This window comes from Plantactinospora siamensis (genome assembly GCF_042434095.1).
Lineage (GTDB): Bacteria > Actinomycetota > Actinomycetes > Mycobacteriales > Micromonosporaceae > KBS50.
The window spans coordinates 216340-654866 of record NZ_JBHLUE010000011.1 but is presented as its reverse complement, the minus strand read 5'-3'; the positions used below and the strand labels follow the sequence as shown (position 1 = coordinate 654866).

Genomic DNA, 438527 nt, shown 5'->3' with positions numbered 1-438527 from the left:
CGCGTCATACGCGTACCCCTGCAACTCACACGTCGCCCGCGGAAAACCCGGCAACCGCCCATCGTGATACGAAATCGAATCCCACGAGTCCTTCCAACACTGGTTCTCCAACCCGTTCCGCGTGTTCCGACGCTCATACCACACATACCCGTTACCCATCAGATCCGCGTACTCGTCAATCCACCGCAACGCCTCCCGCGCCTCGAACTCCAACTCCCGCACCAGCGCCACATCACCACTCCACCGCTCATACTCATCCAGCAGGATGACGAACAACGACGTGCTGTCCGCCGCCCCGTAATAAGGCGTGTGCGGCTGGTCCTCGAACGCGGCGGTCTCGCCGTACCGGAATTCGTGCAGGATCTTGCCGGGGTCCTCGTCGCGGAAGTCGTCGAAGCGCGTGCCCTGCAGGGCCGCGAGGATCCGCAGGCAGGTGGTGGAGAGCTGCGGGGTGAACCCGAGCGTCTGCAGGCAGGTGAGGATGCTGTCCCGACCGAACATCGTCATGAACCACGGCAGTCCGGCCGCCGGCAGCGCCTGACCGGCCAGGGAGAGCGGCGAGAAGCGCAGGGCCGCGAGATCGGCCAGGCTGCGCTCGTACGCCATGGTGAGCGCCGTGCACTCGCAGGTCACCGACGGCGCGGCGGCCAGCCACTCCCGCAGGTCCTCCCCGAGCGAGCCCCGCCCGGGACCGTGGGCGTGCACGCCCATCCGCAGGTCGCGGCCGCCCGGACCGACCGCCTTGGTCTCCACCAGCAGCTCCGTCGACCACTCGCCGCCGGCCTCGATGTCCAGCTCGAAACTCAGGCCCTGCTCGTCCAGCCGCACCGGTTCGCTGGACGAGATGAGCGTCTCGCGCCGGAAGTGTTCCCGGTGATAGCCGAGCCGCAGCAGGTCCGGCTCCACCCGGGCGTAGTACTCGCCCTTCTTGTCCAGCGCCTCGTCCTTGATTTCGAACAGGTCGGCGAAGTCGGCGCCCGCCTCCAACCGCAGCGTGCAGCGCAGCGGCTTCTCGTCGTGGTTGAGGATGGTGACCCGCTCCCGGAGCGTGCCACCGATCTCCCGCTGCCGGATCACCGAGACCTTGGCATCGGCGTAGTGGCTGGCGAATCCCGGAACGAGGAAGAACCGCGTCTGGTAGTACTGCAGGTCGTCGGCCGAGAGCCGGGTCAACCGCTGCCCGTCGAGGGTCATCACCCACCGGGACAGGTACCGGGTGTCCAGCGAGAACAACCCGGTCGGCTCGCTCGGTGAACCCTCGATGTCGCCGCGACCGTCGGAGACCACGAAGGTGTTGCCGTCCAGGATGCTGACCAGGTCCCCGTTCACCCGGTGGCCCCTTCCGCGATTCGCCGGCGCGGGCCGTGCGATTCCGGCGGTCCCGGGAACAGCCGCTCGATCCGCAGGATGAGCAGCGCGTTCCCGGTGAGCGTGAGCGCGCCGCGCAGGATCGCGGCGATCGTGTTCTCCTCGCCCCGGACCAGCTGTTCGAACAGCTCGGGACTGGCGTTGACCACCAGGTCCGCTTCCCGGTCCTCGCGGGTGACCCGCACGTCGCCGCGCTCGATCTGCAGTGTCCAGTGTTCCGTGTGCGCCTCTTGGTGCAGGTCGAACCGGACCGTGCCGGTGACCTTCTGCAGCAGCGGCTCGTGCCGGCTGCGGTTCAGGTCCTCGAAGAACCTGACGGTGGCGCTGGCCTCACCGTTCATCGACGCTCCCCGCCCGGAACGCCGGTTCCACCGCCGCTGGGCCCGGCGGTGGAACCGGCGCCGTCGTCAGTTGTTCGGTTCGTCGGCGCTGATGTCGGCCAGCACGGACTGCGGTTCGCGCTCCACGGCCAGGTCGCCCAGGGACACCAGGCCGATCAGCTTGCCGTCCTCGATGACCGGCAACCGCCGCACCCCGTACGTCCGCATCAGGTCGGCCGCCGCCACCGCGTCGTCGTACTGGTTGACCGTCACGATGTCGTGGCTGATTATCTGGTTCAGCCGGGAACTGTCCGGATTCATGTGCTCCGCGACCCCGCGTACGGTGATGTCGCGGTCCGTCACGATCCCGACGACGTCGTCACCGTCGGTGACGATGACATCCCCGATCGCCCGATCCCGCATCTCCTGGGCAGCGGCGGTCAGCGTGTCGTTACCGTCCATCGTGATCAGGCGGGTCGTCATGAACTCTCCGACCGTCGTCATCGCGTTGGCTCCCCTCTCACTGCCGGTGTGCCCGCGGCATACCCAGGGTCGCGCCGACGTAACGGGGCGTGATGACGGTCAGTCGCGCGGGGGGATCCCGTAGACGCGCTCGATGTGCAGGCGCAGCACCAGCCGGCGGTCGGCCACCATGGCCCGGCGGTAATCGTCCCAGTCGGGATGCTCGCCCTGTACGGCCCGGTAGAGCTCGATCAGCTCGGCCACGGTGGCGTCGTCACCCCGGGCGGCCACCGGGGTGAGGTCGGCGGCCGCCTCGACCACCGCGTACGCCCAGCCGTCCGGGCTGCTCACCTGGAGGCTGGCCCGGGGGTCGCGGCGCAGGTTGGCCACCTTGGCCCGGTCGTCGGTGACCGACACCCGGATCAGCTTGCGCCCCGGGTCCAGCGCGTAGTTGACGTTGGACAGCTGCGGCCGCCCGTTCCGCTTGATCGTGGCCAGCACGCCCAGCTTGCGGGCCGCCACCAGGTCGAGCAACGCGTCCTGAGCCATCACGCCTCCGCCGCCACCAGCTCGCCGATCTGCACGGCGTTGAGCGCCGCGCCCTTGCGCAGGTTGTCCCCCGAGCAGAACAGCGCCAACCCGTTCGGCACGGTGTCGTCGCGTCGGATCCGGCCCACGTACGTCGGGTCCTGGCCCGCCGCCCGCAGCGGGGTCGGCACGTCGGCCAGCACCACGCCCGGCGCGTCCGCCAGCAGCTCACGGGCGCGCTCCGGCGCCAGCGGGACGGCGAACCGGGCGTTGACCTGCAGCGAGTGCCCGGTGAAGACCGGCACCCGGACGCAGGTGGCGGAGACGGCGAGGTCGGGAATCTCCAGGATCTTGCGGCTCTCGTTGCGGAGCTTCTGCTCCTCGTCCGTTTCGGCCGAACCGTCGTCCACCAGGGAACCGGCCAGCGGCAGCACGTTGAACGCGATCGGCGCCGCGAAGGTGCGGGGGGCCGGGAAGTGCACGGCGGCGCCGTCGAGGGTGAGCGCGGCGGCCTGCTCGGCCACCTTGCGGACCTGCTCGTCCAGCTCGGCCACGCCGGCCAGCCCGGCGCCGGAGACCGCCTGGTACGTCGAGACGACCATGGCGGTCAGGCCGGCCTCGGCGTGCAGCGGGCGCAGCACGGGCATGGCGGCCATGGTGGAGCAGTTCGGATTGGCGATGATGCCCCGCGGCCGCACGGCGGCGGCGTGCGGGTTGACCTCGGCCACCACCAGCGGCACGTCCGGGTCCATCCGCCAGGCGGACGAGTTATCCACCACCACGGCGCCGGCGCCAGCCACCCGCGGAGCCAGCTCCCGGGAGGCGCCCTTGCCGGCCGAGAAGAACGCCAGGTTCAGCCCGCGGTAATCGGCCGTGGCCGCGTCCTCCACCGGGAGCTCGACGTCCCGGAAGGACAGCGTGCGGCCGGCGGAGCGCGCCGAGGCGAACAGCCGGAGCTCGTCGACCGGGAAGTCCCGCTCGGCCAGCAGCCGCCGCATCATGCCGCCGACCTGGCCGGTGGCCCCTACGATGCCGATTCTCATGTGATCCAGGCTACCGAGCGGCGGGCCGGCTCAGAGTGCGACATCGACCACCTCGCCGAGCCCGCTGGCCGTCAGCTCGTCCCGGATCACCGCGGCGTCGCCCTCGACCACCAGGGTGAGACCATCCGGATGCAGGTGCGTGGCGGCCGCCGCAGAGACCTCGGCCACGGTGGCCGCGAGCAACTGCTCCCGCAGCCGGGCGTGGTAGTCGTCCGGCAGCCCGAACACCACCAGGGTGGTGAGCGCGCTGGCGATCGCGCGCGGCGTCTGCAGCTCCACCGAGAGCTGCCCGGCCCGCCAGGACCGGGCCACCGCGAGCTCCTCCTCGGTCACCCCGTCGGCCCGGGTACGGCTGATCTCGCCGACCGCATCGACCAGGGCCGGCGTGGTCACCGCGGTCTGCACCCCGGAGGCCACCACGAACCGCCCGAACCGGCGGGACTGCCCGAAGTCGGCCCGGATGCCGTACGTGTAGCCGCGGACCTCGCGGATCAGATGGTTGAGCCGGGACGTGAAGGCGCCGCCGAGCACGGTGCCGGCCAGCGTCATGGGGACGTGGTCGGGGTGCGCGCGGTCCGGCGCCGGATGACCCAGCCGGAGCGTGGACTGCACGGAACCGGGCCGGTCGACCAGCACGATCCGGCGCCGCTCGCGGATCGGGGCGGACAGCGGCGGTTCGGCGCCGGTCGGCGCGCCACCGGCGCCGCCGAAGGCCGTCCTGCCGAGCGCGTCGAGGTCGAGCCGGGACAGGTCGCCGGCCACGATCAGGGTGCCGGGCCGAGCGAACCAGTCGGCGTGAAACCCGGTCACGTCGTCAACCGTCACGGCCGCCACCGAGCGCGGATCCCCGTCCATCGGCCGGCCGTGTCGCAGCTGCGCGCCGAACAGGTCGGCCCGGAGCGCGGCGTCAGCCCGCGGACCCGGGTTGGCCCAGCGCATCCGGACCGCGGTGGCCTCGTCGTCACGAACCCGCTCGACGTCCGCCGGATCCAGCCGCGGCGTCCGTACGGCCTCGGCCAGCAGCTCGACCGCGTCCGCCAGCCGCTCCACCGGCACCTGCACGCCGGCCCGGAACGAGTCCCAGTCCAGGTCCACCGACAGGCCGGTGCCGAGGCCCTCCAGGGCCAGCGCGTACGCGCCCGCGTCGCGGGCCGTGGTGCCCTCCTCGATGGCCTTGGCCAGCACCCGGGCCACACCCTCGCGGCCGACGGGTTCGCGCAGCGCCCCGGCGTCCAGCAGCAGGACCGCCACGGCCAGGTTGTGGCCCGGCAGGTCGGCGGCCACCACCTCGCCGCCGGCGACCGAGCGGCGGGTCACGGCCGGGAACCGGTACGGCCGGGTGGCGCCGGGACCGGGACGTTCGGCGATCAGCTTCACGCGTCCTCCTCGGGCAGGTAGGTGAGGGTGACCCGGTCCTCGGGACGGAGCAGTTCGGCGGCCACCTCGGCCACCTGCTGCTCGGTCACGGCCAGCCACGCGGGCAGCCGGTCGGCGGCCCGGGCCGGGTCGCCGAACTGCGTGGCGTACCGGCCGAGGGTGTCCGCCCGGCCCTCGAAGGTGGCCAGTTGCCGCCACCAGGCCGTGGTGAGCAGGGCCCGGACCCGGTCCAGCTCCGCGCCGGTGGGCGGCTCGGCGGCCAGCCCGTCGAGCACCTCGGCCAGCCCGTCCGCCAGCTCGTCGGCGGTGATCCCGGCCCGGGCGGTGGCCTCGACGATGAGCGGCGCGGGCGCCCAGCGCAGGTCGACCCCGTAGGCCTCGACGCTGTCCGGCTGGGCGAGCCGGCGCCCGTCGGCGATTCGCTGGTAGAGCCGGCTGCCCCGGCCGCTGCCCAGCACCGCGGCCAGCACGGTGGCGGCGTCGTAGCCGGGCGTGCCGAACTCGGCCGTGCGGTGCGCCAGGAAGACCTTCGGCGCCGGTACGGCCGCCACCACCGTCGCCCCCACCGGCCGGCCGGCGGCCGGGACCACGCTCCCGTCGGGCGCCGGCGGGATGTCCGGTCGCGGCTCGAGGCCGCCGAAGTAGCGCTCGGCCAGCTCGTGCACCTCGGCCGGCGTGGTGTCGCCGACGACCGTGAGCACCGCGTTGTTGGGCGCGTAGTAGGTGCGGTGGAACGCCTGGAACGTCGCCAGGTCGGCCGCGTTGAGGTCGGCCATCGAACCGATCGTCGGGTGATGGTACGGGTGGCCGGGCGGGTAGAGCAGGGGCAGCAGCCGCAGCCAGGCGTCGCCGTACGGGACGTTCTCGTACCGCTGCCGCCGCTCGTTCTTGACCACCTCCCGCTGGTTGTCCAGCTTCTCGGTGGTGAGCGCCGGGACGAGGCCGCCCATCCGGTCGGCCTCAAGCCACAGCGCCAGGGCGAGGTGCTCGGCCGGCACGGTCTCGAAGTAGTTGGTGCGGTCCGAGTTGGTGGTGGCGTTGAGCGAGCCGCCGGCGCCCTGCAGCAGCCGGAAGTGCTCGGTCTTGGCCACGTTGACCGAGCCCTCGAACATGAGATGTTCGAAGAGGTGGGCGAAGCCGCTCTGCCCCTCCGGCTCGTGCCGCGCGCCGACGTCGTACCAGAGGTTGACCGCGACCACCGGCGTCGTATGGTCCTCGCTCACCACCACGCGCAGGCCGTTGTCCAAGCGGGTCTGTTCGATCGGCCAGGGGTAACCGGTCTCGGGCATCCCCCGACGTTAGCGGATCTCCACTCGGCTGGCCCGCCCCCGTGCCGGCCCGCCGTGCAAGGAAGGGCCCCTTGTTATCGCTTTCGGTAGAGGAAGGGTCCCCTGTTAACCGCACCGGTCCCCCGTGGACCCGGCCGAGGTCCGCACGCGGTAGCCCGAAGGGGGTGCGTCCCGCACGGGGTCCGGGTAAGACTCCGACCCATGAGTGAGCACAGCGGCAGCGCGGACGGCATGAGTCAGCACAGCGGCGGCGCGGACGCCATGAGCGGGCACGGCGGCGACGCGGACGAGCGGGTGGAGTCGCGGGCGGAGCATCTGCTCCCCGAGGAGCGCGCCGCGGGCAGCGCGGACCCGGAGGCGCAGGCGGAGGCGATCCTCGCCGACTCGGACCTCCGGGAGGCGGACCAGCGCGCCGCGCCGGACACCGTCCTCGAGCACCGCACGTCGGCCGAGGCCGCCGGGGTGGAGCCGCCGGACTGAGCCGGATCGGCCCCGGCCGGGCGGCGTGGCGCGTCAACAGCGGCGTGAGCCGTTAACAGGGGGCCCCTGCTATACCGGAAGCGATAACAAGGGGCCCTTCCTTGCAGGCGGGTAAAAAGTGCGCCGCCCACGGTCTGGGCCGTGGGCGGCGCGGGTCGGTGTGCAGGTCGCCTCTCGGCGAGTGGCGCGACGTGGCTCCGGCCGAACCGGTATTCCACGACGGCAATTTAGGTGAGGCCCGGGGACACTGATCACACCGACAGTCGTTCCAACGGCGCCGGGTGCCCGGTTGTTCCGGGGCGTACTGTGACCGGCGCCACTGCGCGCGGGTTTGACCCCCTTCCCGCCGGGTAGCTCGGAGCCGTGACCGACGCGATGTCCCAACAGCGACTCGACGACCTGCTCGACGACCTGTGGTCCGGGCAGGAACGGGTGACGCAGGCCGAGATCCACCGGCGCGCCGTCGCGGCCGACATGCCGGCGGACCTGCTCACCCGGATCACCGCGATGCCCGAGGGCGAGTACGCCGTCGACGAGGCCGCCGAACTGCTCGGCGGCACCGCCGGCTGAGCTCGGATCCGGTCGGGGCGGCGCCCGGACAACCCCGGCCATCCCCGGTTGGCGCCCCGGCGCCGACCGGCGCGAGTCGCACAGGCATCACCGACCGGCGCGAGCCGTCCAGGCATGCGCGAGTCGGCCAGGCATCACCGAGCGGCACGAGTCGTCCAGGCATCATCCACCGGCTGAGGAGTTCGATGAGCACGACCGACCTTCCCGATCACGACCCCGCGGACGAGAGCCTGCCGGCCATCGGCCAGCCCCGGAACCAGCCCGACCCGGACGGGGACCCCGACTTCGCCGGCGAGCACGACGAGACCGCGGTCTCCGACGACGTCATCACCGACGCGGACGCGGGCGACCGCGAGCCCGAGTCCCCCCGCGGTTGGTCGGGCATGCAGCGCTGACCCGCAGGTACGTCGAAGGGGGGCGCCCGCCGCACGGCGGGCGCCCCCCTTCCTGCGCCGGTGAGCGGGCCGCTCAGCCGGCCTCGCCGTAGTCCTTCCCGGGCGGGTCCGGGTGCCCCTCCGCGGCCTGCTGGGCGACGGCGTACCCCATCTGCAGGAAGTCCGACGCGGCCACGGCGGTGAGCGCGGTGGCCACCAGCCGGGTCAGCCGGGGGGCCAGCACGAGCCCGCCGGTCAACCCGGTGGCCACCCAGACGGCCAGGCAGAACGGGCAGCTCAGCAGCTCGCCGATGGCGTGCCGGGTGCTGCTCCCGTCGTCCCGTACCTGTTCCATCACCTCGCCGCTGCCGATCGGGCGGTCGTACCGGGTGAACGGGGCCCGCAGCGGGCTGGTGACCGCATCCTTGGCGAGCAACCGGCTCAGCTTGTGGGTGGCGATGGACAGCAGCACCACATCGGCGGCGGCCGGGCGCTCGGGTACGGGCCGGCCCGTCGCCTTGACCAGGCCGGCGATGGCCGCCGTCACCCCCGTGTACGTGGTCATCGAGACCAGGTACCCGTCCAGCGGGCGATGCTCGTGCGGCGCGTACGCCCGCCGGAGCCGACCGATCCTGTCCGCGATGCTCATTCGTCCCGATCTCCCTCGTCAGCCGGCGTTCAGGTTGTCGGCGACCTCGCGCGCGAGGTTCGCCAGGGTGGTCTCGGCGAGGTCGGTGAGCCGCGCCTCATCGGATCCGTCGGCCACGAGTTCGAGGCAGACCAGCGCGCCGCCGGGCGTCTCCGGTCTTACCCACAACCGGGCGGACCAGCCGTCGACGCTCCACCGGGCGGTCAGCTTGGCGTCCCACTCCGGCCGGCGCGAGCCGTCCCGCAGCCGCTCCGGAAGCCAGGCGTCGACCCGGTTCGGATCGATGGCGGTGTTGAACACCACCTCCGGCGGCGCCGACATGCCGCGCTCGGCCTGCGCCGTCAGCCCGGACCCGGTCATTCGCCGTCCCGGAGGCGATGGGGGTCGACCTCCCGACCGGGGAAGCGGGTCAGATACTCGGTCTCCAGGTCGGCCGTCCGGCGCAGGTGGTTGGCCAGCGCCGAGTCGGCGGCGTGCCGGAGCGTGTCCAGCCGGGTGCGGTGCAGGCTGTGCAGCTCGCGCAGCAGGTCCTCGTCGCCCAGCTCGGCCGGGTCCACCCCGAGGATGTCGGTGTCCGCGGGGCCCAGGTCCGGGACCGCCACCGGGTCCGGCCCCCACTCGGGCACCCGCTGCTCCGGGCTGTCGTCCGCCAGCCGGCCGCCGGCCGGCGGGAACTCCCCGCGTACGGGCTCGGTCATGTCTCGCTCCCGGTGTCTCGTTTCGCTGCCGGATAGACCGTTGCCCGTGGGCGCCGCCGCCAAACCCGGCCGGGCGGCTACGACGTCCCGTCGGAGACGATCCCGCGCGCCGGTACCCTCGATGCCATGAGACGGCTGGTGACCCCGGCGTGGTTGGTGCGGCACGCACTGACGGCGCTGCTGGTCGCCGGCTTTCTCGGGCTGGGCTGGTGGCAGCTGAGCCGGGCCGCGGGCGGCAACACCCTGAGCTGGGGGTACGCTGTCGAGTGGCCGGTTTTCGCCGGATTTGTGCTCTTCCTCTGGTGGCGGGAGGTCCGGCACACCCTGCGCGACCGAACCGACCGAGCCGACCAGGCCGACCGGATCGACCGAGCCGACCGAGCCGACCGGATCGACCAGGCCGACCGGGCCGACCGGCTCGGCCGGACAGACCGGATCGGCCGGACCGACCGGGACGCCTCGGCCCGGCCCTCGAACGGGACCACCCCGGGCTTCCGCCGTCCCGTCCGGGTGCACCGGGCCGCCGGAGCGGCCGAGCCGGCGCAGGACCCCGCGCTGACCGCGTACAACGACTATCTCTCCTGGTTGAACGCCAATCCCGGCGCCCGGCCGGGCGACTATCCCGGCCGCTGACCCCGGCAGGAAGGAACGGACCGACGTGGGCGCTGCCCTGACCCGATACCGCGTGATCGCGTACGTCGTGGGTGTGGTCCTGATCGTGCTCGTGGCGATCGGCATGCCGCTGGAATACCTCGGCCACGACGAGACCGTGGTGGCCACCGTGGGCCCGGTGCACGGGTTCCTCTACATGGTCTACCTGGTGGCCGTCTTCGACCTGGGCCGGCGGGCCAACTGGTCGCTGCGCCGGATGGTGCTGGTGATGCTGGCCGGCACGATCCCGTTCGTGTCGTTCTACGCCGAGCGCAAGGTCACCGGATGGCTGCGCGGGCCCCGGCCCGAGCCGGTCGAGCCGCCGCTGGCCCGCCAGCACGGTTGAGGTCCGAGCGAGCCGGTCGAGCCGCCGCTGGCCCGCCAGCACGGCTGAGGTCCGAGCGAGCCGGTCCCACCGGCGAGCGCGCCGAGCACGCAGCGCTGCTGCGGCGAATACGGCCGGTAAAGGGGAGATTTCGCCGATCGGCCCTTCCCGGCGCGAATCGCCCGCCTCATGCTGACGCTGCCCGGATTTCGGGTTAGGTTGGGCCGGCTGGACCGGCAGTCCGCCACCGTGAGCGGTGGCACCGGTCCGGTGCCGCCGATTCGCCGGCCATCCCGGACGGCGCTCTCCGAGCGCCCGCGGGTGCGGCCGGAACCCCTCCCCGGGTGACCCGCAGCGGTCCCCGGGACGAACGGCGGGCGGGAGAAGGGTTCGCTTCTTGTCGCCAGTGCGCGTTCTGCTGCGCACGCTCGCCATGGCCGGAGTGTCGGCCGTGCTGGTCGCCCCGGCCTCGGTGGTCCAGGCCGCGCCTTCGGCCAGCGAGCTGACGCAGCAGATCAACCAGAAATCGGCCGAGCTGGAGAAGAAGGTCGAGGCCTACAACCGGCTCAACGAAGAGATCAAAAAGAACAAGGCCGACGCAGCCGTGCTGAACACCAAGATCGGCCCGTTGCAGCAGCAGGTGGAGCAGGCCCGTACCCAGGTCGGACAGCTGGCCGCCACCGCGTACATGACCGGCGGGCTGAGCACGGCCGGCGCGCTGCTGGAGACCTCCAGCCCCGACCAGCTCGCCACCAACCTCGGCACCCTCGACCAGCTGGCCCGGGACCGGAAGCAGAAGGTCTCCGGCTTCAGCCGGTCGCAGCAGCAGCTGCTCGCCGAGAAGGCGCAGCTGGACACCACGCTGGCCCAGCAGAACGCCCAGGCCAAGGAGCTGGACGCCGGGAAGAAGAAGATCCAGGGCGACCTGGACAAGCTGAACGCCATGCGCAAGGCCGCCTACGGCAAGGCGCACACCTCCAGCGGCAAGTACACCGGCACGGTTCCGGCGGTCTCCGGCAAGGCCGGCACCGCGGTCCGGTACGCCTACAACGCGATCGGCACACCGTACGTCTGGGCGGCCGACGGGCCGAACGGGTACGACTGCTCCGGGCTGACCATGGCGGCCTGGCGCGCCGCCGGCAAGTCGCTCCCGCACAACGCGGCCATGCAGTGGGACACCGTCTCGCACATCGGCCGGGGCTCACTGCAACCCGGTGACCTGGTCTTCTACAGCGGCCTCGGGCACGTGGCCCTGTACGTCGGCGGCGGCAAGGTGATCCACGCGCCGCAGACCGGCGAGGACGTCAAGCTCGCCAGCGTCGACATGATGACCCCGTACGGCTACGGGCGGGTCCGCTAGCGGATCGGCAGGCTCGAACGGTGAACGGCCGGCGCCCCGTCAGGGACGCCGGCCGCTCGTCGTTTGCGCTGCTGCGGGATCAGGCCGCCTGGAGCCCCTCGGCCCGGGCCAACTCGCGGAGCCGGCCGAGCGCCTGGATCTCCAGCTGCCGGATGCGCTCCCGGGACAGCGAGAACCGCGAGGCCACCTCGGTGAGCGAGTGCTCCCGGCCGTCTTCCAGGCCGTACCGGGCCCGCATGATGCCGGCGGACCGGTCGTCCAGGTGGTTGAGCAGGCCCTCGATCCGCTGCCGCTCCAAGGCGGTCAGCACGACGTCCTCCGGGGAGGGCGCGTCGCTGTCCGCCACCAGGTCGCCGAGGTTGGTGTCGCCGTCGTCGCCGACCGGCGTGTCCAGCGACACGGTGTCCTGCGACCAGCGGACCAGCTCGTTGACCCGCTCGACGGTGACGCCCAACGCCTTGGCGATCTGCTCCGGCTCCGGGTCGCTGCCCAGCTCGCGGGTGAGCTGCCGGGTCACGTTCCGCATCCGGTTCACGTCCTCGACCAGGTGCACCGGCAGCCGGACCGTCCGCTCCTGCTGGGCGATGGCCCGGCTGATGGCCTGGCGGATCCACCAGGTCGCGTACGTGGAGAACTTGTAGCCACGCTCATAGTCGAACTTCTCGACGGCCCGGACCAGGCCGGTGTTGCCCTCCTGGATGAGGTCGAGCATCGGCATGCCCGAGCGCACGTACCGCCGGGCGATCGAGACGACCAGCCGCAGGTTGGCCCGGATGAACAGGTCCTTGGCCCGCTCGCCGTCGGCCACCACCCGGTCCAGCTCGGCCCGCTCGACGCCGTCCGGCACCCGGTCGGCGTCCAGCAGGTGCTCCGCGTAGAGCCCGGCCTCGATCGCCTTCGAGAGGTCCACCTCCCGGGCCGCGTCGAGCAGCGGTGTACGGGAGATCTCGTGCAGGTAGACGCCAACCAGGTCGCGCTCCTCGGCGACCTCGTCGGTACGCATCACGATGTTCTTATCCACGTTGCCCACGATCCCCTCGTTCGCGCCGGTCGCCCGGTTACTTGCCGTCCGCACTCCCGTCAGCTCCTCCCGCGTAACCTCCGCGGTGCCCCCTCGGTGCTGACACCTACACAACAGATGAGACGCATCAGTGATTCCGCGTGGTGAGTCGAAAGTGTCACGAATGCCTGAGTAATAGCTGAGAGCGCGGTCTGCGTTGGCTGTAGGGCGCCGTTGTCGGAGCGCTCGATGCGTCGGCGCCGGTGCCGCCGAGCTGGCGGTGGACGCGCGCTACCCACCGGCGAACCCGATAACACCATGACGTCTCAGATGCCCGCAGCGATGCGCGTCACCACCGGATTGCGATGCACGTCACGTCCGCCGTCGGGCCGGTCGATCACCCGGCAGCCGGAGAATACCCCTCGGCCCGACGGCCAATCCCGGCCCGCGTCGGCCCGTGGCTCGGTCGCCCGACCGTACCCGGTCCGGCGACGAGCCGGTCCGGACGGGCCACGGGCCGGCCGGTCCGGACGGGCCACGGGCGGCCGGTCCGGACGGGCCACGGGCGGCCGGTCCGGGACGGGCCAGGCGGTCGGCCGGACCGGCCGGGAGCAGCGCCGGTCCGGGGCCGGTCAGGGGGCGAGCAGGGCCAGCGCCTCGCGGACCCCATGGGCCGAGCGCGCCAGCGCCGCCCGGGCGTCCGCCACCCCGGCCCCGGACACCAGCGAGACGAGGGCGATCTTGACCTCGCCGTCGGCCTCGACGAGCGCGCGCCGGGAGGTCTCCTCGTCGCAGCCCGTGGCCTCCATGAGCATCGAGATCATCCGGCCGCGCAGCTTGGCGTTGGTGGCCACCACCTCGACCATGAGGTTGGAGTAGACCCGGCCGAGCCGCACCATGACGGCCGTCGAGAAGGCGTTGAGCACCAGCTTCTGCGCGGTGGCCGCCTTCATCCGGGTGGACCCCGTGATCACCTCGGGGCCGGTGTCCAGCCCCAGGAACACCCGTACCTCACCGGCGACCGCGGCCCGGGGGTCGGCGCAGATCAGGACGGTCTCCGCCGGCAGCTCCCGGGCCGCGCGCAGGGCCCCGAGCACGTACGGCGTCCGGCCGCTGGCGGCCAGCCCCACCACGACGTCCCCGGCGCGTACGCAGGACCGCGCCTCCGCCCGGCCGGCCGCCTCGTCGTCCTCGGCGTTCTCCACGGCCCGGGACATGGCCTCCGGTCCGCCCGCCAGGTGCGCGCAGAACCAGTCGGGCGGGGCGTTGTACGTCGGGGGCAGCTCCGCGGCGTCCAGCACCCCGAGCCGGCCGGAGGTGCCGGCGCCGAAGTAGTGCACCCGACCACCGGACCGCAGCGCCGTGACCGCCAACTCGACGGCCACCGCGAGGTCGTCCAGGACGGCGGCCACGGCCGCCGGCACCCGCCGGTCGGCGTCGTTGATCACCTGAAGCACCTCGCGGCTCGACATCAGGTCGAGGTCGGTGCTGAGCGGGTGGCGCAGCTCGGTGGGCGCCGCGACGCGGACCACCGACCGGTGCCCGTCCAGCCGCACCCCGTCGCCCAGCGAGCTGCGGGCCGGACCGGCGGTCGGCGAGGTCATGCCCGCCTCCGGCCGCCGACGCGATGCGGCTGCACCGCCTCGGCCGTGGCCTCCAGCGCCTTTCTGGCCCGCGCCCGGTTCCGGGCGGCCACCCCGACGAAGAGGCAGTCCACCACGGTGAGTTGGGCCAGCCGGCTGGCCATGGCGCCGGACCGGTAGGTGGTCTCCCGGGCCGCCGTGGTGAGCACGAAGTCGGCCACCTCGGTGATCGGGGACCGCGGGAAGTTGGTCAGCGCCACCGTGGTGGCGCCCCGGGCCCGGGCCTGCTCGAGCACCTCGATCACGTCGCTGGTGGCGCCCGTGTGCGAGATGCCCACGGCCACGTCGCCCCGGCCCAGCAGCGCGGCCGAGGTGAGCGCCGTGTGCACGTCGGGGAAGTAGAACGCGGTGCGGCCGATGCGGTGCAGCTTCTGCTGGAAGTCGCTGGCCACGAACCCGCTGGCGCCGGCCCCGTAGATGTCGATCCGGCCGGCCCCGCCGATCGCCTCCACCACCCGTTCGCAGACCGCGGGGTCGAGCTGCTCGGCGGTCTCCTCGACGGCCCGCGCGTCGTTGAAGGCGATGGTGGCGATGATCTGCGCCAGGTCGGCCCCCGGCGGGATGTCCCCGCCGACCACCCGGGCGTCCGGCGGTTCGACCCGGCGGGCCGCCTCGGCGGCGAGCCGGATCCGCAGCTGCGGGTAGCCGTCCATGCCCACGGACCGGCAGAACCGGATCACCGTGGCCTCGGAGGTCTCGGCCGCCGTGGCGAGGTCGGTGATGGTACGCCGGGCCGAGCCGGCCGGATCCGCGATCACGAGCCGGCCGACCCGCTGCTCGGCGGGCGAGAGCGACGGCAGCAGGCCGCTGATGTGGACGATGAGCCCACCCGTGGAGTGGTTCGCGGAAATCTTCGCACTCTTCGCCACGGATGAAACTTACTTTCACCAGGGCCGGAGCGTCAACCACGACACGGCCGGGGTGGGACCCCGCAACGAGGGCCGCGGGGCCGGGCGGTTACCGCCGCCGGTGTCGAGTGTGCCATTTCGGCGGCCCGAGTGCCCCGATTCCCACCGACCGGCCACCCCACCCCACCGCGCCGGCGCGTTACGGTGCACCGCATGGCGAACGTGGACACCGAACGGGCCGGCCGCACGGCCCTGGTCACCGGCGGCCGGGGCGGCCTGGGCACGGCCGTCGTGCGCGAGCTGGTCGCGGCCGGCTGGCGGGTGGTCGTGCCGGTCCGCCCCGGACCGGCCCCGGCGCGAGCGGCCGAGCCGACGGCCGGGACCAGGCCGGGTGCCGGGACCGAGCCGGCGGCCGGGCCCGAGCCGGGCGCCGGGCCGGCGTGGGCGCCGGGCGGGCCGGTGCTCGATGTGCCGGCCGAGCTGAGCGACCCGGATCAGGTGGCCGCCGCGGTGGCCGTCGCGGCCGACCGGCCCGATGCGCCGCTGCGGGCCGTGGTCAACCTCGCCGGCGGGTACGCCTCGGGCGGGCTCGTGCACGAGACCCCGCTGGCCGATTTCGAGCACATGCTGGCCGTGAACCTGCGGCCCACGTACCTGGTCACCCAGGCCGCGCTGCCGCACCTGACGGCGGCCGGCGGCGGCGCCATCGTCTGCGTGGCGGCCCGGGCCGCCACGGCCCCGTTCCCGGGCGCGGCCGGCTACGTGACGGCGAAGGCCGCGGTGCTGGCCTTCGCCTCGGCCGTGGCGGTCGAGTACCGGCGCTCGGGGGTGCGCTGCAACACGGTGCTGCCGAGCATCATCGACACCCCGGCCAACCGGGCGGCGCAGCCGGATGCCGACCACTCCCGCTGGGTGCCGCCGGCCGAGATCGCCCGGGTGATCCGCTTCCTGGCCGCCGACGAGTCCGCGCCCACCAGCGGCGCCGCCATCCCCGTGTACGGCCGGGCCTGACGCCCGCCGAGCGCCGCGCGGTGGTTCCGGTGGCAGGTGTGAACGGCCGGAATGCCGGGTAACGGGAGATCTCCACCTGACCGACCGGATCCGAGCGCGGCGCGAGCGGGAGAACCGAATGGCTGAACGCGGGGACGAGAGCCTGGTACACACCCTCAAGAAGGTGGCCGCCGTCCTCAAGCAGACCGAGATCCCGTTTGCGCTGGGCGGGAGCTTCGCGGTGTACGCGCACGGCGGCCACTCCAGCGACCACGACGTCGACTTTCTGATCCGGCAGCAGGACGTCGACGGGGCGCTGCGGGCCCTCGCCCAGGCCGGCTTCCGCACCGAGCGGCCGCCGGAGGACTGGCTGGTGAAGGTGTACGACGAGAACCGGATGGTGGATCTCATCCACCGGCCCATCGAGACGCCGGTCACCGACGAGACATTCGGCGACACGGTGATCCGCCCGGTGGACGCCATCCACATGCCGGTGCTGTCCGCGACCCAGCTGATGGTGCACAAGCTGCTCAGCTTCTCCCAGCACTACTGCGACTTCGCCCGCGGGCTGCCGCTGGCCCGGTCGCTGCGGGAACAGATCGACTGGGACCGCGTCCGCAAGGAGACCGAGCACTCGCCGTACGCCGAGGCGTTCCTCATCCTGCTGGATCGGTTGGCGGTCGTGCCGCTGCCGGGCGCCGGGGGCGGCGAACGGAAGGATGGGACGGCATGACGGACAGCTACCCACGGTCGGACGCGCAACCGCCGGCCGACTATCTGGAGGCGGCCGTGCAACGGCTGCTCACCGAGAACGGTGAGGTGGCCGAGCAGGGCATCACGGTGACCCGCCGGGACAACACGCTGGTGCTGTGCGGCGAGGTGGAAAGCGCGCAGCGCCGGGACGAGATCCTCCGGCTGGTGGTGGCGAACTTCCCGGACGTGCCGGTGACCGTGGACATCGGGCTCGTCCGCTCGCACACGCCCACCGAGGCGGAGGAGCTGCGATGAGGGGGTACGCGCGGTGATCAGGATCGCGGCGGTCGGGGACGTGCACCTCGACCAGGACGTGGTGGGCCGGTTCCGGCCGGCCCTGGAGCGCCTGCCGGAGCACGCCGACGTGCTGCTGCTGGCCGGCGACCTCACCCGGCACGGCACCGAGGAGGAGGCCCGGTGCGTGGCCACCGAGTTCGGCGGGCTCGCCGTGCCGGTGGTGACCGTGCTCGGCAACCATGACTACCAGTGCGACCAGGTGCCGCAGGTGATCCGCGTGCTGGAGGACGCCGGCATCACCGTGCTCGAGGGGACCAACACCGTGCTCGACCTGCCCGGCGGCCGGCTCGGAGTGGCCGGGGCCAAGGGCTTCGGCGGCGGGTTCGCCGGCCGCTGCGCCAGCAACTTCGGCGAGCCCGAGATGAAGGCGTTCGTCGGCACCACCGTTGCGATCGCCGACCAGCTCAGCGAGGCGCTGCACGACATGGAGTGCGATGTGCGGGTGGCGCTCACCCACTACTCACCGGTGCCGGACACGCTGGCCGGCGAGCCGCTGGAGATCTACCCGTTCCTCGGCTCGTACCTGCTGGGTCAGGCGATCGACTCGGCGCCCACGGCGCTGGCCGTGCACGGCCACGCGCACGCCGGCACGGAGCGCGGCACCACCCCGGGCGGAGTCCGGGTCCGCAACGTGGCGCACCCGGTGATCAAGCAGGCGTACAGCATCTACCACCTGCATGAGCAGGGGGAATCCATGAAGGTTTCCGCCGGGAGCGGTTCGGGTACCCCGTGACCATGCACACGCTTCTCTTGATTATCGCAGCCATTCTGGTCATCGCCGGGATCGTCGCGCTGTTCCGGCGGCAGATCCTCTGGGGTGTCGTCCTCATCATCGTCGGCCTGCTCGTCGGCCCCGGTGGCGTCAGCATCTTCTCTTAACCCCTACCCCCACCGCACGGAATCAGCCCGCCGGACCGTTCGGCGCCGCCTGGGCCATTCAGCGCCGTTCAGCGCCGCGCGAGCCGTTCAGCGCCGCCTGGGTCGTTCAGCGCCGCGCGGGCGGCGCGGTGCTCTCGCGTACGACCAGCCGCACCGGCATGACCTCGTCGACCACCGCCACGTCCTCGCCGGTGAGCTGGCGCATGAGCACCTCCCCGGTCCGACGCCCCTGGTGCAGCACGTCCTGCCGCACCGTGGTCAGGCCGAGGGCGCTGGACAGGACATGGTCGTCGACGCCCACCACGGAAAGATCCCCGGGGATGGCCAGCCGCAGCCGCCGGGCCGCGCCCATGACGCCGAGGGCCATCTCGTCGGACGCCGCCACCACGGCGGTGGGCCGGGACGGCCCCGTCAGGACCGGCATGATGTCCCGGGCCGCCCCCGGACCCGTCCAGTCGGACTCCACCATCCACTCCGGCTGGCAGCTCACCCCGCTCGCGCCGAGGGTCTCCGCGAACGCCCGGGCCCGGTCCTGCGGGATCCGCGGATAGGCGCTCGCGTCCGGCCTGGCGCCGACGTACGCCACCTCGGTGTGCCCGAGGTCGAGCAGGTGCCGTACGGCGAGCCGCATCGCCTCCTCGTCGTCGATCCGCACGCAGGACCAGCCGTCGATCCGGTTGCCGTTGGTCACCACCGGCAGCCCGAGATTGTCGATGACCGCCTGCTCCTGGCCGTCCAGCGAGGTGGCCAGGACGATCACGCCGTCCACCCGCTTCCAGAGCATGCTGCGGCTCAGTCGCAGCCGGGTGCCGAACGACTCGCCCTCCAGGGCGATCAGCAGCACGTGGTGGTCGTGCCGGCGGAGCGTCTGCTCGATCCCGCTGATCAGCGTGGCGAAGAACCACCGGGTGAGGAACGGGAAGACCACGGCCACCGCCCGGGTCCGCCCGCTGGCCAGCGACGAGGCGGTCGGAGACGCCACGTAGCGCAGCTCGGTGGCGGCCTGCGCCACCCGGGCGCGGGTCTGCGGGCTCACCCGGTCGAGGCCGCGCAGCGCCCGCGACACCGTGGAGACCGACACACCCGCCGCCCGGGCCACATCGTTGATCGTGGTCATGACGCGCCTACGCTGTGCTCGCTCATGACGGACCGCCCGCCCTACAGCTGGATCTTCCGCCGGGCGCGGACGACCAGGAGCAGCAGCGCGACGAGCACCGCGAGGATGAGCGCCGAGCGGCCGGCGGCGTCGCCGCGCAGCTCCAGCACCACGGTCTGGATGAACGCCATCACGGTGAAGAACCCGATGATGCCGATCAGCATGTCCAGGCGCTGGGCCCGTCCCCGGGGGTGGGTGCCCGTCCCGCTGCCGGGATTGAAGATCCCCATGGCGTCCTCCCGACCGCCGTCAGCCCTTGACGCCTCCGGCGGTGAGGCCGGAGACGATGGCGCGCTGGAAGGCGAGCACCATGATGATGAGCGGCACCGTGACGATCGTCCCGGCCGCCATGACGGTCGTGTACGGCTCCTGGTGTGCCTGCTGCCCGGTGAAGTACGCGATGGCCACCGTGACCGGCTGGGTCTTGGCGGTGGCGAACTGGGACGACAGCAGGAACTCGTTCCAGGCGCTGATGAACGCCAGGATCGCGGTGGTGAACAGGCCGGGCGCGGCCAGCGGCAGCAGGATCTTGCGGAACGCCTGCCCCTGGGTGCACCCGTCCACCCGGGCGGACTCCTCCAACTCCCACGGCATCTCCGAGAAGAAGGCCGTCAGCGTGTAGACCGTGAGCGGGAGCGCGAAGGAGATGTTCGGGATGATCAGCGCCTGGTAGTTGGCGCCGGTGAGCCAGCCCCAGGACGAGAACATCTGAAACAGCGGGGACACCAGCGCCACGCCGGGGAACATCGAGGCGCCGAGGATGAAGCCCAGCACCAGATACTTGCCCACGAACTTGAGCCGGGTGATCGCGTACGCCGCGGTGATGCCGACCAGCATGGCCAGCGCCGTGGTCACGACCCCGATGATGACGCTGTTGAGCAGTGCCCGGCCGAGGTGGTTGCCGAGGTCGGTGGAGAACGCGGTCCGGAAGTTGTCCAGGGTCACGTGCGTCGGCCAGGGCGTGTTGTCGAAGGTGAAGCCCACGTCGCGGAACGCGGTGACCATCATCCAGTAGAACGGCGCGAGCCCCCAGATGACGATGAGCGCCAGGCCGGCATAGCCGCGGACGGTGCGCCAGCGCTGGCTCCGGGAGCGCTGCGTCCGGACGGCCGTCTCCGGCTCGGCCACGGACGCGGTACGGGTGACGGCGGTGTCGGTGGTGGCGGCGGTGTCCATGGTGGTCAGTTCCCTTCCACGGTCGGCTCGGCCGCGACGGCGGCGGGCGCTGTGGCCCGCTTCTTCCGGCCGCGCTTGGACCCGGGCGGTCGCTGCACGACGTCGGCCCCACCGAATCGGATGAACAGGAACGCGACGAACGCGATGATGAGGAAGACGATCGTGGACAGCGCCGAGGCGCTGTGGAAGCCGGCCCGGATCTGGTTGATCACCAGGATGGACAGCGTCGTGGTGGCGTGCCCGGAGCCGCCGCCACCGCCGGTGAGGATGGCGGGCAGGTCATAGATGCGAAGCACGTCGAGGGTGCGGAACAGGATGGCCACCATGAGCGGCACCTTGATCATCGGCAGGGTGATCCGGGTGAACGTCTGCCAGCGCGAGGAGCCGTCGATCGAGGCGGCCTCGTACACCTCGGAGCCGATCAGCTGCAGGCCGGCGAGGATGAGCAGCGCCATGAACGGGGTGGTCTTCCAGACGTCGGCGATGATCACCGCGAAGCGGGACGGCCAGGTGTCGCCCGTCCACAGCAGCGGGTCGATGCCGACGAAGCCGAGCACGTGGTTGGCGATGCCGTCGTACGCGAAGATGAAGTACCAGAGCTTGGCGGTGACCGCGGTGGGGATGGCCCACGGCACCAGGATCGCGGCGCGGACCAGGCCGCGGCCGCGGAACGTCCGGTTCATGATGGTGGCGAACCACAGCCCGAGGACGACCTCGACCGCCACCGTGACGACCGTGAAGAACAGCGTGGTCCCGAGCGCCGGCCAGAACAGCGCCCCGATGGTGCCGGGCGGGCAGGGGGCGGTGCCGCCTCCGGCGGCGCCGCACTGCGCCAGCAGCCAGTGCTTGTAGTTGTCGACGCCGGCGAAGCCGCCCTCGACGAACATCCCGGTGGCCTTGTCCAGGCCGGAGTCCTTCTGGAAGGACAGGAAGATCGCCTTGATCAGCGGATAGACGATCACCAGGGTGAGCAGGGCGATCGTCGGTGCCACGAGGAAGAACGCGCGGCGGCCCTCGCCGCTGCTCAGCCGCTTCCTCCGCCGCTCGTTACGCTCGTTGCGCTGACTGCCGCGCGTCGCCCCTACGCTGTCGACGGTGGTGCTGCTCATGGTGGCCTCCTAGGCCGGGAGGTGCGACTGGGCGCCGCACTGGAGCCTGCCGAGCGGGGTTCCGGTGGCGGGGCCGGGCGCGTCGCCCGGCCCCGCCGCCGGCGGAGGTGCTGTGGGATTACTGCGAGGCCGAGGCGATCGCGGCCTGCATGTCCTTGATCGCCTGCTCGACCGGCTTCTCGCCCTTGATCGCGGCGTACGCGTTGTCCTGGATCGCACCCGTCACGGCCGGGTAGAACGGCGTGACCGGCCGCGGAACGGCGTTCTCGATCGAGGTCTTCAGGGTCGGCAGGTACGGAGCCTTGGCCACCAGCGACTGGTCGTCGTAGATGGAGGCCACGACCGGCGCCAGCGAGCCCTTCTCCATGAAGAACTTCTGCTGCTCGTCGGCCTCGATGAACTTCAGGAAGTCCAGCGCGGTCGCCTTGTACTTCGAGTAGGTGCTGATGCCCTCGCTGTGGCCGCCCAGGCTGGACGCGCCCGGACCGGTCAGCCCGGGCAGCGGCGCCACCCCGAACTTGTCCTTCACCTTGGAGGAGCCGTCGGTCTTGGCCAGGTTGTAGACGTACGGCCAGTTCCGGTGGAACAGCAGCTTGCCGTCCTCGAACGCCGTCCGGCCCTGCTCCTCCTGGTAGGTGATGGCCTCCTTGGGGATGTCACCGTTCTTGTAGTGGTCGGCCAGCGACTGCAGGCCCTTGACCGACTCCGGGGAGTCGACCGTCGGCTTGCCCTGCTCGTCGACGATCTTGCCGCCCGCGGTGTTGATGGCCTCGGCCGCGTTCACCGTGAGGCCCTCGTACTTCGAGTACTGGCCGGCGTAGCACCCCATGTTGTTCTTCTTGGCGATGCTGCACATGCCCCACATCTCGTCCAGCGTCTTGGGCGGGGTGGGGACGAGGTCCTTGCGGTAGTAGAGCATCCCGCCGTCGCTGGCGAACGGCGCCGCGTACAGCGTGTTGTTGTAGGTGGCCGCGTTCACCGGCGGCTTGAGCAGCCGGCTGGTGTCGATCTGGTACTGGTCCTTGAGCGGCACGAGCCAGCCCTTGGCCGCGAACTCCGCGGTCCACACCACATCGACGGTGACGATGTCGTAGCTCGGGTCCTTGGCCTGCATGTGCTGCACGATGTCGTCGTGCTGCTGGTCGGCCTTGTCCGACTGCTCCTTGAGCGTCACCTTTTCGTTCGGGTGGGTGGAGTTCCACCGTTCGATGGTCGGCGCCCAGACGTTGCTGTTGTCCTTGCCCGTCACGAACGTGATCGGGCCGCGGGCACTGGCGCCGCTGTCGCCGCCGCTCGACTTGTCGTCGCTGCTGCACGCCGCGCTGGTGGTGGTGAGGGCCACGGCCGCGGCCGCCGCAAGCACCGCATAGCCGCGGCGACCTCTCTTATTCTGGGCCATCCGGCCGCCTCCAATCGTTAGCGTGCCAGCAGCCGGGTCGGCGCGACACGAGAACACGAGAGCTATCCGAACCGGAAGTAAAAACGTTTGCGCACCCTCGTGGCAACCGCTGTCGGGGCTGCGGGCCGTAACAATTGGGTAACCGAGCACGCCGATCTGGACAGCAGGCGATCCCCCGGACGGTATGCCGCCGGGCGCGGGCAGAATAGCGGCCACCAGCACCGACGACTCCGGGAGCACACCCTGAACGCCAACGAGACGACCCCGTACCCCCGCCGGTCCGGCACCGCTCCGGTCTGGTGGCGCGACGCGGTCATCTACCAGGTCTACCCCCGCTCGTACGCCGACTCCGACGGCGACGGCATCGGCGACCTCCCCGGCATCACGGCCCGCCTCGGTCACCTGTCCGAGCTGGGCGTGGACGCCGTCTGGCTGTCGCCGTTCTACCCGTCGCCGCAGGCCGACGCCGGGTACGACGTGGCCGACTACCGCGACGTCGACCCGCTGTTCGGCACCCTGGCCGACGCCGACGCCATGATCGCGAAGGCCCGCGAGCTGGGCGTACGGGTGATCGTCGACCTCGTGCCCAACCACACCTCCTCGGCGCACCGGTGGTTCGCCGAGGCGCTGGCGGACACGCCCGGCGGGCCGGCCCGGCAGCGCTACATCTTCCGGGACGGCCGCGGCCCGGACGGCGCCGAGGCGCCCAACTCCTGGCAGAGCGTCTTCGGCGGCTCGGCCTGGACCCGGATCACCGAGCCGGACGGCACCCCCGGGCAGTGGTACCTGCACCTGTTCGACGTGGGCCAGCCGGACCTCAACTGGGACAATCCGGAGGTACGGACCGAATTCCTCGACATCCTCCGGTTCTGGCTGGACCGCGGCGTCGACGGCTTCCGGGTGGACGTGGCGCACGGCCTCATCAAGCAGGCCGACCTGCCGGAGTGGCAGGAGCCGCAGGAGATCCTTTCCGGCCAGGAGGTGGCCAAGCCCCGGCCGCCGATGTGGGACCAGGACGGCGTGCACGAGATCTACCGGTCCTGGCGCAAGCTGCTCGACAGCTACCCCGGGGACCGGATCCTGGTGGCCGAGGCGTGGGTCGAGCCGGCCGAGCGGCTGGCCCGGTACGTCCGCCCGGACGAGATGCACCAGGCGTTCAACTTCGAGTACCTGCTGGCCGCCTGGAGCGCCCCGGCCCAGTACGCGGTCATCACCCGCTCGCTGGAGGCGGCCGACGCGGTGGGCGCGCCCACCACCTGGGTGCTGTCGAACCACGACGTGGTCCGGCACGCCTCCCGGCTCGGCCTGCCCATCGGCACCCCGAAGCCCAACGGGATCGGCGTGGGCGACCCGCAGCCGGACCCGGCGCTCGGGCTGCGCCGGGCCCGGGCGGCCACCCTGCTGATGCTCTCCCTGCCCGGCTCGGCCTACCTCTACCAGGGCGAGGAGCTGGGCCTGCCGGAGCACACGGCGCTGCCGGACGAGGCTCGCCAGGACCCGACCTGGGCCCGCAGCGGGCACACCGAGCGCGGTCGGGACGGTTGCCGGGTGCCGATCCCGTGGGAGGCGGACGCGCCGTCGTACGGCTTCGGCCCCACCGACGCGAGCTGGCTGCCGCAGCCGCCGAGCTGGGCCGAGTACGCGCTGGACCGCCAGCGCGGCGTGCCGGGCTCGACGTACGAGATGTACCGGACGGCGCTGCGGCTGCGCCGCGAGGCGGAGCTGGGCGGGGGCACCCTGGAGTGGCTGCCGGCCGCCGACGACGTGCTGGCGTTCCGCAACGGCACGGTCGGAGTGCTGACCAATTTCGGTCCCAACCCGGTGCCGCTGCCGGACGGCGCGGAGGTGCTGGCGACCAGCGGCGCGCTGGACGAGCACGGCGTACCCACCGACGTCACCGCCTGGTACCGCGCCTGAGGTGCAAGGAAGGGCCCCTTCTTATCGCTTTTTGTATAGGAAGGGGCCCTTCCTAACGCCCTCCGGCGGGCGCGGCGGGCGCGGCCGGACAGCGGGCGCGGCCGGACAGCGGGCGCGGCCGGACAGCGGGCGCGGCCGGACAGCGGGCGCGGCCGGACAGCGGGCGCGGCCGGCCAGCGGGCGCGGCGAGCGCGGCGGGCTCGGCGGGGGTTCAGGCCTCGGCGCGGTGGCCGCGCTCCTCGAGCAGCCGGTGCACCCCGCGGATGTCCTCCGGTGCGGTTCGGGAGGCCCGCCAGTACATGACGCCGGTCGGGATGAAGAACAGCTGGAACGCGGCCAGCCCGACCGCGAAGTTCAGCGGCGGCGGGAAGGCGCCGCGCAGCGCCGTGAAGGCGATCCCGACCAGCCCGTTCCCGGCCGCCCGGCCCACCCCGTTCACCAGGTTGCCCATGCTGTAGACCGTGCCGCGGTGCTCCGGCGGGTTGACGTCGGCGATCAGCGCGAACCAGTTCGGCGAGTTGGCCGAGGTGAGCCCGAGGGCGAGCACGGCCGCCAGCAGACTCAGCCCCACCGTCGGCTCGGTGAACACGCTGCCCACCACGGCGCCCACCACCGCGGCCGCGCCGGCGCCGTCCGGCACGTCGACCCGGAGCGGCACGAAGAACAGCACCAGATAGAACGGGACGGCCGCGAGCACCCCGACGGCCGCGACCAGGGCCCGGCCCCGGAGCGTACGCCGTTGCAGCGCGTCGCCGACCAGCCCGCCGACGATGGACAGCACCCCGCCGAGCTGGAACAGCGTGGCGAACACGCTGCCCACCACGATGGCCGTGGCCGACGAGTAGCCCTGGGCCAACGCCCGGTTGCTGAACAGCGCCGGCAGCCAGACCAGCGAGCCGAACGCGAACTGGGCGGTGAGCCCCTGCAGGACCAGCCAGAGGTTGGTCCGCCGGCCGAGGATCCGGGGCAGGTCCGCGGGGCTGATCCGGTAGTCGTAGTCGCCGCCGGCCGCGAGCGCCGCCGCCAGCTCCGGCTGGCTCTGCCCGCGCCGGATGTCGTACGTGAAGAAGTACGCGATGGTGGCCAGCACCCCGGCGCCGGCCAGCACGAGGAACGGGCGGTGCCAGTCGCTGGCCCCGAGGATGCCGCCGGCCAGCGTGCCGGCCAGCGTGCCGACCCCCTGGGACAGCCCCCACAGGCTCATCACCAGCCCGCGCCGGCGCGGCGAGATCAGGTCGGTGACCACCGAGAAACCCACCGAGCCGACGGCGCCGAGCCCCACCGCGGCCACCACCTGGGCCGCCAGGAACAGCTGGTAGCCGCCGGCCAGGGCACTGCCGCCCATGCCAGCCGCCCAGATCAGCGTGCCGACCATCAGCAGCGGCTTGCGGTCGGTCCGGTCGCCCACGTACGCCCAGCCGACCGCCGCCACGGCGCTGACCAGGAAGCTGACCGCGGTGACGTACCCGATGTTCCGCTGCGGCACGCTGAAGGCCGGGCCAATGGCCGAGTACAGCGGCGGCACCAGCCCGATGGCCACGTTGTCCAGCGAGGCGAGCACGACGAAGACCAGCACGCTGTAGTAGCGGTGCGTGGGACTGCCGCGCAGCCACGGCGTACCGCCGCGGGCGCGCCGGTCGGCCTCGGGCCGCCGGTCCGCGCCAACGCGCTGGTCGGTCCGGGCCGGCCGATCCCCGCCACCACTGTTCTCCGACACCCGACCAGTATCTCGGCCGGCGGGAATTCCGCCGGCCGAGGGCGTCAGCCGGCGAGCCGCTCGACGATCCGGTCGCGGGCGTCGGCGTAGCGGTCGCGGATGGCCGGGACCGGGTCGGCGGCGTACTCCTGCGCGGTGGCGAGGGACCAGGTCGGCGGCTCGGCGCCGCCAAGCGCGACCCAGGCGGCCTGCCGGGCGGCGCCGTCGGCCACGTACTCCCCCGGCTCGGGCACGACGACCGGGCAGCCGAAGACCGCCGGCGCGATCCGACGGACGGCGGCCGAGCGCGCTCCCCCGCCGACCAGCAGCACCCGCCGCACCCGCGCGCCCTGCGCCACGAGCGCGTCCAGCCCGTCGGCGAGCGCGCAGAGCATGCCCTCCACGGCGGCCCGGGCCAGGTGCTCCGGGGTGGCCGTGCGCAGGGTGAGCCCGTGCAGCGCGCCGGTGGCCAGCGGGCGGTCCGGGGTGCGCTCGCCCTCGAGGTAGGGCACCAGCACGAGGCCGTCGGCGCCGGCCGGAGCGCGCAGCGCCAGCTCGGCCAGCTCGTCGAGGCCGACCCGGAGCATCGCGGCTGCGGCGTCCAGCACCCGGGCCGCGTTGAGGGTGCAGACCAGCGGCAGGAACCGGCCGGTGGCGTCGGCGAACCCGGCGACCGCCCCGGACGGGTCGGCGGCCGGCACCTCGGCCACGCTGGAGACCACCCCCGAGGTGCCGATCGAGACGATCACGTCGCCGGGCCGGGCGGAGACCCCGAGGGCGGCGGCCGCGTTGTCCCCGGTGCCGGCGCCCAGCGGCGCCCCGGACGGCAGCCGGCCGGCCACCTCCGCCGGGCCGAGGACGGTCGGCACGGCCGGCGTCCGGCCGAAGGCATGCTCCAGCAGATCCAACCGGTATTCGCCGGTCGCCGGCGACCAGTAGCCCGTGCCGCTGGCGTCGCCGCGGTCGGTGCGTAACGCGGCGAGGTCGCCGCCGGAACCCGAAGCGGCCAGGTCACCGCCGGAACCCGCCGTTGCGAGGTCGCGACCCTGGCCGAGCCGCCAGGTGAGCCAGTCGTGCGGCAGGCAGACCGCGGCCACCCGCTCGGCCGCGGCCGGCTCGTGCCGGGCCAGCCAGCGCAGCTTGGTGACCGTGAAGCTGGCCACCGGCACGCTGCCCACGGCGTCGGCCCAGAACCGCCGGCCGGGCTCGGCCCCGCCGAACTCGGTCACCAGGTCGGCGGCGGCGCCGGCCGACCGGGTGTCGTTCCACAGCAGCGCGGGCCGGACCACCGTGCCGGAGTCGTCGAGGCAGACCATGCCGTGCTGCTGGCCAGCCACCGCGGCCGCGGCCACGTCGGCCAGCCCGCCGGCCTGCTCGATCGCCCGGGCCAGCGCCGCCTCCCAGGCGGCCGGGTCGACCTCGGTGCCGTCCGGGTGGGGCGCCCGGCCCTGCCGGACCAGCTCACCGGTCTCGGCGTCCCGGATCACCACCTTGCACGACTGGGTCGACGAGTCGACCCCGGCCACCAGCGACATTCGTCGATCCTCTCCCGATCGGCGCGGACCGGCCACCCGGACCGTCAGCGGGCGCCGAGCAGGTGCTCGACGGCGAGCTGGTTGAGGCGGACGAAGCCGAAGCCGCGCGCGGCCGTCGCGTCCACGTCGAGCTCCGGGGCGGCCAGCAGTTCCGCGTACGTCTCGCCGTCGTCCAGGGTGGACCGGCCGAGGTCGGCCACCCCACTGGTGGCCAGCGCCGCCTGCACCTCCGGATCCGCCCGGAACGCCGCGGCCCGCTCCTTGAGCAGCAGGTACGTCCGCATGTTCGCCTCGGCCGACGCCCACACCCCGGTCATGTCCTCGGTCCGGGACGGCTTGTAGTCGAAGTGCCGGGGGCCGTCGTAGGCCGGGCCGCCGCCCGGGCCGCCGTTCTCCAGCAGGTCGACCAGGGCGAAGGCGTTGAGCAGGTCACCGTGCCCGAAGACGAGGTCCTGGTCGTACTTGATGCTGCGCTGCCCGTTGAGGTCGATGTGGAAGAGCTTGCCGTGCCAGAGCGCCTGCGCGATGCCGTGCGCGAAGTTGAGCCCGGCCATCTGCTCGTGCCCGACCTCGGGGTTGAGCCCGACCATCTCGGGATGGGCGAGGCTGCCGATGAAGGCCAGCGCGTGCCCCACGGTGGGCAGCAGGATGTCGCCGCGCGGCTCGTTGGGCTTGGGCTCCAGCGCGAACCGGAGCTGGTAGCCCCGGTCGATGACGTACTGGGTCAGCACGTCCACGGCCTCCCGGTAGCGGTCCAGCGCCGCCCGCACGTCCTTGGCCAGGTCGTATTCGGCGCCCTCCCGGCCGCCCCACATGACGAACGTCTGGGCGCCCAGCTCGGCGGCGAGGTCGAGGTTGCGCAGCGCCTTGCGCAGCGCGAACCGGCGAACCTCCCGGTCGTTGCTGGTGAACGCGCCGTCCTTGAAGATCGGGTGGTTGAACAGGTTGGTGGTGACCATCGGCACCACGAGCCCGGTCGACTCCAGCGCCCCGGTGAACCGCTGCACGATCTTGTCGCGGGTGGCGGCGTCCGAACCGAACGGGATCAGGTCGTCGTCGTGCAGCGTGATCCCGTACGCGCCCAGCTCGGCCAGCCGGTGCACGGCCTCGACCGGGTCCAGGGGCGCCCGGGTGGCGTCGCCGAAGGGGTCGCGAGCCGGCCAGCCGACGGTCCAGAGTCCGAAGGAGAACCGGTCGGCGGGGGTGGGCGTGGCAGCCATCTCGGATGTCCTCCAGCGATCGGGGCCGATTTGTTTATCGGCTGAATTATTTCGACGCCGTTGTGGCATTGTCAAGGCATGCCCGCGTCCCCCCGTACCACCGAGGACCCGGCCGCCCGCGGCGCCGGCGCCGGACCCATCCGGCAGGCCGGCCTGCGCGCGCACAACCTCGCGCTGGTCCTGGGCCGGATAGCCGGCGCGGACCGGCCGCCGTCGCGGGCCGACCTGGCCGCGGCCACCGGCCTCACCCGGGCCACCGTCTCCGCCCTGGCCGACGAGCTGCTGCGCGGCCGGCTGATCGCCGAGGTCGACCCGGCGCCCCGGGCGGGCGCCGGCCGGCCGGCCGCCGGGCTCACGCTGGCCCCCGACGGCGCCGCCGGGCTCGGCCTGGAGATCAACGTCGACTACCTGGCCGCCTGCGTGCTCGACCTGACCGGCCGGGTGCGGCACCGGGAGGTACGCGACCAGGACCTGCGCCCGCTACCCGCGGCGGAGACACTGGACCGGCTGGCCGGGCTCGCCGCCGCGGCGCGGCGGGCCGCCACGGCGGCCGGCCTGACCCTCGCCGGCGCCACCCTCGCGGTGCCGGGCCTGGTGGACCCCACCGGGCTGGTGCGGTGGGCGCCCAACCTCGGCTGGCGGGACGTGGACGTCCCGGGGTTGCTGGCCGACCGGGTGCCCGGGCTCGCGGTGGACAACGAGGCCAACCTGGCCGCGCTGGCCGAGCTGCACGCCGGGGCCGCGCCGGCCAGTTTCCTGTACGTCTCCGGCGAGATCGGCGTGGGCGCCGGCGTCGTGCTGGCCGGGGCGCTGTACCGGGGCGCCCGCGGCTTCGGCGGGGAGCTGGGTCACCTGCCGGTGGATCCCGCCGGGCGGCCCTGCCGGTGCGGCTCCCGCGGGTGCCTGGAGCAGTACGCCGGCCAGGAGGCCATCGTCGCGGCCGCGGGCCAGCCGCCCGGATCGACGCACCGGCTGGCCGAGCTGGCCGGCGCCGGCGACCCGGCGGCGCTCGCGGCGCTGGAGCGGGCCGGCCGGGCGCTGGGGGTGGCCACGTCGGGCGCGGTCAACCTGCTGGACGTGGGCGCGGTGCTGCTGGGCGGCGGGTACGCGCGGCTGGCCCCCTGGCTGCTGCCGGCGTTGCGCACCGAGCTCGCGGCCCGGGTGGTCACCGCCGGCTGGGCGCCGGTGGAGGCCCGCGCCGCGCTGCTCGGCTCGGACGCCGCGGTGATCGGCGCGGCGGGGTCGGTGGTCCGTTCGGTGCTGGCCCAGCCGGCCCGCTGGCTCGCGCGGGCGGCGGCCTGAGGGCTACGGCCCGCGGCCGCGTCCCGACGGCCACGGCTGGCGGCTGCGGCGACGGGCTGGCGGCGGCAGCGGCCGGGCGGTGACGGCGGCTGGCGGGCGGCTCAGGCCGAGCGGACCATGCCGGCGGTCGGGGTCGCCCGGGGCGGGGTCGCGCGGGCCGGGGTGGGGGCGGCCGACGCGGCGGCGGAGGTCGCGGCCGGGGTCACGGACCCGGCCCGGATCGTGGCCGTCGGCGGCTGGTCCGCCTGCGCGATCGCGTCGAACTCGCTGAGCCCGCGCAGCAGCGCCTGCCGGCCCGCCACGCTCATCCCGCTCAGCACCCCGATCAGCCGCTGCTGGCGCTCAGCCCGGATCCCGGCCAGCAGGGCGTGCCCGGCGGGGCTGAGGTGCAGGGAGATCTCCCGGCGGTCGATCCGGCCGGGCTCCCGGTCCAGCAGGCCGGCCGCCACCAGCCGGTCGACGAGCCGGCTGGCCGAGGAGAGCAGCATTTCCAGGTGTCGCGCCAGGCCGCGCAGGTTGATCCCGTCGTTTGCCTGCACCACGATCAGGGCACGCAGCTGCGAACTGGACAGCTGACCGACGGTGCGCTCCCGGGCGCGATCCCAGACCGCCAGCAGCGACCCGGCGGCGCCATCCACGGCCGCGGCCGCAGCCGCCACGGTGTCCGGTCCGTCCTCCGGGACGGGGCCGCCGCCGACCTCAAGTTTGCCCTGTTCAATCATGGTGCTACGACAATACCCCGCCGGCCGGAGGTCAGCGGTGGACGAGAGGACGCAGATGGCCGACCGGATGACCGAGATCCGCAGGTCGCTGCTCGAGGCGCCCGCCGACGGGCTCGTCGAGCGGTTGGCCGCGGAGGCGCAGCGGGTGTACGGCTGCTCGGCGCTGCGGCTGTTCCAGGTCGACTACCGGTTGGCCGCGCTGCTACCGCTGGACGGCGGGGCCGCCCGGACCCGCCCCGGGGATCCGGCCTGGCGGTGCTTCGACCACCAACACCTGGTCGACTCCGACGGCGTGACGTACCTGCCGGTGACCGTGCGGGGCGAGCGCATCGGCGTGCTGGCGGTGACCGGCGTCGACCCGGCCCGGGTGACCGGGGCGGAACTTCTCGAGGTGGCCACCATGCTGGCGCACGAGTTGGCCGCCGTGCGGGCCGGTACGGACCGCTACGCGCTCGCCGCGCGCAGCCGGCGGTTGACCCTGGCCGCCGAGATGCAGTGGGAGCTGCTGCCCGGCCGCAGCCGGGAGCGGGCGTCGTTCGGCCTCGCCGGCCAGCTGGAACCGGCGTACGCGGTGCGCGGGGACACCTTCGACTGGTCCGACGACGGTCACCGCGTCTGGCTGTCCGTGATCAACGGCATGGGCGACAATGTCGCGGCGGCCAGCCTCACGGCGCTGGCCACCTACGCGCTGCGCAACGCCCGGCGCGCCGGGCTCTCCCTGGCCGACCAGGCGGCCCTGGCCGACCAGGCGATCTACTCCTACCACCAGGGCGCGCAGTACCTCGGCACGCTGCTGCTCGAGCTCGACCTGACCGCCGGCACGGTGACCGCCATCGACGCGGGCTCGCCGCAGCTGCTCCGGCTGGCCGGCGACGAGGTCGTGCTGGAGGAGTTGGAGGAACAGTTCCCGCTCGGGATGTTCGAGGGCTCGATCTACCGGCCGCAGCGGTTCCAGCTGGAGCCGGGGGAACGGCTCTACGTGGTGAGCGACGGCGTGTTCGACGCCGCGGCCGAGGCCGGGCGGTACGGCGCTGGCGCGCTGGACCGGTTCGTCCGGCGCTCCGGCTCGCTGGCGCCGCTGCAGGCGGTCCGCTCGCTGCTGGCCGACCTGCGCGCGTTCGTGGAGAGCGACCTGGTCGACGACGCCGTGGTGGTGTGCCTGGAGTGGCACGGCGCGCGGCCCGACGCGGCCGGTCGGTAGCTTCGCCGGCTCAGTAGGCGCCTCGGCTGCCCAGCACGGCGCCCACCGTCTTCCACAGGATGGTCAGGTCGCTGGCCAGCGACCAGTTCTCCACGTAGTAGAGATCGAGCCGGATGCCGTCCTCCCAGGGCAGGTCGGACCGGCCGCTGACCTGCCACAGGCCGGTCATGCCGGGCTTCACGAGCAGCCGCCGGGCCACATCGCCGTCGTACCGGGCAACCTCGGAGGGCAGCGGCGGGCGCGGTCCCACCAGGCTCATCTGGCCCCGCAGCACGTTGCCGAGCTGGGGCAGCTCGTCCAGCGACCAGCGGCGGAGCAGCCGGCCCACCCGGGTCACCCGGGGATCGTCGCGCATCTTGAACAGCAGGCCGTCGGTCTCGTTCCGCGCCGCCAGCTCGGCCAGCATCGTGTCCGCGTTCACCACCATGGTGCGGAACTTGTAGACGCCGAACTCCCGCCCGTCCATGCCCACCCGGATCTGCCGGAAGAGCACGGGGCCCCGGCTGTCAATCTTGATGGCGAGCGCGATCACCAGCAGCACGGGCAACGCCGCCACCAGCGCGGCGGCGGCCAGCGTCCGGTCCACCAGCTCCTTCACGATCTTGCGGGCGCCCCGGAACTCCGGCGCCTCGACGTGGATGAGCGGCAGCCCGGCCACCGGGGTGGTGTGGATCCGCGGCCCCGCCACGTCGGTCAGGGTGGGCGCCACGACCAGGTCGATCCCGGTGCCCTCCAGCTGCCAGCCGAGCCGGCGCAGCCGGGTGGCGGTCAACTCCTTGGACGCGGTGACCGCCACCGTGTCCGCGTCCACCCCGGCGGCCGCCTCCAGGATGGACCGGAACGAGCCGATCACCGGGACGTCGCCCAGCCGCTGCGGGACGGGGGCCAGCAGGGCGTCCGGGATGCACGCCCCGACCACCTCGTAGCCGGCGTACGGCTCGCGGCGCAGCGTCCCGACCAGCTCGAGGATGTGTGCGGCGTCGCCGACCACCAGCACCCGCCGGGACCAGCCGATCCCCCGCAGCCGGGCCCGGTGCAGCACCTTCCGCGCGCCGAACCGGCCGGCCACCAGCGCCACCGTGCCCACGATGAAGGTGATGCCGAGGAAGCCGCGGGACACGCCCACGTTCGCGATGTAGCCGGTGATGGCGATCGCGCCGGCCAGCCGGAGGGTGGCCGAGACCACCCGGCGGTACTCGTCGGCCCCGTAGCCCACCACCCGGTCGTCGTAGCAGCGCTGGAGCCGCAGCGAGATCAGCCAGACCGCCATCAGGGCGGGCGCCAGCAGCGCGTACGGGACGTCGGAGCCGCGCGCCTCGGTGCCCCGAAACCGGGTCACGAAGCCGCCCAGCATGGCCAGCCCGATGATGCCGGTGTCGACCAGAACGACGGCGCGCAGATAGGCGCGCTTGCGCACCCGTCGGCCGCCCTCGCCACGATCCGGTCCGGCGTCCGGACGGATCGGTACGGGATTCAGCACGGTCGCTGAGCTCACCCGACGCCTCCCCTGCTCCCCTGGGGACCAGTCCGGGCGCCTGCCAGCCCACCACGCGCCCGGACCTGAAAGCCGTTCGTGAACCATTGCCCCGGGCTGGGGCGAGCCCCGGGCGGCCAGCCTGGTTCACCGTCAGGCTCGCAAGCCAGTTTGACCGATCGATACCCCGAGGACAGCCCTCCGACGGATTAATGTCATCGTCTTGCGCTTCGCGTCGCCGGCCGTACCGGTCGCCGAGGCCGGCCGGCCGGACACCGTGGACGGCCGTCGCGCCCGGCCGCCCGAGCGTCCCGGCAGGCGCGCCCGGTCGGCCCGGTCGGCGCCGAGGCCGGTATGCCTGGGTCGGTCCATGCGGCGCCGACGGACCGCGCGCGGCGGCCCCGGAAAGCACAACGGCCGACCCGTCGCCGAGGCGACGGGTCGGCCGGAGGCGATGGCGCTACCGGGTCGACGGCGGGCGGGCCGCGACGGCCTTCAGGAAGATGTCACCGATCTTCGACGGGTCCTTGGTGACGAAGGAGAGACCCCCGCTCACCTTGACGATGGACGCCAACTCGGCCTGGTTGACCTCGTCGCCGATGCCGATCATGATCAGCTGGATCGGCCGCTCGGGGTCGCGGATCCGCTTGAGCTCCGCGAGCAGCCGCGACTGGGTGATGCCGCCCGGGTTCTCGTTCTTGCCGTCGGTGAACAGCACGACCGAGTTCACCCGACCGGGCTGCCAGCCCTCCTGCACGGTCTTGTACGCCGCCAGGGTGGTGTCGTAGAGGCCGGTGTCACCGGAGCTCGGCTGGATGCTGGCCAGCCCCTGCTGCAGCACGTCCCGCTGCGCGCTCAGCGGGCCGATCCCGACCACCTGACGCCACGGCTGCTTGCCGACCAGCTTGGTGGAGAACGTCCACAGGCCGACCTCCCAGGTGTCGTCGAACAGCGCCAGCCCGCGCGCGGCCGTCTGCACCGTCACCTGTTCCCGGTTGAGGCTGGTGCCCGGCACGTCGGCCTTCATCGAGCCGGAGACGTCGATGACCGACAGCAGCCGGCCCGGCTGGGTGGAGATCGACCAGCTGGACAGCATCCGGTCCACCACCACCGGGTCCAGCCCGGCCGCGGCCGTGCCGCCCGAGGTCGGCGCCGAGGCCGCGGGGTTCGTGCCGGCCGGGCTCGGCGCGCCCTGCGGGGCGGCGAAACCGGGGGTGAAGGTGCCGTCCGGCGCCCGCAACCCCTGCGCGCCCAGCCGGCTCCGGAAGCTGTCGGTGCCGAGCACCTTGAACAGCCCCTGCGCGGCCTTGCCCTGCGCCGCCTGGATGGCCGGCATCACCGCGTACGGGTAGTCCAGCGACAGCGGCGCCGGCTCCGGATAGATGGCCGCCAGCCGGATCGGCGGCTTCTTCGCGTTGTACGCGATCACGTCCTCTTCGGAGAGCGAGGCGGCCGAGAGCGACGCCGCGATGGCCGCCGGCTCCGCCGAGCGGGGGAACCGGGCCAGCAGGTCGTCGCGCAGCTGGGAACGGCCGGTGGCCAGGGCGCGCATGGCCTTGGTGCCGCTCTTCTGCGCGTCGGCGCTGCTGTTCGCGGCCTGACCCAGGGAGAGCAGCCCGGAGAGGCCGGCCGCGTCCCGGGTGGGTTCCACTATGCCGGTCCGCAGTCCGGCGCCGCTGGTGACCTGATTGAGCAGGCTGGTCCAGGTCAGCTGCTTGCCCGGCCAGCCGACCTTGGCGGCCACCGGCTCGGGCATGGCCACCACGACGGGACTGCGGGCGATCGACGCCCGGTTGGTCGGCTCGAAGCCGGAGGCCACGCTCTGCAGCCGCAGCAGCCAGGTGGACGAGTCCGGGATCCAGACGTCCGGCGGCACGTCGGCGCCGCTGGCCTGGCCCACGCCGGGGAGGCTGACGTTGTGCTGGCCGGCCACGGCCGCGGCCACGTCCACCGGCTGGGCGGCGTCCACCTGCACTCCCACGCAGACACCCTCGACCGCGGCGCCGTCCTTGGACCACTGGTCCGCCACGGCCTGCACGGCGGGGGCGACCTCGGGGGTGGCGGCGACCTTCAGGGTGAGCTGACCGGAACAGGCTGGCTGGGCGAGGCGCTGATAGCCGAACCATGCCCCGGCCACCACGAGGACCAGCGCTGCCGCCCCGGCGAGCGCTGCCCCACTGATACGTCCATGATTGCGATGGCGGCCTGACACGGACACGATTCTGCGGACTTCACTGCCCGCCTGCCACGTACGTTCGGACCATAGTTACTGGCTAGAAACTGTTGAGGCCCAAATCTTCACCGGACGTACTTACGCCCTGACTGTCCGTTTGACGATTCGCCAGCAATGACCGTTCCGCCGGATTACCTCCGGTGTTTAACGTCACATCGCTTAGCTTAAAATTAAGGAAGTACACAAGTGGGGCTGCCGGTCTCCAGCGGCTCGCCGGCCGGGACCGGCACTCCATCGCCCGGGAGCGACCAGCGGCTCACCCGGTGCGCCCGCTCGTCCGCGACGTACAGGTGCCCGTCCGCCAGGGCGAAGTGCCGCGGCCAGGTGCCTCCGGTGTCGACCTCCGCACGGTACTCCGGCGGCGCGCCCACCCGCAGGTCGAAGACCGCGAGGGTGCCCACGCCGCGGTTGGAGACGTACAGCTGTGCCCCGTCCGCCGCCACCGCGATCTCCGCCGGTTGGACGTGCCCGCTCCGGTCGCTCGCGGCCACCCGCTCGCGGACCCGCAGCCGACCGGCCTCGTCGGCCTCCAGCACCGTCACGCTGGCGTCCAACTCCCCGCTCAGGTACCACCGGCGCCCGCCGGGCTGCCGGGCCAGGTGCCGCGGACCGGTGCCCGGGCGCAGCTGGGTACGACCCCGGGGCAGCAGCCGCCCCGCGCCGTGGTCCAGCTCGTACCGGTACACCGCGTCGGTGCCCAGGTCGACCGCGTACAGCGCGGCGCCGTCCGGGACCACCATGTGCACGTGGGGTCCCTCCTGCCGGTCCGGGTCGAGACCGTGGCCGGAGTGCGCCAGCAGATCGCTGCGCTCCCCCGGCACGCCGGCGTCGTCCAGCGGATGGACGGCGAGGCTGCCGCTGCCGTAGTTGGCCGCGAAGAGGTGCCGGCCGTCCGGCGCCACCGCCAGGTGACACGGGCTGTCCCCGCCGGTGGACCGCACGCCCAGCTCGGTGAGCCGGCCCCGATCGCCGATCCGCCAGGCGCTGACCGTGCCCTCGGCCAACTCGTTCACCGCGTACAGCACCGGCAGCGTGGGATGTCGGGCCAGGAACGACGGCGACGGGGTCACCGCGACCGTGCCGAGCGGATCGAGGGCGCCGGTACGCGGATCGCGCCGGACCGCCAGCACACCCTCACCCCGACCGCCGCTCTCCGCGGTGTAACAACCGATGAACGCGATGTCGCCCTCGTTGGTCACCGGAACTCCGTTCCCCCAGGTGCCGATCCACCGATCAAATCACCCGAGGACCCGGGGCGCACGTCACGCGGTGCGCTAGGCCACCAGACCGGCCCCCAGCTCGGCCCACCGCGGCGCCACCGGGCCGCCATTCAGCTCGGCCCACCGCGACGCTACCGGGCCGCCACCAGCTCGGCGCGCCGCTGCGCCACGTGCTCGACCAGGGCGACCAGCAGATCGCGCCCGGACTGCCGGTTGCGGGCGTCGCAGCGCAGCACCGGCACCTCTGGGCCCAGGTCGAGCGCCTCGCGCACCGCGGCCACGCCGAACCGCGGCACGCCGTCGAAGGTGTTCACCCCGACGACGAACGGGATGCCGCGCTCCTCGAAGTAGTCGATCGACGGGAAGCAGTCGGCCAGCCGGCGGGTGTCGGCCAGCACGACGGCGCCGAGGGCGCCGTACGCCAGCTCATCCCAGAGGAACCAGAACCGGGCCTGCCCCGGCGTACCGAACAGATAGATCTGCAGCTGCTCGTTGATGGTGATCCGGCCGAAGTCCATGGCCACCGTGGTGGTGGTCTTGGCCTCCACCCCGGTCAGATCGTCGGTGCCGGCGCCCAGGCTGGTCAGCACCTCCTCCGTGTGCAGCGGCCTGATCTCGCTGACCGCGCCCACCAGGGTGGTCTTGCCGACCCCGAACCCACCGGCGATGAGGATCTTCAACGCGACCGGCAGCGGGCGCACGGTCACGCGGTCCGCGGGGTCCAGGGCGTCCATCGATCACCAACCTCGTTCGGCTGACGCACAGGATATGCGGCTCGTACCGCCCAGGGGTATTCGGGCTCGCCGAGACGGCGCAAACGGGTCGCCACCGGCGTCGATGGCGGATTCCACCCGTACGGCGCGGCCGCGCGGCCGAGGCGCCCACGCGGATCGGGTTCACGACGGGCGGGAAAGTGTCCCGGATCGGGATTGGGGATCACGGTCGGGCGGGAATACCGGTTCCGCAGAAGGAGGAGCCATGTCTTCCACGTCGATACTCGTCATTGTCGTCATCGTTGTCGTCCTCGCGGTTCTGGTCGGCGTCGTGGTGGTGGCCGGCCGGCGGCGCGCGCTGCGCAACCGGTTCGGCCCGGAGTACGACCGGGTGGTGGCCGAGCAGGACAGCAGGTCGGCCGCGGAGCGCGAGCTGCGGGAGCGGGAGCGTCGGCACGCCGAACTCACCCTCAACCCGCTGAGCGAGGAGTCCCGGGAGCGTTACGCCAGCGCCTGGGAGGAGATCCAGGCGCGCTTCGTCGACGAGCCGAGCGAGGCCGTCGGCGCCGCCGACGAACTGGTGACACGCCTGGTGGCCGAGCGCGGCTATCCCACCGAGAACTACGAGGACCAGCTGGCGCACCTGTCCGTCGAGCACGCCCGCACCCTGACCAACTACCGCGACGCCCACGAGATCAACCTTGCCAACGCCCGGGGCGAGGCCAGCACCGAACAGCTGCGCCAGGCCGTCGTCCACTACCGGGCGCTCTTCGCCGACCTGCTCGGCGCGGACCCCGTACCGCAGAACCGATCAGATGACACCCGTCCGGACACCCCGCAGGACGCACCGAGCCGGTAGGAGGCCAGCAGCATGCGCCACCACGACCAGATCAACGACGAGCACCCCGACGTGGTGAAGTCCGACCCCGTACCCGTACCGCCGCCCGACCGTGACCCGGACGGACCCGACGGGCTCGACTCCGACCGCACCGATGCCGACGCGACCGCCGGGCCGGACCGGGGCTCCTTCGACCACGACCCGGTGCTGGCCGACGGCACGGACGCCCACCGGGCCGACGGCACGGACGGCGACCGGACCGACGACGCGGACGGCGACCGGACCGACACGGTGACTGGGCCGGACGACACGCTCACCGACCGCGGCTCCTTCGACGACCCGGTGCTGTCCGACGGCACCGACGCCGACCGCACCGACGAGGACCGGGCCGACGCCGACCTGGCCGACGAGAACCGGGCCGATGCCGACCTGGCCGACGAGGACCGGGCCGATACCGACCTGGCCGACGAGGACCGGGCCGACGAGGACCGGTTCGGCGCGGACCGGACCGACACGAACCCCGGGGCGCACCTCGACGACCGGCTCGACGAGGCCCGGGACAACGACCCGCTCGACGACGACCCGGTACCGGGCGACCGGACCGCGGAGACCGCCGTCGACGCGCCCCTGGACGGCCCCGCCGCGACCGACGAGCAGGACCGGGACGGCTGGGACCGCGGCGAGCAGGACCCGGACCGGACGGTGTTCGCCGACCCGGCGCCGCAGCCCACGGCCTTTGGCGCCGGTACGCCCGGCGGCGCGGTGGCCGCGTCCGCGATGGCCGGCGAGGGTCGGCCCACCGAGCACGACGTGGACGAGGTCGACGCCGACCGGACCGCCGACGGCGCGCTGGCCGGCGACGGTCTGGCGGTCGACCCGGCAGACCGGGATGGCGACGGCGTCCCCGACCGCGCCGAGACCACGGGCCGGTACGACGACGGCCTGACCGACGACGGCCTGACCGACGACAGCCTGACCGGCGACGGCCTGACCGGCGACGGCCTGACCGACGAGGACCGCGGTTTCGCCGACCGGGGTGGCGACGACCGGGAGGACTGGCTCGGCCCCACGGGCACCGGGACCGGCGAGCCGGTCGACACCGCCGACACCACCGGGTCGGACGGCGCCGGCCTGGGCGCCGCCGGGCTGGCCGGCGCGGCGGCGGGGGCGGCCGGCGCGGGCGCGCTGGCGGCCGGTCGGCACGAGGCCGGCGAGCCGGACGCGGCGGACCGGGTGGCTTCGACGCCCGCCGGCGGGGTGGGTACGGACAGCGGGCTGCTGCCCGGCGCCGTGCCGACCGAGCCGGTGACCGCGCTCTTCGGCGCGGACCGGGCCACCGACTTCCGCAACCGCTGGCGCGACGTTCAGCTGCGGTTCGTCGATGACCCGAAGTCGGCCGTGGGCGACGCGCAGGGCCTGGTCGAGGAGGCCATCGAGGCGCTGGCCGCCGCGCTGGCCAGCCAGAAGGACGAGCTGAGCAGCTGGCGGCAGGGCGACTCGCACGACACCGAGCAGTTGCGGGTGCTGGTCCGCCGGTACCGGGACTTCCTGGACCGGGTGGTCGACCTCTGAGAATATGCGCCGGGAAAGGGCCCCGGTGTCCGCTTCGGTGGACGCCGGGGCCCGTTTTGTCCCCCCGTACCCGGGAGTGAAGTTCTCACCACCGGGGTAGTAGCCGGCACGCGGTTTCAAGCGATCTACCAAGATGGATTGAAGGTGACGGCGTGGATGGCGGCGGCCTGAGACTCGACATGAATGTGCTGGACTACGTCCTGCTGGCGCTCTACTTCGTCACCGTCCTGGGTGTCGGGTTCGCGGCGCGCCGGGCGATCCGCAGCAGCGTGGACTTCTTCCTGTCCGGTCGTTCCCTGCCCGCCTGGGTGACCGGTCTCGCCTTCGTCTCGGCCAACCTCGGGGCGCTGGAGATCATCGGCATGGCCGCCAACGGCGCCCAGTACGGCGTCATGACCGTGCACTACTACTGGATCGGCGCCGTGCCGGCCATGGTGTTCCTGGGCATCGTGATGATGCCGTTCTACTACGGCTCCAAGGTACGCAGCGTCCCGGAGTACCTGCGGTTGCGCTTCAACAAGCCGACCCACCTGCTCAACGCCATCACCTTCGCCGTGGCCCAGGTCCTCATCGCCGGAGTGAACCTGTACGCGCTGGCGCTGATCATGCAGGCGCTGCTCGGCTGGCCGCTCTGGGTGGCCATCATCGTGGGCGCGGCCATCGTGCTCGGGTACATCCTGCTCGGCGGCCTGTCCGGGGCCATCTACAACGAGGTGCTGCAGTTCTTCGTGATCCTGGCCGGCCTCATCCCGATCACCGTGATCGGCCTGGTGAAGGTGGGCGGGGTCAACGGCCTGATCGACAAGGTCCGGGACAGCAAGCTCGGCGAGGCCGGCCTGCACGCCTGGGCCGACACGGGTGGTACGAACAACCCGCTCGGCGCCCAGTGGTGGGGCATCGTCTTCGGCCTCGGCTTCGTGCTCTCGTTCGGCTACTGGACCACGAACTTCGCCGAGGTGCAGCGCGCGCTGTCGGCCCGGAACATGAGCGCCGCGCGGCGTACCCCGATCATCGGCGCGTACCCGAAGCTGCTGATCCCGCTGGTGACGGTGATCCCCGGCCTGGTCGCGCTGGTCACCGTCAAGGGCCTGGGCGCCGACAAGGGCGACCTGGTCTACAACAACGCCATCCCGCTGCTGATGCGGGACCTGCTGCCCAACGGGGTGCTGGGGATCGCGGTCACCGGCCTGGTGGCCTCGTTCATGGCCGGCATGGCGGCCAACGTGAGCGGCTTCAACACCGTGGTCAGCTACGACATCGTGCAGGCGTACCTGCGCAAGGACCGCTCCGACGACTACTACCTCAAGGTGGGCCGGGTCGCCACCATCGTCGGCGTGGTGATCGGCATCGGCACGGCGTTCATCGCGGCCGGGTTCAGCAACATCATGAACTACATCCAGGCCCTGTTCTCGCTGTTCAACGCGCCGCTGTTCGGCACGTTCATCGTCGGCATGTTCTGGAAGCGAATGACCGCCTGGGCCGGCTTCTGGTCGCTGCTGGTCGGCACGCTGGGCGCGCTGGCCACGTACCTGCTCTACAAGGGCGGCGCCATTCACTTCAACTCCGACCTGGAGGAAAGCTTCTGGGGCGCGGGCATCGCGTTCGTCCTGGTGCTCATCGTGGCCGCGATCGTCACCCCGATGACCAGCCCCAAGCCGGAGAGCGACCTGCGCGGCCTGGTGTCCGGGCTGGGCGGCGTGGACCTGCACGGCGACACGCTGGTCGGCGACCGGGTCTGGTACCGCAACCCGGTGCTGCTGGGCACGATCGCCGTGGTCCTGGCCCTGCTCTTCTACATCCCGGTCTTCTAGGAGGTCACGCGTCATGGACGACAACACCGAACGTGCTTCCGGCGCCGCGGGGGGCCCGGACGACGCGCTGGTCGAGGAGACCGAGCAGGAGGAGAAGCGGTCGGCCGCCGCGCGCCTGTTCGACGTCCGCCGAGTGATCGGTGGGCTGTTCACGCTGTACGGGCTGATCGTCACCCTGATGGGCCTGTTCGACAGCAAGGCCGAGATCGACAAGGCACAGGGCGTACACATCAACCTGTGGGCCGGCCTGATCATGCTGGCCTTCGGCCTGTTCATGCTCGGATGGGCGATGCTGCGCCCCACGGACGCGCCGGAGCCGCACGACGGCGATTGACCCGGCGCCTGCCGGGGTAGCCAGATGGAGAGAAGGAAGGGCCCCTTCTTATCGTTTTCGGTATAGGAAGGGGCCCTTCTTAACATCTCGGACGGAGGGCGACAGAGATGACCGATCGGGAGCGCATCCGGCCGGTGGAGGACGACCCCACGGTGGCCGCGGCCGTCGACGACGACACGACGGTGCCGCAGTTCGCCGAGCGCGGGGCGCCGGACGCCGACACGCCGGTCTTCCAGGAACCCGGCCAGCCGGCCGCCGACTTCCCGCCCACCGAGGACCTGCTCGGTGACCCGTACGGCGCCGGCTCGAACAACGCGGCCGATTACCGCACCGGGGCCGAACAGCCGTGGGAGGCCGAGGACCTGGCCAAGGCGGAGGGCCGGGACCCGACGCCGGAGAACGTGGCGCGGGCGCAGCGCGAACTGGACGAGGACGGCCCGGCCGCCGTCGAGCGCACGGTGCCGTAGCCGGGTGACAGACGAAGGGGGCGCGACCGCTGGTGCGGTCGCGCCCCCTTGTGTTCGCCGGGCGCCGCGCCGGAGGATTGGCGCCCGGCGAACCGGATGGCTCAGGAGAGCGGCGGGTACGCGTTCTGCATGAGCTGCTGGAACTGCGCCGGGAACCAGGCGCCCGAGATGGGCGCGTTGGCCATGGCCCCGGTCAGGTTGTTGCCGTTGCGGGCGTTACCGGTGTAGGTCGGGTCGCACATCCGGTCGAAGCCCTTGCCCTCGTCGTTCGGGATGAGGCTGCTCGAGCCGTCCGACTCACCCGGCGGCTTGATCCAGACGTACGCGTCGATGCCCGGCTGGGGCGCGGCCGTGGGCCGCTCGCCGAGGCCGGCGCCGACCTGGTTGCACCAGTTGCCGGCGTGGATCCGGCGATCGATACGGCCACCGTCCACGTAGGCGTCCACGCTCGTGGTCGGGCCGGGGCCCTTGGGCCGGGCCGTGCCGCCCCAGCCGTTGCGCGAGGTGTCGATCAGCATGCCGATGTTCGAGTTGAAGCCGATCGAGACGAGCTTCTGCCGGAACGCCTGGGCGAAGGACAGCTCGTCGACGTACTGGTTCCAGTCGATCCACTTGGACTGCCGAACGCTGGTCCCGTTCACCGTGTCGGTGATCTTGACGTACGGCTCCTGCAGCGCCGAGTAGTTCGCCGTGTTCGTGATGAAACCGGTGACGTTGTTGACCGTGCTGCCGGAGGCCGTGGCCGCCGTCTTCAGCATGTCGGCGACCGGGCCGAAGTTGCTGTCCCAGCCGATCCAGCCGTGGTGCGCGGCGTCGATGTAGTTGTAGACGTTGCTGATCGGGCCGAGCTTGGACAGGGCGTAGCCGATACCGTTGATGTACGCGCCGTTGGCCTTGACCGTGTCGCACATCGCGGTGCCACCCGCGTTGCCCGAGGTGTTGGTCACCAGGTTGGGGACCGAGTCGATCTCGATGATGTTGACGATGCGGATGTTCTTGTACTTCGCGTCGCCCTGGATCGCCGCGATCGGGTCGATGTACTCGGACTTGTACCGGGGCAGGTCGTCCGGACCCAGCTCGCCGTTGGAGGCGAGCGCCGAGCAGTCCCGGCCGGGCAGGTCGTAGATGACGAACTGGATGTAGCCGGCGCCCTGGGCCAGTGCCGCGTCGAGGTGGTCACGCATTCCCATGGAGCCGTTGGAGCTGCTGCCCGTCGAGCCGGCGATGGCCGCGATCCGGTCCATCCACACCGCGGTCGGGTTGTTGGAGACCCGGTTGCCGCCGGAGACCGACTCCGCGTGCGCCTTCCACTCCGGGTTCACGTAGCCCTTGACGCCCACGTACGGGTTGTCCACCTTCGGACCGCCGGTCGGGCCACCCGTGGGACCGCCCGTGGGGCCGCCGGTCGGGCCACCCGTGGGACCACCCGTCGGGCCGCCCGTGGGGCCGCCGGTCGGGCCGCCCGTGGGGCCGCCGGTCGGGCCACCCGTGGGACCGCCGGTCGGGCCGCCGGTGCCACCGGTGCAGGTGACGCCGTTGAGCGAGAACGAGGTCGGCTTCGGGTTGCTGCCGCTCCAGGCGCCGTTGAAGCCGATCGTGGTCGACGCCCCGGTGCCGAGCGAGCCGTTGTACGACAGGCTCGCCGCCGTCACCTGCTGCCCGCTCTGGGTGTACGTGGCCGACCAGCCGTTCTGCACCTTCTGGCTGGAATTCGGGAAGGTCCACTTGAGGTTCCAGCTGCTCAGCGCGTCGCCGAGGTTCTTGATCGTGATGTTGGCGGTGAACCCGCCCGGCCAGTCACTGGTGGTGTATTGAACGTCGCAGCCGGTCGCTGCCTGCGCCATGGTGGCCGGTAGGGCCACCATGCCGCCGGCGACCAGCGCGCCGACGCTCGCCAGCACGGCGCCCTTGCGCCGGCCGGTGAGCCTGTTCCAAGCGTTCATTTCCACGGATCTCCTTGGGCCAGCCCGGGCCGAGGCCCGGCACGGCGTCCGGTCCGCGGGATCGGGCCACGGGGACGCCACGAGGGGATGTGTCTCGCCCGACCCGGACGGGCGTGATGTGGGCGCGCATGGCGCCCGGGGCCCGAACCCGCCACCTACCGTGTGCTACGGCTGCCCTCGGCGTGGGTCCTGCCCGCCCCCGGGAAAGCGCGGGGACTGGTGGAATTCTTGCATGGGAGCGCTTCCATGACAACGACGCACGCCGATTTTATCCGCCACCCGCCGTACGCGGGAAGGACGAAGTCCGGGCCCGCGCTCGCGGACCCGGACTCCGGATGGAACCCGGCGGCCGCCTGACGGCGGCCACCGGTCGTGCCTTCGATCACCTGCCCCAGACGTCCCGGACGATGTCCGCGGCCTGCTGCTCCCATTGCGCGTACGCGTACGGGAAGGCCGACACCTGCACCCGCTGCGCGGCGTCGGTCAGCGGCAGATCCTGCCAGTCGGGCACGTTCCGCAGGCCGTTGTAGAACGCGGTCGCGGCGTAGCGCGGGTCGGTCACCTGATCCGGGCTGCCCCAACCGGCCGACGGGCGCTGCTGGAACAGGCCCAGCGAGTCGTGGTCGTTGGCGTAACCGAGATGCCCGAGGTTGTCCAGCTTGGACTCCTGCAGCGAGGTGGCCACCGCGATCACGGCCGCCCGGTCCGGCAGGCCCAGCTGGCGCGCGGTCCGGACGATGGTCCGGGCGTTCTCGGTCTGCGCCGGGGTCAGCGAGATGTACGACTGCGGGCCCTGGGTGCCGAACGGAACCAGGGTCTGCATCGACGGTACGGCGGCGGGCTGGCCGGCCTTGCCGGCGCCGGTCCTGCCGGCGGCGGTCCCGTCGGTGGCCGACTTCTCCGCGGCCGGCTTGCCGGCGCCGGCCCCGCCGCCCGCGCCGGCCACGCCGCCCGCGCTGGCCACGCCGGCGTCGCCGGCCGGCGACGACGAGCCGGTGCCGGGCGCCGCGGTGGCCGTCGCCGAATCGGCCACAGCGGCCGGGCGTACCGGAGTGGAGCCGGCGGTCTGCGCGTCGACGACCGGGTGCCCGGCCAGGGCCGCCGCGGCGGTGAGGCCGGTGGCCACCAGGATGGCTCGGTTCGGCACCGGGTACCGCGCGATCGCCCGCGCCGGCCGGACGGCCGCCACGGCTGCCGGGCGGAAGGCCATGGCGGCCGTTCGCGGCAGCGGCTCCGAGCGGACGGCCGCCGACATCCGCAGGGCCGGCGGCCGCACCCGCCCGGAGGCGGATCGGACGAGCCGAGCAGGGGTATGCGCGATGGCCGGAAGCCATCGGCGGAAGGGGGCCTTCACGATGGGGTCCTTTCGGTCGGGGGGCATACGCCTCGGTCCAACCGACCGGCCTTATCCGACATTCCAGATCTGTCGGGCGACCGTCCCCTCCTCGGCGGCCGTCGGCGAGCAGACCCCCGCGGCCGCTCGCCGTCGCCGCCTCGGCCCGCGCCCGTCGGCCGCGCGCCGGCTCCTCCCCCATCAGGCCGATGCGTCCGGTCTGAGCCAGCGATCAGCCTGTCCGGTCTCCCTGGGCCGCCCTGACCGCAGCCGTCCGAACCATTCGGATCGCGCCGCCTGATGCGCCCGCGGGTTGAGCGACCCGTGGGGCTGCCGAGGTTGCCCCGGTCACTACCACAACCGTCAGAAACGACGCGCCGGCGCTCGGCTGTCCCCGGCCGGTGACGTTTCACTCGCGATCGCCTGACCAGCTAGTCCATTCCGCATAGGGCGGTCGGCGTCGATCTGCCCGCCAGATCGGTCGATACCTCGCGGCTCACGGTGTGCGGGTGGTTAGCGAAACTAATTGGCGAATCAGGCCAAACGGCGCCAGCGTGGCCGGCCTTGGTCACCGTTCCGGCGGTCGCCGGAGCACCGGCAGCCCAGGGAAGGTGAGTCAGGTCACGTCAAAGACGTGACCCGGCAGAATGCCCGCCAGCGCGGGGCGGGGCCGGCACGGAAACCCGTACCGGCCACCGGCATGGGCGCATCCGGACAGGTTGGTGATGTTCGCCGCGGCGAGCGCCGGACGGCACGAGCACGCGCACAGGCCCCACCGGTGCGTCGATCGGACCGGACCGGGCAGGCGGGCCGAGGGGCGGCCTCCAACACCCCGGCGGAGCATCGGGCGCACTCCGGACCGATGGCCCAGGTTGTCGACGTTTTCGCTGCTCAAGCATCTTTCTCGCCCGGTCGGGCAGGCGGTGCGCATACCGCTCGACACGGCGCGATAACACGAGAACGCCTCCGAAAGGAGGTAAAAAGATGAAGACCCATAAAACCGATAAAACCTCGCAAACTAGGTACCGTCGGTCGTGGCTCGGCTCCCGCCGGGCCGAAGGAGAACAGCGGAAGGAAGTGACGAGGAGTCATGGCGAAGAAGTTCCTCGGCAGGGTCGTCGCCGGCGCCGCGCTCGGCGGGGCCGCGCTGCTGGTCGGTGCTCCCGGCATCGCGCTCGCCGACGGGGGCCCGCACGGCCCCGGCGGCGACATGGACCGGTCCGGCAAGGTCTTCACCAACCCGCGCGTGGTCGAGCCGGGCCAGACCGTCGACATCGGCCAGCTGTGCACCAGGGCCGTACACGACCCGCACGCCTGGTCCGAGGTCACCGGCAAGGTCTCGCTGCACGAAGTGCCGTACGACCCGAAGAAGGAAGCCGAAGCCAACGCCTACGAGGACCAGTACGGCGGTCAGGACGCCGACCAGAACGAGGGCGGACGCCCCGGCGGCCCCACGGGCCCCGGTGGCCCCACGGGCCCGGGTGGCCCCGGTGCCCCCGGTGGTCCGGGCGCACCGTCGGGCCGTCCCTCGGGTGCCCCCTCGGGCATCCCGACGGGCATTCCCACCGGCGCGCCCACGGGCGTGCCGGGCAGCCCGGGCGCCGGCTTCCCCGGCGGTCACGGGGGCGGCATGCTGGCCGACGACGACCACGGCAAGAAGGACGACCACGGCAAGAAGGACGACTCCAGCTGGGACGAGCACGGCAAGAAGGACGACTCCAGCTGGGGCGACCACGGTTCCGACTCCGACGGCGTCGAGAAGCACGTGTACGTCGGTGAGGCCACGGTCAGCGACGACGCGCACCCGGGCCACTACAAGGTGTACGCCGACTGCGGTGAGACCACGCTGATCGTCGCGCCGGAAGGCTCGGTGGACGGCGGCGACGGCGGCACCACGCTGAACAAGGGTCTCGCCACCGGCGGGGCGGGCGCGCTGGCCGCGGCCGCGATCACCGGGGTGGCCCTGCTGCGCCGGCGTCGGACCGATGGCTCGATCGCCTGATCCGCTGAGCTGGCTGGCCGGCGGCCGTCGCGGGGGACCGCGGCGTGCCGCCGGCTTCGGCCTGCTCTCGCTACTCGTGCTGATGGTCATCGCGGGCGCCGGAATGCTCACGGCCGCCTTCACCGGCGCCTCGGCGCCGCCGCAACCGGCGGTCGGGATCGCCCCCGACGCCTCGACATCGGCGCCCGGATCGGGGCTGCCCCCCGCCGGCGGCCGCCGGTCGGCCCGACCCGGGCCGCCGGCCGTGGCGCTCGGGCCGTCGGTGCCGACCCGGCTGGTCATCCCGCGGATCGGGGTGGACACGGCGCTGCTGCAGCTCGGCGTGAACGCCGACGGCACCATGCAGGTGCCGGACGTCCATCAGCAGCCGAAGACGGCCGGCTGGTACAAGCTCGGCGCGAGCCCCGGCGAGATCGGCAACGCCGTGCTGGTGGGGCACGTGGACAGCAAGGCGGTCGGCCCGGCGGTGTTCTACAACATCGGGTCTCTCAAGCCGGGCGACACCATGACGGTCACCCGCAGCGACCGGAAGGTGGTGACCTTCCGGGTGGACGCCGTCGGCTCGTACCCGAAGACGGCCTTTCCCACCAATCTCGTCTACGCCCCCACGGGCCAGCCCGGGCTGCGGCTCATCACCTGCGGCGGCGAATTCGACCGGGCGAAGCACAGCTACAAGAACAACATCGTCGTGCTGGCCACGGCCGTCTCGGCCCGGTGACCGGCCCGTCGGCCGGTGCCCGGCTCGGGCGCCGCGCTGCCCGGCCGCCGGTTAGGAAGGGCCCCCTCCTATACAAAAAGCGATAAGAGGGGGCCCTTCCTTGCGCTTCCGCCGTCAGCTGGCCGAGGACGTCCGGACCAGGGTGCGGATCTGCCGCAGCAGCACCGACAGCGCGGCCAGGTCGGCCCGCGACTCGTCGAAGTCGCCCATGGCCTTGCGGGCCCGGCCTATCGACACCCGGTTCGACTGTTCCCAGGCGTGTACCCGCTCCTCGGCGCTCACCGTGGTCGGCGTCGAGCCGAGCACCTCGGCGGTCAGCGCCGCGAGCGCCGCGTACAGGTCGTACCGCAGCGCCATCCGGGCCAGCGTCTGCCACCGGTCCTCGCGCGGCAGCAGGGAGATCTTCGACAGCAGCGAATCCACCCGGAACCGGTCGGAGAGCACGAAGTAGACCGAGGCGACCTCCTCGACGTCCCGCCCGGTCGTCGCCGCCGTCTCCACCACGTCGAGCAGCCCGAAGCTGTACATCAGCCGGGTGACCTGCTCGGCCAGCTCGTGCGGCAGACCCAGGCCGGCCAGCCGCTCGACGTACCCGGTCAGCGCCTCCCGCTCGCTGCCGAAGAAGAGATGGTCCAGCTGCGGCAGCAACCGCGCCACCCCGTCGCGCAGCCGCGCGGTCTCCCCCGGCACATCCAGCGGCGAGCGCCGGTTGGTGACGAGCCAGCGGACGGCCCGGTCCAGCAGCCGCCGGGTGTCCAGGTAGACCGCCGTCTGGATGTCGGTCGAGATCCGGTTGTCCAGCGCCTCGATCTCGTCCCAGATCCGATCCAGCCCGAAGACGTCGCGGACCACCACGTACGCCCGGATCACGTCGGCGGGCGTCGCCGCCGTCTCCTCGCAGACGCGGTAGATGAACGAGATGCCACCCCGGTTGATGGTCTCGTTGACCAGGGCCGTGGTGACGATCTCGCGGCGCAGCCGGTGCCCGGCCATCAGCCCGGCGTACCGCTCGCGCAGCGGGGTCGGGAAGTAGTTGGCCAGCACCCCGGCCGTCCACTCCTCGTCCGCGATCCCGTCGCCGAGAATCTCCCGCTCCAGGCTGATCTTCACGTACGACAACAGCACCGCGAACTCGGGCGGGGTGAGCCCGCTGTCGGTCCGGACGGCCAGCTCGTCGTCCGGCGGCAGCGCCTCCAGCGCGCGGTTGAGCTGCCCCGACCGCTCCAGGTCGCCGATCATGCGCCGGTGCACCGGCAGCAGCGACGCGGCCTGGGCCTGGGCCATCCCCAGCGCCCGGGCCTGGTCGTAGTTGTCCCGCAGCACCAGCTCGGCGACCTCGTCGGTCATCTGCGCCAGCAGCTCGTCCCGCTGCGGCAGCGTCAGCTCCCCCTCGGCCAGCGCGTCGTGCAGCAGGATCTTGATGTTGACCTCGTGGTCGGAGCAGTCCACCCCGGCCGCGTTGTCGATGAAGTCGGTGTACATCCGCCCGCCGCCGGTCGCGTACTCGATCCGGCCGACCTGGGTGAAGCCCAGGTTGCCGCCCTCGCCGACCACCCTGCACCGCAGGCCCTTGCCGTCCACCCGGATGGCGTCGTTGGACTTGTCCCCCACCTCGGCGTTGGACTGGGTGGACGCCTTGACGTAGGTGCCGATGCCGCCGTTCCAGAACAGGTCGACCGGCGCGGTGAGGATGGCCCGCATCAGCTCCGGCGGCGACATCATCTCGACCTGTCCGTCGAGGTCGAGCGCCGCCCGTACCTCCGGCGAGATCGGGATGGATTTCGCCGTACGCGGGAAGATGCCGCCGCCCGCGGAGATCAGCTCGGGGTTGTAGTCGGCCCACGACGAGCGCGGCGCGTCGAACAGCCGGCGGCGCTCGGCGTACGAGGAGGCCGCGTCCGGGTTGGGGTCCAGGAAGATGTGCCGGTGGTCGAAGGCGGCCACCAGCCGGATGTGCTCGGACAGCAGCATGCCGTTGCCGAACACGTCGCCGGACATGTCGCCGACGCCGACCACGGTGAAGTCCTGGGTCTGGGTGTCGAAGCCCAGCTCGCGGAAGTGCCGCTTGACCGACTCCCAGGCGCCGCGGGCGGTGATGCCCATCTTCTTGTGGTCGTAGCCGGCCGAGCCGCCGGAGGCGAACGCGTCGCCGAGCCAGAAGTCCTTCGAGGTGGAGATCTCGTTGGCGATGTCGGAGAAGCTGGCCGTGCCCTTGTCGGCCGCCACCACCAGGTAGGGGTCGTCGCCGTCGTGCCGCACCACGTCGGTGGGCGGCACGATCCGGCCGCCGGAGATGTTGTCGGTGATGTCCAGCAGGGCCGAGACGAACTCCTTGTAGCAGATCACCGCCTCGTCCCGGTCGCCCGGCTTGCGCTTGAGCACGAAGCCACCCTTGGCGCCCACCGGCACGATCACGGCGTTCTTCACCATCTGCGCCTTGACCAGGCCGAGCACCTCGGTACGGAAGTCCTCCCGCCGGTCGGACCAACGCAGCCCGCCCCGGGCCACCGGCCCGAACCGCAGGTGCACGCCCTCGAACCGGGGCGAGTACACGAAGATTTCGTACTTGGGCCGGGGCTGCGGCAGGTCCGGCACCGCCTGCGGGTCCAGCTTGAAGGCCACGTACGGCTTCGGCCGGCCGTCCGCGCGGCGCTGGTAGATGGTGGTCCGCAGGGTGGCCCGGATGAGCGTCAGGTAGGACCGCAGGATGCGGTCCTGGTCGAGGCTGGCCACGTCGTCGAGCTGCTCGGTGATCCGGCCGACCAGCTCGCGGCTACGCTCGTCCCGCTCGGCGGTGCTGAGCGACTCGGCCGGGGAGAACCGGGTCTCGAAGAGCCGCACCAGCAGCGCGGCCAGCTCCGGGTAGGCGATGAAGGTGGACTCCATGTAGTCCTGCGAGAAGACCGTGCCCGCCTGGCGCAGGTACTTCGCGTACGCCCGCAGCACCACGACCTGGCGCCAGGTCAGTCCGGCCCGCAGCACCAGCTCGTTGAAGCCGTCGACCTCCGCCTCGCCCCGCCAGGCGGCCGAAAAGGCGTTCTCCACGTTCGAGCGCACCTCGGCCAGGTCGCGAGCGCCCTCGGGAAGCTGCAGGCCGAAGTCGTACAGCCAGATCCGGCCGTCGATCCGGTCCACCTCGTACGGGTGCTCGTCCACGACCCGTACGCCGAGCGAGTGCAGCACGGGCAGCACCGCCGAGAGGATCATCGGCTCGCCGTACCGGTAGACCTTGAACCGGACGTCGGTGTCCTCCGGTCGGTCCGCCTGCTGCTTGCGGAACAGGTGCATCTCCAGCTGGCCGGGCTCCTCCAGCAGCTCCAGCTTGGCCAGGTCCTTCATGGCCTCGTACGGGGTGTGCCCGTCCTTGTAGCCCTCCGGGAACGCGTCGGCGTACCGGGCGAACAGGTGCTTGGCCTGCTCGTCGCCCAGCTTGCGTTCCAGCACCAGCCGGTAGTCGTCGTCCCACAGCCGGGTTGCGTCGGCCAACTCCTCGGCCAGCAGGTCGGCGTCCACGTCGCCGGGCGGGCTGGCCGGGTCGGTGCGCACGATGAAGTGCACCCGGGCCAGCATCGACTCGGTGACCCGAGTGGTGTAGTCGACTCCGACGCCGTTCAGCCGACGCAGCAGGATCTCCTGCATCCGCAGCCGGTTCTGGGTGGTGAACCGGTCCCGCGGCAGGTAGACCAGCGCCGAGATGAACCGGCCGTAGCCGTCCCGGCGCAGGAACACCCGCAGCTGCCGGCGACCGGCCATCCGCAGCACGCCGATGACCGCGTGGTAGAGGTCGTCGGTCTTGATCTGGAACAGCTCGTCCCGCGGGTACGTCTCGAGGATCTGCAGCAGGTCCTTGCCGGAGTGGCTGCGCGGGCTCAGACCGGACCGGTCCAGCACCTCCGCCACCTTGCGGCGCACCACCGGCAGCTCGCGCACGCTGGTCCGGTAGGCCGCCGTGGAGAACAGCCCGAGGAAGCGCCGCTCGCCGACCACCTCGCCGGCGTCGTTGAAAATCTTGAAGCCGATGTAGTCGAGGTAGGCGGACCGGTGCACGGTGGCCCGGGAGTTGGCCTTGGTGATGATGAGCAGGCGCTTTTCCAGCACCTTCTCGTGCGCCTCGGGCGTCAGCGAGGAGAGCGACCGGGCGTTCGTCGAGTCCTGCCGCAGGATGCCCAGGCCCGTGCCGAGCATGGCCTCCAGCGCCTTCTCCCCCCGCCCCGCATCCACCAGCCGGTATTCGCGGTAGCCCAGGAACGTGAAGTGCTCGTGGGCCAGCCAGCGCAGCAGCTCCACCGAGTCGGTGATGTCCTTCTCCGGCACCGGCGGCCGGGTGTCCGAGGTGCGCGCCGCGGCCAGGTCGTCGGCGAGCGCGAGGGCCCGCTGGCGCATCTTGGGCCAGTCCTCCACCGCCTCGCGCACGTCGGTGAGCACCCGGGTCAGCTCGCGCCGCAGCCGGTCCCGGTCGGTCGCGTCCCGGACCGGGTCGATCTCGATCCGCATCCAGCTCTCGACGATGTCCCCGGCGATCGCGTCGTCCGGCTCGACGTCGGCGGCCACCTCGGTCAGCCGGCCCAACGGCTCGCGCCGGACCACCACCAGCGGGTGGACCAGCAGGTGCACGTCCAGGTGCTGAGCCGTGAGCAGCGCGGTCACCGAGTCCACCAGGAACGGCATGTCGTCGGTGACGATTTCCACGACGGTGTGCTGCTGTTCCGGAGCGGGCTCGTGGATTCGCAGCTTCAGCTCGCCGGGCACGCGTTGCTGGGCCAGGTCGCGGTGCGCCCGCGCGGCCGTCAGCATCTCCTCCGGGCTGAACCCGATCAGTTCCTCGTCGGGCGCGAACCGCCAGAAGCGGTCCACCAGGGTGGCCGCGTCGTGGTCGTCGCCGGCCAGCGCCACGGCCTGGGCCACCAGGCGCTCGGCGTTCGGCACCGCCTCGTCGAGATCGGAGTCCTCGACGTCGTCGGCGAGGGCGCCGGGCGGAAGGCCCAGGTCGTACAGGGTGTCGACGCTGGCGCCCGCCACCCCGGTAATACCGGCGTCCAGTCGGGAACTTGTGCCAGTGACGATGACCTCGTCGCTGTCGGTCGCCGTGTCGAACCTGTCCTCCGAATCGGTGTCCACCCCTCGGATGTCGGGTCCCGGTTTCGTCGCCGGACGCCGGTCCATGCGTGCCACTCCCCTCGACCCACCGCGATGTGGGTCACTCGCGGCCCAGCCTAAGCCCTGCCCCTTCCCACCCTGGTTGGCGGACCTGGGGGCGGGCGTCCGGTTCCGGACAGGCGTCCGATCACCTGTTGCGCCGCTGAAGGCCATGCGCTGTTTACCCCGGCTGTACCGCTCATCACGCCTCTGCGCGGAGGTGTTGTGAGCCGGACCACCACAATGCGGGTCCACCCCGGCTGGGCCTCCCGTACTACGGTCGACTCGGTCCGCTTCGGTCGGCTCGCCGGCCAACGCCCGAAAGGTCAGGTCATGCGTCTTTCGCACCCGGTCGGTCCCATGCGTCCGGCCCCGCGCCGGCGCGTCGGCGCGGCGCCCGCCGGGTCCGGGTCTTTCCGGCCGGCCTGGCCCGGGGCCTCCCGGCGCCGCCGCGTGGGCGCCGCGCTGGCCGCGTTGCCGCTGCTGGCCGCGGGTCTGGTGGGCTGTTCCGGCGACGGACCGGACCGTGCCGTCGACGCCTTCCTCGCCGGTTGGCGGGACGGCACCCTGGACAAGCTCGCCTTCATCGACCCGACCGGCAGCAAGCTGGCGGCAACCGACGTGGCGGCCCAGCTCAAGCAGCTGACCGGCGACCTGGCCGGCACCGTCCCCGCGCTGCGCCGGAACGGAAAGGTCACCGACACCGACGGGCTGGCCAGCGCGACCGTCTCGGTCGACTGGACGCTGCCGGGCAACGGGCACTGGACCTATCCGACCACGGTCCGGCTGCGCAAGGGCAAGGACGACCGCTGGCAGATCATCTGGGAGCCGAAGGTGGTCCAGAACGACCTCACCAGCGGCGACCAGCTGACCGTCGACCGGTTGCCGGCCAATCGGGGCGCCATCCAGGACGCCGGCGGGAAGCCGCTGGTCGCCCCCCGCCCGGTCGTCATGGTCGGGATCAACCCGACCGAGGTGAAGGACGCCGCCGGCCTGGTGAAGCAGCTCGACGCCGCGTTCCGGGCCATCCGCCCGCCGATCACGCCGGCCATCGACCTCAGCGACCTGCCCGATCGGATCCGGAACGCGCAGCCCGGCGCGCGGGTCGAGGTGGTGACGCTGCGCAAGGACGCGTACGACCAGATCCGCTCCCGGATCCAGCCACTGCCCGGGACGGCGTTCCTGACCGGCACCCTCGACCTGTCGCCGAGCCGCGAGTTCGGCCGGGCGGTTCTCGGGTCCGTCGACAACGTACAGAAGCAGGACATCGACGCGGACCCGGCCACCTACGGTCAGGGCGACCGGGTCGGCCACGGCGGCCTCGAGGGCGCGTACGACAAGCGGCTGCGCGGCACCCCCGGCGCCAGCGTCCGGATCCTCCGCAAGGACCCGGAGGGCACCGCCCGGCCGGTGGCCGAGGTGTTCCACCGCGACCCGCAGGCCGGCGAGCCACTCAAGACCCGGCTCGACACCGGTACGCAGACGGCCGCGGACGCCGCGCTGGGCACCGACCCGAAGCACCGGACCGCGCTGGTTGCGCTGCGGATCAGCGACGGGTCGATCCTGGCCGCGGCGAACGGACCGGGCGCCGCCGCGGAGAACCTCGCCTTCACCGCCCAGGTCCCGCCGGGCAGCACGTTCAAGGTGGTCACCGCGTTGGGCCTGCTGGACGCCGGCGCGGTCCAGGCCGACACCCCGGTGGACTGTCCCCGGACGTACGCGGTGGAGGGTCGCGACTTCAAGAACTCCGACTTCTTCGAGCTGGGCACCGTGCCGTTCCGGACCGACTTCGCCAAGTCGTGCAACACCGCGTTCGCGGCCCAGGCGTCGAAGCTGGGCACCGACGGTCTGGCCGCCGCCGGTCGTACCCTGGGCTTGGAGGGCTCCTGGCAGGTCGGGCTGGAGGCGTACACCGGAAAGATCTCCACCGGCGGTCCGGCGGTCGAGCGGGCCGCCGCGGCGATCGGCCAGGGCACGACGCTGGTGAGCCCGCTCGCGATGGCCGCGGCCACCGCGGCGGTGGCCCGCGGCCAGTGGCAGCAACCGGTCCTGGTCTCGCCGGCGCCGCCGGCCGCGCCCCCCGGGCCGCAGCTCAAGCCCGCCGCCGTCGAGCCGCTGCGGGCCATGATGCGCCAGGTGGTCACCGAGGGTACGGCCACCGCGCTCGCGAAGGTCCCGGGCGATCCGGTGTACGGCAAGACCGGAACGGCCGAGTACGACAACAACCCCGCGCACACCCACGCCTGGTTCGTCGGCTGGCAGGGCGACATCGCCTTCGCGGTCTTCGTCGAGCAGGGCGGCTCGAGCGCCACCAGCGCCGTGCCGATCGCCGACCGGTTCCTTCGCGGCCTGGCCGCGCGCTGACCGCGGCCATGATGCGGCCGCCCGGCGGCGATCCGGGGCGGATCGTGTTCCTCAACGGCGTCTCCAGCTCGGGCAAGTCGAGCATCGCCCGGCACCTGCTGGAGGCCCTGGAACAGCCGTGGTTCCACATGCCGGTCGACGCCTTCGGCGCGATGCTGCGCCCCGAGCGCCCCACGGACCCGAGCAGCGGACCCGAACTGGCTGAAGTGCTCACCCGCATGCGCGCCGGCTTCCACCGCGCCGTCGCCGGCATGGCCGCGGCCGGCAACAACATCGTGGTCGACCACGTGCTCAGCGAGCCGTGGCGACTCGTCGACTGTCTCCGGGTGTTCAACGGCCTCGACGTCGTCTTCGTGGGCGTGCACTGCTCGATCGAGGAACTCCACCGCCGGGAACTGGCCCGTCGCGACCGGGCACCGGGTCAGGCTGCCGCTCAGATCGCCCAGGTCCACGCCCACGGCTGCTACGACCTGACCTGCGACACGACAACGACCGGGCCCGAGGACTGCGCCCGCATGATCGTCCAGTTCCTCGCCCACCGCCCGCCCGGCCCCACCGCCTTCGACCGGTTGCGAGCCGCCGGCGACACCCGCTGACCAGGCGTCGAGCCCACCCCTGCCAGCCGGCCCGCCCGTCGTGAACCCGGCCCGGGGCGCCGGGACCGGATGTTGGGGCGGAGGGGAGGCGCGCCGATCAGCATCGTCGGTGGAACTCGTTGCGGCGGGGATGCCCGCGCGCGTCGACCCACGGTGGAGGAACGAACTCGGGCTGACCGTCGGCGGTCATCCGGACGACCCAGCCGTCCTGGTGAACCGCCCGGTGGTGATGTCCGCACAGCAGAACGCCATTGGCGACGCTGGTGTCTCCGCCGTCCGACCAGTGCCTTATGTGGTGGCCTTGTGCCCAGTGCGGCGGCCGGTCGCAGCCCGGAAAGGCACAGCCCCCGTCGCGGAGGACCAGCGCCCGGCGGATCGGGCCGGTGAACAATCGCCGTTGGCGGCCCACGTCCAGCACCTGGCCGCGACCGTTGAGGACGGCGGGCAGGATCCGGGCGTCACAGGCCAGCCGGCGTACCGTCGCCGCCGACAGCGGCTGGCCGGTGTCGAGCCGACCGACGCCGAGCCGGCCGGTCATGGCGTCGAACGACGTGGTGACCACGACCTGGGCCGGCGCGCCACCGCTGTCCGGCAGATCTGCGGCGCGTAGAGCGAGGCGGCACAGCTCTGCGAGGGCGTCGTGGCGACGCTGCCCTGGATTACGGTCGTCCTCGGCTGCCCCGGGCCTTGTCAACGGATCCAGCGCGGCCCGCAGCACCGCACCGGTCTCGGCGTCGAGGAGACCGGACAGCCGGATCCGCCCGTCCCCCGTTGGCGACACGTTGAGGTAGCGATCCCGCTGCGCCGACTTGTCGGCCGCATCCAGCGCCCGTCGCTGGGCGTCCTCGGCGACCTGGGGCGCGACGTGTTCGAGGATGCGGTGACCGAGCCTGCGCAGGCCGTCCGGCTCGAAGCGGCCGGCCCAGTCCAGCAGGATCCCAACCGCCTTGTCGGCCGCGACCGCGCCGGCCTCGACCTGAACGGTCCGCAGAGTGGCGCCGACGACCCGCGCCTGCTCCGGGCTGATCGAGCCGGATGTGACCGCGTCGCGCAGCGGCGCCGGCGCGACGTCGAGCGTCTCGGCGTCGGCCACCAGCGTCCGCGCCGCGCTCGCGGAGACGCGCATCCGGTGCCGCAACCAGGCGACGGTGGAGGTGGCCCCCTGCTCCCGGGGCAGGCCCGAGCGGTCGATCTCGCCGACCAGCTCGAGCACCAGGGCGGCGGCCTTCCGCTGCACCACCATGGCCTCGTCCAACGCGGCCACCAACTCGGCGCCGCTCAGCGTGGATGCTGGCAGATCAAGGCAGTCGTCAACCGCCTCCCGTGCCCGTGCCAGCGCCCCCCGCATGAAGTCAGGTTCGCACTCACGTACGACAGGAGCACGCACAGGCGGCGGGTCCGCGACACGATCCGTAGAAATCGGCAAGCAACGCGAATCGGACCATCGGGAGAGCGTACGGAGCCTGTTCTCGGCCGCGTCGGGAATGCCGGAACCCGCGCGCCGCAAGGTGGGGCGTATCGAAGCCGACGCGGCGGCGGCGGGGTCCGGACGGCGATCTCAGGCGATGCCCTGGGTTGGCCCCGAGCCTTCGGCCGGGTCGTCGGCACGGGGTTCGGGCTCCTCGGACGCCGCCGCCGAACGGCGCAGCCGGCCCATCCCGAGCTCATCGGCCTCCACCGCGGGACGGCGCAACCGGCCCGGCCCGGCAGCGGCCGGCGGTCCCACCGCGTCCGCGGCCCTGGCTGCCGGACGCTCGGTGCGGCGTAGGCCCAACCAGTCATCGTCCCGATCGCGGCGCAGGGCGGACGGAATGCCCTCGCCGCCTCCGGCTGCCGGGACGGCGGCACTCCATGACCCAGACGGTCCGGTCCGCTGGACCGTCGGTACGGGATCGATCATCCTGTCCGGGGCGACCCGGGGCGCGGGTGCGGCCGGCACCGCCACCGGGGCGGCGGTAGTGGCCGGCGCCGCGGGATCGACCTGCGCCGCAGCATCAGCCGGGGTCGCAGCATCGGCCACCGCCGCAGCATCAGCCGGGTCCGCGGCATTGACCAGCGCAGCAGCATCGGCCGGGCCTGCGGGATCGACCAGCGCCCCGGCATCGGCCGGGTCCGCGGCCTCGGCCGGCCCCGCGGCGTCGACCTGCGCCGAGCGCTCGACCTGCCTCGCGGCGTCGGCCGGGGCCGCGCCGGTCGACGCCGGGCCACCCTCCGCGACCGACGGCACGTCCGCCTGGCCGGCCGCCGACGATTCCACACCGGCTGCGAGGCGCACGCCCGGAGCCGGGGCCGGGGCCGGGGCCGCACCCGAAGCCGCGCCCGAAGCCAGGGCCGCACCCGGAGCCAAGGCCGGATCCGCGCCCGGGGCCAGGGCCGGATCCGCGCCCGGGGCCAGGGCCGGATCCGCGCCCGGGGCCAGGGCCGGATCCGCGCCCGGGGCCAGGGCCGGATCCGCGCCCGGGGCCAGGGCCGGATCCGCGTCCGGATCCAGGCCCGCCCCCAGGGCCAGGGCCGGATCCGCGCTCAGAGCCGGCACCGCGCCGGACGGCGGCGCCGCCGCCCGCGGCCGGGGACCAAGCCCACCGGCCGCCAGCCGGGCCGGCGAGAGAAGGCCGGGCCAGGCACCGCCGGAAGCACCACCAGCGCCGCCGAGACCACCGACACCGCCAGCAGCGCCACCGACGCCGCCGGAAGGACCGTCAGCGCCGTCGGAACGACCGCCAGGACCGCCGGAACCGATACCGCCGTCTGCGACTCGGTCGACCTCGGCAGGAGGGCGGCTGGCTACGCCGCGCTCACCGAGGCCGGCGGCGGGACCAGAGGCGGGACCACCCTTGCCATCCTCGGTACGGCCGCCGATGCCCGGGCCGGCGATCGAACCCGAGTCCCGGTCGCGCCCGCCACCAACACCGGGACCGCTGCCAGCACCGCGACCGCGACCAACGCCGGGACCGCCACCAACACCGGGACCGCTGCCAGCACCGCGCCCGCGACCAACGCCGGGACCGCCAACAACACCGGGACGGCTGCCAGCGCCGCGACCGCCATCGGCCCACGCGCCGGCGTCGCCCTCGGGGCGGCCGTCGCCGCCGCTACGGGCAGCGGCCTCCAAGCGGCCGTCGCGCTGGTCGCCCGGCTCGCCGCCGGCACGCGCGTCGGGCCGGGACACCGGGGCGAGCCCGGCCACCAACGTGTCGACGATCCCGGCGGCATATTCACCGTCCGGGTCGTAGTCGGGGTCGAACACCGTGATCTCGAGGCCCAGGCAGTGCGGGGTGTCGACCAGGCCGGCGAGTAGCAGCTCGAGCTCGGCGAAGGCGATCCCGCCCGGGTCGGGCGCGTCCACGGCCGGCATCACCGCCGGATCGAGCACGTCCACGTCGACGTGCACCCAGTAGCCGGCGCAGTCGCCCAGCTCCTCGTGGGCCCACTGCGCGGTCCGAGCCGCCCCCTCGGCGCGCAACTGCGGCACCGGGCGGTGCAGGATGCCGGCCGCCTGCAGATCCAGCCGGTACTCGTCCTGAGCGCGGATGCCCAGGACCACCACGTCGATGTCCCGGAAGTACGGCCGGCGGCCCTCCATGGCCGCGAGGTCGGCCTGGCCGCGCCCGGTGACCAGGGCCAGGTCCTCGCCGGCCGCAGCGCCCACGTACGAGGCGTTGCCGGGATGGCGGAAGTCGGAGTGCCCGTCGACGAACACCAGACCGACCCGGCCGCCCACGTCCTCGCCGAGCCGGTGCATGGCCAGGGCCGAGCCGAGCAGGACCGAGCAGTCGCCACCGAGGATCACCGGAAACTCGCCGGCGTCGATGATGGCGCCGATCCGGCCGGCCAGGGCCATCGAGTACGCCGAGATCGAGGCGGCGTGGCAGACACCGTCACCCGGACGCCAGTCTGCCGGGTCGTACCGGGGCGGCGTGAGGCACCCGGCGTCCCGCGCGCCCAGCCGGGCGATCAGAGCCTGATCGCGCAGGGCGCCGGGCGCCTTGGCACAACCCGGCACGGTCGTCGGGGTTGGCGGCCGGAGGCCAAGGTTGGAGGGCGCGTCGAGGACCGCGATCCGGCGCATTTCGCTTCTCCCGTCCCTGGTGCCGGCCGGGCTGACCGCCCGCCCCTCTCTACATATCAGAAGAGGGCGCTGGCCAGTGCCCGCCGAGCGGCGGCAACGGCCGGGTCATCCGGTCCGGCGACGGTGAACAACGAGACGAGGTGCTGCCGGACCCGCTCCCGATCCTCACCCGCGGTCCGCCGCACCAGGCCGACCAGCCGGGCGTACGCCTGCTCGGCCTGGCCGCTCAGCACCTCGACGTCGGCGGCCAGCAACTGCGCCGGCACGTCGTCCGGGCGGTCCTGAGCGGCCGCCAGCGCCTCCCCCGGCGCCACGCCGTCGACCCGCCGGGCCAGCCCGACCTGGGCAAGGCCGGCCTCCGCCGCCGCGTCCGCGGGCGATTCGGCGAGGATCTTCCGGTACGCCTGCTCGGCGGCGTCCAGGTCGCCGGTCATCAGGGCGTCGTCGGCCTCGTCGAGCCGCGGGTCCTCGGGCGCCTCCACCGCGACGCCGCCGGCCTTGAGGACCGCGCCGATCCACTGTCGCAGCTGCGCCTCGGGCACCACCCCGGAGAACGCGTCGAGCGGTTGGCCGCCCACCACGGCGTACACCATCGGGATGCCCTGGACCCGGAACATCTGCGCGAGCCTCGGGTTGGCATCAACATCGATCTTGGCGAGCACCCATGCCCCGCCGCCCTCGGCGGCCAGGCGCTCCAGCACGGGCGAGAGCTGCTTGCACGGCTCGCACCACTCGGCCCAGAAGTCGATCACCACGGGCGTGGTCATCGACCGCTCGAGCACCTCGGACTGGAACGTCGCCTCGGACACGTCGATCACGGCCACGCCGCCGCCCTGCGGACCGGCGGCCGCGGGGGTCGCCGCACCGGATCCGGCGCCCGTCGCCGCACCGCGGGACGGGGTCGCCGCGGGAGCCGGCCGGGCGGCCGGGGTGGCGCCGCTGCCGCGCAGCGCGCTCAGGTCTACCGCACCGCGGGTGAAGATCGACGGGCTGGTCCGTGGGTCGCTCATGGTTGTCTAGTCTCGCACGCTCCGCGGCCAACGCCGACCAACCCCGAGCGCGGCACACATCACCATCACGCGCCCGCGACCGGCCGGGCGCGGGCGGGCCGCGGCCGTTAAGAGGGGGCCCCTCCTATACCAAAAGCGATAAGAAGGGGCCCTTCCTTCGTCAGAACCGGGCGGGCTCGCGGTAGATGCCCCACTCGGACCGGAGGGCGTCGCAGATCTCGCCCAGGGTGGCCTCGGCGCGGACCGCGTCGAGCATGGCCGGGATCATGTTCTCGTCGGTGCGGGCCACCTCGAGCATCCGCTTCACCGCGGCCTGCGCCGCCGCCGAGTCGCGGCCGTCCTTGCGGTCGGCCAGCGCCCGCCGCTGCTCCACCTCCACCTCGTGGGAGATGCGCAGGATCTCCAGCTCCTTGGCGACCGTGCCGGTGTGGCAGTTCACCCCGACGATCTTCTTGTCGCCCTTCTCGAGCGCCTGCTGGTAGGTGAACGCCGCCTCGGCGATGTGCGAGGTGAACCAGCCGTCCTCGATGCCGCGCAGGATGCCTGAGGTCATCGGCCCGATCTGGTGCGGGCCCTCGCCCCCGAGCTGGCGGATCCGGGCGAAGATCTCCTCGGCCTCCGCCTCGATCTTGTCGGTCAGCGCCTCGACGTACCACGAGCCGCCGAGCGGGTCGGCCACGTTGGTCACCCCGGTCTCCTCCATCAGCACCTGCTGGGTACGCAGGGCGATCTCAGCCGACTCGTCGGTGGGCAGCGCGAGCGTCTCGTCGAGCGCGTTGGTGTGCAGCGAGTTGGTGCCGCCCAGCACCGCGGCCAGCGCCTCGACGGCGGTCCGTACCACGTTGTTGACCGGCTGCTGGGCGGTGAGCGACACCCCCGCGGTCTGGGTGTGGAAGCGCAGCCAGAGGGCCCGCTCGTCGGTGGCGCCGTAGACGTCGCGCAGCCAGCGGGCCCAGATCCGGCGGGCGGCCCGGAACTTGGCGATCTCCTCGAAGAAGTCGACGTGCGAGTCGAAGAAGAAGCTCAGCCCCGGCGCGAACCGGTTGACGTCGAGCCCGCGAGACAGGCCCAGCTCGACGTACCCGAAGCCGTCGGCCAGGGTGAACGCCAGTTCCTGCGCGGCGGTCGAGCCGGCCTCCCGGATGTGGTAGCCGGAGACCGACAGCGGCTTGTAGCGCGGGATCTCGTGCGCGCAATATTCCATCAGGTCGCCGATCAGCCGCAGGTGCGGCCCGGGCTCGAAGAGCCACTCCTTCTGCGCGATGTACTCCTTGAAGATGTCCGTCTGCAGGGTGCCGTCCAGCTTGGACAGGTCGGCGCCCTGGCGCTCGGCGGCCACCAGGTACATGCAGAACACCGGTACGGCCGGACCGGAGATGGTCATGCTGGTGGTGACCCCGGCCAGGTCGATCCCGTCGAACAGGGCCTGCATGTCGACGGCCGAGTCGATGGCCACGCCGCAGTGGCCGACCTCGCCCAGCGACTGCGGGTCGTCGGAGTCGCGGCCCATCAGGGTCGGCATGTCGAAGGCCACCGAGAGGCCGCCGCCGCCGGCCCCCAGGATCATCTTGTAGCGCTCGTTGGTCTGCCGGGCGTTACCGAAGCCGGCGAACTGCCGGATGGTCCAGGTCCGCCCGCGGTAGCCGGTCGGATACAGACCCCGGGTGTACGGGAACTCGCCCGGCCAGCCGATCCGCTCGAAGCCGGGGTGCTCGACCCCTTCGGGCGGCCCATACACCGGCTCGACCGGGAGCCCCGACAGCGTGGTGAAGTCGGCGTCGCGCTTGCGGGCCGCGTCGTACCGCGCCTGCCAGCGCGCCCGACCGGCGGCGATCTCGTCGGCGTTCATCCGCGGGGCTCCTCCTCGGCATTCTCGGCTTCCATCCGAGTGTAGAGGAGCAGACTGAACGATCGCTAAGGCGGCGGGTACCGGCCGGTAACGCACAGCCCCGCCGGGCCCGGCGGCTCAACCCGCGAGCGGGCCCGGCGACTCAGCCCGCGAGCGGGCCCGGCGACTCAGCCGGCGGGCGGGCCCGGGGCCTCGCGCAGCCGGCTCGGCCGCAGCAGCGCCGCCACGGCCGCCCGGCTGGCCGGATTGCCCCGGGCCGCCCGGATGGCCTCGCGGAGCAGGACGGCCGCCCAGTACGCGAGGACCGCGCCGAGCCGGTGCCGCCGGCGGTACAGCCGGATCCGGTTGAGGGTGAGCAGGGTCCACAGCCGGGGCGACCGCTTCGACTCGCCCTCCAGGTGCACGGCCCGGGCCGCCGGGGCCAGCACCGTGGCCAGGCCGGCGTCCCGGGCCCGCAGCGCGAACTCCGTCTCCTCGGCGTACAGGAAGAAGGTCTCGTCCCACGGGCCGCACCGGCGCCAGCACTCGGCGCTGATCAGCATGGCGGCGCCGGAGGCCCAGTCGGCCCGCGACTCGGACCGGTAGGCCTCGTCGCCGAGCACCAGCTCGCCCACGGCCAGCCGGCCGGCCCGATGGCCGCCGAGGACGGCGTCGCCGAGGGCGCGCAGCAGGGTCGGCTCCCGGCGCAGCGAGGCGATGGCCGACCCGTCGGCGCGCTCCAGCCGCGGCACCGCGATCCCGGCGCCGGTGCGGCGCAGCACCGCGAGCAGTTCCGGTCCGCACCGCGGCGCGAGCCGGATGTCGGGGTTGAGCACCAGGATCGCCGTGTACGCGCCGGACGCGGCCACCGCCGCATTGATCCCGGCCGCGTAGCCGGCGTTGCGCCCGAGGTCGACGATCCGGGCCGTGGGCGCCATCCGGCGCAGCGCGGCCAGCGCCCCCGGATCCGCCGAGTTGTCGGCGATGGTGAGCTGCCAGGACAGCCCCGCCATGGCCGGCTCGAGCGAGTCGAGCAGCCCGGGCAGCACCTGGTCGCTGTGGTACGTCACCACCACGACCGCGACGTTCTCCCGCACCTGCGCGACAGTACGGACATAGCGCGCGGGAGCGGTCGAACTGTCGCTTATCCGATCGCCGCCAGCAGCTCACGGGACGCCGCGTACGGGTCCATCGAGCCGTCGGCCACCTTCGCGGCGAGCGTGCCGAGCGCCGTACCGTCGCGCAGCGAGGCCATCCGCTCGCGCAGCACGCCGAGGACGATGGCCTCGACCTCGGCGGCGGCCCGGGCCTCCCGGCGCCGGCGCAGCTCGCCGTGGTCGACCAGCCAGCGCCGGTGCTTGTCGATGGCCGCCGCGATGTCGACGATCCCCTCGGCGCGGGACGCCACCGAGCGCACCACCTGGGGCCGCCACTCGCCGGGGCCGCGCTCGCCGAGCGCGATCATGCCCTGGATGTCCCGCACGGTGTTGTCGGCGCCGTCCCGGTCGGCCTTGTTGACCACGAAGATGTCGGCGATCTCCAGGATGCCCGCCTTCACGGCCTGGATCGCGTCGCCCATGCCGGGGGCGAGCAGCACGAGCGTGGTGTCGGCCAGCGAGGCGATCTCCACCTCGGCCTGGCCCACCCCGACGGTCTCCACCAGCACCACGTCGCAGCCCGCGCCCTCCAGCACCCGGACCGCCTGCGGGGTGGCTGCGGCCAGCCCGCCGAGGTGGCCGCGGCTGGACATGGACCGGATGTACACCCCCGGGTCGGTGGCGTGATCCTGCATCCGCACCCGGTCGCCCAGGATGGCGCCGCCGGTGAACGGGCTGGACGGGTCCACGGCCAGCACCCCGACCCGGTGGCCGGCCGCACGCAGGGCCCGGACCAGCTCGTTCGTGGTGGTCGACTTGCCCACCCCGGGCGAGCCGGTGAGCCCGACCACCTGCGCGGTGCCGGCATGCGGCGCGAGCGCCGCGGCCACCTCGGGCAGCAGCTCGTCGCCGGACTCGACCAGCGTGATCAGCCGGGCGACCGCCCGGGGGTCGCCCGTGCGGGCCTGCTCGACCAGCGCCGGCACGTCGCGGCTGCGCCGCAGCGACCGGGTCATTCCGCCGGGACGTTGATGATGAGGGCGTCGCCCTGGCCCCCGCCGCCGCACAGGGCCGCCGCGCCGGTGCCGCCGCCGCGACGCCGCAGCTCCATGGCCAGCGTGAGCACGAGCCGGGCGCCGGACATCCCGATCGGGTGGCCCAGCGCGATCGCCCCGCCGTTCACGTTGACGATCTCCGGGCTGACCCCGAGGTCGCGGATCGACTGGATGCCCACCTGGGCGAACGCCTCGTTGATCTCGATGAGGTCGAGGTCGGCGACCGTGAGACCGGCCTTGCGCAGCGCGTGCTGGATGGCGTTCGACGGCTGCGAGTGCAGTGAGTTGTCCGGACCGGCCACGTTGCCGTGCGCGCCGATCTCGGCCAGCCAGGTCAGGCCCAGCTCGACGGCCTTGGCCTTGCTCATCACCACGACCGCGGCGGCGCCGTCGGAGATCGGCGACGAGCTGCCCGCGGTGATCGTGCCGTCCTTGGTGAACGCCGGGCGCAGCTTGGCCAGCGACTCGACGGTGGTCTCCGGCCGGATCCCCTCGTCCTCGCCGACCACCAGCGGCTCGCCGCGGCGCTGCGGAATGGACACCGGGGTGATCTCCTCGGCGAACGCCCCGTTCTTCTGCGCGGCGGCCGCCCGCTGGTGGCTGGTGGCCGCGAACGCGTCCTGCTCCTCGCGGCTGATGTTCCGGGTCGAGTTGTGCCGCTCGGTGGACTCGCCCATCGCGCAGCAGTCCCAGCTGTCGGTGAGGCCGTCCAGCGCCATGTGGTCCTTGATCGTCACGTCGCCGTACTTGTAGCCCTGCCGCTGCCCCATCAGCAGGTGCGGGGCGTTGGTCATCGACTCCATGCCGCCGGCCACCACGATGTCGAACTCGCCGGCCCGGATGAGCTGGTCGGCCAGCGCGATCGCGTCCAGCCCGGAGAGGCAGACCTTGTTGATGGTCAGCGCCGGGACGGACATCGGGATGCCGGCCTCGGCGGCCGCCTGCCGGGCCGGGATCTGGCCGGCGCCGGCCTGCAGCACCTGGCCCATGATCACGTACTGCACCTGCTCGGGGGCCACTCCGGCGCGCTCCAGCGCCGCCTTGATGGCCACGCCGCCGAGCCGGGTGGCGGGCAGGTCCTTCAGGCTGCCCAGCAGCCGGCCCATCGGCGTACGGGCGCCGCCCACGATCACCGAGCCGGTTGCCCGGGCCGTCCCGCGGTCCTCGCCGCGCTCGCTGCCTGCGCTCACCACGTCCATGGCTTCCTTGCCTCCGAGGGGGTGCCGACCGTACGCCTTAACGATTGTTCGGCCAGACTATCGCCATGGCTGACAACTCCCGACCCGAGGCCGCTGCGGACTACGTCACAGCCGTCGGTTTGATCCGCATCGATCACGTGGGCGTCGCGGTCGCCGATCTCGACTCGGCGATCGAATACTACGAGCGCGTCTTCGGGATGCGGTGCGTGCACGTCGAGACCAACGAGGAGCAGGGGGTACGCGAGGCGATGCTCCAGGTGGGGCCGGCGAGCGACAGCGGCTGCGTGCAGCTGCTCGCCCCGCTGTCCGACTCGTCGACGATCGCGAAGTTCCTCGACCGTTCCGGTCCGGGTGTGCAGCAGGTCGCGTACACCGTGGCGGACATCGACGCGGCCTGCTCGGCGCTGCGCGAGCGGGGCGTACGGCTGCTCTACGCCGTGCCGCGGCGCGGCACGGCCGGCTCGCAGATCAACTTCGTGCACCCGAAGGACGCGGGTGGCGTGCTCGTGGAGCTGGTGCAGCCGGCGGCGCGCTGACGGCCGACGGCCCGGCCGCGGCGGACGCCGCGGCCACCAGTTCGGGCGGCATCGGCTCGAGGTCGCAGACCCGGCGGAAGTCGCCCAGGGTGGTGCCGGTGCAGGCCGAGTCGACGTTCCGGGCGCCCACCCCGGCCTCGACGTCCCGGCGGTTGACCACCCGGAAGTCGATCGAGAACCTGGTCCGACCCGAGGTGTTCGGCACGGTGGTGTGCAGCTGCGCGCCCGAGAACACCAGGACGCCGCCGGGCGGGGTGATCACCCGCAGGTCGGGCTGGAGCGGGATCTCCTCGGTCAACCGCGGCTGCGGCCGGGTCTCGGTCTCCACCTGCCGGGCCGCCGCGGTGCGCCCGTGCGCCACCCACTCGGCGTAGTCGTACTCCCGGGAGCTGTTCGGCGCCGGCGTCCCGAAGTACGGCGGGTGGAAGGCCATCACGTTCTCCTCCACCACCTCGTAGACCGGCAGCCAGTGGTTGAGCTGGCACATCGGCGCCGAGAACCAGGTGTCCCGGTGCGGGCTGAACTGCAGGGTCAGGCCGGCGTTGAGGTAGTCGCTGGTCATGCTGCGCAGCCGGGGCACGTCGAAGTAGGTCTCCGCCGGGTCCGCGCCCAGGTCGGCGAGGATCCCGCGGACGAGTTCGACGCTGCGCGGGTGGTTGATGAAGCTCGGCTTGAGGCCGGCCAGGATGTCCACGTACTCCCGGGGGGCGAGGTGCCGCTGCGCGATCGGCGGCGGGTGCGGCGCGAAGGCGCGCTCCACCATCTCCCGGGCGAACGCCACCAGCGCCATCGAGTGCGCGGTGGGCCGGTGCACCATGAGGTCACCGGCGAAGAGCCGCGCCCGGCGCTCGTCGTCGGTCAGCGAAGGGTCGAAGTACAGGACCGTCATGGCCGCCTCCTTCTGCCGCGCGGACGCCCCGGTCGACGCCGGCCGCGCGCCGGTCGCTCCCACCGGCGCCGACGGCCACGCTAGGCACCGGGCCGGCGACCCGATAGCGCCGGCACGCCGATCGGCACGCGGTGTCGGGGATCCGACCGAGCCCGGGTCGGCGCAGGTGAGCGCTGGTTACAGTCGCACCCACCCGGCCGCGGCGCGCCCCTGGAGGACGAGATCGGCACCCAGCAGCAGGTCGAGCCGTACCCGACCGGGATCTGCGCCGGGCCGGCGCGGCCGCACCCGTTCCGGTTCACCGCCTCCATGCCGGCGTTGGCGGGGTCGCCCGCGCAGTGGCGGGCGCAGCTGCGCCGGATCGAGGATCTGGGCTTCAGCTCCGTGTCGGTCTCCGATCACTTCACCGGGGGATGGAGCCTGGACCCGGTGGTGGCCATGACGGTGGCGGCCGAGGCCACCAGCCGGCTCCGGGTGCTGGGGCTGGTCTTCTGCAACGACTTCCGGCACCCGGCCGTGCTGCACCGGGCGCTGGCCAACCTCGACGTCTTCTCCGGCGGCCGGCTGGAGATCGGGCTCGGCGCCGGCTGGCAGCGCGACGACCACGACGCGCTCGGGCTGCCGTTCGACCCGCCCGCGGTCCGGATCGACCGGCTGGCCGAGGCGGTCGAGCTGCTCCGCGGGCTCTTCGCCGAGCGGCCGGTGACGGCGGCCGGCCGGCACTACCGGGTCACCGGCCTCGCCGGGCTGCCCGGTCCGGCCCAGCGGCCCCGCCCGCCGCTGCTGATCGGCGGCGGCAGCCGGCGGGTCCTGGAGCTGGCCGGCCGGTGCGCCGACATCGTCGGCATCAACCCGCGGCTCGCGCCCGGGGTGGACCCGCTGACCGCGGCCGCCGATCTCGACCCGGCGGGGCTGGACCGGAAGCTGTCCTGGGTACGCGCGGCCGCCCGGGCGAACGGCCGGGATCCCGAGCGGCTGGAGTTCCAGCTGCGGATGTTCGACGTACGGGTGCGGCACCGCGGCGTGGAGCACCGGTCGACCTCCAGCCACGCCCGCGGGCTGCCGGCCGAGGTCCTGGCGGCCTCCCCGGTCGCGCTGCACGGCGACGTGCCGGCCTGCGTGGACCGGCTGCTGGCGCTGCGCGACCGGTACGGCGTCAGCTACCTGCACCTGGGCGGCAACCTGGACGCCGCCGCCCCCATCGTGGCCCACCTCGCCGGTCGCTGACCATCGATGGACTTCGTCACAGACGGCTTCCGCGCCATAGCTACCGTTCAGTAACATCTGGCCACACACAGGCGCCACCGGCGCGGATGTGGCTTCCCGACATGGTGTCCGGCGTCGCCGGCCCTCGACGATGGCGGCCGCGTGCCGTACCGGTGCGACGAGCCGGCCCGAGGCGCCGGCACGGACCGACGGGAGGTCGGCGTGCGGGACATCCTGGAAGCGATCATGGCGGCGGAGGACGCCGAGGATCCGGCGCGGGAGTTGTCCGCGCTGGGCCGCCTGCCGGTGCCGGCGAGCTACCGCGGCGTGGTGGTCCGGGCGGATGAGGCGGACATGTTCGCCGGGATGCCGGCCGCGGACCGGGATCCCCGCCGGACGCTGCACGTCCAGGAGGTGCCCACCCCGGAACTCGGCCCGGGCGAGGCGCTCGTGGCGGTGATGGCCAGCGCCATCAACTACAACACGGTCTGGACGAGCATCTTCGAGCCGCTGTCGACGTTCTCCTTCCTGCGCCGCTACGGCCGGCTGTCCCCGCTGACCAGGCGGCACGACCTCCCGTACCACGTGGTCGGGTCCGACGCGGCCGGCGTGGTGCTCCGGGTCGGCGCCGGGGTGACCCGGTGGCGGCCCGGCGACGAGGTGGTGGCGCACTGCCTCTCCGTGGAACTGGAGGAGGCGGCCGGGCACGACGACACGATGCTCGACCCGCAGCAGCGGATCTGGGGCTTCGAGACCAACTTCGGCGGACTGGCCGAGCTGGCGCTGGTCAAGGCCAACCAGCTGATGCCCAAGCCGGGGCACCTGAGCTGGGAGGAGGCCGCCAGCCCCGGGCTGGTGAACTCGACCGCCTACCGGCAGCTGGTCTCGCATCACGGCGCCGCCATGAAGCAGGGTGACGTCGTACTCGTCTGGGGCGCCTCCGGCGGCCTCGGCGGCTACGCCACCCAGCTCGCCCTCGGCGGCGGCGCCGTGCCGGTCTGCGTGGTGTCCTCGCCGGACAAGGCCGAGCTGTGCCGCCGGATGGGCGCCGACCTGATCATCGATCGGGCCGCCGAGGGGTTCCGGTTCTGGGCCGACGAGCAGACCCCGGACATGGGCGAGTGGCGGCGCTTCGGCGAGCGGATCCGGGAACTCACCGGCGGCGACGACCCGGACATCGTCTTCGAGCACCCCGGCCGGGAGACCTTCGGCGCCAGCGTCTTCGTGGCCAAGCGCGGTGGAACGATCGTCACCTGCGCCTCCACCAGCGGATACCAGCACCAGTACGACAACCGCTACCTCTGGATGCACCTCAAGCGGATCGTCGGCAGTCACTTCGCCAACTACCGGGAGGCGTGGGCGGCCAACCGGCTGGTCGCGCGCGGTCGGATCCACCCGACGGTCTCCCGCAGCTATCCGCTGGAACGGACCGGGCAGGCCGCGTACGAGGTGCACCGCAACGCCCACCAGGGCAAGGTGGGGGTGCGCTGCCTGGCGCCGCGGGACGGCCTCGGGGTACGGGACCCGGAGTTCCGGGCCCGACATGAAACGGCGATCAACCGGTTCCGCGGCCACTGAGGACCGGCCGGGCGCCGGTCGCGATCTTTTCCGGCAAAGATATTTGCTTTCCGGCAACGCTTATCCGGCTCTCCGGCTCGGCCATGAAGAACTGCGGGTCGGCCATCAACTGCCGCGAACAATCATTTCGGTCCGAAAGCGACGGCCGGTCCCCCGCGGGCCCGAGGCCGGCCCGCGCGCCGCTCCGACCTGCCAAGATCGTCCGTACCCGCCCCCGCCAAGGTCGGGCCGAGTCGGGCCCCGCGGGTCGGCCGGGTGGCCTTCCGGTTCGGCCGATAGCGCGACCGTTGGCTCTTGCGAAGCCCCCTGGGGAGTCTGCAAGTATGTGCCAATGCCCCAGCAGCAGTCCTCCCCTCTGGCGTTCTTCGATAACGCCAACACGCAACCCGACTTCACCATCCAGCTGCGCGGGTACGACCGCGCGCAGGTCGACGACTTCGTCGGCCGGCTCAACGCGGCACTGAGCCAGTCCGAACAGGCCCGCGGCGAGGCCGAGCAGCGGATGAACGACGCGCAGCGCCGGTTGCGCCAGGCCGAGCAGCGGCTGGCCGCGGTCGAGCAGAAGCTCACCGAGACCAACAAGCAGCTCGAGGAGAACAACCGGCCCACCCTGTCCGGCCTGGGCACCCGGGTCGAACAGATCCTCCGGCTCGCCGAGGAGCAGGCCAACGACCACCGGGGGGAGGCCAAGCGCGAGTCCGAGGGCATCCTCTCGGCCGCCCGGCTGGAGGCCCGGGAAATCACCGACAAGGCGCGCGCCGAGGCGGCCGCCATGAAGGCCAACGCCGAACGCGAGGCCGGCGGCCTGCGCACCGCCGCCGAGCGGGAGGCGGCCGAGGCCCGGGTGCAGGCCCGGCGGGAGTCCGACACGCTGCGCGCCGACGCCGAGCGCGAGACCAAGCAGCTGCGCACGGTCACCGCGCACGAGGTGGCCGAACTCAAGTCGATGGTGGAGCGCGAGGTGGCCACGCTGCGTGCCACCGCCGAGCGCGAGATCACCCAGCTGCGCGCGAAGGCGGGCCGGGACGCCGAGGAGAAGCGGGCCGAGGCGACCAAGCTGCTGACCGACGCGCGGGACAAGCGCGACAAGGACCTGCAGGCCCTCGAGCTCCAGCTGGCCGAGCGCCGGGAGCGGGCCGAGCGGGAGGAGTCCGAGCGGCACGCCGCGCAGGTCGCCCAGACGCAGCGGCTGGTGGGCGAGGCCGAGCAGCGGGCGGCGGCCGCGCAGGAGCGGGCCAAGGAGATCGAGCAGCGAGCCGAGGCGCGCCGGGTCGAGTCCGAGCGGTCGTCGGCCGAGATGCTGGCCAAGGCGCGCGCCGAGTCCGAGCGCAGCCTGGGCGAGGCCCGGTCGGAGGCCAGCCGGCTGCTCAACGAGGCCCGGACCGAGGCGGAGCTGACCACCCAGGCCGCGCGGCGCGAGGTCGAGGACCTGACCCGGCAGAAGGACGCGGTCACCTCGCAGCTCGGCCAGATGCTGTCCGGGCTGGCCGGGATCGTGCCGACGGTGGGCAAGGCCGCCGAGGCGCCGGCCGAGCAGCGGCCGGCCGCGGCCACCGCCACCGCCACGGAGGCCGACATCAACGAGCCGGCAGAGCAGAAGGTCACGGCCGAGCGGGCGGGCTGAGACCGTACGGGAAGACCAGGCTGGGCGTGATCGGCGGCGGTTTGATCCCGTCGATCAGGCCAATCGGGCAGAGCGGGCTGTGCCGGGAAAATCCGGGCACAGCCCGCGCCGGGTCCGGCGGCGAAAGCACCAGATCCGGGCCAATTCCCCAGTGACCTACGTCCCATCACGGACGTCCGTATCGCCGCGCGACGGGACGAGACGTGTGAGGATGGGAGGCATGTCGCACGGCGAGGAACTGTTCGCCCTTGGCGGGGAAGTCACCACGGAGCCAAGCTTCGAGCCCGCCTTCCGGGGCTATGACAAACGGCAGGTGGACCGCTACGTCGCTCGGGCCGAGCATGAGATCGCCACGCTCGCGGCCGAGCGCGAACAGGCGTACACGCAGGTCAATTCGATGGCCGGCCAGATCGAACAGTTGCAACGGGACCTGCACGCCGTGCGGCGTCAGGTGGGCATGGTGGACCGGGCCTCGTTCCGGCATCTCGGCCCCCGGGTCGAGCAGATGCTCGCCATCGCCGAGGAACAGGCCGAGGCCATCGTGGCCGGGGCGCAGGACGAGATCGACAACCGCCGGGCCGACGCCGAGCGGGTCCTCACCGAGGCCCGCGAGCACGCCGCGAACGCGTTGCACGACTTCGAACTCGCGCTGGCCGCCCGCCGCGCCGACGAGGACCGGGCCACCGCGGCCCGACTCAAGGAGGCCGACGAAGCCGTCGCCGCCGCCGCCGACGAGGCCAACCGGCTCCGCGTCGCGGGCGAGGACGCCATCGCCCGGGCCCAGCACGAGGCCCGCGAGCTGACCGAGCGCACGGCCGAGATCAACCAGCGCCGCCGAGCCGAGACCGAGGCGTACGTCCAGCAGAAACGGACCGAGATCGACGAGTACGTCCAGCGGCTGCGCGCCGAGACCACCCAGTGGGTCGCCGGGCAGCGCAGCGAGACCGAGGCGTACGTGGCGCAGCAGCGCACCGAGATCGACGAGTACGTGACGCAGACCCGCGAACAGGTGCAGCGGGAGCTGCGGGTCTTCCGGGAACGGGTCGAGCGCGAGGTGGTGCAGCGCAAGACGGCCACCGAACAGGAGATGGCGCAGCGCTGGGCGGCGACCGAACAGGACATCGCCAACCGCCTCGCGGTGGCGGACCGGGAGATGATGGCCAAGCGGGCCGCCGTGGAGGGCGAGTTCGCCCAGTGGCGGGCCGGTCTCGAGCAGCAGTACGCGGAGCAGCGCACCGAGGCGGAGCAGGCGGCCAGCAAGATCCGGCAGAAGGCCGACGCGTACGCCGAGCAGGTCCGCCGGGAGGCCGACGAGCACGCCGAGGGGACCCGGACCGCGCTGGAGGCCGACGTCGAGCGGCTGCGCGCCGAGACCGAGCAGCACGCCGGCACCGTTCGGGAGCAGGCCGACGCGTACGCCGCGCGGGTGTGCCGGGAGGCCGACGAGCATGTGGCGCAGTCGAAGCGGCAGTTCGAGGAGTACGCCGCGACGGCCCAGCAGCATCTCGCCACGACCCAGCAGCATCTGGCGGCCACCCAGCAGGAGGCGGTGGCCGGCCGGCAGCAGCTCGCCGAGGTGATGCTGGAGATCGCGCAGGCGCAGCAGCAGCTGGCCGACCTGCGGCAGGAGACCTGGGCGTCGCGCCAGGAGTCCGACGCCATCCAGCGGCGGCTGACCGAGGTGCAGCAGCAGCTCGCGGCCGAGCGGGACCGGATGGGCGAGACCCAGCGGGTGGCCGAGGCCGCGGAGCGGCACGTCGCCCGGGCCGGCGCGGAGGTGGACCGGGCGACCGCGGCGGCCGCGGCCGGCGACCTGACGCCGGCCGGCGGCGATGCGCCGATCCCGACGGCCGGCGCAGCCGAGCCGGTCGGCATGGGCGAGCCGGTCAGCGCGGGCGAGCCCATCGGCATGGACGAGCCGATCGGCGCAGCCGAGCCCGTCGGCGCAGCCGAGCCCGTCGGCGCAGCCGAGCCCGTCGGCGCAGCCGAGCCCGTCGGCGCAGCCGAGCCCGTCGGCGCAGCCGAGCCCGTCGGCGCAGCCGAGCCCGTCGGCGCAGGCGAGCCCGTCGGCCTGCACGAGCCCGCCGGCACGGACGAGCCGCTCACCACCATCGCGGCCGAGCCCGCCTCGGTGACCGCCCGGGACACCGACCCGGCCGAGCCGGCGCCGGCCGCCGCGACGCCCAACGGGAAGCGGCCCGGCGCGATCAGCGACGACAACCCGGACGGTACGGCCGGCGACGACGCCTCCGGTGACCGCACCGCGGTGCTGGCCGCGCCCGCCGAGGGGGCGGCCGCGCTCACGGGCGCCGATCAGCCGGCGGTGACCGGCAGTGACGACACCGCCGTGCTGAGTCCGGTCGACCGGGCCGAGCCGGTGGGCGGGGCGATGGACGACGATGCCGAGCCGGTACCGGCCAAGGTGACCGGCCGAGCCGAGCCGGTCGGCAAGACCGTCCACCCCGGACCCGACGAGCGCTCCCAGAAGCACAAGCGGATGGTGGACTCGCGCCGTCGACACCGCTGACCCGGCGGGACCGGCATGCCGGCCTTGCTGGCCCTGCTGGGCCTGCTGGGCCTGCTGGGCCTGCTGGGCCTGCGAAACGCTCGCACCCCCAGCATCGGTGGCATTTCGTTGATCATCGGCGATGAGCAGGAGCGGGATCTCGCGGTCCGGCAGGGGTGGTCGGCAGGGGCCGAGGCCGCTAATCTGCCCGCAGTCGCTACTTGCGGGAGGCGCGGTGGAGCGGGCGTACCCGCCGGATGAGCAGCCCCCGACCGGTCCGGACCCGGCCGCCGGCGCCGCCCGACGTCGAGCTGACCCGGGCCGCACGGAGGACCGGGCCGACCCGGACCGTAGCCCCAAGCGTCCCACCGATCCGCACCGCACGCAGGACCGGGCCGACCCGGACCGCAGGCCCGAGCGTCCCACCGATCCGGACCGCACGGAGGGCCGGGCCGACCCGGACCGCATACCCGAGCAGCGCACCAGCCCGAGGCGCGCCGAGGACCGGGCCGGGGACAAGGACCGGGCCGGGGACAAGGACCGGGCCGGGGACAACGACCGGGCCGGGGACGACGACAACGACGAGGACGAGGACGGCGACCAGAACGAGGGCCGGGACGGCGGCGGGCGATTCGGCCGGCCCGGGCGACCGTTGCGGCGCAGCCCGTTCCTGGTCGGCTTCACCTTCGGGCTCGGCCTCGTGCTGGCGTACGCGGCGTTCCTGGCCGTCCGCAACGCGGCCTCGGTGCTGGTCCTGATCTTCATCGCGCTGTTTCTGGCCATCGGCCTGCACCCGGCGGTGGTCCGGCTCCGGTCCTGGGGGTTGCCGCGCGGCCTGGCCGTGGCGACCGTCGCGCTGACCGTGGTGCTGCTGCTGTGCGGCGGCATCGTGGCGCTGGTGCCGCCGCTGGTCTCCCAGTCGGCGCAGTTCCTCGACCAGCTGCCGCACTACCTGGACGAGCTGCGCCGCAGCCAGACCATCAACGACCTGGTCGAGCGCTACCACCTGGCCGACCGGCTGTCGTCGGCGGCGAACGCGCAGACCGTGGGCCGGGCCCTCGGTGGCGTCCTGGGCGGCGCACGGTTGATCTTCGGCACGCTGTTCAGCGTGCTCACCGTGCTGGTGCTCACGATCTACTTCCTGGCGGCCTTCGACCAGATCAGGCGGCTCGGCTATGCGTTGGCGCCGGCGTCGCGCCGGGAACGCGTCCGGCTGATCGGGGACGAGATCCTGGACAAGGTTGGCGCGTACATGGTGGGCGCCCTGTCCATCGCCGTGCTGGCCGGCGGCAGCACCTTCGTCTTCGCCCTGGTGGTGGGGCTGGGCTACCCGTTCGCCCTGGCCGTGGTCGTGGCGGTCACCGACCTCGTCCCGCAGATCGGCGCCACCATCGGGGCGGTGATCGTGAGCGTGGTGGGCTTCGCCTCGTCCTGGCGGGTGGGCGTGGCCTGCGTGGTCTTCTTCGTGATCTACCAGCAGATCGAGAACTACCTGATCTACCCGAAGGTGATGCGCCGCTCGGTCAAGGTCAACGACGTGTCGGCGATCGTCGCGGCCCTGCTCGGCGTCTCGCTGTTCGGGGTGATCGGCGCCCTGGTGGCGATCCCGGCGGTGGCCGCGCTCCAGCTGATCATGCGCGAGGTCCTGCTGCCGCGGCAACAGTCCAGGTAGGACGGGCGCTGTCCGCAATCCGTCTGATCGGAAATTGCGGGCGTGCAGTCACTTTCTGTAATACTCGCAGCTGAAGAGGGGCACCGTCGGGCACGACGGAACCACGGATCCGCACCGGTCGGACCGCGGCTACGGGAGCGAGCAGACCGGCTTCCAGACTGGTAGGGGACGCCATGTCCACCATCCACCCCGGGCCATCCCGCGAGGCCGGCCGATCCCTCGTCCGCGAGTGGGCCCGTCCCATCCTGTTCGGCGCCCTGGTGGCGCTCTGCCTGGCCCTCGTGGTGAGCGGGGCCTTCCTGGCCAGCGGCGGCAACCGGGCACCGGTCGCGCCCCACCGCCGGGCCGCCACCGACGCCCCGGCGCCGCTTCCGGAGCCGCCCCCCAGCGACGCCGCGCCGCCGGATCTGGTCCCCGGCGCCACGCCGCCCACCCCGATCAGCTACTGGCCCGGCCCAACCACAACGGGCGTACCGGCCGGCACCGTGCTGCGCAACCAGACCGGGACCCTCAACCTGCGGACGGCCGGACAGATCGTGACCAACCTCAACCTCACCGGCTGTGTCAACGTGTACGCCAGCAACGTGCAGATCCTCAAGTCGCGGATCACCTGCAACAGCACCACGTTCGCCATCCGGGTCATCACCGGCGCCGTCAAGCTGCTGGTGCAGGACGTCGAGGTCAACGGCAGCGGGCTCACGGCGGCGGCCATCTGCTGTAGCGACGTCACGGTCAACCGGAGCAACGTCTACAACACCATCGACGCCATCCGGCTGGGCAACAACACCACCGTGATCAACTCGTACATCCACGGGCTGATGCCGCAGCCCGGCTCGCACAACGACACCCTGCAGACGACCGGCGGCACGGGCATCCTCGTGCAGCACAACCGGCTCGAGCCGTACAACGCCGCGCTGAAGAACCCGTTCAACGCCTGCATCATGATCGGCTCCGAGCAGGCGCCGGCGGTGATCAACCTGCTGTTCACCGACAACTACTGCGACGGCGGGAACTACTCGATCGGCGTCCGCACCGATCTGGTGGCCACCAACGTCCGGCTGACCAAGTGCAAATACGGCCGCGACTTCCGGTACGGGATCATCGCCCGACCCAACCAGACCGGCATCTACTTCGAGCGGTCCACCAACGTGTGGTTCGACAACGGCCTTCCGGTGCTGCCCTAGCCTCCGATCGGGACCGGCCGCTGGGGGCCGACCAGCGCGAGGATGGCGTCCAGCTGGTCGTCCACCCGGCTGCGCACCGCCGGCAACCGGCCGGCCAGGTCGGCGGCCGTGGCCGCGCGCCCGCGCCAGGCCGCGCGCAGGTGCGCCACCAGCTCCTCGTCGCCGCACCGGCGCGCGTCGGCCACCCAGCGACGCTGGCCGGCCACCGCGAACACCCCGGCGGCCTTGTCGCTGTACGCCAGCACCGCGGCCGGCACCCCACAGGAGAGCGCGGCGATCGCGGCGTGCATCCGCATGCCGCAGAACCAGTCGGTCCGGCCGATCAGCCACTTGGTCTGATGCGGGTCGAGGCCGGCCGGCGCGAGCGCCACCCGGTCGCCGTACCGCCGGGCCAACTGCTCGTGCAGCCGCTCGGTCACCACCGTGTCGTCGTCGGGCTTGCCGGGAGCACGCACATGCGGCACCAGCAGCACCCGGGTGTCCGGCTCGGCCAGCACCTCCGCGGCCAGCAGCCGGGCCACCCGCAGGCAGTCGGATCGCAGCCGGAACCGGACCATGCTCTCCGCCCGGGTCAGCAGCCCGCTCACGTTCAGCCCGATGACCGGTCCCCGCGCCGCGGCCAGCCACGCCGCCACCGCGTCCCGGGCGGGCGCGGCCGGCTCGTGCGGGCGCAGCGCGAACGCGAGGTCCACCCCGCTGCGGTGCCGGGCCGGATCGAGGTCGGGGCCCAGCAGCTCGCCCAGCGCCGCGTAGCTGTCCGGGTCACGGGCCCAGGCCATGGCGGCGCCGCGGACCAGCCCGGCCGCCGTCTGGCGCAGCCGCGGCGACCGGAACGGCCCGTACGTCTGCGGCAGCAGCACCAGCGGCCGGCCGCGCAGCAGGGCCAGCCGCTTGGGCCAGGCCACCATCCGGAACCGCCGCTCGCCGTAGCCGTCGGTGAAGCTGTCCCCGCCGCTCAGGTCGAAGACGGCGTCCGCGGCGTCGATGGCCGCCAACCCGGCGTTGCCCAGGCCGCCGAACGCCGCGCTCACCCGCATGTTGAGGTAGGACTCGGGGCGGTGCACCCGCCGCGACCGGCGGGCGCCGACCAGGCGTACCGGGCGCGGCCGGCCCGCCACGTGGGCCTGGCCGGGACGCTGCCCCCAGCCGTCGTCGAACACGGTGATCCGGGCGTCCGGCAGCCGGGTGAGCAGCAGGTCCAACGCCGCGGCCCGCAGCGCGGCCACGCCGAGGTTGGCCGGCGCGCCCCCGGTGCCGAACAGGCACGCCCGGAAACGGCCCGGGCCGGCGCCGTCCGGCTCGGGCTCCGCGGCGGCCGTCACGGCTCGAGCACCACCTTGTCGCACCGGTACGCCTCGGCGTACCGCGACCGGCACTCCACCCCGCGCAGCCGGGCCAGCCCGCGGAACACCTCCTCGTCCCACCACTCCCGGTCCTTCTGGGACGGGTAGCACGCGTTCAACAGCTCCACCTTCCGCCGGAGCCGTTCCTCGGACAGCGGCAGATAGACGTTCCGCCGCCCCAGGTCGCCGTCCCATTTCGGGATCTCATAGTGCAACGCCGGTGACCGCCGGAAGGACGTGGCCACGAGCCGGGCGAGTGTCCGGTGGTCCTGGTGCGCGTCGTCGGGTCCGGGCGCCACCACCAGGTCGGCGTCCATCCGCCGCGCGGCCTCGTCGATGATCCGCTTGGCGGCCGCCCACCGCGCCGGCACCCGCCCGTCGGGCAGGGCGTGCAGCGCGAAGCTGAGCCGGGCGGCCGGCAGGAAGGCCGCGGCCGCCGCCCGGGCCTCGGCCTGCCGGTCCGGTGCGCCGGTGAGCAGGACGTAGTGCACCCGCAGCCCCGGTACGGCGCCGAGCGCCAGCAGCAGACCGCCCGCGCCGATCTCGATGTCGTCGGGATGGGCGCCCAGCAGTGTCACGGCGCGCAGGCCGGCCAGCCGCAGCGCGGACATTCAGCGCACCAGCACCGGACCGCCCGGCCGGGTGCGCTGCGGATCCCAGAGCATCCAGGGGCAGCGGGCCGACCGGTACAGCTCCTCCAGCTCGGCCCGGTCCTTGAACGTATCGGCCGCGCGCCAGAACCCGGTGTGCCGCTGCGCCATCAGGCGGCCGGTCGGCAGCAGCCGGTCGAAGGCGTGCGGGACCAGGTCCTCGCCCGCGCGCAGCGCCGCGAAGATCTCCGGCCGGAGCACGAAGTAGCCGCCGTTCTCCCACTGCATGAGGTCGCGGATCGGCCGGACCCGCTCCACCCGGTCGCCGGCCGAGATGTCCAGCACGTGGTGGGTGGACTGCACCGGCACGGCGAGCAGGCTGGCCACGGCCGTGCTGGTGGCGAACCGTTCGATCATGGCGGGCAGCGGCGCGTCGGTGAGGGTGTCCGCGTAGTTGGCCAGGAACATCTCCTCGTTCTCGACGTGCCGGCGGACCCGCATGAGCCGCTCGCCGATGGTGGCCGTCAGCCCGGTGTCGATGAAGGTGATGTTCCAGTCGGTGATGTCGGTCGAGAACAGCCGCAGGTCGCGGCCGCCGCGGGCCAGCGTGAAGTCGTTGGAGCGGGTCTCGTCGTACCGGAGGAAGTATTCCTTCACGGCGGCCGCGCCGTAGCCGAGGCAGAGCACGAAGTCCTGGTGGCCGAAGTGCGCGTAGTAGCGCATCACGTGCCACAGCAGCGGCCGGTCGCCGATCATGGCCATCGGCTTCGGCGCCGAGGCGGCGTCCTCGCGCATCCGCATGCCCAGGCCGCCGCAGAAGAGCACCACCTTCACCTAGACCACCGCCAGCCGCGGGATCGGGAACACCAGCCGGCCGCCCCAGTCCCGGACGTACGCCAGTTGCCGGGACAGCTCGGTACGCAGGTTCCAGGGCAGCACCAGCACATAGTCGGGCCGGTCGGCGGCGATCCGCTCGGGCGGATGGATCGGGATGTGCGTGCCGGGCAGGAACCGGCCCTGCTTGTGCGGGCTCCGGTCGACCGTGTACGCCAGCAGGTCGGCCCGGATGCCGCAGTGGTTGAGCAGGGTGTTCCCCTTGCCCGGCGCGCCGTACCCGACCACCCGCTCGCCCCGGGCGCGGGCGCCGTGCAGGAACTCGACGAGGTCGCGCTTCACCCCGAAGACGGCCTCGGCGAAGCCGCGGTAGCCGTCCAGGGTGTGCAGGCCGGCCCGCGCCTCGGCGTCCAGCACGGCCTTCACATTCGCCGACGGCTCGCCCGCGGCCGAGGAGGGTCGGGCGTGCACCCGCAGCGAGCCGCCGTGCGTGTTCAGTTCCTCCACGTCCACCACCGTGAGGCCGCCGGTGGCCAGCGCCCGCTGCGCGGTCAACAACGTGAGGTACTGGTAGTGCTCGTGGTAGATCGTGTCGTACTGCCGCCGTTCGATCAGCCGGAGCAGGTGCGGGAACTCCAGGGTGACCAGCCCGGTGCGCTTGACCAGCGCGGCCAGCCCCTCGGTGAAACCGCGCAGGTCCGGAACGTGCGCGTAGACGTTGTTGGCCACCACCAGGTCGGCCCGGCCGTAGGTGGCGGCCAGGTCGGCGCCGGTCTCCGGGCCGAGGAAGCGCACCTTGGTCCGGATGCCGTGCTGCCGGGCCACCGCGGCCACGTTGGCCGCGGGCTCGATCCCGAGCACCGGGATGGACCGGTCGGCGAAGTGCCGCAGCAGGTAGCCGTCGTTGCTGGCCACCTCGGTGACCAGGCTGTGCGGCCCGAGGTCGAGCGCGGCCACCATGGCCTCGGCGTACCGGCCGGCGTGCGCCACCCAGGATTCCGAGTACGACGAGAAGTACGCGTAGTCGCTGAAGATCTCCTCGCCCGGCACGTACGCCGGCAGCTGCACGAGCAGGCAGTCCGGGCAGACCCGCACGTGCAGCGGATAGAACGTCTCGGCCGCGTCCAGCCGCTCGGCGCGCAGATAGCTCTCGCAGAGCGGGGACATTCCAAGATCGACGAAGGTCTCGGTCAGGCCGGCCCCACAGAGCCGGCAGGTGGCCATGGCCATGCCCCTCACCCCCAAACAGCCCGAACCCTCCGGTCCGCCCGACCGGTCACGCTAATCAGGACATATGGCAGTACGGCCGTTCAGTCCAAAAGCTGACTGTGACGGCTGGTAGTCATCCGATGACTCATAGACTCCCCCTCGTTCCGCCCGCCGAGGATGGGAGGGCGCGCCGTGCGCGTACTGGTCACCGGGCACCACGGATATCTGGGCAGCGTCCTGACGCCTTTGCTCACCGCCGCCGGCCACGAGGTGGCGGGCCTCGACACCGACCTGTACGCCGACCGCCTGCTCGGGCCGCCGCCGGCCGAGGTCCCCACGACCCGGATGGACGTTCGGGACGTCGGCCCCGAGCAGTGCGCCGGCTTCGACGCCGTGGTGCATCTCGCGGCGCTCTGCAACGACCCGCTGGGCAACCTCGATCCCGACCTCACCGTCGAGATCAACCACGGGGCCACCCTGCGGCTGGCCCGGGCGGCCCGGGCCGCCGGAGTGCCGCGGTTCGTCTTCGCCTCCTCCTGCAGCCTCTACGGCGCGGGTCAGCAGGACACTCCGCTCACGGATGCTGGCCGGTTCGCTCCGCTCACAGATGCTGGCCGGTTCGCTCCGCTCACAGATGCTGGCCGGTTCGCTCCGCTCACAGAGGACGCCGGGTTCGCCCCGCTGACCGTCTACGGCGAGACGAAGGTGGCGGCCGAACGGGACCTGCTGGCCCTGGCCGGCGACGACTTCTCCCCGGTCTTCGCCCGGAACGCCACGGCGTACGGCTTCTCCCCCCGGCTGCGCACCGACCTGGTGGTCAACGACCTCGTGGCGCACGCGCTGCTCACCGGCGAGGTGCGGCTGCTCTCCGACGGCACCGCATGGCGCCCGCTGGTGCATGCCGAGGACATCGGGCAGGCCATGCTGGCCCTGCTGGAGGCGCCCCGGGAGGTGGTGCACGGCCGGGCGTACAACGTCGGCACGACCGGCGAGAACCACCTCATCCGGGACGTGGCCACGATGGTGGCCGAGGTCGTCGACGGCTCCCGGGTGACCTTCGCGGCCGGCGCCGGCACCGACGCCCGGGACTACCGGGTGGACTGCGGGCGGATCGCCGCCGAGGTGCCCGCCTTCCGTCCCCGGTGGACGCTGCGCAAGGGGATCGAGGAGCTGGTCGAGGCGTACCGGCGGCACGGCCTGACCCTGCCCGACGTGCGCGACCGATACCAGCGGCTGGCCCGGATCCGCGAGTTGCGCGCCGCCGGCCGGCTCGGCCCGGGCCTGCGGTGGATCGGGTGACCGGGGCCGAGCCCGGCAGCACGGCCGGCGTCGTACCGCGCAGTGCGGGCCGGACCGGCGACCGCCCGGCCGCCGGCCGCGACCCGGACCCGGCCGCCGGCCGCGACCCGGCGACCCGGCACGACCCGGACCCGGCCGCCGGCCGCGGCCCTGACTCCGCCGGCCGCGACCGGAGCTGCGTGGCCTGCGGCGGTGGCCCGCTGGCGCCGGTGGCCGACCTCGGTTCGGTGCCGGTGGAGTGCGGGGTGCACTGGCCGGACCGCGCGGCCGCGCTCGCCTCCCCGCTGGGCCGCATCCGGCTGGCCGTCTGTCCGGACTGCGCGTACGTCCGGAACGTCGCGTTCGACCCGGCGGCGCTGAACTACGACACCTCGATGGACACCAACCTGCACCACTCGCCGGCGTTCCAGGCGTTCTCGACCGACCTGGTCCACCGGCTGGCCGGACGGTATCCGCTGGTCGGCGGCACCGTGCTGGACGTCGGCTGCGGGCAGGGCGAGTTTCTCCGCGAGCTGTGCCGGACGGCCGGCTGCCGGGGCGTGGGGTACGACGCCATGTACGCCGGCCCGGAGGGCCCGGACCCGTCCGGCGCGGTGCTGCACCGCGGCCACGCCCCGCTCGACGGGCGGCTGCCCGACTACGACCTGGTCACCTCGCGGCACTGGCTGGAGCACCTGGACGACCCGTACGGCTTCCTGGTCCGACTGCGCGAGCTGGCCGGCGCCCGGCCGGTGTACGGCTACCTGGAGGTGCCGGACGCCGAGTACGACCTGGCCACGGCCGGGTGGGAGGTGATCTACCCGCACGTGTCCTACTTCGCCGGCTATCCCCTGTGCCGGCTGGTGCAGCGGGCCGGCTGGCGGGTGCTGGCCACCGGGCCGCTGTTCGGCGGGATGTTCCGGTACGTGGAGATCTCCGCCAACGCGCCGGCGCCGGACGTACCGCCCCGGCTGCCCGCCGCGGGCGACCGGGACCGGCAGCTGGCCGCGGTGGCGGGCTTCGCCGACCGGCACGCGGCGCAGCGGCGGCGCTGGCGGGCCACGCTGGCCCGGCTCGCGGCCGCCGGCGACCGGCCGGCGCTGTGGGGCGCCGGGTCCCGCGGCGTGCAGTTCCTCAACCTCGTCGACCCGGAACGCCGGCTGGCGGCCGTGGTGGACGTGAACCCCCGCAAGTGGGGGCGCTACCTGCCGGTGACCGGGCACCGGGTGGACCCGCCGGACACGCTCGCCGGGATCGACCCGGGCGCGGTGGTCATCACGAATCCGGCGTACCGGACCGAGATCGCGGCCGCGCTGCGCGGCCTCGGCCTCGCCCCCGAGCTGCTGATCGCCTGAAGGAGAGAGCCATGGCCGGGTCCCCCCGGGTGACCGTCGGGATGCCGCTGTTCAACGCCGAGCGGTATCTGACCGAAAGCCTCGACGCGCTGCTCGCGCAGGACTACCGCGACTTCGAGCTGATCATCAGCGACAACGCCTCCACCGACCGCACCTGGGAGATCTGCCGGCGGTACGCGGCCCGGGACCGGCGGATCCGGCTGCACCGCAATCCGGCGAACCTGGGCGGGCACGTGAACTACGCGCGGGTGGTCCAGCTCGCCCGCGGCGAGCTGTTCAAGTGGGCCGCGTATGACGACATCTGCCGGCCGAGCCTGCTGAGCGCCTGCGTGTCGGCGCTGGACGCGACCGGCCCGGAGACCGTGCTGGCCTACCCGCAAACCGCGCTCATCGACGAGGCGGGGCGGCTCATCGGCCCGTACGAGGACGGCCTCGACCTGCGCGACCCGCGCCCGTGGCGCCGGGTGGCCGCGGTGGCCGACCGGATCAACCTGTGCCACGCCCACTTCGGGGTGTTCCGGCTCGCGGCGCTGCGCCGGACCGGGCTGATCCGGCCGTATCTCTCCTCCGACTACACCCTGGTGGCCGAGGTGGCCCGGCTGGGCGCCATCCACGAGGTGCCGGAGCGGCTGTTCCTGCGCCGGCTGCACCGCGCCTCCACCCGGCAGGCCGCGGGCGCCACCGGCTCCACCGCCTCGGGCGTGGCCTGGTACGCCCCCGACGAGCCGGCGCAGCCGGTCCGGTCGCCGCACCGGCGGATGGTGGTCGAGACGCTGCGCACGCTGGCCACCGGGGACGCGCCGCGCGGCACCCGGATCAGCTGCGCGGCGGCCTTCCTGGCGAGCTGGGAGGTGCGCCGGGCCCGCGTCCGACTCGGCGCCTGGCGCCGCAGACACTGGCGCCGGCCGCCGACCGCCGCGCTTCCCAGTGGTGCGGCATGACGGAGGCGGAGGCGGCGACCGGCACCGCCGGGGACGATCAGGCCGCGGCCGACTGGGCCGGCGGCCACCAGGAGCGGGTACGCGCGGCCATCGGCTGGTCGTACCTGCTCACGGCCGGCCGGTTCGGCTCGTCGGTGCTGGTCACCTTCCTGCTGGCCAAGCTGCTCGGCCCGGAGGAGTTCGGCATCGTGGCCATGGGCACGGTGCTCATCATGATCGTGCAGACCGTGCTCCAGCAGGGTCTGACCGCCGCCATCGTGCAGCGGGAGGGGCTGACCCGCGACCACGTGGACACCGCGTTCGCGGTGCTCGCCGCCTCGGGCGTGCTGCTCACCGCGCTCACCATCGCGGTGGCGCCGCTCTGGGCGGTGGTCAACCGGGAGCCGGGCCTGGCCGGGGTCACCATCGCGCTCTCCCCCATGGTGCTGCTGCAGGGACTGTCCATCGTGCCCGAGGCGCTGCTCCGGCGGGACCTCCAGTTCCGCTCGGTGGCCATCCGTACGCTGCTGGCCGCCGTGCTGAGCGGCATGCTTGGGCTCGGTCTGGCGATCGCCGGCGCGGGCGTGTGGGCCCTGGTCGGTCAGCAGGTCGCCAGCGCCTTCATCAGCCTCGTGGTGCTCTGGCTGGTCTGCCCGTGGCGCCCCACCGGCCGGCCACGGTTCGCGGCGCTGCGCGAGCTGTGGAGCTTCTCGGCGCACTCGGCCAACGCCGGGCTCGGCGCGATGCTCAGCTCCCGGGTCGACCTGATCGTGACCGGCCTGGTCTTCGGCCCGGTCGCCACCGGCATCTACCGGTTGGCGGCCCGGCTGCCGGACGTGGTCGTCGACATCACCGTGCGCTCGCTGCAGCAGGTGGCGCTGCCCGCGCTGTCCCGGCTGCAGAACGACCGGGCGGCCTTCGCCGGGCACCTGGCCCGGCTCCAGCATCTCGGCGCCGTGGTCGGGCTGCCGGTGCTCGGCATCCTGGCCGCGGTGGCCGGCCCGCTGGTGCGGTTCCTCGGCCCCCAGTGGTCCGGCACCGAGCTGCCGCTGCGGCTGCTCTGCCTGTTCGGCGCCGTCAACGTGTACGGGGTGCTGCTCGGCCCGGCCCTCCAGGCGATCGGCCAGCCCGGCCGGCTGGCCGCGCTCACCTGGGCCCGCGGGCTGATCGGCGCCGGGGTGCTGGCGGCCCTCGGCACCCTGCTGGGCCGCGCGCACCCGCCCGCGCAGGCCGCCGGGGTGGCCGCCGCCGGGGTGCTGCTCCAGCTGGCCATCAACGCGGTCTCGCTGCACGTGACGGTGCGCCGGGCGGCCGGTGCGTCGCTGCGCCGGTTCGTCCTGCCCACGTTGCCCGCGCTGGTGGCGGCCGCGCTGGCGGCGGCGGTGCCGGCCGGGGCGGACCGGCTCGGCGTGGGCCGGCTGGATCCGGTGCTCGGGCTGCTGCTCCTGGGCGGGGCGGCCACGCTGGTGGCCGGGGGCGTGCTGCTGGTCGCCGACCGGCCGCTGCGGCGTACGGTGTCGGCCCGGCTGCGGCGCATCCGGGCGAGCGGTGCGGGTCTCGCTTACCGTTGACGCATGTCCCGCGAAGCATGGCTCGCCCTGCTGGCCCTCGGCGGCCTGATCGCCCTCGCCAGCGCCGTGGGCGCGGTCATCCTGGCGATCCGGGTGTGGCGCACCCGCCGGATGCTTACCGAGTTGGGCGCGGCCGGCAAGTTCGCCTTCTACGGCGCGCTCATCTACACGGTCTTCCCGATCGACGTGCTGCCCGATCCGATCTACCTGGACGATCTGGGCGTGCTGACGGCCGCGCTCATCTACCTCAGCAAGTTGGTGCGGCAGCATCGGGCGGCCCAGGGCGGCCTCCCTGGCGGTCTGCCCGGCGGGGGTCGCTGGCCCGACCCGCGCCGGTTCGCGACGCCGCCCGACCCGCGGCGGCTCCCAGCGCCGCCCGACCCGCGGCGCTTCGCGGTGCCGCCCGTGCCGCCGCCCGGGACGCTGCCGCCGGCTTCCCGGCCGGACGCGCATGGCCAGTTGCCGCCCCCGCCGTCCGGTCGCTGATTCCCCGTCGCCGTCAGGGTCACGCTGCGTGGTTGGCGGAGGGACCGACGCAACCGCCAAGCCGGCGGGCACGACGGAATTGTCGGTGGCGGATGCGAGGATGCCCCTCCACACAGGACGTCGGGGCACGGAGGAACGGATGGGTGTCGACACCTTCTGGCGGCGGATAGCGGAGGGGGCGATCAGCGGGCTCGGCCCGCGCCAGCTCAGCGGGCTGGTGCCGGTCGAACTCGGCGCGGAGTTGGCGGGCCGCGCCGCCGACCCGCGCCTCGTGCTGGTCCAGGACTGCGGCGCCCTGCTCGGCGAGCTGCTGCGGCTGGGGGCGGCGGGGAGCCGGCACGCGGGCACGGCCCGGTGGCTGGCCGCCGGCCCGCCGGACTGGGATCACCGGCACCTGGTCGGGGTCTGGCGACCGGAATTCGTCCGGCAGGCCGCCGAGTTCCTGGTCACCGTGCCGGTCGAGGAATGGCTCGACCGGTTCCGCGACGAGCTCCCGGGCCGCGCTCCCGAGCCGGGGCCGGCCCTGCCCACTCCGGAGCTGATGAACCGGATGGCGACCGGGGTTCGGGAGCTGCGCGAGCTGTTCGGCGCGGCCGCCCGGGCCGGCGAGGCGGTGCTGGAGAGGATGGTGACCGCCGATGCGACTCGACTGGCCGGATTGCCGTAACGCCCGCGACCTGGCCGGCCTGCCCGCGGGCAACGGGCGGCGGACCCGTCCGGGCGCGCTGCTGCGCTCGGACGACCATCACCGGCTGACGCCCGCCGCTGTCGCGGCGATCCGCTCGAGTGGGGTGGCATTGATCCTCGATCTGCGCTGGGCGCGCGAGTGCGCCGACTTCCCCAGCCCGTTCGCCGCCGACCCGGTCTACCGTCACCTCTCCGTGCTCGACGACGTGCTGCCGTACGATCCGCCGGCCGACAGCTACGCGCCGATGCTGGACCACTACCGGCGCCGGATCGCGGACGCGGTCCGGATGGTGGCCGGGGCGCCGCCCGGCGGCGTGCTGGTGCACTGCACCGCCGGGCGAGACCGGACGGGTGTGCTGGTCGGGGTGCTGCTGTCCACGGCAGGAGTGGCTCCGGCCGACGTGGCCGCCGACTACGCCCGCACCGAGGGCTGCTCGCCGCTGCCCATGGCCAACTCCCTCCGCCACCTGGCCCAGCGGTACGGCGGTGTCGAGTCGTACCTTGTCGGCGGCGGTCTCGACGCCGCCGAGCTGTCCGCCGTGCGGGACCGGTTGTGCGAGCCGGCCACCTGACGGCCGCCGTTGCCCCGCGCCAGCGGCTCAGGACGGCCGGAACACCACGGCCGTGCCGTTGACCAGCACCGGCTGGTTGTACGAGTGCTGGACGGCGGCGGTGCCGGCCGCATTTTCCAGCCCGACCGTGGCGCTGTTGCCGCGCTCCCGGGCGTCCGTCGCGGACAGGTCGGCGTAGTTGAAGGAGATCTCGCCGTTCTCCGCGAAGATCGCCTGGAACGAGAGCCGCGCCGAGGCGGAGCCGTAGTACGCGACGTTGTGCCACTCCACCACATACCTGCGGTCCGGCGCGGCGCCCAGCACGGTGGTCCGGACGCTGCCGTCGGTGAAGATCCGCAGGTCGTCCCAGAACGGGCAGACGGCCGCGTTCGGCGAGGCGGGGTCCGGGATGGCCGCGTTGATCGGTGACGAGTTGCCCGGGGCGGTGCTGCCGGGATCGACGAACGACAGCACGCCGTTGCTGGACACCCAGGCCGAGCCGTACGTCTGGCCATAGAAGCGGATCGAGAACGGCAGCGTCACCCGGGTCACCGCGTCGTCCCCGGTGAGCGGCAGCACCGTGCCGCCGTCGGTGGGCACGAAGGCCCGCGCCTCGGTGGTCCGGACGTACCCGCCGGGCGGGGACGTCGAGGTGGACGGGGAGGGCGACGGGGAGACCGAGGGCGAGGGCGACCTCGACGGGGAGACCGAGGGCGAGGGCGACGGGGAGGGCGACGGGGACGGGGTGCCGGTCAGCGCGAGGTTCACCCGTACCGTGCCGCCGGCCTGGACCGTGACCGGCGCGGTGGCGGTGCGGCCGCCGGACGCGGTAGCCGACAGCGTGTACGTCCCGGCCGGGACGCCGTCGAGGGCGTACGAGCCGTCCGGCGCGGTCAGCACGGACCGGCCGCCCGGGCTCAGGTTGACGGCCGCGCCCTCGATCGGCGCGCCGGTGGCCGCGTCGATGACCGACCCGGCGACCGTGCCGGTGCTGCCCGGCGGCGTGCCGGGCGGGGTGAACGTGATGGCCCGCCCGTCGGCCAGCACCGGCTGGTTCAGCGAGTACTGCAGCGCGACCGTGCCGGCGGCGTTCTCGATGCCGACGGTGGCGCTGTCGCCCTGCTCCCGGGTGTCCTTGGTGGAGAGCCCGGCGTAGTTGAAGGTGACCCGCCCGCTCTCGTCGATCACCGCCTCCACCGACAACCGGGCCGAGGCGGACCCGTAGTAGCCGACGTTGCGCCATTCGACCACGAACCGCCGGTCCGGCGCCGCGCCGAGCACCGCGGTCCGGACGCTCGAGTCCGACCACACCCGCAGGTCGTCCCAGAACGGGTAGAGGGCGGCGTTGGGCGCCGGGGCGGCCGGGATCGGTCCGTTGATCGGCGACGACCCCGCCGGGTCGGTGAACGAGATGACGCCGTTGGTGGAGATCCACGCCGACCCGTACGCCTGCCCGTAGAGCGGCACCGGGAACGGCAGCGGCACCGTGGCCACGGCGTCGTCGCCGGTCAGCGGCAGCACCGTGCCGTCGGCCGGCAGGAACGGCTGGCCGTTCGCCGTCGCGCAGGTGTAGCCGAAGCCGTCCGAGCAGCCGGCCGTGCTGGTGAAGGCCGCGGTCCAGCTGGTGGCCGTCGCGGGCGCGGTGATCACGTGCGTCTGCGCGCCGCCGTCGGACCACCCCACGAAGGAGTACGTGGCGCCCAGCGCCACCTGCGGGCTGGGGGTGCCGATGGTGTTCGTGGAGCCCACGATCACCGGGACGGTGGCCGGGGTGTACCGCTCGGCCCCGTTCACGTCGACCCGGAGCCCGGCCGGCGTGCTGGCCACCATCAGGTTCACCGTCTGCGGATCCAGCCGCACCGTGGTGCTGCCGGTCAGCCCGGCCGAGTCGGTGGCGGTGAGGGTGAGCTCCAGGTGCGACGGGTACTCGTGGTCGGGCGCCAGGAAGCTCCCGCTGGCCACCCCGGTCGAGGTGAGCACCACGTGGGTGTGGCAGCTGCCGGTGAGGTCGCAGTGCCGGTTGATCAGCTGCCAGGACAGCGAGCTGGCCGGCAGCGTGCCGTCCTGCGGGTCGGTGGCGTGCCCAGCGAAGGCGATCCGTTGGCCGACCACCCAGCGCAGGGCCGCGGTGGGATTGTCGATCACCGGCACGGGTCCGCCGACCGAGACCAGGATCTGGGTGCTGGCCGTGGCCGTCCGGCCGCCGCTGTCGGTCACCTGTAGCCGGGCCGTCCAGCTGCCGGCCGTCGGGTAGGTGTGCGTGGCCGTCGGGCCGGTGGCGTCCACCGAGCCGTTGTTGTCGAAGTCCCACTGGTAGCTGAGCAGGTCGCCGGCGTCCGGGTCGGAGGACCCGGAGCCGTCGAAGGAAACGGTCAGCGGCGCGTTGCCCGAGGTGGGGGTGGCGGTGACGGCGGCCACCGGCGGAGAGTTGCCGGCCGTGTAGTGGAACCGCCGGATCGTCCCGCCGGCAAGGTCGGCGTAGTACAGGTCGTTCTCGGGCCCGATCTCCAGGTCGACCGGGGTGGCCGCGTTGGGCGCGAAGGAGACGATGTCGGCCGGGTTGGGCAGCCCGTTGCTGCCGGCGCGCATGGCCCAGATGCAGCCCCGGGAGTAGTCGGCGAAGAACAGCGCGTTCGGGTACCCGGCCGGGTATCCGCCGCCGGTGCCCGGATAGAAGGCCACGCCGCTCGGCGAGGAGCCGCCGGTGCGGCAGGTCTCCCCCGGCACCACCTGCTGGCTGTGCTGGTACGTGTAGTACGGCGCCACCACGGCCGGGGCGCCGGCCCCGTACAGGGTCTCGCACAGGTTGAGGTTGGCGGCGTCGTACCCGCTCTGCCGGCTGTTCCCCTCGTAGCAGGGCCAGCCGTAGTTCCGTACCGGCGCGGTCATCGGGTCGACGAGCCGGTCGATCTCCTCCCAGGTGCGCCAGCCCACGTCCCCGGCCCACACCTCCCGGGTGCCGGGCCGGAACGTCCAGCGGAACGGGTTGCGCAGCCCGTACGCGAGGATCCGCCGGGCGTTCGGGTCGGGGTTGGCGGCCATCGGGTTGTCCGGCCGGGCCGCCCCCGTTGCCGGGTCGACCCGGATCAGCGTCCCGGACAGCCCGGTGGGATCGCCCGGAGTACGCAGATCCTGCGCCCGTAGCGCCCCGCCCTCGGCGGTGGGCGGGGTCATGGCGCCGCCGGTCGGCGCGGGCGGGTCACCGCACGGGTTGCTCGGGCTGCCGGCCTGGCCGTAGTCCACGAAGGTGGCCGAGGCGCCCTCGCCGCCGCTGATCCAGAGCGCGCCGTCCGGCCCGAAGTGCAGGTCGCCGATCGAGTGGCTCTCGATCTGCTGGCACCAGTCGTGCAGCAGCACCTGCTCGGCGCCGGTCATCACGTCCCCGGCGGCGCGCAGCCGGGACACCCTGCTGCTGGTGATGCAGTTCCCGATGCTCGGGCACGCGTCGTTGTACGTCGGCGCCGTACCGCCGATCCGCCCGTCGTAGGTGTAGCTGACGTAGACGTACGGGTCGGCCGGGAAGCCGGGCGGCAGGGCCAGGCCGATCATGCCCATGTCCTCGTAGTTGTAGACCTCGGCGGACAGGTCCGCGAAGACCGTCGGGCTCGGGTCGGTGAGGCTGTCGAAGACCTTGATGACGCCGTTCTTCTGCGCCACGAACACCCGGCCGTCCGGGGCGAAGACCAGCTTGGTGGGCAGGGTGAGCCCGCTGAACACGATCTGCTCGGTGAAGCCGGGCGGCACCGTGGTGGCGGTCGAGGCGGCCCGGGTCAGCGGTGCCACGGCGGACCCGCCGGGCGGCGCCGCGGCGCGGTCGGCGGCGGGCGCGAGCAGCGTCGCGGCCAGCAGGACGCAACCGAGTGCCTGGGCGATCCTGCGCCGTGGAGCGGTCATCACGTTCCTCCATCCGCCGCCCGCCGGTGCCGCCGGCGGAGCCTGTGAACCAGCATCGGTGCAGGTCAGCGGGGTGGGCTGTCGGGACGCCGACGGCGGGCGCGGGCCGTCGGGACACATCTTCGACCCCGATCGGCGGCCCGCCCGGCACGAACGCGGGCGGCCGCGGCGCCATTCGCCGCCGGCCGAGGCGTACGAGGCCGGAAGGCGCTGCCGGAAAAGCCCGGAGCGACCGGCGATCGCACCGAACTAACCGGCGCTTACGGCCGGGGTGGTGAAAATTGCGGCTGTCCTTTCGAGTTTGATTCGCAATTTCAATCGCGAATGCGCATCGCCTTTTCGCAACTTTCACAATCGGCCACAGCCAACTCCTGCGTTGGATGTATTACCTGGTCATGTCGTCTATCACGATGTAAGGAAAATGACATTAACAATGTGCAATGGTCCTTGCCCGAGCCCCCACGGATGGCGCAGTCTCTTTCCTCGGGCGTTGCCGAGAACGGATTCCGAATCCGGATCGCCTGCCGTCCTGGGAGCGGACGAAATGTGAGGCGGTTAATGGCTGAGCTGCTTAGGCACATCGTCATCGTGGTCGTGAACCTGCCCGCGGAACGGGACCGCCGGGTCATCCGGGAATGCCAGGCGCTGGAGGCGGCCGGCTACCGGGCCACCGTGATCTGCCCCCGAGGACCCGACCGGCCAACCCGGCTGCCCGGCACGGCCGCGACCCGGATCCGCTCGTTCCCGCAACCGTTCGCCGGCGGCGGCCTGCTGTCGTTCGCGGCCGAATTCGGCTGGGCGCTGCTCGCGGTCATCGCGCGGCTGGTGACGCTGCTGCTCACCGACCGGGTGGACGCGGTGCAGAGCTGCAACCCGCCGGACGTGTTCTGGGTGCTGGCGCTGCTCATGCGGGCGCTCGACCGGCCCTTCGTCTTCGACCACCACGACCTCAGCCCCGAGCTGTACGCGTGCAAGACCGACCGGCCGAATCCGGCGGTGCTGCGCGTGCTGCTGACCATGGAACGGCTGTCGTGGCGCTGCGCCACCGCGGTGATCGCCACCAACGAGTCGTACCGTGATCTGGCCATCCGGCGCGGCGGCTGCGACCCGGACCGGGTGGTGGTGGTCCGCAACGGACCGTCGCTGGCCGAGGTGGCTGCCGGCGACGACCGGCCGCCGGCGACGCCGGATCCGCGGCACCTGATCGTGTATCTCGGGGTCATCAACCCGCAGGACCACGTGGCGGCGGCGGTGCTCGCGGCCGAGCGGCTGGCGCGGCGGCGCGGCGCGGCGGACTGGCGGATGGTGATCGCCGGCGACGGGGAGAGCCTGCCCGACCTGCACCGGCTCGCCACCGAGCGCGGCCTCGACCAGGTCGTCCGGTTCACCGGGTGGCTGGACTCCGACGCCGTGGACGGGCTGCTGCGGCTCGCCTCCATCGGCATCCAGCCCGACCCGCCGACCCGGATGGCCGACCTGTCCACCATGGCCAAGACCGTCGAATACCTGGCCCGCGGCCTGCCCGTGGTGGCCGTCGACCTGCTCGAGACCCGGCGTACGGCCGCGGGGGCCGCGGTCTACGTCCCCACCGGTTCTCCCGATGAGCTGGCGGCGGCGCTGGACCGGTTGCTCGACGATCATGAGGCCCGGGCGGCCATGCGGGACGTGGCCCGCCGCCGCTTCCGGCACCAGCTGGCCTGGGATCACCAGTCGGTGGCCTATCTGGACCTGTGGCGGCGACTGCTCGGCGGCGCGCCCGGCCCGACCGCCCCGGTCCCGCCGCCCGCGAACGGCCGCCGGGCACCGGCACCGCATCCGGCCGGCCAGCGGGACGGGCACGCCGGCGACCGCGCGGGTACGCCGACGCCGCCCACCCGGGCCTGATCGCCGAGCCCACCGTGACCACCGAACTCACCATGACCGACGGGTCAACCAGGACCGGCCGGTCGACCGAGACCGCCGGGTCAACCGTGACCGGCGGGTCGACCGTGACGGCCGGGTCGACCGTGACCGCCGGGTCGACCGTGACCGCCGTCGCCGAACCGCGCCGTTTCGCCCATCGAAGGGACTCCGGATGGACCTGCTCGACCTGCTGAAGCTCCTGCTCCGGCGGTGGTACGTGACGGTGCCGGTGGTGCTCGCCACCCTGGCCGGCGCCATGCTGGTCGGCCAGCGGATCGATCCGGAGTACAAGACCACGGCCGCGATCGTGCTCGTGCCCCCGACGACCCCCCGGCCGGAGCCGGAGCGCGGGGCCAAGCCGCAGCCGGGCAACCCGTGGCTGGCCGTCGGCGAGGAGCAGATGGCCCAGGCCGTGCAGATCTCCGTCTCGGCCCACCCGGCGCAGGACCGGGTGGTGGCGGCCGGTGGGCGGCCGGACTACAAGGTCGGCGTGGTGACCCGCACGTCCATCCTGACCGTCGACGTCACCGCAGCCAGCCGCGAGCGGGCGCTGGCCACGGTGACCGCCGTGACGAGCCTGATCAGTGCCGAGGTGGCGGCCCGGCAGAAGGAGTACCGGCCGCGGCCGGGCGAGCAGATCACCACGAAGGTGCTGGACGCCGGCCTGGACATCACCCAGTCCCGCTCCAACGTGCTGCGGGCCCAGATCGTGGTGCTGGTGCTCGGGCTGCTGGTCGCGGCGATCTGCGCGGCCGTGCTCGATGCCGCGCTGCGGCACCGGTCGGACCGGCGGGCCCGGCGGCAGCGGGCGGCAGCGGGCGGGTACGCCGATCCGCCCAGGATCGACCCGCCCGCCCTCGGCGCCGCGCCCGCGCTCGGCGCCGGATCCACCGTCCGGGCCGCCGCCAGACCCAACGCCGCCGCCCAACTCAGCGCCGCCCAACCCGACCCCGCCGCCGAACCCAGCGCCGCCGCCCAACCCAGCGCCGCTGCCCAACCCAGCGCCGCTGCCCAACCCGGCGCCGCCGATCAGCGGGGCGCCGTGCCGACCGCGATGGCATCCGCCGGCATCGCCGCGGCGGCGGTTCCCGAGGCGCCGCTCGCCCACCTGGCGCCGTCGGATCGGGCGACCCCCGCCCACCTGGCGCCGCCCGACCGCGAACCGATCGCGCGCTCGATGCCGGTCGAGCCCGAACGGCCGGCGCCGGGCCGGGCGCCCGTGCTCCCACCGCCCGTGTACTCCGCGCCACCGGCCTCGGTGTACTCCGCGCCACCGGCCTCGACGTACCCCGCGCCACCGGCCTCGACGTACCCCGCGCCACCGGCCGCGTATCCGGCGCCGGCCCACTCCGCGTATCCGGCGCCACCCGCGCCGGCGCCGCCGGTTCCGGCGCCACCGGGACCGGCCCCGGTCCCTCCGGGGCCGCCACCCGGACCGGTTCCGGCGCCGCCCCGGCCGCCCGCGCCGACGAGCGACGAGCGGGACCGGCCGTACCTCGGCCACCGCCCGCCGCCGGAGCAGCGGGGCTGGGGCACGCCGCCCACACCGGACGACACGATCGTGCTCACCACGGTCCGGCGAGCGGGTCGGGATGGCCGCTGAGGCTGGAGCCCCCGGCCGGCCCGCCGACACGGCCACGCGGTACGCCGGCACGGCCGGCACGGCCGGCACGGACCCCGGAACGGCCGGGACGGACCCCGGAACGGCCGGGACGGACCCCGGAACGGCCGGGACGGCCGGGACGGACCCCGGGACGGTCGGGACGGACCCCGGGACGGTCGGGCACGCCGGGAGGCATGCGGTGGGTGGGCGGGCGGTCCGCCGGACGGCGACCGTGTACGACGGCCTGGTCCCGACGGTACGCCGCGCCCCGGACGCCACCGGCGGGCTGATCCTGACGCTGCTGCTCTGCTACCTGCTGCCGACCCGGCTGATCTTTCCGCCGCTGGCCGCGATCGGCCGGCCCGGCGTACTGCTGGCCCTGGTCCTGTTCGTCTGGTGGGCGCTGACCCGGTTGCATCCGCGGCTGGCGACCCACGGCCGACAGCCGATGCGGTGGGCGTTGACCGGCTACCTGACCACGGTGGGCGCGTCATACCTTGCCGCGCAGTCCCGCGGCATGCCGGCGCTGGAGTCCAACGGCGCCGACCGGAGCATCCTGCTGGCGCTGGCCGGCGCGGGCGTGCTGCTCTGCGCGGCCGACGGGGTGCTGACCCGGGCAGGCATCGACCGGGTGCTGCGCTGGCTCTGCTGGGGCTGCGCGTTCATGGCGGTGGTCGCGCTCGGCCAGTTCGTCCTGCACCGCGACTTCACCGAGTCGATCCGGCTGCCTCCGCTGCTGGTGTTCCAGCGGGATCTGGTCGGCCTCGTCGATCGCGGCGGCGCCGGGCTGTTCCGGGTGGCCGGAACGGCCGGGCACTACATCGAGTTCAGCGTGCTCATGGTGATCGGTCTGGTGATCTCCATCCACCTGGCCCGGTTCGCGCCGGCGCGCCGGGACCGGCAGGTCTTCACCGTCCTGGCCCTGCTGCAGGCCGCGGTCATCCCGATCTCGCTGTCCCGGACCGGCGTGCTGGCGCTGGCCGCCGCGGTGCTGCTGCTCGGGTGCACCTGGCCGCTGCGGACCACGGCCAACGTCCTGGCGGCCGGCGTGTTCGTGGCGGCGGGGGTCCAGGTGGCCCGGCCCGGCCTGCTGGCCACGCTGCGGGCCCTGCTGTTCGCCGGCGAGAAGGACCCCAGCATCCAGGGACGTACGGAGGACTACGCGTACGTGCTGCCGTTCATCCGGGAGCGGCCCTGGTTCGGCCGGGGCACCGGCACCTGGCTGCCGGAGCTCTACCAGCTGCTCGACAACCAGTGGCTGCAGAACCTGGTGACCACCGGAGTCGTCGGGGTGGCCGGGCTGGTCCTGCTGTTCGGCAGCGGCGTCGTGCTGGCCGGCCGGGTCCGCCGGTTCACCCGGTCGGCCCGGGACCGCGACCTCGCGGCCGTGCTCACGGTGGTCATCGGCGTCGCGGCCGCCAGCGCGTTCACGTTCGACGCCTTCTACTACACGACCTACTTCCTCACCCTCCACCTGCTGCTGGGGCTGGCCGGCGCGCTGTGGCGGGTGACCCGCGCGGAACGCATGAACCGGGCGGTGGACGGGTGAGCACCGGGGGCGACCGTCCGGCAAGCCAACGAAAGGTGGAACGTATGGGTGGCATCGACATCCTGCTCGTGACCTACAACCGGCCGGAGTACGTCCGGCTCTCCCTGCCCCGGTTGCTCGACACGGCCACGGCGGACACCCGGGTCTGGGTCTGGCACAACGGCACCGACGCCGAGACGCTGGCGGCGGTGCAGGCGTACCGGGACCGGCTGCACCGGTTTCACCACGACCCGGCCAACCCGGGGCTGCGCGAGCCGACCAACTGGCTGTGGCGGGAGGCGGGCGGCGACTACCTGAGCAAGGTGGACGACGACTGCCTGGAACAGCCGGGCTGGCTGGAGACGCTGCGCCGGGCGCACGAGCAGGTGCCGCAGTTCGGCGTGATCGGCGCCTGGCGGTTCCCGGAGGAGGACCTGGATCCCGAGCTCGCGGCCCGCAAGCTGGCCGACTACCCGCACGGGCACCGGCTGCTGCGCAACCACTGGGTGCAGGGCAGCGGGTACCTGCTCAAGCGGGCCGTGCTCGAGCAGGTCGGTCCACTCCGTCCCGAGGAGTCGTTCACCCGCTGGTGCCTGCGAACCGCCCGGGCCGGCTGGATCAACGGCTGGTACCACCCGTTCATCCGGGAGGACCACATGGACGACCCGCGCAGCCCCAACACGATTTACCACACCGACGCGGACCTGCGGGCCCGGCCGCCGCTGTCGGCTCGGGCGGTGGGCGCCAGCACGATCGCCGACTGGACCGAACAGATGACGCACTCGGCCCGGATCGTCCAGGCCGCCTCGCTCGATCTGGACGACTACTACGGCTGGAAGCTCCGGCGGTACAACCTGGGCCGGCGGCTGCGCCGGGCGCTGACCGGGCGGGCACCCTGGTGAGCAGCGTGGTGATCGCCGCCCACGACGAGGCGACCCGGATCGGGCACACCCTGCGTACCCTGCTGGCCGACGCCCGGGCCGACGAGTTCGAGGTGGTCGTGGTGGCCAACGGCTGCACCGACGGGACCGCCTCGGTGGCCCGGTTGTTCCCCGGGGTGACCGTGCTCGAGCTGGAGACCGCCAGCAAGCCGGCCGCGCTGAACGCCGGCGACGCCGTGGCCACCCGGTTTCCCCGGCTGTACCTGGACGCGGACGTGGCGCTCGGCACCGCGGACGCCCGGTCGCTGCTGGCCCGGGTCGGCGCGGCGGGCGGCGGCCGACCGCCGTTCCTGGCCGCGGCGCCCCGTCGGGTCCTCGACACCACCCGCCGTCCCCTGCTGGTACGCGCCTACTACGCCATCAACCGCCGGCTGCCGGCCTTCCGGGGCACGCTGTTCGGCCGCGGCGCGATCGCCGTGTCGGCGCAGGGCCGGCGCCGCTTCGACGTCTTCCCGCCGGTGGTGGCCGACGATCTCTACTTGGACTCGCTCTTCCTGCCAGGAGAGAAGCAGGAGGTGCTCACCAGCCGGGCGGTGGTGGCCACCCCGCGCCGGACCCGGGATCTGCTCCGCCGGCTCGGCCGGGTCCGGGCCGGCAACGCCATGCTGCGCAGCACCGGCCGGGACGTGCGGCCGATGCGCGCCGGGTCCTGGCTGACCGACGTGGTGCTCCGCCGCCCCTGGCTGCTCCCCGCCGGCGCCTGCTACGCCGTTCTCACGGTGCTGGCCGAGCTGGCCGCCCGCCGCCCCGCCGCCCGCACCGGCTGGGGCCGCGACCACTCCAGCCGCTGGGCCGACAGTTAGAGAAGGAAGGGCCCCTTCTTATCGTTTTTTGTATAGGAAGGGGCCCCTATTAACGGCGCCAGGCCGCGTGGGCGGGCGGGCGCGGGCGGGCTGGTGGCGCGCGTCAGCGGCTGGTGAGGATGACGAGTTGCTGGGTGGCCCGGGTCATCGCCACGTACCGGTCGACGGCGCCGGAGATGCCGGCGCCGAACGCCTCGGGGTCGACGAGCACCACGAGGTCGAATTCGAGACCCTTGGCCAGCTCCGGGGTCAGCCACCGAACCCGGGATGCCGACCCGGACCCGTCCCGGGCCGCCGCCCCGGAGTCCGACCCAGCGAAGGACGCCGCCCCGGCGCCGGACCGGGCGAAGGACGCCGCCCCGGCGCCGGACCGGGCGAAGGACGCCGCCCCGGCGCCGGACCGGGCGAAGGACGTCGGCCCGGCGCCGGACGGGGCGAACGACCCCGGCCCGGCGCTCGCCGCGGCGATGACGCAGGCGGTCCCCTCGGCGTGCGCGGCGAGCCAGCCGGCGACGATCCCGTCCATCTCGGCCACCCGACCGCGGACGACGGGACGGCCGCCGCCGCGGATGGAGGTGGGCACGTTGGCGTCCGGGAGCACGGCCCGGATGACCGGCTCGGCCTCGGCCATGACCTCCGTCGGCGTCCGGTAGTTGATGCTCAGCGAGGCCAGTTCGATCCGGTCGAGCCCGATCCGGCCGAGCCGTTCCCGCCACGACTCGGTGAAGCCGTGCCGGGCCTGCGCGCGGTCCCCCACGATCGTGAAGCTCCGGGACGGGCAGCGCAGCAGCAGCATCTGCCACTGCGCGTCGGTCAGCTCCTGGGCCTCGTCCACCACGATGTGCGCGAACGGCCCGGCAAGCCGGTCCGGCTCGGCGTCGGGCAGCCCGGCCTCGTCGATCAGCGCGTCCTGGAGGTCCAGCTGGCGCAGGCTGGCCAGCACGCCCTCCCCGTCGTCGTAGGTGTGCGCCTCGATCAGCTCGTCGACGACGGCGGCCCGCCGGTCCCGCTCGAGGGCGACCCCGGTCGCGCGCCGGCGCTCCCGCCCGGACACCTCCGGGTCGCCGAGCCGGAGCCGGGCCGCGTCCAGCAACGGCAGGTCGGCCACGGTCCAGGCCCGCGCATCCGGGCGCTGCAACCGGCGTACGTCGTCAGCGGCCAGCCAGGGCGCGCACCGGCGCAGGTAGGCGGGCACCGACCAGAGGTCCGCGACGATGTCGGCCGGGTCGAGCATCGGCCAGGCCCGGTGCAGCGCCGTACGCAGCTCGCCGTTGCGCCGCAGGGCCTCCCGGACCTCCTCGGTCGGCTCGTCGCCGTCATACCGGTCGAGCAGGATCGAGACCAGCTCGTCCAGGATCTCGTCGCGCGCCTCGTTGTGCGGGATCCCGGTCACCGCGCCGAACGCCTCGGCCCAGTCGTCGGCCCCCAGCCGCAGGTCCGACCCGCCGACGTCGACCGTCATTCCGGTGGCCGGCGGGTCCTCGTAGAACCGCACGGCCGCCTCGACCGCCCCGACCAGCTCGGCGGACGACTTCAGCCGGGCCACCTCCGGATCCGTCTCCTCGGCCGCGGCGGGCCCCTCCGGGACGAGGTCCCGCAGGGTGCAGATCTGCACGTCCTCCTCGCCGAGGCTGGGCAGGACGTCGGCCACGTACGCCAGGTACGGCTGGTGCGGGCCGACGAACAGCACGCCGCCCCGGCGGTGGCCCAGCCGGGGATCGGAATAGAGCAGGTACGCGGTGCGGTGCAGCGCCACGACGGTCTTACCGGTGCCCGGTCCACCGTCCACGACCAGCGCGCCCCGGGAGCCGGCCCGGATGATGGCGTCCTGATCGGCCTGGATGGTGCCAAGCACGTCCCGCATCCGGGCCGACCGGCTGCCGCCGAGGCTGGCGATGAAGGCGGACTGGTCGTCGAGCGCCGCGTGCCCGGCCAGCCCGTCGGGGGTGAACACCTCGTCCCAGTAGTCACCGATCCGGCCGCGGGTCCACCGGTACCGGCGGCGGCTCATCAACCCCATGGGGTTGGCGTGGGTGGCCCCGAAGAACGGCTCGGCCGCGGGCGAACGCCAGTCGACCAGCAGCTGCCGGCCGGTGCCGTCGGTGAGGCCGAGCCGCCCCACGTACACCGGCTCGGGATCGTCCGCGGCCACCATGCGGCCCAGGCAGAGGTCGATGCCGAAGCGGCGCATGGCGCGCAGCCGGGCGGCCAGCCGGCGGACGGCCTGGTCCCGCTCCACCGCCTGCCGGCCCTTGCCGGCGGGCGATCGGCGCTCGGCGTCGAGGCGGTCGGACAGGTCGGCCACCGACCGTTCGATGCTCTCGGCGACGGCGGCGAAGTGCCGATCGTCGGCCGCGATCAGCGTCGGGTCGGCCTTGTGGGCGAGGCGGTCGGGAAGATCAAAAGCGCTGGTCGTCAGCGGCTTCACGGCATCGGCTCCGATCCGAGGCCGCCCGTGAGCCCTGCGCGCGCCGGTGGCTTCGCGGCTTCCATTTCCGCACGGTAGCGGCCTCGGCCGGCGATTCTGCGGCATCACCGGGGTCTTGCCGCAAGCCCCCCATTCCGCTATATGTTGAAAGTGGCGGGGAACTGTCAGTCCGGCTCGTCGCCCGCCTCGGGCACCGGACCGGGCACGGGGCGATCCGCGAAGGACGCCACGGTCCGGTCGGCGTAGGCGCTCGCGTCCCCGGTCTCCATCGGCCCGTCCCACTGGCGCGGCAGCGGCACCGGCACGGCCGGGTTGACCCGCCGGACCACCTCGTCGAGCACGTTCTCGGCGTCGCCCACCCACAGGTGCTTGGCCCCGGTCATGGCCACCACCTCGGCCTGCGGCACCGCGGCGAACCGCTCCCGGGCGGCGTCCGGGCGCAGGTAGTCGTCGAACTCCGGGACCAGCGCCGTGAGCGGCTTGCCGGATTCCGCCCAGCCGGCGAGGTCCGTTTCGGTGCTGAAGCGCAGCGGCGGGGAGAGCAGGATGGCGCCCCGCACCGCCGGGTCGCAGCCGTACTTGATCGTCAGGTCGGTGCCGAACGACCAGCCCAGCAGCCACACGTTGGGCAGCTCGGCGAACTCGGCGTACTCGATGGCGGCCGCCACGTCGTACCGCTCCCCCACCGCGTTGTCGAACTCGCCCTCGCTGGTGCCGCGGACGCTGGTGGTGCCGCGGGTGTTGAACCGGAGCACCGCCAGGTCGGCCAGCGCCGGCAGCCGCCAGGCGGCCTTGCGGAAGACGTGGCTGTCCATCATCCCGCCGTGGGTGGGCAGCGGGTGCAGGCAGATGATCGTGGCGGCCGGGTCCCGGTCTGCCGGCAGGGCCAGCTCACCCACCAGGCGCAGCCCATCGGCCGTGTGCAGCTCAATATCATCCCGCCGGGCGGGCAGGATCGAGGAAGCGCGGATAGCGGTCACGGATCAAGGATAAGAAGGGGCCCTTCCTATACCAAAAACGATAAGAAGGGGCCCTTCCTTTCAGGGGGTCAGCCGTAGCGGGGGGCGTTGCGGGAGCGTTGCACAGAAGGGGCGCGGCGGTCGCGGGCCTGCCAGCAGCCGCCGTGCCAGTGCCGCCGGTCACCCGGGTCGCCCCAGCCGTCGGCGGGCCAGGCCACCACGTGCGGCACGCCGGGCCGGATCTCCTGCTCGCAGCCGGGACAGCGGTACGTCTTCACGGCCGCCGCGCCGGAGATGCCGCGGACCAGCCATTCGCCGTCCCGCCAGGCCTGCACGCCGTGATCGCCCTGCCGGGCCCGGTCGCCGTCCAGCGGGGACGGGTCCTCCCGGCGGGGACGGTTGCGACGCGGGCTCACCTTTCCAGCGTACGGCGCACCGCCGGCGGCCCGACGTGGTGATCGGTATGGAGTACTGCGAAGAGTGGCGTGTCAGATCACAGTCAGTCATATCGAGCCCTGCCCGAGATGGAATTACCGTCGGTGACATAGCCGCCGGTCACCGGCGGACCCCCTTCCGGGGAGGGATCATGTCGATCCGCGTCCGCGCCGCCGCGCTGCTGACGGCCCTCGCCACCGCGGCAGCCCTGGGCGTGCCGGTCGCGGCCCGGGCCGGCGCGGTGAACCAGCCGATCGTCGCCGACCTGACCGGCGACGGCCTGGTCGACGAGGCGTTCCTGGGTGCCACCGCCCCCAACTACTGCTCGGTGATCCTGTTTCCGGGGGCCCCGCCCGGGCTCTTCGTGCCGCCCAGCGCGTACGTCTATCTCCGCCCGGTGCGCAACGGCGGTCCGGAGGTGTGCCCCGACGTCGGCACCGCCTTCGACTGGGACGGCGACGGGGCCAACGAGCTGTGGATCGGCTGGAGCCGGGGCCAGCCGGCGACGCTGAGCTACAACCGGCTGATCCTCGACGACGGTCGCCACGGCTTCCGGCCGCTGAGCGCGTTCCTCTCCCCGGTCACCCCGGTGCTGCTGGACACGGCCGTCTTCACCCCGGGCGGCGTCCCGACGCCCTACTCGCTCGGCCGGGGTGGCTTCGCCCCCTACATCTTCCACGGCACCGTGGTCGAACTCGGTCCGCAGCGGTGGTGTTCGACCTACACCCCGGGCCTGCGGCTGCGGGACCTGAACGGCAACGGCGCGGTGGACGCGCTGCTGGCCTACCGGCAGGGGTGCACGGACCACGCCAACGGGGTGGTGGTGATCCTGGACAACGGCCATGTCCAGCAGCTCGAGCGGGGCACGGCCACCTGGACCGCGACCTTCGTCTTCGCCAACGCCGACCGGATCGCCGACGTCCGCACCCGGAACCAGGTGACCGGCAGGGTGCGCTACTTCATCGGCCGGGGTGACGGGACATTCGCACCGGCCCTGGCGGCCGGGCCGAACACGGTCACGGCCGAGCCGAACAGGGTCATGGCCGGGCATGGCGCGGCCGTCACCATCCGGACCAACGGCTGACCGGGGAGGTCGCCATGCCCAGACGCTCCGGCACCGCGTTGGCCGTCGTCCTGCTGATGATGCTGGCGGCCGGGCCGGCCTCCGCCGCCGCGCCCCGCCCCAGCGCGCCCGGCCTGGCCGGCCTGCCGACCCTGGCCCCCGGCCAACCGCTGGTGCTGTCGCCGGCCCAGGCCGACGCCGCGCTGGCCGAGGCCCGCGCGCGGGCGGCCGAGGCGCGGGCCGCCGAGGCGCGGGCCGCCGAGGCGCGGGCCGGCCAGAGCCGGGCCGTCGGGGCGGCCGCCGCCCCGGTGCCGCCACCACCGCCCGGGCCGCGCCCGCCCGGCGCGCACGGCCAGGGCGATCCGATCATCGGCCACTACAACGCCGACCCATACCCCGACGAGGCGTTCCTCGGCACGGTGGGCAGCACGCTCTGCTCGGTGATCGTCCGGTACGGCACCCCCGGCGGCGGGTTCGGCTTCCCGATCGCGTACGTCTACCTGGCGCCCGGGCTGGAACCCGGCGGCGTGGTCAACTGCCCGGACCTCGGGACGGCGGTCGACCTGAACGACGACGGGTTCGACGAGCTGGCCGTGTCCTGGTTCGCCGGCCCGCCCCGGACGGTGCCCTACAACCTGCTGGTGCTGCGGCACGACACCTTCCAGCCCGACTTCGGGCTCGTGGCGAACACGATCTTCCAGCCGAGCTGGATGGGAACCGCCCGGTTCAGTCCCCGCGGGCGGGACGTGTACCAGGTGAACGACCAGCTGCTGGGCTATGTCACCTACGTCAGCGACGGGACCGGGCAGCTCGAGCCGGGGCCGGAGCGGTGGTGCTCGGTACCGGATCGGGTCCAACTGCGGGACTTCAACCTCAACGGGCAGCAGGACGCGCTCGTCACGTACATCCTGCAGTGCGACGACAGGTCCAGCGGCGTGGTGGTGGTGCTGGACGACGGCACGTTCCAGCGGCTGCACGTGGACCCCACCGGCGTGGGCACCTGGACCGCCACCATCGTCGATGCCAACGGCGACCGCTACCCGGACGTGCGGACCGTGCGCACCCAGAGCGGCCAGGTCGACATCTTCATCAACATGGGCAACGGCCGGTTCGTGCTGGCGCCCCGGGCCGTCAACGAGTCCTTCACCGTCCCGGGCAACCGGTCGAGCCTGCTCGACGTGCTGGCCAACGACTACGCCACCCCGGCCACCACGGTGAGCATCGTCCGGCCGCCGCGGTACGGCACGGCCCGGGTCACCGCCGGCCGCGCCGTCGCCTACACCCCGGGACCGGGACACCCCAGCAGCGACTCGTTCGGCTACCGGCTGACCCTGAACGGGCGCACCAGCGACGCCACGGTCAGCCTCCGGATCACCGGGTGACCGGTGCCGCCCGTCCCCCGGCCGACCGGCACGGCCGGGGGACGGCGCGCCCGGTCACCCGGGCCCCGCCCGGTCACGGGCATCCCACAACACATGGAGGGAGCGCCATGTGGAGAACGATCAGGGGTGCCGGTCGGCACCGGCACCCCCGTACGACAATCAACCTGGCCATCGCCATCGCCGTCGGGCTGGCCCTCGGCGGGCTCGGCGTCGCCGCCGAACCGGCGCGGGCCGGCGGGCCCGGCTCCCCGATCGTCGGTGACCTCAACGGCGACGGGACAGCGGACACCGCCACCCTCAGCGAGGTGATCGGCGACTCCTTCGACTGCCAGATCAAGGTCTCCGCCAGCGGCCAGCCCACCCGGACGTACGTCTATCTGGTGCTGCCGCACGACGAACCGGGACCGGCGTGCCCGGACATGGGCACCGCCGCGGACGTCCTCGGCGACGGCGTCGATGAGGTGGTCCTCACCTGGTTCAACGGGCCGCCGCCCTCGGTGCCGGCCAACCGCAACCTGCTCACCCTGCGGCTGTTCAAGCCGATCGCCGCGTCCGCGGCCATCTGGCAGCCGAGCTTCATCGGGCGGGCCTACTTCAACGACGACCGGCTGCAGGACATCTACGAGTGGACCGACCAGGGGGCCGGCTACCAGACCTTTCTCAGCACCGGGGTGGGCACGCTCTATCCGGGGCCGGAGCGGTACTGCGCCACCCCGATCCAGCTCACCGTGCGGGACCTGAACCACAACGGGATGGCCGACGCGCTGATCAGCTACATCGCCAACTGCACCGACTTCTCCAGCGGGGTGGTGGTGGCCTGGGACAACGGCGCCGTGCAGCAGTTGCAGACCGACCCGGTCGGCGAGCAGACCTGGTCCACCGCGGTGGTGTACGTGGGCGGCGACAACCTGCCGGACATCCGCACCACCAACCGGCAGACCGGCGCCGTGCAGTACTTCATCAACAATGGCGCCAGCCAGTTCATCCCGGCGCCGTCGGCCAGGCCGGATCAGGCGACCGTCACCGGCACCCGGCCGACCCTCATCCCGGTGCTGGCCAACGACTACGTCGGGCCGGACTACCGGGTCACCATCACCACCCAACCGGCGTCCGGCACCGCCCGGGTGACCCCGACCGGCACGGTGCTCTACACGCCCCGGGCCAACCACGGCCGCACCGACCGGTTCGGCTACCGCGTCACCGAACAGGGCCGGGCCAGCAGCACCACCGTCACCATCACCCTCACCGGCTGAGCCACCGCCGGCCGCACCCACCGCCGGCCGCACTCACCGCCGGCCACGCCAGGGAGGAGCCATGGGGGACACCGCGCCGCCGCCACGCCGATGCTCGGGATCGTCGTCCTCGGCCTGGTGGCGGCCGGTGCCCCGGCGGTCGTCGGCGGGCCGTCCCTGTCGGATCGGCGGCACGAGACGGACGGCGCGGCGGCCGGGCGGTTAGCGTCCTTTGATCGGTAAGCGATAAATGTCGCTGGCGGCAGTCGGCCGACCATCCGCGCGGTCAGGGCGAGGCCGCGCCGGGGCGGGCGTACCAGGAAGGGAGCATTCATGGGCGGAGGACGCACGGTGGGCGCGGCGGCCCGGGCGGCGCTCGTGGTCGCCGCGGCCGGCGCGACGGTGCTGGGCGCGGTCGCCGCGCCGGCCTGGGCGGGCGGTCAGGGCGCACCGATCAGCGGCGACTTCAACGGTGACGGCCGCACCGACACGGCCACGCTGGGCAGCGCCCGGGTCCACTCGATCGACTGCCGGATCACCGTCTCGGCCAGCGGCCAGGCGAAGCGGACGTACACCTATCTCACCCTGCCGGATGGCGCATACTGCCCGGACATGGGCACGGCCGCGCAGATCGACGGGACCGGTCCGCAGGAGATCGTGCTCACCTGGTTTGCCGGCCCGCCCTCCGGGGTCGACTACGAACTGGTGACGCTGCGGCTGTACAAGAAGATCGGCACCGCGCAGGCGATCTGGCAGCCGAGCTTCATCGGCGCGGCCGACTTCAACGGGGACCGGCGTCAGGACGTGTACGAGTGGACGGACCAGGGCGAGGGCTTCCGGACGTACCTGAGCACCGGCAGCGGGACCTTCTCCCCCGGACCGGAGTTCTTCGCCGGGCAGCCCCGGCAGTTCTATGTGCGCGACCTCAACCACAACGGCGCGGCCGACACGGTGCTGAGCTACTTCGACGTCTCGGCCGGCGCCACCGGGGTCGCGGTGCTGCTCGACAACGGCGCCGTGCAGCAGCTACAGCGGGACCCCGAGGCCGGTCGGGAGTGGACGGTCCGGGTGGCGTACGCGAACGGCGACCGCTACCCCGACGTGGTCACCACCGAGCGGGGCACCGGCCGGCAGGCCTGGTTCGCCAACACCGGCACCGGCCATTTCATCCCGATGCCCGCCCCGCGCTGAGCCGCGCCGGACCCGATCAACGGGCGGTGTGGTCCCGGAAGCCGCGGCCGGCCTTGCGGCCCAGGTAGCCGGCCGTGACCAGGTGCTCCAGCAGCGGCGCGGGCGCGAAGCCCGGCTCGCGCAGCTCGCGGTAGAGCTCCCGCTGGATCGCCAGCGCGACGTCCAGGCCGACCACGTCGAGCAGCTCGAACGGGCCCATCGGGTAGCCGCAGCCCAGCTTCATGGCATGGTCGATGTCGTCGGTGGTCGAGTAGGACGCCTCCAGCATCTTCACCGCGTCGTTCAGGTACGGGAAGAGCAGCGCGTTGACGACGAAGCCGGCGCGGTCGGCGCAGACCACCGCGGTCTTGTCGAGCGCCGCGCAGACCGCCCGGGCGGTGGCCACGGTCTCGTCCGAGGTGCGGATGGTGCGCACCACCTCCACCAGCGACATGGCGGGCGCCGGGTTGAAGAAGTGCAGCCCGAGCACGTCGGCCGGCCGCCGGGTGGCCATCGCGATGTCGATCACCGGCAGCGACGAGGTGGCGGTGGCCAGCACCACGCCCGGCTTGCAGATCTCGTCCAGGCTGGCGAACAGCGCCTGCTTGACGCCCAGCTCCTCGGCCACCGCCTCCACCACGAGGTCGGCGTCGGTCAGCTCCTCCAGCGCCGTCGACCAGGTGACCCGGCCGAGCGCGGCGTCCCGGTCGGCCTCGGTCAGCCGGTCGCGCGCCACGCCCTTGTCGAGCGAGGTCCGCACCGCCGCGGCGACCGCCGCCGACCGCTCCGGGCCGCGGGTCACCGAGACCACCTCGTACCCGGCCCGCGCGAAGACCTCGACGATCCCGGTGGCCATCGTCCCGGCCCCCAGGACGCCAACCTTGGCGATGGCGCGCGCGCCGTCGAGCGCCGCCGCCTCCGCCGGGGGCGGCGTCTGGTCATCCGGTACGACCTTCGGCGAGCCCGCCCGCTCGTACGTGTAGAAGCCGCGCCCGGACTTGCGGCCCAGCAGGCCCGCGGTGACCATCTGCCTGATCAGCGGCGCCGGCGCGTGCCGGCGGTCCCGGCCGCCGCGCCGGTACATGGTGTCCAGGATCTCGTACGTGGTGTCCAGCCCGATCAGGTCCATCAGCGCGAGCGGGCCCATCGGCAGGCAGCAGCCCAGCTTCATGGCCGCGTCGAGGTCCTCCCGGCTGGCGTACCGGGCCTCGAACATCCCGGCCGCGTGGTTGAGGTAGCCGAACAGCAGGGCGTTGGCGATGAAGCCGGCACGGTCGCCGATCGTCACGCCGACCTTGCCCAGCCGCGCGCACAGCGCCTCGACGTCGGCCACCACCTCGGGGGCCGTCACCACGGTCCGGACGATCTCGACCAGCTTCATCACCGGCGCCGGGTTGAAGAAGTGGATGCCGATCACCTGGTTGGGCCGGGCGGTGGCCACGGAGATCTCGGTGACGGACAGCGACGAGGTGTTGGTGGCCAGGACGGCGTCCGGCTTGCACACCCGGTCGAGCTCGCCGAAGATCCGCCGCTTGAGGTCGAGACGCTCCGGTACGGCCTCGATGACCAGGTCGACCGCGTCCAGCGCGGCGAGCCCCACCGCGAACCGGACCCGGGACAGCAGCGCGTCCCGGTCGGCGGCCGCCAGCTTGCCGCGGGCCACCGCCCGGTCGGTGGAGCCGGTGAGGTTGGCACGGCCCCGTTCGAGGGCGTCCTCGGAGATCTCCACGGCCACCACGTCGACGCCGTTGCGCGCGAACACCTCGACGATGCCGGCGCCCATCGTGCCCAGTCCCACCACACCGATGCTGGCGAGCTCGCGAGCCACGGCCGGCCTCCCCACGTCGAGTCCAGGCGACCGGGTGAACGGTCGCTAAGGTTATGCGCGCGAGTCTGCCATGTGACGCTGCGCTGTCGAGCCACCCCCGCCTCGTCGATCTTGCAGTTTCGGCCCCGGCATAACGGGCTTATGCCGCGAAAGAGGGGCCCAAAGTGCAAGATCGACGGGGTGAGGGTGGGGTTTGTCACCCGGGCTGAGTTACGGCGGTCAGCAGGTCCAGGAGCTCGGCTGCGAGGTCGGCCGGGCGCTCGATGTTCGGGCTGTGTCCGCAGCCGGCGTACACCACCTCCCGGTAGCTGCCGCCGGCCGCCGCGTACCGCTCCAGCACCGCCCGGGTCTGGCCCACCATGGGCTGTGCCGGGTGGGTGGCCGCGCCCGGCCAGCCGGGGACCACGCCGAGCGAGCCCAGGTGGGCCAGGTCCATGAGGGCGGTGTCCGAGACGATCACGTCTGCGTCCCCGCGTACCCACACGATGGGCGGCGCGCCGCGGCCGGTCGTACCGGGCGCCGCACCCCGGCCGTCCCCGCCGGCGGCCGCGCCCCGGCCCGCCGCGCCGGCCACCGCGACCAGGTCGTCGGCGATCCGGAAGTACGCCGGGGACAGGGCGTTCAGCACCCCACGGTCCCCCGGCGCCATCCCCGGCCAGTTGGGGCTGGGCACCGACGTGCCGGGATAGTTGTCGTCGCCCACGGCGGTGGACAGCACGCTGTCCAGCAGCAGTTCCTCGTCCGGGACCAGCGACGCCGGGTCGGCCACGTAGGTCGCCCGCAGCACCCCGCGCGGGCTGGTGGGATCGTCGCCCCGGTCGCCGGTCGCCAGCCGGGCCACGAAGTCGGCGCTGGCCGTGCCGCCGCCGGTGCCGGCGAAGTCGGCCGCGGTGGGCGTCCCGGCCAGGTCGCGGGTGCCGCCGTAGCCGTACGGCGAGACCGGGGCCGCGAGCAGCAGCGCGGCCACCCGATCCGGGTGCGCCAGCAGCAGTCGCATGGCCACCCCGCCGCCGAGCGAGTGGCCGACCACGACGGGCCGGGCGGCTGCCGGCGCGGTCGGGCCGAACACGGCGGGCTCGTCGAGCAGCGCCGCCACGTCGGCCGCCAGGTCGGCGAGGCCCCGGGTGGCGTCCACCGGGGCGGTCTCGGTGCGGCCGTACCCGCGCAGGTCCGGAGCGGCCACCCGGAGCGTGCCGGGCAGCCGCCGCAGCAGCGGGATCCAGAACTGCGCCGACGAGCAGTTGCCGTGCACGAACAGCACCGGGGTGCCGTCCGGGGGCCCGCCCACCAGCACGCTCTGCTCGATGCCGCCGGCCCGTACGGTGATCCGCTCGATCTCCATCCGCGGCATCCTGCCACCGGCCGGCCGCGCGCACCAGGGCCGCGATCGACACCCCCGGCGGCGTCCGCAGGTGGGCCGCCGGCACGCTTGTCGGCGGCGGTCCCCCGCCGGCTGCCGATGGTGCCGGGAGGTGGGCCGCCGGCACGCTTGTCGGCGGCGGTCCCGGCCGGCGCCGGCCGACGTCGGCGGTGCGCCGGCCGCCGGCGGCGCTACTGGAAGATCTGGTACGCCACGGCGAGGCCGCCGGCCAGCGCCGCGCACCCGCCGATCAGCATCGCGAGGCGCATCCCGCTGGAGCGTACGGCCGTCTCGAGGATCTGGGTGGGCGCGACCAGGGCGCCCGGCGCCCCCCGGACCGGCTCGGCCGGCCGGGCCGGCAGCAGCAGCGGCGCGCCGACCGGATCCGTCGTGGCCATGGCCGGGTCGAAAAACAGCAGCCGCACGTGCCCGAGCTGGAGCCGGTCGCCGTCCCGCAGCGCGGTCGGCTCGGTGATCCGCCGGTCGTTGTGCCAGGTGCCGTTGGTCGAGCCGATGTCGCGCAACACCACCTCGCCGTCGGCCACCACCACCTCGGCGTGCCGCCGGCTGACCTTGGCGTCGACCAGCAGGATGTCCGAGTCCTCCTGGCGTCCCACCGTCCAGGTGCCCGGCTGGAGCCGGAAGCTGACGCCCTGCCAGCCGCCACTCGCGATCGACAGCACCGGCAACAGGCCAGGTTCGTCCTTCATGATCACACCCCATCGTCGACGCCCGCATCGTCGACCCGTGCGCCAGCGTGCCAATGATCGTCGGTCATCTCTACCGGCCCGTAGGACGGACTTTTTCCGCCCAATGGGCGGTTTGGGCATAGCCACTCCGGCAATGACCGACGTGAACGTGATTCATCACGGCCACCACCTGCCGGCGAACTCCTCCGGAACCCCCGGGATGCCGGCACCGGATGAATCTTCTTCATCACCGCCCGATCGACACTTACCCGTGGGTAACTCGCGGGACTAGACTCCCGCCATGACGGCTGTGCGGGTTCCGGGCGTACCGGTGATCGACAACGGCGAACTCCTCTCCACCAATCCGGCCACCGGCGCGGAGGCCGGTCGGTTCCCGGTGGCCGGGCCGGCCGACGTGGCCGCGGCGGTGGAGCGGGGCCGGCAGGCCGCGCAGTGGTGGTCGTCCCTCGGCTTCGCCGGTCGCCAGGCCCGGCTGCTGCGCTGGCGTGCCGCGCTCGCCAACCGGCTCACCGAGCTGGCCGAGCTGTGCCGCCTCGAGGGCGGCAAGCCGGTGGCGGACGCGGTCATCGAGATCGCCTCGGCGATCGACCACATCGACTGGGCCGCCCACAACGCCCGCCGGGTGCTCGGGCACCGCAAGGTCCGGTCCCGGCTGCTGGTGGCGGAGTTCTCCGGGCACCTGGAATACCAGCCGTACGGCGTGGTGGGCGTGATCGGCCCGTGGAACTATCCGGTGCTGACCCCGCTGGGCTCCATCGCGTACGCGCTGTCCGCCGGCAACGCCGTGGTGTTCAAGCCCAGCGAGTACACCCCGGCCGTCAGCCAGTGGCTGGTGGACAGCTTCACCGAGGTGGTCGACGGGCGGCCGGTGCTGCAGGTGGTGCACGGGCTCGGCGACGTGGGCGCGGCCCTGTGCCGGGCCGGCGTCGGCAAGGTCGCCTTCACCGGCTCCACGGCCACCGCCAAGAAGGTGATGGCGGCGTGCGCCGAGACGCTCACGCCGGTGCTGTTGGAGGCGGGCGGCAAGGACGCGATGATCGTGGACGCGGACGCCGACCTGGACGCGGCCGCCCAGGCGTGCGTCTGGGGCGCGCTCACCAACGCCGGGCAGACCTGCATCGGGATCGAGCGGGCGTACGCCGTCGAGCCGGTCTACGACGCGTTCGTGGCCAAGGTGGTGGAGAAGGCCGGCCGGCTGACCGTGGGCGAGGACGGCGAGATCGGGCCGATCACGATGCCCGGCCAGATCGAGATCATCCGCCGGCACCTCGAGGACGCCGTGGCGCGGGGCGGGCGGGCCGTCCTCGGCGGACCCGAGGCGGTGCGGCCGCCGTACGTCCACCCGACCGTGCTGGTCGACGTGCCGGAGGATGCCGCGGCGGTCCGGGAGGAGACCTTCGGTCCGACCCTCACGATCCGCCGCGTGCGCGACGCGGACGAGGCCGTGGCGCTGGCCAACGCCGTGCGGTACGGCCTGGGTGGCTCGGTGTTCGGCCGCCGGCGGGCGCTGGCGATCGCCCGGCAGCTGCGCGGCGGCATGGCGGCGGTCAACTCCACCCTCACCTTCGTGGGCATGTCCACCCTGCCGTTCGGCGGCGTGGGCGACTCCGGCTTCGGCCGCATCCACGGCGACGACGGGCTACGCGAGTTCGGCCGGGCCAAGGCCATCACCCGGCGGCGCGGGCCGTCGCTGCTGCCCGCCATGACGTTCGAGCGGAGCCCCGCGCAGGTGGCCCGGATCGTCGCGATCGTGCGCCGGCTCTACGGCCGCTGAGCCCCGCCGGCTCCCGTCGGCGGCCGAGCCCGCTCCCGTCGGCTGCGGAGCCCGCTCTCCCGTCGGCGGCGGAGCCCGCTCTCCCGTCGGCTGCGGAGCCCGCTCTCCCGTCGGCGGCCGAGCCTGGTCGCGTCGGCGGCCGAGCCCGCTCTCCTGCCGGCGGCCCGGCCGGGGTCGCTGACGGGTACCGGACCGAACGGATCGGTCCGACCGGGCATGTCGGCACGCCAGCGACCGGAGCCACCACTACCCTCGGTGGAATGGACCTGCACGCCTTGCGATTTCGCCTGGTAGACGGGCCGAACTCCTGGGGGGAACGGCGCCGGGCCCGCCGCACCGGCTGGCTGATCCGCAGCTTCCCGGATCTCGCCGAGATGTCCGTGCTCGACCTCGGCGGCCGACTCGGCACCTGGCAGCGGGCGTCCGTCCGACCCGGACACCTGCATGTGATCAATCTCGAGCCGTCGACCGGCCCGGTGCCGCCGTGGGCCGAGGTGGACCAGGCCGACGCCTGCGACCTACCGGCCCATCTGGCGCTGCGCCGGTACGACCTGGTCTTCTCGAACTCGGTGCTGGAGCACGTGGGCGGGCACGAGCGGCGGCTGCGGTTCGCCGAGACCGTGCACACGCTCGCCGACGCGCACTGGATCCAGACGCCGTACCGGTATTTCCCGATCGAGCCGCACTGGATCATGCCCGGAATGCAGTTCCTCCCGGTGCAGGCCCGGGTGGCGCTCGCCCGCCGGTGGCCGCTCGGGCACACGCCGGTGCACGAGCGCACCAACGTGCTGCAGGCCGTGCTCTGGACCGAGCTGCTCAGCCAGGCCGAGATGCGGCACTACTTCCCGCGCTCGCGAATCCTGGTGGAACGGCTGGCCGGCCTGCCCAAGTCGCTGATCGCGGTGCGCGGCGCCCGACCGCCGGCACGGCCCGCCGGAGACACCGCCGAGTCGGTACGCACCCAGCCGGTCCCGGCGCAGCCGGCCACCGAGCCGGCGATCCCCCCGCCGGCCGGCGGGGAGCCGGCGATCTCGACGGCGGGCGGCGGGGAGCCGGCGATCTCGACGGCGGGCGGCGGCGAGCCGGCGATCTCGACGGCGGGCGGCGGCGAGCCGGCGATCTCGACGGCGGGCGGCGGCGAGCCGGCGGTCCCGTCCCCTGCCACCGCCGAATAGGACCCGGCGGTGGCGGAACGGACCGCCGCCGCCGGTCAGGGCCCGGCAGTCGCGGAACGGAACCCGGCCGCCGATGCTGACCCGGCGGCCGGTGGCGGTCAGCCGCCCTCGGCCAGCACCAGGTGCGGCGAGGTGGCCTCGACGGCCCATTCCAGGGCGTAGTCGGCGACCTCCTCCCAGCCGGGCTGCCCCACGGTGAAGTGGGAGCGGCCGGAAAACTCGCGGTAGCCGGTCAGCGCCGTCGACTTGCGGTGCAGCTTGGCGGTGGCCCGGGTGGTCGACGCCGGCGCCACGTGGTCGGCGCCGCCCGCCACCAGCAACAGCGGGGCCCGGTCGTCGTTCGCGAAGTTCACGTCGAACGGGCTGTGCCGCTCCCAGTTCGCCACGGCGTTGCCGAAGAGCACCGACCCGGCGCCGGGCACGGCGTACCGGTCGTACGCGGCCCGCGAGTCGGCCTCGTCCAGGGTGTTGGTGAACGCGAAGTGGAACTGGTCATGGGTCAGCGGCACGGCCCGGTGCCGGTTGGCCGGGTTGCGCAGAATGGGGAACGCCGCCCGGAGCGTGCTGAGCGGCAGCCGCACCACGCCGCGGACCGGCGCCGGGTCGATCGCCACCCCCGCCGCGCCCAACCCCCGGTCCAGCAGCAGCTGCACGAAGGCGCCGCCGAACGAATGTCCCATCAGGATCGGCGGCCGGTCCAGGCCGCGGACCACGTCGGCGTAGTGCTCGATGACCCGTTCCGGGGTCAGCGCGGCGATCGGGCTCGGATCCCGGCGCAGCTGCTCGACCTCGACCTCCAGGCCGGGCCAGGCCGGCGTCAGCACCCGGAAGCCGGCCCGGGAGTACCGGTCCGCCCAGTGTGCCCAACTGCGTGGGGTCATCCAGAGTCCGTGCAGCAGCACGATCGTGTCGGCCGTGGATCGGGACGCACGCGGTTGCGGTGAGTTTGCCATTTCGTCCTCCCGTGGCAAGCCGTCGTCGGGACGTCCCCCCGGCATACCCGTACGCCCCGACCGCATTCCCGAGCCGACCACGGAGAGCGCGGAATGCCCACCACGCCGATTTCCGGCACGCACCCCCCGATCCGATCGGGCGGCCGCAAACGGCTAGAAGAGGGTGAGTTCGTCGCGTTCGATGCCGCGCAGGCGGTCGTAGTTCACGACCACGCAGCGGATCCCCCGGTCCAGGGCGAGCACCCGGGCCTGCGGCTTGATCTCCTGGGCCGCGAAGACGCCGCTGACCGGCGCCAGCAGCGGGTCCCGGTTGAGCAGCTCGAGATAGCGGGTGAGCTGCTCGACGCCGTCGATCTCACCCCGCCGCTTGACCTCGACCGCCACGGTGCCGGCCGCGGCGTCCCGGCACAGCAGGTCGACCGGGCCGATGGCCGTGGGGTACTCCCGGCGGACCAGCGTGAAGCCCTCCCCGAGCGTGTCGGGGTTTGCTGCCAGCAGCTCCTGCAGGTGCGCCTCGACGCCGTCCTTGCGCAGCCCCGGGTCGACGCCCAACTCGTACGAGGTGTCCTGGAAGACCTCCTCGAGGGCGATCCGCAGCTCCTCGCCGGCCTTGTTGACCACCCGCCACACGCCGGGCGCCTCCTCCAGCCGGCACGGCGGGCTCATCCAGTTGAGCGGCTTGTAGGCCCGGTCGTCGGCGTGGATCGAGACCGACCCGTCCGCCTTCACCATGAGCAGCCGGGTGGCCGGCGGCAGGTGCGCCGAGAGCCGTCCGACGTAGTCCACAGAGCACCGCGCAATCACCAACCGCACCCGTGGAGGGTAGCCGAGCCGGGCCTCGCCGCCGACGGGCGGGAGTGGCGCGTCGATGCCATCCTTGGATCGTGCTCGAAGCCCTCACCGGATCCGGCCTGGCCGCCTCGGCCGGACTGAACGCCTACATCCCCCTGCTGCTGATGGGGCTGCTGTCCCGCTACACCCACTGGATCAACCTCCCATCCGGCTGGCAGTGGCTCGGCAACGGGTGGGTGATCGCGATCCTCGCGGCGCTGCTCGCGGTCGAGGTCGTGGCCGACAAGGTGCCGGTGGTCGACCACGTGAACGACCTGGTGCAGACCGTGGTCCGGCCCACCGCCGGCGGCCTGGCCTTCGGCGCCGGCTCCGAGTCCAAGACCGTCACGGTCAGCGATCCGGGCCAGTTCTTCGGCTCGAAGCAGTGGGTTCCGATCGCCGCCGGGGTGCTGATCGCGCTCGCCGTACACGGGGTCAAGGCCACCGCGCGACCGGTGATCAACGCGACCACGGCCGGCATCGGCGCGCCGGTCGCCAGCACGGCCGAGGACGTCACGAGCGTGCTGATGTCGCTGGTGGCCATCGTGCTGCCGGTGCTCGTGCTGGTGTTCGGGGTGGCCCTCGTGGCGTTCGTGGCCTGGCTGTTCCGGCGACGCCGGGACCGCCGCCGGCAACGGACGGCCGCCCGGACCGCCGGCTTCCGGGTCTGATTCCGGTACGCCCGTTTCGGGGGTGAAATATCCTCGAGGTCGACGTTAAGAAGGGCCCCTTCCTATACAAAAAGCGATAAGAAGGGGCCCTTCCTTCGGGGGGTGAGCGGGATGGCCACGACCGAGATGCCGCAGGTGCGCGACTGTGCGGTCCGCAGCTGTGCGTACAACCGGCAGGGCTGCCACGCGTACGCCATCACGGTGGGCAGCAGCGACCGCGCGCACTGCGAGACGTACGCGGACCTGCCGGTCAAGGGTGGCATCGACGCGGTGGCCCGGGTCGGGGCGTGCAAGCGGGAGGACTGCCAGCACAACGCCGGGCTGCTCTGCCACGCGCCGCACATCACCGTCGGGCCGGATCTGGACGCGGCCGACTGCCTCAGCTATCAGCCGGCCGAACTCGTCTGACCGGCTCGACCGGGCGCCGCCCGGTCCCGACCGGCTCGACCGGGCGCCGTCTGGTCCTGACCGGGAGCCGTCTGGTCCTGACCGGCTCGACCGGGAGCCGTCTGGTCCTGATCGGCTCGGCCGGAAGCCGCTCGGCCCCGACCGGCTCGACCGGGGACCGCCCGGTCCAGGTCGTTGGCCTCGCGGACCACGGTCACCAGCTCGTCGACGATGTCGTTGAGCGCGAAGTCCTTCGGGGTGAAGACCCGCGCCACCCCGGCGGCTCGCAGCTGCGCCGCGTCGCCGGTCGGGATGATGCCGCCCACCACCACCGGCAGGTCGGGCCGGCCGGCCGCGCGCAACCCGGCCAGCACGGCCGGTACGGCCGCCAGGTGCGAACCGGACAGCACGGACAGCCCGACGAGGTCGACGTCCTCCTCGACGGCGGCCGCCACGAGCTGCGCCGGAGTCAGCCGGATCCCCTGGTAGATCACCTCGAAGCCGGCGTCCCGGGCCCGTACCGCGATCTGCTCGGCGCCGTTGGAGTGCCCGTCCAGGCCCGGCTTGCCGACCAGCAGCCGCAGCCGGCCGGCGCCCAGCTCGGCCGCGGTCCGGGCGGCCCGCTCGCGGATGACGCCGAGCGAACGGCCCGCGCCGGGCGAGCCGCCGGTGGCCGACGACCGACCCGCGACACCGCCGGCGGCCAACGACCGGCCCGCGACCCCGCCGGCGGCCGACAACCGATCCGCGACGCCGCCGGCGGCCAACGACCGGCCCACGACGCCGCCGGCGGCGCCGAGCCCGGTGGGCGCGCGGTACTCGCCGAACACCTCGCGCAGCGCGGCCGCCCACTCCCCCGTGGTCACCCCGGCGCGCACGCAGGCCAGGGTGGCGTCCATCAGGTTGGCGTCCGTCGCGGCCTCGGCCCGCAGCCGGTCCAGCGCCGCGGTCACCGCCGCGCCGTCCCGCCCGGCCCGCCATGCGCGTACGGCTGCCACGGCCGCCGCCTCCGCGGCCGGATCGACCCGCTGTACGGCCTCCGCGCCGGCGGCGGTGAGCGGTGACGGCTCGGTTTCGGTGAACCGGTTGACCCCCACCACCACGTCGTCGCCGGACTCCATCCGGGCCCGCCGGCGGGCCAGCGAGGCCACCAGCTCGCTCTTCAGGTGGCCGGTCTCGACGGCCGCCACCACCCCGCCCAGCCCGAGAATCCGGTCCAGCTCCCGCCGGGCGCCGGCCACGATCCCGTCGACCAGCGCGGTGACCACGTGCGAGCCGTCGAACAGGTCCGGGTATTCGAGCAGGTCCGACTCGTACGCCAGGACCTGCTGCATGCGCAGCGACCACTGCTGGTCCCACGGCCGGGGCAGTCCGAGCGCCTCGTTCCAGGCCGGCAGCTGCACGGCGCGGGCCCGGGCGGCGCGGGACAGCGTGACGCCGAGCATCTCCAGCACGATCCGCTGGACGTTGTTCTCCGGCTGCGCCTCGGTCAGCCCCAGCGAGTTGACCTGCACGCCGTACCGGAAGCGCCGGGCCCGCGGATCGGCCACGCCGTAGCGCGTCGCGGCGATCTCGTCCCAGAGCGCCGCGAAGGCGCGCATCTTTGCCAGCTCCTCGACGAACCGTACGCCGGCGTTGACGAAGAACGAGATCCGCTGCGCCACGTCGCCGATCCGCTCCGCCGGCAGCTGCCCGGAGTCGCGCACCGCGTCCAGCACGGCCACCGCGGTGGCCAGCGCGAAGCCCACCTCCTGCACGGGCGTGGCGCCGGCCTCCTGGAGGTGGTACGAGCAGATGTTGACCGGGTTCCACCGCGGGGCGTGCGCCACGGTCCAGGCCACCGTGTCGGTGACGAGCCGCAGCGACGGCGCCGGCGGGAAGATGTACGTCCCGCGCGACAGGTATTCCTTGACGATGTCGTTCTGGGTGGTGCCGGCGAGGATTCCGGTGGGGGCGCCCTGCTCCTGCGCGGCCACCACATAGAGGGCGAGCAGCCACATGGCGGTGGCGTTGATGGTCATGGAGGTGTTCGCCTCGGCCAGCGGGATCCGGTCGAACAGCGCCCGCATGTCGCCCAGGTGCGCCACCGGGACGCCTACCCGGCCCACCTCGCCGGCCGCGAGCTCGTGGTCGGGGTCGTACCCGGTCTGGGTGGGCAGGTCGAAGGCGACGGAGAGGCCGGTCTGACCCTTGCCGAGGTTGCGCCGGAACAGCGCGTTGGTGGCGGCGGCCGACGAGTGCCCGGCGTACGTCCGCATCACCCACGGGCGGTCGCGCTCGGGGAGTCGCCCGACGCTCGTCTCGTCCATGGCCGGAGTCTAAGTTACTGGCGAGTCACTTTAGTCGGTGAAAAACCACACATCTGGATGTCTGCTCTCGGATGATCGTCTGGAAAACGACCCGGACGGATGGCTGACTGACCGCGCCGGCCGCCCGGCGGAAGCTGAACCCAGCACGCGTTACACCGCACAGCGCGCCCGCGGCGTTCGGGAAGCGCGCCACGGGCAGGGCCCGCCGGTAACGGGGAGACCGGCGGGTCCGCGGGCCGGGCCCGCCGGTCACGGGGAGACCGGTGCGCGCCGGGCAGGGCCCGCCGGTCACGGGGAGACCGGCGGGCCCGCGGGCGGGGTGGTGACGGGGGCCACCCCGCCCGGCACCGGGCTCTCGGCGGGACGCATAGTTGACGGCATGGACAGCGAAGTCGCCATCGCCGTACGCGACCTGCGCAAGTCGTACGGCGGGACGGCCGCGGTGGACGGCCTCGACCTGGACGTCCGGCGCGGCGAGGTGTTCGCCCTGCTCGGGCCGAACGGGGCCGGCAAGACCACCACGGTGGAGATCCTCGAGGGCTACCGGCGGCGCGACGCCGGCGACGTCCGGGTGCTCGGCGTGGACCCGGCCGCCCCGACCGCCGACTGGCGTTCCCGGGTCGGGATCGTGCTGCAGGGCACAGGCGAGTTCGACGAGCTCACCGTCCGCGAGGTGGTGGGGCACTTCGCCGGCTTCTACCCGGCGGCCGACGATCCGGACAAGGTGATCGAGCAGGTGGGGCTGGCCGGCAAGGCGCGGGCGCGCACCCACTCGCTCTCCGGCGGGCAGCGCCGCCGGCTGGACGTGGCGCTCGGCATCGTCGGCCGGCCGGAGCTGCTGTTCCTCGACGAGCCCACCACCGGCTTCGACCCGGAGGCCCGCCGGGAGTTCTGGGACCTCATCCGGGACCTGGCCGCCGCGGGCACGACGATCGTGCTCACCACCCACTACCTGGACGAGGCCGAGACGCTGGCCGATCGGGTGGGCGTGATCGCCGGGGGCCGGCTGGTCGAGGTGGCCCCGCCGGACCGGCTGGGCAATCGGGAGGACGCGCTGGCCACCGTCTCCTGGCGTACCCCCGATGGCGGCTGGGAGCGCGCGGAGAGCGCGACGCCGACGGCGCTGGTGGCCGAGCTGGCCGCGCGGTTCGGCGGCGAGGTCCCCGGCCTCACCGTCACCCGGCCCACCCTGGAGGACGTCTACCTGCGGATGATCGGACACCGATGAGCACCACGACCGAGACCTCGAACCGGACGGCGGCCGCGGCCCCGGCGGGCGGCCGGCGGATCGGGCCGGCCGGCCTCGCGCTGCGGCAGGGCCGGCTGGAGATCCGGCAGTTCCTGCGCAGCCGCGAGTCGGTGGTGTTCACCCTGGGCTTCCCGGTCATCATGATCCTGATCTTCGCGTCGATCTTCAACGGGCAGATCGCGCCCGGGGTGAAGTACACGCAGTACTTCATCACCGGCATGATCGCGACCGGCCTGATGACCGTCAGCTTCCAGAACCTCGGCGTCTGGATCCCGATCGAGCGGGATCGTGGCGTGCTGAAGCGGCTGCGCGGCACGCCCATGCCGAAGTGGGTGTATTTCGCCGGCAAGGTGATCATGGTGGTGGTCATCGGCGTGGCCGAGACCGCGCTGCTGCTGGCAGTCTCGGTGGGCCTGTTCGGCCTGTCGCTCCCGTCCGACGCCGGCCGGTGGCTGACCTTCGGCTGGGTGGCCGTGCTCGGGGTGACCGCGTGCACGCTCTGTGGCATCGCCATCTCGTCGCTGGCGCGGACCGCCCGCAGCGGCTCGGCGGTGGTCACCCCGGTGGCGCTGGTGCTGCAGTTCATCTCCGGGGTGTTCTTCGTCTTCACCGACCTGCCGCGCTGGATGCAGCAGGTGGCCGCGCTCTTCCCGCTGAAGTGGATGTGCCAGGGCCTGCGCTCGGTCTTCCTGCCGGCCGCCTTCGGCGCCCAGGAGCCGGGCGGCTCCTTCGAGCTGGGCCGGGTGGCCCTCGTGCTCGCCGCCTGGTGCGTCATCGGCCTGGCCCTCTGCCTCCTCACCTTCCGCTGGACCACCAAACGCGACGGCTGAACCGCAAGGAAGGGCCCCTTGTTATCGCTTTTTGTATAGCAGGGGCCCCTTCTTAACGGCCGCCGTCCGCGCGGCACCGGGGCGACGCGGGGACGGCCGGAGCCGCTATCGTCGGCACCCGTGGAGCTGGGACAGCCGAGCCGGACGGCCTTCTCTGCCGCGTCGCACCTTGCCGAGCACCAGGTGGTGGACGGCGGGCGGATCTTCCACGACCCGCTGGCCGTGCCGATCCTCGGCGTGCCGCCGGACGAGCTGCGCGAACGGTGGCAGGGCGCAGGCCGGGGCCGCCGGCTGATGGCCCTGTTCATCGCGGTACGCAGCCGGTTCGCCGAGGACGCGCTGGCCGCCGCCGTCGACGCCGGGACGCGCCAGCTCGTGGTGCTCGGCGCCGGGCTCGACACGTTCGCCTACCGCAACCCGCACGCCGGGGCCGGGCTCCGGGTCCTCGAGGTGGACCACCCGGCCACCCAGGCGTGGAAACGCGACCGGCTGGCCGACGCCGGCATCGCCGTACCACCGACCCTGACCTTCGTCCCGGTCGACTTCGAACGGGACGTACTCGCCGACCGCGTCCGGTACGCCGGCCGTCCGGCCAGCGACCCTGTGCCCGGCGACCCGGCGCGGCCCGGTGACCCGGTCACGCCCGACGACGCAGTTCCACCCGGCCACCCGGCGCGGCCCAGTGACCCGGTCACGCCCGACGACGCAGTTCCACCTGGCGACCCGGCGCCGCCGGGTGGCCGAGGACGGCCGCGCGATCCAGCGGGGCCCACCAGCCTGGGTCGGGCGGGCGGCCACCTGCTCCGGGCGACCGCCCCGGCCCGTCGGTAGCGCGCCTCAGTACGAGTAGAAGCCCTTGCCGGTCTTGCGGCCCAGGTCGCCGGCCGTGGCCATCCGCTGCAGCAGCTCCGGCGGGAAGAACTTCTCGTCCGCGGTGTCGGCGTAGATGTTCTTGGCGGCGTGCAGCAGCACGTCGACTCCGGTCAGGTCGGTGGTGGCCAGCGGGCCCATGGCGTGCCCGAAGCCCAGCTTGCAGGCGGTGTCCAGGTCCTCCGGCGACACCACGCCCGACTCGACCAGCTTGACCGCCTCGACCACCAGCGCGGCGATGAGCCGGGTGGTGACGAAGCCGGCGATGTCCCGGTTGACCACCACGACCGTCTTGCCGATCTCCTCGGCGAAGTCCTTCGCGGTGGCCAGCGTCTCGTCGCTGGTCTTGTAGCCCCGGACCAGCTCGCAGAGCTTCATCATGGGCACCGGCGAGAAGAAGTGGGTGCCGACCACCGACTCGGGCCGGGAGGTCACCGCGGCGATCTGGGTGACCGGGATGGCCGAGGTGTTGGTGGCCAGCACCGCGCCCGGCTTGCAGATCTTGTCGAGCGCCCGGAAGACCTCGTGCTTCACGTCGATCCGCTCGAAGACCGCCTCGACCACCACGTCGGCGTCGGCCGCGGCCTCCAGCTCGGTGGTGGGAGTGATCCGGTCCAGCGTGGCCGACACGTCGCCCGCCTCGATCGCGCCCTTCGCGGCGAACTTCTCCATCGACTTGCGGATCCCGTCGAGCCCCCGCCCGGTGGCGGCGTCGTCCAGGTCGCGCAGCGTCACCCGCCAGCCGGCCTGGGCCGCCACCTGGGCGATACCGGAACCCATGAGACCCGCACCGATGACCGCGAGCCGACCCGCCATCTGCTTCTCCCTCGCCCTCGACGAACCTGAGCACACCCTAGCCGGCCCCCCTGAACGACCGTAAAGGTCACCGCGCAACGCGTCCGTCCTGGACAGGGGTGGTTCGGGAGTCGGCCGGATGTCCACCGTACGGTAAGGCCTTGGTCAATATGCCGGATGGCGCCTGCCCGGGCTGGCGTCTGCTGCGTCGGTCGTTGAGCCGGCGGAGCAGCGCGCACGCGGTCCCCGCCGTCTTGGCCGATCGGCAGCCGGCGCGCCCGTTCGAGCAGGTGTTGCCGCCACCCCGCGGGTGGCACGCCCGGAGAAGACTGATCGTCGGCCCACGCGCTAACGGGGAAACGGCGCCGGCCGGCTGCTCCAACTGACCGGCGCCCGGGTTCGGGAGGCCCTTGCCGATCATCCGCAGTGCGACCCTCTCGCTGACGGCGGCCCAGCCACCGACGGCGGCGCTCGCGTCGGGCACCGGGCCGTCCCTGACAGCGGCCCGGCCGCCGGATGGCAGCCACTCGCTGACGGCGGCCCCAGCGTGGACGCCGACCTGCCAATGACGGCGGCGCTCGCGTCGAGGCGCCGGGCCATCCCTGACAGCGGCCCGCCGCCGACGGCAGCACTCGCTGACGGCGGCCCCAGCGTGGACGCCGACCTGTCGCCGACGGCGGCGCCCGCTTCGGGGCGCCGGGCCATCCCTGACAGGGGCCCGCCGCCGGACGGCAGCCACTCGCTGACGGCGGCGCTCGCGTGGACGCCGACCTGCCGCCGACGGCGGCGCCCGCGTTGATGTCGACCTCTCGGTGACGGCGGCGTTGGCGATGAGGACGGCGCTGGGTTGGCGGTCGCCTCGACCTCAGCGACAGCTGTCTCATGCCACGCACCGCGTCGGCATGGTCGACAGTGCGGTTGCTGGCGGCACTGGCCGCGCTGCCGTTCAGGTCCGCCCTACCGCTGACCGCGCCGGCGCCGGCGCCGGCGTTGACCGCACTGGCACCGACCGCGCCGGCACTGACCGCGCTGGCGCTGACCGCGCTGGCGCCGGCACTGACCGCGCCGGCGCCGGCACTGGCGTTGACCGCACTGGCACCGGCCGCACTGGCGCTGACCGCACTGGCACTGGGCGCGCCGGCATTGACCGCGCCGGCGCCGGCACTGGCGTTGACCGCACTGGCACTGACCGCGCCGGCGCTGACCGCCCCAGCGGCGAGGCTGACCGGGCAGGATCCGCCGCCGTCCCGGGTGCGGTCAGTCCGCGCGGCGTGCCGGGCCGATGTCGGCGGCGCGAGCGGTGCATTATCGGCCGAAACAATCGACCGTCCCACGCCATGGCCGCGGCGAAGCTTTTCGGCGTGCCGTTTCGCCAGTCCCCACGCGCGGCGCCGCGCCTGCTCGCGGCGGAACTGCTCATGCGCTGGAGAATAATTGCGCGATCGGGTGCGATCGCGCATCGCCGCCATTTCCGTCCGACCGAATAAGCCGATCTGCCGCCCCACCTTTCTATTGTTTCAGAATACCGGCCCGCACGATGAGGAACGATTTCAGATGAAGAATTGCTCAGGATCGCCTGAGCGGATACGTATGCCCGAGCCGGCTGGCCGAGCCGATCCGTGACCGGAGGCCCACCTGCCGTTGGTGTTGGCCGCCCGCCCAGCAGCAAGCGCCGAGCGGCTTGACCCACCCGCGCAACGGCTACCCCGTCATCCGCCTTGCGGGCCACGTCTGCCGCCCACACCGAGCCACCTCAATCGTCCGGGCCATCCCGCTTTCTCCAGGTCATTGGAGACTTCCGCTACCCGCGGTCAAAAGAACTCAAAACCGGCCAGCACCGAGCGCTGTGCCACACGCATCCAGACGCGCTCACAGCGCGAAAGCGGGCTCCTCGGGCGCCAGCGCCCGTTCCACCGGTACGCCGAGACAGCGCAGGTCGGAGACGAAGTCCGGATAGCCCCGGTCGATGTGGTGCACCTGCGACACCTCGGTGACCCCGTCGGCGCAGAGCCCGGCGATCACCAGGCCGGCGCCGGCCCGGATGTCGGTGGCGCGCACCGGCGCCCCGGACAGCCGCTCCCGTCCGCGTACCACCGCGTGGTGGCCGTCGGTCCGGATGTCCGCGCCCAGCCGGGCCATCTCGTTCACGAACATGAAGCGGCCGTCGAAGATGTTCTCGGTCACCAGCGACGCCCCCTCGCTCACCGAGGCCAACCCGATGGCCATCGGCAGCAGGTCGGTGGCGAAGCCCGGGAAGGGCAGCGTGACCACGTCGACCGCGGTCGGCCGCCGGTCCATCCGGACCCGGAACGCGTCCGGCCGGCTCTCCACCAGGCCACCGGCCGACACGACCTTGTCGAGGGCGATCTCCAGGAACCGCGGGCTCACCCCGGTCACCGTGACGTCCCCCCGGGTCATGGCCGCGGCGAACGCCCAGGTGCCGGCGACGATCCGGTCACCGACGCAGGCGTGCCGGACCGGCCGCAGCGCGTCGACCCCCTCGATCCGGATGGTCGAGGTGCCCGCACCGCTGATCCGGGCGCCCATGTCGGCCAGCATCGCGCAGATGTCGACGATCTCCGGCTCCCGGGCCGCGTTGTCGATCACCGTGACGCCGTCCGCGAGGACCGCGGCCATCACGAGGTTCTCGGTGGCGCCCACGCTCGGGAAGTCGAGCCAGATGGTGCCGCCGCGCAGGCCCTTGGGGGCCGAGGCCACCACGAAGCCGTGCTCGCCGGAGATCTCCGCGCCCATCCGGGCCAGGCCGGCCACGTGCATGTCCAGGCCGCGGGACCCGATCGCGTCGCCGCCCGGGTGGGCGACCCGGACGTACCCGCGGCGGGCCAGCAGCGGACCGAGCACGCAGATCGACGCGCGCAGCCGGCGTACCAGGTCGTAATCGGCCTCGGTGCCGGGCGCGTCCGGTACGTCGATGGTGACCGACCGGGACCGCGGCGGCGGAACCGGCGGCGCCGCGCCGCCCGGGCCGACCGTGGCGATCTCCCGGGCCGGGGACACCGCCACGTCGCTCGCGGGCGTCACGGCGATGTCCCGGGCCGGTGGCGCGGGGGTGTCGGAGGCCGCCGGCGGAGCGACCAGGCCGGGCCGGGTCGGCGGTACGACCAGCCCGGAACCGCTGGCGCTGACCGGCAGCCCGGGCCCACCGAGCGGCAGCCCAGCGCCGTCCGGCAGGGCCGCCGCGGCGGTCCCGCCGGTCACCGGCGCCCCGGCACCGCCGGTCACCTGCGCCCCGGCGCCGCCCGGCACCTGCGCCCCGGCGCCGCCCGCCACCGGTCCCCCGGCCCCGGCCGGCGCCGGATGGTCGTCGCCGAAGGTGACCTCACAGCCGAGCCGGCGCAGCACCTCACCCATGATCGCGATGTCGGTGATCCGCGGGACGTTCGTGATCACGCTCCGCCCCGGGGCCAGCAGGGCCGCGGCCATGAGCTTGAGCGCCGAGTTCTTGGCGCCCACCACGTGCACCTCCCCGGCGAGCCGGGCGCCGCCACTGACCCTGATCACGTCCACGTCGGCCATCGTATGGTCACCGGAGTTCGGCCGGCTCGGTGGCGTCGCCGCCCGCCGACGCCGGGCGGTCCGACGGGAACGGGTCGGTCGTCCGTAGGCTGTGCGTCATGGCCGTCCACCTCACGCGCATCTACACCAGGACCGGCGACGCCGGTACGACCCGGTTGGTCAACAACGAACAGGTCGCCAAGACCGATCCGCGGATCACCGCGTACGCCGATGTCGACGAGTGCAACGCGGCGCTCGGCGTCGCGCTGGCGCTCGGGCAGCTCCCCGACGAGCTGCGCACGGTGCTCGGCACCATCCAGAACGACCTGTTCGACGTGGGAGCCGACCTGGGCAACCCGGTGGAGCCGGAGCCGGCGTACCCGCCGCTGCGGGTGACCGAGGAGTACGTGAGCCGGCTGGAGGGCTGGTGCGACGAGTACAACGAGCGGCTGGCCAAGCTCGACTCCTTCATCCTCCCCGGTGGCACCCCCGGCGCGGCCCTGCTGCACGTCGCCCGCACCATCGCCCGCCGGGCCGAACGGTCGGCGTGGGCGCTGGTGAGCAGCGACCCGGAGCGAACCAGCGCTCTCCCGGCAAAGTATCTCAATCGCCTCTCTGATCTGCTCTTCATCCTGGCAAGAACCGCCAATCCGGACGGGGATGTGCTATGGGTCCCCGGGGCCAACCGGTGACCGATCCGGGCGGGCTGCACCACGTCGAGGTGTGGGTGCCGGATCTGGCCACCGCGGTGGCCGACTGGGGTTGGCTGCTGACCGAGCTGGGTTGGGAGCCGTTCCAGGACTGGCCCGCCGGGCGCTCCTGGCGGCGCGGCGACACGTACCTGGTCCTGGAGCGCTCCCCCGCGCTCACCGGCGACCGGCACGACCGGCGGGGGCCCGGCCTCAACCACCTGGCCTTCTCGGTCGGTCCGCGGGCGGCCGTGGACCGCCTGGTCGAGTCGGCGCCGGCGCACGGCTGGTCGCTGTTGTTCGCCGACCGGCACCCGTACGCGGGCGGCCCGCAGCACTACGCCGGCTACCTGACCGACCGCCAAGGCTACGAGGTCGAACTCGTCGCCGACGACTGACGAGAAGTGACGAGGAAGGAAGGGCCCCTTCTTATCGTTTCCGGTAGAGGAAGGGCCCCTTGTTAACGGGCGGTCGCCCGGCGGGCGGTGGCGGCGGCTCGGAGCCGGCGGGCGGTGGCGGCGGCCCGGAGCCGGCGGGCCAGGACGACCAGGACCACGGCCGCGGCCACCGCCAGGGCCACCAGCCCGGGCAGCCGGGAGACCGATGCCCCGGCCAGATAGCCGGCGCCGACCGTGCCGGGCACCCAGACCAGCACGCCGAGCGCGTCGAACGCCACGAACCGGCGGTACGGCAGCCCGACCGCCCCCGCCACGCGCGGCACGAGGGTACGCGCGAAGGCCGTCCAACGGCCGACGGTGACCGCCGGTCCGCCCCGACGCCGGATCAGCTCCTCGGCCTGCCCCCAGCGCCGGTCACCGACCCGCCGGCCCAGCCAGCCGGCCCGGACGCGGGCGCCGGTGAGCCGACCCTCCAGGAAGCCGAGCTGGTCGCCGGCGAACGCGGCCAGGGTGCAGACCAGCGCGGCCGTGCCGAGATCGAGCTGGCCGGTCCGGGCCAGCAGGCCGACCGTCAGCATCGTGCTGGCGGCCGGCAGCACCAGCCCGAAGAGCAGGCCCACCTCGCCGGCCAGCACCGCCGCCGCGGCCGCGTAGATCCCGGCGGGCGGCAGCTCGGCGATCCGGTTCAGGAGTGCGGTGGTGAAGTTCACCCATCGATCATCATCGGGTGGCGGGCCCGCGACGTCCTGCGCCGGGCCCGCCCGCCTCCGCCAACCGGCCGCCGTCCCACCTAGGGTGCAGGGCCCGTCCGCCGCGCCCGACCCTACGGGCCACCCCGAGCGGGGACCGGCCGGCAGCGCCGGACCCCAGGAGCCCCCGAGCGGGGACCGGCCGGCAGCGCCGGACCCTACCGGCCCTCCGTAGCGGGGACTGGCCGGAAGTCGTCGTCGACCAGCCCGATCCGGTGCGCCACCACCGCGGCCTGCACCCGGTTGCGCAGCCCCAGCTTCTCCATGGCGGCCGAGATGTGGGTCTTCACGGTGGTCACGCCGAGATGCAGCGCGTCGCCGACCTCCGCGTTCGAGAGGCCGGCGCCGACCAAGGCCAGCACCTCGCGCTCCCGCGGGGTCAGCAGCTCCCGGGACCGCCGGGCGGCGTCCGCGCCCGGCCGTACGTCGGCCCGGTGCGCGGCCAGCGCCCGTTCGACCACCCGGGCCAGCACGGCGGGCGCCAGCAGCGGCTCCCCGCGGGCGGCCCGGCCCACCGCGTCGACCAGTTCCTCGGGCTCACCGTCCTTGACCAGGTACCCGAGCGCGCCCGCGCCCAGCGCGCCGTACACCGACGCGTCGTCGGCGAAGGTGGTCAGCACGAGAACCCGGGCCGCGGGTTGGGCGTCGAGGATCCGGCGGGTCGCCTCGATGCCGTCCACCCGGGGCATCCGGAGATCCATCAGGATCACGTCCGGACGCAGCCGCTCGGCCAGCCGGACCGCCTCGTGCCCGTCGCCGGCCTCGCCCACCACCTCGAACCCGCCGGCCGTCCGCAGCAGCAGGCTCACGCCGGCCCGGACCAGCGCCTGGTCGTCCACCACAAGCACCCTGATCATGCGTTCTCCCTGATCGGCAGGTGGGCCAGCAGGCGCCAGCCGGCCCCGGCCGGCCCGACCACCAGCGACCCGCCCAGCAGGCCCACCCGCTCCCGCAGCCCGGTGAGGCCGTGTCCGGACGGCGGCAGGCCCGCCGCCGGTACGGGCCGGTCCGGTCCGCTGTCCCGCACCTCCACCCGGATCGCCCGGTCGTCCGGCTGGATCTCCACCGTAACCACCGCGCCCGGGCCGGCATGCTTGAGCGAGTTGGCCAGTCCCTCCTGCACCACCCGGGCCACCGTGGTGCGCAGCACCAGCGGCAGCCGCGCCATCCCGCCCGCTCCCGTCACCTGCACGTCCAGCCCCGCAGCCCGGGTCAACCGCTCCGCCTCGGCCATGATCTGCTCCGGCTCGATCATCGGTACGGCGTCCGAGATGGCCTCCGGATCGCGCAGCACGGCGAGCAGCTCCCGCAGCTCGTCCAGGACCCGGGCGGCGGTGTCGCGGATGTCGCCGAGCGCCTCGACCGCCTCATCCACCCGGCCGGTGTGCCGGGCCGCGTACCGGGCCGTGCTGGCCCGCAGCGCGACCGCGGCGATGTGGTGCGCCACGATGTCGTGCAGGTCGCGAGCCACCCCGGCCCGCTCGGCGAGCCGGGCCGCCCGGGTCTCCACGGCCCGCCGGGCTTCGGCCTCCCGGGCCCGCTCTTCGGCGACCCGGGCCGCGGTCCGCACACCGCGCAGATACTGTCCGAAGATCACCGGGGTGGCCACGAGCGCCCCCACCAGGACCAGCCGCAGTACGCCCCGCGGACCCGCCAGCGGAGACTCGGCCGAGACCCGGGCGATGGCGAAGACGAAGATGGCGTAGCTCAGGCCCCAGCCGAGCAGCGCGGCACGCCAGCCGTGCCGGAAGGACACGCAGGCGAGCGCCACCGTGCCGGCCAGGAGCGGCAGACCGGTGCCGTACGGCACCGCGAGCGTCGCATAGACGAACACCGCCGCCTCGGCCAGCAGCACCGGCCACGGATACCGGCGGACCGCGACCAGCGCCGCTCCGGCGAGGATGCCCAGCAGCGTGGTCTGACCTCGCTCCGGCGACTCGGGCAGGCTCAACCGGGCGCTGGACACGGCCATGCCGACGGCCGCGAGCGCCAGCAGCAGGTCCGGCCACCAGCCGCGTCGGATCACTGGGCCACCATAGTGAGCGATCGGCCCCGCCCACCCCTTCCATCGGCCGACGGCCCTCCTCCGGGTGGCCGCCCCCGCTCCCGTCCGTGGCCCGCCGGGCTCGGGCGCCTGGCCGGCCGGGCTCAGGCGGCCGGCCGGCCGGACTCCGGCCGCTGGCCGGCCGACGCCGGGCCACTGGCCGGCCGGGCTCCGGCGGCCGGCCGGCCGACACTCCTGCCGGGGGCGGGCGGGGCGGCCGGCGGGACGATCCGGGCGGCCACCGCCCGAACCTAGGGTCCGTCGGGTGGCTCCTTTGACGACTACCGGCCGACGCGCCGGCCCACCCGCGTTCCTGACCGAGTTTCTCCGCCGGCCGTCGACGATCGGCGCGGTGGCGCCGAGCGGGCCGGCCCTGGCCGGGGACATCAGCGCGGCCGTGCCGCGCACCGGCGCGCCGGTGGTGGTGGAGCTGGGACCCGGCACCGGCGCGTTCACCGGTGCGCTGCAGCGCCGGCTCGGCGGCCGCGGCCACCACCTGGCCGTCGAGGTCAACCCCCGGTTCGCGCGCTGGATCGCCCAGCGCCATCCCGGGGTACGGGTGGCCGTGGCCGACGCCGCGCGCCTCGGGGACCTGCTGGCCGCGCACCGGCTGCCGCCGGCCGACGTGGTGGTCAGCGGGCTGCCCTGGGCCGCCTTCCCGGCCGCCCGGCAGCGCGCGGTCCTGGCCGCCGTGGTGGCCGTGCTGGCCGACAACGGCGCCTTCACCGCCTTCGCCTACCGTCACCTGCGGTGGACCCCGCCCGCCCGGCGGTTCCACCGGCTGCTAGCCGAGCTGTTCGAGGAGGTGACGGTGGGCCGTACCGTCTGGCGAAACCTGCCACCGGCGCTGGTCTACCACTGCCGACGCCCGATCCGGCCCGACGGCGCCTGAGCGCGGCCGGCGGGGCTCAGGCGGCGGGGCGGTCCTGGGGGGCCAGACGCGGCGAGACCGCCCCGGGTGGGGCGGCCTCGAGCCAGGACAGGAATCCGGTGACCGTGGAGGGAGCCATGGCGATCTCGACCGGGGCGTGGTGGCTGGTACAGCGGAGGACCACCCAGTCCTCGGGCAGGGACAGCCGCTCCTGGCCCTGGGGCGCCCGGCGGCTCTCCACCGCGAGGCCCTTCCGGGAGAGCACCCGTTTGGGGCGCAGCGCGAAGCTGAACATCCGGTACCAGCGCAACTGGTCGTCGGTGAACCGGCCGAAGCCGGGGGACCAGCCGCGCTGGTTGAGCATGGTGGACACGCGGACGCTGAGCCGGATGATCCCGCCGGAACGGGTCACCAGGGCGCGCCGGACGAAGAGCACCGCGAGGAGGACAAACAGGACCGCGATCCCGATGCCGACCCCCTCCACGACCTCCATCGCCGTGGCCCGCTCAGCGGGACTGGGCCGGGCTGGCCGGACTGGCGCTCTCCGCCAGCACGGTGACGCCCTCTCCGGTCACCGACAGGAAGCCACCTGTCACCTCGTAGGCCAGCTGCTCACCGCCGGACCGCTTGATGCGTACCTGGCTCGGCTCGGCCAGCAGGCCCAGCAGCGGCGCGTGGCCGGGAAGCACGCCGATCTCGCCCTCGGTCGTCCGGGCGACCACCATCTCGGCCTCGCCCGTCCAGAGCTTTTCCTCGACGGACACCAGCTCGACGTTAAGCTGCTTTGCCACGCTCTCTCCTTCTCGGCCGGTCGGACCAGTTTAGGTGGCGGCCCGTCGCCGCCCGCACGCGGGTACCCGACGGTAGTGTCCTGACACCCTCAGAAACGCTGCTTCAGCGCTCGCGGTTCACCAGCTCGGGGTGGCCGGTGAGAAAGTCCCCGGTGCTGTCGGCGCGGACCGCCGCGAAGAATTCCTGGGCGACCGGCAGCAGCCGCTCGCCGCGGTAGCCCGCGCCCCTGCCGATCCCCTCGCCGGGCAGCTTCACCATCTGGATCGAGTCGGACCGCAGGCTGTGCAGGGCCAGCGCCCACTCGGCCACGTCGCTTCCGCGGCCGTTGAAGGTCAGCGACTGGCCGGCGGCCCGCAGCACCGCGTCGAGCTTCAACGGGTTGGTCACCACGCCCCGGCTGAGCGCCTGGTTGACCATGGCCCGGATGAACTGCTGCTGGTGGCGCTGACGGTCGTAGTCGCCGTTCGGCAGGCCGTACCGCTGCCGTACGTAGTCCAGGGCCTGCCAGCCCACCAGGTGCGCCATCCCCTTGTGGTACTCGGCCTGGGGGCCCATGTAGTGACCGCCGCCCGGCTGGAGCGGCCGCAGGCTGCCGTCCGGCTGGTGGTGCTCGGACTTGACGTCGGTGTCGATGTACATGTCGACCCCGCCCATCGCGTCGACGACCCGGTGGAAGCCGTTGAAGTCGATGATGGCGCCGGCGTCGAACCGCTTGATCCCGGTGTACTTCCCGACCGCCAGCGAGAGCAGCTCGAAGCCGCGCGCCGGGTCCGGCTGGACCTGCCCGGGCACCCGGCTGCCGAACGCCATGGCGTTGTTGATCTTGCCGTGCATGCCGGCGAAGTTCGCCTTCGGGAAGGCCGGGATCTCCACCACCAGGTCGCGCGGGATGGAGAACAGGTACGCCCGGTCGAGCGACTCCGTCACGTGCAGCACCATGATGGAGTCCGACCGCGGCAGCTCGCCGACCTCGCCCCGGGGGTCGATGCCGACGAGCAGGATGTTAAGCGGACCGGTGATGCTGCTGTGCCGGACCGGCACCCCGGCCGCCTGGTCGCCGAACAGGTCCGCGTGGTGCACCGAACCCTCGTACCGGTGTACCAGCATGCGGGCCGCGACGGCGCCGCCCGCGCCCAGCACCGCCAGCACGACGCCGATGATCAAACAGAGTCGCGCCCAGCGGGGCATCCGGCGGCGGTTACCGACGCCCGCGGCAGCTGCCTTGTCACCCGAGGCCCCCGGCCCGTCGGTCGAGGCGGCGGCCCGGTCGGTCGCGGCGGCCGTGCCGTCTGTCGAGGCAGCCGACTCGTCGGTCGTGGCGGCCGACCCGGTCGAGGCGGCGGGCTCGCCACCCGCGGCATCCGACTCGTCGGTCGTGGCGGCCGACCCGGTCGAGGCGGCGGGCTCGCCGCCCGAACCAGCCGCTGCGTCGGTCGTCGCGGCCGAGGCGGCGGGCTTGCCGGCCAACGCAGCGGACCGGTTGGCCCCGCGCTGCGCGGGCACCCCACCGATGATCGCAGTCGGCTCGTCACCCGAGCCCGCGCCGCTGGCTGGGGGCGCGGTGTCGCCAGCCGCCGGGGTCGCGGCGTCGCCGCCGGTGGGGTTCGCGTCGCCCGCGTCCCGCTCGGCCGAGCCGGCGGGCGGATCTGCGGCCGCCGACGTACCCGTCCCCGCCTTTTCAGCCCGCGCCTCAGCCACCACGGCCCCCCGGAAGATTGTGACGCAAAGATACCTCGCATCCATTACCTGCGCGCCACGGGGAAACCCCTTGGACTTCTCCCGTCGGCCAGCCTCTCGGCGATCTTGCAATTGTGGCCCCCGATTCGCGATATACGCCCCTTATGCCGGGGCCAAAAGTGCAAGATCGCGGGGAGACTGGGACTGGGAGAGGGAGGGAAAGACGAACGGACCGCGCCGGCGGGTGCCGACGCGGTCCGGTGGAGCTGACGGGAGGGCTCAGCCCTTCATCAGGTCCTTGGCCTTGCGCTCCAGGTCGTCCAGGCCACCGCACATGAAGAAGGCCTGCTCGGGGAAGTGGTCGAACTCGCCCTCGCTGATCTTCTTGAACGCCTCGATGGTCTCCTTGATCGGGACCGTCGAGCCCGGTACGCCGGTGAACTGCTCCGCCGCGTAGGTGTTCTGCGACAGGAACCGCTCGATCCGCCGCGCCCGGGTCACCGTGAGCTTGTCCTCCTCGGACAGCTCCTCGATGCCGAGGATGGCGATGATGTCCTGCAGGTCCTTGTAGCGCTGCAGGATCCGCTTCACCTCGGAGGCCACCGCGAAGTGCTCGGCGCCGACGTACTGGGGCGACAGGATCCGGGACGTGGACGCCAGCGGGTCCACGGCCGGGTAGATGCCCTTGTCGGAGATCGACCGCTCCAGGTTGGTGGTCGCGTCCAGGTGGGCGAACGTGGTGGCCGGCGCCGGGTCGGTGTAGTCGTCCGCGGGCACGTAGATGGCCTGCATCGAGGTGATGGCCTGACCCCGGACCGAGGTGATCCGCTCCTGCAGCTCGCCCATCTCGTCGGCCAGGGTCGGCTGGTAGCCCACGGCGCTCGGCATCCGGCCGAGCAGCGTGGAGACCTCCGAGCCGGCCTGGGTGAAGCGGAAGATGTTGTCGATGAAGAGCAGCACCTCCTGCTTCTGCACGTCGCGGAAGTATTCCGCCATGGTGAGCGCCGAGAGCGCCACCCGCAGCCGGGTGCCCGGCGGCTCGTCCATCTGGCCGTAGACCAGCGCGGTCTTGTCGATGACGCCCGACTCGGTCATCTCGGCGATGAGGTCGTTACCCTCACGGGTCCGCTCACCGACGCCGGCGAACACCGACGTACCACCGAAGTTGTTCGCGACCCGGGTGATCATCTCCTGGATGAGCACGGTCTTGCCCACGCCCGCGCCGCCGAACAGGCCGATCTTGCCGCCCTTCACGTACGGGGCCAGCAGGTCGATGACCTTGATGCCGGTTTCCAGCATCTCGGTCTTCGGCTCGAGGTCGGCGAAGGCCGGCGCCTTGCGGTGGATGCTCCACCGGTCGGACACCTCCAGCCGCTCGCCCTCGCGCAGGTTGAGGCACTCGCCGATGGCGTTGAACACGTGCCCCTTCACCGCGTCGCCCACCGGGACGCTGATCGGCGAGCCGGTGTCGCGCACCTCGACGCCGCGGACCAGGCCGTCGGTCGGCTGCATCGAGATGGCGCGGACCATGTTGTCGCCCAGGTGCTGGGCGACCTCCAGGGTCAGCGTCTTCTCGCCGCCGGACAGCGACACGTCGACGTGCAGGGCGTTGAACAGATCCGGCATGGCGTCGCGCGGGAACTCGGCGTCGACGACCGGGCCGATGACCCGGACCACCCGACCGGTGGCCGTCTTGGTCTCCGCTGGTCCCCCAGCGGCAGTCGATACAGTCATCACACTTCACTTCCCGACGCGGCGAGCGCGTTCGCGCCGCCGACGATCTCACTGATCTCCTGGGTGATCCCGGCCTGGCGGGCCGAGTTCATCTCGCGGGTGTACTTCTCGATCATCTCGTCGGCGTTGTCGGTGGCGCTCTTCATCGCCCGCCGACGGGCCGCCGACTCGCTTGCCGCCGACTCCAGCAACGCCGCGTAGATCCGCGTGTTGATGTACTTCGGCAGCAGGGCGTCGAGCAGTGCCTCCGCCTCCGGCTCGAACTCGTACGCCGGAAGCAGGCCCTGGGGCGCCTCCGACCGCGGGCGCTCCCGCACCTCCATCGGGCCGAGGATCCGGGCCACCGGCGTCTGGGTCATCAGCGACTTGAACTCGGTGGAGACGAGGTGCAGCTCGTCCACCCCGCGTACGCCGTCGTCCCCGCCGTGCCCATCGGCGTCGTCCGCGCCGGCGGTGAACGCCTTGATCAGCGTCTCACCGACCTCGCGGGCGTTGGCGAACTCCGGCCGCTCCGAGAAGCCCGTCCAGCTCGCCTCGATGGGCCGCTCCCGGAACCGGTAGTAGCTCACGCCCTTGCGGCCGATCACGTACAGCACCGGCTCCTTGCCGTCGGCGCGCAACCGGGCCATCAGCGACTCGGCGGTCCGGATGGCGTTCGAGCTGTAGCCGCCGGCCAGGCCGCGGTCGCTGGTGATCACCAGCACGCCCGACCGCCGGATGCGCTCCCGCGGGGTGAGCAGCGGGTGGTCGATCCGGGCGTTCGAGGCCAGCGCCGTGAGCACGTTGGTGATGGCATCGGCGTACGGCAGGGCCGCCGCCATCCGGGCCTGAGCCTTGGCGATCCGGCTCGTGGCCACCAGCTCCATCGCCTTGGTGATCTTCTTCATGCCCTTGGCCGAGCGGATCCGGCCACGGAGCACGCGTATCTGGGCCGCCATCGATAAGCCCTACTGCTCTTCCACGGGGCGGTCCGTGCTGCCCTCGCGGAACCGGGTGACGGTCTCCCGGGCCTGCTCGCCCTCCAGCGGCTCGGCGGGCGCCTCGTTGACCCGGCGCTCGTCCTCCTTGCCCAGGAACATCTGCTTGAACCGGCCGATGGCCTCGTCGAGCGACGAGATGGTCTCGTCGTCCCACTTGCCGTCGGCGATCGCCGCGAGCACGCCCTGGTGCTGGTGACGCAGGTACTCCAGGAACTCGGACTCGAACCGGCGGATCTCGCCGACCGGGATGTCGTCCAGCTTGCCCTCGGTGCCGGCCCAGACCGAGACGACCTCGTTCTCCACCGGGAACGGCGAGTAGTTCGACTGCTTGAGCAGCTCGACCAGGCGGGCGCCGCGCTCCAGCTGGTCCCGGGAGGCCTTGTCCAGGTCCGACGCGAACGCGGCGAACGCCTCCAGGTCGCGGTACTGGGCCAGGTTGAGCCGCAGCGAACCGGCCACCTTACGCATCGGCTTCACCTGGGCGGCGCCGCCGACCCGGGAAACCGAGGTGCCGACGTTGATGGCCGGCCGGACCCCCTGGTTGAACAGGTCGGTCTCCAGGAAGATCTGGCCGTCGGTGATCGAGATGACGTTGGTCGGGATGAAGGCCGAGATGTCGTTGGCCTTCGTCTCGATGATCGGCAGGCCGGTCATCGAGCCGCCGCCCATCTCGTCGGAGAGCTTTGCGCACCGCTCCAGCAGCCGGGAGTGCAGGTAGAAGACGTCACCCGGGTACGCCTCGCGGCCCGGCGGCCGGCGCAGCAGCAGCGACACCGCGCGGTACGCCTCGGCCTGCTTGCTCAGGTCGTCGAAGACGATGAGCACGTGCTTGCCGCCGTACATCCAGTGCTGGCCGATGGCCGAACCGGTGTAGGGGGCAAGGTATTTGAAGCCGGCCGGGTCGGACGCCGGCGAGGCCACGATGGTGGTGTATTCCATCGCGCCGGCCTCCTCCAGCGTGCCCTTGATGGACGCGATGGTGGAGCCCTTCTGGCCGATCGCCACGTAGATGCAGCGCACCTGCTTGGTCGGGTCGCCCGAGCGCCAGTTGTCCCGCTGGTTGATGATCGTGTCCAGCGCGACGGTGGTCTTGCCGGTCTGCCGGTCGCCGATGATCAGCTGCCGCTGGCCCCGGCCGATCGGGGTCATCGAGTCGATGGCCTTGATGCCGGTCTGCAGCGGCTCGAACACCGACTGCCGCGCCATCACGTTGGGCGCCTGCAGCTCCAGCTCGCGGTAGCCCTCGTTCTCGATGTCGCCGGCGGCGTCGATCGCCTGGCCGAGCGGGTTGACCACCCGGCCCAGGAAGGCGTCGCCGATCGGCACCGAGAGGACCCGGCCGGTCCGCTTGACCCGCTGGCCCTCCTCGATCCCGGAGAAGTCGCCGAGAACGACGACGCCGATCTCCCGGATGTCGAGGTTCAGGGCCACCCCGAGGGTGCCGTCCTCGAACTCCAGCAGCTCGTTGGTCATGGTCGAGGGCAAGCCCTCGACGTGGGCGATGCCGTCACCGGCGTCGGCGACGGTGCCGACCTCCTCACGGGAGACGTCGGGCGAGTAGGAGGAGACGTAGCGCTCCAGGGCGCCGCGGATCTCCTCCGTCGAGATGGTCAGCTCGGCCATCCTCTGCTTCCTCTATTTCTCAGGCCCGGTCGCGGCCGGAACGGCGGATGTCTTCTCAGCGCTTCGCGAGCGCGTTGCGGGTGTCGGTGAGCCGGCGCAGGACGGTGCCGTCGTAGAGGTCGGCACCGACCCGGACGCTCATGCCGCCCAGGACCGCCGGATCCACCGTCTGCTTGACGGTGACCTCCCGACCGTATATCCCGGACAGCGTGCCGCCCAGCCGTTCCTCCTCGGCGTCGGTGAGCGGCGCCGCCACGGTCACGTAGGCGACCTGCCGGTCCCGCCGCTCGGCGGCCAGCTCGACGAGCCTGGTCAGCCCGCCGTCGAAGGAGCGCCCGCCGAAACCGGCCAGCGCCACCTCGACGAGCCGGACGGTGACCGGCTTGGCTTTGCCTTCGAGCAGGCTGCGGGTCAGCTCGGCCCGCTGCCCCACCGGCGCGATCGGGTTGGCCAGCGCGCTGGCCAACTCCGGGTCGCCGCTGACCACCTGACCGAACCGGAACAGCTCGTCCTCGACCTCACCGAGGTCACCGGAGCGGTCGGCGCTGGCCAGCAGGGCCTCCACACCGATCCGCTCGATGGCCTCCAGCAGCTCGGCCGAGCTGGACCAGCGGCTCGACACGATGTCGACGACCAGCCGGGCGGCGTCCGGGCCGATCTTGCCGGACAGGATGCTGCCGGCCAGACCGGACCGGTCACCGCCGGAGCGGGCCGGGTCGGAGAGCGCCCGGCGCAGCCGCGGCTGGTCCCGGAGCAGCCGGGCGACCGAGAGGACCTCGTCGCCCGTGGTGGCCACCGCCGCCGGCTCGGCGCCCCGCGCGTACGCGTCGAGGCGCTCCGCCGCGGCGGCGTACGACTCCCGGCTCGCGGCCTGCATCAGCGGGCCCCGGCCGGGGTGCCGTTGCCGGTCCCGGTGGTCTCGAGATCGGTGAGGAACCGCTCGACGGTGCCCCGCCGGCGGGCCTCATCAGCCAGCGACTCGCCCACGATCTTGCTGGCCAGGTCGACGGCGATGGAGCCGACCTCGGCCCGCAGCCCGCGGACGATGTTCTGCCGCTCGGCGGCCAGCTGCTGCCGGCCGGACTCGATGATCCGGTCGGACTCCTCGCGGGCCTTGGCCAGCACGTCGGTCCGGATGCCCTCGGCGTCGACCCGGGCGTCATCCCGAATCTTGGCCGCCTCGGTGCGCGCCTCGGCGAGCTGGGCCTTGTACTGCTCGAGCAGCTTGTTGGCCTCGGCCTGCGCGGTCTCGGCGCGCTTGATGCCGCCTTCGATCGCGTCGACCCGGGCCTGGAAGGTCTGCTCCATGCGCGGGAAGACGAACTTCGCCAGCACGACGTAGAGCAGGGCGAAGGCGATCGCACCGACCACGATTTCCTGCCAGATGGGCAGGATCGGGTTGTGTTCGGCGCCCTCCGCGGCGAAATACAGCATGGCAACCTCCCGGTCGAGGGAAACCGATCAGGCCCGGAAGACGAAGCCGAACGCGATGCCCAGCAGCGCGAGCGCCTCGACGACGGCGAAGCCGATCCAGACGTACGGCAGGGTCATCCGGGACGACTCCGGCTGGCGGGCGGTCGACTGAATGTAGGCGGCGAAGATCAGACCGACGCCGATACCGGGGCCGATGGCCGCGAGGCCGTAGCCGACGGCGCTGAGGCTGCCACCAACTGCTGCGAGGTCCATTACTCGATTCCTCCTGGGTATCTCGCGTGAGAGGTTCACGCGGGACGACAAACGGGCTGTGCGGTTGTGAAGATCAGTGCTCGTCGGCGAGCGCGCCCTGCACGTAGCTGGCGGTCAGCACGACGAAGACGTACGCCTGCAGGACGGCGATCAGCGCCTCCAGGAAGGTCAGCGCGATGGCCATGACCCAGGAGATGATCGAGGTCGGCTTGATGAAGATGCTCTGCGCGTTCAGCAGCACGAACCCGCCGACCGTGAAGACCAGCAGGATGATGTGCCCGGCGAACATGTTGGCGAAGAGCCGCAGCGCCAGCGTGAGCGGCCGGAAGATGAAGGTCGAGGCGAACTCGATCAGCACCAGGATCGGCAGGATGAACCACGGCGCCGGCGGGAACAGCGAGTGCTTGAAGAACTTCCAGAACCCATGGTGCCGGATGCCCACCCAGATGAACATCACATAGCTGATCACGGCCATGAAGGCCGGGAACGCGATGTGCGAGCTGGGGGATATCTGCAGGAACGGGATGATGCCGAAGAGGTTCGTCAGCAGGATGAACGAGAACAGCGTGGTGAAGTACGGCGCGAAGGCCACCCCGCGGTGCCCGATCATGTCGACGGCCACGTTGTTCCGGACGAAGCCGTAGATCGACTCGGCGATCCACTGCTTCTTGGTCGGCACGAGCTGCGGGTTCCGGTAGCTGACCAGGAAATAGACGATCAGGACGCCCACGGCCAGCCAGACCATCAGCGTGATCTTGGTGATCCAGTAGTTGTTGTGCTCGCCCCAGGGCAGGATGCTCGGGAGGTAGAAGTCCTCCACGCTGGGGGGCCACGGGAGATCGCTTCCCGCGAGCGCGACCGTCTGTCCGAACACCGCGTCCCTTCCCTAACTCGGCGTGCCCATCCGGCGGATGACCAGGTAGATTCCCCCGGCCATGCCGAGCACGACGCCCACGCCGGTGGCGATGCCCCCGGTGTCGAGCCACTGGTCGACCAGCCATCCGATGAAGCCCCAGACCGCCATGCCCGAAATGAGATAGCTGAGCGCGGTCCACCCCTGGCCGGCGTTGGGCGGCGGGCCGCCCGGGCCGTCGGGATGGGGGGTCTGGTCACCGGTCATGACGCGCCGAACGATATCAGCCGGACAGATGAGGCTGAGCGTCACCCCCCGCACAACCTGGTTGTGTGGGCGCATCGGGAGGCGGAAGTCGTTCCCTGGCACGCTACTCCGCTCCGGCGCGGACGCAACGACCGATCACAGACAGTTTTGATGTGGCACGCGTCACAGATCCCCGCGCGCCGCCGGCCACCGAGTTGACAGCGGCCACTCCCGCCCCAGCAGGCCGCGGCCACCGCCGCCCGTCACGCCCGTCGGGCGTGCACCGTGGTGACCCACCAGATGTGTGCACCGGTCCAGCCCACCACGCCGGCAACCACGCCGAGGCTGAACGGAACAAGTCCGCCCCAACCGGTGGCCGCCACCGCGAAGAACACGGCCGCCAGCACGCTGAGCTTCACCACGTACGCGGCCAGCCCGACCGGCAGCACCAACCGCGGGTTCACGGCGTCCGCGTGGGCGATCACCAGCGTGGAGGCAAGATAACTCAGAGTGACCAGAACGACCCCGCTCGCCGTGCCCGCCGCGCCGGAGCCACCGGCCAGCAGCCCGCCCACCGCCGCGGCCAGCCCGGTCACGACCGCGGCGAAGGCGAGCAGCGGCCGCAGGTGCCGGGTCCGCCACCGGCGGTCGGCGCCACCGACCTCCGCGACGCCCGCCGGTCCCCCGGCCTCCGCCGGCGCCGCGGCCTCCCCCGGCGCCGCGGCCTCCGCCGGCGCCGCGGCGCCAGTCGCATCGGCCGGCGCCGCGGCGCCGCGCGCGGTCCGTGCCTCCCCGGGCTCAGCCACGGGGGTACGCCGGAAAGCGCCGGACCAGTTCGGACACCTCGCCGGCCACCCGGGTCAGGGTGTCGGCGCCGCCCGGCGCGGCGGGGTCGGCGCGGACCGCCGCGGAGATCAGCTCGGCGATCCGGCCCATCTCCGGCTCGGTCATGCCCTGGGTGGTGACGCTCGGGGTGCCCACCCGGATCCCGGAGGCCACCATCGGCTTCTGCGGGTCGTACGGGATGGCGTTCTTGTTCAGGGTGATGCCGGCGGCGTCGCAGCGGCGCTCGGCCTCCCGCCCGGTGACGTCCAGGCCGCGCAGGTCCAGCAGCGCGAGGTGGGTGTCGGTGCCGCCGGAGACCGGCCGCATCCCCTCGGTCGCCAGCGCCGTGGCCAGCGCCTGGCAGTTGCGGACGACCTGGCCGGCGTACGTGGCGAACTCCGGCTGGGCGGCCTCGCGCAGCGCCACGGCCTTGGCCGCCACGGCGTGCATCAGCGGGCCGCCCTGGGTGAACGGAAACACGGCCTTGTCGATCCGCTCGGCCAGCGAGGCGCGGCACAGGATCATGCCGCCGCGCGGGCCGCGCAGCACCTTGTGGGTGGTGCAGGAGACCACGTCGGCGTACGGCACGGGCGACGGGATGGCCCCGCCGGCCACCAACCCGATGAAGTGCGCGGCGTCCACCATGAGGTACGCCTCGACCTCGTCGGCGACCTCCCGGAACCGGGCGAAGTCGATCAGGCGCGGATACGCGGTGGCCCCGCAGATGATCATCTTGGGCCGGTGCGCCAGGGCCAGGTCCCGCACCTCGTCGTAGTCGATCAGCTCGGTGTCCTGCCGCACCGGATAGCCGACCGTGGAGAACCACTTCCCGGAGAAGTTGACCCGGCTGCCGTGCGTGAGGTGCCCGCCGTGCGGCAGGTCCATGGCCAGCACCGTGTCGCCCGGCTGCACCAGCGCCGCGTACGCGGCCAGGTTGGCGTTCGCCCCCGAGTGCGGCTGGAGGTTGGCGTGGTCGGCCCCGAACAGCTGCCTGGCCCGGGCGATCCCGATCTCCTCGGCGCGGTCCACCTGCTGGCAGCCGCCGTAGTAGCGCCGGCCGGGGTAGCCCTCGGCGTACTTGTTGGTGAGCGTCGAGCCGAGCGCGGCCAGCACGGCCGGCGAGGTCAGGTTTTCGCTGGCGATCAGCTGAAGCCCGCCGCGCAGCCGGTCCAGCTCGCCGAGCACCACGTCCGCGATCTCCGGGTCGGTGTCCCGCAGCGCGCCGAAGTCCGGCCCCCAGTAGGGATCGGCGCCCGCCGGGGCCGTGATGTCGGTCATCGCAGTTCTCCTCGCCTCCGGCGCGCCGGTGCGCCGCTTCAGCTCGCGGAACAGTCTAGGCGGCGGCACGATGGAGATCATGAGATGCCTGGTCACCGGCGCCACCGGCTACATCGGCGGCCGCCTCGTCCCCCGGCTGCTGGCCGCCGGCCACGAGGTCCGCTGCCTGTCCCGCAGCGCCCGGCGGCTGCGCGACGTCCCCTGGGCCGGCCGGGTCGAGGTGGCCGAGGCGGACCTGGGCCGCGCCGACACCCTGCCGGCCGCCTTCGCCGGCGTGGACGTGGCGTACTACCTGGTGCACTCGCTCGGCCAGCGCGGCTTCGAGGCGGCCGACCGGACCGCGGCGCAGAACTTCGCGGCGGCCGCGCGCGCCGCGGGCGTACGCCGGATCGTCTATCTCGGCGGCCCGGAACCGGCCGCGGACGCCGGGTCGGTCTCGCCGCACCTGCGCTCCCGGGCCGAGGTGGGGCGGATCCTGCTGGACAGCGGGGTGCCCACCGCCATCCTGCGGGCCGCGGTGATCATCGGCTCCGGGTCGGCGTCCTTCGAGATGCTGCGCTACCTCACCGAGCGGTTGCCGGCCATGGTGACGCCGCGCTGGGTGTCCAACCGGATCCAGCCGATCGCCGTCCGGGACGTGCTGGGCTACCTGGTCGACTGCGCGACCCTGCCGGCCGAGGTGAACCGCGGCTTCGACATCGCCGGCCCGGACGTGCTCACCTTCGTCGAGATGATGCGCCGGTACGCGGCGGTGGCCGGCCTGCCCCGCCGGATGATCGTGCCCACCCGGGTGCTCAGCCCGAGCCTGTCCTCGCACTGGGTCGGGTTGATCACGCCGGTCCCCAACGCCATCGCCCGGCCGCTGGTGGAGAGCCTCATCCACGAGGCCGTGGCGCACGAACACGACATCGCGCGGTGGATCCCCGACCCGCCCGGCGGGCTGACCGGGTTCGACCGGGCGGTCGAGCTGGCGCTCGCCAAGATCCGCGACGCCGAGGTGGAGACCCGCTGGTCGACCGCCACCGGCCTGGACGCGGCCGCCGAGCCGCTGCCCAGCGACCCGGACTGGTCCGGCGGCTCGGTCTACACCGACCTGCGGGAGATCGGCGTGAACGCCCCGGTCGAGGCGCTGTGGCGGGTGGTCGAGGGCGTCGGCGGCGAGCACGGCTGGTACTCGTTCCCGCTGGCCTGGTCGGTGCGCGGCTGGCTCGACCGGGCGGTCGGCGGGGTGGGGCTGCGGCGCGGCCGGCGCGATCCGCACCGGTTGCTGGTCGGCGAGGCGCTGGACTTCTGGCGGGTCGAGGAGATCGTCCCGGGCGAGCTGCTGCGGTTGCGGGCCGAGATGCGGCTGCCCGGGCCGGCCTGGCTGGAGCTGCGGGCCGAGCCGGACGGGCCGGACCGCAGCCGCTACCGGCAACGTGCGGTCTTCGCGCCGCGCGGGCTGGCCGGGCACGCGTACTGGCGAACCATCAGCCCGTTCCACGCGGTGGTCTTCGGCGGGATGGCCCGGAACATCGCCCGCGGCGCCGAGCGCGGGCTCCCCCGCCCCGACCCCGGCTGACCCCTCCCGGGTCCCCCGGCCCGCGCCCCGGGGCCAGCCCCGGCGCGCTGCCGATCGACCTGGACAGGGCGGTCAGCGGGGCGGGAGCGCGGGGCGCGCGGGGGGTGCGGGCGGCGCGGTGGGGGTGCCGAAGGCCCGCATCGGGCTCGGCGCGGGGAAGCCCAGCACCGGCTGGCCCCGCAGCGCCGTGGTGAGCAGCCGGGCGATGCCGCCGAGGATGTTCGCCTGCACCGCCTGACCCACGGCGTCCCGCGGATTGTCCGGGTTGGCGGCGATCGCGGCCACCGCCACCTGCGGGGTGTAGACCACGACGGTCTCCGTGGCGTACCCCTCGGAACTGCCGGTCTTGCCGGCGATCGGCCGGCCCGGCAGCAACTGACGCATCCGCTCGCCGGTCCCGCCGTCGCAGCGCCCGAACGCGGACTGGTCCCCCACCGGGCAGCGGGCCGCGTCGTTCGCCGCCCGGGCCGTGTCGGCCGGCAGCACCCGCCGGCAGGCCGGGTCGGCCACCGGCAGCCGGTGCCCGGCCGAGTCGCTGATGGCGGTCACCGGCAGCGGAGCGCAGTAGACGCCGTCGGCCGCCACGGTGGCGTACGCGTTGGCCAGGTCCAGCGGTGTCGTGGCGGAGACCCCGAGGGTGAACGGGCCCCACTCGTTGGCGCCGTCCAGCGACATCCGGGCATCGCTGTCGGCCCGGAACCGGATGCCCAGCCGCTGCGCCATCTCGACCACCCGGGCGGCGCCGACCTGCTCCTCCAGGTGCGCGAAGTAGGTGTTGACCGAGCGGCCGAACGCGCTCCACATGGTCCGCGGCCCGTTCTGGTACGCGGGCGTGGCGTTGACCGGGCACCAGCGGCCCGCGCAGCTCGCCGGGTCGTCCACCCGGTAGCGCGTGACCAGCCTTCCGGGCGCGCTGTAGGTGGTGTTCAGCGGCAGGCCGGCCTCGATCGCGGCCAGCATGGTGAACAGCTTGAAGGTGGAACCGCCCTGGTAACCGGCGATGTCGCCGCCGCCGGCCACCAGCTGGTTGACGGTGTTCGGGTAGTTCACCTGGCCGGGCGGGTTCGGGGCGAGGCTGTAGTGCCGGTTCACGGCCAGCGCGAGCACCCGGCCCGTGCCCGGCTGTACCACGGCGGTCGGCGCGGCCCGCGGCTCGTCATAGCCGTACACCGAGAGCGTGTGCCGCAGCGCGGCCTCCTGGATCTCCGGGTCCAGCGAGGTGACGATCCGGTAGCCGCCCCGCTGGAGGGCCAACCGGCGCTCCTGCGGGGTGGCGCCGAACGCCGGCTGCTCCTCCCACCACTTCATCACGTAGTCGCAGAAGAAGCCCCAGTCTTCCTGCTCGGGCCGCAGGGTGGTGCAGTTGCCCGGCTGCTCACTCGGGCGCAGGCCCAGCGGCGCGCGGTCGGCCGCGTCCCGGTCCGCCGCCGAGATCTGGCCGAGCTGCGCCATCCGGTCCAGCACGTACGTCCGGCGATCCAGCGCGGCCTTGGCGTCGCCGTTGATCGGGTCGTACTCGTCCGGCGACTGCACCAGTCCGGCCAGCAGCGCGGCCTCCGGCAGGCTCAGCTTGTCCGGGGGCTTGGAGAAGTAACGCGCGCTGGCCGTGGCCACGCCGTACGCGCCGGCGCCGAAGTAGGCGATGTTCAGGTAACGGCCGAGGATCTCGTCCTTGCTGAGCCGGCGCTCCAGGGCGAGCGCCCAGCGCATCTCGCGGACCTTCCGGCCCAGGCTGGTCTCGGTGGCCGCGGCGCGCTCCTCGGGGCTGAGCGCCGGGTCGCCCTTGCGGACGTTGCGGACGTACTGCATGGTCAGCGTGGAGGCGCCCTGCCGGCTGTCGCCGTGCCGGTTGGCCACCACGGCCCGCAGCACGCCGCGCAGATCCACCCCGCTGTGCTGGTAGAACCGGGCATCCTCGGCGGCCACGATGGCCTGGCGCATCACCGGGGCCACCGCCGACAGCTCGACCTCGTGGCGGTTCTCCGCGAAGAACGACGTCACCAGGGTGCGGCCGTCGCTGGCGTACAGGTACGACCGCTCGGCGACGGGCGGGTTCCGCAGGTCCTCCGGCAGTTCCCCGCCGGGAACCATCGAGAGGCCGTACCCCATCAGCAGCTGGGCCGGCAGCGCGGACACCCCGAGCACCAGGCCGCCGAGCACTCCGGCGAGCACCACGGTGGCGAGGAGGTAGATCCTGGACCGGGCCATTCCGGTTCACCTCACGCGTCAGGAGGCAATTGCGTTGACGCGTCCCAGGATTAGCGGGAATGGGGCGTTATGTGAGGGTTTTCCGTGAGACTCCCTCAACCGAGGCTCACGAATCGCCCGGGCGGGTTGCCTGTCCCGCGGCAGGCCCGGCACTCCCCGGCCGGCCGGGCGCCCGTCAGGGCAGCAGCGCGGCGGCGAGCGGGTGGATGGTCTCCTCGATCTCGTCGGCCACCCGCTCGAAGCACTGATCGCCGCGGCCCCAGGGATCGTCGAGATCGTCGCCGGGCTGCGCGGGCGCTCCCCCGCGTACGGCGTCGGCCGCGGCCACCAGCGCCGTCCCCCGGGCGTACACCGCCGCCGGGGTGTCCTCGGCCGGCGGCAGCGCCGCGGCGTCCACCAGCGGCAGCAGGCGGCCGAACTCGCCCAGCACGAATGTCCGGCCGGCCGCGTCCGGACGCAGCGCCACCACGTACTCCTGCTGGTCGGCGGTGGCCGTCAGGATCAGGTCGGCGGCGTCGATGTGCTCCGAGCGGAGCCGGCGCGCGGCGAACCCGTCCGGGTCGCCGCGTCGGGACCGGACCTGCCGGGCCGCCGGCGGGTTCATCCCCTCGCCCTCGTGCCAGCCGCCCGTACCGGCGCTGTGGCTGTAGAGCAGGCGCTCGGCCAGCTCGGTCGCGGCCGCGCCGGGCTGCCCGGCGGCGTCGTCCGGGCCGCCGTGGTCCTCCGCCGCGCCGCCGGCGTCCGCCGGGTCGCCGGTGGTCGAGCCGCCCCGCCGGGTCAGCCGCTCCCGCACCGCCTGGGTGAGCAGCCGCTCCGCCATCGGCGAGCGGCAGATGTTGCCCATGCAGACGTGCAGGACGGTGAACGGCGGCACTCTCAGTCCTCCCGGCCGACGATGTCCGGCACCACGTCCCGGAGCTTGTCCAGCGGGATGGCGCCGTCGCGGAGCACCCGCGGCACGTCGCCGGTCAGATCGACGATGGTGCTGGCCACGGGATCCGGGCAGGGTCCCGCCTCCAGGTACGCCCGCACCGCGTACCCCAGCTGCTCGCGGGCCTCCTCGGCGGTCACCGCGGCCGGCTGGCCGTGCTTGTTGGCCGAGGAGACGGCCATCGGGCCGGTCTCCCGGAGCACCTCCAGGGCCACCGGGTGCAGCGGCATCCGCACCGCCACCGTGCCGCCGAGGTCACCCAGGTCCCACTGCAGGCTCGGCGAGTGCTCCACCACGATCGTGAGCGCACCCGGCCAGAAGGCCTCGACCAGGTCCCTGGCGGCCACCGGGAGCGAGAAGACCAGCCCGTCGAGGGTGTGCCGGGAACCGATCAGCACCGGCGGCGGGGTCCCCCGGCCGCGGCCCTTGGCCTCCTGCAGCGCCTTGACGGCGTGCGGGGTGAAGGCGTCGGCGCCGATCCCGTACACGGTGTCGGTCGGCATGACGACCAGCTCGCCGTTGCGGACCGCCTCGATGGCGGCCGCGATGCCTCGGTCGCGATCGGCCAGCGACCGGCAGTCATAGAGCATCACGATGATGAAGTCTGCCACGCCCGGAAAGGGACGGAGCGGAAGGGTCAGCGGCGGCGGGCGGTGGCGAAGCGGGGGCGGCCGGTGAGGTCGCGATGGTCCTCGACCTCGATGAACCGGCCGTCGGCGACCAGCAGCGCGGGCACCGTCGTGGCGTGCGTGTCGTCGTGCTCGATGCCCAGCCAACCGCCCGGGCGCAGCAGCCGGGCCGCGAGCCCGATCACCGGCCGGATCACCGCCAGACCGTCGCCGGCGGCGAAGACCGCCTCGGCCGGGTCGTACCGCTGCACCTCGGCCGGCACGGGCGTGCCGGCCGGCACGTACGGGGGATTGCAGAGCACCAGGTCCACCCGGCCGGACAGCTCCGCGAGCAGGTCCGGATCGGTCACGTCCCCGGCCACCACCCGGATCGGCGGGTCGCCCGCCGCGGCCCGGTCGGCCGCGTTGCGGCGAAGCCAGTCCAGCGCCGCCGGGGAGCGCTCCACCGCCAGCACGGTGGCGGCCGGCAGCTCCTGCGCCACGGACAGGGCCAGCGCGCCGGAACCGCTGCACAGGTCCACCACCGTCACCGGACCCGCCGCCGGGACGTCAGGGCCCCGCGCCGCCGTCGGACCGGGCACCGCCGCCGCCGCCGTCGGACCGGGCACCGCCGCCGCCGCCGGACCGGGCGCCGCGGCCGCCGGACCGGGCGCCGAAGCCGTCGGACCGGGCGCCGCGGCCGCCGGACCGACCACCGCCAGTCCCCAGCCGGCCAACAGCTCCGTCTCGGGCCGGGGGACGAACACCCCCGGACCGACCGCCAGGTCCAGGTGCCGGAAGGGCGCGGCACCGAGCAGGTACTGCAGGGGCTCCCGCCGTACCCGCCGGGTCACCAGCGCGGCGAGCCGGTCGCGCCGCTCGGCGTCCAGCTCGGCGGCGAGGGCGAGCCGGCCGCGGGGCACCCCCAGGACATGCCCGACCAGCAGCTCGGCCTCGGCCCGGGCCGCCGGCACGCCGGCGGCGGCCAGCTCGGCGGCCGCCCGCGCCACGGCAACCGACGGGCGGATGCGATCTGCCGCAACGGGTGGATGTCGACGGGGTTCGGTCACGACATAATCATGGAACGTGGGTCGTCGCCGTCGCGCGCCGGTCCGCCCCTTCGGCGTCGAGGAGGTAATGCGTGAGCTGGCTCGACCGGGTCACCGACCAGGCCGACGCGCTCATGCGCTCGCGTCACCTGCTGGAGACCGGTCGCTCGGCCGAGGCGTGCGCGCTGCTCGACCGGGTGCTGGCCAGCACGCGCGACCCGTACTCCCGGGCCGATGCCCTGCTGCAACGGGTCTCGGCCGTGCTCAACCTCGGCCGCACGGCCGAGTACACCGCGACCTCGGAGCTCGCCTTCGAGGCGGCCCGCGAGGTGCCCGACCCCTACCTGCTCGGCCACCTGCACGCGCTCGCCGCGCTGGCCGCGCACGACCAGGGCGCGCTGGACCGCGGGGTGAGCCATCTGGTACGAGGCGCCCGGGCGCTCGGCGCGGTGGACGACCCGGACCGGGAGACCGCGTGGGGCTGGCACGACCTGGCCATGGCGTATTCCTACCTCAGCTTCCACGGGTACGCGTTGAGCGCCATCGAGCGGGCCCGGCAGCTCGGCGGCGCGGCCGGGATCCCCGATGAGACGTTCGCCGCGCCCGGCATCCGGCTGCGCAACGCGGTGGCCATGGACCACAACGGGGACACCGACGGGTGCCTGCGGGTGCTCCGCGACATCGACGCCGACCTGGCGAGCTTCCTACGCGCCGGCGGTCTGACCCGGCTGCGGCCGATCGGGCTGGCCGCCTACGGCTACGCGCTGCTGCGCCGCGGCACCCTCGGCGAGCGCTCCGAGCTCTGCCAGGAGGTCGACCCGGCGGATCTGCTGTCCCGGGGCGGCGACAGCGTCCGGTCCCGACACCTGGCCCAGTTGGGCGCGGTGTGCCTGGCCATCAGCGCCGGCCGGCCGATCGAGGCCATCGCCCGGCTCGACACCCTGGTGGGCGCGGCAGAGACGCTCGGCGCGGCCGAGCCGGCCCGGCTACGCAGCCTGGCGTACGCCCGGGCCGGTGACCACGCGGCCGCGCACCAGGCCGACCGGTACGCCTTCCGGCTCGCCGCCCAGCGCAGCGACCGGCTCCGGGACGTGTACGTGGACGGGATCGCGGCCCGGATCGACCATGAGGAACTGCGCCGGGAGGCCGCGCGGTACGAGGACGAGGCGCTCACCGACCCGCTCACCGGGCTACCCAACCGGCGCAGCCTGGAGCGGTACGTGTCGGCGGTGGTGAGCCGGGGTGACCGGGCCGTGGTGGGGGTGGCCGACCTGGACGGGTTCAAGGCCGTCAACACGCGGCACGGCCACCACTCGGGCGACCTGGTCCTGCAACGGATCGCCGGGGTGATCAACCGGGTGATGCGGCGCGGCGACTTCGTGGCCCGGTACGGCGGCGACGAGTTCGTGGTGGTCCTGCCCAACGCGGGCACTGCCGAGGCAGCCGAGGTGGCGCGCCGGATCTTTTCGGCGGTCGAGGACGAGGACTGGGAGGCGCTGGTGCCGGGGACGCCGGTCGGGGTGAGCGTCGGCTTCGCCGAGGTGCACGGCGCCGGTCCCGCGCTGCGGGAGGCGTTGGGCGCCGCGTTCGAGGTGGCCGACCGGGAGATGCTGCGGGCCAAGGACGCCGCCCGCGGCGCGTACCCGGCCAGCCGCGCCATGTGAGCGGGCGCCGCGCCGGGCCGGGTTTCGGGGGCGCCCGCCAGGTGCGGGGCCGGGCCGGCCCCCGCGGTCAGCGGCGCGCCAGGTCGGGATCGCCGGCCAGCCGAGCCGCGCGGTCCGCCTCGGCCAGCGCGTCCAGCACCCCGTCGAGCTCGCCGCCGAGCGCCAGGTCCAGGTTGTACGCCGTGTAGCCGATCCGGTGGTCGGTGATGCGGTTCTGCGGGAAGTTGTACGTGCGGATCCGCTCCGAGCGGTCCACGGTGCGTACCTGGGAGCGGCGGGCGTCCGAGGCCGCGGCGTCGGCCTGCTCCTGCGCGGCGGCCAGCAGCCGGGCCCGGAGGATGCGCATCGCCTGCTCGCGGTTCTGCAGCTGGCTCTTCTCGTTCTGGCAGGAGACCACGATCCCGGTCGGCAGGTGGGTGATCCGGACCGCCGAGTCCGTGGTGTTGACGGACTGGCCGCCCGGTCCGGACGACCGGAAGACGTCGATCCGCAGCTCGTTCGGGTCGATGGTCACGTCCACCTCCTCGGCCTCCGGCAGCACGAGGACCCCCGCCGCGCTGGTGTGGATCCGACCCTGCGACTCGGTGACCGGCACCCGCTGGACCCGGTGCACGCCGCCCTCCCACTTGAGCCGCGACCACACCCCGTTCCCGCCCTCGGGCACGCCGCGGGTCTTCACGGCGAGGGAGACGTCCTTGACGCCGCCCAGGTCGGAGTCCTGCGCGTCGATCACCTCGGTGGCCCAGCCGCGCCGCTCGGCGTACCGCTGGTACATCCGCAGCAGGTCGGCCGCGAACAGCGCCGACTCCTCGCCGCCCTCGCCGGCCTTGATCTCGACGATCACGTCCTTGCCGTCGTGCGGGTCGCGCGGGATCAGCAGCTCGGCCAGCCGCTCCTCGAGCACGGGCAGGCCGGCCGCGATCGAGTCGGCCTCCGCGGCGAAGGTGGGATCCTCGGCGGCCAGCTCGCGGGCGGCCACCAGGTCGGCCCGCGCCTGCTCCAACTCCTCGGCCGCCTTGTGCACCGCGGTCAGCTCGGCGAACCGGCGACCCACCCGGCGGGCGGTGGCCTGGTCGGCGTGGATCGCCGGGTCCGCCAGCTGCTGCTCCAGCTCGGCGTACTCGTCGAGAAGCGCGACCAACCGCTCACTGCTCATGTCTCTTCAGCTTCCTCGCCGGACCGGGCTGCCTGGAACCGTCACCGCGGCGGTCGGCGCGCCGGCCGCATGATCACCGTCACACGGCGGCCGGCCAACCGGCCGCGTACGGACGGGATGAACGCCAACGGCGCCCGCGTCCGGCCGAAACCGGACACGGGCGCCGCGGAGGTCGCTACTTGGCCTTCTTGGGCTGAACCTTGGCGTACTTCTGCTGGAACTTCGCGACCCGACCAGCGGTGTCGAGAACGCGCTGCTTACCGGTGTAGAACGGGTGGCAGGCGCTGCAGGTCTCGACGTGGATCGTCCCGCCCTTGGCGGTGCTGCGGGTCGTGAACGTGTTACCGCAGGAGCACGAGACCTCGGTGGTGACGTACTCCGGGTGGATGTTGGACTTCATGTCGCCTCGGTCCTCTCGTTGGTGGTCGCCGGGTCGCCGTCGACGCCCGCCCAGCGGGCGGGCTCAGGCGTGAACCGGAACCGGTGGCCGATGGACCAGTGTGCCATGGGCCCGAACCGGACCCGAAATCGGGCTGCTCAGCTGATCCATGCAGCTCAACACGGCCGGACCACCACGCATTCCCGCTCCGCCCGACCCCACACCCATGCCATAGAAAGGTTTCCGGCGGCCCGCCCCGTCCGATGCCAGCCAAGGTTTTCCGGCGGCCCGCCCCGCGTCGGGATCAAGCCTGACCGCCCAGAGCGGGGCGGGCCGCCGGAAAACCGACCAACCCTGACCGCCAGCGGGCGGGCCGCCGGAAAACCGCACAAACTACTCGCCTGGCGTCGACTTCGCGATCTGCATGAGGAACTCGATGTTGGTCCGGCTCTGCTTGAGCCGGTCCAGCAGGAGATCCAGCGCGGCCTGCGAGTCCAGCGAGTGCAGCACCTTGCGCAGCTTGTGCGTGATCGCCAGCTCCTCGGGCGCGAGCAGGATCTCCTCCTTCCGGGTGCTCGACAGGTGGATGTCGATGGCGGGGTACGTCCGCTTCTCGGCGATCTTCCGGTCCAGCTTGAGCTCGGCGTTGCCGGTGCCCTTGAACTCCTCGAAGATGACCGTGTCCATCACCGAGCCGGTCTCGACCAGCGCGGTCGCCAGGATGGTCAGCGAGCCGCCGTTCTCGATGTTGCGGGCGGCGCCGAGGAACCGCTTCGGCGGGTAGAGCGCGGTCGAGTCGATACCGCCGGACATGATCCGGCCACTGGCCGGCGCGGCCAGGTTGTACGACCGGCCCAGCCGGGTCACCGAGTCGAGCAGCACGACCACGTCGTGGCCCAGCTCGACGAGGCGCTTGGCCCGCTCGATCGCCAACTCGGCCACGGTGGTGTGGTCCTGCGGCGGCCGGTCGAACGTGGCCGCGATGACCTCGCCCTTCACCGACCGCTGCATGTCGGTGACCTCTTCTGGCCGCTCGTCGACCAGCACCACCATGAGGTGGACCTCGGGGTTGTTGTGGGTGACCGCGTTCGCGATCGCCTGCAGCACCATGGTCTTACCGGCCTTCGGCGGCGACATGATCAGGGCTCGCTGGCCCTTGCCGATCGGCGTCACCAGGTCGATCACCCGGGTGGTGAGGATGTGCGGCTCGGTCTCCAGCCGCAGCCGCTCCTGCGGGTACAGCGGGGTCAGCTTGTAGAACTCGGGGCGGCGCTTGGCCTCCTCCGGCTCCATTCCGTTGACCGTGTCGAGCCGTACCAGCGGGTTGTACTTGTCCCGCCGCTGGTCGCCGCCGCCGCCGTCCCGGGTCGCCTTCACGGCGCCGGTGACCGCGTCGCCGCGGCGCAGGCCGTACTTCTTCACCTGGGACATGGCCACGTAGACGTCGTTGGGGCCGGCGAGGTAGCCGGTGGTCCGCACGAACGCGTAGTTGTCCAGGATGTCGATGATGCCGGCCACCGGGACGAGCACGTCGTCCTCGCTGACCTGCGGCTCACGGCCGCCGTCGCGTCCGCCGTCCCGGCCGCCGCCGTCGCCGTCCCGGTCGCTCCGGCCGCCGCGCCGGCGGTCCCGGAAGCGGCTGCGCCGGCTGCGCCGGCCACCGCCGTCGCCGTCGTCGTCGCCGTCATCGGAACGCTGGCCACGCTCGTTGTTCCGGTCCCGGTCGTTGTTCCGGTCGTTCCGGTCGTTGCGCTCGGCCCGCTCGCCCCGGTCGGTGCGGTCGTTCCGCTCGTTGCGGTCGCCCCGGTCGGTACGCTCGGCCCGATCGGTACGCTCGGCCCGATCGGTACGGTCGCGCCCGTTGCGCGACTCGCCGCGCTCGGCCCGATCGCCGGTCTCGGCACGGTCGCCACGGTCCGCACGCTCGCCGCGCTCCGCACGCTCGCCACGGTCGCCGCGCTCCGCACGGTCCCCGCGTTCCGCACGGTCGCCACGGTCGCCCCGGGTGCCGGAATCGGCGCGCTCGGCCGGCTCGGCCGACTCGGGCTGCCGCCGGTCGTTGCCCGTCTCGGCGGGGGCCGCCGCCCGGGCGTCGATCTCCGGGGCTTCGGCCGTCCGGTCAGCGGTGGCGGTGGCGGCTCGGGAGCGGCGGGACCGCTCCCGGCCCCGGCCCTCGGTGGTCGCCGGGGCCTCGGCCGAGCCGTCCCGGGACGGCTCCGTCCGCGATCCGTCCGCCACGTCGGCGCGTACCTCCTCGCGAGCCGGCGCTGACGCGGCCGCCGCGACCTCGGCTCGGGGGCGTGGGGTGCCGGCGCCGGACGAGCCGGCCTGCTGCCGCTCGGTGATGGCGGAGATCAGCTCGCCCTTGCGCATCCGGGCCGTACCGGAGATGCCGAGCGACGCGGCCAGGCTCTGCAGCTCCGGCAGCAGCATCGCCGACAGACCGGTGCCGGTCCGGCGACGACGCGCCGGGGCTGCGGTGGGTTCGCCAGCGACGTTGGAAACATCCGACGTCACGTCGGTGGTGTCGCTCAATGGATTCCTTCCCTCGATAGGCCGGGGCTGCCCGGGGTCGTTGCAAGGTGGCCGGGCGGCCTCGGTGCACCCGCTTCGCATGACGCGGCGCGGGAGTCTGTGACACAGCAGCCGGTCGGTTTGCCCTCCCGCCAGCCTCGGTGGGAAGGTTGTCGCCGTCTCCGGCGCCGGGTGGATACTGCGGTGCGGCGTGGGCCTAGGCAGGGGTGAGACGGGCTGACCGCCGAAAGCTTCGGGGGTGCGCCGACCCGCAGAGATCACATGCTTCGCGGCTGTGCTCAGTCTAGAGCGTAATCAACTCTTCCGACCTGCGGCAACAGGGTCCCGCTCGGCGTGTCCCAGTCTACCCCGTACGGCCACCGCTCCGGCCACGTCCACCGACAACCTGTGAACCGCCCATTCCATTCCCGGATCGAGGTCGGCCGGCGGGGCCGAAAGGGCCAAAACCGCTGGTCCGGCCCCACTGACCACGGCCGCCACACCGGCCGCACGCAGCGCCGAGACCAGGTCCGCGGTGGCCGGCATCCCGACCGCCCGGTAATGCTGGTGCAGCCGGTCCTCGGTCGCCGGGAACAGCAGGGCGGGATCCCGGGTGAGGGCGTGCGCCAGCAGGGCGGCCCGGCCGGCCGAGTGCGCGGCGTCCGCGTGCGGCACCGAGGCCGGCAGCGCGGCCCGGGCCGTCGCGGTGAGGCCACGCTCCCGGGGTACGAAGACGGTGGGTTCGATCTCCCCCGCCGGCCGCAGCGACACGGCCCGCGCCCCCGAGGCGTCCGTCCAGGCGATCGTGAAGCCGCCCAGCAGGCAGGGTGCCACGTTGTCGGGATGGCCCTCGATGGCCGCGGCGATCCGCAGCGCCGCCCCGGCGTCGACCTCCCGGCCGCCGTTCGCGACGAGGGTACGGGCCAGCTGGACGCCGGCCACGATGGCGGACGAGGACGATCCGAGCCCGCGCGCCTGGGGGATCCGGTTGACGCAGTCGACCTCGAGCCCGGGCGGCTGACCGCCGAGCACCTCGAAGGTGGCCCGCATGGCGCGGATCAGCAGGTGCTCCTCGCCCTCGGGCAGCTCGCCGGCGCCCTCCCCGGTCACCGTGATCCGGCAGCCGGACGGGACCACCCGCGCGGTCACCTCGTCGTAGAGGCTCAGCGCCAGGCCCAGCGAGTCGAACCCGGGCCCGAGGTTGGCGCTGGTGGCCGGCGTACGCACCCGGACCGGGTCGGCGACGAAGCGGGGCCGCATCGCCTCATGCTAGGCCAGCGCCACGACACCCGGACTGCCCACGCCGCCCCGCCCACCCGCTGAGACGCCGCGCGTCCGCGCCGGCTCCGCTCCGCTTCCCGCCGCCTCCGCTCCCGCCCGCCGCAGCACCCATCCCCACCTCCCGCCGGCCCGATCCCGCTCCCGCTCCTGGTCCGCCCCGAGCCCCGCCTCCCCGCACGGTCATTCGCCGTCGCCCGCCCTGGCCCGCGGGGGACCCGCCAGGCCGAAACCCGCCGGCGACTCAGGAGTTGTTTCGGGGCTGGAGTTGTTCTCGGCGCTCACGGCCGCCGGCCGCGGGTCGAGCTGCTCGTCGGTGAGCCTGAGGCGGCGGGTGGCGAACCGCCAGCCCACCGCGTACAGCAGGGTCACCAGGCCGCACCCGGCCACCACGATCGACTCGTCGACCCGGCCCACGAGGCCGGCCACGGCCAGCTGGCTCACCGAGATGGCCAGCGTCGCCAGCATCATGTCGGTGGCGAACACCCGCCCACGCAGCGCGTCCGGCACCTCGCGCTGCAGGGCGAAGTTTGACAGGACCCAGTTGGTGCCGCCGGCGAAGTGCGCCACGAAGACCAGGACCAGCACCAGCGGAAACCAGCGCAGCACCGACACGCCGAGGTAACTGAGTCCATAGAGGGACATCGACAGGGCCAGCCCGGGCAGCAGCCAGCTCCGGTGGCCGAGCACCCGGCGCATCAGCACCGGCCCGACCAGGCCACCGGCGCCCCGCACCGCGAAGAGCAGGCCCGTCCCGATGGCGCCCACCCCGTACGCGGCGGCCAGCAACGGAAACACGGTGAGCACCCCGTTGCCGAGCCCGACCGCGCTCTTGACCGTCACCAGCGCCAGGACCCGCGGCCGGTGCCCGATGTAGCGCAGCGCCTCGCCGATGGCCGACCAGGTGCCGGGCCGGGGCGTGTCGGCGGCGTACGGCTGCTGCAACGGGCGGCGGATCAGCCCGGCCACGACCGCGGCGATCGCCAGGGCCACGGCGGCGACGGCGAAGCTCGCGTACGCCCCGAGGGCCGCGCTGAGCACGCCGCCCAGGGACGCGCCCACCACCGTCATGGTGCCCCAGGCGGACCCGGCGACCGCGTTGCCGGCGGCCAGCTCGGCCGGCGCCAGCACGTTGGGCAGCGCGGCCTGGGCGGCCGGGGAGTAGCACGCCTTGGCGACCGCCACCGCCCCCACCGCGGCGAGGGCCAGCCAGGCCGTGCCGGCGGACCGGACCGCGAACAGCAACAGGATGGCGGCCAGCGCGCCCACGTTGGACACCATCATGATCTTCTTGCGGTCGAGCCGGTCGGCGAGCGTGCCGGTGAACGGCAGCAGCAGCGCCACCACGCCGGTGTCCACGGCCAGGATCAGCGCGCCGAACACGCCGCCGCCGGTCAGCCGGGGCAGCAGCACGAGCAGCGGCACCATGACGAACCAGTCCGAGCCGAACACGACCAGCTCGGCGAGGAAGAGCCGGCGGAAGTCGCGATTGTGCCGCAGCACCGAGAGCGGGGTGGGCAGGGACGCGGCGGGCGACGCGGTCGACACGTACCGGAACGCTACCCGGCGGGTCCGACACCGCCGGCCCGCCGCCAAGCCCCCCGGACCGCCGGACCGCCGGGCCGCCGGACCGCCGGACCGCCCGGCCGCCGGACCGCCGCCGCGAGTCCGGCGTTCGGCCTCGGTGCGGCGTTAAGAAGGGGCCCCTCCTATACCGAAAACGATAAGAAGGGGCCCTTCCTTCCCGGCTATTCCTGCGGGGGCAGCGGCGAGGTGCGACTCTTCGGCAGCCGGAGCACCTCGAACTGGTCGGTGCCGTCCAGCAGCGCCCCGGACGGCGCCGGGCGGCCCGCCGGACCGTCGGCGCCCCCGTCGCCGGCGCTCGGACCGGCCACGCCCGCGCCGTCGCCGCCCAGGCCCGCACCGCCCGAGCCGTCGACGCCCGCACGTGCGGCGCCCGCGCCGTCGCCGCCCGAGCCCGCGCCGCCCGAGCCCGCGCCGCCCGTACCGCCGGCGCCCGGACCGGCGCCGGCAGGCTGCCCGTCGGCGCCCGGCCGGCCGTGCCCGGCCGGCCCGGCGAGGGTGGCGTCTCCGGCGATCGCCGTCCGGTCGTCGCCGGCCGCGTGCCGGCCGGCGCCGGTCGCGGCCGGGGCGGTGCCCGCGGCCCGGTGCGCGCCGCCGCTCACCCCGGCCAGGGCCGGCGCGCCGGCCGGGCCAGAACCCGCCCCGCCCGGCCCGGCCGGACCGTCGGCGTGCCCCGGGACGCCCGCCAGCGCCGGCTCCGGCCGGCCCCGCCGGCGCCGGAAGCCGGCCTTGGTGGCCTCGACCATCGTGTACAGCGTCGGCACCAGCACCAGGGTGAGCAGCGTCGACGAGATCAGGCCGCCGATCACCACGACCGCCAGCGGCTGCGAGATGAAGCCGCCCTCACCGGTCAGCCCGAAGGCCATCGGCAGCAGCGCGAAGATGGTGGCGATGGCCGTCATGAGGATCGGCCGCAGCCGGCGCCGGCCGCCCTCGATCACCGCCTCCCGGACGTCCATGCCCTGCGCTCGGTACTGATTGATCAGGTCCATCAGCACGATCGCGTTGGTGACCACGATGCCGACCAGCATGAGCACGCCGATCAGCGCGGGCACCCCGAGCGGCGTGTTGGTGGCCAGCAGCAGGGCGATCGCGCCGGTGGCGGCGAACGGGATGGAGACCAGCAGGATCAGCGGCTGCAGGAGGCTACGGAACGTCGCCACCATGATGACGAAGACGATCGCGATGGCCGCGAGCACGGCCAGCCCCAGGTCTCCGAACGCGTCGGCCTGGTCCTGGCTGGCCCCGCCGACCGTGATGGTGGCCCCCGGCACGTCGATGGCGTCGAGCCGCTTCTTCAGCTCGGTGGTGGTCGCGCCGAGGTTGTCCCCGGTGGCCGTGCCGGTGACGGTGGCGCTGCGGTCGCCGTCGATCCGGGTCACCTGGACCGGGCCCTGCCCCTCGGCGACGTCGGCCACATCGTCCAGCTTCACCCTGCCCAGCGACAGCGAACGCAGCTGCTCGGCGGTGGCCGGTCGGGCGCCGCCGGCCAGCACCACATCGTCCTGGTTGCCGTCCAGAGTGACCTGACCGATCGGCGCGCCCCGGAACGCCTGCGCCACGGCCTGGCCGATGGCGGCCTCGGAAAGCCCGGCACGGGCGGCCGCAGCCCGGTCCACGGTCACGTTCAGCCGCGGCGTGCGCTCGGCCAGGCTGGTCTTGACGTCGGTGACCCGCGGCACGCCGGCCATCGCGTCCCGCACCCGGCCGGTGGCGGTGGCCAGCACGTCCTGGTCGTTGGCCTGGACCACGACCTCCAGCTGGCTGCCCGAGGTGCTGTCCCCGCTGCCCACCGTGAACTTCCCGGCGTTCAGCCCGTCCAGCTCGCGGCGCAGCTCGTCCTTCAGCTTCGCCGTGTCGGTGTCCTTGGTGAGCGCCAGGTTGTAGCTGGCCCGGGTGTTGCCGCCCGGCCCGGCCCACGGCTGGTCGGTGTTGCCCGCCTGCACCGTGTACGTCTCGACGCCGCCGGTCCGGCCGAGCACGGCCTCCACCTTGCGGGCGGCCGCGTCGGTGGCGGCCAGGCTGCTGCCGGCCGGCAGCTCCTGGGTGATGGCCAGGGTGTCCTGACCGGAGTCGTCCAGGAAGTTCGTCTTCAGCTGGCTGGCCAGCCCGAACGTGCCGACCAGGATCAGCAGCCCGACGGCCAGGGTGAGCCAGCGGTGCCACCGCTTCGTGGTGACGAACCGGATCACCGGCAGGTACGCCCGCTGCAACGGGCTGCGCCGCTCCTTGGCCTCCGCGGCCCGCAGCACCTCCTCGGCCTCGCCGGTCGGCGGCCGCAGGAACCAGTAGGCCAGCACGGGGATCACGGTCAGCGCCACCAGCAGCGAGGCGAGCAGCGCCACCGTCACGGTGATCGCGAACGGCGCGAACAGCTGGCCCACGAAGCCGCCGACCAGGCCGATCGGCGCGAAAACGGCCACGGTGGTCAGGGTGGAGGCGGTGACCGCGCCGGCCACCTCGCGTACGCCGTTGAGCACGGCTCTGCGCTTTTCCTCGCCGTACCCGAGATGCCGTTTGATGTTTTCCAGCACCACGATGGAGTCGTCCACCACCCGCCCGACGGCGATGGTGAGCGCGCCCAGGGTGAGCAGGTTGAGCGAGTAGTCGCCGGCCCAGAGCGCGATCAGCGCCACCAGCACGGACAGCGGGATGGAGACCGCGGTGACCAGGGTGGACCGGATCGAGAGCAGGAAGACCAGGATCACCAGCACGGCCATCACCAGCCCGAGCAGTCCCTCGGTGGTGAGGCTCTTGATGGACCGCTCGACGAACGGCGCCTGGTCGAACACCACCGTGAGGTCAGCGCCGGAGGACGTACGCAGGCTCGCCAGCTTGTCCCGGATCTCGTGCGAGATCTGTACGGCGTTGCCGTCCGGGCTCGCCACGACGGAGATGCCGAGGGCGTCCTTGCCGTTCGTCCGGGTGAAGCTGGTGGCCGGCGCCGTCCGCTGCTCGACGCTGGCGATGTCGCCCAGCGTCACCGGCGGGGCCCCCGGGCCGGAGACCGGGATGCCCTTGAGGTCGTCCAGCGACCCGATGGCGCTGCCGACCTGTACGGGCAGCGACTTGTCGCCGGCGGTGAGCGAGCCGGCCGGCACCGCCACCCCGTACGCCTTCAGCGCACCGGCGATGCCCGACGGGTCCACCTTGGCCCGGGCCAGCTTGGCCGGGTCGGGCGTGATGGACACGACCTGCTTGGCCGCGCCGGTCACGTCGACGGTGCGCACCCCGTCGATCGCCTGCAGCTCGGGCACCACGGTCTGGTTGAGCTTGTCGGCCAGCGCGCGGGAGTCCTCCCCGCCGCTGGCGGCCAGCACGACCGCCGGCAGGTCGTCCGTGCTGCCCGCGATGACCTGCGGGTCCACCCCCTGCGGGAGCTGCGTCCGGACCCGGTTGAGCGCGGTCTGCATCTTGTTGACCGCGTCGTCGAGGTTGGTGCCGAACTCGTACTCGACCTGCAGGGTGGTGGAGCCCTCCTGCGAGGTCGAGGTGACCTTCTTGAGCCCGGCGATGCCCTTGATGCCGTTCTCGATCGGCTCGGTCACCTGGGATTCGATGATCTCCGGGGAGGCGCCCGGATAGGTGGCGACGATGAAGGCGCCCGGGAACTGCAGCGACGGCAGCAGCTGCTGCCGCAGCGATGGCACGGCGAAGAGGCCGAACCCGGTGATCACCACCGCGATGAGGGCCACCAGCCCTCGGTTGGCGAGGCTGAGTCTGGCGAGAAAGGACATCGGGTCCCCCGTGGATGATGCGAGATCGATGGGCGAAATTCTGCCTGACGCTGATGATCTGTCCGGTGGCGGGTATGGCGGGCACCGGCCTCAGCCGGCCCTCAGGCAACGCGCGAGGCGGCCGGCGGGCAACGGCCGGACCGCCGGAAACCGACGGTCGGCGCGGCCTGCCGGCGCCGCCGGGGCGGCCCTCAGGCCAGATCCAGAGCCCGCGCCGCGATCAACGGGTCGTTGATGATCGTGGTCGGGGCCGGCGCCGTGGAGATGGCCCACTCCGGATCCTTGAGGCCGTGCCCCGTCACCGTACAAACCACCGTCAAGCCGGGGGGGATCGTGCCCGCGGCGGACTGCTGCAGCAGCCCGGCCACGCTGGCGGCGCTGCCCAGCTCGACGAACACCCCCACCTCCCGGGCGAGCAGGCGGTAGGTGCTGAGGATCTCCCGGTCGGTCACCGCGGCGATCAGGCCGCCGGAGGCCTCCCGGGCGTCCTGCGCTCCGGTCCAGCTCGCCGGGTTGCCGATCCGGATGGCCGTGGCGATCGTGGACGGCTCCGGCACGACCTTCCCGGACACCAGCGGCGCCGCGCCGGCGGCCTGGAAGCCGAACATCTTCGGGGTACGGGTGGCCCGGCCGGCCGCCGCGTCCTCGCGGTAGCCCATCCAGTACGCCGTGATGTTGCCGGCGTTGCCCACCGGCAGGCAGTGGATGTCGGGCGCGTCGCCGAGCGCCTCCACGATCTCGAACGCCGCCGTCTTCTGCCCCTGCAGCCGGTCCGGGTTGACCGAGTTGACCAGGGTCACCGGGTAGTCCTGGGACAGCTTGCCGGCCAGCGCCAGGCAGTCGTCGAAGTTGCCGCTGACCTGGATCAACCGGGCGCCGTGCACCAGCGCCTGGGCCAGCTTGCCCAGCGCGATCTTGCCCTGCGGCACCAGCACCGCGCAGGTGACGCCGGCCCGGGCGGCGTACGCGGCGGCCGAGGCGCTGGTGTTGCCGGTCGAGGCGCAGATGATCGCCTTGTCCCCGGCCTGCACCGCCTTCGACACCGCGACGGTCATGCCCCGGTCCTTGAACGAGCCGGTGGGATTGGCGCCCTCGACCTTGAGCCAGACGTCGCAGCCGGTGCGGGTGGACAGCACGGGGGCCGGAAGCAGCGGCGTGTTCCCCTCGTACAGGGTGATCACCGGCGTGGCGTCGGTGACCGGCAGCCGGTCGGCGTATCTGTCGATCAGTCCGCGCCACATGTCGCACTCCTCGCACCGGCGGAACCCGGCGGCGCGTCCCTGCGCGCCCGCGTATCAGGGTGCCGCACGCCCGACCGCGCCCGGCACCCGCCCCGCCGATGCCCACGTGCCGGGATCGGAACCGGGAGGCGCGTCGGTCAGGGCTCGCCCTCGACGCGCAGCACGCTGACGATGGCCCGGACGTGTTCGAGGTCGCGCAGCTCGGCCACGGTGGCCGCGAGCGCGGCGTCCGACGCCCGGTGGGTGACCACGACCAGCTCGGCGTCCTCGCCCCGGCCGGACTGCCGGACGGTGGCGATCGAGACGCCGTGCCCGGCGAACACGCCCGCCACGGCGGCCAGCACGCCCGCCCGGTCGGCCACGTCGAGGCTGATGTGATAGCGGGTGACCGCCTCGCCCATCGGCCGGATCGGCAGGGCCGCGTACGCCGACTCGCTGGCCGCGCGCACCCCGGCCAGCCGGTTCCGGGCGACCGCCACCAGGTCGCCCAGCACGGCGCTGGCGGTCGGCGCTCCCCCGGCGCCCCGGCCGTAGAACATGAGCTGGCCCGCGGCCCGGGCCTCGACGAAGACGGCGTTGAACGCGTCGCCCACCCCGGCCAGCGGGTGGGTACGCGGGATCATGGCCGGGTGCACCCGGACGCTCACCGAGTCGACCCCGGCCGCGTCCGGCCCCCGGGAGGCGATGCAGAGCAGCTTGATGGTGCAGCCCATGGCCTTGGCGCTGGCCACGTCCGCGGCGGTGACCTCGGTGATCCCCTCCCGGTGCACGTCGGCCGCGCCGACCCGGGTGTGGAACGCCAGCGAGGCCAGGATGGCCCCCTTGGCCGCGGCGTCGAAGCCCTCGACGTCGGCCGTCGGGTCTGCCTCGGCGTACCCCAGCTCGGTGGCCTGCTCCAGGGCCTCGGCGAAGCCGGCGCCGGTGGCGTCCATGGCGCTGAGGATGTAGTTGGTGGTGCCGTTGACGATGCCGGTCACCCGGTTCACCGAGTCGCCGTGCAGCGACTCGCGCAGCGGCCGCAGCAGCGGGATGGCGCCGGCCACGGCCGCCTCGTAGTAGAGGTCGGCGCCGCCCTCGGCCGCCGCGTCGTGCAGGCTCGCGCCATCCTCGGCCAGCAGCGCCTTGTTGGCGGTCACCACGCTCTTGCCGGCCCGCAACGCCTCGACCAGCCAGGTCCGGGCCGGCTCGATGCCGCCGACGACCTCGACCACCACGTCCACGTCGTCCCGCTTGACCAGGCCGAGCGGGTCGGTGGTGAAAACGGCCGGGCCGACCGGCAGCGCTCCCCGGTCGCGGCCGAGCCGGCGTACGGCGATGCCGGCCAGCTCGATCGGCGCGCCGATCCGGGCCGTCAGGTCGGCCGCCTGGTCGTGCAGCAGGCGGACCACCTCGGCGCCCACCGTGCCGCAGCCGAGCAGCGCGACCCGTACAGGTTTCGTCATCCGACATCCAATGCCAGCAGGTCGTCCTCGGTTTCCCGCCGGACGATCACCCTCGCGTCGCCGCCGCCGACCAGGATCACCGGTGGCCGGGGCACGTGGTTGTAGTTGCTGGCCATGCTCCGGCAGTAGGCGCCGGTGCCGGGCACTGCGAGAAGATCTCCGGGCTGCACGTCGGCGGGCAGAAATTCATCCTTCACCACGATGTCCCCGGACTCACAATGCTTTCCCACCACGCGGGCGAGCATCGGCTCGGCCGTCGAGGCCCGGGAGGCAAGCGTGGCCGAGTATGACGCGTCGTAGAGCGCCGTGCGGATGTTGTCGCTCATCCCGCCGTCGACGCTGACGTACGTCCGGATGCCGTCGACATCTTTCACCGTACCCACCTCGTACAGCGTGATCATGGCCGGACCGACGATGGCCCGGCCCGGCTCGACGGACAGCCGCGGGGTGGCCAGCCGCTCGGCCGCGCACTCGCCGTCCACGATCTTGCGGAGCCGCTTGGCCAGGTCGGCCGGGGCCGCCGGGTCGTCCTGGGTGGTGTACGCGATGCCGAAGCCGCCGCCCAGGTCCAGCTCGGGCAGTTCGACACCGCGGGCGTCGCGGATCTGCGCCTGCAGGCCCAGCACCCGGCGGGCCGAAACCTCGAAGCCGCTGGCGTCGAAGATCTGCGAGCCGATGTGCGAGTGCAGGCCGCGCAGCTCCAGCGCGTCCTCGTCGAGGATCCGGAACGCGGCGGCCGCCGCCGCGCCGCTGGCCAGCGAGAACCCGAACTTCTGGTCCTCGTGCGCGGTCGCGATGAACTCGTGGGTGTGCGCCTCGACGCCCACCGTGACCCGGATCAGCACCCGCGGCCGGACCCCCCGGTCGCGGGCCAGCTCGGTCAGCCGGTCGATCTCGATCTGCGAGTCCACGATGATCCGGCCCACCCCGGCGTCGACCGCGCGGGTCAGCTCGGCCACCGACTTGTTGTTGCCGTGGAAGCCGATCCGTGCCGGATCCATCCCGGCCGCGAGGGCGGTGGCCAGCTCGCCGCCGGTGCAGACGTCGAGGAAGAGCCCCTCCTCGGCGATGATCCGCACCACCGCCCGGCACAGGAACGCCTTGCCGGCATAGAAGACGTCCTCGTCCGGAAAGGCGGCCCGGAACTCCCGGCACCGGGCCCGCAGGTCCGCCTCGTCCAGCAGGTAGGCCGGGCTGCCGTACCGGCGCCGCAGCTCGCGGACGTCGAGCCCGCCCATGGTGAGCGCGCCGTCCGGACCGCGGGCCACCGTCCGCGGCCAGAGTTGCGGTACGAGCGCGTTGACGTCCTCGGGGGTACGCAGCCAGGCCGGCCCCCGGATCCCGATCTCGCCGTGCAGCGCGCCGGCCTCGTGTGCCCGCATGATCTACTCCTCGGTGCCGAATCTCACATCCGTTCGGGCGCCGACACGCCCAGCAGGCCCAACCCGTTGGCCAGCACCACCCGGGTGGCCTCGACCAGCCAGAGCCGGGCCCGGACCAGGTCGGTCACCGGCTCGTCGCCCTGGGGCAGCACCCGGCAGGCGTCGTAGAACCGGTGATAGTCGCCGGCGAGCTGCTCGAGATACCGCGCCACCCGGTGCGGCTCGCGCAGCTCGGCCGCCGTGGCCACCACCGCGGGGAACTCGCCCAGCCGCTTCAGCAGGGTGTTCTCCTTGTCGTGGCGCAGCTGCCCGGGGTCGAGGTCCCGGCCCCGGTCCACGCCCAGCTCACCGGCGTTGCGCAGCAGCGACGCGATCCGGGCGTGCGCGTACTGGACGTAGAAGACCGGGTTGTCGTTGGACCGCCGGGTGATCTCCTCGATGTCCAGCGTGAGCGGCGAGTCGGTGGACGAGCGGGCCAGCGAGTAGCGGGCCGCGTCCACGCCCACGGCATCGACGATCTCGTCCAGCGTGATGATGTTGCCGGCCCGCTTGGACAGCCGCACCGGCACGCCGCCGCGGACCAGGTTGACCAGCTGCCCGATCAGGATCTCGATGTTGAAGTCCGGGTCGTCGCCGGCGCAGGCGGCGATGGCCCTGAGCCGGTTGACATAGCCGTGGTGGTCGGCGCCCAGCAGGTAGACGCACTTGTCGAAGCCGCGCTCCCGCTTGTTGATGTAGTACGCCGCGTCGGCGGCGAAGTAGGTCTTCTCCCCGTTCGACCGGATCAGCACCCGGTCCTTGTCGTCGCCGAAGTCGGTGGTGCGCAGCCAGATGGCGCCGTCGGCCTCGTACACGTGGCCCTGCTTGCGCAGCTCGTCGAGGGCGTGCTCGACGGCGCCGCTGTCGTGCAGGGTGCGCTCGGAGAACCAGACGTCGAAGTGCACCCCGAAGCGCTCCAGGCTGGCCCGCATCTCGTCGAGCATGAGCCGGTAGCCGGAGTCCCGGAAGACCCGCTCCGCCTCCTCGCGCGGCAGGTCCAGCACGCCCGGGTGGGCCGCCAGCAGCCGCTGGGCGATCTCCGCGACATACTCCCCGGCGTACCCGCCCTCGGGCGCGGGCTCGCCCCGGGCCGCCGCGTACAGCGACTGGCCGAACTTGTCGATCTGCGCGCCCGCGTCGTTGACGTAGTGCTCGCTGGTCACCTCGGCCCCGGCTGCGGCGAGGATGCGCCGCAGCGAGTCGCCGACCGCCGCCCACCGGGTGTGCCCCAGGTGGATCGGGCCGGTCGGGTTGGCCGAGACGAACTCCAGGTCGACCCGCTGGCCGCTCAGCCGGTCGCTGCGGCCGTACGCCGAGCCGGCCTCGACGATCGACCGGGCCAGCTGCCCGGCGGCGGCCGGGTCGAGCCGGATGTTCAGGAAGCCCGGACCGGCGATCTCCACCGACTTGATCCCGGGCGCCCGCCCCAGCTCCTCGGCCAGCGCCCCGGCGAGCTCGCGCGGCGGCACGCCGGCCCGCTTGCCCAGCTGAAGGGCCAGCGTGGAGGCGTAGTCGCCGTGCTCCGGGTTGCGCGGCCGCTCGACCGCGGTGCTGTCGGGCAGCAGTGACCGGTCGAGGCCGCGCGCGGCGAACACCGCGGCGGCGGCATCGAGGACAACCTGGGCGAGCTTCGCGGGAGTCACTGAAACATGCTAGCCGGGGTAGACTCGGTCACCCGGCGGCGACCCTGCGCTTCGCGGCCACGACCCGTCGTGGCGGACCCGGGTGACCGCCTCCCCCGCGATCCACCGACCTGACGAGGCACGATGAGCATCAGCACCCCGGGTGGCGACCCCCGCCGTCCGATCGTGGTCACCGGCAAGAAGGCGGTGGCCGGCGGCAAGCCAGCGACCGACGAGGAGCCGGCCGAGACCACCGCGGACGACCAGGCCACCGAGGCCACCGCGGCCGAAGAGCCCACCGAGGCCGACGCGGCCGAGCAGCCCGGCAAGGGCGGCGCGGCCAGGAAGGCCACCGCGGCCAAGCGGGCGACGAAGACCGCCCCCGCGGCCCGGCAGGCGTCCGGCGCCCGGGCCGCGGCCGGCGCCAAGGCCACCGCCGGCGCGAAGGGCGGATCGGCCCGCACTGGGACGAACCGCCCCGGCGGTCAGCGGCCGACCGGCGGCGGCAAGGGGCGCAAGCCGATCGCCCCGGTCAAGGTCACCCAGGGCCGGTCCTGGGGGCCGATCGCCCTGATCACCGCGGTGGCGTTGCTGGCCCTGGCCATCGTGGGCTTCGGCGCCTGGTCGGTCTACCAGGGCGGCCGGTCGTGGCAGGACAAGGCCGACTCGATCTCCGGCATCCTGGACGTGACCAAGACCGACCCGCAGAGCCTCAAGTACGAGAAGCACCAGACCGGCCCGATCAAGTACACGAAGTACAACCCGCCGGTCGGCGGGGTGCACAACCCCTCCTGGCAGAACTGCATGGGCGACGTCTACGACGCGCCGATCGCCAACGAGCACGCGGTGCACAGCCTGGAGCACGGCGCCGTCTGGATCACGTACCGGCCGGACCTGCCCAAGGACCAGGTCGACAAGCTGGCCAGCAAGGTGCGCGGCAAGACCCAGATGCTGATGAGCCCGTACGAGGGTCTCGACAAGCCCATCTCGCTGCAGGCCTGGGGCTTCCAGCTCAAGGTCGACAACGCCAACGACGGCCGGATCGACGACTTCATCAAGGCGCTTCGGGAGAACGCCTCGATCGAGCCGGGCGCCGCCTGCTCGCAGGGCATCACCGCCACCGGCACCACCCCGCACGACAACGTCCAGGGCGGCACCGACCCGCAGGACGGCGGCGGCATGGGCCAGCCGGGTCAGGGCCAGCCCGGCCAGGGGCAGCCCCCGCAGTGAGGACGGTAGAAGCATGACGATCTCCACCGACCCCGACCTCCGGGACGACCTCGACGAGCCGCTGGGCCCGCCGGTCGAGCGGCCGGGAGGTCGCCGGTTCGGCCTGCTGGCCCTGCTGCTGGCCGTCGTGGCCGGGCTGCTCATCGGGTACGCCGGCGGCTGGCTGACGCCGCGGCTCACGCAGCCCGGGGACGGCTCGGCCGAGGCGGGGTTCGCCCGGGACATGAGCGCGCACCACGCCCAGGCGGTGGAGATGGGGATGATCGCGTTCCAGAACGCGGTCAGCCCGGACGTCCGGACCATGGGCGGGGACATCGCCACCGGCCAGCAGGCGCAGATCGGGATCATGCAGACCTGGTTGAAGGACTGGCGACTGGAGCCCACCGGCTCCCAACCGGTGATGGCCTGGATGCCGGACGGCGCGGCCGCGGTGAAGGACGGCCTCATGCCCGGCATGGCCACCCCGGAGCAGATGGCCCAGCTGCGGGCCGCCAAGGGCAGGCAGGTGGACATCCTGTTCTGCCAGCTGATGATCAACCATCACCTCGGCGGCATCCACATGGTGGACGCCATCCTCGCCAAGACCCACGACAAGCAGGTGATCGACGTGGCCCAGGCCATGAAGACCACCCAGCAGGCGGACATCAACAACCTCACGGATCTGCTCGCCAAGGCCAAGGCCAGCTGACCCGGCCGTTGTGCGGATGGCCGGCCCCGCCCCGCGGGACCGGCCATCCGGCTTCTCCATGGCCCCACTAACCGTCCGTTTTAAACCTTCCTGACCGCATGTGCGGACTCGGAGCGTTTTTCTCCGTACTTGGCGATACCGGCCCCGATCTGGGCTCGTTGTCCAGAGCATGACGGTTGTGGCGGTACGTGACGCGCGACGGTCGGTGGCCAGCTGGTGCCGGCGACACACGCTGGGCGGCGAGGGCGCCATCGCCGCGGCCCGGCGCGGCGAGCAGGCGGTCACCGAACCGGCGCTCAGCCGCCGGCAGGAACTCGAGCTGATCGGACTGGTCCGCGACCACTACCCGGACGACTTCGGGCTCGACGACGAGCTGTGGAGCCGGCACAGCCTCACCGACGTCATCAACCGGCGCTTCCAGGTGTCGCTCGACCCCACCGACGTGGCCGGCTACCTGCTGGCCTGGGGTATCGGTCCGCGGGAGCCCACCGACCGGGCGTGCCGGCTGTGCGTGGCCGAGGTGACCGACTGGATGGACCGGGAGTACCCGGCCATCGTCCGCACCGCCCGCGAGCACCAGGCGGAGCTGTACTGGGTCGGCCGGACCCGCCTGCAGGGCGCCTCGCCGTCGGCCGACGTGCTGTCCGCCGTCTCCACCCGCGGACGTACCCGCTTCATGCTCACGGCGCCGTCGGTGGACCGATCCCTGCCCCGCGAGTTCCTGCTCCGGCTCAGCGGCCGGGACGGTCGGACCGTGCACGCCGTGGTCGACGGCTCCTGGACTCGGGTGGAATGGCCGCGCCGGATACCCGCCCGGATCGTCCTGCACCCGCTGCCCAGCTGCGGACGTACGGCGTGACACGGCGCACCGGGTACCGATTCGATTCTCCGGCGGGGATGCTGATACTCTTCTCGGGTCGCTGAGCCCCCGTAGCTCAGGGGATAGAGCACCGCCCTCCGGAGGCGGGGGCGCAGGTTCGAATCCTGCCGGGGGCACCACCAAGATTTGCGAAGTCATAGCGTGACCGGTCGACAACTACGGGTTGAGGCCCGCGTTGGACTGACATAGATCACTTGCGAGGAGGCCCGGGGGTGTTTGCCCTCGGGCCTCCTCGTCGATCTACCGGGGCCTCGCACCCTTTGAGATTCCGGTCTTCGGTTAATCTCGGCCGGGGCGCTCACGTGTTCCATCGGGTGTTCCTCACCCGGTCCGGTGGAGCCGCGATACCCGTTGACAGGCCATCCATGTCGGTTGCGGCCATCTCACAAAGGACCGGAACCGGGAGTGACGGCAATTACAGTTCGCGAGCTCGCCATCGCACACCGCAGCGAGTTCATCGCCACCGAAGAGTAAGCCAGGCCCACAAGCCGGACGAGCTGGCGGCCTGGACCGGCCGGTTCTTCGCGGCGATGGCGGCCAGCCCCAGTCGGCACGCCAGGCCGCGGCGCTCGCCGAAGGACTATGAGCGCTCACACGCCACGCATCAGCACCAAATGGAATCGTCGCCCGGCAGCTGGCACCATTCTACCGACGCCTCATCTTCATGGGCGCATCACCACTCCCAACGGAAACCGACAACCGTCTGCTCAATGAACGGCACGTAACGGCGGATCGACGCCCGATGTATTGCCTCGGGCGCTTCCCGGAGCGGATTGCCATCGACATGGTCCGACCACACGCACCACCACGCGTGGCGCGGCGGCGCTCCGTCGAAATGCACCGCGAGGTCGACGTTCCGTGCCCGCGCGAAGGCGGGCCGGCGCACCTCGGTTGGGAACTGCGTGCCGGCCCGAAAATGCGTCCGGTACTCGAGACTGGTGCTTTCCCACTGGCGCAGTTCATGGTCCAGAACTATTTCAACTGCTTGGAGCCCATCGCCGTACTGCAGCCGCTCACCGAGGCGCCCGCCGTAGATCACTTCGATCCGGTCGGCTGCGGGCTCGTGGTTGAAGATGTACGCTGTGACGCCGTCTTCGGCCGCCTGAATGGTGTGGGCGGTACTGCGCCTGACGAGCGAACGGTCGCCGGTCAGCAGATACCGCTCGAACAGGCTGACGGTGTGGTGCCGCTGACGGCGCGCCAGTTGCCGTTGTCTGCGTAGCGTTCGAGAGACCCCTCGCGGGTCGCAGTACCCGTCGAACGCTTCCCACAGTCGTGCCTGGTCCACCTGGTCGATCGCGAACGCTGCGATGACCCAGGTCAGCGTTTCGGCTGATATCGCCGTGCCGTTCAACGCCCGGGACACCCGGTCCTTGAGCTCCCGTGGTAACGACACCGCGGCATCACTACGTTCGCCATGGTCCCACAAGTGAAGGGCGAGCACCTGGGCAACCGCGGCCTGGTGCAACGAGGACGATCGGCGTCGGCTGTATTGCTGCCACTGCCGACGGTACCGCTCGTCGCCGACGAGCAACTCCTGCAGCAATGCCGCGACGGCGCCGGCGGCGGCTTGACGTGGTAGCAACGAAAGACCTCCGGACCGCCCGATCCCTGTGCGAATGATCTCCGAACGCCTGCCGCGACGTGCGACCTAAGCGCGACAACCATCGTATTCAGTGGAAGGGAATTGGTCGACGTCGAAGGTTGCCGCGAAAGCACGGGACATGTTGATCGATATGTGCGCCGCTTGATCCGGGGGACCGTGATGGCCAAGTTGTGGATCATCCGTTCGCTACGGGCCGAAGCCTACGAGGAGATCGCCTTCCGCGAGGGCCTGGTCGCCGTGGGCTGGGACGCCGTGGGTGATCTAGCCGCGGTGGCGGACCAGGCCCACATTCGGGCCAGGGTCAAGGCCGCCTACCCCTTCGTAGAGACGTCCTCAGCCGATGCCTATGCCCGCCAGCTGTTTCAGTTCCGCAGCGTCGTCGGCCCCGACGACCTGGTTCTTCTGCTGCGACGCAGCCGTCCCGACGTAGCGGTGGGCTGGATCACGGGCGACTACCGCTACCGTCTCGATTTGCGCGACGAAGTGCGTCACGTCCGCCCGGTCCGGTGGTTGCGCCTAGACGTGCCCCGATCCGTGGTGGAGCGGGAACTGCCCAGCCTGCCGCCGCTCAACATGGTGTTCGAGACCGGTGCGAACGGCGCGGTGATGAAGCGGATCCTGGCCCTGGCGGACGACAGGAGCCCGGACGAGCGCGGCCCAGCCGCCGGTCAACCGGTTACGCCGTTCGGGAGCCTGCAGCGCAACCTCAACTACGCGCGCAGCCTGGCCACGGCCGGTCAGCATCTGGCCCAACTCCAGGTGGGCTCGTTCGAGGTCCCGGACGTGTTCCGGGCGGCCTGGGTGCAAGGCGTCGCCGCGCTCGACCAGTGGGTCCGGCAAGAGGTCCGCAGCCGGATGCTAACCCTGGCGGCGCGTCCGACCGGGCTGCCCCGACCCAAGGGATACGCGACGTTCCAGATCCCGCTCGAAGACATCGAAAGGGTTCTCCAGCGGCGGGCGACCCTGGCGGAGGTGGTCGACGAACGACTCGGCCAGTCGCGCGGCCACCTGGCCTACCAGCACCCCGACAAGATAAAAGAGGCGTTCTCACTGGTGAGCAACGTCGGCAACATCTGGGCCGCCGTCGCGACGGTGCTGAGCGAGCGAGCCGGCGAGGGATCGGTCAGCACCGGCCCCGAAGTCCGCGAGCAGCTGATCCGCATCGTCCGGCGTCGGAACAAGATCGCCCATGAGTACGACGAGGACCCCGACAATCCGCCGAACAAGCGGCCGATCGACTCCGCCGTGGTGACGCAGACCATCGACTGGATCGAACAGTTGGCGGCGGCGGTCCTCATCGTGCTCGACGCGTCGGCCTGATCCTCAGCGCCAGTTAGTGCTGTGGATGGCGGCCGTGTCCTCCCGCGCGCCGGCCGTGGCGTCAACGATCTTCTGGACGAGCGTCGGCTTGGGGTCCTTGCTGAGTACGGCCACACTTAGCTGCTTGGCCAGCGACCTCAGCTCATCATTCTTGAGGCCGAGGCTGTCGAGATAGGCGACGGCGGCCTGCCGGCTCTCCGTTGCCGACAGCTTGGCCCGGATCGGCCCCACGTCCGGTCCGGCTACAACCACCTTGCCGCCGGGCGGTACGAAGGCCAGCCGGGCGTCGCCAGCGGCCATCTGGTCGAACTGTTCGGGGCTCAGCTTGTTGATCGTGGTGGCGATGTCTCTCAGCAGAGCGACGAAGGTGCCTTTAGCGTCCACCGGCGGGACCTCCTGTCATTTGGAGCGTCTCAAGGAACTCGGTTGCCAGAGCGGCGAGCTCGGCGGCGATGTCTTTCGGCACGCCGCCGGTGACGGCCAGCGGAACCCCGCTGGTCGTTGCGCCCGCATGGAGGCGTTGGTTGTGCCTGATCGTCGTGTCGAGCACGCACAGGCCCGGCTGACTCCTCACTCGCTGGATGAAGTCCTGGTTGATCCGGGTCGGCCGCCCGTTGCGCACATCGACCATGGTGAAGATGACCCCGGCCATGACCGGTTCCGCCTTGGCCCGGTCACCCGGCGCCACAGCAAGGCTCTCGTTATACTCGCTGACCAAATCGCTGATGCCCCTACGCAGGTACTGGATGCCCAAGGTTGACAAATCGTCTGCGCGAGCCGGCACGAGATAGTGGGTGCTGGCGATCATCGCGGCCTTAGTCACGATGTTGAAGTTGGGCGGACAATCAATTAGCGCGATGTCGTATGCGTCGAACGTGTCCGCCGCCAGCCCGTCGAGGAGCCGGCTGTAGACCTTGACGAATTTCGCACTGGACTGCGCCGGCGTCATCGCCACCAGCTCAGGCGCGAGCGCCAGGTCGATGTTGACGAGGCCGAGGTGTGACGCGATCAGGTCCAGCCGGCCACCGCGCCCACCGACCTTGGCATTGACCATCGGCGGCGTGGTGATGAGATCGGTCAGGACAGTCTCTCCCTGGCCAGCGACGAACTCGCTGAACCAGCGCATGATCGTCTTCTCGTCTGCCAGCCCGTCGACCCACTCCTTGGGTCGGTAAAATGAGAACGTCAGGCTGGCCTGCGGGTCAAGATCGATAAGCAGCACCCGATACCCACGCCGGGCCAGCTCGGCGCCCAGATTGGCCGTCACGGTCGTCTTGCCGACGCCGCCCTTGAAGTTGATGACGGATACAACCTTCATCGTCCCTCCGAGGCCGCCGGAACCCTCGTTCGACGGCCGCGTCAGTACACATGGTGTGTGTAGCGCTTGAGTCGCGCTGAACCTGGCGCGTTGGACGAGGTCCGCCCGACGCCGCGTCTTGCCACCCCACGGCCGAACGATGATGAAACAACGAAAGTCGCGAAGCACTAACGGCTGCTGGCCGGCGTGCGCTGGCGGACGAGGACGCCTACCTGTAGGCCGGATCCGTCTACATGACTGCGGGAGCCGGTCCCGCGATCACCACCCCGCCGGGCGGACCACAAACGCACCAGCCCAGCACCCCCGCAGCACCAGCGTTCTGTTGTGTGTCAGGAAATGCTGCGGTCCCGCGCCGCCGCCGTCGCCGGCCGGGCCGGCCACCAGAATCGTTCCCCGAGCAGCAGGGCGATCGCCGGAACCAGAAGCGTGCGCACGAGCAGGGTGTCCAGCAGGACTCCGATGCCGACGATGACGCCGATCTGGGTGAGCACGATGACCGGCAGGACGCCGAGCACGGCGAAGACGGCCGCGAGCAGGATGCCGGCCGAGGTGATGACACCGCCGGTGGCCCCCAGCGCGCGGATCATCGCGCTGCGAGTGTCGCCGCGACTCATGGTCTCCTCCCTGGCTCGGGTGACCAGGAAGATGTTGTAGTCCACGCCCAGCGCGACCAGGAACAGGAAGCTCAGCAGGGGAACGCCCGCGTCCAGCGCCGGGATGTCGAGCCACCAGCTCAGCACGACGGTCGCGGCGCCCAGGCTGGCGGCATAGCTGGCGACGACGGTGAGCAGCAGGAGCACCGGGGCGAGCAGGGAGCGCAGCAGGAGGACCAGCACCAGCAGGACCACGAGCAGGACCAGCGGAACGACGACCCGGTCGTCGCGCAGATTGGCGTCGCGCTGGTCGAGATCGGCCGCCGGCGCCCCGCCGACCAGGGCGTCGGCGCCCGGCGCGTCGGCCAGCGCGGCACGCAGGTCGCGCACCGTCCGGTCGGCCTGCGCGGTTCCGGAACCGGCGGTCAGCTGTACGGGAATCTGCACCAGTGCGCCGTCGTCGGACCTCTCGGGCCGCCCGACTCCGGCGACGCCGTTCACCCGCTTGATGGCTGCGGTCGCGGCGTCGGTGGCCGATCCGGCAGCGACGACGGTGGCCGGTTGCGAGGAACCCGCCGGGAAGTGTCGGGACAGGGCTTCCTGAGCGGAGACGGATTCGACCTTGGTGCGGAACTGTTCGGTCTGCGACAGTCCGATCTTCGTAGCCAGCAACCCGGTGGCCAGACCGCCGAGCAGCAGAACCGCCACCGCGAGCACGGCGGCGGGACGCTTACCGACCCAACCCGCGACCCGGGACCACAGGCCGGTGTCGCTCGGCTCGGGGCTGCCGAGCTTCGGGACGAACGGCCAGAAGACTCCCCGGGGCAGGCTGGCCAGCACGGCCGGAAGCACCACCAGCCCGAACAGCAGCGCGACCGCGACGCCCACGGCTGCCGAGACGCCGAGGGTGCGGTTGCCGGTCAGTACGGCGGCGAGCAGGGTCAGCAGGGCCAGGATCACTGTTGCGGCGCTGCCGAGGACCGGCGGCGCCGCGGCGCGCAGGGCCCTGGCCATGGCGGTGCGGCGCTCGGGAGTGTGCCGAAGCTCGGCGCGGTAGCGGGAGATCAGCAGCAGGGCGTAGTCGGTGCCAGCGCCAAAGACCAGCACCGACACGATCCCGCCCACGGCTGCGTCGGTGCGCTCGCCCACCAGCCGGGCGATCCACGGCAGCAGCTTGGCGACCAGTTGGTCGCCCACGCCGATGACGAGCAGCGGCGCGATCCAGACGATCGGGCTGCGGTAGGTGACCAGCAGCAGCAGCGCCACGACGCCTGCGGTGGCCAGCAGCAGGGTGACGTTGGCGCCGTCGAAGGCGGCGGAGATGTCCCGACTGAACGCGGGGCCGCCGGTGACCTGCGCGGTCAGTCCGGCCGGCAGCGGGTGGGCCGGGTCGGCGGCGATCGCGGCACGCAGGCCGTCGATGGCGGCGGCCTCCGCGTTCTCGTCGAGGTCCGCCGGGACCGGCACGAGCAGCAGGGCCGCCCGCTCGTCGGCGGAGTACGCGGGTGGCGGCACGGGCCCACCCTGCGCCCGGCTGCCGAGCGAGCTGCCTGCCTCGGCGATGGCGGCTCGATCGGCCCCGGTCAGCGGTCCGTCGCCGCGCTCGTAGACGACCACGGCGGTGTCCGTTCGGCTGCTGGGGAACCGGTCTGCCAGCTCCGTGACCCGGGTCGACTGTTTGCCGGCGGGCAGCCCGTCGGTTGGCTCGGCGTCCGGCTGCGTCGGCGAGGTGAGCCAGACCAGCGCGGTGAGCGCGACGGTCACCAGGATGATCAGGAAAGCGCCGATCCTGCTGGTGATGGCGCTGGCGGTTCGAGCACCCACGGGAATCCTTCGCTAGCCGAAATATTCGTTCGCTGAAACGATAGGATGCGGTCCGTGCCGATGCAACCCGACTTCCAGACCGAGCGCGCGGAGATCATCGAGGATCTGATCGACGCCTTGCGGCTGTTCACGGTCGAGACGGATGTGTTTGTGGAGGTGTTCGCCCGCGCGCATGGCCTCGGCCGCAACGATCTCAATGCGATCATGTGGATCAGCCAGGGCACGGGCAGCGGTCAGCCGATCACCTCGGGCGAACTGGCGTCCCGACTGGGCCTGGGGGCACCGGCCACCACGGGCCTGGTGGACCGGCTGGAAAACGCCGGGCACGTCCGTCGGGAGCGCGACCCGAATGACCGTCGCAGGGTCTCCATCGTCATGCAGCCGACCGCCCTGCGCCTGGCGACCGAGTTCTTCGTACCGCTCGGCCGGTTGATGCACGACACCGTCGCGGACATCGGCGACCGGGACCTGCAACGCGCGACCACCGTCGTCCGGCGGCTGACCGGCGCGGTCACCGCGGCCCGCACCGCCGCCGCGGGCTCCTGAGCAGCACTTCTGCGGGAGCGGCCGCGTCCGCCGAGCGGCTCAGGGCAGCTCCCACACCGTGATGTCGACCTCGGCGACATCGTCACTCACCGAGAGCACCCGCGCGGTGGCCACCCGGTTCTGGGCGGTGCGCACGCACGCCCGTACCCCCGGACGGACGTTTTCCACCCGGTTGGCCGGGTGGGTGTCGAGCAGATCCGAACATGCCTGCCGGGTGGGCGCCTTGGCGCCCGTCCACCGGGCGATCCCGGCATCGGGATAGAAGTTGTACAGCGTGTTGCTGGAAAAGGCGAGGTCGCCGAGGCTGCCGGCCGGCTTCGGCGGGATCTCGTCGAGGTAGTGGCCTTCCAACTTGATCCCCAGCGTCCCGTGCCAGCGCACCACGTCCGGGCCGGCAGAAGCGGGAGCGGACGATGATGTCGACTCGGCCGCCGTCGACCCCTCCGGAGCGGCCACTCCACCACCGGTCGGGGTGCTCGAGTCGGGCGGCGCGGCGGCGCGGGGCGCGGGCTCCACTGCGCGGTCAACCGGCCCGGGATCGTGATGGAGTAGCAGGACGAAGCCCAGCGCCAAGGCCAAAGTGGAGACCGCGCCAATGGCGATCCGCTCACTAGCCCGGTTCAGTGGGGGCAGGTGCACGCCGCCGGCCACGACCCGGCCACCGGCGATCGCCGCGATGAGGCCGAGGATCCCCACCAACCAGAAGACCGCCGGCCCGAAGATGTCCACGCCTGCTCCGAATCGCTCGCTGACGCCGCTGGGGGACGGGTACCGGACCCGTCCGCCCACCCCCGATGCCGATGCCGGCGCGACAAGGATTCCGGACCGCTCCGGACGGGCCAAGCCGGCGGGAGCGCCTGTGCACGGCTGTGCACAGGCGCAACCCGTCCACCACCGGGAACGCCAGCCTGTGCACGACGGCGGTGAACTCGCTCAGCACGCCCGTCTCCGGGACGCGGGTCGGCGGGGCGCCCCACCCCACCCACCGGCTCGGCGGACGGCTACTCGACGGCGCGCCTGACGATGACCGGCGGCTCCCGCCCGGCCAGCAGCCAGCTGCCGACCGTGGCGGCGAGGGGCAGCCCGACCAGGGTGGCCGCCAACTCGGGCAGCGGCACGTCGCCCAGCCGCTGGCTGAACTCCTGGTGGAACAGCGCGATGGCCACCAGGTAGCCGGCCACGGTTCCCCAGAGCGCGCCGACCAGACCGAGCCCCGCGGCGGTGGCCGCGGTGATCCGACGTCGTACCCAGGACGACGCGCCGGTGGCGGCCAGGGTGCGCAGATCGCGGCCGGCCTCACCCCGAATCAGGCCGATGGTCATGGCCAACACCCCGAGGGCGAGCAGGATGCCACCACCGGTGGCGACGGTCCGCAGCTGCCCGGCCGACGCCGCGCCGCTGCGGGTCTCGATGGTCAGGTGGTCGGCCAGCGCCAGCTGTCGGACGGTGTTGATCTGCCCGTCGATCAACGGATGCGGCGTCTGGACGAGCCAACCAGCCGGAACCGGAGACAGCTGCAGCAGCCGGGCGCCGTATTCGGTGAGCAGCAGGTTCGGCTGCGAAGCGCCGGTCGGCAGCGCGCCCGTGCGCTGGACCTTCGGATTCTGGTACGGGGGACGGTCGGGGCCGGCGAACAGCACCAGGCCGGAGGCGCCCGCCAGGCCGTGACGGGAGGTCAGCAGGATGGTGTCCGGTGCGATGGTGGCGGGGTCGATGCCGTAGTGCGCCAGCACCTGCGGCGTGGCCAGCCAGATCGTGCCGGGGTCACCCCGGAGGCCTTGGCCGAGCGTCGGGCCGGAGTCCAGCAGCGGCAGCGGGTCGCTGGCGCCGAGCACACCGCTGATGGCCCGCACGCTGGCGGCGTCGGTGGCCGGGTCACGCCGCGGCGGGGTGGCACCGGGCCGTTCGTCGCGCCCCGCGCGACCCGGATCGGCAGGGCCGGCAGCCCCATCCGGACCGGCGGGAGCGCCGAGGCCGGTCTCGGATCCCGGATCGGGACGTATCAGCAGCTGATCGGCCGGCAGGTTCGGTCCGGCGTAGTCCACCGGGTCGGCGAGCCGACCGGTGGACAGCAGCACGACGATGACGGCGGTGAACACCGCGAAGCTGACCGCGGCCAGCGCCACACCCGAGCGGGTCCGGTAGCGGGACAGGTCCCGCAGGGCCAGGCGGGACGCCACCGGCGTCCGCGCGGCAACGGCCGCCAGGATCGCCACGCCGCCCGGGGCGAGCAGCAGCACTCCCACCGCCGCCGCCAGCAGGCCACCGAGCTGCAGGGCGTCATTGCCCCCGCTCCAACCGCCGGAACACCAGATCATGACCAGTCCGGCCAGCAGGACGACCGCGCCCGGTACCACGGTCCGGCGCGCCGGACGGCCGTGCGCCGGCCGCCCGGACAGCGCCGCCATGACCGGCAGCCGGGACACGGACCGGGCCGGCCGGCCGGCGGCGAGCACGGAGGTGCCCACGGCCAGCAGCATCGCCAGCGCGACCAGCCACCACGGCAGGTGCGCCCACGCGACGCGGTGGTGCACGTGCTGGGAGAACCGCGGCGCGTACCCGGCCCAGAGGACCAGTCCCAGCACGCCGCCGGTCAGAGCGCCGACGGTGCCGACGAGCGCGCCATTGGCGATCATGACCAGGCGTACGGCCCGATCGGTGGCCCCCAGCGAGGACAGCATGCCGAGGGCGCGCAGCCGGCGCTGAGCCAGGACGGAGAAGCCGGCCACGGCCACCAGGCCCACGAACACCAGCCCGAAGATGGCCAGGGCGAGCACCACGTACGCGGGGCTGAGCGCCGGCGGGCTCGGCGCCTGGACCGACACCCCGGGCGGCGGCCGGTACGCGGCCACGGCGTCGTCGGTCGCGTCGAACAGCACCCTCGTCCGGTCCGGCCGGTCCACCTGCCCCGGCGCCACCAGCGCGAAGTCGTCGAGCAGGTTCTGCGGGTTCTCCACGATCCCGACCAGACGCCTGGGCGCCCCGTCGTCAGTCCACTCGTCGCCGGGTTGGAGCCCGTACGACCGGGCCAGGCTGCTGGTCATCGCCACCTCCCCGGCGCCGGCCGGGAACCGGCCGGAGCGCAGGGCGACCATGGGACCGCCGTACCGCCCGGCCGGATCCTGCGCGCGCAGCATCGCCCCCTCGGCCGTCCCGGTGCGCAACTGGCGCTCCTGGATCACGTCCACGGCGCCGAAGCGCTGCCGCAGCGCGGCGACGTCGTCCCGGGCACGCTGCGGCGTCGCGGTCACCAGCGCCAGGTGGTCAGCGCTGCCGTATCCGGCCGCGAGCGGCGGCGGCGCATTGGTGCCGATAGCGGCGCCCAGCACGGTGGCCGCCACGGCCGCCGTGAGCAGGGCCAGCACCAGCACTTGCTGGCGCCACTCCCGCCGGAAGAGCCGCCAGGACCAGCGCAGCACGGCACGGCGGGCCGCCGCGCCCCCGTTGCCGCCCGCCGACAGGTCCACGGGGGCCAGCGAGAGCGGGCCGGCGGACCCGGCGCTCATCGGGTCGCCTCCGGGGTGAGCAGGGAATCCGGCCCCGGCGTCGGCCGCGTCTGGTCCACGATCCGGCCGTCCCGCAGGAAGACGACGCGGTGGGCCCAGGAGGCAAGCTGTGCGTCGTGGGTCACCACCACCGCGGCCACGCCGCGCTTGCACGCGGCCAGCAGCAGCCGCATCACCGCCTCGCCGTTGGCGGAGTCCAGCGCCCCGGACGGCTCATCGGCCAGCAGCAGGTCCCGCGGCCCGACGACAGCCCGGGCGATGGCCACCCGCTGCCGCTGCCCGCCGGACAGATCGTCGGGAAATGCCCGGGCGCGGTCGGCCACGTCCAGCTCGGCCAGGGCGGTCATGGCCGCCTCCCGGGCCCGGCGCGCGGGCACCCCGTCCAGCTCCAGCGGCAGGGCGACGTTCTCCACGGCGGTCAGCCCGGGCAGCAGATTGAAGTCCTGGAACACATAGCCGATGCCGCGCCGGCGCAACCGGGCCCGCTGGTTGCGGGACAGGCCGGAGAGCGCGACGCCGCCGATGTGCACCGTGCCGCTGGTCGGCTCCTCCAGGCCGCCAGCGATGGTGAGCAGGGTGCTCTTGCCCGATCCGCTCGGCCCCATCACGGCCACCATCTGTCCCGGCTGCACGGACAGGTCCACCCCGCGCAACGCACGCACCTCGCCGGCGCCAGCGCCGTGCACCTTGGTGACCTGCCGCATCTCCAGCGCGTTCATCGCCGTACCCCCGTCGTCCGTCGGATCCGCGCCGGCGTGGTCGGCGGCGCTGTTGTGGATGGCGCCGGCGTGGTCGGCGGCGGTTCGACGCTGGCCCGCTTGAGCCGCCCGTCCGCCGCGTCCAGCCACCGCACGGCCGCGTCGAGCCGGAACAGCTCGGCGTCCAGCACGAGGGCCAGGCCCAGGTCGCGCTCGGCCTCGTCCTCCTTCAGCCGGGTCCACTGCTGCATCAGCTCCACCAGGTGGCGGCGGTGCACCTGGATCACCTCGTGCGGGTCGGTGCCGGGGACGCGCAATGCCACCAGCACCTTGATGACCAGCTCGTCGCGGGGCGGCGCGCCGGCGTCCGGGGGCGTCCGCAGCCAGCCGGCCAACTCCCCGGCGCCCGCCTCGGTGATCCGGTACCCCTTCTGCGGGCCCGGCTCGCCGGCGTCGTCGGACTCGACGAGGCCGTCGCGCTCCAGCCGTTGCAGCGTCGTGTACACCTGGCCGACGTTCAGCGGCCACACGTCCCCGGTCCGCGCGACGAACTCGTCGCGCAGCTGAAGCCCGTACTTCGGGCCCTCGCTGAGCAGCGCGAGCAGCGCGTGACGGACGCTCATCGCAGCGCCATTACTTGCATCATGCCGCGTATAATACTGGGTATATAGGCTCTGGCACTCCAGGAAGTCCCGGATCCTCCCCCAAGGGCTCCTCCGGGACATCCCCGAGCCGCCCGGGCCCGCGGGCGCGGCACGCATCAGGATGGGCGGGTGGAGTTCGAGGCGTACCGGGGCGAGCTGATCGCCTACTGCTACCGGATGCTGGGGTCGTTCCACGATGCCGAGGATCTGGTGCAGGAGATCATGCTGCGGGCCTGGAAGGCCCGCGACCGGTACGACCCGACCCGCGCGTCGGTACGGACCTGGCTGTACCGCATCGCCACCAACGCCTGCCTCACGGCGCTGCGCGGAAGCGCCCGCCGGCCGTTGCCGTCCGGCCTGGGCGGGCCCAGCAGCGATCCCGGGGCGCCGCTCACGCCGGCGCCGGAGATCCCGTGGCTGCAGCCCTTCCCCGACCGGCGGGCGGACGCCGAGGCGCGGGCCGATTTACGGCTGGCGCTGGTGGCGGCGTTGCAGACCCTGTCGGCGCGGCAGCGGGCCGTGCTGGTGCTCCGCGAGGTGCTGGAGTTCAGCGCCGCCGAGGTGGCCACCCAGCTCGGCACGACCGTCGCGGCGGTCAACAGCGCGCTGCAGCGCGCCCGCGCCGCCGTGGCCGAGGTGGGCGATCCGGCCGAGGTGGCCGATCCGCACGATCCGGGGGTACGCGCCGTGGTCGACCGGTACGCGCGGGCGTTCGAGGCGGCCGACGTGCCGGCGCTGGTCCGGCTGCTCACCGACGACGCGGTCCTGGAGATGCCGCCGGTGCCGCTGTGGTACCGGGGCAGCCGCGACTACGGCCGGTTCCTGGATCGCGTGTTCCGGATGCGGGGCGCCGGCTGGGTCATGCGGCCGCTGTCCGCGAACGGGCAGCCGGCGCTGGCCGCGTACGCGCCGGCGCCCGGCGGGCACCGGCTGCACACCCTGCAGGTGCTCACCGTCGCCGGCGACCGCGTGCGCCACAACGTGGTGTTCGCCGATCCGGCCGTGTTCGCGGCCTTCGAGCTGCCCACCCTGATCTCCCCGGGCGGCCTTCCCGGGCGGCGCTGAGACCTCCGACCAACGCCGCCTGGGCCACGACAACTACGCGGGAAACCGGGACGGCTTCGGCCGGGACGCGGAAATCCGCCCGGTTCTGTTGCGGCCGCGATGAGTCCGGCCGGTGCGGCCGGTATGTACCGGCGAGCATCCGACGGAGGGACAACCGGCATGAGCGTCATCGTCATCCAGTTCATCAGCCTGGACGGAGTCGTGTCCGACCCGGACGGGTCCGGCAACACCCCGACCGGCGGGTGGGCGTTCCGGCACGGTCCGGAGACCGTTGCCGGGGACAAGTTCCGGCTCGGCAGCATCCTGGACGACGGGGTGCTGCTGCTGGGGCGTACCACGTGGCAGCTCTTCTCCCGGCTGTGGCCCAACCGCGACGACCCGTTCTCCCGGCGGATGAACGCGGTGCCCAAGCTGGTCGCCTCGCGAACGCTCACCGACGCCTCGGCGTGGGCCAACTCGCGGCTCGTCGCGGGCGATCCGGTCGAGACGGTACGCAGTCAGGCGCGCGATGTGGTCGTGACCGGCAGCCTCAGCGTGGTGCGCGCCCTGATGGCCGCGGATCTGATCGACGAATACCGACTGCTGGTCTTCCCCACCGCTCTCGGCGCCGGGCAGCGGCTCTTCCCGGCCGCCGGCCCGCCCGCGTACCTGCGGACCCTGTCGGCCGAGCAGGCCGGCGCGGCCGTCCTGGTCCGCTACGGCCGCGCCGCGCCCTGAGCGGTGCCGCCGCGCGCCCTGAGCGGTGCCGCCGCGCGCCCTGAGCGGTGCCGCGCGGCGCCCTGAGCGGTGCCGCGCGGTGCCCTGAGCGGTATCGCCGCGCGGCGCGCTGACCGGCGTCGCGGTGCCGGGGCCGGTGTCCGCAACTTTCGACGCCGATGATCGTTCCGCTGCTGACGCGGCGATCATAGAGCGCGCCCGATCTGACGATTCGGCCTCGAAACATTTCCGAAACTTGTTGTCAACCGGATCCGGCCGATCGATACTGGCGAAACAATTCGACTCTCGTCGATCGGGTCACCGGCCAGCGGCCAGCGGCCGGCGGCGGGGACCCGACCATCCCCGAACGAGGAGCGCGCATGCCATGAACGACAAACCCAGCACCCGTCGTGCCGCCCGCCGCCGGCTGCTGCTCGCCGGCGCCTGTGCCGTGGCCCTGGTCGCGGCCGCGCTGGCGTTGCCCGGCACCGCCAGCGCGGACACGACCGTCACGACAAACCAGACCGGCACCAACAACGGCTACTTCTTCTCCTTCTGGAAGGACAGCGGCAACGTCTCCATGACGATGGGCGCCGGAGGGCAATACAGCACCTCCTGGAGCAACGTCAACAACTTCGTCGCCGGCAAGGGTTGGAGCACCGGTGGTCGCCGGACGGTGAACTACTCGGGCAGCTTCAACCCGTCCGGCAACGCCTACCTGTCGCTGTACGGGTGGACCCGCAACCCGCTGGTCGAGTACTACATCGTCGACAACTGGGGCAGCTACCGGCCCACCGGCACCTACAAGGGCACGGTCAGCAGCGACGGCGGCACCTACGACATTTATGAGACCACCCGCTACAACGCCCCCTCCATCGATGGCAACCAGACGTTCAACCAGTACTGGAGCGTCCGGCAGTCCAAGAAGACCGGCGGCACGATCACCACGGGCAACCACTTCGACGCCTGGGCCCGGTACGGGATGAACCTGGGCAACCACGCGTACCAGATCCTCGCCACCGAGGGCTACCAGAGCAGCGGAAACTCGAACATCACCATCGGCGACTCCGGCGGCAACCCGACCCCGCCGCCGCCCACCGGCTCGACGCCGCCGCCCAACAACGGCGGTTGCACGGCGAGCCTCTCCGCGGGCCAGCAGTGGAGCGACCGGTACAACCTGAACGTCTCGGTCTCCGGCTCCAACAACTGGACCGTGACCATGAACGTCCCGTCCCCCGCGAAGATCATCGCCACCTGGAACATCAGCGCCAGCTACCCCAGCGCCCAGGTGCTGACCGCCCGCCCGAACGGGAGCGGCAACAACTGGGGAGTGACCATTCAGCACAACGGCAACTACACCTGGCCGACGGTCTCCTGCAGCGCCAGCTGACGCGGATCTTGGACGGAAACCGTTAGGCACCAACGGTTTCCGTCCAAGATTTCCGATGGCGCCGGCCGGGGAGTGGCGGCACGCCCGCCGCCGTACGCCGGTGGTGCTCGGGCGGGCTCGCGACAGGGCTGCGTCACACACCCGATTCAAAAAGGGGACCCCATACCCCCCCGGGGTAGGTTAGGCTGCCGTGGACGGATGCAGATACCCCTACCCCGTACCCGCACCGTGCGGGATTCACGGCCCGGGCATGACAAATGGCCCGGGATCGGTGGGGCTCACCCCCGGAGGCTGTTCACATGACCCCACCGCCCGCCCGCCGCTGGCCCGCCGCCCGCCCTTTCCTCCGGCACTACGCCGAGATGCTGATCGCCATGTTCGCCGGGATGCTACTGCTCGCTCCTCTGTGGACACTGCTGGCCGACCGGCTCGGCTGGCGTGACACGTTCGACCGGAACGACCTGTCCGCCCTGGTGATGGCGACAACCATGAGCATTGGCATGGCCGCCTGGATGCTGTTCCGCCGGCACACCCTGGTGAGCGTCGCGCAGATGTCGGCCTCGATGTACGTCCCGTTCCTCGCGCTCTTCCCGCTGCTCTGGACCGGCGTGATCGACGGCGGCACCCTGATGCTGGCCGGTCACGTGCTCATGCTGCCGTGCATGGCCGGCGCGATGCTGCTGCGCCCGGAGGAGTACGCGGGGCACCACCACCGGCACGCGACGGCCAGCCCCACCCCGAGCGAGCCGATGCCGGCCGGTCCCGCGCCGGCTGGGCCTGCGACACCATCGGCCGAGCCGGCGATGGCGCCGGCCGGGCTTGCGACGGCGCTGGCCGAGCCCGCGCCGGCCCCCACGGGCGCGGCGCCGGCGGTCAGCTGACCATGACCGCGGGTCGGCCCGCCCGGTCGAAGCGGACGCCGGCGTCCCGGACCGGGCGGTGCCGCATCATCAGCAGATCCCGGGGATAGTTCTGGTGCAGCCGCCAGGGCGCGGCCGGGCCCTGCTTGGGCAGCTGGTCGACGCTGCGCAGCACGTACCCGGCCTTGAGGTCGATGATCGGATCCAGCTCGTCGGTGTCCGGCGCGATCGGGGTGACGATCTGCTCGTCCCGCTCGGCCAGCTCGGTGAGCAGCCGGCAGACGTACCGGGCCACCAGGTCGGCCTTGAGCGTCCAGGAGGCGTTGGTGTAGCCGATGGTCAGGGCGAAGTTTGGCACGCCGGACAGCATCATGCCCTTGTACGCCACCGTCTCGCCCAGCCGGACCGGCACGCCGTCGACGGTGAGCGTCATGCCGCCCAGCGCCTGCACGTTCAGGCCGGTGGCGGTGACCACGAGGTCGGCCGGCAGCTCCGCTCCGGAGGCCAGCCGGACGCCCCGCTCGGTGAACGAGACGATGGTGTCGGTGACCACGTCGGCCCGGCCGGACCGGATGGCGGCGAACAGATCGCCGTCCGGCACCACGCAGAGCCGCTGGTCCCAGGGGTTGTACCGGGGCGCGAAGTGGGTGTCCACGGCGTACCCGGGCGGGAGCTGGCTGCGGGCGGCCCGGCGCAGCAGCGTCTTGACCAGGCCCGGCGCTCGCCGGCTGAGCTGGAAGTTGGCCGTGTACCGCAGGATGTTCTTCCACCGCACGATGCCGTACGCGAGTCCCGGCGGGAGCCGGCGCCGCAGCGTCTCGGCCAGCCGGTCGCGGGACGGCAGCGCCACCACGTACGTCGGGGAGCGCTGCAACATCGTCACGTGCGCGGCCGTGTCGGCCAGCGCGGGGACCAGGGTGACCGCCGTGGCGCCACTGCCGACCACCACCACCCGCTGCCCGGCGTGGTCCAGCTCCGCGGGCCAGTGCTGTGGATGCACCACCCGGCCGCGATACTCCGCGAGGCCTGGCAGCTCAGGCGTGTAGCCGGCGTCGTAGCGGTAGTAGCCCGCGCAGTTGAACAGGAACGAGCAGGTCAGCTCGATGGTCTCGGCCGTGTCGGCGCGCTCCGCCGTGACGGTCCACCGGGCGGTCTCGCTGGACCAGCTCGCCGCCACGATCCGGTGGTGAAACCGGATCAGCCGGTCCACGCCATACTCCCGAGCGGTGTCCCGGACGTACTCCCGGATCGAGGCGCCGTCGGCGATCGCCTTCGGATCCCGCCACGGCCGGAACGAATAGCCGAGGGTGAACATGTCGGAATCGGAACGCACGCCCGGATAGCGGAACAGATCCCAGGTGCCGCCGATGGCGCCGCGCCACTCCAGCACGGCCACGGTCCGGTCCGGGCAGGCGATCCGCAGGTGGCAGGCGGCGCCGACGCCGGAGAGGCCGGCACCCACGATGACCACGTCCACATGCTCCGACGCCACGCCACGCCCCCTTCGCCGGACCCGCCCGGGTCCGCTCCCCGACGCTATCCGGCCGCCGGCCACTCGGCTACCGCCCGGTAATGGAGATCGAGCACCGCCCATGCGGCTGGTCGGCGTCAGGTCAGGAAGCTCACCAGCCGGTCGGCCAGCTCGCGCGGGTGGCTGAGCGCGGCCAGATGGCCGCCGGGCAGTTCCTCGGGTTCGATGCCCAGCCGCTCCCGGGCCACCCGGCGCTGGAAGTCGGCCGGGAAGAACCGGTCGTCGCGGCCCACCAGGATCCGCGTCGGCACGTCCGGCCAGGCGACCAGGGGCCAGGGCTTCTGGAACGGGGTGCCCGACTGCGGTGGCTCGTACCGCATCGCCTCGGCCGTCACCTCCGGCGGGACGTCATGGAAGAAGTAGACCAGCGGGTCGAAGTCGACGGGGCGACCGGCCGCCTCCGCCGATTCGCGTAGCGCCCGTTCCTGGCCGGTGTTCTCCCACCACTGACCGCCCGGCTCTCCGGGCCGCGGGACCATGGCATTGAGCAGGACGAGCAACCGTACGGGCCGGTGCTCGCAGATCAGTGGCGCGGTGAGCCCGCCCATCGACTGGCCGACGACCACCAGGTCGGTCCGGTCCCCCACGGCACGCAGGACCGTGTCCACGTACTCGTCCAGGCCGGCCGAGTCGTCGCCGGCCGGCAGCTCCACCGGCACCGCGTCGTGCCCGCGATCCGCCAGCTCCGGCACCAGCCGGTGCCAGTACCAGGCGGCCCCACCGGCCCCAGGAATGAGTACGAACGTCGCCACGATGACCTCCGGGTCAGTCCTAAATTAGGAGTGACGGGAACCTAACATAGGACCAGCTGGTTGCGGTACGGGAGCGACCGGTACTCTCCGGTCATGGCAGGCCGACGGCAGTACGACGACCCGTGCGGCCTGGCCCGCGCGCTTGACGTGGTGGGCGAGCGCTGGGCGCTGTTGGTGGTCCGCGAGCTGATCTTCGGGCCCAAGCGCTTCACCGACCTGCACCGCGGCCTCCCCACCGCCAGCCAGAACGTGCTCGCTCAGCGGCTGCGCGAGCTGACCGAAGCCGGAGTGGTCCGTCGCCGGAGGTTGGGACCGCCGGCCAGCAGCTGGGGATACGAGCTGACCGAGCATGGGCACGCGCTGGAACCCGCGCTGCGCCAGCTCGCGGGTTGGGGCGCCGGGTTACCGCTCCGGTCGGCCGCCGACCTCAGCGTCGACGCGCTGGCGCTGGCGCTGCGAACGACCTTTGATCCGGCGCAGGCCGATGACCTGCACGGAACCGTCCAACTGCGACTCGGACCCGACCGGTTCCTGGCCGAGATCCGGGATGCGGCGCTGCACCTCGACCGCGCGGAGGGTCGCGCGGACGCCACGGTCAGCGCAGAGCCGTCCACGCTGCGCGCGATCGTCTTCGGCGGTCGGTCGTCGGCCGCGGCCGAGGGCGCCGGCGACCTGGCGATCGAGGGCGACCGCGAGCTGGTGGCACGCTTCCTGCGGCTCTTTGGCCGACCGGAGCCGGCGATGGGCGACCGGTCGCGGGCCGAAGCCTAGAGCCCAGCGGGCCGAAGCCTAGAGCCAGAACGTGTCGTGCTTGAGGAAGAACTCCGTGCGCTCCTCCTCGGTCCGGTCCGCCAGCCCGATCAACCCCTCGAAGTAACCCTCCCGGGGCGCCCCCGGGGCGAAGTGCAGCAGCATGCTGGCCGGCTCGCCCGACTCGTTGCGGAAGGCATGCGCCCCGCCCTCCGGCACGTGCACGAAGTCGCCCGGCCGGGTGTCGATCCACCGGCTGCCGTCGTAGATCCGGACGGAGCCGGCCAGGATGAAGAACGACTCCGAGATCGACCGGTGGAAGTGCGGGGCCGGTCCGCTCGGCTCCGGGCCCATCTCCCAGCGGTAAAGCCCGAACTGGCCGTTGGTGCTGGCCCCGGTCGCCAGGTAGTGCGCGGTGTTGCCGGTGGGATAGACCAGCTCCGGCGGCGTCCCGGCCGGTCGGTAGGTGGCGGTCTGCTCGCCCAGGTTGCCCTGGTAACGCGGCGGCGGATAGGTCATGCGGCGGCCCCCTCGGTCGGCAGTCGAACCCGATGACCGTACGAGAACCGGGTGACGTTTTTCGGCCGGCGGCTCCTCAGGCCGGCGGCCGCCAGTCGGCGTACCGGGCCATGGACCGCAGCGCCACCGTGGCGGGGGTGAGCCGGATCAGCGCGTTCCGCAGGGCCACGCCGGCCGGGTTCGCCAGTTGCTGCCCGACCCGCGCCGCCCGCAGCGACGCCGCCACCACCTCCTGGGTACGCGGGCGCCGCTGCCGGTCGTACCCGATGAGCGCGGTCGGCACGTCGGCCTCGCGGGACAGCGCGGCCCCGAGCACGACGGCATCCTCGATGGCCTGGTTGGCGCCCTGGCCCAAATGCGGGGTCATGGCGTGCGCCGCGTCGCCGAGCAGCACCACCCGATCGCGCACGTAGGTGGGCAGCGGCGGATCGAGATAGTAGAGGTCGTCCCGGAGCACCGCCGCCGGCGGCGTGGCGGCCAGCAGCGCCGGGATCGGGTCATGCCAGCCGCCGAACCGGGCCCGGGCGGCCGCGAGCTCGTCCTCGGCACGCTCCCCCGCGGGCGCGTTGAAGGCGCCGTACCAGTACATCTGGTCGGCGCCGATCGGCACCGTGCCGAACTCGGTGCCCGGACCCCAGGTCACGGCCACCGGCAGCGGATCCGGCCAGGGGATCACCGCGCGCCAGGTGGTCGAGCCGGAGTAGCGCGGAACGGTGGCCGGCCACAGCCGGGACCGGACCACGCTGCGGATGCCGTCGGCGGCGACGATCAGATCGGCCCGCGTGCTGCCGGTGGTCCCGCCCGAGGAGTGGTCCACCCGGCCCGCCGGGTCCACGTCCAGCACGGTGACGCCGGTCCGCAGCGCCGAGGCCGGCAGCGCGCCGCGGAGGATGCCGTGCAGGGTTGCCCGGTGCAGGCCCACGGCCGTGGTGCCGAGCGCGCGGTCCAGGTCGCCGCCGTCCACCCGGGACAGCCAGCGACCGTCCGGCCGGCGCAGCCCCGCGGGCGCGGTCCGCTGCCCGCCGCCCCGCACCGCGTCCCCGAGCCCGAGCGCGGCCAGCCCGCGCAGGCCGTTGGCCAGCAGGCTGAGCCCGGCGCCCACCTCGCGCAGCTCCGGCGCCCGCTCGAAGACCTGGACGTCCCAGCCGGCCCGGCGCAGCGCCAGGGCCGCGCTGAGCCCACCGATGCCACCGCCGACCACCACCGCGGATCCGGACACGATCTCCCCCGTTTCTACAGCTGTAGAAGTCATACTACAGCCGTAGAAGAATCACCGGAAGGACCCGCATGGCTGGACGATCCGAACGGGTGGCCCTGCTGGCCGACGCCGCCATCGCGCTGCTGGCCGAGCACGGGGCAAGGGGGCTCACCCATCGGGCCGTCGACGCCCGCGCCGGGCTGCCGCTCGGCACCACCTCGGCGTACCTGCGCACCCGCCGGGCGTTGCTCGAGGCGGTGATCCGCCGGCTGGTCGAGCTGGACCTGGCCGACCTCGCCGAACGCCAGCTCCCGACGGGTGAGCTGGCGCGTCCGACCACCCCGCTCGGCCCCGCAGACCTGGACGCGCTGGCCCACGCCACCGGCGCCGTGCTGGACCATTGGCTCAGCGTCGGGCGGGACCGGACCCTGGCCCGGTACGCCTGCCTGCTGGAGGCCAGCTATGCCCCGGAGCTGCGGCCCGTCCTGTCGTTCGGCATCCGCCTCCGGACGGAGGCCCGGGAACTCCTGGCCCGGGCCGGGGCACCGGATCCGGACCGCCGCGGCGCCCAGTTGGTGGCCTTCGTGGACGGGCTGCTCTTCGACCGCCTCGTCGGATCCGGCTCGCTCTCCGCGCCGCCACCGGGTAGCGCGGAGAGCCGGGCCGACCTCACCGACGCGGTGCGCACGCTGCTGCACGCGATGCTGACCCCGACCGCGCCCGGCGGCTAGATCCGCGGCCGGGCGCCGCCGAGCGCCGCCGAGCGCCGCCGAGCGCCGCCGAGCGCCGCTGGGCGCCGCTGGGCGCGGCCCGGCGCGGCCCGGCGCCGCCGGGCGTTAACAGGGGGCCCTTCCTATACCGAATGCGATAACAAGGGGCCCTTCCTTCGCGGGTCAGCCGGTGGCGGCGCCGACCAGGTCGACGACCTTGGCCGCCAGGGGCGGCCGGTCGGCCCCGGGCAGGCAGTCGGAATAGACGATCCGCGTCGCGCCGGCGGCCACCGTCCACTGGTACGCGTCGGCGCAGCCCTGCCGGTCGTGCACGCCGGACTCGGCCGCCAGCCGCGGGTCGTTCAGCAGCGTCAGCAGCGAGGTCCGCTGCGCGGCGGTCAACCGGCCGGACGGGCGGGACCCCGAGCCGTCCCTCGTCCAGCTGCCGTCGGCGCGTACCGAGATGGTCTCGGTACGCCCGGCGAAGCCGCCGCTGCGGGTGATCGTCACCGGGATGGCCTTGGCCGACGGGTTCGGCCGGGCCCGGGTCGGGGGCGGATCGGCCGGGCGGGCCGTGATCGGCGAGGCCGACGGGGCGATCTGGCCCGTCGGCTGCGCCACCACGGTGGGAGACGCGGGCGAGACGGCGACCGGCGGCTCGGTGGACCGGTCGGCCCCGCTCGGTCCACAACCCGACAGCAGCACCGGCAGCAGTGACAGGACGCCGAGCGCGCTCGTTCTCTTCATACCCCGTGGGACGCCGGCGGGCGGCCGGCGGTTCCATCGGCCGCGGAAAATGCCGGGAGGGCACGTGCACAGATCCCTCGCCGTCGCCAGCGCCCTCGTGCTCACGAGCGGTGTCCTGGCCGGCGTCACCCCCGCCGCCTCAGCGGCCCCCACCACACCCCCACCCGCCCCGTCCGCCGTCGCCCGGGCCGCCACCCGGCTGGCCGCCACCCTGCTGGCCGGCAACCGCGGCGCGGTCCGGGGCACCGCAGCCGAGTCGTACCAGGTGTACCACGCCGAGATCGACCCGACGGGCGCGGCGCACGTCCGGTACACGCGGACCTACCACGGCCTCCGCGTGTACGGGGGCGACTTCGTCGTGCACACCACCCCCGCCGGCGACTACGCGGGGGTCTCGTCCGGCCTGGCCGCCCCGCTGAGGCTGAGCACCACGGCCCGGGTCGGCGCGGCCGCGGCCCGGCGGACCGCGCGGACGCACTTCGCCGGCCGGCTCACCTCGGTCGGCGCGCCCCGGCTCTTCGTCGACGCCTCCTCGGGTCGGGGCCGGCTGGCCTGGGAAACGGTGGCCACGGGCTGGGCGAAGGACGGCCAGACGCCGTCCCGGCTGCACGTGATCAGCGACGCCCGCACCGGGGCGTTCATCGGAGCGCACGACGAGATCGAGACGGTCGCCGGCACCGGGACCGGGATCTTCACCGGCACGGTGCGCATCGACACCACCCGGAACGGCGCCGGCTACGCGATGGTGGACCCGTCGCACGGCAACGGCTACACCTGCGATCTCAACAACGGCACGTCGAGCTGCGCCACGTTCACCGACGCCGACAACGTCTGGGGCAACGGCAGCAACTCCAGCCGACAGTCGGCCGGGGTGGACGCGTACTTCGGCGCGGCCAAGACGTTCGACTACTTCAAGAACGTGCACGGCCGGGCCGGCATCTTCGGCAACGGCGCCGGGGTGCCCAGCCGGGTGCACTACGGCGACAACTACGTGAACGCCTTCTGGGACGGCTCCCAGATGACGTACGGCGACGGCATGGGGAACGCCAAGCCGCTGGTCGAGCTGGACGTGGCCGGCCATGAGATGAGCCACGGCGTGACCGACAACGTGGTGCCCGGTGGCCTGAGCTACTCGGGCGAGGCAGGCGGCCTGAACGAGGCCACCAGCGACATCTTCGGCACCATGGTCGAGTTCTACGCCAACGCCCCGGCCGACCCGGGTGACTACACCATCGGCGAGAAGATCGACATCAATGGCAACGGAAGCCCGCTGCGGTACATGTACAACCCGTCCCTGGACGGCGCGTCCGACTCGTGCTGGTCCCCCAGCACCAGGTACCACGACGTGCACTACTCCTCCGGCGTCGGCAACCACTTCTTCTTCGACCTGGCCGAGGGCACCGGCGCCACGGCGTACGGCACCTCGCCGGTCTGCGGGTCGGCGCCGGCCGTCACCGGCATCGGCCGGGTCAAGGCCGAGAAGATCTGGTTCCGGGCGCTCGACGCGTACTTCACCTCCACCACGTCGTACGTCGACGCCGGCAACCCGGCCAACACCGCGCGGGCCTACAGCCTACGGGCGGCCGCCGACCTGTACGGAAGCTGCGGCACCGAGTACCGGGCCGTGCAGGCCGCGTGGACCGCGGTGAACGTGGCCGGCAGCGACGCGCCGTGCGGCTCGACCGGCGGCGCCTGCGCCAGCCCGGGCCAGCAGCTGGGCAACCCCGGCTTCGAGTCCGGCACCTCGCCGTGGACCGGCACCACCGGCGACATCGGCTCGTACGCCGGCCAGACGGCACACTCCGGCACCCGGTTCGGCTGGCTGAACGGCTACGGCTACAGCAGCAGCGAATACCTCCAGCAGCAGGTCAGGCTGCCCAACGGCTGCTCGTCGTACACCCTGCGCTTCTGGCTGCACATCGACACCGCGGAAACCACCTCGAGCGTCGCGTACGACACGCTGAAGGTCCAGGTGCTCGGCTCGGGCGGCTCGGTGCTGGCCACCCTGGCCACGTACTCGAACCTGAACGCGGCCGGCGGCTACCAGCAGCGGTCCTTCTCGCTGTCGGCGTACGCGGGCCAGACGATCAGCGTGCGGTTCCTGGGCACCGAGGATGTCTCCCTGCAGACCTCCTTCGTCCTCGACGACACGGCCGTCAACGTTTCCTGATCGGTCCTCGACCGGCGGCCGGCGGTCGCCCCACCCCGGGCACCGCCGGCCGGTCCGGCGCGGCGGCTTTCCGCCTGCCATGTCCGGCATGTCGACCGATGGCTCCGCGGCCGGGGCCGACGAATTGTTTCCCCCTGTTGACAGGGATGTGGCGGGCCGGTAAACCGGTTTAGGTGTCGCTGCTAAACCGGTTTATGAGGTCGCGATGACCGGCCGCCGGCCCACCATCGCCGACGTCGCCCGCCAGGTCGGCGTGTCCAAGGGCGCCGTGTCGTTCGCGCTGAACGGTCGGCCCGGGGTGGCCGCCGAGACCCGCAGCCGGATCCTGGCCGCGGCCGCCGAGCTGGGCTGGCAGCCCAGCCAGCGGGCCCGGTCGTTGTCGGTGTCCCGGGCCTTCTCGCTGGGCTTCATCGTGGCGCGCGACCCGGCCCTGCTCGGCTCCGACCCGTTCTTCCCGGCCTTCATCGCCGGCCTGGAGTCGACGCTGTCCCGCCAGGGCCAGGTGCTGGTCCTCCAGGTGGTGACCAGCCCGGACGACGAGGTGGCCGGCTACCGCCGGCTCGCCGCCGAGTCCCGGGTGGACGGTTTCGTCCTCTCCGACCTGCGGCACGCCGACCCGCGGATCGCGCTCGTCCAGGAGCTCGGGCTGCCGGCCGTCACCCTCAACCGGCCCGACATCCCCGCCCCGTTCCCCGCGCTGTGCCTGCACGACACCCCGGGCGTGACCGAGGCGGTGCGCCACCTCGCCGGCCTCGGGCACACCCGGATCGCCCACGTGGCCGGACCGGACGCGCTGCTGCACGGCCGGCGCCGGCGGGTGGCGTTCCTCGAGGAGCTGGACCGGCTCGGCCTGCCGCCCGGGCCGGTCGAGATCGCCGACTTCACCGCCGCCGGCGGCACCTCGGCCACCCGGCGCCTGCTGGACCGCGCCGACCCGCCCACCGCGATCGTCTACGCGAACGACCTGATGGCCATCGCCGGGATGACCGCGGCCCGCCAGGCCGGACTGCGGATCCCGGAGGACCTCTCGATCACCGGGTACGACGACACCGAGCTGGCGGCCTTCGTCCATCCCGCGCTCACCACCGTGCGGGCCGACCCGTTCCGCTGGGGCGAGCTGGCCGCCGACACCCTGCTGGCGCTCATCGACGGGCGGCAGCCGGCGGAGACGGAGCTGCCCGACGCCCAGCTGGTCCTCCGCGACTCCACCGCGCCCCCTGGCCGGCCACCGACCTCCCCCGCACCACCGCACCCCCGTCCCCCAGTGAAGGAAGCGCAGTCATGAGACACCGCATCATCCCCCTCCTCCTGGCCACCGCCCTGGCCGCCACCGCCGCCGGCTGCGGGGGCAACAACGGCCCGTCGGCCTCCGACGCGGCCAAGGCCACCGGCCCGATCAGCATCTGGTACTCGAACAACCCGGACGAGGTCGCCTGGGGCAAGCAGATGGTCGAGGCGTGGAACGCCGCGCACGCCGACCAGAAGATCACCGCGCAGGAGATCCCGACCGGCAAGAGCTCCGAGGAGGTCATCGGCGCGGCCATCACCGCCGGCAACGAGCCGTGCCTGATCTTCAACACCGCGCCGGCGGCCGTGCCGGGCTTCCAGAAGCAGGGCGGTCTGGTCCCGCTGGACACCTTCGGCGACGCCACCTCGTACCTCGAGCAGCGCAGCGGCCAGCTGGCCGCGCAGTACAAGTCGCCCGACGGCAAGTACTACCAGCTGCCCTGGAAGTCCAACCCGGTGCAGATCTTCTACAACAAGAAGATCTTCGCGAAGGCCGGCCTGGACACCGCGAAGCCGCCGCTGGCCACGTACGACCAGTTCCTCGCCACCGCCGCCCAGGTGAAGCAGCGCGGCGGCGCCCAGTTCGCCATCTGGCCGGCGCCGAGCAGCGAGTTCTTCCAGTCCTGGTTCGACTTCTACCCGCTGTTCGCCGCGGCCAGCGGCGGCAAGCAGCTCGTCGAGCAGGGCAAGTCGCAGTTCGCCTCGGACGCCGGCTTCCAGGTCGCCGACTTCTGGTCGAAGGTCTACAGCCAGGGGCTGGCCTCCAAGGAGACCTACCAGGGTGACTCGTTCGCCGAGGGCAAGGCCGCGATGGCCATCGTCGGCCCGTGGGCAATCGCGTCGTACAAGGGCAAGGTGGACTGGGGCGTGGCCCCGGTGCCGACCCCGACCGGCACCCCGGCCGACCAGGTGCACACCTTCTCCGACGCCAAGAACGTGGCCATGTACGCCTCCTGCAAGAACCGGGGTACGGCCTGGGAGGTGCTGAAGTTCGCCACCAGCAAGGAGCAGGACGGCAAGCTGCTGGAGAGCACCGGGCAGATGCCGCTGCGCGCCGACCTGAAGACCGCCTACCCGGACTACTTCGCCAAGAACCCGGCGTACGCCAGCTTCGCCGACGCCGCGCAGCGCACGGTGGAGGTGCCGAACGTGGCCAACTCGGTGGAGATCTGGCAGACGTTCCGCGACGCGTACAGCAAGTCCGTGATCTTCGGCAAGGCCGACGCCCGGTCCAGCCTCACCGACGCGGCCACGAAGATCGACGACCTGGCCAAGAAGTCCTAGGCAGCGATCGAGATGACCGCCTCGGTGGCGTCGTCACCGCGTCGCGGTCGGTTGGCGGCCCTGTTGCTGGGCCGCCAACCGATCGGCGGGGCGTTCGTGACGCCGTACGTGATCTTCCTGATCGCGGTGTTCGCGTATCCCCTGGGCTACGCCGTCTGGATGTCCTTCCACGACTTCTTCTTCACCGCGCCCGGCGTGCCGGTCGACCACCCGTTCGTCGGGCTCGACAACTACCGCGCCGTGCTCACCGACCCGGCCGTGCTGCGGGCCTTCCGCAACGTGCTGGTGTTCCTGGTGATCAACGTCCCGCTGACCGTGGTGCTCTCGTTGGTGCTGGCCACCGCGCTCAACCGGGCGGTCCGCTGGCGGCTGTTCTTCCGGGTCGGCTACTACGTGCCGTACGTGACCGCCAGCGTCGCGGTGGTCGGGGTCTGGCTGTTCCTGTTCAACGCGGGCGGCCTGGTCAACCACCTGCTCGGCCCGCTCGCCCCGGACCCGAGCTGGCTGGTCAACTCCGCCCTGGCCATGCCCACCATCGCGCTGTTCGTGACCTGGAAGCAGCTCGGCTACTTCATCCTGCTCTACCTGGCCGCCCTGCAGAACGTCCCCAACGAGCTGTACGAGTCGGCCGCGGTGGACGGCGCCAGCCGGTGGCGGCAGTTCCTGTCCGTCACCGTTCCGGGGGTACGGCCGGCCACCACGCTGGTGGCCATCCTGGCCATCGTCACCGGCGCCAACCTGTTCACCGAGCCGTACCTGCTCACCGCCGGCGGCGGCCCGGACGGCGCCTCCACCTCGCCCGTGCTGCTCATGGTGCAGCGCGGCATCCAGCAGGGGCAGCCGGACGTGGCGTCCGCGATCGGCGTGCTGCTGGTGATCGGGGTGCTGATCATCGCCCTACTCAGCCGACGCGTCCTGGATCGGAGCTGATCCCCATGGTGTCGATCGCGGACAAGCCGGCCCGGGCCACCGCCACGGAGCCGGCCGGGCAACGGACCGGCGCCGGCCGCCGGCCCGGGCTCGGCGGAGTCCTCCGGTTCGCCGCGCTGCTGCTGGGCGCGCTGGCGTTCCTCTTTCCCTTCTACTACATGCTGATCGGCAGCCTGCAGTCCAAGGCCGACAGCACGCTGGGCGGCGCCGTGCCGCGGCCCGGCAACCTGACCACGCACAACTACAGCCAGATCAACGCGGCCATCCACCTCGGCCGGTCGCTGGTGAACTCCGGCATCTTCACCGGCGGCGTGCTGGCCGGCACCGTGGTCTTCGGGGTGCTCGCCGGCTACGCGCTGGCGCTGCTGGAGTTCCGCGGCCGGGGCGCGGTGTTCGGCCTGGTGCTGCTGGTCCAGGTGATCCCGTTCCAGCTGCTCACCGTCCCGCTGTACGTGCTGATCGTCCGCGACTACGGGCTGGCCGACACCTACCTCGGGATGATCCTGCCGTTCGCCATCAACTCCACGGCGGTCTTCGTGTTCCGGCAGTACTTCCGGCAACTCCCCCGGGAGCTGTTCGAGGCGGCCCGGATCGACGGCGCCGGCGAGCTGGCCGTGCTCTGGCGGGTGGCGCTGCCGCTGGTCCGGCCGGCCCTGGTGACGGCGGTGCTGATGACGTTCATCGGGCCGTGGAACGAGTTCCTCTGGCCGTTCCTGGTCACCAAGCAGGCGGACATGCAGCCGCTCGCGGTGTCCCTGTCCAACTACATGACCACCGTGGCGGCCCGGGCGGACAACCCGTTCGGCTCGATCCTGGCCGGGGCGTGCGTGCTGGCCAGCCCCGCGGTGGTGCTGTTCGTGCTGTTCCAACGCTATTTCGTGAACACCGACATCGGATCGGGTGTGAAGGGTTGATGGTGACCTCTCCGACCATTCAGGCAGTGCCCTACCGGCTCACCCGGGTCGGGGTGGTGATGCGCCCCGACCCGGACGAGCCGCTGGAGGCAGAGGGCGTGCTCAACCCGGCCAGCGGCCGGGGGCCGGACGGCCGGCTCTATCTGCTGCCCCGGCTGGTGTCCGACGGCAACGTGTCCCGGGTCGGGCTGGCCGAGGTGCTCACCGAGGCGGACGTGCCGGTCGGGGTGCGCCGCCGGGGCGTCGTGCTCGCCCCCGACGAGGGCTGGGAGCGCGGCAAGGCCAACGCCGGGGTGGAGGACCCGCGCACCACCTGGATCCCGCGCCTGGGCCTGCACGTGATGACGTACGTGGCGTACGGGCCGCTCGGCCCGCGGCTGGCGCTGGCCGTCTCCACCGACCTCGAACGCTGGCGCCGGCTCGGCCCGGCACACTTCCGCTACCAACCGGACCTGGACACCGACCTGAACCTGTACCCCAACAAGGACGCGGTGTTCTTCCCCGAGCCGGTGCCCGGACCGGACGGCGAGCCGGCCATCGCGATGCTGCACCGGCCGATGTGGGACCTCGGCTGGATCCGGCCCGGCGAGGGCAGCCACCTGCCCGCCGGGGTCACCGACGAGCGCGCCGGCATCTGGGTCTCGTTCGTGCCGCTGGCCGAGGTGGAGCGGGACATCACAGCGCTGGTCGAGCTGCGCGGGCACGCGCAGGTGGCGCTGCCCGCGTACGAGTTCGAGGAGCTGAAGATCGGCGCGGGCCCGCCGCCGGTCCGGGTGCCGGAGGGATGGCTGCTGCTGCACCACGGCGTCCGCGGCCACATCCCGACCGGCGGCTGGGATCCGCGGGCGCAGCGGGTCAGCTACACGGCCGGGGCCATGCTGCTCGACCCCGAGGATGTCACCCGGGTGCTGGCCCGCACCCCGGAGCCGCTGCTGCGGCCGGAGACCGGCGAGGAGACCAGCGGCGTGGTGGACAACGTCGTCTTCCCCACCGCCATCGAGGAGATCGCCGGCCAGCGCTACGTCTTCTATGGCATGGCCGACGCCCGGATCGGCGTGGCCCGGCTGGACCGCGTCTCGGAGGGACAAGCATGAGCGTACGTCGTAGGACCCTGCTGGCCGGCGGCGCGGCGCTGCCGGCCGTCACCCTGGCGAGCGCCGCCCTGCCGGGCACGGCCCTCGCCGCCGGCGCCACCGCCGACCCGGCTCCCGCCGCCAACCCGGCCACCGCCTCCCGGCGCCGTAGGCCGCTGACCAACCTGGCCCACCTGGACTTCCTGGGCGCGGGCGTCAGGCCGGCCCGGGTGCCCGGTCACGACACCTACCGGCTGGCCGCCGAGCCCGAGGTCGGGGTGCTGTGGACGTACGCGGACCGCCAGCCGGACGGAAGCTACCGGCGGGTCGGCGGCGGCACGTACGACCCGGCCACCGGCTACTACGGGCAGGGCGCGTACAACGCCGACGACATCGCCCGGGCCGCCGTCGTCTACCTGCGACACTGGCAGCAGACCGGCGCGGCCACCAGCCGGCGGTCGGCCCGCCAACTGCTGCGCGGGCTGGCGTTCCTGCAGACCACCACCGGCCCGCACGCCGGGAACGTGGTGCTGTGGATGCAGTACGACGGCACGCTGAACCCGAGCGCGGACCCCGTCGAGCAGCCCGACCCGTCCGACTCGGGGCCCTCGTTCTGGCTGGCCCGGGCCATCTGGGCGCTCGGCGAGGGGCAGGCCGCGTTCCGCCGGGACGACCCGGACTTCGCGGGCTTCCTGCGCGAGCGGCTGGACCTGGCGATCGCCGCCGTCCGGCGCGAGGTGCTGAACCGGTACGGCCAGTGGGATGTCGCGGACGGCCACCGGGTGCCCGGATGGCTGATCGTGGGCGGCGCCGACGCCACCGGCGAGGCGATCCTCGGGCTGGCCGCGTACGTCCGCAGTGGCGCGCCCGCGGCCGCCCGGACCGCGCTCGCACAGCTCGCCGAGGGGGTGGCCGCGATGGCCGCCGGCGAACCGGACCGGTGGCCGTACGGCGCGGTCCTGCCGACGGTGACCTCCCGGTCCATCTGGCACGCCTGGGGCGCCCAGATGCCCACGGCGCTCGCCGCGGCCGCGACCGCGCTGCACCGCCCGGGCCTGCTCGGCCCGGCCGTGTCGGACACCGCCGGTCTCACCCCGGAGCTGCTCACCACCTCCGGCTGCGACAACGGCTGGCTGCCCACGCCGGTGGACCGCACCCAGATCGCGTACGGGGTGGACGCCCGGCTGCGGTCGCTGCTCGCCGTGGCCGACGCCACCGGACACGCCGGGTTGACCCGCCTGGCCGCACTCACCGCCGCCTGGTATTTCGGCGGCAATCACGGCCGGGCACAGCCGGAGCCGGGGTTGGGCGGAGGCGAGCACGGCCCCAACCCCACCGCCGGCACGCCGATGTACGACCCGGCGACCGGGCGCACCTTCGACGGGCTCGCCGGGGACGGCACCGTCAACCGCAACTCCGGCGCCGAGTCCACCATCCACGGGCTGCTCTCGATGCTGGCCCTGGACGCCACGCCGGCGGTGGCCGCCGTCGCCACCCGGTTGACCGCCGTGGCCGACCGCGAGGGGCTCCGGGTGATCGAGGCCGAGGCGGGCGCCCCGACCGGCCCGGCCGAGGTGGTGCGGCCCGATTCGGCCTGGACGGGCGAGTCGCAGTACAGCGGTGGCGCGTACCTGGCGCTCGGCGACGGCGGCGGCGCCAGCTGGTCGCTGCCCGACCCGGGTCAGCCGCTGCTGGTCTCCCCGGTGGTCGACCTGGTCCCCGACCGGCACGCCGGGCGGACGGTCTGGCGGGCCGGCTCGGCGGGCCACGGCGGATCCGCTGGCCGGATCGACCACGGCACCGCCGGGGCGCCCGGCGTCACCCCCGTGCCCGGCGCGCTGCTGCCGGTGCCGCTGTCCGGCCCGGTCCCGGCCGGCGCCACCCTGACGGTCCGGGCCGAGGGGGTCGGCGGGGATCCGCTCCGGATCGACGCGCTGCTGGTCCGGGCCGTGGTGGCCCGGCTGGTGCTCGGTGGCGCGGGCACCGGCGCGGCGCTGCTGCACAACGGGACCGCGGCCGAGCGGTCGGTCACGGTCGCGTTGCCGGGTCGCGGCTCGGCGCGGGTCGAGGTCTTCGACCGGTACGGCCGGGCCGCCGGCCGGGTCCGCCACGCCGGCGGGCCGAGCATCCGGGTCACCCTGCCTGGGTACGGGTTCGCGGTGGTGACCCGGGCCTGACGGGACGGCTCGGAGCCGTCCCGGGGCGGACGGGACGGCTCCGAGCCGGTGGGATGCCGCCGAGGCCAACCCCGCACCCGCCGACGCCGTTCCGGCACCCCGGCGGCGCCTCAGCCCCGGTCGGCCGGCCGGCGCCTCTCGACGTCGTCACTACTCATTGTGGCCGTCGGCCTAGGTTACTATCGGTAATCCTCATCGTCGGCTGGGCACCAACCAGGATTGTCCTTTGCTCTGCTGACCTCCACGCACCACCGGCTTGAGCTGCACGTTCCCGGCGATGGTTTGCGGTGATCCGCAGGCCACCGATGACTTTGGGTGTCTGGTGCGCGGAAGGCAGCAGAGCAAAGGATGGAGAGGATTCCTCCCAAGGGCCCCATTCAATCACCGAGGGTGACACCTTGGTGATCTCGCAGGGCCGACCAGGCGTTGGGAGGGTCGCGACGCCCGCGCGGGCGTGCCGGTCGCGGATGGCGGGCCATCCCAGCATGCGGTCGGCGACCGGCCACCACCGCGGACCGGCACGCTCGGCCATCGAGGACCGGCGCGGTCCATCGCCACCGTCGAAGACCGAGGCGGATCGGCGCACGGCGGGCGGGCGGGTCGGCGCACAGCGGGCGGGCGGGTCGGCGCACGGCGGGCGGGCGGGTCAGACGCCCGACGGGTAGGTCTCCAGCTCGCCGGAGCGCGCGATCGCGGCCAGCGGGTGCAGCGCGGTGGTCCGGTCGCACCACAGGAACGCGTCGTACCGCTCGGCCAGCCGGCTCGGCACGTAGTTGCCCCACGCCTCGAACGAGGGGTCGTACACCACCCCGATGGCCCGGTGGTCGACCGGCTCGGCCAGCCGGCCCGCGCCGCGGTCCGCCTCGTCGAAGACCATCAGCGCCCGCTCGGGCAGCCGCTCGTGCATCCACTGTTCGATCGAGCCGGCCCGGGCCGGCGGCACGGTCATGACCTCTGCCGGCGCGCCCCAGCTCGGCGCCGCGATCACCGTGCCGGTCCAGGTGCCGAAGCCGACCAGCACGACCGCGTCGGCACCGTGCCGCTCCCGGGCGAGCTGCCCCACGTTGAGCATGCCGGCGTCGGCCATGTCGGTGGCCCGGGCGTCGCCCACGTGCGTGTTGTGCGCCCACACCACCGCCCGGGCGTCCGGGCCGTACCGGTCCAGCAGCCGGTCCAGGGTGTCGGCCATGTGGGTGTCACGGACGTTCCAGGAGTGCGAGCCGCCGCCCACCATGGCGTGGTAATACTGCTCGGCCCGGGCCACCACCTCGGCGTTCTGCCAGGCCGAGAACCGGTCGGCGCCGTCATGCAGGGCCCGCTCCCGCATCCCGGCCAGCAGCCGGACCACCTCGTCCGCACAGCGGGCGTCGACGAAGCTGCTGGCCGAGGCGTACTCCTCGATCCGCTTGCCGTACGGCTCGAAGCAGCGGTACGCCGCCTCCGCGGCCGGCAGCGCGGCCGGGTCCTCCGCGCGCAGGTAATCCAGGATGACCTGCATCGACTCCCACAGGCTGTACACGTCCAGGCCGTGGAAGCCGGCCCGCTCGGCCGCCGGCCGGTCCAGGTTCCACGCTCGCAGCCACCGCCCGAACCGGGCCACCTCGGCGTTCGCCCACATCCAGGTGGGCCAGCGCTCGAACCGGGCCAGCGCCACCTGCGGGTCCGGCTCCCCGCCCGGCGCCCCGGTCAGCGAGGCGTGCAGCCGGTCGCAATCCGGCCAGTCGCCCTCCACCGCCACGAAGGAGAAGCCTCGCTCCGCGATCAACCGCCGGGTCAGCTGCTCGCGGAGCCGGTAGAAGTCGTACGTCCCGTGGCTCGCCTCACCGATCAGCACGACCCGGGCCGCGCCCACGCGCTCCAACAGCGGGTCGAAGTCACCCGGTCCCCCGAGCCGGCGCTCCAGCATGACCGCCGGCTACCCCGGCGATTCGCGGACAAACCCGCAGCCAGCGGCGGGTGTGACCGCCCCCGGCAGCGGGTAGCCAACGGCATGGCCGTCAACGTCACGCAGTTGCAGGACTACCTCGAGGGACTCGATTTCCCCGTCTCCCGGGAGGACGTGGTGCGCCGGGCGCAGGAGAACGGCGCCAGCACCGCCGTGCTGCAACTGCTCCGTTCGCTGCCCGTCGAGGAGTTCGACTCGCCAACCGAGGTGGGCGAGTCGCTCAGCGAACTCGCCTGAGCCGAAGGAAGGGCCCCTTACTATCGCTTTTTGTATAGGAAGGGGCCCTTCCTAACCGGGTCAGATCAGGGGTGCAGCAGCACCTTCGTGTAACCGTCGACCCGCTTGTCGAACTTCTCGTACGCGTCCGGCGCCTGGTCCAGGGACACCTCGTGGGAGACGAGGAACGACGGGTTCGCCCGGCCCTGGATGATCAGGTCGCGCAGGTGCTCGTTGTAGCGCTTCACCGGGGCCTGGCCGGTGCCCATCTGCAGGCCCTTCTGCCAGAACTTGCCGTAGTTGAACCCGATCCGGCCCTCCTTGGCCGGGTCGTTGGCCGCGCCGGGGTCCTGCGGCACGTACACGCCGATGACCCCGAGGCCGCCGGTGCTGCGCACCACCTGCACCAGGTTGTCGAGCACCAGCTCCGGGTGCTCCTGACCGGTGGCGTCGTGCGCCTGGTAGCCGACCGCCTCCACACCACGGTCCACGCCCAGGCCGCCGGTGGCGTCCAGGATCTGCTCGACCGGGTCACCGGCGCCGAAGTCGACCGGCGTGGCGCCGATCCGCTTGGCCAGGTCGAGCCGGTCCGCCTCCTTGTCCACCACGAACACCCGGCTGGCGCCCCGGATCAGCGCGCTGTGCGCGGCCAGCAAGCCGACCGGCCCGGCGCCGAAGACGGCCACCTCGTCGCCCGGCTCCACCCCGGCCAGCTCGGTGCCGTGGTACGCGGTCGGGAAGATGTCCGACAGCATCGTGAAGTCGTTCTCGAACTGGTTGCCCTCGGGCAGCGTCAACAGGTTGAAGTCCGCGTACGGCACGCGCAGGTACTCCGCCTGGCCGCCGTCGTACGGGCCCATCTGCGAGTATCCGTAGGCGGCGCCGTCCACCCCCTCCGTGGGGTTGGTGCGCAGACAGAACGAGGTCCAGCCGGTCACGCAGTTGCGGCAGGTGCCGCAGGCGATGTTGAACGGCACGGAGACCCGGTCGCCGACCCGGATCCGGTCCACGGCCGGGCCGACCTCCTGCACCACGCCCATGTTCTCGTGGCCGAGCACCTTGCCCTCATCGACGGCGGCGCGGCCCTCGTACATGTGCAGGTCGGAGCCGCAGATGTTGGTAGTTGTGATCTTGATGATGGCGTCGGTCGGCTTTTCGATCCGCGGATCCGGCACCTCACGGACCTCGACCGAGCGCGGCCCCGCGTAGACGACTGCCCTCATGCCCCGCCTCCCTGTTCGTCGGTTGTTGCGTCGATTTCTCCTTCACCAGTGCCCCGTGGACATCGTTGAAACCCTTTCGCGGCCCGGAGAGACGACGCTCACCGCAGCAGCCGGAACAGCGCGAGCCACTGCTCCGGCCAGACCAGGCCGACCGGGGTGTCCCGGCCCAGCCGGGCGGCCCGGAAGGCGGCGTCCAGCCGGGCCGGCGCGTGCTGCCCGCGCAGGGACGCGTAGAGCGAACCGCCCGCGCCGGTGAACCCCCGGCGCACCATCCGCTCGTACCCGGGCAGCTGCCCGGACGGCAGCAGCGGCGCGGCCCGCCGGTCCAGCCGCAGAATCCCGGCGTCCACCGCGGGCGCCGGCCGGAACGCGGACCGGGGCACCCGGCCGGCCATCCGCCACCGCCAGCGCGGCCAGGTCAGGATCGTCAGCCGGCTCCACCGGTCGAAGTCGCCGGTGCGCTTGCGCGCGTACTCCAGCTGGGTCAGCAGGGTCGCGGACCGCAACCCGGGCGCGGCCAGACACCAGTCCACCACCCGGGCGGTGAGCGCCCACGGGATGTTGCCGACCACCGCGAACGGTTCGTCGGGGGCCGGCGCCGCGAGAAAGTCGGCCGGCCGCACCACGACCCGGGGCAGGTCCGCGCAGCCGGCCGCCAGCCGGCCCGCCAGCTCCGGATCGATCTCGTACGCCTCGACCCGGCAGCCCCGGGCGGCCAGCGCCCGGGTCAGCCCGCCCGGACCGGCGCCCACCTCCAGCACCAGGTCATCCGGTTCGGGCCGGGCGGCCTGCACGATCCGGCGCAAGGCGGCCGGATCGGCGAGGAAGTTCTGCGAGAGCACCCGACGGGACCGGTCGCGTTCGGTCCGCCGGGGCAGCCGGCGGGCGGACCGGGACAGATTGCCGGGCTCCGGACGGCCGGTGGGCCGGGATCGGTCGGTGGGCGGGACGGGACCGTCGGGCAGAGAGCGGTCGCTGAGCAGGGAACGGTCGCTGGGCAGGGAACGGTCGTCGGGCAGGGAACGGCCGTCGGGCAGGGAACGGTCGCTGGGCAGGGAACGGCCGTCGGGCAGGGAACGGTCGTACGGTCGGTGGGAGGCCACGGCCTGGGTCCTTCGCTGCCGCCCGGGCGGGCGGCGGACGGGGCAGGCCCGGGCGGCACGAAACAGGTGCGCCGAACGCGGGCCTGACGAGTGATCAGGACTCGTCGGCCCCGGCGGAGCGGGAGACGCGGGCGGGCAGGCGGCACCCGGCGTCGTGCGTCGCGGGCGACGGCGACGCGGCGGCGGACGGGTGCGTGCGGGAGCCCTGCTTCAGGCGGCGTCCCGGCGCGCGGCCGGGGCGGTACGCCGGCTCCAGGGGCGGGCCACCCGGCGGGGGCCCGCGGCGGCCGGCGTACCGGCGCCGTCGATCAGAGCGTGTGCCACGGTGGCGACGCTAGCCCCGGCGGGTCAGCACGGACAACCGGATTTCCCGCCGGCCGCGCGCCCCGCCGGGCAGCCCGTTAACAAGGGACCCTTCCTCTACCGGAAACGATAAAAGGGGGCCCTTCCTTACAGCGGGACGGTGCGGCCCTCGGCCCGGGCGGCGTCGGCGGCGGCCAGCACCGCCACCACGTCGCGGGCGAACCGTACGTCGCAGGCGTGCTCGCGGACGCCCGACTCGACCTGCTCGACCAGCTGGTCGATGGCCCGGCCGAGGGCGTCGACGGCGGAGCCGGTCCCGTCGGGCACCTCGTCGACCCCGGACTCGCCGTAGAAGCGGACCGCGCGAGCCTTCGCGGCCGGCGGCGCGTCCAGGGTCAGCGACAGGTTGCTGGTGGCGCCGGAGTCGTGGGTCAGCAGCAGATCCACCATCCCGCGCGGCCCGTCCATGGCCGCCACCCGGGTCACCCGACCGAGCACCGGCACGAGCAGCGACAGGGCGTGCGGGCCGATGTCCCACAGCGCGCCGTGCTCGTGCCGCCAGCGCGAGTCACCGTACGGGTTGCCCGGCTCGTAGATCGAGGCGTGCATGGTGACGCTCGCGCCGTGCCAGTCACCGGTCGCCGCGACCGTGGCCAGGTGCGAGGCGATGTTCTCGATGAACCGGTTGGTGAAGAAGACCACCGAGGCCACCCCGGCCTGGTCGGCGGCGCTCACCAGCCGGTCGGCCGCGGCCACGCTGAGCGCCACCGGCTTGTCCAGCAGCAGGTGCCGGCCCGCGCTGGCCACGCCGACCGCGAGTTCGGCCTGCACGTCCGGCGGCACGGCGAACGCCACCGCGTCGACGGCCTCGGTCAGCGCGTCCGTCGAGTCGAAGGCCGGCACCCCGTACCGGTCGGCCAGCGCCCGGGCCTTGTCCGGGTTGCGGCCCCAGACCCCGGCCAGCCGGGCCCGCGGATGGGCCGCGAGCGCGGCCGCGTGCGTCTCGGCCGCCCAGTGGCCCGTTCCGAAGACTCCAAAGCTCAGCACCGCAGACCCCTTCCGGTCGGTTTGTGCGGAAGACGTCATTCCTAACACGGCGGCGGGTCCGCCGCCGGGCAGCGCCGGCCAACGCCGGGCGCGGCGAACGGCGATCGGGGCCCGCCCGCCACCGCGCGGCGCGCGGCCGGACCCGTTACCGGCCTAAGCGGCGCGCGGCGGGACCCGTTACCGGCCTAAGCGGCGCGCGGCGGGACCCGTTACCGGCCTAAGCGGCGCGCGGCGGGACCCGTTACCGGCCGGCGCGGCGCGCGGCCGGAACCATTACCGGCGGGCGCGGCGCGGACCGTTACCGGCCGGCGCGTCCGGACCGTTACCGGCCGGCGCGGCGCGTCCGGACCGTTACCGGCCGGCGCGGCGCGTCCGGACCGTTACCGGCCGGCGCGGCGCGTCCGGGACCGGCCCCGCCGGCCGCGAGCCGCGGCCGCCACCGCGTCCTGGGCGATCTGCGCCTCGGCCGCGGACTGCGCCGCCTCGGTGAGCAGCGCCTCGGCGGCCACCTCGGCCACCCGGGCGGCCTGGTCGGCCCGGCGCAGCTGCGCCACCGCGCGGTCGTACTCGCGGCGGGCCGCCATGGACTCCCGCTGCAGCCGGTCGGCGGTCCACTCCCGCTCCTCCTGGGCCGGGTCGTGGTCGCCGGTGAGCCGCCACACCTCGCGCAGCTCGCGTACCGAGATGTCACCCCGGCGGTACGCGGACAGCGCGGCCCGGGAGACCTCGCGGCGCGACTCCGGGTCGCCGCCCGCCTCGACCAGAGCCGGCGGCGCGGCCCGGCGGCCCTCGGCCACCTCCCGGAACGCGCTCTCGAACGCCTGCTCGGCGCGTTCCTGCGCGTCCCACGCCTCGTCCCGGGCCCGTTGCGCGGCGGCCCGGCCCGCGCCGGCCTCGGCCGCCACCGCGGCCGCCCGCTGGGCGTCGGCCTGCGCCGCGGCGGCGTGTTCGGTGAGTTCCGCGGCCTCGGCCGCCAGCCGTTCGGGATCCTCGCCCGGCTCGCCCGGACGCTCCATCACGACGGCGAGGCCGAGCAGGCCGAGGACGGCCACTCCGCCGACCATGACCAACGCCCACACGCCCGCCGCACCCACGGTGATGAACACTCCCCGACGCCGAGAGGTCCCAAACCACCGCAATGATAGACGTACATTTATGTCCTGACCAGGCCGTCCGCGCCGCCGGATGGACCGACCGGCACGGTCGGCATGGTCGACGCCGGCGGGCCGGTCCCGGTCAGTAGGCTGGGCCGGTGATCGACCCTCAGTTCTTGGGTACGCGGTGATCCACGCCACCGCCGCGTCCCCGGTGCACGGTCCCGTGGCCACCGTGCCGATCGTGCTGTCGCTCATCCTCGCGGCGTGGGCGTTGGTGGCGACGGTGCGCGACCGCGCGCCGGACCGCTGGCAGCTGATCGGGCTCGGCGTGGTCGAGGTGGCCCTGCTGGTGCTCGGCGTCGCCGCGGCCGTCGCGCTCGGCGGCGGGCAACGGCCCGGCGAGCCCGGCGTCTTCGCCGGCTACCTGGTCACGCTGGTCTGCCTGCCGCCGCTGGCCTTCGTGCTGGCCCGGATGGAGCCGACCCGGTGGGGTTCCGGGATCGTGACCGTGGTCTGCCTGGTGATCCCCGTGGTCGTGGTGCGGCTCCAGCAGACCTGGCAGGTGACCGGTGGCTGAGCCCGGCCGGGCGGTCAACAGCGGGCCCGGGCGGGTGCTCGTGGCGGTCTACCTGCTGTTCGCCGTGGCGGCCACGTCCCGGGCCGGCTACCAGCTGGCCGTCAAGTTCCAGGACGCGCCGGTGGCATACCTGCTCTCCGCGCTGGCCGCGGTGATCTACATCCTGGCCACCATCGGGCTGGCCCGCGGCGGCAGCGGCGGCCGGCGCACCGCGCTGGTCTGCTGCACCGTCGAGTTCCTCGGCGTGCTGGCGGTTGGGGTGCTCAGCCTGGTCGACCGCGGGCTCTTCCCGCACGACACGGTCTGGTCGCGGTTCGGTCAGGGCTACGGGTACGTCCCGCTCGTGCTGCCGCTGCTCGGCCTGCTCTGGCTGCGCCGCACCCGCCCGCGCCCCTGACCTCCGCCCCGGATCTGACTCAGCCGAGATCTTGGAATTTGGTGCCCCTCGCGGGGCAGCAGAATACGAAGATCCCGACCGGGGACCGGCGGTGCGGGGTTAGTCCTTGGGGCCGCCGGCCACGTAGATGACCTGGCCGGAGACGAACCCGGCGCCCTCGCTGGCCAGGAACGCGATGGTGTGCGCCACGTCCTCCGGCCGGCCCACCCGGCGGACCGGGATCTCGGCGGCCGCGTGCTTCTGCAGGTCGGCGAAGTCGATGCCCATCCGGGCCGCCGTGGCCGCGGTCATGTCGGTGGCGATGAAGCCGGGCGCCACCGCGTTGACGGTTACCCCGAACTGGCCCAGCTCGATGGCCAGGGTCTTGGTGAAGCCCTGCATGCCGGCCTTGGCGGCCGAGTAGTTGGCCTGACCACGGTTGCCCAGCGCGGAGGTGCTGGACAGGTTGATGATCCGCCCCCACCGCTGCTCGACCATGTGCTGCTGGGCCGCCTGGCTGAACAGGAAAGCGCCCCGCAGGTGCACGGCCAGCACGGTGTCCCAGTCGTCCTCGGTCATCTTGAACAGCAGGTTGTCGCGGAGCACACCGGCGTTGTTGACCAGCACCGAGGGCGCGCCCAGCTCATCGGCCACCCGGCGTACCGCGTCCTGGACCTGAGCCCGGTCCGACACGTCGGCGCCGATCCCGACCGCCCGCCCGCCGCCGGCGGTGATCGCCTCGGCGGTGATCCGCGCGGCGGCCTCTTCGACGTCCACCACGGCCACGGCGTGGCCGTCGTCGGCCAGCCGGCGGGCCGTGGCCGCGCCGATCCCGCGGGCGGCTCCGGTGACGATGGCGACGCGGGGCTGATCCGGCATTTTCTACCTCCCGGTAACGTACGGCTGGGTGCGGAGCTTAACCCAGCCGTACGCCGACCGGCGCCGGTCGGCGCCGCCGGGAGGCCGCGGACCTCCCGGCGGGCGCGGGCCCTCCCGCCGGGCGCGGGCCCTCCCGCCGGGCGCGGGCCCTCCCGGCGATCACTCAGGCCGTGGCGGAGCTGGCCGGGCTGGACCAGCCGGCGTCGTTGCGGCACAGCCGGATCCACCGGTAGCCGTAGCCGCCCAGGTGCAGCGCGTCCAGCTTGCCGACCGCGTCGTACGGGCGGTCGGTGAGCACGTCGGTCGGCTGGTGCGCCTCCTCGAACAGCTCGCCGAGGTCCACCGTCACGTCGTCGGTGCCGAGGTTGTGCAGGAACAGCATCGTCCCGGTCGGCCCGTCCGCCCGGTGCGCCAGCACGCCCGACGGCAGGACCTTGTCGATGTGGGTGCAGGTGCCGGAGCCGACCTCCGGCGCCTCCCGCAGGCTGCGGATCATCCGCTCGAACCAGGCCAGCAGCGACCGGTCGTCCCGGCGCTGCGCGGTCACGTTCACCCGCTCGAAGCCGAAGTCGCCCTGGTCCACCACCGGGCGGACCAGCTTCTCGGCCGGCGCCGAGGAGAAGCCGGCGTTCGGCGCGAACGACCACTGCATGGGGGTACGGATCGCGTCCCGGCCCCGCAGCGCGAGGTCGTCGCCCATCCCGATCTCCTCGCCGTACCGCAGCACGGGGGTGCCGCGCAGCGAGAACTGCAGCGCGTACGCCAGCTCGAGGTGCCGCCGGTCGTTGCCGAGCATGGGCGCGAGCCGGCGCCGGATGCCGCGCCCGTACAGCCGCATCTTCTCGTCCGGCCCGAACTTCGCGAACACCTCCTCGCGCTGCTCGGCGGTGAGCCGGGACAGGTCGATCTCGTCGTGGTTGCGCAGGAAGGTGGCCCACTGACCGCCCACCGGCAGCTTCGGGGTGTCCCGCAGGGCCGCGATGATCGGCTCGGGGTCCTCCCGGGCCAGCGCCAGCATCAGCTGCCCGTTGAGCATGAAGTCGAACAGCATGTGCAGCCGGTTGCCCGAGCCGCCCTTGTCACCGAAGTACGCCGGCAGCTGCTCGGGTTCGACGTTCGCCTCGGCCAGCAGCATGGCGTCGCCGCGCCGCCACTGCACGTGCTGGCGCAGCTCGGTGAGGAAGTCGAGGTCCTTGGGGGAATTCGGGTTGCCCGGCTCGGTCAGCTCGATGATGAACGGGACCGCGTCGATGCGGAACCCGGCGACGCCGAGCTGGAGCCAGAAGGAGACGATCTTCTTGATCTCCTCCCGCACGGCCGGGTTGCTGAAGTTGAGGTCCGGCTGGAACTTGTAGAACCGGTGGTAGTACCACGACTTGGCGGTGCGGTCGTAGCTCCAGGTCTCGTTCTGCTCACCGGGGAACACCATGCCCTGGTGCCGGTCGCTGGGCTCGGTGTCGGACCAGACGTACCAGTCCCGGTACGGCGAGTCCGGCGAGGAGCGGGCCGACTGGAACCACGGGTGCTGGTCCGAGGTGTGGTTGACGACCAGGTCGATGATGACCTTGATGCCCCGGTTGCCCGCCTGATGCAGCAGCTCGGCGAAGTCGCCGAGGCTGCCGAACCGCGGGTCGACGTTGTAGAAGTCGGTGGCGTCGTAGCCGTCGTCCCGGTTGGGTGACGGATGCACCGGCTGCAACCACAGGCAGGTCACGCCCAGCCGGGCCAGGTAGTCCAGCCGGCCGATCAGGCCCCGGATGTCCCCGACGCCGTCGCCGTCCGAATCCACGTACGTATCGATGTCGAGGCAGTAGACAACGGCCTCCTGGTACCACCGGTCGCTCATGCGTACCTGGCTTAACCCAACGGCCGACGCGGCAAACCGGCCACAGTGGCCGTTCGCGGCATCCGCCAGGACGGCCGCCCGCGCGCCCGGCTGCGGCGGATCCGGGCGGTCCGGCCGCGGCGGATCCGGACGGTCCGGCCGGCCGTGCGCCGGCTGCGCGCGGCCGTGCCGCCGCGCCGCGCCGCGGGGGCACCGCGGCGCGGCGCCGGCCGGTACCGTGCCTGGAATGGACGACGCGGGACCGGCGGTGCACCGCCGGATCGGCTGGAGCACCGGCACCTGGCTCAACCCCCCGGTACGCAGCCTGCCGCTCGGCGACGGCGAGCTACTGGTCACCGCGGCCGAAGGCACCGACTTCTGGCGCACGACGGCGTACGGCTTCGTACACGACAACGGGCACGCGCTGCTCGCCCCGCTGCCGCCGGACACGGCCGCCGAGGTCCGCTTCGTGGCCGACTACACCGAGCAGTTCGACCAGGCCGGCCTGCTGGTCCGGGTGGACGCCGAACGATGGCTCAAGACCGGGGTGGAGTACTGCGACGGCACCCCCCAACTCGGCGCCGTCCGCACCGATGGCGCCTCGGACTGGTCCACCGCGCCCGTGCCGGAGTGGGCGGGTCGGCCGGTGACGGTCCGGGTGAGCCGCCGGGACGACGCGCTGACCGTGCGGGCCCGGGCCGACGAGGAGCCGTGGCGGCTGGTCCGGCTGGCCCCGCTGGCGCCGGACGTCGAGGCGCTGGCCGGGCCGTACTGCTGCGGGCCCACCCGGGCCGACCTGACGGTCCGGTTTCTCGGCTGGACGGCCGGCCCGGCCGACGCGGCCCTGCATCCCTGACCGGCATGACGCGCGCCACCCGACGGGTATGCAGGGCTTTTCCGGGGTACGGGTAGCTGATCAGGAGACATCCGTTCCGTACCTCCGGGGGTGACCCGTGCTCGCCGACAACGCCGACCCGAGCCAGCTGAGCGGGTTGACCGGCTGGGTCGCCTCGGTGATCGACGCGATCGGGCCGCTCGGCGTGGCGTTGCTGGTGGCGCTGGAGAACATCGTGCCGCCGATCCCCAGCGAGGTCGTCCTGGCCATGGCCGGCTACCTGGCCCGGACCGGCCAGGGCAACGTGGTGCTCGCCGCGCTGGCCGCCACGGCCGGCTCGCTCGGCGGCGCCCTACTGCTGTACTGGCTGGGCCGCGCGGTCGGCGAGGACCGGCTGAAGCGCTGGCTCGATCACGTCCCGCTGGTGGACGCCGACGATCTGGAGCGGGCGGACCGCTGGTTCGACCGGCACGGCTCGTGGGCGGTGCTGATCGGCCGGCTGGTGCCGGTGGTCCGCAGCCTGATCTCCATCCCGGCGGGCGCCGACCGGATGCCGCTGCCGCGCTTCATCCTGCTCACCACGATCGGCAGCGGGGTGTGGAACTCGCTGCTCGTGGGCCTCGGCTATGCGCTCGGCTCCCAATGGCAGCAGGTCGAGCAGTACAACAGCTACCTCAACTGGGCCATCGCCGCCTTCTTCATAGCCGCCGTAGCCTGGTGGGTCACCCAGAAGGTCCGCAAACGTCGCCGCGCCAACCTCACCGCCTGAGCCACCCCCACCCACCTTTCAGCTTTCGCGGACGAAGGGGAAGGGCAAGGTTTCCCGGATCGAGCGGCCGGTGAGCAGCATGACCACCCGGTCCACGCCGATGCCCAGGCCGCCGGTGGGCGGCATGGCGTACTCCAGCGCGGTGAGGAAGTCCTCGTCCAGCTCCATGGCCTCCGGGTCGCCGCCGGCGGCCAGCAGCGACTGCTCGGTGAGCCGGCGGCGCTGCTCCAGCGGGTCGATCAGCTCGGAGTACGCGGTGCCGAGCTCCATCCCGAAGGCGACCAGGTCCCAGCGCTCGGCCAGCCGGGGGTCGCTCCGGTGCGCCCGGGTCAGCGGCGACACCTCGGTGGGGAAGTCGGTGTAGAACGTCGGCGCGCTGGTCCTCGCCTCGACGAGCCGCTCGTACAGCTCCAGCAGCAGCGCGCCCGCGCCCCACTTCGGGTCGTACGGCACGCCCGCCGCGTCGCAGCGCTTGCGCAGCTCGGCGGCGTCCGCGTCCGGGGTGACCAACTCGCCGAGCGCCGCCGAGACGGCCTCGTGGACCGTGCGCACCGGCCACGGCCCGGAGATGTCCACCGGCTCGCCCTCGCCGCCGGGCGGGTAGGCCAGCGCGGCGCCGTGCACCGCCACGGCGGCCGTCTGGATCAGCTCCTGCGCCAGCGTCCGCATCGTGCCGTAGTCCGCGTACGCCTGGTACGCCTCCAGCACGGTGAACTCGGGGTTGTGCGAGAAGTCCACCCCCTCGTTGCGGAACGCCCGGCCCAGCTCGAACACCCGCTCCACGCCGCCCACCGCAAGCCGCTTGAGATAGAGCTCCGGCGCGATCCGCAGGTGCAGCGTGACGTCGTAGGCGTTGCTGTGCGTGCTGAACGGCCGGGCGTTGGCGCCGCCGTGCACCCGCTGCAGCATCGGCGTCTCCACCTCGAGGAAGTCGCGGGACAGCAACGACTCGCGCAGGCTCTGCACGGCCGCGCTGCGCGCCCGCAGCAGCCGGCGGGCCTCCGGGTTGATGGCCAGGTCGAGGTAGCGCTGCCGGACCCGGGCCTCCGGGTCGGCCAGCCCGTGGTGCTTGTCCGGCAGCGGGCGCAGGCACTTGGCGGTCAGCTCCCAGGACCGGACCCGCACGGTCAGCTCGCCCCGCCGGGTGGTCCCCACCTCGCCGGTCACCCCGACGTGGTCGCCCAGGTCGACCGTGCGCCGCCAGCGCTCCAGCCCGCCCTCGGTCTCGCCGTCCAGCATGAGCTGGAGGTCGCCGCTGCCGTCCCGGATCGTCGCGAAGGTCAGCCGGCCGTGGTCGCGGGTCAGCAGCACCCGACCGGCCAGCCGGACCGTCTCCCCGGTCCAGGTGTCGGCGCCCAGCCCGGCGTGCCGGGCCGCCACCGCGGCGCACTCGTCGGTGCGCGGATATCCCACGGGGTACGGGTCGATGCCCGCGGCCCGCAGCCGGTCGAGCTTCTCGACGCGTACCCGGGTCTGTTCCGGAACCGCACGCTGCGGCGCGAGGGGCGGCACCGGCACGACCCCGGCGGCGGCCGGCGCCGCGGCGGCCTCGGTGGCCGGTGGCACGTACTGGACCACGCCGCCCCCGGGCAGCGCGCCGGTGTGCAGCGGCGCCGCCGGGCTGCCGGGCAGCGCCAGGAAGCCCTCGGCGATGGCCGAGGCGAGGCCGACCCGGGCCAGCTCGCGGCGCTCCGCGAAGCAGATGTAGCGCGGCGTCCAGTGCGGTTGGTACTTGGCGTTGGCCCGGTACAGCGACTCCAGCTGCCACCAGCGGGAGAAGAACAACAGGGTGTGCCGCCAGAGCCGGATCACCGGCCCGGCGCCGATCCGGGCGCCCTCCTCGAAGGCCGCCCTGAAGACCGCGAAGTTCAGCGACACCCGCTCCACGCCCAGGGCCGGCGCGGCGGCCATCAGCGCCGACACCATGAACTCCATGGTGCCGTTGTCCGCCGACCGGTCCCGGCGCATGAGGTCCAGGGAGAGCCCGGTCGCGCCCCACGGACTGAACGAGAGCAGCGCCCGGACCGTCCCCGCCGGGTCGCACGCCTCGACCAGCACGCAGTCGGCGTCGGCCGGGTCGCCCAGCCGGCCGAGCGCCATCGAGAAGCCGCGCTCGCCCTCGGTGTCCCGCCACGCGGTGGCGAGCCGAGCCAGCTCGGCCAGTTCCCCGGCGGGGATGTCGCGGTGCCGGCGCAGCCGGGCCGTCCAGCCGGCCCGCTCAAGCCGGCGGACGGCCTGGCGCACCGGCTTCATGTCCGGCCGGTCCAGCGCGTACTCGCGGACCAGCAGGATCGCCTCGTCGCCGAGGTGCAGCACCTTGAGGCCGGCCCGGGAGAAGGCGTTGGCGCCCGCCTCCCCGGCGCCCATCACGGCGGGCGTCCAGGCGTACGCCCGGGCCTGCTCGAGCCAGGCCGCGATGGCCGGTGGCCACGCCTCCGGGTCGCCCACCGGGTCACCGCTGGCCAGCGTCACGCCGTTGACCACCCGGTAGGTCACGGCCGCCTTGCCGCTCGGGGAGAAGATCGCCGCCTTGTCCCGGCGGGTGGCGAAGTAGCCGAGCGAGTCGCGCTCGCCGTACTCGGCCAGCAGCACCCGGATCCGCTGCTCGTCCTCCGGCCGGAGCACGGCGGCGGCCTGCTGCGAGCGCAGCAGCGTGCGCAACGCGGCGAGCAGGGCGATCGCGCCGAACAGGCCGAGCAGCAGGTTGACCCAGCCGGGCGCGTGGCCGGGCCGGGTGAGGTCGATGACGATGGCGCCACCGAACACCCGCTCGACGGCGTACCCGAGCCGGTCGCGGGTGCCGCCCAGGCTGCCGGGGAAGGCGGTCAGCAACAGATAGCCCAGCAGCACGGCGGCGGCGGCCGACCCGGCGAAGACGGCCGCGGCCCGCCGGGCGCTGCCCGGCCGGACCCGGGCGTAGAACTCGCGCCGGGCCAGCACCAGCAGCAACAGGGACGCCACGGCGAAGCCGGTGCCGGCCCACACCCCCACCACGTCGAAGTCGCTGAACAGCCGACGCCCGGCCCGGTCCACCAGCTCCTCGCCGGGAACGGTGAGGATGAGCCCCCCGGCCAGCGCGTCGAAGATCAGGCTGAGCGAGAAGTAGCCCACCAGCGCCCAGTACGCCGCCCGCTTCCGCCGCCGGGTGGCCGCCGCGAGGGTGGCCAGGAAGGCCGCGTACGCGAGGTTGGCCGGCGCCGGGATGATCAGCGCGTCGATGGTCCGGCGAAGCGGCTGGAAGTCGTTCCGGAAGGCGCTGCTCAGCGCCGCCAGCGCGCAGATGATGGCCACCGTACGCAGCAGGATGGCGAACGCCCGCGGGATGTGCCGGCGCCAGCCCGTCCTCGGATGGTCGGTCGCCCCGCTGTTCCGGGCGCGCCGCGCCGGCATCGTCACCGCTGACCCTCCGTATGGGATAAACTATCCTAAACTGGACAGCCGGCCCGGGCATCCCGGTGGCGTCGTGGCCATCGTACGAGCCGGAGCTTGGCTCGATGTGTGCGGCGCGTGCGCCCGGTTCCGGCCGGTGCGTGGGCGCGTGTTCATCCGGCCCGGGAACGCGTTGTCCCCGGGTTTGGGAGCGCGGTTTCCGGCCGGCGCGACCGTGGGTAAAACGGGCACCGGGTCCACGTCGTCAGGATGGGCCACAGCGGCGGACAACACAGACAGGCGGTGCGGCATGGCGCCAGAGGTTGCCGAGCAGGTCCAGCCGGCGAGGGTGGCCGAGACCGACCTGCTCACCGTCGGGGTCGAGGAGGAGTTCCTGCTCGCCGACCCCGCGACCGGCGCGGCCGTGCCGGCCGTGCACGCCGTGCTGGAACGGGTCCGACCGGAGCTCGCCGGCCAGGTGCAGCTGGAGTTCCAGACCAGCCAGATCGAAATCGGCAGCCCGCCCGGGCTGGAGCTGGCGGCCCTGCGGCACTCGCTCGCGCTGCTCCGCGCCGGCGTGGCCGAGGCGGCCGAGGAGGCCGGCGCCCGGCTGCTGGCGGTCGGCACCGGACCGATGCCCGGCCCGGTGCCGCCGGTGGTGGACAAGCCGCGCTACCACGAGATGATCGAGCGGTTCACGCTGCTGGTGCCCAGCCCGGGCACCAACGGCATGCACGTGCACGTGGGCGTGCCCGACCCGGAGCTGGCGGTGCAGGTGCTCAACCACCTGCGCCCGTGGCTGCCGATCCTGCACGCGGCCACCGCCAACTCCCCGTATTACGAGGGCGTGGACACCGGCTACGCGAGCTGGCGGTCCATGCTCTGGGAACGGTGGCCGTCCACCTCTCCCACGCCCTGGCTGGAGTCGTACGCGCACTACCAGCGGCTGGTCGACCAGCTGATCACCACGGGGATGATGCTCGACGACGGGATGCTCTACTGGTATTCCCGGCTCTCGGCCAGCTACCCGACGGTCGAGATCCGGATCGGCGACGTCTGCCCCTCGCTGGACGACACGATTCTGATCGCCGCGCTGTGCCGGGCCGTGGTGGCCACGGCCGTCGTGGACATCGAGGCGGACCGGCCGGCGCCGCGGCTCGAACACCACCGGCTGATGGGCGCGCACTGGCGGGCCGCGCACGACGGACTGGAGGGCCAGGCCGTCGACCCCGAGACCGGCGATCTCCGGCCGGCCTGGCACGTGCTGCGCGGGCTCTTCGAGCGGGTACGCCCGCAGCTGGAGCGGCACGGCGACCTCGGCCTGGTGACGTACCTGCTGGGTAAGCTGCACAGCCACGGCACCGGCGCGGCACGGCAGCGGGCCGTGTTCGACCGGACGGGCCAACTGTCGGACGTGCTGGACGACCTGGCCCGGCAGACCCGCGGATAGGGGTGGCTGTGCCGGAACGCCTGGTGGTGATCGGTGGCGACGCGGCCGGGATGTCGGCCGCGTCGCAGGCCCGACGCCGTCGCAAGCCCGCGGACCTGGAGATCGTGGCGTTCGAGCGGGGACACTTCACGTCCTACTCGGCGTGCGGCATCCCGTACTGGATCGGCGGCCTGGTCGCCGACCGGGACGCGCTGATCGCCCGCTCCCCCGAGACGTTCCGGGCCGAGCACGACATCGACGTCCGGCTCCGGCACGAGGTGATCGGCATCGACCTGGACCGGCGGGAGGTGCTGGTCCGGAATGTCGACACCGGCACCGAGTCGCGGGAGTGGTTCGACCAGCTCATGTACGCGGCCGGCGCCACCCCCCGCAAGCCGCCGTGGGCGCGCGTCGACGCGCGGGGGATCTTCGGGGTGCAGACCCTGGACGACGGCACCGCGCTGCGCGCCTGGCTGGACGCCGACCCGGGACCGCGGCACGCGGTGGTGGTGGGCGGCGGCTACATCGGGGTCGAGATGGCCGAGGCGATGATCCAGCGGGACCTCACGGTCACCCTGGTCGAGCAGGGCGACCAGCCGATGTCCACGGTGGATCCGGACATGGGCGTGCTGGTCCGGGACTCCATGTGCCAGCTGGGGATCGACATCCGGACCGGCTGCACGGTCACCGGGCTGACCGTGCGGGACGGCCGGCTGAGCGCGGTGGAGACCACCGACGGCACGCTGCCGGCCGATCTCGTGGTGGTGAGCACCGGCGTACGCCCCAACAGCCGGCTGGCGGCCGATGCCGGCCTGCCGATCGGGGTGACCGGCGGCATCCGGGTGGACCTGCAGATGCGGGTGCTCGGCGCGGACCGGGTGTGGGCGGCCGGCGACTGCGTGGAGACCGTGCACCGGCTCACCGGCCAGCCGGTGCACGTGCCGCTCGGCACGCACGCCAACAAGCAGGGCCGGGTGGCCGGGCTGAACATCGGCGGCGGGTACGCCACCTTCCCGGGCGTCATCGGCACGGCGGTGACCCGGGTCTGCGACCTGGAGGTGGCGCGTACGGGCCTGCTGGAACGCGAGGCCGAGGACGCCGGCTACCAGTACGTGAGCACCCGGATCGAGTCGACCAACCGGGCCGGTTACTTCCCCGGCGCCAAGTCGATGACCGTGAAGCTCATCGCCGAGCGGCGCAGCGGCCAGCTGCTGGGCGCGCAGATCGTGGGCCGGTCCGAGGCGGCCAAGCGGATCGACGCGCTGGCCGTGGCGCTGTGGAACTACATGACCGTGGACGAGATGGCCGGGCTCGATCTCGGCTACGCGCCGCCGTACGCCCCGGTGTGGGACCCCGTGCTGATCGCCGCCCGCAAGGCCGTCGACGCCATCCACGCCGGCTGACCCGCAAGGAAGGGCCCCTTGTTATCGCTTTTTGTATAGCAGGGGCCCCCTCTTAACGCCCCGGCGGCCGGGTAGGCGTCGGCCGGCGGGGCGTCGGCCGGAAATTGGCGAATTACATTCATGTAGTTTGGGAGGGGCCCATTCCGGTCAATCGATTGGCATGGGCGAGATCCGGGTGGGAACGTCGTCGTGGGCGGACCGGCTGCTGCTGGCGTCGGGCTGGTATCCCCGCTCGGTGAACACCCCGGCCGGCCGGCTCGGCTACTACGCCCGGCAGTTCGACCTGGTCGAGGTGGACACCAGCTACTACGCCATCCCCGCGCCGGAGACCACGGCCGCCTGGGCCGACCGCACCCCCGATGGCTTCACCTTCGACATCAAGGCGTTCAGCCTGTTCACCGGGCACCCCACCCCAGCCGCGGCGCTGCCCGCGGACCTGCGCCCGGCCACCGCCACCGGCCGGGTCCGCCGGCGGGACCTGCCGGACGGCGCGTACGACGAGCTGTGGCGGCGGTTCCGGGCGGCGCTCGACCCGCTGGCCGCGGCCGACCGGCTCGGCACGGTGCTGCTGCAGTTCCCGCCGTGGTTCGCGTACGGCGAGGCGGCCCGGCGGCGGATCCTCGAGCTGGCGGAGCGCTGCCGCCCGGCCCGGGTGGCAGTGGAATTCCGCAACGGCTCCTGGTTCGACGGCGACAACGGGCTGCGCACCCTCACCTTCCTGCGCGAGCACGACCTCTCGTTCGTCTGCCTGGACATGCCGCAGGGACATCCCTCCTCCATTCCACCGGTCGTGGTCGGCACGGCCGAGCCCGCGGTGGTCCGGTTCCACGGCCGGGCGGCCGCCTGGTCCGGCGGGGACAAGCAGGAGAAGTTCCGGTACGCCTACGCCGAGGCCGAGCTGCGGGAATGGGTCGGGCTGCTCACCGAGCTGGCCGACGGGTGCGCCGAGGTGCACGTGCTGTTCAACAACTGCTGCGGCGACCAGGCCCAGCGGGACGCGGCCACCCTGGCCGCGCTGCTCGGCCGCCCGGCGGACGTGCCCGCCGCGCACCCGGCCTGAACCTTGCGGCGCGGGCACCACACCGCGCGCGGGGTGCGGCGCCCGCGCGAGGTGCGGCCGCGTCCCCTCCCGGAGTACGACCGCGCCGAACGGGGCGGCCTGCCCAGGGCCTGACCGCACCGCCGGGTCGAGTCAGCGGCAGCGCCAGACCACGGCGCGCGGCTTGGTGCTGCCGTTTCCCGACAGGTCGTCGAGCTGCCCGCCGACGGTACGGCCGTCGTCGCTGAGGAACCCGACGTTGGCGGAGTACCGTCCGGGAGGGTTGGCGAGCAGGGGCAGCCGGACCACCTTCGAATCGGTGAGCATCGCCCCGTCGAACTCGCCCGTTCCACCCGCGACCCAGCCCCGGCCGTTGCCCACCGCCGGCTCCGCCACCTCCCGGGCGAACGGGACGTATCGCCGATCGGCCAGGCGCAGCCGCACCGGGTGGATCGACACGCTGCCGCCGGATTCGAGGTAGGCCGCGCCGGTCACCCAGCCACCGCCGATGGAGATCGGATGCAGGCTGGTGGCCGTACGCCCCTTGACGGTCGGCATGGGCAACGCGTACCCCGACCCGCCGCCCGCCGGCCAGACGAACCCGATGCTGGCGACCTTGCCCGGGCCCGGCTTGATCTCGCCGACGATGTTGCCCTCGGCGTCCACGTCGGTGGCGCTGCCGCGCCAGCCGGGGCCTGGCAGCGAGAGGTCCCGCGCCGGCTGGTCCGGCGCCGGCCAGACGACCGGAACGTGACGGTCGCCCTGCTCCCGGTCCCCGACGATCCGGCCGGCCTCGTTGATCGCCCAGGCTCGCCCGTGCTCGACGCCGGGAAGGGCGCGGACCCGGCCGTCCTGGTAGACGTACGGCGTCGGATGATCACCGTGGTAGCTCGAACCGACCGCCGTCCCGGCCGGGTTGGCGTCGTCGAGCGACTGCTCCGACCCGGGCATGTCGACCGAGGTGGGCCGGCCGTCCGTCCAGACGAGCACTGCACGATCCTGCCCGGCGCCCATCCGGTACCACCGGCCCAGGATGATCCGGCCGCTCGGGTCGCCGCCGGTCACGTCGCTCTCCACCATCGGGTTCGGCACGCTCAGGAGCCTCGCCGAGCAACTGGTGGGCTCGGGGGCCGCGGTGGCAGACGGGCTGGCCGCCGCCGGTGACCCGGACCGGCCGGCGGGGTCGGCGGGGTGTCGCGCCGTGCCCGCACCCACCCGGCCGAGCACCGCCGTGGGAACGACCACGGCCAGCGCCACCGCCGCGGCCGCGCCGCCGGCCAACCAGGTACGCCGGACGCGCCGGCGGCGACGACCCTCGGCCATCGCGACGCGCAGGTTCACCCGACTCGGGCCGGGTGGCTCGGCATCGAGCCGCCGGATGGCCGTGATCGTGGCCTCGTCCTGATCCCTCATCCCGCCCTCCTCGTCATCCGATCCGCCGGGACCCGCCGGCCGGCCGCCGACATCGCGTCGCCAGGCCGATCGGTACCGCAAGCCGCCGCGCTGCCCGGCCCGTCGGCGCCGCGAACCGCCGCGCCACCCGGCCGATCCGTACCCCGAGCCGCAGCCCTGCCCGGCCGTTCGCCGCCGGCGGGCGGCGCGGCGCCCGGTGGACCGGGGCTCAGCAGCCGGCGCAGCGCCGCGAGGCCGTGCGAGGTCTGGCTCTTGACCGTGCCGGCCGAACAGCCCAGCAACCGGGCCACCTCGTCGACCGGCAGGTCGTGCAGGAACCGCAGCACCAGCACGGCCCGCTGCCGGGGTGGAACCCGGCCCAGCGCCGCCCGCAGGTCGGCCCGCTCCGCGACGTCCACCGCGGGCGACCGCTCGACGTCCGGGGTCGCGCCGAACAGGCGCACCCGCCACCAGCCCTTGCGCTGGCCGTCCAGGAAGACCCGTACCAGCACCGTCCGGACGTACGCGTCCATGTTGTCCGCCCGGGTCGTCCTGGACCAGTGCAGGTACAGCTTGGTGACGGTTTCCTGCACGAGATCGTCGACCTGATCGGGGTCCCCGCACAGCGACCAGGCGAGCCGGCGCAGCGCCGGCAGCCGGCCCGTGAGGTAGTCGAGGTACTCCTGATCCGCTGTGGACATCGTCCCACCTTCGTCGTGGTCTCCCGTCTTCGACGGCCGGCCGGCACGAATCGGTTGTACGGCTCATACATATTCACTGCTCTCGATGCTAGGGTTCGGCTCGGGACCACCGGAGGCGGTGAACCGGGACCCGAAGGGAGTTCGCCGATGATTGCGCGCTGGACCCGCCGCAGGGCCGGGATCGCGCTGCTGGCGGCGGCCGCGATCGTGCCGGCCGCGATGGTGCCGGCCGTTACCCCGGTCGGGGTCGCCCCGGCGTCGGCGGCCAACTCGCTGAGCATGCTGGGCGCGGACGTCTCGTCGGTGCAGCGCGCGCTGGACGTCGGCGCCCGCTACTACGACGCGGGCGGAACCGCCCGGGACCCGCTGGACATCCTCCGGTCGGTCGGCGTGAACTACGTCCGGCTGCGGGTCTGGAACAACCCGGCCAGCGGCTACAACAACAAGGCCAAGGTCCTGGCGTACGCGCGGGCGGTCAAGGCCCGCGGCCTCCGGCTGATGATCGACTTCCACTACTCCGACACCTGGGCCGATCCGGGCAAGCAGTACAAGCCGGCGGCCTGGGCCGGGCACGGCATCGGTCAGCTGCAGAGCGACGTCTACAACTACACGTACGACGTCTGCGCCAGTTTGCGCTATCAGGGGACCACACCGGACAGCGTGCAGCTGGGCAACGAGATCAACGTGGGCATGCTCTGGGACGACGGCAAGGTGGTGAACAACGACTTCGGCAACCTCGCCCTGCTGCTCAAGGCCGGCTACAACGCCACCAAGGCGTGCAGCGGCGGGACCCAGGTGGTGATCCACACCGCCGACGCCGACAGCGACGCCCACGCGCGCTGGTTCTACGACGGCATGGCGGCCCGGGGCGTCAACTGGGACCTCACCGGCCTGTCGTACTACTGCATGTGGCACGGCTCGCTGGCCAACCTCTACAACGTCATCGCCGACGTCCGTTCCCGGTACGGGCGGCCGGTCGTGCTCGCCGAGACCGCGTACCCGTTCACCGCCGCGAACGCGGACGGCACCGGCAACTCGGTCACCGGATCGGAGCCGTGCTCCGGCTACCCCGCCACCTGGACCGGGCAGGCCGCCGAGTTCACCGCCGTGCAGAACACCGCCCGCAACGCCGGCGCCGTCGGCGTCTTCTACTGGGAGCCCACCTGGTACGCCGTCCCCGGCAACGGCTGGGACCCGGCCGACATCGCCAACAGTGGCGACGGCTGGGACAACATGGCGGTCTTCAACTGGACCGGCCGCCTCAACCCCGGCATCCGGTGGACGCCGTAACGGTTAAGCTCTGCCACCGTGGAACCACAGCCGCCGGGCGAGGACCGGCTCCGGGTCTCCGACGCCGAACGCGAGCAGATCGTGGAGTTGCTCGGCCAGGCCGCCGCCGAGGGCCGGCTGACCCTCGACGAGTACGCCGAGCGGGCCGCCACCGCACACTCGGCGCGGACCCGGGGCGAGCTGGCCAAGCTGACCGACGACCTGCCGGTGCCCCGTCCCGCGGCGACCTCGCAGGTCACGCCGTACCAGACGGCTGCTCATCAGCCGGCCGCATACCAGCCGGCCGGATACGAGCCGGCCGGCGAGCGGCTGGTGGCGATCTTCGGGAACGAGTCCCGCAAGGGTCGCTGGTCGGTGCCCGCGCGGGTGGAGGCCCGGTCGATCTTCGGGGACTGCCACATCGAGTTGCAGGACGCCCAGCTCCAGCACCCGGTCACGGTGATCGAGGCCACCGCGGTGTTCGGCTCGATCACCGTCTTCGTCCCCGAGGGCGTCGACGTCCGGCTGACCGGCAGCGCCGTCTTCGGGTCGAAGGAGTCGAAGATGGAGGGCGCGCCGCAGCACGGCGCGCCGGTGGTCGAGGTCCGGTGCCTGGTGCGGTTCGGGTCCGTCACCGTCCGCCCGCCGAAGCGCCGGTGGTGGTGACGGCGGCTCAGGTGGTGGCGCGACGCCGGCGCGCCGGCTGGCAGCGCGGACACCAGTACGCGTTACGACCGGCCATCGTCCCCGCCGCGATGGCGGTGCCGCAGACGTGGCAGGGCTGCCCGGCGCGGCGGTAGACGTACACCTCGCCGCCGTGCCGATCGACCCGCGGCGGCCGGCCCATGGCCTCGGGCAGGTGCTCGTCCCGGACCGTGTCGATCCGCCCGCGCGCCTCGGCCACGGTCATCAGCTCGCGTAGGTCCGCCCAGAGCGCGTCCCAACGGGGCCTGCTCAGCCGCCGGCCCGGCAGCGTCGGCGGGAGCCCGGCCCGGAACAGCGCCTCGGTGACGAAGATCAGCCCGGTCCCGGCCACCACGGACTGGTCCAGCAGCAGCCCGGCCAGCGGCGTGGGGCTGCGCCGGATCCGCTCGAACGCGCGATCCGGCTCGGCTTCGGCGCGCAGCGGATCCGGGCCCAGCCGGTCGCGCAGCGCCGCCACCTCGGGCGGGTCCAGCAGCTCGCACGCGGTCGGCCCGCGCAGCTCCAGCCAGTGCCGGTCGCTCACCAGCCGCAGCCGGACCTGCCCGACCGGCGCGGGCGGCTCACCGGCGCCGTCGGTGACCTTCCCGTACAGGCCCAGGTGCACGTGCAGGGTCAGCCCGCCCGAATAGTGGTGCAGCAGGTGCTTGCCGTACGCCTCGGTGGCGTCGAGCACGGACCCGGACAGCACCGCGGCGCCCTCGACGAACCGGCCCTGCGGGCTGCTGGCCAGCACCTTGTCGCCGGCGAACAGGTCCCGGTGCCGGGCCGCCAGCCGGTGGATCGTGTGTCCCTCAGGCACACGAGCCAGCCTATCCGCTGGCCGTGGTGGCGGTGGCGGACAGGTGACGCGGCGGCGATCGTCGGTCCCCGCAGTCGGCTGAGCCGGTCCGCGTGCCACCGTCGGGCGGGCCGGAACTGGGAGTGTCGTGATCACGGCGTCGGGGTATCTCCACAGGTGTCTGCGTAGGCACGCAACGGATCGGGCCCGCGCGCGTACCTGGAGGTGTTTGTGGTGAAGCTTCCCTCGCTCTCCCGTCGCCGGGGGGCCGAGCCGGCCCGAGACGTCGACGGTGACGGTCGGGCCGACGATCTGAACGCGGACGGCCGCATCGACGCCGCCGACGACCGGCTGGCCGACGACCGGCTGAGTGACGGCGACCGGTTGGCCGACGACGGCAGGCTGGACGGCGCCCACCGCGCCGACGACACCGACCGGGCCGGGGCGCCAGCGCCACCCGTCGGTACGCCCGCGGTGGCAGAGCGGACCAGCGAGCCGACGACGTACCGCAGCGCGGCGGCCGACGAGGCCGGCGACGCGGACCGCCGGTCGGACCGGGAGCGGCGCGCGGCCGAGCGGGCCGCGACGGCCCGGGCCGCCACCGCACGGTCCGCCCGCACCAACACCGGCTCCTACCCGACCGTCACCGACCGGACCGCGGACGCCGAGCGGGCGCCGGGGAGCGACCAGACCACCGTGGTCACCGATCGGAACGCCGGACCCAACTCGACGAACGAGCGGGTGGCGCCGGCGGACGACCCGGACCAGACCGTCGACAACCGCGGCGCCCTGCGTACCCGGACCGGCGCGGCCGCCGGCACGGCGGCCCTGGCGGACGAGCGCACCGACCCGGACCTGGCCGGCACGGCCGAGCCGCGCCGCGACGTGGTCGTGGACCGTGGACCCCGCCCGCGGGCCAGCCTGCTCGCCACGCTCAGCCTGATCTTCGGGGTCAGCGCCGCGCTGTTTGTGCTCACCGGCACGCTGGCCGGGTACGGCATGGTGCTGGGCGGCGTGGCCGCGCTGCTTGGCGTGGCCGGGCTCTCCGCCACCCGGCGGCGGCACGTGGCCGGCACCACCGAGGCCATGATCGGGCTGGTGCTCGGGCTGGGTGCGCTGGTCCTGGGCATCCTCGCCATGACCGGGCAGTTCGGTTGGCCGAGCACGAGCGGCGACTGGGTGCCGCGATTCCGGGAGTGGCTCGACACACAGTTTGCGGACCGATTCTGAGGGCATGAATACGACCAGCCGGTGATGCACCGGTGGTGAGCGCGAAGGCAAGTGGTGGTTCACCCGGCGTAGCGCAATTGAGGGGCGGCGGTTCGCCGCCCCTCAGGCGTTTCCGCCGAAACCACGGCCGGCGCAACAAACCGTCGGTGACCTGGGGATCAGACGCAACGATCGGCCGCATGACGCAAGCCTCACCAGTGGTTGCCGACGCTGCGGGCCACATAGCGTTGGGGGCGGCGCCAGCCCGCGAGCCGGTCGTGGCCGGGCGCGCCCGACCCTGGGAGCACTGTGATGACGTTGGACGCGACGGGCCCGACCGGGCCGGCGCCCTCCGGCCCGCGGGCCGAGCACCGGCACTTCCTGATGTGCCGGCCCACCCACTTCGCCGTCGAGTACGCGATCAATCCGTGGATGCATCCGGAGCAGCCGGTTGATCCACAACGCGCCGTCGCTCAGTGGGACACGCTTCGCCGGACGTACCTGGACCTCGGCCACACGGTCGACGAGATCGAGCCGCTGCCCGGCCTGCCCGACATGGTCTTCGCGGCCAACGGCGCGACGGTGGTGGACGGCAAGGCGATGTCGGTGCAGTTCCGGGATCCGGAGCGGGCCGACGAGGCCCCCGCCTACCGGGCCTGGTTCGAGCGCGCGGGCTTCGAGATCCACGACCCCAAGCACATCAACGAGGGCGAGGGCGACATCCTGCTGGCCGGCGACCTCCTGCTGGCCGGCTTCGGCTTCCGCACCGCCCACGCCGCGCACGCCCAGCTCCAGGAGGTGTTCGGCCGGCCGGTCATCGGCCTCCAGCTGGTCGACCCGCGCTTCTACCACCTGGACACCGCGCTCTGCGTGCTGGACGAGCGGACCATCGCGTACCTTCCCGAGGCCTTCTCCCCGGGTAGCCGGGCGGCGCTGCGCCGGCTGTTCCCGGACGCGGTGCTGGCCACCGAGGCCGACGCCGCGGTGTTCGGGCTCAACTCGGTCAGCGACGGCCGGCACGTGGTGCTGCCCGTGCAGGCCACCGGCCTGGCGGCGGCGCTGCGCGACCGCGGCTACGAGACCATCGGAGTGGACCTGTCCGAGCTGCGCAAGGCGGGCGGCGGGCCGAAGTGCTGCACGTTGACCGTACGCGAGGGAAGGGCGACCCGATGATCGTCGAGGGCATGCTGCGCACCCCGTCCGCCGTGGCGGACGCGGAGCGCTGGACCGCACACAACTACCACCCGCTGCCGGTGGTGATCACCTCCGCCGAGGGCGCCTGGCTCACCGACGTGGACGGCCGGCGCTACCTGGACTGCCTGGCCGGCTACTCGGCGCTGAACTTCGGCCACCGGCACCCGAAGCTGATCGCCGCGGCGCACGCCCAGCTGGACCGGCTGACCCTGACCAGCCGCGCGTTCGTGCACGACCAGTTCGCCGACTTCTGCCACGAGCTGGCCGAGCTGTGCGGCAAGGACCTGGTGCTGCCGATGAACACCGGCGCCGAGGCGGTGGAGACCGCGATCAAGGTGGCCCGCAAGTGGGGGTACGAGGTCAAGGGGGTGCCCGCCGGCCAGGCCACGATCGTGGTGGCCGAGGGCAACTTCCACGGCCGGACCACCACGATCGTCAGCTTCTCCACCGATCCGGACGCGCGCGACGGCTTCGGGCCGTACACGCCGGGCTTCCGGATCGTCCCGTACGGCGACCTGGCGGCGCTGGCCGACGCCATCGACGACACGACGGTGGCCGTGCTGATCGAGCCCATCCAGGGCGAGCAGGGCGTCGTGGTGCCGCCGGCCGGCTACCTGCCCGGCGTCCGGGCGCTGTGCACCGAGCGCAACGTGCTGTTCGCGGCCGACGAGATCCAGTCCGGGCTCGGCCGTACCGGCGAGACCTTCGCCTGCGACAACGAGGGCGTCACGCCGGACATGTACATCCTCGGCAAGGCCCTCGGCGGCGGCATCGTGCCGGTGTCGGCCGTGGTGGCCGACCGGGACGTGCTCGGCGTGCTGCGGCCCGGCGAGCACGGCTCCACCTTCGGCGGCAACCCGCTGGCCTGCGCCGTCGCGACCGAGGTGGTCCGGCTGCTGGCCACCGGCGAGTTCCAGCGCCGCTCGGCGGAGCTGGGCGAGCGGCTGCACGGCCGGCTGCGCGAGCTGATCGGCAAGGGCGTGGTGGCGGTACGCGGGCGCGGCCTGTGGGCCGGCATCGACATCGACCCGGCGCTGATGACCGGCCGCCGGGCGTGCGAGCTGCTGGCCGAGCGCGGTGTGCTGGCCAAGGACACGCACGGCTCCACGATCCGGCTGGCGCCGCCGCTGGTGGTCACGGCCGAGGAGCTGGACCACGCGGTGGACCAGCTGGCGGCGGTGCTGGCCGGCTGATCCCTGTTAAGAAGGGCCCCTTGCTATACAAAGAGCGATAACAAGGGGCCCTTCCTTCAGCTCAGGCGAGCGGGCGCATGGTCATGGTGGGCGCCTCGGCCATCACCGAGGCGGGCGCGTACGTGGCGCCCGAGGGCAGGTCCGCGGCCCGGCCGACCTGGACGCCGGGGTAGAGCTCCACGAAGTCGCCGGGGGCGAGCACCCGGCTCTGCCGGTGCCCCAGCGGGATCCGCCGCTCGTCGTCCAGCGATCCGCCCGGGCGGATCCCCGAGCCGTTGGTGCTCACGTCCCGCGCCACCAGCTCCGAGCCGCGCAGCTCGAACTCCACGTGGCTGCGGCTGATCCAGCGGCGGGATTCGTCGTTGAGCCACTGACCGAGCATGATGCCGCCGCCCTCCTCGGGCGCCCGGCCCACCGCCACCGGCCGGTCGGCCACCACGAACCGACCCCGCACCAGCCCGCCGACCCGGATCGCCATGATCGCGAATCGGGGGCGGCCGCCGGCATCGGTCAGCGGCCGCTCGTGCCGGGGGCAGGTGGGCGCCCCGTTGCGCAGCGTGGGCGGCGCCTGGCTGATCGGCGCGCGCTGCACCCGGGCCAGGTCGGCGAACGCGCCACCGCCGCCGCCGGCGCCGAACAGCGCGCAGCCGGGTTCGGGGCAGCGCCAGAGCCGGGCCAGCAGCCGCGCGCCGGCCGGCGACGGCGCCGGCGGACCGGGTACGGCCGAGCCGCCGAGGTGCGGCGCCAGGGTGGGGCCGCCGGGGCCCACGACCGGGGCGAGCAGCCGGGCCGGCTGCCCCAGCCAGGGGAACCGGCCGCGCAGCCCGTCGAACCGGGCCCGGGTCAGCAGCGGCAGGCCCAGCAGGTCGGCCACCTCCAGCAGCCGGTCGCCCGGATTGGCCAGCACCTCCACCAGGCCGTCGTCGGCCCAGCGGCGCACCACCATCCGCTCGTTCGAGGTCAGGTCGGCGTCCGACAGCAGGCCGCGGTGCACCACCGCGTACACCTGGACGCCGTCCTCCTGTAACTGCCGCCCGAGCGCGTCGATGACGATCCCCAGCCGCAGCATGCTGGCCGGGCGCCCCTGGTCCAGGTCGGTGAACCGGACCACCTCCGCCAGGTCCACCACGGCCCGGACCAGCGTGGGATCGGTGGTCACCCGACCCTCGATGGTGTCCAGGACCTTACTGATCTCGAATCTCACGGCGCTCCCTCCACCAACCGCTGACCCTACCGCCGCGCCCAGGATGGCGGTCCGCTGCCTGCCGCAGCCCGGTCGTGAGCACGTCCCGAAGGTCGGGACGACGGCTCGGATCGGCCCGGGCCCGTCGGCCCGGCGCGAGGAGCCGGGCCGGCCTCGGCGACCTGCGGCATCGCTTCGGTCTCGTGCCGACGGCTACCCTCCGTCGCCATGCCGGCGACCTGCGGACAACACGTCCGGACGCTTTGCTCTGCTGCCACCCACGCACCAGTAACACCGGGTAGGCGCCGGTCCGCCGAGGCGCCACGGGCGCTCCAGACATTCGCCCAGCTCAACCCGATGGTGCGTGGAGGGCAGCAGAGCAAAGGGGAAGCGGGCGTCGAACCGTCGACGGCGGGAGTTACGCAGGGTGCAGGCGGCGGGTCGCTGACCCGTCAATCACCGTCGGTCATCCAACGGCGCCGTCGGCCCCCGGCCGCGAACCGGCCGCCGCTTGCCGGGGCCGCGAACCGGCCGGAGGGCCGCCCGTCCAGGACCGGCCGGAGGGCCGCCCGTCCAGGACCGGCCGGAGGGCCGCCCGTCCAGGACCGGCCGGGGGGCCGCCCGGCCGGGAACCGGCCGCCGCTCCGCCCGCGAACCGGCCGCCGCTCCCTCCGGGCGCGAGCCGGGCCCCGAGGAAGCCCACGGCCCGCCGGGGGCGCTAGCCGCGCAGCGGGGCGCCGACCGCGTGCAGGTGCCGCAGCGCCTGCCCGTACGAGTCGAGCAGCCCGGTCTGCTCGTACGGGACGCCGTGCCGGGCGCAGTACGCCCGCACGATCGGCTGGGCCCGGCGCAGGTTGCCGCGCGGCATGCTGGGGAACAGGTGGTGCTCGATCTGGTAGTTCAGGCCGCCGAGCGCGAGGTCCACCACCCGCCCGCCGCGCACGTTGCGCGAGGTCAGCACCTGGCGGCGGAGGAAGTCGAGCCGCTCGTCGCCGGCCTGCATCGGCATTCCCTTGTGGTTGGGCGCGAACGAGCAGCCCAGGTAGATCCCCCACAGCCCCTGGTGCACGGCCACGAACGCCAGCGCCCGCAGCGGGGACAGGGTGGTCAGCACCGCGCCCAGGTAGCCGGCGGAATGCAGCAGCAACAGCGCGGCCTCCACCCGCCGGTGCCGCATGGGCGTCCGGTAGCCGCCGTCCGCCGCCCGGCCGAAGACCGCCCGCACGCTCGCGACGTGCAGCGCCAGGCCTTCAAGCGCCAGCATGGGAAAGAACAGGTACGCCTGCCGGCGCGCCAGCCACCGGGTGAAGCCGCGGGTGGCCAGCGCCTGCTCGGCGGTCCAGACCAGCGCGCCCGCGCCGACGTCCGGATCCTCATCCTCGTGGTTCGGGTTGGCGTGGTGCCGGGTGTGCTTCTCCACCCACCAGCCATAGCTGAGCCCGGCCGCGAGGTTGCCGGCCAGCAACCCCACCACTTCGCCGGGCAGCCGGCGCCGGAACATCTGCCGGTGCCCGGCGTCGTGCCCGAGGAACGCGACCTGGGCGCTGGCCACGGCCAGCAGCACGGCCACCAGCAGCTGGGCCCAGGCGTCGCCGGTCAGGAAGAACGCGACCCAGCCGGCCACGAACAGGCCGCCGGCCAGGACCGCGTACCCGAGGTAACCCGCCGGGCGGCGGTCCAGGAGGCCGGCCCGGCCGATCAACCGCGACAACTCCGCGTAATCACTCCCCCGCCGACCGGCAGGGGTAGTCACAGCCTGCACCGTCACAACGACCCCGTTTCCCGTGGTGGGCACCGGTCCGGGTGGATCGGCGCCTCCCCCAGTCTTCGGGCCGGGATCGCTGTGGGTAATCCCGCGCGCCCCCGGATGCCGGGTGGGGCCAGCCCTACCCGGCGTCCGGGGGCCCGCCGGCCGCCGCCGCCCGACCGCCGTGGCCGGCCACCGCAGGGCCGCCGGACGCCGCCGGACCGTCGGACGCCGCCGGGCCGTCGGACGCCGCCGGCGCCGGCGGGCGGGTCTGCGCGTGGACCCAGGCCGTGTAGTCGGGGTTGCCGGACCGGGTCCGGGCCACCTCGATCTCCGGCACCTCGTACGGGTGGGCGGCCCGGATCTGCGCGATCAGCGCGTCGACCCGGTCCGGCGCGGTCTTGAACCGGACCACCCACTCCCGGGTGGTCTCCACCCGGGAGTCCCACCAGTAGATGCTGTCCACCGGGCCGCCGACCTGGGCGCACGCCGCCAACCGGTTGGTGACGGCCGCGGCGCCGAGGGCGTCGGCCACCGCCCGGGCATCGACGACGGTGGTGACGATGTCGAACTCATCCACGACCGGACCCTACGCCGGCGCCCCGTCCGGCCGGTTGGTCTCGGCCGGCGCCCCGTCCGGCCGGTTGGTCTCGGCCGGCGCCGCGTCCGGCCGGTTGGTCTCGACCCACTCGTCGATCCGGGACCACCACTGGAACAGCCAGTCGATGCGCTCCTGCCGGTCCGCCGGGATCTCCTCCGGCGGCACCGACCAGAACCGCATGATGATGGCCTTGTCCATCGGCAACTCCCGCCAGACGTCGGCCACCGTGGTGAGCCGGTCCAGCCCGGTGTGCGCCACGAAGATGACTCCGGCGTCCGGCGCCGAGTCCAGCGCCGCCAGCACCCCGCCCGGGCGCGGGGCCAGGACGTTGCGCATGCCCTCGGCGCGTACGGCCATGTCATCGAGCCCGCGCGACCGCAGCCGCGCGATGGCCCGGATCCGGCGGCGCGGGGTGAAGTTGCCGCCTTCCGGAAAGATCACGAAAGCGTCGTTCTCGTCCAACCCCCGGGCCAGGTGACCCACCTGCTCCACCAGCGACTCGCCCGGGCCGGGCTCGGCGGTGACGAACCGGCTGGGCAGCCGGTTGAGCATCACGTCGACCGCCGGATCCCACTGCAGGGTGTCCTTGAGGACGATCCGCGGCTCCCGGGAGAACCAGTTGACCAGGGCGTGGATCAGGATGAACGAGTCGCCCGGCCCGGCGTGCCGGCAGAGCACCAGCTCCGGCCGGCCCGGCAGGGCCACGTCCGGGTCGGTGCCGACGACCTCGAAGCGCAGCCGCAGCGTCCAGCGCACCTGCCAGAACAGCACGCTGAGGAACTGCCCGACGAGCACGTAGTGCGCCCGCTGGAAGGCCGGGGACCGCTTCCGCCAGCCGAATCCGGACGCCAGCCAGAGGACGAAGAGGGCCAGCACCGCGGCGGCGTCCCAGACGATGTAGACGCACGCCATCCAGAGCACCCGCAGCGGCCGGAGCCGGCCGGGCACCACCGGCGAGACGGCGGCGGCCAGCAGCAGCCACACCGGCATCGTCCCGGCGAGCAGCGCCGCGAACACCACCATCGCGGGCGCCAGCACGACCCGCCGGATCCACCGGGGCGGCAGCGGCATCAGCGGTCCCCGAGCGCGTCCAGGTAGTGCCGGGAGGCCGTGTACGCCCGGCTGATCCGCCGGCCGACCGCGGCCATGTCCCGGTACGCCCACGGGGAGTCGTCGCGCGGGTCGAGCCCGCCGGTGGGCAGCACATGCACCGCCACCCCGGGCGGCAGCGCCGCCATGTCCCGGGCGAACCGGTGCCGGCGGGCGATCTCGAACGCGACCTGGGCGATCTCCCACGGCCGCCGGGGCGGGCTGAGCGGGCGCTCGATGCGGCCCACCTGGAGGACGAAGATCCGGGTGGCGCCGGACCGCACCGCCTCGCTGATCGGGATCGAGTTGACGATGCCGCCGTCGATGTAGTGGCTGCCGTCGATCTCCATGGGCGGCAGCAGCCCCGGGACGGAGGCGGAGGCCAGCACGGCGTCCACCACCGGGCCGCGGTCGAACCAGTGCTCGGCGGCCCGCTCGATGTTGGCCGCGCAGCACCGGAACGGCACGGCCAGCTCGGCGAACGTGCGACCGACGCCGAGCTCCCGCTCCAGCAGCCGGCGCAGCGGGACCGGCGAGTGCAGGTGGGTGCGGGCGGCGAACCGGCGCAGCTGGCGAGCCACGGAGTCGCCGTACACCTCGCTGGCCTCCGGGGACGACCAGAGCCGCACCAGCCGGTCGGTGACCTCCTCGCGCGGGTCGGCCGCCACCAGCGCGCCGTTGACCGCGCCGATGGAGGTGCCGACGACCAGGTCGGGCCGGATGCCGGTGCGCAACAGCGCGCGCAGCATGCCCACCTCGACGGCGCCCAGCACGCCGCCGCCGCCGAGCACGAACGCCACCGGGCCAGCCGTCATCATCCCATCCTGGCAGCCCCCGTCGATCTAGGGCAAATGGCCGCGATCGGCGCTCAACTCACCACCAGATTCCCCAGCTCGACGGGGAGCGCGAGGGAGCGGTAGACCCGCTCGTAGCCGTCGGCCATCCGCTCCGCCGAGAAGCAGCGGCGGACGTGCGCCACGCAGGCGGCCGGGTCGATCGCGCCGGTCTCCCGCAGCGCGGGCGCCAGGTCGACCGGGTCGTCGCAGATCAGTCCGGTCTCGCCGTGGTTGACCAGCTCGGGCACCGCTCCCCGGTTCAGCGCCACCACCGGCGTGCCGGTGGCCATCGCCTCCAGCATCACCATGCCGAACGGCTCCTCCCAGCGGATCGGCATGATCAGGCTGCGCGCCTCCAGCAGCAGCCGCTGGGTGGTGGCCCGGTCGGTGTTGCGCAGCACCGTCACGTCCGGGCCGGCCAGCGGCTCGATCACGTCCCGCAGGTAGTCCTGCTCGACCGGCTCGTTGCACTTGCCGGCGAGCACCAGCGGCAGTCCGGCCGCCCGGCAGGCGTGCACGGCCAGGTCGGGGCCCTTGTCCGGGACGTACCGGCCCAGCCAGAGCACCGGCCCGGCGCCCGGCCGCGACTTGGCCGGCAGGTCGCGGACCAGTCCATTGTGTACGACGGCGGCCCAGGGCAGCCCCGGGCACAGCCGGCGCTGGGCGTCGGAGATCGCCACGAGCGCCACCGAGGGGTCCACCTCGGCCAGGATGTCGGCCAGCTCGCCGGTGGGCCGGTTGTGCACCGTGGCCACGGTCGGCACCGGCCGGCGGTCGGCGAAGACCGGGCCGGCGGTGGTGTGGTCGTGCACCACGTCGAACGGCTCCTCGGCGAGCATCTGGTCCACCCGGTGCAGGTGGGCCAGCTCCGGCAGCAGCTGGCCGACCCGGTCCTCCCCCGGCCGGGGCATCGAGGCCACGAACCGGGCCCGGGTGCCGGTGCGCTCGCCCGCCCCGAACAGCGTCACGTCGTGACCGCGTTCCGCCAGCGCGTCGATCAGGGCCGCGCAGACCTGCTCCAGCCCTCCGTAGCCGGGCGGCGGCAGCTCGTACCAGGGCGGCACGACCATCGCGATCCGCAACGGCCGGGCCGGACCGGCCGGCCCGACCGGGCCCGTGGGGCCGCCCTCGGCCACCGTCGGGGCGGCGGGAAGCTCGTTCACCGCGTGTCCTGCATGGCGCCGCATCAGGTGACCACCGTGATGTGGTCCTCGACCGCGCTCACCCCCGGCGCCGACCAGGCCACCCGCTCCGCCTCCTCCCGTTCCAGCCAGGAGTGCACGGTGCCGGTGAGCACCACGGCGTCGCCATCGACCCGTACGACGATCTCGTCGGCGTCCGTCTCCAGGCTGCGGACCAGGGCGTTGCGGATGTCCCGGACCAGCTCCGCGGGCGCGGGACGGTGCGCCGGGCGGACGGCGACCAGGTTGGTCACCCCGCGCACCCCGGCCAGCCGGCGGACCGCCCGCTCGGCCGCGCGCTTCTGGTAACCCCACTCCACCTCGCCGCGCAGCATCACCCAGCCGTTGGAGACGGTGACGTCGAGGTTCTCGATGGGCACGAAGGCGTCCCATTCGAGCGCCCGGGTGGCCGCGGTGGCGATGTCCGGGTCGAGCCGCTCGGCCGCGCCGGGCAGGCGTACCTCGATGTCGTTGGCCACGGCCCGTACGCCGCGCAGCCGGTGCGCGGTCCGCTCAGCCGCCCCCTTCTTGGCGTAGCTGTCCACCCAGCCGGTCAGCGTCACCACGCCGCCGTTGACGGACACCCCGACCTCGTTGGGTTGAACCCGCGCCTCCCAGCGCAGTTCCGCCAGCACCGCTCGCTGGATCTCGACGTCGTCCCGGGACATCGCCGTGGTCATCGCCGCTCCTCCCCCCGGCCATCGCCGGCCCGCGATGCCGGCAACCGCCACTTGCGATCCTGGGGGCGGTACGGGTGAAGCGCCCTCGCCCGGAGCGGGTGAGCGCCGGGGCGGCCCGGGGAAGACCCCGGCGTACGCGGCCCGGGGAGACCCCGGCGTGCGCCGAGAGAACGATGGCGGGTGCGCCGACCAACCCCCTTGGCCGACGCACCCGCCATCCGCGGGTGGAACGTCTGTGGTTAGGACGACTCAGCGAGCGTCACGGTTGCAGTCTTCTGCTCCCCATTTCGGGTGTAGGTCAGTTGCACCTGGTCACCGACCTTGCCGCCCTGAACGGCCGCCACGAGGGCGTTGGAGTCGTTGATCGCCTTGTCGCCGAACTTGGTGATCACGTCGCCCTGCTGCAGGCCCGCCTTGTCGGCAGGGCTGTTCTGCACGACCGAGTTGACCAGCGCCCCGCCGTTCTCGGCGCCGGCCACGCTGACCCCGAGCGACGGGTGCGAGACCTTCTGGCCGGAGCGCAGCGCCTCGGCCACCGACTTGGCCTTGTTGCTCGGGATGGCGAAGCCGAGCCCGATGTTGCCGCTGCCCTGCCCGGAGGTGGCGATGGCGCTGTTGATGCCGATCACCTCGCCGCGGGTGTTCACCAGGGCGCCACCGGAGTTGCCGGGGTTGATCGGCGCGTCGGTCTGCAGCAGCCCGGAGATGGACTGGCCGCCCTGTTGCGGCTGTTGCTGCTGGAACGGGTTCTGCGGCTGCTGGTTCTGGTCGCTTGCCTGGATCGTGCGGTCCCGGGCGCTGATGATGCCGGCCGTCACCGAGCCCTCCAGGCCGAGCGGGCTGCCCAGCGCCAGGACGGTGTCGCCGACCTGCATGGCGTCGCTGTCGCCGAAGGTGGCGGCGGTCAGGTTGGACACCCCGGACGCCTTGACCACGGCCAGGTCGCTCTTGGGATCGGTGCCGACGATCCGCGCCGTGACGTTCTTGCCGTCGGCAAAGATGATCTTCACGGTGTTGCCGTTGGCGCTGGCCACCACGTGGTTGTTGGTGAGGATGTAGCCGTCGGCGCTGAGGATCACGCCGGATCCCTCGCCGCTCTCCGTGGTGATCGACACCACGCTGTTCTGCACCTTGGCCGCGATCCTCGGCAGGTCGCCCTGGTTGAGCACCGGGGCCGCCGTGTAGGTCCTGGTGACCGTGCTCCCGTGGTCGACGGCGAGCGCGATCACGCCGCCGGCGATGCCGGAGCCACCCATCAGGGCCAGCGCCACGGCCGCCGCGGCGACGTACCGGCCGACCCGGCTGGGCCGGGCCGGGGGCCCCGCCGGGCCCTGCGCCCAGGCGGGCTGCTGGTCCCCGGCGCCGTACGGCTGGTGCGCCGGGCCCTGTCCCGTCCCGGCGTACCCCGGGGCACCCGCCCAGCCCGACTGCTGGGCCTGGTGGGTGGGCTGCTGCCACTGCGCGTGCGGGTGCCCGCCCGGGGCCGGCTGGTACGCCCCACCGGGCTGGCTCTGGTACTGCCCGCCGAGCGGCGCCTGCGGACCGGCGGTCTGTCCCGGGTAGTGCCCGGACGCCGGGTAGCCGGCCGGCGGGTAACCGCCGAGGCCGCCCTGGCCGGACGGCGGGTCGCCGAGGCCGGCGGCGCCGCCGTAGGGCTGCCCGGAGGCCGGCGCGCCCGGAGCGGACGTCGGCGTGCCGGGGCCGGACGTCGGCGCCCCCGCGGCACCGAAGGCCGGTGTCGCCGGGTCGCCGGGCCGCTCCGGCGCGGCGGGCTGGGAGGGGACGGAGCCGGACTCGCCGCGCTCGGCGCGGGACAGCTCGGCGGTGGGGTGCGACGACTCGGCGTCGGCGGACGCCGGCGGCCGCTGCGGGTCGTTCTCGTGCTCGGTCATGTCTTTACTGTGCCCCGTGGCACTTCGACCGAACTGTAGCCCCGCTGTAGGTTAGCTGAGAGCATCGTCGTCCGGCGCCGGGTCGGGCAGCCGCGGCAGCCGTACCCGGAAGGTGGCCCCGCCGCCCGGGGTCTCCACCGCCTCCACCGTGCCGTGGTGGGCGGCCACCAGCGCCGCCACGATGGCGAGGCCGAGCCCGGTGCCCTGGTTGGCGCCCGCGCGACGGGTGCGGGCGCTGTCGGCCCGGTAGAACCGCTCGAAGACCCGCTCGGCCTGCTCCGCGGAGAGGCCCTGGCCGGTGTCCGCCACCTCCACCACGGCCAGGTTGCCGGTCTCGGCCCGCAGCCGGACCTCGATGGTGGCCTCCGCCGGGGTGTGGCTGAGCGCGTTGGTCATCAGGTTGGTGAGCACCTGCCGCAGCCGGGCGTCGTCGCCGAGCACCAGCAGCTGGCCGGAGCCCGGCTCCACCGAGAGAGAGATCTGCCGGTCCGGCGCCACGGCCTGGGCGGCCTGCACGGTGTCGGCGGCCAGCACCGGCAGCTCCACCGGGGCCAGCTCGAGCGGTCGCTCCCGGTCCAGCCGCGCGAGCAGCAGCAGGTCCTCGACCAGCAGGCCCATCCGGGCCGCCTCGTCCTCGATCCGGCGCAGCAGCCGGGCCGAGTCCTCCGGCGTGGTGACCGCGCCCTGCCGATACAGCTCGGCGAAGCCGCGGATGGAGGTCAGCGGGGTGCGCAGCTCGTGCGAGGCGTCGGCGATGAACTGCCGCATCCGCTCCTCGGAACGCCGGGCCCGCGCCTCGGACGCCTGCGCGGACACGGCCGCGTCCCGGGCCACCGACTCGGCGTGCCGGGCCGCGGTCTCCGACGCGGCCCGCGCGGTGAAGGCCGTCTCGATCTGGCTCAGCATCGTGTTCAGCGCCCGGGACAGCCGGCCCAGCTCGGAGGTCGGCTCCGGCACCCCCGGTTCGGGGTCGGGGATCCGCCGGGTCAGGTCGCCGCCGGCGATGGCCCCCGCGGTCCGCTCGATGTCCACCAGCGGGCGCAGGCTGGTCCGGACGATGCCCGCGCCCACGCTGGCCAGCAGGATCAGCACCCCGCCGCCCACCAGCATGTCGATCCAGAGCAGCTGCCGGACCGCCTGGTCGGAGTCGTTGATGCTCTGCGCGAACACGGCCAGGCGTCCGTCGGGGAGCTGGATGTAGAGCATCCGCCAGCGGAGGCTGCCGTCCTGCGCCAGCGTGGTGAAGGGCTTGTTGAGCCGGTCCCGGTAGCCCTGCGCCGACCCGGGGAGGACGGGCAGGCTGGCGGTCTTGAACCGGTTCTTGTCGTACGCGGTCTGCACCTGCCCGTTCTGCTGCCGGAGCGCCACGAAGTAGTCGGTGGGCGGCCAGTACTGGGCGTTCGCGTTGTCGGGCAGCGTGCTCAGGTACTGCACCGAGCTGGCCGCCGTCTTGAGTTCCCCGTCGGCCTGCCCCACCAGGTAGTTGCGCAGGAAGTACGCGGTGGCCAGGCTGATCACCAGGAGCGCGGCGGCCACCAGGGCCAGCACCGCGGCCACCAGCTTCACCCGCAGCGGTACGCCGCGCAGCTGGCCCTTCAGCGCGAGCGGGCCGGTCACGCCGCCGGCTTGCGCAGCACGTAGCCGACCCCGCGGAGGGTGTGGATCAGTCGCGGTTCGACGGTGTCCACCTTGCGCCGCAGGTACGAGATGTACGACTCGACGATGTTGTCGTCGCCGCGGAAGTCGTAGTTCCACACGTGGTCGAGGATCTGCGCCTTGGACAGCACCCGGTTGGCGTTCAACATCAGGTAGCGGAGCAGCTTGAACTCGGTGGGCGAGAGCTGCACCCGCTGGCCGCCGCGGTACACCTCGTGGGTCTCCTCGTCCAGCTCCAGGTCCGCGAAGGTCAGCCGGGAGGTGGCCGGCTCGCCGCTGGTGGTACGCCGCAGGACGGCGCGGATCCGGGCGGTCAACTCCTCCAGGCTGAACGGCTTGGTCACGTAGTCGTCGCCGCCGAGCGTCAGCCCCCGGATCTTGTCGTCGGTGGCGTCCCGAGCGGTCAGGAAGACCACCGGCGTACGGGTGCCGCCCTCGCGCATGATCCGGATCACCTCGAACCCGTCCAGGTCGGGCAACATCACGTCGAGCACGACGAGATCGGGCCGCCGGTCCCGGGCGGCGGTCACCGCGGCGCTGCCGCTGGTCGCGGTCGCCACGTCGAAGCCCGCGAAGCGGAGGCTGGCGGAGAGCAGTTCGAGGATGTTCGGGTCATCCTCCACGACGAGCAGTCTCGCCTCGGTCTGCGGAGTGGCCATGGGCCCCATCATCCGCCGCCGCGCTGCGCGGCCGCTGGACGCCGCCTGAAAAGACCCTGTACGTCGGGCGGCCGGCGGCCGTCACCGGGCGGTGACACGGCGGGTCGGCGGGTCGGCGGGTCGGCGGGCTCAGCGCAGCAGCCGGCGCAGCCCCTCGAGCGCGCCGTCCAGGATCCGGATGGCCGTGCGTGCCTGAGCGTCGGTGAGCCAGCGCTCGCCGATCAGCGCGGCCGCCTCGCCAGCGAACTCGGCCACCTTGCGCTCCAGCTCGCCCGCCGCGCCGGATCGACCGGCCCGGCCCGCTCCGGCCCACCCCTGTCCCGCGCGGGAACCCGGGGCCGCCGGACCAGCCCCGCCGGAGGCCGCCGGACCACCCGCACGGGCGCTACCGGGACGGTCGGCCGCGGGCGGCCGCGCGGACGGGTCGGCCGCGGCCTCGCGTACCGGTGAATCGGCGGCGCGGGGGCCGGCGGACCGGAACTGGCGGGCGGCCGCCCGCAGCTCCCGCTTGAGGTCCCGGACCGAGCCGCTGACCTCGGACTGGATGTCCGCGGCCAGCCCGGCCAGGTCGGCCACCGAGTGCCGGATCTCGGTCTCCAGCTCGGCCACCTCACCGGCCCGCTGCCGCAGCTCGGCCCGGCCGGCGTCGGTGATCTCGTACGTCTTGCGCCCGCCGGCGGCCGTGTGCCGCACCAGGCCTTCGGTCTCCATCCGGGACAGCCGGGGATAGATGGTCCCGGCGCTCGGCGCGTACAGGCCGAGAAACCGGTTCTCCAGCAACCGAATCAGCTCGTAGCCGTGCTTGGGCCCCTCGGCCAGCAGCTTGAGCAGGTAGAGCCGCAGCCGACCGTGGCTGAACACCGGCGTCACGAGGCGGCGTCCGGCGCCGGCCGCCCGGCCGCCGCGTCGGGCCCGGGCGCGACCGTGCCGCCGTCGAGGTCCTCGTCGTACCCCGGGTCGTCCTCGTCGTCGACCGGCCGGGACAGCAGCGCGATGCTGCCGGAGACGGAGGTGGCCCAGAGCTTGCCGTCGCCGGCGCCGAGGACGCCCTGCGCCTCCCGGGCCCACGGCGGGCCGTCGGCCGCGGACAGCCGCGGGAAGGCGCTGGTGATCTGTCCGGAGGTGGTGTGCAGGTGCACCGTGAGGTCGCTGTCCTCGCGGACCCGGACCGTCACGCTGCCGGACATGGTGCCCAGCCGGATCTCACTGTGCCGGGGGTTGTCGAGATCGCAGGTGATCGAGCCGGACCGGGTGGTCGCGTGCACCCGTTCGGCGCCGCCGTCGGCCAGCACCAGCTCGCCGGAGACGGTCTCCATGGTCAGATCGCCGGTCACGCCCAGCGCCTCGACCGGCCCCGACACCAGCTTGGCCGAGGTCCGCCCGGCGAGCCCCATCAACGTCACCTGGCCCGAGGTCACCTCCACCCGGGTCACCGCGCGCAGGCCGGAGGCCACCACCGAGCCATCCACCATCCGCAGGTCCACCCGGGTCTGCGGTGGTACGGCGACGGAGACGTGCGCCCGGATCCGCCGGGCCATGAGCAGCCACCAGAGCAGGCCGGACCAGGTCGACGGGCGCTCCTGCCGTACGGACAGCCGGCCGTCCCGGGCCTCCACCCGGAGGCTGGTCCGCTGGCCCTGCGTGACCTCCACCCGGCACGGCCCGTCGGCGCCGACCACGTTGAGCCGTCCGGAGATCAGCGACACGTCCAGCCGGTCGACCGGCTCGGCAAGGGTGAGCCGTTGCGGGCCGTCGATCGTCCACCGGGGCATGACGCTCTCCCTCGCGAGATTCCCCGGTCACGATAACGCGATACATCGCGAGTCGCCACGCGCCACCCCGCCCACCACGCCTCGGCGATCATGGAGGCGTGGTGGGCGTTATCGACTTCTCCTAGGCATTCGTTCCCACCGCGACTCCATGATCGGCGCGGACCCGGGGTGGGGCGGGGCGGGGGGTGGCGAGTTGGGCGAGGCGGGCCAGGTTGCGGCGGTCGGCGGCGGGGCCGGGATAGAGGGGCGGCGCCACGCCGACCGAGACGACCAGGTCACGGATCGCGAGCACCCGGCGCAGCGAGTCGTACAGGCTCTCCTCGCCGAGGAACGCGGCGGCCGTCGTGCCGCGCGGATCGTCACCGGCGCGGTAGCCGAGGGCCAGCGGCACCACGGCGGCGCCGGCCTCCACGGCGGCCTGGAACATCGCCGGGCGGAACCGGCCGGAGCCGCCGCACCGGCCGGCCCGCGGCACGCCGCACCAGGTCGTGCCCTCCGGAAACACCGTGACCAGGGCGCCCGACCGGAGCGCCGCGGCGACCTCGCGCACGGTGCCGGGCAGGGCCCGGGGTCGGGACCGGTCGATGAAGATCGTGCCCCCGGCGGCGGCCAGCCACCCGAAGAGCGGCCAGCCGCGCACCTCCCGCTTGGCCAGCATCCGGGTCGGCGCCAGGGCCAGCACCGCGACGATGTCCAGCCAGGACGTGTGGTTGGCGACCAATAGCGCCCCTCGGCGCGGCAGCCGGCCGGCCCCGCCCGCCACCAGGCGCACGCCCAGCACCCGCAGCACGCCGCGGGCCCAGCGACGACCCACCGCGGCCCGGCCGGCGGCGCCGGCCAGCGGCAGCACCGGCAGCAGGCCCAGGCCCAGCACCAGCACCCCGAGCAGGCCGGCGAACCGGAGCGCCCGGCGGACCGGGCCGACGCCGCCGGCGCCGGCCGGCGGCAGGCAGTCCGGCCCGCAGTCGGGGCGGGGCTGCCAGAAGGTGTCCGACCGGCGGCCGCCGGACATCAGGCGCCGCCCAGGAAGTGGTTCCGGTAGCGCGGGTGCATCCGGTCCAGGTTGAGCAGGACGTACAGGTCGGCGCAGTCGAAGTCGGGGTCGTACGCGGGCTCCCCGCAGATCCACGCGCCGAGCCGGAGGTAGCCGCGCAGCAGCGGCGGCATGGCCACCGGCGGCGGCGCGGCGGCGGCCGCCCGGGCGGCCACGGCGGCCGCGCCGGCCGGCTCGGCCAGCCAGGGTCGCCGCGGGTGGACCCGCATGGGCGGCGGCGAGAGGTGCCGGTCCGCCACCCGCGCCCAGACCCCCGCCGCGCCCGCCCCGCCGTCGTCCAGCGGCACCGAGGCGCAGCCGCCCAGCCAGCGCAGCCCCTTGAGGTGCAGGTACCGGGCGAGGCCGGCCCACATCAGGTTGATCACCGCGCCGGTACGGTGTTCCGGGTCCACGCAGGAGCGGCCGACCTCGACGATCTGGTCGCGGAGCGGGTCCAGGGCGCCGAGGTCGAACTCCGCGTCGCCGTACCGGCGGCCGGCCGCGGCCGCGCGATCCGGCGGGAGCATCCGGTACGTCCCGACCACCCGCCCGGTCCGGTCGTCCCGGACCAGCAGGTGGTCGCAGTGCTCGTCGAGCCCGTCCGAGTCCAGCCCGATCGTCCGGGTGCCCAGCCGGGCCCCGAGTTCGTCGGCGAAGACCTGGTACCGCAGCCGCTGTGCGGCGGCCACCTGGGTGGGGTCGTCGGCGATGAGCAGCGTGTAGCCGCTGGTGCCGGCGGGTGCGTCAGCGGAGAGCAGAACAGCCATTCCCCCTGTGTAGGGCGGCTTGCTGCCCGCGATGTTTCCTGCCGCGGGTTGCCGGATGTCGATCCGGTGAACGGTGCCGATCCGCCGTAGGGTGACGGTGTGATCATCGAGGCTCGGTTCAACGGTCCGCCGGACTCCGGCAACGGCGGATACGCCGCCGGGCTGTTCGCCCGGGCGCTCGCCGTCGAGACCGCCGGCGCCACGGGCGGGGCCGGCGTCGCCGAGATCACCGGCGAGGTGGTCGGGTCCGGCGGGGCGGGACCGGATGCGGCCGTCGAGGTCACGCTGCGCCGGCCGCCGCCGCTGGGAGTGCCGCTGCGGCTCGACGGTACGGCCGTGCGCGACCCGGAGGGCACGCTGGTGGCCGAGCTGCGGCGGGTGCCGGCATTCCCGGCCGAGGCGGTGCCGCCGGTCGACGCGGCCACCGCCGGGGCGGCCGCGGCCAACTATCCGGGCTTCGTCGAGCACCCCTTCCCCACCTGCTACGTCTGCGGCCCGGAACGGCCGGACGGGCTGCGGATCTTTCCCGGCCGGCTGCCCGACGGCCGCACGGCCGCGCCCTTCGTGGTTCCGGCCGACGCCGGCCCGGCCACCGTCTGGGCCGCGCTGGACTGCCCCGGCGGCTGGGCGGTGCTGGCGCCGGGCCGCCCGTACGTGCTGGGCCGGATGGCCGCGGTGGTGGAGCGGGTGCCCGCGCCGGGCGACGAGTGCGTGGCCATCGGGGCGGCCGTCGAGGCCCAGGGGCGCAAGGCGCTGGTCCGGTCCACGGTGTACGGGCCGGCCGGCGAGCGCCTCGGGTACGCCCGCGCCACCTGGATCGCGGTCTGAGCCCTCCTGCCCGAGGAGGAGCGACGATCATGCCGGGGGATGACATCGGAATCCGTCCCGATCCTGATTGACCAGCGCCCGTGCCTCAGTCACGCTGTGCGACGGCGTGGCCGTCCGGCCTCGCCATTGCACGGGAGGAGTGAGATGACCGACGGGCAGCGAAGCCCCACCAGCGGAGACGGCAAGATCGTCGTGTCGGGCCTGACGAAGCAGTACAAGAACGTACGGGCCGTCGACGATCTGTCCTTCACCGTAGAGCCCGGTCGGGTGACCGGCTTCCTGGGGCCGAACGGCGCCGGCAAGACGACCACCCTCCGGATGCTCCTCAACCTGGTCGCCCCCACCGCGGGCACGGCCACCATCGGCGGTAGCCGGTACGCCGACCTCGCCGAGCCGCTGCGCCAGGTGGGCGCCGTGCTCGAGGCGTCCAGCGCGCACAAGGGCCGCACCGGCATCAACCACCTGCGGGTGATCGCCGCGGCGGCCGGCCTGCCGCGGTCCCGGGCCGACGAGGCGCTGGCCCTGGTCGGCCTGACCCCGGCGGCCAAGCGGAAGTTCAAGGGCTACTCGCTGGGCATGAAGCAGCGGCTCGGCATCGCGGCCGCGATGCTCGGTGACCCGCGGGTGCTGATCCTCGACGAGCCCGCCAACGGGCTGGATCCGGAGGGCATCCGGTGGATGCGCGGGTTCCTCAAGACGCTCGCCACCGAGGGGCGCACGGTGCTGGTCTCCAGCCACCTGCTGTCCGAGATGCAGCTGCTCGCCGACGACGTGGTGATCATCGCGGCCGGCAAGCTGGTCCGGCAGGGCCCGGTGGACGACGTGATCGGCTCGATGTCGCACACCACCCGGATCCGGGTCCGTACGCCCCAGGCGGACGTGCTGGCCGGCGCCCTCGGCGGGGAGAACGTCACGGTCGACAAGGGCGCCGACGGGGTGCTGCTGGTCACCGGGCTGGACGCCCCCGCTGTCGGGCGGGCCGCGCTGCAGCACCAGGTGGAGCTGCACGAACTGGTCGCCGAACGCCCGGACCTGGAGGGCGTGTTCCTGGAGCTGACGGCCGGAAAGGCGGCGATCCGATGAGTCTGGTGCGATCCGAGCTGCTCAAGATCCGTACGACGAACACGTGGTGGCTGTTCGGCCTCGGCGCGTTCGTGATGCTGGTGCTGGCGTTCGCCTTCAACGCCATCAGCGCGCACTTCACCCTGCAGGCGGCCCGGGAGATCCCGCCGAACGCCACCCCGGAGCAGGCCGAACAGATCCGGGCGCAGGCCGACAGCCTCTTCCAGGCGGCCAACCTGTTCACCTCGGGGCAGTTCTTCGGGCTGCTCTTCGTGATGCTGCTGGGCATCCTCGTGGTGACCAACGAGTTCTACCACCAGACCGCCACCACCACCTTCCTGGCCACCCCGCACCGCACCGCCGTGGTGCTCGCCAAGCTGGTGACGGCGGCGCTCTTCGGGGTGGTGGTCTGGCTGGTCACCACGGTGCTGTCGATCCCGGCCGGGGTGATCTTCCTGCGCTCCCAGGGGGTGGCCGACCATCTGGGTGAGTGGGGAACGACGCGGCCGATCCTGCTCAACCTGCTCGCGTACGTGCTGTGGGGCATCCTGGGCGTCGGCCTGGGCGTGCTGATCCGCAGCCAGATCGGGGCCACGGTGACCGCGGCGCTGGCGTACGTGCTGGGCACCTTCGCCGCGGGGATCATCTTCACCCTGCTCGCCCAGAAGTGGGAGTGGACCGGCAAGCTCCAGGTGATCGTCCCGTCGATCGCCTCGCAGCTGATGATCAGCGGGACCGACCTGCCCGGCAATCCACCGCAGTGGGTCGGCGCGCTGGTGCTGATCGGCTATGCGGTGGTCACCGGGGTGATCGGCACGCTGCTGATGCGTACCCGCGACATCTCCTGACCGGTGCTGCCCGGGTCGCCCGCACCGGTCCGGCCCGGGCAGCACCGGCCCCGCGGTGGCGGACCACCGCCTGACCGCCGCAACCGCGACGGTCAGGCGGTGGGTCGCATGAACTCCGGGAAGTGCTTGCGGATCACGTCGGCGGCGGCCCGCACCTCCGCGGCCGATGCCCGCTGGTGGGTCACGGTCAGCCCGGCGCCGCCCTTGCGGGCCCGCTCGGCGAGCTGGTCGTGCACCATGGCCAGCTCCTCCAGGATGCTCACGGCCGTCCACATGCCCTGCTCGACCCGCTCCCGCAGCGCCGCGACCAGGGTGGCCGGGGACAGGATGTGCCCCACGTGGCAGAGGTAGTGCGCCGTCCCGGCGGTCTCGACGAGGTTCATCCCGCCGCTGCACTCCGGGCAGCGCACCGACACCGGCCGGCCGGGCAGGAACTCCGGGGCCACGCCGCCGGCGCCCCTGCTGAGCTCCTCCTCCGCGGTCAGCTCGTGGTGCGCGCCGGTCCCGGTCGGCCCGCCCGGTGGGTCGGCGACCAGCCGCGCCACCTCGGCGGCCAGCCCGTCCGCCGGCGCCACCGTCGCGGTGGGCACGACCGCGAGCGCGGCCTCGGGCATTCCCGGGGACAGCGCGTCGGCCGGATCCTGCACCAGGGCCGCGCCGCCGGCCACGGCGATGGCGGCCAGCCCGGCGGCGCCGTCGTCGAGGGTGCCGGAGAGCACCACCCCGAGCGTCCGCGCGCCCCGCCAGCGGGCCGCCGAGCGGAACAGCGCGTCCACCGCCGGGCGCACCCGGTTCTGCCGGGGCCCCCGCCCCAGCATGATCCGCCCGTCGTGCAGCAGCAGGTGCCGGTCCGGCACGGCCACGTAGATCCGGCCCGGCTCCGGCCGCTCGCCGTCCCGCGCCGGCCGGGCCGGCAGCGGCCCGCACCGGTCGAGGATCCCGGCCAGCGCCGTCGACCTGGTGGGTGCCACATGCAGCACCACCAGCACGGCGGCGGCCAGGTCGGCCGGCAGCCCGGCCACGAGCGCCTTCAACGCCTCCACCCCGCCCGCCGAGGCGCCCACGACCACGAGGTCGTGTCCGGGCGCCGCCGAGGACTCCATCTGGACAGGCTGCCCGCCACGGCAGTCCGGCAAACCTGCCAAATGGGTAGTTCCACCGCCAGCCGGATCCCCGGGTACGCCCCGCCCGCCAACGCCGGCCCGGCGCGGTACCGTACGTCCAACCTGCTTGTCGTCGGCGGAGGGCACGTGTCGCAAGAGTCCGATCCGCGGTTCGAGTCCCTCCTGGATTTCCTCAAGGAATCGCGGGGCTTCGACTTCACCGGATACAAGCGGGCCAGCCTGATGCGCCGGGTCCGCCGCCGGATGGCCCAGCTCGAGATCGACGACTTCGCCGAGTACCAGGACCATCTCGAGGTCCACCCGGACGAGTTCACCAGCCTGTTCAACAACATCCTGATCAACGTGACCGGCTTCTTCCGGGAGCCCGAGTCCTGGCAGTTCCTCGCCGAGACGGTGCTGCCGGAGGTCCTCGCGGCCAAGGCGCCGGGCAGCCCGATCCGGATCTGGAGCGCCGGTTGCGCCTCCGGGGAGGAGGCGTACACCATCGCCATGCTGCTGGCCGAGGCGCTCGGCGACGACCAGTTCAAGGATCGGGTCAAGATCTACGCCACGGACGTCGACGAGGAGAGCCTCGCCGAGGCCCGGCTGGCAACCTACGGCGAGCGCCAGGTGGCCGACGTCCCGCCGGAACTCCTCGAGCGGTATTTCGACCGGACCAACGGCCGATTTTCCTTCCGCAAGGACCTGCGCCGGCTGGTCATCTTCGGCCGCAACGACCTGGTGCAGGACGCGCCGATCTCCCGGGTCGACCTGTTGGTCTGTCGCAACACGCTGATGTACTTCAACTCGGAGACGCAGACCCGGGTGCTCTCCCGGCTCCACTTCGCGCTCAGCGACCGGGGGGTGCTGTTCCTCGGCCGGTCCGAGATGCTGCTCCGGTACGGCGACCTGTTCATACCGATCGACATCAAGCGGCGGATCTTCCGCAAGCTTGCCGTGCCCAGCCCGTCCCGGGCGAGCGTCGTCGAGCCGCCGGCCCCGAGCCTGCCGGCGGATCCGGACCCGGTCGGCCTGGACCGGCTGCGCGATGAGGCGTTCCAGGCCAGCCCGCTGCCCACCATCGTGCTGACCACCACCGGCCTGGTGGCGTACGCGAACCGGCGGGCGGAGACCCTCCTCGGGGTGTCGGTCACCGACATCGGCCGCCCGTTCCGGGACCTCGAGCTGTCCTACCGCCCCGTGGAGCTGCGCGGCTACGTCGAGCAGGCCCAGGTGGAGCGCCGGATCGTCGAGGTTCCGGAGACCGAATATCCGCGCGACGACACGGAGCGGCGACACGTCAAGATCCAGGCGATCCCGCTGGTGTCCGCCGAGTCCCGGCTGCTCGGCGTGGCGCTGGCGTTCCGAGAGACCACGGCGGAGCGGCGGCTGCGGGACGACCTGTCGGACGCGAACCACCGGCTCGAGGTCGCCTACGAGGAGCTGCAGACCACGAGCGAGGAGCTGGAGACCACCAACGAGGAGCTCCAGTCCAGCGTCGAGGAGCTGGAGACCACCAACGAGGAGCTCCAGTCGACCAACGAGGAGCTCGAGACGATGAACGAGGAGCTCCAGTCGACCAACGAGGAGCTGCGGAACATCAACGACGAGCACCGCGAGCGGGCCGCCCGGCTCGACCAGGCCAACAGCTTCCTCGACGCGGTCCTCACCAGCCTGCACGCCGGGGTGCTGGCCATCGACGCCAACATGGTGGTGCAGGCGTGGAACCGGCGGGCCGAGGATCTCTGGGGGCTACGCGCCGACGAGGCCGTCGGGGAGCACGTGCTCAACCTCGACATCGGGCTGCCCACCGCGCCGCTGCGGACCCCCCTGCGGGCCGTGCTCTCGGGCGACGAGACCGGGCGGCAGAGCGTCGCGCTGGACGCGGTCAACCGGCGCGGCCGGCCGATCCGGGTCCGGGTCACCAGCACCCCGCTGCTCAATGTCCTGGACGGCACCACGGGCGCCCTGCTGGTGATGGAGGCCGAGGGCGACGAGCCCGGCAACGGTGGGTAATCCGCAGGTGTTGTGAAACCCAACACGGGCCGGATGCGGAAATGCTGCCGGTTACCGTACGGCGTAGCCTGGAACGGGTCGTCGGAGTCCGCCTGACGGGGCGGCAGACCCGCGAAACACCACGAAAGAGGCGATTACTGGCCGTGTCGACCCAGCAGACTTCGCAGGAGAACCCACTGGCGGGTTTCGGCCCGAACGAGTGGATCGTCGAGGAGATGTACCAGCGCTACCTCGCCGACCCCAGCAGCGTCGACTCGGCCTGGCACGAGTTCTTCGCCGACTACCGCCCGAGCGGCGCCCCGGCGCGCAGCGGTGACGGCGCCGCCTCGGCCTCCTCCGCCGGTGGGGGCGCCCTGACCGCCACCACCGGGCCGACCGGCGGATCCGCCGGCACCGGCCCGAACGGATCCGCCGGCACCGGCCCGAACGGCAGCGCCGGCGCCCGGACGGCCGGCACGCCCGCCGGGCAGCCGGCGCAGCCCGCCGCGAAGCCGGGCGCCGACGCCACGAAGGCGACCACCGCCGCCGCGACCAAGCCGGCCAGCGACGGCGCGAAGCCGGCCACCGACGGCGCAGCGGCCCGGCCGGCCGGCCGGAGCACGGCCCCGGCCGCCCTGAAGCCGTCGACCGACGGCAAGGCCGCCGCCAAGGCCCCGACCGCCAAGGGCACGGCCGCCGCCGGTGGCGACAACGATCCGGACACGCGGACGCTGCCGCTGCGCGGCGTGGCCGCCCGGATCGTGCAGAACATGGACGCGTCGCTGGCCGTGCCCACGGCCACCAGCGTGCGCGCCGTGCCGGCCAAGCTGCTGGTCGACAACCGGATCGTGATCAACAACCACCTGGCCCGCGGCCGCGGTGGCAAGGTCAGCTTCACCCACCTGATCGGGTACGCCATGGTCCGGGCGCTGGCCGCCCGGCCGGAGATGAACTACGCGTTCACCACCGTCGACGGAAAGCCGGCCGTGGTCCAGCCCGGGCACGTCAACCTGGGCATCGCCATCGACCTGGCCAAGCCGGACGGTTCGCGCAGCCTGGTGGTGCCGTCGATCAAGGGCTGCGAGCGGATGGACTTCCGCCAGTTCTGGCAGGCGTACGAGGACGTGGTGCGGCGGGCCCGGCGCAACGAGCTCACCATGGAGGACTACGCCGGCACGACGATCTCGCTGACCAACCCCGGCGGCATCGGCACGGTGCACTCGCAGCCGCGGCTGATGGCCGGCCAGGGGACGATCATCGGCGTGGGCGCGATGGAATACCCGGCGCCGTACGCCGGGATGTCCTCAGAGACCCTCGCCGACCTCGCCGTCAGCAAGGTCATCACGCTCACCAGCACGTACGACCACCGGATCATCCAGGGCGCCCAGTCCGGCGAGTTCCTCAAGGTCATGCACGAGCTGCTCCTCGGCGAGCAGGGCTTCTACGACCAGGTCTTCACCTCGCTGCGGATCCCGTACGAGCCGGTCCGCTGGGTGCGCGACGTGGCGGTCAGCTCCGAGGGTCAGATCAACAAGACCGCGCGGGTGCACGAGCTGATCCACGCGTACCGGGTGCGCGGCCATCTGATGGCCGACACCGACCCGCTGGAGTTCAAGATCCGCAAGCACCCGGACCTCGACGTCCTGGAGCACGGGCTGACCCTGTGGGACCTGGACCGCACCTTCCCGGTGGCCGGCTTCGCCGGCAAGCAGCGGATGAAGCTCCGCGAGGTGCTGGGCGTGCTGCGCGACTCCTACTGCCGGCGGGTCGGCGTGGAGTACATGCACATCCAGGACCCGGAGGAGCGCCGCTGGATCCAGGAGCGGATCGAGCTGCCGCACCAGAAGCCGACGCCGGAGAAGCAGAAGCACGTGCTCAACCGGCTCAACGCGGCCGAGGCGTTCGAGACCTTCCTGCAGACCAAGTACGTGGGCCAGAAGCGCTTCTCGCTGGAGGGCGGCGAGTCGCTGATCCCGCTGCTCAGCGAGGTCCTGGAGGCCTCGGCCGAGGACAGCCTCGACGAGGTCGTCATCGGGATGGCGCACCGCGGCCGGCTGAACGTGCTCGCCAACATCGTGGGCAAGCCGTACGAGAAGATCTTCTCGGAGTTCGAGGGCCACCTGGACCCGCGCTCCACGCAGGGCTCGGGGGACGTGAAATACCACCTCGGCCAGGTCGGCAAGTTCACCACGCCCGGCGGGGACCACTCGATCAAGGTGTCGGTGACGGCCAACCCGTCCCACCTGGAGGCCGTGGACCCGGTGCTCGAGGGCATCGTCCGGGCCAAGCAGGACCGGATCGACCTCAAGCTGGAGGGCTACACCGTGCTGCCGCTGGCGGTGCACGGTGATGCGGCGTTCGCCGGCCAGGGCGTGGTGGCCGAGACGCTCAACCTGTCCCAGCTGCGCGGCTACCGCACCGGCGGCACCGTGCACGTGGTGGTGAACAACCAGGTGGGCTTCACGACCGCCCCCAAGCACAGCCGGTCGAGCCTCTACAGCACGGACGTGGCGCGCATGATCCAGGCGCCGATCTTCCACGTGAACGGCGACGACCCGGAGGCCGTGGTCCGGGTGGCCCGGCTGGCCTTCGAGTACCGGCAGGCGTTCAACAAGGACGTCGTGATCGACCTGGTGTGCTACCGCCGGCGCGGCCACAACGAGGGCGACGACCCCTCGATGACCAACCCGGAGATGTACAAGATCATCGACTCGAAGCGGTCGGTCCGCAAGCTCTACACCGAGGAGCTGATCGGGCGCGGTGACATCACCGTGGAGGACGCCGAGGAGCTGCTACGCGACTTCCAGTCGCAGCTCGAGCGGGTCTTCAAGGCCACCCGGGACGCGGCCTCGTCGGCGAAGCAGCCAAGCCGGCAGCGCCGGCAGCCGGAGCCGGAGCCCAAGGTCGAGACCGCGACCGACGCCGAGGTGCTCCGCCGGGTGGGCGAGGCACACGTACGGCTCCCCGAGGGCTTCACCCCGCACAAGCGGGTACGGCAGCTGCTCGACCGGCGCGCCAAGATGGCCGTCGAGGGCGGCATCGACTGGGCGTTCGGCGAGATCATCGCCTTCGGCGCGCTGCTGCACGACGGGATCACCGTCCGGCTCGCCGGCCAGGACTCCCGCCGGGGCACGTTCGTGCAGCGGCACTCCGTGCTGGTCGACTCCACCGACGGCGCCGAATACCTCCCGCTGTCGACGCTCGCCGACGACCGGGGCCGGTTCTTCGTGCACGACTCGCTGCTCAGCGAGTACGCGGCCATGGGCTTCGAGTACGGCTACTCGGTGGAGAACACCGAGGCGCTGGTGGCCTGGGAGGCCCAGTTCGGCGACTTCGCCAACGGCGCGCAGTCGGTGGTGGACGAGTTCATCTCCTCCGGCGAGGTCAAGTGGGGTCAGCAGTCGGCCGTGACGCTGCTGCTGCCGCACGGGCACGAGGGCCAGGGCCCGGATCACACCTCGGGCCGCCCCGAGCGGTTCCTGCAGATGTGCGCCGAGGACAACATGCGGGTGGCGATCCCGACCACCCCGGCGAACTACTTCCACCTGCTGCGCCGGCAGGCCCTGTCGCCCAAGCGCAAGCCGCTGGTGGTCTTCACCCCGAAGTCGCTGCTGCGGCACAAGCTCTGCGTATCGGGAGTCGAGGAGTTCACCTCGGGCACCTTCCAGCCGGTCATCCCGGACACCGAGGTGCGGCCGGAGGAGGTCAAGCGGGTCCTGCTCTGCTCGGGCAAGGTCTACTACGACCTGCTGATGGCGCGCGCCGACCGCAAGATCACCGACACGGCGATCGTCCGGATGGAGCAGCTCTACCCGCTGCCGGTCGAAGAGGTTCGCGCCGCCCTGGCGACGTACCCGAACGCCGAGGACTTCGCGTGGGTCCAGGAGGAGCCGGCCAACCAGGGCGCCTGGTCGTTCGTGGCGCTCAACCTGCTGGAGCACCTGGAGGCGGTCCGGCTGCGCCGGATCTCCCGCCCGTCCGCGGCCGCCCCGGCGGTCGGCTCGGCCAAGATGCACGAGGCCGAGCAGACCGCGCTGATCGAGGCGGCCCTCCCCCGCCCCTGACACCGACCTGAGCTGTGACGGCTCCGCCCGGCAGACGCCGGGTGGAGCCGTCGTCACGACGGAGGCACACATGTACTTCACCGACCGGGGCATCGAGGAACTGGTCGAGCGGCGCGGCGAGGAGACCGTGACGCTCGAGTGGCTCGGCGAGCGGCTGCGGGACTTCGTCGACCTCAACCCCGAGTTCGAGACCCCGATCGAGCGCTTCGCCACCTGGCTGGCCCGGCTCGACGACCCCGACGAAGATTAGGTCGGGGGTTTCCGCCGACCCCGCCCACTCTGGGCGGTCAAGCTTGATCCCGTCGTGGGCGGGGTCGGCGGAAACCTTTTGGTGGCTACGGCTGAGGGCGATCTTGTAGGTTCGGGGCGTGGCTTTGAGTGTGTACGTCGCGGGGCTCGGCCACGGGGCCGGCAAGTCCACCGTGGCGCTCGGCCTCGCCGAGCTGCTGTCCCGGCAGGTGGGCCGGGTGGGCGTCTTCCGGCCGCTGGTGACCGAGCCCGGCGCCGACCAGACCCTCCGACTGCTGGCCGAGCGGTACCGCGTGGAGCTGCCGGTCGAGGAGCTGGCCGGCGCCACGTACGCCGAGGCGGCCGCGCTGGTGGCGGACGGACGCCGGGAGGAGCTGATCTCCCGGATCGTCGAGCGGTACCGCGCGGTGGAGCGGCGCTGCCCGTCGGTCGTGGTGATCGGCAGCGACTTCGACGACGCGCCGGAGACCGGGCACGGCGGGCTGCCCCGCGAGCTGGCCTTCAACGCCCGGCTGGCCACCGAGTTCGGCGCGGTCCTGGTGCCCGTGCTGGACGGCCGGGGGCAGGACGCCGACGCGATCGGCGGCGCGGTGCGCAGCGCGTACCACGATTGCGAGGATCTCGGCGCCACGGTCCTCGCGGTGATCGCCAACCGGGTGCCGGCGCCGCTCCGGCTGCCCGAGCTGCCGGTCCCGGCGTACGCCATTCCGGACCTGCCGGTGGTCTCGGCGCCGACGGTGGCCGAGGTGGCCACGGCGCTGCGCGCCACCCGGCTGACCGGCGACGACGCCGCGCTGCGCCGAGACGTCCTGGGTTTCGTGGTGGGCGCGGCCCAGGTGCCGACCCTGCTCGACCACCTGGTCGACGGGGCGCTGATGATCACCCCCGGCGACCGGGCGGACCTGCTGCTGGCCGCCAGCGCGGCGCACGTGGCCGGCCAGGTGTCGCTGGCCGGCCTGGTGCTGACCCTCGGCATCCGGCCGGATGACCGGGTGATGCGGCTGGTGGAACGCCTGAACACCGGCCTCGCGGTGCTCTCGGTGCGGACCGACAGCTTCGAGACCGTCGCGGCGTCCAGCCGGATCTCCGGCCGGCTCAGCGTCGACAACCCGCGCAAGGTGCAGACCGCGCTGGGCGCCTTCGAGGAGCGGGTGGACGGCGAGGAGCTGGCCCGGCGGCTCCGGGTGACCCGCTCGGTCCGGGTGACCCCGCTGATGTTCGAGAACGACCTCATCGAACGGGCCCGCGGCGACCGGCGCCGGATCGTGCTGCCGGAGGGCTGCGACGAGCGGATCCTGCGGGCCACCGAGATCCTGCTCCGGCGGGGCGTCGCCGACCTCACGTTGCTCGGCGATCCGGCCGAGGTGGCCCGGCGGGCCCGCGAGCTGGGCGTGGACGTCGGCCGGGCCGAGGTCGTCGACCCGGCCACCGCGCCGTGCCGGGACGAGTTCGCCGCCGGCTACGCGCAGCTGCGGCGGCACAAGGGGGTACGCCTCGAGCTGGCCCGGGACGCCGTCGGGGATCCGAACTACTTCGGCACCATGATGGTGGCCACGGGGCGCGCCGACGGCATGGTCTCGGGGGCCACCCGCAGCACGGCCGCCACCATCCGGCCGGCCTTCGAGATCATCAAGACCCGCCCGGGCGTCTCGGTGGCCTCCAGCGTCTTCTTCATGCTGCTGGCCGACCGGGTGCTGGTGTACGGCGACTGCGCGATCATCCCCGACCCGGACGCCGGGCAGCTCGCCGACATCGCCGTCTCCTCGGCCGAAACGGCCACCCGGTTCGGGGTCGAACCGCGGGTGGCCATGCTGTCGTACTCGACCGGCACCTCGGGCTCGGGCGCCGACGTGGACAAGGTGGCCGCGGCCACCGAGCTGGTCCGCAAGCGTCGACCGGACCTGCTGGTGGAGGGCCCGATCCAGTACGACGCGGCCATCGACCCCCAGGTGGCGGCCGCCAAGCTGCCGGGCAGCGCGGTGGCCGGCCGGGCCACCGTCTTCGTCTTCCCCGACCTGAACACCGGCAACAACACGTACAAGGCGGTGCAGCGCTCGGCCGGCGCGGTGGCCGTGGGGCCGGTGATCCAGGGGCTGCGCCGGCCGGTCAACGACCTCTCCCGGGGAGCCACCGTGCCGGACATCGTGAACACCGTGGCCATCACCGCGATCCAGGCGGCCGCGGAGGAGCAGCGGTGAGCCGGCTGCTGGTCCTCAACTGCGGCTCATCCTCGGTGAAGTACCGGAGCTATTCCGGGGACACCGCGCTGGACGGCGGCCTCGTCGAACGGATCGGCGAGCCCGGCGGGCCGGCCGACCACGAGGCCGCGGTCCGGGAGGTGCTCGACCGGCTCGACCTGACCGACCTGGCCGCCGTGGGGCACCGGGTGGTGCACGGCGGCACCCGGTTCGCCGAGCCGACGCTGATCGACGACGAGGTGCTCCGGGCCATCCGCGACCTGGTGCCGCTGGCGCCCCTGCACAACCCCGCCAACCTGGTCGGCATCGAGGTGGTCCGGCGGGCGCTGCCGGACGTACCGCAGGTGGCGGTGTTCGACACGGCGTTCCACCGGACGCTGCCGGACTCGGCGGCGCGGTACGCGATCGACACGGCCACCGCGGACCGGTTCCGGATCCGGCGGTACGGTTTCCACGGCACCTCGCACGCGTACGTCTCGCGCCGCACCGCCGAGCTGCTGGACCGGCCGTACGGCGACACCAACACGATCAGCCTGCATCTGGGCAACGGCGCCAGCGCGTGCGCGGTGGCCGGTGGCCGCAGCGTCGCCACCTCGATGGGGATGTCCCCACTGGAGGGTCTGGTGATGGGCACCCGGAGCGGCGACATCGATCCCACGATCGTCTTCCACCTGCGCCGCGAGGGCGGGATGGCGGTCGACGAGATCGACGACCTGCTCAACCATCGCAGCGGGCTGCTCGGGCTGGCCGGCGCCAACGACATGCGCGAGGTGCTGCGCCGCCGGGCGGCCGGGGATCGCGCGGCGGGGCTGGCGTTCGACGTCTACACCCGGCGGATCACCGGGTACGTCGGGGCGTACTACGCGCTGCTCGGCCGGCTGGACGCGATCACCTTCACGGCGGGGGTCGGCGAACACGCGGCGGAGGTACGCGCCGCGGCGCTGGCCGGCCTGGACCGGCTCGGCATCGCCGTGGACCCGGCACGCAACGCGGACGCCGGGGACCGGGTCATCTCGCCGCCCGGCGGCCCGGTGGCGGTCTGCGTGGTGGCCACCGACGAGGAGCGGGAGATCGCCCGCGAGACCCGCGCCCTGCTCGCTGACCCCGCGCCCCGCTAGCTGACCCCGCACGAGCCGCGTTAGGAAGGGCCCCTGCTACATCAGAAAACGATAAGAAGGGGCCCTTCCTTTCCGCTCAGCTGACAAGCCAGATGATCAGGGCGATCACGACGACGGCCGCCACCGCGATCGCGATGATCAGCGGACGCCGGGACGGTGCCGGGGTGGCCGGCTCGGGCTGCTGGTGGACGTAGGCGCGGAAGGCCTCGGTGTTGCCGCTCGGGTCGGCAGGGGGGTTGGACATGTCCCAGGACACTAGCGAAGCCACGGACGGTAGGGATTCCCCCACCCGGACGACTCGGGCTGGGCCCACCACCGTTCGGGGTGGTTACGGGATCGATCGGGGTCGTCGCGCTGTCTACCGTTGACGGCATGACGATCATTCCGCTTCCGGTGAGCCGCCGGCTGCCACAGGGCCGGAATTCCCCGGTCCGCGCCGCCGGGGACTGGTGGACCCGGCGCCGCGCCGACATCCTGCTGTGGACCCTGGTGGCGGTGGTGGCGCTGGCCGCGCTCGGCGCCCTGGCCGTCACCCTGGGCGGGGCCGGCGGCGGGCCGCGCGGATCGGAGCGCGCCGGCGACACGCTCGAACTTCTCAACTGGTGCTGGAGCCGGCTCGCCGGGTGAAAAGCGGTCATTATTCAACCATCCGGTCGGCGAAGCGCCGGCCGGAAAGGCGGTTCCGACCGGCGGAGCACCGCCTACCGTGGGGGTGGTGGAGGTGAAGAAGATTCCGCCACTGCTGGCCGCCCTGTGCGCGCTCATGCTGGCGGCGGGCTGCGGGAGCGGTGCGTACGTCGCGGCCTCCATGCCGGCGCCGGTCTCGGCCGCGCCGGCCACCCAGGCGCCGGACCACTCGTTCCCGGTCGGGATCCGGCTGGTCTCCCTGGCGCGGGGTCCGGGCCGCCCGCTGCCCACCACGATCTGGTATCCGGCGGCGACCGGGACGGCGGGCGCGCCACCCCGGGCCGGCCTGCCGGTGGCGGCCGGCCGGTTCCCGCTCGTGCTGTTCAGCCACGGCCTCTCCAGCCTGCCCGAGCTGCACGCCGAGATGATCCGGCGATGGGCCGGCGCGGGGTTCGTGGTGGCCGCCCCCGCCTATCCGCACACCAACCGCCGCACCGCGAGCTTCAGCCGGGCCGACGTCCGCAACCAGCCGGCCGACGCGCGGCAGGTGATCCGCGAGGTGGGCCTGCTGGACACCCGCCCGGATGATCCGCTGGCGGGGCACCTGGACGCCTCCCGGGTGGTGGCGGCGGGCCACTCGGCCGGCGGCTACACCACGGCCGGACTGTTCACCGCCGACCACTCCCCCGCGCTGCGGGGCGGGATCGTCATGGCCGGCGGGATGCGGCAGGTCTTCGGCGGATCGCCCGCGCCGCTGCTGTTCATCCACGGAGACCGGGATCCCACGGTGCCGGTCCGGACCGGGCGGGCGGCGTTCGACCGGGTCCGCTGGCCCAAGGCCTTCCTCACGGTGTCCGGCCAGGGCCACGCCGGCTACCTCGTGCCCGGCCGGTCCGGCTTCGCCGAGACGATGGCCACCACCACCGACTTCCTGCGCTGGCGGCTGTACGGCGACGAGGGCGCCCGCCGCCGGCTGCCGGCCGACGCCGGGCAGCGCGGCGCCGCCACGCTCGACGACCGGCTGTGACGGTCCGGCGCCGACCACCGGTCCCGGCTGACCACCCGGCCGGGAGGTGTCCCGGAACACGGCGGGCCCGCCCCGGGCCACGGTTCCGCTCCGCGGCCGCGGGCACAATCGGACTCATGCCCCCGTACCGTCTTCGTGCCGCCGCCGCCGCGACCCTGCTGGCCGTCGGGCTCGCCGGCTGCTCGTCCGGCGGTGACCGACCGGCGCCCGCCCCGAGCGGTACGCCGGCCGGCGCCGCGTCGGCCGCGCCGGGCGGCGCGTCGGCCGGACCGGGCGGCGCCGCGTCGGCCGCGCCCACCGGGCGGGTTCCGGCCGGGCACGCGCCGTCCCGGTCGTTCCCGGTGGGCGTACGCGACCTGCGGGTGAACCGGGACGATCGGGCGCTGCCGGTGACCATCTGGTACCCGAGGTCGGGCACCGCCGCCGGCCCGGAGGCCACCCCCCGGCGCGGCGCCCGGGCGGCCTCGGGACGCTTCCCGGTCGTGCTGTTCAGCCACGGCCTGGGCGCCCGACCGGCCGACTATCAGCGGCTGCTGGCCGGCTGGGCCGCGGCCGGGTTCGTGGTGGCCGCGCCCACCTACCCGAACACCAGCCGGGGCGCCCAACTCGACGTCCTCGACGTGCTCAACCAGCCCGCGGACGCGTCGTACGCGCTGACCGCCGTGCTGCGGCTGGACGGGCGCGCCGGCGATCCGCTGTCCGGGCATCTGGCCACCGACCGGGTCGCCGCGGCCGGGCACTCGGCCGGCGGGGTGACCACGGTGGGCCTGTTCACCGCGGACCGGGACGCGCGGCTGGACGCCGGCATCGTGCTGGCCGGCAGCGCGCTGGGCGTCGGCACCGGATACGCCGGACCGGCCGCGCCGCTGCTGTTCGTGCACGGCGAGCGCGACAACGTGGTCTCGTACGCCTCCGGCAAGGCGGCGTACGACGCGGTGCCGTGGCCGAAGGCCCTACTCAGCCTGCCCAACGGCGACCACGGCGGCGCGCTGCTGCGGCGCGGCAACCCGGCGTTCCCTCCGGTCGAGGACAGCACCGTCGATTTCCTGAGATGGTCCCTGTACGGCGACGCCGCGGCGCTGCGCCGGCTGCCGAGGGACGCCACCCGGGGCGGGCTGGCCGACCTCGACGACCGGCTCTGACCCGGCCGCCCGCTGCCGCGGGCGCCGCGGCCGACGGCGCCGTCCGGGTGCGGGAGCGGCGACGGCCGGCTCGGCGTCGGACCGCTGCCCGGGCCACGGACGCCGGTGATCGACGCCCGCGGCCCCGGCTCGGCCCGGTGAGCGGAGCGGGCGTCAGCGGACCACCACGGTCCTGGTGTCCGCCCAGAGGTTGCTCGGGCGGTCCCATACGATGCCCGCCTGGCTCGGCCGGTTGATGATGCCGTACCGGCAGTCGTGCCCGAAGGCGTTGGCCAGGAACCGGATGTTGCGGCCGGTGAGGTCGGTGCGTACCCCGATCGAGTAGTTCCCGCCGTCGCAGTAGTTGTTCTGAAAGAGCAGGTCGGCCACGAGCGGCGCGGTGGTCGAGCCGATCATGATGCAGGCGTTCATCGGGTCCCGGGTGATCGGGTTGTACGCCTCCAGCCGGTTGTGCCGGACCGCCACGTTCACCGAGCCGGTGGTCTGCAGCGTGTCGTTGTGCGAGGCGCCGACCCGGCTCAGGTGGTGGATCCAGGAGTCCTCCACCACGGTGTTGTCGCCGAGCCGCGGGCCGTCGATCGCGTTGCTGATGTCGACCCGGCGGAGCGTGTAGTTGCCGCAGCAGACCGCGGCGTCGTTCTTGGCCATGCCGTTGATCTCCACGTCCTCGACCACGAGGTTGCGAACCGCGGACATCGTCCGGATGGAGTAGTTGCTGGAACACCGGATGCGCGACTTGCGGATGGTCACGTTGCTCGCGGTCACGGTCACGCAGCCGGAGATGTCGAGGCCCGTGACCACCTGGCCGGCGGTGCCGAGGGTGAGCGAACCCGACTTGCGCAGGATGGTGCCGGCCGGCACGCCGGTCGTGGCGGCCGTCGGGAAGGTCCGGGGTGGCAGCGCGGTCGTCGTGGCCGCGGCCCGTGCCGGCGACGCCGAGCCGCCGGATGCGCCGGCGGGCGCCGCGCCCAGCCCGGTGGTCGCGCCGGCCACGGTCGCCGCCCGCCCGGGACTGGACCCGGCGCCGGCGCGGGACGTGGCGCCGGCGACCGAACCGATCGCGGCGCCGGCGCCGCCCGCCACGGTCACGGCCCGCCCGTTCCAGCTGGAGTTGGTGATGGTGACCGGCCCGGCGGCGCCGTACCGGAATCCGACGGGACAGTTGACCAACCGCACCCGGTCGGCTGTGTAGTTGCCGAAACCGACGCCGACGGTCCGGAAGCCCGCGCACTCGATCTGCGTATTTTCGATCACCGCACCGGTGAAACCCGGTCCTATTCGAACCGCGAAATCACCGTCCGATCGGATCACCGAATTCTTGATGGTCACATTGTCCGCCGCGATGTAGATGTAACCGTCCATGTGCCGCCCGTCCAGCACCGTGCCGGCCGTGTGCACCGTCACCGAGCCGCTTCGATCGGTGGCCGCCGCCACCCCGACACCCGCTGTGAGCAGCGCAGCTGCCATGATCATGACCAGCAGGGGCCGGGGCGCCCGAACCCGACGCCGGGCGGGCGGAAGCGCTGGACCGTTGTGCTCCGCGATGTGGTTCAAGGCATGTCCCTTCGGTACCGACATTGTCTGGGATCACTGTCCCGTGACGCGCACTGTACCGAGCTGAAGGACCGACTGAATGAGTCGGAAAAAGATCCGCAACACAACCTTTGGTTTGCTTGAAGAGGACCTTGGTTGTGACTTACGGCGGAATTTTCCGGCGCTTAGCTCCGGCGTGTCCGCCCGCGACCCGCGGAGAAAGGTCGGGATTTTCAGACTATGCGCCGCCCGCGTGTCGGGATCAGGCGGTGTGGTCGACGACCACCTTGCCGAACACGTCCCCGGACGCCAGTCTCGCGAACGCGTTGGCCACCCGGGAGAACGGGACCACCTCGTCCACCACCGGCCGGATGTCCCGGCGCACGCAGAGCGCCAGCAGCTCGGCCAGCTCCTCGGGGGTCCCCATGGACGTACCGAGGATCTCCAGCTGCATGGCGAAGACCCGGCGCAGGTTGAGCACGGGCTCGTGGCCGGAGGTCGCCCCGGACACCACGATTCGGGCGCCGGCCGCCGCCGACTTCAGGGAGTGCTCGAAGGTGGCCGCGCCGACCGTCTCGATCACCACGCCCACCCGTTCCGGCAGCCGCGCCCCGGGCTCGACGGCCGTGGCCCCGAGCGCGGCGATCCGCTCCCGCTTGCCGGCGTCCCGACTGGTCGCGTACACCCGCTTGCCGAGCGCGACGCCCAGCCGCACGGCGGCGGTCGCCACCCCACCGCCGGCGCCCTGCACCAGCACGGCCTCGGCCTCGTCGACCCGGCCCTTGGTGGTCAACATCCGGTACGCGGTCAGCCAGGCGGTCGGCAGGCACGCGACGTCGGTGAAGGAAAGCTCGGCCGGCTTCGGCACCAGGTTCGCCCGCGGTACGGCGACCGACTCGGCCAGGGTGCCCTGGAAGTGCTCGGACAGGATCGACATCCCGCGCGGGTCCGCCCGGTCGGGCACGACAGGAAAGACCACCACCTCGTTGCCGTCCGGGTCCACCCCGGCGGCGTCGCAGCCGAGGATCATCGGCAGCTGGTCGGCGGAGAGCCCGACCCCGCGCAGCGACCAGAGGTCGTGGTGGTTCAGCGAGGAGGCCCGGACCCGCACCGTCACCCAGTCGGACTCCGGATGGGTCGGCTCCGGCCGCTCACCGACGGTGAGCGCGGCCAGCGGATCCTCGGCGTTGAACGAGCTGGTGTAGGCGGCACGCATGATCGGCACGCTAGCAGCGGACGGCGGCCGGCGGAAAGTGCGTCAGCTCCGGGTGACGCCGTCCCGCCGGGCGGCCTCGGCCACCGCCTCGGCCACGGCCGGCGCGACCCGCGGGTCCAGCGGCGACGGAACGATCGCCGCCGCGCTGAGATCGTCGGCCACCACCTGGGCGATGGCGTCGGCCGCCGCGACCTTCATCCCGTCGGTCACCCGGGTGGCGCGGGCCGCCAGGGCCCCCTTGAAGACGCCCGGGAACGCGAGCACGTTGTTGATCTGGTTGGGGTAGTCGCTCCGGCCGGTGGCCACCACCGCGGCGTACCGCCCGGCGACCTCCGGATGCACCTCCGGAGTGGGATTGGCCAACGCGAAGATGATCCCGCCCGGGGCCATCCCGGCCACCGCCTCGGCCGGGATCTGCCCGCCGGAGACGCCGATCAGCACGTCGGCGCCGCGCAGCGCGGCCGTCACGTCGCCGGTCCGGCCGTCCGCGTTGGTCAGCTCCGCCAGCGCGGCCTTGGTCGGCGTGAGGTCGGCGCGGCCGGCGTGGATGATGCCGCGGGAGTCGCAGACCACCACGGCCGCCGGGTCGACGCCGCCGGCCACCAGCATGTGCGTGACCGCCACCCCCGCGGCGCCGGCCCCGCTGAGCACCACCCGCAGGTCGCCCAGCTTGCGGTTGAGCAGGGCCGCCGCGTTGCGCAGCGCCGCCAGCACGACGATCGCGGTGCCGTGCTGGTCGTCGTGAAAGACCGGGATCGGCAGCGCCTCGTCCAGCCGGCGCTCGATCTCGAAGCAGCGCGGCGCGCTGATGTCCTCGAGGTTGATCCCGCCGAACGACGGCGCCAGCGCGCGGACCGTGGCGATGATCTCCTCGGTGTCCTGGGTGTCCAGGCAGACCGGCACCGCGTCCACCCCGGCGAACTGCTTGAACAGCACCGCCTTGCCCTCCATCACCGGCAGCGCGGCGCGCGGGCCGATGTTGCCGAGACCCAGCACGGCCGAGCCGTCGGTCACCACGGCCACGGCGTGCGAGACCCAGGTGTAGTCGTCGACCAGGGCCGGCTCGGCCGCGATGGCCTCGCACACCCGGGCCACGCCCGGGGTGTAGGCCAGGGAGAGATCCTCCCTGGTGCTCAGCGGCACGGTGGACGCCACGGCCAGCTTGCCGCCGCGGTGCAGGTCGAAGACCGGGTCGGAAGGATCCACGGTGGACGATGACATGGCTGACTCCAGCTCAACAGGCGCCGATCAGGCACAACGCGCCGGCGGCGCCGATCGGGCTCCGACGGGTCGATGCTGCGCGGGGATCACCCGGATGGATTGCAGCGAGCATAATGCCGGCCGGCGCGGCTGCCTGTGAGCGGGGTCATACTCAACGGTAACCGTTGAAACGCCGCGGGCGTGGCCAGTATCGGAACACCACCCGGCCCAGGACGTCGGCCACCCCGTACGCCCGGGAGTCGTCGGCCACCAGCCCGTTGTCGCCGACCAGCCACCAACCGCCGTCGACGGCCCGCACGGCACGCTTCACCACGGCCAGCTCCGGCCGGCGCCGAAAGACGCCCACCACCACGTCGCCGGGCCGGACCGCCCGGCCGCCGCGGCGGACCAGCAGGGCGTCCCCGTGCCGCAGCGTTGGCGCCATGGACGGCCCCGCGACGAGCACGGCGAAGAGCGGCGCGTTCGGCGCGTTCACGGTCATCGGGTTTCGCCTCCCCGCCCCGGGGGACTGGTACGGATGTCCCCAGCCACGGGGACGGGTATGGCAGCGGTGTCCCTGCCCGCAGGAGCGCGTCCAGGGGTAGTGTTCCGACCTGGATCATCGCAAACAATCCCAGGAGGGTCCTGATGCGACTTCCCCGCATCTTCACGCCACGTTTCGTTGCCAGTGCCCACTGCGACCTGCCGTGCGGTGTGTACGACCCCGCGCAGGCCCGGATCGAGGCCGAGTCGGTCAAGGCGATCTGCGAGAAGTACCAGGCCAACACGGACGCCGAGTTCCGCACCCGGGCGCTGATCATCAAGGAGCAGCGCGCCGACCTGGTCAAGCACCACCTGTGGGTGCTCTGGACCGACTACTTCAAGCCGGCGCACTTCGAGAAGTACCCGAACCTGCACCAGCTGTTCAACGAGGCCACCAAGCTCGCCGGTGGCGGCGGTGGCGCCAAGTCCTCCACGGACCCGGCCACCGCGGACCAGCTGCTCGCGAAGATCGACGAGATTGCCAAGATCTTCTGGGAGACCAAGCAGGCGTGACAGCCACCGAGCCCGGACCGGCCGCCCCGGAATCCCGCGGCCGCCGCTCCGAGCCGACGATCCGGCCGGTACGTCCCGAGGACGTGCCGGCCGTCGTCGACATGGTGCACGAGCTGGCCGAGTTCGAGCGGGCGCCCGAGCAGTGCCGACTCACCGCGAACCAGCTGCGGGCCGCGCTGTTCCCGGCCGACCGGCCTGCCGCGCTGTTCGGGCACGTGGCCGTCGACGGCGCCGGCGCTCCGCTCGGCTACGCGCTGTGGTTCCTGAACTTCTCCACCTGGGCCGGCGTGCACGGCGTGTACCTCGAGGACCTCTACGTCCGGCCGGCCGCCCGGGGCACCGGGGCCGGCCGCCGGTTGCTCGCCGCGCTGGCCCAGGTCTGCGTGGAGCGCGGCTACGAGCGACTGGAATGGGTCATGATCGACTGGAATCCCGCCGGCGACTTCTACCGGGCCGTCGGCGCGGCACCGACCGACGGATGGGTGCCGTACCGGCTGACCGGGCCCGCCCTGCGGGCCCTCGCCGAGCGGTCCGGCGCGGTCCCCGCACCGGTCGAGTTCGGCCCGGTCCACCAGCGGGTAGAGTCCGGACCCGGAGGTACGCCGTGACGCAGCTCAGCCCACCCCCCACGGACGACGACGTCGTCCTGCTCACGGTGCCCGCCGACGGGGGTTACCTCGGTGTGTTGCGGACCGCCACCGCCGGCCTCGCGGCCCGGCTGCACTTCGCGCTGGACGAGATCGAGGATCTGCGCATCGCCGTGGACGAGGCCTGCGCCATGCTGCTGGCCATCGCCGGCCGCAACGCGGAGCTGTGCTGCCGCTTCGCGGTCACCGACGACGCGCTGACCGTCGAGGTGAGCGTGCCGGTCCGGCCGGGCGCCGGCCTGCCGCCGGAGTCCTCGTTCGCCTGGAAGGTGCTCACCGCGCTCACCACCTCGGCGTCCGCCACCGTCGTCGACGGCACCGCCACCATCTCGCTGCTGACCCGCCGCGGCGGAGCCCGGTAGGTCCGGCGCCCCGGTCCGCTTCGCCGCGGTGACCTGCCACGACCGTCCTGCCATCGGCCGCCCGTCGTCCGGCCGGGCCTCGGTGGGGACCCGGGCTCAGCGGGCGCCGAGCGCCCGGGTGCTGGGGCCGCTGACCAGCAGCCCGCACACCGCAGCGCCGAGCACGATCAGCGGCACACCCACCCAGCCGAGGCCGCCCTGGGTCATGTACCAACCCACCGGGAAGAGCATCAGTTGCAGGACGATGGCCGGCGCCCGGGCCCCGGCCCGACGGGCCGACAGGGCGCCGCCGAGCACCCAGAGCAGGATCGCCCCGCCGACCGCAAAGGCCGTCACGATCAGGGCCGAGGTGAGGTCCGCGGCCGTGGCCGTGAGGTCCGACCAGATCAGAAAGGCGGCCACCAGGGCGAGCCCGACCGCCTCGATCCGGAGCAGGCACACCGCCCAGCGCAGCGGTGCGGGCACGGTCTCGGCGTCGGTGGTCACGAGGAGGAACGATACCCGCGGGCCGACGCGATACAGTGCCGGCCATGCGGGCGGTCCTGGTGGTCAATCCGAAGGCCACCACCACGAGTGAACGCAGCCGGGACATCCTGGTCCGGGCGCTGCGCAGCGAGGTCGACCTCACCGTCGAGTACACCCGGCGCCGCGGCCACGGGGTGGCACTCGGCCGGGCTGCGGTGCTGGACGGGGTGGACCTGGTGGTCACGCTGGGCGGCGACGGCACGGTCAATGAGGTGGTCAACGGGCTGATGACCGCGCCGCCGGCCGATCCCGGCGCGCCGCCCGGGTCCCGGCCACTGCCCGGGCTGGCGGTGGTGCCAGGGGGTTCCACCAACGTGTTCGCCCGGGCCCTCGGCATGCCGCGCGAATGGTCCGACGGCGCCGGCGTGATCCTGGAGGCGCTCCGGGCCGGCCGGTCCCGGGCCATCGGTCTGGGCCGGGCGGACGACCGCTACTTCACCTTCTGCGCCGGCTTCGGACTGGACGCCGCCGTGATCCGGCGGGTGGAGCGGGCCCGGTACCACGGCCGACGGTCCTCGCCGGCGCTCTACGTGACGGCGCTGGTGCAGCAGTTCCTGGTCGGCACCGAGCGTCGACACCCGAGCATCATGCTGGAGCGCCCGGGCGAGGAGCCGGCGGAGGACCTGGCCACCGTCCTCATCCAGAACACGTCGCCGTGGACGTACTTCGGTGACCGTGAGTTGAATCCCAATCCCCGCGCGTCCTTCGATCTGGGCCTCGATCTGCTCGCCATGCGCCGCCTGCACGTGCCCAGCGCCACACGAACAGTGACGCAGGTCCTGTCGCAACACGCCGATCCGCACGGTAAACAGGTGGTGCGGCTGCACGACCTCGACGAGTTCACCCTGGTGGCGCGGCGTCCGCAGGCGTTCCAGCTCGACGGCGACTACCTTGGCGAGCGGGAGAAGGTACGGTTTACCTCCGTACCTGAAGCACTAAGAGTAATCTGCTGAGGCTTGGGTACGGCTACCTTCATCGATGGCCGGAGCGGCCGACGGAGGAGGTGGTGAAGTGCCGGAAATGTCAGCGATGGGGCGCGCACCGTACTATATTGATTCGCAGCTGTGCCAGCGAGGGGCCCCCGGAGCGCGAAGATCCGGACAAAAGGGTCGTGAGCTAGCTCACCCGCTCGGGATTTTTCCCGGCGTCGCCCTTGACATTGCCGGAGTTCGTGAAAGCATTCACAAGCGAAGTTAATACCGGGACACGGCCGGATTGCGCGCCCTGGGGCACGCCTTGCGAAATCGGTCCCACCGCATAACACAGCCTGCTCACGCACTGCCGAGCGGACGGATGCATTCCGTTGCGGTCGGCAATGCGGATGCAAATAAGAAACAGCACGAAAAGCACCGCATCCAGCCCAAGAACGAGGAGTGTTGCCGCCATGGACTGGCGCCACCATGCTGCCTGCCGCGACGAGGACCCGGAGCTGTTCTTCCCGATCGGCACGTCCGGGCCCGCCCTGCTGCAGGTCGAGCAGGCCAAGGCCGTCTGCCGGCGCTGCTCCGCGACCGACGAGTGCCTGCGCTGGGCCCTCGAGTCCGGTCAGGACGCCGGCGTCTGGGGCGGGATGAGCGAAGAGGAGCGGCGCGCTGTCAAGCGCCGCGGGGGCCTGCGGGTCCTGCGCGCTCACTCCGCCTGAGGAGAAGAACCACCCACAGCCAACGGCGCCCCGGGAGCAGATCCCGGGGCGCCGCGCTGTGTACGGGACCACATTATCGATCGAGGACTTTGCGTCACCGCAAGCATACGGTCGGAATACGAATCGTTTTCGAAGTTTGAAATTGCGATCAAGGGATCGCGCCGCGACGGACCCCGGTCAGCCGGCGGCCGCGGCGGCCCGGGTAAGGACCAGCCGGGCGAGTTCCTCGGCCGCGCCGAGCGGTTGACTCACCGTCACCGCCCCGGCCGCGCGTGCTCCGTCGGCCGCCAGGTCGTACAGCCGGCCCGGGGCCAGGAAGTAGGCGACCACCGCCACCCGGCGCGCCCCCTCGGCCCGCAACTGCCGGACCGCCTCGGCGGGCGCCGGCGGAGCCGCCGAGGCGTACGCCAGCCGGCACGGCAGCCCGGTGTGCGCGGCCAGCGCGGCGGCCACCCGGGCGACCTCGGCCCGCGCGGCCGCATCCCGGGTGCCGGCCGCGGTCAGCAGCAGGGCGTCGGCCCCGCCGGTCCCGGCGTCCACGCCGACACCAGCCCCGCCGGTCCCGGCGTCCACGCCGACACCAGCCCCGCCGGTCCCGGCGTCCACGCCAACACCAGCCCCGAGGTCGACGCCGGGCACGACGCCAACGCCGGGCACGACGCCAACGCCGGACACGGCGTCAGCTCCGGACACGGCGTCAGCTCCGGCTCCACCGGACTCGGCCAGCCGTCGCAGCAGCGCCGCCACCAGCAGCGGGTCCACGGGGCCGCCGAGCGGACCGAGCACGTCGGCGACGCGTACCGGCATCCGCAGGCCGGCGGCCCGAGCCTCGGCCACGGCCGCCGGGATGTCGACCCGGCGGTGGTACGCGGCCGTGAGCAGCACCGGCACCACCGTGGCCCGGTCGTGCCCGCCCGCCTGCAGGGCCCGCAGCACCGGGCCCGGCCGCGGGCCGGCGTGGTCGAGGTAGCTCGTCCGCACCGGGGTGCCCGGGCGCGCCGCCCGGACGGCCGCGGCCAGCGCCTCGGTGGCGCCGGCCGCACGCGGGTCCCGACTGCCGTGCGCGACCAGCACGATCGGCTGCAACTCCCGGGCGCCGCCGGCCGGCTGCAACTCGCGGGCGCCGGGCGGCGACAGCTCCCGGGCGCCCCCGGCCGGCGACAGCTCCCGGGCGCCCCCGGCCGGCGACAGTTCGCGAATGCCGCCGGCCGGCGGCCAGGCGACCGTCACGCGTGCAGGCCGCACTCGGTCTTGTCGAACATCGCCCACCGGCCGGCCCGCGGGTCCTCCCCGGCCGAGGTACGGCGGGTGCACGGCCAGCAGCCGATCGACGAGTAGCCCTGCCGGAACAGCTCGTTGACCGGCACGTTCCACCGGGAGATGTAGCGGTCGACGTCGGCCTGGCTCCAGGCCGCGATGGGGTTGACCTTGACCTTGCGCCGCCGCGCGTCGAAGCCCACCACCGGGGTGTTGGCCCGGGTCGGTGACTCGTCCCGGCGCAGCCCGGCGGCCCAGGCGTCGTAGTCGGCCAGGGCCCGCTCCAGCGGCTCCACCTTGCGCAGCGCGCAGCACTCGTCCGGCGCCCGGTTGAACAGCCGGGGGCCGTGGTCGCCGTCCTGCTGGCCCACCGTGCGGCGGGGGCGGATGGACCGCACCTTGACCGGCATCGTCCGCGCCACCGTGTCGCGGACCCGGAGCGTCTCCGGGAAGTGCAGCCCGGTGTCCAGGAACACCACGTCGACCCCGGGCGCCACCCGGGACACCAGATGGGCCAGCACGGCGTCCGCCATCGAGCTGGTCACGCAGAACCGCTCCCCGAACGTCGTGGCGGCCCACTCGGCGATCCGTTCGGCCGGCGCCTCGGCGAGGTCCCGCCCAGCCCGCTCGGCCAGCTCGCGCAGCTCCTCCGGGTCGCGCCGGCCGGGCTCCGGCTCGGCGCCGAGGCGGACCAGGTTGAGGCCGGCCGCCGACACCGGGCCGGTCACGACTCCACCTCCCGCGCCAGCAGGCCGGTGAAGCGGACCGTGAACACCCGGGCGCAGGCCCGGCACTCCCAGGCCCCGTGCGTGTCGGCGTGCGGCCGCAGGTCCTCCTCGCCGCAGTACGGGCAGTAGAACGGGACGGCTCGACCCTCACCCTGCCCGCTCATGACAGCCCCACCCCACAGAGCCTGATGATTCCCCGCCCGCCGCGCCCCAGCCGGTGCTGCGCGCTCAATTCGCTGCGCTCGCTCATCGCAACTCCTCCTCGTCGACCCGGGTGGCCCAGCGGGCGAACGGCTCGTCGGCCGCCCGACCGGCCAGGTACCGGCGGGTCAGCCGCTCGACGTACTCCGGAAGCTCCTCGGCGGTGACCTTCAGGCCCCGCGGCTTGCGGCCGAACCCGGCCGCCCGCCCGCTGGCCATGCCCAGACCGCCGCCGAGGTGTACCTGGAACCCCTCGACCTGCCGGCCGTCCGGTCCGACCACGATCTGGCCCTTGAGCCCGATGTCCGCGGTCTGGGTGCGGGCGCACGCGTTCGGGCACCCGTTCAGGTGGATCGAGATCTCCGCGTCCCCCAGCTCGGCGCGGCCCAGCCGCTCCTCCAGCCGGGCCACCAGCTCCGCGCCGCGCGCCTTCGTCTCGACGATCGCCAGCTTGCAGAACTCGATGCCGGTGCAGGCCATGGTGTCCCGCCGCCACGCGGACGGCTCGGCCGCCAGACCGATCCGCCCAAGGTCCGCGACCAGGGCGTCGACCCGGTCCGCCGGCACGTCGAGCACCAGCAGCTTCTGGTACGGCGTCAGCCGCACCCGGTCGCTGCCGGCGGTGGCCGCCACGTCGGCCAGCTCGGCGAGCTGGGAGCCGGAGGTCCGGCCCACCACGGGCGCGGCGCCAACGTAGCGGAGGCCGTCCCGCTGCGGGTGCACGCCGATGTGGTCGACCGGCTTGGCCGGCAGCTCGGGCGGCGGACCGTCCAGCAGGGTGCGGCCCAGGTATTCCTTCTCGAGCACGTCCCGGAACCGCTCGACGCCCCAGTCCGCCACCAGGTACTTCAGCCGGGCCCGGTTGCGCAGCCGACGGTAGCCGTAGTCGCGGAAGATCCCGATCACCCCGGCCCAGACGTCCGGCACCTCGGCCAGCGGCACCCACGCCCCCAGCCGCTGCGCCAGCATCGGGTTGGTGCTCAGGCCGCCGCCCACCCACAGGTCGAAGCCCGGCCCGTGCTCCGGGTGCTCGACGCCGAGGAACGCGATGTCGTTGACCTCGTACGGGGTGTCCGCCAGCCAGGAGATCGAGGACTTGAACTTGCGGGGCAGGTTGGAGAACTCCGGGCTGCCGATGTGGCGCCGGACGATCTCATCCAGCGCCGGCGTCGGGTCCACCAGTTCGGCCTCCGCCACGCCGGCCACCGGGCTGCCCAGCACCACCCGGGGCGAGTCCCCGCACGCCTCGGTGGTCTGCAGCCCGACGGCCTCCAGCCGCCGCCAGATCTCCGGTACGTCCTCGATGCGTACCCAGTGCAGCTGGATGTTCTGCCGATCGGTGATGTCGGCGGTGTTCCGGGCGTACCGCTCGGAGATCTCCGCGACGGTCCGCAGCTGGGCCAGGCTGAGCTGGCCGCCGTCCACCCGGACCCGGAGCATGAAGTATTCGTCCTCGAGCTCGTGCGGCTCCAGCACCGCCGTGCGGCCGCCGTCGATGCCGGCCCGCCGCTGGGTGTAGAGACCCCACCACCGGAACCGCCCCCGCAGGTCGGCCGGGTCGATGGAGCCGAAGCCACGGTGCGCGTAAAGCTGCTCGATCCGGGCCCGCACGTTGAGCGGGTCGTCGTCCTTCTTGATCCGCTCGTTGGCGTTGAGCGGTTCCCGGTGCCCGAGCGCCCACTGCCCCTCGCCGCGGGCTCGGCCGGGGCGCCGGGCGGCGCCGGCCGGGCGCGGAGCGGGTCGTGCCGGGGTGCTGTCGGCCATCGCAGTGTCCTCCGTTGGCTGTCCGCGATACGGATCGGCGGGCGTGACCAGGGCGGCGACCGGCTCACCCGGGAGGGTGGAGCCGGAGAACGTCGATGTCCGCGTGCCGGCGTGGTATGCCCGGAACGGAATGGGTCCGGAGCGTCAGAGGGCCGGACAGATCGCGCTGCGGACGCGCCCGTAATCTACGTGGCGGCGGGCCACGAGTCGGCGCTCGACGGCAGCGGTCATGACCTCATGCTGCCACACCCGACCGACCGGCGGCCAGCCAAGCGTGGGCACGGTCTCACCTGCCGGTCGGTCCAACGGGTGGCGGCGGATGTGCCGGGCGGCCCGCGCCGCCGCGAGGCGTGTGGTGAGCTAGGCGTCGAAGGCTACGAGGTCGCGGGTGGCGACGGGGGAAGGGACGGTCGGGATGCGGTCGAGGACCACGCTCACCGGTGGCCGGGGCGAGGACCCGGAGGCCGGTCCGGCCGGTCCGGCCGACCCCGCGCCCGGCGCCCCTCCCGGCTCGGCTGCCGGCCGCGCCGGCGCCCCCACTGACGCCGGTTCCGCCGCTGACGCCGGCGCCGGCCCCCGGGGCATCGACTCCGACGCCGCCATTGACGCCGACCCGGCCGCCGACGGCGGCGACGCCGGCACGCCGCCGGGCACGCCGGTATCCGGGCCGCCGGCCGCGGGCGCGGCGGCCGGCGGGCCGGCGGTACGCGCGGCGCTGGACTGGGCGCGCCGGCTCTACTGGCTGTGGCCGGCCCTGGCCACCCTGGCCGTGACGGCCGTGGGGATCGGCCGGGCCGAGCCGTGGCGGGACGAGATGGCCACCTGGAGCGCGGCCACCCGGCCCTTTTACCAGGTGCTGCGGATGGCTCACCACGTCGACGCCGTCACCTCGCCGTACTACCTGTTCATGTGGGCCTGGATCCGGATCGCCGGGGACTCCCCGACCGCCATGCGGCTGCCGTCGCTGATCGCCATGGTCGGCACCGCCGGGCTGCTGGCCGTCCTCGGCCGCCGGCTGTTCGGCGTGCGGGTGGGGGTGGCCGCCGGGCTGCTCTTCGCGGTCCTGCCGGCCACCTCCCGGTACGCCCAGGAGGCCCGCGGGTACGCGTTCGCGGCCCTGTTCTCGGTGGCCTCCACCCTCCTGCTGGTCCGGGCACTGGACCGGCCCACCCGCCGGCGCTTCCTCGGCTACGGTCTCGCGCTCTACGGGCTCGGCCTGGCGAACCTGCTGATGCTCATGGTGCTCGTCGGACACGCGGTGGCGGTGCTGACCGCGTCCCGGGTAACCAGCGACCGCCGGCCCCTGTGGCGCTGGCTCACCGCCGTCGTGGCGGTCGGGGTCGGCGTGTTTCCGCTGGTGTGGCTGGGCCGCCACCAGCAGGGCACGCAGCTCAACTGGGTGCCGCTGGCCAAGATCGAGCTGCTGCCCGACCTGCCCGGCGGCCTCTTCGGCAACCCGACCGCCGGCGGGTTCGTGGTCGGCCTGGCCGCGGTGGGCTGGGCGCTGCGCGGCCGCTGGGGCGCCGTGTTGGGAATGGCGGCGCTCGGCCCGGTCGTGCTGCTCTACGAGGCCGGCCAGCACGAGCCGCTGTTCGTGGCCCGCTACCTCATCTTCGCCGCGCCGCTGCTGGCCCTGCTCGCCGCCACCAACCTGGAACGGGTACGGCCGGCGGCCATCCTCGCGATCGTCTCGGTGCTTGCCTTCGTCAGCGCGAACTCCCAGCTCGGGTTCCGGAAGACCCACGAGTGGCCACGCTCGGCGCCCCGGTCGTACTCGGCCGCGGCCCGGATCGTCGAGGAGCACGAGCTGCCGGGCGACGGCATCATCTTTCCGAACCGCTCCGACTGGTCGTTCCTGGACATCGCCATGTCCTACTACCTCCGCGACCGCGCGCCGCGGGACGTCCTGGTCAACCGGACCGCGCGGCAGCGGGGGACGCTGTGGGCCAGCGAGTGCCGCGATCCGGTCGGATGTCTGGCCGGCACCAACCGGGTCTGGGTGGTGAGCATCGGCGAGAAGATCGACCCGTTCACCACCATGCCGGCGGCCAAGGCGGCCGCGCTGCGGACCGGCTACGCCCTGAACAGCCGGTGGACGGTGCCCGACCTCACGATCACCCTGTACGTCCGGCGCTGACCCCGGTCTCGTCCCCGGGCCGCGCCGGCCCGTCGGACGGACGGCCCGGGCGCCCCGACGAGCGGCTCAGCCGGCTCGCTTCGGCCGGTGCAGCGGCACCACGACGATGGCCTCGGTGCCCCCGCCGGACCGGTTGCGCAGCTCGATGGTGCCGCGCAGCTCGCCGGTGGCCAGCGCCCGGACGATCTGCAGGCCCAGCCGGCCGCTGCGTTCCCGGTCGAAGCCGGGCGGCAGCCCGCGGCCGTTGTCCGCCACCGACACGTGCAGCTGCTTGCGGAACCGGTGCGCCGACACCACCACCTCGGCCGGCGGCTCGCCGGCCGGCGCCGGACCGTCGGCCGGGAACCCGTGCTCGACGGCGTTGAGCAGCAGCTCGTTCAGCACCATCACGAGCGAGGTGGCCAGCTCGGCCGGCAGCACCCCGAAGGAGCCCTGCCGGCGCATCCGGACCGCGAAATCGGTGGCCGCCACCTCGGCCGCGGCCACGGCCACCCGGTCCAGGATCCCGTCGAACTCCACCGCCTCGTCGCTCGACATCGAGAGCGTCTCGTGCACCAGCGCGATCGAGGCGACCCGGCGTACCGACTCCTCGAGCGCGGCCCGCGCGTCCGGGCTGTCCACCCGGCGGGCCTGCAGGCGCAGCAGCGCGGCCACCGTCTGGAGGTTGTTCTTGACCCGGTGGTGGATCTCCCGGATCGTCGCGTCCTTCGTCATCAGGGCGCGGTCCCGACGGCGTACCTCGGTCATGTCGCGGACCAGGACCAGCGCGCCGATCGGCACCCCGGCGGGCATCAGCGGCAACGCCCGGGTCAGCACGGTGGCGCCGCGGGCCTCGACCTCCCGGCGGGCCGGCGCCTCGCCGCGCAGCGCGGCCAGCACCGAGTTGGCCGCCTCGGTGCCGTCCAGCGGATCCGCCGCGAGCCGGCCGTTCAGGGTGGCCAGGTCCTCGCCGATGAGGTGCGAGGCGAAGCCGAGCCGGCGGTACGCCGACTGGGCGTTCGGGCTCGCATAGGTGACCTTGCCGGTGGCGTCCAATCGGATGAGGCCGTCGCCCACCCGGGGGGCCGAGGTGGTCTCGCCGGGGTGCCGGGCCGGCGGGAAGGTGCCGTCGGCGAGCATCTGGGCGAGGTCGTCGGCCGTGGTCAGGTAGTTGAGCTCGAGCTGGCTGGGGGTGCGCGCGGTGGACAGGTTGGTGTCCCGGCCGACCACCGCGATCACCTCGCCGGCCTCACCCTCCGCGGTGCGCAGCCGCACCGGGATGGCCTCGTGCCGGGCCGGGGTGTCGCCGTACCAGACCGGGTCGCCCTCCCGCCAGATCCGGCCCTGGGAGTACGCGATGTCCAGGTGCGCCACCTCGGGGCCGCCGACGATCCGGCCCACCTGGTCGTCCTGGTACGCCGTGGGCGCGGTGGTGGGCCGGACCTGCGCCACGCAGAGGAAGGAGCCCTCCCGGTCCACCGGCACCCACAGCAGCAGGTCCGCGAAGGACAGGTCGGACAGCAACTGCCAGTCGCCGGCGACCCGGTGCAGGTGGTCGATGTCGCCGGGGCGCAGCGCGGTGTGCTCCTCGGCCAGGTCTCGCAGGGTGGACACGAGGCAAGGGTGCCACGTCCGGCCGCCGGTCAGTGGGTGCTGGTGACCTTGTTGAGCCCGCGCGGCGCGTCGGGGTCCTCGCCCCGGGCCAGGGCCAGGGCCAGGGCGAGCCGCTGCAGCGGCAGGATGTCCAGCAGCGGCGCATACCGCTCGTCCACCTCCGGCACCGCGATCCGGACCGCGCCGGGCACCTCGGCCGAGCCGATGGTGACCACGTCCGCGCCCCGCTCGGCCAGCCGCGGCAGCACGGCCCGCATGGCGTCGCCGCCGGGTCCCGACCCCACCAGCGCCAGCACCGGTACGTCCGGGTCGGTCATCGCCAGCGGACCGTGCAGCAGGTCGGCGCCGGAGAAGGCCAGGGCCGGCAGGTACGAAGTCTCCATGAGCTTGAGCGCGGCCTCGCGCGCGGTGGGGTACGCGTAGCCCCGGCCGGTGGTGACGAGCTGGCCGGCGAACCGGTAGCGCGGGGCCAGCGCTCCGGCGGCCGGATCGGCGAGCACCCGCTCGGCCAGCTCGGGCAGCTCGGCGAGGGCGGCGCGCTCGGCCGCCGGGAGCCGCCCGTCGCCGGCGCGGACGCCCTCGACGAGCATCAGCAGGGCGAGCAGCTCGGCCGTGTAGGTCTTGGTGGCCGCCACCGCGCGCTCGTGCCCGGCCGCGATGTCGACGGACAGCTCGGCGAGGCCGGCGAGCGGCGAGTCGGGCGCGTTGGTCACCGCGAGGGTGAGCGCCCCGGCGCCGCGGGCCACCCGGAGCACCTCGGCCAGGTCGGCCGAGCCGCCGCTCTGGCTGACCCCGACCACGAGCGCGTCCGACAGATCGGGCCGGGCGCCGAACAGCGTCATGGTGCTCGGCGAGGCCAGGCCGGCGGGCAGCGAGAGCCGGATCTCGGTGAGATAGGCCGCGTAGAGGGCGGCGTGGTCCGAGGTGCCACGGGCCGCGTACACCACGTGCCGCGGCCGCCGCTCGGCGATGGCCCGGGCCACCCGGGCGATCGCGTCCGCCCGGTCCGGTTCGAGCAGCCGGGCGTAGCCCGCCGGCTGTTCGGCGAGGTCCGCCGCCATCCCGGATCCCGGTCGGGTCATCGCCGCCTCCACAGCACCCACTGCGCGTTCCCCGCGCGATTGCTGAGCATTCTTGCACTTTTAGGCGGCGGATCGCAATCGAGCACTCACAAATGCGCACGGATCCCCGCCGCGCGCCTCGATGGCCTAGGCTGCCCACCCAGCCCAGGCAGCATGAGGATCGGAGATTCGCACGTCGTGCCCGAGGGAATGGACGACCCCCGGCGCTCGGCCGCGGGCGAGCTGGAACTGGCCCGGACGGCCCTGGCCGACGGCGACCTCCAGCACGCCGCCGGGCACGTCGCCGGCGCGCTGGCGCACGCACCGACCCTGCCCGAGGCGCACGAGGTGCTCGCCCAGCTCGCGGCGCGGACGGGCGGCGGCCTAGACCTGTTCCCGCTGCGCCAGCATCCGTTCGTCGGCACGATCGTGGCCCGCGCCCACCTGCTGGCGGCCGCGGGCCGGCCCGCCGAGGGGCTGGAGCTGCTGGCCATCGCCACCGACCACGCTCCGGCGGTGGACTGGGCCGGCGTGCCCTGGGTGGCCGCCCCCGCGCTGGCCGAACAGGTCGACCCGGACCGACTGGCCCGGCTGCTGATGCGGATCTGCGCCGGCATCCCCGATCCGGCGCCGCAACCCGGCCGGGCCGCGCTGCGCCCGTACCTCCGGCTGGCGGAGCGGGCGATCGCCCGGCACCCGCGGGCGGCGCTGCTGCTCGGCGCGGCGTCGGCGCTGGCCCGCCGGCTCGACGAGATCCCGCTCGCCGTGCACTGGGCCGGCGCCGGCGTCCGGGCCGCGCCGTCGAAGCTCGGCGAGGTCTGGCTCGGGTACGCCCACCGCAGCGCCGGACGGATCGACGCGGCGCTGGACGCGCTCTACCGGGCGGTCGCGTACGACCCCGACGACCTCTCCGTGTACGCCGACATCGCCGGCACGCTGGCCGACAACGGCCGGCTGGACGAGGCGCTGCGCTGGACCGACCGGGCCCTCGAACGCGACCCGACGTTCGACTGCGCGGTGCACACCGCGCACCGGCTGCGGTACCGGCGGGACGGCGAGGTGCGGCACCTCGTCGGGCTGGCCGACTTCCAGCGCGAGCATCCGGACGACTCGCACGAGCACGGCGACCTGGCCGAGTGCTGTTCCGGCGAGCCCTGGCTGGGCCGGCTGCCGGCCGCCCAGGAGGCGGTGGCCGGGGTGCTGCGCCGGATGCTGGCCGACGGGCACGGCCGGGACTCCTCCGGGCTGGTCGCCCGGGGTCGGGTGCGGCTCAGCGGCCTGGAGCCGCCGAGCGCGCTGCGGGCGGTGGCCGCCGCCGCGCCCGGGCTGCGGCTGGACATCGAGAAGGTGCCGGACCCGGACCCGCGGTTGCCGCGCCGGGCCGTCGAGCGGCCGCTCTGGCGGTACGACGGCACCACCGCGACGCCCGCGCTGCCGCCGCCGTCCGCGGCCGCCGCGGAGCGGATCCGGCAGCTCGCCCGGCCCGGCTGGCGGCACCCACCGGACGCGTACGACAGCGCCGTGGCGCTGGCCACGGTGGAGCTGGACGACCTGCTCGCGCTGCTGGTCCATCCGCCCGCGCCGCCGGACGACGAGCTGGGCCGTTCGCTGCTCGAGCACGACCCCACCCTCTGGGTGCGGTCCGTCCAGGTCTGGGCCTGCCTCGGCCTGCTCCATCACCGCACCGACGAGCCGTGGCCGGCGTCCACCCGCCGGCGGGTGCTGCTCGACCTGCTCTGGGGCGTCGAGGACTGGGTGACCGAGGCGGCCCTGTTCGCCCTGATCACGTACGCCTGGGTGGATCCGTCGGTACGCCCCGAGGTGGCCCGGACGGGCACCGAGCGGCTGGCCGACGCCATGGCCGCGGCCCGCACCCGCCCGGTGTCGATCCTCAACTCGCTGGCCTGGCTGCTGCTGGCCGCCCCGGACGTCGATCCGACGGTGCTGGTGCTGACGAGGGAGCTGCTCGGCATGCACCGCCTACGCGAGCCAGGCTGGCTGGCCCGCCTCTGGCGCCGCCTGCTCCGGAGGTGAAAGGAAGGGCCCCTTCTTATCGCTTTTTGTATAGGAAGGGGCCCTTCTTAACGCCGGCCGACCGGCGCGCCGGGACGCGGCGGCCGGCCGGCGCACCGGGACCCGGCGGCCGGCCGGCGCACCGGGTCGCGGCGATGGGCCGGCCTCAGGCCACCGGCGACTCGGCCAGCGCGGTCTCGGCCTGCTCCTCGGGCGAGCCGGCCGGGGCGCGGTCGGCGGCGCCGCGCAGCGGGATCTCCTTGATGAACCAGGCCAACACCGGCACCGCGATCGTGAACAGCACGGCCCAGCCGAACACGCCGGCGATGGAGTCGGCGAGCCCGCCGAGCACCGCTTCCCGGACCGGGCCGGCCAACTTCTTGAGGTCCGCCGGGTTCATGCCGGCGCCGCCGGCGCCACCGCCCGAGGCCTGACCCAGGAACGGGCCCGCGCTGGAGGCGGCGAGCCGGCTCGTGAAGATGGCGCCGAACAGCGAGATGCCGAAGGATCCGCCGATGGATCGGAAGAAGGTGGCGGCGCCGCTCGCCGCGCCCAGGTCCCGCTGCTCGACGCTGTTCTGGGCGATGAGCATCGAGGTCTGCATGAGGAAGCCCATGCCGACGCCCAGCACCACCATGTACGCCGCCAGCTGGGCGCGGCCGGTGTGCGCGTCGAGCAGGGTGAGCAGCCCCATGCCGGCCGTCATCACCACGCCGCCGATGATCGGGAAGGCCCGGTAGCGACCGGTCTTGGTGATCACCCGACCAACCACGATCGACACCACGAGCATGCCGAACATCAGCGGAAGCAGCAGCAGGCCGCTGTTGGTGGCCGACGCGCCCTGCACGGTCTGCTGGAACAGCGGCAGGAAGTTCATGGCGCCGAACATGGAGAAGCCGAGCAGGAAGCCGACCGCCGAGATCAACGCGAAGTTGCGGTTGGCGAACAGCCCCAACGGCAGGATGGGCTCCGGAACCCGCCGCTCGACCAGGCCGAACGCCACCAGGCTGACCAGCGCCAGCGCGCCGAGGCCGATGATCTGCGCCGAGCCCCAGGCGTACTGGTTGCCGCCCCAGGTCGTGATCAGCACGATCGAGGTGATGCCGACCGAGAGCAGGGCCGCGCCCAGCCAGTCGATCTTGTGCTCGGTGCGGTACCGCGGCAGGTGCATGGTGGTGGCCAGGACCAGCAGGGCCACGCCGCCGAGCGGCAGGTTGACGTAGAACGCCCACCGCCAGGACAGGTGGTCGGTGATGAAGCCGCCGATCAGCGGGCCGGCCACCATGGCCACGGCCATGATCCCGGCGATCAGGCCCTGGTAGCGTCCCCGCTCGCGGGGCGGGACGAGGTCACCGATGATGGCCATGACCCCGACCATCAGGCCGCCGGCGCCGAGCCCCTGCACGGCACGGAACGCGATCAGCTGCACCATGCCGTCGCCCGGTCCGCCGAACATCGAGGAGCCGGACATCCCGCACAGGGCCGACCCGACCAGGAAGATCACGATCGAGGTGAGGAAGACGGCCTTGCGCCCGTACAGGTCGCCCAGCTTTCCCCAGATCGGCGTGGAGACCGTGGTCCCGAGCACGTACGCGGTGACCACCCAGGTGAAGTGGTTGAGCCCACCGAACTCGCCCACGATCCGGGGCAGCGCGGTGCTGACGATCATGTTGTCGAGCATCGCGAGCATCATCGCGATCATGAGACCACCGAGCACGACCCGGATGTTCGGACGCACCGCCGTGGCTTGTGCGGTGTCGGTCATCGGTACGTTCCCCCCAGCTACCATTCGTCTTACTTGCCGGCCGGCTAGTAAGCTTACTAGCCGCACGGTAAGTTGGCGGCGGGTAACGGTCAACCCGATTAGGCGGTTTCAGTGAGCGAGAGCACAGGCGGCACCCGGGCCCGCATCCAGGCCGTGGCGCTCGAGCTCTTCACCGAGCAGGGGTACGAGAAGACCTCGCTGCGCGAGATCGCCGAGCGGCTCGGGGTGACCAAGGCGGCGCTCTACTACCACTTCAAGAGCAAGGACGACATCGTCAACAGCTTCGTCTCGGACCGGATCGAGCGGCTGGACAAGATGGTGGCGCGGGCCCAGGAGCAGCCGCGGGACGCCGCCGGCCGGCGCCGGTTGATCGAGGAGTACGCCGACGAGATCTTCGGCGGGCACAGCTACCGGGTGATGCGCTTCTTCGAGCAGAACCAGACCGTGCTCAAGAGCCTGACGGCCGGGCAGATGCTGCGGGACCGGATGATGCAACTGGCCGACATCCTGGCCGGCGACGACGAGTCGCCCACCAACCGGGTCCGGGCCGTCCTGGCGCTCTTCGCCGTACACAGCAGCTGGTTCGCCGTGCGCGGCCCGGACATCGGTGAGGAGCAACGCCGCCGGGTGGCCCTGGACGTCGCGTTCGAGCTGCTCGACCGCAACGCCGCCGACGGAACCACCCCCGGCTGACGGCGGCGGCCCGGTCGCGCTTCGATCGTGGCGGCGTGGTGGCGCCGCCCATCATCACTCCATGATCGACGACGGCTGGCGGGCCGCCACCGGCAGGGCCAGGCGCAGGGCCAGCAGGTCGACGTCGGGCGCGGGCGACCAGTCCCGGTCGGGCAGCCGGGTGAACCCGAACCGCGCGTACAGCCGCTGGGCCGGCGCCGAGAAGCTGCGTACGCAGATCACCACCCCGGCGCAGCCGGCGGCCGCGGCCCGGTCCAGGCAGGCGGTCACCAGCGCGGCGCCGGCGCCGCGGCCCTGGGCGGCCGGATCGACCGCGAGCATCCGGAACTCCGCCTCGCCCGGGCCGGCCAGCTGAGCGTACGGGGAGCCGGGCAGCACGAAGGTGACCGAGCCGAGCACCGACCCGGCCGCGTCGACGGCCACCAGCAGCTCGCCGGCCGCGGCCCGTGCCGGTACGTCGGTGAGCTTCCGTTCGTAGCCGTGCTTGCCGGGCAGCTGCCCGTCCGCCTCGTAGGCCGCCACGCTCACCCGGGCGATCTCCGCGAAGTCGCCCGGAACGGCGGCCCGGACCAGCACGGTCACTCGATGACGGCGATCAGGTCACCATCCTGGACCACGTCGCCCTCGTTGACGGCCAACTGCGCCACGACGCCGTCGGACTCGGCCAGCACGGGGATCTCCATCTTCATGGACTCGAGGATGACCAGCGTGTCGCCCTCGGAAACGGAGTCGCCCGCCGAGGCGACGACCTTCCACACGTTCGCCACCATCTCGGCGCGGATCTCGTCGGCCATGTGATGCGGCCCTCCCTCGTCTCTCCCGAGTGTCTGCGAACGGTATCCAATCATGCGACGGTCCGCTGCGACGGCCGACCAGGCCCGACTACCATCGGCGGGTCATCACCTCCGGTAGCGGAAAGGGGCAGACCCATGGCCAAGAAGGCGCGCAAGAAGAAGGCCCGCAAGAAGAGCTCGGCCAACCACGGCAAGCGGCCGAACTCCTGATGGGTCCGGCACCCGGCCGGCTGTCCACGCGATAGCCGGACCGGGCGGGCTCACTCGGGCAGGTATTCCCGGGCCTCGGTCTCGACGACCAGCTCGGCCAACCGCACCCGCAGCCGCTCGCGCAGCTCGACCGGCGCCTTCTCGTTGCCGCAGCACCGCGCGACCAGCGCCTTGACCTCCCGCTCGATGCCGTACTCACGCAGGCACGGCGAACAACCGTCCAGGTGCGCGCGGATCTGCACCCGGCGCTCGTCGGCGCACTCGAGGTCGAGGTAGAGGTAGACCTCGGCAAGCACCTCGCGGCAGTCCCCGTGCTCGTGCTGCGGCTTCTCGCTGCTCATCCGCTCACACCTCCCGGCTGGCCGCGGCGGCCCGATTGGCGGAGGCGGCGCTGAACCCTCGTTCGGAAGCGTACTGTTCGAGCAGCTTGCGCAGGTTCCGGCGGCCGCGGTGCAGCCGGGACATGACCGTGCCGATCGGCGTACCCATGATCTCGGCCACCTCCTTGTAGGAGAAGCCCTCCACGTCGGTGAGGTAGACCGCGAGCCGGAACTCCTCCGGCAACTGCTGCAGCGCCGCCTTCACGTCGCTGTCCGGGAGCCGGTCGAGGGCCTCCGTCTCGGCCGACCGCAGGCCGCTGGAGGTGTGCGACTCCGCCTCGGCCAGCTGCCAGTCGGTGATCTCCTCGGTCGGCGCCTGCACCGGTTGCCGCTGCCGCTTGCGGTAGGAGTTGATGTAGGTGTTGGTGAGGATGCGGTAGAGCCACGCCTTGAGGTTGGTGCCCTGCTCGAACTGGTGGAAGGCGGCGAACGCCTTCAGATAGGTCTCCTGGACCAGGTCCTCCGCGTCGGCCGGGTTGCGGGTCATCCGCAGTCCGGCCGCGTAGAGCTGATCGACGAAGGGCAGCGCGTCACGCTCGAAGCGCGCCCGACGCTCGTCCGTCTTTTCCGGTCGTGTCAACCGAACGTCTCCTCGCTCTCCAGCCGACTTCCGCAGAGTCGACTGTCCCGCCGAGGATACGCGTAAACCGCCATTGGCAGATTCGGTTCCGATGGCTGCGCCGGGGCCGGCGCCGACCGCCGATGAGGTCGGCCACTCCGGGCCGGTCAGCAGCCGCCGCACCCGCTCACCTCCGGGCCGCTCGCCACCGGCGCCCAGCGCTGCCCCGGCACCGCCGCGCTCCATGTTCCGTGTTCCGGTTGACACCGGATCGACTCCCTCGCTCGAGAAGACCTTCCGCGAGTGACAACGCGATCCGACCGCCCGGACATTCCGTCGACCGGCCCACATCCCTGGCCCCAGCGGTGGCACGGTGCCGCCGCTGGGACCAGGAAGGGCCTGGGAGGGCGGCGACGGCGCCGAATGTGACGGCCGCCGCCAGAGGGTGCAACGACCGCTCCGGAGGCCGGAAACGGGGTCTCCGGCGCGCCGCAAGCAGCCCGGCCGCCGCAAGCGGGCCGGCCGACGCAAGCGGCCCAGCCGCCGCAAGCGGCCCGGTTCACCGCGCCCAGCCGTGCTCGCGCAGCCAGCCGAGCGCCAGCTCCGCCGTGGCGGCGGGATCGGCACGCAGATCGTGTCGCTCGCCGGCCCGGATCCGGACCACCACCCCCGGGCGCGGGGCCGGCACCCCGAACGGATCCCGGTCCCCGTTGATCACCAACGTCGACAGTCCGCTGTCGAGCTCGTCCTCCCGGGACCGGTCGGGCCGGCCCGGCGGGTGGGACGGGAACGCCAGCGCCAGCACGCCGGCGGCGCCCACCGCGCGCGCAGTCCGGCACGCCACCCGGGCGCCGCTGGACCGGCCGCCGACCACCAGCGGTACGCCGGCACCCACCCGCTCGGTCAGCGCCCGAACCACTGCGGTCCACGCCGCGTCGAGCTGGCCGGCGGGCGCGGGCGCGCGCCGGCCGGCCACTCGGTACGGCTGGGTCACCCTGGCCACCAGGACGCCGGCCCGGATCGCCGCGGCCGCCACGGCGGTGAGGTCCGGCGCCTCGACGGTCCCGCCGGCCCCGTGCCCGAGGACCAGCAGGCTGACCGGTGGACCGACCGGTACGTCGTGATCGACCGCGGCCGGGCCGACCGGCGTGGGAAATGGTTCGGTGTGCCGCACCCTCAGATTGTGCCGGCGCCGCCGGCGGCGCACCGGACAACTTTGCCGGCGCCGCCGGCGGCGGATTACCGGCCGAGCGGCACCAGGGTCAGCAGGCGGTCCCGCACCGGCGGGCCGGCCTCGTCGACCGCGTCCGGATCGGGCTCCACCTGGCCGCGCCAGGCGAGCAGCATGGCCCGCCGTTCGCGCGGCGTCGTGCCGCCCCAGACGCCGTGACAGTCCCCCACCTCCAGCGCCCAGGCCAGGCACGCACCCTGCACGTCGCAGGTGCGGCAGAGCGCCACGGCCGCGTCGGCCGGTTCGTTGGGCGCCGGAAAGAACGTTTCCGGGTCTACGCTCTGGCAGGCGCCGCGGATCCGCCAGGCGTCGTCGGCCTGCCGTTCCCGCAGGGCTCTGAGCAGCCTCGGATCCCGTCGCGCGGCGTCCACCTCATGCGGGCGGGGCATACGCGCCCGTGTCATCAACCCACCTCCCCCGTGGGACCGGCACCTTGCTGGCGTCGCTCGCCCGGTGCGAACTGACATCGACTGCCGGCGCTGTGTTGTATCGCACCCAGACGGGGACAGACAAGGGTCCTCGGGAAATCCTGGCTGAAAGATCGAGCGGACGAAGAGCACAACCTGTGGCAAATGCCGCAGGCTGCTCACGCTCGGTAGCCGAAGGATGCCGGCTCGGGCCGGTCAGAAGAGCGTCAGCCGGACGGGCGCCTCCCGGTGCTCCTCGGGGACCGGAATCCGGGCGACGAGCCCGGGTCCGTCGTTGCGGACGTCGCCCACCGCGCGACCCACCGGGCGGATCTCGATGCCGGCCACGGTGGCCGGGTCCGGGGCGGCCAGCAGGGTCTCCGGCTCGCCCCCGCCGGCCAGCCAGGCCGGCCACCGGGCCGCGGGCAGGACCAGCGGCATCCGGTCGTGCACCCCGGCCAGCTCGCCGATCGCCGGCCGGGTGATGATCGAGCAGGTGAGCAGCGGGGCCGAAGCGGAGCCGGGCGGGCCGGACCACACCGACCAGAGCCCCGCGAAGGCCAGCACCGAGCCGTCGTGCGGGGTCATGAAGTACGGCTGCTTGCCCCCGTCGCGCCGGACCCACTCGTACCAGCCGTCGGCGGGGATCAGGCACCGGCGGCCGGCGAACGAGCGGGCGAACGCCCGGCTGGTGGCGACCGTCTCGGCCCGGGCGTTGATCATCCTGGCCGCGCCGCCCGGATCCGGCGCCCAATGCGGCACGAGCCCCCACCGCGCGGTGGCCAGCCGCCGCTCACCGGTGGACGAGAGCCGGACCACCGGCACCGGGTCGGTGGGCGCCACGTTGTAGTCGGGCGCCAGCCCGCCGGTGTCGTCGTCGGCCTCGAACAGCGCGCCGAGCTCGGCCGCGCCCCGGGTCGTCGCGTACCTCCCGCACATGCCGCCCACGCTAGACCGCCGGACCCCCTCCCGCCGCCCCTGCGCCGGCCGCATCGCCGGCACGGTCGGCGCGGACCCGCGACCCCGGGCGGCGGGGAAAGCGCCGGATGTCCCGCCAACCGGGAGCGGTCCCCGCACGATCACATTTCGTCCGGGGAAACCGGCAGAATGTATCCGTGCCCAACCTGACGGCGACCCGCCCGCCCCAGCCGTGGACCGCCCCGACCGCCACCGGCCCGGTCGAGGCCACGCTCCGGCTGCCCGGCTCGAAGTCGATGACGGCCCGCGCCCTGGTGCTGAGCGCCTGCGCGAGCGGGCCGTCCACGCTGCGCCGGCCGCTGCGGGCGCGCGACACCGAGCTGATGGCGGCCGGGCTGCGCGCGATGGGGGCACACGTCTCGGTGGTCGACGACGAGCGCTGGCTGGTCCGGCCGCGGGAGTTGCAGGGCCCGGCGCACGTCGACGTGGGCCTGGCCGGCACCGTGATGCGCTTCCTGCCGCCGCTGGCCGGGCTGGCCAGTGGCACGGTGACCTTCGACGGCGACCCGCAGGCCCGGCTGCGCCCGCTCGGTCCGCTGGTGGGCGCGCTGCGCGCCCTCGGCGTCCGGATCGAGGCCGCGCCCGGCGACGGCCTGCCGCTCACCGTGCACGGCACCGGGCGGGTGACCGGCGGAGAGGTGATCATCGACGCCTCCGCGTCCAGCCAGCTCGTCTCCGGGTTGCTCCTGGCGGCCGCCGGGTTCGACCGGGGCGTGGTGGTGCGGCACGTGGGCCGGCCGGTGCCCTCCGCGCCGCACCTGCGGATGACCGTGCAGATGCTGCGGGCCGCCGGCGCCGGCGTGGACGACAGCACCCCGGACATCTGGGCGGTCGAGCCGGGCCGGCTCTCCGGCCGGGGCTGGGACATCGAACCCGACCTCTCCGGCGCCGTGCCCTTCTTCGCCGCCGCGCTGATCACCCAGGGCGAGGTGACCCTGCGGGACTGGCCGCGCAGCAGCGCCCAGCCGGTGGACCGGCTGCGCTCCCTGCTCGGGCAGATGGGCGGCGAGGTGGCGCTCGGGGCCGACGGCCTCACCGTGCGCGGCGGCGGTCGGCTGCACGGCTTGGACGCCGACCTCTCCGACGTCAGCGAGCTCACCCCCGCGCTCGCGGCGCTGGCCGCCCTGGCCGACTCGCCGTCCCGGCTGCACGGGGTCGCGCACATCCGCGGCCACGAGACGGACCGGTTGGCCGCGCTGGCCCGCGAGCTCACCGCGCTGGGCGCCGACGTCACCGAGTCGCCCGACGGGCTGGAGATCCGCCCCCGGCCGATGCGCGGCGGCCTCTTCCGGACGTACGACGACCACCGGCTGGCGCACGCCGCCTCGCTGATCGGGTTGGTGGTCCCGGGGATCGAGCTCGACGACGTCGCGTGTACCTCGAAGACCATGCCCGAGTTCCCGGCACTATGGTCAGCGATGGTGGCCGGCAAGAGCTGACCGCCCGGCGGCACGAGGGGGACGGCTCTGGCAGGCAGGCGGCGGGAGTACGACGAGGATGACGTACGGGTCCGGCCCGGCCGGTCGTCGCGCCCGCGCACCCGCACCCGACCCCGGCACTCGGACGCGGTCGACGGCTTCGTGGTGGCCGTGGACCGGGGCCGCTACACCTGCGTGATCGACTCCGGCGGCGAGCCGGAGCGGATGGTCACCGCCATGCGGGCCCGGGAGCTGGGCCGCCACTCGGTGGTGGTGGGCGATCGGGTGTGGCTGGTGGGCGACGTCTCGGGCGCGCCCGGAGCGTTGGCCCGGATCGTCCGGATCGCCGAGCGCCGCTCGGTGCTGCGGCGCACGGCCGACGACGACGAGACCACGGCCGAGGGTCGGATCGAACGGGTGGTGGTGGCCAACGCCGACCAGCTCGTGATCGTCAGCTCGCTGGCCGACCCGCCGCCGCGGACCGGTTTCATCGACCGGTGCCTGGTGGCGGCGTACGACGCGGACATCGCCCCGCTGCTCTGCCTCACCAAGGCCGACCTGGCCGGCCCGGACGCGGTGCTGCAGTACTACACCGAGCTGGACCTGCCGTACGTGCTGGTCCGGCCGGACTCCGACCTGGCCGAGGTGCGCTCCCGGCTGGCCGGCCGGGTGTCGGTGCTGGTGGGCCACTCCGGGGTGGGCAAGTCGACCCTGGTCAACCGGTTGGTGCCGGCCGCCGACCGGGCGGTGGGCACGGTGAGCGCCATCGGCCGCGGCCGGCACACCTCGACCAGCGCGGTGGCCCTGCGGCTGCCACCGGGCTCCGGCGACGAGGGGCGGCCCGGCTGGATCGTCGACACGCCGGGCGTACGCAGCTTCGGGCTCGCGCACGTGAGCGCGGAGAGCCTGCTCCACGGCTTCCCGGATCTGGTGCCGGGCACGCTGGACTGCCCGCCCAACTGCGAGCACACGCCCGCCGAGCCGGAGTGCACGCTGGACGCCTGGGTGGCGGCCGGACATGCCGACCCACGCCGCCTGGCGTCGTACCGCCGGCTCCTGGCCTCCCGGGCCGGCGATCCGGACTAGCGAGCCGGACCGCCGCCGGCACCCCGGGGCCGCCCTGGCCGCAGCGGACGGCGAGCCGGCCCGGAGCGTCGGTGGGAAGGCCCAGACGGCGGCCCGGCGGCGATTCGCGGACCTGCCGCCGGCCGGCGCCCCCGGGGTCGGCTACCTTTCCGCCATGGCCCGCTATGCCGACGACCTGGCCCTGGCCCACGTTCTGGCCGACACCGCGGACACGATCTCGATGTCCCGGTTCCGCGCCCTGGACCTGCGGGTCGAGTCGAAGCCCGACCTGACCCCGGTGAGCGACGCGGACACCGCGGTGGAGCGCGCCCTCCGGGCCACCCTGTCCCGCAGCCGGCCCCGGGACGGCGTCCTCGGCGAGGAGTTCGGGACCCAGGGCGGCAACGGCGACCGGCAGTGGGTCATCGACCCGATCGACGGCACGAAGAACTTCGTCCGCGGGGTGCCGATCTGGGCCACCCTCATCGCGCTGATGGACGGCGACCGGCCGGTGGTGGGCCTGGTGTCGGCGCCGGCGCTCGGGCGGCGCTGGTGGGCCGCCACCGGCCATGGGGCGTACGCGGGCCGGCACCAGGCCGCGGCCACCGCGATCTCGGTGTCCGGGGTACGCCGGCTGGCCGACGCGAGCTTCTGCTACTCGTCGCTGCCCGGCTGGGAGCAGGCGGGCCGGTTGGACGCCATGCTCGACGTGATCCGGGAATGCTGGCGCAGCCGCGCGTACGGCGACTTCTACGGGTACATGCTGGTGGCGGAGGGCGCCGTCGACGCCATGGCCGAGCCCGAGCTGTCGCTGTGGGACCTGGCCGCGCTGATCCCGATCGTCACCGAGGCCGGCGGGACCTTCACCGACCTGGCCGGCCGGCCCGGGCCGGCCGGCGGCAGCGCGCTGGCCACCAACGGCCCGCTGCACGCCGGCCTGCTCGACCGGCTGGGCACACCCGGAAGCCGGTGAGACGCCGGGCCGGCGCGCCCGCAAGCCGGTGAGACGCCGGGCCGCCGCGCCCGCAAGCCGGTGCGCGGCCGGGCCGGCGCGCTCGGCGTTCGCGAGGCAGCCGCGCCGCTCACCCGGCCACCCACTATCCTCGCCGGGTGGTGTCCACCGGATGGTTCTTCCTGGCTGCGATGATCGTCAGCTACGGGGTGGCCAACCTGCTGCAGTCGGTCGCCGCGGCCCGGACGACCGTGCACCACACCTTCGACCCGGGTCTGCTGCTCCGGCTCGCGGGGCACCGGACGTACCTGGTAGGCCTGCTCTGCCAGTTCATCGGCTTCACGCTCGCCTTCCTGGCCCGGCGCGAGCTCCCGCTGTTCCTGGTCCAGGCCAGCGTGGCCGCGGGCCTGGGGGTCACCGCGCTGCTCGGGGTGCTGCTGCTGAAGTGGCGGCTGCCGCGCGCCGAGGTGGGCCTGCTGGTGCTGCTGTTCGGCGGGATCGCCGCGCTCGTCGTGTCCGCCGAGCCGGCCCCGGCGCGGCAGCTCGGGGTCGCCGCGCTGGTCGCGCTGGTCGGCGCGGTCGGCCTGGTGGCCGCCGGCGGCTTCTTCGCGGTACGCCTGCGCGGCGCGCTCGGCTCGGTGGTGCTCGGCTCGCTGGCCGGGATGTCCTTCTCGGCCGCCGCCGTCGCGGCCCGGCCGCTGGCCTCGGTGCAGACGGTCAGCGTCTTCCTCAGCGACCCGCTGCTGTATCTGCTGATCGCGCACTCGGTGGTCGGGCAGCTGCTGCTCGGGCTGGCCATGCAGCGCGGGTCGACCACCGCAGCGGTGGCCGCGATGGACGCGGCCGGTGCGGTGCCGGCCGCGATCGTCGGCCTGCTGCTGCTCGGTGACCGCATCTGGCCCGGGCTGGAGTGGCTGGCCGGGATCGGTTTCCTGATCACCCTGGTGGCCGTCATCGGGCTCACCCGGTACGCCGAGCCGCAGCACCAGCATGCCGAGCGCGCCCGGCGCGCGGCGGCAGCGGCAGCGGCGGCCACGAAGCACAGCTGATCCGCCCGCGCCCCGGCGGGGACGCGGGCGGACGGTTCGTACCGGCTCTCAGGCCGTCACGGGCTCCTCGACCGGTTCCAGCTCCACCTCGGCCACCGTGGGCTCGACCTCGGCCGGCCGGCGGCGGCGCACGACCCGCTCGTAGAGCCGCTCCAGCGTCCCGACGGTGCGCTCCCAGGTGTAGCTGCAGCGCACCCGGTCCACGGCCGCGTGCCCGAACGCGAACCGCTGGGCGTCGTCGGCCAGCATCCGGCGCAGCGTCACGCCGAGGCCCCGCACGTCGCCGGGCTGCACCAGCCGGCCCGTGACGTCGTCGACCACCGTGTCGGCCACGCCGCCCAGCGAGTAGCCGACCACCGGTACGCCGCAGGCCATGGCCTCCAGCGGGATCCGGCCCACCGGCGAGTACCGCGGAGTGCAGGCCACCACGTCGGCCGAGCGGTACCAGGCCGGCATCTGCCCGTACGGGACGGCGCCCACCAGCTTCACCTGCTCGCCGACGCCCGTGCTCTCGGCGAACTCGCGCAGCCGGCGCGCCTCGGCGTGCTCGGACAGCCGGTCGGCCGGCGGTCCCCCGGCGATCACCAGCTCGGCGTCGCCGATCAGGCGCAGCGCCCGGATCAGATCGTCGTGCCCGTGTCCCGGGCCCAGCCCGCCCACGGCGAGGATGCGGGACCGGCGGTCCCGCGGAACCGCCTCGCCGTCCGGATGGAAGCGTTCGGTGTCCACCCCGCTCGGCACCACCGCCACGGCCGTGCGCTGCAGCCCCATCCGGGTCAGCTCGTCGACCTCCTCGCTGGACTGGGCGACCGCCAGGTCGACGGCCCGGGTGAGGGCACGCTCCAGCGGGATCCGCTCGCCGGGCCCGGGGTAGGCCGGGCCGAGGTGCCGCAACTGCTCGACGCCGAGGCTGTGGAAGGTCTGGATGATCGGGATCTCGGTCTGCCGGACGGCGCTGGCCGCGACCAGGCCACCCAGCCAGAAGTGCCCGTGCACGATGTCCGGTTGCCAGTCGCCGGTCCAGCGCTCGCTGAGCCACTGCCCGAAGGCCGGTACGTGTCGAACCAGCTCGCCGCTCGGCACCGGTCCGGCCGGACCGACCGGAACGCGCTCCACCCGGTAGCCGTCCTGATCGACGAGGTCCGGCGCGCCCGTATCGTCGCGCCGTTCGTAGATCCGTACCTCGTGACCGCGAAGTGCCAGTTCGGCCGCGACCCGCGCGACGTGCTGAGCCGGGCCCGACGAGTCACCCCGGGCGTCCGCTGGACCGGATTGGGCACAGACCAGGCCAACGCGCATCGGCACCTCCCTAACCTTCGCGCGGGTCGGACCGACCCACGGTCAGAGGGTCCCATTATCCCGGTTTTCGGGTACCAAACCTGAGCGTCCGGCCTAATCCGCGCCAACTGTCGCCGCTGCTCATCGGCGCCTTTCCGGGGGCCGGCGCCGGGCGCCACGACCTGGACCATGATCGCGGACGTGACCAGCGCCGCGGCCGCGATCGGGTGAGCGCAGCCTCGCATGAGGCCCGGTAGGCGGGGGTACCACACCGGCGTGAGAGCAGATCACGCGAACCGCGTGCCGCCCACCGGCGAGCGACATCCGTGCCGGCCGGCGGGAACGGCCGCGACCCGTCCAGTGCCCGGAGGAACTCGTGGCCATCCCTGATCCGGCTGGTGCGAGCCGGCGGGTGAGCGTGCACAATGGGGCGATCATGCCCACCGACGTCCGTTGTCTCCTGGCAACGACCGAGCCCTATCCGGTGCTCCGACTCGTCGGAACGCTGGACGGGCCCACCGTCGACCGGCTCCGCGTCTCGCTGCTCACCTGTCTCGCCGATCAGGCGGGGACCGTGATCGTCGACGTCTCCGACCTTGCGGTGGCCGATCCGGCGGGGCTGGCGGTGTTCCCGGAGGTTTCCCGGGCGGCCGTCGACTGGCCCGTCGGCGAACTGCTGATCTACGCGCCGGCCGGCTCACCCGCCGAGTGGCGCGACGGGGACGTACCGGTCTCGGACAGCCTGGACGAGGCGTACCGGCGTCTGGACGCGACGGCCGGGCCCCGGCTGAACGCCCGGTTGGAGCCGGCGGTCGGCGCCGCCCGGCGGGCCCGGCAGCTGGTGACCGACGGATGCGGCCGGTGGGACGTGCCGGAACTGGCCGGTTCGGCCTGCATCGCGATCACCGAGATGGTCAACAACGTGGTGGTGCACGCGCAGACCCCGATGACGGTCCGGCTCGGGCTCCGGGACGGCGCGCTGCACGTCGCCGTGCGCGACTGGTCGCTGGCGCCGGCGGTCTTCTCCGGGCTGGCCCCGACCACCTCCGCCGGCGGTCGGGGGCTGCTGCTGATCGACACGGTGGCCCGGCGCTGGGGCGCCAGCGAACTGGCCGACGGCAAGGTGGTGTGGGCCGCGCTGTATCCCGAGGACGAGGCCCACACCAACTGACGCCGGACGACGCGTGCGCGCCGCCCGACGTCCGTACGTTGCCGGTGCTCCTACGCCGCGGCGTCGAGCAGGAAGCCCATGGCCGCGGTCCGCAGCGCCCGCTCCACGTACGGCTGGACGCCGGTGACCCGCAGCCGCACCCCCGCGCCGCGCCCGGCCTCGTGCCCGAACAGCAGCGTGGACAGGCCCGCCGCGTCGATGAAGGGCACCCGCCGGACCGCCAGCTCCACCTGCTGTACGGGCTGCCGCAGCGCGTCCAGCAGGGCGTCGCGGAGCTGTCCGGCGGTGTCCCGGTCGATCTCCCCGGCGATCTCGAGCCGCAGCACCTGCCCGGCCCGGTAGTGCTGGATGAGCAGCCGGTTGTCGTCCGGCGTCGGGCCACCGCCGTGCCAGGGTTCCGGCGTGTCGCTCAGCATGGCCTGGCGGAGCCAGGTCAGCGCCCGGGAGAGCAGCCGGGAGACGTGCATCTGGGAGATGCCGATCTCCTGCGCGATCTCCTGCTGGGTCCGGTTGCCATAGAACCGCATGGCGAGGATCTGCCGCTCCCGGGCCGGCAACCGGCACAGCAGCGCGCTCACGGTGAGCCGGTCCTCGACCGACTCCATGCCCGTGTCCTGGCCGCTGATCTCGTCCCCGAGCTCGCTGCCGGGCTCGTCGTGCCGGGGCGCGTTCAGCGAGAGCGCCGAGTATGCGGCCGCGGTCTCGCGGGCCGTCGCGATCTCCGCGGCGGTGTGCCCGGTGCGGTGCGCGATCTCCGGAACGGTCGGCTTCCGGCGCAGCTCGGCGGTGAGGTCGTTGTCGGCCCGCACCACTTGCATGCTGAGTTCCTGCATGCGCCGCGGCACGTGCACGCCCCAGGTGCGGTCGCGGAAGTGCCGGCGCAACTCGCCGGCGATGGTGACGGCCGCGAAGCCGGTGAACGGCCCGCGTTCCGGGTCGTACCGGTCGGCGGACTTCACCAGGGCGAGCCGGGCGACCTGCTCCAGGTCGTCCAGCGGCTCCCCGCGGCCGGCATAGCGGCGGGCCAGCCGGGTGGCGAACGGCAGCGCCGCACCCACCAGCCGGTTCCGGTACGCGATCCGCTCAGCTGAGCCCTCGGGCAGGCCGATGACCTCCGCGGCGTAATTCGCGGCGAGCAGGTCGAGGTTTGCCTGGTCCCCGGGGGTCCCGGGAGTTGCTGTCACTGCGGTGGGATGGCGGATCATCGCGCAGACTCCTTCACGCCGCGCACCGTCGCCGGTCACGGCCTGTCGTCGAGTGTGCTGCTTGATGCCCGCGTCTTGAGCACCTGGGAACGTCGGAGCGCCCAGGTTGAGGTCGGCGCGATCAGCTCTCTCCCCGACCATACTGCCCGAACGGCCGGGCGACAATCGCCGGACCGGCCCGGTGATCCGATGCATGAATCGACGCAACCGGTCGTTCGGTTACCCGTCCAGGTCAGTGGGTAGATCAGCGGGCATGCGCGACGACGACTACCCCACCCCGCTTTCGGACCCGGAGGCCGACGGCCTGCCCGACACCGCGGATGACGATTCCAGCGCGAACGACGACGTCGCGACCGGGCGCGAGGCGGACGGACCGGATCCGGCCCCGCTTCCCCCGGACCGCGAGGACGGGACCCTGGAACTCGATCACTTCGGGCTCACCGCCGACGAGCAGCTGGACGGCGAGTCGGTGAACTACAAGCTCGCCCGGGAGCGCTCCGAGCGGGACGTGAACGATCCGCTGGCCGGGGCGGTGGATCCGGGCATCGCGGCCGAGGCCGACAGCGAGGAGGCCGCCGCGCAGGCCCAGCTGGACGCCGACGTGATCAACGACGGCCCCACCTCGGACCCGAACTCGCCGGTGTCGCTCTACGACCACGGCCACCTGGGCGGCGGGGACGACGGCGCCCCGGTGGGCCGGCTGGTCGAGCAGGACCAGGGCGCCGGCACCCGGGAGGACGTGGAACCGGACTCGGTGGCCTGGGACGCTGGCGCCGCCGGGGGCGGGGCCAGCGCCGAGGAACGGGCCGTGCACGAGACGGAACCGCCCGAATCGCACTGATCCGCCCGCCGCGGGGGCGTCCGGCGCGGACCGGAGGCCCCCGGGGCGACGGCGGGCGCATTCGCGACGTACGGTGGAAAAGCCGCGAATGATGGAGCCTAGCTGGCGGAGACCCGACCATGACCAACGCCGAATCGCCAAGACCGCGTACGGTGTTGCCCATCGAATCCTCGCTGCTGCTCTCCGATTCCTTCGGGCCGGCCGAGGTGACCGACCTGCGCCACACGGTCACCTCGTTCGCCGGCGAGTCCGGGCTGACCGGGTCGCGGCTCGAGGACTTCGTGCTGGCGGTGAACGAGCTGATCACCAACGCGGTGCGGCACGGCGGCGGCCGGGGCTCTATCCGGCTGTGGCGCGAGGGTCCGGCGGTGATCTGCGAGGTGTCGGACACCGGCCGGGGCATCTCCGCCGAGCGGCTGGGCGACGGGCGTCGCCCGGCGCCCGACACGGCCGGTGGCTGGGGCCTGTGGCTCGCCAAACAGCTGAGCGACGAGATGATCGTGGAGAGCTCCGACCTCGGCACCACGGTCCGGATCAGCGCGAGTCTCGACCCGCCCCCGGGGCAGCCACCCCGGCGATAGCGGACGCGGTCACCCGAACAGCGCGCTGACCGACTCCCCGTTGTGGATCCGCCGCATCGCCTCGGCCAGCGCCGGCGCCACCGACAGCACCTTGAGCTTCGGTACGCGCTTCGCCGCCGGAATGGGCACCGTGTTGGTGCAGACGATCTCCAGCACCCCGTCCTGCGAGCTCAGCCGCTCCAGCGCGTCGGCCGAGAACAGGCCGTGCGTGCAGGCCAACCGGATGGACCGCACCTTGAGGTCACGCAGGTGGTCCATCAGCTCGATCATGGTGCTGCCCTTGGCGATCTCGTCGTCCAGCACGATCACGTCGCGGTCCACCACGTCCCCGATCACCGCGTTGATCCGGACCCGGTCGTCGCTGAACCGCTGCTTGGCCCCGGCCGCCACCGGCGTACCGAGCATCCGGGCGAACGCCGCGGCCTCCTTGGCGTTGCCCAGGTCCGGCGAGACCACCACCGTGTCGCGCAGGTCGTACCCGCGGAAGTGCTCGGCCAGTTCGCGCAGCGCGTGCAGGTGGTCCACCGGGACGCTGAAGAAGCCGTGCACCTGCGGCGAGTGCAGGGTCATCGCCAGCACCCGGTCCGCGCCCGCCGCCACCAGCAGGTCGGCCACCAGCCGGCCGCCGATCGAGATGCGCGGCGCGTCCTTCTTGTCGGACCGGGCGTACGCGTAGTGCGGCAGCACGACGGTGATCCGCCCGGCGGAGGCACCGCGGGCGGCGTCCAGCATGAGCATCAGCTCGACCAGGTGCTCCTGCACGGGCGGCACCAGCGGCTGGATCAGGAAGACGTCGCGCTCGCGGCAGTTGGCCTGCAACTGCACCTCGAGACAGTCGTTGGCAAATCTCGACACCCGGACCGGGTGCAACGGCACGTCGAGGTGGGTGCAGATCTCGGCGGCCAGTTCGGGATGGGCAGTTCCGCTGAAGACGGCGATGTCGCGCACGATGCCTCATCGTAGGCCGCGGCCGGGCCCGCTCGCCGCCGGTCCGGCCGCCGCGCCGGACGGGCCGCCGCACCGGACGGGCGCCGCGCCGGACGGGCCGCCGCCGCCCGCCGGATCGGCGGTACGGTGCTGCGATGACGCAGCAGTACGTGGCCGCCATCGACCAGGGCACCACCTCCTCGCGATGCATCGTCTTCGATGGCGACGGCGCCGTGGTCACCGTCGCCCGGCGGGAGCACCGGCAGATCTTCCCGCGCCCCGGCTGGGTGGAGCACGACGCCGGCGAGATCTGGACCGCCGTAACCGAGGTCGTCGGCGAGGCGCTCCGGTCGGCGCGGATCGGCGCGGACCGGCTGGCCGCCGTGGGCATCACCAACCAGCGGGAGACCACCGTCGTCTGGGACCGCGACACCGGCGCCCCGGTGCACAACGCCATCGTGTGGCAGGACACCCGGACCGGTCCGGCGCTGCGGCTGCTCGCCGAGCGGCACGGCGAGGACTGGTTCCGGGAGCGGACCGGGCTGCCGCTGGCCACGTACTTCGCCGGACCGAAGCTCGGCTGGCTGCTGGAGAACGTCGATGGCCTGCGCGACCGCGCCGAGCGCGGCGAGGTGCTGTTCGGCACGATGGACTCCTGGCTGATCTGGAAGCTCACCGGCCGGCACGTCACCGACGTCACCAACGCCAGCCGCACGATGCTGATGAACCTGCACACGCTGGACTGGGACCCGGAACTGCTGGACGCGCTCGGCGTGCCCGCCGCGATGCTGCCGGAGATCCGTTCCAGCGCCGAGGTCTACGGCAGGGCCACCGGCGGCGCCCTGGCCGACGTGCCGGTGGCCAGCGCGCTCGGCGACCAGCAGGCCGCGCTGTTCGGGCAGACCTGCTTCCAGCCCGGCGAGGCCAAGTGCACGTACGGCACGGGCAGTTTCCTGCTGCTGAACACCGGCGGCACCCCGGTGGCCTCCGAACACGGGCTGCTGACCACGGTGGGCTACCGGATCGGCGACCAGCCGGCCACGTACGCGCTGGAGGGCGCCATCGCGGTCACCGGGTCGCTGGTGCAGTGGTTGCGGGACAACCTGGGCCTGATCTCGACGGCGCCCGAGGTGGAGGAGCTGGCCCGGACCGTGGACGACAACGGCGGCTGCTACATCGTGCCGGCGTTCTCCGGGCTCTTCGCGCCGCACTGGCGCAGCGACGCCCGCGGCGTGATCGCCGGGCTGACCGGCTATATCACCAAGGGCCACCTCGCCCGCGCCGTGCTGGAGGCCACGGCGTGGCAGACGCGCGAGGTGGTCGACGCCATGAACGCCGACTCCGACGTGGCGCTGCGCCGGCTGCGGGTGGACGGCGGCATGACCGGGAACGAGCTGCTCATGCAGTTCCTCGCGGACGTGCTGGACGTACCGGTTATCCGGCCGACGGTCGCGGAGACCACCTGCCTGGGCGCGGCGTACGCGGCCGGCCTGGCCGTGGGGTTCTGGCCCGACCTGGCCACCCTGCGCCAGCAGTGGCGTCAGGACGCCGAGTGGCTGCCCGACATGCGGCCGGCGGACCGCGACCGGGAGCTGGCCAACTGGCGCAAGGCGGTGCAGCGGACGCTCGACTGGGAGGAGTGAGCGCTACTCCCAGCGGTCGCCGGTGAGCTTCTCGTACACGTCGATGTAGCGGGCCCGGGTGGCCGCCACGATCTCCTCCGGCAGCTCCGGCGGCGGGGAGATCCGGTCCCAGCCGGTGCCGGCGATCCAGTCCCGTACGTACTGCTTGTCCATGGAGAACTGGGTCCGCCCCGGCTGGTACGACTCGGCCGGCCAGAACCGGGACGAGTCCGAGGTGAGAACCTCGTCGCCCAGCATGAGCGTGCCGTCCGCCGACCAGCCCAGCTCGATCTTGGTGTCGGCGATCAGGATGCCCCGGTCGGCGGCCACCTCGGCGCCGCGCCGGTAGACGTTCAGGGTGATCTCGCGCAGCCGCTCGGCCGCCTCCGGGCCCACCTTGGCCACCACGTCGTCGAAGGTGATGAACTCGTCGTGCTCGCCGAGCGGCGCCTTCGTGGTGGGCGTGAAGATCGGCTCGGGCAGGATCGCCGACTCGACCAGGCCGGGCGGCAGCGGCACCCCGGACACCTCGCCGCGCTCCTGATAGCGACGCAGGCCGGTGCCGGTGAGGAAGCCCCGGGCGATGCACTCGACCGGCACCATCTCCAGCCGCCGGCACCGGATCGCCCGGCCGGCGAACTCCGCCGGCACGTCGGTGGCCGAGATCACATGATTCGGTACGAGGTCGCCGAGCTGATCGAACCACCAGAGGGACAGCGCGGTGAGCAGCTTGCCCTTGTCCGGAATCGGCGTCGGGAGCACGACGTCGAACACCGAAAGCCGGTCCGTGGCCACCAGGATCAGGTCGTCGCCGTCGGCGTACAGGTCCCGTACCTTGCCCGAGTAAACGCGTTCCACGCGGCTCAGTACATCATGAACGGCCGGGGCGGCACGGCGCCGTCCCGGCCTGGCGGAGCGCGGGACGCCCGGACCGTGTTCCGGCGTTGACACGCACGGGGCGGCCTTGTGTAAATGGTCGCGGTCGCCGGCCACCCCCCGGCGCCGGCAGGAGAAGCGTGATCCCTCTACCGACCGCCCCGCGCGCCCGGCTGCGTTCCGCCGCGCTGGCGTTGCTGCTCTTCCTGGTCGCGGGCGTGGTGGCGTGCGGCAAGGACACCGACGCGCCGGCCGACGGCGGGCCGGTCCAGCTCTCCGTCTTCTGGTACGGCAACCAGCGGCGTGCGGAGCTCACCGAGCAGGCTCTCCAGGCGTACACCCGGCGGCACCCCGGGGTGACGTTCCGGGTCACCTGGCAGGGCAGCGACGGCTACTACCAGCGGCTCGCGACCCAGTCCGCCGGCGGCAACCCGCCGGACCTGTTCCAGCTGGACGAGGACTACCTGACGGAGTACGCGCAGCGGCAGATCGCGCTGGACCTCACCGAGTTCGTCGATCGCCGCCGGATCGACCTGACCCGGCTCTCCCCCAGCCTGGTGCAGTCCGGCACGGTGAACGGCCGGGTGATGGCCGTGGCCGCGGCCGAGAACACCCCCGCGCTGGTCTACAACCGCGGCCTGCTGCGCCGGCTGCACCTGCGGGAGCCGAACCCCGACATGACGTACGACCAGTACGTGAGCTGGGCGCGCCAGGTGACCGTCCGGAGCGGTGGCCGAGTGGCGGGCACCATGGACCCGTCGGCCGACATCCGGGCGCTGTGGGTCTGGCTGCGCGCCGGCGGCCTCGAGTTCTACCGGGGTCGGCAGCTCGGCTTCACCGCCGACGACCTGGCCCGGTGGTTCGAGTTCTGGCAGGACGCGCGGACGTCCCGGGCCACCCCGGCCGCGGCCGTGGTGCAGGCGGCCAACTCCGGCGACCCGGCCCGGCAGCTCGTGGTCACCGGCCGGGCCGCGGCGTCGTTCGCCTGGTCACAGCAGCTCACCGAGTTGCAGCGGAACACCCGGGACGAGCTGGCGCTCGCCGGACTGCCCGGCGCCGCCAACGCCCAGTGGGCGCGGGCGTCGATGTACTGGGCCGCGTACCGCGGGACCCGGCACGCCGACACCGTGGCCGACGTGATCAACTTCCTGACCAACGATCCGCAGGCCGGCCGGATCCTCGGCGACGAGCGCGGCTTGAGCGCCAATCTCGACATCCGGCAGGCGGTCCAGTCCTCGCTCGGCGATCGCGCGGCGCGGCTCTCCGCCACGTTCGAGACCGCGATGGCCGAGCGGTTCGGCCCGGCGCCGCCCCCGCCGCCGCCCGGACAGGCCCGGATCCGGGCGCTGCTGCGGACGGCCGCCGAGCGGGCGGAGTCCGGCCGCGCCACCGGCCGGACCGCAGCCGCCGACTTCGTCGAGCAGGCCAACACCGCCCTGTCCGGCTAACCCCACCCCCACCCCCACCCCTCGGCGATCTTGCACTTTTGGCCCCGACAATTGCCAACAAACGGCGCATTAGACGGGCCCAAACTGCAAGATCGTCGAGAACGGGCGGGGTGGGGTGGGGGGTGGGGGGGTTAGCGGGGTGGGCCGGAGCGGCGGCGGCGCAGCAGCAGGACGATCACCAGCACGATGGCGGCGATGACGACCAGGCAGCAGAGCGAGCCCAGCCCGCTGCCGTACCGGCGGCGCCGGTACGCCGCCTCGATCACCATCGACCCGGTGTCCGAGGCGGCCCAGGCCGCCGTCGGAACGAGCACCGCCAGGGCCGTGGCGCCGAGCACGGCCGTCAACCGCGTCCACGCGGCTCGCAGGAAAGACATGACCTCATCCTGCCCCAGGAACGCAAGCCGGTAACCGCGCTCGACCGACGGACGCCACAGAACGGCGAAAGGCCCTCCGGATGTCCCGGAGGGCCTTTCGAGCAGTAGCGGGGACAGGATTTGAACCTGCGACCTCTGGGTTATGAGCCCAGCGAGCTACCGAGCTGCTCCACCCCGCGTCGGTACGTTCAGTTTAGATCATGTTCATCCGATGCGCCAATCGGCCCGCGCCGGACAGGCGAAACGCCCTCCGGAGTCTTCCGGAGGGCGTTTCGGCCAGTAGCGGGGACAGGATTTGAACCTGCGACCTCTGGGTTATGAGCCCAGCGAGCTACCGAGCTGCTCCACCCCGCGTCGGTACGACAACACTAGCGCACCGGCGCGCGAGCCCGCAAAACGCCCCCGGTCTCAGCCGAGCCAGGCCCGGATCGCCCGGGCGGCCCGGTCGGCGTAGTCGTCCGCGACCTGCGGGTCGGCGGACGTGCCCTCCCAGCCGCTCACCCGCAACACGGTCAACACGTCGCCCACCCGTACCCACCAGACCAGGGTGACGTACCAGGAGCCGCCGGAGCCGCTCTCGGCCTGATCGGGGGTGCGCAGCTCGACCAGCAGGGCCGCGTCGCCGTACCCGGACTGGCGCGTCGCCCGCTGCCGGTGCCGGCCGTTCCCGTCGGTCCAACTGGGGCAGGCGGGGACCGCCTGCCGCAGCCAGCGCAGGTACCCGTCGGCCCGGCCCGGCGCGAGGCTGTAGATCGTCTGCTCGGCCGTGCCGGCCGGAACCATCTCCGGCGGCGCGTCCGGGCTCTTGAAGATCACATCCCGGGTCCGCTGCGCCAGTACCCCGCCCGGCCGCCGCCCGCCGCAGGGCGGCGGGTCGATGCCGTCGGTGGAGAACTGCGGCGGTTGGATCCAGGCCGTGCCGGCGGGCTGGGCGAAGAACGCGCGGTCCGGGATCGTCGTCGGCGCCGGACGCCCGTGTGGCGTGCCGGGGCTCCCGCTGCCGGTCGCGGGCGGCGACGGCCGCGGTGCGGTCGGGGGACCCGCCGACGGCGGGCCGGCGGGCCGGCTGGGCGTTGCCGTCGGCGAGGGCGTCGCCGTCGGCGAGGCCGCGGGCGGCGGCGGGGCCGGGTCGGGGCCGTTGGCCAGCACACCGACCCCGGTCACGGTGCCGGCCACCAGCAGCGCCACCGCGACCGTCACGGTCGCGGCCCGCCGCCGGGCCCGCCGGTCGGCCCCGGCCCGCAGGGTCTCCGGCCGGTCCAGCGCTTCGGCGGGTACGTCGGCCGCCAGCGACCGGTACAGCCGGGACAGGTCAGTAGACATCGGTGACCTCCTCGGTCGCGTCGAGGGACGCCGGCAGCAGTTCGGCCAGCCGGGCACGGCCGCGGGCGAGCCAGGACTTCACCGTGCCCGGCGCCGCACCGGTCTCCACGGCGATCTCCGCCACGGACAGGTCGAACAGGTAGTGCAGGGCCAGGGCCCGCCGGTACGGCGTGGGCAGCCGCCGCAGCGCCCCCATCAGCAGCACGGTCTCCTCGCCCGGTGGCCGGACGTCGCCCGGCGGGCCGAGCCGGCGCAGGGCAGCGCGCCCGGCGCGCAGCCGTCGCCAGCGGTCGGCCGCGAGCCGCGCCACCACCACCCGTACCCACGCCTCGGGCGAGGGATGGGCCACCAGGCTGCCCCAGGACCGCCAGGCCCGGGTGTACGCCTCCTGGACCAGATCCTGCCCCTCGAGCCGATCGCCCGAGACGGCGTAGCCGTACCGGAGCATGCGCAGCGACGTACTGCGGTAGAAATCGTCGAAGCTGGCCGCATCCCTCATGGCGCCACCCGCCCCCTCGCCCCGTCGGAATCCTTGCCCGGGAAACGGTCGGCGGCGCCGTCGGGTTGCAACGGCGCCGCCGGAGTGGCAGTTCTGCGCTGGTCGGAACGGGCGGGGTCAGCCGTTCGGGGTCGGCGAGGGGGCCGGGGAGCCGGCGGCGGACGGCGTCGGGGTCGGTGTGGCCGAGGGGGTGCCCCCGGTCGAGGTCCGGGTGAGCGAGCTGAAGTCGTCCATCGCCTGCTGGAGGTTCTTCAGCGCCTTGCCGTACCGCTCGAAGTCGCCGGACTGCTGCGCGGCCTTGACCTCGTTGATGGCGCCCTGGACCTTGTCCGCGGCCGCCGCCAGCTCCCGGTTGAGCGGCGGACCGCCGGCGGCCGGCGGCGGGTTGCCGGCCGCCGGTGGCGTCCCGCCGGGCGCCTGTTTGCCGAGCCCCACGAGTTGCTGGATGCCCTCGGTCAGCGAGTTCGCCAGCACCACGTACGACCCGCCGTCGCCGTACGACAGCAGCACCTTCTGCAGCAACGGGTACGACGCGTTCTGCTGGTTGCTCTTCACGTACACCGGTTCGACGTAGAGCATCCCGTTGCCGAACGGCAGCGAGAGCAGGTTGCCGAACTGCAGGTCGGCCTTGCCGTCCGCGGTGAGCGTGCTGAGTTGCTGGCGAATGGCGCCGATGTTGGTCATCTGCTGGTGCACCTGGACCGGCCCGGAGATCCGGGTCTGATCCGGCAGCTCCAGCACCTCGATCCGCGGCTGACCGTCGACGTACGAGCCGGAGATGAGCGCGGCGAGGTTCTGCCGGCCGTTCGGGGTCACCGCCGAGGTCAGCTGGAAGCGCGCCGCGTCCTGCTCGGGGAACTTGGTGAAGAGGTAGTACGGCGGCTGTTTCTGGCCCAGGTCCGGCGCGTCGGGGACGTTGGGCACCTGCCAGAAGTCCTGCCCGGAATAGAAGTCGCCGGGCGTGGTCACGTGGAACCGGGCGAGCAGATTGCGCTGGACCTTGAACAGGTCGGCCGGGTAGCGGAAGTGCGCGGCCAGTTCCGGCGGGATCTCGGCCCGGGGGATCAACAGGTGGCCGCCGAAGGCCTTGTTCCAGGCCTTGAGCACCGGATCGGCGTCGTCGAACTGGTACAGCCGGACGGTCCCGTCGTACGCGTCGACGGTGGCCTTCACCGAGTTGCGGATGTAGTTGACGTTCTCCCGGGCGAGCTGGAAGGTGCCCTTGTTGGTGAGCTCGTCGGCGGTCTCCTGCTGCAGGTTGATCTGCTCGGAGTACGGGTACGTGGCGGCCGTCGTGTACCCGTCGATGATCCACTGGACCCGGCCGTTGATCACGGCGGGATACGGGTCGCCGTCCAGGGTGAGGAACGGGGCCACCTTCTGCACCCGCTCCCGCGGGTTGCGCACGTACAGCAGCCGGGACGAGTCGTTGACCGCCTCGGAGAGCAGGAAGTTGCTCTCCTGCTCCTTGATCGCGTACAGCAGACGGCGGCCGAACGAGCCGATCGGCACCCCGCCGGCCCCGTCGTAGGTGTAGTTCTGCTCGCCGCCGTCCCCGGTCGGCCGGTCGAACTCGACGTGCTTGTCCGCGTTGGGCTGGCCGACGATCGCGTAGTCGCTGTCCCGCATCCGCTCGCCGTAGTAGATCCGCGGCTGCTGCGCCGGGATCTGGTCGGTCGGCGCCGAGCAGCTCTGCTGGTCCTTCTCGTTGTCCCCGAGCGAGCCGGCCACGAAGTAGGGCTGCCCGCCGCAGGTCACCTGGTTGGCCGGGGCGGCCACCAGGCCGTACCCGTGGGTGAAGACGGTGTGCCGGTTGATCCAGTTGTTCTGCTGGTCGGTGAGCTCCCGGTAGTTGATCTCCCGGACGCCGACCACGTAGTCCTGGGTCTGCCCCTGCACGGCGTACCGGTCCACGTCCAGCTTCGAGCCGAAGTCGTAGAACTTCCGCACCTGCTGCAGCTGCGTGTACGTCTCGGAGACCAGCTGCGGGTCGAGCAGCCGGATGTTCGACACCACCGAGCTGTCGGTGCCGAGGGTGGCCGGCGGGGTGAGGTTGGTGGCCGCGTACGGGGTGATCTTGGTGGCGTCGATCCCGAAGGCCGCCCGGGTGGCGTCGATGCTGTGCTGGATGTACGGCGCCTCCTTGTCCTTGGCGCTCGGCTTCACCTCGAAGGTCTGCACCGCCCACGGGTAGATGCCGCCGATGGCCACGGCCGAGATGCCGAGCAGCGCGAGCGAGATCCCCGGCCAGACCAGGTTCCGCATCATGGCGTTGGAGAACACGATGATCGCGATGGCCACCACGATCGAGATGTAGGCCAGGATCTCCTTGGCCGGCAGCAGCGCGTTGATGTCGGCGTAGCCGGCGCCGTACAGCTTGGCGCTCTCGTTGTACTCCAGCAGCATGGCCCGGCGGTCCAGCACGTACGCCACCGCCTTGAGCAGCACGAAGGCCGCCACCAGGCTGGTCAGGTGGGCCCGCGCGGCGTTGCTCATCCGGTCACCGGCGCCCTGCAGCCGCACCCCGCCGAACAGGTAGTGCACGGCCAGCGCGCCAAGCACCGACAGCACCACGACGGTGAAGCCCACGCCCAACAGGTAGCGCCAGAACGGCAGCTGGAACACGTAGAAGCCGACATCGACGCCGAACTCCGGGTCCTTCACCCCGAAACTGCCGCCGTTGCGGAACAGCATCCACTGCATCCAGCGGCCCTGCGCGGACAGCCCGGCGAAGAAGCCGACGACCAGCGAGACGATGATGATCCAGCGCAGCATGCGCGGGCTCAGCAGCGCGCGGTACCGCTCCAGGGCCACCTGCTCGGGCGAGTGCGGCCGCAGCAGCGGGCGCAGCCGGTGCGCCAGCCACAGGTTCACCCCGAGCAGCAGGGCGGTCGCCGCGCCGATCGCGGCGAACAGCGCCAGCCGGGTCAGCAGGACGCCCGAGAACACCTGGGTGAAGTTGACCTCGTCGAACCACAGCCAGTCGGTCCAGGCGTTGACGCCCCAGCTCAGCAGGACGAACAGCAGGAAGATCCCGACCAGCACCGCGACCGTGGCCCGGCCCCGACGGCTCATCCTCGGAAGGGGGCTGCTTCGCATTACCACGTGTCGGCTCCACCCGCTCGGCTGGTGATCTGGGCACCTAGCGTACGGGGTGTATCTGAGCGTGAGCGGTCCCGGTCGCGCCGGCCCGGCGGCGGTCGCTCAGCACCGCGGCGGTTGGCCACCCTTCTGCAGGGTGTCCAGGGCCGCCAACGCGTCGTCCAGGGTGGCCACCTTCAACAGCGGCAGGCCGGGCTGCGGGTTGCGGACGGCCTCGGCGCAGTTGTCCGCGGGCACCAGGAACTCCGTGGCCCCCGCCTGCTTGGCGCCGACCAGCTTCTGCGGGATGCCGCCGATCGGGCCGACGTTGCCGTCGTCGTCGATCGTGCCGGTGCCCGCGATGACCCGGCCACCGGTGAGGTCGGCCGGCTCCAGCTTGTCGATGATGCCCAGCGTGAACATCAAGCCGGCGCTCGGACCACCGATGTCGTTCAGGTCGATCTTCAACTCGAACGGATGCGGCTGCTTCTGCTCGATCTCGACCCCGATCCGCGGCGTGCCGTTGTCGGCCCGGCTGGTCACGGTGGCCGTGCCCGGCGCGCCGCCGCGGACGTAGCCGAGCCGGAACGCCGTACCGGCCGGCTTGGCCCGGATGAGCTCGGTCAACCGGCCGGCGGTCGGCACCTGCTGGCCGTCCACGCTGGTGATCTGGTCGCCGACCCGCAGCACACCCTCGGAGGGACCGCCGCTGGTCACCGACTTCACCACCACCTGGATCGGATAGCCGAGCTTGCGCAGGGCGGCCGTCTCGGCGCTGCTCTGCGAGGCCGCGAAGTCCTCCTTGTTGCGCTGGTCCACCTGCTGCTGGCTCTGGCCGGGCGGATAGATCAACTCTCGCGGCACCACGGCCTCGTCGGGCGAGAACCAGCCGGCGATGGCCGCGGGCAGGCCCACGTCGGGCTGCACCCCGACCGTGGTGAGCCGGAGCTGACCCGTCGAGGTCGAGGTCTGCCGGCCGGAGACCTGGATCACTTCCTTGTTCTCGTTGGTGCCGAGCGTGTTCACGGTGGGCCCCGGCCCGAGCACGACGTACGGGATCGGCGCGCTCAACACACCGACCGCGAGCAGTGCGGTGATCACCGCGCCGAGGAGGACCGTGACACCGCGACGTCTCATGGGGCAGAGCGTACCGAGCGCCCCGGACGCGCCGGGCGAGCACGGCCGGTCACCGCAATTCGCGCCCGGCGGGTGGCCGCGACTTCGCGCCCGGCAGGGATGCCGCGGCTTCGCGCCCGGGCGGGTCGCCGCGACTTCGCGCCCGGGCGGGTCGCCGCGACTTCGCGCTGAGCGGAATGCGGAACCGGCCGACCCGGGCGGGAGCCGCGTACCGTGGTGGGGTGCCTGATATTCCGTTCGGCTTCGCGCTTCCGGGTGGCCAGCCGCCAGACCCCAACGACCCGCAGCAGATGCAGCAGTTCATGGCCCAGCTGCAGCAGTTGCTCGCCGCGCCGAGCGGGGGCGGCCCGGTCAACTGGGACCTGGCCCGCCAGGTGGCGGCCAGCCAGCTGTCCGGCGCCGGCGACCCGGCCGTGCACCCGTACGAGCGGAACGCCGTCGAGGAGGCGCTCCGGCTGGCCGACCTGTGGCTCGAGCCGGTCTCCGCGCTGCCGTCCGGCATCTCCACCTCGGTGGCCTGGAACCGCAACGAGTGGATCTACAAGACCCTCGACGTGTGGCGCCGGCTGTGTGACCCGGTGGCGGCCCGCATGGTGGGCGCCATGGGCGACCTGGTGCCGCCGGAGGCCCGCGCCCAGCTGGGCCCGATGCAGTCCATGATCGGCACGCTGGGTGGCGCGCTCTTCGGGGGACAGCTCGGCCAGGCGCTCGGCTCGCTCGCCGCCGAGGTGCTGTCCGCGGGCGACATCGGGCTCCCGCTCGGTCCGGCCGGCACGGCCGCGCTCATCCCGGCCAACATCCGCGAGTACGGCGCCGGGCTGGAGCTGCCGGAGGACGAGGTACGCCTCTACGTGGCCCTCCGCGAGGCCGCGCACCAGCGACTGTTCGGGCACGTGCCGTGGCTGCGCGGGCATGTGCTCAACGCCGTGGAGACGTACGCCTCGGGCATCACCGTCGACCGGGAGGCCATCGAGGAGGCCATGGGCCGGATGGACCCGGGCGATCCGGAGTCGATGCAGGCCATCGCGCTGGAGGGCATCTTCACCCCCGAGGACTCGCCCGCGCAGCGGGCTGCGCTGGCCCGGCTCGAGACGACGCTGGCGCTCATCGAGGGCTGGGTGGGGCACGTCGTGGACACCGCCGTCGACGACCGGCTGCCCAACGTGGTGCGGCTGGCCGAGGCCTTCCGCCGGCGGCGCGCGGCCGGCGGCCCGGCCGAGCAGACGTTCGCGGCGCTGGTCGGCCTCGAGCTGCGACCCCGCCGGCTGCGGGAGGCGGCGACCCTGTGGGCGGCGCTCACCGAGCACCGCGGCAGCGCCGGCCGGGACGCGCTGTGGGGCCACCCCGACCTGCTGCCCACCGGCGACGACTTCGCCGACCCGCAGGCCTTCGCCCGGTCCCAGCTCGACCTGGGCGACCTGGGTGACTTCGACTTCGACTCGACGGCGCCGCAGGAGGGCTCCGCAAGCGAGCGGACCGAGCGGCCCGCGGATCGGCCCGAGCCGGGTGACGCCGATCCCGACCGCGGCGACGAGCGGCCGGACGCCGGCTGAGCCTCCGCTGCGCTGAGCCGTGGCCGGCCGCCGGCTCCGGCCGGCCAGTTCCGGGGCGCCGGCTCCGGCCGGCCAGTTCCGGGGGTGCGGCTCCGGCCGGCCAGTTCCGGGGGTGCGGCTCCGGCCGGCCAGTTCCGGGGGTGCGGCTCCCTGGCCAGGCGGCGAGGCGGGACGAGCGCTGGCCCCGGACCAGCGCTCGGGCCCGGACGATGATCAACCGGCACGCCTGACCGGCTCTGCCGCGGGCGTGGATCAGTCGAAGTGCTGGAACTGCGGCCACAGCTGCGACCACGGGCCGGACGGGTCGCGGCACACCTCGACGTCGTTGTGCTGCTCCTCGTTCGGGATGGCCAGACCGTTGTCCAGCTGCGCCGCCACCCGGCAGGAGGCGAACGACGCCAAACCCCGGCCGCCGGCGGCAAAACCGACCATGATCGCCACCGTCCGGTCGTCTGCCGGCCGGCCGAGGTACCACAACGCGTTGTGCCCGCTGTAGACGGGCGGCAGGTGCAGGCCGGCGCCGTAGCGGTCCAGCGCCCCCGCCTCGCCGTAGTTGCCGGTGACGATGACGGCCCGTGCCGCGTCGTCGGGCGGCAGGCTCCGGTACACGTCCGCGATCTGGCGGACGTACACCGGCCAGCCGATCTGGTCGCTGACGACCTGGCTGACGTCGGCGATGTGCGTGGGCGCGAGTGAGCGCACCGGCACCAGCGGCAGGGCGATCAGCGCGGAAAGGGCGACGTTGAGCACCAGCGCGGCGGCGAACCAGGCGGTACGCAGCCGGCGCCGACCGCGCGCCATCCACCGCACGACCGACACGCACCCGGCCGCGTACAGGGCCAGCACCAGGCCGAGGGTGTAGTACGGCTGACCCCCGGTGACCAGGACCAGCACGCACGCCGCCGGATAGGCGACGGCCAACGCCCGCACCGGGCGCAGCCCCGGCTCGCGCAGCAGCCGCACGAGGCCGGCCACCCACACCGGGACCATGAAGAAACCCAGCATCACGAGCTGGAGCGGCACGAACGTGATGCGGGAGTCGGCACCCTTGTTCCGTTCGATCGCGCCCGCCATGGTGACCTGGGGCCAGTGGTGGGTGGCCTGGTAGACGAGATTCGGGGCGCCGACCACGAGCGCGACGAGCACCCCGGCCCACAGCCAGCGCGAGGCGAACACCCGGCGCGGGCCCACCAGCAGCAGGCCGGCGGCGATCGACAGCAGAGTCAGCACGACGAGGTCCTTGAGGTACAGGCCGACTCCCACCGCCGCCCCGGCCGCGAGCCACCAGCGGGCGTCGCGCAGCAGCGCCCGGGCCACGAACAGCAGCACGGCCGCGTGCAGCACCAGATCGAGGGTCGCGGTGGCCAGCACGTGCCCCGCGATGAGCGGGAACACGGTCGCCGCGCCGAGCGCGCCCAGCACCTGCGCGACCCGTGCGCCGCCCCAGTCCCGGACCAACAACGCGGTGAGCATCGCGGCGCCGGCCACGGCCATGGCGCTGGGCAGCCGCAGCGCCCAGAGGTGGTCGCCGAGCAGCGCCCGCGTCAGCCCGGCCAGCAGCGGCGCGGCCGGGGGCTGATCGACGTAGCCCCAGGCCGGGTGCTGGCCCAGCAGCCGGAAATACAACTCGTCGCGGTGGTAGCCGTACCGGGTGCTCCACGCCACCAGCAGCACCGCGGTGCCGGCCGCCACGAGCAGGACCGGCAGCATCGCGAACGGCTCGCGCGGCGGCCCGGTGCGAGCCCGGCCGGTGCGCTGTGCTTCTTCGATTGCCACGCGCCGTACCGTATCCAAGGCGGCCCGGATCGGCGATGGGCTATCCGGTGCCGGTCAGCAGCGCTCGGGTATTGTCCCAGCCCTCGACCCGGGGATCCAGCGAGCCGAGGTCATCGGGCCCGCGCAGGCGCCGCCAACCCGGAGTGACCACCACCTGGCCGGGACGGGGCGCCGCGGCCCTGATCCGGGCCGGGTCCGCGTCGTCGAGATCGGTGTCCGGCAGCCAGTCGGGCACGGGCAGCCGCACCGCCACGCCGAGCAGCCCGGCCGGCGCACCCCCGGGAGCGGCCGACTCCGCCGCCGGACCGGCCGGCGCCACCGCGACCGGCCGGGTGGTGAGCGGGCGCAGCAGCTTGGCCAGCACCAGGCCCGGCAGGTCCGGAGCGTCGGCCTGGATCACCGCGAGCTGCTCGTACCCGTCCCGGGCGGCCACCCCGGCCACCTCTCGGACGGATCGGGCCGACAGGACGTACACCGGCATGCCGGGCCAACCGATCTCGGCGGCGAGCGGCCGGTCCGCCGGGACCACGGCGATGGCCGGGTCGGCCTGGGCCATGGTGGCCAGCAGATCGACGGTGTCCTCGGCCAACGCCCGGCGCCAGCGAGCGGCTCCGGTCCCCGGCGGGGACCAGTGGACCGGACCGGGCAGGACCACGACGAGTCTGCGCACCATGCCGCCGACCCTAGGGCGCGGCTCAGTCCTCGGCCAGGACCGCGCCGCTGGCGGCGGCCACTCCCTCGAGGTAGCCCCGGGCGCGCTCCGACTTCGGGTGGCGGCTCACCAGGGCCCAGAACCGGGCGTTGTGGCTGGGCACCAGCAGGTGGGCCAGCTCATGCAACAGCACGTAGTCGATCACCCAGTCGGGCATCTCCTGGATCCGGTGCGAGATCCGGATGGTGCGGTCGGCCGGGGTGCACGATCCCCACCTGCCGTTCTGGTTGGTCACCCACCGGACGCTCGCCGGCACGGCCGCGTCCGCGTACTCGCTCAGGTAGCGGTCGATCAGCCGGTGCGCGCGGATCAGCAGTTCGTCGTCGGACCGGCTCAGCCGCTCCTCCCGGGCGGCCAACCGGGCGAGCATCCGGGCGACCCACTCCGACTCCTCGGCCCGGGAGAACTGATCCGGAATGAGGACCACAACCCGCTCGCCGTCCCGGTACGCGGACACCGTTCGGCGCCGGCGCTGACTGCGCCGTACCTCGACGACCGGCTTGCGGGCCCCGGCCATCAGCGGACGGTCGGGCCCGGGAAATACTTCACGAAGGAAAGCTAATGGGTATCGGGTCACCCTCCGCAAGGGCCAACCCGGTGGGTGGGGCCGGGAAAGTACCGGTTAGGGGCGGCTTGTCCTGAAAAATTTTGGATGACGTCCGGTAGCGCGCGGATGACATTTCCGCGTCTCGCGTCATCGCCTCGCAAATCCGCCTCGGGATCAGCGTACCGCCGCCCACCGTATGCGATCACGGCGCCGCACCACCATGGCCTCCGTAGCCAAAAGGGGCCCTCTGGGGTGTTCATCCGGCGTGTCACTGCGAAACTGACTTATCCGACCTATTGCGGCATGCACACTCTGACCGTCAACTAATTCACACTGTCCGCGAATCCTGACATGGATGTGCCCCGACCTGGGTAGGGTCCGCGGACCAGCGGTCACTGCGTGGCCGCGGCCAGATCTTCCGCGCGGCGCGGTCGCGTGCCAGCGCGCGGAGGCGCCGGAATCACTCCGGCGGACAAAGGACGAGGAGGAGCGCCGTGGCCGACAAGGCCCAGACCTACAACGGGTACTGCGTGAAGTGCAAGGAGAAGCGCGACTTCGAGGGCCACGTCGAGGTCTCGAAGACGGGCATGAACATGGCAAAGGGCAAGTGTCCGGTCTGCGGCACAACAGTGAACCGCATCCTGGGCAAGGCCAAGGTCTGACCTGAGGGACCCGGACCAGACGCGAGGGGCGGCCGCCCAGCGGCCGCCCCTCGCGTTGTCCGGTGGAGTCACGCAGCGCTATCGCCGGCGATCACATAGCTACTCATGAGTTGTGGATAACTCGCCGGAGGCTGTGGATAACCCACGGCGTTCGGGGGTCCGCCTGTGGACAACGATTGGCGGAGGGTTCGGCTACGGTGACACGCTGTCAGGTGTGGCCCCCGCTCCCCTGCTCCGCCCCACGCTGCTGCCCGGGCTGGTCCGGCTCTGGCGCGACCGGCACACGCTGCAACTCGGCCTCCACCCCGAGCGCGCGATCCTGCTCGAGGTGGCCGATCCGCTGGTCGCCCGGCTGCTCGACCTGCTCGACGGCGGACACAGCGAACGCGGCGTGCTCGACGAGGCCACCCGGCTGGGTCTCCGCCGGGAGGACGCCCGGACGCTGCTCGAGCAGCTGCGCGCGGCCGGCCTGCTCGTCGGGGCCGCGGCGCTGCTGCCGCCCGGCCTGCCCGATCCGGAGCGCCGCCGCCTGCTGGCCGAGGCCGTGGCCATCGCGCTCAACGGCGCGTCGGCCGCCGGCACCCCGGCCCAGGCCCTCCGGCGGCGCACCACCGCCCGGGTGGCGATCACCGGCCGCGGCCGGTTGGCCGCGCCGATCGCGATCGCGCTCGGGCAGTCCGGAGTGGGGAAGGTCACTATCGACCTTCGCGGCCGGGTCGAGCCGGCCGATCTGGTCGGTGGTGGGTTGGCGGCCGCGGACATCGGGCGGGACCGCACGACCGCCGTCATCGAGGCGCTCGGTCGGGTGGCCCCCGGCGTCCGGGCCGAGCCGGCGCGCCGGGACCGGGCCGAGCTGGTCGTGCAGGTGGGCACGGACCGGCCGGCCGCGCTCGTGGCCGCCGGGTACGCGCAGCGCCGGCAGCCGCACCTGCTGGTCGACGTGCGGGACGGCGTGGCGGTGGTCGGACCGTTCGTGACCGCGCTCGGGAGACCCTGCCTCAACTGCCTTGACCTGCACCGCCAGGATCGCGACCCGGGCTGGCCCGGCCTGGCCGCCCAACTCGCCGCCCGCCCCCGGCTCCAGCCGTGCACCACGCCGACGCTGCTCGCCGCGACGGGCTACGCCACCGACGAGATCCTCCGGCACCTGGACGGCGGGGTGCCGGAGACCGCGGGCGGGGCCGCCGAACTCACCGGCCCAGGCCGGGTCCGCCATCGGGCCTGGCCGCCGCACCCCGCCTGCGCGTGCTCCCGGGGCGGTCGAGCCCGGTCTGCCGGTCGACCCGGGCCGCCCGACCGGTCCGGGTTGTCCGGATCCGTCGGGAGTGAGCCCGGCCGCATGGCGGTCACCGAACCAGAGAGTCGGTCACAATGATCTGGTGACCGACATCCCGCGCCGGGCGGTGTCCCGGACCGCCAAGCTTGCCGCGTTGCCGCTCGGCTTCGCCGGCCGCACCGTCCTGGGCATGGGCAAGCGGGTGACCGGCCTGGCCTCCGAGGTGATTTCCGCCGAGATCCAGCAGCGCACCGCCGAGCAGCTGTTCAGCGTGTTGGGGCAGCTGAAGGGCGGTGCCATGAAGTTCGGGCAGGCGCTCTCGGTGTTCGAGGCCGCCCTGCCCGAGGAGATGGCGGCGCCGTACCGGCAGGCGCTCACCAAGCTCCAGGAGGCGGCTCCGCCGCTGCCGGTGGCGAGCGTGCACAAGGTCCTCGCCGACCAGCTCGGCCCGGACTGGCGGAGCCACTTCGTGGAGTTCGACGACAGTCCGGCCGCGGCCGCCAGCATCGGTCAGGTGCACCGGGCCGTCTGGCAGGGGCCACCCACGACGGCCGGTCGCGGTTCGCGACGGCGGGCCGGCGCGGGCCGGGCGGCGCGGCCGGTGGCCGTGAAGGTGCAGTACCCGGGCGCCGGGGACGCCCTGCTCGCCGACCTCAAACAGCTCTCCCGGTTGGGCGCCATGTTCCGGGCCATCCAGCCGGGGCTGGACATCAAGCCCCTGCTGGCCGAGTTGCGCGAGCGGATCGCCGAGGAGCTGGACTACGGGCTCGAGGCGGAGTCGCAGCGGGCCTTCGCCGCGGCGTACGCCGGCGATCCGGACATCTACGTCCCGCAGGTGCTGGCCGCGGCGCCCCGGGTCCTGGTGACCGAGTGGGTCGAGGGCACGCCGATGTCCGAGATCATCTCCACCGGCACCGAGGAACAGCGGGACCGGGCCGGCGAGGCGATGGCCACCCTGCACCTGTCGGCGCCGATGCGGGCGCACCTGCTGCACGCCGATCCGCATCCGGGCAATTTCCGGCTCCTGCCGGACGGTCGGCTGGGGGTGCTCGACTTCGGCGCCGTGGCCCGGCTGCCCGACGGCACGCCCGAGCCGATCGGCCGGTTGGTCCGGCTGGCCCTGGCCGGCGAGGCGGACGCGGTGGTCGACGGGCTACGCGCCGAGGGCTTCATCCGGCGGGCGGAGCCGATCGACGCCCAGGCCGTGCTGGACTTCCTGGTGCCGATGCTCGAGCCGCTGACCGTCGACGAGTTCCGCTTCTCCCGGGCCTGGCTGCGGGCCGAGGCGGCCCGGCTGGCCAGCCCCCGGTCGTCGGCCTACCAGTTGAGCAGGCAGCTCAACCTGCCGCCGGAATACCTGCTGATCCACCGGGTGACGCTGGGCTCCATCGGGGTGCTCTGCCAGCTCGAGGCCAAGGCGCCGTACCGCGGCATCCTGGAACGGTGGCTGCCGGGCTTCGCCCCGGTCGGCTGACCGCAAACGACGCCGCACTCTCGGCCGGTCACAGCGACGCCGCGACGACGCCGGGGTCACGGCCGCAACGACGCCGGAGGGTCCGCCGGCGGCGGCGACGCCGGGGGCCCGGCACCCGAAACGACGCCGGAGGGTCGGCCGGCCGCGGCGACGCCGGACGGCGGGCCGCCGGACGGCGGCGCGAGCCGGCCCGGACGGCGGCGGGGGCACGCCCGGACCGGACGTGCCCCCGCCATGTTCGGTGTCCGCGATCATGGGTCGACCGGCGGTCACAACGGATCAGAAGAGGCCCAGCTCCCGTGCCGAGGCCTGGTGGGCCTTGAGCGCGATGACGCGGGCGGATCGGACTGCCTCAGTGCGCGTGGTGCTAGGACCGGCCTGAGGCCGTCGCATTCGTACCTTGGATAGTGCTTCGTGGATGAGATACATCTCGGTGACTCCGGTTCGCTGGGTGGTAACGGGGTTCATCTCGGTGGTGGTCGCCGGCGTGATGCCGGTCGGCGCGCTGATCGGGGCCATGTCAGGCCGCCAGCCGGACGCTGTTGCGGGACGCGGCGGCACCGCTGCTCGCCAGCCGCGTCTCGGTCTCGACCCGCAGGGCCGCGTCCCGAGCGGCGTCCTCCTTGCGCGGACGGCCACGGGGCCGCTTACGCGGAACGACCGCGCCACGCTCGAAGATCTCGCCACCCCAGACGCCCCACGGCTCGGCCCGCTCGACCGCGCCGGACAGGCACTCCAGCCGCAGCGGGCAGTCCCCGCACATCGACTTGGCCAGTTCCAGCTCGGCCGGCGAGTCGGAGAACCACAGGTCGGGGTCGAACTTCCGGCAGGGCAGGTTCGCCTCCAGCTCGACCTGGTGGTCGAGGGGGGCCAACGCCAGACTCATCGCCCGGTCACCTCTCTCTCGCTCGATCTCGTGGATCGCTGTTCAACACCTGGGCGGAACAAAAAACTGAGGCCGCGGATCCCGGTATGCGGGTTCCGCGGCCTCGAGGTGAGCCGGTGGTCTGGATCAGACCGGTGGTCTACCTCGAGGTGGAACGCCGCGGGCGTCCGTGGCCGGCTTGCTGGCCGGGGCGCCCTTACCCGCGAACCCATTGGTCCCCTGAACTCCGGCAATCGGCTGGACCAGGAGCCGCTCGGGCTGAGCGGAGACCTGGTGCACCCGCGGAGCCCACGGGGCGTCGGCAACCGGCATGATCCGGGCAGCCGACATCGGAGCGAGGGCAGCAGGCAGCGCCGTCAGCCGCTCGCCGTAATAGGTCGTCGTCTCCACGGAACTCGCCTCCTCACACATCGCTCTTCGAACCATCTGGCCCACCCCGGGAGCAGCGCAAATGACGCCGCTCGTCGTGGTGTGTCCTGAGGCTATGCCTCCCCCGGGGGCGAGGGCAAACGGTTTTACGACTCATTCTGGAAAGTTTTTTCCGGCGCCAGATCGTCGACCGCGGCCCCCGACACGAGGGCCAGCACGGAGTCGCCGTACAGGCCGAGCTTGCGCGGCCCGATGCCGGCGATCGCGAGCAGATCCTCCGACCGCTCCGGGCGTCGCTCGGCCAGCGCCGTGAGGGTGGCGTCGGTGAAGACCACGTACGCCGGCACCTTCTGCGCGCCCGCCACCCGGACCCGCCACTCGCGCAGCCGCTCGTGCAGCTCCTCGTCGAGGTCGGACGGGCAGGTGGCGCACCGGCCGAGCTTGCGGTCGGTGCCGGCCAGCAGGGTCGCGCCGCACACCCGGCAGGAGACCGGCCGGACGCGGCGCCGCTCGGCGCGGACCCCGGACCCGGCCGCCGGCGCGCCGCGGTCCCCGCCCGAGCGGTCCAGCTGGGGCAGGAACCGGCACGGACGCCGGAGCCGGCCGCCGGGCGAGCGGGCGCCGCCGTACGACAGCCACAGCCACTCCCGGGCCCGGGTCACCCCCACATAGAGCAGCCGCCGCTCCTCCTCCAGCTGCTCGGGCGTTCGCGCGTACGTGGTCGGCAGCGTGCCGTCGGCGAGCCCGACCAGGAACACCGCGTCCCACTCCAGGCCCTTGGCCGAGTGCAGCGAGGCCAGCGTCACCCCGTCGACCGTGGGCGCGTGCTGCTGCGCCGCGCGCTGCTGGAGCTCGGCGCAGAAGTCGGCCAGGGTGACCGCCCGCTCGACGGCCGCGGCCTCGCCCAGCGGCAGCACGGTCGGGCTGGCCGCGTACTCCTCGGAAAGCTGGACCAGGGCGGCGAGCGCCTCCCAGCGCTCCCGCGCGGCCCCGCCGGCGGGCGGCGCGTCCGGCGCCCAGCCGACCGCCGCGAGCGCATCGACCACGGCGGCGACCAGCGGGGTCTGGCCGGGGGTGGAGCGGATGGCGGCCCGCAACGCCACGATGGCCTGCCGGACCTCCGGCCGCTCGAAGAACCGCTCGGCGCCGTGCACCACGTACGGCACCTCGGCCTCGGCCAGCGCCTTCTCGTACGCCTCGGACTGCGCGTTCGTCCGGAAGAGCACCGCGATCTCCCGGGCCGGGGTGCCGGCGTCGATGAGCTGACGGCAGCGGACCGCCACGGCGGCGGCCTCGGCCGGCTCGTCGGTGAAGATGCGTACGTCCGGTTCGGGGCCCGGCGGGCGCTGCCCGCGCAGCTCCAGCCGGAGCCGCGCCTGCGCGCCCCGGGCCTGCTGGATGACCGCGTTGGCCAGCCCCACCACCTGCGGGGTGGACCGGTAGTCCCGGACCAGCCGCACCACCATGGCGTTCCGCCGCTGCCGGGGAAAGTCGACCAGGTAGCTCGAGGTGGCCCCGGTGAACGAGTAGATCGTCTGGCTGGCATCGCCCACCACGGTGAGGTCGTCCCGGCCGCCCAGCCAGGCGTCCAGCAGGCGCTGCTGGAGCGGGTTCACGTCCTGGTACTCGTCCACCACGAAGTGCCGGTACTGCGCCCGGACCTGCTCGGCGACGTCCGGATGCTCCTCGATCCCCCAGACCGCGGCGCGCAGCATGTCCTCGAAGTCGATGACCCCGTTCCCGCGCTTGATCTGCTCGTACGCGGCGAAGACCTCGGCCACCCTGGCGGCCTCGAAGGGGGTGTCCCGGGCCGCCTTGGCGGCCGCCACGGCGTACTCGCCCGGCTCCACGAGCGACGACTTCGCCCACTCGATCTCGCCGGCCAGGTCCCGCGCGGCGGCCCGGTCGGTCCGCAGGCCGGCCCGCGCCGCGGCCAGGGTGACCAGCCGGACCTTGCTGTCCAGCAGCTCCGGCATGGCCCGCCCGTCGAGCAGCCGGGGGGCGAAGTAGCGGACCTGGCGCAGCGCCGCGGCGTGGAACGTCCGGGCCTGCACGCCCGCCACGCCCAGACCGCTGAGCCGGGCCCGCAGCTCGGCTGCGGCTCGGGCCGTGAAGGTCACCGCGAGCACGTGCCGGCCGGCGATCTCACCGGCCAGCGCCCGGTACGCGATCCGCGAGGTGATCGCCCTGGTCTTTCCGGTGCCCGCCCCGGCCAGCACACAGACCGGCACCGCGGGCGCGGTCACCGCGGTCCGCTGTTCGGGGTCGAGGCCGGCCAGCACCCGGTCAAGAGCTGAGTTCGCCGCCACAGCTAGGAATCATGGCAGCCCGCCCCGACGTTGCAGCGGATAGCCTGTCCGACGGAGAAAAACGGGAGGACCCGATCATGGTGACCATGTACTCGACGCCCTGGTGTGGCTACTGCCACCGGCTCAAGTCGCAGTTCGACCGGGAGGGCATCGGTTACCAGGTCGTGGACATCGAGCAGGACCCGGCCGCGGCCGAGTTCGTGATGAGCGTCAACGGCGGCAACCAGACGGTCCCGACCATCCGGTTCGCCGACGGCTCGGCCCTGACCAACCCCTCGATCAAGCAGGTCAAGGACCGGCTGGCCAGCCTCGCGGGCTGAGGCCACCCAGCGCTCGACCGGACCGCCGCCGTGGACTTCCCGGCGGCGGTCGCTGGCGTGGATTTCCCGGCGGCGGTCGCTGGCGTGGACTTCCCGGCGGCGGTCGCTGGCGTGGACTTCCCGGCGGCGGTCGCTGGCGTGGACTTCCCGGCGGCGGTCGCCGGCGTGCGCCCGGACAGCGCGTCGTGAATCCGTCACGCCTGTTTTCGCCGCAGACCACCACGCTCGCGGCGATCCCGGCGTTTTACCGCTGGGACACGCGGGCGGATGCAGGAGATGCGGCACAATGGTCGTTCTCGTACTTACGGTGGGGGGCGCGTTCCGCTCGGTGATCAACCTTCGGGACGCCCGGGGATTCGACACGATCGGAAGTGAGATCCCATGCCTCCTCAACAGCAGAGTCCGATCCTGCGTCGCCGCAGGTTGGGGATCGAGCTGCGCAAGTACCGGGAAGCCGCCGGGCTGACCGGCGACCAGGTGATCGAAAGGATCGGCTGGGCGTCGGCCTCCAAGCTGTCCCGGCTGGAGAACGGCCGCAGCCGACCCGAGCTGCGAGACGTGCTGGATCTGCTCGAAATCTACGGGGTGACCGAGAGCGAGCGGGACGAGGTGGTGGCCATCGTCCGCGGCGCCGGGGACATGCGGTCCTGGCTGCGCCGCTATCCCACCATGACGCCCCGGCAACGCCAGTACGCCGAGCTCGAGGCGGGTTGCGCCGAGATCCGGGAGTACAGCCCCGTGATCATCCCGGGGTTGCTGCAGACCCAGGAGTACGCCCGGGTCCGGTTCACCTCGTCGCAACCGCTCAACGATCCGGACGACCGCGAGGCCGGCGACGCCGCGGACCCGGACACCGAGGTGCAGGCGCGGCTGTCCCGGCAGCGGCTGCTGTACGACGAGGCCGTCCCGCCGGAATACACGGCCATCATCGAGGCGGCCGCGCTCGGCCCGCGGGCCGGCTCGGCCGAGGTGATGCGCGGGCAGCTGGCGCACCTGTGCAAGCTCGCCGAGCTGCCGCACGTGACCATCCGGATCCTGCCGCAGGACGTCGTCATGCCGGGCCACTACCTGCCGCACACGGGCTTCTCGGTGTACCGGTTCGCCGACCCGCGTGACCCGGAAACGGTGGCTATAGAGGGACTTTCCCTGAATTTCATGGTTTCGGAGCGGAAAGAGCTCAACGGCTATAAAGTACTGTTCGAGTGGCTGCAAGCGGCGGCACTCTCGGCCGATGCCACAAAGTCGTGGCTGGCCGACGCGGCGGGTCGCGGCTCCGGGGGTGCTGAGTCCGGAGCCCGGGTACGGGGCGCCGCGCTACCGCCGCCCCAACGCACCCCGCACGCCGGTCGGCTCACAGAGCAGTGAGCGCACCGCGAGCCGGCGCGCGGGAGCCGGGTCGTGGTCGCTCGCCCTGTACAGCAGCATGGAGACCAGGAGTACCTCATGAACGATGTCCGGATGCCGATGCCGAGCCACGGCGAGGACGCGCTGCTGGCCGCCCCCTGGCGGACCAGCTCCCGCAGTCAGACCTCCAACTGCGTGGAGGTCGCTCCGCTCGGTGGCGGCATGGACCCGGTGGCCCTCCGGGACAGCAAGGACCGGGGCGGACCCGTGCTGATCTTCGGTCGTACCCAGTGGACCGACTTCATCGCCAGCACCAAGGACGGCGAGTTCGACCTGAACTAGGCGACTTTCGGCTGTCGAGGGCCGCCGGTTCCCCGATCGGGGAACCGGCGGCCCTCCGGCTTGTGGACCATCGGCGTCACCCGATCGGGTGCTCGTGTGCCGGATCAACGCAAAATGCTTGCCTGGCACCCCGAGCGGCGTGACCATATTTCCGGAACTCGTGGAACTTCCACGAGACACGTGCACCACTCGGTTTCCGGAGCCACTCATGCGGTTTCTGATCGTACGGACCGAAATCAGTGCCGCCGCCGACGACGACCTCGCCGCCGCCCTGGCCGGCGGCCGGCGCCTCCGCGACGAACGGACCTCTCCCGAGCCCCGCCGGCAGACGGTCCGGGCCGACGATCGGGACGCGGCCCTCGGACTCGCCCGGGCGCTGTCCACCGTGGGCGCCGTCCGGGCCGGCCGCCAACGGGTCAAGGTGCTGCCGATCGGCGAGCCCGACCGGTGCCGGCAGCCGGCGTCTCGACCAACCGCCTGACCACCGTCGTCGACCGGCCGGCTCCCCGCCGCGCACCAGGCCAGGCCGGCCACGACGGCAGAAAATCTTGGCCCGCGACCGCCGCGGCAACGGCGGGCGCGGGCCAAGATTTGCCTGCCTCAGCCCGAGACGCTCGCCGGGTCGCCCACCCACTGCTCGATCAGGAACAGCGCGATCGACGAGGGCGGCGGAAGCAGCACGGCGCGCCCGTCGCCGTCGTCCGTCCGCCCACCGGCCAGCACCGCGGCGATCTCCCGCCGGCTGAACCAGCGGGCGCGGTCGATCTCGGCGGGATCCAGCCGGATGGGCTCGGTGGGATCGGCCCGGGCGAAGAAGGCGAGCATCAGCGAACCGGGGAACGGCCAGGACTGGCTGCCGGCATAGCTGATCGAGTCGACCGCCACGCCGACCTCCTCGGCCACCTCGCGCCGCACGGTCGCCTCGGCCGACTCGCCCGGCTCGACGTACCCGGCCAGGCAGGAGAAGCGCCGCGAACCCGGCGGGTCCGGCCAGCCGCTGTTGTGGCCCAGCAGGCACCGGCCGTCCGGGCCGGCCACCCCGTCGTGCACCAGCACGATCATTGCCGGGTCGGTACGCGGCCACAGCTGGTGACCGTCCTCCTCCAGCCGCGACCAGCCGCCCTCGGCGGGCAGGGTCGGCTTGCCCGAACGCGGCGAGAAGGCGTGTCGGGCGTGCCAGTTGGCCAGCGCCACGGCCGTGGTCAGCAGGCCGGCGTCCCGGTCGGGCAGCAGGTGCCCCACCGTGCGCAGGTCCGCCGGCTCGGCGCCCGGCACCTCCGGCAGCGGCGCGTCCAGCGCGAACAGCGGCGTACCGTCCGGTTCGACCCCGAGGTAGAGCCGGTCGGCGCTCTGGTGCGGCGGCGCGGCGGGCGGGTCGAGCAGCACCAGCTCCGGCCGCTCACCGGCGCGGGTGACCAGCACCCGGCCGCCGCCCACGACGTCGACCACCAGCAGCCGGCCGCGCTGCCAGGCGGCAGCCAGCCACTCGGGGTCGAGCCGCCGGTATGCCGCGCGGTCGAGCGACGCTCGGGCCAACGGTGGGACGGCCTCCGGCCCGGACGGTCCGGTCACGAGGGCGCGGTCTCCCGGCGGACCGGGGCGAGCGTGCCGACCTGGTCGGCGATCCGCTCGGCGTCCCCGAGGATCACCGTCACGGCCCGGGCGGGCGCCAGGTAGCGCGCGGCCGCCGCGGCCACGTCCTCCCGGGTGGCCCGGGCCAGCCGGTCGGCGTGCTCGGCCAGGAACGGCAGGCGCAGCCCGGCACCGGCGTACGAGCTGGTCAGCGCGGCGAGCCCGGCCTGGGTGGAGACGCCGAGCTGGAGGGTGCCGAGCGCGTACTGCCGGGCCTGCTCCAGCTCGTCCTCGCCGGGCGGCAGCACGGCCAGCCGGCCGAGCTCGTACGTGGTCTCCAGCAGCGCCGGGGCGGTGACCTCGGTGGCCACCTCGGCCGAGACCACCAGCGCCGAGCCGGCCACCGAGTGGTCGACCAGCGAGTGCGGCCCGTACGTGTAGCCCTTGTCCTCGCGGATGTTCTCCACCCAGCGGGACGAGAAATAGCCGCCGAAGAGCAGGTTGGCCAGCTGCAACGCCGCGTGGTCCGGATGGGTCCGGGGGACCGCCGGCAGGGCCATCCGCAGTGACGACTGCACCGAGCCCGGCCGGTCCACCACCAGCACCGCGCCGGGTTCGAGCGGCGGCGTCGGGGGCAGCTCGACCGGTTGGGCCGCGCCGGACCAGCCGCCCAGGGCTCGCTCCGCGGCGTCCAGCGCCCGCTCGGGCTCGACGTCGCCGACCAGCACGAGGATGGCGCCGCCCGGCTGCACCCGGTCGACGTGCAGGCCGCGCAGGTCGGCCGGCTCCACCACCTTGACGTCGCTGGCGTCCGGCGTCTGCACGGCGTACGGGTGGTCGCCGTACATCCGCTTGAGCAGCGCCACCCGGGCCAGGTGCGCGGGCTGGCTGCCGGCCACCTGGATCCGGTCGATCAGCCGGTCCCGCTCGGTGGCCACCTCGTCGGCCGGGTAGGACGCGCCGACGAGCACCTGGGACATCAGGTCGAGGATCCGGTCCAGGCCGGTCACCAGGCCGTTGCCGGAGATCATCAGCCGGTCGGGGTCGACGCCTGCGGAGAGCCCGCCGCCCACCGTCTGCAGCTCGGCGGCGATCTGGACGTTCGACAGCTCGCCCGTGCCGGACAGCAGGGTCTGGGCCAGCAGCGCGGCCCGGGCCAGGTGCGCGCCGCCGAACGGCACCCAGAGCCGCACCTCGACGAGCGGCACGGCGGGCCGGTGCACGGCGATCACGGTGAGCCCGTTGCCGAGCGTCCGCTCGGCCTGGTCGGGCAGGCTGAGTCGGCGGGTGGGGCCGAGCGCGGGCAGCGTACGGGCGGTCACTTCGCACCTCCGGCGACGACGTCGATCGAGGCCCGGCGCTCGGGCCGGAGGGTGGCTGCCGCGGCGCGCACCTGCTCGCCGGTGACCTCGCCGATCCACCGGGGCAGCTCGTTGAGCAGCGCCGGCTCGGCCCGCTGCTGTTCCAGCACGGCCATCGAGAGCGCGCGACCCAACGCCGCGTCGGTCTCCCGGAGCAGGTGGGTGGCCATCCGCGCCTGGGTGCGTTCCAGCTCGCCCTCGTCCAGGCCGTCGGTGGCCAGCCGGTCGAGCTCCTCGTCGACGGTCCGCAGCACCTTGTCCACGGAGCCGCCCGGGGGCAGGTGGGCCTGCAGCAGCAGGGCGGTGGGGTCGCGCACGTCGAACGGGTCGCCCATGAAGCCGAGGTAGCCGCCGATGTTGGTGGCCGCGCGGTCGCGCTGGACCACCCGGCGGACCAGCCGGGAGGCGTCGCCGTCGGTGAGCACCTCGGCCAGCACCACGTACGGCAGGTAGCCGGCGAAGTCGGTGATCGGGTCGGGCACCCGCCAGGCGCTGGCCACCGCCGGCAGCGGCGCCAACGGATCGGTGTACGTCTCCCGGCGCTCGGCGCTGAGGTCCGGCTCGGTGAAGTCGGGGCGGTCGGGCGCCGGTCGGGCCGGCACGTCGCCGAAGTGCCGCTCGATCAGCGCGGTCGCCTCGGCCACGTCCAGATCGCCGGAGACCGCCAGCACCGCGTTGCCGCAGGCGTAGTAGCGGGCGAAGAAGTCCGCGGCGTCGGCCACGGTGGCGCTCTCCAGGTCGGCGAAGGAGCCGTACCCGTCGTGGGCGTTGGGGAACGTGTCGAACATGACCGGCGGCAGCTTCAGCCAGGGAAATCCGCCGTACGGCCGGTTGAGCACGTTGACCCGGATCTCCTCCTTGACCACGTCGACCTGGTTGCGGAGGTTCTCCTCGGTCAGCCGGGGACCGCGCATCCGGTCCGCCTCGAGGAACAGCGCCCGCTCCAGCGCGTTCGACGGCAGCGTCTCGAAGTAGTCGGTGTAGTCCAGGTGGGTCGACCCGTTGAAGGTGCCACCGGCGCCCTGGACGTGCCGGAAGTGGGCGAGCTTCTCGAGGTTCTCCGAGCCCTGGAACATCAGGTGCTCGAAGAGATGGGCGAACCCGGTCCGGCCCTCGGGCTCGGATCGGATGCCCACGTCGTAGACGACCGCCACCCCCACCACGGGTGCGCTGCGGTCCGGGGTGAGGACCACCCGCAGCCCGTTGTCCAGGGTGAACCGTTCCACCGGATAGGTCGTGGCTGGAATTCCCGATCTCCGCGCCGTCACGTCCCGACCCTAGCGCGTGGGCGCCGGCCGGTGGGCGGCGCGGCCGTACGTCGTGGCCCGACAACCCGGGCGGGCCATTGACTGGCCGGCCCATGTGGCCCACTATTCCTACTAATTTGATCGACAATCGATGGGACGGCGATGACACGTTCTCCGTACCGCCGGTGGGCGACCCTGGCGACGCTCGTGCTGACGACGGCCGCACTGGGCGGCGTCACGGCCTGCGGCGACGATTCCGGCGCCAAGGCCGGCGGGTCCGGTCCGGTGACCCTCCGCCTCGGCTACTTCCCGAACATCACCCACGCCACCCCGATCGTCGGGGTGCAGCAGGGCATCTTCGCCGACAAGCTCGGCACGAACGTCAAGCTGGAGACCAAGACCTTCAACGCCGGACCGGCGGCCGTGGAGGCGCTCTTCTCCGGGGCGCTGGACGCCACGTACGTCGGCCCGAACCCGACCATCAACGCCTTCGCCAAGTCGAAGGGCCAGGCCATCAAGGTGATCTCGGGCGCCGCGTCCGGCGGGGTGGCCCTGGTGGTCAAGCCCGGCATCAAGTCCCCGGAGGACCTGCGCGGCAAGAAGATCGCCACGCCGCAACTGGGCAACACGCAGGACGTCGCGGTGCGGTACTGGCTCAAGGAGAAGGGCCTCACCACCACGAAGGAGGGCGGCGGCGACGTCAAGATCGTCCCGCAGGAGAACGCCCAGACGGTGGACACCTTCCACAGCGGCGCCATCGACGGCGCCTGGGTGCCCGAGCCGTACGTGTCGCGCCTGGTCAACGACGGCGGCAAGGTGCTGGTGAACGAGCGGGACCTGTGGCCCGACGGCAAGTTCGTGATCACCAACCTGGTGGTCAGCACGAAGTTCCTCAAGGCGCACCCGGACGTGGTGAAGCGGCTGGTCGAGGGGCAGGTCGCGGCCAACGACCTGATCAACACCCACCCCGACCAGGCCCAGCAGGCCGTGTCCGAGCACATCGGCAAGGTCACCGGCAAGCCGCTGGACCCCAAGCTCATCAAGCAGGCGTGGCCCAGCCTCACCTTCCTGAACGATCCGCTCGCCGGCTCGCTCAAGACCGGCCTGGACCACGCCGTGGCGGTCGGCCTCAGCCAGCCCGTCGACCTGAACGGGCTGTACGACCTGAGCTACCTCAACGACGTGCTGAGCGCCCAGGGCAAGGCCGGGGTCCCGTTGCCATGACGGCCACCACGACGACACCGTCGAGCGCGACCGCCGCGGTCGCGCTCGACGGCGTGACCAAGGTGTACGGCCGCGGCGCCCACGCCGTACCGGCGCTGGACGGGCTCTCCCTCCAGGTACGTCCCGGCGAGTTCGTCTGCCTGGTCGGCGCCTCCGGATGCGGCAAGAGCACGCTGCTCAACCTGGTGGCCGGGCTCGACGCGCCGACCGCCGGCCGGATCCGGGTGACCGGCGAGGAACGCCCGCGCACCAGCCCGGGGCTGATGTTCCAGGAACCCGCCCTGTTCCCCTGGCTGACCGTCGAGGCCAACGTCGACCTGCCGCTCAAGCTGCGCGGGCTGCCCCGCGCCGAGCGCCGGGACCGGGTGGCCGAGCTGCTGCGCACCGTCCACCTGGGCGGCTTCGCCCGGCACCGGCCGCACGAGCTCTCCGGCGGCATGCGCCAGCGGGTGGCGCTGGCCCGCACGCTCGCCCTGGACACCCCGGTGCTGCTGATGGACGAGCCGTTCGGAGCGCTCGACGCGATGACCCGGGACCTGCTGCACGACGAGCTGGAGCGGATCTGGTCGGAGCGCCGGCTGACCGTGCTGTTCGTCACGCACAACGTCCGGGAGGCGGCCCGGCTCGCCGACCGGATCGTGCTGCTGTCCAGCCGCCCCGGGCGGATCATCCACATCGCCGACGTGGACGTGCCGCGACCACGCCGGATCGACTCCCGGGAGGTGGCCGCCGTGGCGGCCGACGTCACCGACCGGCTGCGTACGGAGGTGGGCCGCCATGGCCGGTGACACGCTGACCCGCGACGCCGGGGTGCTCAGCGGGCTCGACGCCCTGGAGGTAGCCGGTCGCGACGAGGCGCCGGGCCGGCTGGGCCGGATCTGGGCGGCGCTCTGGCCCAAGCTCGCGGCCCTCGCGATCGCCCTGGCCGTCTGGCAGGTGGTCGTCTGGACCGGCTGGAAGGACCCGTGGGCGCTGCCCGGGCCGGCACCCGTGCTGGCCGATCTGGGGCACTACGTGGCCAGCGGCGGGTTCTGGCAGGGCCTCGCGGCCACCGGTCGCCGCGCCGCGCTCGGGTTCGGCGTCGCGGTGGCGGTCGGCCTGCTGCTCGGTCTCGCGGTGGCCCGGGTGCGCGTGCTCCGGGCGGCCCTCGGTTCGATGATCACCGCACTGCAGACGATGCCGTCGATCGCCTGGTTCCCGCTGGCCATCCTGCTGTTCCAGCTGAGCGAGCAGGCCATCTTCTTCGTGGTGGTGCTCGGCGCCGCGCCCTCGGTGGCCAACGGGGTGATCCACGGCGTGGACTACGTGCCGCCGATCCTGGTGCGGGCCGGCCGCAACATCGGCGCCCGCGGAATCAACCTCTACCGGTACGTCATCGCGCCGGCCGCGCTGCCCGCCATCGTGGCCGGCCTCAAGCAGGGTTGGGCGTTCGCCTGGCGCAGCCTGATGGCCGGCGAGCTGCTGGTGGTGATCGCCACCCGCACCTCGATCGGGGTTCAGCTCCAGTACGCCCGGGAGTTCAACGACGCGGTCCGGGTGATCAGCATCATGATCGTCATCCTGGTGCTCGGCCTGCTGGTGGACTCGGCCTTCTCCGCCATCGACCGGGCCATCCGCCGCCGGTGGGGGGTGCTGGACCAGGGATCGTCCTGACTTCTCAGGCGGGGCGCACGGAGGCCAGCGCCGACTCCACCACCCAGTCGTACTGGCGGTGGGTGCCGGGGATGGAGACGTACAGGATCGCCGCGGTCGGGCGGCCGACGTCGACGCAGGCTACGGCGGCCAGCTCGTCGTGGGCGCGCAGCCCCGGCCGGTCGAAGTGCAGCCGGAAGACGGTCACCCAGGCCGGCAGCCCGCCCAGGGTGCGCCGGGAGTCCCGGAGCAGGTCGGCGGTGTTCGGCTGCGGGTAGTAGCTGGCCCGCACGTCCGCGGCCACCTGCCGGCCCACGCACTCGAGATCCAGCACGAGGGCGTCGTTGTCGGCCGCGGGCACCGCGGCGGACAGGATCGAGGCGTGGTAATCGCTGCTGCCGTCGTACGCCGGCTCGGTCACGAAGTGCTGGCCCACCCGGTAGGGCACCCGCAGCGTCCCGGCCCGCCACACCGCGCGCCACGGCTGCCAGGGGGCGGGAAACGCGGCGTACGAGATGCCGGCCTCACGATCGACGGTGCGCGGGCCCGCCGGGGCGGGCTCGGACCCGGTCGGCGCGCCGCGGGCGGTCGGCCCGGTCGGCGCGGGCCCGGTCGGCGCGGGCCCGGTCGGCGCGGGGCAGGCCCGCGCGAGCGGCGCCCGGGAGTCGACCCCGGACCGCCGGAGGTGCCCGGTCAGCGGACCGCCGGAGGTGCTCTGCACCAGCACCACGATGAGCCCGATCAGCAGGATCGCTCCCGCGGCCCCGCCGAACCACCAGAGGCTGCGGCCGGTGCCGCCCCGGCCGCCGGGTGAGCCACCGGCGGGAGGAGTGGCCCCGGTCCGAGGGTCGGGGGCGGCCTCGCCGGGGCCGGCCTCGCCGGGACCGGTCGGGTGCCCGCGGCGGCCGAGCCCGGTGACCGGGCCGGCCGGCCAGCGGGCTCCGACCGGATCGCCACCGGCGCGTGCCGTACCGGACGCGTCGGAGCGTCCGGCGGGACCGGAAGCCGGAGCGGAGCCGGGCGGTGGGACGGCGACCATCGTGCTCAGTGAACACCATGCGCCATCCGACCCGCAGCCCACGACCGGCTGGCAGGAGCACCTGCTCCGGCCGCGGTGACGGGACGCCGGCTCCCGGGGGCAGGCATGCCGGCGACGCAGCGTGACCGGAACCGAGCCGGAACCCGACGCGGTCCTCATGCCTCTCAGGCATGAATATGACCGCGAGGTACAGGGGCGGTCGTTCCTTCCACCGCTGGCCGCGTTACCGGGCGTTACCAGAAACCGCGAGGTTCCGGGGCGGTTGGGCCCTCAGCGGGCCTCCCGGGCGGACAAACCGGGTGGATAGGGCAGATCCGGCTGCCGGAGATCGACCACCACCGCCTGCGGCCGGTCGTACCAGGGCACGAACGCCGCCAGGCCGGCCAGGGTCAGGCCGGCCAGGGCCAGCGCCAGCACCACGACGATCTCCCGCCGACTCTCCACGCCCCGCCGCATGTCCTGCCACCTCCCCGGACCCGGCCGCCCCCGCGACGCACCGAACACTCCGCCTGTCAGGATCCCCGACCCGGCCCCCCGGGGCAGTCGCCCATCGGACGCAATCGCCGGCACCCTCGTTCCAACTCGATGTGCCGGTCGTACCGGTACGGGGGCACGATGGACGCGTGATCTCCTTCGAACTGGCCCGACGGCTGCGCGACGCCGGCCTGGCCTGGCGGCCGGCGCCGGGCGACCGGTTCGCCATTCCGGACCGCGACCTTGACGACGAGACGTTCGTGCTGAGCCAGATGACCATCGAGGTGCATCAGCTGCCCGACGGGCCGGTGCTCGGATTCAACGGGACCACCGAATGGGCCCTGGACGACATCGAGCAGGACGAGGCGCTCTGGCTGCCGCGCGAGGATCAGCTGCGCGAGATGCTCGGCGGGACGTTCCGCCGGCTCGACCGGGCGGCCGAGGGCTACCGGGTGGCGCTCACGCTGCCGGCCGGCGAGCTCGAACTCACCCACGAGGACCCGGCGGAGGCGTACGGCGAGGCCCTGTTGCGGCTGATCGAAGCCGGCCGCTGACCGGCGGGCGGATACGAAACGGCCCGCCACGCCGGCTGGCGTGGCGGGCCGAATCAGGAGTTACAGCGGGCGGATGTTAGCCGCCTGCGGGCCCTTCTGGCCCTGGGTGACCTCGAACTCCACCCGCTGGTTCTCGTCCAGCGAGCGGTAGCCGGAGCTCTGGATCGCCGAGAAGTGGGCGAACACGTCCGCGCCGCCGTCGTCCGGCGTGATGAAGCCGAAGCCCTTGTCCGCGTTGAACCACTTGACAGTGCCAATTGCCATCGTTCTACGTCTCCTTGACGCCTACCACCGGCCCGCGCCGGGCCAGCAAGTTATCCGCCGCCGGTTGCGCGCGGACGTCTGTCGTCGCGTTGGTAACCCGCCGGGAACCGCCGGACACAACAAATGGCGCCTGGGCAAAGATCGCACCAGGCGCCACCGGATGTGGAAACCAAGACTGCAACGTAGCCGACCATAGCACGTCGTCGCCCTACCCGCCGCAGGTCAGCCGGTTTCTGCCGGAGGCAGCCCGGCCACGAGCGCGGCCAGCCCGTCCGCGTCGAGCAGATCGGCCGGCCGCACCGTGACCCCGTCGCGCACGTAGTGGAAGGCCGCCCGGACCTGCTCCACCGGCACCCCGGCGAGTTCGGCCCAGGCCAGCCGGTACGCGGCGAGCTGCACGGCCGCGGTCCGCGCGGCCCTCCCGGTGGGCTGCCGGCCGGTCTTCCAGTCGACCACCTCAAACCGCCCGCCCGGCGCGGTGAACACCGCGTCCATCCGGCCGCGCAGCACCAGGCCGGCGATCACCGTGGCGAACGGCACCTCCACCTCGTACGGCACCCGGTCCGCCCACTCGCTGGCCAGGAAGCGCTCCTGCAGCGCCAGCAGCTCCTCGTCCCCGGCGGCCTCCTCGTCGGCCGATCCGGGCAGCTCGTCGACGTCCAGCAGCCGGCCGGCGCCAAACCGCTGCTCCAGCCAGGTGTGGAAGGCGGTGCCGCGCCGGGCGTACGGGTCGGGCCGTACGGGCAGCGGGCGGCGCAGCGTACGGGCCAGTTCCTGCGGGTCGCGGTGCAGCGTGACCAGCTGCGAGACGGTCAGGTGATCGGGCAGCGGCACCTCGATCGGACCCGCCCGGCGGGCCAACCGGGTGCGCTCGGCCAGCAGCAGCTCCGCCTCCCGCCGCCACCGGTCGGCGTCGGAGCCGGCGGCCCACGGGTCGGCGTCGGAGCCGGCGGCCCACCGGTCGGCGTCGGACCGGTCGGCCTCGCCGGCCTCGCCGGCCGCGTCTCGGGGCGCGCCCGGCTGCCCGCCGCCGGCCGCCTCCCCGGCCGCGTCGCCGCGCTCGGCCGCCGCGGCCCCGGTGGGCCCGCTCCCGGCCGCCCCGGCGGTGGTCGGCCCGGCCTCGGTCGGCTCGGGGACGCCCGTCAGGAACCGCCGGACCAGCGCGGCGCCCTCGGCCACGACCGGCCGCCGCGCCCCCAGCGGATCGGCCGGCCAGTCGGCCCGGAGCACGATCTCGGCGGTCGGGTTGGCGGCGTCCGGCGTCGGCTCGGGGGCCCACTCGTCCACCGTCCCGGCGCCGGCGAGGCACTGGTCGCGTACCTCGGTGAGGAACGCCGACGGCCCGCGCGGCCGCTTGGTTCCGTCCCCCCACCAGTAGCCGGAGCAGAGCAGCAGCCGGCGCGGGCGAGTGACCGCCACGTAGCCGAGCCGGCGCTCCTCCCGCTCGTCGTGCGCCCACCACTGCTCGGTGAACCGGTTCAGGGCGCCGGCCACCCCCTTCTGGTCGTCCACGCCGTCCACGGACAGCACGGGCAGGCCCGCGGCGTCGCCGCGCAGCGGGAACGGGAGCACGCCCAGGCCGTACAGGTAGTGGTCGGAGCCGCGGACGGCGCCCGGCCACACGCCCCGGCTGAGCCCGGCAACCGCCACGATGTCCCATTCCAGGCCCTTGGCGGCGTGCGTGGTCAGCACCTGCACGGCGCCGGTGACCACCTCCACCTCGCCGGGCGCCAGCCCCCGCTCCTCATCCTCGGCCGCGGTCAGGAACGCCAGGAAGGCCGAGAGCGGGGCCCCGGCCGAGTCCCGGGTGAACCGCGCGGCCACGTCGCCCAGGGCGTCCAGGTGCCCCCGGGCCAGCCCGGCGTCGCCGCCGGCGCCGCCCAGCCCCGCGCGCACGGCCACCTCCACGTCCAGGCCGGTGGTCCGTTCGATGTCGGCGATCAGGTCGGGCAGCGACTGGTCCAGCCGGTGCCGCAGCAGTGCCAGCTCCCGCCCGTACGCGCGCAGCCGGGCGTACCCCTCGGCGGAGTACTGCTGGGCCGGGCCGAGGTCGGCCAGCGCCTCCACCAGCGTCGCCTCGTCCAGGCTGTCGGTGACGATCTCCGGGTCGACCGCGCCGGCCTCCGCTCCGCCCGGCTCCGGCTGCGCTCCGGCGGTCAACCGGGGCAGCTCGCGGCGGGCGGTGGCGATCGCCCGGGCCCGCCGGTGCAGCGCCACCAGGTCCCGCGGGCCGATCCGCCACCGCGCGCCGGTGAGCAGCCGCAGCAGCGCGGCCCCGTCGGTCGGGTCGGCCAGCACCCGCAGGGTGCACACCACGTCCCGCACCTCGGGGGTGTCCAGCAGGCCACCCAGGCCCATCACCTCGACCGGCAGGCCGCGGGCCCGCAGCGCCGCCTCGATCGCCGGGATCTGGCTGCGCAGCCGGACCAGGACCGCGGTGGTGGGCCGCCGGTCGACCGGGATCTGCTCCGGCAGGGCGGTGCTGCGAGCCGCGCCACGCCATGCCGCCAGGATGCCGTCGGCGATCCAGTCCGCCTCGTCCGCGTACGTCGGCAGCAGCGCGCACCCGACGGTGCCGGCCGGTCTCCCGCGGGCCGTCCGGCCCGGGATCGGATCGGCCACGGTGTACGCCGCCGCCAGCTCGGCCACCTCCGCCCCGGCGCTGCGCAGCGGCGCCGACAGCGCGTTGGCCACCCGCAGGATCTCCGGGCGGTTCCGCCAGCTCGTGCTCAGGGTCAGCGTCCGGGCGGGCCGGCCGTCGGACCGGACGAACTCGCCGGGGAACCGGTCCAGCGTGCCGGCGCTGGCGCCCCGCCATCCGTAGATGGATTGGCAGGGGTCGCCCACGGCGGTCACCGGATGCCCGCCGCCGAACAGCGAGCGCAGCAGCACCACCTGGGCGTGGCTGGTGTCCTGGTATTCGTCCAGCAGCACCACCCGGTAGCGCTGCCGTTCGATCTCGCCCACCTCCGGGTGGTCCCGGGCCACCCGCGCGGCGCGGGCCAGCTGGTCGCCGAAGTCCATGGCCTCGAAGTCGTCCTTGCGCCGCTGGAACGCCCGCACCAGGGGCAGCAGCTTCAGCCGGATCTGCTGCACGGTCAGCGCCTTGCGCACGTCCGCGTACACCCGGCCGGGCCGGGACTGCAGCTCGGCGAAGAACCGGCCGGTCCAGGCCGCCAGCTCGTCCGGCTCCACCAGGTGCTCGGCCAGCTCCGAAGCCAGCGCCAGCACGGCGTCGGTGACGGTGGCCGGGGTACGGTCCACCCCCGACATGTCGCCGTCGTAGGTGCGTACCAGCCAGTCCACCACCTGCCAGCGGGCCGCCTCGGTGAGCAGCCGGGTGGCCGGCTCGTAGCCTGCCCGCAACCCGTGCTCGGTGACCACCCGGGCCGCGTACGAGTGGTAGGTGGCCACCGCCGGTTCGCCGCCGAAAAGGTCGTGCCGCTGGTCGCGCGGGTCCCGGCCCAACCGCCGGACCAGCTGCCCGAGCCGGGTGCGCACCCGGTGCCCCAGCTCGCCGGCGGCCTTTCGGGTGAAGGTCAGGCCGAGGATCTGCTCCGGCCGCGCGTACCCGTTGGCCACCAGCCAGACCACCCGGGCGGCCATGGTCTCGGTCTTGCCCGAGCCCGCGCCGGCCACCACCAGCAGCGGCTCGATCGGCGCCGCGACGATGGCCGCCTGTTCCCGGGTGGGCGCGTGCAGCCGCAGCAACCGGGCCAGCTCGACCGGCGTGTACCGGGGGCCGGCGTCGGCCGTGCGCTGGGCCGGCGCGGCGGCGAAGAGCGAGGGCTGGGTCACTCGACGGCCCCGGGCTCGACCGACCGCTCGCCCGCCGGCCGCTCGGCCGGCCGGGGCTCGACCGTCAGCGGCTCGACCACCTGCCGGCCCTGCCCCGAGATCGGGCAGGCGGGGCGGACCGGGCAGACCCGGCAGCGGGAGTTGGCCACCGCCGCGAAGGTCGAGGCCGCCATGGTCTCCGCGGTACGCCGGACCATGGCGGCGGCCCAGCCCTCCTCGCCGCCCTCGGCCGGCTGGTTCTGCTCCTTGGCCTCCTTGGCCGAGGTGCCGAGCTGCACCAGCGCCGCGCCGCCCGAGCTGTCGCCGTGCTCGGCGAACGCCCCGGCCTCGACCGCGGCCTGGTAGCCGGCCAGCTGCGGATGCTCGGCGAGATCGGCCGCCGCCACCGCCGTGGTCCGGCCGGTCTTCAGATCGATCACCACCAGCCGGCCCTGCTCGTCCACCTCAAGCCGGTCCACCCGGCCGGTCAGCTCCACCGGCCGCACCGGGTCGTCGAGCCGGACCGCGAACTCCTGCTCGATGGCCAGCAGCCGGCGCGGGTTGTCGGCCAGCCAGCGCAGCAGCTTGTCCACCATGGCCTCGGCCCGGCTCCGCTCCGGCCCGGCCATCCACCGGGCGGCCAGCTCGATGGCGTCGAACCGGCCGGCCACGTAGTCGATCAACCGTTCCCGGTCGACGCTGGCGTCCTCGGCCAGCATGGCCGCGGCGTGCACCAGGTTGCCGACGCCCTGCGCCGCGCTTGCCGGGGCGCGCCCGCCGTGCCGCTCCAGCAACCAGCGAAGGCTGCAGCGCAGGGCGCTCTCCATGCCCGATGGGCTGACCCGGACCGGCTCACCCTCGTCGACCAGGGGCCGGTCGTCGGAGAGCGCCCGCAGGCCCCACCACTCGTCGGGGTGGGCGCCCGGGACACCGGCGGCGGCCAGCCGGGCCAGCTCGGCCGCCGCGGCCCGCCGGCGGTCCGGCGAAGCGGCCGGATCGGTGACCGCGGTACGCAGCTCGGCCACCAGCGCCGGCAGGGTGAGCGCCCGCGGCAGCCGCCCCACCGGCAGCTCGACCTCACCCTCCTCCCCCGCCGGTCGGTCCTCGACCGCGCCGTCATCGACCGCCCCGTCCGTGGCCGGGCCGTCCCCCGCCGCGTCGTCCTCGGCCGGGTCGTCCTCGGCTGGGTCGTCCTCGGCCGGGTCGTCCTGGGCCGCTCTCGGGGAAATGGTCGGTTGTCGATCTCCGGTCCCGGCCGTTCGCCCCGGATCAACGGGCCGGTCCGGAGGGTCGGGCGGGCTCGGGGAGTCCGGCGGGCTCGGGGGTGTGTCGGGGTCGGCGGGTGTGGGTCCGGTGCCGCCGGCCGGACCACCGTCGCCGCCTCCGGGACCCGCGCCGACCAGCTCGTGCAGGAAGCGGCTGGGCTGCTCCTCGTGGTCGGCGCCCCCCACCGAGGCCGAGGAGACGGCGCTGACCAGCAGTCGGCGCCGGGCCCGGCTGGCGGCCACGTAGAACAGCCGGCGTTCCTCGGCCAGCAGCGCCGACGTCTGACCGACCAGCGTGGCGGTGGCCCCGGCGCCCTGCGCCCGGCCCGCCGCCAGGTCGACGAGCCGCTCCGAACCCAGCAGACTGCCCCGCAGCCGCAGGTCGGGCCAGATCCCCTCCTGCACGCCGACCACGGCCACCACCTCCCACTCCAGCCCCTTCGCGGCGTGCGCGGTGAGCAGGCGTACGGCCTCGCCCCGGTCCGCGGTCGGCGCGAGCGTGTCGGCCGGCAGGTCCTGGCCGAGGACGTGGTCGAGGAAGACCTCGGTGCGCGCGCCCGGCAGCCGGTCGACGAACCGGGCGGCCGCGTCGAAGAGCACCATCACCGCGTCCAGGTCCCGGTCGGCGGCCTCGGCGCGCCAGCGTACGCCCGCGTCGTCGCCGGCCGTGGTCCGATCGCGACGGGTGGCCGAGAACCAGCGGTCGGCCAACCCGGTGCGCTGCCAGACCGCCCACAGCACGTCCTCGACGGTGGCCCCGGGGCGGGCCGCGGTCTCCCGGGCCGTTCCGATGAGCGCCGCCACGGTCCTGGCCGGCGCGGCCCACCGGCGGTCCACGACGGCCAGCCCGGCCGGGTCGCGCAGCGCCTCCACCAGCAGCTCCCCGGAGGGCCGCCGGTCACCCGCGGCCAGGGCGAGCGCCCGCAGTCCCTGCCGCAGCCGACGCTCGGCGAGCGGGTCGGCGCCGCCCAGCGGCGAGTGCAGCAGCGCGACCGCGGCCTCCTCGTCGAGCCGGTCGGGCTCCAGCGCGCAGCGCAGCAGCAGCAACAGCGGGGCCACCGCCGGTTGCAGGTGCAGCGGCAGGTCCTCGCCGTGCACCACGGTGGGCACGCCGGCCGCGTGCAGCGCCCGCTGCACCGAGGGCAGTTGCAGGGTGGTGGACCGGACCAGCACGGCCATCCCGGACCACGGCACCCCGTCCACCAGGTGCGCGCTGCGCAGCGCGTGGGCCAGATAGGCGGCCTCGCTGGTGGCCGAGCGGAACGTGCGTACCCGGACCTCGCCGGGGCCGGCGCCCGGCGCGGGGCGCAGGTCACGGTGCGCCACCGGGCCGCGCAACCGGCGGCCCACCCCGCGCAGCCCGGCGAGCAGTTCCGGACCGGCCCGGTAGGACGTGCCGAGCAGCAGTGTCCGGGCCACCGCCCCGGACGCGGTCCGGAACCGGTGCGGGAAGCCGGTCACCCCGCTCGGATCGGCCCCGCGGAAGGCGAAGGTGGACGAGTCGGGGTCGGCGAAGGCCACCAGCGCCTTGCCACCGCCGGCCACCAGGTGCAGCAGGTCCCGCTGGGCCGGGTCGGTGTCGGCGAACTCGTCGACGTACACGTGAGTGAGCCGGCGGCGCTCGGCGGTGAGCAGCTCGGGCTCGTCGGTGAGCAGTCCCGCGGCCGCCCGCACCAGCTCGGCCGGGTCGTAGGCCACGGAACCGCGGGTGGTGGCGTCGCGCAGCGCGAGCACCGAGACGTACTCGCGGAGGAAGCGGGCCGCGGCCGGCCAGTCGGACCGGCCGGCCTCCCGGCCGAGCCGGGTCAGCTCCGCGGGCCCGATGCCCCGCTCGGCGGCCCGCATGAGCAGGTCGCGGAGCTGCTCGGCGAACGCCCGCGTGCGCAGCGCCGGCCGCAGGCCGGCGGGCCATCCAGACGGGTCCACATCGTCCGGTACGGCGTCCAGCAGCTCGCGGATGACCAGGTCCTGCTCGGGCCCGGTGAGCAGCCGCGGGGCCGGCTCGCCGCGTTCGGCCGCGGCCCGCCGCAGCAGGCCGAAGGCGTACGCCGGGAACGTGCGGACCAGGGGCTCGTGCACCACCCGGCGGCCGGCGCCGGCGGCCCCCGCCGGCGCCTGATCTCCGCCGGTGATCCGCCGCTCGATCCGGTGTCGCAGGTCGGCCGCCATCCGCCGGCTGAAGGTCAGCACGAGGATCCGCTCCGGATCCACCCCCTCGGCCACCCGGGCGGCCACGGACTCGACCAGCACGCTCGTCTTTCCGGTGCCGGGCCCGCCGACCACCAGCAGCGGACCGTCGGTGTGCGCCACGACGCCGGCCTGCACGGGATCGTCGAACCGCGCCGGCGCGCCCTCGGCCCGCCGGCGGACCAACCGGTACGCCTGCACACCGACAATGAGATCACGCCGGTACGACCGTGACCCGCACCGAGGGTGCGTGCCCGCTCAGCCGAGCCGGCCCTCGATGGCGTCCAGCGCGGCCGGCACGGAGTCGGCCACCACCAGCAGCTCACTCGCGTTGCGGGAGACGAACCGGGTGCCGCCGAGCCCGGCCAGCCAGTCGACCAGTCCGGTGTAGAAGCCGTCGGCGTCCAGCAGCACCACGGGCTTGCGGTGCATGCCGAGCGACGCCGTGGTCCACACCTCGAACAGCTCGTCGAGGGTTCCCAGCCCGCCGGGCAGGGTCAGGAAGGCGTCCGACTTGTCGATCATCACGTTCTTGCGCGCGAGCATGTCGGCGGTGACGATCAGCTCGTCGGCGCCGACGTCCGCCACCTCGCGGTCCACCAGCACCTGCGGGATGACGCCGACGGTGTGCCCGCCGCCGCTGCGGACGCCGTCGGCCACCGCGCCCATCATGCCCACGCAGCCGCCGCCGGAGACCAGGGTGTGCCCGCGCCGGGCGAGCTCCCGGCCGGTCTCGGTGGCCAGGTCCAGCCAGGACTGCTCCAGCGTGCGGGACGAGGCGCAGAAGACGCAGACGGCGGCCATGTGCTCAGCGTTCCTTCCGTTGTCCGGCGTCCCCCGCGGCGCGCTGGTCGGCCGCGGTCCGGGCCACGGCCTCCTCCTGCCGCACCTGCTGCTCGGCCGTGAGCGCCGCGTCCGCCTCGACGATATGCCGTACGGCCACCGGAACGCTGTCCGTGACACACACCAGTTCCAGGTCGACCGGGCCGATCTTGCCGTCGGCGGCCATCGTGTCGCGGAGCCAGTCGAGCAGCCCGGCCCAGTACGCCTCGCCCATGAGCACCACGGGGAACCGGGTGACCTTGCCGGTCTGCACCAGGGTGAGCGCCTCGAACAGCTCGTCCATGGTCCCGAAGCCGCCGGGCAACACCACAAAGCCCTGCGCGTACTTGACGAACATGGTCTTGCGGGCAAAGAAGTAGCGGAAGTCGATGGCCAGGTCGACCCAGTCGTTGAGGCCCTGCTCGAACGGCAGCTCGATGCCCAGTCCCACGGACAGGCCGCCCGCGTCGCTGGCGCCGCGGTTGGCCGCCTCCATCACGCCCGGGCCGCCGCCGGTGATGACCGCGTAGCCGGCCCGGGCGAGCGCGCCGCCCAACTCCTCGGCGAGCTTGCACTCGAAGCTGTCCGGCAGGCTGCGCGCGGAGCCGAAGACGCTCACCGCGGGCGGCAGGTCGGCCAGCGTGTCGAAGCCCTCGACGAACTCGGAGAGGATGCGCAACGCCCGCCACGCGTCCTTGGTCTTCCAGTCCGCCCGGGACCGCGAGTCGAGCAACCGCTGGTCAGCCGTGCTGGCCGGGATGGCCTCCCGACGCAGGGTGACCGCGCCGCGGTGCCGCTCCCGGCCCGGCGCCCGGGCACCGCCCGGGCGCCCGGGCGGGAGCCCGGACCCGAGCCCCGCACCGTCCGGACGTCCCGGCCCGGACCCGACGCCCGCACCGTCCTGTCGTCCCGGCCCGGGCGGTACGACCGCCTCGTCCGGTACGGCTGGCTCGCCGCCGGCGGCGGCCGCCCACCGCTCACCGTCCGCGGCGGCCGGTTGACCGCCCTGCGCACCGTCTGTCATGCGGTCAACCGTAGTGCGGCACGGCTCCGGGAGCGCAGCGAGCGGCCGGTCGGCGGCCGTTGTGAATATTCTGACGGAAACATGACCTCCCGGATCAACCATTTCTGTCGCACGTGCGTCTTAACCTGCGGATACTGGTTCTCGGCAACCGGCAGGGGAACCGGGACGCCACACGGGGGGAGGGAACGGTCGTGATGACGAACCGGGAACGGCAGCGCTATCGCCGGGAGATGCACCAGCGCATCCGCGAGCTCGTGGCGGAGCGCCGGCTGGCGCGCAGCAACGGTCCGGGACCGTCCGACGGCGGGGACTGCCCCGTCGGGGAGCAGCGGTGCATCCACGACGAGGAGTCGCTCGTCGGCGGGTGAGACCGCGGTCCGATGACCGGCGGCGGGTGACGAGGGGCATCCGCCGCCGGTCGTTCCGCGGGTCGATCAGCGGGCGAGCCAGCGGTGCAGGGTGGCCGCGCCGTCGCGCAGCTTGGCGATCTCGACGTGCTCGTCGGGGTGATGCGCCAGGTTGGGATCGCCCGGGCCGAAGTTCAGCGCCGGGATCCCGAGCGCGGCGAACCGGGCCACGTCCGTCCAGCCCAGCTTGCCGATCGGGGCCTCGCCGACCGCGGCCAGGAACTCCAGCGCCGGTTCCGCGGTGAGCCCGGGCAGCGCCCCGGCCGCCACATCGGTCACCACCAGGTCGTACCCCGCGAACACCTCGCGCAGGTGCGTCTCGGCCTCCTCCGGCGTCCGGTCCGGGGCGAAGCGGAAGTTGACCTCCACGTCGCACCGGTCCGGGACCACGTTCCCGGCGATCCCGCCGCTGATCCGGACGGCGTTCAGCCCTTCCCGGTAGGTGCAGCCGTCGAGGTTCACCGTCCGGGCCTGGTAGGCGTTCAGCCGGTTCAGCACCTCGGCCACGGCGTGGATGGCGTTGACCCCGTGCCAGGAGCGGGCCGAGTGAGCCCGCCGGCCGGTGGTGCTCACAATGGTCCGCATGGTCCCCTGGCAGCCGGCCTCCACCACCCCGTACGTCGGCTCCAGCAGCACGGCGAAGTCGGCGTCGAGCCAGTCCGGGTGCGCCTGCGAGACGAGGTACAGCCCGTTGTACCGGGACTCGATCTCCTCGGCCTCGTAGAAGAAGTACGTCACGTCGTACCGGGGATCGGGCAGGGTGACCGCGAGGTGCAGCGCGTACGCCACGCCGGACTTCATGTCGGAGGTGCCGCACCCGTACATCAGGTCGCCGCGCAGCTCGGACGGGAAGTTGTTGTTGATCGGCACCGTGTCCAGGTGGCCGGCCAGCACGACGCGCTGCTCCCGGCCCAGGTCGGTACGCGCCATCACGGTGTTGCCGAGCCGGTCGACGGACAGGTGCGGGACCTCGCGGAGCACCTCCTCGACGTGGTCCGCCAGCTCCTTCTCGTTAAGGGAGACGGACTCGACGTCGACCAGGGCACGGGTCAGCGCCACCGGGTCGGCCAGCACCTCAGGGGTCAGCGGGTTCACCATGCTGGGCACGGTACCGTCATCACCGGCCCGGCGAGTGGTCTGCCCACTCGCGGGTAACCCGGGTCATCGCGAGGATGGAGGACAACCCCGTGACGTCTGCGCAGCCCGCCTGGGGCATCGGCCTGGCCACCGTGGCCGCCGGCGACCAGGTGCTGGACACCTGGTACCCGACCGGCAAGCTGGGCCTGGGACCGCTGCCGCTGGTCGCCGGGGAGGACCAGAGCGACGTGCTGGACCTGCCGCCGTCGGCGGTCGGCGACCGGGCGCTGCCGGGCCTGCGCACCGTCGAGCTGGTCACCGAGATCGCGTCGCTGACCGACCCGATCAAGGACACGGCCGACGCGTACCTGCGGTTGCACCTGCTGTCCCACCGCCTGGTCCGGCCGAACGAGCTCAACCTGGACGGGATCTTCGGGGCGCTGCCGAACGTCGCCTGGACGTCCGCCGGGCCGTGCCCGCCGGACCGGGTGGACGAGCTGCGCGTGCTCGAGCGGGCCGCCGGCCGGCACCTGGCCGTGTACGGGGTGGACAAGTTCCCCCGGATGACCGACTACGTCGTGCCGAGCGGGGTCCGGATCGCCGACGCCGACCGGGTGCGGCTGGGCGCCCACCTGGCCGCCGGCACCACCGTGATGCACGAGGGCTTCTGCAACTTCAACGCCGGCACCCTGGGCGCCTCCATGGTCGAGGGCCGGATCGTCCAGGGCGTGGTGGTGGGCGACGGCTCGGACATCGGCGCCGGCGCGTCGATCATGGGCACGCTCTCCGGCGGCGGCACGGAGCGGGTCCGGATCGGCGAGCGGAGCCTGGTGGGCGCGAACGCCGGCATCGGCATCTCGCTGGGCGACGACTGCGTGGTCGAGGCGGGCTGCTACGTCACGGCCGGCTCCAAGATCACTCTGCCGGACGGCCGGGTGGTCAAGGCCCGCGAGCTGTCCGGGGTGGACGGGCTGCTGTTCTGGCGCAACTCCGTCTCCGGGGCACTGGAGGCGCGACCGCGCACCGGGCACGGCATCCGGCTCAACGCGGCGCTGCACGCCAACGACTGAGGCGGGGCCATGGGTCTGCAGAAGGATCGGATGCTGGCCGGCGAGCCGTACGTGGCCGACGACCCGGACCTGGCCGTGGACCTGCGCCGGGCCGCCCGCCTGATGGAACGGTTCAACGCCAGCAGCGTCGACCGGCCCGACGAGCGGGCCGCGCTGCTCGCCGAGCTGCTCGGGTCGGTCGGCGCCGGCGTGGAGGTGCGGCCACCGCTGTACGTCGACTACGGCTACCAGACCACCATCGGGCCGCGGACCTTCGTCAACTACGGCGCGGTGTTCCTGGACGTGGCCCGGATCAGCATCGGGGCCGACGTGCAGATCGGCCCCAACGTGCAGCTGCTCACCCCCACCCACCCGGTCGAGGCAGGGCCGCGTCGGGACAAGTGGGAATCGGCCCGACCGATCACCATCGGCGACAACGTCTGGCTGGGCGGCGGGGCGATCGTGCTGCCGGGGGTGACCGTCGGGGAGAACACGGTGGTGGGCGCGGGCAGCGTGGTGACCACCGACCTCCCGGCCAACGTCGTGGCGGTGGGCAGCCCGGCCCGGGTGGTCCGCCGGCTCGACTGAGCCAAACGATCTTGCTTCGCCGCAGGTCAGGGTGGGTAAATCGAGGACCACATCGTCCTTTTGGTCAGCCGGATCCTGGCCGAAGGGACGATCCGTCCGTACGCCCGTACGCGCACGCTGAGTAATGAGACCGTTACTCTCCGGGGGGATGAGGTGCGCGCTCGGATTCTCGAACTGCGCGTCCACGGCGTGTCCAACACGCCGCCGGCGGACATCCTCGGCCTTGTCGACCGGGCCGAGGCGCCCGCGACGGCCGGGTCGGCCCGGGATCCCACCGCGGAGCCGGAGCAGCCCCGGCTGGTGGCCGGGGACGCCATGACCGGCTTCTACCGTTCCAACCGCCCCGACCCGGCCGATCCCGCCGATTCCGCCGGCCCGGTCGATCCCACCGGCCCGGTCGATCCGGCCGAACCCGCGGATCCGGTCGTGGTCGAGGCGTACAGCTGGGGTCAGCTCACCTCCGGGGCCCGGACGGCCAAGGACATCGAGCGCGGACTGTGGACCCTGCTGCTGCCGTTCGCCCTCGCCAACGTGGCGCTGCACGCCCGGCCTGAGGTGCCGGCCGACCCGGACCAGGAACGCTGGCGCAGCCGCAGCGGGATCGACGCCTGGCTGATCCGGTTGTTCTGCCTCAGCCTCACCGCCACCCTGGTGCTGGCCGCCACCGGAGTGGGCGTGGACCTGATCGGCTGGCAGTGCGTCGACGCCCGCTGCCTGGCCCAGGTCCCCGGCCCGTGGGGCTTCCTGGCGGACGGCTGGTGGAGCCGCTCCACCCGCCCCCTCGCGGTCGGGCTGCTGCTGCCGTACGCGCTGCTGGCCCTGGTGGGTCTGCTGGCCTGGCGCAGCTATCAGTACGAGGCCGACCTGCCGGCCGCGCCCGCCGACCCGGCCGACGACGAGCCGCCGGACAACCCGCTGCGGCATCCGACCTTCTGGTGCGGCGAGGGCCAGGTGCGCCGGCTCGCCGCGCTGCACCTGGCCACCGGCGCCGCGGTGGCCACGGCCGTGCCGCTGGGCGCCGTGCTCGCGCTCGGCCCGCCAACCGGGGTCCGCGGCGTGCTGGCCTGGGCGGCCGCGGGCGCGCTGCTGGGCACGGTGGCGCTCGCCGCGGCCGCGCTCGGGCATCCGTACGTCGCCCGCCGCGCCGGGCACGCGCCGCTGGGTTGGTACGCCGCGGCGCTCGGCTGGCTCGCCCTGGCGGGCGTGGCGGCCGCGGTCGTGGTGCTCCTGCTGCCGGGCGCGTCCGGCGGCGCACCGCCCGGCCCGCTGCCCGCACCGGTCGACTGCCTCAGCGACCGGCACGGCACCGGATGCCCGGGCTCGCTACCCGGGTTCGACGGGCTGCTCGTCGGCCTGGCCAGCGCCCAGGTGCTGCTGCTGATCGCCATCGGCGGGGTGTCCCGGACCGGGCGGCGGGCGCTGGCCGGACCCGCCGCCGGCGCCGCGGCGCTGCTCGCGGCCGTGGCCTGGCTCGGCGGGGTGCTGCCGGCCGCACCGCCGGCGCCGGGCCGGCTGCCGGCCTGGACGGTGCTGCTCGGGGTCTTCGCCGGAACCGCGGCCGGGACACTGCTGCTGCCCCGCCGGCCGCCCGCCAGCCCCGGCGCCGGCCGGTACGACCGGATGGCCTGGGGCGGCTGCGCGCCGGCCGTGCTGGCCGGGCTCGGCTGGCTGCTCGCCTCCTCGTACAGCGCCGGCGCGCTGTACTGGACCATGGCCCGGCTCAACCGGGGCCACCCGGTGGCCCCGGTCCTGCTTCCGGTCCCGGTGGCGTGGGCCGGCCCCGCGTTCCTGATCGCCCTGCTCGCGCTCGCCGGGACCGGCCTGCGGGCCTGGGTGGAGTTCCTGCTGCTCCGCCGGCGCATCCTGGTCGACCTGGTGACCACCGGCCCGCCGCTGTCGGCGCACGAACGGCGCCGGGCCCGCGACGTTGCCGCCTTCCACGCCCTGCACCGGCTGGTCGGCGACCGCGCCCTGCGGCTGGTCGGCCAGCTCACCGCGTTCGCCGGCGTCCTGGCCGCGGTGGCCACGGCCGGCGCGCTGGCCGGGGTGCGGCCGGTGGCGCTGAGCCCCGCCGGCTGGGCCATGCTGGTACGCGCGGCCGTCGACGGCGGCGCGTCGCTGGCCGGCCTGCTTCCCGTGCTGGTCTCCTGCGTCGGGTTGCTGGTGTACCGGAAGGACAGCGTGCGCCGGGCGGTCGGGGTGATCTGGGACATCGGCACGTTCTGGCCGCGCGCGGCGCACCCGCTCGCCCCGCCCAGCTATGCCGAGCGGGCGGTCCCGCAGTTGCAGACCCGGGTCACCGGCCTGATGGCCCTGCCCGACGCCGACCCCCGGCACGTCGACGGGGTGGTGCTGTCCGGGCACAGCCAGGGGGCGGTGATCTCGGCCGCGGTGATCCTGCAGGTGCCGGCCCGCTGGCGGCGCCGGCTCTGGTTCTTCTCGTACGGCTGCCAGCTCAGCAAGCTGTACGGCCGGGTCTTTCCCGCGTACTTCGGGCCGGACCGGCTGCCGGCGGTGACCGCGGCGTTGACCCCGCCCGGCGGGCGGCCCGGCTGGACCAACTTCTGGCGGCCGACCGATCCGCTCGGCTGGCCCGTACCGGCGGCCGAGCGGGAATTCGCGCTGCGCGACCCGGTCGCGCTGCACCCGCGCGACGGCGAGGTGCGCGACCCACCGATCCGGAGTCACGGCGGCTATCCGCTGGACCCCGAGTACCGCCGGGAGCGCGCCGAGGTAGCCCGGCTGCTTGCGGCCCGGCTGCTCCCGGCCGGGACGCCACGGCCCGACGGTGTCGTGCCGCCTTCGGCCGGCGCCCTGCCGCGGCAGAAGGAGACTGCGGAACCGGCGGCGGATCGGTAGCCTCCCTGCGGATCCAGCCGGAGGCGACGATGGAGACCGAGCACAGGGCATTTTCGTTCGATTTCGACGGCTTCATGGCCAACCTAGCCCCGGTCCTCCAGCGGTCCCTGGAAACCGGCGACGCGGGCGCGCTCACCCGCTTCATCGAGGCCAACCTCGACCGGTTGCGCAGCCCGTACCCTGGCATCGCCGTGCCGACCCCCTGGCCGGCGATGTTCGAGGACGAGCCCGCTGTCCACGATCTCGGGGACTTCGCCCTCACCCGCTACTACCGGCCGAACGACGATCTCGGGCTGGGCTCGGGCTGGGCGGAGGTCTACAACGTGGCGGCCGACGAGGTCGAGACGGACACCGACGAGCTGATCTTCGGCGCCTGGTTCGGCCCTGAGCACAACCGGTTCAACCCCGGCCGGATCGGCTCCTTCATCCGGCTCTGGGAGACCGTTCGCCGGCAACGGGAGATCACCGCCGCTCGCATCCGCAGCGGCGCCTACTCGGACGCCGTCGTCGCCCTGGACCGGATGCTCAGCGCCGCCGGCGAGCAGAAGCAGGGACTTTACGTCACCTTCTGACCGGGCTCCGCAGCTCTCGCCGGCCCACCGGGCGACGGCGGGGAACCGGCGTCCCGGACCGGGTCCACCGGGCTCCGGTCCACCGGGCTCCGGTCGGGCGGCCGGAGGCGGCGGGCGGTCCAGGTTACCGTGCCGAGTCCCGGTTCGCAGCCGGTCAGCCAGCCTCCGCTCGCGCCCAGACCGAGCAGCCAGGCCAGTTCCTCCGCGCCGTCCGGCGCGGAGAACGAAAGCCGCTCCGCCACCGCGGCGACATCCTCCGGCGCCGCGTCCGGCCCCGTGACGTCGGTCAGCGCCGGCCGGCCCGGCCGCGCCGGCAGCGCCGGCCGGTCCGGTGGCGCCGGCAGCGCCACTCGCAGGGCTCGGGCCTCGGCGAGCAGTCGGGTCAGCACTGGGGCATCGTCGGCCTCGACGGCCGCCGCCAACTCGTCCAGGTACGCCCGGACCGCGGTCAACTGCTCCAGCACGGCGGCCCGGTTGCCCAGCAGCATGTCGGCGGTGCGCCGGCTCGGCGTACCCGCCACCCGGGTGCCGTCCCGGAAGCTTCCGGCGGCGAGGGCGCGCACGGAATCCCGTACCGGGGAACGCCCGGCGGCGCCGGCCAGCGCCCTGGCCAGCACGTGCGGCACGTGCGACGCCAGCGCGGCCGCCTCGTCGTGCGCCTCCGGCGACATCGGGGTGACCCGGGCCGCGAAGACGTCCATCAGCAGCCGGGCCAGCCGGCGGAACGGGCCCAGGTCGGCCGGCTGATCCGGGCAGAGCACCCAGGTCGCCCCCCGCAGCAGCTCGGGACGCGCGGCGGCGAGGCCGGCCCGCTCCGTGCCGGCCATCGGATGCCCGGGCACGAATCGGCCGGTCAGCCCGTGCCGCCGGGCCGCCACGGCGACCGCGGACTTGGTGCTGCCCACGTCGGTGAGCACGCAGTCGACCGGCGCCGCGGCGGCCACTTCGGCGACGGTCGCCGGCAGGGTCACCAGCGGCCCGGCCAGGAAGACCACACCGGCGTCCCGGACCGTCCGGGCGAGGTCATCGGGGAAATCGACCCCGCGCTCCCGGCCATACCGCCGGGTGTCCGGGTCGGGATCCCAACCCCGCACCGGCACGCCGGCCTCGACCAGCCGCAGCAGCACCGAACCACCGATCAGGCCGGTACCGACCACCGCCGCCCGTACCGCGTCCATGCCGGCCTCAGGCGAGCCTGGACGGCACGGCGGCGATCTTCTCGTCGCTCTCGGTCAGCGCCACCCGGACGTGCCGCTCCCCCGCCGGCCCGTAGAAGGCGCCCGGCGCGGCCAGGATGCCCCGGCGAGCAAGCCACTCCACCGTCGCCCAGCAGTCCTCGCCACTAGTGACCCACAGATAGAGGCCGCCGTCCGACTGCTCGATCTCGAACCCGGCGCCCGCGAACGCCTCCCGGAGCACCTCGCGGCGCCGGGCATACCGCTCGCGCTGGGCCGCGGCGTGCCGCTCGTCGTCCAGCGCGGCCACCATGGCGGCCTGCACCGGGGCCGGCACGATCATGCCGGCGTGCTTGCGCACCTTGAGCAGCTCGGCCACCAGCGCCGGGTCACCGGCCACGAAGCCGGCCCGGTAGCCGGCCAGGTTGGACCGCTTGGAGAGCGAGTGCACGGCCAGCACCCCCGCGTACGAGCCACCGGTCACCTCGGGGGCGAGCGCCGAGACCGGCTCGGCCGTCCAGCCCAGCGGCAGGTAGCACTCGTCGCTGGCCACCACGGCGCCGCGCTCGCGGGCCCAGTCGACCACCTTGCGCAGGTGGGTCGCCGGCAGCACCTGACCGGTCGGGTTGCTGGGCGAGTTCACCCAGATCAGTCGTACCCGGTTGTCGGGTCCCAACGCGGTGAGCGAGTCGGCGCGTACCGTCTCGGCGCCGGCCAGCCGAGCCCCGTCCTCGTACGTGGGATAGCAGATCCGCGGCACGGCGACCACGTCACCGGGCCCGAGCCCGAGCAGCGTCGGCAGCCAGGCCACCAGCTCCTTGGAGCCGATGGTCGGCAGCACGCCGAACTCTCGGTCGGGCGTGCGGCAGGTGCGGGCGACCCAGTCGGTGATCGCGCGACGCAGCCTCGGCGTGCCGGCGGTGAGCGGGTAGCCGGGGGCGTCGGCGCCGGCCGCCAGGGCCGCCTGGATCACCTCGGGAACCGGATCGACCGGCGTACCGATGGAAAGGTTGATCACGCCGTCCGGATGGCCGGCCGCCAGCGCGCCGACCTTTTCCAGCGCGTCCCAGGTGAACTCGGGCAGCCGGGCCGACACGGCCCGGCCGCCCGCGCCCGCGCGGCTCAGTGCGCCTCCCCGCGCGGCGGCTGCCCCGCCACGAACGGGGTGTCCTTGTCGATCTTCCCGACCTTGGAGGCGCCGCCGGGCGAGCCGAGGTCCTCGAAGAACTCGTAGTTCGCCGTGGTGTAGTCCTTCCACTGCTCGGGGACGTCGTCCTCGTAGAAGATCGCCTCCACCGGACAGACCGGCTCACAGGCCCCGCAGTCCACACACTCGTCGGGGTGGATGTAGAGCATCCGGTTGCCTTCGTAGATGCAGTCGACCGGGCACTCCTCGATGCATGCCTTGTCGAGCACATCGACGCATGGCTCGGCGATGATGTAGGTCACCGATCTTCTCCTCCGCGCAGCCACGCCGCGATCTCCCGCGACGACGTAGAGCCTAGTATCCCGTCAAAAGGGAGGTCGATCGTGCTCCGACCACAGGATGTGGGTCACCGGATCGTGATCCGGCGCGTGGTGGGGGTAAGGCATGGCCGTGCGCTCTTTTCCGACGCCCTCGGCGAGCTCACCGAGCTGACCGGCACGCACCTCACGCTCGCCACGGCCGACGGGCCGCTCCGGGTGCCCCTGTCCGAGCTGCACCGGGCCAAGCGGGTGCCGGCGGCCCGGCCGCCCGGCCGGGCGGCGACGGCGGAGCTCGAACGGGCCGCCGCCGAGGCCTGGCCGGCGCCGGTGCAGGAGCGGCTCGGCGACTGGTTGCTGCGCGCGGCCGACGGCTGGACCGGGCGGGCCAACTCGGCGCTGGCCGTGGGCGACCCCGGGCTGCCGATCGCCGCCGCCATCGACGCGGTGGAATCGTGGTACGACCGGCGCGGCCTGCCGGCCCTGGTGGCCACGCCGCTGCCGCTGGCCGCCGCGGTGGCCGCCGAGCTCGACCGGCGCGGATGGGGCGCCCGGCCACCGGTCCTGGTGCAGACGGCCAGCCTGGCCACGCTGCGTACGACCCGCCCCGACCACACCGCGCCACCCCACGACACCGCGCAAGCCGACGGCCGGGTCCGGCCGGCCGTCGAGCTGGCCACCGGGCCGGCCGAGGACTGGCTCGACATCGTGGCCGGCCGCAAGGGCGGCCTGCCACCGGCGGCCCGGCACGTGCTCACCGCCGTCGACCGGGTCTGCTTCGCGGCCGTACGTCCGGCCGGGCCGGCCAACCCCGATGGACCGGCCAACCCGGATGAGCCGGCCAACCCGGATGAGCCGGCCAACCCGGATGAGCCGGCCAACCCGGATGAGCCGGCCAACCCGGATGAGCCGGCCAAGCCGGATGGGCCGGCCAAGCCGGATGGGCCGGCGGAGCCGCCGCTGGCCATCGCCCGCGGCACGATGACCGGCGCCGGGCGCTGGCTCGGGCTCAGCCTCATCGAGGTGTCGCCCCCGGCGCGCCGCCGCGGGCTGGCCCGGCTGCTGATCCGGACGCTCGTCGGCTGGGCCGCGGACCTCGGCGCGACGCACGCCTATCTCCAGGTCGAGGAGCACAACACGGCCGCCGTCGAGCTGTACCGCTCGCTCGGCTTCCGCACCCACCACACCTACGTCACCCGGCAGCGGGGCTCCGGCGTCGGCCGCTGTTAGGAAGGGGCCCTTCCTCTACCAAATGCGATAAGAGGGGGCCCTTCCTTTCGCCGTCAGCGGCGGACGACGCGGCGGGGGCGGGAGCGCTGGAGTTCGGCGTACCGGCGGAGGGACTCGGAACGGTAGTCCCGGCCCAGCGCGGTCAGCAGCAGGTAGCCGAGCAGCGCGCCGAACGCCGTACAGCCCAGGTAGAGCCAGATCTGCGAAAAGAATGCCCCGGCGCCGTCCGCGAACGGGTTGCTGCCGCTGATGAACGGGCCCACGAAGATGGTCAGGACCATGGCCACCAGGACCGCCACCGCGATCTCGCCGCACCACTGGCCCAGCGGCACGCGCCGGCCCCAGCGGAACGCGACCACCGCGAGGATCAGGCCGAGCGCCGCGAACATCACCAGCGAGATCCGGTCCGACGCCTCGGTGTCGTCGTGGAAAGCGAACCGGGTCACCAGCCGGGCCACCACGTTCACCGCGAACAACACACCTGCGAGCGCCCCGACCCGGCGCCACCGTTCCTTCATCACTCGACCTCCGCAGCGCGTCCTGAAGATGTATGTACCACCCGACGCTGTGAGATTCATCAAGGGGCTCGGCCGCGCCCTAGGGCCGGGCGGGGATCATCAGCCGGTAGGCCGCCGCCGCGAAGGTCACCGCCCCCGCGAAGATCATGACGAGCCCGACCCAGTTGTTGCCGGCGATGAGGAAGTCACCCTCGCTGGTGCCACCGGCCGCCACGACCATCAGCGCGAACCAGGTGGCGGCGGGCAGCGCCACCGCCCACCGGCGGCCCACCGTCCGGTAGGCGAACCAGCTCAGGGCCAGGTTGGCCAGCACCGCCAGCGGGATCGACAGGCCGATCAGGTGGCCGGCGACCCGGACGGCCACGAAGATCAGCTCGACGAACCCGGTGACCAGGGCGGCCAGCACGGCCACCACCCCGCCGACCCAGCGCAGCAGGCGGTCCAGCAGCAGCGACCGGCGCCGGGGTCGGGCCGGCGGCGATGCCTCGGGCGCGGTGGACATCGGAGACAACGTCACCGGGCACCGGCCGCCGCGGGGGCCGGCACGTCCTGGCTCGGAAGGCCGGCGAACAGGTCGCTCTCCCAGCCGTACCGCCCGGCGCCCGGGCCCCGCCGGCCGGCCGCGAGAGTGTAGTACTCCACCCCCATGAACTCGGCCCCGAAGTTGCTGGCTACCACGTACAGCCAGGACGAGTCCGGGATCTGGGTGGCGTGCGCCCGCATGGCCGCCTCCTTGGCCGCGCCCGCGTCGGTGGCGTCGATCCGGGCCGCGATCTGATCGTCCGGGGTGCCGAACGGCAGGTCCTCCGGCGCCTCGACCCCGGCGAACGGGTTGTCGGACGCGTCGGCGAAGGCATCCATCCCGGCCGCCAGCACGCTGCGCGGGAGCGCCGTCCAGTAGATCTTGGCCGGCGCGCACCCCTCGGGCCCGGCCAGCTCGGCGGCCCGCATCGCCACCCGGTGCGCCTGGATGTGGTCGGGATGCCCGTAGAACCCCTGCGGGTCGTACGTGATCATCACCTGCGGGCGGACCTCGCGCATGATCTCGACCAGCCGGCCGGCCGCCTCGTCCAGGTCGGCCCGCCAGAACGCCCGCGGGTGGTCGTTGGTGGGCAGGCCCATCATCCCGGAGTCCCGGTACCGGCCCGCGCCGCCGAGAAACCGGTGATCGCTGACGCCCATCTCCCGGCACGCCGCCGCCAGCTCGGTGATCCGGTATCCGCCCAGCTGGTCGGCCTCCGCGGCCGCGAGCCCGGCCAGCTCCGGCAGGTGGATCTCGCCCTCCTCGCCCAGCGTGCAGGTCACCAGCGTCACGTGCGTCCCACGCGCCGCGTAGTACGCCATCGTGGCGCCGGTGCCGATGGACTCGTCGTCCGGATGGGCGTGGACCAAGAGCAGCCGCTGCCGGGCGGTAATCGTCACGTCTCGACACTGTACGCGCGGAGGCGCCCCGCTCACCGGTACGCCGGGCGGTCCGCCGTCCCGCGCCGGCCACCGGCTCGGGTAGGCGTTCCGGCCGACCGGGCGGACGATCGCCGGAGCCGGCCCGCGGCCGGGGGAAGCGGACCTACGATCGCGAGGTGGACTACCCGGAGCTGGCGATTCGGACCCGGCGCTGCACCCGCGGCGCGCCGCGGGCGGTCAGCGTGGCCGGCGACGGCTCCCGGGTGCTCTTCCTGCGCACGGCGGGCCCGGAGGACGCTGCCGCGGCGCTGTGGTCGTTCGAGGTGTCCACCGGCGCCGAGCGGCTGGTGGCCGACCCGGTCCGGCTGCTGGCCGAGGCGCCGGCCCCGCCGGCCCCGCCGTCGGGCGCCGGGACACCGCGAGACGCCGGGACACCGCGAGACGCCGGGACACCGCGAGACGCCGGGACACCGCGGGACGCCGGAGCGCCGCGGGACGCCGGGACACCGCGGGACGCCGGAGCGCCGCGGGGCACCGGAGCGCCGCGGGGCACCGGAGCGCCGTCGGCGGACGCGGCCGCGGGCGCGCCGGGGACGGACCGCGGGATCGAGGGGTACGCCACCGACCCGGCCGGCCGGGTGGCGGTGTTCGCGCTGGCCGGCCGGCTGTTCCGGGCCGATCTGGAGCACGGGGACGTGATCGAGGTCCGCTGTTCGGGCCGTCCGGTGGACCCCCGACCGGATCCGACCGGGGAACGGATCGCGTACGTCACCGCCGGGCCCGACCGGCACGGCTGCCCGGGCGGGAGCCAGCTCCGGGTGGTCGGCCCGGACGGCGCCGACACCCTGCTGGGCGGCGAGGACGGCGGGGTCAACTGGGGGCTGGCCGAGTACGTGGCCACCGAGGACTTCGGCCGCCGCCGCGGCTACTGGTGGGCCCCGGACGGCCGGTCGGTGCTGGCCGCCCGGATCGACGAGTCGCGCGTACCCCGGTGGCACCTGCCGGACCCGCTCGATCCGCGGCGACCGGCCGGCCTTGTCGCCCGTCCGGTGGCCGGCGGCAGCAACGCCGAGGTGAGCCTGCACCTGCTCGACCTGGACGGCGGCTGGGTGGACGTGCACTGGGACCGCGAGACCTACCCCTACCTGGTCTCGGTGAGCTGGGCGGACGGCGGCCCGCTGATCACCGTGCTGCGCCGGCTGCAGCAGCACGGGCTGGTGCTGGCGGTCGACCCGCGTACCGGGGAGACGCAGGTGCACGCCGAGCTGGCCGACCCGCGCTGGGTGGAGCCGGTGGCGGGCACCCCGGTGCACCTGCCGGACGGCCGGGTCCTGGTCGGCGGCGAGCTGGCGCACGACGGGTACGACGCCCGCTGCCTGTTCGCGGACGGCACCCTGCTCACCCCGCCGTCCCTGTACGTCCGCCGCGTGGTGGGGCAGCTGCCCGGCACGGTCGGCCCGCCCGACCTGCTGGTGGAGGCGAGCGAGGGCGAGCCCAGCCAGCAGCACCTGTTCCGGGTCCGGACGGCGATCGGCGGCGGCGGGGTCGAGTCGCGGCGGCTCACCCCGGAGCCGGGCTGGCACACGGCCGCCGTCGGCGGCGGGGTGCTGGCGGTCGGTACGGCCACCCTGGATCTGCCCGGGGTCAGCTGGAAGATCTGGCGCAGCGACGGGACCGAGCTGGGCGCCCTGCGATCGCTGGCGGCCAGCCCGCCGTACGCGCCGCAGCCGGCGCTGGAGCGGGTGACCGACCGGCGGCTGCCGGCGGCCGTGCTCTACCCGCGCGACCACGTGACCGGCCGACGGCTACCCGTGCTGCTGGACGTGCACGGCGGCCCGACGCACCAGGAGGTCCGCGCGGCGCGGTCGTGCTGGCTGGAACGGCAGTGGTGGGCCGACGCCGGCTTCGTGGTGGTCACCGTCGACAACCGCGGTACGGCCGGGGTGGCGCCCTCGTTCGAGAAGGTGGTGCACCGGCGGCTGGCCGACGTCATCCTGGCCGACCAGCTCGACGCGCTGACGGCGCTCGCCGGCAAGCACCCGGATCTCGACCTCGACCGGACCGCCGTGCGGGGCCGGGGATTCGGCGGCTGGCTCGCGGCGTTCGCCGTGCTGCGCCGGCCGGAGCTGTTCCGCTGCGCGGTGGCCGGTACGCCGGTTGCGGACTGGTCCCGGCACGACACCGCGTACACCGAGCGGTATCTGGGCCTGCCGGACGACAGCGCCGAGGTGTACGCGCACCACTCGCTGCTGGAGCTGCTGGCCGAGGCCACCGACCAGCCGGGCCGGCCGCTGCTGCTGGTGCACGCCGCGGACGACGCCCGGGTGCCGCTGGCGCAGACGCTGCGGCTGTCGGCCGCGCTGCAGGCCGCCGGCCACCCACACGCCGTGCTGCCGCTGCCCGACGCCACCCCGGCCACCGCGGATCGCGCCCTCCCCCTGGAGCTGGACTTCCTCCGCCGCCACCTGTGAGCGGCGCCACCGTCGACGGCCGCGACGAGCGCGAGCCGGGCTCGTTGTTGTGGGAGACTCGGCCGGACACCAGTCGGAGGTGGGCATGACCGCGGCGATCTTCGGGCATCCGGGGCCGTGGACCGAGGAGGAGTTCCTCGCCCTCGGGGAGACACCGGACCGCGTCGAACTCTTCGACGGGAGCCTGTCTGTGACCCCTGCCCCCACGCCTCGCCACCAGAGAATTTCCAGCGAGCTGTACGTCGTGCTCAGTCCTGCGGCGGAGGCCGCCGGACTGCACGTCCTCGAGGCGATCAACCTCCGGCTGCGACCGGGTCGGATCCCGATCCCCGACCTGGTCATCACCGATGACATCGACTTCGACCAGCTCGTGATCGACGCGTCGGCGGTGCGGCTGGTCTGCGAGATCATCTCGCCGAGCAACCCCTCCGCCGACCGGGTGCTCAAGATGCACTTCTACGCCCAGGCTGGCATCCCCTGGTATCTGCTCGTCGAGCAGCGGACCGGCGAGCTGCACCTGTACCGCCGCGAGGGCGACCACTACCTGGAGCACTCGATCACCCGGCGCGGTCAGGTGCTACGGCTGGTCGAGCCGGTCACGGCGGAGATCGACCCGGAACGGCTGCTGCCGCCGACCTGACGGCGCCAACGACAAAGACAAGATCCACGAGAGCCCATCGGATCGCATAGGGTCGGTCCATGACCCACTTCGACGTGGCCACGGCCGCGGTTCAGGGCGCGCTCGACGCGGGGGCGCGGTACGCCGACGCGCGGGTGATGCACCGCCGCTACGAGTCGATGTCCGCGCGGGACGGTGAGATCGACGAGCTCACCCAGGACGAGGACGCCGGGGTCGGCGTACGGGCGCTGGTCGGCGCGGGGTGGGGCTTCTACGCCGTACCGGAGTTGTCCGAGCCGGCGGCCCGGGCGGCGGGCGAGCGGGCGGCGCGGATCGCCGCGGCCAGCGCCCAGGTGCCGGGCCCGGGCGGCGGGCTGGTCCCCGGCGTGGCCACCGTGGCCTCGTGGTCCTCGCCGTGCGCGGTGGATCCGCTCTCGGTGAGCCTGGTCGACAAGGGTGACCTGCTGGTGTCGGCCACCCGCACGATGCGCGAGCACGGCGCCGACCTGGCCGAGGGGATCTACCAGGTGTGGGACACCCGCAAGTGGTTCGTCTCCAGCGAGGGGCACCGGATCGACCAGCACATCCGGGAGTGCGGCGCGGGGATCTGGGCCACGGCCATCGGGGACGGCGAGACCCAGCGGCGGTCCTACCCCAGCCACCGCGGCCAGTACGGCACCAGCGGCTGGGAGCTGGTCGACTCGCTCGACCTGCCGGCGCACGCGGGCCGGATCGCCGAGGAGGCCCGGGCGCTGCTCACCGCGCCGGCCTGCCCGGCCGGCGAGACCGCGTTGATCCTCGGCGGCGAGCAGCTCGCGCTGCAGATCCACGAGTCGGTGGGGCACGCGATCGAGCTGGACCGGATCCTCGGCTGGGAGGCGGCCTTCGCCGGGACGTCCTGGTTGGACCTGCGCCGGCTGGGTGAGCTGCGGTACGGCTCGGAGCTGATGAACATCACGATCGATCCCACCATCCCCGGCGCGTTGGGCAGCTTCGGCTTCGACGACGAGGGCAGCCCGGCCGCGAAGCGCGCGGCGGTGCTGGACGGCCGCTGGGTGGGCGTGCTGGCCGGCCGGGACTCGGCGGCCGCCGCCGGGTTGGACTACGGCGGCAGCGTCCGGGCCGACGGGTGGGCCCGGCTGCCGATGGTCCGGATGACCAACGTGGGTCTCGAACCGGGCCCGCACACCCTGGACGAGATCATCGCGGCCACCGACGACGGAGTGCTGATGGACATCAACCGGTCCTGGTCCATCGACGACAAGCGGCTCAACTTCCAGTTCGGCTGCGAGATCGGCTGGGAGATCAAGAACGGCCGGCGCGGCCGGATGCTGCGCAACCCCACGTACACCGGGATCGGGCCGCGGTTCTGGCAGTCGATGGACATGCTCTCCGGTGAGACCGTGGCCTGGGGCACGCCGAACTGCGGAAAGGGCCAGCCCGGCCAGACCGGCCACACCGGCCATCCGGCCGCGCCGGCCCGGTTCCAAGGGGTACGGATCGGAGTGCGCGGATGACCGGCAACGAGTTGGAGCTGGCGGGCCGGGTGGTGGAGTTGGTCCGGTCCCTGGGCGGCCCGGACGCGCAGGCCGAGGTGTGGGCGCAGCACAGCGAGCTGTCGCTCACCCGGTTCGCGAACTCGACCATCCACCAGAACGTCGCGGACGCCGCCACCCGGGTCCGGCTGCGGCTGCACCACTCCGGGCGTACGGCCGCCGGCTCGAGCACGGTGGTGGACGCGGACGGGCTGCGCGGCCTGGTCGAGCGGACCCTGGCGGCGGCCCGGCTCTGCCCGCCGGATCCCGGCTGGCCGGGCCTGGCCCCGCCGGCGCCGGTCCGCGCCGACGCGGCGTTCGACGAGGCGACCGCGGCCGCCGACCCGGACGAGCGGGCCGGCCGGGTACGCGACTTCGTGGCGGCCGCCGGTGGGCTGGAGGCGGCCGGCTACTGCCGTACGGCGTGGCGGTCCGCCGCGTTCGCGAACTCGGCCGGGCAGTCGGTGCACGGGCGCAGCGCGGACGCGGCCATGGACGGCATCGTCCGGTCGGCCGGCGCGGACGGCGTGGCCCGGCTCGCGTCGGCGCGGCTGGCCGAGCTTGACGGCACCGTGCTGGGCGCCCGGGCGGCGGCCAAGGCGCACGCCGGGGTCGACCCGGTCGAGCTGCCGCCGGGCGAGTACGAGGTGGTGCTGGAGCCGGCCGCGGTGGCCGACCTGCTCTCCAACTTCGCGAGCTTCGGCTTCAACGGGAAGCGGTTCGTCGAGCGGCAGTCGTTCGCCGAGCCCGGCGCCGAGCAGTTCGACCGCTCGATCACGCTGCTGGACGACGCGCCCGGCACCCCGGCGCTGCCGTTCGACGCCGAGGGCACCCCGCGGGATCGGCTGGTGCTGGTGGACGCCGGCGTCACCCGGGCGGTGGCGCACGACCGGCGGACCGCCGCCGAGGCGGGCGGCGAGTCCACCGGCAACCAGGCCGGCTCCGCCTGGGGTCCGATGCCGACCAGCCTGCGCCTGGCGCCGGCCGGCGCCGACCCGGCCGCGCCCAACGCCGCCGCCGGCCCGGTCGAGCCGCGGGCCGGCACGGCGCCGCCGCCGCCGGCCGAGGTGGCCGGCCCGGCCGCCGACTCCGATGTGGCCGCGCTGGTTTCCGGGGTACGGCGCGGCCTGCTGGTCAGCGACTTCTGGTACACCCGCGTGCTGGACCCGAAGAGCCTGGTGATCACCGGCCTGACCCGGAACGGAGTGTGGCTCATCTCCGACGGCGAGCTGGCCGGCCCGGTGCGCGACCTCCGGTTCACCCAGTCGTATCCGCGGGCGCTCGCGCCGGGGGCGGTGCTCGGGCTGGGGGCTCGGGCGAGCATGCAGCCGGACAGTTGGGACAGTGCCTGGTGGACGGCGCCCCCGGTGCGGCTGGCCGGCTGGAACTTCACGGGTGGCGCCGCCGGATAGTGAAATTTCCCACCTTCTATCGATAATCCTGGCGGCGGGACTTCCCATAACACGAGACACGGGCCACACTCCCTGCGCGTACGGGCATTTGTGAGCGGCGTAACGTGTGCACCGAACTGCCCCGGGTCACTCGGATGCGGTGGGTGAGCACGCGGGAGCCGCGAGGCTGCGGGGTCACACACGGCCCCCGGCATGCCCGGCGGAGAACCAGTCGTGCCCGTCAGCGAGACCGGGCCCCGTGAGGGAGACATAGATGACGACGACGAAGTCGGCCCCGCCGCCGGCGCTGCGTCCGGGGTGGACGCGCCCGCGCGCCGCCATCGCGGCACGAACCCTGCGCACCGACCGCTGGTGGTTCGCCCCGCTGATCACCGTGGTCGGGTTGGGCGCCTGGGTGCTCTACGCCACGGTCCGGGTGTTCATGCACAAGTGGTACTGGGTCGAGCAGTACCACTACCTGACGCCCTTCTACTCACCGTGCCTGACCGACCGGTGCGTGCCGGACTCGTCGCACTTCGGCACCTTCCTGCCGAGCTGGTGGATCATCCCGGAGGCGGCGCTGACCCTGCCGTTCCTGCTGCTGTTCCGGCTGACCTGCTACTACTACCGCAAGGCCTACTACCGGTCGTTCTGGCTGTCGCCGCCGGCCTGCGCGGTCCCGGACGGGCACAAGACCTACTCCGGCGAGACCCGCTTCCCGCTGCTCGGGCAGAACCTGCACCGCTACTTCTTCTACCTCGCGGCCATCATCTCGCTGATCAACACGTACGACGCCATCCTCGCGTTTTCCAGCCCCAAGGGCTTCGGGTTCGGCCTCGGCAACGTGATCCTGGTGGGCAACGTCGTGATGCTGTGGGCGTACACGATCTCCTGCCACTCCTGCCGGCACATCATTGGCGGCCGGCTCAAGCACTTCTCCCAGCACCCGGTGCGGTACCGCGCGTGGACCCTGGTGTCCAAGCTCAACGCCCGGCACATGCAGCTGGCCTGGATCACCCTCGGCACGCTGGCGCTGACCGACTTCTACGTCATGGCCGTGTCCGCGGGCTGGTTCTCCGACCTGCGGTTCATCAACTGAGGGCGCTGACATGACCACTCGAATCGAACGACACCACTACGACGTCGTCGTGATCGGGGCCGGCGGCGCCGGCCTGCGGGCGGCGATCGAGGCCCGGCTGGCCGGCAAGCGTACGGCGATCATCTCGAAGTCGCTGTTCGGCAAGGCGCACACGGTGATGGCCGAGGGCGGCGCCGCGGCGGCCATGGGCAACGCGAACAGCCGGGACAACTGGCAGGTCCACTACCGGGACACGATGCGCGGCGGCAAGTTCCTGAACAACTTCCGGATGGCCGAGCTGCACGCCAAGGAGGCGCCGTCCCGGATCTGGGAGCTGGAGACGTACGGCGCGCTGTTCGACCGGACGAAGGACGGCAAGATCTCGCAGCGCAACTTCGGGGGCCACGAATACCCCCGGCTCGCGCACGTCGGCGACCGCACCGGCCTCGAGCTGATCCGCACCCTGCAGCAGAAGATCGTCTCGCTGCAGCAGGAGGACAAGCGGGAGTACGGCGACTACGACGCCCGGATCCGGGTCTTCGCCGAGACCACCATCACCGAGCTGCTGCTGGATGGCGACCGGGTGGCCGGCGCGTTCGGCTACTACCGCGAGTCCGGCGAGTTCATCCTGCTGGAGGCGCCGGCCGTGGTGCTGGCCACCGGCGGCGTGGGCCGGTCGTACAAGGTGACCTCGAACTCCTGGGAGTACACCGGCGACGGGCACGCGCTGGCGCTGCGGGCCGGCGCCACGCTGATCAACATGGAGTTCCTGCAGTTCCACCCGACCGGCATGGTCTGGCCGCCGTCGGTGAAGGGCATCCTGGTCACCGAGTCGGTCCGCGGCGACGGCGGCGTGCTGCGCAACTCCGACGGCAAGCGGTTCATGTTCGACTACGTCCCCGACGTCTTCCGCAAGCAGTACGCCGAGACCGAGGAGGAGGCGGACCGCTGGTACGAAGACCCGGACAACAACCGCCGGCCCCCGGAGCTGCTGCCCCGCGACGAGGTGGCCCGGGCCATCAACAGCGAGGTCAAGGCCGGCCGGGGCACCCCGGCGGGCGGCGTCTATCTGGACATCGCCTCGCGCCGCTCGGCCGAGGAGATCCGCCGGCGGCTGCCGTCGATGTACCACCAGTTCAAGGAGCTGGCCGACGTCGACATCACCAGCGAGCCGATGGAGGTCGGTCCGACCTGCCACTACGTCATGGGGGGCGTCGAGGTCGACCCGGACTCCGGCGCGGCGGCCGGCAGCGTGCGCGGGCTCTTCGCCGCGGGCGAGGTCTCCGGCGGCATGCACGGCTCCAACCGGCTGGGCGGAAACTCCCTCTCCGACCTGCTGGTCTTCGGCAAGCGGGCCGGCGAGCACGCGGCCGCGTACGTCGACGCGGCGGACAGCCGCCGCCCGAAGGTGAAGACCCCCGACGTCGAGGCCGCCGTGGAGACCGCGCTGGCCCCGTTGCAGCGGGACACCGGGGAGAGCCCGTACACCCTGCAGCAGGACCTGCAGGCGGTCATGGGCGAGCTGGTCGGCATCATCCGGCGCGAGGGTGAGCTGGCCGAGTCGCTGACCAAGCTGGCGGAGCTGCGGGAGCGGGTGGCCAAGGTGAGCGCGGCCGGCGGCCGGCGCTACAACCCGGGCTGGCACCTCGCGCTGGACCTGCGGAACATGCTGGTGGTCTCGGAGTGCACCGCCAAGGCCGCGCTGGAGCGGCGGGAGTCGCGCGGCGGGCACACCCGGGAGGACTTCCCGGCCATGGACCCGGCCTGGCGCCGGGTCAACCTGGTCTGCTCGCTGGACGGCCACAGCGTGAAGCTGGAGCGCAAGCCGCTGCCGGTGATGCGTCCCGAGCTCATCCAGCTCTTCGACCGGGCCGAGCTGGCCAAGTACCTGACCGACGAGGAGCTCGCCGACTTCGACGCCCTCGCTTCGGACACGCACGCGCAGGAGGCGGTCAAGTAATGGGTACGCAGAGTGGGCCGGACGCCGCCGGCAAGCCCTCGACGAAGCGCGCGTTCCGGATCTGGCGGGGCGACGAATCGGGCGGCGACCTGCAGGACTACCAGGTCGAGGTGAACGACGGCGAGGTGGTGCTCGACATCGTGCACCGGCTGCAGGCCACCGAGGCGCCCGACCTGGCCTGCCGGTGGAACTGCAAGGCCGGCAAGTGCGGCTCGTGCTCGATGGAGATCAACGGCATGCCGCGGCTGGCCTGCATGACCCGGATGTCGACGTTCGAGGAGACCGAGACGGTCACGGTCACCCCGCTGCGGACGTTCCCGGTCATCCGGGACCTCGTCACCGACGTCTCGTTCAACTACGTGAAGGCGCGCGAGACCCCCGCCTTCGCGCCGCCGGCCGACCTGGCCCCCGGCCAGTACCGGATGCAGCAGGTGGACGTCGAGCGCTCGCAGGAGTTCCGCAAGTGCATCGAGTGCTTCCTGTGCCAGAACACCTGCCACGTGGTGCGGGACCACGAGGAGAACAAGACGGCCTTCGCCGGCCCGCGGTACTTCATCCGGGCTGCCGAGCTGGACATGCACCCGCTGGACGCCAAGACCGACCGCAAGGAGTACGCGCAGGCGGAGCAGGGCCTGGGGTACTGCAACATCACCAAATGCTGTACCGAGGTCTGCCCCGAGCACATCAAGATCACCGACAACGCCATCATCCCCATGAAGGAACGCGTCGTCGACCGCAGGTACGATCCCCTTGTGTGGCTAGGTAGCAAGATCTTCCGGCGCGGGCACGACCAGCGCGAACAGCAGCAGGCGCAGGCGACCCGGCGCGAGTCCGGCGGGGCGGCCGAGCGCTCGCCCCTGGACAGCCCGCACGGTCTGCACAGCACGGGTGGCGCTTCGCACGATCCGGCGGCCGAGCAGCAGGCCGAGCGGGGCGTGCACTGGGACCGTCAGATCCCCCAGCCGCAGACGGCGCCGGTGGACGCCAGCGGCCGGCTGCCGCTGACCGAGCTGACCTTCGACCGCCCGGCCGCGCCGTCGCCGTTCGGCGAGGACGTGGAGTTCCCGTTGCCCGCCACGGGCCTCAACTATGCCCACCCCGAACAGGGTGAGCAGAGCTGACGCCGGGTTCCGACCGGTTTTCCGGGGGATCGGCGGCCACCCGGCCGCCGGTCCCCCGTTCGCCATCCTGGCCGCTGCGCCGCGGTCCAGTCGGCGCAGCCGAGCCGCCCGCCGGTCAGCCGGCGCCGCCCCAAGCAGCGGCCGCAGCGGCGCGGATCAGCCGGCGCCGCCGAGCCCGCCGCGACGGCGCCGGTCAGCCGGCGCCGCCCCCGAGCAGCGGCCGCAGGGCCGCGACGATCGGCCGGTCCGCCGGCAGCCACGGGACGCTGTCCAGTTCGCCGAGGGCGAGCCAGCGCAGCGCCGCGTGTTCCAGGGCACGGGGCTGCGCCGTACCGACCAACCTGGCGCGGTAGACCCGCAGCACCGCTCGGCCGTGTGCCATCCGGACGTCGCCGCCGACCCGGGCCGACACCTCCACCTGGACGCCGAGCTCCTCGGCGCATTCCCGGATGACGGCGTCCTCCTCGGCCTCCCCCGGTTCCACCTTGCCGCCCGGGAACTCCCATCGGCCGGCCGTCTCGGGGGGCGCCGCCCGCTCGCACGCCAGGACCCGTCCCGCCGAGAGGATGGCCGCGCCGACCACCACCATCACGAGAACGCCCGGACAATGTCGGCTTTGGGGGCTCTGCTGGCCGCCCGGTCGTTATCTGCCGCTTTACGACTGGCACTTTCGGTCCGCACGGGCGTCAAGGGTGCCAGATCAATCGTCAATTCGGGTGCCATTACCGGCCGCATGGTCACCAAGACACGGAAGTGTGGGCGTGGACACGCCCAGCCATGCTCGACAGACTTAGAAGCACCGGGTAGACAACGCTATGGCGACGATTTGGCCACAAGCCGACAACGAAGCCTGGGAGGTGCGATGATTCGAGCGCTGTGGAGTCGGCCGCGGCAAGACCACGTGAGCGATGCGCTCGCGCTGCTCCGCGGCTGGACTCGGGACGGAAGTCAGATCAAGCGCACCCTTCTGCTGGACGACGCACAGCACGCGGCCCTGACCGAGCGGATCAAGATCGCCGCTGACGTGCTGCGCCTGCGTCCGGACATCCGACGCCTCGACGGGCACACCCAGATCAGGATCTCCGCCCTGAACGGCGAGGAGATCACCGAGGACGAGGTCACGCTCGCGGCCCGGGTCGAGGACGTCTACCGCTCCTGCCGGCTCGGCGGCTGAGGCCCGCCTCCCGCTGCGGTTGAGAGCACCGCGGCGGTTGACGGCACCGCCTAGCCTCGGAGCGCATGACAGACGTACGGTTCGACCGGCGCGAGCAACTCCACCAGATCGAGAGCGGTTTGCTCGAGGGCGAACGGATCATCGCCGTCTACGACGCGATCGGCACCGGCACCGGCTTCCTCGGCCTCACCAACCGTCGGGTCATCATCCAGGACAAGTCGTTCGTGGGGAAGCGCTTCGCCATCACCAGCATCCCGTACTCGAAGATCACCAGCGTGAGCGTGGTCAGCAACAAGTCGTGGGGCGGCTCGTTCTTCTCCACCGGCTCGATCGCCATCGGTGTGGGCGCGCACACCTACGAGGTGGAGTTCCGCGGCGCCGACAAGAGCCACCACGTACACAACGTGATCCTGCACTTCATTTCCTGACCGGACCGTTCCGGGCGCCGGTTCCCGGTCAGCGGAACCGGGCCCGGGCGATTTCCCGGCTGACCTCCGCCGGGTGATCGACCTCCAACACCAGCCGGTCGAAAGGCTGCCCCGTCAGCTCGATCAGCAGCACGGTGTCGGCCCGGTGGACGCACCAGAACGACCGCCCGTTCTCCCGGGAGAGGTAGCTGCCGGCCATGATGACCCCCGGCCAGGCGGTGCCGGGCAGTCGCAGCCCCCGACCCCGGGCGTACGCCTCGGCCCGCGACACCGGCCGCACCGAGGTGACGGCCTCCAGCGGCGTCTCGACGCCGGCGGCGAGCGCCCAGAACCGATCCCACCCGGTCAACCGCACGACCAGGCGGCCGTCGGGCACGTCCACCAGAACCGGCATGCCATCACCGTACCCGGGCGGCGGCAGCGAAAATGATCTCCGCCTCCCGCCTCCCGCCTCTCCGGCTACCCGCGGACCAGCTCCGCCCGGCCGTCGTTCAGGTGCAGCTCGGCCTCGCAGCCGGCCGCCGCCTCGGCGTCGTGGGTGGCGAACACGACCACGGCGCCTCGCCGGGCCTCGGTGTGCAGCAGTTCCAGCACCCGCTGCCGGTTCGCGGCGTCGAGTTCGCTGGTCGGCTCGTCGGCCAGCAGCACGTCGCCGCGCAGGGCCAGCCCGCGGGCGATTGCGGTGCGCTGCTGCTGACCGCCGGAGAGCTCCTCGACCAGGTGGTCCGCCTGGCCGGCCAGGCCCAACCGGTCCAGGTTCTCCTCGGTGCACCGGTACGCGTCGGCCGGTGCCAACCCGGCCGCCACGAGCGCCACCTGCAGGTTCTCCCCCGCCGTCAGGATCGGGGCCAACCCGTTGTCCTGCGGGATCACCACCACCCGGGCGGCCACCGCGTGATCCCGGTCCCGCAGCGGCTCGCCGCCCACGGTCACGCTGCCGGCGGTCGGCCGCAACAGGCCGGCCATGGCCGCCAGCAGGGTGGTCTTACCGGCGCCCGAGGGGCCGGTGACCGCCAGCACCCGGCCGGGTGAGGCGGTCACCGAGACATCCCGCAGCACCGGATGACCGGGAACGTACGCGACGCTGAGCCGGTCCACCACGACGTCCTTGCTCAACGCTCCTCCTCGGGCCGGTCGACGGGGACCAGCAGCAGGGTGCCATCCGGTTGCGGCTCCACCCGCAGCAGCGCGCCCGGGCCGAGCGCCTCGGCCACCTCGGGGGGCAGGTGCAGCGACCCGTCCCGGCCGAGCACGCTGTAGTCCTCGCCGCGGCGGCCCTCGGCGCCGACCCGGCCGTCCCGGATCGTGATGACCCGCTCCATGCTCCGGGCCACGTCGGGATCGTGGGTGACCAGCACGACCGTGCTACCCGCTCGGTGGGCGTCCGCGAGCGCCGTGAGCACCTCGGTCCGCGCGCCGGCGTCCAGCTGGCTGGTCGGCTCGTCGGCCAGCAGCAGGCCGGGCCGGTTCGCCAGGCCGACGGCCAGCGCGAGGCGCTGCCGGCCACCGGGGGTGAGCTCGCCCGGCCGGCGCCGGGCCGCATCGGCGAGGCCGACCAGCCCGAGCACCTCCCGGGGCACGGGTACGGACCGGCCGGCCGGCGCGCCCCGCTGGGCGAACCGGACGTTCTGCTCGGCGCTCAGGTACGGCAGCAGGTTCCGCTCGCTGCCCTGCAGCACCACCCCGACGTCACCGGCGCGCATCCGTTGCAGCTCGGCAGGGCCGGCCTTGACCAGGTCGTGATCGCCGACCCGGAGCCGACCGGCGGCCGGCGGGAGCAGCCCCGCCAGCAGGGACAGCAGGGTCGACTTGCCGGAGCCGGACGGGCCGATCAGCGCCACCGACTGGCCCGGCGTGATGTCCAGGTCCACGCCGGACAGCGCCACGACGTCGTAGCCCTCCAGCCGGTAGATGTAGACGAGGCCACGGCAGGTCACGCCGAGCGGCTCGGTGCCCGCCGCGGTCTCCGCCCGGTCCAGCAGGATGCTGCTCATCGTGCCCCCCTCGGTTCGGCCCGGCGTACCACCCGTGGCGCCGCCAGCGCGGTGGCCGCGAGGCAGCACGCCAGCACGGCCAGCGCGCCCGGCAGCCACAGCCCGGCCAGCCGGTACACCGGTCTCAGCGCGTCCGCGTCGATGCTGACCAGCGGGATGGCCGGCAGCAGCAGCGCCGCGCCGGCCAGCCCGGCCGGAACCCCGATCAGGACCGCGGCACCGAACAGGCTCGCGTACTCGGCCCGCACCGCCCGGCGCAGCACCGCCCGGGGTACGCCGACCGTCCGCAGCGCGGTCAGTTCGCGGATCCGGGCGCGGATCCCGACGGAGGCGGTGAGCAGCAGCGTGCCGATGGCCAGCAGCACGGCCACGGCGCCGGCCGCCAGATAGAGCCGCAGGGCCAGCGCGGGCGCCAGCCGGCCCAGCTCGACCCGCCGGGCCGCCAGCGTGTGCACCGCCGTCACCTGCACGCCGCCGGCGGAGAGCCGGGCCGGCAGCGCCGGGTCCTCGGGTCCGGCCGCCCACACCTGGTATTCCACCGGGCTGTCCGAGTAGCCGGTCCGGCCGGCCTGACGCAGCTCGGTCTCCAGGTCGTACAGCATGGCCTGGTCGCCGCCGCCGGGCAGCGCGGCGAACCGGTCCGTCACCCGCCAGGGGTCCGGCGCCGTGCCGAGCGCGGCGAAGTCGAACGCCCCGGTGCCGCCGTCGTCGGCCGGCGCCGATCCGGCGAGCACCACGGGCAGCTCGGGCGGCGTGTCGGCGTACTCGATGACCGGGTCGCCGGGCGCCGTGCTGGTCACCGAGATCTCCAGGCCGGCGCGGCCGGGCGCCACGGTGAGCTGCTCGCCCTGCTGCGCCGCCGGCGCCGGCCGCCACGCCGGCTGTTCGCCCAGCCGGGCCTCGACCGGGCCGCGGCCGTCGCGGATCGCATCGACCGTCAACTGCGCCCGGATCGACGCCGTGTTGCCCGGGAAGCGCCGCACGGTCAGGGCCAGCAGCCGGCAACCCGCCGGGCAGCCGGTCAGCTCGGCCGCGTACGAGTGCCGCCCCGGCACCAGGTCACCAAGGTCCAGCATGCGCGGACCGGCACCGCTGTCCAGCACCAGCCCGAGCGACATCGGCTTGGCCGCCTGCCGGGCGGCGACGGTGGCGTCGAGGGTCACCCGGGGCCCGTGCAGCCGCACGGTCGGCGCCGTGTCGGTGTGCAGCCGCCCGGCCACCGCGGCGGGCGTGCGGGCGTTTCCGCCCGGCCACTGGGCGATGCCCGGCAACCGGGCGGCATCCACGCCGAGCAGGACGGTGTCGCCCTCGCCGTAGAACTGGACCCGGCGTACCACCGCCATCGCTCGCCGCCCGGTCGGGTCGGCAGCGCGGACGGCGGTCAGCAAGGCGGCCGGGTCGGTCGCGTTCACCTGGTAGACCCGGGGCGCACCGACCTCGGCCCGGGCGGCAGTCTCCCGGTTGCCGGCCGCGACGTCCCAGCTGGTGGCCGCGAAGGTGAGCAGTGCGACGGCCACCGTGAGCAGCGCGGCCACCCGCACGGTGCCCGGCCGGCGGGCGAGCTGGGCGGCGGACAGCATGGTCGCCAACCGGCCCCGGGCCGCCCCGCGCCGGCTCCGGGCCCGCGCCCACCAGCCCAGCAGCCGCCCGGCGAGCAGGCCGGCCACCAGGGCCACCAGGGCCGGCGCCGCGTACGCGATGGGTGAGCTGCGGTCCCGGGCGGCGAGCACCTGGTAAAGCGCGGCGAGGGCGAGCGCGCCGAGCGCGGCCTCGATCGCCACGGCGCGCCGGCGGGACCGCGAGGGCACTCGGCGCAGCAGCGCCAGCACGCCCGTCCGGAGCGTACGGCGCCCGGCGAGGACGATCGCCACGGCCGCGCCGAGCAGCGCGGCCACGGCGGCCAGCAGCACAGCCATGGTCGGTTCGGCCGCCGCCGAACGGGCCAGGAACGCCCGGGCCGCCAGCTCGGTGCTGGCCAGTCCCAACCCGAGCCCCACCGGGGTGGCCAGCAGCACCAGCAGCAGCAGCTCACCATTGCCGAAGCCACCGAGTTGGAGCGGGCGCAGGCCGCGCAGCCGGGCCAGGGCGATCTCCGGGCTTCGCTCCTCGGTGACCGCAGCGGCCACCACGAACAGCACGAACAGGCAGAGCACGACGAGCGGCAGGGCCACCAACGGCACGGATCGCGCGATGGCCCGGTGCTGGCGTTTCGCCTCGTCCAAAAACTGCGGCAGGCCGGACTCGATCACCATACCGTTCGGGCGGACCTGTTGGTCGACCTCGCCGAGACCCGCCCGCAGGGCTGGGATGTCGGACAACCGGACGTCGCCGGCGCGCAACGGGTACTCCACCGTCACCGTAGGCCGCCACGTCCGGTCGAACATTCCCGCGGTCGTCGCGACGAACGCCGAGTCCAGGCTGTAGATGTCCGTCTTCTCGTTGTACCCCTTGCCGAAGTAGAAGCCCCGACCCCAGTACGGGTCCCGGGTGGTGGCGTTCGGGTCGTAGATGCCGGTTACGGTGAACGGCTCCGCCGGGCGCGGCTTGAGAAACCCCACGGCGCTCTGGATCCGTTCCTGCAGCGGCACCCGCTGGCCCACGGACACGCCCAGGAACTTCGCGGACCGGTCGGCCAGCACCACCTCCCGGGCCCGACTGGGACAGGCGCCGGCGACCAGCCGCAGGTGCGCGCAGGCATCCCCCCGCCAGGCCAGTGGCAGCTGGGTCGACTCCCGCCGGTCCGGCACCACCATCTCCAGGTAGACCGCCGCTTGGGGGTATCCGAGCCGGCGGGCCAGCACGGGCGACCCGGCCACCGCCCGCTGGCTGGCGGCCAGCGCGGCGTCCTGGTCGGTGTCCCCGCTCCGGGTGAGCAGACCCGCGAGGACCGGCGGCTGGGCGGTGAGCACGTCGGTCAGCACCGACTGCTGCGCCGCGCGGGTGTAGGCCGGAATGGCCACCGCCGTGGCCGTGGTCACCGCGATCAGCAACGCCACCACGAGCGAGCGGCCCGGCCGGTACGCGATCCCGCGCACGGTCACCCACCAGGCCGCCATGAACCCACCCCCGCCTTCGCACCGACTGACATGGCAACGTCGATCGGGTGGGCGGCGGTTGTCGCCGTGTCCGGACCGTTATCCACGGCCATGTCGGTAGGGTCCCCCGGGTGCGAGCGGCCGAGCGGACCCAGCGCCCGATCGAGAGGGCGGCCTCCGGGAGGTCACGGCGGCGCCGGCGGTCGCTGGGCGCGGACTTCGACCGGCTGTGGCACGCGTACGCGGTGAGCACGCTGGGCAGCGCCGTCGGCAGCGGGGCGCTGCCGCTGGTGGCGGTCCTGGTGCTGCACGCCAGCGCCCTGCGGGTTTCCCTGCTCGCGGCCGTGTCCGGCCTCGCGAGCGCGGTGATCCTGTTCCCGCTCGGCCCCCGGATCGACGCCCGGCGGAAGCGGCCCATCATGGTCATCAGCGATCTGGTCCGCTGTGCGGCCCTGCTCAGCGTCCCGCTGGCTGCGGCCGCCGGGCTGTTGACGTACCCCCAGCTGTTGATCGTGGGTGTGGTGCAGACGGCCGCGACGCTCACGTTCACCGCCGCCAGCGGGGCGCACCTGAAGGGCCTGCTTCCCCCCGGCGACCGGGCCGAGGGAAACGCGCGACTGGAGTCCGTCTTCTGGCTGGCCCAGAGCTCCGGGCCGCCCGTCGGCGGCGTGCTGGTGGGCTGGTTCGGCGGCACCGTCACGCTCCTGGTGGACGCGCTGTCCTATCTGGTCTCAGCCGCGTGGATCCGCCGGATCCGCCGGCCGGAAACCACGCCCTCCGGCGCGATGCGAGCGGGAGCGACGCCGGCGCCCGGAAGGGCCGGCGTACCCGGACGGTACGCCGAGCTGACCGCGGGTTGGCGCTACCTGCTCGGCCACGCCGACCTGCGAATGCTGTTCTGGAACTCGCTGCTCTTCGGCGGCCCGGTCATGCTCGTCTCGCCGCTGCTCGCCGTGTTGATGCTGCGGGAGCTGGGCCTGGCAGCCTGGGAGTACGGCCTCGCGCTCGGCGTACCCTGCCTCGGCGCTGTGCTCGGGGCCCGGCTCGCCCCGCCGCTCACCCGCCGGCTCGGGCTGCGCCGGATGCTGCTGCTGTTCGGGGCGCTCCGGGCGCCGTGGCTCGTACTGCTCGCCTTCACGCCGGCCGGCCCGGCGGGCCTGCCGGTCATCCTGCTCGCCGAGACGGGCCTGCTCTTCGGGGCCGGCGGCTTCAACCCGTCGTTCGCCACCTTTCGGCTCGCGGCGACCGAGGATCGGCTCATGGCCCGAGTGCTGGCCGCGTGGTCGACCGGTTCGAAGGTGGCTCAGCCGCTGTTCATCGCGGCCGGCGGCCTGCTGGCCGCGGCCACGTCCACTCGGCTGGCGATCGGGGTGGCCGGTCTGCTTTGCGCGGCCAGCACTCTGCTGCTGCCCTGGCGCGCCACGGCCGCCGGGGCGGACCCGGTTGCCTCGGTCTGACGTCCCCACGACCCGCCTCGGTGCGACTAGGCTCCCCGCATCCGACGGGGGGACCACGCATGTGGCTTGGATCGATGGACGGGCGAATCGTCATTGTCCGGCCGGACGGCTCCGGTGCTCCGGCGCTGCTGGACGATCCTCAGCGGCTCCGCTTCCGCCAACCCCTCACCCCGGCGGAGGCGGCCAGGCTGTCGCTGCGGCCACTCTACGAACCCGAGCCGGGCGAGCTCGACGACCGGTGCGGCTGGTATGGCGATTCGGGCGATTGGGTGCTGCTGACCCAGGTGCCGGACAGCTCCTTCGGCGAGCCGATGGTGCTGGTCGGTGCCGGCGAGGCGGTGCTGCGTGCGTACCCGGTGGCGCCCGGACGATTCGTCCGGGGCGACGGGGCCGAGCTCGACCTGGTCTGCGACGAGGCCGGCGGTCCGGCGTTGCGGATCGGCGGCGGTCCCGGCACGGCGATGCTGGCCCGCGACGAGCGGTACCGGGAGCGGCCGATCACCTTCCGGGCCGGTCCCGACGACCTCGCGGCCACCCTCGTCACCCCCGCCGGTCCCGGTCCGCACCCGGCCGCGGTGATCCTGCACGGCGCCGCCGGCGGGCAACGCGACTTCTGCCGCCTGCTGGTCCAGCCGGCGCTCGACGCCGGGGTGGCGGTCCTGCTGTACGACCGGCGCGGCACCGGACGCTCCACCGGCACGCCTGAGTTCACCATCTTCGACCAGGCGACCGCGGCCGAGGCCGCGTTGGACCGGATCGCCGCCGAGCCGGATGTCGATGCCGACCGCCTCGGCCTGATCGCGTTCAGCAACGGCGGCTGGTCGGCGCCGATGGTGGCGGCCCGCCGTGACCTCGCGTTCCTGGTGGGAATCGGCGTCCCCGGGGTCTCGATGGCCGAATCAGAGCTACACCGCCGCACCCGGGTGCTGCGCGACTCGGGCGTCGGCCCGGAGACGGTCGATGCCGCCGGGGAGGCGTGGCGCTGCGTCTTCGCCCTCGCCTCCGCCGGGCGCCCCGAGGAGGCGGTGACCACCCGGCTCGCCGCGGCGCTGGACCGGCTGCGTTCCGCGGCGGACCTCGACCGGTACGTCGTGCCGGACTACGCACGCGCGAACCCGATGCTCTCGGCCGTCCCGCCGCTGGCGCCGGTGGACGAGCTCGTGCCCATGCTCGTCGGCGAGGCTGACCCCGAACTCGGGCACGACCCGGTCGAGGACTATGCCCGGGTACGCTGCCCGACACTGCATCAGTGGGGCGGGGCGGACACCAACGTTCCGGCTCGGCTGTCCCGGGAGCGGATCGCCGCGGCCCTGCCGGATCCGGCCGTCGCGACGCTTCGGGAGTATCCGGAGGCGGAGCACCTGCTGAACGTCGCGCCCTCGGGCGTGCAGGGCATCTCGGCCGAGGAGGCCGGCAACGGGTTTCACCGCTTCCGGTTCGCACCGGGGGTACGGGACGACCTGCGCGACTGGTTGAGCGCCGTCACTTCCCGCTGAGCTGTCGGCGGGCCCGGCGCGACTGTGCCAACGACCGCTCGATGGCGGGGAGCCGTCGTTCCAGGTCCGCGAGGCTCCGCCGGCTGCGCTCCGGCTCTCCCTGGGCAAGCAGGTTGGCCATGCCGCGATCGCCGGCCGCCGCGGCCACCGGGATGCCGTCCAGCATGATCCGGATCCGGTCCGGCACGGCCCGCAGGATCCGCTCCGGCGCGTACCCGCGGTAGGCGTCGGCGATGAGCCGCAACCGCGCCGCGGCGGTCTCCGGGCCGTCGTCGCGCCACAGCGGTACGCCGTTCCACGCCACGAAGGCGAGTTCCATGAGGGGGTTGGACGGCCCGGCGAGATCCCAGTCGAACACGCCGACCAGTTCGTCCCCGTCGAAACAGGCGTTGTACGGGGCGATGTCGTTGTGCCCGATCAGGGTGGCGTCGGGCATCGGGAAGTACCGCCAGGCGCCGGCCAGCGGGAAGCCGGCCACGGCCGTGTGGAAGGCGCGGGTCCACCGGACCAACGCGGTGAGCTGACCGGGGGTGAGGGTTTCGGTGTCGATGTCCGGCACCCGGCCGGGCAGGTACGACAACACCTCCCGGCCGGCCTCGTCGTACCCGAGGACGCGCGGCACCCCCGGCAGCCGGCCGGCTAGGTGCCGCAGCAACGCGTGCACGTCGGGCGTCCACGGCCCGGTGGACCGCCGTACGGTGTCGCCGACCCGGACCGCGCCGCCCACGTTGCCGCCCGGCAGGCGCTGCTCTTCCTCGCTCACGGCTTCCTCCTTCTCCTGGCATCGGTCCCTACGGGAGCGCTCCCATCGGTGTTACTCTTCGATGAACTTCTATCAACTGATCGACTCTGGGAGCGTGCAGTGGGTGCTCAACGGCGGCGGAAGCCGCATTCGGCCGCGGCCATGGGCCTGGCGGTGTCCCTCGTGGCGGCGGGATTGTCCGTGGCCGCCGCCACGAACGCGCAGGCGGCCACGCAACTCACGCTGTCCGTGGACGCGTCCGCCGCACGGCACGCGATCAGCCCGGACGTCTACGGGATGAACGGCGCGGACCCGACGCTGGCCGCGGAGATCGGCATGCCGGTGGCGCGCTGGGGCGGCAACTCGAGCAGCCGCTACAACTTCAAGAATCATACCTACAACACCGGTAGCGACTGGTACTTCGAGAACATCGTGGCCGGCGCGGACAAGACCGTGGAGGCGATGGTCAAGTCCAACCTGGACCGTGGCATCAGGCCGGTGGTCACCGTGCCGATGGTCGGCTGGGTCTCCAAGGACTCGCCCTCCGACCACCCCTTCAACTGCGGTTTCCCGAAGACCCGGTTCCCCGAACAGGACTCGTTCGACCAGTGGGACGCCAACTGCGGCAACGGCAAGCTCAACGACACCAACCTCACCGGCAGCGTGCCCGAGGACACCTCGATCCCGGCGGACGAGTCGTTCGACGGCGAGATGGTGTCGCACCTGGTTAGCCAGTTCGGCACCGCGGCCAAGGGCGGCGTGCCGATCTACGAGCTGGACAACGAGCCGGTGCTGTGGAACTCCACCCACCGCGACGTCCACCCGGACCCGGTGTCGTACGACGAGATGGGCGGCAAGGGCACGAAGACGGCCGCGGTCATCAAGGCCGCCGACCCGAGCGCCGCGGTGCTCGGCCCGTCCGGCTGGGGCTACTGCGAGTGGGTCGCCTCCGGGGTGGACGGCTGCGCCCCCGGCACCGACGCGGCCGCGCACGGCGGGCTCAAGCTCGCCCCCTGGTACCTGAAGAACATGAAGGACTACAGCGACGCCCACGGCGGGAAGCGCTACCTCGACTACTTCGACGAGCACTACTACCCGCAGATCAGCGGCGGCACCGACGCCGACTCGAACGCGCTTCGGCTGCGGTCCACCCGTTCGCTGTGGGACCCCACGTACGTCGAGGAGTCGTGGATCGGTCCGAGCGGCGTCAACGCCCCGCCGCTGCAGTTCATCCGCCAGATGAAGTCCTGGGTCGACCAGTACTACCCCGGGACCAAGACCTCCATCACCGAATACAACTGGGGCGCGCTGGACACCATGAACGGCGCCCTCGCCGAGGCCGACGTCCTCGGCATCTTCGGCCGGGAGGGCCTCGACCTCGCCACCATCTGGGGCGACCCGAAGCCGACCGACCCCGCCGCGTACTCGTTCCGGATGTACCGCAACTACGACGGCGCCGGCGGCCGGTTCGGTGACGTGAGCGTGTCGGCGGCCAGCACCGACCAGGACCAGCTCGCGGTGTACGGCGCGCAGCGCACCGCCGACGGCGCGCTGACCCTCATGGTCCTCAACAAGACCGGCGGCGACCTGACCGCGCCGCTGTCGGTGGCCGGCTTCGACAGCACCGGTACGGCGCAGCGCTACAGCTACGGCCCGGCCAACCTCGCCTCGATCGTGCACGGCGCGGATGTGCCGGTGAACGCCGGCGCGGTGAACGCCACGTACCCGGCCAACTCCATCACCCTGCTGGTGCTGCCGAAGGGCACCGGCGGCCCGAGCCCGACGCCCACGGCCTCCTCGCCGTCACCGTCGCCCTCCTCCCCGTCGCCCTCACCCTCCTCGCCCAGCCCGACGCCCACCTCGCCCTCCCCCACCCCGACGCCCGCCGGGGGCTGCTCGGCCACCCTGCACGTGGACAGCGACTGGCACAGCGGGTTCACCGCCACGGTGACGGTGACGAACAAGGGCAGCTCGGCCACCAAGGGCTGGCGGGTCAACTGGTCCTGGCCCGGCGGTCAGCAGATCAGCAACTCCTGGAACGCCACGGTCACCCAGACCGGCGCGAACGTGTCCGCCACCAACGCGAGCTGGAACGGCTCGATACCGAAGGGCGGCAACACCACCTTCGGGTTCCTGGCCAGCAGCGCCGGCGCCACGCCGACGCTGACCTGCACGGCAACCTGACGGTTGCCGCACACCGGGGCCGGGCCGACCGTCGCGTTGGCCCGGCCCCAGCGTTCGGGCGGCGCGTTCGTTAGGCTGCCCGGATGATCTGCTCGTGCTTTCCCGCGCTGCGTACGCGTCTCGGCTGACCGGTCCCGCCCGCTGAGCCGACTGCCGCCGTGGCGGGGTCGGTCGATGCCCGCTTTTTCCTGGTATCGACTCCCCGAGAGGCAAGCGCATGTTCATCCGTTCCTGCACCGAGTCCGACCTGCCCCGCGTCGTCAACCTGGCCGTCGAGGTGTTCGGGCCCTTCCACGAGAACTCGTTCCGGCCGGCCGTCGGCGAGGTCGTCTTCGCCCATCAGGACGCCGACTGGCGTGCCGACTACGCCCGGCAGCTTCCGGAGCTCCACTCCCCCGACGACCACCGGGAGATCGTCGTGGCCGAGGTCGACGGCGGGTTGGCGGGATTCGCGGCCTGGACGGCCTCTCCGGCCGACGGTCGCGGCGAGATCACCCACGTCGCGGTGTCCGGAGACCACCGGCGGCTCGGCCTCGGGAGGGCGCTGTGTGAGCACGCCTTCGAGCAGCTGCGGGCGGCCGGCGCCCGGGTCGTCACGATCGGGACCGGAGGCGACGACTTCCACGCCCCCGCCCGGGCGCTCTACGCGAGCCTCGGCTGCACCCCGTTCCCGCTGGTGACGTACTACCGCGAGCTCTGATCTCCCGTACTGGGGAGGATTGTTGCCGCTGGGGCGACAACAATCCTCCCCAGTACACCCGGGCTATCGTCGTCGGATGCCCGAGCTGATCGCGCCCACCCTGCGGCTGCACGACGCCTGGCTCGACGCGCACCGGGAGTGGGGGCCCGGCTTCCACGAGGACGGCTTCGGCCTGCGACCGTCGGATGACGTGGACTCGCCGGCGGGGGTTTGCGGCCTTCGTGGCGCGGTTGATCGAGCAGGCGGATCCGGCAAGGCCGACCGAGGGCGGCCGGGCCCACTGCACGTACCGCTGGATCGTCGAGGACGGCCGCGTGCTCGGCGGGATGGCGTTGCGGCACAAGCTGAACGGGGTGGCGTGGCAACTCGGCCACCTCGGCTACGGCATCCGGCCGTCCGCCCGCGGGCGCGGGCTGGCCGGCTGGGCGCTGGGCCGGATGCTCGACGAGGCGCGGACGCTCGGCCTGGACCGGGTGCTGGTCGTCTGCGCGGTGGACAACCTGGCCTCGGCCAAAACCATCGAGCGGGCCGGCGGTGAACTCGAAGCGATCGAGGACGCCGGGTTGGGGCCGACCCGGCGCTACTGGATCACGCTCAGCCCCGCCCCGACAAGGCGCTGACCCGAGGTCTGCTGTCCCCACTGAGCCGCGAGCCCGCGCTCGGAGGTGCTGGGCCAGGTTGGCAGACCGACCCCGCCAGCCCTCGGCGGCATGTGAAGGCGCCCAAGCTCCTAGACTCGTGAGTATGGATACCCGTGGCCCGAGCGATGACTGCCCAGGCATAACCGGGAAAATCCATCCCACGTTTCCCATAGGCCGCATGATGGGCTGCGCCTTCGACGTCGATGTGCCGATCTGCTGCCCAGCATGCGGTCGGTCGTTCACCAGCTGGCGCCTCGGGCCCGCACGCGGCCGAGACGGAATGGTCGCTTCCCTCAGCCACAGTCACATCACCTGACGGCCACAAGTGAGCACCGACTCTCCCTAGGTCGGGGTCGTGCGCCCACGTCGCCGGTCTGTGCTCGCCTCCGCCACACCCGGCTCCGGCTCCACTCAGACGTTGAAGCGGAACTCGACCACGTCGCCGTCCTGCATGACGTAGTCCTTGCCCTCGATGCGTACCCGGCCGGCGGCCTTGGCGGCCGCCATCGAGCCGGCGGCCACCAGGTCGTCGTACGAGACGATCTCGGCCTTGATGAAACCGCGCTGGAAGTCGCTGTGGATGACCCCCGCGGCCTCCGGCGCGGTGGCGCCGGTCGGGATGGTCCAGGCCCGCGTCTCCTTCGGCCCGGCCGTGAGGTACGTCTGCAGCCCGAGCGTGCGGAAGCCGACCCGGATCAGCTGGTCGAGGCCGGGTTCGGACTGGCCGATCGACTCCAGCAGCTCGCGGGCCTCGTCGTCGGGCAGCTCGATCAGCTCGGACTCGACCTTGGCGTCCATGAAGACCGCCTCGGCCGGCGCCACCAGCGCCCGCAGCTCGTCGAGGAACTCGGCGTTCGCCAGCTCCGCCTCGTCGACGTTGAAGACGTACAGGAAGGGCTTGGTGGTCAGGAGGTGCAGCTCGCGCAGCTCGGCCACGTCGATGCCGGCGTCCTTGGCCCCCGCGTACAGGGTGGTGCCGTTGTTGAGCAGCTCGATGGCGGCCTTGGCGGCGGCGACCACGGCGGCCCGGTCCTTGCGGAGCTTGGCCTCCTTCTCCAGCCGGGGCAGCGCCTTTTCCAGGGTCTGCAGGTCCGCCAGCATCAGCTCGGTGTTGATCGTCTCGATGTCGTCGGCCGGGGACACCTTGCCGTCGACGTGCACCACGTTCGGGTCGGAGAAGGCGCGGACGACCTGGCAGATCGCCGCGGCGTCGCGGATGTTGGCCAGAAAGGCGTTGCCCCGGCCCTGCCCCTTGGAGGCGCCCCGGACCAGGCCGGCGATGTCGACGAACGAGACCGGCGCCGGGATGATCTTCTGCGACTGGTGGATCTCGGCGAGCTTGGCCAACCGCTCGTCGGGCAGCCCGACCACGCCGACGTTCGGCTCGATCGTGGCGAACGGGTAGTTGGCCGCGAGGACGTCGTTCTTGGTGAGGGCGTTGAAGAGGGTGCTCTTCCCGACGTTGGGCAGCCCGACGATTCCGATGGTGAGACTCACGGGCGGCCAGTCTACGCGCCCCGCCCGACCGCCCGTTGATCATGGGCTTTACTGCGACGATCGGCATCGACGCGCCGAGACAGACACCGGAATGGCGGTCGACAAGTTCGTAACTCGCTGGATAGATCCGCGCCGCCTCGGACGTCTTTACGGGTGGACGGCGACGGACGGGGGCGGGGCATGGACGACGAGGCAAGACAGCGGTTTGCGGACTTCGTGGCGAGCCGCACCCCCGCGCTGATGCGTACGGCCCAGCTGTTGACCGGGGACCGGCACGCGGCCGAGGACCTGCTCCAGGTTGCCCTGGCCCGCACCCTGATCCGGTGGCGATTCCTGCGGGACGACAACCCCGAGGGGTACGTCCGCCGCGTCATGTACCGGGAGCAGGTGAGCTGGTGGCGCCGACTCGCCCGGTACCGGGAGATCAGCGCCGCGCAGCGGGCCGAGCCGGCGACGCCCGACCCGGCGGCCGACGCCGATCTGCGCCTGGCGATGCGCGCGGCGCTGCTTCGCCTGCCACCCGCCCAGCGGACCGTCCTGGTGCTCCGCTACTACGAGGATCTCACTGAGACCCAGGTGGCCGAGGAACTGGGGTGCTCCGTCGGCACCGTCCGCAGCCGCACCCACCGGGCCGTCGCCCGACTGCGGCAGTTGATTCCCACACCCGAACACCTGGAGGTGCTGCGGTGACCGATCACATCGAGGCCCTGATCCGGAGCACGTTCACCGACCTCGCGGAGGAAACAATCGTGACACCGATCTCCCTCACCTCCCTGACCCGGCGCGCTCGCCGGCGGACCGCCCTCGGCGTCCTCGGGGCGGCCGGGGTGGCCGCGGCGGCGCTCGCGGCCGCGCCGCTGGCGATCGCCGCCGCCGGCCACGGGCAGCCTTCCCCCGGTCCGGCCGGGCGGCATTCCACCCCCGCTCCGTGCTGGCCCGCCACCGAGGCTCCGCCCAGCGCTTCCCCCGGCGCCGGCGCCACCGGGTCGCCCTACCCCGGTGGCACTCCGACGCTCGGCCCCACCACCGGGATCAGCCCCTCCGCCACCTCGCCGGCCACGGAGGGCCGGATTCTGAGCGTTCCTGCGCACCCGGGTCATGGACCGAGCCCCACCGGTACGCCCTGCTCGACGCCGCCGCCGTACCCGTCGGAGATCCCGACCGGGACGCCCCCGCCGTCGGAGATCCCGACCGGCACGCCCCCGCCGTCGGAGATCCCGACCGGCACGCCCCCGCCGTCGGAAATTCCGACCGGCACGCCGCCCGCCTCCGAATACCCCACCAGCAGGCCGCCGGCGTCCGAATACCCGACCACGCCCCCGCCGTCCGAATACCCGACCACGCCCCCGCCGTCCGAATACCCGACCACGCCGCCACCGTCCGAGATCCCCACCGGACCGGCGCTGCCCAGCGGCCGGTGATCCCGGCGGGCTGGTGGTCAGCTCTTGACGGAGCCGGCCATCAGCCCGCCGATGAACCAGCGGCCCAGCAGCACGTACACGGCCAGCGTCGGCAGCGACGTGATGAGCGCGCCCGCCATCGAGGCGGCGTAGTCCGGCGACTGGGCGCCGGCCAGCGCGTTCAGCGCGATCGTGATCGGCCCGTTCCGGGTGTTCGACAGGAAGATCGCGAACAGGTAGTCGTTCCAGGCCGAGGTGAACTGCCAGATGATCGTCACCACGAAGCCCGGCGCCGACAGCGGCAGGATCACCGACCGGAACGTCCGCAGCAGATCGGCGCCGTCCACCCGGGCGGCCTCGATCAGCTCCACCGGCACGGTGGTGGCGTAGTAGTTGCGGAAGATCAGCGTGCAGATCGGGATGCCGTAGATGCAGTGCACGAGGATCAGCGTCGGGATGCCCGGCTGGATGTTGATGCTCGTGACGATCTGCCGCAGCGGGATCATCACCGCCTGGTACGGGATGAACATGCCGAACAGGATCAGCGTGAACACCACGTCGGCGCCGGGGAAGCGCCAGCGGGACAGCACGAAGCCGTTCGCGGCGCCGAGGATCGACGAGATGATCGCCACCGGGATGGCCAGCTCGAACGTCCGCCCGAAGGACGGGCCCAGCGAGGCCCACGCCTTGCCCCAGGACGCGGTGGTCCACTCCTTCGGCAGGTTCCACTGACCGGTGACGCCGATCTCCGAGCCCGACTTGAAGCTCGTCACGATCAGCACGTACGCGGGCATCAGCACGACCAGCAGGAACAGCACCAGCAGGGCGTACTTGACGATCCGGCCGGTGGTCGAGCTGGCCGTGAGGTCGCCGCGGCGGCGGCCGCGCGACCGGACCGGCACGGCGGCCGTGGGCGGCGGGGCGGGGGTGGTGGTCGTGGTCACGAGCGTCGCTCCGCCCTCGAGGTCCAGATCAGGTACGGCACGATGACCGCGGCCACCAGCAGCAACAGGATCACCGACACCGCGGCGGCCTTGGCGTAGTCGCTGGTGAGCAGCGTCTGCCAGACGTACACGGCGGGCACCTCGGTGAGCCACTGGGCGCCGGACACCGACATGATCAGATCGAACATCTTCATGGACATGTGGCCCACGATGATCAGCGCGGACAGCGCCACCGGGGTGAGCTGCGGGAAGATGACGTGCCGGTACATCTGGAAGGTGGTGGCGCCGTCCATCACGGCGGCCTCGCGCAGCTCACCGGGGATCCCCCGGAAGCCGGCCAGGAACAGCGCCATGACATAGCCGGACAGCTGCCATATCGCCGGCATGGCCATCGCGGCCATCCCCCAGTGCGCGTCGGTCCACCACGGGTTCTGCAGGAAGCCCAGGTGCAGCTTGCCGAAGATCCAGTTGAGGCCGCCGGCATCGGCGCCCTGGCCGGAGTTCATCAGCCAGCGCCAGACCACGCCCGAGGCCACGAACGACACGGACATCGGGAACAGGTAGACGGTCCGGAAGAAGCCCTCGGCGCGTACGCCCCGCTCCAGCAGGAACGCCCAGAGCAGGCCCAGCAGCATGGTGCCCACCATGAACACCACGGTGAAGATCAGCAGGTTCTTCAGCGAGTGGACGAACCGGCCGTTGATGTCGTTGGTGAACAGGTCGGTGTAGTTCTTGAGGCCGACGAAACCCTTCGACCCCAGGGCGTTGTGCTGGTCCGACATCGAGACCTTGATCGTCCAGGCGATCAGCCCGTAGACGAAGACGGCCAGCAGGATCAGCGAGGGGGAGATCAGCAGGAGCCCGGGCCCCCACCGTCTGACACGTGAGCGCATGCGTATCCCGGTTCGGAACGGTCGAACCGGCCGGGCGGATCGCCCGGCCGGCCACCTGGTACGCGGCGGGACGCCGAGGGGCGCCCCGCCGCGTACGGGTGAATTACTTCTTGGCGAACTGAGCGATGCCGGCTGCCATGGCGTTCTGCAGCTGGGCGGCGTTCTGGTCGCTGGAGAACTTGCCCAGCGCCGACGCCGCGGCCCCCTGCATGCCCTGGGAGCAGGCCGCGCCGTGCGCACACGACGGCACCTGGGTGGCGGACTTCCAGGCCGCGATCGCGGTCTGCTGGTACTGCGGGTAGTCGGCCGGGTTGGCGTCCGTCCGGGCCGGGATCGAGCCCTTCTTGGTGTTGAAGGCCTTCTGCCCCTCGGCGCTGCCCACGGTCTTCAGCCAGCACTTCGTGCCGTCCGCGTTCTTGGCGTTCTTGGGCAGCACGAACGAGTCGGCCAGCCACTGGAACGTGTTGCCGTTGCCCGGGAACGGGAAGTAGCCGTAGTCCTTGAAGCCCTTGGCGTCCAGGTCGGCGGCCTCCCAGTCACCCATCAGCTGGTACGCGGCCTTGCCGTCCATGACCAGCTTCTCGGCGTCGGTCCAGTCGAACGTGTCCCGGTCCTTGTTCGAGTAGCTGAGCAGCTTCTTGAAGTCCTCGACGCCCTTGGTGACGTCGGCGCCCTTCCAGTCGGTGCTGCCGGTCCACAGGCCGCTGAACTTCTCCGGCCCGAGGTCGGTGATCAGCACCGACTCCAGCAGCATCAGCTGGGTCCAGTCCTTGCCCAGCGCCAGCGGCGTGGCCACGCCCTTGGACTTGAGCTTGTCCAGGTCGGCGATGAACTCGTCCAGCGTCTTCGGGTCCGACGTGATGCCGGCCTTGCTGACCACGGACTTGTTGCTCCACACCACGTTGGCGCGGTGGATGTTCGCGGGCACCGAGTAGATCTTGCCGTCGACCGTGAGGTTGTCGATCAGGCCCTTGGGGAAGGCGTCCTTGAGGCCCCAGTCCTGGTATTCGCTGCTGAGGTCCTCGACCTGGCCGGCGTTGATGTAGTCGGACAGCTCCGCGCCCGCGTGCGCCTGGAACGTGTCCGGCGGGTCGTTCTGCTGCAGCCGCGACGCCAGCACCTGCTTGGCGTTCGAGCCGGCGCCACCGGCGATCGCGCCGTTCTGGAACTCGTAGTTCGAGCACGCCGACTTGAACTGGTTGACCAGCCCGTCGAGGCCCGCCTTCTCACCGCCGTCGGCCCACCAGGTGAACACCTCGACGTTCTTCGAACCGCTTCCGCCGCCGCTGTTTCCGTTGCCGCAGGCGGCGGTTGCGAAGAGCGCGGCCGCACCGACCACCGCTACCGCGGCTCGCCGGGAAAAGCGCATGACTCCCCACCTTCTTTTCGTGTTGGGGCAGCCGTTGGTCCCACGTCTGCCGTCAAGCACACTGCCCCTGACCTCGGACAAGTGTCAACGAACGTTGCCGTGTTGTTACCGTTCGGTATAGCCGGCCCGGTACGCATCGTTTTGCCACGATTGGACACGCTCCCACGAACCGGACATCCGACCCGTACGCCCACGTCCGAATCCCGCGAGCCATGGGCCGCCCGGAGCGGCAGTATTGCCACGTGGACCTCGACTTCGAACGGTGTTACCGAGCCGTCGACAGCCGCGACCAGCGCTTCGACGGCTGGTTTTACACGGCCGTCACCAGCACCCGCATCTACTGCCGGCCGTCCTGCCCGGCCACCACGCCAAAGCGGCAGAACGTCCGGTTCTACCCCTCCTCGGCGGCCGCCCAGCGGGCCGGCTTCCGGGCCTGCCGGCGCTGCCGGCCGGACGCCTCCCCCGGCTCGCCCGAGTGGGACGTCCGGGGCGACCTGGTCGGCCGGGCCGTCCGGCTGATCGCCGACGGCGTGGTCGACCGGGAGGGCGTGCCCGGGCTGGCGGCCCGGCTCGGCTACACCGAACGGCACCTGCACCGGTTGCTGAGCACCGAACTCGGCGCCGGACCGCTGGCGCTGGCCCGCGCGCAGCGCGCGCAGACGGCCCGGATCCTGGTGGAGACGACCGACCTCGGGCTGGCCGAGATCGCGTTCGCGGCCGGCTTCGGCAGCGTGCGGCAGTTCAACGAGACGCTGCGCGAGGTCTACGGCGCCACCCCGTCCGAGCTGCGGTCGCGCCGGCGCGCGGCCACGGGCGGCACGGGGGCCATCGCGCTGCGGCTCGCGTACCGGCCGCCGCTGCACGCCGGGGCGCTGCTGGCCTTCCTGGCCCGGCGCGCGATCCCCGGCGTCGAGGAGGTGACGGCCGGCACGTACCGCCGGGTCGTCCCGCTGCCGCACGGTCCGGCCGACGTCACCCTGCGGCCGCTGCCCGGGTACGTGGCCGCCACGCTGCTGCTGTCCGACGTCCGCGATCTGGCGCCCGCGGTGGCGCGCTGCCGGCGGCTGCTGGATCTGGACGCCGACCCGGCCGCCGTGGACGCCACGCTGGCCGCCGACCCCGCGCTGGCCGCCGCGGTCGAGGCCGAGCCGGGGGTACGGGTGCCGCGCGCGGTCGACGGCTTCGAGATGGCGGTCCGGGCGGTGGTCGGGCAGCAGGTCTCGGTGGCCGGCGCCCGAACCGTGCTCGCCCACCTGGTCGGCGCGGCCACCGGACGCACCGCCACCGGACACACCGCCACCGGCGGGGGCGCCGGCGAACATCCCGCCGCCGGCGGCGACCTGGTCGGGTTCCCGGGGGCGGCCGAGGTGCTGGAGCTGCCCGACGAGGCGTACCGGATGCCGGCCGCGCGGCGGGCGACGATCCGGGCGGTGGCCCGGGCGTGCGCCGACGGCGAGCTCAACCTCGCGCCCGGCGGCGACCGGGCCGAGACGGCCGCCCGGCTGGCCGCGCTGCCCGGCGTGGGGCCGTGGACGGCCGGCTACCTGGCCATGCGCGCGGTCGGCGACCCGGACGTCTTCCTGCCCACCGACCTCGGCGTCCGGCGCGGCGCGCTGGCGCTCGGCCTGCCGGGCGACCCGGCGGAGCTGGCGCGGCACGCCCAGCGCTGGCGGCCCTGGCGTTCCTACGCCGTGATCCGGCTCTGGCGGGCCGAACGACCCCAACCGACGATGGAGGAAGCATGACCACGCTCACCGGCAGCACCCTGCACACCCCGACCGGCCCGCTGACCGTGCTGGTCGACCCGGACGGCGCGGTCCGGGCCGCCGGCTTCACCACCGAGACCGAGCCGCTGCTCGCGCTCGTGCACCCCAGCCTGCGCGCGCCGGTACGCGCGCTGCCGGACGCCGGCGCGGTGACCCGGGCCTTGGCCGCCTACCTCGACGGCGATCTCGACGCGCCGGACCGGGTGCCGGTCCGGCAGCACACCGGGGGCGAGTTCCGGGACCAGGCCTGGCAGGTGCTGCGCCGGGTCAAGCCCGGGGAGCCGGTCACGTACACCGGTTTCGCCGAGCTGACCGGCCGGCCCCGCGCGGTCCGGGCCGCGGCGGCGGCCTGCGCGCGCAACGCCGTGGCGCTGTTCGTCCCCTGCCACCGGGTGCTGCGCACGGACGGCGCGCTGGGCGGATACCGCTGGGGGCTGGATGTGAAGAAGTGGCTTCTCGGTCACGAACGGCGGTTGACGACAAGCTGACTCCCGGAGCGTCACAACCGGCCGGTACGGTCAGAACGTGCCTGCTACTCGTGACGACGGTGGCACGAGGCGGGTGGCCGGGGGGCGGCATTCCTTGCACAACCTGTGGCGGCTGCGCCGGTACGTCCGGCCGTACGCCGGCCAGCTGGTCTGGCTGGTTCTCGCCGCGCTCGCGTCCACCGGCGCCGGCATCGCCGTGCCGCTCGTGGTCCGGCAGGTCGTGGACGGGCCGATCGCCCACCACGACCGGGCCGGGCTGCTCTGGCTGGGCGGCCTGGCGCTGGCCCTCGGCCTGTTCGAGGCCGGGCTGATCTTCGTACGACGCTGGGTGCAGTCCTCGGCCGCCATGGGCATGGAGGCGGCCATCCGGGCCGAGCTCTACGCGCACCTGCAGCGGCTGCCCGTCGGCTTCCACGACCGCTGGCAGTCCGGCCAGCTGCTGTCCCGGATCACCAGCGACCTCTCGGTGATCCGCCGGTTCCTGTCGTTCGGGCTGATCTTCCTGATCGTCAACCTGCTCACCTACGTCACCGTGGTGGTGCTGCTGGTCGGGCTGAACTGGCCGCTCGGCCTGCTCGTGGGCGCCAGCTCGGTGCCGCTGTTCCTGGTCAGCCGGCGATTCACCCGCTACTACCTGACCGCCTCCCGCCGGATGCAGGACCAGCTGGGCGACGTGGCCACGCTGGTGGAGGAGTCCGCGCAGGGGCTGCGGACCATCAAGGCGTACGGCCGGCGGCCGCAGATGGCCCGGCGGTTCGCCGGCAGCGCCGCCGAGCTGCGGGACACGGCCGTCGGCAAGGGGCGGCTGCTGGCCCGCACCTCGGCCGAGTTCGACCTCGTGCCCAACCTCACGATGGCGGCCGTGCTGGTCGCCGGGACGGTGGCGGCCGCCCGCGGCGCGCTCACCATCGGTGAGCTGGTGGCGTTCGTCTCACTCCAGCTGATGCTGGTCTGGCCGGTCGAGTCGCTCGGCTGGATCATCGCGAACGGCCAGGAGGCGATGACCGCGGCCGACCGGATTCAGGAGGTGCTGGACACCGAGCCGGAGATCACGGACCGGCCGGGCGCCGTGCCGGTCGCGCCGGGCGACACCGCCGGCGCCGTCCGGTTCGAGGGCGTCCACTTCGGCTACCCGGGCACGGCGGCGCCGGTGCTGCGCGGCGTCGACCTGACGATCGAGCCGGGCGAGACCGTGGCCATCGTCGGTGCCACCGGCAGCGGCAAGACCACCCTGCTGGCCCTGCTGCCCCGGCTGCACGACGTGACCGGCGGACGGATCATGCTGGACGGTCGGGACGTGCGCGACATCCGGCTCGACTCGCTGCGGCACGTGGTGGGCGCGGCCTTCGAGGAGCCGACCCTGTTCTCGATGTCGGTCCGGGAAAACCTCACGCTGGGCCGGCCGGACGCCGGCGAGGACGAGGTCCGGACGGCGCTCGCGGTAGCGCAGGCCGGCTTCGTGTACGACCTGCCGTGGGGGCTCGCCACCCGGATCGGCGAGCAGGGGCTGTCCCTCTCCGGCGGGCAGCGCCAGCGACTCGCCCTGGCCCGCGCGGTGCTCGGCCGCCCCCGGGTGCTGGTGCTGGACGACCCGCTCTCCGCGCTCGATGTGCACACCGAGTCGCTGGTGGAGGCCGCCCTGGCCCGGGTGCTGCAGGACACCACGGCGCTGGTGGTGGTGCACCGGCCGTCGACCATCGCGCTGGCCGACCGGGTGGCGCTGCTGCAGGACGGCCGGATCACCGCCGTGGGCACGCACTCGGAGCTGCTGGCCAGCGTGCCGGCGTACCGGGCCGTGCTGGCGGCCACCGACGAGGAGGCCGGGCCCGACGCCGTACCGGCCGGCGAGCCGGACCGGACGGCGGCGCCCGTGGTGGGCGAGTGGGGGTTGGCCCGGTCATGACGCTCCGCGTTCCGCCCAGGTCCACCGTCACCCGGCCGCCGTCCGGGCCGACCGGGACGGACCCGGCGGCGCCGGACGTCGCCGGCTGGCGGGGCCGGGCGGTCGACGCCGACGCCGACCGCACCGCGGCCGAGGGCAGCGGCGCGCCCGCGGTCGCGCTGCTGCGCTCGCGCAGTCGGGCGCTGCTGCGTTCGCTGCTGCGGCCGCACCGGCGCCTGCTGGCCGTGACGGTGCTGCTGCTGCTGGTGCAGAACGCGGCCGCGATGGCCGGCCCCTACCTCGTCATGCTCGGCATCGACCGGGCCATCGGGCCGCTCCGGGCCGGCAACTGGGGCCCGCTCACCATGATCGCCGCGGCCTTCGTGCTGGCCGTGGCGGCCGACTACGCGGGCAAGCGGGGCTTCCTCACCCTCTCCGCGCGGATCGGCCAGGCCGTCCTGCTCGACCTGCGCCGCCGGGTGTACGACCACTTCCTGCGGCTGTCGGTCGGCTTCCACGAGCGGTACACCTCCGGCCGGGTCGTCGCCCGGCTGACCAGCGACATGGACTCGATCGCCGAGCTGGCCGACGGCGGGATCGACGACCTGGTCCTGGCCGCCCTCTCGATCGTCTCGGTGGCCGGCATCCTGCTCTGGCTCGATCCGCCGCTGGCCGCGGTGACCCTGCTGGCGTTCCCCTTCCTGCTCGGGCTGTCGATCTGGTTCGCCCGGGCCAGCGCGGTGGCCTACCGGCGCAGCCGGGAGGCGATCGCGCTGGTGATCGTCCACTTCGTCGAGTCGCTCGGCGGCATCCGGGCGGTGCAGGCGTTCCGCCGGGAACCGCGCAACCAGCAGATCTTCGACGTGGTGAACGACGACTACCGGGTGGCCAACCTGCACGCCTTCCGGCTGCTCGCCAAGTACTCGCCGGCCATCAAGGTAATCGGCAACGTGACGATCGCGGTGGTGCTCACCTACGGCGGCGCCCGGGTGCTGCACGGCCAGATGGGCGTGGGCGTGCTGGCCGCGTTCCTGCTCTACCTGCGCCGGTTCTTCGAGCCGATGCAGGAGCTGAGCCAGTTCTACAACTCGCTGCAGTCCGCCACGGCCGCGCTGGAAAAGCTGGCCGGGGTGCTCGACGAGCGGCCGGCCGTGCCCGAGCCCGCCCGGCCGGTGGCGCTGCCCACCGGACCGGGCCCGGATGATGAGCCGGTGCTCGACTCCGCCACACCCCGGCTCCGGCTGCGCTCCGGCGGAACCGACGAGCCGGTGCTCGACTCCGCCACACCCCGGCTCCGGCTGCGCTCCGGCGGAACCGACGAGCCGGTGCTCGACTCCGCCACACCCCGGCTCCGGCTGCGCTCCGGCGGTCGCCGGATCGAATTTCGGGACGTGAGCTTCGGCTACCGGCCGGAGACGCCGATCCTGCCCAAGTTGGCGCTGGTGGTGCCGGCCGGACAGACCGTGGCGCTGGTCGGCGCCACCGGGGCCGGCAAGTCGACGATCGCCAAGCTGGTGTCCCGGTTCTACGACCCCACCGCCGGCACGGTGTCGCTGGACGGGGTGGACCTGCGCGACGTCACCGAGGTCGAGCTGCGGCGGGCCGTGGTCATGGTCACCCAGGAGACCCACCTGTTCTCCGGCACGGTGGCCGAGAACATCCGGTTCGGCCGGCCGGAGGCCACCGACGAGGAGGTCGCCGCGGCGGCCCGGGCCATCGGCGCCGACGAGTTCATCCGGGCCCTGCCGGACGGCTACGAGACGGAAGTGCACCGGCGGGGTGGCCGGCTCTCGGCGGGGCAGCGGCAGCTCGTGGCGTTCGCCCGGGCGTTCCTGGCCGACCCGGACGTGCTGATCCTCGACGAGGCCACGTCGGCGCTCGACGTACCGAGCGAGCGGCTCGTGCAGCGCGCGCTGCGGACCATCCTGCGGGAACGGACCGCCCTGGTGATCGCGCACCGGTTGTCGACCGTGGAGATCGCCGACCGGGTGCTGGTGCTTGAGAACGGTCGGATCGTCGAGGACGGCCCACCGGCCGAGCTGGTCGGCACGGGCGGCCGCTACGACGCCCTGCACCAGCAGTGGCGCGACAGCCTGGTCTGACCCCTCCCCGCCCCGCCCTCCCCGCCCTCCCCGCCCCCACCCTCCCCGGCCTCCCCGCCGCCCGCCCCCCGCCCCGCCCGTCGCGATCTTGCAGTTTTGGCCCCTGATTCGCGTGGAAGACCCCTTTTGTCGGGGCCAAAACTGCAAGATCGACGGGCGGGGCGGGGCGGGCGGGGGCGGGGGCCGGGGGCGGGGGGTGGGGTCAGAAGCCGCGGAGGAAGCGGAGGCCGAGCAGGAAGGCCACCGCGGCCGGTCCGAGGGCGAGGGTCACCGCCGACAACCGGTACGGCATCCGGTGCCGCGCCGCCTCGGCGCCGTTGGCCGCGATGGCCACGCCGGCCGCCATGAGGAAGGCGCCCCACCAGCCGGAGCGCAGGTGCGCCCAACCGGCGTGCAGCAGCAGGAACGTCGCGCCCAGCCCGGCCACCACCAGGCCCAGCGTGGCGACGCTCCGGTGCAGCGCCCGCAGCAGCGGACGATCGGGCCGCCACAGGTAGGTGCCGGTTACGGACAGGGCCGGCAGAATGATCATCAACGGCCAGCCGAAGCCCATGGCGCCCAGCATCAGCAGGGCGCCGACGGCGCCGACGAGCAGACCCAGCCAGGTCACCACGTACCCGACCACGGCCCGGCTGCCGCCCCGGACCAGCAGCGGTACGCCGCAGGCGGCGATCAGCGCGCCCGGGGTCAACACGAAGCCGGCCCACCAGTGGAACCGGTCGACCGCCTGCGCGACGGCGGTCACCAGCCCCACCGCGAGGGCCGCCGCGCCCAGGCCGAGGAGCCAGGCTCGGCCGGTCCCGGAGCCGGCCGGGCCGGAGCGGACGTCGTCGCGTCGGGCCGGGTCGGCCGACCAGGTTTGCGTGCTCACCCCACCGATGCTGCCCAACGGCGCGGCCCGGCACCATCCGGTCAGCCCTACCATCCACCCGCCGGGTGGCCGGAAGGCCCGCGGTCGGCTTCCCGGCCCGGGCGACGGGTCAGCACGGATCAGCCGACCGATCTACGGTGATCGAATGCACCGGATGATGGGCTGGCCGTTGTGGGCCCGGGGGATTGTGCTGGGCGCGCTGTTCGGCTGCCTCACCGCCGGCTGGCGCCTGCTGGCGGACCCGGGCGCCGGTAGCCGGTTCGCCGCCCTGCTGTTCCTGGTCGGCGGCGTCCCGTACGGAATGATCATGGCGCTCTTCACGGCGCGGCAGCAACGTCGGTTCGACCCGGCGGACGGCCCGCGGCTGACCGACGCCGAACGCCGGCAGGCATTTGAGGCGGTACGCCGGGGCGTACCGCCGGACAACCCCCGCGTCGCCGCCGCCGCGCTTGCCGTTGCCCGGCTTCAGCTCGGGCAACGAGGTGGCGCGGCCGGAGCGGCCATCCTGGTTGGCGGTCTGGCGGTGCTCACCGCCGCGTTGGCGGTTTTCGACCGTCCGGCGTACTGGATACCGACTCTCGTGCTCGCCGCCCTGGCACCCGCGCTCACCCGGCAGACGGCCCTGGCCCGCCGCCGGTCCGCCGACTACCTGGTGCTCGCCCGGATCGACCCGGGCAACCGGTCGGCGGATCCGGCCGCGCCGCGGCAGACCACCGCGGGCTCCGGGCCGGCGGCCGGTACGGCCTGACACCTGCGTCGACGGTCCCGGGTCGAACCGAGGACTGCCACGCCGGCCCTGGTCCGGCCGGCCAGTCCTGCTGAAATACGAGCTAGAAGTCGCCGCCGAAGTCGCCGCCGCCGAAGTCGCTCCCGCCGAAGTCCCCGCCACCCCAGTCGCCGCCCTGGTCTCCGCCGCCCCAGCCGCCCTGGTCGCCGCCCCAGTCGCCCGAACCGGCGAAGTCCTGGTCGCCCGCGAGGTCCTGGCCGCCGTCGCCACCGCCGTCGCCGCCTCCGTCACCGGCGTCCTGGCCGTCGTCGTACCCGTCGTGGAAGCCCTCTTCGTAGCCGTGTTCGAAGCCGTAGCCGGAGTCACCCCAGGCCGGCGAGAACAGCGCGTCGGCGATCAGCATGCCGCCGAGCACGCCGGCGCCCGCGCCGAGCGCGGTCTTCCACCATGGGGTCGAGTACCAGCCCGACGGCACCGGCCGGCCCTGGTAGTAGCCGCCGGGGTAGTAGTACGGGGTGCCCTGGCCCGGCTGCGGCCCGGCCCGGAAGGTCTGCCCCTGGACGTTGACCTCGCGCTCCTTGGTGAGCTGGCCCGTGCCGCGGGCGCTGGCCAGGGCGGGCAGCTCCGGGCCAGGGTCGATGCCCATGGCGGTCCGGGCGGCACGGATGTAGGTCAGGCCCTCCAGCGCGGTCTCCCGGGCCAGCTCGAACTGCTTCAGCGACCGGGCCTGCTCGAGCTGGCTGCCGGCCGCGTTGTACCGCTCCCCCGCGTCCACCAGGGCCTGCTTCACCGCAGGCTGGTCGCCGTGCAGGTTCATCAGCTGGCCGCCGAGCCGCTCGTACCAGCGCTGCGCCTCGGCGCGGGCGTCCGCCAGCGCCTCGGACTCCCGCGAACTGCCCCAACGCCGCCAGAACACGAACGCACCCCCAAGCATCAGCACGAGCACGACCAGCAGGACACCTTCCACCGTTCAACCGTACCCACCGGCGTCTCGTCGTACTCGGCTGGCAAGCTTTCGGGGATGGATGCCTCGACGGTGGCCGTGGTGTTGCTCTGCCTGGCGGTGGGAGCGGCGCTCGGCTGGTTCGCCGCCCGTGCCCGGTCGGCCGCCCAGATCGCCCGGCTGGACGCCATGCTGCTGGCGACCCGCGACGGTGAGGGCCGGCTGGAGCAGTCGATGCGGGCCCTCTCGTACGAGGCCACGGCCCAGTCGCAGGAGGCGGTGGCCCGGGCGGTGGCGCCGCTGCACGAGACGCTGCGCCGGTACGAGCTGCGGGTGGCCGAGCTGGAGCACGACCGGGTCGGCGCGTACGCCGAGCTGCGCGAGCAGGTACGCGCGATGAGCTCGGTCTCCGGCGAGCTGCGCACCGAGACCAAGCAGCTCGTCGCGGCGCTGCGCGCGCCCCAGGTACGCGGGCGGTGGGGCGAGCACCAGCTGCGCCGCATCGTGGAGGCCGCCGGGATGCTCGAGCACTGCGACTTCGCCGAGCAGGTGACCGCCAGCGTCGACGAAACCGGCATGGTCCGCCCCGACCTGGTGGTCCGGCTGCACGGCGGCCGGTCCGTGGTGGTGGACGCCAAGGCCCCTTTCGACGCGTACCTGTCGGCCATGGAGGCCCGGGACGAGCGGGCCCGGAACGCCCAGCTCGACGCGCACGCCCGGGCCCTCCGGTCGCATGTGGACGCGCTGGGCGCGAAGTCCTACTGGGCCGCGTTCCCGTCCACGCCCGAGTTCGTGGTGCTGTTCGTGCCGGCCGACCCGTTCCTGGACGTGGCCCTGCAGCGCGACCCGTCGCTGCTGGAGCACGCGTTCACCCGCAATGTCGTGCTGGCCACCCCGGCCACCCTGGTGGCGCTGCTGCGCACGGTCGCCTACGCGTGGCGGCAGGAGGCGCTGGCCCGCAACGCCGTGGCGGTGCACGAGCTGGCCCGCGAGCTGTACGGGCGGCTGTCCACTATGGGTGACCACGTCGGGCGGCTCGGCAACGCGCTGGGCACGGCCGTCACCGCGTACAACCGGGCGGTGGGTTCGCTCGAGGCGCGGGTCCTGGTGAGCGCGCGCAAGCTCGCCGACCTCGGTGTCTCGGGTGCGGAACTGACCGCGCCGGCGCAGGTCGAGGTCGCCCCGCGCCAGCCGCAGGCGCCCGAGCTGGTCGAGCCGGACGTACTGGTGCCGGTCGAGTCAGAGCCAGCGGCGCTGGGCCGCGGGCAGCCCGGCGAACCTGCCTGACGCCGTGTTGCGGCGCCGGCTCCGTCAGCCCGGCTGGGCGCTCTCCACCACCAGCGGGGTGCCCTGCTGGCAGGTTGTGATCATGCCCGGCTGTACCCGTCCGGCCACGGTGACCCGGGCGCCCGGCTTCAGCACGTTCCGCGGGCCGCCCAGCAGCAGGTAGCCGTTGAGCAGCAGGCAGTTGCCCTCGACGCCCTCGCTGATCGTGCCGGTGACCGTCGTACGCGCCCCGGGGCCGGCCTGGGTGGGTGGCTTCGGGGGCCTCGTCACCCTCGGCGGGAACTTCGGCCGCGGGGACGACACCGGTGGATCGCCCTGCGTCGGGGTGGCGGTCGGCTCGGGGCTGCCGGTGGGGGTGCCGGGGGCGCTGGTCAGGGGGGATCCTCCGGACGTGGTCGGGGTGGGCGCGGCGGCCTCGCCGCCGCAGGCGCTCAGCGCGAGGGCGGCGCCGGCGAGGACCGCGGCCAGCCACGTGGTTCTGCTCATACGCCCTTTGACGGTACGGCCGGCCCGACCGTTCCCGCCGTTCCCGTAGCGGCAGGCGCGGAGCTCAGCGGCCCGCGGCGGTGGCCGCCAGCGCGGCGGCCTCCTGAGCACGCCGGTCCGCGGCCTCCTTCATGCCCCGCTTGAGCTCGCGGGGCAGCGCGAAGCTGAGCCGCTCGTCGGCGGTGGTCACCTCGGCCACATCGGTGAAGCCGCGCTCGGCCAGGTGGTCGAGCACCTGCATGACCAGATCGTCCGGCACGCTGGCGCCGGAGGTGACGCCCACGGTCGCGGCGCCGGTCAGCCAGGCGTCGTCGATCTCGGCCGCGTAGTCGACCAGGTGGGCGGCCCGGGCGCCCGCGTCGAGGGCCACCTCGACGAGGCGTACGGAGTTGGAGGAGTTGCGCGAGCCGACCACGATCACCACGTCGCAGTCCGGGGCGATCTCCTTGACCACGTGCTGCCGGTTGGAGGTGGCGTAGCAGATGTCGTCGCTCGGCGGCGACTGCAGCATCGGCAGCCGGCGCTTGAGCCGGGCCACCGTCTCCAGCGTCTCGTCCACCGAGAGGGTGGTCTGGGACAGCCAGACGACCTTCTCGGGATCGCGCACCACCACGGTGTCGGCGTCCTCGGGACCGTCCACGAGCTGGACGTGCGCGGGCGCCTCACCGGCGGTGCCGATGACCTCCTCGTGGCCCTCGTGCCCGATGAGCAGGATGTCGTAGTCCTCCGCCGCGAACCGCCGGGCCTCCTGGTGCACCTTGGTGACCAGCGGGCAGGTGGCGTCGATCGCCCGCAGCGACCGGTTGCGCGCCTGGTCGTACACCTCGGGGGCGACACCGTGGGCGGAGAAGATCACGATCGCCCCCTCGGGGACCTCCTCGTTCTCCTCCACGAAGATCGCGCCCTGCCGCTCCAGGGTCGACACGACGTGCTTGTTGTGCACGATCTGCTTGCGCACGTAGATCGGCGCGCCGTACAGCTTGAGCGCCTCTTCGACGGTCTGCACCGCCCGGTCGACCCCCGCGCAGTAGCCGCGGGGCTTCGCCAGGAGCACGCGCTTGCCGGTCCGGGATGTCGCCTGAGCCTCGGTCACGGCTCCCATCGTACGTGCCCGCCCGGACCCGGACCCGCGTCATCCACCGGCGCCCGGCCTCGTTGATCAAGAGGTCTGCGTCACGCCACGCCGGCGCCCACGACGCAGGTCTCTTGATCAACGCGGCGGGCCGTAGGCTTGCCGGCGTGAGCGCGCCGGAGACCCCGCCCAGCAGCTCGGACCAGCCGTGGCCGGTGCGGGTGGTGAGCCAGAAGCTGAGCGCGTGGATCGCCAAGCTCGGCTGGGTCTGGATCGACGGCCAGGTCGCGCAGATCAGCCGACGTCCGGGGGCGGCCACCGTCTTCCTCACCCTGCGTGACCCGTCGGCGGATCTCAGCCTGACCGTCACCACCAACCGGGACGTCCTCGACCTCGGCGCGCCCGAGCTGCGCGAGGGCGCCCGGGTGGTGCTGCACGCCCGCCCCGAGTTCTACGCCGCCCGTGGCACGCTCAGCCTGCGGGCCGATGAGATCCGCCAGGTCGGCCTCGGTGAGCTGCTGGCCCGGCTGGAGAAGCTGAAGAAGCTGCTGGCCGCCGAGGGGCTGTTCGATCGGGCCCGCAAGCGCCGTCCGCCGTTCCTGCCCGGGCGGATCGGGTTGATCACCGGCCGTGCCTCCGCGGCCGAGCGGGACGTGCTCAGCAACGCCCGCCGGCGCTGGCCCTCGGTGGAGTTCCGCACGGTCAACGTGGCGGTCCAGGGGCCGACGGCGGTGCCGCAGATCATCGACGCGCTCAAGGTGCTGGACGCCGACGAGAGCATCGACGTGATCATCCTGGCCCGGGGCGGCGGCGGGGTGGAGGACCTGCTGCCGTTCTCCGACGAGGCGCTGTGCCGGGCGGTGTTCGCCTGCCGTACGCCGGTGGTGAGCGCCATCGGGCACGAGACCGACGCGCCGCTGGTCGACTACGTGGCCGACGTGCGCGCCTCCACCCCCACCGACGCGGCCAAGCGGATCGTGCCGGACCTTTCCGAGGAGCAGCGGCTGATCCGGCAGGCCCGGCAGCGGCTCGACCGCGCGGTGGTCGGCTTCCTCGACCGCGAGGCACACCGGCTGGACGGGTTGCGGTCCCGGCCGGTGCTGGCCCGGCCACAGGTCATGCTGGAGCAGCGGTCGGCCGACACCGCGGCGCTGCGCGACCGTGGCCGGCGGTGCCTCGACCACCGGCTGAGCTCGGCCGAGGCCGACCTCCGGCACACGCTCGCCCGGCTCCGCGCGCTGTCCCCGGCCGCCACGCTCGACCGCGGGTACGCGATCGTCCAGCGCGCCGACGGGCACGTCGTCCGCGCGGCCGCCGAGGTCGACAAGGGCGATCAACTCCGGGTACGCCTCGCCGAGGGCGAGCTGTCCGCCACGGTCGACGGCTCCTGAGCGCGGTCGCCGCGCCGGCCTCCCGGACCGCCGCCGTCACCGGCGTGTGGTGAGATTGAGCTGCCATGGCTGACCAGAAGAAGAACGTGACCGAGCCGGCCGAGCGGCTGAGCTACGAGGAGGCCCGCGCCGAGTTGGCGTCGGTCGTGGAGCGGCTGGAGGCCGGCGGCACCTCGCTCGAGGACTCCCTCGCGCTGTGGGAGCGCGGCGAGCGGCTGGCCGCGATCTGCCAGCGCTGGCTGGACGGCGCCCGGGAACGGATCGAGGCGGCCCGCCCGGCGGCTGGGAGCTGATCGCCGCGTCCCAGCCGGGACGCGGCGCGCCAGCTTCGAGCCGGGACGAGGGCGCTTCAGCAGCCCCGTCCCGGCTCGGCGCTGATCAGCGGCTGCTGAACAGCTGGTAGAGCTCCGGCGGCGCCTCCTGGGTCTCGCCCGCCGGCGGCTTCTGGGCCGCCGTGGCGGCGCCGTAGTCCGAGTAGGTGACGGTCAGCTCCTGCGCCTTGGTCTTGGTGGTGGCCGGCACCTGGATGGCCAGCTTGTTGAGCCGACCCTGGTCGTCCAGCGTCGCCGTGAACGGCAGCGAGTTGGCCTGCGCCCCGAGGGCGGTCACCAGCGCCTGGTCGGCCATCTTGGCGTCGGTGGCCTTGGTCAGGTCGATCGTGCCGGCGTACTGGCCGGTGCCCGTCTGGTGGACGTCGACCACCGCCTTGGTCAGCGCCGCGCTGCCCGCGGGGTCCAGCTGGTCGAAGTTGAAGACCAGGTTCTGCGCGCCCTTGGCCCGGGTCGGGTCGATGTGCAGGTACTTGCCGTTGTAGTTCTTCAGCGCCGGGAAGCTGTCCGCGGCCGAGCCGTTGAAGGTGGCCTTCACCCAGCTGTCCGGCTCGATGTAGACCAGGTCCAGGTCCATGGCCAGGTCCGCGCCGGGGCCGCCCAGCGTGCTGCGCAGCTCGGCGCTGCGGCTCGGCTTGTGCACCGTGCCGCTGGCCGTGGTGGTGCCGGAGGTGAGGTTGAACCGGAAGTTGCCGTTGCCGATCTCGTTGGTCGAGGCCAGCAGCGCCTGCTTCGCGTCGGCCGACGCCGTGGCGCCGGGGATGGCGCCGCTCGTGCCGCTCGCCGCCGGCGAGGCCGACGACCCGGCGTTGGATTCGGCGCCGGGCTGCTTGCAGGCGGCAAGGCCGGGAACGAGCATCGCGGCGGTCAGACCGACGACGCTCCACCGTCGGATGTCCACGTGAACTCCAGTGCGGTCGTCCGGCGGCCGGGGCCGCCGGGGGCGGGGGGCGACGGGCCCCCTTCGGCACGTCGCTCGGGTCAGCGACCCGGCTCGCGCAATGCCGCCGCCAGGTCGCGGAGTCTTTCTTCCCCGACGGCGCCAACCACAATCACTGTCCGGTTCGACGACAGCAGGACCAGGGCCCGCTCGCCCGGCTTGGCCGTGTACGACTGCCACGGACGGCCGTCGATGTTGACCGCTCCCGCGGGGCGGGCGGCGCCGGACAGCTCGGCCGGCAGCAGCCGTTGCGCCGGCACGCTGCTCTGCACGAGCTGGACGCCCTTGCCCCCGACGACGTAGCCGACCCGGAGGGTGCCGCCGCCGTCGCCCCGCTGGAAGCTGGAAGTCACCGGGGTCCAGCCGCTCGGCGCCTCGCTCGGGTCGAGGACCGGAAACAGCTTCGCGGCCTCCGCGGCCGCCACCGAGCCGGCCGGATCGACCCGCACCGGCTCGTCGCCGCCCAGGATGATCCGGTAGAAGGAGATGAACAGGGCGATCGGGATCAGCAGCACCAGCAGCGACAGGGCCATGTCCCGGGGCGAACGCTCCGACCGGCGGGCCGCCCGGATCACCTCGGCCCGTTCGGGGTCGCCGTCCCGTTCCGCCGGCGACGTCCGGTCGGCGTCGTGGTGGGGTGCGCTTTCTTCCCGGTCGTCCCGGACCGGACCGGCAGGCTGAACGGCGTCCACCCACCTATCTTGACAGCCGGCCGTCCGGCACTGCCGAGCGGAGTAGGTTACCGCCATCTGCGTCACCCCGGCCCCGAGCGGGCATTAAGTTGACCATCGTGTCAGGATTCCTGGCAGCACCGCACGGGCCAGGCTCGCTGGCCGAAGCGGCCCCGGCAAGCGACCCCGCCGGCCCGCCCCGCAACGTCGCGAGGAGGAACCGCCATGACGAACACCCGGACCCGGATTCCCCAGGACCTGGACCGCAACCTCGCCCTGGATCTGGTACGGGTCACCGAGGCGGCCGCCATGGCGGCCGGCCGGTGGGTCGGCCGGGGCGACAAGGAGGGCGGGGACGGGGCGGCCGTCGACGCCATGCGGAAGCTCATCAACTCCATCCCGATGCGCGGGATCGTGGTGATCGGCGAGGGCGAGAAGGACAACGCCCCCATGCTGTTCAACGGCGAGGAGGTGGGCGACGGCAGCGGCCCCGAGGTGGACGTCGCGGTCGACCCGATCGACGGCACGACGCTGATGAGCAAGGGCATGCCGAACGCGCTGGCCGTGCTGGCCGTGGCCGAGCGCGGGGCCATGTATGACCCGAGCGCCGTCTTCTACATGGAGAAGCTCGCGGTCGGCCCGGTCTATGCCGAGGTGGTGGACATCAACGCCGGGGTGGCGGAGAACCTGCGCCGGATCGCCAAGGTCAAGGGCACCGAGCTGTCCGGGGTGAACGTCTGCGTGCTCGACCGGCCGCGGCATGCCGACCTGGTGGCCGAGATCCGCCGGGCCGGCGCGGCCATCCGGTTCATCTCCGACGGCGACATCGCCGGCGCCATCGCGGCGGCCCGGGGCGAGTCGGATGTCGACGTGCTGATGGGCATCGGCGGCACGCCGGAGGGGATCACCGCCGCCTGCGCGCTCAAGTGCATGGGCGGGGTGATGCAGGCCAAGCTGTGGCCGCGGGACGACGCCGAGCGGCGCAAGGCGCTGGACGCCGGGCACGACCTCGACCGGGTGCTGCACACCGACGACCTGGTCACCGGCGACAACTGCTTCTTCGTGGCCACCGGCATCACCTCCGGGGACCTGCTGCGCGGCGTGCGGTACCGCGCCGGCGGCGCGTACACGCAGTCGATCGTGATGCGTTCCAAGAGCGGCACGATCCGGGTGATCGACTCCTACCACCGGCTGGAGAAGCTGGCCCTGTACTCGGCCGTCGACTTCGACGGCCGGCCCCTGGCCGAGCAGGAGTGAGCCGGGCGGAGGTACGGCCGACCCCGACGACCAAGCCGGTCACCCCGGCCGGCCGCCGGGCCGCCGGGATAGCCCTCGCGGTGGTCTCGGGCCTCGCCGTGGCCGGGCAGTCGCGCATCAACGGCGAGCTCGGCGTACGCCTGCGGGACGGCATCGCCGCGGCCGTCGCCTCCTTCGGGATCGGCCTGCTGGTCCTGCTGGTCGCCGTGCCCCTGCTGCCCGCCGGCCGGCGCGGCCTGCGCGCCCTGCGCGCGGCGCTGCGCGACGGCGGCCTGCGGCCGTGGCAGTGCCTCGGCGGGATGTGCGGGGCGTTCCTGGTGGCCGCCCAGGGCCTCACGGTGGGCGCGCTGGGGGTGGCCGTGTTCACCGTGGCAGTGGTGGCGGGCCAGTCCGCGAGCAGCCTGGCGGTCGACCGGGCCGGGGTCGGCCCGACCGGTCACCAGCCGATCAGCCCGGCCCGGCTGCTCGGCGCCGTCCTCACCGTGCTGGCCGTGGGCCTGGCCGTCGCCGACCACCTGGGCAACCCGGGGCGACTCGCGCTGGCCATCCTGCCGGCCCTGGCCGGGGTGGGCACGGCGTGGCAGCAGGCCGTGAACGGCCAGGTGCGGGTGGCCTCGGGCAACGCGTTGACGGCCACCGCGGTCAACTTCGCGGTCGGCACGGCCGCGCTGCTGGTCGCGCTGGCCGTCGATCTCGGCGTACGCGGGCTGCCGAGCGGCGAGTGGCCGCGGGAACCGTGGCTGTATCTCGGCGGGCCGATCGGCATCGTGTTCATCGCCGTCGCGGCCGTCGTGGTCCGGTTCACCGGGGTGCTGCTGCTGGGCCTGGCCACCATCGCCGGCCAGGTGGTCGGCGCCGTGCTGCTGGACCTCGCGGCGCCGCCGGCGTCCGGCCGGCCCGGCCCGTTCACCCTGCTCGGCGCGGCGCTGACGCTGGTGGCCGTCGGCGTGGCGGCGCTGCGCCCGATCCGCCGCTGACGAGCCTGCAACTCGTTCAGGCCGCGCGCCTGGCCGACGAGAACCTCGCCCCTGGCCAGGTCGTCGGAAATCTCGGACCGAAACCGTCCAGATCAGAACGGTTTCGGTCCAAGATCTCCCGGGAACCTGCCGTCGGCTGGCTCAGCCGGCGTCGGAGGAGTGCCCGGGGAAGAGGTGCGCCGCCGGGTCGATGGTGACCGCGGCGTTGTTGACCGCGGTGGCCGCCTCGCCGAAGCCGGTGGCGATCAGCCGCACCTTGCCGGTGTACTCGGTGATGTCGCCGGCCGCGAACACCCGCGGCAGGCTGGTGGCCATCGTGCTGTCCACCAGGATGTGCCGCCGGTCCAGCGCCAGGCCCCACTCGGCCAGCGGCCCGAGCTCGGCCGTGAAGCCGAGCGCGGCCACCACGCTGTCCACCGGCAGCAACTCGGGGTCGGCGCCGCGCGCCAGCACCTCGGCCGCGGTCACCCGGTCGAGGCCGACCAGCCGGACGACCTCGGCGTTCACGATGATGCGTACCGGCAGCGCCTGGACCCGGGCGACGGAGCCGGCGTGCGCCCGGAACCGGTCGCGGCGGTGCACCATCGTGACCGACCGGGCGATGGGGTGCAGCGTGAGGGCCCAGTCGAAGGCGGAGTCACCGCCCCCGACGATCAACACGTCCCGGCCGGCCAGCTCGGTCGGATCGGGCACGAAGAACCGCACCCCGGCGCCCGGGAACTCCTCGGCGGCCGGCAGCGGGCGCGGCGAGAAGCTGCCCAGGCCGGCGGTGATCAGCACCGCCTGGCAGCGCAGCTGGGTGCCGTCGTCGAGGCCCAGCACCGGGCGCTCGTCCACGTACGTGAGCTTCTCGGCGCGCACGCCGAGCAGGTATTCGGGGCTCACCGTGGCGGCCTGGGCGACCAGGTTGGCCACCAGGTCGCGGCCCTTGATCACCGGGAACCCGGCCACGTCGAAGATGAGCTTCTCCGGGTACATGGCCGCGACCTGGCCGCCCGGTTCGGGCAGCGCGTCGACGACCGCCACGGACAGCCCGCGGAAGCCCGCATAGTAGGCGGCGAACAGGCCGGTCGGGCCGGCGCCGATGATGGCGATGTCGACGTCCCGCACCAGCCACCGCCTCCCGCCGTACCGGATGTTGCTGCCGACGGTAGGCCGACCGGGACGTACCGGGCAAGACCCCACCCGGCGGGTCGGTCCGGCCCTACCTGGTGTGCCGGCTGGGGTCTTGTCCGGTGCGGCGGAAGAGGATCGCGGCCAGCACCCCGCCGACGAGCCCGAAGAGGTGCCCCTGCCAGGAGACCGCCGGGTCGGCGGGCAGCACCCCCAGCAGCTGCCAGCCGTACAGCAGGCCGACCAGCAGCACCACGGCGAGGTTCCACCAGGTCCGCTCGACCAGGCCGCGGGTCAGCAGCACCCCGAGATAGCCGAAGATCACCCCGCTGGCGCCCACCACCACGGTGTTCGCATCGCCGGTGAACCACACCCCGAGCCCGCTCACCAGCATGATCAGCAGGGTGGAGTAGAGGAACCGGCGCGCGCCGGCGGCCAGGACGAACGTGCCCAGCAGGATCAGCGGCACGCTGTTGCTGTACAGATGCTCGAAGCCGGCGTGCAGGAACGGCGCGAAGATCACCCCGTCGAGGCCGTCGATGCGGTGCGGGATGATCCCGGCCGCCGAGTCGAGCCCGGCGTGCAGCCAGACATCGATCGCCTCGATCCCGAACAGCAGCGGCACCACGGCGCACATCGCCACGAACGCCCGGCCGAGCGCCGCGTAGAAGGCCTCGGTGCCGAAGCGGGTGGCGTCGTTCCGGGCTGGGGTCTCCGGGTTCACGCCTAGCTGGCTATCACGCCCGGCCCCGGGTCCGCCACCTGGCGGGCGCCGCGCCGGCCGGTCCCGGTGGGACCCGGCCCCGGGTCTGTGTTCGAATTCCCCGGCCAGCAGCGGGCCCAGGCCCAGGCCCAGAGACGGCGACGCCGGGCGTGGGCAAGGACGGCCCGCACCCGGCGTCGCCGGAGCCGGTGTCAGTACCAGCCGGTGCTCTGCGAGTGCGACCAGGCGCCGCAGGGCGTGTCGTACCGGCCCTCGATGTAGCCGAGGCCCCACTTGATCTGGGTGGCCGGGTTGGTCTTCCAGTCATCCGCCACCGAGGCCATCTTGCTGCCCGGCACGGCCTGCGCGATGCCGTACGCCCCGGAGGACGGGTTGGTGGCCTTGGGGTTCCAGTGGCTTTCCTTGGTCCACAGCTTGTCCAGGCACGGCATCTGGTCGATCTTGAAGCCGGCGTCCAGCATGAGGGCGCAGCCGGTCTTGCGGTTGCCGCTGTAGGAGTTGCAGGACGACGGGATCGGCCCGGTGTAGGTCGTCGTCGTTCCGGCGGACTTGGCCGCGGCGGCCTTGGCCTCGGCCGCTGCCTTCTTCTCCCGCTCCTTGGCCCGGCTGGCGGCCGCGGCCGCCTTGGCCCGCTCGGCGTCCAACCGGGCCGCCTCGGCGGCCTTCCGGGCGGCCTCCTGCTGAGCCGCCCGCTGGCGCGCCACGTCGTCGGCGTGCGCCACGTACTGCTCGTGCTGGTAGCGGAACTCGGCGTTCTCGACATCGAGGGCCTGCTGGCTGCTGACGTCCAGCTGCTGGGTCTTCCGATCCTCACCCAGGTAGAAACCCCCGGCCACACCTACGGACAGCAGGGCGACCGAGAGCGTCCGGACGCCGTACCGGCGCATGAGCCGACTCACCAATTGGTCCCTTCATCGGGGGCAGAGGACACGGCGCGTGCCGGCGTACCGGCGGCTCGTACCGCGCCGTGAGCGCCCCCGGTCGCGCTGGACCGCGACCCGGCCAGGGAGCGTGGCCGGCGTCGTTCGCCCGGGGGGCAATCGTGTCCACCGATCCCCGGCCCGGACGGGCGCTCGATGGACACGATTGCGCATGTGGGGCTGGAGGGAAAATTGTTGCGACGAAAAGTGATTTGCGTCACAGGATTATGCGCAATATACCGGGCCGAACAGGACGCCCTCCCTCACAGCGGCACGTCCTCCAGCAGATCCGTCACCACCTCGGCGATCGGCGAGCGCTCCGAGCGGGCCAGCGTCACGTGCGCGAACAACTGGTGGCCCTTGAGCGCCTCGATCACGGCGGTCACCCCGTCGTGCCGGCCCACCCGCAGGTTGTCCCGCTGTGCCACGTCGTGGGTGAGCACCACCCGGGAGCCCTGGCCGATCCGCGACAGGACCGTGAGCAGGACGCCGCGCTCCAGCGACTGCGCCTCGTCGACGATCACGAACGCGTCGTGCAGGCTGCGCCCGCGGATGTGGGTCAGCGGCAGCACCTCGAGCATGCCGCGGGCCAGAACCTCGTCGAGCACGTTCTCGTGCAGCACGGCGCCCAGCGTGTCGAAGACCGCCTGGGCCCACGGGGACATCTTCTCGGACTCGGTGCCGGGGAGGTAGCCCAGCTCCTGGCCGCCGACCGCGTACAACGGACGGAACACCACCACCCGCTTGTGCCGGCGGCGTTCCAGCGCCGCCTCCAGGCCGGCGCAGAGCGCCAGGGCCGACTTGCCGGTGCCGGCCCGGCCGCCCAGCGAGACGATCCCGATGGAATCGTCGAGCAACAGGTCCAGCGCCACCCGCTGCTCGGCGGACCGGCCGCGCAGCCCGAACGCCTCCCGGTCGCCCCGCACCAACCGGACGGTCTTGTCCGGCAGCACGCGGGCCAGCGCGGATCCGCCGGTGGAGTGCAGGACCAGGCCGGTGTGGCACGGCAGGCCGGCCGCCTCGTCGAGGTCGAGCGGCTCACCCGCGTACAGCTGGCTGATCCGCTCCTCGCTCAGGGTGAGTTCGGCCATGCCCGTCCAGGTCGGGTCGCTGGCCTGGCCGTGCCGGTACTCGTCGGCCGTGAGGCCCACGGCCGCGGCCTTGACCCGCAGCGGCATGTCCTTGCTCACCAGGGTCACCGACCGGCCCTCGGCGGCCAGGTTGAGCGCCACTGAGAGGATGCGGGCGTCGTTGCTCTCGGTCCGGAAGCCGGGCGGCAGGATCCCGCCGTCGGTGTGATTCAGCTCGACCCGCAGGGTGCCGCCGGACTCGTTCGCGGGGACCGGGCGGTCAAGCCGGCCGTGCTGGATCCGCAGGTCGTCCAGCAGTCGCAGGGACTGCCGGGCGAACCAGCCGAGCTCCGGATGGTGCCGCTTGCCCTCGAGCTCGGAGATGACCACCAGCGGGAGCACCACCTCGTGCTCGGCGAACCGGAGGAAGGCGGCGGGATCGGCGAGGAGCACCGAGGTGTCCAGGACATACACACGGGATGGGTCAGGCTCCGCGGGGTCGGTGGTCGCGGCGCGGCGACGCCGACCCCGGCGGGGCGAGGCGGCTGCCGGCTCCGCGGTGGCCGGGGACTGGGTGGCACGAGTCGTCACAGGCCTGCTCCGACGGGCGGGCACCCGGCCGCCCGCATTCCGGCTCGTCCGGCGTCCGGCGTACGGGGTCGGGTGCTGGCCCCGAGACAAGCGAAACCGGGCCGACCGGCTGGTCCGGGACGACCCCGGGCCATGCCTAGACGCTAGGGGGTCTCAGCTGGATCTACAAGCGGACCGCGGCAGCCGACCCGGCCCGCCGTCCGGCGGCCGGAACGCGGCCCCTTGCGCGCGTTCCGGCCGCCGGACGTGGTGGGCCCCGGCGGGACACCCCGCCGGACCCGGTGTTGGCCCGACGCCGGGCCATCAGGCCAAGCGCCGGGCCATCAGGCCAAGCGCCGGGCCGGCAAGCCGGGCGCGGGCCGGCCGCCGCGCCAGCCCGCGGCCGTCACGCCGGGCGCGGGCCGGCCGCCGCGCCAGCCCGCGGCCGTCACGCCGGGCGCCGGGCCGTCAGGGCATCCGGCGTGTCGTGTCCGACGCCCGCGGCTTCCGGCCCGGCCGGAAGCGCGCCCATCGCCGGCGGCACGGCGGCGCCGCGGTACGTCGTACCGTGCCGGCGGCGCGGGCCGGCGGGTGGCGCCGCCAGCACGGACGCGATGGCCGCCTGGGCGTCGCGACGGCGGCGGTTCCAGGCGCCCCGGTCGCCGTCGAAGTACCCCTGCCGGTAGCCGAACCGGTATCCCACCCGGTAGCTCAGCTGTCCGTGCAGCCGCCCCGCCGCATAGCTGGACGAGGCGAGCAACAACACCAGAAAAATGGCGAAGAAGGGGCTCATCCGGCCGCCTCTGCCCGCCCGTCGGACCCGGTGCCCTGATCGCTCATCCGTCCTCCGCCCGCATCGAAGACTCCGCTGGATTCCGCCGTTCCGGCGCCCACCCGATCCCGAGGTTCGTCGGCGAGCAGCAGGTCGAGGTCGTCCGTGCCGACCTCCTCGACGAGCTCCACGCTGATCCGGCAACCATCGACGACCACCTCCGCGAATGAGGCACGCCTGATCTCCCCGCCCGCCTCGTACACCCGCACGCTCAGGTCGGGACAACCCAGATGGGTCCGCCAGGCGTCCCACTCGGTCCGGTCACCGACCCGCAGGGAGAGATGGCGGCACCCGCGGGCGAGATAGACGCGCCAGGGCGCACTCAGTCCGGCGGCCACGCCGGCAGCGACCAGGCCGAAGGTCTCGGCCCGGGTGGCGAGCTCGGTCACTGACTTCTCCGCCCCCTCGACGGTGAACGGGCCACGCGCTGTCCTCCCGGACACGTGGCCCACCCTGAACGTCTCGTGAACGTGACACTATCAGCTTTTCGTGTGATTTCGCCCGCCGGCCAAGAAGCCTAACCTTCCGGATGAAAGGCATCTTCACCGGCGGAAACGCGACGGCTGAAAGTTGGCCCCCCATGTCACGTACACAGGACAACGACCCAGCGGTGGCTGCGGGTACGGGAACGCGGCCGTACCGTCACCTGATGCCCCACCGCGCCCAGGGCCGCAAGGTCGCGTTCGCAGCGTTCGTCCGCCGCGCCCTTGACGAGGCCCGCTCGACCCGAGCCTGGACCGGCACCGAGGTCGCGCGGCGCACCGGCGTGTCGCGGCAGACCATCAACCGATGGGTACGCGGCGAGTGGGTCAGCGATCCGGAGCCGGAGCGCGTCATCGCCTTCTGCGAGGGGCTCGGCCTGCAACCGACGGCCGCCTTCGCGGTGCTGGGTTGGGACCGGACGGCGCTGCCCCGGCAGGACCGGGCGGCGCCGGCCATGGATCCCGACGTGGAGGCCCTGCTGCGGCGGCTGGTGGATCCCGAGGTGCCCGACACGGAGAAATTCCACATCCGGGAGACGATCCGCTATCTCGCTTATCGCCCATCCGTGTCCGTCTACGAGCAGAACGCCCGGAAAAAGGTGGTCTAGTTAGTCAGATGGCGCGAGAATGGACCCGCGTCTCATCTGTACCGGACCCACGTCCGGACCCCGCGAGCTAACGTGCCTGTTCGTACTGCTTGGGCTCGTCGTCGGCGGGGGACGGGACAAGGCCGAACCGGGACCGCGCTCCGCGCCCGCCCGCAGCGGGTCCGCAAGCCTCCGGTCCCAAGCCCTGCGGGACAGAAGGAGGGGTCCGTGATGACCCTGAAGTGGACGGCGGTCGTGGTGGCCGCCGTGGCGATCACCCTCTGCGTAACCGCCAACGTGGTCACGGGCACCATGGGTGGCCGGCCGGTCCCGGACGTCGTCAACCTGCTCGCCGTGGCGACCGCGAGCGGCGCAGGCGTCCTGGCGTTCGTCGCCGACCTGCACGAGCGGCTCAACGGCCGGGTGACCGCGTTGACCGAGTTCCTGGTGGCGCGGCTGAACGACCTGGACGCCACGGTGGGCGACCACAACGCGGGCTTCGTCGAGGGCTACCTGCTCGGCCAGGGCCGGGAGAGCGCGGTGGTGCCGATCGCCCCTCGGGTACGCGGCCGGCGCGCGATGATCGGCAGCGAGGAGTAGCTCCCGCCCGGCCGGCGACCGCGGACCGCGCCGTTCTCCGGCTCGTCATTCGCGGTACGCCGGCTCCGGGTACGCTGACGCCCGTGCCGCCGTTTTCCCAGGGTGACCTGCGCCCGAGCCGACCCTTCACCGCGGACGAGGCGTGGCGGGCAACCGTCGACCGCCCCCGCGAATGCGTGCTGTTCTTCGACTTCGATGGCACCCTCGCGCCGGTCCGCGACGATCCGACCGCCGTCCAGCCGGCCCCCAAGGTGCTCGCCGCGATCGACGCGCTGGCCGGCAAGGTGCGCCGGGTGGCCATCGTGTCGGCCCGCCCGGTGGAGTTCCTCCGCGAACACTTCGCGGCCCTGCACCAGGTGGACCTCTACGGCCTGTACGGGCTGGAGCACTGCCACAACGGCGGCGACACAGTCACCGAGCCGGCTGCTGTGCCGTGGGTGCCCACCATCACCAAGCTGGCCGACCGGGCCCGGGCCGAGCTGCCCGAGGGCGCGCTGGTCGAATACAAGCGGCTGTCGGTGGCGCTGCACTACCGCACCGCGCCGCAGTTGGCCGAGCAGGTCGAGGCCTGGGGCCGGGCCCGCGCCGATGAGCTCGGGCTCAAGGTGCAGAGCGGCCGGATGGTCCTCGAGCTGAAGCCACCGGTCGACCGGGACAAGGGCATGGTGATCGGCGAGGCCGTCCGGGACGTCGGCTGCGCCTGGTACTTCGGCGACGACGTCTCCGACATCAAGGCGTTCACCGCGCTGCGCGAGCGGGAGGCCGGCGACCCGCGCTTCCTCGGCGTCTGCGTGGCCGTCGCCAACCCGGAGACCGGCCAAGAGGTCTCCACCGCCGCCGATCTCACGATCTCCTCGCCGGAGGCGCTCGGCGACTTCCTCACCGAGGCCGTACACCGGTTCCAGTGACCGACCCCGCGGCCGGCCGGGCACGCGGCCGGCGCGCTCAGGCGCCGTAGCGGCGCTGGCGGTTGGCGTACGAGCGCAGCGCGCGGAGGAAGTCCACGTGCCGGAAGTCCGGCCAGTTGAGCTCGCAGAAGTAGAACTCCGAGTGCGCGGACTGCCAGAGCAGGAAGCCGGACAGCCGCTGCTCGCCGCTGGTCCGGATGACCAGGTCCGGATCGGGCTGGCCGCGCGTGTAGAGGTGCTCGGCGATGTGCTCGACGTCCAGCACCTCGGCCAGCTCCTCGATGGTGCCGCCGGCCGCCGCGTGCTCGTGCAGCAGCGAGCGGACCGCGTCGGCGATCTCGCGCCGCCCGCCGTACCCGACCGCGATGTTGACCTGGGCGCCGCCGCTGCGCCCCTGGGTGCGCTCCTCGGCGGCCTTGAGCGCGGTGGCGGTCTGCGCCGGCAGCAGGTCGAGGGCGCCCACAATGCGGAGCCGCCAGGGGTTGCCCTCCTCGGCCAGCTCGACCACGAGGTCCTCGATGATCTTCAGCAGCGGGTCGAGCTCCCGGGCCGGCCGCCGCAGGTTGTCGGTGGCCAGCAGATAGAGCGTCACGTGCCCGATGCCCGCCTGGTCACACCAGCCCAGCACGTGCTTGATCTTCGCGGCGCCCACCCGGTGCCCGTCGTTCGGATCGACGAAGCCCATCTCCTTGGCCCACCGGCGGTTGCCGTCGCACATCACACCGACGTGTCGGGGCACCGGCTTGCCCGCGAGCTTGGCCTGCAGCCGGCGCTCGTAGAGCGAGTAGATCACACTGCGCACGTTCATCACCTTGCAGACTAACCACCCTGGCTGGCCGATTCGCGCGGTGCCCGCCTGGCGAGCCCCGCGCCGATCATCCCGAGCGTCCGGGCGTCCAGCAGCCCGGCGCCCAGCCCCAACTCGGCAATCGTGCCGAACGCCCGGGCATCGCGGCGGGCGGCCGCCACCGCGGCCTCCACCACGGACCGCCGGCGGGCCAGGAACGCCGCGGCCGAGCTGTGCCGCAGGTGCCGGCCGAGCCGCCGGCGCAGCTGGGCGGCGTACCGGTCGGCCGCCGTCGCCGGCTCGGCCGCCGCGGCCGCGCCGGCCAGCATCCCGGACAGCAGCGCGTAGAAGATCCCCTCGCCGGTGAACGGGTTGATCAGCGACAGCGCGTCGCCGGCCAGCAGCACCGGCCCGCGTCCCGGCCCGGGCCGGTGCGTGGACAGCGGCAGGTGGTGCGCGCGCAGCTCGGTCACCCGGCCCGGATCCAGCCCGGGCAGCAGGGTGGCCATCCGGTCCAGCAGGTGCCGGCGGTTCAGTGGCTCGCCCCGGAGCACCTCCCCGTACCCGACGTTCGCGCCCCCGTCCGGGCCGTACAGCCCCGCCGGCCGCTCGCGGGCCTCCCCCGACCATCCCACCGGGAAGGACCAGGCGTACGCCGGCCAGCGGTCGCCCGAGGTCACGATGAGCTGCTCGACCGGCCCCGCGCCGGCCGGCGCGTAGCCGCGGATGGCCAGCGCCAGGTGCCGGTCGGGGTTGGCGCCGTGCCCGAGCGCCCGCCGGACCACCGAGCCGGCGCCGTCCGCCCCCACCACGGCGCGGGCCCGGATCACCCCGTCCAGCAGCACGCCGTCCGGCCGCCGTTCCAGCCGGCGGACCTGGTGGCGGCGCAGCTCCGCGCCGGCCCGCACCGCGGCGGCCACCAACCGGGCGTCGAAGATCCGGCGCGGCACCGTGTACGCGGGCCGGGGCAGCGCCCGGGCCACGGTGGCGCCGCCCGGCCCGACCAGCCGCAACGCCGGCACCGGGGCGAACCCGGACACCGCGTCGGGCACGCCCAGCTCGGTGAGCACGTCCAGCGCATGCGCGGCGATGCCGTCGCCGCAGGCCTTGTCCCGGGGAAACTCGGCCCGGTCCAGCAGCAGCACGCGGGCCCCGGCACGCCGGGCGGCCAGCGCCGCAGCCGCCCCGGCCGGCCCGCCCCCCACCACCACCACGTCGTAGCCGTCCATGAAGGAAGGGCCCCTTCTTATCGCTTTTTGTATAGGAAGGGTCCCCTGCAAACACTTGGGCCCCGGGTTCAGGGTGCCACGCGGTCCGCCCGATCCTCGGCAGCCGCGATCGTGCGTCGGACCCGCCACAACCCGTACAGCGCGGTGAGCGCCGCCGCCACCAGCGGACCGCCGTCCCGGATCAGGCCGTCGGCCCCGAGCAGCGCCCAACACAGCGGCAGGTCGACGGCCAGCGCGGCGAGCGTCACGCCGACCAGGCCGCGGGCGGCCCAGCCCCGGCCACGAAGCAGGAAGAAGGAATAGAAGGACGCCGCGAAGGAGGTGGCCAGGCCGACCGCGAACCAGCCCAGCAGCAGCGGCAGCGCGGTGAGGCCGTCGAACACCCGGCCGAGCGCCACGGCCGCGGGCACCAGCATCAGCGGGCTGTACGTGAGCGCGGCGATCCGGGTGGTGAGCAGCCAGCCGGTCACCGGCTTGCGGCGCGGCGCCTGCTCCCGCCAGAAGATGCCCTGGCGGTCGACGACCAGCCGGGGCGGGTACCGGACCAGGAACTCGGTCACCGGACGGGACCGGTACAGCAGCCAGACGACCGTGCCGCACAGCGCGGCCAGCAGGATGAACCCGAGCACGCCCGGCAGCGGCGGTACGCCCGAGCGCGGCACCAGCAACCGGCCGACCGCGAAGACCGTGGTGACCGCCAGGATCAGGCCGAGCGGTTTGGCGAGCGCCCGACCCCGATGGACATGCCAGATCAGCACGAGGAAGCCCAGCGAGCGCAGCGTCGCCCAGCCGGTCCGGACGGCCAGGCTGTAACCGGCGTCCGGGGCGTACCAGAGATTGATCAGCTCGACCGCGACGCAGCCGGCGGCGGTGAGGTAGAGCAGCACCACCAGGGTCCGGACGGCCGACGGCCGCCGGACCTGGGTCGCGGCGGCCGTCGTCATGGTTTCTGATGATGCCCGGCCGGAGCCGGGCGTACACCTACCTCGTGTGCTGCGCCTCCAGCGACACCGGCTCCTGGCCGACCCGGGCGGCCTCGGCGTCGAGCCGCGCCTTGAGCGCGTCCAGCTCGGCCCAGAGCACGCCCGGCAGCTTGTCGCCGATCTTGTCGAACCACTCGCTGATCAGCGGCAGCTCGTTCCGCCACTCGTCGACGTCCACCTTGGTGGCGATCCGCATGTCCTCCTCGGTGAAGTCCAGGCCCTCGGTGTCCAGCGCGCCCGGCGCGGGGACGTACCCGATCGGGGTCTCGACGGCCCGGCCGCCGCCCTCGATCCGCTCGACCACCCACTTGAGCACCCGGGAGTTCTCGCCGAAGCCCGGCCAGAGGAAGTTGCCCTCGGCGTCCTTGCGGAACCAGTTGACGTAGAAGACCTTGGGCAGCTTGGCGGCGTCGCCGTCGACGCCCTTGCCGACCTCGATCCAGTGCCGGAAGTAGTCGCCGGCGTGGTAGCCGATGAACGGCAGCATGGCCATCGGGTCCCGGCGGACCACACCCACCTTGCCGGACGCCGCGGCGGTGGTCTCCGAGGAGAGCGTGGCGCCCATGAACACGCCGTGCACCCAGTCGCGCGACTCCGTGACCAGCGGGATCGTGTCCTTGCGGCGCCCGCCGAACAGGATCGCGTCGATCGGTACGCCGTTCGGGTCGTTGTACTCGTCGGCCACGATCGGGCACTGCATGATCGGCGTGCAGAACCGGCTGTTGGCGTGCGAGGACAGCTCCTCGCTGTCCGGCGTCCAGTCCCGGCCCTTCCAGTCGATGAGGTGCGCGGGCGGCTCGCCCATGCCCTCCCACCAGACGTCCCCGTCGTCGGTCAGGCCGACGTTGGTGAAGATGGAGTTGCCCCTGTCCATCGTGCGCATGGCGTTGGCGTTGGTCTTCCAGCCGGTGCCGGGGGCCACGCCGAACAGGCCGAACTCGGGGTTCACCGCGTACAGCCGGCCGTCCGAGCCGAACCGCATCCAGGCGATGTCGTCGCCGATCGTCTCGACCTTCCAGCCCGGGATGGTCGGCTCCAGCATGGCCAGGTTGGTCTTGCCGCAGGCCGACGGGAACGCGCCGGCGATGTAGTGCACCCGACCCTCGGGCGAGGTGAGCTTCATGATCAGCATGTGCTCGGCCAGCCAGCCCTCGTCCCGGGCCATCACGCTGGCGATCCGCAGCGAGTAGCACTTCTTGCCCAGCAGCGAGTTGCCGCCGTAGCCGGAGCCGTAGGACCAGATCTCCCGGGTCTCGGGGAAGTGCGAGATGTACTTGGTCTGGTTGCACGGCCACGCCACGTCCTGCTGGCCGGGCTCCAGGGGGGCGCCCACCGAGTGCAGCGCGTGCACGAAGTCGGCGTCGGTGCCCATGCCCTCCAGCACGTGCCGGCCCATCCGGGTCATGATCCGCATGGAGGCGACCACGTACGGGCTGTCGGTGATCTCCACACCGAACATCGGCTGCTCGGCCTCGAGCGGACCCATGACGAACGGGATGACGTACATGGTCCGGCCCCGCATGGCGCCGCGGTACAGCTCCGTCATGGTCTGCTTCATCTCGGCCGGATCCATCCAGTTGTTGGTGGGTCCGGCGTCGGCCTCGTCGACCGAGCAGATGAACGTGCGGTCCTCGGCCCGGGCCACATCGCCGGGATCCGTCCTACCCCAGAATGAATTGGGCTTCTTGTCCGGATTGAGCCGGACAAGCGTTCCGGCCTCGACGAGCTGGTCCGTCAGCCGTTCCCACTCCGCGTCGGAGCCATCGACCCAGACCACTTCATCCGGTGAGGTCAACTCGGCGACTTCGCGTACCCAGGCGAGCAGCTTGGGGTGTTCGGTAGGAGCCTGATCGAGACCCCGGATCGCAGCCGGAGCAGCCATGATTTTCTCCTTGTGGTCGACGCTGACCGATATGAAGGGTGCGGCAACACCGGCGGGGCGGGAACCGCAACGCCTTGTGGCACCTGGGAGTTCCCGTCAGCGTAAACCGACTAACCGATCCAGGCAGCGGGACCGGTTGTGAAGAAGTGCACAAGCTATCGTCATTTTGCCGTTAGCCGATCTTTTCTCCGCGATCACGCGCAGTTTCACGCAAATATCGGCGTTAGCCCCCTCCGGCCCCTCCAGCGCCAGAATCGCCATCCGGACCCGCCGGGCCCACCGGTGAACACCGGACCCACCGGGCCCAGCCGCCACCGGCCACGATCCCGCGGCGCTGCCGGCGGGCCGGCTCTGCGGTGCGGGCACCGGACTCACCCCCTCGGCCGGTACGCTCGGCCTCGTGTCTGCGACGGTGACCGGCGGCCAGCCCAGCCCCTCGGGGTCGCGGCACGGCCTGCTCGGCCGGCTGCTGGACCGCTTCGGGCACCTGGTCCACGAGCTCGGCAAGTTCGGCGTCGTGGGCGGGGTCTCGTACGCCGTCGACCTGCTGCTGTTCAACCTGGCCGTGTACGGCTGGGGCTTCGAGCAGCTGGCCGGCAAGACCTTCTCCACCGCCATCGCGGCCACGGTGGCCTTCGCCGGCAACCGGTTCTGGACCTGGCGGCACCGCGAGCGCTCCGGGATGGCCCGCGAGTACTCGCTGTACTTCTTCTTCAACGCCGTCGGGCTGGGCATCGCGCTGGCCTGCCTGGGGCTGAGCCACTACGGGCTGGGCTCGGTCTGGCCCCGGGTCTTTCAGACCGCCGCGGCCGACAACATCTCGGCGAACCTGATCGGCACCGTCCTGGGTACACTCTTCCGGTTCTGGTCGTACCGCCGCTTTGTCTTCGTGGGCCCGGCGGCACAGGATGCCCCGGACATCATCACCAAGGGTGACTGAGGGCGTGATTCAGCACCCACCCCGCGTCGCCCGGCATTGAACGGGCGCCCTCTGCCGTAAGGTGGCCGAATGCGTCTTGTCCGGATGCTGCCCGAGCGTTGGCAGAAGCTAGCCCACGAGGCCCTCAAATTCGGCACCGTGGGCGGCATCAACACCCTTATCAATTACGTGGTGTTCAACGCCCTGGCACTCACCGTGATGAGGAATGGCCAGCTCAAGGCCACGATCATCGCGAACGTGGTGGCCGCCATCTGCTCGTTCATGATGAATCGGCACTGGACCTACCGGGACCGGCCGAAGTCGGCGCTGCACCGCGAAACGGCGCTGTTTTTCCTGTTCAACGGGATTGGCCTGATCATCGAACTCGGCGCGCTGGGACTGGCCAAATACGGGTTCGGCATCACCGGCCTGCTGGCACTGAACGTGGCCAAGACCGGCGGCCTGGTCCTCGGCACCCTCTTCCGGTTCTGGGCGTACCGGAACTTCGTCTTCCGGCCGGCGCCGGCCGCGGTGGACGGGCACGTCGAGCACCACCTGGTCGCCGACCTCGACCCCGTCGCCGAACTGGTCGAGGAGCTGGAGACCGAGCACCACCAGCGGCCCACCGGGCCGACCACGGACAACGGACGTGCCGGGACAACCGCCAACGAGCGGGTCGGCGCGGCCGACGACGGGATGGCCGGCGCGGCCGACGACGCCCGGGTCAGCGCAGCGGACGGTCCCGCCGGACGTCCTCGATGATCTCCCGCATCTCGTCGTCGTCCAACGAGTGCCGGTCGTGGTGCTCCTCGGCGAGCTCGTAGAGCGTCGTCTGCACCCGGGCCACCCCGGGGACGTCCCGCAGCACCGTCTGGCCCCGCTCGCCCGCCGACTCGATGGTGAGCGTGCCGCAGCCGAAGAGGCGTTCACCCAGGCTCTGACTCATCGCATGGTCGTTGATCCGGGCCAGCGGGATGTCCCGGCGATCCCGGGAGAGCACGCCCTCCTGCAGCAGCACCCGCTCGTTGGTGAACAGGTAGTGGGTGCTGCGCCAGATCAGGAACGGCCGCAGGCTCAGCCACAGCACCAGGACCAGGCCCACCGCCGCGAGGACGTACCCGCCGACGGTCCCGGCGCCGCCGCCGGGCAGCAGCACCAGGCCGGCCACCACGGCCGCCACCACGAGCACCAGCGCCAGCACCGGGCGGATCAACGCCCTCCAGTGCGGGTGCAGGTGCAGCACCACGTGCTCGTCCTCGGTGAGCACGCTCTGCGGAAACGCCACGGCAGCCTCCCGGGTACGACGCGGTCGTCCGAACCGTAGCGGCTCGGTCGGACGAAATCGGGCCGCCACTCCCGAGGGCGGCCCGGTCGCGGGCCGGTCGACCGCGGGCGGGCCGGCCAGTCGACGCGTCGGCCACGGGCGGGCCGGCCGGTCGACGCATCGGCCGCGGGCGGGCCGGCCAGTCGACGCATCGGCCGCGGGCGGGCCGGCCGGTCGACGCATCGGCCGCGGGCGGGCCGGCCGGTCGACGCGTCGGCCACGGGCGGGCCGGCCGGTCGGCGCGAGGCCGCCGGCCGTGCCGGGAGCGGCCTACCGCAGGTGCAGCACGTCCCCGGCCGCCACCGCGTGCTCGGCGCCGTCCGGCCCGGTCACCACCAGCCGGCCATCCGCGTCGACCGTGCCGGCCGTGCCCACCAGCTCGGCGCCGGCCGGCAGCAGCACCCGGACCGGCCGGCCCAGCGTCCCGCAGCGGCGCAGGTAGGCGGTCCGCAGCCCGCTGGCCTCGACGTCGCCGCCGGCCACCCGCCAGCGGTCGTACCAGGTGGCCAGGCCGCGCAGCAGCGCCCGCAGCAGCGGATCCCGGTCGGTGGCCGCCGCGCCGGCCAGGGCCAGCGAGGTCGGCGGCGGACCCCCGGCCGCGGGCTCGGGCAGCTCGCCAGCGCGCAGCGTCACGTTCAGGCCGATGCCCAGCACCACCGCTGGAGGCTCGCCCGGACCGCCGGCCGGGACCGCCTCGGCGAGGATCCCGGCCACCTTGCGCCCGTCCAGCAGCAGATCGTTGGGCCACTTGAGGGCGGCGTCGAGCTCGGCCAGCCGGGACACCGCCTCCGCCAGGGCCACCCCGGCCAGCAGCGACAACCAGCCGTACCCGGCCGGTGGCGCGGCCGGCCAGTCGCGGTCCGGCTCGGGCGTGCCCGGCCGGAGCAGCACGCTGGTGGCGATGCCGGCCCGGGCCGGCGACTCCCAGCCCCGGCCGCGCCGCCCCCGGCCGGCCGTCTGCCGCTCCGCCACCAGCACCAGCCCGGCCGGTTCGCCGGCCCGGGCCGCCGCCGCCACGTCGGCGTTGGTCGAGCCGGTCTCGGCCACCAGCTCCAGGCGGCGCCACGGACCCGCGGGCGCGGTGAGCGCCCGACTCAGCCGCCGGGCGTCCAGCGGGGGCCGGTCCAGGTCCGTGTACGGCGATCCGGGCATCCGCCCAGCCTAGGCCCGCGCCACGCGGGGGCCCCGAGAGACGTACCCCACCCGGGGCGGGAGCGGGCGCCGGCCTTAACCATCGTTACCATCCCCCGTGGGACCCGGGCCGTCCGCCGGCCGGTCGACCCGCCCGGGTCGACCCCGGCCGCGCCCGGGCCGGCGGCCGGCGGCGATGCGGAGGACGAGAACAGTGACCAGCGGCACCGACACGGATACCGAGATCAACATCCACACCACCGCCGGCAAGCTCGCGGACCTGGAGCGGCGGGTCGACGAGGCCGTGCATGCCGGCTCGGCCCGGGGCGTGGAGAAGCAGCACGCCCGCGGCAAGAAGACCGCCCGCGAGCGGATCGAGATGCTGCTGGACCCGGGCTCGTTCGTGGAGCTGGACGAGCTGGCCCGGCACCGGTCCACCAACTTCGGCCTGGACCGGACCCGCCCGTACGGCGACGGCGTGGTCACCGGCCACGGCACGGTGGACGGCCGGCAGGTCTGCGTGTTCGCGCAGGACTTCACCGTGTTCGGCGGGTCGCTCGGCGAGGTCTTCGGCGAGAAGATCGTCAAGGTGATGGACCTGGCCATGAAGATCGGCTGCCCGGTCGTCGGCATCAACGACTCGGGCGGCGCCCGCATCCAGGAGGGCGTGGTCAGCCTCGGCCTGTACGGCGAGATCTTCTTCCGCAACGTCCGGGCGTCCGGCGTGATCCCGCAGATCTCCCTGGTCATGGGCCCCTGCGCGGGCGGCGCGGTCTACTCCCCCGCGGTCACCGACTTCACCGTGATGGTCGACCAGACCTCGCACATGTTCATCACCGGCCCAGACGTGATCAAGACGGTGACCGGCGAGGACGTCGAGATGGAGGAGCTGGGCGGGGCCCGGACGCACAACTCGCGCAGCGGCAACGCGCACTACCTGGCCTCCGACGAACAGGACGCCATCGAATACGTCAAGGCGCTGCTGGCGTACCTGCCGGCCAACAACCTGGACGAGCCGCCCGTGTTCGAGGCGCCGGCCGACGTCGAGGTCACCGACGAAGACCGCGAGCTGGACACGCTGATCCCGGACTCGGCCAACCAGCCGTACGACATCCACCGGGTGATCGAGCACGTGCTCGACGACGGCGAGTTCCTCGAGGTGCAGCCGCTGTACGCGCAGAACATCGTGGTGGGCTTCGGCCGGGTGGAGGGCCGACCGGTGGGCGTGGTGGCCAACCAGCCGATGCACTTCGCCGGCTGCCTCGACATCGGCGCCTCGGAGAAGGCCGCCCGGTTCGTCCGCACCTGCGACGCGTTCAACATCCCGGTGCTCACCTTCGTGGACGTGCCCGGGTTCCTGCCCGGCACCGACCAGGAGTGGGACGGCATCATCCGCCGCGGCGCCAAGCTGATCTACGCGTACGCCGAGGCCACCGTCCCGAAGGTCACGGTGATCACCCGGAAGGCCTACGGCGGGGCGTACGACGTGATGGGCTCCAAGCACCTCGGTGCGGACCTCAACTTCGCCTGGCCCACCGCCCAGATCGCGGTGATGGGCGCGCAGGGCGCGGTCAACATCCTGTACCGCTCCGAGCTGGCCACCGCGGAGGATCCGGCGGCGGCCCGGGCCGCCCGGATCACCGAGTACGAGGACACGCTGGCGAACCCGTACGTGGCGGCCGAGCGCGGGTACGTCGACTCGGTGATCGCGCCCGCCGAGACGCGCGGCCAGATCGTCCGGGCGCTGCGGGTGCTGCGTACCAAGCGCGAGACGCTGCCGCCGAAGAAGCACGGCAACATCCCGCTGTGAGCGAAGGAAGGGCCCCTTGTTATCGCATTTTGTATAGCCGGGGCCCCTTCTTAACGGGCTCGGCGGCCAAGGTGGTCGGCGGGCTCGGTGGGTCGGCGGGCTCGGTGGGCTCGGTGGGTCGGCGGGCTCGGTGGGCTCGGTGGGTCGGTGGGCTCGGTGTGGTCGGTGGGTCGGTGGGTGGGGCTTTCGGAATTGGTGGGGTCGCCTACTTAGCGGCTACCCAGCGCTCGCCAGCGCGGCCGGTGGGAACTGCCCGGCCGGTATCCGCTCCCGCACCGCGCGCCGCATCGCCGATTGCACTGCCAGGTTGACCGGGGTCGGTACGCCGTGCAGCCGGCCCAGCAGCACGATCTCGCCGTTCAGGTGGTCCGTCTCGACCGTGTCCGTCCCGCGGGCCAGGCTCTGCCAGGTGGACCCGCCGGCCCGGGGCCGGCCGCTCACGGGACGGGTCTCAACCAGGTCGCCGCGCTCGGCCGCCTCCTCGGCGGTCGAGGCGTACCCGATGCCGGCCCGGTCGAGCACGGCCATCCCCTCGGCCCGCAGCCGGGCCCGCAGCTCGGCGGCCTCGGCCGCCTCCGGGCCGAGCAGCGCCTGCACGGCGTTGCCGAGGTTGCTGAGCAGCTTCGCATACTTCCATCGCATGACGTCGGCGCGGACCCGGGTGACGAACCCGGCACCGGTCAGATCGGCGGCAACGATCCGGCCCGTGTCGTCGGCGCCCGTGCGGCCGGCACCGCCCATGCCGCTGGCGGCCCCCGCGCCGCTGGCGCTGTCCGCGCTGCCGGAACGGTCCACGCCGCCGGCACGGTCCACACCGCCGGAGTCCAAGCCGCCCGTGCCGCTGGCGCCCCCCGCGCCGCTGGCACCGTCCGCGCTGCCGGCACGGTCCACGCCGCCGGCACGGTCCACGCCGCCAGCACGGTCCACGCCGCCAGCACGGTCCACGCCGCCAGCACGGTCCACGCCGCCGGCACGGTCCACGCCGCCGGGACGGTCCACGCCGTCTGCGGCGGCGGCCGGGTAACGGCCCAGGTGCAGCATGCCCGGGTGCGGGTGGCCCTCGGCGGAGATCCGGCCCGGTTCGAGGAAGGTGGCCGGCAACCAGACGCAGACCGGATGTACCTGCTCGACGTACCGCAGGGCCGTCCGCTCGTTGGACACCCCGTTCTGCGCGGTCAGCACCGGCAGCTCGGTCCCGAGCGTGCCACCGCCGCGCACCGGCACGTCCGCCCAGGTCCGCAGCGCGGCGTCGGTATCCTGCGATTTCACGGCCAGCACGACCACCGTGTCGGGCTCGCACACCAGGCCCGCCGGACCGTCGTACGCGGGTAGTCGTACCGTCTGCTCGCCGTTGGGACGCGCGAGCGTGAGGCCGCGGTCCCGGATGGCCGCGAGATGCGCGCCGCGCGCCACCAGCGCCACGTCGTGCCCGGCCGCGGCCAGCAGCGCGCCGATGGTGCCGCCCACCGCACCGGCGCCGATGATCAGATAGCGCATCCGGTCATCCTGCCCCGCCGATGGCCGTGGTGATGCCCCAGTCGGCCAGGATCGGCCCGGCCAGCAGCCCCGCCCCGACCACCAGCGCGGCCACCGCCACCAGCCCGAACACCGACACCCAGAAGATCCCCGGCAGCGGGGTCAGCCAGGCCAGCTGGTCGGCGTCGGACTGCGGGGCTTGGCCCCGCCGACGCTGCGACTGCAGCTCACCCACCGGCCGCACGCCGCCGAGCAGCAGGAACCACACCCCGGTGTACGCGAACGCGGCCTGCACCTGCGGCGAGGCGTACCAGGACACCGCGAAGACCACCCCGCCGGTGACCAGCACGGAGACCACGCCGAACAGGTTGCGGATCATCACGAGCATGCCGAGCAGCAGCGCCACCGCCACCCACAGCAGCAGGGTGATCCGGTTGCCGCCCAGCAGCCACGCGCCGGCCAGCCCGATCAGCGACGGCGCCACGTAGCCGGCCAGCAGCGTGAACACCATGCCCGGTCCGCTCGGGCGGCCCGCCGACAGGGTCAGCCCCGAGGTGTCCGAGTGCAGCCGGATGCCCCGCAGCCTTCGCCCGGTAAGCAGAGCCACCAGCGCGTGCCCGCCCTCGTGGGCGATCGTGACGGCGTTCCGGCCGATCCGCCAGGGCAGCCGGGTGGCCACCACGGCCAGCGCCACCAGGCCGGTCACCAGCACCAGCAGGGGCGGCGGATCGGGCTGGGCCCCGAACAGCTCGTGCCACAGGTCCGTGAGGGAGTCGATCGACACAGGGCGCGAGCCTACGCGGTGGCGCTGTGCGCGCGCTGATCCCCGTCACCGCGCGCCACCCCGCGCCCCGCGAGCGCCGCCCGCCGCGGCCGTTGCGCGCCGCGCCCGCTGCGGGCATTGCGCGTGCCGCGGGCATCGCGCGCCGCGCTGCGGGCATTGCGGGCACCCGCCGCGGGCATTGCGCGCCGCGCGCGCCTGCGCACGGCGGGCACCCGCCGCGGGCATTGCGCGCGGCGCGCGCATGCGCACGTTGCGGGCACCCGCCGCGCGCATGCGCGGCACTCGAAGTGGGGAGGATTGTTGTCGCTGGGGCGACAACAATCCTCCCCAGTTCGGGATCATGAGCGCCATCCGGCCGCCTGTAGGGCCGCTCGAACCTGCGCGACCACCTCGTCGGGCCGGCGACGGACGTCAAAGGCCGTGAATCGCAGCACCCGATCGCCGGCGATCCACACCTCGTTCTGCCGGCGCAGGTCCGCCGCCCACTGTGCGGCGTCCATGTGGTGCGCGCCGTCGACCTCCACGTGCAGCCGCCATCGCCGCCAGTACGCGTCCAGGTAGCGCCGCCGCCCCTGCGCGTCGGTCCGGCGTTCCTGCAGGTCCGGCACCGGCAGCCCGTGCCGGCGGCAGAGCCGGACGAAGTCGATCTCGGACAGGGCCGCGGCGCCACCAGCGATGTCCGAGAGCGTCGTCAGCATCAGCCGGCGTCGCCGTACCGTGGGCATCCGGTCCAGCACGGCGCGCAGCTCGGCCGGCGTGGTCAGGCGCTGCTGGCAGCCGGCCGCCAGCACGCTCTGCGCCTCGTCGTCGGTGCGTACCCACTGGGCGGCGTCCACCAGGGAGCGGGCCATCGCGGTCCGGGTCGGGCGCCCAGCCTGACGGTCCGCGTCCGGCAGAGCTCGGGTACGCCGTACCCGAATGGGCGGCAGCTCGGGGCGCAACGGACGCGGCAGCCGGGCGCATCGGCGGTCATGCGGTACGAGGACGTCCACGAAGCCGTACCGCCAGCACCCGCGCAGCCCACCCGCGCGCCCGGCGGCCAGGCCGGCGAGCAGCGCGTCCTCGCCGGCCGCCAGCACCGCGAGCCACCAGTGCTGCTCTGGACGCAGCGGACCGCCCTCGGTGACCAGGATGCCCCGGCACACACGCTTCCACCTGCCGACGGCCAGCCGGTGCCGCACCGCCGACGCGCCGATCCCGGCCACCGCCTGCCGCCAGGTGAGCACCCCGGCCTGCTCGAACAGCAGCCACTCCAGCGGCTCGGCGGTAACACTCGGCGGGCGCATCCGTCCGATTCAACCGGCGGGACGCCGGTGCTGGTGTCGGCGTCGTGACGCGGCGCGGGCGGATCGCCGACACCCGATTGGCGGCCGCGGGATCGGCTACCACCCTCGGGTGGGCAGCTGGTCCGGCGGCCGCCAGGCCGGTTCCGCGTGAGGCGTCGTTCAGATCCTCCGCCGGGCCGCGGCCCGGACCACCCCACCGGCGCCGCCGGGCGTCGGGCGCGTCGCGCCGGCCGTCACGGTACGCGTGGCGGCGGCGGTCGGCGTGGCCATGACGTCGGATCCGGGCACGTGCCGCCGAAGCAGCAGCGCCACGCCCACCGCAGCGACGGCCACGGTCACGACACTCGCCACGGCGATCAGGACCGCCGCACCCATCCCGGCCAGGATGATCGCTACGTCGCCGACCGCGACGAGCATCCAGAGGCCAACACTCGGCTTGTTTGTACGCCGTCGGAAACTCATGTCGCACCTCCCTTCCGTCGTGCCGGCAGAAGTACCCGGATCAACGGAAAGTCATGCCTGCCTCAGTCCTGGCGGGCGGGCACGAACCCCTTCGCAATGATGTTGTCGAACTCCGGCAGCAACCGATCCCAGTCGTCGGCCCGGGTGTCCCAGCGCAGCGCGTACGCCTGGTCGTGCGCGGTGACGAAACCCCGGTTGCGGACGTGTACCCGTACCCCGCTCCGGGTTTCCAGCCACTCCCAGTCGGCCGCCTTCTGCCAGAATTTGACGGCGTGGATGGTGCCGACCCGCTGGTAGTTCGTCGTGTGTCCCCGTCGGTAGTCTTCCTTGGACTTCCAGTCGGCCACTGGGTCGGCCTCCGGGCGGCGGGTCTGGGCGATGAGCAACAGTCCGAAGCCGTTCGGCTGGACGAAAATGACGTTGCCTTCGCCGTCGACCCGCCTGCTCCAGCCATCCGGTACCGGGACCTTGAAGCCGGTCGGGTCCGACCACATGTGCCAGCCGGCCGGCGGGGTGAAGCCGGTGCCGCCCGGCTGGGCAGAGGCCGCGGGCGGGGACGCGCTCACGCTGGGCGCTGCGCTGGTGGGCGCGGCCGACGGCGTCTGGGCCGTCGGCGAACCGGCGGCCGAGGAGGCTTCCCCGGCCGGCGCGCTGGCGCTGCCGCCCTGGCTCGGGCCGGCCGCAGGGCCGTTGTTGCCCTTGCCGCCCGGGTCGCGGAGCACCAGGAACGCCACCAGGCCGGCCACCAGCGCCACCACGAGCAGGCCGGCCAGCAGCATGGCCCGGCGCCGCGCCGGGCGGGGCTCGTCCGGTGGCGGCACGGTGATCGGCGCCCGACCGGTCGCCGGCAGGCTGTCGAACGGGGTCGCATCGGGCGGGGTCGAGGCGCGTCCCGGTGCGTAGCCGGGCCGGGCGGCGCCGTCGGGCTGCCGAGCGGTGCCGTCGGGCTGCCGAGCGGCGCCGTTGGGGGCGCCGTCCGCGCCGCCAGCGTCCGCGGGCGTGTCCCACGGGTCAACCGCGGGCGGCAGGCCAACAACTCCGCCGGCCGCCGCCCCGGCCACGGCCGCCCGGTCGGTCGCGGTCCGCCCCCGGCCGTCCCGATCCGGTACGCCGGAAGCGTCCGTCCGGTCGTTTCGCCCGGATCCGTCGTCGCTCTCCACTCCCGGATCCGCCGGAACGGCGGGCACCGGTTCGTCGGCTGCCGATTCCCCCGCCGGGCCGGCCGGTCCGCCCGGGGCCGGGCTCTCGGCGTCGGCCCCATCGAGGTCGGCGTCATCGGCGTCGGCGTCATCGGGGCTGGACTCACCGGCGTGGGCATGATCGAGATCGTCGGCCTGGCTGGCGTCGGCCGCCGCGGCACCGGCTGCGGCAGCACCGGCCGCCGCGGCACCGGCCGCGGCGGCACCGGCCGGCGCCTCGACTTCGGCCGCGCCGTCGGCGCCGGTGGCGACCGCGCCGGTGACCGGTACCTCGTCATGGACCGGCGCGGCCGGAGCCGGGATCTGACCGGCGGCGGCCAGCGACTCGGCGTCCACCGGCGGAGCGGAGGTGGCCCGGCCGTCGTCCGGGGCCGCGGCAGGGTCGGCGCTGGGCGGGGCGGCGCCGGCCCTGGCCTCGGCCGGAGTCGTCTCCTTCCCGGCCGCGCCCGGGGCAGCACCCGCCGCCGCGACCTGACCGGCGGCAGCTCCCGCCGCCGCCCCACCGGCAGCAGCTCCCGCGGCGGCCCCACCGGCCAGCGCCGCGCCGCCCACCGTGGCCGAGCCACGGGCCGGCGAGCCGGACCCGCCCGGCGTCCGGGGCGACGGGGCCGAGGCACCGGTCCCGCCGGACGGCCGACGGGACTGCGAAGGCTCACCGCGCCCCTCCGCAGCCGTTCGGCGCACACTCTCCAACAGGGACATGCCGCCGCCGCCCCTGGTACGCCGATGCACGATCCGGCGCAGCTGCCGCTCGGCCTCGTCGGCCGTCATCCGCTGCTCCGGGTCCTTGCGCAGCAGCCCGGCGAGCACACCCTTGAGCGGTCCGGCGTTCCGCGGCGGCGGCACCGGCTCGGTGGCCAGCGCGGCCAGCGTGGCGATGGCCGTCGGGCGGGCGTACGGCGACTGGCCCTCCACCGTGGCGTACAGCATGGCGCCGAGCGACCAGAGGTCCGCGCGCGGACCGGCCGTACCGTCCTTGGCCCGCTCCGGGGCGATGTACGCGGGCGAGCCGAGTACCAGGCCCGTGCGGGTCACGTTGGGGTCACCCGGAATGGTGGCCAGGCCGAAGTCGGTGAGCACCACCCGGCCGTCCTCGCCGAGCAGCACGTTCCCGGGCTTGATGTCCCGGTGCATCACCCCGGCCCGGTGCGCGGCCTTCAGCGCGCCGAGCACCCCCAGGCCGATCTCGGCGGCCCGCAGGTGGCCCACCGGGCCGTCCTTGGTGAGCACGTCGTGCAGCGAACGGGACGGCACGTACTCCATGACGATCCACGGGTCGCCGTCGGTGCGCAGCACGTCGAAGACGCGTACCACGTTGACGTTGTTGAGCCGGGCGATCGCCCGCGCCTCGCGCAGCGACCGCTCGCGCATCTCCTGGCGCTCTTCGTCGGTCAGCCCGGGCGGCGGAACGAGCTCCTTGATGGCCACGTCCCGGTGCAGCACCTCGTCGCGCGCCTTCCAGACGCGGCCCATGCCGCCCTGACCGAGCGGCTCAAGCAGCCGGTACCGGTCGGCGACGAGACGAGACTGCGGATTTGACATCCCGAGGACGGTACCCGGCGGCGGCGCACGCCACACCAGCGGCACGCCACTACTGAGCGGCGTGGCGCACGCCACGTCGTACCCTCGAAGCATGGCACACGACGAACCGCTGCTCCGCGTGGTCCGCGGCACCCCGACGGCGGCCGAACTCGCGGCCCTGGTCGGCGTGTTGGTCACGCGGTCCCGGCCGGCGCCCGCGCCGCGGCCCGCCACCCGGTCGGCCTGGGCGCGCAGCGGCCTGCCGGGCGCGACCGCGGGCATGCCGGGGCGACCGGCCGCCGACGGCTGGCGATTCTCCGCCCGCCCCCGCTGACGGCTCGCGGTTGTCCACAGCCTCGGGTTATCCACAACCTCGCTTTTGCGGGCTGCCCGGGATGACGGAAAGCCACTAACCTCACTGTGGGAAAGGACACCGTCACACCCGCGGGAGGTTCCGTGCGACCGCCGGAGGAGCTTGAAGCCGCCTGGCTGGGCGACTACCAGACGATCGAGGCGGACATCGTGCGGCTGGCCGACCTGGCCGCGGCGCTGGACGCGGAGGTCCGGCGCAACTACATTCCGCACCTCGCGGCCATCGACGACGACCTGACCGCGCAGCTGCCGGCCCCGCCCGCCGAGTTCGCCGAGCTGTGCGCCTACCTCGACACGCACCGCACGGCTCAGCTCAACACGGCAAACAACACGTACGCGTTCCGCGACGCGACCGGCGGCTTCGCGCTGGCCGCCGGCGAGATCAGCAAGCGGTACGCCGGCAGCGACGCGTTCGCCGCGGCCCGGGTGACCGACGTCCGGGCCGCCCTCGACCGGACTGCCGTGGCCCGGCTGCCGGAGCGCGCCGATGATTGACGCGCACACCGGCGGGGGCGGCCACCCGGGCATCACCGACTGGGCCGGCTGGGACGTGCCCGGGATGTGGCGGATGCTGGCCGACCAGGACACCGGCGCGCAGTGGCGGCAGGTGGCCGGGTGGCGCAAGACGTACGAGCTGGCCGGGGTCCACCTGACCCGGCTGCGCGGATACCGGGACCGGCTGGCCGCCGCCTGGCCGCCCGAGCGCAGCCCCGCCGCGCGGGCCTACCTGGACCGGCTCGACCAGCTGATCGCCGGAGTGGCGCAGACGTACGACGTGGCGAGCGCCAACTACGCCACCGCCGCGGCGGCCACAAGCGCCATCGACGCCGCGCGGGCCGACCTCCAGAAGATCCACGACGAGTACGCGCCGAAGCGGCAGGCCCGGGACGTCTTCGACCGGCAGTCCGAGTCGCTCGCCTCGGTCGGCTACCAGCCGTGGCGGAAGCCGCCGGTCAGCGACACCGAACTGGCGGCACTGAACGACCGGGCACGCATCGTGATGGCCGGACTGAGCGGGGAACTCGTCCAGGCCCAGGCGCAAATCCGCCAACCAACGACGTACAACGCACGGATACCAATCGATAAGAACGACCCAGACGTCTACGGATCGGCTGGCCCACCACCCATTCCGTCCATAGTGCCAGTGACCACTACCAGTGGGGCAGGGCGTGGAAAGAAGCTCGCGACAAGCCGACCTAAGCCGGGGGCACCCGCGCACCTTCCGACAGCAGGTGGGGGACGAGCATCGCTCGGACCGGTGCTCGGCGGCGTACGGGCCCCGACGTCGCAGGCTCCGACTGCGGAGCTTACGAGCCCGGTGATTCCCCGGCCGGGCGCCGCGACCGGTCCGATCGGCGGCCAACCTGTGCCGCCACTCAGCGGAATGGTGCCCCCAGCAATCGGTTCCGGACCGGTTTCCCCGGCTCCGAGCAGTCCCCTGTCGGATCCCAGTCCGCCGCGACCCGGGAGCGAGCCGCCGCCCAGTGGCAGGGGCCGGTTCCTGCCGCCGGGCGGGGTGATCGGTGGCACCCCTCCGGCGGCCGGCGCGCCTCCCACCGGAGCCCCGGTCGCCGGCACCCCGGTGCGCCGGGTCAACCCGGTAGGCGGGGTCCTGCCGACCGGAGCGGCCGGCACCGGCCCGGCCGGCCGAGCCGGACAGCGCCCGCTCGGTAACGTCGGGCGACCGGCCTTTGGGCAGCCGCCGGGAGTGACGGTGGAGTGGCCGGCCGTCCCCGGCCGTTCAAACGGCGGACGCGACCGGGATCCGGACGATCCGTGGGCGGTCGACACCGGGGTACCGCCGGTGATGCTGCCGCCACCGCCGCCGGGCCGGATCGATCCGGGACCGGCTCTCGGCCTCGACTCGTGAACGGTGCCCGGCTGCTGGCTGTGGTCGTCGCGACGGGCATGGCCGCCGCACCGACCTCCGTCCCGGGGGCGGACCGGGTCCGGGCCGACCAGTGGCACCTGCGTTATCTGCACGTGGCCGAGGCGCAGCAAATCAGCAGGGGCGCCGGAGTGACAGTGGCAGTTATCGATACGGGTATTGAGGGGCACCCGGACCTGCAGGGCAACTTGCTACCGGGGCGCGACACGTTCCCGGGCGGCACGGGTGACGGCCGACAGGATGCCGAGGGTCACGGCACGGGAATGGCCGGCCTAATCGCGGCGCATGGTGAGGGCGGAAGACAGGGGGCCCTTGGCATAGCGCCCGACGCCCGGCTACTCCCCGTGCGGTACGCCATTCATCCAGGAACCACGAACGCGGATGCTGATTCCGTCGCCGCAAGCATCGACTGGGCCATCACGCAGGGAGCTCGAGTCCTAAACCTTTCCTTCACAGGCGGATCAACGGCGTCAGAGGTGATGGCAGTTCGTAAGGCGCTGCAAGCGGACGCGGTCCTTGTCGCCGGTGCCGGCAATCGACCCGACGACCTTGGCGTCGGCTTCCCTGCTGCGATGGAGGGGGTGCTGGCGGTCGGGGCCACCGACCGGAGTGGCAAGCGGGCCGCCATTTCCGTGACCGGCAGAAAACTAGGAATCGTGGCGCCGGGCGTCGACATCTACAGCACGGGTCTGCACGGCGGCTACCGGAAGGGCACGGGCACCTCGGATGCTACGGCGATCGTGGCCGGAGCGGCCGCGCTGGTCCGGAGCCGCTTTCCGGACCTGTCCGCCGCAGAGGTCGTACACCGGCTCACCGCGACCGCGACGGACCGGGGGCCGCCGGGGCGGGACGACGAGTACGGGTACGGCGAGCTGAACCTGGTGGCGGCGCTGACCGCCGACGTACCGCCGTTGTCGGCCGGTCCGAGCGGACCCGGCCCCGGGCCGGCGGCATCGGGGACCGCGGCGTCGGGGCCGGTCTCGCCCGGGCCCACCGGCTCGGCGCCGCCGGCATCCCGGGGGCCGGTCACCGCCGTCGTGGTCGGCCTGGCGGTGCTGCTGGCCATCGTGGTGGCGGGCGTGCTGCTGGCCCCGCGCCTGCGTCACTAGCGCGTTCTGGTGCCGGCTGGCGTCGACTGGCGTCCGGTGCTGACCGGCGACCACTGCGGCCGGGACATCCCCGGCGAATGGCCGGCGCTTGTCGATCGTAGATTCCTGTACCGCCCAGAGCCGGCAGAGGAATCCACGATCCACTTTCCGTCTCCCGCCGGGGCGGGCCGGAGGTCGGGAGCAGGGGCCGGGCCAACTCGTGATCTGCGATGTTGGGGGCTCGTGCTTAGGCCAGCACCCCGAGATCGCCGATGTCGGGCCCGTCTCCCGGGCCCGATATCCCGGACGACCGCCTGGGGTGTCGGGGCGCGTCTCCCGGACGATCGCCCGGGGTATCGGGGCGCGTCCCCGGACGACCGCCTGGGGTGTCGGGGCGCGTCTCCCGGACGACCGCCCGGGGTATCGGGGCGCGTCTCCCGGACGGGCGCCCGGGGGCGACACTCTGGCGGGCTCGCTGGGGTCCGGCGGGTGGGGGGCCGAAAGTGTCCTGGCTCGTCGGTATGGTGGGCCGGTGCCGACCGCCAATCCGCTGCGCTTCGTCCTCGCCTCCGCCAGTCCGGCCCGCCGCAAGCTGCTGCTGGCCGCCGGGATCCAGCCGTTCGTGCTGGTCAGCGGCGTCGACGAGTCGCTGGTGGCGGCCGACCAGCCGGACGACCTGTGCCTGCAGTTGGCCCGGCTGAAGGCCGAGGCGGTGGTCGGCCGGGTGCGGTCGGGGATGGAGGATCTCAACGACGCGCCGGTCGCCGCGGGACGGCACGCCGCCGACGCGCCGCACCGGATGGGCGGTCTCCCGGATCGGAGCAACGGTCTCCCGGCGGGCGCCGACCTGCTCTACCGGACGCTGGTGCTGGGCTGTGACTCGGTGCTGGCCTTCGACGGCGAGATCCTGGGCAAGCCGGGCGACGCCGTCGAGGCGGCCCGGCGGTGGTCCGCGATGCGCGGGCGCAGCGGCGTGCTCTACACCGGGCACTGTCTCATCGACCCGGCCGGCGCCCGCGCCGAGGGCGTGGCCGCCACCACCGTGCACTTCGCCAACCTCGACGACGAGGAGATCGCCAGCTACGTGGCGACGGGCGAGCCGCTCGCCGTGGCGGGGGCGTTCACCATCGATGGCCTGGGCGGCCCGTTCGTCGAGCGGATCGAGGGTGACCACGGCACGGTGGTCGGGCTGTCGCTGCCGCTGCTGCGTGAGCTGCTGGCCGGCCTGGGCCTGCGGATCACCGATCTGTGGAGCGGTACCACGGGCGACCGCGGGTAGCGCTACGGTCCGATCATGACGAGCCGGACCGTACCCATCACCGAACAACTACACGACTACCTCGTGGCGCATGGCTCCGCGCCGGACCAGGTGACCCGGGACCTGTACGCGGAGACCCGCTCGGTCCTGCCGGACGACGCCGAGATGCAGGTGTCCCCGGAACAGGCGGGGCTGCTCACCTTCCTGACCAGGCTGATCGGGGCCCGGACGGCGGTGGAGGTGGGCACCTTCACCGGCACCTCCGCCCTCGCCATCGCCCGCGGCCTGCCGCCGGACGGCCGGCTGATCTGCTGCGACGTCTCCGAGGAGTACACCAGCATCGCCCGGCGATACTGGCGGCTGGCCGGCGTCGAGGACCGGATCGACCTGCGCATCGCACCCGCCCTGGACACGCTGCGGGCGTTGCCGACCGAGCCGCACGTGGACCTCGCCTTCATCGACGCGGACAAGATCGGTTATCCGGCGTACTGGGCCGAGCTGGTGCCGCGAATGCGCCCGGGCGGGGTGATCGGGGTGGACAACGTGTTCCGCGGTGGCCGGGTGATCGCGCCGGCCAGCGAGGCCGACCGGGTGATCGCCGACTTCAACGACGCGGTGAACCGGGACGACCGGGTCGAGGCCGTCATGCTGCCCATCGCCGACGGCATGACCCTGGCCCGCCGCCGCTGACCCGGCCCCCGCCGCCGCCGCCGCTGACGCGCCGGGGGTGGGCCGGAGGGCGGACGGGGGCGCAGGGCGGGTCAGACCGGGAGGGGGGCGAAGCGTTCACGACGGAGCAGCACGACCAGGGCGACGGCCGCGGCGATGAAGCCCGGGAGCAGCAGGAATGCGGCGTGCGCGCCCACGCCGTCGGCCACCCAGCCCAGCGCCACGGGCGCGATGCCGAAGCCGACGGCCATCGAGTACGACGAGTAGCCGGCGGCGCGGTCGGCCTGCTCCCCCGCGGCGGCCAGCGCGATGGACACGGCGAGCGGGTAGTGCAGGGAGTTCCCGATGCCCAGCACGAGCAGGCCGGCCACCGCGGGCGCCGGCGCCGACGCGGACCAGAAGACGGCGAAGCCGGCGAGCGAGATGGTCAGGGCCACCAGCAGCAGCGGGATCGGGGGGACCCGCAGCGCGATCCGGCCGCCCACGAGCCGGCCGAGGAACATCCCGCCGACGATGGCGGCCAGCGCGGCCGAGGCCGCCCCCGCCGACATGCCGGCGGAGGTCCGCAGCACCAGCGCGGCCCAGAGCGACAGGCAGACCTCGATCGAACCGGTGACCGCCATGAGCAGCCAGGCGACCCAGTAGGCCCGGGGCAGCGGGCCGGGCCGGTGGCCCGGTTCGGCGTCGATCCGGCCACCCCGGGGCAGCCGTACCCGGAAGGCGGCGGCGGCAACGGCGACGAGCGCGATCAGGCCGACCTCGGCGGCGAGGGCGGGCCGCCACCCGGCGCCGGCGCCCACCGCGAGCCCGACCACGAGCGGGGCGAGCAGGCCCATCCCGGCGCAGGCGGCGTTGGCCTCGCTGATGGCGGCCGGCGCGGCCGGTCCGTGGTGCCCGGAGAGGGTGGCGTTGACCCCGCCGAGCAGCAACATGCCGAAGCCAGCGATGACGACCACCGCGGTGAGGGTGGCGGGCAGCGGCCGCAGCGCGCACAGCGCCGCGACGCCCGCGGCCACCCCGGCCAGCCCGAGCCAGCTGGTGGCGCCCCGGCCGAGCCGGCCAGCCAGCGGGGCGAACAGGAACCCGCCGATGAGCGAGCCGACCGCGATGGCGGTGCTGTGCAGGCCGGCCACGGCGGCCGTGGTGCCCTGCTCGTCGCGCAGCAGCGGCACCACCGGGCCGAAGCCGTAGAGGAAGAATCCCCAGACGCCGAGCTGGGCGTACGTCAGCCAGGTGATCCGGTCATGTACGAGGCGCGGCACGGCCCTTACGCTACAAGCGCCCGGCCGTGCCTAGCCCCGCGGTGAGAGGCAGCTCTCGCCGCCTCCGGTGCGACTTTCCGGCGTCCTCAGCGCACGCTGCGGGCGAACTCGCGGGCGGCCCAGACCACGGCGAGCACCGCGATCACGCCGATCACCGTGAGCCCCTGCCAGACGGAGTCGTCGCCGATGTGGCCGGCGAACAGCGCCCGGGCGCCGTCCACGGCCCAGGAGAAGGGGTTCCAGTCGGCGACCCGGCGCAGCCAGCTCGGCGCGAACGCCAGCGGCAGCAGGATGCCGGAGAGCAGCAGCACCGGCTGGGCCACCGTGTTCATCAGCGGCGCCAGCGCGTCCTCGCTCTTGACCCGCAGCGCCACGCCGTAGGACAGGGTGGAGGTCATCAGCGCGATCAGGGCCAGCAGCAGGTACGCCAGCAGCAGGTTGCCGATCTGCACCCGCAGCCCGAAGGCCAGCGCCAGCAGCGTGATGATCACCGCCTGGGCCAGCAGCGAGACGACGTCCCGCAGCGAGCGGCCGAGCAGCAGCGCGAACCGGCTCACCGGGGTGACCCGGGACCGCTCGATGACCCCGGCGCGCAGCTCGGCGATCAGGCCGAAGCCCTGGAACAGGCCGCCGAAGATGGCCAGCAGCACCAGCAGGCCGGGCACGAAGATGCGGTACGTCTGCGCGTTGGTGGTGGCGCCCAGCGGGGCCAGCGCCGGCTTGAGCAGCGGGGCGAAGAGCAGCAGGTACATCACCGGCTGGAAGACGCCGACGAACACCCACACGGGGTTGCGGGCCAGCAGCATGAACTGCCGCTGGAAGATCAGCCAGGTGTCGCGGGCCAGTTTCATCTCGTCGCCTCTCAGCTTTCCCGCAGGGAGCGGCCGGTCTTGGTGAGGAACACGTCGTCCAGGCTCGGCCGGTGCAGGCCGATGGACTGCAGCGTCGTGCCGGCGCCGTCCAGGGTGCGCAGGATCTGCGGGATGGCCACGGCGCCCTCGTCGACGAACAGCCGCAGGCCGCCCTCCTCGGGCGTCTCGAGCTTGTTGACGTACGGCTGGGTGTCCAGCACCTCGGCGGCGCGGGCCACCGGCCCCTCGATGCCCACCGTGACGATGTCGCCGGAGATCTCCCGCTTCAGCTCGGCGGGCGTGCCCTCGGCCACGATCTCGCCGTTGTCCATGATCGCGATGCGATCGCAGAGCGCGTCGGCCTCGTCGAGGTAGTGGGTGGTGATGAAGACGGTCATGCCCTCGGCGCGCAGCCGCCGGATCTCGTCCCACATGTGCGCCCGGCTCTGCGGGTCGAGCCCGGTGGTCGGCTCGTCCAGGAAGACCACCCGGGGCTCGTGGATGATGCCGAGCGCGATGTCCACCCGCCGGCGCTGACCGCCGGAGTAGGTGCTGCACTTGCGGTCGGCGTACTCGCTGAGCTGGAACGCGGCCAGCGCCTCGTCGGTGCGCTGCCGGGCCCGGGCCTTGCTCATGCCGTACAGCCGGGCCTGCAGGGTCAGCTCCTCGCGGGCCGTCGAGCCGTCCCAGGTGCTGCCGCCCTGGGCGACGTACCCGATTCGGCGGCGGACCTCCGCCGGCTCGGTGCGCACGTTGGCGCCCGCGATGGTGGCCTCGCCGCCGTCCGGCTCGATGAGCGTGGCCAGCATCCGCAGCGTGGTGGTCTTGCCCGCGCCGTTCGGACCGAGGAAGCCGAAGATCTCCCCCTCCTCGACCCGCAGGTCGACGCCGCGCACGGCGTCCACCGACTTCTTCTGTTTGCCCTGTCGGGAGCGGAAGGACTTCCGCAGCCCGGAGGTCTCGATCATGTCTGCTCCTGGTCGGCGGGGCCGAACGCCGCCGGCCCCCTCGTGTGGCCGGCGGCGCCCGGCCGCTTGTCACCGGGGCGGAGCCGAAGGCGCGCACCCCGACGCTTCGCGCAGCAGGCTAACGCGATATAGCTTTCTTGGTCAAGCTTGATTATTACGTGTCCGCCGGGCCGGTCCATTCGGGGTCGATCCGGGCCTTCCACTGCTGCCAGCCCTCGCCGCGACTCAGTTCAGCAGGCAGGTACGACGCTCCGCCCTCGATCCGGTCGGCGATCCGATCGCACCAGGCGGCCTCGGCCTCGCCGCGGACCACCCACAACTCCATCATCCAGGCAACATTTACAGGCTTCGATTTTATCCAGAACGAGTCCACGGAGGCCTGCACCGAGGCCACGCCGGCAGTGATCAGGCGGGCCCGGTTTCGCAGGGCGGCCACCGCCTCCTCGCGGGGCAGCGCGGGCAGGAACGAGAACGCCGCGAGGAACGGGTCGGGCGGCTGGTGCAGCCCCCACCAGAGGTCCCGCAGCATCCCCTCGAACGCGTCCCGGCCCTTGTCGGTGATCTCGTACGTGGTCCGCGCCGGACGCGCGCCCACCTGCTCGGTGGCCACCTCCCGGAGCAGTCCCTCCTCGCTCATCTTGCGCAGCGCGTGATAGATCGAGCCGGGCTGGACGTTGGCCCACTTGTCGGCGCCCCAGCTCAACAGCTCGCGCCGGACGTCGTAACCGTGCACCGGCTGCAGCCAGGAGACCAGGCCGAGGATCATCATTCGGGTAGGTGACACCCGACAAGCGTAATAGCCAAATTTGACTATGCCAGATCCCACACCGAGCGACCGTCAAGTTGATCAAATCGGCCGATACACTCCCGGGCAACAACCTCAGCGGGAAGAGGGGAACCGTCGCCGTGCGTAAGGTACTCATCGCCAACCGGGGCGAGATCGCCGTCCGGGTGATCCGCGCGTGCCGCGACGCCGGCCTGGCCAGCGTCGCCGTCTACGCGGACTCCGACCGGGACGCCCTGCACGTCACGCTGGCCGACGAGGCGTACGCGTTGGGTGGTGACTCGGCCGCCGAGACCTACCTGCGGATCGAGAAGCTGATCGACGTGGCCGCGCGGGCCGGCGCCGACGCGGTGCACCCCGGGTACGGCTTCCTGTCGGAGAACGCCGACTTCGCCCAGGCGGTGCTGGACGCCGACCTCACCTGGATCGGGCCGTCCCCGCAGGCCATCCGCGACCTCGGCGACAAGGTGACCGCCCGGCACATCGCGCAGCGTGCCGGCGCCCCGCTGGTGCCCGGCACCCCGGACCCGGTCGGCGGCCCGGACGAGGTGATGGCGTTCGCGGTCGACCACGGGCTGCCGGTGGCGATCAAGGCGGCGTTCGGCGGCGGCGGCCGCGGGCTCAAGGTGGCCCGGACGATGGACGAGATCCCCGCGCTGTTCGAGTCGGCGACCCGGGAGGCGGTGGCCGCGTTCGGCCGCGGCGAGTGCTTCGTCGAGCGCTACCTCGACAAGCCCCGGCACGTCGAGGCGCAGGTGCTGGCCGACCAGCACGGAAACGTGATCGTGGTGGGCACCCGGGACTGCTCGCTGCAGCGCCGCCACCAGAAGCTGGTCGAGGAGGCCCCCGCGCCGTTCCTCACCGACGGGCAGCGGGCGCAGATCCACGACAGCGCCAAGGCGATCTGCCGGGAGGCCGGCTACCACGGCGCCGGCACGGTCGAATACCTGGTCGGCGGCGACGGCACCATCTCCTTCCTCGAGGTCAACACCCGGCTCCAGGTCGAGCACCCGGTCACCGAGGAGACCGCCGGGATCGACCTGGTCCGCGAGCAGTTCCGGATCGCCGACGGCGAGAAGCTGCGGATCACCGAGGACCCGACGCCGCGCGGGCACGCCATCGAGTTCCGGATCAACGGTGAGGACCCGGGCCGGAACTTCCTGCCGGCGCCCGGCACCGTCACCACGCTGCGGCTGCCCACCGGCCCGGGCGTCCGGGTGGACACCGGCGTCACGGCCGGGGATGTGATCGGCGGGAACTTCGACTCGCTGCTGGCCAAGCTGATCATCACCGGCGAGACCCGCGCCGAGGCGATCGAGCGGGCCCGCCGGGCCCTGGACGAGATGGTCCTCGAGGGCATGGCAACGGCGCTGCCCTTCCACCGGCTGGTCGTCCGCGACCCGGCGTTCACCGCCGAGCCGTTCACCGTGCACACCCGGTGGATCGAGACCGAGTTCGACAACACCGTGCCGCCGTTCACCGCGGCGGCCGGGGCCGGCGAGCCGCCGGCCGAACGCGAGACCGTCGTGGTCGAGGTGGGCGGCAAGCGGCTGGAGGTCAGCCTCCCCGCCGGCCTCGGCGCCGGTACGTCCGCCGCGGCGCCCGCCGCCCGTCGGCCGGCCCGGCGCGGCGGCGGGAGCAAGGCCGGCGCGGCCGCCGGGGGCGACGCGCTCACCTCGCCGATGCAGGGCACGATCGTCAAGATCGCCGTGGCCGACGGGGACACCGTGGCCGAGGGCGATCTGGTGGTGGTGCTCGAGGCCATGAAGATGGAGCAGCCGCTGCACGCCCACAAGGGCGGCGTGGTGCAGGGGCTGAGCGCCGAGGTGGGCGCGGTCATCTCGGCCGGCGCCGCCATCTGCACCATCGCCTGACGGGTTGACCTCCGCCCTGGCCGGTTTCTCGGTCTCGCTCGCCCTGATCGTGGCCATCGGCGCGCAGAACGCGTTCGTGCTCCGGCAGGGGCTGCGGCGCGAGCACGTGCTGCCGGTCGTGCTCACCTGCGCGGCGTCCGACGCGCTGCTGATCGCCGCCGGCATCGCCGGGGTGGGCGCGGCCGTGGCCGGCCGGCCGGCGCTGCTGGTCGCGGTCCGCTGGCTCGGCGCGGCCTTCCTGCTCGGGTACGCCGTCCTCGCGGCTCGCCGCGCGCTGCACCCGGGCGCGCTGGCGCCCACTGACCGGCCGCCCGCGCCGCTGCGGGCCACGATCCTCACGTGCCTGGCCCTCACCTACGTCAACCCGCACGTCTACCTGGACACGGTGCTCCTGCTGGGCACGATCGCGCACCGCGATCCGCGGCCGTGGCTGTTCGGGCTGGGCGCCGCGCTGGCCAGCGCCGCCTGGTTCGGCGGGCTCGGCTTCGGGGCGTACCGGCTCGGCGCGCTGCTGGCCCGGCCGGTGGCCTGGCGGTGGCTGGACGGCGCCATCGCCGTGGTGATGGCGGCGGTCGGCGTGTCGCTGGTCACCCTCTGATCCGGACGTGTTTTCGGTGACCACCGGCCACGCCCGGCCGCGATGCCGGGAATGATGGCCGGGTGCGGTTTCTCTCCGGCGCGGCGCCCGCGCACGACCTGACCTACAGCGACGTCTTCATGGCACCGGCCCGGTCCGAGGTCGGTTCCCGGCTGGACGTCGACCTCTCCACCTCGGACGGCACCGGGACGACGATCCCGCTCGTCGTGGCCAACATGACGGCCGTGGCCGGCCGGCGGATGGCCGAGACGACGGCCCGGCGCGGCGCGCTCACCGTGCTGCCGCAGGACATCCCCATCGAGGTGGTGGCCGAGGTGGTCTCCTGGGTCAAGCAGCGGCACCTGGTGCACGACACGGCCATCACGCTCGGTCCGACGGACACCGTCGGGGACGCCATCCACCTGCTGCCGAAGCGGTCGCACGGCGCCGTGGTGGTGGTCGACGAGCAGCGTCGGCCGCTGGGCGTGGTGACCGAGGCGGACACCGAGGGCGAGGACCGGTTCACCCAGCTGCGCCACGTGATGTCCACCGAGCTGCACACCGTGCCGGCCGAGGCTGATCCGCGTACCGGATTCGATTTGCTCTCCGCGGGCCGGCGCCGGCTGGCCCCGGTGGTGGACTCCGACGGCCGGCTCGTCGGGGTGCTCACCCGCAAGGGCGCGCTGCGGGCCACCCTCTACCGGCCGGCCCTCGACGACACCGGGCGGCTCCGGGTGGCGGCGGCCATCGGCATCAACGGCGACGTGCCGGGCAAGGCCGCCGCGCTCTTCTCCGCCGGCATCGACACGCTGGTGGTGGACACCGCGCACGGGCACCAGGAACGGATGCTGGCGGCGCTGCGCGCGGTGCGCAAGCTCGACCCGCCGGTCCCGGTCGCGGCCGGCAACGTGGTCACC

The 438527-nt window shown here is 73.4% G+C and carries 382 protein-coding genes, 3 tRNA genes and 14 pseudogenes (1 of these 399 running past the window's edge); 182 read left to right on the top strand and 217 right to left on the bottom strand.

What is annotated here, in order from left to right:
• The 7 genes from ACFFHU_RS15995 to ACFFHU_RS15965 all read right to left on the bottom strand — a co-directional run.
• A partial coding sequence (locus tag ACFFHU_RS15995) for an amylo-alpha-1,6-glucosidase (protein WP_377339582.1) occupies positions 1-1329 on the bottom strand: 1329 nt, incomplete at its 3' end.
• Positions 1326-1709, bottom strand: coding sequence for an SCP2 sterol-binding domain-containing protein (locus ACFFHU_RS15990; RefSeq protein WP_377339579.1), 384 nt, complete (start codon positions 1707-1709; stop codon positions 1326-1328). The genes ACFFHU_RS15995 and ACFFHU_RS15990, both read right to left, overlap by 4 nt.
• 66 nt (positions 1710-1775) lie before the next feature.
• On the bottom strand, positions 1776-2192 hold the full coding sequence (locus ACFFHU_RS15985; protein WP_377339576.1) for a CBS domain-containing protein: 417 nt from the start codon (positions 2190-2192) through the stop codon (positions 1776-1778).
• A gap of 78 nt (positions 2193-2270) precedes the next feature.
• A complete protein-coding gene (locus ACFFHU_RS15980) occupies positions 2271-2699 on the bottom strand; it encodes a PPOX class F420-dependent oxidoreductase (protein WP_377339574.1) in 429 nt (142 codons plus the stop codon).
• Positions 2699-3721, bottom strand: a complete 1023-nt coding sequence (locus ACFFHU_RS15975; protein ID WP_377339572.1) for an aspartate-semialdehyde dehydrogenase — start codon at positions 3719-3721, stop codon at positions 2699-2701. The genes ACFFHU_RS15980 and ACFFHU_RS15975 overlap by 1 nt, the downstream gene beginning before the upstream one ends.
• A 30-nt stretch (positions 3722-3751) precedes the next feature.
• Positions 3752-5098, bottom strand: coding sequence for a M16 family metallopeptidase (locus ACFFHU_RS15970; RefSeq protein WP_377339570.1), 1347 nt, complete (start codon positions 5096-5098; stop codon positions 3752-3754).
• Positions 5095-6387, bottom strand: coding sequence for a M16 family metallopeptidase (locus ACFFHU_RS15965; RefSeq protein WP_377339568.1), 1293 nt, complete (start codon positions 6385-6387; stop codon positions 5095-5097). Before ACFFHU_RS15965 ends, ACFFHU_RS15970 begins: the two co-directional genes overlap by 4 nt.
• A gap of 201 nt (positions 6388-6588) precedes the next feature.
• On the opposite strand from ACFFHU_RS15965, the gene ACFFHU_RS15960 reads away from it, so the two are divergent.
• The 3 genes from ACFFHU_RS15960 to ACFFHU_RS15950 all read left to right on the top strand — a co-directional run bounded on the left by ACFFHU_RS15960 (position 6589) and on the right by ACFFHU_RS15950 (position 7832).
• Positions 6589-6867: a hypothetical protein gene (locus ACFFHU_RS15960; protein WP_377339566.1), complete on the top strand. Its 279-nt coding sequence runs from the start codon at positions 6589-6591 to the stop codon at positions 6865-6867.
• Between the two features lie 375 nt (positions 6868-7242).
• The gene (locus ACFFHU_RS15955; RefSeq protein ID WP_377339821.1) at positions 7243-7437 is read left to right on the top strand and encodes a hypothetical protein; all 195 of its coding nucleotides are present in this window, start codon (positions 7243-7245) and stop codon (positions 7435-7437) included.
• A gap of 185 nt (positions 7438-7622) precedes the next feature.
• On the top strand, positions 7623-7832 hold the full coding sequence (locus tag ACFFHU_RS15950) for a hypothetical protein (protein WP_377339565.1): 210 nt from the start codon (positions 7623-7625) through the stop codon (positions 7830-7832).
• A 73-nt stretch (positions 7833-7905) separates the two neighbouring features.
• On the opposite strand, the gene ACFFHU_RS15945 is transcribed toward ACFFHU_RS15950, so the two are convergent.
• Genes ACFFHU_RS15945 through ACFFHU_RS15935 form a run of 3 tightly spaced genes read right to left on the bottom strand, consistent with a single transcriptional unit; the run spans position 7906 to position 9158 of the window.
• Positions 7906-8460, bottom strand: coding sequence for a DUF1360 domain-containing protein (locus ACFFHU_RS15945; protein WP_377339563.1), 555 nt, complete (start codon positions 8458-8460; stop codon positions 7906-7908).
• Positions 8461-8478: 18 nt separating this feature from the next.
• On the bottom strand, positions 8479-8820 hold the full coding sequence (locus ACFFHU_RS15940) for a hypothetical protein (protein WP_377339562.1): 342 nt from the start codon (positions 8818-8820) through the stop codon (positions 8479-8481).
• A complete protein-coding gene (locus ACFFHU_RS15935) occupies positions 8817-9158 on the bottom strand; it encodes a DUF6158 family protein (protein WP_377339560.1) in 342 nt (113 codons plus the stop codon). The genes ACFFHU_RS15940 and ACFFHU_RS15935 overlap by 4 nt, the downstream gene beginning before the upstream one ends.
• 126 nt (positions 9159-9284) lie before the next feature.
• On the opposite strand from ACFFHU_RS15935, the gene ACFFHU_RS15930 reads away from it, so the two are divergent.
• The 3 genes from ACFFHU_RS15930 (at position 9285) to ACFFHU_RS15920 (ending at position 11494) form a co-directional block, all read left to right on the top strand.
• On the top strand, positions 9285-9791 hold the full coding sequence (locus ACFFHU_RS15930) for a hypothetical protein (protein ID WP_377339558.1): 507 nt from the start codon (positions 9285-9287) through the stop codon (positions 9789-9791).
• A 25-nt stretch (positions 9792-9816) separates the two neighbouring features.
• A complete protein-coding gene (locus ACFFHU_RS15925) occupies positions 9817-10155 on the top strand; it encodes a DUF3817 domain-containing protein (protein WP_377339557.1) in 339 nt (112 codons plus the stop codon).
• 376 nt (positions 10156-10531) lie between these two features.
• Complete coding sequence (locus ACFFHU_RS15920; RefSeq protein ID WP_377339555.1) at positions 10532-11494, top strand: C40 family peptidase; 963 nt, start codon at positions 10532-10534, stop codon at positions 11492-11494.
• 79 nt (positions 11495-11573) lie between these two features.
• Here the strand turns inward: ACFFHU_RS15920 and ACFFHU_RS15915 are convergent, their stop codons facing one another.
• From ACFFHU_RS15915 to ACFFHU_RS15905, 3 genes are all read right to left on the bottom strand, one after another.
• Entirely contained in the window at positions 11574-12524 is a 951-nt protein-coding gene (locus ACFFHU_RS15915; protein WP_377339553.1) for a sigma-70 family RNA polymerase sigma factor, read from the bottom strand.
• Positions 12525-13126: 602 nt separating this feature from the next.
• Positions 13127-14098 carry an N-acetylmuramic acid 6-phosphate etherase gene (murQ, locus tag ACFFHU_RS15910; RefSeq protein WP_377339552.1) on the bottom strand — a complete coding sequence of 324 codons (972 nt, stop codon included), beginning with the start codon at positions 14096-14098 and terminating at the stop codon, positions 13127-13129.
• Positions 14095-15006 (bottom strand): MurR/RpiR family transcriptional regulator, encoded by a 912-nt coding sequence (locus ACFFHU_RS15905; RefSeq protein WP_377339550.1) that lies wholly within the window; start codon positions 15004-15006, stop codon positions 14095-14097. The genes murQ and ACFFHU_RS15905 overlap by 4 nt, the downstream gene beginning before the upstream one ends.
• Positions 15007-15198: 192 nt before the next feature.
• Between ACFFHU_RS15905 and ACFFHU_RS15900 the strand changes: the two genes are divergently transcribed.
• From ACFFHU_RS15900 to ACFFHU_RS15880, 5 genes are all read left to right on the top strand, one after another.
• Positions 15199-15996: an SDR family NAD(P)-dependent oxidoreductase gene (locus ACFFHU_RS15900; protein ID WP_377339548.1), complete on the top strand. Its 798-nt coding sequence runs from the start codon at positions 15199-15201 to the stop codon at positions 15994-15996.
• 88 nt (positions 15997-16084) lie between these two features.
• On the top strand, positions 16085-16708 hold the full coding sequence (locus ACFFHU_RS15895) for a nucleotidyltransferase (RefSeq protein ID WP_377339819.1): 624 nt from the start codon (positions 16085-16087) through the stop codon (positions 16706-16708).
• Positions 16705-16983 (top strand): hypothetical protein, encoded by a 279-nt coding sequence (locus tag ACFFHU_RS15890; protein WP_377339546.1) that lies wholly within the window; start codon positions 16705-16707, stop codon positions 16981-16983. Before ACFFHU_RS15895 ends, ACFFHU_RS15890 begins: the two co-directional genes overlap by 4 nt.
• 13 nt (positions 16984-16996) lie before the next feature.
• Entirely contained in the window at positions 16997-17758 is a 762-nt protein-coding gene (locus ACFFHU_RS15885; RefSeq protein WP_377339544.1) for a metallophosphoesterase family protein, read from the top strand.
• Between the two features lie 2 nt (positions 17759-17760).
• Positions 17761-17904, top strand: a complete 144-nt coding sequence (locus ACFFHU_RS15880) for a GPGG-motif small membrane protein (protein ID WP_377339542.1) — start codon at positions 17761-17763, stop codon at positions 17902-17904.
• A gap of 106 nt (positions 17905-18010) precedes the next feature.
• Here the strand turns inward: ACFFHU_RS15880 and ACFFHU_RS15875 are convergent, their stop codons facing one another.
• The 5 genes from ACFFHU_RS15875 to ACFFHU_RS15855 all read right to left on the bottom strand — a co-directional run bounded on the left by ACFFHU_RS15875 (position 18011) and on the right by ACFFHU_RS15855 (position 22744).
• A complete protein-coding gene (locus tag ACFFHU_RS15875) occupies positions 18011-19021 on the bottom strand; it encodes a LacI family DNA-binding transcriptional regulator (RefSeq protein ID WP_377339540.1) in 1011 nt (336 codons plus the stop codon).
• Positions 19022-19062: 41 nt separating this feature from the next.
• On the bottom strand, positions 19063-19290 hold the full coding sequence (locus ACFFHU_RS15870; protein WP_377339538.1) for a hypothetical protein: 228 nt from the start codon (positions 19288-19290) through the stop codon (positions 19063-19065).
• A 19-nt stretch (positions 19291-19309) separates the two neighbouring features.
• Positions 19310-20236: a carbohydrate ABC transporter permease gene (locus ACFFHU_RS15865; RefSeq protein WP_377339536.1), complete on the bottom strand. Its 927-nt coding sequence runs from the start codon at positions 20234-20236 to the stop codon at positions 19310-19312.
• A gap of 5 nt (positions 20237-20241) precedes the next feature.
• On the bottom strand, positions 20242-21345 hold the full coding sequence (locus tag ACFFHU_RS15860; protein ID WP_377339534.1) for a carbohydrate ABC transporter permease: 1104 nt from the start codon (positions 21343-21345) through the stop codon (positions 20242-20244).
• A gap of 118 nt (positions 21346-21463) precedes the next feature.
• Entirely contained in the window at positions 21464-22744 is a 1281-nt protein-coding gene (locus ACFFHU_RS15855; RefSeq protein WP_377339533.1) for an ABC transporter substrate-binding protein, read from the bottom strand.
• Between the two features lie 243 nt (positions 22745-22987).
• On the opposite strand from ACFFHU_RS15855, the gene ACFFHU_RS15850 reads away from it, so the two are divergent.
• Entirely contained in the window at positions 22988-24661 is a 1674-nt protein-coding gene (locus ACFFHU_RS15850) for a glycoside hydrolase family 13 protein (RefSeq protein WP_377339818.1), read from the top strand.
• Between the two features lie 211 nt (positions 24662-24872).
• Here the strand turns inward: ACFFHU_RS15850 and ACFFHU_RS15845 are convergent, their stop codons facing one another.
• The 3 genes from ACFFHU_RS15845 to xylA form a co-directional block, all read right to left on the bottom strand.
• Positions 24873-26270, bottom strand: a complete 1398-nt coding sequence (locus ACFFHU_RS15845; RefSeq protein ID WP_377339816.1) for an MFS transporter — start codon at positions 26268-26270, stop codon at positions 24873-24875.
• A gap of 152 nt (positions 26271-26422) precedes the next feature.
• Entirely contained in the window at positions 26423-27892 is a 1470-nt protein-coding gene (locus ACFFHU_RS15840; protein ID WP_377339531.1) for a xylulokinase, read from the bottom strand.
• Positions 27893-27936: 44 nt separating this feature from the next.
• Entirely contained in the window at positions 27937-29112 is a 1176-nt protein-coding gene (gene xylA / locus ACFFHU_RS15835; protein ID WP_377339528.1) for a xylose isomerase, read from the bottom strand.
• Positions 29113-29190: 78 nt separating this feature from the next.
• Here xylA and ACFFHU_RS15830 point away from each other — a divergent pair, with 78 nt between their 5' ends.
• Positions 29191-30414 carry an ROK family protein gene (locus ACFFHU_RS15830; RefSeq protein WP_377339527.1) on the top strand — a complete coding sequence of 408 codons (1224 nt, stop codon included), beginning with the start codon at positions 29191-29193 and terminating at the stop codon, positions 30412-30414.
• Positions 30415-30515: 101 nt separating this feature from the next.
• On the opposite strand, the gene ACFFHU_RS15825 is transcribed toward ACFFHU_RS15830, so the two are convergent.
• A complete protein-coding gene (locus tag ACFFHU_RS15825) occupies positions 30516-31136 on the bottom strand; it encodes a MarR family winged helix-turn-helix transcriptional regulator (RefSeq protein ID WP_377339524.1) in 621 nt (206 codons plus the stop codon).
• Positions 31137-31173: 37 nt separating this feature from the next.
• Between ACFFHU_RS15825 and ACFFHU_RS15820 the strand changes: the two genes are divergently transcribed.
• Positions 31174-32337, top strand: a complete 1164-nt coding sequence (locus tag ACFFHU_RS15820) for a PP2C family protein-serine/threonine phosphatase (RefSeq protein ID WP_377339522.1) — start codon at positions 31174-31176, stop codon at positions 32335-32337.
• A gap of 10 nt (positions 32338-32347) precedes the next feature.
• On the opposite strand, the gene ACFFHU_RS15815 is transcribed toward ACFFHU_RS15820, so the two are convergent.
• The 4 genes from ACFFHU_RS15815 to ACFFHU_RS15800 all read right to left on the bottom strand — a co-directional run bounded on the left by ACFFHU_RS15815 (position 32348) and on the right by ACFFHU_RS15800 (position 37998).
• Positions 32348-33832 carry a sugar transferase gene (locus ACFFHU_RS15815; RefSeq protein WP_377339520.1) on the bottom strand — a complete coding sequence of 495 codons (1485 nt, stop codon included), beginning with the start codon at positions 33830-33832 and terminating at the stop codon, positions 32348-32350.
• Positions 33833-34271: 439 nt separating this feature from the next.
• Positions 34272-36023: a VWA domain-containing protein gene (locus tag ACFFHU_RS15810; RefSeq protein ID WP_377339517.1), complete on the bottom strand. Its 1752-nt coding sequence runs from the start codon at positions 36021-36023 to the stop codon at positions 34272-34274.
• Positions 36024-36214: 191 nt separating this feature from the next.
• Entirely contained in the window at positions 36215-37243 is a 1029-nt protein-coding gene (locus tag ACFFHU_RS15805) for a lactonase family protein (RefSeq protein ID WP_377339515.1), read from the bottom strand.
• Between the two features lie 152 nt (positions 37244-37395).
• The gene (locus ACFFHU_RS15800; protein WP_377339513.1) at positions 37396-37998 is read right to left on the bottom strand and encodes a GTP-binding protein; all 603 of its coding nucleotides are present in this window, start codon (positions 37996-37998) and stop codon (positions 37396-37398) included.
• 244 nt (positions 37999-38242) lie between these two features.
• Between ACFFHU_RS15800 and ACFFHU_RS15795 the strand changes: the two genes are divergently transcribed.
• The 5 genes from ACFFHU_RS15795 to ACFFHU_RS15775 all read left to right on the top strand — a co-directional run bounded on the left by ACFFHU_RS15795 (position 38243) and on the right by ACFFHU_RS15775 (position 42999).
• Positions 38243-38836 carry a hypothetical protein gene (locus tag ACFFHU_RS15795; protein ID WP_377339511.1) on the top strand — a complete coding sequence of 198 codons (594 nt, stop codon included), beginning with the start codon at positions 38243-38245 and terminating at the stop codon, positions 38834-38836.
• A gap of 12 nt (positions 38837-38848) precedes the next feature.
• Positions 38849-40387 (top strand): hypothetical protein, encoded by a 1539-nt coding sequence (locus tag ACFFHU_RS15790; protein ID WP_377339509.1) that lies wholly within the window; start codon positions 38849-38851, stop codon positions 40385-40387.
• Positions 40388-40539: 152 nt separating this feature from the next.
• The gene (locus tag ACFFHU_RS15785; protein WP_377339507.1) at positions 40540-42198 is read left to right on the top strand and encodes a sodium:solute symporter family protein; all 1659 of its coding nucleotides are present in this window, start codon (positions 40540-40542) and stop codon (positions 42196-42198) included.
• 13 nt (positions 42199-42211) lie between these two features.
• Positions 42212-42532 carry a hypothetical protein gene (locus ACFFHU_RS15780; RefSeq protein ID WP_377339505.1) on the top strand — a complete coding sequence of 107 codons (321 nt, stop codon included), beginning with the start codon at positions 42212-42214 and terminating at the stop codon, positions 42530-42532.
• 107 nt (positions 42533-42639) lie between these two features.
• Positions 42640-42999 carry a hypothetical protein gene (locus tag ACFFHU_RS15775; RefSeq protein ID WP_377339503.1) on the top strand — a complete coding sequence of 120 codons (360 nt, stop codon included), beginning with the start codon at positions 42640-42642 and terminating at the stop codon, positions 42997-42999.
• 101 nt (positions 43000-43100) lie between these two features.
• Here ACFFHU_RS15775 and ACFFHU_RS15770 read toward each other — a convergent pair whose 3' ends face one another.
• Positions 43101-44942, bottom strand: a complete 1842-nt coding sequence (locus ACFFHU_RS15770) for a glycoside hydrolase family 6 protein (protein ID WP_377339501.1) — start codon at positions 44940-44942, stop codon at positions 43101-43103.
• A 382-nt stretch (positions 44943-45324) separates the two neighbouring features.
• Positions 45325-46296: a hypothetical protein gene (locus ACFFHU_RS15765; protein ID WP_377339500.1), complete on the bottom strand. Its 972-nt coding sequence runs from the start codon at positions 46294-46296 to the stop codon at positions 45325-45327.
• Between the two features lie 1069 nt (positions 46297-47365).
• Here ACFFHU_RS15765 and ACFFHU_RS15760 point away from each other — a divergent pair.
• Entirely contained in the window at positions 47366-48277 is a 912-nt protein-coding gene (locus ACFFHU_RS15760) for a hypothetical protein (RefSeq protein WP_377339498.1), read from the top strand.
• Positions 48261-48995, top strand: a complete 735-nt coding sequence (locus ACFFHU_RS15755; RefSeq protein ID WP_377339496.1) for a class F sortase — start codon at positions 48261-48263, stop codon at positions 48993-48995. Before ACFFHU_RS15760 ends, ACFFHU_RS15755 begins: the two co-directional genes overlap by 17 nt.
• 114 nt (positions 48996-49109) lie before the next feature.
• On the opposite strand, the gene ACFFHU_RS15750 is transcribed toward ACFFHU_RS15755, so the two are convergent.
• Complete coding sequence (locus ACFFHU_RS15750; RefSeq protein WP_377339494.1) at positions 49110-54158, bottom strand: NAD-glutamate dehydrogenase; 5049 nt, start codon at positions 54156-54158, stop codon at positions 49110-49112.
• A gap of 426 nt (positions 54159-54584) precedes the next feature.
• Here ACFFHU_RS15750 and ACFFHU_RS15745 point away from each other — a divergent pair, with 426 nt between their 5' ends.
• Entirely contained in the window at positions 54585-56495 is a 1911-nt protein-coding gene (locus tag ACFFHU_RS15745) for a penicillin-binding transpeptidase domain-containing protein (protein ID WP_377339492.1), read from the top strand.
• Between the two features lie 8 nt (positions 56496-56503).
• Positions 56504-57091 (top strand): chloramphenicol phosphotransferase CPT family protein, encoded by a 588-nt coding sequence (locus ACFFHU_RS15740; protein ID WP_377339490.1) that lies wholly within the window; start codon positions 56504-56506, stop codon positions 57089-57091.
• A gap of 97 nt (positions 57092-57188) precedes the next feature.
• Here ACFFHU_RS15740 and ACFFHU_RS15735 read toward each other — a convergent pair whose 3' ends face one another.
• The 8 genes and pseudogenes from ACFFHU_RS15735 to ACFFHU_RS15700 all read right to left on the bottom strand — a co-directional run bounded on the left by ACFFHU_RS15735 (position 57189) and on the right by ACFFHU_RS15700 (position 67349).
• On the bottom strand, positions 57189-58439 hold the full coding sequence (locus ACFFHU_RS15735; RefSeq protein WP_377339489.1) for an HNH endonuclease signature motif containing protein: 1251 nt from the start codon (positions 58437-58439) through the stop codon (positions 57189-57191).
• Positions 58440-58649: 210 nt separating this feature from the next.
• Positions 58650-59627: a hypothetical protein gene (locus ACFFHU_RS15730; protein ID WP_377339487.1), complete on the bottom strand. Its 978-nt coding sequence runs from the start codon at positions 59625-59627 to the stop codon at positions 58650-58652.
• A 248-nt stretch (positions 59628-59875) separates the two neighbouring features.
• A pseudogene (locus tag ACFFHU_RS15725) lies at positions 59876-61160 on the bottom strand (arginase family protein).
• 56 nt (positions 61161-61216) lie between these two features.
• A complete protein-coding gene (locus ACFFHU_RS15720) occupies positions 61217-62170 on the bottom strand; it encodes a tetratricopeptide repeat protein (RefSeq protein ID WP_377339485.1) in 954 nt (317 codons plus the stop codon).
• A 160-nt stretch (positions 62171-62330) separates the two neighbouring features.
• On the bottom strand, positions 62331-64019 hold the full coding sequence (gene icmA, locus ACFFHU_RS15715) for a coenzyme B12-dependent isobutyryl-CoA mutase large subunit (protein ID WP_377339483.1): 1689 nt from the start codon (positions 64017-64019) through the stop codon (positions 62331-62333).
• 167 nt (positions 64020-64186) lie between these two features.
• Positions 64187-65095: a glycosyltransferase gene (locus ACFFHU_RS15710; protein ID WP_377339482.1), complete on the bottom strand. Its 909-nt coding sequence runs from the start codon at positions 65093-65095 to the stop codon at positions 64187-64189.
• 47 nt (positions 65096-65142) lie between these two features.
• A complete protein-coding gene (meaB, locus tag ACFFHU_RS15705; RefSeq protein WP_377339480.1) occupies positions 65143-66111 on the bottom strand; it encodes a methylmalonyl Co-A mutase-associated GTPase MeaB in 969 nt (322 codons plus the stop codon).
• Positions 66108-67349 (bottom strand): acetyl-CoA C-acetyltransferase, encoded by a 1242-nt coding sequence (locus ACFFHU_RS15700; RefSeq protein ID WP_377339477.1) that lies wholly within the window; start codon positions 67347-67349, stop codon positions 66108-66110. The genes meaB and ACFFHU_RS15700 overlap by 4 nt, the downstream gene beginning before the upstream one ends.
• A 65-nt stretch (positions 67350-67414) precedes the next feature.
• On the opposite strand from ACFFHU_RS15700, the gene mce reads away from it, so the two are divergent.
• On the top strand, positions 67415-67885 hold the full coding sequence (mce, locus tag ACFFHU_RS15695) for a methylmalonyl-CoA epimerase (RefSeq protein WP_377339475.1): 471 nt from the start codon (positions 67415-67417) through the stop codon (positions 67883-67885).
• On the opposite strand, the gene ACFFHU_RS15690 is transcribed toward mce, so the two are convergent.
• Complete coding sequence (locus ACFFHU_RS15690; RefSeq protein WP_377339473.1) at positions 67818-68774, bottom strand: phytanoyl-CoA dioxygenase family protein; 957 nt, start codon at positions 68772-68774, stop codon at positions 67818-67820. The genes mce and ACFFHU_RS15690 overlap by 68 nt on opposite strands.
• Before the next feature lie 120 nt (positions 68775-68894).
• On the opposite strand from ACFFHU_RS15690, the gene ACFFHU_RS15685 reads away from it, so the two are divergent.
• The 6 genes from ACFFHU_RS15685 to ACFFHU_RS15660 all read left to right on the top strand — a co-directional run bounded on the left by ACFFHU_RS15685 (position 68895) and on the right by ACFFHU_RS15660 (position 78544).
• Positions 68895-70001 (top strand): TIGR03621 family F420-dependent LLM class oxidoreductase, encoded by a 1107-nt coding sequence (locus tag ACFFHU_RS15685; protein ID WP_377339814.1) that lies wholly within the window; start codon positions 68895-68897, stop codon positions 69999-70001.
• A gap of 201 nt (positions 70002-70202) precedes the next feature.
• Entirely contained in the window at positions 70203-71558 is a 1356-nt protein-coding gene (gene ccrA / locus ACFFHU_RS15680; RefSeq protein ID WP_377339471.1) for a crotonyl-CoA carboxylase/reductase, read from the top strand.
• A gap of 331 nt (positions 71559-71889) precedes the next feature.
• On the top strand, positions 71890-73182 hold the full coding sequence (locus ACFFHU_RS15675; RefSeq protein WP_377339469.1) for a DivIVA domain-containing protein: 1293 nt from the start codon (positions 71890-71892) through the stop codon (positions 73180-73182).
• Between the two features lie 220 nt (positions 73183-73402).
• Positions 73403-75709, top strand: coding sequence for a hypothetical protein (locus ACFFHU_RS15670; protein WP_377339467.1), 2307 nt, complete (start codon positions 73403-73405; stop codon positions 75707-75709).
• A 445-nt stretch (positions 75710-76154) separates the two neighbouring features.
• Positions 76155-77360, top strand: coding sequence for an AI-2E family transporter (locus tag ACFFHU_RS15665; RefSeq protein WP_377339812.1), 1206 nt, complete (start codon positions 76155-76157; stop codon positions 77358-77360).
• Between the two features lie 173 nt (positions 77361-77533).
• Positions 77534-78544: a hypothetical protein gene (locus ACFFHU_RS15660; RefSeq protein WP_377339465.1), complete on the top strand. Its 1011-nt coding sequence runs from the start codon at positions 77534-77536 to the stop codon at positions 78542-78544.
• Here ACFFHU_RS15660 and ACFFHU_RS15655 read toward each other — a convergent pair.
• From ACFFHU_RS15655 to ACFFHU_RS15640, 4 genes are read right to left on the bottom strand one after another with little or no spacing between them, the layout of a single operon-like run.
• Positions 78541-79866: a polysaccharide pyruvyl transferase family protein gene (locus ACFFHU_RS15655; protein ID WP_377339463.1), complete on the bottom strand. Its 1326-nt coding sequence runs from the start codon at positions 79864-79866 to the stop codon at positions 78541-78543. The two genes, ACFFHU_RS15660 and ACFFHU_RS15655, sit on opposite strands and share 4 nt — an antisense overlap.
• Complete coding sequence (locus ACFFHU_RS15650) at positions 79863-80498, bottom strand: PIG-L deacetylase family protein (RefSeq protein WP_377339461.1); 636 nt, start codon at positions 80496-80498, stop codon at positions 79863-79865. Before ACFFHU_RS15650 ends, ACFFHU_RS15655 begins: the two co-directional genes overlap by 4 nt.
• Complete coding sequence (locus ACFFHU_RS15645) at positions 80499-81311, bottom strand: glycosyltransferase family protein (protein ID WP_377339460.1); 813 nt, start codon at positions 81309-81311, stop codon at positions 80499-80501.
• On the bottom strand, positions 81312-82541 hold the full coding sequence (locus ACFFHU_RS15640) for a methyltransferase domain-containing protein (RefSeq protein ID WP_377339457.1): 1230 nt from the start codon (positions 82539-82541) through the stop codon (positions 81312-81314).
• Positions 82542-82712: 171 nt separating this feature from the next.
• Between ACFFHU_RS15640 and ACFFHU_RS15635 the strand changes: the two genes are divergently transcribed.
• The 7 genes from ACFFHU_RS15635 (at position 82713) to ACFFHU_RS15605 (ending at position 89389) form a co-directional block, all read left to right on the top strand.
• Positions 82713-83819 carry an NAD-dependent epimerase/dehydratase family protein gene (locus ACFFHU_RS15635; protein WP_377339454.1) on the top strand — a complete coding sequence of 369 codons (1107 nt, stop codon included), beginning with the start codon at positions 82713-82715 and terminating at the stop codon, positions 83817-83819.
• The gene (locus tag ACFFHU_RS15630) at positions 83816-85153 is read left to right on the top strand and encodes a class I SAM-dependent methyltransferase (RefSeq protein ID WP_377339453.1); all 1338 of its coding nucleotides are present in this window, start codon (positions 83816-83818) and stop codon (positions 85151-85153) included. The genes ACFFHU_RS15635 and ACFFHU_RS15630 overlap by 4 nt, the downstream gene beginning before the upstream one ends.
• A gap of 11 nt (positions 85154-85164) precedes the next feature.
• Positions 85165-86094 (top strand): glycosyltransferase family 2 protein, encoded by a 930-nt coding sequence (locus ACFFHU_RS15625; RefSeq protein WP_377339451.1) that lies wholly within the window; start codon positions 85165-85167, stop codon positions 86092-86094.
• On the top strand, positions 86091-87644 hold the full coding sequence (locus ACFFHU_RS15620; RefSeq protein ID WP_377339449.1) for a lipopolysaccharide biosynthesis protein: 1554 nt from the start codon (positions 86091-86093) through the stop codon (positions 87642-87644). The genes ACFFHU_RS15625 and ACFFHU_RS15620 overlap by 4 nt, the downstream gene beginning before the upstream one ends.
• 3 nt (positions 87645-87647) lie before the next feature.
• On the top strand, positions 87648-88130 hold the full coding sequence (locus ACFFHU_RS15615; protein WP_377339447.1) for a YkvA family protein: 483 nt from the start codon (positions 87648-87650) through the stop codon (positions 88128-88130).
• 139 nt (positions 88131-88269) lie between these two features.
• Positions 88270-88797 (top strand): hypothetical protein, encoded by a 528-nt coding sequence (locus ACFFHU_RS15610; protein WP_377339446.1) that lies wholly within the window; start codon positions 88270-88272, stop codon positions 88795-88797.
• On the top strand, positions 88769-89389 hold the full coding sequence (locus tag ACFFHU_RS15605; RefSeq protein WP_377339444.1) for a tyrosine-protein phosphatase: 621 nt from the start codon (positions 88769-88771) through the stop codon (positions 89387-89389). Before ACFFHU_RS15610 ends, ACFFHU_RS15605 begins: the two co-directional genes overlap by 29 nt.
• A 27-nt stretch (positions 89390-89416) precedes the next feature.
• On the opposite strand, the gene ACFFHU_RS15600 is transcribed toward ACFFHU_RS15605, so the two are convergent.
• Positions 89417-93262, bottom strand: a complete 3846-nt coding sequence (locus ACFFHU_RS15600; RefSeq protein ID WP_377339442.1) for an NIDO-like domain-containing protein — start codon at positions 93260-93262, stop codon at positions 89417-89419.
• Positions 93263-93820: 558 nt separating this feature from the next.
• On the opposite strand from ACFFHU_RS15600, the gene ACFFHU_RS15595 reads away from it, so the two are divergent.
• From ACFFHU_RS15595 to ACFFHU_RS15575, 5 genes are all read left to right on the top strand, one after another.
• Positions 93821-95146: a glycosyltransferase family 4 protein gene (locus tag ACFFHU_RS15595; RefSeq protein ID WP_377339440.1), complete on the top strand. Its 1326-nt coding sequence runs from the start codon at positions 93821-93823 to the stop codon at positions 95144-95146.
• A gap of 190 nt (positions 95147-95336) precedes the next feature.
• Positions 95337-96767 (top strand): hypothetical protein, encoded by a 1431-nt coding sequence (locus tag ACFFHU_RS15590; RefSeq protein WP_377339438.1) that lies wholly within the window; start codon positions 95337-95339, stop codon positions 96765-96767.
• 199 nt (positions 96768-96966) lie between these two features.
• A complete protein-coding gene (locus ACFFHU_RS15585) occupies positions 96967-98316 on the top strand; it encodes an O-antigen ligase family protein (protein WP_377339436.1) in 1350 nt (449 codons plus the stop codon).
• Positions 98317-98360: 44 nt separating this feature from the next.
• On the top strand, positions 98361-99197 hold the full coding sequence (locus tag ACFFHU_RS15580; RefSeq protein ID WP_377339434.1) for a glycosyltransferase: 837 nt from the start codon (positions 98361-98363) through the stop codon (positions 99195-99197).
• Positions 99194-100039: a glycosyltransferase gene (locus ACFFHU_RS15575; protein ID WP_377339432.1), complete on the top strand. Its 846-nt coding sequence runs from the start codon at positions 99194-99196 to the stop codon at positions 100037-100039. Before ACFFHU_RS15580 ends, ACFFHU_RS15575 begins: the two co-directional genes overlap by 4 nt.
• 103 nt (positions 100040-100142) lie before the next feature.
• On the opposite strand, the gene helR is transcribed toward ACFFHU_RS15575, so the two are convergent.
• The 3 genes from helR to ACFFHU_RS15560 all read right to left on the bottom strand — a co-directional run bounded on the left by helR (position 100143) and on the right by ACFFHU_RS15560 (position 103842).
• Positions 100143-102467: an RNA polymerase recycling motor ATPase HelR gene (gene helR, locus ACFFHU_RS15570; RefSeq protein WP_377339430.1), complete on the bottom strand. Its 2325-nt coding sequence runs from the start codon at positions 102465-102467 to the stop codon at positions 100143-100145.
• Positions 102468-102631: 164 nt separating this feature from the next.
• On the bottom strand, positions 102632-103447 hold the full coding sequence (locus tag ACFFHU_RS15565; RefSeq protein WP_377339428.1) for an alpha/beta hydrolase: 816 nt from the start codon (positions 103445-103447) through the stop codon (positions 102632-102634).
• A 68-nt stretch (positions 103448-103515) separates the two neighbouring features.
• Positions 103516-103842, bottom strand: a complete 327-nt coding sequence (locus ACFFHU_RS15560; protein WP_377339426.1) for an Rv1322 family protein — start codon at positions 103840-103842, stop codon at positions 103516-103518.
• A gap of 170 nt (positions 103843-104012) precedes the next feature.
• Between ACFFHU_RS15560 and ACFFHU_RS15555 the strand changes: the two genes are divergently transcribed.
• The 4 genes from ACFFHU_RS15555 (at position 104013) to ACFFHU_RS15540 (ending at position 108729) form a co-directional block, all read left to right on the top strand.
• On the top strand, positions 104013-104945 hold the full coding sequence (locus tag ACFFHU_RS15555; RefSeq protein WP_377339424.1) for a hypothetical protein: 933 nt from the start codon (positions 104013-104015) through the stop codon (positions 104943-104945).
• Between the two features lie 14 nt (positions 104946-104959).
• On the top strand, positions 104960-106306 hold the full coding sequence (locus tag ACFFHU_RS15550) for an Ig-like domain-containing protein (protein WP_377339421.1): 1347 nt from the start codon (positions 104960-104962) through the stop codon (positions 106304-106306).
• Between the two features lie 107 nt (positions 106307-106413).
• The gene (locus ACFFHU_RS15545; protein ID WP_377339419.1) at positions 106414-107559 is read left to right on the top strand and encodes an Ig-like domain-containing protein; all 1146 of its coding nucleotides are present in this window, start codon (positions 106414-106416) and stop codon (positions 107557-107559) included.
• Between the two features lie 312 nt (positions 107560-107871).
• Entirely contained in the window at positions 107872-108729 is an 858-nt protein-coding gene (locus ACFFHU_RS15540) for an FG-GAP-like repeat-containing protein (protein ID WP_377339416.1), read from the top strand.
• 16 nt (positions 108730-108745) lie between these two features.
• On the opposite strand, the gene ACFFHU_RS15535 is transcribed toward ACFFHU_RS15540, so the two are convergent.
• From ACFFHU_RS15535 to ACFFHU_RS15525, 3 genes are all read right to left on the bottom strand, one after another.
• Positions 108746-110536, bottom strand: coding sequence for a 3-hydroxyacyl-CoA dehydrogenase family protein (locus ACFFHU_RS15535; RefSeq protein ID WP_377339414.1), 1791 nt, complete (start codon positions 110534-110536; stop codon positions 108746-108748).
• A 196-nt stretch (positions 110537-110732) separates the two neighbouring features.
• Complete coding sequence (locus ACFFHU_RS15530) at positions 110733-111878, bottom strand: alpha/beta fold hydrolase (RefSeq protein WP_377339412.1); 1146 nt, start codon at positions 111876-111878, stop codon at positions 110733-110735.
• 209 nt (positions 111879-112087) lie between these two features.
• Positions 112088-112606, bottom strand: a complete 519-nt coding sequence (locus ACFFHU_RS15525; protein ID WP_377339410.1) for an FHA domain-containing protein — start codon at positions 112604-112606, stop codon at positions 112088-112090.
• Between the two features lie 280 nt (positions 112607-112886).
• On the opposite strand from ACFFHU_RS15525, the gene ACFFHU_RS15520 reads away from it, so the two are divergent.
• Together ACFFHU_RS15520 and ACFFHU_RS15515 are read left to right on the top strand one after the other, a co-directional pair.
• Complete coding sequence (locus ACFFHU_RS15520) at positions 112887-114380, top strand: aldehyde dehydrogenase family protein (RefSeq protein ID WP_377339408.1); 1494 nt, start codon at positions 112887-112889, stop codon at positions 114378-114380.
• Between the two features lie 260 nt (positions 114381-114640).
• Positions 114641-115288 (top strand): annotated as a pseudogene (locus ACFFHU_RS15515) (class I SAM-dependent methyltransferase); the annotation flags it as partial.
• Between the two features lie 365 nt (positions 115289-115653).
• Here ACFFHU_RS15515 and ACFFHU_RS15510 read toward each other — a convergent pair.
• Together ACFFHU_RS15510 and nucS are read right to left on the bottom strand one after the other, a co-directional pair.
• Entirely contained in the window at positions 115654-116508 is an 855-nt protein-coding gene (locus tag ACFFHU_RS15510; RefSeq protein WP_377339405.1) for an alpha/beta hydrolase, read from the bottom strand.
• Positions 116509-116661: 153 nt separating this feature from the next.
• Positions 116662-117321, bottom strand: a complete 660-nt coding sequence (nucS, locus tag ACFFHU_RS15505) for an endonuclease NucS (protein ID WP_377339403.1) — start codon at positions 117319-117321, stop codon at positions 116662-116664.
• A 71-nt stretch (positions 117322-117392) separates the two neighbouring features.
• Between nucS and ACFFHU_RS15500 the strand changes: the two genes are divergently transcribed.
• Both ACFFHU_RS15500 and ACFFHU_RS15495 read left to right on the top strand, forming a co-directional pair.
• Positions 117393-118010, top strand: a complete 618-nt coding sequence (locus tag ACFFHU_RS15500; protein WP_377339400.1) for a DUF4126 domain-containing protein — start codon at positions 117393-117395, stop codon at positions 118008-118010.
• A gap of 111 nt (positions 118011-118121) precedes the next feature.
• On the top strand, positions 118122-118418 hold the full coding sequence (locus tag ACFFHU_RS15495) for a DUF1540 domain-containing protein (protein ID WP_377339398.1): 297 nt from the start codon (positions 118122-118124) through the stop codon (positions 118416-118418).
• Positions 118419-118585: 167 nt separating this feature from the next.
• Here the strand turns inward: ACFFHU_RS15495 and ACFFHU_RS15490 are convergent.
• Positions 118586-119026 (bottom strand): annotated as a pseudogene (locus ACFFHU_RS15490) (cobalamin B12-binding domain-containing protein); the annotation flags it as partial.
• 153 nt (positions 119027-119179) lie between these two features.
• Positions 119180-120706 (bottom strand): annotated as a pseudogene (locus ACFFHU_RS15485) (methylmalonyl-CoA mutase family protein); the annotation flags it as partial.
• Positions 120707-121085: 379 nt separating this feature from the next.
• Between ACFFHU_RS15485 and ACFFHU_RS15480 the strand changes: the two are divergent.
• From ACFFHU_RS15480 to ACFFHU_RS15470, 3 genes are all read left to right on the top strand, one after another.
• Positions 121086-121934 carry an ABC transporter ATP-binding protein gene (locus tag ACFFHU_RS15480; protein ID WP_377339396.1) on the top strand — a complete coding sequence of 283 codons (849 nt, stop codon included), beginning with the start codon at positions 121086-121088 and terminating at the stop codon, positions 121932-121934.
• Positions 121931-122785 carry an ABC transporter permease gene (locus ACFFHU_RS15475; RefSeq protein WP_377339394.1) on the top strand — a complete coding sequence of 285 codons (855 nt, stop codon included), beginning with the start codon at positions 121931-121933 and terminating at the stop codon, positions 122783-122785. The genes ACFFHU_RS15480 and ACFFHU_RS15475 overlap by 4 nt, the downstream gene beginning before the upstream one ends.
• Positions 122786-122905: 120 nt before the next feature.
• Positions 122906-123616, top strand: coding sequence for a class I SAM-dependent methyltransferase (locus tag ACFFHU_RS15470; RefSeq protein WP_377339392.1), 711 nt, complete (start codon positions 122906-122908; stop codon positions 123614-123616).
• Between the two features lie 6 nt (positions 123617-123622).
• Here the strand turns inward: ACFFHU_RS15470 and ACFFHU_RS15465 are convergent, their stop codons facing one another.
• Positions 123623-124471, bottom strand: coding sequence for a 3-hydroxyacyl-CoA dehydrogenase family protein (locus ACFFHU_RS15465; protein WP_377339390.1), 849 nt, complete (start codon positions 124469-124471; stop codon positions 123623-123625).
• 891 nt (positions 124472-125362) lie between these two features.
• Here ACFFHU_RS15465 and ACFFHU_RS15460 point away from each other — a divergent pair.
• Entirely contained in the window at positions 125363-125884 is a 522-nt protein-coding gene (locus ACFFHU_RS15460) for a hypothetical protein (protein WP_377339388.1), read from the top strand.
• 435 nt (positions 125885-126319) lie between these two features.
• Here the strand turns inward: ACFFHU_RS15460 and murA are convergent, their stop codons facing one another.
• Positions 126320-127987, bottom strand: coding sequence for a UDP-N-acetylglucosamine 1-carboxyvinyltransferase (gene murA / locus ACFFHU_RS15455; RefSeq protein ID WP_377339386.1), 1668 nt, complete (start codon positions 127985-127987; stop codon positions 126320-126322).
• 98 nt (positions 127988-128085) lie between these two features.
• Between murA and ACFFHU_RS15450 the strand changes: the two genes are divergently transcribed.
• Positions 128086-128658, top strand: a complete 573-nt coding sequence (locus ACFFHU_RS15450) for a cob(I)yrinic acid a,c-diamide adenosyltransferase (protein WP_377339384.1) — start codon at positions 128086-128088, stop codon at positions 128656-128658.
• Positions 128634-129053: a VOC family protein gene (locus tag ACFFHU_RS15445; protein ID WP_377339382.1), complete on the top strand. Its 420-nt coding sequence runs from the start codon at positions 128634-128636 to the stop codon at positions 129051-129053. The genes ACFFHU_RS15450 and ACFFHU_RS15445 overlap by 25 nt, the downstream gene beginning before the upstream one ends.
• Before the next feature lie 62 nt (positions 129054-129115).
• Here the strand turns inward: ACFFHU_RS15445 and ACFFHU_RS15440 are convergent, their stop codons facing one another.
• From ACFFHU_RS15440 to ACFFHU_RS15430, 3 genes are all read right to left on the bottom strand, one after another.
• Positions 129116-129763 carry a DedA family protein gene (locus ACFFHU_RS15440; RefSeq protein WP_377339380.1) on the bottom strand — a complete coding sequence of 216 codons (648 nt, stop codon included), beginning with the start codon at positions 129761-129763 and terminating at the stop codon, positions 129116-129118.
• Positions 129764-129960: 197 nt separating this feature from the next.
• Positions 129961-130659 carry a response regulator gene (locus ACFFHU_RS15435; RefSeq protein WP_377339377.1) on the bottom strand — a complete coding sequence of 233 codons (699 nt, stop codon included), beginning with the start codon at positions 130657-130659 and terminating at the stop codon, positions 129961-129963.
• Positions 130656-131828 carry a sensor histidine kinase gene (locus ACFFHU_RS15430; protein WP_377339375.1) on the bottom strand — a complete coding sequence of 391 codons (1173 nt, stop codon included), beginning with the start codon at positions 131826-131828 and terminating at the stop codon, positions 130656-130658. Before ACFFHU_RS15430 ends, ACFFHU_RS15435 begins: the two co-directional genes overlap by 4 nt.
• Positions 131829-132111: 283 nt before the next feature.
• Between ACFFHU_RS15430 and ACFFHU_RS15425 the strand changes: the two genes are divergently transcribed.
• The gene (locus ACFFHU_RS15425) at positions 132112-132738 is read left to right on the top strand and encodes a class I SAM-dependent methyltransferase (RefSeq protein ID WP_377339374.1); all 627 of its coding nucleotides are present in this window, start codon (positions 132112-132114) and stop codon (positions 132736-132738) included.
• Between the two features lie 16 nt (positions 132739-132754).
• On the opposite strand, the gene ACFFHU_RS15420 is transcribed toward ACFFHU_RS15425, so the two are convergent.
• From ACFFHU_RS15420 to glyA, 13 genes are all read right to left on the bottom strand, one after another.
• The gene (locus ACFFHU_RS15420) at positions 132755-133210 is read right to left on the bottom strand and encodes a DUF2550 domain-containing protein (protein WP_377339372.1); all 456 of its coding nucleotides are present in this window, start codon (positions 133208-133210) and stop codon (positions 132755-132757) included.
• A gap of 13 nt (positions 133211-133223) precedes the next feature.
• Complete coding sequence (locus tag ACFFHU_RS15415) at positions 133224-133508, bottom strand: F0F1 ATP synthase subunit epsilon (protein ID WP_377339370.1); 285 nt, start codon at positions 133506-133508, stop codon at positions 133224-133226.
• A gap of 103 nt (positions 133509-133611) precedes the next feature.
• Positions 133612-134697, bottom strand: coding sequence for an LCP family protein (locus ACFFHU_RS15410; RefSeq protein WP_377339809.1), 1086 nt, complete (start codon positions 134695-134697; stop codon positions 133612-133614).
• A 768-nt stretch (positions 134698-135465) separates the two neighbouring features.
• Entirely contained in the window at positions 135466-136920 is a 1455-nt protein-coding gene (atpD, locus tag ACFFHU_RS15405) for a F0F1 ATP synthase subunit beta (RefSeq protein WP_377339366.1), read from the bottom strand.
• Complete coding sequence (locus ACFFHU_RS15400) at positions 136920-137858, bottom strand: F0F1 ATP synthase subunit gamma (protein WP_377339364.1); 939 nt, start codon at positions 137856-137858, stop codon at positions 136920-136922. The genes atpD and ACFFHU_RS15400 overlap by 1 nt, the downstream gene beginning before the upstream one ends.
• Positions 137859-137867: 9 nt before the next feature.
• Positions 137868-139523 carry a F0F1 ATP synthase subunit alpha gene (atpA, locus tag ACFFHU_RS15395; protein ID WP_377339363.1) on the bottom strand — a complete coding sequence of 552 codons (1656 nt, stop codon included), beginning with the start codon at positions 139521-139523 and terminating at the stop codon, positions 137868-137870.
• 55 nt (positions 139524-139578) lie between these two features.
• Positions 139579-140400, bottom strand: a complete 822-nt coding sequence (locus ACFFHU_RS15390; protein WP_377339361.1) for a F0F1 ATP synthase subunit delta — start codon at positions 140398-140400, stop codon at positions 139579-139581.
• The gene (locus ACFFHU_RS15385; RefSeq protein ID WP_377339359.1) at positions 140400-140957 is read right to left on the bottom strand and encodes a F0F1 ATP synthase subunit B; all 558 of its coding nucleotides are present in this window, start codon (positions 140955-140957) and stop codon (positions 140400-140402) included. Before ACFFHU_RS15385 ends, ACFFHU_RS15390 begins: the two co-directional genes overlap by 1 nt.
• A 27-nt stretch (positions 140958-140984) precedes the next feature.
• The gene (locus ACFFHU_RS15380; protein ID WP_377339357.1) at positions 140985-141209 is read right to left on the bottom strand and encodes an ATP synthase subunit C-like protein; all 225 of its coding nucleotides are present in this window, start codon (positions 141207-141209) and stop codon (positions 140985-140987) included.
• A 73-nt stretch (positions 141210-141282) separates the two neighbouring features.
• On the bottom strand, positions 141283-142083 hold the full coding sequence (gene atpB / locus ACFFHU_RS15375) for a F0F1 ATP synthase subunit A (protein ID WP_377339356.1): 801 nt from the start codon (positions 142081-142083) through the stop codon (positions 141283-141285).
• A gap of 12 nt (positions 142084-142095) precedes the next feature.
• Positions 142096-142329: an AtpZ/AtpI family protein gene (locus ACFFHU_RS15370; protein ID WP_377339353.1), complete on the bottom strand. Its 234-nt coding sequence runs from the start codon at positions 142327-142329 to the stop codon at positions 142096-142098.
• Positions 142330-142571: 242 nt separating this feature from the next.
• Positions 142572-143114, bottom strand: coding sequence for a hypothetical protein (locus ACFFHU_RS15365; RefSeq protein ID WP_377339351.1), 543 nt, complete (start codon positions 143112-143114; stop codon positions 142572-142574).
• Complete coding sequence (glyA, locus tag ACFFHU_RS15360) at positions 143107-144411, bottom strand: serine hydroxymethyltransferase (protein ID WP_377339350.1); 1305 nt, start codon at positions 144409-144411, stop codon at positions 143107-143109. The genes ACFFHU_RS15365 and glyA overlap by 8 nt, the downstream gene beginning before the upstream one ends.
• A gap of 79 nt (positions 144412-144490) precedes the next feature.
• Here glyA and ACFFHU_RS15355 point away from each other — a divergent pair, with 79 nt between their 5' ends.
• Positions 144491-145972, top strand: coding sequence for an SDR family oxidoreductase (locus ACFFHU_RS15355; RefSeq protein ID WP_377339806.1), 1482 nt, complete (start codon positions 144491-144493; stop codon positions 145970-145972).
• 72 nt (positions 145973-146044) lie between these two features.
• Here the strand turns inward: ACFFHU_RS15355 and ACFFHU_RS15350 are convergent, their stop codons facing one another.
• The 4 genes from ACFFHU_RS15350 to ACFFHU_RS15335 all read right to left on the bottom strand — a co-directional run bounded on the left by ACFFHU_RS15350 (position 146045) and on the right by ACFFHU_RS15335 (position 150789).
• Positions 146045-148180, bottom strand: coding sequence for a transglycosylase domain-containing protein (locus ACFFHU_RS15350; RefSeq protein WP_377339348.1), 2136 nt, complete (start codon positions 148178-148180; stop codon positions 146045-146047).
• 175 nt (positions 148181-148355) lie between these two features.
• A complete protein-coding gene (locus tag ACFFHU_RS15345) occupies positions 148356-149054 on the bottom strand; it encodes an arsenate reductase/protein-tyrosine-phosphatase family protein (protein ID WP_377339346.1) in 699 nt (232 codons plus the stop codon).
• A gap of 2 nt (positions 149055-149056) precedes the next feature.
• Positions 149057-149701, bottom strand: a complete 645-nt coding sequence (locus ACFFHU_RS15340) for an L-threonylcarbamoyladenylate synthase (protein WP_377339805.1) — start codon at positions 149699-149701, stop codon at positions 149057-149059.
• A 47-nt stretch (positions 149702-149748) separates the two neighbouring features.
• The gene (locus ACFFHU_RS15335; protein WP_377339344.1) at positions 149749-150789 is read right to left on the bottom strand and encodes a N5-glutamine methyltransferase family protein; all 1041 of its coding nucleotides are present in this window, start codon (positions 150787-150789) and stop codon (positions 149749-149751) included.
• Between the two features lie 71 nt (positions 150790-150860).
• On the opposite strand from ACFFHU_RS15335, the gene ACFFHU_RS15330 reads away from it, so the two are divergent.
• Positions 150861-152432 carry a diguanylate cyclase gene (locus tag ACFFHU_RS15330; protein WP_377339343.1) on the top strand — a complete coding sequence of 524 codons (1572 nt, stop codon included), beginning with the start codon at positions 150861-150863 and terminating at the stop codon, positions 152430-152432.
• A gap of 67 nt (positions 152433-152499) precedes the next feature.
• Here ACFFHU_RS15330 and prfA read toward each other — a convergent pair whose 3' ends face one another.
• The 10 genes and pseudogenes from prfA to argS form a co-directional block, all read right to left on the bottom strand.
• Positions 152500-153588, bottom strand: a complete 1089-nt coding sequence (gene prfA / locus ACFFHU_RS15325; RefSeq protein ID WP_377339340.1) for a peptide chain release factor 1 — start codon at positions 153586-153588, stop codon at positions 152500-152502.
• A gap of 175 nt (positions 153589-153763) precedes the next feature.
• Positions 153764-153988: a 50S ribosomal protein L31 gene (gene rpmE, locus ACFFHU_RS15320; RefSeq protein WP_377339339.1), complete on the bottom strand. Its 225-nt coding sequence runs from the start codon at positions 153986-153988 to the stop codon at positions 153764-153766.
• Positions 153989-154360: 372 nt separating this feature from the next.
• Positions 154361-156502, bottom strand: a complete 2142-nt coding sequence (gene rho, locus ACFFHU_RS15315; RefSeq protein ID WP_377339338.1) for a transcription termination factor Rho — start codon at positions 156500-156502, stop codon at positions 154361-154363.
• 294 nt (positions 156503-156796) lie between these two features.
• Positions 156797-157741 (bottom strand): homoserine kinase, encoded by a 945-nt coding sequence (thrB, locus tag ACFFHU_RS15310; protein WP_377339336.1) that lies wholly within the window; start codon positions 157739-157741, stop codon positions 156797-156799.
• Between the two features lie 315 nt (positions 157742-158056).
• Positions 158057-159280, bottom strand: a pseudogene (locus tag ACFFHU_RS15305) (MFS transporter); the annotation flags it as partial.
• A gap of 227 nt (positions 159281-159507) precedes the next feature.
• Positions 159508-163080 carry an efflux RND transporter permease subunit gene (locus tag ACFFHU_RS15300; RefSeq protein ID WP_377339333.1) on the bottom strand — a complete coding sequence of 1191 codons (3573 nt, stop codon included), beginning with the start codon at positions 163078-163080 and terminating at the stop codon, positions 159508-159510.
• Positions 163081-163271: 191 nt separating this feature from the next.
• Entirely contained in the window at positions 163272-164321 is a 1050-nt protein-coding gene (gene thrC / locus ACFFHU_RS15295; protein WP_377339331.1) for a threonine synthase, read from the bottom strand.
• Positions 164322-164458: 137 nt separating this feature from the next.
• Complete coding sequence (locus ACFFHU_RS15290; protein WP_377339329.1) at positions 164459-165763, bottom strand: homoserine dehydrogenase; 1305 nt, start codon at positions 165761-165763, stop codon at positions 164459-164461.
• Positions 165760-167145: a diaminopimelate decarboxylase gene (gene lysA, locus ACFFHU_RS15285; RefSeq protein ID WP_377339328.1), complete on the bottom strand. Its 1386-nt coding sequence runs from the start codon at positions 167143-167145 to the stop codon at positions 165760-165762. Before lysA ends, ACFFHU_RS15290 begins: the two co-directional genes overlap by 4 nt.
• A gap of 23 nt (positions 167146-167168) precedes the next feature.
• Positions 167169-168827, bottom strand: coding sequence for an arginine--tRNA ligase (gene argS / locus ACFFHU_RS15280; protein WP_377339326.1), 1659 nt, complete (start codon positions 168825-168827; stop codon positions 167169-167171).
• A 501-nt stretch (positions 168828-169328) separates the two neighbouring features.
• On the opposite strand from argS, the gene ACFFHU_RS15275 reads away from it, so the two are divergent.
• From ACFFHU_RS15275 to ACFFHU_RS15260, 4 genes are all read left to right on the top strand, one after another.
• Positions 169329-170036: a thioredoxin-like domain-containing protein gene (locus tag ACFFHU_RS15275; protein ID WP_377339804.1), complete on the top strand. Its 708-nt coding sequence runs from the start codon at positions 169329-169331 to the stop codon at positions 170034-170036.
• Between the two features lie 19 nt (positions 170037-170055).
• Entirely contained in the window at positions 170056-170724 is a 669-nt protein-coding gene (locus tag ACFFHU_RS15270) for a DUF305 domain-containing protein (protein ID WP_377339802.1), read from the top strand.
• Positions 170725-170956: 232 nt separating this feature from the next.
• Entirely contained in the window at positions 170957-171583 is a 627-nt protein-coding gene (locus tag ACFFHU_RS15265; RefSeq protein ID WP_377339801.1) for a winged helix-turn-helix domain-containing protein, read from the top strand.
• Between the two features lie 65 nt (positions 171584-171648).
• Positions 171649-171723: transfer RNA gene (locus tag ACFFHU_RS15260), tRNA-Arg, on the top strand.
• A gap of 554 nt (positions 171724-172277) precedes the next feature.
• On the opposite strand, the gene ACFFHU_RS15255 is transcribed toward ACFFHU_RS15260, so the two are convergent.
• A complete protein-coding gene (locus tag ACFFHU_RS15255; RefSeq protein ID WP_377339324.1) occupies positions 172278-173189 on the bottom strand; it encodes a hypothetical protein in 912 nt (303 codons plus the stop codon).
• Between the two features lie 102 nt (positions 173190-173291).
• Between ACFFHU_RS15255 and ACFFHU_RS15250 the strand changes: the two genes are divergently transcribed.
• A complete protein-coding gene (locus ACFFHU_RS15250; protein ID WP_377339322.1) occupies positions 173292-174530 on the top strand; it encodes a DUF8426 domain-containing protein in 1239 nt (412 codons plus the stop codon).
• A gap of 3 nt (positions 174531-174533) precedes the next feature.
• Here ACFFHU_RS15250 and ACFFHU_RS15245 read toward each other — a convergent pair whose 3' ends face one another.
• The 3 genes from ACFFHU_RS15245 to ACFFHU_RS15235 form a co-directional block, all read right to left on the bottom strand.
• Positions 174534-174914 (bottom strand): hypothetical protein, encoded by a 381-nt coding sequence (locus tag ACFFHU_RS15245; protein ID WP_377339320.1) that lies wholly within the window; start codon positions 174912-174914, stop codon positions 174534-174536.
• Positions 174904-175848 carry a ParA family protein gene (locus ACFFHU_RS15240; protein ID WP_377339318.1) on the bottom strand — a complete coding sequence of 315 codons (945 nt, stop codon included), beginning with the start codon at positions 175846-175848 and terminating at the stop codon, positions 174904-174906. Before ACFFHU_RS15240 ends, ACFFHU_RS15245 begins: the two co-directional genes overlap by 11 nt.
• 329 nt (positions 175849-176177) lie before the next feature.
• Positions 176178-178265 (bottom strand): MMPL family transporter, encoded by a 2088-nt coding sequence (locus ACFFHU_RS15235; RefSeq protein ID WP_377339316.1) that lies wholly within the window; start codon positions 178263-178265, stop codon positions 176178-176180.
• Between the two features lie 60 nt (positions 178266-178325).
• On the opposite strand from ACFFHU_RS15235, the gene ACFFHU_RS15230 reads away from it, so the two are divergent.
• Positions 178326-178811 (top strand): MarR family winged helix-turn-helix transcriptional regulator, encoded by a 486-nt coding sequence (locus ACFFHU_RS15230; RefSeq protein ID WP_377339799.1) that lies wholly within the window; start codon positions 178326-178328, stop codon positions 178809-178811.
• A gap of 39 nt (positions 178812-178850) precedes the next feature.
• Here the strand turns inward: ACFFHU_RS15230 and ACFFHU_RS15225 are convergent, their stop codons facing one another.
• The 4 genes from ACFFHU_RS15225 to ACFFHU_RS15210 form a co-directional block, all read right to left on the bottom strand.
• The gene (locus ACFFHU_RS15225) at positions 178851-179540 is read right to left on the bottom strand and encodes a hypothetical protein (protein WP_377339314.1); all 690 of its coding nucleotides are present in this window, start codon (positions 179538-179540) and stop codon (positions 178851-178853) included.
• Positions 179541-179812: 272 nt separating this feature from the next.
• Positions 179813-182317: an FtsX-like permease family protein gene (locus ACFFHU_RS15220; RefSeq protein ID WP_377339312.1), complete on the bottom strand. Its 2505-nt coding sequence runs from the start codon at positions 182315-182317 to the stop codon at positions 179813-179815.
• Positions 182314-183036, bottom strand: coding sequence for an ABC transporter ATP-binding protein (locus tag ACFFHU_RS15215; RefSeq protein ID WP_377339310.1), 723 nt, complete (start codon positions 183034-183036; stop codon positions 182314-182316). Before ACFFHU_RS15215 ends, ACFFHU_RS15220 begins: the two co-directional genes overlap by 4 nt.
• A complete protein-coding gene (locus ACFFHU_RS15210; protein ID WP_377339308.1) occupies positions 183033-183638 on the bottom strand; it encodes a PadR family transcriptional regulator in 606 nt (201 codons plus the stop codon). The genes ACFFHU_RS15215 and ACFFHU_RS15210 overlap by 4 nt, the downstream gene beginning before the upstream one ends.
• A gap of 51 nt (positions 183639-183689) precedes the next feature.
• Between ACFFHU_RS15210 and ACFFHU_RS15205 the strand changes: the two genes are divergently transcribed.
• The 4 genes from ACFFHU_RS15205 (at position 183690) to ACFFHU_RS15190 (ending at position 187691) form a co-directional block, all read left to right on the top strand.
• Positions 183690-184724 (top strand): sigma-70 family RNA polymerase sigma factor, encoded by a 1035-nt coding sequence (locus ACFFHU_RS15205; protein WP_377339797.1) that lies wholly within the window; start codon positions 183690-183692, stop codon positions 184722-184724.
• Between the two features lie 159 nt (positions 184725-184883).
• Positions 184884-185441, top strand: coding sequence for a dihydrofolate reductase family protein (locus tag ACFFHU_RS15200; protein ID WP_377339307.1), 558 nt, complete (start codon positions 184884-184886; stop codon positions 185439-185441).
• Between the two features lie 364 nt (positions 185442-185805).
• A complete protein-coding gene (gene xynA / locus ACFFHU_RS15195) occupies positions 185806-186810 on the top strand; it encodes an endo-1,4-beta-xylanase XynA (protein ID WP_377339305.1) in 1005 nt (334 codons plus the stop codon).
• 299 nt (positions 186811-187109) lie between these two features.
• Positions 187110-187691: a hypothetical protein gene (locus tag ACFFHU_RS15190; protein ID WP_377339304.1), complete on the top strand. Its 582-nt coding sequence runs from the start codon at positions 187110-187112 to the stop codon at positions 187689-187691.
• On the opposite strand, the gene ACFFHU_RS15185 is transcribed toward ACFFHU_RS15190, so the two are convergent.
• Positions 187684-189162 (bottom strand): flavin-containing monooxygenase, encoded by a 1479-nt coding sequence (locus tag ACFFHU_RS15185; protein WP_377339303.1) that lies wholly within the window; start codon positions 189160-189162, stop codon positions 187684-187686. The genes ACFFHU_RS15190 and ACFFHU_RS15185 overlap by 8 nt on opposite strands.
• Positions 189163-189278: 116 nt before the next feature.
• Positions 189279-189953 carry an alpha/beta fold hydrolase gene (locus ACFFHU_RS15180; protein WP_377339300.1) on the bottom strand — a complete coding sequence of 225 codons (675 nt, stop codon included), beginning with the start codon at positions 189951-189953 and terminating at the stop codon, positions 189279-189281.
• Positions 189954-190046: 93 nt separating this feature from the next.
• Between ACFFHU_RS15180 and ACFFHU_RS15175 the strand changes: the two genes are divergently transcribed.
• The gene (locus tag ACFFHU_RS15175) at positions 190047-190724 is read left to right on the top strand and encodes a winged helix-turn-helix transcriptional regulator (RefSeq protein ID WP_377339298.1); all 678 of its coding nucleotides are present in this window, start codon (positions 190047-190049) and stop codon (positions 190722-190724) included.
• A gap of 18 nt (positions 190725-190742) precedes the next feature.
• Here ACFFHU_RS15175 and ACFFHU_RS15170 read toward each other — a convergent pair whose 3' ends face one another.
• Together ACFFHU_RS15170 and ACFFHU_RS15165 are read right to left on the bottom strand one after the other, a co-directional pair.
• Complete coding sequence (locus tag ACFFHU_RS15170) at positions 190743-191222, bottom strand: cupin domain-containing protein (RefSeq protein ID WP_377339296.1); 480 nt, start codon at positions 191220-191222, stop codon at positions 190743-190745.
• A 76-nt stretch (positions 191223-191298) separates the two neighbouring features.
• Positions 191299-192441, bottom strand: coding sequence for an FAD-dependent monooxygenase (locus ACFFHU_RS15165; RefSeq protein WP_377339294.1), 1143 nt, complete (start codon positions 192439-192441; stop codon positions 191299-191301).
• Positions 192442-192509: 68 nt separating this feature from the next.
• Here ACFFHU_RS15165 and ACFFHU_RS15160 point away from each other — a divergent pair, with 68 nt between their 5' ends.
• Positions 192510-193151: a TetR/AcrR family transcriptional regulator gene (locus ACFFHU_RS15160; RefSeq protein WP_377339293.1), complete on the top strand. Its 642-nt coding sequence runs from the start codon at positions 192510-192512 to the stop codon at positions 193149-193151.
• Positions 193152-193313: 162 nt separating this feature from the next.
• Here the strand turns inward: ACFFHU_RS15160 and ACFFHU_RS15155 are convergent, their stop codons facing one another.
• Positions 193314-193877, bottom strand: coding sequence for a hypothetical protein (locus ACFFHU_RS15155; RefSeq protein ID WP_377339291.1), 564 nt, complete (start codon positions 193875-193877; stop codon positions 193314-193316).
• 64 nt (positions 193878-193941) lie between these two features.
• Here ACFFHU_RS15155 and ACFFHU_RS15150 point away from each other — a divergent pair, with 64 nt between their 5' ends.
• From ACFFHU_RS15150 to ACFFHU_RS15120, 7 genes are all read left to right on the top strand, one after another.
• Positions 193942-196047, top strand: coding sequence for a M4 family metallopeptidase (locus tag ACFFHU_RS15150; protein WP_377339289.1), 2106 nt, complete (start codon positions 193942-193944; stop codon positions 196045-196047).
• Between the two features lie 205 nt (positions 196048-196252).
• Positions 196253-197332: a LacI family DNA-binding transcriptional regulator gene (locus ACFFHU_RS15145; RefSeq protein WP_377339287.1), complete on the top strand. Its 1080-nt coding sequence runs from the start codon at positions 196253-196255 to the stop codon at positions 197330-197332.
• Entirely contained in the window at positions 197329-198618 is a 1290-nt protein-coding gene (locus tag ACFFHU_RS15140) for an extracellular solute-binding protein (protein ID WP_377339285.1), read from the top strand. The genes ACFFHU_RS15145 and ACFFHU_RS15140 overlap by 4 nt, the downstream gene beginning before the upstream one ends.
• Positions 198619-198630: 12 nt before the next feature.
• On the top strand, positions 198631-199548 hold the full coding sequence (locus tag ACFFHU_RS15135) for a carbohydrate ABC transporter permease (RefSeq protein WP_377339282.1): 918 nt from the start codon (positions 198631-198633) through the stop codon (positions 199546-199548).
• Positions 199549-199553: 5 nt separating this feature from the next.
• Positions 199554-200462 (top strand): carbohydrate ABC transporter permease, encoded by a 909-nt coding sequence (locus ACFFHU_RS15130; RefSeq protein WP_377339280.1) that lies wholly within the window; start codon positions 199554-199556, stop codon positions 200460-200462.
• Positions 200463-200464: 2 nt separating this feature from the next.
• A complete protein-coding gene (locus ACFFHU_RS15125) occupies positions 200465-201556 on the top strand; it encodes a glycoside hydrolase family 130 protein (protein WP_377339279.1) in 1092 nt (363 codons plus the stop codon).
• On the top strand, positions 201553-203712 hold the full coding sequence (locus ACFFHU_RS15120) for a hypothetical protein (RefSeq protein WP_377339276.1): 2160 nt from the start codon (positions 201553-201555) through the stop codon (positions 203710-203712). The genes ACFFHU_RS15125 and ACFFHU_RS15120 overlap by 4 nt, the downstream gene beginning before the upstream one ends.
• Before the next feature lie 646 nt (positions 203713-204358).
• On the opposite strand, the gene ACFFHU_RS15115 is transcribed toward ACFFHU_RS15120, so the two are convergent.
• Positions 204359-205618, bottom strand: coding sequence for an erythromycin esterase family protein (locus ACFFHU_RS15115; RefSeq protein WP_377339274.1), 1260 nt, complete (start codon positions 205616-205618; stop codon positions 204359-204361).
• Between the two features lie 84 nt (positions 205619-205702).
• Here ACFFHU_RS15115 and ACFFHU_RS15110 point away from each other — a divergent pair, with 84 nt between their 5' ends.
• Positions 205703-205894, top strand: coding sequence for a DUF2795 domain-containing protein (locus tag ACFFHU_RS15110; protein WP_377339273.1), 192 nt, complete (start codon positions 205703-205705; stop codon positions 205892-205894).
• A 65-nt stretch (positions 205895-205959) separates the two neighbouring features.
• Here the strand turns inward: ACFFHU_RS15110 and ACFFHU_RS15105 are convergent, their stop codons facing one another.
• From ACFFHU_RS15105 to ACFFHU_RS15090, 4 genes are all read right to left on the bottom strand, one after another.
• Positions 205960-207096, bottom strand: coding sequence for a glutathione-independent formaldehyde dehydrogenase (locus tag ACFFHU_RS15105; protein ID WP_377339271.1), 1137 nt, complete (start codon positions 207094-207096; stop codon positions 205960-205962).
• 98 nt (positions 207097-207194) lie between these two features.
• Positions 207195-207974: an ErmE/ErmH/ErmO/ErmR family 23S rRNA (adenine(2058)-N(6))-methyltransferase gene (gene erm / locus ACFFHU_RS15100; protein ID WP_377339796.1), complete on the bottom strand. Its 780-nt coding sequence runs from the start codon at positions 207972-207974 to the stop codon at positions 207195-207197.
• Positions 207975-208649: 675 nt separating this feature from the next.
• The gene (locus ACFFHU_RS15095; RefSeq protein WP_377339269.1) at positions 208650-209549 is read right to left on the bottom strand and encodes a Gfo/Idh/MocA family protein; all 900 of its coding nucleotides are present in this window, start codon (positions 209547-209549) and stop codon (positions 208650-208652) included.
• Between the two features lie 380 nt (positions 209550-209929).
• Positions 209930-210655 (bottom strand): hypothetical protein, encoded by a 726-nt coding sequence (locus ACFFHU_RS15090; RefSeq protein ID WP_377339268.1) that lies wholly within the window; start codon positions 210653-210655, stop codon positions 209930-209932.
• A 175-nt stretch (positions 210656-210830) separates the two neighbouring features.
• Here ACFFHU_RS15090 and ACFFHU_RS15085 point away from each other — a divergent pair, with 175 nt between their 5' ends.
• Positions 210831-211223: a hypothetical protein gene (locus ACFFHU_RS15085; protein ID WP_377339267.1), complete on the top strand. Its 393-nt coding sequence runs from the start codon at positions 210831-210833 to the stop codon at positions 211221-211223.
• A complete protein-coding gene (locus tag ACFFHU_RS15080) occupies positions 211216-211620 on the top strand; it encodes a hypothetical protein (RefSeq protein ID WP_377339265.1) in 405 nt (134 codons plus the stop codon). The genes ACFFHU_RS15085 and ACFFHU_RS15080 overlap by 8 nt, the downstream gene beginning before the upstream one ends.
• A gap of 99 nt (positions 211621-211719) precedes the next feature.
• Here ACFFHU_RS15080 and fabG read toward each other — a convergent pair whose 3' ends face one another.
• Together fabG and ACFFHU_RS15070 are read right to left on the bottom strand one after the other, a co-directional pair.
• On the bottom strand, positions 211720-212478 hold the full coding sequence (gene fabG, locus ACFFHU_RS15075) for a 3-oxoacyl-ACP reductase FabG (RefSeq protein WP_377339264.1): 759 nt from the start codon (positions 212476-212478) through the stop codon (positions 211720-211722).
• Between the two features lie 163 nt (positions 212479-212641).
• Positions 212642-214324: an alpha-amylase family protein gene (locus ACFFHU_RS15070; protein ID WP_377339262.1), complete on the bottom strand. Its 1683-nt coding sequence runs from the start codon at positions 214322-214324 to the stop codon at positions 212642-212644.
• Between the two features lie 226 nt (positions 214325-214550).
• On the opposite strand from ACFFHU_RS15070, the gene ACFFHU_RS15065 reads away from it, so the two are divergent.
• Both ACFFHU_RS15065 and ACFFHU_RS15060 read left to right on the top strand, forming a co-directional pair.
• On the top strand, positions 214551-215159 hold the full coding sequence (locus ACFFHU_RS15065; protein ID WP_377339261.1) for a DUF1349 domain-containing protein: 609 nt from the start codon (positions 214551-214553) through the stop codon (positions 215157-215159).
• A gap of 97 nt (positions 215160-215256) precedes the next feature.
• Positions 215257-215907, top strand: coding sequence for a DedA family protein (locus ACFFHU_RS15060; protein ID WP_377339259.1), 651 nt, complete (start codon positions 215257-215259; stop codon positions 215905-215907).
• 18 nt (positions 215908-215925) lie between these two features.
• On the opposite strand, the gene lysX is transcribed toward ACFFHU_RS15060, so the two are convergent.
• Positions 215926-219297 carry a bifunctional lysylphosphatidylglycerol synthetase/lysine--tRNA ligase LysX gene (gene lysX, locus ACFFHU_RS15055; RefSeq protein ID WP_377339793.1) on the bottom strand — a complete coding sequence of 1124 codons (3372 nt, stop codon included), beginning with the start codon at positions 219295-219297 and terminating at the stop codon, positions 215926-215928.
• 289 nt (positions 219298-219586) lie between these two features.
• Between lysX and ACFFHU_RS15050 the strand changes: the two genes are divergently transcribed.
• From ACFFHU_RS15050 to ACFFHU_RS15040, 3 genes are all read left to right on the top strand, one after another.
• Positions 219587-220726: a carboxylate-amine ligase gene (locus tag ACFFHU_RS15050; RefSeq protein ID WP_377339258.1), complete on the top strand. Its 1140-nt coding sequence runs from the start codon at positions 219587-219589 to the stop codon at positions 220724-220726.
• 8 nt (positions 220727-220734) lie between these two features.
• The gene (locus ACFFHU_RS15045) at positions 220735-222108 is read left to right on the top strand and encodes an FAD-dependent oxidoreductase (protein WP_377339256.1); all 1374 of its coding nucleotides are present in this window, start codon (positions 220735-220737) and stop codon (positions 222106-222108) included.
• 160 nt (positions 222109-222268) lie between these two features.
• Entirely contained in the window at positions 222269-223168 is a 900-nt protein-coding gene (locus ACFFHU_RS15040; RefSeq protein ID WP_377339254.1) for a DUF72 domain-containing protein, read from the top strand.
• Positions 223169-223300: 132 nt separating this feature from the next.
• Here the strand turns inward: ACFFHU_RS15040 and ACFFHU_RS15035 are convergent, their stop codons facing one another.
• The gene (locus ACFFHU_RS15035) at positions 223301-224560 is read right to left on the bottom strand and encodes a hypothetical protein (protein ID WP_377339253.1); all 1260 of its coding nucleotides are present in this window, start codon (positions 224558-224560) and stop codon (positions 223301-223303) included.
• On the bottom strand, positions 224557-225240 hold the full coding sequence (locus tag ACFFHU_RS15030) for a SigE family RNA polymerase sigma factor (protein WP_377339251.1): 684 nt from the start codon (positions 225238-225240) through the stop codon (positions 224557-224559). Before ACFFHU_RS15030 ends, ACFFHU_RS15035 begins: the two co-directional genes overlap by 4 nt.
• Positions 225241-225387: 147 nt before the next feature.
• Here ACFFHU_RS15030 and ACFFHU_RS15025 point away from each other — a divergent pair, with 147 nt between their 5' ends.
• Entirely contained in the window at positions 225388-226530 is a 1143-nt protein-coding gene (locus ACFFHU_RS15025) for a glycoside hydrolase family 53 protein (protein WP_377339250.1), read from the top strand.
• 18 nt (positions 226531-226548) lie between these two features.
• The gene (locus ACFFHU_RS15020; protein WP_377339248.1) at positions 226549-227175 is read left to right on the top strand and encodes a DUF1707 SHOCT-like domain-containing protein; all 627 of its coding nucleotides are present in this window, start codon (positions 226549-226551) and stop codon (positions 227173-227175) included.
• Positions 227176-227182: 7 nt separating this feature from the next.
• Here the strand turns inward: ACFFHU_RS15020 and ACFFHU_RS15015 are convergent, their stop codons facing one another.
• Entirely contained in the window at positions 227183-228013 is an 831-nt protein-coding gene (locus ACFFHU_RS15015) for an Fpg/Nei family DNA glycosylase (RefSeq protein ID WP_377339246.1), read from the bottom strand.
• A 213-nt stretch (positions 228014-228226) separates the two neighbouring features.
• Between ACFFHU_RS15015 and ACFFHU_RS15010 the strand changes: the two genes are divergently transcribed.
• The 3 genes from ACFFHU_RS15010 to rocD all read left to right on the top strand — a co-directional run bounded on the left by ACFFHU_RS15010 (position 228227) and on the right by rocD (position 231588).
• Positions 228227-229222 (top strand): thrombospondin, encoded by a 996-nt coding sequence (locus tag ACFFHU_RS15010; RefSeq protein WP_377339243.1) that lies wholly within the window; start codon positions 228227-228229, stop codon positions 229220-229222.
• A gap of 291 nt (positions 229223-229513) precedes the next feature.
• Complete coding sequence (gene ddaH, locus ACFFHU_RS15005; RefSeq protein WP_377339241.1) at positions 229514-230374, top strand: dimethylargininase; 861 nt, start codon at positions 229514-229516, stop codon at positions 230372-230374.
• Entirely contained in the window at positions 230371-231588 is a 1218-nt protein-coding gene (rocD, locus tag ACFFHU_RS15000) for an ornithine--oxo-acid transaminase (RefSeq protein WP_377339239.1), read from the top strand. Before ddaH ends, rocD begins: the two co-directional genes overlap by 4 nt.
• Positions 231589-231649: 61 nt before the next feature.
• Here the strand turns inward: rocD and ACFFHU_RS14995 are convergent, their stop codons facing one another.
• The 14 genes and pseudogenes from ACFFHU_RS14995 to ACFFHU_RS14930 form a co-directional block, all read right to left on the bottom strand.
• A complete protein-coding gene (locus ACFFHU_RS14995) occupies positions 231650-232792 on the bottom strand; it encodes an FHA domain-containing protein (RefSeq protein ID WP_377339237.1) in 1143 nt (380 codons plus the stop codon).
• A gap of 697 nt (positions 232793-233489) precedes the next feature.
• Positions 233490-234539: a fatty acid desaturase family protein gene (locus ACFFHU_RS14990; RefSeq protein ID WP_377339234.1), complete on the bottom strand. Its 1050-nt coding sequence runs from the start codon at positions 234537-234539 to the stop codon at positions 233490-233492.
• Positions 234540-234780: 241 nt separating this feature from the next.
• Positions 234781-235098, bottom strand: a pseudogene (cutA, locus tag ACFFHU_RS14985) (divalent-cation tolerance protein CutA); the annotation flags it as partial.
• 9 nt (positions 235099-235107) lie between these two features.
• Entirely contained in the window at positions 235108-236190 is a 1083-nt protein-coding gene (locus ACFFHU_RS14980; protein WP_377339232.1) for a 1-acyl-sn-glycerol-3-phosphate acyltransferase, read from the bottom strand.
• Positions 236190-237023, bottom strand: a complete 834-nt coding sequence (locus ACFFHU_RS14975) for a patatin-like phospholipase family protein (protein ID WP_377339230.1) — start codon at positions 237021-237023, stop codon at positions 236190-236192. The genes ACFFHU_RS14980 and ACFFHU_RS14975 overlap by 1 nt, the downstream gene beginning before the upstream one ends.
• 53 nt (positions 237024-237076) lie before the next feature.
• On the bottom strand, positions 237077-238114 hold the full coding sequence (locus tag ACFFHU_RS14970) for a glycosyltransferase family 4 protein (protein WP_377339791.1): 1038 nt from the start codon (positions 238112-238114) through the stop codon (positions 237077-237079).
• A gap of 116 nt (positions 238115-238230) precedes the next feature.
• The gene (locus ACFFHU_RS14965; protein WP_377339228.1) at positions 238231-238905 is read right to left on the bottom strand and encodes a BON domain-containing protein; all 675 of its coding nucleotides are present in this window, start codon (positions 238903-238905) and stop codon (positions 238231-238233) included.
• 239 nt (positions 238906-239144) lie between these two features.
• Positions 239145-240797, bottom strand: coding sequence for a trypsin-like peptidase domain-containing protein (locus tag ACFFHU_RS14960; protein WP_377339226.1), 1653 nt, complete (start codon positions 240795-240797; stop codon positions 239145-239147).
• Positions 240798-240848: 51 nt separating this feature from the next.
• Entirely contained in the window at positions 240849-242414 is a 1566-nt protein-coding gene (locus tag ACFFHU_RS14955) for a sensor histidine kinase (RefSeq protein WP_377339224.1), read from the bottom strand.
• Positions 242411-243112, bottom strand: coding sequence for a response regulator transcription factor (locus ACFFHU_RS14950; RefSeq protein ID WP_377339222.1), 702 nt, complete (start codon positions 243110-243112; stop codon positions 242411-242413). The genes ACFFHU_RS14955 and ACFFHU_RS14950 overlap by 4 nt, the downstream gene beginning before the upstream one ends.
• A gap of 129 nt (positions 243113-243241) precedes the next feature.
• The gene (locus ACFFHU_RS14945; protein WP_377339221.1) at positions 243242-243973 is read right to left on the bottom strand and encodes a PadR family transcriptional regulator; all 732 of its coding nucleotides are present in this window, start codon (positions 243971-243973) and stop codon (positions 243242-243244) included.
• Between the two features lie 5 nt (positions 243974-243978).
• Positions 243979-244884 carry a DUF4097 family beta strand repeat-containing protein gene (locus ACFFHU_RS14940; protein ID WP_377339218.1) on the bottom strand — a complete coding sequence of 302 codons (906 nt, stop codon included), beginning with the start codon at positions 244882-244884 and terminating at the stop codon, positions 243979-243981.
• A 121-nt stretch (positions 244885-245005) separates the two neighbouring features.
• Positions 245006-245896, bottom strand: a complete 891-nt coding sequence (locus ACFFHU_RS14935) for a lysophospholipid acyltransferase family protein (RefSeq protein ID WP_377339217.1) — start codon at positions 245894-245896, stop codon at positions 245006-245008.
• Positions 245896-246684, bottom strand: coding sequence for a GNAT family N-acetyltransferase (locus ACFFHU_RS14930; protein ID WP_377339215.1), 789 nt, complete (start codon positions 246682-246684; stop codon positions 245896-245898). Before ACFFHU_RS14930 ends, ACFFHU_RS14935 begins: the two co-directional genes overlap by 1 nt.
• Positions 246685-246909: 225 nt before the next feature.
• Here ACFFHU_RS14930 and ACFFHU_RS14925 point away from each other — a divergent pair, with 225 nt between their 5' ends.
• The 3 genes from ACFFHU_RS14925 to ACFFHU_RS14915 all read left to right on the top strand — a co-directional run bounded on the left by ACFFHU_RS14925 (position 246910) and on the right by ACFFHU_RS14915 (position 249422).
• Entirely contained in the window at positions 246910-247512 is a 603-nt protein-coding gene (locus tag ACFFHU_RS14925) for a hypothetical protein (RefSeq protein ID WP_377339789.1), read from the top strand.
• Positions 247513-247656: 144 nt separating this feature from the next.
• The gene (locus ACFFHU_RS14920) at positions 247657-248595 is read left to right on the top strand and encodes an ABC transporter ATP-binding protein (protein WP_377339212.1); all 939 of its coding nucleotides are present in this window, start codon (positions 247657-247659) and stop codon (positions 248593-248595) included.
• Positions 248592-249422 (top strand): DUF2705 family protein, encoded by an 831-nt coding sequence (locus ACFFHU_RS14915; protein ID WP_377339210.1) that lies wholly within the window; start codon positions 248592-248594, stop codon positions 249420-249422. The genes ACFFHU_RS14920 and ACFFHU_RS14915 overlap by 4 nt, the downstream gene beginning before the upstream one ends.
• 92 nt (positions 249423-249514) lie before the next feature.
• Here the strand turns inward: ACFFHU_RS14915 and ACFFHU_RS14910 are convergent, their stop codons facing one another.
• Entirely contained in the window at positions 249515-250525 is a 1011-nt protein-coding gene (locus tag ACFFHU_RS14910) for a chemotaxis protein CheB (protein ID WP_377339208.1), read from the bottom strand.
• A gap of 42 nt (positions 250526-250567) precedes the next feature.
• Between ACFFHU_RS14910 and ACFFHU_RS14905 the strand changes: the two genes are divergently transcribed.
• The 5 genes from ACFFHU_RS14905 (at position 250568) to ACFFHU_RS14885 (ending at position 260149) form a co-directional block, all read left to right on the top strand.
• A complete protein-coding gene (locus ACFFHU_RS14905; protein ID WP_377339206.1) occupies positions 250568-252541 on the top strand; it encodes a CheR family methyltransferase in 1974 nt (657 codons plus the stop codon).
• Positions 252542-252684: 143 nt separating this feature from the next.
• Entirely contained in the window at positions 252685-256584 is a 3900-nt protein-coding gene (locus ACFFHU_RS14900; protein WP_377339203.1) for a multifunctional oxoglutarate decarboxylase/oxoglutarate dehydrogenase thiamine pyrophosphate-binding subunit/dihydrolipoyllysine-residue succinyltransferase subunit, read from the top strand.
• A gap of 70 nt (positions 256585-256654) precedes the next feature.
• The gene (locus ACFFHU_RS14895; RefSeq protein ID WP_377339202.1) at positions 256655-256834 is read left to right on the top strand and encodes a DUF6104 family protein; all 180 of its coding nucleotides are present in this window, start codon (positions 256655-256657) and stop codon (positions 256832-256834) included.
• 118 nt (positions 256835-256952) lie between these two features.
• Complete coding sequence (gene pta / locus ACFFHU_RS14890; RefSeq protein ID WP_377339200.1) at positions 256953-259031, top strand: phosphate acetyltransferase; 2079 nt, start codon at positions 256953-256955, stop codon at positions 259029-259031.
• Positions 259028-260149 (top strand): acetate/propionate family kinase, encoded by a 1122-nt coding sequence (locus ACFFHU_RS14885; protein WP_377339198.1) that lies wholly within the window; start codon positions 259028-259030, stop codon positions 260147-260149. The genes pta and ACFFHU_RS14885 overlap by 4 nt, the downstream gene beginning before the upstream one ends.
• A 76-nt stretch (positions 260150-260225) precedes the next feature.
• On the opposite strand, the gene ACFFHU_RS14880 is transcribed toward ACFFHU_RS14885, so the two are convergent.
• Positions 260226-260393: a hypothetical protein gene (locus tag ACFFHU_RS14880; RefSeq protein ID WP_377339196.1), complete on the bottom strand. Its 168-nt coding sequence runs from the start codon at positions 260391-260393 to the stop codon at positions 260226-260228.
• A gap of 128 nt (positions 260394-260521) precedes the next feature.
• On the opposite strand from ACFFHU_RS14880, the gene ACFFHU_RS14875 reads away from it, so the two are divergent.
• From ACFFHU_RS14875 to ACFFHU_RS14865, 3 genes are all read left to right on the top strand, one after another.
• The gene (locus tag ACFFHU_RS14875; protein ID WP_377339194.1) at positions 260522-260776 is read left to right on the top strand and encodes a hypothetical protein; all 255 of its coding nucleotides are present in this window, start codon (positions 260522-260524) and stop codon (positions 260774-260776) included.
• Positions 260777-260912: 136 nt separating this feature from the next.
• On the top strand, positions 260913-261803 hold the full coding sequence (locus ACFFHU_RS14870; protein WP_446686791.1) for an alpha/beta hydrolase family protein: 891 nt from the start codon (positions 260913-260915) through the stop codon (positions 261801-261803).
• 116 nt (positions 261804-261919) lie between these two features.
• Entirely contained in the window at positions 261920-262945 is a 1026-nt protein-coding gene (locus ACFFHU_RS14865) for an alpha/beta hydrolase family protein (protein WP_377339190.1), read from the top strand.
• 153 nt (positions 262946-263098) lie between these two features.
• Here ACFFHU_RS14865 and ACFFHU_RS14860 read toward each other — a convergent pair whose 3' ends face one another.
• From ACFFHU_RS14860 to ACFFHU_RS14845, 4 genes are all read right to left on the bottom strand, one after another.
• Positions 263099-264418, bottom strand: a complete 1320-nt coding sequence (locus tag ACFFHU_RS14860; protein WP_377339189.1) for a hypothetical protein — start codon at positions 264416-264418, stop codon at positions 263099-263101.
• 322 nt (positions 264419-264740) lie between these two features.
• Positions 264741-265703, bottom strand: coding sequence for a zinc-binding dehydrogenase (locus ACFFHU_RS14855; protein ID WP_377339187.1), 963 nt, complete (start codon positions 265701-265703; stop codon positions 264741-264743).
• A gap of 33 nt (positions 265704-265736) precedes the next feature.
• Entirely contained in the window at positions 265737-266915 is a 1179-nt protein-coding gene (locus ACFFHU_RS14850; protein ID WP_377339185.1) for an NAD(P)-dependent malic enzyme, read from the bottom strand.
• Positions 266916-267066: 151 nt separating this feature from the next.
• Positions 267067-267396, bottom strand: a complete 330-nt coding sequence (locus ACFFHU_RS14845; RefSeq protein WP_377339183.1) for a S24/S26 family peptidase — start codon at positions 267394-267396, stop codon at positions 267067-267069.
• 146 nt (positions 267397-267542) lie between these two features.
• Here ACFFHU_RS14845 and sodN point away from each other — a divergent pair, with 146 nt between their 5' ends.
• The 3 genes from sodN to ACFFHU_RS14830 all read left to right on the top strand — a co-directional run bounded on the left by sodN (position 267543) and on the right by ACFFHU_RS14830 (position 268959).
• A complete protein-coding gene (sodN, locus tag ACFFHU_RS14840) occupies positions 267543-267950 on the top strand; it encodes a superoxide dismutase, Ni (protein WP_377339182.1) in 408 nt (135 codons plus the stop codon).
• Between the two features lie 101 nt (positions 267951-268051).
• Positions 268052-268558, top strand: a complete 507-nt coding sequence (locus ACFFHU_RS14835; RefSeq protein WP_377339787.1) for a GNAT family N-acetyltransferase — start codon at positions 268052-268054, stop codon at positions 268556-268558.
• Positions 268555-268959 (top strand): ATP-binding protein, encoded by a 405-nt coding sequence (locus tag ACFFHU_RS14830; protein ID WP_377339181.1) that lies wholly within the window; start codon positions 268555-268557, stop codon positions 268957-268959. Before ACFFHU_RS14835 ends, ACFFHU_RS14830 begins: the two co-directional genes overlap by 4 nt.
• Positions 268960-269055: 96 nt before the next feature.
• Here ACFFHU_RS14830 and ACFFHU_RS14825 read toward each other — a convergent pair whose 3' ends face one another.
• Positions 269056-269445, bottom strand: a complete 390-nt coding sequence (locus tag ACFFHU_RS14825; RefSeq protein ID WP_377339179.1) for a hypothetical protein — start codon at positions 269443-269445, stop codon at positions 269056-269058.
• Positions 269446-269489: 44 nt separating this feature from the next.
• On the opposite strand from ACFFHU_RS14825, the gene ACFFHU_RS14820 reads away from it, so the two are divergent.
• On the top strand, positions 269490-270437 hold the full coding sequence (locus tag ACFFHU_RS14820; protein ID WP_377339178.1) for a diacylglycerol/lipid kinase family protein: 948 nt from the start codon (positions 269490-269492) through the stop codon (positions 270435-270437).
• 163 nt (positions 270438-270600) lie between these two features.
• Here ACFFHU_RS14820 and ACFFHU_RS14815 read toward each other — a convergent pair whose 3' ends face one another.
• Positions 270601-270870, bottom strand: a complete 270-nt coding sequence (locus ACFFHU_RS14815; RefSeq protein ID WP_377339176.1) for a hypothetical protein — start codon at positions 270868-270870, stop codon at positions 270601-270603.
• Here ACFFHU_RS14815 and ACFFHU_RS14810 point away from each other — a divergent pair.
• Positions 270869-271126, top strand: a complete 258-nt coding sequence (locus ACFFHU_RS14810) for a WhiB family transcriptional regulator (RefSeq protein ID WP_377339173.1) — start codon at positions 270869-270871, stop codon at positions 271124-271126. The genes ACFFHU_RS14815 and ACFFHU_RS14810 overlap by 2 nt on opposite strands.
• 177 nt (positions 271127-271303) lie before the next feature.
• On the opposite strand, the pseudogene ACFFHU_RS31705 reads toward ACFFHU_RS14810, so the two are convergent.
• The 5 genes and pseudogenes from ACFFHU_RS31705 to ACFFHU_RS14790 all read right to left on the bottom strand — a co-directional run.
• Positions 271304-271660: pseudogene (locus tag ACFFHU_RS31705) on the bottom strand (sirohydrochlorin chelatase); the annotation flags it as partial.
• A gap of 195 nt (positions 271661-271855) precedes the next feature.
• Positions 271856-272200: pseudogene (locus ACFFHU_RS31700) on the bottom strand (sirohydrochlorin chelatase); the annotation flags it as partial.
• 152 nt (positions 272201-272352) lie between these two features.
• Positions 272353-273111 carry a phosphoadenylyl-sulfate reductase gene (locus ACFFHU_RS14800; protein ID WP_377339172.1) on the bottom strand — a complete coding sequence of 253 codons (759 nt, stop codon included), beginning with the start codon at positions 273109-273111 and terminating at the stop codon, positions 272353-272355.
• Positions 273108-273275, bottom strand: a complete 168-nt coding sequence (locus ACFFHU_RS14795) for a hypothetical protein (RefSeq protein WP_377339171.1) — start codon at positions 273273-273275, stop codon at positions 273108-273110. Before ACFFHU_RS14795 ends, ACFFHU_RS14800 begins: the two co-directional genes overlap by 4 nt.
• A gap of 82 nt (positions 273276-273357) precedes the next feature.
• A complete protein-coding gene (locus ACFFHU_RS14790) occupies positions 273358-275076 on the bottom strand; it encodes a nitrite/sulfite reductase (protein ID WP_377339169.1) in 1719 nt (572 codons plus the stop codon).
• Positions 275077-275491: 415 nt separating this feature from the next.
• On the opposite strand from ACFFHU_RS14790, the gene ACFFHU_RS14785 reads away from it, so the two are divergent.
• Positions 275492-277213: a glycosyltransferase family 39 protein gene (locus tag ACFFHU_RS14785; protein WP_377339167.1), complete on the top strand. Its 1722-nt coding sequence runs from the start codon at positions 275492-275494 to the stop codon at positions 277211-277213.
• 66 nt (positions 277214-277279) lie between these two features.
• Here ACFFHU_RS14785 and ACFFHU_RS14780 read toward each other — a convergent pair whose 3' ends face one another.
• Entirely contained in the window at positions 277280-278806 is a 1527-nt protein-coding gene (locus tag ACFFHU_RS14780; protein ID WP_377339166.1) for a histidine kinase N-terminal domain-containing protein, read from the bottom strand.
• Between the two features lie 29 nt (positions 278807-278835).
• Complete coding sequence (locus ACFFHU_RS14775; protein ID WP_377339782.1) at positions 278836-279867, bottom strand: SIS domain-containing protein; 1032 nt, start codon at positions 279865-279867, stop codon at positions 278836-278838.
• A 174-nt stretch (positions 279868-280041) separates the two neighbouring features.
• Here ACFFHU_RS14775 and ACFFHU_RS14770 point away from each other — a divergent pair, with 174 nt between their 5' ends.
• On the top strand, positions 280042-281901 hold the full coding sequence (locus ACFFHU_RS14770) for a tetratricopeptide repeat protein (RefSeq protein ID WP_377339164.1): 1860 nt from the start codon (positions 280042-280044) through the stop codon (positions 281899-281901).
• Positions 281902-282046: 145 nt separating this feature from the next.
• On the opposite strand, the gene ACFFHU_RS14765 is transcribed toward ACFFHU_RS14770, so the two are convergent.
• Complete coding sequence (locus ACFFHU_RS14765) at positions 282047-283645, bottom strand: MDR family MFS transporter (protein WP_377339162.1); 1599 nt, start codon at positions 283643-283645, stop codon at positions 282047-282049.
• Positions 283646-283756: 111 nt separating this feature from the next.
• Between ACFFHU_RS14765 and ACFFHU_RS14760 the strand changes: the two genes are divergently transcribed.
• Entirely contained in the window at positions 283757-284338 is a 582-nt protein-coding gene (locus tag ACFFHU_RS14760) for a TetR/AcrR family transcriptional regulator (protein ID WP_377339160.1), read from the top strand.
• A gap of 54 nt (positions 284339-284392) precedes the next feature.
• Here the strand turns inward: ACFFHU_RS14760 and ACFFHU_RS14755 are convergent, their stop codons facing one another.
• Positions 284393-284920, bottom strand: coding sequence for a GNAT family N-acetyltransferase (locus ACFFHU_RS14755; RefSeq protein WP_377339157.1), 528 nt, complete (start codon positions 284918-284920; stop codon positions 284393-284395).
• Positions 284917-285132, bottom strand: coding sequence for a biotin/lipoyl-binding carrier protein (locus ACFFHU_RS14750; RefSeq protein ID WP_377339155.1), 216 nt, complete (start codon positions 285130-285132; stop codon positions 284917-284919). Before ACFFHU_RS14750 ends, ACFFHU_RS14755 begins: the two co-directional genes overlap by 4 nt.
• 135 nt (positions 285133-285267) lie before the next feature.
• Between ACFFHU_RS14750 and ACFFHU_RS14745 the strand changes: the two genes are divergently transcribed.
• The gene (locus ACFFHU_RS14745) at positions 285268-285342 is read left to right on the top strand and encodes a 50S ribosomal protein bL37 (protein ID WP_369752275.1); all 75 of its coding nucleotides are present in this window, start codon (positions 285268-285270) and stop codon (positions 285340-285342) included.
• Positions 285343-285392: 50 nt separating this feature from the next.
• On the opposite strand, the gene rsrA is transcribed toward ACFFHU_RS14745, so the two are convergent.
• From rsrA to ACFFHU_RS14720, 5 genes are all read right to left on the bottom strand, one after another.
• A complete protein-coding gene (gene rsrA / locus ACFFHU_RS14740) occupies positions 285393-285683 on the bottom strand; it encodes a mycothiol system anti-sigma-R factor (protein WP_377339153.1) in 291 nt (96 codons plus the stop codon).
• A 4-nt stretch (positions 285684-285687) separates the two neighbouring features.
• Positions 285688-286527, bottom strand: coding sequence for a sigma-70 family RNA polymerase sigma factor (locus tag ACFFHU_RS14735; RefSeq protein ID WP_377339780.1), 840 nt, complete (start codon positions 286525-286527; stop codon positions 285688-285690).
• 313 nt (positions 286528-286840) lie between these two features.
• The gene (locus tag ACFFHU_RS14730) at positions 286841-287455 is read right to left on the bottom strand and encodes an alpha/beta hydrolase family protein (RefSeq protein ID WP_377339150.1); all 615 of its coding nucleotides are present in this window, start codon (positions 287453-287455) and stop codon (positions 286841-286843) included.
• A 65-nt stretch (positions 287456-287520) separates the two neighbouring features.
• A complete protein-coding gene (locus ACFFHU_RS14725; protein ID WP_377339148.1) occupies positions 287521-287916 on the bottom strand; it encodes a WhiB family transcriptional regulator in 396 nt (131 codons plus the stop codon).
• Positions 287917-288135: 219 nt separating this feature from the next.
• Entirely contained in the window at positions 288136-288858 is a 723-nt protein-coding gene (locus ACFFHU_RS14720) for an SOS response-associated peptidase (RefSeq protein WP_377339146.1), read from the bottom strand.
• Between the two features lie 176 nt (positions 288859-289034).
• On the opposite strand from ACFFHU_RS14720, the gene aroA reads away from it, so the two are divergent.
• From aroA to ACFFHU_RS14700, 4 genes are all read left to right on the top strand, one after another.
• Positions 289035-290336 carry a 3-phosphoshikimate 1-carboxyvinyltransferase gene (gene aroA, locus ACFFHU_RS14715; protein ID WP_377339144.1) on the top strand — a complete coding sequence of 434 codons (1302 nt, stop codon included), beginning with the start codon at positions 289035-289037 and terminating at the stop codon, positions 290334-290336.
• A 141-nt stretch (positions 290337-290477) separates the two neighbouring features.
• Positions 290478-291401 (top strand): ribosome small subunit-dependent GTPase A, encoded by a 924-nt coding sequence (gene rsgA / locus ACFFHU_RS14710; RefSeq protein ID WP_377339142.1) that lies wholly within the window; start codon positions 290478-290480, stop codon positions 291399-291401.
• A 154-nt stretch (positions 291402-291555) separates the two neighbouring features.
• A complete protein-coding gene (gene hisN, locus ACFFHU_RS14705; protein ID WP_377339139.1) occupies positions 291556-292353 on the top strand; it encodes a histidinol-phosphatase in 798 nt (265 codons plus the stop codon).
• Positions 292354-292490: 137 nt separating this feature from the next.
• Entirely contained in the window at positions 292491-293381 is an 891-nt protein-coding gene (locus tag ACFFHU_RS14700) for a DMT family transporter (protein ID WP_377339137.1), read from the top strand.
• 48 nt (positions 293382-293429) lie between these two features.
• Here ACFFHU_RS14700 and ACFFHU_RS14695 read toward each other — a convergent pair whose 3' ends face one another.
• Positions 293430-294680, bottom strand: a complete 1251-nt coding sequence (locus ACFFHU_RS14695; protein WP_377339778.1) for a glycosyltransferase — start codon at positions 294678-294680, stop codon at positions 293430-293432.
• Between the two features lie 415 nt (positions 294681-295095).
• Here ACFFHU_RS14695 and ACFFHU_RS14690 point away from each other — a divergent pair, with 415 nt between their 5' ends.
• Entirely contained in the window at positions 295096-295830 is a 735-nt protein-coding gene (locus tag ACFFHU_RS14690; protein ID WP_377339136.1) for an ATP-binding protein, read from the top strand.
• A gap of 50 nt (positions 295831-295880) precedes the next feature.
• Here ACFFHU_RS14690 and ACFFHU_RS14685 read toward each other — a convergent pair whose 3' ends face one another.
• Positions 295881-297035, bottom strand: coding sequence for a SigB/SigF/SigG family RNA polymerase sigma factor (locus tag ACFFHU_RS14685; RefSeq protein WP_377339134.1), 1155 nt, complete (start codon positions 297033-297035; stop codon positions 295881-295883).
• Positions 297036-297288: 253 nt separating this feature from the next.
• Here ACFFHU_RS14685 and ACFFHU_RS14680 point away from each other — a divergent pair, with 253 nt between their 5' ends.
• Positions 297289-297876 carry a DUF5709 domain-containing protein gene (locus tag ACFFHU_RS14680; RefSeq protein WP_377339132.1) on the top strand — a complete coding sequence of 196 codons (588 nt, stop codon included), beginning with the start codon at positions 297289-297291 and terminating at the stop codon, positions 297874-297876.
• A 119-nt stretch (positions 297877-297995) separates the two neighbouring features.
• Positions 297996-298457 (top strand): ATP-binding protein, encoded by a 462-nt coding sequence (locus tag ACFFHU_RS14675; protein ID WP_377339131.1) that lies wholly within the window; start codon positions 297996-297998, stop codon positions 298455-298457.
• Between the two features lie 9 nt (positions 298458-298466).
• Here the strand turns inward: ACFFHU_RS14675 and ACFFHU_RS14670 are convergent, their stop codons facing one another.
• Entirely contained in the window at positions 298467-299405 is a 939-nt protein-coding gene (locus tag ACFFHU_RS14670; protein WP_377339130.1) for a ribose-phosphate diphosphokinase, read from the bottom strand.
• Positions 299406-299539: 134 nt separating this feature from the next.
• Between ACFFHU_RS14670 and glpK the strand changes: the two genes are divergently transcribed.
• Positions 299540-301027 carry a glycerol kinase GlpK gene (gene glpK, locus ACFFHU_RS14665; protein WP_377339128.1) on the top strand — a complete coding sequence of 496 codons (1488 nt, stop codon included), beginning with the start codon at positions 299540-299542 and terminating at the stop codon, positions 301025-301027.
• A 3-nt stretch (positions 301028-301030) separates the two neighbouring features.
• Here the strand turns inward: glpK and ACFFHU_RS14660 are convergent, their stop codons facing one another.
• Complete coding sequence (locus tag ACFFHU_RS14660; RefSeq protein WP_377339125.1) at positions 301031-301864, bottom strand: phosphoribosylaminoimidazolesuccinocarboxamide synthase; 834 nt, start codon at positions 301862-301864, stop codon at positions 301031-301033.
• Between the two features lie 158 nt (positions 301865-302022).
• On the opposite strand from ACFFHU_RS14660, the gene ACFFHU_RS14655 reads away from it, so the two are divergent.
• Positions 302023-303330 (top strand): ABC transporter substrate-binding protein, encoded by a 1308-nt coding sequence (locus tag ACFFHU_RS14655; RefSeq protein WP_377339123.1) that lies wholly within the window; start codon positions 302023-302025, stop codon positions 303328-303330.
• A gap of 131 nt (positions 303331-303461) precedes the next feature.
• Here the strand turns inward: ACFFHU_RS14655 and ACFFHU_RS14650 are convergent, their stop codons facing one another.
• The 7 genes from ACFFHU_RS14650 to ACFFHU_RS14620 all read right to left on the bottom strand — a co-directional run bounded on the left by ACFFHU_RS14650 (position 303462) and on the right by ACFFHU_RS14620 (position 309747).
• Positions 303462-303707: a hypothetical protein gene (locus ACFFHU_RS14650; protein ID WP_377339122.1), complete on the bottom strand. Its 246-nt coding sequence runs from the start codon at positions 303705-303707 to the stop codon at positions 303462-303464.
• Between the two features lie 105 nt (positions 303708-303812).
• Positions 303813-303886 (bottom strand) — tRNA-Met (locus tag ACFFHU_RS14645).
• Between the two features lie 101 nt (positions 303887-303987).
• Positions 303988-304061, bottom strand: a tRNA-Met gene (locus ACFFHU_RS14640).
• Positions 304062-304115: 54 nt separating this feature from the next.
• A complete protein-coding gene (locus tag ACFFHU_RS14635) occupies positions 304116-305030 on the bottom strand; it encodes a hypothetical protein (RefSeq protein WP_377339119.1) in 915 nt (304 codons plus the stop codon).
• Positions 305020-305529: a SigE family RNA polymerase sigma factor gene (locus ACFFHU_RS14630; RefSeq protein WP_377339117.1), complete on the bottom strand. Its 510-nt coding sequence runs from the start codon at positions 305527-305529 to the stop codon at positions 305020-305022. The genes ACFFHU_RS14635 and ACFFHU_RS14630 overlap by 11 nt, the downstream gene beginning before the upstream one ends.
• 117 nt (positions 305530-305646) lie before the next feature.
• Positions 305647-308634, bottom strand: a complete 2988-nt coding sequence (locus tag ACFFHU_RS14625; RefSeq protein WP_377339115.1) for a UPF0182 family membrane protein — start codon at positions 308632-308634, stop codon at positions 305647-305649.
• A gap of 99 nt (positions 308635-308733) precedes the next feature.
• Entirely contained in the window at positions 308734-309747 is a 1014-nt protein-coding gene (locus ACFFHU_RS14620) for a YlbL family protein (protein ID WP_377339114.1), read from the bottom strand.
• Positions 309748-310037: 290 nt separating this feature from the next.
• Here ACFFHU_RS14620 and ACFFHU_RS14615 point away from each other — a divergent pair, with 290 nt between their 5' ends.
• Positions 310038-311300, top strand: coding sequence for a zinc-dependent metalloprotease (locus ACFFHU_RS14615; RefSeq protein WP_377339775.1), 1263 nt, complete (start codon positions 310038-310040; stop codon positions 311298-311300).
• 252 nt (positions 311301-311552) lie between these two features.
• Here ACFFHU_RS14615 and ACFFHU_RS14610 read toward each other — a convergent pair whose 3' ends face one another.
• Genes ACFFHU_RS14610 through ACFFHU_RS14600 form a run of 3 tightly spaced genes read right to left on the bottom strand, consistent with a single transcriptional unit; the run spans position 311553 to position 314305 of the window.
• Positions 311553-313076, bottom strand: a complete 1524-nt coding sequence (locus tag ACFFHU_RS14610; RefSeq protein WP_377339112.1) for a glycosyltransferase family 39 protein — start codon at positions 313074-313076, stop codon at positions 311553-311555.
• Between the two features lie 40 nt (positions 313077-313116).
• Positions 313117-313749 carry a hypothetical protein gene (locus ACFFHU_RS14605; protein ID WP_377339110.1) on the bottom strand — a complete coding sequence of 211 codons (633 nt, stop codon included), beginning with the start codon at positions 313747-313749 and terminating at the stop codon, positions 313117-313119.
• 22 nt (positions 313750-313771) lie between these two features.
• Positions 313772-314305: a M48 metallopeptidase family protein gene (locus ACFFHU_RS14600; RefSeq protein WP_377339108.1), complete on the bottom strand. Its 534-nt coding sequence runs from the start codon at positions 314303-314305 to the stop codon at positions 313772-313774.
• A 524-nt stretch (positions 314306-314829) separates the two neighbouring features.
• Between ACFFHU_RS14600 and ACFFHU_RS14595 the strand changes: the two genes are divergently transcribed.
• From ACFFHU_RS14595 to ACFFHU_RS14585, 3 genes are all read left to right on the top strand, one after another.
• Positions 314830-314997, top strand: a complete 168-nt coding sequence (locus ACFFHU_RS14595) for a DUF5679 domain-containing protein (protein WP_198347997.1) — start codon at positions 314830-314832, stop codon at positions 314995-314997.
• Positions 314998-315211: 214 nt separating this feature from the next.
• On the top strand, positions 315212-316372 hold the full coding sequence (locus ACFFHU_RS14590) for a hypothetical protein (RefSeq protein ID WP_377339106.1): 1161 nt from the start codon (positions 315212-315214) through the stop codon (positions 316370-316372).
• Between the two features lie 4 nt (positions 316373-316376).
• Positions 316377-317747: an ABC1 kinase family protein gene (locus tag ACFFHU_RS14585; protein WP_377339104.1), complete on the top strand. Its 1371-nt coding sequence runs from the start codon at positions 316377-316379 to the stop codon at positions 317745-317747.
• Between the two features lie 520 nt (positions 317748-318267).
• On the opposite strand, the gene ACFFHU_RS14580 is transcribed toward ACFFHU_RS14585, so the two are convergent.
• Positions 318268-318633, bottom strand: coding sequence for a WhiB family transcriptional regulator (locus ACFFHU_RS14580; RefSeq protein WP_377339102.1), 366 nt, complete (start codon positions 318631-318633; stop codon positions 318268-318270).
• Positions 318634-319148: 515 nt separating this feature from the next.
• Complete coding sequence (locus ACFFHU_RS14575; RefSeq protein WP_377339100.1) at positions 319149-321311, bottom strand: ATP-dependent DNA helicase UvrD2; 2163 nt, start codon at positions 321309-321311, stop codon at positions 319149-319151.
• A gap of 77 nt (positions 321312-321388) precedes the next feature.
• Between ACFFHU_RS14575 and ACFFHU_RS14570 the strand changes: the two genes are divergently transcribed.
• The 5 genes from ACFFHU_RS14570 (at position 321389) to ACFFHU_RS14550 (ending at position 323798) form a co-directional block, all read left to right on the top strand.
• A complete protein-coding gene (locus ACFFHU_RS14570; protein WP_377339099.1) occupies positions 321389-321631 on the top strand; it encodes a mycoredoxin in 243 nt (80 codons plus the stop codon).
• Positions 321632-321688: 57 nt separating this feature from the next.
• Positions 321689-321820: a hypothetical protein gene (locus ACFFHU_RS14565; protein WP_377339097.1), complete on the top strand. Its 132-nt coding sequence runs from the start codon at positions 321689-321691 to the stop codon at positions 321818-321820.
• 192 nt (positions 321821-322012) lie between these two features.
• Positions 322013-322996, top strand: coding sequence for a helix-turn-helix domain-containing protein (locus ACFFHU_RS14560; RefSeq protein WP_377339094.1), 984 nt, complete (start codon positions 322013-322015; stop codon positions 322994-322996).
• A 78-nt stretch (positions 322997-323074) separates the two neighbouring features.
• Positions 323075-323317: a DUF397 domain-containing protein gene (locus ACFFHU_RS14555; protein WP_377339091.1), complete on the top strand. Its 243-nt coding sequence runs from the start codon at positions 323075-323077 to the stop codon at positions 323315-323317.
• A gap of 208 nt (positions 323318-323525) precedes the next feature.
• Complete coding sequence (locus tag ACFFHU_RS14550) at positions 323526-323798, top strand: hypothetical protein (protein ID WP_377339089.1); 273 nt, start codon at positions 323526-323528, stop codon at positions 323796-323798.
• Between the two features lie 119 nt (positions 323799-323917).
• Here ACFFHU_RS14550 and nudC read toward each other — a convergent pair whose 3' ends face one another.
• The 3 genes from nudC to ACFFHU_RS14535 are packed head-to-tail and all read right to left on the bottom strand — an operon-like array spanning position 323918 to position 327518.
• Positions 323918-324889 carry an NAD(+) diphosphatase gene (gene nudC, locus ACFFHU_RS14545; protein WP_377339087.1) on the bottom strand — a complete coding sequence of 324 codons (972 nt, stop codon included), beginning with the start codon at positions 324887-324889 and terminating at the stop codon, positions 323918-323920.
• A complete protein-coding gene (locus tag ACFFHU_RS14540) occupies positions 324886-326211 on the bottom strand; it encodes a M16 family metallopeptidase (protein WP_377339085.1) in 1326 nt (441 codons plus the stop codon). Before ACFFHU_RS14540 ends, nudC begins: the two co-directional genes overlap by 4 nt.
• A complete protein-coding gene (locus tag ACFFHU_RS14535; protein WP_377339083.1) occupies positions 326208-327518 on the bottom strand; it encodes a M16 family metallopeptidase in 1311 nt (436 codons plus the stop codon). Before ACFFHU_RS14535 ends, ACFFHU_RS14540 begins: the two co-directional genes overlap by 4 nt.
• A 141-nt stretch (positions 327519-327659) precedes the next feature.
• Here ACFFHU_RS14535 and ACFFHU_RS14530 point away from each other — a divergent pair, with 141 nt between their 5' ends.
• The 3 genes from ACFFHU_RS14530 to ACFFHU_RS14520 are packed head-to-tail and all read left to right on the top strand — an operon-like array spanning position 327660 to position 330374.
• Positions 327660-328721, top strand: a complete 1062-nt coding sequence (locus ACFFHU_RS14530) for an ABC transporter substrate-binding protein (RefSeq protein WP_377339081.1) — start codon at positions 327660-327662, stop codon at positions 328719-328721.
• Positions 328718-329509, top strand: coding sequence for an ABC transporter ATP-binding protein (locus ACFFHU_RS14525; RefSeq protein WP_377339079.1), 792 nt, complete (start codon positions 328718-328720; stop codon positions 329507-329509). Before ACFFHU_RS14530 ends, ACFFHU_RS14525 begins: the two co-directional genes overlap by 4 nt.
• Entirely contained in the window at positions 329499-330374 is an 876-nt protein-coding gene (locus ACFFHU_RS14520) for an ABC transporter permease (RefSeq protein WP_377339077.1), read from the top strand. The genes ACFFHU_RS14525 and ACFFHU_RS14520 overlap by 11 nt, the downstream gene beginning before the upstream one ends.
• A gap of 4 nt (positions 330375-330378) precedes the next feature.
• Here ACFFHU_RS14520 and ACFFHU_RS14515 read toward each other — a convergent pair whose 3' ends face one another.
• Entirely contained in the window at positions 330379-331392 is a 1014-nt protein-coding gene (locus ACFFHU_RS14515) for a hypothetical protein (protein ID WP_377339076.1), read from the bottom strand.
• Between the two features lie 270 nt (positions 331393-331662).
• Entirely contained in the window at positions 331663-331848 is a 186-nt protein-coding gene (locus ACFFHU_RS14510) for a hypothetical protein (RefSeq protein WP_377339074.1), read from the bottom strand.
• Positions 331849-332015: 167 nt separating this feature from the next.
• Between ACFFHU_RS14510 and ACFFHU_RS14505 the strand changes: the two genes are divergently transcribed.
• Positions 332016-332420 (top strand): pilus assembly protein CpaE, encoded by a 405-nt coding sequence (locus ACFFHU_RS14505; protein ID WP_377339072.1) that lies wholly within the window; start codon positions 332016-332018, stop codon positions 332418-332420.
• 60 nt (positions 332421-332480) lie between these two features.
• Here ACFFHU_RS14505 and cspE read toward each other — a convergent pair whose 3' ends face one another.
• From cspE to ACFFHU_RS14480, 5 genes are all read right to left on the bottom strand, one after another.
• On the bottom strand, positions 332481-332684 hold the full coding sequence (cspE, locus tag ACFFHU_RS14500; protein WP_076466503.1) for a transcription antiterminator/RNA stability regulator CspE: 204 nt from the start codon (positions 332682-332684) through the stop codon (positions 332481-332483).
• Between the two features lie 222 nt (positions 332685-332906).
• Positions 332907-336482, bottom strand: a complete 3576-nt coding sequence (locus ACFFHU_RS14495) for an ATP-dependent helicase (RefSeq protein ID WP_377339070.1) — start codon at positions 336480-336482, stop codon at positions 332907-332909.
• Positions 336479-340114, bottom strand: a complete 3636-nt coding sequence (locus ACFFHU_RS14490; protein WP_377339069.1) for an ATP-dependent helicase — start codon at positions 340112-340114, stop codon at positions 336479-336481. Before ACFFHU_RS14490 ends, ACFFHU_RS14495 begins: the two co-directional genes overlap by 4 nt.
• Positions 340115-340171: 57 nt before the next feature.
• Entirely contained in the window at positions 340172-340717 is a 546-nt protein-coding gene (locus ACFFHU_RS14485; protein ID WP_377339067.1) for an LOG family protein, read from the bottom strand.
• A 4-nt stretch (positions 340718-340721) separates the two neighbouring features.
• On the bottom strand, positions 340722-341510 hold the full coding sequence (locus ACFFHU_RS14480) for an LOG family protein (protein WP_377339774.1): 789 nt from the start codon (positions 341508-341510) through the stop codon (positions 340722-340724).
• A 443-nt stretch (positions 341511-341953) separates the two neighbouring features.
• Between ACFFHU_RS14480 and ACFFHU_RS14475 the strand changes: the two genes are divergently transcribed.
• Positions 341954-342127, top strand: a complete 174-nt coding sequence (locus tag ACFFHU_RS14475) for a hypothetical protein (RefSeq protein ID WP_377339065.1) — start codon at positions 341954-341956, stop codon at positions 342125-342127.
• 66 nt (positions 342128-342193) lie between these two features.
• Here the strand turns inward: ACFFHU_RS14475 and dapE are convergent, their stop codons facing one another.
• Positions 342194-343264 carry a succinyl-diaminopimelate desuccinylase gene (gene dapE, locus ACFFHU_RS14470; protein ID WP_377339063.1) on the bottom strand — a complete coding sequence of 357 codons (1071 nt, stop codon included), beginning with the start codon at positions 343262-343264 and terminating at the stop codon, positions 342194-342196.
• A gap of 89 nt (positions 343265-343353) precedes the next feature.
• Between dapE and dapD the strand changes: the two genes are divergently transcribed.
• The 4 genes from dapD (at position 343354) to ACFFHU_RS14450 (ending at position 348311) form a co-directional block, all read left to right on the top strand.
• On the top strand, positions 343354-344313 hold the full coding sequence (gene dapD, locus ACFFHU_RS14465; RefSeq protein WP_377339061.1) for a 2,3,4,5-tetrahydropyridine-2,6-dicarboxylate N-succinyltransferase: 960 nt from the start codon (positions 343354-343356) through the stop codon (positions 344311-344313).
• A 9-nt stretch (positions 344314-344322) separates the two neighbouring features.
• Positions 344323-344880 carry a sugar O-acetyltransferase gene (locus ACFFHU_RS14460; protein ID WP_377339059.1) on the top strand — a complete coding sequence of 186 codons (558 nt, stop codon included), beginning with the start codon at positions 344323-344325 and terminating at the stop codon, positions 344878-344880.
• A 153-nt stretch (positions 344881-345033) separates the two neighbouring features.
• Entirely contained in the window at positions 345034-347739 is a 2706-nt protein-coding gene (locus ACFFHU_RS14455) for a hypothetical protein (protein ID WP_377339056.1), read from the top strand.
• A gap of 29 nt (positions 347740-347768) precedes the next feature.
• On the top strand, positions 347769-348311 hold the full coding sequence (locus tag ACFFHU_RS14450; protein WP_377339054.1) for a hypothetical protein: 543 nt from the start codon (positions 347769-347771) through the stop codon (positions 348309-348311).
• Here ACFFHU_RS14450 and ACFFHU_RS14445 read toward each other — a convergent pair.
• Genes ACFFHU_RS14445 through fdxA form a run of 3 tightly spaced genes read right to left on the bottom strand, consistent with a single transcriptional unit; the run spans position 348296 to position 350935 of the window.
• Positions 348296-349489, bottom strand: coding sequence for a prephenate dehydrogenase (locus tag ACFFHU_RS14445; protein ID WP_377339053.1), 1194 nt, complete (start codon positions 349487-349489; stop codon positions 348296-348298). The two genes, ACFFHU_RS14450 and ACFFHU_RS14445, sit on opposite strands and share 16 nt — an antisense overlap.
• A 7-nt stretch (positions 349490-349496) precedes the next feature.
• Entirely contained in the window at positions 349497-350582 is a 1086-nt protein-coding gene (dapC, locus tag ACFFHU_RS14440) for a succinyldiaminopimelate transaminase (protein WP_446686789.1), read from the bottom strand.
• A gap of 26 nt (positions 350583-350608) precedes the next feature.
• Positions 350609-350935 (bottom strand): ferredoxin, encoded by a 327-nt coding sequence (fdxA, locus tag ACFFHU_RS14435; protein ID WP_446686788.1) that lies wholly within the window; start codon positions 350933-350935, stop codon positions 350609-350611.
• Between the two features lie 81 nt (positions 350936-351016).
• Here fdxA and ACFFHU_RS14430 point away from each other — a divergent pair, with 81 nt between their 5' ends.
• Positions 351017-352180, top strand: coding sequence for a GNAT family N-acetyltransferase (locus ACFFHU_RS14430; RefSeq protein ID WP_377339049.1), 1164 nt, complete (start codon positions 351017-351019; stop codon positions 352178-352180).
• Positions 352181-352233: 53 nt separating this feature from the next.
• Here ACFFHU_RS14430 and ACFFHU_RS14425 read toward each other — a convergent pair whose 3' ends face one another.
• From ACFFHU_RS14425 to mshB, 3 genes are all read right to left on the bottom strand, one after another.
• Positions 352234-352698 carry a hypothetical protein gene (locus ACFFHU_RS14425; protein ID WP_377339047.1) on the bottom strand — a complete coding sequence of 155 codons (465 nt, stop codon included), beginning with the start codon at positions 352696-352698 and terminating at the stop codon, positions 352234-352236.
• A 79-nt stretch (positions 352699-352777) separates the two neighbouring features.
• On the bottom strand, positions 352778-353200 hold the full coding sequence (locus ACFFHU_RS14420) for a hypothetical protein (RefSeq protein ID WP_377339046.1): 423 nt from the start codon (positions 353198-353200) through the stop codon (positions 352778-352780).
• Between the two features lie 11 nt (positions 353201-353211).
• Positions 353212-354120, bottom strand: coding sequence for an N-acetyl-1-D-myo-inositol-2-amino-2-deoxy-alpha-D-glucopyranoside deacetylase (gene mshB / locus ACFFHU_RS14415; protein ID WP_377339044.1), 909 nt, complete (start codon positions 354118-354120; stop codon positions 353212-353214).
• A 158-nt stretch (positions 354121-354278) separates the two neighbouring features.
• On the opposite strand from mshB, the pseudogene ACFFHU_RS31695 reads away from it, so the two are divergent.
• The 8 genes and pseudogenes from ACFFHU_RS31695 to ACFFHU_RS14380 all read left to right on the top strand — a co-directional run.
• Positions 354279-354479: pseudogene (locus tag ACFFHU_RS31695) on the top strand (hypothetical protein); the annotation flags it as partial.
• Positions 354480-354704: 225 nt separating this feature from the next.
• Positions 354705-356573 (top strand): annotated as a pseudogene (locus ACFFHU_RS14410) (S9 family peptidase); the annotation flags it as partial.
• A gap of 85 nt (positions 356574-356658) precedes the next feature.
• Positions 356659-357213, top strand: coding sequence for a Uma2 family endonuclease (locus ACFFHU_RS14405; RefSeq protein ID WP_377339041.1), 555 nt, complete (start codon positions 356659-356661; stop codon positions 357211-357213).
• A gap of 59 nt (positions 357214-357272) precedes the next feature.
• Positions 357273-358709, top strand: a complete 1437-nt coding sequence (locus ACFFHU_RS14400; RefSeq protein WP_377339039.1) for a TldD/PmbA family protein — start codon at positions 357273-357275, stop codon at positions 358707-358709.
• The gene (locus ACFFHU_RS14395) at positions 358706-360139 is read left to right on the top strand and encodes a TldD/PmbA family protein (protein ID WP_377339037.1); all 1434 of its coding nucleotides are present in this window, start codon (positions 358706-358708) and stop codon (positions 360137-360139) included. The genes ACFFHU_RS14400 and ACFFHU_RS14395 overlap by 4 nt, the downstream gene beginning before the upstream one ends.
• A 253-nt stretch (positions 360140-360392) precedes the next feature.
• Positions 360393-361217 carry a succinate dehydrogenase subunit SdhC gene (sdhC, locus tag ACFFHU_RS14390; RefSeq protein WP_377339036.1) on the top strand — a complete coding sequence of 275 codons (825 nt, stop codon included), beginning with the start codon at positions 360393-360395 and terminating at the stop codon, positions 361215-361217.
• 10 nt (positions 361218-361227) lie between these two features.
• Entirely contained in the window at positions 361228-363156 is a 1929-nt protein-coding gene (locus ACFFHU_RS14385; protein WP_377339034.1) for a fumarate reductase/succinate dehydrogenase flavoprotein subunit, read from the top strand.
• Entirely contained in the window at positions 363156-364277 is a 1122-nt protein-coding gene (locus ACFFHU_RS14380; protein WP_377339032.1) for a succinate dehydrogenase/fumarate reductase iron-sulfur subunit, read from the top strand. Before ACFFHU_RS14385 ends, ACFFHU_RS14380 begins: the two co-directional genes overlap by 1 nt.
• A gap of 193 nt (positions 364278-364470) precedes the next feature.
• On the opposite strand, the gene ACFFHU_RS14375 is transcribed toward ACFFHU_RS14380, so the two are convergent.
• Positions 364471-364866 carry a (deoxy)nucleoside triphosphate pyrophosphohydrolase gene (locus ACFFHU_RS14375; protein WP_377339772.1) on the bottom strand — a complete coding sequence of 132 codons (396 nt, stop codon included), beginning with the start codon at positions 364864-364866 and terminating at the stop codon, positions 364471-364473.
• A gap of 273 nt (positions 364867-365139) precedes the next feature.
• Here ACFFHU_RS14375 and ACFFHU_RS14370 point away from each other — a divergent pair, with 273 nt between their 5' ends.
• Entirely contained in the window at positions 365140-365451 is a 312-nt protein-coding gene (locus tag ACFFHU_RS14370) for a 4a-hydroxytetrahydrobiopterin dehydratase (protein ID WP_377339029.1), read from the top strand.
• Positions 365452-365516: 65 nt separating this feature from the next.
• Entirely contained in the window at positions 365517-365879 is a 363-nt protein-coding gene (locus ACFFHU_RS14365; RefSeq protein WP_377339027.1) for a PH domain-containing protein, read from the top strand.
• Between the two features lie 28 nt (positions 365880-365907).
• Here ACFFHU_RS14365 and ACFFHU_RS14360 read toward each other — a convergent pair whose 3' ends face one another.
• The 4 genes from ACFFHU_RS14360 to ACFFHU_RS14345 all read right to left on the bottom strand — a co-directional run bounded on the left by ACFFHU_RS14360 (position 365908) and on the right by ACFFHU_RS14345 (position 370929).
• On the bottom strand, positions 365908-366273 hold the full coding sequence (locus tag ACFFHU_RS14360) for a hypothetical protein (RefSeq protein ID WP_377339026.1): 366 nt from the start codon (positions 366271-366273) through the stop codon (positions 365908-365910).
• 65 nt (positions 366274-366338) lie between these two features.
• A complete protein-coding gene (locus ACFFHU_RS14355) occupies positions 366339-366995 on the bottom strand; it encodes an ATP-binding cassette domain-containing protein (protein ID WP_377339024.1) in 657 nt (218 codons plus the stop codon).
• Positions 366992-367873, bottom strand: a complete 882-nt coding sequence (locus tag ACFFHU_RS14350; protein WP_377339022.1) for an ABC transporter ATP-binding protein — start codon at positions 367871-367873, stop codon at positions 366992-366994. The genes ACFFHU_RS14355 and ACFFHU_RS14350 overlap by 4 nt, the downstream gene beginning before the upstream one ends.
• Positions 367870-370929: an FtsX-like permease family protein gene (locus tag ACFFHU_RS14345; protein WP_377339020.1), complete on the bottom strand. Its 3060-nt coding sequence runs from the start codon at positions 370927-370929 to the stop codon at positions 367870-367872. The genes ACFFHU_RS14350 and ACFFHU_RS14345 overlap by 4 nt, the downstream gene beginning before the upstream one ends.
• Positions 370930-371039: 110 nt before the next feature.
• Here ACFFHU_RS14345 and ACFFHU_RS14340 point away from each other — a divergent pair, with 110 nt between their 5' ends.
• Positions 371040-372365, top strand: a complete 1326-nt coding sequence (locus ACFFHU_RS14340) for an MFS transporter (protein WP_377339018.1) — start codon at positions 371040-371042, stop codon at positions 372363-372365.
• Positions 372366-372439: 74 nt separating this feature from the next.
• Complete coding sequence (locus ACFFHU_RS14335; protein ID WP_377339016.1) at positions 372440-373861, top strand: alpha/beta hydrolase family protein; 1422 nt, start codon at positions 372440-372442, stop codon at positions 373859-373861.
• On the opposite strand, the gene ACFFHU_RS14330 is transcribed toward ACFFHU_RS14335, so the two are convergent.
• Positions 373848-374624 (bottom strand): phosphotransferase, encoded by a 777-nt coding sequence (locus ACFFHU_RS14330; protein WP_377339015.1) that lies wholly within the window; start codon positions 374622-374624, stop codon positions 373848-373850. The two genes, ACFFHU_RS14335 and ACFFHU_RS14330, sit on opposite strands and share 14 nt — an antisense overlap.
• Before the next feature lie 99 nt (positions 374625-374723).
• Between ACFFHU_RS14330 and ACFFHU_RS14325 the strand changes: the two genes are divergently transcribed.
• The 3 genes from ACFFHU_RS14325 to ACFFHU_RS14315 all read left to right on the top strand — a co-directional run bounded on the left by ACFFHU_RS14325 (position 374724) and on the right by ACFFHU_RS14315 (position 378107).
• Positions 374724-376787: a glycoside hydrolase family 44 protein gene (locus ACFFHU_RS14325; RefSeq protein WP_377339012.1), complete on the top strand. Its 2064-nt coding sequence runs from the start codon at positions 374724-374726 to the stop codon at positions 376785-376787.
• Positions 376788-377004: 217 nt separating this feature from the next.
• Positions 377005-377487, top strand: a complete 483-nt coding sequence (locus ACFFHU_RS14320) for a GNAT family N-acetyltransferase (RefSeq protein WP_377339010.1) — start codon at positions 377005-377007, stop codon at positions 377485-377487.
• A gap of 221 nt (positions 377488-377708) precedes the next feature.
• Positions 377709-378107: a GNAT family N-acetyltransferase gene (locus ACFFHU_RS14315; protein WP_377339007.1), complete on the top strand. Its 399-nt coding sequence runs from the start codon at positions 377709-377711 to the stop codon at positions 378105-378107.
• Positions 378108-378539: 432 nt separating this feature from the next.
• On the opposite strand, the gene ychF is transcribed toward ACFFHU_RS14315, so the two are convergent.
• Positions 378540-379625 carry a redox-regulated ATPase YchF gene (gene ychF, locus ACFFHU_RS14310; protein WP_377339004.1) on the bottom strand — a complete coding sequence of 362 codons (1086 nt, stop codon included), beginning with the start codon at positions 379623-379625 and terminating at the stop codon, positions 378540-378542.
• Positions 379626-379805: 180 nt separating this feature from the next.
• On the opposite strand from ychF, the gene ACFFHU_RS14305 reads away from it, so the two are divergent.
• Both ACFFHU_RS14305 and ACFFHU_RS14300 read left to right on the top strand, forming a co-directional pair.
• Positions 379806-380315: a SigE family RNA polymerase sigma factor gene (locus ACFFHU_RS14305; RefSeq protein WP_377339002.1), complete on the top strand. Its 510-nt coding sequence runs from the start codon at positions 379806-379808 to the stop codon at positions 380313-380315.
• Complete coding sequence (locus ACFFHU_RS14300; RefSeq protein WP_377339000.1) at positions 380312-381046, top strand: hypothetical protein; 735 nt, start codon at positions 380312-380314, stop codon at positions 381044-381046. Before ACFFHU_RS14305 ends, ACFFHU_RS14300 begins: the two co-directional genes overlap by 4 nt.
• A 17-nt stretch (positions 381047-381063) precedes the next feature.
• On the opposite strand, the gene ACFFHU_RS14295 is transcribed toward ACFFHU_RS14300, so the two are convergent.
• The 3 genes from ACFFHU_RS14295 to ACFFHU_RS14285 form a co-directional block, all read right to left on the bottom strand.
• Positions 381064-381969 carry a carbohydrate ABC transporter permease gene (locus ACFFHU_RS14295; protein WP_377338997.1) on the bottom strand — a complete coding sequence of 302 codons (906 nt, stop codon included), beginning with the start codon at positions 381967-381969 and terminating at the stop codon, positions 381064-381066.
• Positions 381966-382862 carry a carbohydrate ABC transporter permease gene (locus ACFFHU_RS14290; protein ID WP_377338995.1) on the bottom strand — a complete coding sequence of 299 codons (897 nt, stop codon included), beginning with the start codon at positions 382860-382862 and terminating at the stop codon, positions 381966-381968. Before ACFFHU_RS14290 ends, ACFFHU_RS14295 begins: the two co-directional genes overlap by 4 nt.
• 103 nt (positions 382863-382965) lie before the next feature.
• Complete coding sequence (locus ACFFHU_RS14285) at positions 382966-384231, bottom strand: ABC transporter substrate-binding protein (RefSeq protein ID WP_377338992.1); 1266 nt, start codon at positions 384229-384231, stop codon at positions 382966-382968.
• A gap of 242 nt (positions 384232-384473) precedes the next feature.
• On the opposite strand from ACFFHU_RS14285, the gene ACFFHU_RS14280 reads away from it, so the two are divergent.
• The 5 genes and pseudogenes from ACFFHU_RS14280 to ACFFHU_RS14260 form a co-directional block, all read left to right on the top strand.
• Positions 384474-385976, top strand: a complete 1503-nt coding sequence (locus tag ACFFHU_RS14280) for an AlkA N-terminal domain-containing protein (protein ID WP_377338990.1) — start codon at positions 384474-384476, stop codon at positions 385974-385976.
• Positions 385973-386485 carry a methylated-DNA--[protein]-cysteine S-methyltransferase gene (locus ACFFHU_RS14275; RefSeq protein ID WP_377338988.1) on the top strand — a complete coding sequence of 171 codons (513 nt, stop codon included), beginning with the start codon at positions 385973-385975 and terminating at the stop codon, positions 386483-386485. The genes ACFFHU_RS14280 and ACFFHU_RS14275 overlap by 4 nt, the downstream gene beginning before the upstream one ends.
• Positions 386486-386522: 37 nt before the next feature.
• A complete protein-coding gene (locus tag ACFFHU_RS14270; RefSeq protein WP_377338986.1) occupies positions 386523-388388 on the top strand; it encodes an ABC transporter ATP-binding protein in 1866 nt (621 codons plus the stop codon).
• Positions 388385-389557, top strand: a pseudogene (locus ACFFHU_RS14265) (ABC transporter ATP-binding protein); the annotation flags it as partial. The gene ACFFHU_RS14270 and the pseudogene ACFFHU_RS14265, both read left to right, overlap by 4 nt.
• A gap of 192 nt (positions 389558-389749) precedes the next feature.
• A pseudogene (locus tag ACFFHU_RS14260) lies at positions 389750-390469 on the top strand (ABC transporter ATP-binding protein); the annotation flags it as partial.
• 202 nt (positions 390470-390671) lie between these two features.
• Here ACFFHU_RS14260 and ACFFHU_RS14255 read toward each other — a convergent pair.
• Positions 390672-391340: a hypothetical protein gene (locus ACFFHU_RS14255; RefSeq protein WP_377338984.1), complete on the bottom strand. Its 669-nt coding sequence runs from the start codon at positions 391338-391340 to the stop codon at positions 390672-390674.
• Between the two features lie 145 nt (positions 391341-391485).
• Between ACFFHU_RS14255 and ACFFHU_RS14250 the strand changes: the two genes are divergently transcribed.
• Positions 391486-392088: a hypothetical protein gene (locus ACFFHU_RS14250; RefSeq protein WP_377338982.1), complete on the top strand. Its 603-nt coding sequence runs from the start codon at positions 391486-391488 to the stop codon at positions 392086-392088.
• 82 nt (positions 392089-392170) lie between these two features.
• On the opposite strand, the gene ACFFHU_RS14245 is transcribed toward ACFFHU_RS14250, so the two are convergent.
• Positions 392171-393034, bottom strand: a complete 864-nt coding sequence (locus tag ACFFHU_RS14245) for a hypothetical protein (protein WP_377338980.1) — start codon at positions 393032-393034, stop codon at positions 392171-392173.
• A gap of 54 nt (positions 393035-393088) precedes the next feature.
• On the opposite strand from ACFFHU_RS14245, the gene ACFFHU_RS14240 reads away from it, so the two are divergent.
• Positions 393089-394297 carry a DNA recombination protein RmuC gene (locus tag ACFFHU_RS14240; RefSeq protein WP_377338978.1) on the top strand — a complete coding sequence of 403 codons (1209 nt, stop codon included), beginning with the start codon at positions 393089-393091 and terminating at the stop codon, positions 394295-394297.
• A 24-nt stretch (positions 394298-394321) separates the two neighbouring features.
• Here the strand turns inward: ACFFHU_RS14240 and ACFFHU_RS14235 are convergent, their stop codons facing one another.
• On the bottom strand, positions 394322-394783 hold the full coding sequence (locus tag ACFFHU_RS14235) for a hypothetical protein (RefSeq protein ID WP_377338976.1): 462 nt from the start codon (positions 394781-394783) through the stop codon (positions 394322-394324).
• A 64-nt stretch (positions 394784-394847) separates the two neighbouring features.
• Positions 394848-395876, bottom strand: coding sequence for a 4-hydroxy-3-methylbut-2-enyl diphosphate reductase (locus ACFFHU_RS14230; RefSeq protein ID WP_377338974.1), 1029 nt, complete (start codon positions 395874-395876; stop codon positions 394848-394850).
• 146 nt (positions 395877-396022) lie between these two features.
• Between ACFFHU_RS14230 and xseA the strand changes: the two genes are divergently transcribed.
• Positions 396023-397246, top strand: coding sequence for an exodeoxyribonuclease VII large subunit (xseA, locus tag ACFFHU_RS14225; RefSeq protein ID WP_377338972.1), 1224 nt, complete (start codon positions 396023-396025; stop codon positions 397244-397246).
• A 65-nt stretch (positions 397247-397311) separates the two neighbouring features.
• Positions 397312-397539, top strand: coding sequence for an exodeoxyribonuclease VII small subunit (locus tag ACFFHU_RS14220; protein WP_377338970.1), 228 nt, complete (start codon positions 397312-397314; stop codon positions 397537-397539).
• 85 nt (positions 397540-397624) lie between these two features.
• Here the strand turns inward: ACFFHU_RS14220 and ACFFHU_RS14215 are convergent, their stop codons facing one another.
• Together ACFFHU_RS14215 and ACFFHU_RS14210 are read right to left on the bottom strand one after the other, a co-directional pair.
• Positions 397625-398476, bottom strand: a complete 852-nt coding sequence (locus tag ACFFHU_RS14215; protein ID WP_377338969.1) for a hypothetical protein — start codon at positions 398474-398476, stop codon at positions 397625-397627.
• 80 nt (positions 398477-398556) lie between these two features.
• Positions 398557-399207: a DUF4245 domain-containing protein gene (locus ACFFHU_RS14210; RefSeq protein WP_377338967.1), complete on the bottom strand. Its 651-nt coding sequence runs from the start codon at positions 399205-399207 to the stop codon at positions 398557-398559.
• A 204-nt stretch (positions 399208-399411) separates the two neighbouring features.
• On the opposite strand from ACFFHU_RS14210, the gene glpX reads away from it, so the two are divergent.
• Together glpX and ACFFHU_RS14200 are read left to right on the top strand one after the other, a co-directional pair.
• The gene (glpX, locus tag ACFFHU_RS14205) at positions 399412-400443 is read left to right on the top strand and encodes a class II fructose-bisphosphatase (protein ID WP_377338965.1); all 1032 of its coding nucleotides are present in this window, start codon (positions 399412-399414) and stop codon (positions 400441-400443) included.
• Positions 400440-401420: a DMT family transporter gene (locus ACFFHU_RS14200; protein WP_377338962.1), complete on the top strand. Its 981-nt coding sequence runs from the start codon at positions 400440-400442 to the stop codon at positions 401418-401420. Before glpX ends, ACFFHU_RS14200 begins: the two co-directional genes overlap by 4 nt.
• Positions 401421-401561: 141 nt before the next feature.
• Here ACFFHU_RS14200 and ACFFHU_RS14195 read toward each other — a convergent pair whose 3' ends face one another.
• The 6 genes and pseudogenes from ACFFHU_RS14195 to ACFFHU_RS14170 form a co-directional block, all read right to left on the bottom strand.
• Complete coding sequence (locus ACFFHU_RS14195; protein WP_377338960.1) at positions 401562-402530, bottom strand: NAD(P)/FAD-dependent oxidoreductase; 969 nt, start codon at positions 402528-402530, stop codon at positions 401562-401564.
• 94 nt (positions 402531-402624) lie between these two features.
• On the bottom strand, positions 402625-403257 hold the full coding sequence (locus tag ACFFHU_RS14190) for a rhomboid family intramembrane serine protease (protein WP_377338959.1): 633 nt from the start codon (positions 403255-403257) through the stop codon (positions 402625-402627).
• A gap of 191 nt (positions 403258-403448) precedes the next feature.
• Positions 403449-404156 carry an aggregation-promoting factor C-terminal-like domain-containing protein gene (locus ACFFHU_RS14185; RefSeq protein ID WP_377338958.1) on the bottom strand — a complete coding sequence of 236 codons (708 nt, stop codon included), beginning with the start codon at positions 404154-404156 and terminating at the stop codon, positions 403449-403451.
• A gap of 284 nt (positions 404157-404440) precedes the next feature.
• Positions 404441-405838, bottom strand: a complete 1398-nt coding sequence (phoH2, locus tag ACFFHU_RS14180; RefSeq protein ID WP_377338956.1) for an RNA 5'-3' helicase PhoH2 — start codon at positions 405836-405838, stop codon at positions 404441-404443.
• Positions 405839-406265: 427 nt separating this feature from the next.
• On the bottom strand, positions 406266-406610 hold the full coding sequence (locus ACFFHU_RS14175) for a hypothetical protein (RefSeq protein ID WP_377338953.1): 345 nt from the start codon (positions 406608-406610) through the stop codon (positions 406266-406268).
• Positions 406611-406720: 110 nt separating this feature from the next.
• Positions 406721-407038: pseudogene (locus tag ACFFHU_RS14170) on the bottom strand (hypothetical protein); the annotation flags it as partial.
• A 260-nt stretch (positions 407039-407298) separates the two neighbouring features.
• Between ACFFHU_RS14170 and ACFFHU_RS14165 the strand changes: the two are divergent.
• From ACFFHU_RS14165 to otsB, 3 genes are all read left to right on the top strand, one after another.
• A complete protein-coding gene (locus ACFFHU_RS14165; RefSeq protein ID WP_377338951.1) occupies positions 407299-407739 on the top strand; it encodes an XRE family transcriptional regulator in 441 nt (146 codons plus the stop codon).
• A gap of 210 nt (positions 407740-407949) precedes the next feature.
• Positions 407950-408318, top strand: a complete 369-nt coding sequence (locus ACFFHU_RS14160; protein WP_377339770.1) for a hypothetical protein — start codon at positions 407950-407952, stop codon at positions 408316-408318.
• Between the two features lie 83 nt (positions 408319-408401).
• Positions 408402-409226, top strand: coding sequence for a trehalose-phosphatase (gene otsB / locus ACFFHU_RS14155; protein WP_377338949.1), 825 nt, complete (start codon positions 408402-408404; stop codon positions 409224-409226).
• Positions 409227-409263: 37 nt separating this feature from the next.
• Here the strand turns inward: otsB and ACFFHU_RS14150 are convergent, their stop codons facing one another.
• The 4 genes from ACFFHU_RS14150 to ACFFHU_RS14135 form a co-directional block, all read right to left on the bottom strand.
• Entirely contained in the window at positions 409264-410034 is a 771-nt protein-coding gene (locus ACFFHU_RS14150) for an isoprenyl transferase (RefSeq protein WP_377338946.1), read from the bottom strand.
• 11 nt (positions 410035-410045) lie between these two features.
• Positions 410046-411242: an NAD(P)/FAD-dependent oxidoreductase gene (locus ACFFHU_RS14145; protein WP_377338944.1), complete on the bottom strand. Its 1197-nt coding sequence runs from the start codon at positions 411240-411242 to the stop codon at positions 410046-410048.
• Between the two features lie 68 nt (positions 411243-411310).
• Entirely contained in the window at positions 411311-412186 is an 876-nt protein-coding gene (locus tag ACFFHU_RS14140) for a hypothetical protein (protein WP_377338942.1), read from the bottom strand.
• Between the two features lie 37 nt (positions 412187-412223).
• On the bottom strand, positions 412224-414107 hold the full coding sequence (locus tag ACFFHU_RS14135) for a phosphoenolpyruvate carboxykinase (GTP) (protein ID WP_377338940.1): 1884 nt from the start codon (positions 414105-414107) through the stop codon (positions 412224-412226).
• A gap of 400 nt (positions 414108-414507) precedes the next feature.
• Between ACFFHU_RS14135 and ACFFHU_RS14130 the strand changes: the two genes are divergently transcribed.
• Together ACFFHU_RS14130 and ACFFHU_RS14125 are read left to right on the top strand one after the other, a co-directional pair.
• Positions 414508-415047, top strand: a complete 540-nt coding sequence (locus tag ACFFHU_RS14130; RefSeq protein ID WP_377338938.1) for a GtrA family protein — start codon at positions 414508-414510, stop codon at positions 415045-415047.
• A gap of 69 nt (positions 415048-415116) precedes the next feature.
• Positions 415117-415788, top strand: a complete 672-nt coding sequence (locus tag ACFFHU_RS14125) for a GtrA family protein (protein WP_377338936.1) — start codon at positions 415117-415119, stop codon at positions 415786-415788.
• Here ACFFHU_RS14125 and ACFFHU_RS14120 read toward each other — a convergent pair.
• Together ACFFHU_RS14120 and ACFFHU_RS14115 are read right to left on the bottom strand one after the other, a co-directional pair.
• Entirely contained in the window at positions 415751-416311 is a 561-nt protein-coding gene (locus ACFFHU_RS14120; RefSeq protein WP_377338935.1) for a PH domain-containing protein, read from the bottom strand. The genes ACFFHU_RS14125 and ACFFHU_RS14120 overlap by 38 nt on opposite strands.
• 309 nt (positions 416312-416620) lie before the next feature.
• Positions 416621-417502: a biotin--[acetyl-CoA-carboxylase] ligase gene (locus ACFFHU_RS14115; RefSeq protein ID WP_377338934.1), complete on the bottom strand. Its 882-nt coding sequence runs from the start codon at positions 417500-417502 to the stop codon at positions 416621-416623.
• Positions 417503-417677: 175 nt separating this feature from the next.
• Here ACFFHU_RS14115 and ACFFHU_RS14110 point away from each other — a divergent pair, with 175 nt between their 5' ends.
• Positions 417678-419291 carry an acyl-CoA carboxylase subunit beta gene (locus tag ACFFHU_RS14110; RefSeq protein WP_377338933.1) on the top strand — a complete coding sequence of 538 codons (1614 nt, stop codon included), beginning with the start codon at positions 417678-417680 and terminating at the stop codon, positions 419289-419291.
• Positions 419292-419507: 216 nt separating this feature from the next.
• Here ACFFHU_RS14110 and ACFFHU_RS14105 read toward each other — a convergent pair whose 3' ends face one another.
• The 6 genes and pseudogenes from ACFFHU_RS14105 to ACFFHU_RS31690 form a co-directional block, all read right to left on the bottom strand.
• Positions 419508-420788: a ketopantoate reductase family protein gene (locus ACFFHU_RS14105; protein WP_377338932.1), complete on the bottom strand. Its 1281-nt coding sequence runs from the start codon at positions 420786-420788 to the stop codon at positions 419508-419510.
• 4 nt (positions 420789-420792) lie between these two features.
• On the bottom strand, positions 420793-421551 hold the full coding sequence (locus ACFFHU_RS14100) for a M50 family metallopeptidase (RefSeq protein ID WP_377338930.1): 759 nt from the start codon (positions 421549-421551) through the stop codon (positions 420793-420795).
• Between the two features lie 338 nt (positions 421552-421889).
• Positions 421890-422837, bottom strand: coding sequence for an endonuclease domain-containing protein (locus ACFFHU_RS14095; protein WP_377338929.1), 948 nt, complete (start codon positions 422835-422837; stop codon positions 421890-421892).
• A 159-nt stretch (positions 422838-422996) separates the two neighbouring features.
• Positions 422997-423299, bottom strand: coding sequence for a hypothetical protein (locus tag ACFFHU_RS14090; RefSeq protein WP_377338928.1), 303 nt, complete (start codon positions 423297-423299; stop codon positions 422997-422999).
• 62 nt (positions 423300-423361) lie between these two features.
• A complete protein-coding gene (locus tag ACFFHU_RS31755; protein WP_512699500.1) occupies positions 423362-423793 on the bottom strand; it encodes a serine/threonine kinase C-terminal domain-containing protein in 432 nt (143 codons plus the stop codon).
• Between the two features lie 987 nt (positions 423794-424780).
• Positions 424781-426040: pseudogene (locus ACFFHU_RS31690) on the bottom strand (serine/threonine-protein kinase); the annotation flags it as partial.
• A gap of 91 nt (positions 426041-426131) precedes the next feature.
• On the opposite strand from ACFFHU_RS31690, the gene ACFFHU_RS14080 reads away from it, so the two are divergent.
• From ACFFHU_RS14080 to ACFFHU_RS14055, 6 genes are all read left to right on the top strand, one after another.
• Positions 426132-426353: an acyl-CoA carboxylase subunit epsilon gene (locus ACFFHU_RS14080; RefSeq protein ID WP_377338926.1), complete on the top strand. Its 222-nt coding sequence runs from the start codon at positions 426132-426134 to the stop codon at positions 426351-426353.
• 122 nt (positions 426354-426475) lie between these two features.
• Positions 426476-426886: a hypothetical protein gene (locus ACFFHU_RS14075; RefSeq protein ID WP_377338924.1), complete on the top strand. Its 411-nt coding sequence runs from the start codon at positions 426476-426478 to the stop codon at positions 426884-426886.
• Positions 426879-428261, top strand: coding sequence for a hypothetical protein (locus tag ACFFHU_RS14070; RefSeq protein ID WP_377338922.1), 1383 nt, complete (start codon positions 426879-426881; stop codon positions 428259-428261). Before ACFFHU_RS14075 ends, ACFFHU_RS14070 begins: the two co-directional genes overlap by 8 nt.
• A 38-nt stretch (positions 428262-428299) precedes the next feature.
• Positions 428300-429388: a type VII secretion-associated serine protease mycosin gene (gene mycP / locus ACFFHU_RS14065; protein WP_377339767.1), complete on the top strand. Its 1089-nt coding sequence runs from the start codon at positions 428300-428302 to the stop codon at positions 429386-429388.
• A gap of 511 nt (positions 429389-429899) precedes the next feature.
• Positions 429900-430646, top strand: coding sequence for a Maf family protein (locus ACFFHU_RS14060; RefSeq protein ID WP_377338920.1), 747 nt, complete (start codon positions 429900-429902; stop codon positions 430644-430646).
• Between the two features lie 15 nt (positions 430647-430661).
• A complete protein-coding gene (locus ACFFHU_RS14055) occupies positions 430662-431315 on the top strand; it encodes an O-methyltransferase (RefSeq protein WP_377338919.1) in 654 nt (217 codons plus the stop codon).
• A 71-nt stretch (positions 431316-431386) separates the two neighbouring features.
• Here the strand turns inward: ACFFHU_RS14055 and ACFFHU_RS14050 are convergent, their stop codons facing one another.
• The 4 genes from ACFFHU_RS14050 to ACFFHU_RS14035 all read right to left on the bottom strand — a co-directional run bounded on the left by ACFFHU_RS14050 (position 431387) and on the right by ACFFHU_RS14035 (position 435159).
• Positions 431387-432556: an MFS transporter gene (locus ACFFHU_RS14050; RefSeq protein ID WP_377338917.1), complete on the bottom strand. Its 1170-nt coding sequence runs from the start codon at positions 432554-432556 to the stop codon at positions 431387-431389.
• A gap of 86 nt (positions 432557-432642) precedes the next feature.
• Entirely contained in the window at positions 432643-433407 is a 765-nt protein-coding gene (locus ACFFHU_RS14045) for an ABC transporter permease (protein WP_377338916.1), read from the bottom strand.
• 11 nt (positions 433408-433418) lie between these two features.
• Positions 433419-434375 carry an ATP-binding cassette domain-containing protein gene (locus ACFFHU_RS14040; RefSeq protein WP_377338914.1) on the bottom strand — a complete coding sequence of 319 codons (957 nt, stop codon included), beginning with the start codon at positions 434373-434375 and terminating at the stop codon, positions 433419-433421.
• 154 nt (positions 434376-434529) lie between these two features.
• Positions 434530-435159 carry a PadR family transcriptional regulator gene (locus ACFFHU_RS14035; RefSeq protein WP_377338912.1) on the bottom strand — a complete coding sequence of 210 codons (630 nt, stop codon included), beginning with the start codon at positions 435157-435159 and terminating at the stop codon, positions 434530-434532.
• Positions 435160-435281: 122 nt separating this feature from the next.
• On the opposite strand from ACFFHU_RS14035, the gene ACFFHU_RS14030 reads away from it, so the two are divergent.
• The 3 genes from ACFFHU_RS14030 to ACFFHU_RS14020 all read left to right on the top strand — a co-directional run.
• Complete coding sequence (locus ACFFHU_RS14030; protein WP_377338911.1) at positions 435282-437033, top strand: acetyl/propionyl/methylcrotonyl-CoA carboxylase subunit alpha; 1752 nt, start codon at positions 435282-435284, stop codon at positions 437031-437033.
• 4 nt (positions 437034-437037) lie between these two features.
• Positions 437038-437631 (top strand): LysE/ArgO family amino acid transporter, encoded by a 594-nt coding sequence (locus ACFFHU_RS14025; protein ID WP_377338909.1) that lies wholly within the window; start codon positions 437038-437040, stop codon positions 437629-437631.
• A gap of 62 nt (positions 437632-437693) precedes the next feature.
• Positions 437694-438527 carry the 5' portion of a GuaB1 family IMP dehydrogenase-related protein gene (locus ACFFHU_RS14020; protein ID WP_377338908.1) on the top strand. 606 nt of this gene lie beyond the right edge of the window, so only the first 834 of its 1440 coding nucleotides appear in the window; it begins with the start codon at positions 437694-437696; its stop codon lies off the right edge, out of view.

Excerpts from the sequence above, each read along its gene's own strand:
- ACFFHU_RS15990 (WP_377339579.1), bottom strand. The coding sequence starts at position 1,709 with ATGAACGGTGAGGCCAGCGCCACCGTCAGGTTCTTCGAGGACCTGAAC.
- ACFFHU_RS15985 (WP_377339576.1), bottom strand. The coding sequence starts at position 2,192 with ATGACGACGGTCGGAGAGTTCATGACGACCCGCCTGATCACGATGGAC.
- ACFFHU_RS15980 (WP_377339574.1), bottom strand. The coding sequence starts at position 2,699 with ATGGCTCAGGACGCGTTGCTCGACCTGGTGGCGGCCCGCAAGCTGGGC.
- ACFFHU_RS15975 (WP_377339572.1), bottom strand. The coding sequence starts at position 3,721 with ATGAGAATCGGCATCGTAGGGGCCACCGGCCAGGTCGGCGGCATGATG.
- ACFFHU_RS15965 (WP_377339568.1), bottom strand. The coding sequence starts at position 6,387 with ATGCCCGAGACCGGTTACCCCTGGCCGATCGAACAGACCCGCTTGGAC.
- ACFFHU_RS15960 (WP_377339566.1), top strand. The coding sequence starts at position 6,589 with ATGAGTGAGCACAGCGGCAGCGCGGACGGCATGAGTCAGCACAGCGGC.
- ACFFHU_RS15955 (WP_377339821.1), top strand. The coding sequence starts at position 7,243 with ATGTCCCAACAGCGACTCGACGACCTGCTCGACGACCTGTGGTCCGGG.
- ACFFHU_RS15950 (WP_377339565.1), top strand. The coding sequence starts at position 7,623 with ATGAGCACGACCGACCTTCCCGATCACGACCCCGCGGACGAGAGCCTG.
- ACFFHU_RS15945 (WP_377339563.1), bottom strand. The coding sequence starts at position 8,460 with ATGAGCATCGCGGACAGGATCGGTCGGCTCCGGCGGGCGTACGCGCCG.
- ACFFHU_RS15940 (WP_377339562.1), bottom strand. The coding sequence starts at position 8,820 with ATGACCGGGTCCGGGCTGACGGCGCAGGCCGAGCGCGGCATGTCGGCG.
- ACFFHU_RS15935 (WP_377339560.1), bottom strand. The coding sequence starts at position 9,158 with ATGACCGAGCCCGTACGCGGGGAGTTCCCGCCGGCCGGCGGCCGGCTG.
- ACFFHU_RS15930 (WP_377339558.1), top strand. The coding sequence starts at position 9,285 with ATGAGACGGCTGGTGACCCCGGCGTGGTTGGTGCGGCACGCACTGACG.
- murQ (WP_377339552.1), bottom strand. The coding sequence starts at position 14,098 with ATGACCTCGCCGACCGCCGGTCCGGCCCGCAGCTCGCTGGGCGACGGG.
- ACFFHU_RS15900 (WP_377339548.1), top strand. The coding sequence starts at position 15,199 with ATGGCGAACGTGGACACCGAACGGGCCGGCCGCACGGCCCTGGTCACC.
- ACFFHU_RS15890 (WP_377339546.1), top strand. The coding sequence starts at position 16,705 with ATGACGGACAGCTACCCACGGTCGGACGCGCAACCGCCGGCCGACTAT.
- ACFFHU_RS15880 (WP_377339542.1), top strand. The coding sequence starts at position 17,761 with ATGCACACGCTTCTCTTGATTATCGCAGCCATTCTGGTCATCGCCGGG.
- ACFFHU_RS15875 (WP_377339540.1), bottom strand. The coding sequence starts at position 19,021 with ATGACCACGATCAACGATGTGGCCCGGGCGGCGGGTGTGTCGGTCTCC.
- ACFFHU_RS15870 (WP_377339538.1), bottom strand. The coding sequence starts at position 19,290 with ATGGGGATCTTCAATCCCGGCAGCGGGACGGGCACCCACCCCCGGGGA.
- ACFFHU_RS15865 (WP_377339536.1), bottom strand. The coding sequence starts at position 20,236 with ATGGACACCGCCGCCACCACCGACACCGCCGTCACCCGTACCGCGTCC.
- ACFFHU_RS15860 (WP_377339534.1), bottom strand. The coding sequence starts at position 21,345 with ATGAGCAGCACCACCGTCGACAGCGTAGGGGCGACGCGCGGCAGTCAG.
- ACFFHU_RS15855 (WP_377339533.1), bottom strand. The coding sequence starts at position 22,744 with ATGGCCCAGAATAAGAGAGGTCGCCGCGGCTATGCGGTGCTTGCGGCG.
- ACFFHU_RS15840 (WP_377339531.1), bottom strand. The coding sequence starts at position 27,892 with ATGTCGCTGGTGGCCGGGGTCGACTCGTCGACCCAGTCGTGCAAGGTG.
- xylA (WP_377339528.1), bottom strand. The coding sequence starts at position 29,112 with ATGGCTGCCACGCCCACCCCCGCCGACCGGTTCTCCTTCGGACTCTGG.
- ACFFHU_RS15830 (WP_377339527.1), top strand. The coding sequence starts at position 29,191 with ATGCCCGCGTCCCCCCGTACCACCGAGGACCCGGCCGCCCGCGGCGCC.
- ACFFHU_RS15825 (WP_377339524.1), bottom strand. The coding sequence starts at position 31,136 with ATGATTGAACAGGGCAAACTTGAGGTCGGCGGCGGCCCCGTCCCGGAG.
- ACFFHU_RS15800 (WP_377339513.1), bottom strand. The coding sequence starts at position 37,998 with ATGGACGCCCTGGACCCCGCGGACCGCGTGACCGTGCGCCCGCTGCCG.
- ACFFHU_RS15795 (WP_377339511.1), top strand. The coding sequence starts at position 38,243 with ATGTCTTCCACGTCGATACTCGTCATTGTCGTCATCGTTGTCGTCCTC.
- ACFFHU_RS15790 (WP_377339509.1), top strand. The coding sequence starts at position 38,849 with ATGCGCCACCACGACCAGATCAACGACGAGCACCCCGACGTGGTGAAG.
- ACFFHU_RS15780 (WP_377339505.1), top strand. The coding sequence starts at position 42,212 with ATGGACGACAACACCGAACGTGCTTCCGGCGCCGCGGGGGGCCCGGAC.
- ACFFHU_RS15775 (WP_377339503.1), top strand. The coding sequence starts at position 42,640 with ATGACCGATCGGGAGCGCATCCGGCCGGTGGAGGACGACCCCACGGTG.
- ACFFHU_RS15770 (WP_377339501.1), bottom strand. The coding sequence starts at position 44,942 with ATGAACGCTTGGAACAGGCTCACCGGCCGGCGCAAGGGCGCCGTGCTG.
- ACFFHU_RS15760 (WP_377339498.1), top strand. The coding sequence starts at position 47,366 with ATGGCGAAGAAGTTCCTCGGCAGGGTCGTCGCCGGCGCCGCGCTCGGC.
- ACFFHU_RS15755 (WP_377339496.1), top strand. The coding sequence starts at position 48,261 with ATGGCTCGATCGCCTGATCCGCTGAGCTGGCTGGCCGGCGGCCGTCGC.
- ACFFHU_RS15750 (WP_377339494.1), bottom strand. The coding sequence starts at position 54,158 with ATGGACCGGCGTCCGGCGACGAAACCGGGACCCGACATCCGAGGGGTG.
- ACFFHU_RS15740 (WP_377339490.1), top strand. The coding sequence starts at position 56,504 with ATGATGCGGCCGCCCGGCGGCGATCCGGGGCGGATCGTGTTCCTCAAC.
- ACFFHU_RS15735 (WP_377339489.1), bottom strand. The coding sequence starts at position 58,439 with ATGCGGGGGGCGCTGGCACGGGCACGGGAGGCGGTTGACGACTGCCTT.
- ACFFHU_RS15720 (WP_377339485.1), bottom strand. The coding sequence starts at position 62,170 with ATGAGCGACCCACGGACCAGCCCGTCGATCTTCACCCGCGGTGCGGTA.
- icmA (WP_377339483.1), bottom strand. The coding sequence starts at position 64,019 with ATGAACGCCGACGAGATCGCCGCCGGTCGGGCGCGCTGGCAGGCGCGG.
- meaB (WP_377339480.1), bottom strand. The coding sequence starts at position 66,111 with ATGACCCGGTCGCTGCGGCGCAGCCGCGACGTGCCGGCGCTGGTCGAG.
- ACFFHU_RS15700 (WP_377339477.1), bottom strand. The coding sequence starts at position 67,349 with ATGGACGTGGTGAGCGCAGGCAGCGAGCGCGGCGAGGACCGCGGGACG.
- mce (WP_377339475.1), top strand. The coding sequence starts at position 67,415 with ATGGCTGACAACTCCCGACCCGAGGCCGCTGCGGACTACGTCACAGCC.
- ACFFHU_RS15690 (WP_377339473.1), bottom strand. The coding sequence starts at position 68,774 with ATGACGGTCCTGTACTTCGACCCTTCGCTGACCGACGACGAGCGCCGG.
- ACFFHU_RS15675 (WP_377339469.1), top strand. The coding sequence starts at position 71,890 with ATGCCCCAGCAGCAGTCCTCCCCTCTGGCGTTCTTCGATAACGCCAAC.
- ACFFHU_RS15670 (WP_377339467.1), top strand. The coding sequence starts at position 73,403 with ATGTCGCACGGCGAGGAACTGTTCGCCCTTGGCGGGGAAGTCACCACG.
- ACFFHU_RS15660 (WP_377339465.1), top strand. The coding sequence starts at position 77,534 with ATGTCCACCATCCACCCCGGGCCATCCCGCGAGGCCGGCCGATCCCTC.
- ACFFHU_RS15650 (WP_377339461.1), bottom strand. The coding sequence starts at position 80,498 with ATGTCCGCGCTGCGGCTGGCCGGCCTGCGCGCCGTGACACTGCTGGGC.
- ACFFHU_RS15640 (WP_377339457.1), bottom strand. The coding sequence starts at position 82,541 with ATGGCCATGGCCACCTGCCGGCTCTGTGGGGCCGGCCTGACCGAGACC.
- ACFFHU_RS15625 (WP_377339451.1), top strand. The coding sequence starts at position 85,165 with ATGGCCGGGTCCCCCCGGGTGACCGTCGGGATGCCGCTGTTCAACGCC.
- ACFFHU_RS15620 (WP_377339449.1), top strand. The coding sequence starts at position 86,091 with ATGACGGAGGCGGAGGCGGCGACCGGCACCGCCGGGGACGATCAGGCC.
- ACFFHU_RS15615 (WP_377339447.1), top strand. The coding sequence starts at position 87,648 with ATGTCCCGCGAAGCATGGCTCGCCCTGCTGGCCCTCGGCGGCCTGATC.
- ACFFHU_RS15610 (WP_377339446.1), top strand. The coding sequence starts at position 88,270 with ATGGGTGTCGACACCTTCTGGCGGCGGATAGCGGAGGGGGCGATCAGC.
- ACFFHU_RS15605 (WP_377339444.1), top strand. The coding sequence starts at position 88,769 with ATGCGACTCGACTGGCCGGATTGCCGTAACGCCCGCGACCTGGCCGGC.
- ACFFHU_RS15600 (WP_377339442.1), bottom strand. The coding sequence starts at position 93,262 with ATGACCGCTCCACGGCGCAGGATCGCCCAGGCACTCGGTTGCGTCCTG.
- ACFFHU_RS15595 (WP_377339440.1), top strand. The coding sequence starts at position 93,821 with ATGGCTGAGCTGCTTAGGCACATCGTCATCGTGGTCGTGAACCTGCCC.
- ACFFHU_RS15590 (WP_377339438.1), top strand. The coding sequence starts at position 95,337 with ATGGACCTGCTCGACCTGCTGAAGCTCCTGCTCCGGCGGTGGTACGTG.
- ACFFHU_RS15580 (WP_377339434.1), top strand. The coding sequence starts at position 98,361 with ATGGGTGGCATCGACATCCTGCTCGTGACCTACAACCGGCCGGAGTAC.
- ACFFHU_RS15555 (WP_377339424.1), top strand. The coding sequence starts at position 104,013 with ATGTCGATCCGCGTCCGCGCCGCCGCGCTGCTGACGGCCCTCGCCACC.
- ACFFHU_RS15550 (WP_377339421.1), top strand. The coding sequence starts at position 104,960 with ATGCCCAGACGCTCCGGCACCGCGTTGGCCGTCGTCCTGCTGATGATG.
- ACFFHU_RS15545 (WP_377339419.1), top strand. The coding sequence starts at position 106,414 with ATGTGGAGAACGATCAGGGGTGCCGGTCGGCACCGGCACCCCCGTACG.
- ACFFHU_RS15540 (WP_377339416.1), top strand. The coding sequence starts at position 107,872 with ATGGGCGGAGGACGCACGGTGGGCGCGGCGGCCCGGGCGGCGCTCGTG.
- ACFFHU_RS15530 (WP_377339412.1), bottom strand. The coding sequence starts at position 111,878 with ATGGAGATCGAGCGGATCACCGTACGGGCCGGCGGCATCGAGCAGAGC.
- ACFFHU_RS15525 (WP_377339410.1), bottom strand. The coding sequence starts at position 112,606 with ATGAAGGACGAACCTGGCCTGTTGCCGGTGCTGTCGATCGCGAGTGGC.
- ACFFHU_RS15520 (WP_377339408.1), top strand. The coding sequence starts at position 112,887 with ATGACGGCTGTGCGGGTTCCGGGCGTACCGGTGATCGACAACGGCGAA.
- ACFFHU_RS15510 (WP_377339405.1), bottom strand. The coding sequence starts at position 116,508 with ATGGCAAACTCACCGCAACCGCGTGCGTCCCGATCCACGGCCGACACG.
- ACFFHU_RS15495 (WP_377339398.1), top strand. The coding sequence starts at position 118,122 with ATGGCCACGACCGAGATGCCGCAGGTGCGCGACTGTGCGGTCCGCAGC.
- ACFFHU_RS15480 (WP_377339396.1), top strand. The coding sequence starts at position 121,086 with ATGGACAGCGAAGTCGCCATCGCCGTACGCGACCTGCGCAAGTCGTAC.
- ACFFHU_RS15475 (WP_377339394.1), top strand. The coding sequence starts at position 121,931 with ATGAGCACCACGACCGAGACCTCGAACCGGACGGCGGCCGCGGCCCCG.
- ACFFHU_RS15465 (WP_377339390.1), bottom strand. The coding sequence starts at position 124,471 with ATGGCGGGTCGGCTCGCGGTCATCGGTGCGGGTCTCATGGGTTCCGGT.
- murA (WP_377339386.1), bottom strand. The coding sequence starts at position 127,987 with ATGGCCGACGTGGACGTGATCAGGGTCAGTGGCGGCGCCCGGCTCGCC.
- ACFFHU_RS15450 (WP_377339384.1), top strand. The coding sequence starts at position 128,086 with ATGGCCGTCCACCTCACGCGCATCTACACCAGGACCGGCGACGCCGGT.
- ACFFHU_RS15445 (WP_377339382.1), top strand. The coding sequence starts at position 128,634 with ATGGGTCCCCGGGGCCAACCGGTGACCGATCCGGGCGGGCTGCACCAC.
- ACFFHU_RS15435 (WP_377339377.1), bottom strand. The coding sequence starts at position 130,659 with ATGATCAGGGTGCTTGTGGTGGACGACCAGGCGCTGGTCCGGGCCGGC.
- ACFFHU_RS15420 (WP_377339372.1), bottom strand. The coding sequence starts at position 133,210 with ATGGAGGTCGTGGAGGGGGTCGGCATCGGGATCGCGGTCCTGTTTGTC.
- ACFFHU_RS15410 (WP_377339809.1), bottom strand. The coding sequence starts at position 134,697 with ATGCCCCGCTGGGCGCGACTCTGTTTGATCATCGGCGTCGTGCTGGCG.
- atpD (WP_377339366.1), bottom strand. The coding sequence starts at position 136,920 with ATGACTGTATCGACTGCCGCTGGGGGACCAGCGGAGACCAAGACGGCC.
- ACFFHU_RS15400 (WP_377339364.1), bottom strand. The coding sequence starts at position 137,858 with ATGGCGGCCCAGATACGCGTGCTCCGTGGCCGGATCCGCTCGGCCAAG.
- atpA (WP_377339363.1), bottom strand. The coding sequence starts at position 139,523 with ATGGCCGAGCTGACCATCTCGACGGAGGAGATCCGCGGCGCCCTGGAG.
- ACFFHU_RS15390 (WP_377339361.1), bottom strand. The coding sequence starts at position 140,400 with ATGCAGGCCGCGAGCCGGGAGTCGTACGCCGCCGCGGCGGAGCGCCTC.
- ACFFHU_RS15385 (WP_377339359.1), bottom strand. The coding sequence starts at position 140,957 with ATGCTGTATTTCGCCGCGGAGGGCGCCGAACACAACCCGATCCTGCCC.
- ACFFHU_RS15380 (WP_377339357.1), bottom strand. The coding sequence starts at position 141,209 with ATGGACCTCGCAGCAGTTGGTGGCAGCCTCAGCGCCGTCGGCTACGGC.
- ACFFHU_RS15370 (WP_377339353.1), bottom strand. The coding sequence starts at position 142,329 with ATGACCGGTGACCAGACCCCCCATCCCGACGGCCCGGGCGGCCCGCCG.
- glyA (WP_377339350.1), bottom strand. The coding sequence starts at position 144,411 with ATGACCGACATCACGGCCCCGGCGGGCGCCGATCCCTACTGGGGGCCG.
- ACFFHU_RS15355 (WP_377339806.1), top strand. The coding sequence starts at position 144,491 with ATGAGATGCCTGGTCACCGGCGCCACCGGCTACATCGGCGGCCGCCTC.
- ACFFHU_RS15350 (WP_377339348.1), bottom strand. The coding sequence starts at position 148,180 with ATGGCCCGGTCCAGGATCTACCTCCTCGCCACCGTGGTGCTCGCCGGA.
- ACFFHU_RS15340 (WP_377339805.1), bottom strand. The coding sequence starts at position 149,701 with ATGCTCTATGACTGCCGGTCGCTGGCCGATCGCGACCGAGGCATCGCG.
- prfA (WP_377339340.1), bottom strand. The coding sequence starts at position 153,588 with ATGAGCAGTGAGCGGTTGGTCGCGCTTCTCGACGAGTACGCCGAGCTG.
- rpmE (WP_377339339.1), bottom strand. The coding sequence starts at position 153,988 with ATGAAGTCCAACATCCACCCGGAGTACGTCACCACCGAGGTCTCGTGC.
- thrB (WP_377339336.1), bottom strand. The coding sequence starts at position 157,741 with ATGCGGCCCCGCTTCGTCGCCGACCCGGTCCGGGTGCGTACGCCGGCC.
- ACFFHU_RS15300 (WP_377339333.1), bottom strand. The coding sequence starts at position 163,080 with ATGTCCTTTCTCGCCAGACTCAGCCTCGCCAACCGAGGGCTGGTGGCC.
- thrC (WP_377339331.1), bottom strand. The coding sequence starts at position 164,321 with ATGTGGCGCGGACTGATCGACAGATACGCCGACCGGCTGCCGGTCACC.
- ACFFHU_RS15290 (WP_377339329.1), bottom strand. The coding sequence starts at position 165,763 with ATGACGAAACCTGTACGGGTCGCGCTGCTCGGCTGCGGCACGGTGGGC.
- lysA (WP_377339328.1), bottom strand. The coding sequence starts at position 167,145 with ATGCGGGCACACGAGGCCGGCGCGCTGCACGGCGAGATCGGGATCCGG.
- ACFFHU_RS15240 (WP_377339318.1), bottom strand. The coding sequence starts at position 175,848 with ATGAAGGTTGTATCCGTCATCAACTTCAAGGGCGGCGTCGGCAAGACG.
- ACFFHU_RS15230 (WP_377339799.1), top strand. The coding sequence starts at position 178,326 with ATGCAACCCGACTTCCAGACCGAGCGCGCGGAGATCATCGAGGATCTG.
- ACFFHU_RS15220 (WP_377339312.1), bottom strand. The coding sequence starts at position 182,317 with ATGAGCGCCGGGTCCGCCGGCCCGCTCTCGCTGGCCCCCGTGGACCTG.
- ACFFHU_RS15215 (WP_377339310.1), bottom strand. The coding sequence starts at position 183,036 with ATGAACGCGCTGGAGATGCGGCAGGTCACCAAGGTGCACGGCGCTGGC.
- ACFFHU_RS15210 (WP_377339308.1), bottom strand. The coding sequence starts at position 183,638 with ATGAGCGTCCGTCACGCGCTGCTCGCGCTGCTCAGCGAGGGCCCGAAG.
- ACFFHU_RS15200 (WP_377339307.1), top strand. The coding sequence starts at position 184,884 with ATGAGCGTCATCGTCATCCAGTTCATCAGCCTGGACGGAGTCGTGTCC.
- xynA (WP_377339305.1), top strand. The coding sequence starts at position 185,806 with ATGAACGACAAACCCAGCACCCGTCGTGCCGCCCGCCGCCGGCTGCTG.
- ACFFHU_RS15190 (WP_377339304.1), top strand. The coding sequence starts at position 187,110 with ATGACCCCACCGCCCGCCCGCCGCTGGCCCGCCGCCCGCCCTTTCCTC.
- ACFFHU_RS15175 (WP_377339298.1), top strand. The coding sequence starts at position 190,047 with ATGGCAGGCCGACGGCAGTACGACGACCCGTGCGGCCTGGCCCGCGCG.
- ACFFHU_RS15170 (WP_377339296.1), bottom strand. The coding sequence starts at position 191,222 with ATGACCTATCCGCCGCCGCGTTACCAGGGCAACCTGGGCGAGCAGACC.
- ACFFHU_RS15160 (WP_377339293.1), top strand. The coding sequence starts at position 192,510 with ATGGCTGGACGATCCGAACGGGTGGCCCTGCTGGCCGACGCCGCCATC.
- ACFFHU_RS15155 (WP_377339291.1), bottom strand. The coding sequence starts at position 193,877 with ATGAAGAGAACGAGCGCGCTCGGCGTCCTGTCACTGCTGCCGGTGCTG.
- ACFFHU_RS15145 (WP_377339287.1), top strand. The coding sequence starts at position 196,253 with ATGACCGGCCGCCGGCCCACCATCGCCGACGTCGCCCGCCAGGTCGGC.
- ACFFHU_RS15140 (WP_377339285.1), top strand. The coding sequence starts at position 197,329 with ATGAGACACCGCATCATCCCCCTCCTCCTGGCCACCGCCCTGGCCGCC.
- ACFFHU_RS15135 (WP_377339282.1), top strand. The coding sequence starts at position 198,631 with ATGACCGCCTCGGTGGCGTCGTCACCGCGTCGCGGTCGGTTGGCGGCC.
- ACFFHU_RS15130 (WP_377339280.1), top strand. The coding sequence starts at position 199,554 with ATGGTGTCGATCGCGGACAAGCCGGCCCGGGCCACCGCCACGGAGCCG.
- ACFFHU_RS15120 (WP_377339276.1), top strand. The coding sequence starts at position 201,553 with ATGAGCGTACGTCGTAGGACCCTGCTGGCCGGCGGCGCGGCGCTGCCG.
- ACFFHU_RS15115 (WP_377339274.1), bottom strand. The coding sequence starts at position 205,618 with ATGCTGGAGCGCCGGCTCGGGGGACCGGGTGACTTCGACCCGCTGTTG.
- ACFFHU_RS15110 (WP_377339273.1), top strand. The coding sequence starts at position 205,703 with ATGGCCGTCAACGTCACGCAGTTGCAGGACTACCTCGAGGGACTCGAT.
- ACFFHU_RS15105 (WP_377339271.1), bottom strand. The coding sequence starts at position 207,096 with ATGAGGGCAGTCGTCTACGCGGGGCCGCGCTCGGTCGAGGTCCGTGAG.
- fabG (WP_377339264.1), bottom strand. The coding sequence starts at position 212,478 with ATGCCGGATCAGCCCCGCGTCGCCATCGTCACCGGAGCCGCCCGCGGG.
- ACFFHU_RS15070 (WP_377339262.1), bottom strand. The coding sequence starts at position 214,324 with ATGAGCGACCGGTGGTACCAGGAGGCCGTTGTCTACTGCCTCGACATC.
- ACFFHU_RS15065 (WP_377339261.1), top strand. The coding sequence starts at position 214,551 with ATGGACGACGCGGGACCGGCGGTGCACCGCCGGATCGGCTGGAGCACC.
- lysX (WP_377339793.1), bottom strand. The coding sequence starts at position 219,297 with ATGCCGGCGCGGCGCGCCCGGAACAGCGGGGCGACCGACCATCCGAGG.
- ACFFHU_RS15050 (WP_377339258.1), top strand. The coding sequence starts at position 219,587 with ATGGCGCCAGAGGTTGCCGAGCAGGTCCAGCCGGCGAGGGTGGCCGAG.
- ACFFHU_RS15040 (WP_377339254.1), top strand. The coding sequence starts at position 222,269 with ATGGGCGAGATCCGGGTGGGAACGTCGTCGTGGGCGGACCGGCTGCTG.
- ACFFHU_RS15035 (WP_377339253.1), bottom strand. The coding sequence starts at position 224,560 with ATGAGGGATCAGGACGAGGCCACGATCACGGCCATCCGGCGGCTCGAT.
- ACFFHU_RS15030 (WP_377339251.1), bottom strand. The coding sequence starts at position 225,240 with ATGTCCACAGCGGATCAGGAGTACCTCGACTACCTCACGGGCCGGCTG.
- ACFFHU_RS15025 (WP_377339250.1), top strand. The coding sequence starts at position 225,388 with ATGATTGCGCGCTGGACCCGCCGCAGGGCCGGGATCGCGCTGCTGGCG.
- ddaH (WP_377339241.1), top strand. The coding sequence starts at position 229,514 with ATGACGTTGGACGCGACGGGCCCGACCGGGCCGGCGCCCTCCGGCCCG.
- rocD (WP_377339239.1), top strand. The coding sequence starts at position 230,371 with ATGATCGTCGAGGGCATGCTGCGCACCCCGTCCGCCGTGGCGGACGCG.
- ACFFHU_RS14980 (WP_377339232.1), bottom strand. The coding sequence starts at position 236,190 with ATGCCGCTGCCGCCCCGGTGGATCCGGCGGGTCGTGCTGGCGCCCGCG.
- ACFFHU_RS14975 (WP_377339230.1), bottom strand. The coding sequence starts at position 237,023 with ATGACGGCTGGCCCGGTGGCGTTCGTGCTCGGCGGCGGCGGCGTGCTG.
- ACFFHU_RS14970 (WP_377339791.1), bottom strand. The coding sequence starts at position 238,114 with ATGGTCGTGCCGCCCTGGTACGAGCTGCCGCCGCCCGGCTACGGAGGG.
- ACFFHU_RS14965 (WP_377339228.1), bottom strand. The coding sequence starts at position 238,905 with ATGACCACGGCGATGTCCCGGGACGACGTCGAGATCCAGCGAGCGGTG.
- ACFFHU_RS14960 (WP_377339226.1), bottom strand. The coding sequence starts at position 240,797 with ATGACCGAGCACGAGAACGACCCGCAGCGGCCGCCGGCGTCCGCCGAC.
- ACFFHU_RS14950 (WP_377339222.1), bottom strand. The coding sequence starts at position 243,112 with ATGGCCACTCCGCAGACCGAGGCGAGACTGCTCGTCGTGGAGGATGAC.
- ACFFHU_RS14940 (WP_377339218.1), bottom strand. The coding sequence starts at position 244,884 with ATGCCCCGGTGGACGATCGACGGCCCGCAACGGCTCACCCTTGCCGAG.
- ACFFHU_RS14935 (WP_377339217.1), bottom strand. The coding sequence starts at position 245,896 with ATGTCCGGCGGCCGCCGGTCGGACACCTTCTGGCAGCCCCGCCCCGAC.
- ACFFHU_RS14930 (WP_377339215.1), bottom strand. The coding sequence starts at position 246,684 with ATGGCTGTTCTGCTCTCCGCTGACGCACCCGCCGGCACCAGCGGCTAC.
- ACFFHU_RS14920 (WP_377339212.1), top strand. The coding sequence starts at position 247,657 with ATGACCGACGGGCAGCGAAGCCCCACCAGCGGAGACGGCAAGATCGTC.
- ACFFHU_RS14915 (WP_377339210.1), top strand. The coding sequence starts at position 248,592 with ATGAGTCTGGTGCGATCCGAGCTGCTCAAGATCCGTACGACGAACACG.
- ACFFHU_RS14910 (WP_377339208.1), bottom strand. The coding sequence starts at position 250,525 with ATGGAGTCCTCGGCGGCGCCCGGACACGACCTCGTGGTCGTGGGCGCC.
- ACFFHU_RS14905 (WP_377339206.1), top strand. The coding sequence starts at position 250,568 with ATGGGTAGTTCCACCGCCAGCCGGATCCCCGGGTACGCCCCGCCCGCC.
- ACFFHU_RS14895 (WP_377339202.1), top strand. The coding sequence starts at position 256,655 with ATGTACTTCACCGACCGGGGCATCGAGGAACTGGTCGAGCGGCGCGGC.
- ACFFHU_RS14880 (WP_377339196.1), bottom strand. The coding sequence starts at position 260,393 with ATGTCCAACCCCCCTGCCGACCCGAGCGGCAACACCGAGGCCTTCCGC.
- ACFFHU_RS14875 (WP_377339194.1), top strand. The coding sequence starts at position 260,522 with ATGACGATCATTCCGCTTCCGGTGAGCCGCCGGCTGCCACAGGGCCGG.
- ACFFHU_RS14870 (WP_446686791.1), top strand. The coding sequence starts at position 260,913 with ATGCTGGCGGCGGGCTGCGGGAGCGGTGCGTACGTCGCGGCCTCCATG.
- ACFFHU_RS14865 (WP_377339190.1), top strand. The coding sequence starts at position 261,920 with ATGCCCCCGTACCGTCTTCGTGCCGCCGCCGCCGCGACCCTGCTGGCC.
- ACFFHU_RS14860 (WP_377339189.1), bottom strand. The coding sequence starts at position 264,418 with ATGATCATGGCAGCTGCGCTGCTCACAGCGGGTGTCGGGGTGGCGGCG.
- ACFFHU_RS14850 (WP_377339185.1), bottom strand. The coding sequence starts at position 266,915 with ATGTCATCGTCCACCGTGGATCCTTCCGACCCGGTCTTCGACCTGCAC.
- ACFFHU_RS14845 (WP_377339183.1), bottom strand. The coding sequence starts at position 267,396 with ATGACCGTGAACGCGCCGAACGCGCCGCTCTTCGCCGTGCTCGTCGCG.
- sodN (WP_377339182.1), top strand. The coding sequence starts at position 267,543 with ATGCGACTTCCCCGCATCTTCACGCCACGTTTCGTTGCCAGTGCCCAC.
- ACFFHU_RS14835 (WP_377339787.1), top strand. The coding sequence starts at position 268,052 with ATGGTGCACGAGCTGGCCGAGTTCGAGCGGGCGCCCGAGCAGTGCCGA.
- ACFFHU_RS14820 (WP_377339178.1), top strand. The coding sequence starts at position 269,490 with ATGCGGGCGGTCCTGGTGGTCAATCCGAAGGCCACCACCACGAGTGAA.
- ACFFHU_RS14810 (WP_377339173.1), top strand. The coding sequence starts at position 270,869 with ATGGACTGGCGCCACCATGCTGCCTGCCGCGACGAGGACCCGGAGCTG.
- ACFFHU_RS14815 (WP_377339176.1), bottom strand. The coding sequence starts at position 270,870 with ATGGCGGCAACACTCCTCGTTCTTGGGCTGGATGCGGTGCTTTTCGTG.
- ACFFHU_RS14795 (WP_377339171.1), bottom strand. The coding sequence starts at position 273,275 with ATGAGCGGGCAGGGTGAGGGTCGAGCCGTCCCGTTCTACTGCCCGTAC.
- ACFFHU_RS14790 (WP_377339169.1), bottom strand. The coding sequence starts at position 275,076 with ATGGCCGACAGCACCCCGGCACGACCCGCTCCGCGCCCGGCCGGCGCC.
- ACFFHU_RS14785 (WP_377339167.1), top strand. The coding sequence starts at position 275,492 with ATGCGGTCGAGGACCACGCTCACCGGTGGCCGGGGCGAGGACCCGGAG.
- ACFFHU_RS14775 (WP_377339782.1), bottom strand. The coding sequence starts at position 279,867 with ATGGCGGCGGACCTCGCCGAACAGCCGGCGGGCTACGCCCGGCTGCTC.
- ACFFHU_RS14770 (WP_377339164.1), top strand. The coding sequence starts at position 280,042 with ATGAGGATCGGAGATTCGCACGTCGTGCCCGAGGGAATGGACGACCCC.
- ACFFHU_RS14765 (WP_377339162.1), bottom strand. The coding sequence starts at position 283,645 with ATGACCGACACCGCACAAGCCACGGCGGTGCGTCCGAACATCCGGGTC.
- ACFFHU_RS14750 (WP_377339155.1), bottom strand. The coding sequence starts at position 285,132 with ATGGCCGACGAGATCCGCGCCGAGATGGTGGCGAACGTGTGGAAGGTC.
- rsrA (WP_377339153.1), bottom strand. The coding sequence starts at position 285,683 with ATGAGCAGCGAGAAGCCGCAGCACGAGCACGGGGACTGCCGCGAGGTG.
- ACFFHU_RS14735 (WP_377339780.1), bottom strand. The coding sequence starts at position 286,527 with ATGGAGCGCGGCGGTGCCGGGGCAGCGCTGGGCGCCGGTGGCGAGCGG.
- ACFFHU_RS14725 (WP_377339148.1), bottom strand. The coding sequence starts at position 287,916 with ATGACACGGGCGCGTATGCCCCGCCCGCATGAGGTGGACGCCGCGCGA.
- ACFFHU_RS14720 (WP_377339146.1), bottom strand. The coding sequence starts at position 288,858 with ATGTGCGGGAGGTACGCGACGACCCGGGGCGCGGCCGAGCTCGGCGCG.
- hisN (WP_377339139.1), top strand. The coding sequence starts at position 291,556 with ATGGCCCGCTATGCCGACGACCTGGCCCTGGCCCACGTTCTGGCCGAC.
- ACFFHU_RS14695 (WP_377339778.1), bottom strand. The coding sequence starts at position 294,680 with ATGCGCGTTGGCCTGGTCTGTGCCCAATCCGGTCCAGCGGACGCCCGG.
- ACFFHU_RS14690 (WP_377339136.1), top strand. The coding sequence starts at position 295,096 with ATGCCCACCGACGTCCGTTGTCTCCTGGCAACGACCGAGCCCTATCCG.
- ACFFHU_RS14685 (WP_377339134.1), bottom strand. The coding sequence starts at position 297,035 with ATGATCCGCCATCCCACCGCAGTGACAGCAACTCCCGGGACCCCCGGG.
- ACFFHU_RS14680 (WP_377339132.1), top strand. The coding sequence starts at position 297,289 with ATGCGCGACGACGACTACCCCACCCCGCTTTCGGACCCGGAGGCCGAC.
- ACFFHU_RS14675 (WP_377339131.1), top strand. The coding sequence starts at position 297,996 with ATGACCAACGCCGAATCGCCAAGACCGCGTACGGTGTTGCCCATCGAA.
- glpK (WP_377339128.1), top strand. The coding sequence starts at position 299,540 with ATGACGCAGCAGTACGTGGCCGCCATCGACCAGGGCACCACCTCCTCG.
- ACFFHU_RS14650 (WP_377339122.1), bottom strand. The coding sequence starts at position 303,707 with ATGTCTTTCCTGCGAGCCGCGTGGACGCGGTTGACGGCCGTGCTCGGC.
- ACFFHU_RS14635 (WP_377339119.1), bottom strand. The coding sequence starts at position 305,030 with ATGTCTACTGACCTGTCCCGGCTGTACCGGTCGCTGGCGGCCGACGTA.
- ACFFHU_RS14630 (WP_377339117.1), bottom strand. The coding sequence starts at position 305,529 with ATGAGGGATGCGGCCAGCTTCGACGATTTCTACCGCAGTACGTCGCTG.
- ACFFHU_RS14620 (WP_377339114.1), bottom strand. The coding sequence starts at position 309,747 with ATGAGACGTCGCGGTGTCACGGTCCTCCTCGGCGCGGTGATCACCGCA.
- ACFFHU_RS14615 (WP_377339775.1), top strand. The coding sequence starts at position 310,038 with ATGCAGCAGTTCATGGCCCAGCTGCAGCAGTTGCTCGCCGCGCCGAGC.
- ACFFHU_RS14605 (WP_377339110.1), bottom strand. The coding sequence starts at position 313,749 with ATGGTGCGCAGACTCGTCGTGGTCCTGCCCGGTCCGGTCCACTGGTCC.
- ACFFHU_RS14600 (WP_377339108.1), bottom strand. The coding sequence starts at position 314,305 with ATGGCCGGGGCCCGCAAGCCGGTCGTCGAGGTACGGCGCAGTCAGCGC.
- ACFFHU_RS14580 (WP_377339102.1), bottom strand. The coding sequence starts at position 318,633 with ATGAGTCTGGCGTTGGCCCCCCTCGACCACCAGGTCGAGCTGGAGGCG.
- ACFFHU_RS14570 (WP_377339099.1), top strand. The coding sequence starts at position 321,389 with ATGGTGACCATGTACTCGACGCCCTGGTGTGGCTACTGCCACCGGCTC.
- ACFFHU_RS14560 (WP_377339094.1), top strand. The coding sequence starts at position 322,013 with ATGCCTCCTCAACAGCAGAGTCCGATCCTGCGTCGCCGCAGGTTGGGG.
- ACFFHU_RS14555 (WP_377339091.1), top strand. The coding sequence starts at position 323,075 with ATGAACGATGTCCGGATGCCGATGCCGAGCCACGGCGAGGACGCGCTG.
- ACFFHU_RS14550 (WP_377339089.1), top strand. The coding sequence starts at position 323,526 with ATGCGGTTTCTGATCGTACGGACCGAAATCAGTGCCGCCGCCGACGAC.
- ACFFHU_RS14530 (WP_377339081.1), top strand. The coding sequence starts at position 327,660 with ATGACACGTTCTCCGTACCGCCGGTGGGCGACCCTGGCGACGCTCGTG.
- ACFFHU_RS14525 (WP_377339079.1), top strand. The coding sequence starts at position 328,718 with ATGACGGCCACCACGACGACACCGTCGAGCGCGACCGCCGCGGTCGCG.
- ACFFHU_RS14520 (WP_377339077.1), top strand. The coding sequence starts at position 329,499 with ATGGCCGGTGACACGCTGACCCGCGACGCCGGGGTGCTCAGCGGGCTC.
- ACFFHU_RS14515 (WP_377339076.1), bottom strand. The coding sequence starts at position 331,392 with ATGGTCGCCGTCCCACCGCCCGGCTCCGCTCCGGCTTCCGGTCCCGCC.
- ACFFHU_RS14510 (WP_377339074.1), bottom strand. The coding sequence starts at position 331,848 with ATGCGGCGGGGCGTGGAGAGTCGGCGGGAGATCGTCGTGGTGCTGGCG.
- cspE (WP_076466503.1), bottom strand. The coding sequence starts at position 332,684 with ATGGCAATTGGCACTGTCAAGTGGTTCAACGCGGACAAGGGCTTCGGC.
- ACFFHU_RS14485 (WP_377339067.1), bottom strand. The coding sequence starts at position 340,717 with ATGGCCGCCGTCTGCGTCTTCTGCGCCTCGTCCCGCACGCTGGAGCAG.
- ACFFHU_RS14475 (WP_377339065.1), top strand. The coding sequence starts at position 341,954 with ATGACGAACCGGGAACGGCAGCGCTATCGCCGGGAGATGCACCAGCGC.
- dapE (WP_377339063.1), bottom strand. The coding sequence starts at position 343,264 with ATGGTGAACCCGCTGACCCCTGAGGTGCTGGCCGACCCGGTGGCGCTG.
- ACFFHU_RS14460 (WP_377339059.1), top strand. The coding sequence starts at position 344,323 with ATGGGTCTGCAGAAGGATCGGATGCTGGCCGGCGAGCCGTACGTGGCC.
- ACFFHU_RS14450 (WP_377339054.1), top strand. The coding sequence starts at position 347,769 with ATGGAGACCGAGCACAGGGCATTTTCGTTCGATTTCGACGGCTTCATG.
- ACFFHU_RS14445 (WP_377339053.1), bottom strand. The coding sequence starts at position 349,489 with ATGGACGCGGTACGGGCGGCGGTGGTCGGTACCGGCCTGATCGGTGGT.
- ACFFHU_RS14425 (WP_377339047.1), bottom strand. The coding sequence starts at position 352,698 with ATGAAGGAACGGTGGCGCCGGGTCGGGGCGCTCGCAGGTGTGTTGTTC.
- ACFFHU_RS14420 (WP_377339046.1), bottom strand. The coding sequence starts at position 353,200 with ATGTCCACCGCGCCCGAGGCATCGCCGCCGGCCCGACCCCGGCGCCGG.
- ACFFHU_RS14405 (WP_377339041.1), top strand. The coding sequence starts at position 356,659 with ATGACCGCGGCGATCTTCGGGCATCCGGGGCCGTGGACCGAGGAGGAG.
- ACFFHU_RS14400 (WP_377339039.1), top strand. The coding sequence starts at position 357,273 with ATGACCCACTTCGACGTGGCCACGGCCGCGGTTCAGGGCGCGCTCGAC.
- ACFFHU_RS14395 (WP_377339037.1), top strand. The coding sequence starts at position 358,706 with ATGACCGGCAACGAGTTGGAGCTGGCGGGCCGGGTGGTGGAGTTGGTC.
- sdhC (WP_377339036.1), top strand. The coding sequence starts at position 360,393 with ATGACGACGACGAAGTCGGCCCCGCCGCCGGCGCTGCGTCCGGGGTGG.
- ACFFHU_RS14385 (WP_377339034.1), top strand. The coding sequence starts at position 361,228 with ATGACCACTCGAATCGAACGACACCACTACGACGTCGTCGTGATCGGG.
- ACFFHU_RS14380 (WP_377339032.1), top strand. The coding sequence starts at position 363,156 with ATGGGTACGCAGAGTGGGCCGGACGCCGCCGGCAAGCCCTCGACGAAG.
- ACFFHU_RS14375 (WP_377339772.1), bottom strand. The coding sequence starts at position 364,866 with ATGGTGGTGGTCGGCGCGGCCATCCTCTCGGCGGGACGGGTCCTGGCG.
- ACFFHU_RS14370 (WP_377339029.1), top strand. The coding sequence starts at position 365,140 with ATGATTCGAGCGCTGTGGAGTCGGCCGCGGCAAGACCACGTGAGCGAT.
- ACFFHU_RS14365 (WP_377339027.1), top strand. The coding sequence starts at position 365,517 with ATGACAGACGTACGGTTCGACCGGCGCGAGCAACTCCACCAGATCGAG.
- ACFFHU_RS14360 (WP_377339026.1), bottom strand. The coding sequence starts at position 366,273 with ATGCCGGTTCTGGTGGACGTGCCCGACGGCCGCCTGGTCGTGCGGTTG.
- ACFFHU_RS14350 (WP_377339022.1), bottom strand. The coding sequence starts at position 367,873 with ATGAGCAGCATCCTGCTGGACCGGGCGGAGACCGCGGCGGGCACCGAG.
- ACFFHU_RS14345 (WP_377339020.1), bottom strand. The coding sequence starts at position 370,929 with ATGGCGGCCTGGTGGGTGACCGTGCGCGGGATCGCGTACCGGCCGGGC.
- ACFFHU_RS14335 (WP_377339016.1), top strand. The coding sequence starts at position 372,440 with ATGGACGGGCGAATCGTCATTGTCCGGCCGGACGGCTCCGGTGCTCCG.
- ACFFHU_RS14320 (WP_377339010.1), top strand. The coding sequence starts at position 377,005 with ATGTTCATCCGTTCCTGCACCGAGTCCGACCTGCCCCGCGTCGTCAAC.
- ACFFHU_RS14305 (WP_377339002.1), top strand. The coding sequence starts at position 379,806 with ATGGACGACGAGGCAAGACAGCGGTTTGCGGACTTCGTGGCGAGCCGC.
- ACFFHU_RS14290 (WP_377338995.1), bottom strand. The coding sequence starts at position 382,862 with ATGCGCTCACGTGTCAGACGGTGGGGGCCCGGGCTCCTGCTGATCTCC.
- ACFFHU_RS14285 (WP_377338992.1), bottom strand. The coding sequence starts at position 384,231 with ATGCGCTTTTCCCGGCGAGCCGCGGTAGCGGTGGTCGGTGCGGCCGCG.
- ACFFHU_RS14275 (WP_377338988.1), top strand. The coding sequence starts at position 385,973 with ATGACCACGCTCACCGGCAGCACCCTGCACACCCCGACCGGCCCGCTG.
- ACFFHU_RS14250 (WP_377338982.1), top strand. The coding sequence starts at position 391,486 with ATGCACCGGATGATGGGCTGGCCGTTGTGGGCCCGGGGGATTGTGCTG.
- ACFFHU_RS14240 (WP_377338978.1), top strand. The coding sequence starts at position 393,089 with ATGGATGCCTCGACGGTGGCCGTGGTGTTGCTCTGCCTGGCGGTGGGA.
- ACFFHU_RS14235 (WP_377338976.1), bottom strand. The coding sequence starts at position 394,783 with ATGAGCAGAACCACGTGGCTGGCCGCGGTCCTCGCCGGCGCCGCCCTC.
- ACFFHU_RS14220 (WP_377338970.1), top strand. The coding sequence starts at position 397,312 with ATGGCTGACCAGAAGAAGAACGTGACCGAGCCGGCCGAGCGGCTGAGC.
- glpX (WP_377338965.1), top strand. The coding sequence starts at position 399,412 with ATGACGAACACCCGGACCCGGATTCCCCAGGACCTGGACCGCAACCTC.
- ACFFHU_RS14175 (WP_377338953.1), bottom strand. The coding sequence starts at position 406,610 with ATGAGCCCCTTCTTCGCCATTTTTCTGGTGTTGTTGCTCGCCTCGTCC.
- ACFFHU_RS14165 (WP_377338951.1), top strand. The coding sequence starts at position 407,299 with ATGCCCCACCGCGCCCAGGGCCGCAAGGTCGCGTTCGCAGCGTTCGTC.
- ACFFHU_RS14160 (WP_377339770.1), top strand. The coding sequence starts at position 407,950 with ATGACCCTGAAGTGGACGGCGGTCGTGGTGGCCGCCGTGGCGATCACC.
- ACFFHU_RS14150 (WP_377338946.1), bottom strand. The coding sequence starts at position 410,034 with ATGAACGTGCGCAGTGTGATCTACTCGCTCTACGAGCGCCGGCTGCAG.
- ACFFHU_RS14145 (WP_377338944.1), bottom strand. The coding sequence starts at position 411,242 with ATGGACGGCTACGACGTGGTGGTGGTGGGGGGCGGGCCGGCCGGGGCG.
- ACFFHU_RS14140 (WP_377338942.1), bottom strand. The coding sequence starts at position 412,186 with ATGACGACGGCCGCCGCGACCCAGGTCCGGCGGCCGTCGGCCGTCCGG.
- ACFFHU_RS14135 (WP_377338940.1), bottom strand. The coding sequence starts at position 414,107 with ATGGCTGCTCCGGCTGCGATCCGGGGTCTCGATCAGGCTCCTACCGAA.
- ACFFHU_RS14125 (WP_377338936.1), top strand. The coding sequence starts at position 415,117 with ATGCGTCTTGTCCGGATGCTGCCCGAGCGTTGGCAGAAGCTAGCCCAC.
- ACFFHU_RS14115 (WP_377338934.1), bottom strand. The coding sequence starts at position 417,502 with ATGCCCGGATCGCCGTACACGGACCTGGACCGGCCCCCGCTGGACGCC.
- ACFFHU_RS14110 (WP_377338933.1), top strand. The coding sequence starts at position 417,678 with ATGCGGAGGACGAGAACAGTGACCAGCGGCACCGACACGGATACCGAG.
- ACFFHU_RS14105 (WP_377338932.1), bottom strand. The coding sequence starts at position 420,788 with ATGCGCTATCTGATCATCGGCGCCGGTGCGGTGGGCGGCACCATCGGC.
- ACFFHU_RS14095 (WP_377338929.1), bottom strand. The coding sequence starts at position 422,837 with ATGCGCCCGCCGAGTGTTACCGCCGAGCCGCTGGAGTGGCTGCTGTTC.
- ACFFHU_RS14090 (WP_377338928.1), bottom strand. The coding sequence starts at position 423,299 with ATGAGTTTCCGACGGCGTACAAACAAGCCGAGTGTTGGCCTCTGGATG.
- ACFFHU_RS31755 (WP_512699500.1), bottom strand. The coding sequence starts at position 423,793 with ATGTGGTCGGACCCGACCGGCTTCAAGGTCCCGGTACCGGATGGCTGG.
- ACFFHU_RS14080 (WP_377338926.1), top strand. The coding sequence starts at position 426,132 with ATGGCACACGACGAACCGCTGCTCCGCGTGGTCCGCGGCACCCCGACG.
- ACFFHU_RS14070 (WP_377338922.1), top strand. The coding sequence starts at position 426,879 with ATGATTGACGCGCACACCGGCGGGGGCGGCCACCCGGGCATCACCGAC.
- mycP (WP_377339767.1), top strand. The coding sequence starts at position 428,300 with ATGGCCGCCGCACCGACCTCCGTCCCGGGGGCGGACCGGGTCCGGGCC.
- ACFFHU_RS14055 (WP_377338919.1), top strand. The coding sequence starts at position 430,662 with ATGACGAGCCGGACCGTACCCATCACCGAACAACTACACGACTACCTC.
- ACFFHU_RS14045 (WP_377338916.1), bottom strand. The coding sequence starts at position 433,407 with ATGAAACTGGCCCGCGACACCTGGCTGATCTTCCAGCGGCAGTTCATG.
- ACFFHU_RS14040 (WP_377338914.1), bottom strand. The coding sequence starts at position 434,375 with ATGATCGAGACCTCCGGGCTGCGGAAGTCCTTCCGCTCCCGACAGGGC.